This window comes from Nocardioides sp. P86 (genome assembly GCF_023712465.1).
Lineage (GTDB): Bacteria > Actinomycetota > Actinomycetes > Propionibacteriales > Nocardioidaceae > Nocardioides > Nocardioides kribbensis.
The window spans coordinates 569932-897798 of record NZ_JAMAYE010000003.1; the positions used below are offsets into that span (position 1 = coordinate 569932).

The window sequence follows — 327867 nt, forward strand, 5'->3', positions numbered from 1 at the left end:
TCCAACCGCCTGGGCTCCGACCCCAAGAACACCAACTACGCCGGCGGCAACACCTCCGCCAAGGGCACCGAGACCGACCCCGTCACCGGCCAGCCCGTCGAGCTGGTCTGGGTCAAGGGCTCCGGCGGCGACCTCGGCACCCTCACCGAGCAGGGCCTGGCCGTGCTCCGCCTCGACCGGATGCGCGCGCTGGTCGACGTCTACCCCGGCGTCGAGCGCGAGGACGAGATGGTCGCGGCCTTCGACTACTGCCTGCACGGCAAGGGCGGGGCCGCGCCGTCGATCGACACCGCCATGCACGGCCTCGTCGACGCCCCCCACGTCGACCACCTCCACCCCGACTCCGGCATCGCCGTCGCAACCGCCGCCGACGGGCAGGAGCTCACCTCGACGATCTTCGGCGACAAGGTGGTGTGGGTGCCGTGGCGCCGCCCCGGCTTCCAGCTCGGCCTCGACATCGCCGAGATCAAGGAGAAGAACCCCCAGGCCGTCGGCTGCATCCTCGGCGGCCACGGCATCACCGCGTGGGGCGAGACCAGCGACGAGGCCGAGCGGGCCTCGCTGTGGATCATCGACACGGCCGCGGCCTACATCGCCGAGCACAGCCGGCCCGAGCCCTTCGGCCCGCCGCTGGCCGGCTACGCCCCGCTGCCACAGGCCGAGCGCCGCGCCAAGGCCGCCGCCCTCGGCGCCACCATCCGCGGGATCGCCTCGCAGGACCGGCCCATGGTGGGCCACTTCACCGACACCGGCGAGGTCCTCGACTTCCTCGCCTCCTCCGAGCACCCCCGCCTCGGCGCGCTGGGCACCTCCTGCCCCGACCACTTCCTGCGCACCAAGGTCAAGCCCCTCGTGCTCGACCTGCCCTCCGACGCGCCCGTCGAGGACTGCGTGGCGCGGCTCAAGGAGCTCGCGGTGGCCTACCGCGAGGACTACCAGGCCTACTACGACCGTCACGCCACCCCGGAGTCGCCCGCCATCCGCGGCGCCGACCCGCTCATCGTGCTCGTGCCCGGCGTCGGCATGTTCAGCTTCGGCAAGGACAAGCAGACCGCCCGCGTGGCCGGGGAGTTCTACGTCAACGCCATCAACGTGATGCGCGGCGCCGAGGGCCTGTCGACCTACGCCCCGATCGACGAGGCGGAGAAGTTCCGCATCGAGTACTGGGCGCTGGAGGAGGCCAAGCTCCAGCGGATGCCGAAGCCCAAGCCGCTGGCCACCCGCGTCGCCCTGGTCACCGGCGCCGCCGGCGGCATCGGCAAGGCCACCGCGAAGAAGCTCGCCGCCGAGGGCGCCTGCGTCGTCATCGCCGACCTGAGCCTGGAGAAGGCACAGGCCGCCGCGGCCGAGATCGGCGGCTCCGACGTCGCCGTCGGTGTGGCCGCCGACGTCTCCGACGAGGACGCCGTGCAGGCCATGGTCGACGCTGCCGTGCTCGCCTTCGGCGGTGTCGACCTCGTCGTCAACAACGCCGGGCTCTCGCTGTCGAAGTCGCTCATGGACACCACCGCCGCCGACTGGGACCTCCAGCACAACGTGATGGCCAAGGGGTCCTTCCTGGTCTCGAAGGCGACCGCCAAGGTGATGGTCGAGCAGGAGATGGGCGGCGACATCGTCTACATCTCCTCCAAGAACTCCGTCTTCGCCGGCCCCAACAACATCGCCTACTCCGCGACCAAGGCCGACCAGGCCCACCAGGTGCGGCTGCTGGCCGCCGAGCTCGGCGCCCACGGCATCAAGGTCAACGGCGTCAACCCCGACGGCGTCGTGCAAGGCTCGGGCATCTTCGCCAGCGGCTGGGGCGCCAACCGCGCCGCGGTCTACGGCGTGGAGGAGAAGGACCTCGGCAAGTTCTACGCCCAGCGCACGATCCTCAAGCGCGAGGTGCTGCCGGAGAACATCGCCAACGCCGTCTTCGTGCTCTGCGGGCCCGACATGACCCACACGACCGGCCTGCACGTGCCGGTCGACGCGGGCGTGGCCGCGGCGTTCCTGCGGTGAGCCCGGGCACCCCGGCGACCCCGGTGGCCGCCCCCGGCGCGCCGCTGCGGGTCGCCGCCGTCGACCTCGGCGCCACCAGCGGCCGGGTCATGGCCGCCACCGTCGCGCCGGGCCACCTCGCGCTGACCGAGGTGCACCGCTTCGCCAACGGCGCGGTGCCCGTGCGCGGCTCGCTGTACTGGGACGTCGTGGGCCTCCACCGCGAGGTGCTCGCCGGGCTGCGCGCGGTGGCCCGCTCGGGCCCGCTGCACGGCATCGGGATCGACTCCTGGGCCGTCGACTACGGCCTGCTCGACCGCGACGGCGCGCTGCTGGGCAACGTGCACAGCCACCGCGACCGCCGCACCGACGGCGTGGCCGCCGAGGTGCTGCGCACCGTGCCCGCCGAGGAGCTCTACGCCGTCACCGGGCTCCAGCAGCTGCCCTTCAACACGATCTACCAGCTCGTCGCCGCCCGCGGCACCGCAGCGCTGGAGTCGGCCGAGACCCTGCTGCTGCTGCCCGACCTGCTGGCCTACTGGCTCACCGGGGAGGTCGGTGCCGAGCGCACCAACGCCTCCACCACCCAGCTCTACGACGTGAGCGCCCGCGAGTGGTCCACCGACCTGGCGCGCCGTGTCGGCGTGCCGTGGGCGATCCTGCCGCCGCTGCGCGACGCCGGCGACCGCATCGGCTGGGTCAGCCCCGACGTGGCCGCCGGGCTCGACCTCGCCCAGGACGTGCCGGTCATTGCCGTCGGCTCCCACGACACCGCCTCCGCGGTGGTCGGGGTGCCGGCCGGCGAGGAGGAGTTCGGCTACATCTCCTCGGGCACCTGGTCGCTGGTCGGGCTCGAGCTGGAGAAGCCCGTGCTGAGCGAGGCGGCGCGGGTCGCCGACTTCACCAACGAGGGCGGCGTCGACGGCACCGTGCGGTTCCTGAAGAACGTCATGGGCCTGTGGGTGCTCTCCGAGTGCGTGCGGTCCTGGACCGAGCAGGGCCTCGCCGGCACCGACCTGCCGACCCTGCTGGCCGGGGCGGGGGAGGCCCCCGCGCTGCGCACCGTGGTCGACATCAACGACCCCGCCCTGCTCGCGCCGAGCACCGCGCTCGACCCGATGCCCGACCGGGTCGTGGCGCTGGCCGCGCGGGCGGGGGAGCCGGTGCCCGAGCACCGGATGGCGCTCGTGCGCTGCGTGCTCGACTCGCTCGCCCTGGCCTACCGCCGCCACCTGCGCACCGCCGCCGACCTGGCCGGGCGCCGCCTCGAGGTCGTGCACGTCGTGGGCGGCGGGTCGCAGAACGCGCTGCTGTGCCAGCTCACCGCCGACGCCTGCGGGCTGCCCGTGCTCGCCGGGCCGGCCGAGGCGGCAGCCCTCGGCAACGTGCTGGTGCAGGCCCGCACCCTGGGCGCCGACCTGCCCGACCTGGCGGCGATGCGCGCGCTCGTGCGCGCCACCCACGGGCTGCGCCGCCACGAGCCCCGCGGGGGCCACGACTGGGACGCCGCCGAGGCGCGCCTCGACGCGGCCCGCTGAGCCGGTGGCCGGCACCGGCCCCGACGAGCTCGCCGTCCTCGCCCTCGTGGCGCGGGGGCTCACCGTGACCGCGGTCGCGCGGCGGCTCGAGATCTCGGAGCGGACGGTGCGTCGCCGGCTGCGCACCGCCGCCGACGACCTCGGCGTCGACTCCACGATCGAGGCGGTCGTCGCCGCAGTGCGCCGGCAGCTGATCTGAACGTGGCTCTCGGGCGCTGCGACCGCTGTCCCCTTCCGCTCCAGCGGTGGCCGCAACCGGCCACCTGCTGGTGGTCCGGTGTGACCGCGGTTACGTTCGGGGAGTCTTGAATCGATTCACTCGGAGGATCCCCCCATGTCGCACGACCCCTCGTCCCGCCCCTCATCAGCTCCCTCCCACCCGACCCGGCCCGCCGTCCCGGCGACGTCAGGTCTGCGGAGGCGCACGCTCTTCGGTGCCACCGCCGCCTCCGCCGGCCTCTCTCTGGCCGTGACCGGTGCGGGCGCACCCGCCGCGGTCGCGGCGCCTGCCGGGGGCTCGCCGGGCGCGGCCGTCAACGGGCTGCCCCGCGCCCTGGCCCGCCGCTTCGCCCGCCCCACCACCGCCACCGCCGCCGGCTTCCGGTGGTGGTGGCCCCACGGGGCGGTCAGCCCGGCCGAGGTCCGCCGCGAGGTCGACCAGGTCGCCGACGCCGGCTTCGGCGTGCTGGAGATCGCCGACGTCACCCACAGCCTGCGCGCCCGCGACATCGAGTTCGACCTCGAGCGCCAGGGGTGGGGCACCCCGGCCTGGATCGCCGGGGTCAAGGCGGCGCTGAGCCAGGGCGCACGACGCGGCGTGCGCATCGACCTGACCGTCGGCCCGTCGTGGCCGGCCGCGGTGTCCACGATCACTCCCGACGACGAGGCGGCCTGCGCGGAGCTCGCGCACGGCGCGGCGGTCGTCGCGGCCGGGGCGGCGTACGACGGGGTGGTGCCCCCGCCGGTGGTGGAGGCCGCCGAGGCGGCGACGCGCAGCGAGCTGGTGGCGGTGCAGGCCTACCGCGACCTGGGCACGGTCAAGGCCGTCACGACCCTCGACCCCGCCTCGCGGGTCGACCTCACCGACCGGGTGGCCGACGGGCGGCTGGCCTGGACGGCGCCCGACGACGGGCCCTGGGTCGTGCTGTCCTACTGGAGGCGAGGGTCGGCGCAGGAGCCGGAGGCGGGCCCGCACACCTCGCCGCGCTCCTACGTCGTCGACCACTTCTCCGCGCGCGGATCCGGCGCGCTGATCGACCTGTGGCAGGACCGCATCCTCGACCCGCAGCTGCGCCGCCTGCTCGGCGCTGCCGGCGGCTACCTCTTCGAGGACTCCCTCGAGATCGAGACCGACGCGACGATCTGGACCCCCCGCATGCTCGAGGAGTTCCAGAAGCGCGCGGGTTACGACCTGCTGCCCTACCTCCCGGTGGTGGTGGAGGCCCACGAGAAGTACCTCTACGCCTTCGACCCCGTGGTGACCACGCGGGTGCGCGACGACTTCAACCAGGTGCTCTCCGACCTCTACCGAGACCACCACCTGCTGCCGGTGCAGGCCTTCGCTCGCAGCCTGGGCATGGGCCTGCGGGTGCAGCCCTACGGTCTCGAGACCGACACCGTCGAGCACTCCTCCCTCCTCGACGTGCCCGAGACCGAGTCGCTCGGCTTCAAGAACCTCGACGACTACCGCGTCATGGCCGGCGGGCGCGACATGCGGGGCACGACGGTGCTCTCGTGCGAGGCGGCCTGCTACTTCGGCGCGGCCTACCAGACCACGTGGGACCGCGCGCTGCAGACGCTCAACAGCATCTACGCCGGCGGGGTCAACATGGCCGTCCTCCACGGCTTCGCCTACGCCGACGCCCCGGGCGTGACCTGGCCGGGCTTCGCGGCGTTCTCGCCGTACTACGACGGGGCCGTGGGCTACGGCGAGGCCTGGGGCCCGCGCACCCCCCAGTGGCGCCACGTCCGCGACGTCGCCGACTACCTGGCACGCACCCAGCTCGTGCTGCAGACTGGGCGCCCGGTCTATGACGTGGTCTTCCTGCGGCAGAAGGGGTGGACCTCGACGGGCATCGGGGCACCGTGGGCGACCAACGTCGGCATCCCCACCGGCTGGACCCACTCCTTCCTGACCCCCGCGCTGCTCGACCTGCCCCGGGCGAAGGTCTCCGGCGGGCGCCTGGGCCCGGGCGGGCCCTCCTACAAGGCCATGGTCATCGGGCCCGACCAGTTCCGCGGCGGGGAGCGGACGATGGCAGTGGCCACGGCGAGCAAGGTCCTCGCGCTGGCGCGCCAGGGGCTGCCGGTCGTGCTCCTCGGCGACTGGTCGACGGCCGAGCCGGTGGGACGCGCCGAGCCGGGGGAGACGGAGGAACTGCGTGGTCTGCTGGGTGAGCTCTCGGTGCTGTCGACGACGCGACAGGTGCTCGTGGACACCGAGATCCCGACCGCTCTCGCCGACCTGGGCGTGGAGCCCGACGTGCGGCACGAGGCCTCGACCGTCATGACCGTGCGCCGGCGGCTCGGGTTGACGGACCTCTACTACGTCGCCAACGCCAAGCACGCCGAGAACCGTCGTCTGGTGCGGGTCACCCAGGACCTGTGGCTGACCGCGAAGGACCGGTCCGCGGTGCCGGTGCGCCTCGACGCGTGGTCGGGCCGGGCCACCCCGGTCGCCGTGCACGAGCGTGACGGCGACCGGGTGCGCGTCGGTGTCGACCTGTTGCCGGGGCAGTCGACGATCATCGCCCTCGTCCCGCCTGCGCGCGGGCGGCGCTCGCCCTCGGTGCGCTCGACGAGCGCGGCCGCGGTGCTCAGTGACGGTCACCGCCTCACGGTGCGGGCCGCCAGCGCGGGCGACGTGGAGACCGTCCGGGCCGGCGGCGGGGTCGTGACGACCACGGTCGGCCGGGTCCGCGAGCCGCTGGCCCTGGAGGCGTGGGTCCTGGAGGCCGAGGACTGGCGCCCCGGGGCCGCCGCGACTCAGACGGTCAAGCCCGTCGTGCGGGTGCAGCTCGACGCCTTGGTGCCGTGGTCGGCCCTGCCGGGGCTGGAGGACGCCTCCGGCATCGGCCGCTACCGCACGCAGGTCGACCTGGGAGGCGACTGGAAGCGTCGCGCCGACGGCGCGTGGCTCGAGCTGGGAGAGGTCAACGACACCTTCCGCGTCACGGTCAACGGCACCCGGCTGGATCCCGCCGACCCGTTGGCCACGACCGTCGACCTCGGCCACCTGCTCACCTCGGGCGTCAACACCATCGAGGTGGAGGTCGCCACCACGCTCATCAACCGGCTGCGGACCGTGACGCCCGAGGTCTACGCCGTGGCGCCCCGCCAGGCCTACGGCCTGGTCGGCCCGGTGCGCCTGGTGCCCTACGTCGACACCCCGCTGGGCTGAGCCGACCGGCGACCGGCCTGCACGGGCCGGTCGCCGGCCTCGGACTGCCCCTGTGGGTGTCGATGTGGTATGAATCGTTTCAACACACGTGACGCCCGGCACAGTCGTCCCCCGGACGTCGTACGGTCGTGGCAGGCCGGGCCCTGCGCCTGCCCCCTCGCCCCCCGCAGCACCGACCCGAAGGAGACACCGTGCGCGTCGCGCTGATGGTGACCTGCGTCAACGACGCGATGTTCCCCGAGACGGGGCAGGCGGTGGTGCGGCTGCTGCGGCGCCTGGGGGTCGACGTCGACTTCCCGGCGGCGCAGACGTGCTGCGCGCAGCCGATGGTCAACACCGGGTACCTGGACGAGGCGGTGCCGGTGGTGCGGACGTTCGTGGAGGCCTTCGCGGGCTACGACGCGATCGTGACGCCGTCGGGCTCGTGCGCGGGCTCGGCGCGTCACCAGCACGGGATCGTGGCGCGGCGCAGCGGTGACCGGTCGTTGGAGCGGGCGGTGGAGGCGACCTCGCCGAAGGTCTACGAGCTCTCGGAGTTCCTGGTCGACGTGCTCGGGGTGACCGACGTGGGGGCCTACTTCCCGCACCGCGTGACCTACCACCCGACGTGTCACTCGCTGCGGATGCTGGGGGTGGGTGATCGCCCGCGCCGGCTGCTGGAGGCGGTGCGCGGGATCCGCCTGGTCGACCTGCCGGGCGCGGAGGAGTGCTGCGGCTTCGGGGGCACCTTCGCGGTCAAGAACGCCGACACCTCGGTGGCGATGGGCTCCGACAAGGCCCGCCACGTGCGCGAGACCGGCGCGGAGGTGATGGTGGCCGGTGACAACTCGTGCCTGATGCACGTCGGCGGCCTGCTCTCGCGGGAGCGCTCAGGGGTGCGGGTGATGCACCTGGCCGAGGTGCTGGCCTCCACCGAGGAGGGTGCCGTGCTGGCCGCTCCTGCCGAGGCCACCCCGGTCCAGGCACCGACCCCGAGTGGAGATGTCGCATGAGTCGCACGTTCGTGGGCATGCCGCCCTTCCCGAGTGCCGCGCGCGAGGCGCTCGGCGACACCCAGCTGCGCCACAACCTGGCCCACGCCACAGGCACGATCCGCGCCAAGCGGGCCAAGGTCGTCGCCGAGGTCGAGGACTGGGAGGAGCTGCGCCTGGCCGGTGCGGCGGTCAAGGAGCGCGCCCTGCGCTCCCTCGACACCCACCTGGTGCAGCTCGAGGCGTCCCTGACCGCGGCCGGTGCGAGGGTGCACTGGGCGCGCGACGCCGCCGAGGCCTGCGCGATCGTCGCGCAGGTCGCGAGGAGCCACGGGGTCGAGGAGGTCGTGAAGGTCAAGTCGATGGCGACCGCCGAGATCGACCTCAACACCGCCCTGGCCGCGGAGGGGATCGCGGCCTGGGAGACCGACCTGGCCGAGCTGATCGTGCAGCTGGGCGACGACCTGCCCAGCCACATCCTGGTGCCCGCGATCCACCGCAACCGTGCCGAGGTCCGTGAGATCTTCCGCGACCACATGGGCGAGGCCGGCCGCCCCGCGCCCGAGGGCCTCACCGACGTGCCGGCCGAGCTGGCCGGTGCGGCGCGGCTGCACCTGCGTGAGAAGTTCCTGCGGGCCAAGGTCGGGGTCTCGGGGGCGAACTTCGCCGTCGCCGAGACCGGGACCCTGGTCGTGGTGGAGTCCGAGGGCAACGGGCGGATGTGTCTGACCCTGCCCGAGGTGCTGGTCTCGGTGGTGGGCATCGAGAAGGTCGTGCCGACGTGGGCCGAGCTCGACCCTCTGTTGCGGTTGCTGCCGCGTTCCTCGACCGGGGAGCGGATGAACCCCTACACCTCCACCTGGAGCGGCGTCACCCCTGGCGACGGGCCCCAGGAGGTCCACGTCGTGCTGCTCGACAACGGGCGCACCAACGCCTTGGCCGACGAGGTCGGACGTCAGGCGCTGCGCTGCATCCGCTGCTCGGCCTGCCTCAACGTCTGCCCGGTCTACGAGCGCACCGGGGGTCACTCCTACGGCTCGGTCTACCCCGGCCCGATCGGGGCGATCCTCAACCCGCTGATGAAGGGCACCGGCCCCCAGGGCCCCGGCGGCGCCGCGGGCGCGCAGACCGACTCGCTGCCCTACGCCTCCTCGCTGTGCGGAGCCTGCTTCGAGGTCTGCCCGGTGCGCATCGACATCCCCGAGGTGCTGGTCCACCTGCGCTCCCAGGTCGTCGACGGCCACCGCGGCGACCGGGTGCCCAAGGCCGAGGCCGTGGCCATGAAGGCCGCCGCCTGGGCCTTCACCGACGCCCGCCGCCTCGGCCTGGTCGAGAAGGCCTCCGGCCTGTCGGGCAAGGCCCTGGCCCGCCTCTCACGCACCTCGCTGCCCGGCGGCCGTGCCACCGCCGGCCGCCTCCCCGGGCCCGGCGCCGCCTGGACCGGCGCCCGCGACCTACCCGCCCCACCCCCCGAGTCGTTCCGCGCCTGGTGGCAACGCACCAACGGCGGACGCACCCCCACAGGACCCGCCGAACAGCCCTCGCCCGGACAGGACCAGCCCGGTGCGACACAGGCAGGCCCAACGCAGACAGGACCGGCCGATGACTGATCCCGCCACCGCACCGACCCCGCAGCCGACCTCGACACCCACCTCGGCGCGCCAGGAGATCCTCGCCCGGGTGCGCGCCGCGCTGGGCGACGTCGTGCCCGAGGCCGCAGACGCCTCACCGGTGGTGGCACCGCGCGCGACCCCGGCCCACGAGGGAGCCCACGCCGCGCTGGTGGACCTCTTCGACGAGCGCGTCGCCGACTACCGCGCGGTGGTCGAGCGCTGCACCGCCGCCGAGCTGGAGGAGCGCATCGCCGCCGCCCTGCCGGCCCAGGGCCGGGTGGTCGTGCCCGCCGGGCTCGACGTACCCGTGCCGCGCGCCGTGGTCGACGACCCCTCGGACACCTCTGGGGAGGCCGGCGTGCTCAGCGCCGCCGAGCTCGACGCCTGCGTGGCCGTGGTCACCGCCGCCCGCGTCGGCATCGCCGAGACCGGCACCATCGTGCTCGACCACACCCCCGACCAAGGCCGCCGCGCGATCACCCTCGTGCCCGACCTCCACCTCTGCATCGTGCGCACCGACCAGGTCGTCGCCGACGTCCCCGACGCCACCGACCTCCTCGACCCCACCCGACCCCTCACCTGGATCAGCGGCCCCAGCGCCACCAGCGACATCGAGCTCGACCGCGTCGAAGGCGTCCACGGCCCCCGCACCCTCCACGTCCTGCTCGTCGACTGAACCCCCTGCCGGCCGCCGAGCGGCCCGCGCCACCGGCACCACCCGCCACACCTGTCGGCCCACACCCGCACCTGTCGGCCCACGCGTAGGCCGACCAGTGCGGGTTTCGCCAGCCGACCGGCGAAACCCGCGCCCGCCTCAGAGCAGCGCCAGCGACCCGAGCAGCGCGGTGACCGCGGTGGTGGCGAGGAAGCCGGCGACGAGCACGCCGGCGATGGCGGCGACGCCGAGGAGCCGCCGGGGGCCCGAGGCGCCGGTGGGCAGGGTGGCCTGCTTGGCCCGCGCGAGGGCGCGACCGAGCAGGGCGAGGGCGTGGCGCGCCCAGGGGTACTCCACCGCCAGCAGCGCCAGACCCAGCGCGATGACCACGAGACCGGGGCCGGGCAGCACCAGCATCGCGACCCCGGTGAGCACCACGAGCGGCCCGGCGACGGTCACCGCCGCCTTGACGGCCAGCGAGCGGGCCAGGCTGCGCGCCGACCACGCCTCCATGCGGGCGAGGAGGGCGTCGGCGCGCGGGGCGAGGGTCAGGTCGGTCACAGGTGGCTCCGGGGTGCTCCGGGGGTACGGCGGGCGACCAGTCTCGCCGGTCCGTCTGAGCGGCGTCTGAGGAACGCCGCGCCTCGCGCCCGAGCCCGACCCCGACCCGACCGGCCCGACCGGCCCGACCGGCCCGACCGGCCCGACCGGGTCAGCCCGACCAGCCCGACCCCGACCAGCCCCGCCCCGGGCAGGGTCAGCCCGTGACCGCGGCGGCCACCCGCCGCGCGGCGGCCGGGTCGAAGAGGATCGTGTAGTGGTTGGCCCCCGCGAGGGTCTCGACCCCCAGCGCCGGCACCTCGGCGTCGTAGGCCGCGACCGCCTCGGCCGGCAGCAGCCCGGGCGCCTCTCCGAACATCCCCAGCGGCGCGACGAGCAGCGTCGTCGGCGTGCGCAGGCCGCGCAGGGCGGCGTCGAGCCGCTCGCCCAGCACCAGCAGGTCGCGCCCGTCGGCGCGCACGGCGTCCTCGACCGCCCGCGAGCGCACGCCGGCGTCGGTGGTCAGCGCGTCGTAGCGGGCGTAGGTCTCGACGTCGTCGTTCCAGTGCGGGGCCAGCGCGGGGTGGGCGCGGAAGACGTCGACGTAGGCGTCGTCGTCGGGGAAGGTCTGGCTCAGCCGGGCCAGGGCGGGGCCGAGAGTGGCCTCGAGCACGGCGTCGGGGTCGGCGCCGGCCGGCACGGGCAGCGGCACGGCCCCGTCGACCAGCACCACGCGCGCGAAGGCGTCGGGGGAGTCGGCGGCCAGGAGCAGGCCGACGTAGGCGCCCATCGAGTGGCCCAGCAGCACCAGGTCGCCCGAGCCCTCCGGGTCCAGGCTCCGTACGACGGCCCGGAGGTCGGCGACGTGGCGGTCGAGGCCGGTCGGGCCGGGCAGGTCGCGGGAGGCGCCCCGCCCGCGCAGGTCGACGGCCACGAGGGCCCAGTCGTCGGGCAGCGACCGCGCGACCGCCGACCACGCCCGCGAACTGGCCGTGATGCCGTGCACGGCCAGCACCGTGCGTGCGGGGGGTGCGCCCGGGGCGCCGTACCGGAAGGTGGCGAGGGCGCCGTCCTCGACCGCGACGTCGTGGCGGTCGTCGGGCTCGTGGTCGGGCCCGTGGCCGAGGCCAGTGCTGGCGTCGTGGCGGGGGCCGGTCTCGCTGCTCGGGGTCATGTCTCCGATCATGCCGCGCGGACCCGCGACGGAGCCGTCCGACCGACTGCGCGGCGGGCCCCACGGCGCCCCCGTCGAGGCCCCCGTCGAGGCCCCCTGCCACCACCCCTGGCCGGATTCGCCCTGACCCACCCCCTCCGGTACATTCTCCCGCGGTGGCGTGTCCGAGCGGCCGAAGGTGCATCACTCGAAATGATGTGTGGGGTCAAACCCACCGTGGGTTCAAATCCCACCGCCACCGCCCTGAGAAGGCCCCCGTCGAGCTGTGCTCGCCGGGGGCCTTCGGCGTCTGCGGCTGGTCGCGGGCGGCAGGCCCGCCGGGCAGGGCGTCAGCAGCGTGCGGCGACGGCCCGGCGCGGCAGGCGGTCGCGGCTGAGGGTCTCCTCGCCGGTGGTGATGGGGAAGCCGCGCTGCCAGTCGGAGATCAGCCCGGTGTGGTCCATCTCCTGCGTGCCGTCGCCGACCAGCGAGAGACGCAGGGTGAGCGGCACGCCCGGCACGACCTCCTCACCGGTCACCGTGCCGACCGGGACACCGTTGACGAACCAGGTGACGTGGTCGCGGCCGACCTCGACCGCGACGGCGTAGGCGAAGCGCGTCGGGGTGTCGGGGCCCGTGACCCGGCCCGACCAGCGGTGCTGCGCCGACTGGGCGCCGAAGCGCACGACCCGGGAGAAGGGCGAGATCCGAGCCAGCCTGATCGTGCCCGCGCCACAGTCCTGGTCGCCCACAGCGGCGGGCACCAGCTCGGCGAGCACGTCGTAGGGGTGGCCGGTGCGCTCGGCGGCATCGCGCACGCGCATGCGCGCCTCCCAGCGGCCGTAGGTCATGGCGTTGCCGCGCAGGGTCGCGCGGGTGGTGCCGAAGTCGCCCGGGCCGGCCGTGGCGAGGCGCTTGCTGTCGATGGCCAGGCCACCGTTGACCTTGCTCACCCGACCCGCGCCCTCGGAGTGGTCGACCCACCCACCGGCCAGGCGGGTGCCGCGCGCCGGCAGGCTGGTCAGCGACTGGCCGAACTCCCAGGCGAAGTCGAAGAGCGCGGGGAACCACCGCAGGCGCTGGCCCGCCGTCGTCCCCGGCGCCGCCTGGAGGGCCCGGCCGGCGGTGGCGGCCCTGGTCGGCGCAGCCGCAGCGGCTCCGACGTACGACGGGCGGGGCGAGGTCGTCGTCGGGTGGTCGCGGTCCCAGGCATGCTGGGCCTGCTCGCCGACGAGCACGTAGAGGGGGAAGGACTGGGTCCAGCCGATCCGGTGGCCGCCGGTGCGGTGGTCCTCGGCGCGGACCCGGTAGACGACGACGCCGGCGTCGGCCTCCAGGTCGGTGAAGCGCGTGGCGCCGTCGGCGGGCACCGTCGTGGTGGCCAGGGTGTCCCAGGTGTCCGCGTCGACGCGGCGCTGGAGGGTGAGGGTGCGGCCCTCGAAGACCGGCAGGCCGCGGGAGGTCGGCCCGCGCAGCTCGTCGGGCGTGGTGTCGACGGCGATCGCGAAGGGGCGACCGGCCTCGACCCGGCCGGGCGGGTTGGCCGCGTCGGCGCGTGTGCCAGCGACGCGGATGGTGAGGTCCTGGGTCTTGGCGAGGAACGTCAGCGGGGCGGAGACCGCGGAGCCGCCCCTGACCCGGTAGTGGATGTTCATCATGCTCGGCGCCTCGTGCACGAAGGAGAAGCTCCCGTCGAGAGCGCTCGTGCCGACCACGCCGGGCTCGGTGACCCACGCATCGCCCGGTCGACCCATGTGGTGCTCCAGCACCAGCGCCCGCGGACCGGCGACCCCGAGGCTGCCGGTCCAGGTGACGGCCTGGCCACCGACGTAGCTGGTCGGTGACACCGCCAGCGCGGACGGCGCGGGAGGCAGCGACGCCGTCGCGGTGCCGGTGGCCGCGCTCAGGGCACCCGTCAGGAGGCTCAGCACGCCGAGGAGCACGGCGAGATGTGCGCGTCGGCTCGGACGGCGTGGGGCCGCGGGGGCCGCGCGGCGGGGCGCGGGGCGGGTCGGGGGGTGGGCGCGAGGGCCTCGGGGGGAGCCGGTCACGGTCTGGTCCATCGGCCCGTGGGGGCCCGACCTGACCCGACCGCGCCGGCTTTCCGCCGCGTCGCGTCAGAGCCCGGGGGTCGGGATCAGCCGTGTCGCGCGCTCGCAGGTGCGGTCCTCGGCCGGGCCGGCGACGGTGCACCGCACCACGGCCGTCCTGCGGACCCCGTAGACCGTGATCAACGCGGTGCGGTCGTCCTCCCACACGAGGGGGCCGAGCGTGCCCCGCGTGCCGTAGGTCGCGAGCAGCCGGCCGTCAGGACGCCGCGCGTCGACCTGGCCCAGCGGCCCGTCGAGCAGCAGCGGCACGGTCAGCAGCCGACCGGTGCCGGGGGAGGCGGCCACCTCGATGTCGTCGCAGGAGCGCCACAGGGTGCGGGCCGGGTCGCTGAGGGGGGTGATCCGGCTGCAGCCGCCGTCGTAGGGGTCGCCGGAGAAGGTCGAGAGCCGGTCGGCGGCCAGGTCGGCGCGGTAGCCCTGGCGGCTCACGATCCGGGTGGTCTCGTCGGTGGCGGTGTCCCAGGAGACGGTGCGGCGCGGCGCCGTGCCGCCGAGCACGGCCACGCCGTCGCCGGCGTCGAGCACGTCGACGAAGCCGGGGAAGCCGCGGCGGGCGGTGACCTCGCCGGTGGTGGTGTCGAGCACCCGCACCACGGTGCGGTCGCGCCCGCGGGTGACGACGTCGAAGAGCTGGCTGCCGTCGCTCGAGAGCTCGTAGAGGCCGATGCCGCTCTCGCGCAGCACCCGGGTGGACCCGTCGGGGGAGACCCGCTCGACCACCCCGCCGCTGGCGTCGTAGGCCACCACGACGTAGTCGTCGCCGGCGGGGCCGAGCAGGTCGATCTCGTCGGCGTCGACCGGCACCTCCAGGGAGCCGTCGACGATGGAGGTGCCGAGCACCCGGGGCACCCGGGGGCCCGCTCCGCGCTCGAGCTGACCGGGGTCGAGCACGGTCGTGGGCACGGCGCGGTCCGTCGCCGTCGACACCGTGGAGGTCGGCGCCCCGCCGCCGACCGGGGGCAGCGCCGTGGCCGTGACGGGCGCCAGCGCCGCCAGCACCGCCGCCGTCACCGCTGCCAGTGCCGTGAGCCCGGTGGCCCGCACGACGCCGGGCGCGCGCCGGGCAGGGACGGTCGCACGGACGCGGGCAGGAGCGCGTGCCGGGACAGGTGCGGGGTTGGGGGTGCGAGGCGTCGGGTGGAGGTGGGTGGTCATCGGGGGTCCTTCGCGGGAGGGTGGCGCGACGGGCCGGCGGTCGGCCGTCCCCTTGTCGACGCGCCCCGCGTCGGTTTCGTTGTGGGCTGCCGCCGGTCCCTCCCGACGACCCTCACGACGCCGGCGGCGGGCAGGGTGGTGGTCGGAGCACCCGCCCGCCCCGCAAACCCCACTCGATCACTAGACTTCCACGGGCCGTACGACCGCCCGCCCGCCCGCACCGACCCCGAGGACGCCGATGAGCCAGCGCGACGCACGCTCCGCCGACGTGGTGCCGCTGCGGGAGGCCACGCGCGCGTGGTTCCTCATCTCGCTGCAGACCTTCGGGGGGCCGGCCGGCCAGATCGCGGTCATGCAGCGCACGCTGGTGGAGGAGCGCCGCTGGATCGGCCAGCAGCGGTTCCTCTTCGCGCTGTCCTACTGCACCCTGCTGCCCGGCCCCGAGGCCCAGCAGCTCGCCACCTACGTCGGCTGGCTGCTCAACGGCGTGCGTGGGGCCCTGGTCGCCGGCATCCTCTTCGTGCTCCCCGGCGTGGTCACGCTGCTGGCCCTGTCGGCGCTCTACGTCGGCTACGGCGAGACCACCCTGCTCGAGGGCCTCTTCCTCGGCCTGGCCGGGGCGGTGGTCGCCATCGTCGTGCAGGCCGTCACCCGCCTCTCGCGCAAGGCGCTGCGCCACCCGGCCCTGGTGGGCCTGGCGCTGGCGTCGTTCGTGGCGCTGAGCGTCTTCGGGGTGCCCTTCCCCGTGGTCGTGCTCGCCGCCGGCGTCCTCGGCTGGGCCCTCGGCACCCGGCTGCCCGGGCTGGGCGCCGCCCCGCCGCCGCTCGCCGACGACGGCCCCGCCCCGCTGATCGGCGACGAGGCGCTCCACACCGAGCGCCCCTCGACCGCCCGCTCGCTGCGCGTGCTCGGCCTGGGCCTGCTGCTGTGGGCCGCCCCCGTCGCCGTGGCGGCGGCGCTGGCCGGACGCGACAGCGTCTTCGTCGACCAGGGGCTCTTCTTCGGCGGCACGGCCGTCGTCACCTTCGGCGGGGCCTACGCCGTGCTGGCCTTCGTGGCCCAGCAGGCGGTCAACGTCTACGGCTGGCTGGCCCCCGGCGAGATGGTGCGCGGGCTGGCGCTGGCCGAGACCACGCCGGGGCCGCTGGTGATGGTGGTGCAGTTCGTCGCGTTCGTCGGCGCCTACCGCGACCCCGGCGCGCTCGACCCGTGGCTCGCGGCGGTGCTGGCGGCGCTGCTGACCACGTGGGTGACCTTCGTGCCCTGCTTCGTCTTCATCCTGCTCGGCGCGCCGTACGTCGAGCGGCTGCGCGGCAACCGCGCCCTGCGCACCGCCCTCACCGGGATCACCGCCGCGGTGGTCGGGGTGATCGCGAGCCTGGCGGTCTACTTCGCGGTGCACACCCTCTTCACCGACACGGTGCGCGTGGACCGCGGGCCGCTCGCCCTCGAGCTGCCCGTGCCGGCCTCGCTCGACCCCGCCGCCCTCGCGGTCACCGCCCTCGGGCTGCTGCTGGTGCTCGGCCGGGGCTGGCCCGTGCTGCGGACCCTCGGGGTCTGCGCGGTCGCGGGCGTGGTCGTGCACCTGCTCGCCGGCTGAGCCCTGGGTCGCCCGCCGCGCCCGCCGCGCGCGGCGGGCCCGGGAGAGTGTGGAATGGCTCCATGCCGCTCTACGAGTTCGAGGGCAAGCGCCCCACCGTGCACCCCGACGCCTTCGTCGCCCCCACCGCCACCCTCATCGGCGACGTGACCGTGGAGGCCGGCGCGAGCATCTGGTACGGCGCGGTCCTGCGCGCCGACATCTGCACGATCGTCGTGCGCGAGGGCACCAACGTGCAGGACGGCTCGGTGCTCCACGCCGCGCCCGGCGAGACGCTCACGGTCGGCCCCAACGCCTCGATCGGCCACTCCTGCGTGGTCCACTGCACCGACGTGGGCGAGCAGGCGCTCATCGGCAACGGCAGCACCCTGCTCGACGGCGCCCGCGTCGGCGCCCGCACCCTGGTCGGCGCCGGCTCGGTGGTCACCCCCGGCGCGGTCATCGCGAGCGGCGTCGTCGCCACCGGCGTCCCCGCCCGCGCGGTCAAGCCCGTCGCCGGCAGCAGCTCCGAGCCGTGGATCGAGTCCAACGCGCGCTACTACCAGGACCTCGCCCGGCGCCACGCCGCTGGCGCCGGCCCGGTGGGCGAGGACTGAGCGGGCCGGTCCGTCGCGGGCGTCGTACGAGGGGTGGAGGCGCCTCCACGGTGCGCATGACGTCCGGTGGCGGGGGCGGGCGGTGCGGGGGTCCTACGCTGCCGGCATGAGCGCTCCCGCCGTACGCGTCGAGACCGAGGGGCCGGTCACCACCGTGGTGCTCCACCGCCCGCACGCCCGCAACGCCGTCGACGGTCCCACGGCCGCCGCGCTGGCCGCGGCCTTCCGGGCCTTCGACGCCGACGAGACCCAGTCGGTGGCGGTGCTGTGGGGCGAGGGAGGCACGTTCTGCGCCGGAGCCGACCTCAAGGCGGTCGGCGGCGAGCACGGCAACCGGGTCGACGACGTCGACCAGGACGCCCCGATGGGGCCCACCCGGATGCGGCTGGGCAAGCCGGTGGTCGCCGCGATCGAGGGGTACGCCGTCGCGGGCGGGCTCGAGCTGGCCGCGTGGTGCGACCTGAGGGTCGCTGCCGAGGACGCCCTGCTCGGCGTCTTCTGCCGGCGCTGGGGCGTGCCGCTGATCGACGGCGGCACCGTGCGGCTGCCCCGTCTGATCGGCGCCTCCCGGGCCCTCGACCTCGTGCTCACCGGCCGCCCGGTGGGCGCCGTCGAGGCCGAGCGCATCGGGCTGGTCAACCGCCTGGTCGCCCCGGGCGGGGCGCGCGCCGCGGCCGAGGACCTCGCCCGCGAGATCGCGGGCTTCCCCCAGGAGTGCCTGCGCCACGACCGGCTCTCGCTGCTGGAGCAGGACGGGCTGGCCGAGGCCGAGGCCCTGGCCGTCGAGCTCGACCACGGCCGCTCCGCGCTCGCGGCGGGCGCGCTGGAGGGCGCCGCCCGCTTCGCGGCGGGCGCCGGGCGCCACGGCGCCTTCTGACCCCTCGACGGTGGGTCCTGGCAGTGCGCCGGGGCGGCGGGTCCGGGCCGGCGTCCTGGCAGCGGATCCTGGCGGCGGGTCCCGGGGTCAGTCGCCGGGGCCGGGGACGGTGACGGCGGCCTGGCGCGGCCCGCCCGGACCGTCGCCGCCGGTGCCGGCCGACCCGACGCCCTGGCCGCTGCCGAGCGGCAGGCCGACCAGCAGGATCATCAGCAGCGTGAAGACCGTGGCCTTCACGGCTCGCACCGCGGTGACGGCGGCGGCGGGAGGACGGTGTCGCATGACGGTCCAACGAGCCTGGGGTCCGCGGGTGACGGCCCCGGCCGCGGATCTCCACGGCCTGCGCCGGGCGGCCGGTCCGGCACGACGAGCGGTCCCCGCGGGGCCCGGCGCGGGCTGGGCTCAGCGCGGAGCGGGTCCGAGGCACACGGCGACCAGCTCACCGGGGGCCTCACCCGTCCACGCGGCCCAGCCCCGGTCGAAGCCGGTCACCCGGACCACCCCGTCGCGCCCGCGCAGCAGCGCCTGCGCAGGGATGACGTCGGGCCCGAGACCCTGGGTGGAGCAGCGGTGGCGGGCCATCAGCGCGTCGACCCGGTCGGGCACGTCGGCGACGGGCTCGGCGCTCAGCCCCGGGGCCGACCCGGACGGCTCCGTCGTACGCGCGCCGAGCACGAGCGCCACCACGAGCGCGGCCAGGAGCACCACCACCGCGAGCCGGACCCCGACCAGCAGCCGGGCCACCAGCGGCGGCGGTGTCCGCGGCGCGACCGACGGCGCGATCGACGGCGGGGCGACGTCGGCGGAGGGGTGCATGGCGGGCTCCTGCTGGGGGGAGGACCACCGGCGGCGGGGACCGCGGAGGTGGGTGACGGGGGGAGGGGGCTGCGGGTCCCGGAACCACGCCCACGGACCCCGCTGGGGCTCGTGGTGCCCTCCTCAACGACCCGTGCGCGCCGAGGTGACCCTCCCGACCGGCGAGGCACCGGCCGGTCCAGACCGGTCCCGCCCCCGGCGGCACCGCCGGTGGGACAGGATGGGGCCATGACATCCTCCTGGTTCTCCTCCCCGGCGCAGGCCGTCGAGCGGCTCGCCGCGGCGGGCTACCTCGCCGACGCCCCCACTGCGACGACCTCCTACCTCGCAGGAGCGCTGGAGAAGCCGCTGCTCGTCGAGGGCCCGGCGGGGGTGGGCAAGACCGAGCTGGCCAAGGCCGTCGCGCGGGCCTGCGACGCCGAGCTGGTGCGGCTGCAGTGCTACGAGGGCCTCGACGAGGCCCGCGCGCTCTACGAGTGGAACTACAAGAAGCAGCTGCTGCGCATCCAGGCCTCGCAGGGGGCCCAGGAGGGTGCGCAGGAGTGGAGCGCCACCCACGACGACATCTTCACCGACGAGTTCCTGCTGACCCGCCCGCTGCTCACCGCCATCCGGCGCGAGGAGCCCACGGTGCTGCTCATCGACGAGGTCGACAAGACCGACGTGGAGGTCGAGGGGCTGCTGCTCGAGGTGCTCTCGGACTTCCAGGTCACGATCCCCGAGCTCGGCACGGTGACCGCGGTGCGCCGGCCCTTCGTCGTGCTCACCTCCAACGCCAGCCGCGAGCTCTCCGAGGCGGTCAAGCGCCGCTGCCTCTACCTCCACCTCGACTACCCCGACGCGGAGCGGGAGCGCGAGATCGTCTCCTCGCAGGTGCCGGGGCTCGACGACCGCGTCGCCGAGCAGCTGGTGGCCATGGTCGGCCGGATGCGCGAGCTGGAGCTGAAGAAGGCGCCGTCGATCGCGGAGTCGGTCGACTGGGCGCGCACCCTCATCGCCCTCGAGATCCGCGACCTCGACGACAAGGCCGTCACCGACACCCTCGGGGTCGTGCTCAAGCACGCCTCCGACCACGACCGCGCGGTGCGCGAGCTGCGGCTGCGGGCATGACCGCGGCCGGCACGAGCGGCCTCCTCGAGCGGCACATCGCCTTCCTCGAGGCGCTGCGCGCCGCCGGCCTCCCGGTCTCGCTCGCCGAGGACCTCGACGCCATCGCGGCGCTCACCGCGCTGAGCTGGGACGACCGCGCCCTCGTCCGTGAGGGGTACGCCGCGACGCTGGTCAAGCGTCGCGCCCAGCGACCCACCTTCGACGCCCTCTTCGACCTCTACTTCCCGCGCCTGGTCGGCGACGGCGGCCTCGGGCTCGACGGCACCCCCGGCGGCTCGACCGCCGAGACCTCGCCCGACGGCGACGCCGACGGGCCCGACGGCCCCGACGGCCCCGACGCCGCGGGGGAGGGCGTGCGCGACAACGCCGCGGCGCTCACCGACTTCCGCGAGCGCCTGTTCGACGCCCTGCTGGCCGGCGACGACGACGCCCTCGCGCGCATGGCCGCGGAGATGGTCGGCCGCTTCGGAGCGATGCCGGGCCGCGGCCCGGGACTGTCCTCGTGGTCGGCCTACACCGCGCTGCAGCGCGTGGCGCCCGGTGAGCTGGTCGACAAGATCGTGGCCGGGCTGGTCGCGGGCGGTCGCGGCGACGAGGAGGCCGACCGCGCCGCCGCCCAGCGCCTCGGCGCCTTCACCCGCACCGTCGAGGCCGACGCGCGTCGTCGCATCGGTGAGGAGAAGGGGCCCGACCACGTCGCCTCGGTGGCGATGCGGCCCACCATCGACCGGCTCGACTTCCTCTCCATGCGTCGCGCCGACCTGGAGGAGATGCGGCGCGAGATCCACCCGCTCGCCCGTCGCCTGGCCAGCCGGCTGACCCAGGAGCACCACGCGCGACGTCGCGGCCCACTGGACTTCCGGCGCACGGTGAGGGCGTCGATGTCGACCGGTGGCGTGCCCCTGACCACCCACCACAAGCCGCGCCGGCCCCACCGCACCGAGCTGGTGGTGCTGTGCGACGTGAGCGGGTCGGTGGCCCACTTCGCGCAGTTCACCCTGCTGCTGGTCTTCGCGCTGCGCGACCAGTTCCAGGCCGTGCGCGCCTTCACCTTCGTCGACGACGTGCACGAGGTGACGCCGTACTTCCGCCCCGGCGCCGACCTCGTCGACGTGATGGGCGACCTGGCGGCCAGCGCGGCCCACGCGGCCCGCTTCGGGCGCACCAACTACGGCCGTGCCCTCACCCGCTTCGCCGAGGAGCACCCCGACGCGCTGGGTCCGCGCTCGTCGCTGCTGGTGCTGGGCGACGCCCGCTCCAACTACGCCGACCTCCGCCTCGACGTGCTGCGCGAGCTGACCGCCGGCATCCGTCACTCCTGGTGGCTCAACCCCGAGCACCGGCGCCACTGGGACACCGGCGACTCCGCCGCGTCGCGCTACGGCGAGGTCGTGCCGATGGTGGAGTGCCGCAACCTGACCCAGCTCGGGGAGTTCGTCCACCAGGTGCTGTGAGGCGGCCCGGGTCAGCCGGCCAGGTAGCCCAGCCCCTGGAGACGCTGGATCTCCGCGCGCAGCTCGGGGTGGGTCGCGCTGTCGGCGGCCCGGGCACCGGCGAGGTAGACGCTGGTGCCGTCGGCGCGGGCCGAGGCCCCCTCGAAGACCACCGTGACGCGGTGCGGCAGGCCGGCGTTGACCAGCGACCCGAGCAGCGCGACCGGGTCGGAGCGGTCCTCCAGCGACAGCACCCGCGTGGTCTCCGGCACGCGCGTCACCTGCGCGCCCGGCGCGCCGGCGGTCACGACCTGGTCGACCACGAAGTGGGGCGAGGCCACGGTGGCGGCGATCTCGGCGGCGGTCACCCCGCCCTGCGCCGACCCGACGAGCATCACGCGCGCGCCCTCGTCGCCGGCCACGGCGCGTTCCACCGCGGCCACGACCTCGGCGTCGTAGGCGGTGTGGTCGCCCCCGACCAGCCGCAGCCGGCCCTCCCCGGCCTCGGGGCCGGGCAGGTAGGCGATGTAGCGCTGCGGGCCGACCCGCTGCACGGTGACGCTGCGCCGACTCGCGGCCAGCGCGGTCAGCAGCTCCTCGATGGTGCGGGGTGCGCGCTGCACCGGGTCGTCCGCGCCCGGCACGCCGGGCCCGCCCGCGCCGCCGGCCTCCGGCGCTTCCACGACAGGGGCCCCGTCGTGCACCAGGCCGCCGGCGACGTCGCGCAGGGCGGAGCCGAGGTCGGTGGGGAAGTCGGCGACCCCGGCGGCGCGCAGACCGCCGGCGGCCGCCACCCGCTGCGTGTCGCCCGCGAGCACGCCGACCGTGAGCATCGAGCGCATCTGCAGCCCGTCGAGCAGGCCGCCGCCGCCGCTGCTCACGTGGTCCATCAGCTCGGGGTTGTTCTCGGCCAGCTCGTTGAGGTAGGCCGCCACGCCGTCACGGTCGAGCGCGTCGGTCTCGATCAGTCCGGCCGACACGATCGCGCCGCCCAGGGCCACACCGGGGGCGAGGTAGCCGATGGCCCGACCGGCGATGGAGCCGAGGGTCTCGAAGGCCGCCGACTGCAGCTCGTCGATCCACCGGTAGGTCAGCACCGTCGCCCTGAGCACGAGCGCGTCGGCGTCGAGCTCGATGGAGCGGGTCAGCAGGCCGTGCTTGCCGGCGGTGGCGGCGCGGATGTCGTCCTCGGCCCGCGTCCAGGTCGACCGGGAGAGGTCGGCGGAGTCGGCGACGTCGGGGTCGCGCAGGATCTCCACGCCGAGGCGGGCCCGCTCGCGCACGTGCTGGCCGGCCGCGTCGAACTCGTCGGCGAGCCGCATCATCTGGTCGTACTTGTCGGCGAGGTCGGCGTCCTCCACCGCCGAGCGCGGGGCGGGTGCCGCCGCCGCTGCGTCTCCCGCGGCCCCGTCGGGCCGCCGGCCGAGGAGCTCCCCGAGGAGATCGCCGCCGGGTCCGCTGCCGGGTCCGCTGGCGGGTGTGCCCTGGTCGGGCAGGTCCCCGGTCACCGGGTGACCTCGGCGAGCACGGGCGCCAGCTCGGCGGCGAGGTCGGGAGGCTCGACGCGGTGCACGCCCACCCGGTGCTCGTCGTCGACGTGGCGCGGGCGCAGCGCGCGCCAGCCGTCGGCGAGCAGCACCCAGGAGACGACGCCGACGACGCTGGTGCTCGCGCCGGAGACGTCGGCGACCAAGGCCCGCAGGCGGCCCCGTGCCTCGGTGGTCAAGGCGCCGAGCGCGCCGACGGTGGCGGCGTCGTCGAGCGTCGTCTGCCGACCGGCCCACCGCTCGTCGGCGCCGGTCCTGCTCATCGAGCGGGTGCGGCCGGTGTGCTGCGCGACCAGCACCGGCAGCAGGTCGCTGCGCCCCGAGCGCACCGCCTCGCCCGCGGCGTCGACGAGCGCGAAGGGGGCGTCGAGCACCGCGGGCACCTGCGAGGTGCTCAGCGCGAGGTCCTCCGGCACCACGGCCACCCGGGCCAGCTCCATGGCCCACTGGGAGACCGGGAACCACGCCAGCTCGAAGACGATGCCGTCGGCCGTCGCCAGGGTGGCGACGGCGTCCCCGGCCTGGCGGTGCCAGGCCTTGCAGCGCAGCGGGCCGACCGCGAGGTCGACGTCGAGGGCGACGGCAGGCGTGGCGAGCAGGCCGACGGCTCCGAGAAGGCCGGAGTCGACCTCGCCGCCCGCCAGCAGGCCACGACGGCCCAACGAGGCCTCGGGGTCGTGCAGGGACGACAGCGCCGAGGCGTACGCCGCGTCCTCCGTCGTGCCGCGGCTCGAGCCGAGGCGACCGTCCAGCCCGCCCGGGCCCGCGGCGGGAGCGGGCGTCGGGGCGAACGGCAGCGGAGCGCCGCCGGCGGCCTCGGCCACGAGGTGCAGCTCGGCCAGGGTGAGGGCCACCCGTCGCGGCAGCGCGTCGAGCAGGTTGGCCGCCGGGGGCGGCGGGTTGCTCAGGTCGATGGTGGGCATCGGCGTCCTCTCGAGACGGTGTCGGGGGGTGGGCCGGACGGGGTCACGGGCTCACGCGGCCCGGGGGGCCCGGGTGGGGGGAGGGTCACAGGCCCGGGAGCTCGACGGTCAGCCAGTCGCGGTGCCCCGCGGGCGGCGCGTCGAAACCGGCGACCTGCTCGTCGGCCGGGTCGGCGAGACGTCGCACCCCGAGGGCGGCGTCGTCGTCGGCGTGGGCCTGCACCGCGGCGACGCGGGCGCGGGCGTCGGCGACCAGCGTCGCCGCGCGTCGCTCGCGCTCGCCGATGGTCTCCTGCAGGAGGCCGACCTCCTGGGCGTGCCGCTCCAGGGAGTCGGCGGCGGCGTCGTGGTCGGCGGCGGCGTCACGCAGGTGCCCGGCGCGCTCCCTGACCCGCTCGCGCATCGCCTCGGCGGCCCGTCCACTCCAGCCGACGGCCTCGGTGCGGGCGACCAGCCGGTCGGCCAGGGCGCGGATGTCGCCGCCCTGCTCGCGCAGCTGCAGCACCCGCCTGCGCATGACGTCGGTGTCGCCGTACATCGTGCCTCCCTCTCTCGTGCGCTCGCTTTCCCCGGGCCCGGGGCCGCGAAACCACGGCCCCGCGCCGTCGCGCGGGGCCGCGACTCAGCGCTCGGCGACCACCTGGAGCACCTGGCTGGAGGCGGTGGAGTGGCCGCCCGGGTCGAGGAAGCCGGCGGCGGTGAGGCTCTCGACCTGCTCCACGACGCCGGGGTGGGTCGAGGCGTCGAGCGCTGCGGCGCCCGCGACGTAGGCCGGAAGCCCGTGGTGGCCCACCACGCCAGCGCCGCCGGCGTCGAAGCCGACCGTGAGCTGTTCGGCGGTGTCGGGGTTGTCCTCGCCGTCGAGCAGGGGCACGACGTCACCGTGGTTCTCCAGCGACACCACGTGGGTGCCGGCCGGGAAGCCGTCGAGGTGGGCGGTGGGGGAGCCCGCGGTCACGACGTGGGTGACGGCGTAGGGGCTGCCCTGCGCGAGCAGCGCCGCGGCGGTCATGCCGCCCTGGGAGTGACCCACGAGCAGCACCGGCTCGTCGGGCTGCACCCCGGCCTGCTCGAGCGCGGCGACCACACCGTCCTGGTAGGCGTTGCTCTCCCCGGCGAGCAGGAGGTAGTTGGTCGCCATGTCGCGCACGTCGGAGTCCTGGGTCCACGGCAGCGTGCCGAGGTCGTCGGTGCCGGGCAGGTAGACGACGTGGCGCACCTGGCCGTCGGGCCCGCGGAGCGTCTGCACCTCCACGGCCCCCGGCGCCCCGCGCCCGTCGGGCCCCGACAGCGCGGCGACCTGCTGGAGGTGGGTCAGCAGCCCGGCGAGGGTGGCCGGGGCGACGGCGCCGAGGCCCACCGCGAGGTCGCCGCGCGGCACCGCGACACCGGTGCGGTCGTCGTAGAGCCCGGCGAGCAGGCCCGCGGCCGACTCGGTGTCGGGGGTCGACGACGGCAGGCCGAAGGGGCCGCCCGGTGTCACCGGCGTGAGCCCGTCCCAGAGACCGTCGAGCAGTCCGCCGCCGCCGTTGGCGAGGTGCTGCACCAGCCCGGGGTGCTCGAGCAGCCACTGCTCGGTGAGCCGGCCGACCCCCGTCAGGCCCCGGTCGAGGTCGCGCCGCACCGACGGCGGCAGCGCCGGGCGGAGCAGCGTCGGCCAGAGCAGGGCCGCCGCCCCGCCCACGACCACGGCGCCGGGCAGCCACAGCGGGGCCGAGGCGGTCAGCGTGAAACCGACGGCCCGACCGGCGAGCAGGTCCACGGCCTCGAAGGTCGCCCGCACCAGCTCGTCGCTCTCGCGCAGCCAGTGCAGCGTCACCCGCACCAGCACGGCGTCGGTCTCCCAGGCCGCGGAGGCGGCCAGCGCCCCCTCCGGACCGGCGCAGGCGGCCACCACGGCGGCCTCCGCCGCGGCGAACGTGCGCGGCGCCAGCGGCGCCGAGGCCAGCAGGTCGGCGTCGAGCAGCACCCGCGACCCCTCGCCCGCCCAGTCGCGCAGCCGGTCCCCGGAGGCGTCGTACGCCGAGGCCAGCTCGACCAGCTGCGGCCAGCTCGCCGCGAGGCCGGTCGCGCCGCCGGTGAGCGACGTCAGGGGCGGGAGGGCGCGGCCCGGTCCGGCGGGGTCGCCGGGGGTGCTCACGACGTGACCCCGGCGACGAGCCGGGCCACCTCGCGGCCCAGGGCGGAGGGCTCGACGTGGTGCACCCCGACCTGGGACACCCCCGAGTCGACGTGGGGGCGCAGGGTGCGCCAGCCGTCGCTGAAGAGCAGCCAGCTCACCCAGCCGACCTTGCGCCGGCCGTCGTCGCCCTGGCCGGAGACCACGGCGCGCAGGCGTCCGACCACGCCGGAGTGCAGCAGCTGCACCTGCTCGCGGGCGTCGGCGCCCTCCGGCACGCGCATGTGCGGCAGGTGACGGCGCAGCAGCTCCTCGGTGAGCCGGGGTGCGTCGGTGCGGCGCGCCACGCCCACGCCGAGCATGAGCTCGTGGGGCAGGGTGAGGTCGCGCGCCGGCGGGGTGGGCGCCAGGGCGCTGGTGACCGCGGCGACGCGGGCCAGCTCCGCGGCCCACGAGCGGTCGTCGAACCAGCCGATCTCCACCTGCGCGCCCGCGGTGGCGACGGCGGTGACCCGTCCCGCGCGCCGGCGGTGCCAGGCGCGCAGCCGGACGTCGGTCGACCCGCCCGGCCCGGCGCCGTCACCCGGGGCGGCGACCGGGGCGGCGCCCGTCGTCGGGCGTCGCACGACGAGGTCGAGGTCGACCGCGGTCTCGGGGCGGGCCAGCACGTCGAGGGCGCCGGGCAGCTCCGGGAAGAGCCGGCCCGAGGCGTCGACCAGGCCGAGCCCGCCGAGCTCCTCCCACGGGTCGGTCGTGTCGTCGGGGTCGTGGGGCGGCACGGGCGCCGGACGCATCGAGCCGTCGAGGGTCCGGTCGGGGCCGGTGCGGCGGGCGACCTGCCACGGCATCGGCGACTCCAGGCGGCGCCCCAGGGCCTCGGCCGCGCGCCGCGAGACCCGCACCCGGCGCGGATCCGCGCTCTCCCGGCCGGCCCCGGCCCCGGCCTCGGCTCCGGGTCCGGGTGCGGCCTCGTGCTCGGCCCCGGCGCCGTCGAGACGGCCGAGGTCGATCCGGGTCGTCATCAGGCCGCGCTCCCGAGGCCGGGCAGCTCCAGGTCGAGCCAGTCGCGGTGGCCCGGGGGCGGCGGGGTGATCCGCTCGAGCCGGTCGGCCAGTCCTCCGGTCCAGTCGTCGAGCCGCCCGCCGAGCGGGTCCAGCCAGTCGTCGGCGCGCTCGCGCACCGCGTCGAGGAGCCCGGCGAGGCGACGCTCGGCCGCGGCGATGAGCTCGCGCAGCCGGTCGACCTCGCGGGCGTGGCGCTCGAGGGCCTCGGCGGCGGCGTCGTGGAGGGCGGCCGTGCGCCGCAGGTCACCCGCCCGCTCCCGGGCCCGCCGGCGCACGGCGTCGGCGGCGACGCCGGTCCAGGTGGTGGCCTCCGCCCGGCCCACCAGCCGGTCGGCCTCGGCGCGGACGTCGCCCGCCACGTCACGCATGCGGCGGGCCAGACCGAGGAGGGCCGAGGGGTCGCCGTACATCGTGGACCTCCGAGGGGGGGGTGGGCGGTGGGCCGGGTGCCGTGGCAGGACCGTGCCCGACCTCGACGGCGCGGAAACGTCACGGACGCAGGGCTGTGGAGAGCCGGTCGAGGCCCTCCTCGACCACGGCGGTGGGTCCGGCGAAGCTCAGCCGCACCGAGCGGTGGCCCTCGACCACGTCGAAGTCGACGCCCGGGGCCACGCCGACGCCGGTGCGGGCGAGCAGGTCGCGGGCGAAGGACATGGAGTCGTCGGTGAGGTGGGAGACGTCGGCGTAGACGTAGAACGCCCCGTCGGCCGGCGCGAGACGGCTCAGTCCCAGCCGCGGCAGCCCGTCGAGCAGCAGCCGCCGGTTGTGGGCGTAGCGCTCCACGTGGGCGTCGAGCTCGGCGTAGGTCTCCTCGGTGAAGGCCGCGAGGCACGCACGCTGGGCGAGCACGGGCGGGCAGATCGTGAAGTTGCCGGTGAGCACGTCGACGGCGCGCCGCAGGTCGCGCGGCACGAGCATCCAGCCGATGCGCCACCCGGTCATCGAGAAGTACTTGCTGAAGCTGGAGAAGACCACGGCCTGGCGGCTGGTCTCCCACGCCGAGCGGGCCAGCCGGGCCTGCGGGCCCTGCTCGAGCGGGGCGTACTCGATGCCGTGGTAGATCTCGTCGGAGATCAGGCGCACCCCGTGCTCCTCGGCCCAGCGGGCCAGGGCGGCGAGCTCCTCGGGCAGCAGCATGGTGCCGGTGGGATTGGCGGGGCTGGCCACCACCAGGCCCGCGAGCCCCACCTCGGCGTGCAGCGCGTCGAGCTGCTCGACCGTGGGCTGGAAGCGGGTCTCCGGCCCGGTCGCCACCTCGACGACCTCGCAGCCGAGCGCGCTGAGCACGTTGCGGTAGCAGGGGTAGCCCGGGCGCGCGATCGCCACGCGGTCGCCGTGCTCGAAGGCGGCGAGGAAGGCGAGCAGGAAGCCGCCGCTGCTCCCGGTGGTGACGACGACGTCGTCGGCCTCGACGTCGATGCCGTGGGTGCGGCGGTGGTGGCCCGCGATGGCCTCGCGCAGCTCCAGCACCCCGGTGGCCGGGGTGTAGCCCAGCGGGTCGCCCGACCCGAGCAGCCGCACGGCCTCGGCGGCGACCGGGCCGGGGGCGCCGGTGCTGGGCTGGCCGGCGAGCAGGTCGACGAGGTCGCCGTGGGTGCGCCGGCGCTCCGCCGCCGCGGCCAGCATGTCCATCACGTGGAAGGGGGGTACGGCGGCGCGGCTGGCCACCTGCATCCGGTCGGTCACCCTTGCGACCCTAGAGGGGACCCCGGAGGGCGTCCGGGAGCGGTCGGGGCGCTCCGCGGCGGCCCCCCGCGCCGATAGACTGCGTGCCCGCCACCCCACGCGCAGAGGTGACATGACCTTCGACGTCCACCAGCTCGACCAGTTCGTGCTGGTCGGCTCGGCCGTCACGCTCCTGGCGATCCTGGCCGTGCGGATCTCCTCGCGCGCCGGGCTGCCCAGCCTGATGTTCTACCTGCTGATGGGCGTCGCGCTCGGCGAGGCCGGCCTCGGCATCGGCTTCGAGGACGCCGAGCTGGCCCACGCCCTCGGGTTCGCGGCCCTGGCCGTCATCCTGGCCGAGGGCGGGCTCACCACCAGCTGGCGCGAGGCGCGACCGGTGATGCGCCTGGGCCTGTCGCTGGCCACGGTCGGCGTCGCGGTCTCGGTCGCGGTGGTCGCCGTCGGGGCGCACTACGTGCTGGGCCTGCCGTGGGAGCTGGCCGTGCTGCTGGGCGCGGTGTGCTCGCCGACCGACGCCGCCGCGGTGTTCTCGGTGCTGCGGGTCGTGCCGTTGCCCCGCCGGCTCACCGGCACCCTGGAGGCCGAGTCGGGCCTCAACGACGCCCCCACGGTCGTGCTGGTCACCCTCATCTCCACCGGGGCGGTCGGCGAGCACCCGCCGCTGGTGGTGCTCGCGATCATCGTCTTCGAGCTCGCGGTCGGTGTGGCCCTGGGGCTCGCCGCGGGCTTCGGCGGTGCCTGGACGATGCGGCGCGCCGCCCTGCCCTCCTCCGGTCTCTACCCCCTGGCCGTGCTCTGCCTGACCTTCCTGGCCTACGGCGGCGCCACGGCGCTGCACGGCAGCGGCTTCGCGGCCGTCTACGTCGCCGCGCTTGTGCTCGGCAACTCCGAGCTGCCCCACCGCGCGGCCACCCGGTCCTTCGCCGAGGGCGTCGCCTGGCTGGCCCAGATCGGGCTCTTCGTCATGCTCGGTCTGCTGCTCTCACCGGGCCGCATCGACGCCGCGACCGTCGGTCTGGCGGTGGTGGCCGGGTTGCTGCTGACCTTCGTGGCCCGACCGCTGTCGGTGGCGGTGAGCGCCCTGGCCCAGCCGATGCCGCCACGGCAGCTGGCCTTCCTGTCCTGGGCCGGACTGCGCGGTGCCGTGCCGATCGTGCTGATGACCATCCCGCTGTCGGAGGGGGTCGAGGGGGCCGAGCGGCTCTTCGACATCGTGTTCGTGATGGTGGTGCTCTACACCCTCCTCACCGGGCCGACCCTGCCCTGGGTGGCGCGCGTGCTGCGGGTCGCCCGCCGCTCCGAGCCGCGCGACCTCGAGCTCGAGGCAGCGCCCCTCGAGCGGGTGGCCGCCGACCTGCTCCAGATCACGATCAGCCCGGTCTCGCGCCTGCACGGCGTGGAGGTGGGCGAGCTGCGGCTGCCCGTGGGGGTGTCGGTGTCGATGGTCATCCGCGACGGCCGCACGCTCGTGCCCGACCCGCGCACGGTGCTGCGCCGCGGCGACGACCTGCTCGTCGTGACCCCGCGCAAGCAGCGCGAGCTCACCGAGGAGCGGCTGCGCCTGGTCAGCGCCTCGGGCCGCCTGGCGCGGTGGAGCAGCCCGGAGCAGGGGCCGCGGGGCTGAGCCGCCGGTCAGGCGTCGGGCGGCACGCAGACGGTGGCGTCGCCGCGGACCTTGACCTGCTGCTTGCCCGGCAGGAGCTCGTCGAAGTCGTCGCCGACGACCACGACGACCCCGTCGACCGGGGCGTCGCGGCGCACGACCTCGGTGTCGGCGCCGAGGTGGGTCCGCACCAGCCGCACCGCGGGGTTGGTGGGGTCGTCGGTCCAGATCTGGGCGCGGGCCACGTCGGCGTCGCCCGGCGCGTCCTGACCGCTGCCCCGGGCGAAGCCGGCGTCGACCAGTCCCTGCAGCGTCCGCCCCGCGAGCCCCGAGCGGTCGCCGGCGTTGAGCACGCTGACGAGGACCTGCGCGCTGCTCAGTGTCGAGCCGCGGGCCACGTCGGTCTCGACGCAGGCGCTCGAGGAGGCTTCGTCGGAGTCGGAGAAGGGGGCGGTGACGGCCGAGAGGCCCCACGCTGCCCCGGCCACGAGCAGGACGGCGAGGACGGTCAACGTGATCGCCGAGCGGGCCTGGGCGCTGCTCACGACGCGGTCCCGGCCACGGCGTGCACGCGCGCGTGCAGCACGGTGCGCTGCTGGAGCGCCGCGCGCAGCGCGCGGTGCAGACCGTCCTCGAGGTAGTACTCCCCGCGCCACTCCACCACGTGGGCGAACAGGTCGCCGTAGAAGGTGGAGTCCTCGTCGAGGAGCGCGGCCAGCTGGAGGGTGTCCTTGGTGGTCACCAGCTGGTCGAGGCGCACCTGGCGCGGCGGCACGTCGGCCCAGCCGCGCGAGGACAGGCCGTGGGCGGGATAGGGACGGCCCTCGCCCACGCGCTTGAAGATCACGCCGCGACTATAACCAGCCCGACGTGCGCCGTGGCCGCGGCGAGGCGGCCCCGGCGCACCCCGGACGGGTCAGGCCGACCAGCGCAGCGAGTCGTCGACCAGGTCGGCGAGGGCGTTGACGCCCCGCAGGTCGGCGCGCTCGCCCATGAGGCGGGCGAGGGCCTGCGAGTGGCGGGTCTTGAGGTCGCGCTGCTGGCGCGCACGCTCGAGGTCCCGGTCGGACATGGTGGGGTTCTCCATCATCGGCCTCCCTGACTGGTGCCTGTCGGCGTGACCGGGACCCGTGTCCCGGTCGGAGGCTCCAGCGTGGGGTGCGTCGATGGCCGCACTGTTGAGCGCGGGTTACGAGCAGGTCTCACGTGCCGTGACGTACGACTCGCGGCCGACCGCGCCGTTCCGCCCCGCCCGCGGCCGTCGTGTGCTGCCGACGGGCGCGGGACGGGCGAGTGGCCTCACAGGGTGGGCTCGCTCCAGGCGTTCTGGATGACCTCGACGCCGCGGTCGCGGGTGACCAGGCGGGCCCGGCCGGCCGGGGCGGGCAGCGGCCGCAGGTTGCGGATGAGCGGCCCCTCGTCGGGGCTGCCCGAGAGCAGCATGCCCGGCATGGCCAGGTCGCGCAGCGACTGGATGACCGGCTCGTAGAGCGAGCGCGAGGCGCCACCGGAGCGGCGGGTCACCACGACGTGCAGACCCACGTCGCGGGCCTGGGCGAGCATCGGCTGCAGCGCCTGGAGCGGGGAGCTCTGCTGGGTGGCGACCAGGTCGTAGTCGTCGACGAGCAGGAACACCTCCGCGCCGGCCCACCAGCTGCGGTTGCGCAGCTGGTCGGGGGTGACGTCGGGCCCGGGGATGCGGTTCTCGAGATAGGTCGCGAGGTCCTTGAGCACCGGCGTGGCCTGGGTGGCCGAGGTCATGTAGTTGAGCAGGTAGTCCTCGGGCACCTCCCCGAGCAGCGAGCGGCGGTAGTCGACGAGGAAGATCTGGGCCTGCCGGGGCGTGCGGGTGCGCACGATCTCCTGGGCGTAGGTGCGCAGCAGGGCGCTCTTGCCCGACTGGCCGTCGCCGAAGACCAGCAGGTGCGGCTCGGCGTCGACGTCGAGCCCCACCGGGGCCAGCTCCTTCTCGTTGATGCCGAGCAGGATCGGCCCGCCGGGCTTCTCGGCCGCGGGGTCGACCTCGGCGAGACCGGCGAGGCGGCGCACCTGCTCGAGGTCGATCCGCTCCGGCAGCAGCCGCAGCTTGGGACCGGCAGGGCCGGTCCAGGCGTCGGCCACCCGGGTGATGAGGTCGTCGACCCCGTCGCCGAGGTTGTCGGCGGAGGCGTCGCCGTCGATGCGGGGCAGCGCGCCGAGGAAGTGCAGCTTGCTGCTGACCAGGCCACGGCCGGGCCGACCGGCCGGCACGAGGGCGGCCACCTTGCGGTCGATCTCGGAGTCGATGTGGTCACCCAGCTTGAGCTCCAGGCGCGTGCCGAGCACGTCGCGCATCGCGGCGCGCATGTCCGACCAGCGCGCGGCGCCCAGCAGCATGTGCAGACCGAAGGTCAGGCCGCGCCCGGCGAGCTGCTGGAGCTCGATCTCGATGTCGTCGAAGTCGGCGCGCAGCGTGCTCCAGCCGTCGACGACGAGGAACACGTCGCCGTAGCCGTCGTCGGCGCGGCCCTGGGCGCGCCGGCTGCGGTAGGTCTCGATGGAGTCGATGCCGTGCGCGCGGAAGTAGGCCTCGCGCCGGTCCACGATCCCGACGACCTCGGCGATGATGCGCCGGATCACGTCGGGCTCGGAGCGCGTCGCGACCCCCGAGACGTGGGGCAGGCGGGCCAGCGGGGTGAACGTGCCGCCACCGAAGTCGAGCACGAAGAACTGCGACTCGGTGGGCGTCGTGGTCAGCGCCATGCTGGTCACGACGCTGCGCAGCAGCGTGCTCTTGCCCGAGCGCGGCCCGCCGACGACCACGACGTGGCCGGCGGCGCCGGTGAGGTTGACGGTGAGCGTGTCGCGGCGCTGCTCGCGCGGGCGGTCGACGGTGCCGAGGGGGATCGTGAGGCCGGGCAGCTCGCGCCAGCGGCGCGAGACCAGGCCGAGCTCGGGATCGGCCTCCAGGTCGCCGAAGAGCTGGTCGAGGGTGTCGGGCACGTCGAGCGGCGGCAGCCAGACCTGGTGGGCCTCGGGGCCGTGCCCGACCATGCGGTCGACCGCGATGTCGAGCAGGGACTTCTGCTGGCCCTCCTGCTTGGCCGCGGGCCGCGGTGCCTCCTCCGGCTCGGGCGCGCTCGGCACCTCGAGCATCTGCACCTCGGAGACGGTGAAGGGCAGGATCCCCTGCACGTGGCCGCCCTCGTCGCGGATCACCCGGGTGCGACCCGACGGCGGGCCCGAGACGTAGGCGGCCTTGAAGCGCACCATGCTGGTCGGGTCGGGCTTGAGGTAGCCCAGGCCGGGCACGGCCGGCAGCTCGTAGGCGTCGGGCACGCCGAGCACCGCACGGGACTCCTGGGCGCTGAAGGTGCGCAGGCCCACGCGGTAGGACAGGTGCGACTCCAGGCCGCGCAGCCGGCCCTCCTCCAGGCGCTGGGAGGCCAGCAGCAGGTGCAGCCCCAGCGAGCGGCCGAGGCGGCCGATGGCCACGAAGAGGTCGATGAACTCCGGCTTGGCCGAGAGCATCTCGGAGAACTCGTCGACCACGATGAAGAGCGAGGGCATCGGCTCGAGGTCCTCGCCGGCGGCGCGGGCCTTCTCGTAGTCGCGGATCGAGGCGTAGTTGCCGGCGGCGCGCAGCAGCTCCTGGCGGCGCACCATCTCCCCCGACAGGGCGTCCTGCATGCGGTCGACGAGGGTGAGCTCCTCGGAGAGGTTGGTGATGACCGCGGAGACGTGCGGCATCTCCGACATGCCGGCGAAGGTCGCACCGCCCTTGAAGTCGACCAGCACGAGGTTGAGCTGCTCGGGGGAGTGGGTCATCACGAGGCCGAGCACCAGCGTGCGGAGGAACTCCGACTTGCCCGATCCCGTGGCCCCGATGCACAGGCCGTGGGGTCCCATGCCCTGCTGCGCCGACTCCTTGATGTCGAGGTGCACCAGCCCGCCGCCCTCGCCGTTGCCGATCGGCACCCGCAGCCGGTCGCGCGCGGGCCGGGCGCGCCAGGCCACCGCGGGGTCGAAGGTGTGCACGTCGCCGAGCGAGAGCAGCTCCATGAAGTCGGTCGGCCCGGTGATCTCGCCGCCGGCGGGCGCGGCGTCGCCGCCGGTCGCGGCCACCGTGTGCAGCGGGGTCAGGCGCCGCGCGAAGGCCTCCGCGGTGGCCAGGTCGCACTGGTCGGCCCGCGCGCGGATGGGCTCCTCGCGCAGGCGCAGCGCCTCCACCGGCACGCGGCCGTCGGCGCCGACCTCGCCGCCGAAGAGCAGCCGCAGGCTGCTGGCGTCGTCCATCTCGTCCCACCGCGAGGGCAGGTCGAGCACCGTCACGCCGTGCAGGCCGTCGGGCGGGATGACGTGGTTGCCCGGGGGCAGCGTGGCGCCGTCGAGCACCAGCAGCAGGTGGGGCGTGGCCGGTCGCTCGTCGGCCCCGAAGCGGGGCCGGTCGGAGAGGTCCTCGGGCAGCAGGGCCGCGAGGTCGTCGAGGGAGGTGCTGACCATGCGCATCGGCCCGACGGCGTCGGTGGCCCGCGGGCTCAGGCTGTGGGGCAGCCACTTGACCCAGTCCCAGTGGGCCAGGGTGCGCTCGGAGGCCAGGACCGCCACCACGAGGTGGTCCGGCGACTGGAACGCCGTGGCCGAGCAGATCAGCGCCCGGGCCAGCGCGCGGGTGGGGTCGTCGGGCCCGCACAGCTCGAGGCGGTCGAAGGCGCGCAGGTCGACCGACGCGGGGAGGTCGGGCTGCAGCCGGTGCACGACGAGCAGACGGTGCAGCGCCGAGGCGGCGGCCGGGTCGACCTGGTCGATCGGCGCCGACTCGGGCGGCACCAGCTCGAGCCCGAGCGGCTGGGCGCACACGCCGTACCGGACGTGGAGGAACTGGGGGTCGGCGGTGCCGTGCTCCCAGACCCGTGAGCGCTCCTCGGCGATCGCGGGCAGCGAGGAGGGCTCGGGGTGGTGCCAGGTCAGCGCGCGGCGCTGCTGGTCGGCGGCGTCGCGGGCGATCTTGCGCACGCCGGCGAGGTAGCGCAGGTACTCGGTGCGCGAGCCCGTCACGCTCTGGGCGCGCTGCTTCCGCTGCCGGTCGATCTGCACGACGATGAAGCCGAGGGTGGCGAAGAGGAACATGCCGGCCGCGATGTAGGAGCGCCCGCCGGTCTGCCCGCCCATGCTGGCCACCAGCACGATCGAGCCGAGGCTGCCGAGCATCGGGATCGCGTTCATCAGGACGCCGCCGGCGCCCTCGCTGTCCTCGATCTCGGGCGGGGCCTGCAGGACGATCTGACCGGAGGGCATCTCCGGCTCCTCGAGCCGGTGCCCGCGCAGCGTCGTGGTCAACGAGGTCCCCTCGGGGTCGGTCTGGCCGGGTGACGGGGCTCCGACCGGGGTCGCGCCGCGCGACCGGGTGGGGTGGTCGGGCTGAGGTCCAGCGATGATAGGCGCCGCACCGCCGACCGACTACCCTGCGTGCGACCGGGCCAAACCGCCCGGGCACGCCCCCTGGTCCGGCGCCGGCCGGGGGGCCCGGGCGCCAGGCGCGTGGAGCAGCCGTGGCCGGAGCGAGCAGCAACGTCGGTGACAGCGTCGCGCTGACCGTGCACGGGCCCCGCGGGTCCCTCGACCTGGTCGTGCCCACGGCGGTCACCGTGCTCGACGTCGCCCGGGAGTACGCCAGCCAGGCCGGTCTGGCCGACGTGCCGCCGCTGGGCACCCACCGCGGCGCCACCCTCGAGCCCGGCGCCTCCCTCGCCGGGTCGGGCGTGCGGGCCGGCGACGTGCTCGTCGCCCTCACCGCCCCCACCACGGCCCCCTCGCCCTCCCGGTCACGGCGCGGCTCCACCGGCCCCTCCGACGCGCCCGGCGCCCTGGCGGTGGTCTGGCTGGCGCTCGCCGCGGCCACCGCGGTGCTGGCGGGGCTGCTCGCCACCCGCGCCGACGGCACGACCCGCGACCTCACGGTGGGGCTGCTGGTCGCCGCCGCCGTGGTCGGCGTGATGCCCGTCGGCCGTCTCGCGGGCCACCGTGCCCTGGCCGCCCCGGTCTTCGCCGGCGCCGCCGCGCTCGCGGTCGTGTGGGACCCCGAGCCGGCCCGGCTGCCCACGGTCATCGGCCTCGCCGCCCTCGTCGCGGCCCTCACCGCGGCGGTGGGCCGCTCGCTCGACCAGCGCCAGGAGGAGGGGCTGCGCGTCTGGATCGTCGTAGGCTCCCTGGTCTTCGTGCTCCCCACCGGCTGCGCGCTGGTCGGCTTCGAGCCGCCGGTGGTCTGGTCGCTGCTGCTCGTCGTGGCCGTGCTGGCCCCCCGCTTCGTCCCCGCCTACGCCGTGGACGTGCCCGACCAGCTGCTCGTCGACCTGGAGCGCCTCGCCGTGAGCGCCTGGTCGGCGCGGGAGCGTCCCCGCGGGCGGCGCGGCCGCACCGTCGTACGCCCCTCCGCGGTCGAGACCGTGGCCGAGCAGGGCGCCCGCACGCTGACGGCCTGGTCGGCCGCGGTGCTGGTGCTGGTCGCGGTCGCGGCCCCCCTGCTGCTGGCCTCGGCCACCCTGCCGGTCGACCGGGTGGGTGCGCGCGTGCTCGTCGGTCTCAGCGGCGCCGCCCTGCTGCTGGCGGCCCGCAGCTACCGCCACGTCGCGGCGCGGGCCCTGCTGCGGTGCGCGGGCCTCGTGTGCTGGCTCGTGCTGCTCGTCGCGCTCGTCGGGGCGCTGCGCGAGGGCGCCGGCACCCTGCTCGCGGTCGGGTCCGTGCTGCTGGCCGCGCTCGTCGTGCTCGTCGCCGTCGCGACGGGTCGGGGGTGGCGCTCGGCCTGGTGGTCGCGGCGGGCCGAGGTGGCCGAGGGTCTCGTGGGGGCCGGGGCGCTGGCCAGCGTCGTGGTCGCGGTCGGGATCTTCCGCGTGCTCTGGGAGAGCATCAACCTGCCCGGCTGACCCGTCGTGGGGGCCTGGCGCGAGGGCCGCGCCGCCACGGCGAGCCGCGCCCGACACGCCGGTGGCGCCGGGGTCCTGCACAGGTCTGCGGCGGGCCAGGTTTAGCCCCAGGGGCCCCGGGTAGACCGATGCGTGTCCGCCACCGGCGCCGCGCAGGACGTCCCAGCGCTCGTCCCGCGTCGCTCCGGTCCCGGGCCCCGGACCACAGCACAGCGACACCCCCACCCCCGCGCGGCGAGACGGCCGCACCCCCGAAAGAAGGAGTTGGCATGTCCAACGAGTACGGCCAAGGCGAAAAGGTCCTCTCCCGCGCAGCCGGCATGGTTGCGGAGGCCAAGGGCGACTTCGACAACATCTCCAAGACCCTCATGGGCAACGTCGAGCAGCTCAAGTCCCAGTGGGGCGGCCAGGGCTTCCGCGCCTTCGACACGCTCTCGCAGGAGTGGCAGGCCAAGCAGAACAAGATCCTGAGCGCGCTCAACGTCTTCGAGTCCAACCTCCAGACCACGGAGAAGGACAACGTCGCCACCGACGAGTCGCAGTCCTCGACCATGGCGTCCATCAGCGCCGGCCTCGACGCCGCTCCCGGCGTCTGACCCCCACAGACCACAGCAAGGAGACACAGCCATGTCGCTCGACGGAATCAAGGTCAACCACGCCGGACTCGACACCGGTGCGCAGGACCTCGCCACCGGTGTGAAGAACATCGAGAACCGCCTGCAGCAGCTCGAGGACGAGCTCAGCGAGCTCAAGGGCGCCTGGGTCGGCAACGCCCGCCTCGCCTACGACGACGCCAAGCGCAAGTGGGACCAGGCCATCCTGGAGATGAAGGACCTGCTCGCCCGCACCAGCAACGCCGTCGCCACCGCCAACACCGAGTACCGCGAGGCCGACAAGCGCGGCGCCGGCCTCTTCGGCGGCTGAGCGCAGCACCCACCCCGAGGGGGTCGGCACCGTCCGGTGCCGGCCCCCTCGTCGTGCCGCCCGTCCCCGTCGCGCGGCACCGCTAGCATCACTGCCGGTCTGGACCGGGGAGTCCGCGGACCGCCACGGGGTAGACCGGTGGGCGATCGACCCAGCGCACAGCACCGGAGGGACCTCCGGTGAGGAGAAGGAGACGCCGATGAGCCAGGCGCCAGTGAGCGCGACCGGCCTGGTGCGCGTGACCGTCGCCTCCGGCACCCGCCGGGTCGACCTGGTCCTGCCCGGCTCGGTGCCCGTGGCCGAGCTCGTGCCCGAGCTGGCCCGCAGCGTCGGCCTGCTCGACGCCCTCACGGTCTACGGCGGCTACCGCGTCGTGACCGCCGAGGGTCGCGAGCTGGCCCCCGACTCGGGCCTGGTGATGCAGGGCGTCGAGGACGGCGGCCTGCTCACCGTCACCGCCGGCATCGACGCCCCCGCGCCCCGGGTCTACGACGACGTCGTCGAGGCGATGACCGACGTCGTCGAGCGCGACCTCAAGCCGTGGTCGCCCGCCTCGGGACGCCGCACGGCGCTGAGCGCCTCGGGGCTGCTGATGGCCCTCGGCGCCGTGGCCCTGCTCGTGCAGAGCGACGCCCGGCTGGCCGGCACCGCGGCCGCCGTGGTCGCCGCCGTGCTGGTGGCGGGCGCGGTGGTGCTCTCCCGCGCGCAGCGCGAGGCCGAGGCCGCCGTGGCCGTGGCGTGGATGGGCTGCCTCTACGCCGCCGTGGCCGGGCTGGTGCTCGCGGAGTCGGCGTACGACGGTCCCTCGGCCGTGGTCAGTGCCGGTGGCGCGGCCCTCGTGGCCGGGCTGGTCGCGCTGGTGGGGCTGGGTGAGGGGCGCACGCTGGTGCTGCCGCCGGTCGTGGTCGGGGCCGTCTTCGTGGCCACCGGCCTGCTGATCCGGGTCGCCGACCTCGACACGGCGGTGGTGCTGACCACCGCGATGGCCTTCGTCGTGCTGGCCGGCAGCGTCTTCCCGTGGCTGGCCCTCGGGCTGACCGGCACGACCGTCGAGCAGATCTACTCCGTCGCCGACATCACGACCGACCCCGACGAGATCGACCCCGTGCGCGTGAGCGCCGACGCCCGCGTGGCCCACGAGATCCTGGTGGCCATCTCGGCCACGGTGGGCCTGCTGCTGGTGCTGGTCGTGCCGCTCGCGGTCGGGCTCGGCCTGTCCGGCACCCTGCTGGCCGTGGTGGCCTGCCTCGTGGTCATGCTCCGCACCCGCCAGTACCGCACCGGCTCCGAGGTGCTGGTCGGCCTGGTCAGCGGCATCGTGGGGCTCGGCGCGGTCGCGCTCTCGCTGATGTACCTCCAGCCCGAGTGGCGGCCCACGACCGCGGTCGTCCTGGCCGCCGCGGGCGCCGTGCTGCTGGCGGTGACCCTCCTGCCCCGCACCCCGTCGGTGCGCGGCGGCCGTTTCGGCGACGTGGTCGAGACCGTGGCGCTGCTGGCGATGCTCCCGCTGCTGGTGCTGGCCAGCGGCCTGTTCTCCTCGATCACGGGCTGACCCGGTGGCGACCAAGAAGGACCTCGTCGAGGCCCACGCCTTCAGCCGGCGCCGGCTCGTCACCGCCTTCGTCTCGGGCGCCCCCGGCGGCCGTGAGGTCGAGCCGGCGCGCCCGGGCCGCACCCTCATCGGCGGGGCGGCGCTCGCCGTGCTCCTGGTGGCCGGTGCCGCCATCACGGGCATCTTCACCGACCGGACCCCCGAGGGCTGGGACGAGCCGGGGCTGCTCATCTCCGAGGACGAGGGAGCCTCCTACGTCGTGCTCCTCGACGGCGAGGGCAACCCCGAGGCGCGCCCGGTCGACAACGTGGTCTCCGCGCGCCTGGCGCTGCAGGGGCAGCTCGACGAGCCCACCACGATCGCCCAGGACACCATCGACACGCTGCCGCTCGGGCCGGAGATCGGCATCCTCCAGGGGCCCGAGACGCTGCCGGGCTCCGACGAGATGGTCGAGAGCGGGTGGACGGCCTGCACCGGCCCGGCCAAGGCGCTCCAGGTCGACGTCTCCGCGCGACCCGACGCCAACCCGATCGGCGACGGCCAGGCCTTCGTGGTCAAGAGCGAGGGCGAGGTCTGGGTGGTCGCCACCGCCCCCGCCACCGTGGACACCCCGGCCCAGGCCTACCGGTACCTGCTGTCGATGGACAACGGCCGCGACTTCTTCCTCAACGAGTTCGGGCTCTCCACCCAGGCCCAGGCCACCGCGGTCAGCGGCGACTGGCTGCAGCTCTTCCCCGAGGGCGCCCCTCTCGACCTCGACTCCTTCGACGTCGGCGAGGTCGGCGGCGAGGTGCCCGGGCTCTCCCGCGCCGAGGGCGTGGCGGGCGACTACGTCGCCACCGACGACGGTGGCGGCTACGTCCTCACCAGCGACGGTCCCGGCCTGCTCGACCCCTTCGCGCTCGCCGTCTACGCCAACGCCGCGCGCGGCACCGACCGCACGCCGCTCGACATCGCTCCGCCCGACGTGGACCAGAACCGCGACGTCTACGCCGGTGCCCGCTGGCCCACGGCGGCGCCGGAGCAGGCCGTGCCCAGCGGCCAGTGCGCCTTGCTGGAGACCGACCCCGAGGGCGCCCCCCGCGCCCAGGCCTACGCCGAGCCGGGCGAGGACGCCAGCGCGGCCGACCTGCCGCGGGCCGAGCGCGACGTCAGGGTCGAGCCCGGCGCGGGCGCCATCTTCGTGGTGGGCGACTGGTCGGGCGCGCCCGGCACCAGCACCTTCGTCGTCGACTCCACCGGCACGGCCTTCAACCTCGAGGGTCCCGACACCCTGACCTACCTCGGCTACGGCGACATGACCCTGCCGGTCGTGCCCGACGCGTGGCTCGACGTGTTCGACACCGGCGTCGTCCTCTCGCCCGAGCTGGCCCTGTGCCCGCCGCAGAGCGTCGAGGAGGCCACGGAGTGCGCGTGACCCGGGGGTCCGCCCGGGCCGGATCGGCGAGCAGGTCCGAGCGGCGGCACCGCTCGCGGGTCGTGGTCGGCGGGCTCGCCGTCACCGCGCTGCTGGGCACGCCGCTGCTGCCGACGCCGGCCGGGGCTGCCAGTCCCTTCGGGCAGGGCTGCGACCAGGCCTTCGAGGAGGGCACGGAGGTCAGCGAGCCCCTGACCGGCGACAGCCTGCCCCTCGAGGCGATGGGCGTGCCGGCGGCGCAGGAGGAGCTCGCAGCCCGGGGCGTCGAGCCCGGGGCCGGGGTCACCGTGGTGGTGCTGGACTCGGGCGCCGTCGGGGTCCCCGCGGTGTCGGCCGGCGCCGTGCTGCCGAGCCAGGCCGGCGGTGGACGCCCGCTCGACCACCGCGGCACGACCTTCGCCGGCATCGTGGCCGGGGCGTCGTTCACCGAGGAGGGCGCCGAGCGGCCGACCCCGGTCGGCATCGCCCCGGGGGCGCAGGTGGTCTCGGTGCGGGTGCTCGACGACATCGACCCCGACGCCGAGGGCGTCGGGGCGACGACCGAGGCCCTGACCGCCGGGCTGCGCTCGGTGCTGCCGCTCGTGCGCGCCGCCGACCGGACGGTGGTGGTCGCGGTGCCCGTGGCGGTGCCGCGGGGCCGCGCGCTCGAGGCTGCCGCCGAGGAGCTGTGGGACGCCGGGGCGATCGTGGTCGCCGGGGTCGGCGACCGCCCGGTCGTCGACGAGGCGCGCCCCGACAGCGCCGATGTGCCGCTGGCGCGGCCGTCGGCCACCGAGGACGCCGCCGACGTGCTGGGCCCGGCCGGCGCCGGGCACGTCGTGGGCGTCGCCGCCACCGACGTCGCCGACCCGCTGCGCTCCTCCGCCGTCGACGTCGCCGCCCCCAGCGTCGGCGCGCTGTCGTGGGCGGCCAACGGTGCCCCCTGCATCGCGCCGGGCCCCTCGACCACCATCGCGACCGCGGAGGTGGCGGGGGTGCTGGCACTGCTGCTCTCGCGCTTCCCCGACGACTCCCCGCAGCAGCTCGTCGACCGCCTGGTCGGCACCGCCGCGGGACGCGCCGACGTGGCGTCGCGGCTCACGGGGGCCGGGCTGGTGCAGGCCGCCGAGGCGGTCACCCGGCCGCTGCTGCCGCAGCGCTCGGGCACCTCGGGGGAGACCACCGTGGCCCGTGACACCGCCAGCGCGCTGGCCCCGCCGCCGGTGAGCGACCCGCTGGCCGGGGCGCGCGACGAGGCGCTGTGGTGGGGGTTGCTCGGTGGCGGGGCGCTCCTGCTCGCGCTGGTGCTGCGACCCGTGCTGGCCCGCCGCCGCTGACGGTCGGCCGGGTCAGGTGTCGCCGGGTCGGGTGCGGTCGGGCTCCTGGCCCCCGCCGGGCGGGCCCGGGTCTGCCGGCGTCGGTGGCGTGGTCGGGGGCGACGCGGGCAGCAGCACCGGCACCGCCGTGCGCAGGGCGGCGGGCAGCGCCGAGATCGTCACCAGCGCCACGAACCCGCTGATCATCTTGTCGCCCAGCGACACCAGCAGGTTGGCGACCGCGAGCGCGGCGAGCGGGGGCACCCCGAGGGCGAGCACCGAGTCGGTGACCATGTCGCCGCCGTTGCCGGTGCCGCCGTCGAAGCGCCAGACGAGGATGGGCACGGCCACGGCCGAGCAGACCAGGGCCACGAGCACGTTGAGCCCCAGGAACCGCGGCAGGCTGCGCCCCAGGCCCCACCGCCGCGCGCCGTAGCCCCAGACCAGCGCACCGGCCACGTTGACCAGCGCGAAGGGCACCGACACGGGGCCGCTCTCGGCCACGCCCAGCACGTTGGTGGCCAGGCCCACCGCCGCGCCGCGCCACGGCCCGAGCGCCAGGGCCGCGATCGCCGTGCCGACCATGTCCAGGTGCACCGGCAGCTGCAGGAGCTCGACCAGCGAGCGATCCAGCAGGTTGACGACGACGCACGCGACCAGGAGCAGCAGCGCACCACGCGGTGGCACCCCCGCGCCGGCCCCGGACGACGGGTCGGGTCCGGACGTCGCGGGCGGGGGGTCGACGGGGCGGGCCGTGCCGTCGCCGCCCTCCGCGCCGTCTGCCGCGTCCGCCCCGTCGGCGGCGGGGAGCGTCGGGGGTGCTGGGGGTGCTGGGGGTTCGGCCGCGGCGGTCGGACGCGGCCGCCGGCACTGCTCGACCCACGCGTCGACGCGCTCGTCCTCGGCGCCGAGCGCGTGGGCGATCTCGCGCACGAGCGGGAGGTTGACCCGGGTGCGACCGGTGCGGAAGGCGTCGTAGACGGTGGTGCGGGCGACCCGTGCGGCGTGCGCCGGGGTGCCCGCCGCCTCGCGGGCGCCGCTGACGCGGCGGGCGATCTCGGCGTACGACGGGTCGCCGACCCGGGCGCGCAGGGCCTGGAGCTCCAGGGCCAGACCGTCCCACCGCGACGCGTCGCCCGACCCGTTGGGCCCCCCGGCCGTGTCCTGCTCCACCGATGGCCCCCCGAGTGACCTGACGACGTGCGGGCGCGCTCCCCGTGGCCCGCCCGAGGCCGAAGCATACGGCGGCGACGGGAGTCCTCCGGCCCGCCGTCCCGGGCGCGGTCCGGCGTGCCGGAGGCCCTGCGGCGGAACCCGACGCTGTCCGGGATCGTCCGAGAAACCGCGTCCGGCCCCGCTGGGGCCCGACTCCGACGTAGAACTGCACCACCGACCCCTCTCCCTGCCCCTCGCCTCGACCAGACCCGCCCCGGCGACACCGCCGCCCCGTCCGCCGAAGGACCCCCCGTGCCGATCTACTCCGTGACCGACGACCGCGGCCGCACCCGCCTCGTCGCGTCGCTCGCCGACGCGCTGCGCCAGGCCGGTGGCAGCCGGCTGAGCGACGAGCAGCTGCAGCTGCTGCCGCCGGGTGTGCGCTCGCGGCTGGCCGAGGAGGCGGGGGTGCGCACGGCGATCGCCGAGGAGTTCGCCCCCTTCGCCTCCCAGGCCCGCGAGGTCTGGGACGCCGCGGCGCGCGCCCACCGGGGCCGCTTCGAGGTGCTGCGTGCCTCGCTGCGCCGGCTCGAGGCCGACGACGAGCATTACCGCACCGCCACCGAGGACGCCGCCCGGCTGGTGACGCACCCGGCAGTGGCGACGATGAGCGACGCCGACTTCCGCCGCGCCGCGCGGCTCTCGGCGAGCCGGCACGGCTTCGACTGGCAGGCCTACCGCGACCACTTCGAGTGGCACGTCGAGGCCACGGGCAGCCACCCGCGCTCGGCCGCTGCGGTGGTGGCCGAGATGGTGCGTGACACGGTCGCCTTCCACAACGAGGAGCAGATCGGACAGGTGCGTGACCGCGCCTCGCTCGAGCGGCTGCGCGACTGGGCCACGGTGCTGCTCGACACCGCCGAGGCCTTCGGGCTCGACGTCGACGACCTCATCCGCGAGAGCGCGGGCTGAGCGGGCCCCGGAGGCGGTGGCCGCGCGGGCGCGACGGGTGCCGACAGACAGCGACGGCGCCGCACGAGTGCGGCGCCGTCGAGTGGCGGAGGATAGGGGATTCGAACCCCTGAGGGCTGTTAACCCAACCCGCTTTCCAAGCGAGCGCCATAGGCCACTAGGCGAATCCTCCGCGCAGGAGCGTACCCGTGGCGGTCCTCGCGGTGAAATCGCACCCCCGCGAGCGGCTCCGGACGGGCCCCGGGCCGGGACGGCCGGCCGGTCGCGGGCTCGTGTTGGCGCTGCTGCGGGCCTCACCTACACTCGTGGCCAACCCCCCGTGTGGCGGCATCTCGCCGAACTCCCCCAGGGCCGGAAGGCAGCAAGGGTAAGTGAGCTCTGTCGGGTGCGCGGGGGGCCTTTTCATGCCCGCACGCGGAGGGCGCCCACCGCGTCCGCGCGGGTCGCTCCCGCGGTCGCGCCGCCGCCCGTGGTGGTTGTCGGAGCGGCCGTCTAGGGTCGGGGCGTGGACTCACCGCTCGCCCTCTACCGCCGCTACCGGCCGGAGTCCTTCGCCGAGGTCATCGGCCAGGACCACGTGACCGAGCCGCTGCGCGCGGCGCTGGCCAACAACCGGGTGAACCACGCCTACCTGTTCTCCGGGCCCCGCGGCTGCGGCAAGACCACCTCGGCGCGCATCCTGGCCCGGGCGCTCAACTGCGAGCAGGCGCCCGTCGCCGACCCGTGCGGGGAGTGCGACAGCTGCCGCGACCTGGCCCGCGGCGGCCCGGGGTCGATCGACGTGATCGAGATCGACGCGGCCTCCCACGGCGGCGTCGACGACGCCCGCGACCTAAGGGAGAAGGCCTTCTTCGCCCCCGTGCGCAGCCGCTACAAGGTCTACATCATCGACGAGGCCCACATGGTCACCACGCAGGGCTTCAACGCCCTGCTGAAGCTGGTCGAGGAGCCCCCGCCCCACCTGCGCTTCATCTTCGCGACCACCGAGCCCGACAAGGTGCTGCCGACCATCCGCTCGCGCACCCACCACTACCCCTTCCGGCTGATCCCGCCGCGGCTGCTGTCGTCCTACCTCTCCCAGCTGTGCGAGCAGGAGGGCGTGCCGATCGAGCCGGCGGCGCTGCCCCTGGTGGTCAGGGCGGGTGCGGGCTCGGCCCGCGACACGCTCTCCGTGCTCGACCAGCTCCTGGGCGGCTCGGGTCCCGCCGGCGTCACGCACCAGCTGGCGACCGCCCTGCTCGGCTACACCCCCGACGCGCTGCTCGACGAGGTCGTCGACGCCTTCGCCGCGGCCGACGGCAGCGCGGTCTTCGGGGTGGTGGACAAGGTCGTCGAGACCGGCCAGGACCCCCGCCGCTTCACCGAGGACCTGCTGCGCCGCCTGCGTGACCTCGTCATCGTGGCCGCGGTGCCCGACGCGCCGGCGACCGGGCTCATCGACGTCTCCGAGGACCAGGGCGAGCGACTGGTCGCGCAGGCCGCGCGGTTCGGCAGCGCCGAGCTGACCCGCGCCGCCGACCTCGTGGCCGCGGGACTCACCGAGATGCGCGGCGCCACCGCGCCGCGGCTGCTGCTCGAGCTCATCTGCGCCCGGGTGCTGCTGCCCGCGGCCGACCACTCCACCGAGGGCCTCATGGCGCGCCTCGACCGCCTCGAGCGCCGGGTGGCCATCAGCGGCACCCCCTCGGCAGCGGCCTCGCCGGTGCGCGCGGGCGCGCCCGTCCAGGACCGCCCGCACCGCGAGGCCTCCCGGGTCGAGCCGCCGCTGGAGCCGGAGCCGGTCGCCGCCCCCGACGCCGTCGTGCCCCGCATCAGCTCCGAGGTGGTCGTGCCCCCGGTGGAGGAGTCGGCCGTCCCCGGCACGGAGCGCGAGCGCGCGCCGGCGCCGCCGCACCGGCCCGAGCCGCCCGCCGAGTCGCAGCCCCCGTCCGGCGCCCCGGCCCCGGCCGCGGCCGCACCGCCCGCCCCGCCCGTCGAGGCGTCGCAGCCCGCTCCGCCGGCCCCGGCCACCCCACCGGCACCCGCGCCGGCACCCGCGCCGGCGCGGGAGCCCGCCCCCGCCGCTGCGGCGGGCCCGGCGGCCGGGCTGAGCCTCGTCGACGTACGCCGGCTCTGGCCGGACATCGTCGAGGCCACGAAGCTGCGCCGGCGGGTCACCTGGATCCATCTCACCCAGCACGCCCAGGTCGTCGGCGTCGACGCCAAGACCCTCACCCTCGGCTTCTCCAACTCCGGGGCCCGGGAGTCGTTCGAGAACGGCGGCAGCGGCGAGATCGTGCGCCAGGCCGCGATCGACGTCGTGGGCTCCGACTGGCGCATCGAGACCATCGTCGACCCCGGCGCGCAGGCCGAGGGCACGCCGCAGGTGACACGGCCGGCGAGCCCGGCGGAGCCGCAGCGCTCCGAGCCCCCCGAGCCGCCGACGCGCGAGGAGCCCGCGGGCCCGCCGTCGTGGGCCGACGAGCCCGGACCCGAGGGACAGGGCTCCGAGGCCGCGGGCGCTCCGGGCGCGCAGGGCTCGCCGGGTGTGCCCGACGACCACCACGACGAGGGGCGGACGCCCCGGGCCGACGACCACGGCGCGGTCGACGGCGCCCCGGCCCGGGGCGTCGCCCCCGAGGCGACGGTGGCGGTGGTGCCGGAGGTCCGCACCGCCGGCCCCGACTCGATCGCGGCGGCGCGCGGCGCCATCCAGCAGACCCGCACGGGCGGTGTGGACCGTCCGCGCAGCGACGACCTGGCCGAGCGCGACGCCGACGCCCACCCCGACGACCTCGACGCCGACAGCCACGAGCTGGGGGGCGCCGAGCTGCTGGAGCGCGAGCTGGGTGCCCGGATGATCGAGGAGATCCGGCACCAGTGACCGCCGTCCTGGCGCGACCCGTCATGCTGGGCCCGCACGCACGCACCCGACCGGACACAGAGGTGACCCCATGACGCAGAACCCCTTCGACGCGCTCGGCGGCGGCGGTGGCGGCTTCGACATGAACGCCCTGCTCCAGCAGGCCCAGCAGATGCAGGAGCAGCTGCAGGAGGCGCAGGAGCGGCTGGCCTCGACCACGGTCGAAGGCACCGCTGGCGGCGTGACCGCCACGGTGAGCGGTGTCGGCGAGCTCGTCGGCGTCCGGATCGCCCCCGGAGGCTTCGACGCGAGCGACCCCGAGAGCCTCGTCGACCTCGGCGACCTGGTCGTCGCGGCCTACCGCGACGCCAAGACCCAGGCCGACGCGATGGCCAGCGAGGCCCTGGGCCCCCTGGCCGGCGGCGGCGAGATCCCGGGCATGCCCGGCGGCTCGCTCGGCCTCTAGGTCCGAGCAGCAGGGGAGGGGAGCGCGGTGTACGAGGGTGTCGTCCAGGACCTCATCGACGAGCTCGGGCGCCTGCCCGGGGTCGGTCCGAAGAGCGCCCAGCGCATCGCCTTCCACCTCCTGCAGGCCGACCCGGTCGACGTCCGGCGCCTCGCCGACGTGCTGATCGAGGTCAAGGCCAAGGTGAAGTTCTGCTCGATCTGCTTCAACGTCTCCGAGGACGAGCAGTGCCGCATCTGCCGCGACCCCCGGCGCGACCCGACCGTGCTGTGCGTGGTCGAGGAGTACAAGGACGTCGTGGCCATCGAGCGCACCCGGGAGTACCGCGGGCGCTACCACGTGCTGGGCGGGGCGATCAGCCCCATCGACGGCATCGGGCCCGACCAGCTGCGCATCCGCGAGCTGATGATGCGGCTGGCCGACGGCACGGTCACGGAGACGATCCTGGCCACCGACCCCAACCTCGAGGGCGAGGCCACCGCGACCTATCTCACGCGGATGCTGCGCCCGATCGGGTTGCGCGTCACGCGTTTGGCGAGTGGACTGCCGGTGGGTGGTGACCTGGAGTACGCCGACGAGGTCACCCTCGGACGTGCTTTCGCAGGGAGGCGAGCAGCAGAATGACCCCGACCCAGACCTCGGACCCGGCCACGGGTCCCGCGGTGCGCGAGACCGGCGCGCCCCTGGCCGCCGGCGCCGAGCGCCCGGCCCTCGACGCCGAGACCGAGGAGTTCGCGCAGCAGATCGCCGACCAGGTGGCCAGCTTCCTGCTCGCGCTGCGCGCGGTCTCCCAGGAGCCCGACGCCGGCCGCACCATCTCGCTGCTGCTGCTCGAGATCAGCCAGGTGCTGCTCGCGGGCGCGCGCCTGGGCGCCCAGCGCGACTTCACCCCGATCGCGGAGTACCAGCCCGACGTGGGCCCCGAGGCCGACCTCGACGAGATGCGGCTGCGGCTGGCCGAGCTGCTGGGCGGCCTCGACACCTACGCCTTCGTCTTCGACCCCTACGTGCCCGAGGTCGTCGAGGGCCAGCTCTCCGACGACCTCACCAGCATCGCCAGCGACCTCGAGAACGGCCTGCGCCACTACCGCGCCGGCAACGTCGAGGAGGCGCTGTGGTGGTGGCAGTTCTCCTACGTCTCCTCGTGGGGCAACCTCGCCGGTGCCGCGCTGAACGCGCTGCTCTCGGTGGTCGCCCACGACCGTCTCGACGTCGACCTCGACCTCGACGCCGACCAGGTCGCCGCGGCCGACGAGATGCTGGCCGATGAGATGCGGGGCGGGCGGGCCACGACGCCCCGATAGACTCCGACACCGGTCAGGACGCGCTGCACAGGCCGCGTCTCACGCAACACCGGGACCTCGAGGGACATTCATCGTGGGCATTGTCGTCCAGAAGTACGGCGGGTCGTCGGTCGCCGACGCGACCGGCATCAAGCGGGTCGCCCAGCGGATCGTCAACACCCGCAAGCAGGGTCACGACGTCGTGGTGGTCGTCTCGGCCATGGGCGACACCACCGACGAGCTGCGCGACCTCGCCGAGCAGGTGACGCCGCTCCCGCCGCCGCGCGAGCTCGACATGCTGCTCACCGCGGGCGAGCGGATGTCGATGGCGCTGGTCGCGATGGCCATCGCGCAGCTGGGCCACAAGGCGCAGTCGTTCACGGGCTCCCAGGCCGGGGTGATCACCGACTCGGTGCACGGCAAGGCCAAGATCATCGACATCAGCCCCGGGCGCATCGAGCAGGCCATCGCCGACGGCGCGATCGCCATCGTCGCGGGCTTCCAGGGCGTCTCGCAGGACACCAAGGACGTCACCACGCTGGGTCGCGGCGCCTCCGACACCACCGCGGTGGCGCTGGCCGCGGCGCTCGGCGCCGACGTGTGCGAGATCTACACCGACGTGGCCGGCGTCTTCACCGCCGACCCGCGCATCGTCCCGGCGGCGCGCAAGCTCGACCGCGTCTCCACCGAGGAGATGCTCGAGATGGCGGCCTCCGGCGCCAAGATCCTCCACCTGCGGTGCGTCGAGTACGCCCGCCGCTACGACGTACCGATCCACGTCCGCACCTCGTTCGACACCGTCGAGGGCACGTGGATCCTTCCCGACCACCGTTCAGGAGAGAACCCCATGGAGCAGGCGATCATCGCGGGCGTCGCCCACGACCGGTCCGAGGCCAAGATCACCGTGGTCGGCGTGCCCGACAAGGTCGGCGAGGCCGCCCGCATCTTCGAGACGCTGGCCTCCAGCGAGGTCAACATCGACATGGTCGTGCAGAACGTCTCGGCCGCCGCGACGGGCCTCACCGACATCTCCTTCACGCTGCCCCGCGAGGACGGCCAGAGCGCGATGGGCGCGCTCGCGCGGATCCAGGACGAGGTCGGCTACGACAAGCTGCTCTACGACGACCAGATCGGCAAGGTCTCCCTCATCGGCGCCGGCATGCGCTCCCACCCGGGCATCACCGCGAAATTCTTCTCCGCGCTGGCCTCGGCGGGGGTCAACATCGGCATGATCTCCACCTCGGAGATCCGGATCTCGGTGATCGTCGACGAGGGCCAGATCGACACCGCCGTGCAGGCCACCCACACCGCCTTCGACCTCGACGCCACCGAGGTCGAGGCCGTCGTCTACGGCGGCACGGGTCGATGAGCGGGCTGCGCATCGGCGTCGTCGGCGCCACCGGCCAGGTCGGGGTGGCGATGCGCCAGATCCTGGCCGAGCGCAAGGTGCCGGTCGAGGAGATCCGCTTCTTCGCCTCCGCGCGCTCCGCGGGCCGCACGCTCGACTTCGAGGGCCGCGAGGTCGTGGTCGAGGACTCCGAGACCGCCGACCCGACGGGTCTCGACATCGCGCTCTTCTCCGCCGGCGCCACCGCGTCGCGGGCGCTCGTGCCGCGCTTCGTCGACGCCGGCGTGGTCGTGGTCGACAACTCCAGCGCCTTCCGCAAGGACCCCGCCATCCCGCTGGTCGTCTCGGAGGTCAACCCCGAGGCCGCCCGCGAGGTCATCGCCGCGCGGCGCGGGATCATCGCCAACCCCAACTGCACCACCATGGCCGCGATGCCGGTGCTCAAGCCGCTGCACGACGAGGCCGGTCTCGTGCGCCTGATCGCCTCGACCTACCAGGCCGTCTCCGGCTCCGGCATCGCCGGCGTCGACGAGCTGGCGGGCCAGGTCTCGGCGGCGGGGGAGGGGAGCCGCGAGCTGGCCTACGACGGCTCGGCCGTCGCCTTCCCCGACCCCCGGGTCTACGCCCGCACCATCGCCTACAACGTGCTCCCGCTGGCGGGCTCGATCGTCGACGACGGCCTGGGCGAGACCGACGAGGAGCAGAAGCTGCGCCACGAGTCGCGCAAGATCCTCGGCATCCCCGACCTGCGCGTCTCGGGCATCTGCGTGCGCGTGCCGGTCTTCACCGGCCACTCGCTGGCGATCAACGCCGAGTTCGCCGAGGCGATGACGCCGGCCCGTGCCGCCGAGCTGCTCCGCGACGCCCCGGGCGTCGAGCTGGTCGACGTCCCGAACCCGCTCGCGGCGGCTGGGCGCGACCCGTCGTACGTCGGGCGGCTGCGGCGGGACCCGGGCGTGGACGGTGACCGGGGCCTGGCCCTCTTCATCAGCAACGACAACCTGCGCAAGGGCGCGGCGCTCAACACGGTGCAGATCGCCGAGCTGGTCGCCGCCGGCCTCTGAGCGCAGCCCGCTCCCGCCCCTCGTGGCGTCTGCGACCAGCTCAGTCGTCGGGGTCGATCAGCGTGGTGACCCAGTGGGAGAACAGGTAGGTCACGCCGGTGACCAGCGGGATGACGAGCACCATCCACCACTCCAGCAGGCTGTCGACGAGGAAGAGCAGGCTCACCACGCCGAGCAGGCCGATGGCCAGGAAGCTCGTGCTCCCGGCGTCGCCGACGCGGAAGAGGCGCAGCAGGGCCGTGCCCAGCACCACCATCGCCGCCATGATGGCCAGCAGCGCCAGGAAGCCGGGTCGGCCGCAGGTCGAGGTGCCGCGCACGGCCTCGCAGCCGGCCAGGGCCAGGGTCGTCAGGGCCACGGTGACGATGCCGACGACCAGACCGGTGACCGCGGCCGCCACGGGCCCACTCACGGCCTCTAGGGCCGTGCCCAGACCCGGACGGGGCGCCGTGGGCCGGGGCTCGTCGGCGACGCCGACCGCGACCGCGCCCGCAGGAGCAGCGGCCGGGGTGGGAGCCGAGGGCGCCGCCTGAGCGGCGGCCGGCCTGGCGGCCGCGGAGGGAGTCGGAGCCGCAGCCGGGGCAGGAGCCGGAGGAGCGACGGCGGACGACGCGCTGCCCGGCGCCCGGCTCGGCGCCGCGGCGCCCGTGGACCGCTCGGACCTGCCAGCCCGGCCGAAGCGGCGGCCGCGGGGAGCCTCGTCCGCCCCGGGGGCCGACGGCGGGGCAGGGACCGTCGGGGCGGTGCCGCCCACGGGCGGCGGCTCCGGGGTCTCGACGACGGGCAGCGGGGCGGTGCTCCCGGCGTCGGAGGTGTCCGCGGGCGCCGCGGGGCCGGTGTCGACGGGACGCGAGGCGGGGGTCTCCTCCGGCGGGGTGGCGTCACGCTTGCGGCGACGCTTGAGCCCGAAGGACGGCACCTCCAGCGACGGCGCCTCGGGTCGCTGCTGCTCGTCTGGCATGCGGCCAGTCTGACACGCAGCGGCGGGTCGCGTCCGCGGGTCCGCGGGGCGCGCCAGCACTCCTCGCCCCGATCGTCGCCGTGCTCACCGGCACCCTCGGGTCCCGGGACCACGAAGGGCCCGGATCCTGGTGGATCCGGGCCCTGATGGTCGGGCTGACAGGATTTGAACCTGCGGCCTCCTCGTCCCGAACGAGGCGCGCTACCAAGCTGCGCCACAGCCCGATCGTGACCACCGGCGATGCCGGGCTCACAAGCACGGGAGCATACCCGAGCCGCTCCTGCGGCCCCCAATCGGCCGCGGGGTGGTCCGGACCCTGGTCACCGGCCCTGGTCACCGGCCCCTGGTCAGCGGCGCCGGTCAGCGGGGAGCGCGCGGCACCAGGGTGAGCAGCGTGGCCTCGGGGCGGCAGGCCAGGCGCAGCCGCACGTAGGGGTTGGTGCCGAGGCCGGCGCACACGTGCATCCACGCCGAGCCCGGGTCGCCGTCGCGGGAGTCGGCGGGGTGACGGTGCAGCCCGCGGGCCCGGGCCGGCTCGAGGTCGCAGTTGGTGGCCAGCGCCCGACCTCCGGGCAGGCACACCTGGCCGCCGTGGGTGTGACCGGCGAGGACCAGGTCGTGCCCCTGGGCGGAGAAGTGGTCGAGGACGCGCAGGTAGGGGGCGTGGGTGACACCGATGCGCACGTCGGCGCCGGGGTCGGCGGGGCCGGAGACCGCGTCGAGGCGGTCGTAGCCGAGGTGGGGGTCGTCGACCCCGGCGAAGGCGAGCCGGGTGCCGCGCACGGTGAGGGCGCCGCGGGTGTTGGTGAGGTCGAGCCAGCCCCGCCCGGTGAAGGTCGCCGACAGCTCGCGCCAGGGCAGCTGCGGGGTGTGGGTGGCGCGTCGGCCGTCGTCGGGCAGGAGGTAGCGCAGGGGGTTGCGCAGGCTCGGCTCGAAGTAGTCGTTGGAGCCGTGCACGAAGACGCCCGGCACGTCGAGCAGCGCTCCGAGGGCGTCGCGCACGACGGGCACCGCGTCGCGGTGGGAGAGGTTGTCACCGGTGTCCACCACGAGGTCGGGGCGCAGCTCGGCCAGGCCGGCCAGCCACTCCTGCTTGCGGCGCTGGCCCGGGGTCATGTGCAGGTCGGAGAGGTGGAGCACGCGCAGCGGCTCGTGGCCGGCCGGCAGCAGCGGGACCTCGACGCGGCGCAGGGTGTAGGCCCGCGCCTCCGAGGCGGCGTACGCCGTGAGGGCCGCGCCGGTCGCGGCGGCCGCGGCCGCCCCGGTGAGGAGGTGGGGCGCGATGCGGGTGAGGAGCACCGGCCCAGGCTGCCACAATGGGCCTCATGCCCGCCCTCAAGGACCGTCTCCGTGCCGACCTGACCACCGCCATCAAGGCCCGCGACGAGGTGCGCTCCTCCACCCTGCGCATGGTGCTGAGCGCCCTCACCAACGCCGAGGTCGCCGGCAAGCAGGCCCGCGAGCTCACCGACGACGACGTCGTGGGCGTGCTGACCAGCGAGGCCAAGAAGCGCCGCGAGGCGGCGACCGCCTTCGCCGACGGCGGTCGCGACGAGATGGCCGCCAAGGAGCGGGCCGAGGCCGAGGTCATCGCCGACTACCTGCCCGAGCAGCTCACCGACGCCGAGGTCGCCGAGATCGTCTCGGCCGCGGTCGCGCAGACCGGCGCGGCCGGTGAGGGCATGCGCGCCATGGGCAAGGTCATGGGCCTCGTGCAGCCGCAGGTCAAGGGCCGCGCCGACGGCGGCGCGGTCGCCGCGGAGGTGCGCCGCCAGCTCGGCGCCTGACCCCACGCACGACGAAGGCCCGCTCCCTCCAGGGAGCGGGCCTTCGTGCGTCAGGGGGTGGTGCGGTCAGTTGCCGCGACCGCCGCCGTTGCCGCCGCCCCGACCGTTGCCGTTGCCGCCCGCGTCACCGCCGCCGCCGTTGCCGCCGTTGCCGCCGTTGCCGCCGCCACCGCCGTTGCCACCGCCCTGGGGGGTCGAGGGGGCGACGGGCTGGGGCACGACCCCGGTGGACTGGTAGATGGTGATCGCGGTGCCGGAGGGAGCCGACTCCCCGCCGCTGGGGTAGGTGTAGGCGACCGAGTCGGCGGCGTAGCCGGTGTCGCGGTAGCCGCCGTAGGTGTAGCCGAACCCGGCCGAGGACAGCTGGCTCTGCGCCTCGGTCAGCGACAGGCCCGCGACGTCGGGGATGGTGGTGAGCACGCCCTCCACGTCGGTGCCGGAGGGAGCGACGAAGTCGTCGTCGTCGAGCTGGTCGTCGACGGCCTTCATGGCGTCACCCCACATCGGCCCGGCCACGCCGGAGCCGGAGGCCGCGGAGATGTAGGTGCCGCCGACGGTCTGGTAGCTGAGGCTGACCGGCGTGCCCACGTCGTTGGCACCGGCGATCATGGCGGCGGTCGCGAGCTTGGGGGTGTAGCCGACGAACCACACCGACTTGCCGTCCTGGGTGGTGCCGGTCTTGCCCGCCGCGGGCGAGTCGAGCGCCTCGGCGGAGGCGAAGCCGCCCTCGATGACGCCGCGCAGCACCGAGTTGACGGCGTCGGCCGTCGAGGCCTCCATCACCTGGTCGCACGAGGAGGGGTACTCCTTGAGCAGGTTGCCCCGCAGGTCCTCGATCGCGGTGACCGGGCGGGCGTCGCAGTGCAGGCCGCGGCCGGCGAAGGTGGCGTAGGCCTCGGCCATCTCCAGGGGGCTGACGTTGGGGCTGCCCAGGGTGAAGGAGGGCACGCGCTCGGCGCCGTTGCCGAACTCGTCGCCGGTGGGGTTGTCGAGGTCGAGGCCCATCGACTGGGCCAGCTCGAAGGGCTGGCAGATGCCGGTGCGGGCCTCGAGCTGGGCGTAGAAGGTGTTGACCGACAGCTGGGTGCCGGTGATGAGGTTCATGGTGCCCGAGTCGGTGGAGTTGCTCGGCGACCACGTGCCGTAGCCGTAGGGCTCGCCGTCGCAGTCCTCGAAGGCCGACTCGCTGATCGAGATGGTCGGCGGGGAGTAGATGGTCTCGGTGAGCGGGATGCCGTCCTCGACCGCCGCGGCCAGCACGAAGGCCTTGAAGGTGGAGCCGCCCTGGAAGCCGGCGGAGTCGCCGTACTTCTCGTTGACGGCGTAGTTGAGGTAGGTCTCGCCGGCGGCCATGTCGTCGCCCATGGGCCGCGACTGCGCGATGGCGCGGACGTTGCCGGTGCGCGGCTCGACCATGGCCAGGCCGCCGATGGCGGTGTCGGTCGGGTAGACGTGGCTGGCGACCGAGGCGTCGGCGGCCTCCTGGAAGCTCTGGTCGAGGGTGGTGCGGATCCGCAGGCCCCCCGAGAGCAGCATGTCCTTGCGCTCGCGACGGGTGTCGCCCAGCGCCGGGTCCTCCATGAGGTAGTTGACGACGTAGTCGCAGAAGAAGGGGGCGACGGTCGAGACGCAGCCGTTGGGCGTGTTGGTGACCTTGAGCCGCAGCGGGGTGTCCTTGAGCCGGTCGGCCTTGGTCCCGGGGATCACCGAGAGCTCCGCCATCCGGTCGAGCACGACGTTGCGGCGCTCGGTGGCGCGGTCGGGGGAGTTGGTGGGGTCGTAGCCGTCGGGGCTCTTGACCAGGCCGGCCAGCATCGCCGACTGGGGGTAGTTGAGCTGCTTGGCGTTGACGTCGAAGTAGTGCTTGGCCGCGGCCTGGATGCCGTAGGCGCCGTCGCCGAAGTAGGCGATGTTGAGGTAGCGCTCGAGGATCCAGTCCTTGCTGTGGCGCTGCTCCAGGGCGATGGCGTAGCGCAGCTCGCGGATCTTGCGGGCGTAGCTGTCGTCGATGGCCGCGGCACGCTGCTTCTTGGTCTTGGCCTGCGTCAGCAGGGTCTGCTTGACCAGCTGCTGGGTGATCGAGGACCCGCCCTGGACGTTGCCGTCGTTGGCCTGGTTGGTCACGAAGGCGCGCAGGGTGCCGCGCACGTCGAGGGCGCCGTGCTGGTAGAACCGCGAGTCCTCGATCGCGATGATCGACTTCACCATCTTGCGCGAGATCTGGCTCAGCGGGACCTCGACGCGGTTCTGGTCGTAGAGCGTCGCGATGACGTTGCCCTCGACGTCGGTGATCTCGGTCTTCTGGGCCAGCTGCTCGGTCTCGAGCTCGGCGGGCAGGCTGTCCATGGTCTCGGCGACGTTGCGGGCGCTGATGCCCAGGACGCCGGCGAACGGGATGGCGAGCCCGGCGACGACGACGCCGAGGACGGCCGACACGGCGACCATCACACCCAGGTGGGTGAGCACCCGGCCGCTGGAGAGACGGTCACTGCGCGGTTCAGACATGCCGCCAGGGTACGGGAGGCCTCCAGGCCCCAGCGAAACCCGGCTATGGGAGAGTAGTCATTTCGGACTATGCGGCTCGACCTCAACGAGTCTGTCCGCCGCCGGCCCCGGTTCCTTAACTTGTACCCAAGAGATCACAGGATCGTGCGTCATGGGGACGCCACACCTGCTCTCGGACGATGTGGGGACATCATCATGTGGGTTGAAGACTGGACGCCGCGCGCCGCCTGCCGGGCCGCGCAGCCGGATCAGCTGTTCGTCCGTGGGGCCGAGCAGAACAAGGCCAAGCAGCTGTGCGCCGGGTGCCCCGTGCGCACCGAGTGCCTCGCCGAGGCCCTGGACAACCAGATCGAGTGGGGAGTCTGGGGCGGCATGACCGAGCGTGAGCGCCGCGCCCTCCTGCGCCGTCGGCCGAACGCCTCGTGGCGCTCGGTCCTCGAGGCCGCCCGCACCCAGGCCGCACCGGCCCCCGTGGCCGCCCCCCGCACCGCCGACGTCACGGTCTGAGGCCCGACCCGGCGCCGACGTGACGGCGCCGGCGTCCGATCAGTGGACCTGGCCCTCGGCGAGCAGCTCGCCGACGCGGCGCAGACCGCCGAGGTCGTGCACGTCGCCCGCGAGGGCGGGCACGACGGCGGTGGCGACGCCGGGGTGGGCCGCGGCGAAGCGGGCACGCAGACCGGCCTCGCGCTCGACCAGGCGCACCTGGTCGGCGTGCAGCCGCAGCAGGCCCGCGGTGAGGTCGTCCTCGGTGCGGCCCGCGCGCAGGCGGGCCGCCGCGCTCATGGCCTCGTCGGCCGACAGGTCGCTGGCGGGGGCCGGGCTGGCGCGGTTGACGACCAGGCCCGCCAGCGGCATGCGGTCGCCGCTGAGCCGCTCGACGAAGTACGCCGCCTCACGCAGCGCGTCGGGCTCGGGCGCCGCCACGACCAGGAAGGCCGTGCCCTCGGCCTGCAGCAGGGCGTAGGTGCGCTGGGCCCGCTGGCGGAAGCCGCCGAAGACGGTGTCGATCGCCGACACGAAGGTCTGCAGGTCGCGCAGCACCTGAGCACCGAGGATCTTGGTGAGGGCGTTGGTGACGATCCCGAGCCCCGCGGTCATCAGCCGGGCCGGCCCCTTGGCCGGGGCCAGCATCAGCCGGATGAAGCGGCCGTCGAGGAAGCTGGAGAGGCGCTCGGGCGCGTCGAGGAAGTCGAGCGCCGAGCGCGAGGGCGGGGTGTCGACCACGATGAGGTCGTAGGTGCCGTCGCGCTGGGCGTCGGCGTGGATCTGGCCCAGCTTCTCCATCGCCATGTACTCCTGCGTGCCCGCGAACGAGCTGGAGAGGGCGACGTAGAAGGGGTTCTCCAGGATCTGGCGGGCCTTCTCCGGGCTGGCCTGGCTCTCGACCACCTCGTCGAAGGTGCGCTTCATGTCCAGCATCATCGCGTCGAGGGACCCGGTGGCGCCCTCCGCGAGGCCGGTGACCGGGCGCGGGGTGTTGTCGAGCTCCTCGATGCCCATCGACTGCGCCAGGCGCCGGGCGGGGTCGATGGTCAGCACGACCACCTTCCGGCCGCGTTCGGCCGCCCGCAGCGCGAGCGCGGCGGAGGTGGTCGTCTTGCCGACGCCGCCGGAGCCGCAGCACACGATGATGCCGGTGGTGGTGTCGTCGAGCAGCGCGTCGACGTCGAGGGGCGGGGCGGCGGAGGCGCGCCCGGCCAGCGGGCCGACGCGGGGTCCTGAGCGGGTCATGCGATCCCCTGTTCCTTCAGCGCTGCGGCCAGCTCGTAGAGCCCGCCGAGGTCGACGCCGCCCGGCAGGCGCGGCAGCTCGTACGACGGCACGCCGAAGTCGGCGACGAGGGCGCGCTGGGCGTCCTCGAGGGCGCGGCGCTCCGCGTGGTCGTGGGCGACGCGCAGCAGGCCGTCGAGCAGCGGGTCGCTGACCGGCAGGCCGGCCTCGGCCAGGTCGGTGGCCAGCGCGTCGCGGTCGAGGCCGTCGGTGCGGGCCAGCGCCAGGTCGTCGTCGCCGATGTCGCGGGGGCGCACCATGTTGACCACGACGCCGCCGACGGGGAGGCCGTCGCGACGCAGCTCCTCGATGCCGTCGTGGGTCTCCTGCACCGGCATCTCCTCGAGCACGGTGACCAGGTGGACCGCGGTGCGTGGGGAGCGGAAGAGGGTCATCATCGTGTCGGACTGGTTCTTGATCGGTCCGACCTTGGCCAGGCCGGCCAGCTCGTCGCTGACGTTGAGGAACTGCGAGATGCGTCCCGTCGGCGGGGCGTCGAGCACCACGGCGTCGTAGGTGATGGCGTTCCTGTTGCGGCTGTTGCGCTCGACGGCCTCGTAGACCTTGCCGGTGAGCAGCACGTCGCGCACGCCCGGGGCGATCGTGGTGGCGAACTCCACCACCCCGAAGCGGTCGAGGGCACGGCCGGCGCGGCCGAGCTTGTAGTACATCGCGAGGTACTCCAGCAGCGCCGACTCCGGGTCGATGTGCAGCGCGTGCACGGTGCCGGCGCCGCGGTCGGTGCTCAGCCCGGTCGCGACGCGGACCTCCTCGTAGGGCAGCGGGTCGACGTCGAACATCCGGGCGATGCCCTGGCGTCCCTCGACCTCGCAGACGAGGACGTTCTTGCCGTGGGAGGCCAGCGCGAGCGCGAGGGCCGCCGCCACGGTGGACTTGCCGGTGCCGCCCTTGCCGGTCACGACGTGCAGCCTGACCTTCGGCCAGTCCGGCCGCCTCTGCGCACTCACGGGGCAACCCTAGGTGTGACGCCCTAGGGGTGGGACATGATGGGGCGATGGCTCTTCTCGGGACCCGTCGATGACCGCCGCGGACCGCACCGGCTCCGCCCCGCCCGCCGCCGACCGGGCGCCACGCTGGAAGGTGGTCGGCCCGGGGCTGGTGGTGGCCGCCACCGGCGTCGGTGCCGCCGACCTGGTGGCGACCCTGGTGGCCGGCTCGAAGTTCGGCTACACGCTGCTGTGGGTGGCCGTGCTGGGGGCGGTGATCAAGGTGGTGCTCGTCGAGGGCGCCGGGCGCTACTCGCTGGCCACGGGGCGCACCATCTTCGAGGGCTGGCGCAGCCTCGGCCGGTGGACGACCTGGTACTTCGCGCCGTACATCGTGGTCTGGGGCCTGGTCTACGGCGCGACGGCGATGTCGTCGACGGCGCTGCCGCTGGTGGCACTCTTCCCCGACCTGTCGCTGCGCTGGACCGCGGTGGCCTCGGGGCTGGTGGGCCTGGCGCTGGTGTGGTTCGGCTCCTACCGCACCTTCGAGAAGGTGATCACGGTCTTCGTGGCGATGATGTTCGTCGCCGTGGTGGGCGCGGCGGCGCTGACGCTGCCCAACCTCGGCGAGGTCGTGCTCGGCCTGCGCCCGATCTTCCCCGACGACTCGGTCATCAACGTGCTGGGGATCGCGGGCGGCGTCGGCGGCACCATCACGCTGGCCGCCTACGGCTACTGGCTGCGCGAGAAGGGCTGGGACACCCCGCGCTTCATGAAGGTCATGCGCATCGACAACGGCGTGGCCTACGCCGTGACCGGGATCTTCGTGGTCTCGATGCTGATCGTCGGCGCGGAGCTGCTCTACTCCGCCGGCATCGCCATCGACTCCGGCGACCAGGGCCTCGTGCAGCTCGCCGACGTGCTGCAGGACCGCTACGGCGAGGTCTTCGGCGTGGTGTTCCTCGTCGGCTTCTGGGCCTCGTCGTTCTCCTCGCTCATCGGGGTCTGGAGCGGGGTGAGCCTGATGTTCGCCGACTTCTGGGGCAACCTGCGCGACCTGCCCTCGGGCCACCCGGCGACCCGCACCGGTGGCCGGTACTTCCGCGCCTACATGCTGTGGCTGACCTTCCCGCCGATGCTGCTGCTCCTGCTCGACCGGCCGGTGGGGCTGATCCTGGCCTACGGCGTGCTCGGTGCCTTCTTCATGCCGTTCCTCGCCGTGACCCTGCTGGTGCTGCTCAACCGGCGCCGCGACGGTGCGCTGGAGCACACCGAGGTGCCGCAGCAGTGGCGCAACGGCTGGCTCTCCAACTCGCTGCTGGTGCTGTGCGCGGTGCTCTTCGCCGCACTCGCGCTCAACGAGCTGCGCGGCGTGCTCGCGCCGTACCTGCCCTTCCTGTGAGCGCCGGGCCCGGACGTGCCACGGACCCCGGGAGGGCTGCTCCCGGGGCCCGCGGAGAGTGGGGCCGACCTGCGCCGACGGCGCGCGGTCAGGCGACCAGGGCGAGCTCCTCGTCGGCGGTGCGCACAGCCTGGCGGCCGCGGCCCAGCGACTTGGAGACGACCACCAGGGCGGCGGTCACGAGGGTGCCGACCACGACGGCCACGAGGTAGCCGGGGATGCCGCTGATGAGCGGGGTGACCCAGATGCCGCCGTGGGGCGCGGCGAGCTTGCTGCCGAAGGCGGCGACCAGGCCGCCGGTGACGCCCGAGCCGACCATGATCGAGGGGATCACCCGCAGCGGGTCGGCGGCGGCGAAGGGGATCGCGCCCTCGGTGATGAAGGAGGCGCCGAGCAGCCAGGCGGCCTTGCCGTTCTCCCGCTCGGCCTCGGTGAAGAGGTGCTTGCGCACGACGGTGGCCAGGGCGAGGCCCAGCGGCGGGGTCATGCCGGCGGCCATCACAACGGCCATGACGGTCAGGGCGGCGCTGGAGTCGGCGATGGCCGAGGCGGTGAGGCCGCCGGTGGCGAAGACGTAGGCGGTCTTGTTGACGGGGCCGCCCATGTCGAAGGCCATCATCAGGCCGAGCACGACGCCGAGCACGGCGATCGAGCCGCCGCTGAGGCTGTCGAGGCCGTCGGTGAGGCCGGTCTGCACGCTGGCCAGCGGGCGACCGATCACCAGCAGCATCACGACCGTGGTGGCGAAGGTGGCCAGCAGCGGGGTGACCACGACGGGCATGAGGCTGGCGACGGCCTTGGGCACGCGCAGACGGCTGATGCCCAGGGCGAGGAAGCCGGCCACGAAGCCGCCGACCAGGCCGCCGAGGAAGCCGGCGCCGACGACGCCGGAGAGGGCTCCGGCGACGAAGCCCGGCGCGAGCCCGGGTCGGTCGGCGATCGCGTAGGCGATGAACCCCGCCAGCACCGCGACCAGGAAGCCGAACGCCGCCACGCCGCCCTGGAAGAGCAGCGCGGCCCACTCCATGCCGGAGGTGGGGTCGAAGCCCGCGATGAGGTCGGTGACGGGGATCTGGGTGACCTCGACGGCGCCCTGGTCGCCTCCGGCGATCCGGGCGAGCATGAAGCCGAGCGCGATCATGATGCCGCCGGCGGCGACGAAGGGGATCATGTAGCTGACCCCCGTCATCAGCCACTGGCGCACCCGCGAGCCGACCGACCCGCCGGCCTCGACCTTCGTCGCGGGCGCCGCGGCGGCGCCCGGCACGGTGCTGGTGGCGGTGCTCGTGGCGGTGCTCGTGCGGACCCCGGCGCGGGCGGCGGCCTCGGCCTCGCGGATGAGCCCGGCGGGGTCGCTGATGCCGCGCTTGACGCCGGAGACGACCGTGGGCAGGCCGGTGAAGCGGTGCTTGTCGCGCACCTCGACGTCGGCGGCGAGGATGACGGCGTCGGCGCGGTCGAGGTCGGCCTGGCTGACGCGCACCGCGCCGCCGGCGCCCTGGGTCTCGACCACGATCTCGTGGCCGGCCTCGCGGGCGGCGGTCTCCAGGGCCTCGGCGGCCATGTAGGTGTGCGCGATGCCCGTGGGGCACGACGTCACGGCGATGAGGAACATGTGGACTTCCTTCGAGCAGTGGCCGGAGCGGCCGAGGGTGGGCCACCCCCCGTGGCCTCCGGACGAGAGTGAGGCAGGTCACGTCCGTCCGTCAAGACGTTCGCAGGTAAAACCACAGGCTCGGGTGTCGGAACGGGCGCGATCGGGCTCGGGCCCGTCGTGTGCTCCGTCCGGGCCCAGCGACGTGAGTAGGGTGCGGAGCATGACCAAGTGGGAGTACCAGGTGGCGCCGATTCCGCTCCACAACGAAGCGCTCATGCTCAACAACTTCGGCCAGGACGGCTGGGAGCTGGTGACCATCCAGACCAACGCCCAGGGCGGGCTGATCGCCTTCCTCAAGCGACCCGCCCAGTGACCTCCCAGGGGACCTCCCCCGAGGAGCGGCTGGCCGCGATGGGGCTGGCGGTGCCCGAGGTCGCCGCCCCCGTGGCCGTCTACGTGCCCGTCGTGCGCACCGGCGACCTGGTGCTGACCTCCGGGCAGCTGCCGATGCGCAGCGGCGAGCTCATGGCCACCGGCAAGGTCGGCGGCGAGGTCACCGTGGAGGAGGCCTACGCCTGCGCGCAGCAGTGCGCGCTCAACGCCATCGCCGCGGTGCGCTCCGAGGTCGGCGACCTCTCGCGCGTCGTGCGCGTCGTCAAGGTCGTCGCCTTCGTGGCCTCCACCCCCGACTTCACCGGCCAGCCCCAGGTCGCCAACGGTGCCTCGGAGCTGCTCGGCGAGGTGTTCGGCGACGCCGGCGTGCACGCCCGCTCCGCCGTGGGGGTGCCGGTGCTGCCGCTGGACGCCCCCGTCGAGGTCGAGATCATGGTGGAAGTGGCCCCCTGATGCGGATCCCGCTCCCGCCCGTGCCGCTGCCCGACGAGGTCGCGACCGTTGCGCTGGAGTACGCCGCGGGCCGCCGCGAGCCGGTCGAGCCGCGCGACGCGGCCACCGTCGTGCTGCTGCGGGGCGGGGAGCGGGGCCCGGAGGTCTACCTGCTGCGGCGCCAGGCCACGATGGCCTTCGCCAGCGGCATGGCCGTCTTCCCGGGCGGCGGGGTCGACCCCCGCGACTTCGACGCCGAGGTCGCCTGGGCCGGACCGACACCCACGCAGTGGGCCGAGCGGCTGGGCTGCGACGAGGACAAGGCGCGCGCCCTGGTCTGCGCTGCCGTGCGCGAGACCTTCGAGGAGTCGGGCGTGCTGCTCGCCGGGCCCTCCGTGGACGACGTCGTCGCCGACACCACCTCGGCGGACTGGGAGGCCGACCGCGTGGCCCTCGAGGCGCGCGAGCTCGCGCTCACCGACCTGCTGACGCGCCGCGGGCTCGTGCTGCGCACCGACCTGCTCGGCGTCTGGGACGCGTGGCTGACCCCGGTCTTCGAGCCGCGCCGCTACCGCACCTGGTTCTTCGTCGCGCTCCTGCCCGAGGGCCAGCGCACCCGCGACGTGTCGAGCGAGTCCTCGTCGGTGACCTGGCTGCCGGCCGGCGTCGCCGCCGACCGGGCCGACGCCGGCGAGCTGGCGATGATGCCGCCGACGTACCTCACCTGCCTCGAGGTCGGCGACCACGCCGACCCGCACGAGGTGCTCCACGTGGCCGGGTCGCGCTCGGTCGCGATGTTCACCCCCACCGTCGAGCCGCTGGGCGAGGGCTGGACGCTGTCGATGCCCGAGCGGATGCGGCCCCTGGTCGCCGCCCGACGGGCCCAGCGGGGGGACTGAGCGGTGGTAGTGCCGCTCGGTGAGTGGGCCGGGGGATCCTTCGGCGAGCGCGCCCGCTGCGTGCTCGCGCCCAACGCCGACCTGATGACCCTCGACGGCACCAACACCTGGGTGCTGCGCGAGCCGGGCGCCTCCCGCGCGGTCGTCGTCGACCCCGGCCCGTCGATCGCCTCCCACCTCGACGCCGTCGCCGAGGCGGCGGGGGAGGTCGGACTGGTGCTGCTGACCCACCACCACCACGACCACGCCGAGGCGGCCCGCGAGTTCGCCGAGCGGATGGGCTGCGGGGTCCGTGCCCTCGACCCCGCGCTCTGCCTGGGCGCCGAGGGCCTGGGCGACGGCGACGTCGTGGAGGTCGACGGCCTCGAGGTGCGGGTGGTGGCGACGCCCGGCCACACCGCCGACTCGCTGTCCTTCTGGCTGCCCGCCGAGGCCGCCGTGCTCACCGGCGACACCGTGCTGGGGCGCGGCACGACCGTGGTCGCCCACCCCGACGGCCGTCTGGGGGCCTACCTCGACTCCCTCGACCGGCTGCACGCCCTGGCCTCCGAGCGCGACCTCGCCGCGATCTGGCCCGGCCACGGCCCGGTCATCGAGCAGGCGCTGCCCGTGCTCGACCACTACCGCACCCACCGCCGCTCGCGCCTCGAGCAGGTCGAGGCAGCCCTGGCCACGCTCAGCCCCTCCGAGCGGGCCGCCGACGACCTCGCCCGCCGCGTCGTCGAGGTCGTCTACGCCGACGTCGACCCCGTGCTCTGGGGGGCCGCCGAGCTGTCCGTGCGCGCCCAGTTGGCCTACCTGGAGCACGGGCGCCCGGGGCGCTAGCGGCGTACGACGCCCCGGGTCCGCGCCGACCGCGCCGAGTGCGCCGAGTGCGCGAGCGAGGCAATTGCGCGATCGGGACGCGTGGACCGCGCAATTGCGTGATCGGGACGCACAGACCGCGCAATTGCGCCCGTGCGGGGTGGCCGCCCCTCCTGCTTTGCGTGGCTGGCGCAGTCCTGAGGCGGCCCGGACGTTCGAACCGGCGCAAAGCTCGGAAGACGTGCCGGGGCCGTCATCTGCGCGTGCGCGGTGGCGGCTGGCCCGCTGTCGGCTCCTGGTTCGGGCACCTCCGGCCGGCGGTGGCGGCCCGACCGGCCCCCGGGTGCCACCGGGCTGTGGAGGAGCTGGGAGCGGTCGCGGCGGAACGGGCAGGACGTGCGTATGGACCGATCGACCCCACCGGCTGTGCCCGCCCCCGACTCCGACCCCGACCCCCGCTCCGGACAGGGGGCCGGCGGCCCCGTCGGCCTGGACCTCGGGCGACCCTTCACGACGGCGGCGTTCCTGGCCGCGGGCCACTCGGTCGTCGAGCTGCGCCGGCGGTGCTACCGGCAGGTGCTGCGGTCGGTGTGGGTGCACACCGAGGCCGTGGACGACGACACCCCCATCCGGGCCGCGCTGGCGCTCCACCCGGCGTCGGCGTACGCCAGCCACTTCAGCGCCGCCAGGCTCTGGGGCCTGCCGGTGCCCGAGCACCCCTTCGAGCACGTCACGGTGGTCAAGGCCTGCCACCGACGGCCGCGCCCGGGCCTGAAGACCCACGTCACCGGTCGTGGTCGGGCGGTGATGACGGCGCGAGGCGTGCGCGCCACCCCGCCGGTGGTCACGTTCATCCAGCTCGCGGGGTCCTTGGCCCTGGTCGACCTCGTCGTGCTCGGTGACGCGTTGGTCGCGCGGCGCGGTGTCACGGCGGCCCAGCTCCGGGCGGCGTGCGACCGCAGCACGGAGTACTACGCCCCGGCGGCGCGCGAGGCGGCGGCGTACGTCCGCGACGGAGTCGACTCCCCGCAGGAGACACGGACCCGTCTGCTGATCGTGCTCGCGGGGCTTCCCGAGCCCTCGGTGAACGTCGTGCTCCGCCACGACGACGGCTCGTGGTGGCGGCGCTTCGACCTCTGCTACGAGCTGGTGCGGCTCGTCCTCGAGTACGACGGGCGACAGCACGCCGACGACGCTCGGCAGTGGCAGTCCGACCTGGTGCGCCGCGAGGAGCTCGACGATGCGGGGTACCGGATACTCGTCGTCACCGCGTCCGGACTCTTCGCCGAGCCGGGCCGCACGCTGGAGCGGATCCGTCGCCAGCTGGTCGAGCGCGGCTGGCCCGACGTGCCGCCTCTGGACGAGACCTGGAAGCGGTACTTCCCCACCTGAGGTGCGCAAACGGCGCAATGGCGCGCCTGACGCGGCCCACCGCTCGGAGCTTTGCGCGGTCCGCGCAGCCCGGGGCGCGCCCTGGTCGCGCAACTGGCGCACTTGCGATGGGCAGTGATGCGCACCGTCGCGCAATTGCGTGATCGGTGCAGCGGCGGGCGGGTCGAGCGAGGGTCCGCGCGGCGGCGAGGGGTGGGGCGGGGGTCAGCGGGCGCGGCGAGAGAGGCGCTCGACGTCCATGATGACGACGGAGCGGGGCTCCAGGCGCAGCCAGCCGCGGGAGGCGAAGTCGGCGAGCGCCTTGTTGACCGTCTCGCGGGAGGCACCGACCAGCTGGGCGAGCTCCTCCTGGGTGAGGTCGTGGTGCACGTGGACGCCGTCGTCGGCGGTGCGGCCGAAGCGGTCGGCGAGGTCGAGCAGCGCCTTGGCGACGCGGCCGGGCACGTCGGAGAAGACGAGGTCGGCGACGACGTCGTTGGCCTTGCGCAGCCGACCGGCCAGCTGGGTGAGCAGGCCGCGGGCGACGACGGGGCGGCCCTCGAGCCAGCGCAGCAGGTCCTCGTGGGAGAGCGAGGCGTAGGTGACGTCGGTGACGGCGGTGACGGTGGCCGAGCGCGGGCCGGGGTCGAAGAGCGACAGCTCGCCGAACATCTGGCCGGGGCCGAGCACGGCGAGGAGGTTCTCCCGGCCGTCGGAGGAGGTGCGGCCGAGCTTCACCTTGCCGTCGAGCACGATGTAGAGCTTGTCGCCGGAGTCGCCCTCGTGGAAGAGCACCTCGGAGCGCCGCATCCGGCCCTCGGTCATCGAGGCGCGCAGCGCGGAGGCCGCCTCGTCGTCGAGGGCGCTGAAGAGCGGGGCCTGACGAAGTACGTCGTTGTCCACGGAACCTCCAGAATCTGTGCCCGCCGTGCGCAGAGCCACCGCGACGATCCTATCCGTGTGGAACCTCACAGGGGCAATCCGGCCTCGGCGCGGCGAGCCCCCGGGACCGTTGCGGGGTGGGTCCGGGGTCGGTGCGGGGTCGGCCCGGTGTCGGCACGGTCTCGTACGCTGACCCGGTGCCCGCCGTCGAGACCCCCACCGGCCTGGTGCGTCGAGCCCGCAAGATCGACCGCACCCTGGCCGAGACCTATCCCGAGGCGGGCTGCGAGCTCGACTTCGACGACGCCTTCCAGCTGCTCGTGGTCACCGTGCTCTCGGCGCAGACCACCGACCGTCGGGTCAACGCCGTGCGCCCGACCCTCTTCGCGGCCTACCCCGACGCCCGCGCCATGGCCGCGGCCGACCGCTCGGCCCTCGAGGGCATCGTCGGGCCGCTGGGCTTCTTCCGGGCCAAGACCGAGTCGCTGCTCAAGCTCAGCGCGGCGCTGGTCGAGGACCACGGCGGCGAGGTGCCCGGCCGTCTCGACGACCTGGTGAAGCTGCCCGGCGTGGGTCGCAAGACCGCCAACGTCGTGCTCGGCAACGCCTTCGACGTGCCGGGCATCACCGTCGACACCCACTTCGGGCGCCTCGCCCGCCGCCTGGGCTGGACCAGCGAGACCGACCCGGTCAAGGTCGAGCACGCGATCGGCGCGCTCTTCCCGAAGCGCGACTGGACGATGCTCAGCCACCGGCTGATCTGGCACGGCCGGCGCTGCTGCCACGCCAAGAAGCCCGCCTGCGGTGCCTGCCCGGTCGCGCGCTGGTGCCCGGCCTTCGGGGAGGGGCCCACCGACCCCGAGGCGGCCCGCGCGCTGCTGAAGACCCAGGGACCCGCGTGATCCCCGACTGGCTCGAGCCGGTCAGGCGCGGCGCCTCGGAGATCACCGCCGAGCAGCTCACCCGCTTCACCCCGCCCGCCGACGGCAGCGCCCGGCAGGGCGCCGTGCTCATGCTCTTCGCCGAGGGCGAGCGCGGCGGCGAGCTGCTGCTGACCGAGCGTGCCCACGACATGCGCTCCCACCCCGGCCAGGTCTCCTTCCCCGGCGGCTCCGTCGACCCCGGCGAGAGCGTCGAGGAGGCCGCGCTGCGCGAGGCCGACGAGGAGGTCGGCCTCGACCCGGCCTCGGTCGAGCTCTTCGGGCGGCTGCCCGAGCTGTGGCTGCCGCCGAGCAACTTCGCGGTCACCCCGGTGCTCGGGTGGTGCGCCGACGTCGCCGTGCGCATCGCCAGCCGCGCCGAGGTCCACGCGATCCACCGCGTCGCCATCGAGGACCTGCTCGACCCCACCCAGCGCGTGCAGGTGCGTCACCCCGCGGGCTTCACCGGCCCCGGCTTCCTCATCGGCCCCGAGCACGACGTCGTGCTGTGGGGCTTCACGGGCGGTATCGTCTCGAGGCTCTTCGACCACCTGGGCTGGACCCGTCCGTGGGACACCTCGCGGATGCAGGACCTGCCCGAGCACATGGTGGCGGGCGCGCCGCGGCCCCGACAGGGGCGGATGCTGGACATCGAGGACCGCGCCGAGGCGCACGAGGACATCTAGGACCCCATGAACCTGCTCGACTGGCTGCTCGTGGTGCTGGTGCTCGCCTACGCCCTCTCCGGCTACTGGCAGGGCTTCATCACCGGCGCCTTCGCCACCGGCGGGCTGCTGCTCGGCGGCCTGCTCGGCGTGTGGCTGGCCCCGGTCGCCCTGGGCGACGCCGCCCCCTCGCTGCTGGTCTCCCTCGGCGCGCTCTTCATCGTGATCCTCGCGGCCTCGCTCGGCCAGGCCGCGCTGCAGTACGCCGGGGCCCGGCTGCGCTCGCGCATCACCTGGCAGCCGGCCCGCGCGGTCGACGCCGTGGGCGGCGCGGCCCTCAGCGGCGCCGCGGTGCTGCTGGTCGCCTGGGCGCTGGGCGTGGCCGTCTCGGGCTCGCGCATCGACGGCGTGACGCCGCTGGTGCGCAGCTCGGAGGTGCTCGCCAAGGTCGACGGCGTGCTGCCGCGTGCGGCCGGCGGCGTGCTCCAGGCCTTCAACGACGTGGTCGGCACGAGCTTCTTCCCGCGCTACCTCGAGCCCTTCGCACCCGAGCGGATCGTCGAGGTCGCCCCGGGCGACCAGCGGATGCTCTCGCGCCCCGGCGTCCAGGCCGCGGCCGCGAGCGTGCTCAAGGTGCGCGCCACCAACGCCTGCGGGCGAGGGGTGGAGGGCAGCGGCTTCGTCTACGCCACCGACCTCGGCGACGGCCGCGACCGGCTGCTCACCAACGCCCACGTCGTGGCCGGCGTCGACGAGCCCCAGGTGATGCTGGGCGACGTGTCGGTGCCGGGCGAGGTCGTGGTCTACAACCCCGACGTCGACGTCGCGGTCATCGCCTTCGACGGCGACCGCGCCGCGCTCGCGCTCGACGACTCCGCGGCCGAGGGCGACCCGGTGGCGATCCTGGGCTACCCCCAGGACGGCCCCTACGACCAGCAGGCCGGTCGGATCCGCTCCGAGCAGCGGCTGCGCTCACCCGACATCTACGGCGAGGGCACCGTCATCCGCGAGGTCTACTCGCTGCGCGGGCTGGTGCGCCCGGGCAACTCCGGCGGCCCGATCGTCGCCCGCGACGGCGACGTCGTGGGCCTCGTCTTCGCCGCCTCGGTGACCGACGACGACACCGGCTACGCGCTCACGGCGGGCCAGGTCGCCGACACCGCGGCGCGGGGCCGGGGCACGGCGTCGGCCGTCGACACCGGCGACTGCGCGGGCTGAGACCCGCGCCGGGGCCAGGACCCGGGACCGACCCGGGGCGCGCCCCAGGCCTGACCCGGGCCTGGCTAGGGCCTGGCTCAGGCCTGGCCCTTGAGGGCGCGGGGGATCTCCTTGCCCTGGGCGATGGCCTTCTCGGGGGCGCGCACCTGCTTGACCTTCTTCACTCCGACGAAGGCGAGGAGGCCGGCGAGGAGCAGGTAGGCGCCGAAGACGATGAGGAAGGCCCAGTGCAGGGCCAGGCCGTCGCCGTTCCAGTTGATGAGGTAGGCGAAGGCCACCGAGAGCATGATGACGGCCAGCACGGCGAGGCCGCCGGCGGCCACGAAGAGACCGATGCCGACACCGCCGGCCTTGACGCTGACCTTCAGCTCCGACTTCGCCAGCTCGATCTCCTTGGAGACCAGGGTGGAGATGTCGCGGCTGGCGTCGGCCACCAGCTTGCCGATGGTGGGGTCGGTGTCCTTGACCGGTTCGATGGCCATGTGTGGGTGCTCCCGCTGCTCCAGCGCCGTGCGTGCCGACGTCGACGTGTGTGACTGCTCCGCCCGACCCTACAGAACGCGGGCCCCCGGCCTCACCACCGTGGGGGTGAGGCCGGGGCCGGGGCTCAGCGCGTGCCGGGCTCGCCGCGCTGGAAGACGTCGGGGATGCCGTCGAGGTCGCGGTCCTCGGCCTCCTCCTCGCACAGGCGCCGGTAGACCCGGTTGCGCCCGCGCAGGACGACGGTGGCCAGCAGCGTGGCGATCACCGAGCCGACCAGCACACCGACCTTGACGTGGTCGTCGCGCTCGGAGCCCTGGCCGAAGGCGAGCTCGCCGATGAGCAGCGAGACCGTGAAGCCGATCCCTGCGAGCATCGACATGCCGAGCACGTCGACCCAGGTCAGGTCGTCGTCGAGGTCGGCGCGGGTGAAGGTCGACAGCAGCCAGGTCGAGCCGACGATGCCGACGGTCTTGCCCACCACCAGGCCGGTGACGATGCCGAGGGCGACCGGGTCGCCGAGGGAGTCGACCAGCCCGCTGAGCCCGCCGACGGTCACGCCCGCGGCGAAGAAGGCGAAGACGGGCACGGCGACACCGGCGCTGATGGGGCGCACGAGGTGCTCAAGGTGCTCGGCCAGGCCCGGGCCCTCCTGGCCGTCGCGGCGCAGGACCGGCACGGTGAAACCGAGCAGCACGCCCGCGACCGTGGCGTGCACGCCCGACTCGTGCACCAGGGCCCAGGCCACGACGGCGAGGGGGATGAGCAGCCAGCCCTTCCACACCCGCTTCTGCACCAGCAGGGCGAAGGCCGCGATCGGCACCAGGGCGAGCGCGAGGAAGGTCATGTCGAGCTCGCTGGTGTAGAAGATCGCGATGATGGTGATGGCCAGCAGGTCGTCGACGACCGCGAGGGTCAGCAGGAAGGTGCGCAGGCCCGAGGGCAGGTGGGTGCTGATGACGGCCAGGATCGCCACGGCGAAGGCGATGTCGGTGGCGGTGGGGATGGCCCAGCCGCGCAGGTCGCCGTCACCGCCGAGGTTCCACAGCACGAAGACCAGGGCCGGCACGGCCATGCCGCCGACGGCCGCCGCGACCGGGAGCGCCGCGCGGCGCGGGTCGCGGAGGTCTCCCGCGACGAACTCGCGCTTGAGCTCCAGGCCGGCCACGAAGAAGAAGATCGCCAGCAGCCCGTCGGCCGCCCAGGTGCCGAGGGAGAGGTCGAGGTGCAGCGCCGAGGGCCCGACGCTGTAGTCGCGGATCGACTCGTAGACCGAGGCCCAGGGGGTGTTGGCCCACACGATGGCGACCACGGCCCCCGCGATGAGCAGCATGCCGCCGGTGGTCTCGGCGCGGAGGATCTCCGCGACGCGGGAGTGCTCCAGGAAGGAGCCGCGGGCGAAGAGGCGCTGGCGACCCGGGGCCGGGTCGGGTGTCGGACCGGGCGGGGGAGTGGGCTGCTGGGCGTCGGGCACGGGGCTCCTCAGGGGTCGGCGGGGCGAGCGCCGACCAGACTTCCCGGCTCACCTGTTCAACAGGCTACCGGCGGCAGGGCCCCGCCCGGACCACCCGTCCGGGGCCGGACACGCACCGGCCGCCGTCGCCCGCGGGCGGCGGCGGCCGGTGCGTCGTACGACGGGGTCGCTCGGGTGGGGCCGTGTCGGGCCTGGTCGGGCGGGGTCAGTCGTCGGCCTTGCCCGACTGCAGGCCCGAGGAGATGAGGTCCATCACCGAGCTGTCGGCCAGCGTGGTGACGTCGCCGACCTGGCGGTTCTCGGCGACGTCCTTGAGCAGGCGCCGCATGATCTTGCCCGAGCGGGTCTTGGGCAGCTCGGGCACCACCATGATCTGGCGCGGCTTGGCGATCGCGCCGATCTCCTTGGCGACGTGCTTGCGCAGCTCCTCGACGATGTCCTCGCCGCCGTCGCCGGCGGAGTCGCGCAGGATGACGAAGGCGCACACCGCCTGCCCGGTGGTCTCGTCGGCGGCACCGACCACGGCGGCCTCGGCGACCTTGGGGTGCGAGACCAGCGCCGACTCGATCTCGGTGGTGGAGAGGCGGTGCCCGGAGACGTTCATGACGTCGTCGACGCGGCCCAGCAGCCAGATCGCGCCGTCCTCGTCCTTCTTGGCGCCGTCACCCGCGAAGTAGTAGCCCTGCTTGCGGAAGCGGCTCCAGTAGGTGTCGACGTAGCGGTCGTCGTCGCCCCACAGGGTGCGCAGCATCGAGGGCCAGGGGCCCTTGACCACGAGGTAGCCGCCGGAGCCGTTGGGCACCGACTCACCGGCCTCGTCGACGACGTCGGCCTCGATGCCGGGCAGCGGGGTCATCGCGGAGCCGGGCTTGCCGGCGGTGACGCCGGGCAGCGGCGAGATCATGATCGCGCCGGTCTCGGTCTGCCACCAGGTGTCGACGATGGGGCAGCGCTCGCCGCCGATGACCTCGCGGTACCACATGTAGGCCTCGGGGTTGATCGACTCACCGACCGAGCCGAGCAGGCGCAGCGAGGAGAGGTCGAAGCCGTCGGGGATCTCGCGGCCCTGCTTCATGAAGGTCCGGATCGCGGTGGGGGCGGTGTAGAAGATCGTCACCTTGTAGTCCTGCACGATCTGCCACCAGCGGCCCTTGAAGGGCGCGTCGGGGGTGCCCTCGTACATCACCTGGGTCGCGCCGTTGGCGAGCGGTCCGTAGACGATGTAGGAGTGCCCGGTGACCCAGCCGATGTCGGCGGTGCACCAGTAGACGTCGGTGTCGCGCTTGAGGTCGAAGACCGCGTCGTGGGTGAAGGAGGTGCCCACGAGGTAGCCGCCGGTGGTGTGCAGGATGCCCTTGGGCTTGCCGGTCGTGCCGGAGGTGTACATGACGTAGAGCGGGTGCTCGGCGTCGAAGAACTCGCAGGTGTGCTCGGTGGAGGCGCCGGCGACGGCGTCGTGCCACCACACGTCGACGGCGTCGTCCCACGCCACGTCCTGGCCGGTGCGGCGCACGACGAGCACGTGCTCGACCTCGAAGTCCTGCGCGGCGGCCTTGGCGCGGGCCTCGTCGACGGCCGGCTTGAGGGCCGAGGGCGCGCCGCGGCGGTAGCCGCCGTCGGAGGTGACGACGACCTTGGCGCCGCAGTCGACCAGGCGCGAGGCCAGGGCGTCGGAGGAGAAGCCGCCGAAGACCACCGTGTGGGGAGCGCCGAGGCGGGCGCAGGCCAGCATGGCCACGACGGCCTCGGGGATCATCGGCATGTAGATGGCGACGCGGTCGCCGCTGCCGACGCCGAGTGCGGTCAGGGCGTTGGCGGCCCGGTTGACCTCGTCCTGGAGCTGGGCGTAGGTGAGGTCACGGGTGTCGTCCTCGGGCTCGCCGACCCAGTGCAGGGCGACGGTGTCGCCGCGGCCGGCCTCGACGTGGCGGTCGACGCAGTTGTAGGCGGCGTTGAGGCGACCGCCGACGAACCACTTCGCGAAGGGCGGGTTGCTCCAGTCGAGCACCTGGTCCCACTCGCGCTCCCAGGAGAGGCGGCCGGCCTGCTCGGCCCAGAACGCCTCGGGGTCGGCCGCGGCGCGCTCGTAGGCCTCGGCCGTCACGTTGGCCGCGGCGGCCAGCTCGGCCGGGGGCTCGAAGGAGCGGTCCTCACGGGACAGGTTGGACAGGGTCTCTTCGCTCACGGTTTCCTCCGGGTCGACGGGGTGGCGCTGGCCACACTAGGACGCGGGTCCCAGGGTGGCGAGGGCCGGTTGCCCCGCGGTTGCCCGCGGGTCGTGCCACTCCGCCGGGCGCCTCGCGGCGCCCGGCGGAGCGGTCGTGCGGTCAGTGCGAGATCGCCTTCTCCGAGCCGGCGCCGGTGAGGGCGCGCACCTCGAGCTCGGTGTAGCGCTCCTCCGCGGTGGGCTCCTTGGAGGTGATGGTGCCGATGTAGCCGAGCAGGAAGCCGAGCGGGATGGAGACGATGCCCGGGTTCTCCAACGGGAACCACGAGATGTCGATGCTGGTGGGCAGCAGCGAGAGGTTCTTGCCCGTCGGGTCGAGTCCCTTGCCGGACACGACCGGGGAGAAGACCACCAGGCCGACGGCCGAGATGAGGCCGCCGTAGATGCTCCAGAGCGCGCCACGGGTGTTGAAGCGCTTCCAGAACATGTTGTAGATGATCGTCGGCAGGTTGGCCGACGCCGCGACGGCGAAGGCCAGGGCCACCAGGAACGCGATGTTGAGGCTCTGGGCAGGGATGGCCAGCAGGATCGACACCAGGCCGATGCCGGCGGCGGCCCAGCGGGTCACCTTGATCTCCTGGTCCTCGCTGGCGGTGCCCTTCTTGATCACGCTGTTGTAGATGTCGTGGGCCACCGACGCCGACGAGGTCAGCGTCAGGCCGGCCACGACGGCCAGGATGGTGGCGAAGGCGACGGCCGCGATGATGGCCAGCAGCACCGCACCGCCCGTGGAGCCGGCTCCACCGCCCACGGCCTCGGCCAGCAGCGGGGCGGCCAGGTTGCCCGAGGCGTCCAGCTCGCCGGACTCGCGCAGGCCGGGGATGTCGAGCAGGGCGGCGGCACCGAAGCCGAGCACGAGGGTGAAGAGGTAGAACACCCCGATGAGGCCGATGGCCCACAGCACCGACTTCCGCGCGTCGCGCGAGGTCGGCACGGTGTAGAAGCGGATGAGGATGTGGGGCAGGCCGGCCGTGCCGAGCACGAGCGCGATGCCGAGGCTGATGAAGTCGATCTTGCTGGTCGCGGTGGCGCCGTACTTCAGGCCGGGCTCGAGGAAGGCCGAGCCGGCACCGGAGTTGCTGGCGGCCGTGCCGAGCAGCTCGGAGAGGTTGAAGTCGAACTTCGCGAGCACGAGCACCACGATCAGGGCCGAGCCGGTCATGAGCAGCACGGCCTTGACGATCTGCACCCAGGTCGTGCCCTTCATGCCGCCGACGGTGACGTAGAAGATCATGAGCGCGCCGACGCCGAGGATGACGATGTTCTTGACCGCCTGGTCGTCGACGCCCAGCAGCAGCGCCACCAGGGCGCCCGCGCCGACCATCTGGGCCAGCAGGTAGAAGATCGACACGACCACGGTGGAGGTCGCCGCGGCCATGCGCACCGGGCGCTGGCGCATGCGGAAGGCCAGCTGGTCGGCCATCGTGTAGCGCCCCGAGTTGCGCAGCATCTCGGCCACGAGCAGCAGCGCGACCAGCCAGGCCACGAGGAAGCCGATGGAGTAGAGGAAGCCGTCGTAGCCCGAGAGCGCGATGGCCCCGGAGATGCCGAGGAACGACGCCGCCGACATGTAGTCGCCGCCGATGGCCAGGCCGTTCTGCACCGGCGAGAACGAGCGGCCGCCGGCGTAGAAGTCGGCCGTGCCGGAGGTCTGCCGGCTGGCCCAGAAGGTGATCCCGATCGTCAGCGCGACGACGCTGAGGAACAGGATCGTGGTGAGCACCTGGTGGTCCATGTCAGTGCCTCTTCCCGTCGGTGCCGGCCACGGTCGCGTCGTACTCGTCGTTGAGGGAGCGCGCCAGCGGGTCGAGGCGGCTCTCGGAGAAGCGGGCGTAGGCGAAGGCCAGCCCGAAGGTGGTGACGAACTGCAGCAGGCCGAAGACCAGCGCGACGTTGATGTTGCCGACCAGCTTGGTGTTCATGAAGCCGCCGGCGTAGTTCGACATCAGGATGTAGAGCAGGTACCACGCCAGGAAGGCCACCGTGGCGGGGATGACGAAGCCCCGGTAGGCCTTGCGCAGCGCGGCGAAGTCGGGTGAGTCGTGCAGCCGGTCGTAGACCGGGTCGTGCCGGGAGGCCTGGGTGGCGGCCTGCGGCTGCTCCCCGGCTCCGGGCTGGCTCTCGTGGGTGCCCACGGCGGTGTCCCCTCTCGTGCGGATGCGGCCGCGCCGGCCGCAGGTGTGATCGCGGTCACCGTAGGAGTGACGGCGCTCACCCCGGCAGGGCCGACGCCCCGGTCGTCGGCGAGCGGCGCCTCGGAGTCGGTGAGCGGTCGGTCGGGCGCGGTGAGCGGCCGGGTGGGGGGTGGTGGTGCGGCGTGGCGAGGACGGGCGGTGGGGCGGGCGGTGAGGTCGTGAGGGGTGTGAGGACGTGAGGAGAAGTTGACCTCGACGGTCACCCGGGGTCGACAGGGGCGAAATCTCGCGCGCCGAGGGTGGAGCCACCGACGAGCCCCTCAGGAGCAGCGCCATGACCATGACCAGCCACTCGCGCAGCAACCCGCGCAGCGACGCCGCCGCCGGGTCGGCGCCCGCGCGCCGCACCGGACGCTGGATCGAGGACTGGCGCCCCGAGGAGGAGGCGTTCTGGGAGGAGACCGGCCGCCCCGTGGCCCGGCGCAACCTGCTGTGGTCGATCTTCGCCGAGCACCTCGGTTTCTCGGTGTGGCTGATCTGGAGCGTCAGCTCGGCGTTCCTGGTCGCGCAGGGCTTCTCCTTCACCCCGCAGCAGCTCTTCGTGCTGGTGGCGCTGCCCAACCTCGTCGGCTCGCTGCTGCGACTGCCCTACACCTTCGCGGTGCCGAGGTTCGGCGGGCGCAACTGGACGATGGTGAGCGCGGCGCTGCTGCTGGTGCCGACGCTGCTCTTCGCCTGGGCGGTGCAGGACCCGGGCACGCCCTACTGGGCCTTCTGCCTCATCGCCGCGACCGCCGGCCTCGGGGGCGGCAACTTCGCCAGCTCGATGGCCAACATCAACTTCTTCTACCCCGCGGCCAAGAAGGGCGCGGCGCTCGGCCTCAACGCCGCCGGCGGCAACCTCGGCGTCTCGCTGATCCAGCTCTTCCTGCCCGTGATCGTCGGCGGCGCCGGCATCTTCGGCCTGGTCAAGGCCAGCGAGGGCGGCATCCACCTCGAGCGCGCCGCCTGGGTCTACGCCGGGCTCGCCGTGGTGGCGACGTTCGCGGCCTGGCGCTGGATGGACAACCTGGCCACCGCGACCTCCCGCCCGCGCGAGCAGATGCAGGTCGTGCGCAAGCCGCACACGTGGATCATGGCCTTCCTCTACATCGGCACCTTCGGCTCCTTCATCGGCTACTCCGCCGCCATGCCGCTGCTCATCAAGCTCACCTTCTGGGTGCCGGAGCCGACCCCCCTCGGCACGGGCATCTACTTCGCCTACTTCGCCTTCCTCGGCGCCCTGGTGGGCTCCGCGACCCGCCCGCTCGGCGGGTGGCTGGCCGACCGCTTCGGCGGCGCCCGGGTCACCCTGGCCGCCTTCGGCGCCATGATCGTCTCCACCCTGGCGGTGCTGTGGACCCTCACGCGGCTGACCCCGAACCCGACCGCCGACCCGGCGATCGCCACCGACAACCAGTCGTGGTTCCCCTTCTTCCTCGGCTTCTTCCTCTGCGTCTTCGCCGCCACCGGCATCGGCAACGGCTCGACCTACAAGATGATCCCCGCCATCTGGCGCACCGAGGCCGAGCGCACCAGCGAGGCCGGCACCCCCGCCCGCAGCGCCGCGCTGCTGCTGGCCACCAAGCAGGCCTCGGCCGCCATCGGCGTCATCGGAGCGGTGGGCGCGATCGGCGGCTTCCTCATCCCGATCGCCTTCAGCTCGCCGTGGGTCGAGGACCCGCTCTCGGCCACGAAGGGCGCCTTCGTCGTCTTCACCGCCTTCTACGCCGTGTGCGCCCTGGTCACCTGGGCGGTCTACCTGCGCCGGCCCTCCGCGGCCGCCGCCGCGAGGCCCGGCACCATGGCGGGCGCGGGCATCTGACGTGAGCACCCCTCCCGCCGGCCCGGCCACGGGCACCCGCACCCACTGCCCCTACTGCTCCCTGCAGTGCGGCATGACCCTGGAGCGCTCCGGTCGCACCCTGCAGGTGCAGCCGTGGGCCGACTTCCCGGTCAACGAGGGCGCGCTGTGCCGCAAGGGCTGGACCGCGACCGGGCTGCGCGGCCACCGCGAGCGGCTGACCAGCCCGCTCGTGCGCGACGGGGCCACCGGCGAGCTGCGCACCGCGTCGTGGGACGAGGCGCTCGACGTGGTCGCGACCCGGATGCGGGCGCTCCAGGCCGAGAGCGGGCCCGACGCGGTCGCGGTCTTCGGCGGCGGGGGGCTCACCAACGAGAAGGCCTACCAGCTGGGCAAGCTGGCCCGGGTGGCGCTCGGCACCAGCCAGATCGACTACAACGGCCGCTGGTGCATGAGCTCCGCGGCCTCCGCGGCCAACCAGGCCCTCGGCCTCGACCGCGGACTGCCCTTCCCGCTGGCCGACCTCGAGCGCACCGACCTGGTCGTGCTCGTGGGCTCCAACCTCGCCGAGACCATGCCGCCGGCCGCGCGCCACCTCGACCGGCTGCGCGAGCGCGGCGGCCGCGTCGTCGTGCTCGACCCGCGCCGCACCGCCACCGCGGAGCGCGCCGACCTCGTGCTCCAGCCGCTGCCGGGCACCGACCTGGCCGTCGCGCTGGGCCTGCTGCACCTGCTCGACGGCGCCGGCGCGGTCGACGAGGAGTACGTCGCGACCCGCACCACCGGCTTCGAGGACGTCCGCCGCTCGGTCGCCGGCTGGTGGCCCGAGCGCGTCGAGCGGGTCTCCGGCGTCGCCGCGGAGGACCTGCGCGAGCTGGCCGGGCTGCTCGCCGACGCCGAGCGGGCCGTCGTGCTCACCGCCCGGGGCGCCGAGCAGCACGCCCAGGGCACCGACACCGTGCTGGCCTGGATCAACGTCGCCCTCGCCCTCGGGCTGCCCGGGCGCGACGCCTCGGGCTGGGGCTGCCTCACCGGCCAGGGCAACGGCCAGGGCGGGCGCGAGCACGGCCAGAAGGCCGACCAGCTGCCCGGCTACCGGATGATCGACGACCCTGCGGCCCGCGCCCACGTCGCGGGCGTCTGGGGCGTGGCGCCCGAGACCCTGCCCGGGCCGGGGCGCTCGGCGTACGAGCTGCTGGAGGCGCTGGGCACCGAGGGCGGCCCGCGGGCGCTGCTGGTCACCGGCAGCAACCCGGTCGTCTCGGCGCCGAACGCCGACCACGTGACCGAGCGCCTCGACGCCCTCGACCTGCTGGTGGTGGTCGACCTCGTCCTGTCGGAGACCGCGGCCCGCGCCGACGTCGTGCTGCCCGTGGCCCAGTGGGCCGAGGAGACCGGCACGATGACCAACCTCGAGGGCCGGGTCGTGCTGCGGCAGCGCGCGGTGGCCCCGCCCGCCGGCGTGCGCGACGAGCTGGAGCTGCTGGCCGACCTCGCGGCCCGCCTGGGCTCCCCGGTGCCCTTCGGCACCGACGCCGCCGAGGTCTTCGCCGAGCTCGGCCGCGCCTCGGCCGGCGGTCGCGCCGACTACTCCGGGATCACCCACGAGCGGGTCCGCGCCGAGCAGGGCGTCTTCTGGCCCTGCCCCGCCGTGCCCGAGGGTCGTGCGCCCCACCCGGGCACGCCGCGCCTGTTCGCCGAGCGCTTCGCCACCCCCGACGGCCGCGCGCGCTGCCGCGTGGTGGAGCACCGCGGCCCCGTCGAGCAGCCCGACGCCGCCTTCCCGCTGCACCTGACGACCGGGCGGGTGCTCGCGCAGTACCAGTCCGGCGCCCAGACCCGCCGGATCCGCGACCTGCCCGACACCGGGCCCTTCGTCGAGCTGCACCCCATGCTGGCCGCCCGGATCGGCGCCGCCGACGGCGAGCCGGTCGTCGTCAGCACCCGCCGCGGGTCGCTGCGCGCGCCGGCGCGCGTGGTCGACTCCATCCGCCCCGACACCGTCTTCGTGCCCTTCCACTGGGTCGGCGCCAACCGGCTCACCCACGACGCCCTCGACCCCTCCAGCCGGATGCCGGAGTTCAAGGCGTGCGCCGCGGCGGTGGGGCTCGCCGCGTCACCGGACCCCACGCCGGACGTCTCGTCCGCGCAGGCGACCGTGCGGGAGCGGGCCGCCGCGGGGGTGCCCGCATGAGCGCACGCGTCGTGGTGGTCGGGTCGGGCATGGCCGCGACCCGGCTGGTCGAGGAGCTGCTCGCCCGCGACACCGGCGCGCGGATCACCGTGCTCGGCGACGAGCCCCACGCGCCCTACAACCGGATCCTGCTCTCCGCGCTGCTCGAGGGCACCCACCGCGCCGACGCGCTCACCCTGCGCGGCCTGGAGTGGTACGCCGACCGGGGCGTCGACCTCCGCACGGGCGCGCGGGTGCTCGAGGTCGACCGCGACGCCCGCGAGGTCGGCCTCGTCGACGGCACCCGCCTCGGCTACGACCGGCTGGTGCTGGCCACGGGCAGCATCCCCACGCTGCCGCCGGTGCGCGGGCTGGTCGGCATGGACGGACGTCTGGACGAGCGCGTGCACGCCTTCCGCAGCCTCGACGACGCCCTGCGGCTGAGCCGCGCCGCGGCGTCGGCGCGCCGCGCGGTCGTGGTCGGCGGCGGGCTGCTCGGCCTCCAGGTGGCCCGCGCCCTGGGCGTGCGCGGCCTCGACGTCGAGGTCGTCGAGGGCGGTGACCACCTGCTGCGCAGCCAGGTCGGCGCACCGGCGGGCGCGATCCTGGCCCGCGACCTGCGCCGCCTCGGCACGGCGGTCTACACCGGCACCCGCGCCGTGCGGCTGACCCCCGCGGGGCTCGTGCTCGACCACGGCTACACCCTCGGCACCGACCTCGTCGTGCTCACCGCCGGCGGCCGGCCCTCGGTCGCGCTGGCCCGGGCGGCCGGCCTCGCGGTGCGACGCGGAGTGGTGGTCGACGCCCGGCTGACCACCAGCGACCCCCGCGTGCACGCGATCGGCGACTGCGCCCAGCGCGGTGGGCGCACGACCGGCTTCGTCGCCCCCGCCTGGGAGCAGGCCGGCGTGCTGGCCGAGGTGCTGGCACACGAGCTGGCCGGTGACCTGGCCGGGGGAGCCGACCCCCGCCCGGGCCGCACGCTCCCGGCGTACGAGGGGTCGCGGACGGTGGCGCGGCTGCGCGCGACCGACCTCGACGTCGCGGTGCTCGGCGAGCCCGAGACCGCCGAGGGCGAGGTCGTGGAGCTGACCAACCCCGTGGCGGGCTCGCACCGCCGCCTCGTCGTGCGCGACGGCGTGCTCGTGGCCGCGACCCTCGTCGGCGACCTGAGCCGGATCGGCCTGCTCACGCAGTACTACGACCGCGGCACGGTGCTCTCGCCGGGCGAGCCCGGCGCGCTGCTGCGCGGCGAGCGACCCGGCGCGGGTGCGACCCCGAGCGCGGCCACCCTGCCCGACGACGCCGAGGTGTGCGCGTGCGCCGGCGTCAGCGCCGGGCGTGTGCGCGCCTGCGGCTCCCTCGAGCAGGTCCGCGACACCACCCGCGCCACCACCGGCTGCGGCGGCTGCGCGCCCGCCGTGCGACAGCTCCTCGCCACCCGACCCAGCACCACCCTGGAAGGAACCCGAGCATGATGGCTCACCACCGCAGGACCCTCGTGGTCGTCGGCCACGGCATGGTCGGCCACCGCTTCGTGCAGGCCGCCGTCGAGCGGGGCCTCACCGAGACCCACGACGTGGTCGTGGTCGGGGAAGAGCTGCGCGCTGCCTACGACCGCGTCGCGCTGACCTCCTTCTTCGAGCGCGGCGCCGAGGAGCTCTCGCTGCTCCCGACCGGGGAGTACGACGACCCCCGGGTGCGGCTGCTGCTCGGCACCACCGTCGAGTCGGTCGACACCGGTGCCCGCACGCTCGTGCTCGGCGGTGCCGCCGCGGGCGAGGAGCTGGCCTACGACGAGCTGGTGCTCGCCACCGGCGCCGCCCCCTTCGTGCCACCGATCCCCGGCACCGACCTCGACGGCGTCTTCGTCTACCGCACCATCGAGGACCTCGAGGCGATCCGTGACGCGGCCGCCACCGCCCGCGTGGGCGCGGTCGTCGGCGGCGGGCTGCTCGGGCTGGAGGCGGCCAACGCCCTGGCGCAGCTGGGCCTGGAGACCCACGTGGTGGAGATGGCGCCGCGGCTCATGGCCGTGCAGGTCGACGACGCCGGTGGCGCGGTGCTGACCCGCCACGTCGAGGGCCTGGGGCTGGGCGTGCACACCGGCGCGACGACCACCGAGGTGCTCGGCCAGGACGGCCGCGTGGTCGGCCTCGGGCTGCGCGACCGCGAGCCGCTGCCGGCCGAGGTCGTGGTCTTCTCGGCCGGGATCCGCCCGCGCGACGCCCTGGCCCGTGCGGCCGGTCTCGACGTCGCCGAGCGCGGCGGCGTGCTGGTCGACGAGCGGTGCCGCACCTCCGACCCCCACGTGTGGGCGGTGGGGGAGTGCGCGGCCCCGGCGGGACGGATGTACGGCCTGGTCGCGCCGGGCTACGCGATGGCCGAGGTCGTCGTCGACGCCCTGCTGGGCGGCCCGGGCGCCTTCACCGGCGCCGACATGTCGACCAAGCTCAAGCTGATGGGCGTCGACGTGGCCTCCTTCGGCGACGCCTTCGCGACCACCGAGGGCGCCCTCGAGCTGGTCTACGCCGACGCCGTGACGGGGGTCTACAAGAAGCTCGTCGTCTCCGAGGACGGCCGGCGCCTGCTCGGCGGCGTGCTCGTGGGCGACGCCAGCGCCTACGGCGTGCTGCGCCCGATGGTGGCCACCGCCACCAACCCGGGCATCGCGCTGCCCGACAACCCCGAGGACCTGATCCTGCCCAGCGGCCGCGGCGGCGCCGAGATCGGGCTGCCGCCCGAGGCGCAGGTCTGCTCCTGCAACGACGTCACCCGCGCGCAGATCGAGGAGGCGGTCGGCGAGGGCGGCTCGTGCGACAGCCCGTCGTGCGTCACCGCCTGCACCCGCGCCGGCGCCACCTGCGGGTCGTGCAAGCCGCTGGTCAAGAAGGTCGTGGAGGACTTCTTCGCAGCCCGGGGCCGCAGCGTCGACCGCAGCCTGTGCGAGCACTTCCCGCTCTCGCGCCAGGAGCTCTTCGAGGTGATCGCCGTGCACGGGCACACCCGCTTCGACGACGTCGTCGCCGCCCACGGCACGGGCCGCGGCTGCGACGTCTGCAAGCCCACGGTGGCCTCGATCCTGGCCAGCCTGCTCGGCGACCACGTGCTCGGCGCGGAGCGCCGCACGCTGCAGGACACCAACGACGCCTACCTCGCCAACATCCAGCGCAACGGCACCTACTCCGTCGTGCCCCGCATCCCCGGTGGCGAGATCACCCCGGAGAAGCTCATCGTGATCGGGGAGGTCGCCCGCGACTTCGGGCTCTACACCAAGATCACCGGGGGCCAGCGCATCGACCTCTTCGGCGCCCGCATGGAGCAGCTGCCGGCGATCTGGACCCGCCTGGTCGACGCCGGCTTCGAGTCCGGGCACGCCTACGGCAAGTCGCTGCGCACCGTGAAGTCCTGCGTGGGCTCGACCTGGTGCCGCTACGGCGTGCAGGACTCCACGACGCTGGCCATCATGCTCGAGGAGCGCTACCGGGGCCTGCGCTCCCCGCACAAGCTCAAGGGCGGGGTGAGCGGCTGCGCCCGCGAGTGCGCCGAGGCCCGGTCGAAGGACTTCGGCGTCATCGCCACCGAGAAGGGGTGGAACCTCTACGTCGCGGGCAACGGCGGCGCCACCCCCGTGCACGCCCGGCTGCTCGCGGGCGACCTCGACACCGAGACGCTGGTGCGCTACCTCGACCGCTTCCTCATGTACTACATCCGCACCGCCGACCGGCTCCAGCGCACCGCCCCCTGGGTCGACGCCCTCGACGGCGGCCTCGACCGGGTGCGCGAGGTCGTCGTCGACGACGTGCTCGGGCTCGGCAGCGAGCTCGAGGCGGCGATGGCCACCCACGTCGAGGGCTACTCCGACGAGTGGCGCGCCACCCTGGAGGACCCCGACAAGCTGGCCCGCTTCGTCTCCTTCGTCAACGCCCCCGACACCCCCGACCCCCACATCACCTTCCGCAGCGAGCGCGACCAGGTCGCCCCGGCCGACAGCGAGGGCCCGGTGCTGCTCGGCGCGAGCATCCCCGTGGGTCCTGGAGGCCCGGGCAGCCCCGAGACGGTCGGGGCCGGCCGGTGAGCGCGCCGGAGGCGACCTGGACGGCGGTCTGCCGCCTGGAGCAGATCGAGGTCGAGGGCGGCGTGGCGGCGCTGGTGGGGGGCGCGGCGGTCGCGGTCTTCCGCACCCACGACGACACGGTGCACGCGCTGGGCAACTACGATCCCCTCGGGCGGGCCTCCGTGCTCGCCCGCGGCATCGTCGGCACGCGGGGGGAGGTCCCGTGCGTCGCGTCGCCGCTGCACAAGCAGGCCTACGACCTGCGCACCGGGCAGTGCCTCGACGACGCGGCCGTCCGGGTCCCGACGTACGACGTCAGGGTCGACCGCGGCGTGGTGCTGGTCGGCCCGCAGAGGGAGGGTCCGTGACACCCGAGCTGCCCGAGCCGCCCGAGCCGCCCGAGCCGCCCGAGCCGCCCGAGCCGCCCGATGCGGCCGCGCCGCTGGCCGGCTACCGGATCGGCGTGACCGCCGCCCGCAAGGTCGACGAGCAGGTCGCGCTGCTGGAGCGTCGCGGCGCCCGCGTGGAGTGGGCCCCGGCGCTCTCGCTGGAGCCCAACCAGGTCGACGACGCCGAGCTGCGCGCCCAGACCGCCGAGGTGCTCTCCCGCCCCGTCGACGTCTTCCTGGCCACCACCGGCATCGGCATGAAGGCGTGGTTCGAGGCCGCGGAGGGCTGGGGCCTGCTCGACGAGCTGCTCGCCGCCCTGGGGTCATCCGAGATCCTCGCCCGCGGCCCCAAGAGCGTGGGCGCGCTGCGGCGCCGCGGGCTGCGCGAGCTGTGGGCCCCGGAGTCGGAGTGCTTCGAGGACGTGCTCGAGCACCTGCGCGGACGCGACCTCGCCGGGCGCCGCATCGTGGTGCAGGAGCACGGCCAGTCGCTGTCGATGGTCGCCCACGCGCTGCGTCGCCAGGGCGCCGACGTCACCACCGTGACCGTCTACCGCGTGCTGGCCGCCGACGACCCCGGCCCGATGTTCAAGATGGTCGACCTCATCGCCGACCGCGCCCTCGACGCCGTCACCTTCACCTCCGCGCCTGCCGTGGCCGCCCTGATGGAGGCCGCGGGCGTCGTGGGCCGGCGCGACGAGGTCGTCACCGCCTTCCAGGCCGACGTCGTGGCCTCCTGCGTCGGCCCGGTCACCTCGGCCGCCTTCGAGATGTGGGGCGTGCCGACGCTCTTCCCCGAGCGCTCGCGGCTGGTCGCGATGGTCAAGCAGCTCGAGACCGAGCTGCCCTCGCGCTCCTCGGGCCTGGCCGTCGACCTGGTGGGTGGGCGCCAGCTGCTGCTGCACGGCGACGGCGTGCTCCTCGACGGGGTCGAGGTCAGGCTCTCGCCGGCGCCGACCGCGGTGCTGCACGCCCTGGTCGCCAACCCCGGCAACGTCGTCTCGCGCCAGGCGCTGCTGGCCATGCTGCCCAGCGGCACCGCCGGCTCCGAGCACGCCGTGGAGATGGCCGTGGCCCGCCTGCGCGCCGGCATCGGCACCAAGGCCGTGCAGACCGTGGTCAAGCGCGGCTACCGGCTGGCCGTGGGCTGACTGCGGGGCCTCCCTTCGCAGCCTGGTCATGCTGGGCTGCGGCAGTCGTGGCGCCGGCCTCGCGCGACACGTCGAACGCCGCGACGAGGCCGTGAAGCAGCTCGACCGTCCCGGACGCGCCACGCGTCGTCGTCGCGCCGAGCCCGACCTGCTCGCGGCGGTCCGAGACGCGAGGGCGGCGCTGTCACGGGACGCCGGCGCCCCGGGGTCCCCGGCGCTGTGACCGGCGCTGTGCCCGGTGCGGTGCCTGGCGCGGTGACCGGCCCGGGGATCGGCCCGGGGATCGACCTGCTGACCCGCCCGCCGACCCGGCCGTGGGGCGGCCTTGTGGTCGGCACCAGGAAGTGGCGGGATACGACAGCTGCGGCGGTCCTCGACTGGTCGTACGCCGCCACTTCTCGGGCGGGCCGGCCGGGGACCTGAGACGGCCCCGCGGAGCGGGTCGGCAGCGCTCGCGGTGATCGATCGTGTGGGCACGCGCAGCAGGCGGTGGACCCGGGCGCGGCGGCAAGTGGCGGGAGACGACACCTGCGGCGGTCCTCGACCTGTCGTTCGCCGCCACTTCTCGGGCGGGCCGGCCGGGGACGTGACGCGACCCCCGCGTGGCGGGTCGGCAGCGCTCGCGGTGACTGATCGTGCGGAAGTGGCGGGAGACGACAGCTGCGGCAGTCCTCGACCGGTCGTTCACCGCCACTTCTCGGGCGGGCCGGCCGGGACGTGACGCGGCCCCGCGTGGCGGGTCGGCAGGGCTCGCGGTGATCGATCGTGTGGGCACGCGCAGCAGGTGGTGGACCCGGGCGCGGCAGGAAGTGGCGGGAGACGACAGCTGCGGCGGTCCTCGACCGGTCGTACGCCGCCACTTCTCGGGCGGGCCGGCCGGGGACGTGACGCATCCCCGCGGAGCGGGTCGGCAGCGCTCGCGGTGATCGATCGTGTGGGCACGCGCAGCAGGCGGTGGACCTGGGCGCGGCGGCAAGTGGCGGGAGACGACACCTGCGGCGGTCCTCGACCTGTCGTACGCCGACCCTTCGGGCGGGCCGGCCGGGGACGTGACGCGACCCCGCGTGGCGGGTCGGCAGGGCTCGCGCTGACCGATCGTGCGGGAGTGGCGGGAGACGACAGCTGCGGCAGTCCCCGACCGGTCGTGTGCCGCCACTTCTCGGGCGGGTCGGCCGGGGACGCGAGGTGGCCCCGCGTGGCGGGTCGGCAGGGCTCGTGGTGACCGACCGTCCGGAGCCGGGTGCGCCCGAGACCCCCACCGACCACTCGCACACCGACGGGTCACGACTCGACGAGCCACAGGAGCGTCCCGGCTGCGGGGTCGGGTGGCACCATGAGCGGCATGGACGCCCGCCTCGTGACCGTCGCCCACGGCACCCGCAAGGGCGGCGGCAACGAGATCGCCCGCCTGCTGACCGACGCCGCCGGCGAGGAGCTCGGCCTCGAGGCCGTCTGCTCCTACGTCGAGCTGTGCGAGCCGCTCTTCGAGGACGTCGTGGCGGCCTCGGCCGCCCCGACGCTGGTCGTGCCGCTGCTGCTGTCGACCGGCTTCCACCTGCGCCAGGACCTGCCCCGCATGGCCAGCGCCGCCGGCGGTCCGCTGGTGCTCGGCCGCCCCTTCGGCCCGCACCGGCTGGTCGCGGCCGCGCAGCTGGAGCGGCTGCGGGAGGCGGGCGCGCGGCCGGAGGACCGGCAGGTCGGGCGGCTCGTGCTCGTCGCCGCGGGCTCCTCGGACCCGCTGGCCACCCGCGACCTGACCCGGGCCGCCGAGCTGCTCGGCGAGGCCTGGGCCGAGGCGGCCGGCGCGGCCGGGGCGCCCTCGCCCGTGGCGGTCGAGGTGGCCACCCTCACCGCGCTGGGCCGTCGCCCGGCCGAGGTCGTGCGGCCCGGCGACGTGGTGTCGCCGTACCTGCTCTCACCGGGGTTCTTCGCCGACCGGGCCGCCCGGGAGTGCCGCGAGGCCGGAGCCGCGCTGGTCGCCGACGTCATCGGGCCCCACCCGCGGCTCGTCGAGCTGGTGGCCCGGCGCGCCCGTGCCCTGGCCCGCATCGAGCAGCCCGCCTAGCCCGACCCCCTCAGCCCCGGGGGTACGCCGACTCCTCGGGCGTGTGCAGCCGCACGAGGAAGGCGCCGGCGTGGGCGGGGCGCGAGGCTCGGGTGAGCAGGCTGGTGCCGACCATGACGCCCACCGCCAGCGGCACCGACCAGGCGGCCGGCTGCTCGAGCAGCACCGCCCGCCAGCCGGGGTCGACGTCGACGAGCAGCGTCACCAGCGCGGCGGTGCCGGAGCCGAGGCCGCCGACGACCAGGCCGGCGACGGCGCCCGCGGCGGTGAGGCCGGGCCACCAGATGCCGAGCACGAGCAGCGGGCAGAAGGTCGAGGCGGCCACCGCGAAGGCCAGGCCCACGGTGGAGGCGACGCCGACCTCGGGGCCGAGCAGGGCCACGGCGCACGGCACGGTGACGGCGACGACGGCCGCGACCCGGAAGGCGGTGACCCCGTCGAGGCGGCGCCCGCCCCAGGCCCGCCCGGTGACGTCCTGGCTGAGCACGCCGGCCACGGCGATCGAGAGCCCCGAGGAGGTCGACAGGAAGGCCGCGAACGCCCCCGCCACCACCAGGCTGGTCAGGACGTCGCCGCCGAGTCCCGGCAGCACGATCCGCGGCAGCTCGAGCACCAGCGCGTCGGAGCGGCCCGCGGCGGCCAGCGCCGGGGCGTAGGCCCGGCCCAGGGCGCCGTACACCGGCGGGACGAGGTAGAAGGCGCTGAGCAGCACGAGCACGACCAGCGTCGTGCGGCGCGCGGCGCGGCCGTCGGGGTTGGTGTAGAAGCGCACCACCACGTGGGGCAGGCCCATCGTGCCGAGGAAGGTCGCCACGATGAGGGAGTAGGTGACGTAGAGGCCCTGCCCGCCGCCCTCGGCCAGCGGCTGCGACCACGACACCAGGTCGGGGAAGGCCGGGCCCGCCCCGGCGTCCGCCCCGGCCGCACCGCCGGTGGAGCCGCCCGTGGGCCGGCCGTCGCCGAGCCACACCACGACGAGCACGGCCGCGGGCACGAGCAGGGCGGTGAGCTTGAGCCAGTACTGGAAGGCCTGCACGAAGGTGATCGAGCGCATGCCGCCCGAGGAGACGTTGACCAGCACGACCGCGCCGACGATGACCGGGCCCACCCAGCCCGGGGCGCCGACCGCGGAGGTCAGCGTGAGCCCGGCGCCCTGGAACTGCGGCAGCAGGTAGAGCCAGCCGATCACGACCACCAGCAGCGAGCAGGTCGAGCGCACCCGCCGCGAGCCCAGCCGGGCCTCGGCGAAGTCGGGCAGCGTGTAGGCCCCCGAGCGGCGCAGGGGGGCGGCGACGAGCACGAGCAGCACGAGGTAGCCCGCGGTCCAGCCGACGGGGTACCAGAGCATGTCGGCGCCGAAGGTCAGCAGCAGCCCGGCCACGCCGAGGAAGGAGGCGGCCGAGAGGTACTCCCCGCCGATGGCCGAGGCGTTGAGCCCCGGGCGCACCGTGCGCGAGGCCACGAAGAAGTCGCTGGTCGTGCGGGAGAAGCGCAGCCCCCAGGTGCCGATGGCCAGGGTCGCCACCGTCACCAGGACGATCGCGACGATGCCGGGTGCGGCGTTCACCGCGGGTCCCCCTCGGGCCCGTCGGGGGACGGGGCGGCGGGCGCGGTGCCGCGCACGAGGTCGCCGTAGGCCACCTCGTTGCGCTCGGCGCGGCGCACGTAGAGCCAGGCGAGCCCGACGAGGAACGGGTAGGCCGCCACGCCGAGCAGCAGCCACGGCAGGGGCACGCCCAGCCAGCTGCGGTGGCCCAGCGAGGGTGCCAGGTGGAAGAGCAGCGGCAGCGACCCGAGCACCCCGACGAGCACCAGCAGGGTGCGCGCGGCCAGCCACAGCTGCTCGCGCAGCAGCGAGCGGAGGTAGAGCCCGGCCAGCCGCTCGTCGGGCCCGGGGTCGCGGCGGGCGCGCTCCGCCCCGCCCGTCGTACGCCGCCGCGGCGGCCCGGTGACCCGCACCCGCGGCGGGCGGGCCTCGCTCACGAGCCGGCCCGCCGCAGCAGCAGGTCGCGCAGCTCGCGGGTGTGGCGTCGGCTGACCACCAGCTCGGGACCCGGCCCGGAGCCCTCGGCGCCGCCGCCGGCGGGGCCGACCCGCACGGTGCAGCGGCCGGCCTCGGTGCGGACCTCGGCCACGTGGGCCAGCGCCACCAGCAGCGAGCGGTGGATGCGCACGAAGCCGGCCTCGGCCCACTCCTCCTCCAGCGTCGACAGCGGGGTCCGCACGAGGTGGGAGCCGCCCGAGGTGGTGTGCAGGCGTGCGTAGTCGCCCTGGGCCTCGACGTGGGTGATCTCGGAGCGGGCCACGAAGCGGGTGACCCCGCCCAGCTCGACCGGCACCTGCAGGTCGGCGACGGCGCCGGTGCGGTCGGCGCCGTCCACGACGCGGCGCACGGCCTCGGCGAGTCGCTCGGCGCGCACGGGCTTGAGCACGTAGTCGACCGCGCGCAGGTCGAAGGCGTCGACGGCGTGGGCCTCGTGGGCGGTGACGAAGACGACCGGCGGCGGGGTGCGGAAGCGGCCGAGCACCTGCGCGAGCTCCAGGCCGGTGAGGCCGGGCATCTGGATGTCGAGGAAGACCGCGTCGACCTCGGTCTCCTGCAGCACCTTCAGCCCGGCGGTGGCGGAGTCGCGGGTCAGCACCTCCCCGACGCGGGGGTCGCGCTCGAGGAGGTAGCGCAGCTCGTCGAGCGCGGGCCGCTCGTCGTCGACCACCAGCACCCGCGCCAGCACCGGGGCGGTGCCCTGGCCCGTCCCCTGGCCCGTCCCCTGGCCGGTCACCGGACGTGCACCCCGGGGGCGAACTTCGGCACCCGCACGGTGACCTTGGTGCCGGCGCCGGCGGCGGTCTCGACGACCAGGCCGTGGTCGTCGCCGTAGACCGCGCGCAGCCGGCCGTCGACGTTGCCCAGGCCCACCGAGTCGAGGCTGCCGTCGCCGGCCAGCGCCCGTCGCACCCGGGCGGGGTCCTCGCCGACGCCGTCGTCCTCCACCTCGATGACGCACTCCTGGCCGCGGTCGAGGGCCACGATGCTGATGTGGCCGCCGCCCTCGCGGCCCTCGAGGCCGTGACGCACGGCGTTCTCGACCAGCGGCTGGATGCACAGGAACGGCACGGCCACCGGCAGCACCTCGGGCGCGATGCGCAGGGTCACCCGCAGCCGGTCGCCGAAGCGGGCCTGCTCGAGCAGCAGGTAGCGCTCGACCGAGCGCAGCTCCTCGGCCAGCGTCGTGAACTCGCCGTGGCGGCGGAAGGAATAGCGGGTGAAGTCGGCGAACTCCAGCAGCAGCTCGCGCGCCCGGTCGGGGTCGGTGCGCACGAAGCTGGCGATCGCGCCGAGGGAGTTGTAGATGAAGTGGGGGCTGATCTGGGCCCGCAGCGCGCGCACCTCGGCCTCCATCAGCCGGGTGCGCGAGGCGTCGAGCTCGGCCAGCTCCAGCTGCCCCGAGACCCAGCGGGCGACCTCGTCGGTGGCCCGGGCCAGCCCGGCGGTGGGGTACGCCGTGAACGTCGCCAGCGTGCCGACCACCCGCTCCTCGACCAGCAGCGGGCTGACCACCGCGTTGCGCACCGGGCAGCCGGGCTGGTCGCAGGGCAGGTCGGAGCGCTCGAAGACCCGGGTGGCGCCCCGCTCGACGGTCTCGGCGACCAGGGCCGGCAGCTGGCCCTGGTGGTGGGCGCCGCTGCCCTCCCAGGCCAGGACCTCGGCGGGCACGGCGGAGTCGGTGAGCGCGAGGGCGGGCGCGCCGAGCAGCGCGTGCAGGTGGCGGATGCTGCGCTCGGCGCTGGCGCGGTGCAGCCCCTCGCGCAGGGCGGGGCCGGCCAGCGACGCGGTGTGCAGGGTGCGGAAGGTCGTGCGGTCGGCGTCGGTGCCGAGGTGGCGCCGGCGTCGCAGCCTCACCGGAAGTCGAAGAGGAGCACGGTGTCCTCGTCGACCGTGACGGCCGAGTCGGGCGCCTTGGTCACGTCGGTCACGGCCGGGAAGCTCCCGGTGGTGACCACGAGGTGGCTCCCCGTGGCGTCGGGGGTGGCGTCGGGGGTGGCGTGGGCGGTGGCGTGGTGGGTGGCGTGGTGGGTGGCGTGGTGGGTGGCGTCGGGCTCGGTGGACCCATCGGCGGCGCCGTGGGGGCCGGCGGCGCCGTGGTCGCCGGTGGGGGGCGCGGCGTGCGCGGGCTCGTCGGCGACGACGACCCGGCGCTCGAGGACGCCGGCGCGGAAGCACTGCACGACGTAGGGCAGCTGCATGCCGTCCATGCCGCGGCCGTAGTCGTCGTAGAAGGCGAGCACCTGGGCGCGCAGCTCCTCGCGCCCGGTGTCGTCGCGGGTGGCGACGTGGGAGCGGGAGAGGGCGAGGTCCTGCACCGTGCTGCGGTTGAGGGTCTGCCAGGAGCGGAAGGCGCGGTCCTCGACGAAGCCGAAGAGCGGGGAGTGCACGAGCGCCCGGTGGGACTCCCCGCGCTGCCCGCCGCCGAGCAGGCGGCCCAGCCGGCGCACCCACGGGATGCGCTCGTCGCGCTCGTTCCACACCAGGGCCAGGTGACCGCCGGGGCGCAGCACCCGGGCGATCTCGGGCAGCGCGACCTCGGGGTCGAGCCAGTGGAAGGCCTGGGCGCACACCACGACGTCGACCGAGGCGTCGGGCAGGGGGAGGTCCTCGGCCGGGGCGACGGCGGTGCGCACGTCGGGCAGGCGCCGCCCCAGCACGGCGAGCATCTCCGGGTCGGGGTCGGTGGCCAGCACGTCGTGACCGAGCGCGACCAGCTGCTCGGTGAGCTTGCCGGTGCCGGCGCCGACCTCGAGCACGGTCACCGGGTCGCCGGCCCCCAGGTCGGTGAGCCACGCGGCGGCCTCGCGGGGGTAGCCGGGCCGGCCGCGGTCGTAGGCGTCGGCGACCGTGCCGAAGGCCCGGGCGGGCGTGCGGTCCGGGTGCGGGGCTGCGGGGTGGTCGGCCATCGCAGCGACGATATCCCCTGCCAGCCCTCCGTGGTCCCCGCCGGCGTCCCCTGCGACGCGGCCGGGCCCGCGCGGGCCGGTAGCCTCGCGCCCGTGACCGATGACCCGCTGGCCTGGCTGACCTCGCTCGAGGGCGTGCCCAGCGCCTACGTCGCCGCCCGCGACGGCATCGACGTGATGCTGCGCGACCGCGGGCTGCGGCGTACGTCCCCGGAGACGACGGCCGAGTCGCTGCTGCGCGGCGCCCACGCCAGCGCGGTGCTGGAGGGCTCGGGCTCCTCGCTCGCCGAGGTGCGCGCGGGGGAGGGCGACGCGGTGGCCGCCGACGCGGTGCGGGTCTCCTCCGAGCTGCTCGCGCTCGTGCCCGCGCTGGGCCGCACGCCGCTGCAGGCCCTGGCCCGGGTGCACGCCCTGGCCTCCGCCGGCTCGCTGCCCGAGGACGAGCGGGGCCGCCCGCGCGACGCCGCGGCCGCCGAGCGGCTGCGGGCGCTGGCGACGCTGCTCACCGCCGAGACCGCGGCCCCGGCGCTGGTCGTGGCCGCGGTGGTGCACGCCGACCTCGCGACCTCCGCGCCCTTCGCCTCCCACAACGGGGTCGTGGCCCGGGCGGCCGAGCGGCTGGTGCTGGTGGCGCGCGGGGTCGACGAGAAGTCGCTGGTCGTGCCCGAGGCCGGCCACCTCGCCCTGCGCGAGGCCTACGAGTCCAACCTGCGCGGCTACCGCGACGGCGGCGAGGCCGGCGTCCACTCCTGGCTGCTCTACGCCGCCGAGGCCTACGCCGCGGGCGCCGAGGCGAGCCCGCTGCGCCGTGAGGCGACCTGAGGCGACCTGAGGCGCAGCGTCGCGGGGCGCCCGGAGACGTGCCCGTCAGGGCCCGGACATGCAGGTGGCACCCGGGCCATCGATCGACCTGGGTGCCACCGCTGACACGCGAGCCGCCGGCTACCAGGCGTGCATCACTACTGCTGCTGCGGGAGTGTCCCGCTGGCATGCGCCCATAAGAAGGGTGGATCGCCGCGTGGGTACCCCGGACCGCGTGTACGTCTCTGTTGAGGTGTCCCGACCCCGTCCTGCCGGGCCGGTGAGGCCTTCCCGCTCCTGCTGGCCTCGTGACTCCATGTGTACGCCGGTGTGACCTGGAGCACAAGACCTACCCGGCGGTAGGTCGCCGGCGGCGTGTGCCTGCCCAGACCGCGCCGCCCACCGCGACGACCCCGGTGACGGCCAGCGCGGCGAGCGTCGAGCGACCGCCGGGCAGCCGCGAGCGCAGGGCCACGGGTCGGGTGAAGACGAGCACGGGCCAGTCGCGGGCGACCGCGATGCGGCGCAGGTCCTTGTCGGGGTTGACGGCGTGCGGGTGGCCCACGGCCTCGAGCATCGCGGTGTCGGTGATCGAGTCGCTGTAGGCGTAGCTGGCCGCGAGGTCGTAGCCGCGCTCCTCGGCCAGCGCGCGGATGGCGGCGGCCTTCTCCTCGGCGTAGGCGTAGTAGGCGATCTCGCCGGTGTAGCGGCCGTCGACCTCCTCCAGCCGGGTGGCCACCACGAGGTCGGCGCCGAGCATGGCCCCGATCGGCTCGACGACCTCGCTGCCGGAGGTGGAGACGATGACCACGTCGCGCCCGGCGGCGTGGTGCTCCTCGATGAGGCCGACCGCCTCCTCGTAGACCAACGGGTCGACGATGGTGTGGAGGGTCTCCGCGACGATCTCGCGCACCGTGGCGACGTCCCACCCCGCGACCAGCTGCGACATGAAGTGCCGCATCTTCTCCATCTGGTCGTGGTCGGCGCCGCCGGTCAGGTAGACGAACTGGCCGTAGGCCGAGCGCACGACGGCGCGCCGGGAGATCAGGCCCCCGGCCTGGAAGGGCTTGGTGAAGGCCATGGCGCTCGACTTGGCGATGATCGTCTTGTCGAGGTCGAAGAAGGCCGCTCCCGGCATGGCTCCAGCATAGGGACCCCGCGGGCGGCGCGCGGGCGAGTGCCACGGGTGACCACGAGTCGTCCCCAGGGCGGCCGGCGCGCGGCCCTGTCCACAGCGGTGGCCGCAGGCGCGGCGTACGGCGTGACGGCGGGTGAGGCTCACCGGCATGGACGCACCCCTGCTGCTCACCCGCGACCCGCTGCTGCTCGACGAGGTCGCCCGGCTCGCGGCCGCGGCGGGCGCGCGGCCCCACGCGACCGACGACGTGGCCGGCGCCCTGCGGGCCTGGTCGACCGCCCCGGTCGTGCTGGTGGGCGTCGACCTGGCTCCGCAACTGGCCCGGCTCGGGCCCGACCGGCGGGGGCAGGTGCACGTGCTCGCTCTCGACGACGTCGGACCTGCCGGTCTGCGCACCGCCCTCGAGCTGGGGGCGGAGTCGGTGCTCGCGGTCGGCGCCGCCCCGGGGCGGCTCACCGAGGTGCTGACCGACCTGGGGGAGGGGCGGGCCTCGCCGGGGCGCACGATCGCGGTGGTCGGCGGCTCGGGCGGGGCGGGGGCCACGACGGTGGCCTGCGCGCTGGGTCAGGTGGCGGCCGCGGCCGGCACGTCGCTCGTGGTCGACCTCGACCCGCTGGGTCCCGGCGCCGACCGGGTGCTGGGCCTCGAGCGGGCGGCCGGGGTCCGCTGGGGCTCCGTGGCCGAGACCACGGGCCGGCTGAGCTCGCGGGCGCTGCGCGAGGCGCTGCCGCGGCGCGAGGGCCTCGGGGTGCTCGGCTGGGCCGCCGGCCGGGCCGAGTCGCTCGATCCCGGCGCGGTGCGCGAGGTGGTCTCGGCGGCGCGTCGCGGGCACGACACCGTCGTCGTCGACCTGCCGCGCGTCCTCGACGCCACCACCGGCGAGGTCAGGGCCCGCAGCGACCTCGTCGTGGTGGTCGTGAGCGCCACCGTGCCCGGGGTCACCGCCGCGGCGCGGCTGTGCGACCGGTTGGCCGCGGAGGCCGGCGGTGGGGGTGTGACGGGCGAGGCCGGTGGGGTGGCCCTGGTCGTGCGGGGCCGGGCCCTGACGGCGTCGGAGGTGACCCGCGCGACCGGCCTGCCCGTGCTCGCCGTGGTGCCGGAGGTGCGCCGGCTGCGCGAGTGGTGCGACCTGGGCCTGGGGCCGGTCCACGGGCGGCGCAGCCCGCTGGCCCGGCCGATGGGGGAGGTCCTCGGCGCCGTGCCCGCCCCGCTGCGGACGAGGGCCACGCCATGACCGGCATGACCGGCACGACCGGAGTGACCGGGCTCCAGGCCCCGCAGGTGGGCGCGCCACCGGCCGAGACGGTGGAGGCGGTGCGCGAGCGGCTGGCCGCCGAGCCCGGCGAGCTGACCCCGCACCGCGTGGCCCAGGCGCTGCGGGCCACGGGGCGCCCGGTCGGCGACGCCACGGTCCTCGCCGTGCACGACGCGCTGCGCCGCGACGTCGTCGGTGCCGGGCCGCTCGAGCCCCTGCTGCGCGTCCCGGGCGTCACCGACGTGCTGGTCAACGGCCCCGACCAGGTGTTCCTCGACCGCGGGGCCGGTCTCGAGCCCGCCGGGGTGCGCTTCCCCGACGACCAGGCGGTGCGACGCCTCGCCCAGCGCCTGGCCGCGCTGGCCGGTCGCCGTCTCGACGACGCCAGCCCCTGCGCCGACCTGCGGCTGCTCGACGGCACCCGCTTCCACGCCGTGCTCTCCCCGGTGGCCCGCCCCGGCACCACCATCTCCCTGCGCGTGCCCTCCCGCCGGGCCCTCGACCTCGACGCCCTGCAGGCCGCCGGCGCGGTCGGTCCCGACGCCGCCCACCTGCTGCGGGCCGTGGTGGCCTCGCGTCGGGCGTTCCTGGTCACCGGCGGCACCGGCTCGGGCAAGACCACGCTGCTGGCCGCCCTGCTGGCCCTCGTCGACCCCGCCGAGCGGCTGCTCGTGGTCGAGGACTCCTCCGAGCTGCGTCCCGTCCATCCCCACGTCGTGGGGCTCGAGGCGCGCACTCCCAACATCGAGGGCGTCGGAGGCATCGAGGTGCGCGAGTTGGTCCGTCAGGCCCTGCGCATGCGGCCCGACCGGCTGGTGGTCGGCGAGGTCCGGGGCGCCGAGGTCGTCGACCTCCTGGCGGCCCTCAACACCGGCCACGAGGGCGGCTGCGGCACGCTGCACGCCAACTCCGCGACCGACGTGCCGGCGCGGGTCGAGGCGCTGGCCCTCGCGGCCGGGCTCGGCCGCGAGGCGGCCCACAGCCAGCTGGCCTCGGGCATCGACCTGGTCCTCCACCTGCGCCGCGGTGGCGACGGGGTGCGCCGGCTGGTCGAGGTGGCGGTGCCCGACCGCGGCGCCGACGGCATCGTGCGGATGCAGGTCGCGGCCCGGCTGGGGCCACCTGCGCCGCACGGCGACCGCGACCTGGTGGAGGGTCCTGCGGCCGACCGTCTCGCCGCCCTGCTCACCGACCCTGACGCCGACCCCGGCGCCGACCCCGGCGCCGACCCCGGCGCGGGGTCCGCGCCCGGGTCGCGGCCGTGACGAGCGCCGGCCCCGCCACCTGGGTGGCGCACGGTGCGCCGGCGGCCGCGGTGGCGTGCCTCGCCGCCGTGTCCGCCGCGCTCGCCGTCGCCCTCCTGCTGCCTCCGCGGCCCCGGGTCGCGACCGCGCGGGGCGGGGCGGGGCGGGCGACGCCCGGGCGGGTCGTGCCGGCCTGCGTCGGCGTCGTGGCGCTGCTCCTCCTCGCCGCCTCGCTGGGCCCCGCGGCCGTCGCGCTGGCCGTGGTGCTCGCCGGCGCCGCGGGCGCCACGGCCCGGCTCTGGGCCGCCCGCCGCGCCGCCCGCGAGGCGCACCGCACCTCCACCCGGGTCCTGGAGACCTGCGAGCGGCTCGCCGCCGAGCTCGCGGCCGGGCGGCCGCCGGTGCTGGCCCTCGGCCACGCCGCCCAGGAGTGGTCGGCCCTCTCCCCGGTCGCCGAGAGTCTGCGCCTGGGCACCGACGTCGCCGAGGCGTGGCGCACGGTCGCGCGGCAGCCGGGCGCCGGTGACCTGCGCCTGCTGGCCGCGGCGTGGCAGGTCGCCCACCGCACCGGCGTGGGTCTGGCCGCCGCGGTCGACCGGGTCGCGGTCGACCTGCGCGCCGTGCGCTCCACCGAGCGGGTGGTCCGCGGCGAGCTCGCCTCGGTGCGGGCCACCGTCAAGCTCGTCGCCGCACTGCCGCTCCTCGCGCTCGCCATGGGGTCGGGTGCCGGCGGCGACCCCTGGGGCTTCCTGCTCGGCGAGCCGGTCGGCCTGGCCTGCCTGGCCGCCGGTGTGACCTGCGCCCTGGCCGGTGTGGCCTGGGTCGAGGCCATCGCCCGGTCGGTGGAGCAGGGCCGGTGACGCCCGGGCTCCTCGCGGCCCTCGCCGCAGCGGCGGCGGTGGCGCTGCTGCTGCCGAGCCCGGCGCGGCCTCCCGACCCGCGCTCCGGAGACGCGTGGGGCGGCCCTGCCGGGTCCGCTGCGGCCGACGGCGGCGCGTCGGGCGTGGGCTGGCTGCACCGCCACCGTCTGCTGTGGTCGCTCCTCGGCGCGGTCGGGGCCTGGGCCTTCGTGTCCGGCACGGCCGGCGCGGTGCTGGCCCCGGCCGTGGGCGCGGCGGTGTGGGTCGGCGTCGGGCGCGCCGAGCCGGCGCCCGCCCGACGCGAGCGCGAGGCGGTGAGGCGCGAGCTGCCCCACCTCGTGGCGCTCGTGGGCTCCGCGCTGGGGGCCGGGGCCTCGCCGGGGGCCGCCGTGGAGCTCGCGACCGCTGCGCTCCCGGGGCCCGCCGCCCAGCGTCTGGAGCCGGCGGTCCACCGCCTGCGCCTGGGCCTCGACCCGGGCGAGGTCTGGCGCCTCGTCACCGCCGACGCCGACCTGGCCCCTCTGGGCAGGGCCCTGGGCCGGGCCCACGAGACGGGCGCCCCGGTGGTCGCCGCCGTCGAGCGGCTCGCGGAGGAGCTGGCGCGCTCCGCCCGGGCCGACGTGGAGGACCGCGCCCGGGCCGTCGGCGTCCGGGCGGCCGCCCCGCTGGGGCTGTGCCTGCTGCCGGCCTTCCTCCTCGTCGGGATCGTGCCGGTCGTCGCGGGCCTGCTCGAGAGCCTCGCGTGGTGAGCGACCTGACCACCAACCGTGCACACGACCACCCTGCGGCCGGGCCCTCCACAGCCTCGGCCGCGGGCCGCACCGCCAGGCGTCGGCGGCGGCAGGGTCGAGACACGGCGCCGCGCCCGCGGCGCCACGACGCGAGGAGAGAGATGACCACGACCGCCGAGCACCACACGGCCCCTGCCGGCCCCGTCCCCGGATCCAGCACCGCCGCCAGCCCCGCCGCCGGCACCGCAGCCAGCACCGCCGCCGGCACCGCCGTCGGCAACGCGGCCCCCGCCTCCGGCACCGCCGTCGGCGACGCGGCCCCCGTCTCCGGCACCGCCCCCGCGTCGGCGCCTCGCCCGCCCCGGGCCCTCCGCCTGGCGCGCCCGGGCGTCGACCGCCCCGGCCCGTGGCCGGTCTCGCGGACCGGCCGCCGTCGCCGGCCGGCGCTCTACGCCGTGCCCGGCACCCGTCCGGACGCCGCGTCCACGGAAGCGTCCGCGAAAGCGTCCCCGGCGGGGTCCCCGGCAGCGTCGCCGGCCGGCACCCGCGTTGCGGCCCCCGAGGCGGGCATCACCACCGCGGAGTACGCCGTCGGCACCGCTGCGGGCGCCGGCCTGGCCGGGCTGCTCTACAAGATGCTGACCGGTGGCTTCGGCGACCAGCTCCTCACCCGGCTCTTCGACCACGTGCTCGGGCTGCTGGGCATCGGATGAACCGGGAGCCGTCGCCCCGACGCGGCGAGCGCGGCGCCGTGACCGCCGAGGCCGCGATGGTCCTGCCGGCCATGGTGGCCGTGACCGCGGCCCTCGTGTGGGTGCTCTCGCTGGTGCTGGGCCAGGTCCGCGTGGTCGACGCGGCCCGGGAGGGAGCGCGGGTGGCGGCGCGGGGCGACGGCGAGGCGGCCGCGGTGGCAGCGGCGCGCCGGGTGGCTCCGAGCGGCGCCACCGTCTCGGTGGTCCGCTCGGGTGACACCGTCACCGTCACCGTCACCGCGCGACTCGACGGCCCGGGGGGAGTCGTCGGGTCGCTGCCGGGTGCGGAGGTGGCCGCCGATGCGGTCGCCGCGGTGGAGGTGGGCGTGTGACCGTCCCGGTCACGAGGCCCGCCGGCGGGCCGGTCGCGCCCGACCGGGGCGAGCGGGGGGAGCGGGGGCACCGCGGCCAGCGCGGCGCGGCCACGGTGCTCGGCGTCGCCCTGCTCGGGGTGCTGCTCCTGGTGGCGGCGGCGCTGGGCACGGTGGGGGCGGTCTTCGCCGCGCACCGCTCGGCCCAGGCCGCCGCCGACCTCGCTGCGCTCGCCGGGGCCGGCGCCCTGCAGCAGGGCGAGGACGCCTGCTCCGCGGCGGCCCGGGTGGCGGGCGACAACGGCGCCCAGGCCGTGCGGTGCACGGTCACCGGCGCCGAGGTGGAGGTCGAGGCGCTGGTGCGCGGGCCGCGGTGGCTGGGCCGGTCCGCCGATCCCGTGGGCGTCGCCCGCGCGGGCCCGGCCTGACGCGGGCGCGACGGTCGTGGCCGGTCTCAGGCCCCGGCGGCGGGCCCGTCGGGGTCGGCGCCGGTGAGCAGCAGGTCGAGCAGCCGGCCCGCGGCGGCCTTGTCGAGCGGGTTGTTCTGGTTGCCGCACTTGGGCGACTGCACGCAGGAGGGGCAGCCGTCGGCGCACTCGCAGGTCGCGATGGTCTCGCGGGTCGCGGTCAGCCACGCCCGGGCGGCGTGAAAGCCCCGCTCGGCGAAGCCGGCCCCGCCCGGGTGGCCGTCGTGCACGAAGACCGTCAGCTCGCCGGTGTCGGGGTGCATCGCGGTCGACACGCCGCCGATGTCCCAGCGGTCGCACGTCGCGAAGAGCGGCAGCAGGCCGATCGAGCAGTGCTCGGCGGCGTGGGCGGCCCCGGGCAGGTCGTCGGCGGCCAGGCCCGCCGCGGCCAGGGTGGTGGCGGGCACGGTCCACCAGACCGCGGTGGTGCGCAGCGCCCGCTCCGGCAGGTCGAGCAGCTCCTCCCCGACGACGTCGCCCCCGGGCTGGCGTCGCTTGAGGAAGGAGACCACCTGCTGCGACACGTCGACCTCGCCCACGCTGAGGCGGCACGGCCCCCAGGTGCGGTGCGCCCGCTCGGCGACGATCGAGATGTCGGTGACCTCACGCGCGGAGGTGGAGTAGTCGGGGTCGGCGCGGTGGATGACGGCGACGTGCTCCTCGAGGTCGAGGGAGTCGACCAGCCAGGTCTCGCCGCGGTGCACGTAGACCGCTCCGGGGTGGGCGGTGCCGTGGGCGCTGGAGCCGTCGACGGTGCCGATCACGCGACCGGTGCCGGCCTCGACGAGCGAGACCGGCGCGCCGCCGGTGGAGCGGATGTCGGCCAGGTCGGCCGCGCGGCGGGCGTCGGTCCAGTACCAGCCGCGGGGTCGGCGACGCAGCAGCCCGCCGGCGACCAGCTGCTCGAGCACGCCGCGCGTGGTGGGGCCGAAGAGGTCCAGCTCGTCGGCGGTGAGCGGGGCCTCCTGGGCGGCCGCGCACAGGTGGGGGGCCAGGACGTAGGGGTTGCCGGGGTCGAAGACGCTGGCCTCGACGGGAGGCCCGAAGAGGGCGTCGGGGTGGTGCACGAGGTAGGTGTCGAGCGGGTCGTCGCGGGCCACGAGCACCCCGACGGCGTCCTGGGCGCCGCGCCCGGCCCGGCCCACCTGCTGCCACAGGGCGGCGCGGGTGCCGGGGAACCCGGCCATCAGCACCGCGTCGAGGCCGCTGACGTCGATGCCGAGCTCGAGGGCGTTGGTGGCGGCCAGCCCGCACAGCGACCCGTCGCGCAGCGCGGTCTCGATCGCGCGGCGCTCCTCGGGAAGGTAGCCGCCGCGGTAGGCCGCGACCCGGCGGGCCAGGGACGGCTCGACCTCGCCGACCAGGGCGGCCGCGGTCATCGCCACCTGCTCCGACCCCCGTCGCGAGCGCACGAAGGCCAGCGTGCGCACGTCGTCGACCACCAGGTCGGCGAGCAGGTCGGCGACCTCCGAGGTGGCGGCGCGGCGCACCGGGGCGCCGTTCTCGCCGGTGTGGGAGGTCAGCGGCGGCTCCCACAGCGCCACCGACACCCGGCCCCGCGGCGACCCGTCGTCGGTGACCGGCTCCACGTCGAGCCCGGTGAGGCGGTGGGCGGCGGCCGCCGGGTCGGCCACCGTGGCCGAGGCCAGCACGAAGGTCGGGTCGGCGCCGTGCAGGGCGCACACGCGTCGCAGCCGGCGCAGCACGTGGGACACGTGGGCGCCGAAGACGCCGCGGTAGTGGTGGCACTCGTCGACCACGACGTAGCGCAGCGAGCCGAGGAATCCGGCCCAGCGGGCGTGGCCCGGGAGCATCGAGCGGTGCAGCATGTCGGGGTTGGTGAGGAGGTACTCCCCGTGCTCGCGGGCCCAGTCGCGCTGGTCGCGGCCGCTGTCGCCGTCGTGGGTCGTGGCGCGCACGTCGAGGCCCAGCGAGCGCAGCGAGGTCAGCTGGTCCTGGGCGAGCGCCTTGGTGGGGGCGACGTAGAGCACCCCCGCGCCGCGCTGTCCCCGGCTGCCCCGCGACTCGCGCACCGCGGTCAGCGCCGGCAGCTGGTAGGCCAACGACTTGCCCGACGCCGTGCCGGTGGCGACGACCACGTGCCGCCCGGCCCGCACGGCCTCGGCGGCCTCGACCTGGTGGCTCCACAGCCGCTCGACCCCGCGCGCCTCGAGCGCGGCCCGCACGTCGGACGCGACCCAGGTCGGCCACGGGGCGTGGCGCGGATCGCGCGCGGCGAGCTCCTCGACGTGGGTCAGGCGGTCCTCGCGGCCCGGCACCGCGGCGAGGCGGTCGACCAGACCGGCTCGGGGGCGCAGGGGGAGGGCGGCGGTCATGGATCCGAGTGTCCCAGGGTCCACCGACAGGCCCCGCAGGGCCGGGCGGCGCGGACCGGTGGCGGCCGTCGCGGGGGCCTTCGTGCCACTGTCCGGGAGCGGCCAGGGCGCTGCGTCGGGGCGCAGCGCGGCGCGGGCGTCCGACCTTTACCCTTTTTGTGCGCCGGGGCCGCGAGCGTGGTTTCATATGGCTGGCCGAGTGTCGTGGCGTCGCCCGCCCTCACGAGGTCCGCCAGCTCGACTGGCACGGATTCCGCAGGCCGACATGGGAGTAGACGTGGACCTCACTCTTGCGACGCGCGACGTCGATGGCAAGACCATCGTTGCCGTCGGTGGCGAGATCGACGTCTACACCGCCCCCAAGCTGCGCGACAAGATCACCGAGCTGGTCGCCGCCGGCACCTACGACCTCGTGGTCGACATGGAGGCCGTCGAGTTCCTCGACTCCACGGGCCTCGGCGTGCTCGTCGGCGGGCTGAAGAAGGTCCGGGCCCACGACGGCTCGCTGCACCTGGTCTGCACCCAGGACCGCCTGCTGAAGATCTTCCGGATCACCGGGCTGGCCAAGGTCTTCATGATCCACGACAGCGCCGACGCCGCGCTGGCCGCCAGCTGACCCGTCCTCAGGACCGCCCGCCTGCACCTCCCCCTCCTCGCTGGGAGCACCGGACCCGACCGCCGTCGGGGTCGGCCGCGACCCGTGCCCACGGCCGACACGTGTGACCCACGCCACATAGTCGTGCACTGGCGGGCATCGGCGTGCGTAGACTCCGGCTCGTCCGTGAGACGCAGATCACGTTCTTGCGCCTGATCGTTCACTCCACCGCTCGCTCACCCAGCACGTAGGAGGAATCAGATGACGGGGATCCGACCCTTGGTCGTGGAGCTCTCCGGCGGCAATCTCGTCCTGGTCGTCATCGTCGCCCTCGTCGCGCTCGGTGCGCTGGCGATGGCGGCGATGTTCCGCCGGGAGGTCCTCGCCGCCGGTGAGGGCACCGCCAGCATGCAGACCATCGCCCAGGCCGTGCAGGAGGGCGCCAACGCCTACCTCACCCGACAGTTCCGGACGTTGGCGATCTTCGCCGCCGTCGCCTTCTTCGCCCTGCTGCTGCTGCCCGCCGACGACACCGTCGTGCGGATCTTCCGCTCGGTCTTCTTCGTCGTGGGAGCCGGCTTCTCCGCCACCGTCGGCTACCTGGGCATGAACCTCGCGGTGCGGGCCAACCTGCGCGTCGCCGCCGCGGCCGAGACCTCGGGCCGCGAGCCGGCGATGACGATCGGCCTGCGCACCGGGGCCATGGTCGGCATGCTGACCGTCGGTCTGGGCCTGCTGGGCGCGAGCCTGGTGGTGCTCTTCTTCCAGGACGAGGCCCCCGACGTGTTGGAGGGCTTCGGCTTCGGCGCGGCCCTGCTCGCGATGTTCATGCGCGTGGGCGGCGGCATCTTCACCAAGGCCGCCGACGTCGGCGCCGACCTGGTGGGCAAGGTCGAGAACAACATCCCCGAGGACGACCCGCGCAACGCCGCCACCATCGCCGACAACGTCGGCGACAACGTGGGCGACTGCGCCGGCATGGCCGCCGACCTCTTCGAGTCCTACGCCGTGACGCTCGTGGCGGCCCTCATCCTGGGCTCGCAGGCCTTCGGCGACCAGGGGCTGGTCTACCCGCTGCTCATCCCGGCCATCGGGGCCCTCACCGCGGTGGCGGGGGTCTACCTCACCCGCCCGAAGGCCGGCGAGAACGGCCTCACCACCATCAACCGGTCCTTCTACCTCTCCTCGGGCATCGCCGCCGTGGCCAGCGTGCTGCTCTCCTACGTCTACCTCCCCGGCAGCTTCTCGGAGTTCGCCAACATCGCCCCCGACCTGGCCCAGGCCGACGGCGACCCCCGCTTCATCGCCTCGGCCGCCGTGGTCATCGGCATCGTGATGTCGGCCGGCATCCTGGCCCTCACCGGCTACTACACCGGCACCGAGTTCCGCCCGGTCAAGGACGTCGGCAAGACCTCGCTCACGGGCGCGGCCACCGTCATCCTCTCGGGCCTCTCGGTCGGCTTCGAGTCGGCGGTCTACACCACGCTGGTCATCGGGGCCGCGGTCTTCGGGGCCTACCTGCTCGGCGGCGCCGCGCTCACGGTGTCGCTCTTCGCGGTGGCGCTGGCCGGCACGGGTCTGCTGACCACGGTCGGCGTCATCGTCGCCATGGACACCTTCGGCCCGGTCTCCGACAACGCCCAGGGCATCGCGGAGATGTCCGGCGACGTCAGCGAGGAGGGGGCGCAGATCCTCACCGAGCTCGACGCGGTCGGCAACACCACGAAGGCCATCACCAAGGGCATCGCGATCGCCACGGCCGTGCTCGCCGCGACCGCGCTGTTCGGGTCCTACGCCACCTCGGTCTTCGAGTCCCTGGCCGACGCTGACCCGAGCCTGGAGGAGGCCAACCTCCTCGACTTCAGCGTCTTCAACCCCGCCGTCCTCGTCGGCGTGCTGCTCGGCGCCGCGGTGGTCTTCCTCTTCTCCGGCCTGGCCATCAACGCGGTCGCCCGTGCGGCCGGCGCGGTCGTCTACGAGGTGCGCCGCCAGTTCCGCGACATCCCCGGGATCATGGAGGGCACCGGCCGCCCGGAGTACGGCAAGGTCGTCGACATCGTCACCAAGGACTCCCTGCGCGAGCTCGTCACGCCGGGCATCCTCGCGGTGCTGGCCCCGATCGCCGTCGGCTTCGGGCTGGGCGCGACCGCCCTGGCCGGCTTCCTCGCGGGCGCCATCGGCACGGGCACGCTGATGGCGGTCTTCCTCGCCAACGCCGGTGGGGCCTGGGACAACGCCAAGAAGCTCGTCGAGGACGGCCACCACGGCGGCAAGGGCTCCGAGGCCCACGCCGCCACCGTCATCGGCGACACCGTCGGCGACCCCTTCAAGGACACCGCCGGCCCGGCGATCAACCCGCTGATCAAGGTGATGAACCTCGTCTCCCTGCTCATCGCCAGCGCGGTGGTCTCCCTCAGCGTGGGCAAGGACCAGAACGACGTCCTGCGCGTCGCGATCGCGCTCGCCGCCGTCGTCGTCATCGCGGTCGCGGTCTACATCTCCAAGCAGCGCGAGACCGCGATGGGCGACGAGCCGACGCCGCCGAGCGCGCCACCGCCGCCCCCGACCGACGGCTACGTCGACCCGACGCCCACCGTCCAGCGCGAGCTGTGAGCACCGACCCGCCCGGTCCCCGACCGGGCGGGTCGCTCTCGTCGGGGCCTACGCTCGCCTGCGTGAGCGACCTTCCCCACCTCCTGCGCGAGGCCCTCGTCAGGGCCGACTTCACCTACGACGCCGTGGCCGGCCTGCTGGGTCGCCAGGCCCACGACGCCCTGGCCCGCAACGAGACGACCCCGGGGCTGCTCGCGACGGGCGACGGCTCGCCGCTGGCGACCCTGGTGCGCCTCTTCCTGCTCCAGACCGCCGTCTCGCGCGACGCCGCGGAGCGCGCGCTGCCGGGGCTGCTCGACGCGATGGCCGCGCAGGGTCTGGTCGAGCAGTCGGTGGGCGAGGTCGCGGCGCGCCTCGACGTGCGCCCCTACGCCACCGACCACGCCGACGAGACCACCCACCTGTGGGTCGTCAGCGACCTCACCCCGGGCCTCGACGGCCTGCCGCAGCGCGTCGGCGGCGACCACGTGCTCGGGATCAGCCCCGCCTCGACCTCCCTGGCCCAGCTCACCCTGCGCGAGGAGGTCGACCGCAGCCTCGACCTCGGCACCGGGTGCGGCGTGCAGGCGCTGCACCTCGCGCGCCACAGCGGCCGCGTCGTCGCCACCGACGTCAACGCCAAGGCCCTGCGCCTGACCCGCTTCAACGCCGCGCTCAACGACGTCGCCGACCGCGTCGACGTGCGCGACGGGTCCTTCTTCGAGCCCGTCGCGGGGGAGCGCTTCGACCTGATCGCCACCAACCCGCCCTTCGTCATCAGCCCCGCCACCGGCGAGCGGCTGGTCTACCGCGACTCCGGTCTGCCCGGTGACCGGGTGGTCGAGGACATCGTGCGGGCCGCCCCCGACCACCTCACCGAGGGCGGCTGGTGCCAGGTGCTGGCCAACTGGGTCATCGCCCGCGACACGCCGTGGGACGAGCGCCTCGCCGGCTGGGTGGGCGACGACTGCGACGCGCTGGTGGTGCAGCGCGAGGTCCTCGACCCCGCGGCCTACGTCGAGCTGTGGCTCAAGGACGCCGGGCAGCACCCGAGCACCGGCGGCGCGAGCGCCGAGGACTACCGGCGTCGTTACGACACCTGGCTGTCGTGGTTCGACGAGCAGGGGGTCGAGGCCGTCGGCTTCGGCTGGATCAACCTGCGCCGCGGGGCGTCGGCCGCGCCGGACACCGCCGCGCGGACGCTGCTGGACTGGCCCTACGAGGTCGAGCAGCCGGTGGCCCCCGCCGTACGCGACTGGGGCCGGGCCGCCGACGTCGTCGTCGAGGCCGGCAGCCGACTCGTGCTGCGCGTCGACGTCCTCCAGGAGACCGTCGGCGCGCCGGGCGCGGAGGATCCCGAGACCATCGTGCTGCGCCAGCAGCGCGGGCTGCGTCGCGCGCGCAAGGTCGACACCGTCGAGGCCGCCCTGGCGGGAGCCTGCGACGGCGAGCTGAGCATCGGCCAGATCCTCGACGCGGTCGCCGACCTGCTCGACCGCGACGCCGCCGACCTGCGCGCGCAGTACCTCCCCGTCGTCGCCGAGCTCGTCCGCGAGGGGTTCCTGGTCGCCTGAGCGCCCGGTCAGGCGACCTCGCGCGCCTCCCGGGCCCGCTCGCGCAGCCGCGTCAGACGGACCCGGGTCGCGGCCGTGAGCAGGTCGGGCCTGCCCAGCGGCAGCAGGTCGGGCGCCTCCCGCGGTCGTTCGCGGCCCTCCAGGTCGCCCCACCGCAGACCGACGAGGGCCCGCCGGACCAGTCCGCCGACCGCGGCGGGCGAGCCGGGCAGGGCGAGGGCGTCCTGGACCATCGTCAGGCGCAGCGACCCGTGGGGGTGGAACCACCCGTTGGCCCGGCCCACGGCCCAGCACAGACCCCCGGCGAGGTGCGCGGCCGACCGCGCGCCCGTGACGACCTCCGGCTCCAGGATGCTCAGCGCCACCAGGGCCCGTCGCAGGGCGTAGGACGACTCGACGTCGAGGTGCGCGGCGGCCACGGCGTCGAGGAGCTCCCCGACTCCCTCGGCGCGGCGCCGCAGGGGCAGGTCCTCGAGGGTGTCGGGCAGGTCGGTGCCGTCGTCGTCCAGCGGGAGGTCGTCGAGGGTCTCCAGGGCCTCGCGCCCCCCCGCAGACCCGCTCCAACCAGGCCTGCACCTGCTCGTGCGCCGGCGGGGGTGGGGGAGGCGGTGGCGGCAGGGGCCGCCGCTCCTGGTCGTGCCGCCGCGCGACGTGCTCCCAGTCGGTGTGCTCCACCGGCTCGCTCCAGGCGTCGACCAGGCGGCCGTCGACGAGCACCAGGTGGGTCAGGCGGTGCTCACCGACCCCTCCGGGCCGCGGGTGGCGCGGCGCCGCGGACGGCTCGAACCAGCCCTGCCGTCGGTCGCTCTCCCAGATGTCGGGGTCCTGCACGGGGTCCTCCCAGGCTGTCGTCGGTGTCGGGGGGACCACGCTCGCACGCCGCGCCGACCCTCCGCGCCGCTCGTCCACAGGGCCCCGGCGTACGGGGTCGGGAGCTGTGGAGGAGGGCGGGGCGTGGCGGCGGGGCGGCGGGGGCTCGTGCGGACCGCGGCGGGGATCGTGGGGGTCACGCGCTACCGTGAGCCGCCGTGGGCCCCGTCTGGTGGCCCTCGTGCATCCCCCGAGCTCAGAACGGCTGGTCGCGTGGCACACAAGTTGGTGATCGTCGAGTCCCCGGCGAAGGCCCAGAAGATTGGTGGCTTCCTCGGCCGGGGCTACGTCGTGGAGTCCTCGGTCGGTCACATCCGCGACCTGCCCCAGAGCGCCGCCGACACCCCGGCGAAGATCAAGGACAAGCCCTGGGGCCGTCTCGCCGTCGACGTCGAGAACGGCTTCGAGCCGCACTACGTCGTGCCGCAGCGCCAGCGCGAGCAGGTGCGCAAGCTCAAGGGCCTGCTCAAGGAGGCCGACGAGCTCTACCTCGCCACCGATGAGGACCGCGAGGGCGAGGCCATCGCGTGGCACCTGCTCGACGAGCTGAAGCCGAAGAACATCCCCGTCAAGCGCATGGTCTTCCACGAGATCACCGAGCCGGCCATCCTGGCGGCCGCCGAGAACCCCCGCGACCTCGACATGGACCTCGTCGAGGCCCAGGAGGCCCGACGCATCCTCGACCGGCTCTACGGCTACGAGGTCTCGCCGGTGCTGTGGAAGAAGGTCATGTCGGGCCTGTCGGCCGGGCGGGTGCAGTCGGTGGCGACCCGGCTGGTCGTCGACAAGGAGCGCGAGCGGATGGCCTTCCGCGTCGCGTCGTACTGGGACCTCGAGGGCACCTTCGACGCCGGCAGCAAGCACGAGCAGCGGATGTTCCCGGCCAAGGTGCACTCCGTCGACGGCTCCCGGGTGGCCCGCGGCTCCGACTTCGGCCAGGACGGCGTGCTGAAGTCCAGCGCCCAGGGCAAGGTCGTCCACCTCGACCGCGCCGCCGCCGAGGCCCTGTCCTCGGCGCTGCAGGAGACCTCCTTCGAGGTCCGCTCGGTCGAGTCCAAGCCCTACCGCCGCTCTCCCTACGCGCCCTTCCGCACCACCACGCTGCAGCAGGAGGCCAGCCGCAAGCTGGGCTTCAGCGCCTCCTCGACGATGTCGGTGGCCCAGCGGCTCTACGAGAACGGCTTCATCACCTACATGCGCACCGACTCCTCGACCCTCTCGGGCGGGGCGATCGACGCGGCGCGGGCCCAGGTGCGCGAGCTCTACGGCACCGACTACCTCCCCGACGCCCCCCGGGTCTACGCCGGCAAGGTGAAGAACGCCCAGGAGGCGCACGAGGCGATCCGCCCGGCGGGCGACACCTTCCGCACCCCGGCGCAGACCGGTCTGACCGGCGACCAGTTCCGTCTCTACGAGCTGATCTGGATGCGCACCGTCGCCTCGCAGATGAAGGACGCCGTCGGCAACACCGTCACGGTGCGCCTGGGCGGCGCGGCCGACACCGGCCAGGACGTCGTCTTCTCCGCCTCCGGTCGCACCATCACCTTCCACGGCTTCCTCAAGGCCTACGTCGAGGGCACCGACGAGGGGGCGGCCAAGGACGACGCCGAGACCCGCCTGCCCAACCTCAGCGAGGGCGACGCGCTCAGCGCCGCCTCGCTCTCCGCCTCGGGCCACGAGACCAAGCCCCCGGCCCGCTACACCGAGGCCACGCTGGTCAAGGAGCTGGAGGAGCGCGAGATCGGGCGTCCCTCGACCTACGCCGCGATCATCAAGACCATCACCGACCGTGGCTACGTCTACAAGAAGGGCACCGCGCTGGTGCCGGCGTGGCTGGCCTTCTCGGTCGTGCGGCTGCTGGTGGAGCACTTCCCCCGCCAGATCTCCTACGAGTTCACCGCCGAGATGGAGGACGTGCTCGACGAGATCGCGGCGGGCCGCAAGGACCGCAAGAGCGAGCTCGGCGAGTTCTACTACGGCAGCGGCGACGTGGTCGGTCTCAAGCGGCTCGTCGACGAGCTCGGCGACATCGACGCCCGGGAGCTGGCGACCTTCCCCGTGGGCGGGCCCGACTCGGGCATCCACCTGCGCGTGGGCCGCTACGGGCCCTACCTCGAGGGCCCCGACGACGAGGGCAACCCGGTCGGCAAGCGCGCCAACGTGCCCGACGACCTCCCGCCCGACGAGCTGACGCTGGAGAAGGCCACCGAGCTCTTCGCCAACCCCGCGGGCGAGGAGATCCAGCTCGGCGTGCACCCCGAGACCGGTCTGCAGGTCGTGGCCAAGAACGGCCGCTTCGGTCCCTACGTCACCGAGGCGCTGCCCGAGGACGCCAAGAAGAGCGCCAAGCCCCGCACGGGCTCGCTGTTCAAGACCATGTCGCTCGACACGATCACCCTCGACGACGCCGTGCGCCTGCTCTCGCTGCCCCGCGTGGTGGGCGTGGGCGAGGACGGCGAGGAGATCACGGCGCAGAACGGCCGCTACGGGCCCTACCTGAAGAAGGGCAGCGACTCGCGCTCGCTGACGGCGGAGGAGCAGCTCTTCACCGTCACCCTCGACGAGGCGCTGAAGATCTACGCCCAGCCCAAGCAGCGCGGACGTGCTGCCGCGGCCCCGCCGCTGAAGGAGCTCGGCGACGATCCGGTCTCGGGCCAGCCGGTCGTGGTGAAGTCGGGCCGCTTCGGGGAGTACGTCACCGACGGGGAGTACAACGCCACCCTGCGCAAGGACGACTCGGTGGAGGCCATCACCCTCGAGCGCGCCGCCGAGCTGCTGGCCGAGCGCCGCGAGCGGGGTCCGGCGAAGAAGGCGGCCAAGAAGGGCGCGAAGAAGGCCCCGGCGAAGAAGACGGCGGCCAAGACCGCCGCCAAGAAGACGACCGCGAAGAAGACCGCGACCAAGACCGCCGCCAAGAAGACCGCGACCAAGACCGCCGCCAAGAAGACCACGAAGTCGACCGCGACGACCACCGCGAAGAAGGCGGCGACGAAGGCGACGGCCGAGAAGGCCTGATCGGCGTGGACCGGCGTCGGCGGCTGTCGGCCCGGCCACGTAGGTTCCTCGCGTGAGCTCTCCCGGCGTCTTCTCCCCGCGCGGCGTCTTCGTCTGCCTCGAGGGCGGCGAGGGGTCGGGCAAGTCGACCCAGTCGGCGCTCCTGCGGGCCTGGCTGGAGGAGGCCGGCCACACCGTGGTGTCGACGTTCGAGCCCGGTGACACCCCGGTCGGGCGCGAGCTGCGCCGCATCGTGCTCAGCCCCGAGACCGGTGCCATCTCCGACCGCACCGAGGCCCTGCTCTACGCCGCCGACAAGGCCGAGCACGTCGACACCGTGGTGCTGCCGGCCCTCGAGCGCGGCGAGGTCGTCGTCACCGACCGGTACGTCGACTCCACGCTGGCCTACCAGGGTGCGGGGCGCACCCTGCCGGTCGCGGAGGTGGAGCGGGTCGCGCGGTGGGCCACCGGCGACCTGCGGCCCCACCTGACCGTGGTGCTCGACCTCGAGCCGGCCGCGGGGCTGGGCCGCTTCGAGGGCCGCGACCGCATCGAGGGCGAGTCGCTGGACTTCCACGAGCGGGTGCGCGCGGCCTTCACGACGATGGCCGCGGCCGACCCCGAGCACTACCTCGTCCTCGACGCGCGCGCCGACCGCGACGAGATCGCCGCCGCGGTGCGCCGCCGCGTCGAGCCGCTGCTGGTGCAGGCGGTGCGGGCATGACCGTCTGGGAGCAGCTGGTCGGCCAGGCCCGTGCGGTCGAGGCCCTGCAGACCGCGGCCGCGGGTCACGGCATGAGCCACGCCTGGCTGTTCACCGGTCCGCCGGGGTCGGGTCGCTCCAACGCCGCCGTCGCCTTCGCCGCGGCTCTGCAGTGCGACCGCGCCCCGGAGCAGGCCGGCTGTGGGCAGTGCCACCAGTGCCACACGGTGCTGGCCGGGTCGCACGCCGACGTCGCGGTCATCCGCACCCAGAAGCTGTCGATCGGGGTCGACGAGGTCCGCGACCTGGTGCGCCGGGCCGCGCTGTCGCCGGTGGGCCGGCGCTGGCAGATCCTGGTGGTCGAGGACGCCGACCGCCTCACCGACCAGGCCTGCAACGCGCTGCTCAAGGCGATCGAGGAGCCCACCGACCGCACGGTGTGGATGCTGTGCGCCCCCACCGTCGACGACGTGCTGCCGACCATCCGCTCGCGCTGCCGGCTGCTGACCCTCACCACCCCGACGGCCCGCGACGTCGCGGCCTTCCTCGAGCGCACAGACGGCGTCGCCCCCGACCTCGCGGCCTACGCCGCCCGCGCCAGCCAGGGCCACATCGGCCGGGCCCGAGCGCTGGCGCGCGACGAGGGCACCCGCGCCCGCCGCCACGAGGTGGTCTCCCTGGCGCGCCGGGTCACGTCCCTGGGCGCGGCCATGCGGGCCGCCGGCGAGCTCGCCCAGGTCGCCAAGGACGAGGCGGAGGTGCAGACCGGCGACCTCGACGCCCGCGAGCGCAGCGACCTCGACGCCTCCTACGGCGTGGTCGAGCGCGGCCGCCGCCCGCGCGAGTACGGGCCCGCCCTCGCCGCCCTGGAGAAGGGGCAGAAGACCCGGGCCAAGCGGCGTCACCTCGACGTCGTCGACCGGGGCCTCATGGACCTCGTCTCGGTCTACCGCGACGCGATCGCGCTCGCCTCGGGCGCGCCCGGCGACCTGGTCAACGAGGACATCCGCGCCGACGTGGAGGAGATCGTGCGCACCTCCAGCCCCGAGCACAACCTGCGCCGGATCGCCGCGATCTTCGAGGCGCGCGAGCAGATGCTGGAGTTCAACGTGCCGCCGGCCTTGGCGCTGGAGGCCATGATGGTCGCCCTGCAGGCGCCCGAGGGGAGCAGTCGATGAGCCCGTCCACCACCCGCATCGTCGCGATCGTGCTGGCGGTGGTGCTCGTGCTGGGCGCGGCCGGCGTCGCGATCGGCTACGGCCTCTCGGCCCGCGACAGCGACGACTCCGCCGACGGGCCCGAGCGCGCGGGCCCCGCGCCCACGTCGACGCCGTCGGCCGACGCCACCGAGCCGCCCGACCCCGCGCTCGCGGCGTACTACGGGCAGAGCATCGACTGGGCGGCCTGCGAGGACGACGACGACATGGAGTGCGCCACGCTCACCGTACCCGTCGACTACGCCGAGCCCGACGGCGAGACCATCGACGTGCGGCTGCTGCGCGACCCCGCCGACGAGCCCGGCCAGCGGGTCGGCTCGCTCGTGGTCAACCCCGGCGGACCCGGCTCGCCCGGCACCTCCTACGCCGCGGCCGGCACCCAGGCCTTCCGTCAGCCGCTGCTCGACGCCTTCGACATCGTCGGCTTCGACCCGCGCGGCACCGGCGGCTCCGACCCGGTCGACTGCCTCTCCGACGACGAGCTCGACGCCTTCCTCGCCGCCGACCCCGACCCCGACGACGCGGCCGAGGAGCAGGCGCTGGTCGAGGACCTCGACGGCTTCTTCGCCGGCTGCGTCGAGCGCTCCGACGCCCTGGTGGGCCACGTGACGACCGTCGAGGCCGCCCGCGACATGGACGTGCTGCGCGCCGCGCTGGGCGAGACCACGCTGACCTACCTCGGCGCCTCCTACGGCACCAAGCTCGGCGCGACCTACGCCGAGCTCTTCCCCCAGCGGGTGGGCCGCCTGCTCCTCGACGGCGCCGTCGACGTCTCGCTGAGCACCCGCGAGTCCTCGCTGGGCCAGGCGCGCGGCTTCGAGACCGCCCTGCGCGCCTACGTCGAGGACTGCGTGTCCGGCGACGACTGCCCGCTCGGCGGCTCGGTCGAGGAGGGCCTCACCACGATCACCGACCTGCTCGACGACATCGACGCCCAGCCGCTGCCGACCTCCGACGACCGCGAGCTCACCGTCGGCAGCGCCTTCTACGGCGTCGTGACCCCCCTCTACGTCCGCGACTACTGGCCGCTGCTGACCCAGGGCCTCGAGCAGGCCCTCGACGGCGACGGCACGACCCTGATGCTGCTCGCCGACGCCTACGCCTCGCGCGACTCCTTCAGCGGCGACTACCTCAACAACTCCGCCGAGGCCATCTACGCCATCAACTGCCTCGACGACCCCACCGCCCTGGCCCCCGAGGACGTCCCGGCCCAGTACGCCGACTTCGAGGAGGCCTCGCCGACCTTCGGGCGGGTCTTCGCGTGGGGCCTGGTGGGCTGCGCGGGCATCGAGGTCGAGGCCTCCGAGCCCGCCCCGCAGATCGACGGGGCGGGCGCGGCGCCCATCGTGGTCGTCGGCACGACCCGCGACCCGGCCACGCCCTACGAGTGGGCGCAGGCGCTGGCCGAGCAGCTCGACTCGGGGGTGCTCGTCACCCGCGACGGCGACGGCCACACCGGCTACAACTCCGGCAACGAGTGCGTCGACACCGCGGTCGAGGACTACCTGGTCGAGGGGACCGTGCCCGACGACGGGCTCCAGTGCTGAGGGGGCCCTGCTGACCTCAGCGGCGGTGGAGGGGCTCGGCCACGGCGCGGATGCGCGCCGTCGCCAGCTCGATCATCAGTCGCGCGGCCGGTGACAGCACCGCGTCGGTGCGGTGCACCACCGCGAAGGTGTCGAACTGGCGCGGGCGCAGCGAGACCCACCCGGCGTCGGGCGCGAGGCGGGGGAGCAGCTGCTCGGCGGCACCGCGCGGGATGACGGTGTCGGCCAGGCCCATCCCGACCAGCTCGACGGCGGTCTCGATGTCCTCGACCTCGATGCGGGTCTGCGGGTTGCGGCCGGTCTCGTGCAGCATCTGGCGCAGGGTCTGACGGGTGGAGTCGACGGCGCGGTAGGTCGTCTCGGGCATCACCAGGGAGGCCTGCGACAGGCGGTGGGCCGTGACCGGGGTGGTGAGCCGCTCGGGGTCGGCGCTGACGTAGACCAGCTCCTCGCGCGCCACGGGCGTCACGCTCATGCCCTCGCTGGAGACGTTGTGCACCGCGAGCATCGCGGCCTCCAGCCGGCCGCGGCGCAGGTCCTCCTGCACCTCGGTGGAGTTCTGCCCGATGAGCTCGACGCGCACCCCGGGGTAGCGGGCCAGGACGTCGGCGACCAGGCCGGCCCCGGCGTAGAGGCGGGCGATGCCGAACATGCCGAAGCGGATGGTGCCGGTCTCGAAGGACTTCACCCCCTGCACGGCCTTCTGGGTCTCGTCGAGGGCCGCGAGCACGCGCTCGGCGTGGGGCCGCATCTCGTCGGCCACGGTCGTGGGCACGACGCCGCGCCCGACGCGCCGGAACAGCTGCACCCCCAGCGACCTCTCCAGGGTGCGGATCTGCTCGGAGACCGACGGCTGGGCGTAGCCGAGGCGCTCGGCGGCGCGGGTCAGCGAGCCCTCCTCGTAGGCGGCGAGGAAGCATGTGAGCTGGTGCACACTGAGCACAAGGTGGAGCCTATGGCATCTGACGGCAGGTGGTCCTAGCCCTATGGCCAGGTGGCCCCGAGAATGGAGTCACCACCTCACCCGATGCCTCAGGAAGGACCCGCCGTGCTCACCCACCTCTGCAGCGCCTGCGACAAGCGCCAGCTCATCTTCCCCTCCCAGATCACCGCGGTCGCCGACTCCGACCACGGCGTCCTGGCCACCTTCACCTGCTGGTGCGGCGCCGAGCAGACCGCCCCGCTCGACCTCGTGCCGAGCCGTGCGCGCGGCGAGAAGGTCCTCGCCGCCTGAGGCGATTTCGGCGCCTGCCGGGTCCGTCCGTATACTTCGGCGGGTTGTCCGGCCCCGGTCCTTGACCGATCCGGCAGCGCGCCGCCTTAGCTCAGTCGGTAGAGCGTCTCACTCGTAATGAGAAGGTCGTCGGTTCGATTCCGACAGGCGGCTCCACCACCAGCCCCTGACCTGCAGTGATGTGGTCGGGGGCTTCGTCGTTCCCGGCTCCGGCGGGAGCGGCCTCCCCGGCGGTTGTGGGTCCGCCGTCGGAGTCAGTCGTCGGCGGCGTCGTCGAAGCGGGTCCGCGCCTGGGCGATCGCCTCGCGGTGCTCGACCGTCCACCGCAGGAGGGCCTCGATCGGCTCGCGGAGGGTCTTGCCCAGGGGAGTGATGTGGTAGCGGACCGCGACGGGACGGCTGCGCATCACCTCCCGGTCGACGATGCCGTTGCGCTCCAGTCGACGCAGGGTCGCCGTGAGCGACTTCTGGGTGACGGGGATCAGGCGCCGCAGCTCGTTGAAGCGCCGGGGTGCCTCGCACAGCTCCTCGAGCACCAGCGCGGACCACGTGTCGAGCACCTGACCCAGCAGCTCGCGGTGCTCCGCGGTGACGACGAGCCGGTCGGAGGTATCACTCACGACACCTAGGCTAGTTGAAGTGCCCTTTCGCTACCAGGTATCACTGCGATACCTACTAGCCAGGAGCGCCACCATGACAGTCAGACTTCTCGACCCCCGCGGAATGATGGAGCAGGAGGCCTACCACCACGTGGCCGTCGCTCGCGGCACCACGTGGGTCACCGTGGCGGGCCAGGTGGGTCGGCGCGGCGGTGAGGGGTCGGCGGAGGTGGGGGACCTCGCGACCCAGGTCGGCCAGGCGCTGCGCAATGTCGGTGTCGGCCTCGCCGGTGCCGGCGCCGGCTTCTCGGACGTGGTCCGGCTGACGTTCTACGTCACCCGGTGGTCCCCCGAGGACCTCCCCGCCTTCATGGGCGGGGTGCAGTCGGTCGCCGAGGAGCTCGGGTTGCCGATGCCGATGCCGCCGGCCTCGCTCATCGGGGTCGAGACGCTCTACGAGCCCGACGTCAGGGTCGAGGTCGAGGCGACCGCGGTGCTCGACTGAGCGGTCTCGCCCAGGGCGGCGGGTGGGCCCCGGCATCGTCGATCTTGACGCCGTCAACATTCAGCGTCACGATAATGTTGCCACTGTCCACACGAGGAGCCGCCATGACCCGTCGACACCTGACGCTGCTGACCGTCTGCCTGGCCGCGCTGACGATCAACGCCAACACCACGGTGGTCAACATCGCGCTGCCGACGCTCGCCGAGGAGCTCGACGCCGGCACCCGGTCGCTGCTGTGGATCGTCGACGGCTACAATCTCTCCTTCGCCGCCCTGGTGCTCGCGATGGGCAGCCTGTCGGACCGCTTCGGGCGCCGGCCGGCGCTGGTGCTGGGGCTGCTCGGCTTCGCTGTCGCCAACGCGGCCGCGGCCATGGTCGACAGCAGCGAGACGCTCGTCGCGCTGCGCTTCGTCACGGGGGTCAGCGCCGCGGTGATCTTCCCGACGACCCTGTCGATCATCGCCAACGCCTTCACCGACCGGCGTGAGCGCGCGTCGGCCCTGGGAGCGTGGGGCGCCTCGGTCGGGGTCGGCGTGGCAGCGGGGCCGGTCATCGGCGGGGCGCTGCTGGAGCACTTCTCCTGGCACAGCGTCTTCTGGGCCCAGGTGCCGCTCGCCCTGGTGACCGCGGCGATGGCCCTCGTGCTCGTGCCCGAGTCGCGCGACACCGGCGTACCCCGCATCGACAAGCCGGGCCTCGTCGTCTCGGTGGCCGCGCTCGGCACCCTGACGTGGACGATCATCGAGGCCCCCGAGCACGGCTGGTCGAGCCTGGAGACGGTCCTCGGGCTGGCCCTCGCCGTGGTCCTCGTGCTCGCGTTCGTCCTGGTGGAGCGGCGCGTCGAGCACCCCATGATCGACGTGACGCTCTTCCTCGACCGCCGCTTCAGCGCCGCGTGCGGCGCGGTGACGATCGCCTTCTTCGCGATGTTCGGGTTCATCTTCCTCATCACCCAGTACTTCCAGTTCATCCAGGAGTACTCCCCGCTGCAGACGGGGGTGCGGTTCCTGCCCCTGGCGGTCTCGCTGGCCCTGGCCTCGGTCGCCGGGGGGCTGCTGGCGCCGCGCCTCGGCACCAGGCTCGTCGTCACCCCGGGCCTGGTGATGCTGGGCTCGGCGTTCCTGTGGATCTCGACCATCGGCGCCGACGCGCCCTACGCCAGCGTGGTCGTGCCGCAGATGCTGCTGCTCGGGTCGGGCATCGGGCTCATCAGCACCCCCGCCACGGAGTCGATCCTGCGCGTCCTGCCGCCCGCGCGCGCCGGGGTCGGCTCGGCGGTCAACGACGCGACCCGCGAGCTCGGCGGCACCCTCGGGGTCGCGGTCGTCGGGTCGCTCTTCGCCTCGCAGTACGGCGACCGCCTGGTCGCGCTGGCCCAGGGGCGGCTGCCCGACAGCGTCCTGGCCGAGGCCTCCGACTCGGTCGGCTTCGCCTACGGCGTCGCCCAGCAGGCGCCGCCGTTCCGAGCCGCCCTCGACGCCGCCTTCCTCGACGGGCTCGCCTTCGGCTGCGTGGTGGTCGGCGTGCTCTGCCTCCTCGGTGCGGTCGCCGCCCTGGTCGCGCTGCCCGGTGACCGCTACGACCCGAGCGTGGACCCGACGCTCGTCGAGGAGGAGCAGGGCGTGGCCACGTCGCTACGGTGAGCGGCATGTCGCGCACCGCCTACCACCACGGCAACCTGCGGGAGGCTCTCGTCGCCGAGGCCGTCAGCGCCGTCCGCGCCGACGGCGCGGAGGCCCTCTCGCTGCGCGAGCTCGCCCGGCGCGTCGGGGTCTCCCACAACGCGGCCTACCGCCACTTCGCCCACCGCGACGACCTCGTGGCCGTCGTGGCCGAGCGGACCATGACGGCCCTGGGCGAGGCCATGGAGCGTGAGCTGGGCGGGGTCGACGAGGCCGACCCGGTGCTGCGGGCCCGGCTCAGGCTGGCCGGCGTGGGGCGCGCCTACGTCGAGTACGCCCTGGCCGAGCGGGGGCTCTTCCAGGTCGCGTTCGGGTCACGGGCCGGCGAGAACGCCGACCAGGTGCTCAAGGAGACGCCGTACGTGCTGCTCGGCCAGGCGCTCGACGACCTGGTGGCGGTCGGCTTCCTCTCGACCGAGGCCCGCGTCGGGGCCGAGGAGCTGTGCTGGTCGACCGTGCACGGGTTCGCCTCGCTCGTGCTCGCCGGGCACGTCCAGGTGGCCGACCTCGCCGACCACCTCGACCGCCTGCTGGGAGCCGTCGACCGCTCGCTCGGCGCCAGCACCGACCGGGCCGACCGGGCCGCCACCTGAGCGACGCCCCGCCGCAGCGCCTGCGCCGCGTCGGGGACCGCGCCGCCGCCGGACCGTCTCACCCCGATCGGCCTGGTGCGCGTCAGGGTCGGGGTGGTTGTGTGGAGGGACGGCCGTGACGTGCGTTACAGGACGCGTCCGTGTGGGGCCGTGCCGTGCACCAAGTGAGGAGTGAAGATGTCCGGAAACAGGATCGTCGTCTACAAGGGTCCCGGAGAGGTCGCCGTCGAGTCGATCGACTACCCCAAGCTCGAGATTCCGGGAGAGGTCTCGAGGTCCATGGGGATCAAGCAGCAGGCACCGCACGCGGTGATCCTGAAGCTCGTGACCACCAACATCTGCGGCAGCGACCAGCACATGGTCCGCGGCCGCACCACGGCCCCCGTGGGTCAGACCCTCGGCCACGAGATCACCGGCGAGGTCGTCGAGGTCGGCGACGACGTCCTCTTCGTCAAGGAGGGCGACATCTGCTCGGTGCCCTTCAACATCGCCTGCGGTCGCTGCCGCATGTGCAACGAGGGCAAGACCGGCATCTGCCTCAACGTCAACCCGGCCCGCGCCGGGGCGGCGTACGGCTACGTCGACATGGGCGGGTGGCACGGCGGCCAGGCGGAGTACGTGATGATCCCCTTCGCCGACTTCAACCTGCTGAAGTTCCCCGACCGGGACGCCGCGCTGGAGAAGATCCTCGACCTGACGATGCTCTCCGACATCTTCCCCACCGGCTACCACGGCGCGTACACCGCCGGTGTCACCACCGGCTCCACCGTGTACGTCGCGGGCGCCGGACCCGTCGGGCTCGCGGCCGCCTTCTCCGCGCAGCTGCTCGGCGCCTCCGCGGTGATCGTCGGCGACATGAACGCCGACCGCCTCGCTCAGGCGGCGAGCTTCGGCTGCGAGACCGTCGACCTGAGCAAGGGCGACGACCTGGCCGACCTGATCGAGCAGGTGCTGGGCGAGCGCGAGGTCGACGCCGCCGTCGACGCCGTCGGCTTCGAGGCCCGCGGCCACGGCGAGGGAGCGGCCGAGGCGCCGGCCACGGTGCTCAACGACATCATGACCGTCTCGCGGGCGGGAGCCTCGCTGGGCATCCCGGGCCTCTACGTCACCGGCGACCCCGGCGCCGTCGACGACGCCGCCAAGGAGGGCCAGATCGGGGTGAAGCTCGGGCTGGGCTGGGCGAAGTCCCACGCCTTCGTCACCGGTCAGTGCCCGGTGAAGAAGTACAACCGCCAGCTGATGAACATGATCCTGGCCGACAAGGCCCACATCGCGAAGGCGGTCAACGCCACCACGATCAGCCTCGACGACGCCCCCCGGGGCTACCAGGAGTTCGACGCCGGGTCGGCCAAGAAGTACGTCATCGACCCGCACGGCATGGTCGCCTGACACGGCTCGGCAGCGGTGGTCGCCCCGCGCGGCGACCGCCGCTGCCGGCGCGCGGTGCTGCTCGCGAGTCGTCGAGACGGCACAGAGAGGACACAAGATCGCCACAGGCGGGGAGCCGAGACTCGCGTCATGACGATCTCGACCTCCACGTCCCCCCGCCGTCGCCGGCTCGCCGGCATCGCCTCGATGGCGCTGGTCAGCGTGTTGGCGCTCGGTGGGTGCGCGACCTCCACCGACTCCACAGCCGCCGACTCAGCCTCGTCCCCCTCGACGTCCGCCAGCGCCTCTTCGGGGTCGGTCGGCCCGGTCTCCACGGCGAGCACCACCCAGGACGCCACCACGACCGCCGACACGATCTCCGACACCGCGGCCGCCGCCCAGGCGTTCCTCGACACCCTGAGCGAGGAGCAGCAGGACGCGGTCCTGTACGCCTACGACGACGAGACCAAGACGACGTCGTGGTCGAACTTCCCGGTCACCTTCGTCCAGCGCGCCGGGCTCGACCTCGCCGACCTCACCGACGAGCAGCAGGCCGCCGCGCTGGAGGTGCTCGAGAGCCTGCTCAGCGACGAGGCCTACGAGACGGTCACCGGCATCATGAACGGTGACGTCTACCTCCACGAGAACAGCGCCTCGACCGAGGCGTCCTTGGGGCAGTACTACATCGCGTTCTTCGGCGACCCCTCCGACACCAGCGCCTTCGAGGTGCAGTTCGGTGGTCACCACCTCGGCATCAACGCGACCCTCGACGGGTCCGCCGACGACGGCACGGGCGCCATCACCTTCGCCCCCACCCACCTCGGCGTGCAGCCTGCGGTCTACACCGACGAGGACGGCGACGAGGTGCAGCCCTTCGACGGCATCTACACCGATGCCTTCGCGTTCTTCGACAGTCTCACCGACGAGCAGCAGGCCACCCTGACCTCCGGGGACGTCAGCATGTGCGCGCCCGGCGACACCTGCGACTTCGCCACGGGCGAGGGTCTCGCCGGCGCCGACCTGACCGACGAGCAGAAGGACCTGCTGCTCGACCTCATCGCCAACTGGGCCGGCATGGCCGACGAGCAGACCACCAGCACCGAGCTCGCCGAGATCGAGGCCACGCTCGACGACACCGTGATCGCCTGGTCCGGCGAGACCACCTACGACATGTCCACCGGTGACGGCATCGACTTCTCCATCTCCGGACCGGACGTCTACGTCGCCTTCCAGGCCCAGCAGGGCTCGGCCGGCGCCGACGTCGAGGGCGTCAGCACCTCCGGGTGGGGCCACGTGCACACCATCTACCGCGACCCCACCGACGACTACGCCGGCAGCGTCACCCAGCAGGCCGCGAGCGGCACGGGCGGCGGAGACATGGGAGGGACGCCCCCGAGCGACGGCGGTACGCCGCCCGCCGACGCCTCGTCGAGCGCAGGCTGAGATCGCAGCCGGCCCGGGCCGCCCCGCGGCCAGGCTCAGCAGTGCCGACACCCGTAGGACGTCGACGGCGAGGGTGCGACCGGGTGCCCCCGCCTCCAGGGTGCCCGGTCCCCGGCTCGTCCTGGTGCGGGGTCGGAGATGTCGGCGGGGCCGACCAGGTAGGTCTCGCGGACCGGGCCCGCGACCGTGAGGGCGTTGGCGACCAGCCAGGCGCCCACCTCGCCGTAGGTGACGTCGATGTCGTCGTGGGGGCCGACGTGGGTGGCGACGGCGAGCTCGACGGCCGGCAGCGTCGCCGGACGCACACGCCCGACCGTCGGGGGTCGCGCCGTCGGTCGGTGGACCAGGGCGCGCCCCCGGCCGGTCTCGAACAGCGCGTTGTCGTAGAGCCCGCCGGGCGGGCCGGTCGGCTCGCGCACCGCCGCGGCGAGCTCGGCCGCGGCGCCGGCGTACCACGACAGGACGTCGTCGAGGTCGACCTCGGCCTCGACGGCCGCGACGACGGCGGGGCCGACCGAGCGCAGCTCCACCGCCACCGGGGCGGGGTCGGGGCGCAGCAGCCGTCGCAGCGACACGACGGCGGCGCGCGTGCGGGCCAGCTCGGCCTCGAGGCGACGGAGGTGGTCGCCGACGAGGGCGGCGCGGTCGCCGGGGTCGGGGCAGGCCACGATGCGGTGGACGTCGGCGAGCGGCACGTCGAGCTCGCGCAGCCGGTGGATGACCTGCGCGGTCGGGATCTGCTCGGCGGTGTAACGGCGGTGACCGGTCGTCGTGTCGACCGAGTCGGGCAGCAGCAGCCCCGCCTCGTGGTAGCGACGCAGGGTGCGCACGCTCAGGTGCGTCAGGCGCGAGAACTCACCGATCGTCAGCACCCCGGCAGTGTGCCCCCTCCCCCTGGGGGAGGTGCCAGCCCTTGCCCCTCGCCCGGGCGGAGCGCTCAGGGTGGGCCCCATGACGACGACCCCGAGCGACCTGCCCGCCGTGATCCGGACCTACCTCGCCGCGCACACCTCCGGCGAGGTCGACGCCGCCGCCCGCACCTTCGCACCCGACGCCGAGGTGACCGACCAGGACGAGGTCTTCACCGGCGCCGGGCGCGTCCGCGACTTTCTGGAGGGGGCCGGCTCGGAGTTCACCTACACCACGCGGGTGCGCGGCGCGGAGCGCCACGACGCGGGACGCTGGGTGGTCCTGGTGCGGCTGGAGGGCGACTTCCCCGGCGGCGTCGCCGACCTGCGCTACCGCTTCCTGCTGTCGGGCGACCTCATCGCCCGGCTGGACATCGCTCCCTGACCCGCCCCGGCTTCGGGTCCCGGGGTGAGGCGGCGGGGTGGGTCCTGCGGTTGGCTGGAGCCATGAACCCCCACAGCGTCGGTCCCTGATGGCCCTGGTCGACCGCACGGCCGGGCTGCTCGTGACCGCCGCGCCCGGCACCGGGAGCACGGCCCTGCGCGCGGCCCTCCTCGCCCGGCCCGGGGTCGAGGAGGTGCCGGCGGCCGGGGAGGTGCGCCGGCACGGCGTCGACGTCAAGCACGGCACGGTCGGCGAGCTCGTCGCCGCCGGACTGCTGCCCGCCGACCACGGCCTGCGGGTGGTCACCACGACCCGCAACCCCTTCGACTTCTACGTCGCGGAGCACGAGCGCACCCGCACCCGCTGGGTCCACGAGCTCCGCGACCCCTCGTCATGGGTGCACCAGACCCCCGGCGCGGTGGACCGCATCGTCGACGCGGTCACCACGGACTTCGGCGCCTGGGTCACCGCGGCGATCGGGCGGGACGCGACGCCCCGTCGGATCAACGAGGGCCACGTGCGCGAGGCCGACGTCGTGCTGCGCATGGAGCACCTCGAGCGCGACCTGCGCGAGCTGGTGGGCCTCGAGCTGGCGGTGCCGCCCACCAACGTCACCGACCGCGGGCGCGCCTACTGGCGCTCCTACGACGTGACCACCCGCCGCCTGGTCGAGACGGCCCACGCCGCGGACCTCGAGCGCTTCGACTACCGGTTCTGAGACTCGCCCGGGGCGGGCACGACGTCGACCGACAGGAGCACCCAGCCGCTCGGCACCGCCGCCATGAGGTCGGTCAGCACCGACGCGTAGTCGTCGCCGACGAGGACGTAGCAGTCTGCGGGCCGGTCCGCTCCGAGCGGACCGGCGGTGGCGTGGATCTCGATGCGACGTCTCCTGGGCGGGTGGGGCCTGCCGCACGACCGGCGCTCCCGCGGCGCGTGCACCGCGGGAGCGCCTCCCGACCGGACGCCCAACGGGGGGACGTCGGCGCCGATCGGGGTCGTGCGCCGCGGGGGCGGCAGTCAAGGAAACGTGAAATATCCGTGATACGCACACCGTTCCCGTGGAGACCCGGACCAAACCTCGACCCCGTGACGGGTGGACCGGGCGGGTGCGGTCGACGCACCGTGGACCCGTGCCGGAGCCCATCGCCCGCTCTGACGACCTCGACCCGATCGAGACGGCCTCGCTCGACGAGCTGCGCGCCCTGCAGACCGAGCGGCTGCGCCGCAGCGTGCGCCACGCCTGGACCCACGTGCCGCACTCGACGGCGCCGGTCGAGGGCGACGTCGCTGACCCCGGCAGCGTGGAGCGCTCGGTGGGCAAGATGCGGCGCCTGGTCGACCGCCGCCCCGTCCGCTGAGCCCCGTCCGCTGAGGAGGGGCGGGTCAGCCGAGCTCGGGGACGACCTCGCCCGCGAACATCGTGCGCGGCACGCCGATCTCGTCGGCGTCGGCGCCCGCGGCGGCCATCTCGGGCGACGACAGCGCCGCCGTCATCGCCTCGCGGTCGTCGAAGTCGAGCTGGGCCACCATGTAGGGCCCGGCGGCCGGGTCGCCGCCCATCGGTCGGACCTTCGACCACGTGAACGAGCGCAGGCCCGGCACCGGCAGCACGAGCGGCACGTGGCCCTCGGCGTAGCGGCGGTCGAACGCCTCGGGGTCCTCGGGCACGGCGTACTGGATGGTCACGCGGTACATGCGCTCTCCTGCGGGTCGGGGTGCGGGTCTGGGGGGTGCGGTCGGGCCCGTTGCACGGCGTCGGGCCGCGTGCCAGACTATTCCTGACCGGTCGGTCTGTAAATCAGTCGGTCTGTGAACCAGGAGGTCCCATGACGACGGCACCCGCCCAGGCCGAGGAGGCCTCCTTCGAGGCGACCCTGGCCCGCCACGACCGCATCGAGCCGCGCGACTGGATGCCTGAGCGCTACCGCGCCACACTCGTGCGCCAGATCGCGCAGCACGCCCACTCCGAGATCATCGGCATGCAGCCCGAGGGCGCCTGGATCACCCGCGCCCCCTCGCTGCGGCGCAAGGCGATCCTGCTGGCCAAGGTGCAGGACGAGGCCGGCCACGGGCTCTACCTCTACTCCGCCTGCGAGACCCTCGGCGTCTCCCGTCAGGAGCTGACGGAGAAGCTGATCGAGGGCAAGCAGAAGTACTCCTCGATCTTCAACTACCCCACGCTGTCCTACGCCGACGTCGGCACCATCGGCTGGCTGGTCGACGGCGCGGCCATCTGCAACCAGGTGCCGCTGTGCCGCACCTCCTACGGCCCCTACGGCCGCGCGATGATCCGCGTGTGCAAGGAGGAGTCCTTCCACCAGCGCCAGGGCTTCGAGCTGCTGGCCACGATGATGCGCGGCACCGACGCGCAACGCGCGATGGTGCAGGAGTCGGTCGACCGCTTCTGGTGGCCGGCGCTCATGATGTTCGGCCCGCCCGACGCCGACTCCTCCCACACCGCGCAGTCGATGGCCTGGGGCATCAAGCGTGACACCAACGACGAGCTGCGCCAGAAGTTCGTCGACATGACCGTGCCGCAGGCGCGGGCCCTCGGCGTCACCCTGCCCGACCCCGACCTGGTGTGGAACGACGAGAAGGGCGGCCACGACTTCACCCAGCCCGACTGGGCGGAGTTCCGCGACGTCGTCAGCGGGTCGGGGCCGTGCAACGCCCAGCGGGTCGCGCACCGCCGCCGTGCCCACGAGGACGGCGCCTGGGTCCGCGAGGCCGCGAGCGCCTTCGCCCGGCGCCAGCAGCAGGAGCCGCAGCAGCAGGAGGCGGTCTCGTGAGCGGGGCGCCGCAGGGGGAGTGGCCGCTCTACGAGGTGTTCGTGCGCGGCAAGCGCGGCCTCAACCACGTGCACGTCGGCTCGCTGCACGCCGCCGACGACCGGATGGCCGTGCACAACGCCCGCGACGTCTACACCCGCCGCAACGAGGGCGTGAGCATCTGGGTCGTGCGCGCCGACGCGATCACCGCGTCGAGCCCCGACGAGAAGGACCCGCTCTTCGCCCCCGCCGGCGACAAGGTCTACCGCCACCCGACCTTCTACGACATCCCCGACGACGTCCCCCACATGTAGGAGGCGGCCCCCATGACCGACCACACCAGCGCCTACGACGGGCTGCTCGGCGACGACAGCGCGCAGTGGGCCTTCGGCCAGGACTTCGAGGACCCGCTCGCGGGCGTCGACACCACGCTGGCCGCCGGCGTCGACGGTGCAGCGCTCGCGGCCTACTGCCTCATGCTCGGCGACGACGCGCTCGTCCACTCCCACCGGCTCTCGCAGTGGGCCAGCAACGCCCCCGACCTGGAGGAGGACATCGCGCTGGCCAACATCGCCCTCGACCTCCTCGGCCAGGCGCGGCTGCTGCTGGCGCGTGCGGCGGCCGCCGACCCGTCGGTGGTGCCGGCGCTGCCCGCGGGGTCGCCGGTGCCGCCCGAGGACGCGCTCGCCTTCTTCCGCGACGACGCGGACTTCCGCAACGTGCGCCTGGTCGAGGGGGAGAACGGCGACTTCGCGGTCACCACCGCCCGCCTGCTGCTCTTCTCCACCCACCGCCTGGCGCTGCTCGAGCGGCTGCGCGACAGCGTCGACCCCGTGCTCGCCGCGATCGCCGCGAAGGGGGTCAAGGAGGTCGCCTACCACCGCGACCACGCGGCCCGCTGGTGCGTCACGCTGGCCCGCGGCACCGAGGAGTCGCGCCGACGTATGCGCGCCGGCCTCGACGTGGTCTGGCCGCTGCACCACGAGCTCTTCCGCACCCACCCGGTGGAGGCGACCGCGGCCGAGCAGGGCTTCGGGGTCGACCCCGCCGGGCTGGCCGCCGACGTCGACGTGCTGCTCGAGCAGGTGCTGTCGGTGGGCGGGCTCGACCGCCCCACCGTGCCCCCGACCGGGCCGCTGGGGCGCGGCGCCGGCCGCGACGGGCGCCACACCGAGGCCCTCGGCCGGATGCTCGCCGAGATGCAGGTCGTCGCCCGGGCCCACCCCACGGGGCGCTGGTGAGCGCCGTGGTCGACGCGGACGCCGTGACGCTCGCCCGCCGGGCCGCGGAGGAGGTCACCGACCCCGAGATGCCGATGCTCACCCTCGCCGACCTCGGAGTGCTGCGCGACGTCGCGCTCGAGGGCGCGACGGTGGTGCTCACCGTGACCCCGACCTACTCCGGCTGCCCGGCCCTGGCCACCATGCGCGACGACCTGGTGCACCGTCTGCGCGAGCGCGGCTTCGCCGACGTCGACGTGCGGGTGCGGCTCGCCCCGGCCTGGAGCAGCGACTGGATCACCGAGCGCGGCCGCGCCGCGCTGCGCGCGCACGGGATCTCCCCGCCCGGCGCGGCCCCGGCCACCGAGGGCCCCACCGTGCTGCGGCTGCTGCCGACGCGCCGGCAGGTCGCCTGCCCGCGCTGCGGGTCGGGGCGCACGGCGCTGACCTCGGAGTTCGGCGCGACGGCCTGCAAGGCGATGTACCGCTGCGAGGAGTGCCTCGAGCCCTTCGACCACGTGAAGGAGATCTGATGGCGCGCGCCCGCTTCCACGAGCTGAGGGTCGCCGCCGTCGACCCGCTGACCGACGACTCCGCGGCCATCACCTTCGCCGTGCCCGAGCCGCTGCGCGCGGCGTACGACTTCGCGGCGGGGCAGGCGCTCACGCTGCGCCGCACGATCGACGGCGAGGAGCACCGCCGCAGCTACTCGATCTGCGCGCCGGCGGGGGCGGCGCCGCGGGTGGGCGTGCGGGAGATCCCCGGGGGGCTGTTCTCCACCTGGCTGGTGCGCGAGGTCGCGGTCGGCGACGTCGTCGAGGTGCAGACCCCCACCGGCGCGCTGCGTGCCGACCCCGCCCGCCCGGCCCGGCACCTGTGCGTCGCGGCCGGCTCGGGCATCACCCCGATGCTCTCGATCGCCGCGACCGTGCTCGCCGACCCCGACGCGCGCGTCACCCTGGTCTACGCCAACCGCCGCGCGAGCACCGTGATGTTCGCCGAGGAGCTCGCCGACCTCAAGGACCGGTACGCCGCACGCCTCGACGTCGTCCACGTGCTCAGCCGCGAGCCTCGCGAGGTGGAGCTGCTCTCGGGGCGCCTCGACGCCGACCGGCTCCGGAGGCTGCTGCGGGCGCTCGTGCCGGTGGAGGCGCTCGACCACGTCTGGCTGTGCGGTTCCTTCGGGCTGGTCACCGACGCCCGCGCGGTGCTCGCCGAGCTCGGCGTCGGCGCCGACCGGGTGCACGTGGAGCTCTTCCACGTCGACGAGCCGCCGCCCGAGGTCGTGCGCGAGGAGGCCGGGCCGGCCGCCGACGGGGAGACCAGCGAGGTCACGATCGTGCTCGACGGGCGCACCACCACCGCGCCCCAGCGACGCGGCCAGAGCATCCTCGACGGCACTGCGGCCACCCGCAGCGACCTGCCCTTCGCCTGCAAGGGCGGGGTGTGCGGCACGTGCCGGGCCCACGTGGCCGCCGGTGAGGTGGACCTGCGCCGCAACTACGCCCTCGATGACGACGAGCTGGCCCGCGGCTACGTGCTCACCTGCCAGGGCTACCCGGTGGGCGACGCGGTGACGGTCGACTTCGACGCCTGACCCGCGGGGCCCTCCGGCAGGGGCGACGCGGGGCCGCGCAGCCCGTCGAAGGCGATGGCGCCGACGGCGCGGGCCAGGGCGTCGGTGTCGAGCGGACCACCGGGGCGATACCACTCCACCAGGGAGTTGACGAGACCGAAGAGCAGCCGGCTCAGCAGCTCGGGGGGGAGGTCGGCGCGCACCGAGCCCTCCTCGGCGGCTGCGGCCACGAGCCCGGCCAGCCGGTCGTCGAGCACGCGGCGGCGGGCGAGGGCGGCCTGCTCGATCTCGCTGTTGCCCCGCACCCGCAGCAGCAGGGTCACGGCGGGCAGGTGGTCGACGAGGATGCGCACCGAGCGGTGCACCACGTCGTGGAGGCGCTGGGTGGCCGTGGTGCCGGCGCTCGCGTCGGCGGCCTCCTCGATCGCCGCGGTGAGCTCGCCCAGCGCCTCGTCGAGCGCAGCGCTGAGCAGGTGCTCCTTGCTGGGCACGTGGTGGTAGATCGCCGACTTGGTCAGGCCGAGCTCCTGGGCGATGTCGCCCATCGAGGTGCCGTCGTAGCCCTGCCGGTTGAAGAGCTCGATCGCGCGCCGCAGCACGGTCGCCTGGTCGTACCCGGGACGACCCCGCCGCACGGGAGCGTCAGGTGGTGGGCCGGCCATGGCGCCAGCGTCTCACGCCGACCGCGGCCGTCGGTGGCGCCGACTACGGTCGAGCCATGGGACGAGCACCGGTGGACCGCCTGCTGTCGGTGCGCACGATCTACCACGAGCCCGGCATCGAGCAGTGGGCACGCGGGCGCCAGGTGCTGGCCCGCTTCCCCCGACGCGCAGCGGGTGGAGGTGGCCTCCCACCAGGCCGTTCCCGAGCTCTACGGCAACGCCGGCCAGGTGGGTGACTGGATGCGCAACAAGCGCGAGGTGCTCGTGCTGGGGGAGAAGAAGTCGCTCACGGCGCGACCCAACGGACGCTCGGCCGACTTCATCGCCCCCTCCACCTCCAACGGGTGCGCGCTGGCGTGCACCTACTGCTACGTCCCGCGACGCAAGGGCTACGCCAACCCCATCACCGTCTTCGTCAACATCGAGAAGGTGCTCGGCTACCTCGCCCGCCACGCCGCGCGCCAGGGCCCGAAGCCTGCCCCCAACCAGTGCGATCCCGTCGACTGGGTCTACGACCTCGGGGAGAACGGCGACTGCTCGGTCGACGCGCTCGTCTCCGACAACGTGCGCGACCTCGTCGACCTCTTCGCCGCCACCCCCGGGGCCAAGGGGAGCTTCGCCACCAAGTTCGTCAACCCCGCGATGCTCGACTGGGACCCTCGCGGTGCGACCCGGGTCCGGTTCTCGGTGATGCCGGAGGACCTGTCGCGGCGGCTCGACCTGCGCACCTCGCGCGTGGCCGACCGGCTGGCGGCGGCCAACGACTTCGTCGAGGCGGGCTACGAGGTGCACCTCAACTTCAGCCCCGTCGTGGTGCACGAGGGCTGGCTCGAGGAGTGGGCGGAGCTGTGCGACCTCATCGACGACACGCTCACCGAGCGCACCAAGGCCCAGCTGGCCTGCGAGATCATCTTCCTGACCCACAACGAGGGCCTCCACGAGGTCAACCTCGGGTGGCACCCCCAGGGTGAGGAGCTGTTGTGGCGACCCGACATCCAGGAGCAGAAGCGGAGCCACAGCGGGCAGACCAACGTGCGCTACCGCACCGGCTGGAAGGGCACCTGGGTGCGGCGCCTCACCGACCTGCTCGCCGAGCGGTTGCCCTACTGCCGCGTGCGCTACGCGTTCTGATCCGCCACGGGCGCTATCAGGCGGCCACGGCGTAGGCGGTCAGCGCGGCCGAGACGGCGTCCTCGACGACGGCCCCCGCGGCCTCCCAGGACCGGTCGGCGCACAGGTCGCGCCACACCGAGCCGAGGATCGTGCCGGCCACGGCGCCGACGGCGCCCGCGGCCACGGCCGGCCACACGCCGGCCGCGCCCTCGTGACGGGCCAGCACCCCCGCGCCGCCGGCCGCGCTCAGCACCCGCGCCACGGTCGGCCCGCCCACGCGCGACGGCGTGGAGGGCAGCTTGTCGAAGACCAGCTCGGTGCCCACCAGGCCACCCGCGAGCGCCAGCGGGGCCTTCCCGGCGACCAGGCCCGGCGGCACGAGACCCCAGGAGCTGCGGGCGCCGGTGGCCAGGCCGATGGCGAGGCTGCGCAGCAGCAGCCGTCCCGGGCGCGCCGGGCCCTCGTCGTCGCGCTCGTCGTCGGGCTCGGTGACCCGCAGGGCGCAGGCGACCGCGGCGCCGTAGACCAGGTGCGGCACGACGTCGCGACCCCAGTCGGTGGCCGACCACGTGGTGAGGTCGGTGACCTGGAGCACCGCCATCGGACCGTCGGTGGCGGCCATCGCGCCGAAGCCGATGACGGCCGACTCGGCCAGCCACGGCAGCCGCACCCCGGCCGAGCGGACGAGCGCGGCGACCGCACCCACGCCGACCCCGACGCCGAGCCCGGCCAGGGCGCCGTACGCCTCCTCGCGGCTGCCGGCGGTGGGTAGGTCGAGGTGCGCCAGGTCGGCGGCGGCGGTGACGGTGTCGGCGGGCGCGCTGCTCGCCGAGCGGCCGGTGAGGGCCATGTCGAGGTAGGTCGTGGCGTTGAGGACGGTGGTGCCGGCAGCGCCGGCGACGAGACCGCGGACGAGGGATCGCATGGTGCCCACCCTGCGCCCGTCACCGCCGCGAGCGGACCACCGGAGAGGGTGAGAGGGCCAGCCTCAGCGCGACGCGCGGCGCACGGCGAGGAGCGTGGCGCCGGCGAGGACGGCGAGGGCGACCAGGGCGGTGACGACGACGGCGGTGGTGCCGTCGGCGGAGCCGGTGACCGCGATGCCGACGAGGGCCCAGCCGCCGGCGACGGCGTAGGCGACCAGGCCGCGGGTGGCCAGGGTGACGACGACGAGGGTCGCCGCGGCGACGGCGAGGGCGCCGAGCTGCCAGCCGAGGTCCGCCACGTCGGCGAGGTCGAGGGCGACCGCGGCCGTCGAGAGGTTGAGGAAGAGGGCGGCGGTGACCCAGCCGCCGTAGAGCCCGGCGGCGGCGCGGGTCAGCGCGCCGAACCACCCCGCGGGCAGGGCGCCGCGCGCGGCCACGAGGGCGCCGGCGACCCCGGCGACGGCCATGACCAGCAGGGCCACGGCGGTGGCGACGCTGCTGTCGACCGCGGCGCAGACGATCCACACCGTGCCGCCGAGGTAGAGCACGACCTGCGCGACCTGGAGCGCGCGCGGCACGGAGTCGGCACCCCGCACGAGCACGGCGACGGCCTGGGCCAGGGCCAGGGTGTAGATGACCCCCCAGATCGAGAACGCCCAGCCGACGGGGGTGATGAGCAGGTCGGCCCCCGCGCCCTCGCCGGGGGAGGAGCCCAGGCCCAGCGACTGCACCACGGGCGCCACGACCTGCAGCACGGCGCCGGCCAGCACGGCCCAGGCCAGACCGCGCGAGCCGGCCGGGCCGCGGCGTGAGGGGCTCGGGGCGGCGGAGCCGCCGGAAGTGCGGGGGTGCGAGGTGGAGGTGGCCATGTGCCGAGGCTAGGCAGGCGTCTCACCGACCACCCCACCCCTCGGCACAGACCCTCGCCCCGGACCGTCACCCCCGCCCTGCCCGAAGGGGTGGGCGAGGCGGCAAGCGCGCCCGAAGGGGGGAGCCCGGGCCCCCCGGGGCCCGCCGACGATCGAGGGGATCCGCACCGCCCAGCAGACCCCGCCACAGATCGGACTCCCACGATGACCGCCATCCTCTTCGGCTCCATCAGCACCATCGCCGACACCTCCGAGCTGCAGCGCGAGGCCTTCAACCGGGCCTTCGCCTCCCACGGCCTCGACTGGCAGTGGGGCCAGGAGGAGTACGCCGAGATGCTGGCCACCAGCGGGGGCCGCGACCGGATCGCCGAGCACGCGCGCAGCACCGGCGCCGACGTCGACGCCGACGCGGTGCACCAGACGAAGTCGGAGATCTTCCAGCAGCTGCTGGGCGAGGCCGACCTCACCCCGCGCGACGGGGTGGTCGAGACCATCGCCGCGGCGCGCGAGGCCGGCCACAAGGTCGCCCTGGTGACCACGACGTCGCGCGAGAACGTCATGGCCCTGGGCCGCGCCGTGGCCGACCGGATCTCCTTCGACGACCTCGACCTCGTCGTCGACCGCACCCAGGTCGAGCAGCCCAAGCCCGACGGCGAGGCCTACACCTTCGCGCTGGCCGCCCTGGGCGAGCCGGCCGGCTCCTGCGTCGCGGTCGAGGACAACCTCGGCGGCGTCGAGGCGGCCGCCCGCGCCGGCCTCAGCGTCGTCGCCTTCCCCAACGCCAACACCGCCGGCCACGACTTCGAGCGCGCCACCGCCCGCCGCGACCGCCTCGAGCTGACCGACCTCCAGTCCTTCACCCAGACCGCCTGACCCCGGCGACCAGAGGAGCCGAGATGACCCAGACCACCGACGTGCCCACCCCCGTGCCGGCGCAGCAGCCCGGCGCCCCGCTGGCCCGGCTCGAGGCCACCAAGACCGCCTTCCACGTGGAGGCCTACGAGAAGATCGACTACTCCCTGGTGATCGTGCCGGGCGTCTTCGACCCGGCCAACACCGAGCTCGCCGACACCTTCCGCGACTTCGGCCGCTGCCTGGCCGTCGTCGACGAGGCCGTCGAGCGCCTGCACGGCGAGCGGATGGCGGCGTACTTCGCCCACCACGGCATCGCCCTCACCACGGTGCCGGTGCGGATCGCGGAGACCGCGAAGTCGCTGCGCACGCTGGAGCGCATCGTCGACGCCTTCGCCGACTTCGGGCTGATGCGCAAGGAGCAGGTACTGGTCGTCGGCGGCGGACTGACCACCGACGTGGCCGGCTTCGCGTGCGCCTCCTACAAGCGCTCCACCGACTACGTGCGCATCCCGACCACGCTGATCGGCCTCATCGACGCCAGCGTCTCGATCAAGGTCGGCGCCAACCACGGCAAGCACAAGAACCGCCTCGGCGCCTACCACGCCTCCAAGAAGGTGCTCCTCGACTTCTCGCTGCTGGAGACCCTGCCCGTCGACCAGGTGCGCAACGGCATCGCGGAGATCATCAAGATCGCCACCGTGGCCCACCTCGACACCTTCGAGGCTCTGGAGAAGTACGGCGAGGACCTGCTGCACACCGCCTTCGGCCACGCCGCCGACGGTGAGCACCTGCGCGAGGTCTCCGACCGGATCACCTACGACGCCATCCGCACCATGCTGGAGCTCGAGGTGCCCAACCTCCACGAGCTCGACCTCGACCGGGTCATCGCCTACGGCCACACCTGGAGCCCGACCCTCGAGCTGACCCCGTCGCCGCCGTTCTTCCACGGCCACGCGATCAGCATCGACATGGCCTTCTCCGCGACCATCGCCGAGCAGCGCGGCTACATCGGCGCCGACCAGCGCGACCGGGTGCTGGCCCTCTTCAGCGGCCTCGGCCTGGCCGTCGACAGCCCCCTCTTCACCCCCGAGGTGCTGGAGAAGGCGACGGCGTCGATCCTGCAGACCCGCGACGGGCTGCTGCGCGCGGCCGTGCCGCGCCCGATCGGCACCTGCTACTTCGTCAACGACCTCGACGTGCCCGAGCTCGTCGAGATCCTCGCCGAGCACAAGCGGGTCTGCGCGTCGTTGCCCCGCGGCGGCGAGGGCGTCGACCAGTACACCCGCGGCGAGACCCCGGCCGGTGCCTGAGCCGGTGCCGGGCCCGCGCCCGGTGACCCCGGTGGGGATCGCCGCCGCGCTGCTGGAGCGGGTCGAGGCCGGGCTGGCCGACGTCGCGGGCGTGCCCGACGACGTGCGGGCCGACCTGGCCCGGGCCCGGGCGATCGCCGGCGGCCTTGAGCCCTACCTCGAGGCCAGCACCTCCCCGGAGTCACCCGCCCTGGCGGCGCTCACCGAGCGGACCCGGGCCGAGGACTGGAGCGGGCGCAGCGGGGGCGTGCGCCTGGAGCAGGAGATGCTCTCCGGCCACGTCGAGGGCGCCCTGCTCCAGCTGCTCGTGCGCACCGGCCGCGCCCGCCGGGTGCTCGAGGTCGGCATGTTCACCGGCTACTCCGCGCTCGCCATGGCCGAGGCGCTGCCCGAGGGCGGCGAGGTCGTGGCGTGCGAGCTCGACGCCGCCGTCGCCGCCCTGGCCGCCGAGTGCTTCGCGGCCTCCCCGGCGGGCGGCCGCATCCGGGTCGAGGTGGGCCCGGCGCTCGACACGCTGCGCCGCCTTGCCGACGCGGGCGAGGTCTTCGACCTGGTCTTCGTCGACGCCGACAAGACCGGCTACGCCGCCTACGTCGACCTCCTCCTCGACACCGGCCTGCTCGCCGAGGACGGGCTGCTGGCCCTCGACAACACCCTGCTGCAGGGCGAGCCCTGGGCAGGCGGCTCCGACGGCGAGGAGCAGGCGAGCGCCAACGGCCGCGCCGTGGCCGACCTCAACGCCGCGCTCGCCGCCGACCCCCGGGTGCAGCAGGTGCTCGTGCCGCTGCGCGACGGCGTGACGCTGGCCCGGCGGGTCTGAGCCGTGGCCGCCCTCTCGAGCGCCGCGACCGGCGCGGTGACCCTCGCCAAGACCGTCGGCGCGCTGGCCCTGCTGCAGGCCACGCTGCCGGTCGACCTGGTCGTCACCGGCGTCGCCGCCGCGCGCGGGCGGGCCGTCCGCGGCACCCGACCCGACCCCGGCGTGACCGCGACGGAGCGACGTACGGTGCTGGTCAGCGGGGGGAAGATGACCAAGGCGCTGGAGATCGCGCGGCTGATGCACCTCGCGGGGCACCGGGTCGTCATGGTCGAGACCCGGCGCTACCGGCTCACCGGTCACCGCTTCTCGCGCGCCGTCGACGCCTTCCACGTCGTGCCCGACATCTCCTCGCCCGACTACGCCGAGGCCCTGTTGCGCGTGGTGCGGGAGGAGGGCGTGGACGTCTACGTGCCGGTCTGCTCGCCGGCCGCGAGCATCGCCGACGCCGAGGCCAAGCGGGTCCTGGAGCCGCACTGCGAGGTGGTCCACCTCGACCCCGACGACCTGCGCCGCGTCGACGACAAGCACCTCTTCGCCGAGTCGGCCGCCGCGCTCGGCCTCGCGGTGCCCGACACCCACCGGATCACCGACCCGCAGCAGGTGCTCGACTTCGACTTCTCGCGCTCCGCGCGGCCCTACATCCTCAAGTCGATCCCCTACGACCCCGTGCGCCGCCTCGACCTCACCCGCCTGCCGCTGGCGACCCGCGAGGAGACGGCGGCCCACCTGGCGCGGCTCCCGATCTCCCCGGAGCACCCCTTCATCCTCCAGGAGTTCGTGGAGGGCGAGGAGTACTGCACCCACGGCACCGTGCGCGACGGGCGGCTCCAGGTCTACATCTGCTGCCGCTCCTCGGCCTGGCAGCTGACCTACGAGATGGTCGACAAGCCCGCGATCCGGGAGTGGGTCGAGACCTACGTCGCGGCCCACGGCCTCACCGGGCAGCTGTCCTTCGACTTCATCGAGGACGCCGAGGGCGTCGTGCGGGCCATCGAGTGCAACCCGCGCACCCACTCCGCGATCACCCTGCTGCACGGCCATCCCGGCGTCGCGGCGGCCTACCTCGACGACGCCGCCCCCGCCGTCGAGCCGCCCCTGGGCGGTCGGCCCACCCACTGGACCTACCACGAGCTGTGGCAGGGGCTGCGCCACCCGCGCACCCTGCCGGGCCGGCTGCGCACCCTCGCGCGCGGCCGCGACGCCGTGCTCGACCCCGCCGACCCGCTGCCCTTCCTCATGCTCCACCACGTGCACGTGCCGTCGCTGCTGCTGCAGAACCTGCGCCGGCTGCGGCCGTGGACCAAGGTCGACCTCAACATCGGCAAGCTCGTCGAGCCGGGAGGCGACTGACATGGCAGAGCACAGCACCGACGCGCACAGCACCGGGCCGCACAGCACCGGACCCTTGCGGGTGCTCCACCTGGCCGGCTCCGCCGAGGACGACTTCCTCGCCGACGTCTCCCTGCTCTACGCCCGCGACTGCCTCACCGCCGTCGCCGACCCCGAGCGCTACGTCGCGCTCGTCGCCCACGTCAGCCCCGACGGGTCGTGGCGCTTCCCGGCCGACCTGTCGCCGGCCGCGCTGGCCGCCGCCGACCCGGTGCCCTTCGCCGAGGCCGTCGCCGTGGTCGCCGGGCTGGGCGTCGACCTGGTCGTGCCGCAGATGTTCTGCCTCTCGGGCATGACCCACCACCGCGCGCTGCTGGAGCTGCTCGGCCTGCCGTACGTCGGCAACCGGCCGGCCGTGATGGCGCTGGGCGCCGACAAGGCGCTGGCCCGCGCGGTGGTCGCCGCCGCCGGCGTGAGGGTGCCCGAGGCCTACGTCGTGCCCGGCGGCCCGGAGGCCGGGGGGGCGGACCTGGCCCTGCCGGTGGTGGTCAAGCCCGTCGCGGCCGACAACTCGGTCGGGGTGAGCCTGGTCCACGAGCAGGGCGACCTGGCCGCGGCGGTCGAGGCCGCCCGCGAGCACGGCGGGCGCGCGCTGGTCGAGACCTACGTGCCGCTGGGGCGCGAGGTGCGCTGCGGCGTGGTCGAGGTCGACGGCGAGCTGGTGTGCCTGCCGCTGGAGGAGTACGCCGTCGACACCGACACCAAGCCCGTGCGCGACCAGGCCGACAAGCTGCGCCGCGCCGACGACGGCGACCTCGCCCTCGTGGCCAAGGACGCCGAGCACGCGTGGATCGTCGACCCGGCGGACTCGGTCGGCGAGCGGGTCTGGACCGCCGCGCGGCTGGCCTACCGCGCGCTCGGCTGCCGCCACTACGGGCTCTTCGACTTCCGCATCGACCCCGACGGCGAGCCGTGGTTCCTGGAGGCCGGCCTCTACTGCTCCTACGCCCGCACCAGCGTGGTCGCGGTGATGGCGCGGGCGGCCGGCATCGACCTGCCGCAGCTCTTCCGACTCGCCGTCGACGACGCCCTCGCCCACCCCTGACCCGACCGCCCGACCCGACCGCCCGACCGCCCGACCGCCCGACCCCGAGGAGAACCCCGTGGAGACCCAGACCCTGCAGCCCGTCGGCGCCCGCGTCAGCGACGTCGCCCTCGACGACCCGGAGCTGCGCGCCGCGCTGCCGGGCCTGCTGGCCGAGCACGGGGTGGTGGTGCTGCCGGGCCAGCAGGTCGGCAACGAGGAGTTCCTCGCCTTCCTGCGCTCGCTCGGCGAGCTGACCTTCACCCAGGGCGAGACGCCCGTCGAGGGCCACCCCGACCTCAACCTGATCAGCAACGTCGGGCGCGAGACCCCGCCGCGCAGCACCTTCCACGTCGACACCAGCTACGTCGCGCGGCCCCCGGCGTACACCGCGCTGCGCGCGGTGAGCATCCCCGAGCGGGGCGGGGCCACGCAGTTCACCAACCAGTACCTCGCACTGGAGTCGCTCGACCCCGACCTGCGCGAGCGCGTCGAGGGCCGCACGATCACCCACGTCGTCACCGGTGTGGAGCTGGAGGAGGGCGACGAGTCCTCGGCCAAGCACCCCGTCGTGCGGCCGCACCCCGTCACGGGCCGGCCCTCGCTCTACCTCACGACGCTCTCGCGGTGCGCCGCGGTCAGCGGGCTCGACGCGGAGGAGGCGGCGTCGCTGGTGGCCCGGCTCTACGAGCACTCGACGCGCCCCGAGAACACCCTCGACCACACCTGGGCCCCCCACGACGTGGTCATCTGGGACAACGCCTGCGTGCTGCACCGCGCCGACCACTCCGGTGTCGTCGGCGACCGCGTCATGCACCGCGGCATGGTCGCCGACCACGCCGTGCCCGCCTGAGCCGTCCGGCTCAGCCCCGCGGCACCGCCAGGACCCCTCCCGGCATCCGCACCACGACCGTGACGCCCTCGCCCGGCCGGGCGTCGAGCTCGATCGAGCCGCCCCAGGCCTCGGCCATGCGCTGCGCCGCCGCGAGGCCCAGGCCCAGCCCCTGGTCCTCCCGGTGCAGCGAGAGCGACGACTTCGCGAAGGGCCGGCCGAGGGCGGCCACGTCCTCGGGCGGGATGCCCTGGCCACTGTCGGAGACGATGATCTCGACCGTGGCCTCGTCGACGAGCCACGAGGCCACGAAGACGTCGGTGCCCGCGGCGGAGAACTTCGCCGCGTTGTCGACCACCCGCTCGAGCACCTCGCGGACCTCCGCCGCCGGTGCGAGCACGACGAGCCCGGGCGGCGTGGGGGCGCGGCGCACGGCGATGCGGTGCCCGTGGCGGTAGGAGCGCCCCGAGGCGGTCTCCGCCACCAGGTCGAGGACGCGGTCGAGGTCGGTGGAGGGCCGGGCGCCGGGGCCGTCGGCAGCGCCGGCGTCACCGGCGTCGGTGCCGGCACTGACGAGGGCGACCGCGTCGGTGGCGACGCGCCCGAGACGCTCCGTGGCGGCCTGCATGCGCTCCAGCACGCGCTGCTGCTGCGGGGTCAGCGGCCCGGGCCGTCCGTCCAGGAGCATCTCGACGGCCACCATCAGCACGGTCAGGGGTGTGCGGAGCTCGTGGGACAGCAGGGTCACCGCTGCGGTCGTGCGGGCGTCGAGGTCCTCGGCCGCCCGCTCGCCCTCGGAGGGGGCGGTGACGCCGTCGAGCGCGAGGGCCAGGCCGTCGGCGGCCTGGCGCAGCAGTCGCCGGTCGGCCGCCGTCCAGGCCCGCGGTGCCCTCGACCAGGTCACCAGGTGGCCCAGGTCGGGTGCGCCGGCCTCCTGCACGGTCACGGCGCCGAGGGCGCCCATCGCGCGCGGCCGGCCGCGGTGGTCGTGGAGCGTGGGGTTGGCGGTGGTGGTGCGCCTGTCGTCGGCGGGCTCGGCGCCCAGCTCCGCCCAGGCCGCGACCGGGGCCGAGCCGCCGCCCGGCTGCTGGAACCACGCCGAGTCGGTGCCCAGGGCGCCTCGCAGCCACTCCGCGGCCACCGCACCGAGGCCCTCGCGGCTCACCGGACCGTCGGCGCGGGCCGCCTCCAGGCGGCGACCGAGTGCGTCCTGCCCGGGCGGCGCCGCGGCGTCAGCCACGGGTCGGTGCGTTGGAGGACGGCCGGGCCAGCCAGGAGCCGATCGCCCGCGCGGTCGAGTGCGCCACCTCGTCGAGGCGGTGGAGTCCGGTGCCGGCCGGCGACCGCTCCAGGGCGGTCGCCGTCGCGGCCAGGCGTCGGGCGCCGACCTGGGCAGCCGCCGAGCGCAGGGCGTGGCACGCCCTGCGCAGCTCCTCCTCGCCGCCCTCGGACGCGGCGTGGTGCACGGCCGCGACACGAGCACCGAGGCCGGCGACCAGGTCGCCCAGCACCTCCCGCGCGAGCGGTGCCCCCACGGCCTCGACGAGGTCGTCGGCGGCGAGCAGGGGCTCGGCGTCGGCGTCGCTCGACGGGGTCGCAGGGCACATGGGAGAAGGTCATCACGACGAGGGCGTCGTGGAGCGGAATTTGACGAATTCTTGAGCCCGCATGTCCTGCTGCGCGCGGGGGAGCCTGCCGATCATGGGTCCGTGGACGACCTCACGACCCGACTCTCCCGCCCCGCCCGCGCCACGGTCCGGGTGGCCGCTCCGCTGGTGCTGCTGCTCGCGCTCGGCTCGGCCTGCTCCCCGGGGCCCGACGCCTCGAGCTCCGCGGCCGGCGCCCCGCCCGTGGCCGAGGTGACGACGCTGACCCCGGCCACGCTGGAGCCGGGCGACGAGGTGCCCGCGCCCACCGGGCCCGTCGTGCTCACCATCAGGGGCGGCTCGGTGCACAACGTGGGCGACCGGCTCGAGCTCGACCGGGCGCTGCTCGACCGGCTGGGCTCGGTGTCCTACGAGGCCGACGACGACCAGGCCACCGGTGGCCGCCGCACCTTCTCCGGCCCGCTGGTGGCCACGCTGCTGGAGGTGGCCGGGGCCGGTGACGCGACGGTCATGGCGACCCACGCGATCAACGACTACACCGCCGACGTCCCGGTCTCCGACGCGTCGGCGTACCCGCTCATGCTGGCGACCCGCACCGACGGTGAGCCGATGGACGTGGCGGGCTACGGGCCGACGCGCTTCGTCTACCCGACCGAGGGCGCCCCCGAGCTCGACAGCCCCGAGTACGACGCCCGGTGGGTGTGGCAGCTCGATCGGATCACCCTGCGATGAACCCTCGGCCGCTCGCAGGTGGAGCGCCTGCACGCGGCCGCCGGAGCCGGTGGGTGCCGAGCGTGCCCGGCGCGGTGCTCCTCGCCCTGGCGCTGTCGATGCTCGTGGTGACCCTGGTGCTCTCCGTGGCGACGCTGCGCCAGGTCGGGCTGCTCTCGGGACGCGTCGGCGACACCCAGGCCATCGTCGACGCCAACGTCAGGACCCTCACCCAGGTGCAGCGCGAGCTGCTGCTGCTCGACACCATGCTCGCCGACGGTGCGACGGCCGACGAGCTCGACCTCCAGGGCCAGCTGGTGAGCCAGCGGGTGCAGGAGGGCTCGCTGTCCTACCAGGAGCAGACCCTGCGCGCCGAGGACCTGCTGGCCCTCGCCCGCGCCGACCAGCAGCGCTGGGACGACGACCTCCTCCCCAGGCTCGAGGCACTGGGCGACGTCGCCGACCGCCCCGGCGTCGAGGGACCGGCGGTGCGCGCGCTGCGGCGGGACGTGTCGGAGCTGGAGCGGTCCTACAACCAGCTCGTCTCCGACGGCGAGAACAACCGCAAGGCCCAGGCGGGGCTGGCCAACGACGACGCCGAGCGGCTGCTGTCGGGGGCGCGGCTCATGGTCGGCGGCCTCTTCGCGACCTTCGCCCTCGGCCTGCTCGCGCTGGTCCTCGGCCTGGTGGTGGCCCGGCGCGCCTCGCGGCAGCGGGAGGCCGACCGGGAGGCCCTGGTGACGCTGAACCAGGAGCTCGAGCGCTACGCCCTCATCGTGCACGCCACCTCGACCATGGTGGTCTGGACCGACGTGCGCGGGCGCATCATCTGGGTCAACCCCGCCTTCGAGGCCGAGACGGGCTGGGCGCTGGCCGAGGTGGTGGGACGCTCGCCGGGTGACTTCCTGCAGGGACCGGGCACGGACCCCGACACGGTGCGGGAGATGGGGGAGCGGCTGCGCCGTGGGGAGCGCTTCACCGCCGAGGTCCTCAACTACCACCGCGACGGCCACGAGATGTGGGTCGCGCTCGACGTGACCCCTCTGCGCGAGGAGTCCACGGAGGGCGAGGGGGCGCTCACCGGCTTCGTGGCCGTCGAGTCCGACGTCACGGAGCGCCGGGAGGCCGCAGCGCTGCTGGAGGTCGCCCGCCGCGAGGCCGAGGCGACAGCCGCCGACCGGGCCGCCTTCCTGGCCACGATGTCGCACGAGATCCGCACCCCGCTCAACGCGGTGCTGGGCCTGACCGAGCTCCTGGCCGCGGGCGAGCTCGACCCCGAGCAGCGCGACTTCGCCGTCACGGCCCAGCGCAGCGGGCGGCACCTGCTGAGCCTGGTCAACGACATCCTGGACTTCTCCGCGCTCGACGCCGGCGGGGTGACCTCCTCGGAGGCGGAGCTGTCGCTGGTCGAGACCGTGGACGACGTGGTGGCGATGTTCGCCAGCGAGGCGCAGGGCAAGGGACTCGGGCTGCGGGTGCGGCGTACCGCCTCGGCGCCCGACCGCGTGCGTGGTGACGTCGTGCACCTGCGCCAGGTGCTGGTCAACCTAGTGGGCAACGCGGTGAAGTTCACCGATGCCGGCAGCGTGGCCGTCGAGGTGTCGCGCGACAGCGAGGGCGACGTCGTCCTGGAGGTCCGTGACACCGGGATCGGCGTGCCGCAGTGGCGCATCCCCTCGCTCTTCCAGCCCTTCACCCGGGGCGACGTGTCCGCCACCCGGCGTCACGGCGGCACCGGGCTCGGGCTCGCCATCTCGCGCGGTCTCGCTCGGGCGATGGGCGGCGACATCTCACTGACGTCGGTGCTGGGGGAGGGCACCACCGTCACCGTGCGGCTCCCCCTGGCGCCGGTCGACGACGTCGAGACCCCGGCTCCGCCGGTCGGGGCCGCCCTGGCCGCCGACCTCGGGACCGCGCTGCGGGTGCTCGTCGCCGAGGACGACCCCATCAACCAGAAGGTGATCACGGCGATGCTGCGGCGCTGCGACCTCGACGCCGTCGTCGTGCCCGACGGTCTTGCCGCGGTGGAGGCGGTGCGGTCGGCCGCGGGCCGGGGCGAGCCCTTCGACATCGTCCTGATGGACGTGCAGATGCCCGTCATGGACGGGATGGAGGCGACCCAGGTCGTCGCCCTCGAGCACCCCGGCCTGCCCGTGGTCGCGCTCAGCGCCAACGTCCTCCCCGCCGACCGCGACCGCATGCTCGCAGCCGGCGCGGTCGGCTACCTGACCAAGCCGGTCAGCCTCGCCTCGCTGCTCGACGTCGTGCGGACCCACGCCGGGGTCGCGGCCCCCTAGCCCGTCGCGGTGGCGCGCTCGGCGAGCCGTACGGCGACGTGGCGCACCAGGTCGGTGGTCTCGGGGTCGGCGGCGGCCTGCTCGGGCACGAGGCCGCCGAGCAGGGCGGCGGGACGGGTCAGCCACGCCCACGCGCGCCACGGGTCGGTGCCGGCCTCGAGCAGCGTGGTCAGCACCGCGGCGAGCTCGTCGCGCACCCTCCCCGCCGCGTCGAGCTGGAAGGCCGGCACCATCGCCTGCTCCCGGCTGACGACGAGGAGACGGTGGTCGCCCGCCGCCTTGTGCACGTCGAAGCGGGTGGCCTCCAGCGTCGCCCCCCGCAGGGCCGCCAGCGACGCGTAGTCGTGCCACGGGCTCGCCACCAGCTCGGCCCGCACCCGCGCCTGCTGGGCCAGCTGCACCAGCGGCACCGGCACGGCGTGCTCGGGCTCGTCACCCTCGGCGTGCAGCAGCCTGTCGAGGTCGGCGAGCTGGTCGGCTCCCAGCGGCTCCCCGGTGCGCGGGTCGGTCCACCGCGCGTGGCCGGCGTCGTCGCGGTGGAGCGTCGGCAGTCCGGCCGCCCCCAGCTGGTCGGCCAGCCCCAGCCGCTCCAGCCACGCCGCGAGGCGCTCGCTGGTCTCCGCCGGGCTCTCGTCGCCCGTCATCGGGCCTCACCAGTCAGGGGGCACGTCATGGGGCAAGCCTGCCTCACCCTCCCTGGAGCGCTCGGCTCAGCCGGTGCGGACCGGCGTGGTCCAGCCGTGGGGGTCGGTCCAGGTGGGGCGGCCGACGGCTCCGGCGGTGGTGGGGTCGAGGTCGGTCACCGGTCCCACGTAGACCTCGACCGGTCGTACGCCGCCGGTTCTCGGGCGGGCCGGCGACGCGAGGCGACCCCGCGGGGCCGGCCGGTGCTGGCGGCGCTCGGGGTGACCGACTGCGGGGTAAGTGGCGGGAGACGGCACCTGCGGCGGGCGTCGACCGGTCGTATGCCGCCACTTCGCGGGCGGGCCGGCGACGGGAGGCGGTCCCGCGTGGCGGGGCCGGTGCTGGCGGCACTCGGGGTGGCCGATTGTGCGAAGTGGCGGGAGACGACACCTGCGGCGGTGGTCGACTGGTCGTATGCCGCCACTTCTCGGGCGGGCCGGTCGGCGACGGGAGGCAGCCCCGCGTGGCGGGTCGGCGGCGCTCGCGGCGACCGACCGTCCAGGTCCGGGTGCCAAGGACCTCCACCGACCACTCGGAGACCGACGGGTCACGACGCGACGCCCCAGTGCCCCGACGGTCGCCGGCGTGGCTCCTGAGGAGCGAGCGCAGCGGTCGTCTCGACGGGCTCCCTCCTCGACCACCGGGGTGCCGGGGCCGCCGAGGCCGCCGGGACGACCGTCGCGCGGCGAGGTGTGACGCTCGACGTCACAGTCGGATCCGGGGGAGCGACCTAGGTCACAGTCGTATCCTGTGACCTCACAGCGGATCGGTCCCTACTACGGCTTGGCGGGGCCCGCGATGCTGGTGCAGGGCGCAGGTGCGCCCGACCTCGGTGCGCGACCTGCGCGCCGTCCCTCTCGCATCAGGAGTGAGCAGTCATGAGGAAGTTCCGGGTCGCCGTGGTCGGTGCCGGTCCCGCGGGCATCTACGCGGCCGACATCCTGACCAAGGAGCACGAAGGCGCGAGCGTCGACGTGATCGAGCGGCTGCCCGCGCCGTACGGCCTGGTCCGCTACGGCGTGGCGCCGGACCACCCGCGGATCAAGGAGATCGTCAAGGCGCTGCGGCGCGTGCTCGACCGCGACTCCATTCGTTTCCTCGGCAACGTCGAGTACGGCCGCGACGTCACCCTCGACGAGCTCAAGCGCCACTACGACGCGGTGATCTTCTCCACCGGCGCCATGTCGGACCGCTCCCTCGACATCCCCGGTGTCGACCTCGAGGGCAGCCACGGCGCGGCCGACTTCGTCAGCTGGTACGCCGGACACCCCGACGTGCCCTCCGAGTGGCCGCTCGACGCTCGCTCGGTGGCCGTCATCGGCGCCGGCAACGTCGCGCTCGACGTCGCCCGCATGCTGGCCAAGCCCGCCGACGAGCAGCTGACCACCGAGATCGCCGACAACGTCTACCAGGGCCTCAAGGCCAACCAGGCCACCGACGTGCACGTCTTCGCGCGCCGCGGCCCCGCGGAGATCAAGTTCTCCCCCATGGAGCTGCGCGAGCTGTCCCACTCCCCGAGCATCGACGTGCTCGTGGAGGAGGAGGGCTTCCAGATCGACGACGACGGCCAGTCGCGCATCAGCAGCAACAAGGGCGTCCGCCTCGTGGTCGACACCCTGCTCAAGTACCTCGAGGCCGAGCCGACCGGCGCGCAGCACCGCATCCACATCCACATGTGCCACGCCCCGGTCGAGATCCTCGGCGAGGACGGCAAGGTCGTCGCGATCCGCACCGAGAAGACCGAGATGGACGGCACCGGCAACGCCCGCGGCACCGGCGAGTTCGTCGACACCCCGGTCCAGGCGGTCTACCGCGCGATCGGCTACCGCTCCTCCAGCCTGGCCGACGTGCCCTTCGACGACGTCCGTGGCGTGGTGCGCCACGACGGCGGTCGGGTCGTCGACGAGGACGGCATCCAGCTCACCGGGCTCTACGTCACCGGCTGGGTCAAGCGCGGGCCGGTCGGTCTCATCGGCCACACCAAGTCCGACGCCAGCGAGACCGTGCGCCACCTGCTCTCCGACCTTGAGAAGACCCCTGCCCCCGAGGTCGGTGACCCCGAGGGCATCGTCGAGCTCCTGCTCGCCCGCGGCGTCGGCGTCACCACCTGGGAGGGCTGGGAGCGTCTCGACGCCCACGAGGTGTCGCTGGGCGAGGCCTCGGGTCGCGAGCGGATCAAGGTCGTCCCGCGCGAGGAGATGCTGCGCATCTCCCAGGGCTCCGACGACCAGGGCTCCGACGACCAGGGCTCCGACTCCCGGGGCTGACCGCTACGGCACCAGGTCGAGGACCCGCATGGCCCGCGCGGCCATGCGGGCCTCGCCTAGCGCATTGGGGTGCACGATGACCGGGTTGGTGCCCTGGAGCACCGGCTCGATCCAGCGCACGCCGACCTCCTGGCAGGCGTCGTGGCCCTCGGAGACCCGGTTGAGGTTGACGTACGTCGAGCCCGTGGCCGCCGCCGCGCGGCGCACGGCGTCGTTGAGCGTGGCCTGGAGGCTGCGCAGGTAGGGCACGTCGCCCTCGGCGACCGGCATCTGGTCGAAGCACCCGCCGGTGCGCGGCAGGATCCACGGGTAGCCGAGGATCGCGACCTCGGCGCGGGGCGCGCGACGTGCGACCTGGCGCAGCACCTTCACGATCGCGGGGTAGGTGGTGTCGCGGATCGTGTCCTCGTAGCTCGAGCCGAACTGGTCCTTGCACGGGCTGCCCTGGCCCAGCGACAGCACCCCGAGCGCGCCGCAGGACAGGATCGAGCCGATGAAGACGCCGCTGTCGTTGCCGCCGATGGTCATCGTGACCAGGCGGGTGCGCCGGTTCAGCGCGTCGAGCTGCGGTGCGACACCGGGGTACTGGCCCTCGGCGTAGTCGCCGGTCTCGGCGCCGCCGCAGGTCACGTCGACCAGGCGCGCGCCGGTGCGCCCGGCGATGAGGTGGGGGTAGTTGAGCGTGGAGCGCAGGCACTGGGGCGGTGCCGTCGGGTCGGGCGGCAGGACGCCCGAGGCGGCGCTGTAGGAGTCGCCGAGCGCGACGTAGCGCGCCCCGTCGGCCAGCGCGCCGCGCAGGTCGCGCCGGGCGTCGCGGTCCGTGGCGGCGCCGCCGGACGAGCCGGTGGCGCCCGCAGGAGCCACGAGCAGGGTCGCGGCCAGCGCGAGGACCGCGACCAGGACGGACGCCAGGGCGGCGGGGCGGGCGGGCGTGCGTGGGCGCATCGGGTCTCCGTCGACGGGGGGACGGGCGAGGTGGCGCCCGTCACAGCGTTCTACGCGGCGCTCCCGCCCCCGTCAAGGGCGTCCGGGCGTCACGGTCCCGCCGAGCACCTCGGCCACGAGGTCGCGCTGGTAGCCGTCGTAGGCCGCTCGCGCCCGGGCCGCCGGCCAGCCGGGCGGCTCGAGCGGGGCGGGGAGCAGCGGGTCGGCGGCGAGGTGGCGCACCAGCCGCGCGGCGAGGGCGAGCCGGGTCGCCGGCGTGGCCGCCTCCGCGAGGGCGGCCGTGGTCCGCTGCGCCTCCTCGGCCCAGCCCCGGAGGTCCCACAGGCGGGCGGCGAGGCCCGCGGGGTCGTCGTCGGGGCGGGCGCGGAAGAGGGTGGTGGTCGGGTCGGCGGGGGTGGGGCGCTCGAGGTTGGCGGGCCGGGTCCAGACCCCCTCGCGGAGCTCGGCGAGTCGGGCGGCGGCCAGCCGGGAGCGCAGGGCGGAGCGCTCGGTGCCGGGGCGTCCGGCCACGGTGACCACGACCATCTCCCAGTCGCCGTCCCACGCGGCGGCGCGCGGGCGGTGCTCCTGACGCTCGCGGCGCTCGACCAGGCGCCGGCCGAGGCGGTGCTCGGCGCCCTCGCGGGTGACGTCGCCGGCGGCGACCGCGCGGCTCAGCGCGACGCGCACCGTGGCGGGTGCGACCCCCAGGTGCTCGCCGGCCCCGACGAGCTCGGCCCCGGTCATCGGTCGCGGGTGCGCCCCGAGCAGGAGGCTCAGCACCACCGAGCGGGCGGGGAGCGGCTTGACCTCGGGCACCGGCCGAGTCAACCACAGGGGCATTACGTCTCTGGACACGACTGTCACGTCAGACGTAATGTCGTCTCCCGACGCGTCGATCCCAGGAGGGCCCATGACCGCGACCCACGAGGTGCTCAACCAGGTGCCGCCGCTGGTCGGGCACGACACCAGCGACGACGCCGCCCTGCGCGAGGGCCTGGAGCGCGAGGGGGCCGGGTGGGCGCTCGGGGAGGTCTCCGACCTGGGCCGCCTGGCCGGCAGCGCCGAGGCGCAGGAGCTCGGGCGCCTCGCCGAGCGCCACCGCCCGGTGCTGCACACCCACGACCGCTACGGCCACCGCGTCGACGAGGTCGTCTACGACCCGGCCTACCACGAGCTGATGCGCACCGCCGTCGCCCACGGGCTGCACGGCGCCGCCTGGGCCGACGACCGGCCGGGCGCCCACGTCGCGCGCGCGGGCCGCTTCATGGTGTGGAACGTCGACGCCGGCCACACCTGCCCGATCTCGATGACCTACGCCGTCGTGCCCGCCCTGCGCGCGCACGCCGACCTCTCGGCGCGCCTCGAGCCGCTGCTCACCGGGCGCGACTACGACCCCGTCCTGCGTGACCCAGAGACGAAGCGCGGGCTCGTCGCGGGCATGTCGATGACCGAGAAGCAGGGCGGCTCCGACGTCCGCGCCAACACCACCACGGCCACGCCGCAGAGCGACGGCACCCACCTGCTGGTCGGCCACAAGTGGTTCACCAGCGCGCCGATGTCCGACGTGTTCCTCACCCTCGCCCAGGCGCCGGGCGGCCTGTCGTGCTTCCTCGTGCCGCGGGTCCTGCCCGGCGGCGCGCGCAACCCGCTGCGCCTCGTGCGGCTCAAGGACAAGCTCGGCAACCGCTCCAACGCCTCCAGCGAGATCGAGTACGACGGAGCCGTCGGCTGGCTCGTGGGCGAGGAGGGGCGCGGCGTGCGCACCATCGTGGAGATGGTCAACATGACCCGTCTCGACTGCGTCATCGGCTCCGCGGCCGGCATGCGCGCGGGCCTGGTGCAGGCCGCCCACCACGCCCGCCACCGCGCGGCCTTCGGTCGCCCGCTGCTGCAGCAGCCCCTGATGCGCAACGTGCTGGCCGACCTGGCGGTGGAGTCGGAGGCCGCGACGACGACGATGCTGCGCCTGGCCGGAGCCAACGACCGCGCCGTGCGCGGCGACGAGGGCGAGGCGGCGCTGCGCCGCATCGGCCTGGCCGTGACGAAGTACTACGTGTGCAAGCGCGCGCCCGTCGCGGTGGGGGAGGCGCTGGAGTGCCTCGGCGGCAACGGCTACATCGAGGACTCCGACCTCCCGCGGCTCTACCGCGAGATGCCGCTGCTCTCGATCTGGGAGGGCTCGGGCAACGTCGCCGCCCTCGACGCGCTGCGCGCCCTGGGGCGCGAGCCGCACACCCTCGACGCCTTCCTCGGCGAGGTGGAGCTGGCCGCGGGAGCCGACCGCCGCTTCGACGACGCCCTGGCCCGGCTGAAGAAGGAGCTGACCTCCTTCGACGACCTCGAGGTGCGCGCGCGGCGCGTGGTGGAGCAGCTGGCCCTGGTGCTCCAGGGCTCGCTGCTCGTGCGGCACGCCCCCGCGGCCGTCGCCGACGCCTTCTGCGCCTCGCGCCTGGGTCGCGACTGGGGCGGCGCGCTCGGCACGCTGCCGCCCGGCCTCGACCTCGACCCCGTCGTCGAGCGCGCACTCGTCGAGGTGCCCTGACCCGTCGAGCGCGGACCCGTCGTGCGCGGACCCGTCGTGCCCTGACCCGTCCGGACCCGGGTCAGCCCTCCAGGGAGCGACCGGCCGAGGCGGTGACGCCGCGCAGCAGGTCGCGCAGGGCGACGGCCTGCTCGGCGGTGACCCCCAGCGCCTCCGCGACCCGGCACTGCACCCGCTCGGCCTCCGGTCGCATCGCCTCGCCGGCGGCGGTGAGGGCGACCAGCACCACCCGCTCGTCGGCGGTGCTGCGGCGGCGGGTGACCAGGCCGGCCTGCTCCATGCGGCGCAGCAGGGGCGTCAGGGTGGCGTGGTCGAGGCGCAGGGTGGCGGCCAGGTCCTTGACCGCGCACTCGTCGCGGCCCCAGAGCACGACGAGCACGAGGTACTGCGGGTAGGTGACCCCGAGGTCCTCGAGGATCGGCCGGTAGGCGGCCGTCACCGCCCGCGAGGCGGCGTAGAGGTCGAAGCAGAGCAGGGCGTCGAGCTCGTGCCCGACCTCGGTGGTGGAGGACATGCTTGAATCTTACTCGTGGGCAGGTATCTTGTGTACAAGACATCTTCGTCGACCGAAAGGAACAGCACATGCCCACGCGCACCGCTCGCACCGCCTGGAACGGCACCCTCGAGGACGGCTCCGGCCAGGTCGAGCTCTCCAGCTCTAAGGTCGGCACCTACGAGGTCTCCTTCCCCAAGCGCGCCGCTGACGAGGCCGGGGGCACCACCAGCCCCGAGGAGCTGATCGCCGCCGCGCACTCCGCCTGCTACGCCATGCAGCTCTCGGCCTTCATCGCCGAGGCCGGCGGCACCCCGCAGGCCCTCGACGTCAAGGCCGACGTCTCGCTCGGCCCCGACTCCGCCAACGGCGGCTTCAAGCTCACCGGCATCACCCTGACCGTGCGCGGCGAGGTCGACGGCCTCGACGCCGCCGGCTTCGCGAAGGCCGCCGACGCGGCCAAGGCCGGCTGCCCGGTCAGCAAGGCCCTCACCGGCGTCGAGATCACCCTCGACGCCGCGCTCGAGGACTGAGCGCTCCACCAGCTCCACCAGCTCCACCGGCCCTGGTCCACCTGGTCCACCTGGTGCCCCGGTCGGCACGGCGGGTCCTCGACACGCGACGATGACCCCATGCGCCTCTCCTGGACCCTGCACCGCGACGGCCGCACCGTCGCCGACGACGAGATCGTGCGGCCCGAGGAGCGGCTGGCCTGGCCGCTCACGATCGGCCTGGGCGCCCAGCACGTCGTCGCGATGTTCGGGGCGACCTTCCTGGTGCCGCTGCTGACGGGCTTCCCGCCCACCACCACGCTGTTCTTCTCCGGCGTCGGCACGCTGCTCTTCCTCCTCGTCACGGCCAACCGGCTGCCGAGCTACCTCGGCTCGTCGTTCGCCTTCATCGCCCCGATCCAGGCCGCCACGGCCACCGGCACCCTGGGCAACGCCCTCTTCGGGGTGCTGGCGGTCGGGCTCACCCTGGCCCTGGTCGGTGTGGTCGTGCTCGTGACCGGCACCCGCTGGATCGAGGCGCTCATGCCGCCGGTGGTCACGGGCGCCATCGTGGCCCTCATCGGCCTCAACCTCTCCGGCGCCGCCACGGCGAACGTCCAGCTCGCGCCGTGGACGGCCACGATCACCCTGGCCACCGTCGTCGTCGTCGCGGTCGGCCTGCGCGGGCTCGCCGCGCGCCTCTCGGTGCTGCTCGGGGTGGCGGTCGGCTACGTCGTGGCCGCGCTGGCCGGCGCCGTCGACCTCGGCCCGGTGCGCGACGCGGCCTGGGTGGGCCTGCCCGACTTCTTCGCCCCCGAGCCGAGCTGGAGCGTGCTGCCGGCCTTCCTGCCCGTCGTGCTGGTGCTGGTGGCGGAGAACGTCGGCCACGTGCGCACCGTGGCCCACCTGACCGGCGACGAGTCGCTCAACCGGCTCACCGGGCGCGCCCTGCTCGCCGACGGGATCGCCACCACGCTGGCCGGCTCCGCGGGCGGCTCGGGCACCACGACCTACGGCGAGAACATCGGCGTCATGGCCGCCACCCGGGTCTACTCCACCGCGGCCTACTGGGTCGCCGGCGTGGTCGCGCTCGTGCTCAGCCTGTCGCCGAAGTTCGGCGCGCTGGTCAACACCATCCCCGCCGGCGTGCTCGGCGGCGTCACCGTGGCGCTCTACGGCCTCATCGGCGTCATCGGCGTGAAGATCTGGATCGACAACCGCGTCGACTTCTCCCGCCCGGTCAACCAGCTCACCGCGGCCGTCGCGCTGGTGATCGGCATCGGGAACCTCACCCTCGGCGGCGAGGACGTGCTCGTCACCGGCATCGCGCTCGGCACCGTCGCCGCCCTCGTCGTCTACCACGGCGCCACCGCGCTGGAGCGGCTGCGCGCGTGAGCGACGGGTTTGAGGTGCCCCCGCCGGTGGCAGGAGGTGGCCCATGACGTCCGTCACCGAGAACCCGCGCCGGGCCACCGCCCCGGTGCGCCGGCTGGTCAACGCCCCTCTCGCCCTCGTCGTCGCCATCGTCGTGGTCTGGGTCGGCTGCTCGATGGCCTACGCCGTGCTGGAGGACCGCGGCCCCGTCGAGTCGCTGTGGTGGGGCATCGTCACCGGGTCGACGGTCGGCTACGGCGACTCCTACCCCTCCTCCACGGCCGGGCGCGGCGTGGCCAGCGTCCTGATCGTCACCATGCTCCTGCTGGTGCCGATCGCGATCGGCCACGTCATCGCCGGCCTCGTCGTCGACCGCGACCAGTTCTCCCACGACGAGCAGGTCGCGCTGGCCGAGACCGTCGAGTCGCTCCACGACCGCGTCGAGACCCTCGAGCACCTGCTGCGCGCCAGCCTCACCGACGTCCACGGGAGCGCCTGGGTCGAGGAGCACCTGCGGGAGGCCGCCTCCCGCGAGCGCGCCCACCACGACGTCGACGACCGCATGCTCGCCACCTTCCACGGCACGCCCGCCACTCCTGCGGCCACCACCTCGACGCCCGCCACCTCTCGCACGAAGGACCGCCCATGACCTCCCGCCCCGGCACCACCACCCGCCGCATGCGCTCGGCCGGCGTCTCGATCGGCGTTACCGCGCTCATGGCCGCCGGACTCACCGGCTGCTCGACCTCCGCCGACTACGCCGCGGTGTGCGTCGACCCCGACACCCAGGAGCGCGTCGACGACGACGAGTGCGACGACGACTCCGACTACAACGGCACCGGGTCGGGCTTCTTCTGGTACTACCTCGGCGCCAGCTCCCGCGTGCCGGGCGTCGGCAGCCCCGTCTCCGGCGGCACCTTCAACGGCTCCTCGCTCAGCGGCAACGTCCAGCGCGGCGGGCTGCCCAGCAGCGGCGGCACGTCGGTCAAGAGCGTCACCAAGACCGGGGGCTTCGGCGGCGTCAGCCGCGGCATCTCCTCCTGACCCGCCCGGCCCGCCCGGCCCGACCCGCCCGGCCCCGCCGCGCACCCGCCCTGCTCGTCGTACCGAACCCCTAGGAAGAACTCATGCTGGAAGCCCTGCTCGTCGCCCTCGGGCACGCGATCGTCTACGCCCTGGCCGCGGGCGTGCTGCTCGTCGTCGCCTACTACGTGCTCGACCTCGTCACACCGGGCCACCTCGGCAGCCACCTGCGCGGCATCGACGAGACCGGCGCGGAGTCGGTGCACGCCGCCTCGCGCTCGGCCGGGCTGGTCACCGCCTCCTGGCTGGTCTCCAACGCCCTGGTGCTCTTCACCGCGATCTGGACCAACGGCGAGACGTCGCTGGGCTGGGCCCTGGTCTGGACGCTGTGCTTCGGCCTGCTCGGCGTGGCCCTCAACGCGGTGATGTTCTTCGTCGTCGAGGCGCTGACCCCCGGTGACCTGCGCACCATCGTGTGCGAGCCCGGCCCGGTGCGCCCGCTGGCCTACGTCGCGGCCGCGTCGGCGATCTCGGTGGCGCTCATCGTCTGCGCCAGCATCGCCTGATGTGGCGCCACGCGTCGCGCCCGCGCCCGGAGTGGGAGCGCATCGTCACCGAGCAGGGGCTGATCTTCCCCGTCACCCCGACGCCCGAGGGCCGCACGGTGCCCTACTGGAACGAGTCGGCGTGGTACGAGGTGACCCTCGACGAGGTCGAGCTGCTCGAGGCCGCCACCGAGGAGCTGTGGGCGATGTGCGTCGACGCGGCCGGCCACATGGCCGCGACGATGACCGACGAGCGCCTCGGCCTGCCGCCCGGCAGCCTCGCGCTCGTGCGCCGCTCCATCGAGCGGGGCGACCCCGCGGTCTACGCCCGCTTCGACCTCGCCTACGGCGCCGACGGGTCGGTGAAGATGCTCGAGATCAACGGCGACACCCCCACCGGACTGGTCGAGACCGGCGTCGTGCAGTGGCGCTGGATCGAGGACGTCATGACCGACATCGACCAGTGGAACTCCGTGCACGACCGTCTGGTGGCCCGCTGGCGCGACCTGCTCGTCTCCGGTGAGCTCGAGGGCGACCACCTGCACTTCCTCTACGACCTCGGCGGGGAGGGGGAGTACGACGGCGGCGAGATGGAGATGACCGTCCACTACCTCATGGACTGCGCCGTGCAGGCCGGCTGGACCGTGATGGCCCACCCCATCGGCGAGGTCGGCTGGAACCCCGACACCCGCGACTTCCGCGACGTGCACGACCGCCCGATCCGCAACGCCTTCAAGCTCTACCCGTGGGAGGACATGCTGGGCGAGGAGTTCGGGCGGCTGCTGCTCGACGAGGCCGAGACGACCCCGGTGCGCTGGTTCGAGCCGGCGTGGAAGGTGCTGCTGAGCACCAAGGCGATCCTGCCCGTGCTGTGGGAGCGCAACCCGGGCCACCGGCTGCTGCTCCCGGCCTACTTCGACGAGCCCCGCGACCTCGAGGAGTGGGTGGCCAAGCCGCTGCACGGGCGCGAGGGCGACAACGTCACCGTGCACCTGGCCGACGGCCACGAGCAGACCAAGCCCGGCCCCTACGGAGCCGAGGGCTTCGTCTACCAGCGCTACTACCCGCTGCCGGTCTACGGCGGCAACTACGTGGTGCTCGGCTCCTGGGTCGTCGACGGGCAGGCCGCCGGCATGATCGTGCGCGAGTCCGACGGCATGGTCACCGACTACTTCAGCCGGGTCGTGCCCCACGCCATCAGCGACGGGCTCAGCCCCGACGACGCCACCGTGCGCGGCTGGCTGGCCACGCGTACGCCGGTGACGCCCCCGTCGCTGCCGCCGGGCTGACCGGGGCTCAGTCGGCGCCGGCTCCCCGCAGCAGCCGCAGGTGCAGCTCGCGGGTCTGCGGGGAGGGGTCGGCCCCGAGCTCCTCGGCGAGCTGGCGACGGTAGCCCTCGAAGGTGCGCAGCGCCGCCGCGGTCTCGCCCAGCTCGGCGTAGGCCGTCATGAGGGTGCGGTGGACGGCCTCGGCGCCGGGGTCGACGGCGATGGCCCGCTGGGCCAGGTCGACGGCCTCGCGCAGGGCGCCGGTGCGCAGAGCGGCCTCCGCCGCGTCGGCCAGCATCACCGAGCGCAGGCCGCGCAGGGCCGAGCGCTCGGCCCGCGCCCAGGCCGCCGTCTCGTCGTGGGCGCTGAGGTCGCCGGCCCACAGCGTCTCGGCCCGCCGGGTGTGGTCGAGCACGTCGACCAGCCGGTCGTCGAGGAGGGCCAGCCGGGCGTGGCGGACGTGGTCGCGGTAGACGGCGACGTCGACCCACGTGCCCTCGAGCACCAGCCCCTCGGGGTGGCGCACGACGCAGTCGGCCTCGACGGCGCGCCGGATCTGGCTGGCCGCGGTGCGCAGGCTGCCACCGGCGTGCTCCGGCGACGCCGTGGACCACAGGGCGTCGGTGAGGGCCCGCGCCCGCACGGGCCGCCCGTCGGCCAGGGCGAGGATCCGGAAGAGGTCCATGGTCTTGCCGGTGCGCCACGCCGCGGGGGGCACGACGGTGCCGTCGCGCCGCACGACCTCGAGACCGCCGAGCAGGCGGACGAGGACGGGCGGGGTGGTGCGGGGACCGGGCATGGCGGGCGGTGCTCCGTGGGGGGAGGGGGGATCGCAGCACCGGTCTGACCGCGGAGCCAACCCTAACCCCATCGCGTCCCCGGGCGCCGGAGAAAGCGACCGTGCTCCGCTCCGCCTCAGGTCGTCGGTCGCTCGGGGGGGAGCAGGTCCCCGACCGCGAGCCGTCCCTCGATGACGTCGGTGGCGACCGCTCCCAGGGAGCGGGCGTGCTCGCGGGCGAAGGCGCGCATCAGGGCGAAGGCCTCCTCGATCTCGAGCTCGGCCCACTCCGCCACCACGCCCTTGGCCTGCTCCACCACGATCCGCAGGCTCAGCGCCGCCTGGAGCTGGTCGGCCAGCACCTCGCGCTGCCGCGGGGTGCGCTCCTGGAGCAGCCCCACGGTCGCCACCGCCGTGAGTGCCCTGGCGAGCGCCCGGTCGTCGTCGGTGAGCTCGGTGATGGCGGCGTAGAGCAGGGTGATCGCTCCGAGGCGCTCCGAGCGCAGACGCAGCGGCACGGCGTGCACCGACGGGTAGCCGAGGTCCTCGGCCGCGCTCAGGAAGCGCGGCCAGCGCCGCAGACCCTCGGTGCGGGGCACGTTGACGACGTCGTCGCCGGAGTGGAACGCGTCGAGGCACGGCCCCTCGGCCGTGGCCAGGGCCTGGAGCTCGAGGTCGCGCGCGGCGTGGCTGGTGGTGGCGATGACCCGGAGCGCGCCACGCTGGTCGGCCAGGATGATGGCGGCGGCGTCGGCGCCGAGGATCTCGGCGCTGCGCTCGGCGAGGTTCTGGAGGAAGTCGACCACGTCGAAGTCGTCGCCGAGGGTGTCGGCGAGCTCGACGAACGTGGTGGCCAGCAGTTGCTCACGAGACACGGGTGTCCCTCCTCGGTCGTCGGTGCGGAGGCCCGGCGGGCGGGTCACCGGAAGTCGATCCTGCGGGCCACGACGTCGCGTGCCACCTCGATGATGGACCTGTCGGCCACGTAGGCGTGCGCGCGCAGCAGCAGGAGCGCGTCGTGCAGGCTCACCACGGCCTGCACCGAGACCATGCCGGTGGCCTGGTGCACCTCCGGGTGGGTGGTGAACCCGTCGACGGCGTCGTCGAGCCGACGGTCACCGAGGGTGTCCCGCAGGGCGGGGTCCTGCAGGTGGAGCAGCACCACCACGGCGGCGTCGACGAAGTGCAGCGCCAGCGACAGGTCGTCGTCGTCGAGCGCCCCGGCGCGGGTGCGGTAGACGTCCAGGGCGCCGAGCCTGATGCCGCCGATGCGCAGAGGGAAGGCGAAGACCGCGCCGACCCCTCGCTCGAGCAGGTGGGCGGAGTAGGCCGGCCACCGCTGCTCGCCGGCGCCGAGCTCCGCGAGCTGCACCAGCCGACCGGTGCGGAAGGCCTCCACGCACGGACCCTCCCCGAGGGTCAGCTGGAGCACCTCGAGCTCGTGCGCCGACTGGTCCGAGGCGGCGACGAGCTCGCTCGTGGAGTCGGGCGCCATCACGGCGAGCCCGACCGCCACGGCGTCGAGCTCCCGCTTGGCGGAGCGGCACAGCAGCTCGGGCAGGGTGAGGTCGCTGCCCGCCTCGTCCATCAGCGACATCAGGATCCGTCCGACCGGCGTCACCGGGGCTCCGCCCCGGAGACGATCCGCTCGGCGAGGTCGCGCACCTTGACCTGCGACTGCTGCGACACCCGTCGCAGGTAGGCCATCGCCTGCTCCGAGGTGAGGGCGTGGCGCTCCATCACGATGCCCTGCGCCTGGCCGATGAGCGCGCGGGTGGTGAGCGCCTCGCGCAGGTTCTGCACCCGGTCGACCTGGCGCAGCAGCCGCCCGGCCTGCAGCGCGGTGCGACCGAGGTCGGTCCAGCCGTCGTGCTCGAAGGTCCGCGGCCGGTGGGAGTAGAGGTCGAGGGTGACGGCGTACCCCCGGATCGCGGGCAGGCCCAGGACGCGCACCGACAGCACGTCGAGCCCGGCGGCCGCGGTGCTCCACGCGGGCCACAGCGGGTCGTGACGGGTGTCGGCGACGCTGGCGGCGGAGCCCTCCGTCAGCGGACGGCTGCCGGGGCCGCCGTGCAGCAGCAGGCGGAGCTCGTCGAGCTCGGCCACCAGCGGGCCGGTGAGGGCCAGGCGGGTGGCGGCGCCCGGCTCGGCGTGCAGCGAGAGGCCGGCGTGGTCGGCGCCGAGGCGCTCCCGGGCGAAGCGGGCCACCGCGCCGGCGCCCTCGGCGAGGTCCTCGCAGCGCTCGAGGCGCCCGAAGAGGTCCTCGAGGTCGGGCCAGGGCGAGCTCACGGTACGCGCCCCCCCGGTCGACCATCGGTGCACCCGGAGTGGGCGCGGCCTTGTCCGCCACCCTCGCACACCCGGGCCGCGGAGGTAGCCTTCCCGCAGTGCCCGCGCCACCCAGGAGGCAGCCGTGACCGCTCGTCGGCCGCTCGTGGTCGCCGTCGTGGTCCTGCTGCTCCCGCTGGTCGGGTGCGACGGCGGCGGGGGTGGTGGAGGCGGCGGAGCGGACGCCGAGGGGCCGGCCACGGCCTACGACCCCGCGCGCGACACCTCGGTCTACGACGACGCGCCGTCCACCGAGACCTTCGACGACGCCTTCCGGGAGGACTACGAGGCCCAGGTCTCGCTACCCGACGGGCGCAAGGTCAGGCTGTGGTACTCCGCCTCGGGCGACCGGCTGCTGGAGCAGCACTACTCCCCGCGGGAGGGCGCGTGGACCACGCCGGTGGTGCTGCACCGCTCCGAGGAGCCCGACCCCTGCCAGGGCATCGAGGTCACCGAGGAGGACGGCGTGGTCGCCGTCATCGCCGACTTCGGGCTCTACTGCTACGACGGGGACCCGCCCAGCGACTCCCTGGCCCTGGCCGCCACCGGCGACCTGACGACGTGGGACGTCGACTCCACCCTCGGCTTCGACGGCTGGCAGGCCATGACCATCGAGCCCGCCGCCGACGGGCCGCTCGTGACGTGGGACGGCCCCGAGGGCACCTCGCTGACCTGGACGGCGGCCTCGGGGTTCGCCGGTGGGGCCTGACCGGGCGCTCACCACCGGACCGGCGCTCAGGCCGCGCCGAGGTCGTGGCGCAGCGTGCCGAGGATCCGGCTGAGCTGTCGCGACACCTGCACCTGGCTGACCCCGAGCTCCTCGCCGATCTCCCGCTGGCTGCGGCCCCACACGAAGCGCAGGGCCAGCACCCGGCGGTCCCGGGCGTCGAGGGTGCGCACGACGGGACCCAGGTCGGCCCGGGCCTCGGCCCCGGCCAGCCCGTCGTCGGAGTCGTCGGGCAGGAGCGAGCCCAGCGTGGCGCCCCCGTCGCCGCCGGCGCCCCCGTCGCCGACGGGCAGGTCGAGGGAGGTCGGCCGGAAGCAGCCGCGCGCCGCCCTGGCCTCGTCGACCTCCTGCTGCGTGGCCCCGCACGCCGCGGCCAGCTCCGCGGTGCTCGGCTCACGGCCCAGCCGCTGGGCCAGCGCGGTGCCCTGCTGCTCGAGGGCGCGCTGCAGGTCCTGGACCCGTCGCGGCGGCCGCACGGCCCAGCCCAGGTCGCGGAAGTGGCGCAGCACCTCGCCGCGGATCGTCGGCACCGCGAAGGTGAGCAGGTCCTCCGAGGCCGCTGGGTCGAAGCGGCGCACGGCCTTGACCAGGCCCTCGTAGGCGACCTGCACGAGGTCGTCGTCGGCCACCCCGCGCCCGCGGTAGCGCGCGGCGACGGCCTCGGCCACGCCGCGGTTGAGCACGACGACCTCGTCGAGCGCCTCGCGGCGGGTCTCGGCGGAGCCGGCCACGCTGCGCGCGACCAGCTCGGCCGTGCGGCGGGAGCGCTCGGCGCGGGTCACACGGGTGCTGTCGCAGGGGTCGGGAAGGCAGGTCGGGGGCATGACCGGGTCCTTCGGCGTGGGGGTGGATCGCCGGTGTTTCCAGCGGGGTCCGGTCACCGACGCTAGCCACGCGGCCGGGTGGTGACGCCACCCGCAGGGGTGCGGTGCATGACCGGGCCCGCGGGGGGAACCGGTGCCCATGCACCCCGCCCGGCACCTGACCCCGCACCCGCTCGTCCCCCCGGCGTCGGGTCCGCCCGCGGCGTCGCCCGCGCCGGAGCCGGTGCTGCTCAGCCGCGGGCACGCCGCCGGCACCCGCCCGCTGGTCGACCTGGCGCGCGCGGCGTACGACGTGGCCGACGCGGGGGTCGCGGCGATGGTGCGACTCGCGCTCGAGGTCGAGGACGACGTGCCGCTGCCGGGGTCGGGGGAGACGCTGCGGCGCTGGGAGGTGCTGGCCACGGTGGCCGCCCAGGACCTCACGGCCGCGCGGGCGCTGGAGCCGCACCTCGACGCGGTCGCGGTGCTGGCCGAGGCCGGCCCGGCCGCCGCGGGGGTCGACGACCTGCTGGAGGAGGACGAGGGACGACCCTCGTGGGGTGTCTGGGCCGCCGAGGGACCCGGAGCGCGGCTGCGGGCGGTGCCCGACCCGGCCACCGGCGGCGTCCGGCTCACGGGCCGCAAGCCCTGGTGCTCCCTGGCGCGCGAGGTGTCCCACGCCCTGGTGACCGCCTGGGTCGACGAGGAGCGCCGCGGGCTCTTCGCGGTGCGGCTGGCCGACCCCGGCGTGCTCGTGGAGGACGGCCCGTGGTCCTCGCTCGGGCTGGCCGAGGCCGTCACCTCGACCGTGGTGCTCGACGGTGTGCCGGCCCGTGAGGTCGGGGGGCCGGGCTGGTACCTCGAGCGGCCCGGCTTCGCCTGGGGCGGCATCGGCGTCGCCGCGGTCTGGTACGGCGGGGCCGTGGCGGTCGCGCGCCGGCTGCACGAGCAGTGCGGCCGCCGCGACCCCGACCAGGTGGCGCTGGTGCACCTCGGGGCGGTGGACGCGGCGCTGGCCGCCGCCCGCGCGGTGCTCGTCGAGGCCGCCACCGACGTCGACACCGGCTGCGCGGCGGGCGCGAGCGGTGCGCTGGCCGCGCTGCGGGCGCGCCAGGTCGTGGCCGACGCCGTGGAGGAGGTGACGGGGCGGGTCGCCCGAGCCCTGGGGCCCGGTCCGCTGGCCCACGAGCACCGCCACGCGCGGCGCGTCGCCGACCTGGGGCTCTACGTGCGCCAGCACCACGGCGAGCGCGACCAGGCCGCCCTGGGCCGGGAGCTGCTGGCCCGGGGCTCGAGCGTGCCCGGGGTGTCGGCGTGGTGACCTTCGCCCACGACGCACCCGGCACCGAGGCGACGGCGTGGCGACGGCACCCGCGGCGCCGCGAGGTGCGTGCGCTCGACCCGGCCCGCCTGCTGGCACCGGCACCGGCACCGGAACGGGGCTCGGTGCTGGTGGTCGTCGCCGCCCACCCCGACGACGAGACGCTGGGGGCGGGAGCGCTGGTGGCGGAGGCCCACGCCCGCGGGGTGGAGGTGCGGGTCGTCGTGCTCACCGACGGCGAGGCCAGCCACCCCGACTCGCCCACCCACACCCCCGCCGAGCTGGCGGGGCTGCGGCGCGAGGAGGTCCGCGCCGCGGTCGACGTCCTGGCACCGGGCTCGACCCCGTGGCTGCTGGGCCTGCCCGACGGCGCCGTGACCGCGCACGAGGACGAGGTGGTCGCCGCCCTCGTCGGGCTGGTCGGCGACGGCCGGGACACGGTGGTCGTCGCCCCGTGGCGCGGGGACCAGCACCCCGACCACGAGGCCGCCGGGCGGGCCGCCGCCGCGGCGGCGGTGCGCACCGGTGCCCGCCTGCTGGAGTACCCCGTGTGGTTCTGGCACTGGGGCCGGCCCGACCTGGCGCCCTGGTCCGACCTGCGGGCCGTGCGGCCCTCCCCGGTGGCCCGGGAGGCCAAGGCCCGGGCGATGGCCGCCCACCGCAGCCAGATCGCGCCGCTGTCCGCCGCGCCCGGCGACGAGGCGCTGCTGTCGCCCGGCTTCCTGGCCCACTTCACCGGCGCCGAGGAGCTCTTCGTGGAGGCCGGCGCCACCGACGAGGCGCTCGAGCAGGTGCACCGCCGCGACGCCGACCCGTGGGGCACCGACCGGCGGTGGTACGAGCAGCGCAAGCGGTCCCTGCTGCTGGCGGCGCTGCCACGCGCCTCCTTCCTGCGGGGGCTCGAGGTGGGCTGCTCGACCGGGGCGCTCACCGCCGAGCTGGTCCCGCGCTGCCGCGAGCTCGTCGCGCTCGACGCGAGCCCGGCCGCCCTGGGCCACGCGCGCGACCGCCTGGCGCTGCTGGACGGCGTACGGCTCGAGGCCGCGGTCGTGCCGGGCGAGTGGCCGGAGGGCGACTTCGACCTCGTCGTGCTCTCCGAGACCGGCTACTTCCTGAGCCCCCGCGACCTCGAGGGGCTGGTCGAGCGGGTGCGGGCCTGCCTCACCGACGACGGCGTCCTCGTGCTGTGCCACTGGCGCCACCGCGTCGAGGGGTGGGTGCTCGACGGCCCCGACGTGCACCGCGTCGTCGCCGCGGCGGGGCTGGGAGACGTGCTCGGCACCTGGGTCGACCGCGACGTCGAGATCCTGGTGATCGGCCCCACCGACCTGCTGCCCGACCCCCGTGCCTGAGGCGGTCGCGGGGCTCGACGCGCTCCTGGTCGTGGTGCCGGTGCACGACGAGGAGGAGCTGCTGCCCGGGTGCCTGGAGGCGCTCGCCGCGGCCTCGGACCTCCTGGCCGCGGACCGTCCGGCCCTGAGCCTGCTGACGCTGGTGGTGCTCGACCGCTGCACCGACGCCTCCGCCGAGGTGGCACGGTCCCACGGCGTGCGCACGGTCGCCCTCGACGCCGGCCGGGTGGGCGCGGCCCGGGCCGCCGGGGTGCGGCACGGCGCGTCCCTGCTGGGCGCCCCGCCGGCCGCCACCTGGGTCGCGACGACAGACGGCGACACGGTCGTGCCCGCCGACTGGCTCGTCGCCCAGGTGCGGCTGGCCGAGCACGGCGCCCGTCTCGTGCTGGGGCGGGTCGTGCCCGACCCCCGCGACGTCGAGGAGCACCTGGCCCGGGCCTGGCGCGCCCACCACACCTCGCCCGAGCCCGGCGACCACGTCCACGGCGCCAACCTCGGCGTGCGCCTCGACGCCTACCTCGCCGCCGGGGGCTTCCCCGACGTCGCCGAGCACGAGGACTCCGCGCTCGTCGACGCGCTGCGGGCGGGGGGCGTCGTGCCCGTCGGCGGGCCGCGGGTGACGACGTCGGGGCGCCGCCGGGGCCGCACGCCGGGCGGCTTCGCGGGCTTCCTGCGCGACCTCGAGTCGCGGCTGCACGGGTCGGCCCCGCATGCATCCGGCGCGACGGGGAACCGGGTCGTGACCGCTCCACCGGACGACCCAGGAGGCACCATGACGAGTCCCGTCCCCCGCACCCCCGCACCCGCCCGCACCGAGGGAGGCGTGCGATGAGGGCCGTGACCTGGCAGGGCGTGCGCGACATGCGCGTCGAGGACGTGCCCGACCCGACCATCGTCGACCCCACCGACGCGGTCATCCGGGTGACGAGCACCGGGCTGTGCGGCTCCGACCTGCACCTCTACGAGCCGCTCGCCCCCTTCATGACCCCCGGCGACGTCGTGGGCCACGAGCCGATGGGCGTCGTGGAGGAGGTCGGCCCCGAGGTCCGCGACCTGAAGGTCGGCGACCGTGTCGTCGTGCCCTTCAACATCTGCTGCGGCACCTGCTGGACGTGCACCCAGGGCCTGCACAGCCAGTGCGAGACCACCCAGAACCGCGACCAGGGCACCGGCGCGAGCTTCCTGGGCTACAGCAAGCTCTACGGGCAGGTGCCGGGCGGACAGGCGGAGTACCTGCGCGTGCAGTTCGCCGACTTCCTGCCCGTCAAGGTGCCCCAGGGCCCCGCCGACGACCGGTTCCTCTTCCTCTCCGACGTCCTGCCCACCGCCTACCAGGCCGTGCGGTACGCCGACCTCGCCCCCGACGGCGTGCTGCTCGTGGTCGGCGCCGGCCCCATCGGCGACATGGCCGCGCGGATCGCCCTGCACGAGGGCCACCGCGTGATCGTCGCCGACCGGGTGCCCGAGCGGCTGGCGCGCGTGCACGGCCGGGGCGCGGAGACCATCGACATCGACAGGGTCGACGACCTCGCCACCGAGGTGCGCGACCGCACCGCGGGCCGCGGCGCCGACGCCGTCATCGACGCGGTCGGCATGGAGGCCCACGGCAACCCCGTGGCCGAGAAGGTCGTCAAGGGCGTCGGGCTGCTCCCCGACACGCTCGCCAGGCCGCTGATGAAGCGGGTCGGCATCGACCGTCTCGCCGCGCTCACCAGCGCCATCGACGCGGTGCGCCGCGGCGGCACCGTCTCGATCTCGGGCGTCTACGGCGGCGCCGCCAGCCCGATGCCGCTGCTGACGCTCTTCGACAAGCAGATCCAGCTGCGCATGGGTCAGGCCAACGTCAGGCGCTGGACCGACGACCTGCTGCCGCTGCTCGTCGACGACGACCCGCTGGGCGTCGACACCTTCGCCACGCACCACCTGCCGCTGGAGGAGGCGCCGGCGGCGTACCGCTCGTTCCGCGACAAGGCCGACGGCATGGTCAAGGTGGTGTTCCACCCCTAGGGCGACCCGGTGGGCCCCGGTCGAGGTGGGTTGCTAGTGTTCGGCTCGCTCGATCGGGGCCCAACAGCGACCCCGTCCCCTGCGCCCCCACGCGGATCTCGACGTCCGGGGTGGCGCACGCCCGGACGGAACCGCATGCTGGCCCACATGGACATCGCCGCAGCCCTCGCCCAGGCCTCCGCCGATCTCAAGCAGCCCCAGGACCTCGACGCCGCCCTCGCGACGATCGCGAAGGTGGCCTGCGAGTCCACGCCGGGCATCGACCACGTGGGCATCAGCGTCGCGCACCGCGGCGGGCGCATCGAGACCCGCGCGTGGACCGACCAGGTCGTCGTGGAGCTCGACCAGCTCCAGTACGACACCGGTCAGGGCCCCTGCCTGCAGGCGCTGGAGACCGACGGCGTCGTGCGCGTCGAGCACGCCCGTCACGAGCAGCGCTGGCCGGCCTTCATCCCCGGCGCCGTGAGGCTCGGGCTGCGCTCGCAGCTCGGGGTGCGGCTCAACTCCGACGCCCGCACCTTCGGCGCGCTGAACCTCTACTCCTTCTCCTCCGACACCCTCTCCGACGAGACCGTGCAGATGAGCGAGCTCTTCGCCTCCCACGCGGCGCTGGCGATGGGCCACGCCGAGCGGATCGGCAACCTCAGCGCCGCGCTGACCAGCCGCAAGGTCATCGGGATCGCGCTGGGCCTGCTCATGCACCGTCTCGAGATAGACGAGCCGACGGCGTTCGCCTACCTGACGCGCATGTCGGCCAGCACGGAGACCAAGCTGCGCGACGTCGCCGCCTCGGTCGTGGCCGACCACGAGGCGCGCTTCGGTCGCGGTGCGACCGCGACCGGGGAGCCGGAGCCCGCGGGCGCCTAGGCGTCCGTGCCCGTGCCGCCCGCCGCGCCCGCCGCGGCCACCGCGTGCAGCTGCGTGCCGGGCAGGGAGGGGTCGATGAGGACCTTGGCGTGGCGCTCGGGGTCGCCCAGCGCCTCGAAGGCCCCGGCGACGCCGTCGAGGCCGACCCGACCGGTGAGCATCGGCGAGGGGTCGAGGTCGCCCTCGGCGAGCGCATGTAGGGTGTCGCGGAACTCCAGCGGCGTGTAGCCGACGACGAAGCGCAGGTCGAGCTCCTTGTTGACCGCCAGCGAGGGGCGCAGGGTGTCGGGCCCCATGCAGACCCCGACGACGACCACCCGGGAGAAGAGCGGCGCCCCGGCGAGCACGCCGTCGAGCATGCCGGGCACGCCCACGCACTCGAAGACCACCGGCGCCTTCGGCGTGGCGGCGCCGACCCGCTCGGCCGCGCGCCAGCCGTGCCACCAGCCGACCGGCAGCCGGCTCAGGCCCTCCACGGCGTCGATCGCGGCGTTGTAGGCCGCCGGCAGGGTCGCGAAGGCGCCGCGCTGCACCGCCGGGTCGTACGGCGACGCCACGGCCGGGTCGACCACGACGTCGGCGCCGCACGCGGTGGCGAGGGCGCGCCGCCCGGGGGAGGGGTCGCTGGCCACCACGTGGCGCACGCCGCGGGCCTTGAGCACGGTGACGACCGCGAGGCCGACCGGGCCGCAGCCCAGCACGACGGCGGTGTCGCGCCGGCGCACCTGCCCGCGGGCCACGGCGTGCCAGGCGACGGCCATCGGCTCGGTCAGCGCCGCGACGTCGAGGTCGAGCCCGTTGGGCACCGGCAGCGCCAGCGACTCCTGCACCACCACCTGCTCGGCGTAGGCGCCCGGAGCGGCGACCGACAGGCCGATCCCGTCGACCTCGCGGCCGCGCCGCAGCAGCGGCACGGCGACGACGGGCGTGCCGGGCCGCAGCCGTCCGCGGGTGCGCGGGCCGTGGTCGGCGACCTCGCCGAGCAGCTCGTGGCTGAAGACGCCGGCCTGGCCCGAGCGCATGAAGCGGGGGTAGCCGACGAGGTCGAGCACGTCGGCGAGGTCGTCGCCGTGGTGGCGCGCGTGCAGGTCGGAGCCGCAGATGCCGCAGCGCCGCACGTCGAGGAGCAGCTGGCCGGGGCCGGGCTCGGGGTCGGGCAGGTCGACGACGGCGAGCTCGCCGTCGGTGCAGGTCACGGCGCGCATCCGGGGAGACTAGCGGCGCGCCTTGCCGGTGGCGGTAAGAATGCAGCATGCGTCGGCCCGCTCGACCCCGCCGGGCCGTCCTCGCCGCGGCCCTCGTCACCGCGCTGGTCGTGGCCGGCGCGGGCGCGGCCGCGGTGACCGGGCTGGGCGGTGAGGACGCCGTCGCGGTCGACGAGCAGGAGCTCGAGGTGTCGGTGGGGCCGGAGCCCTCGGGGGAGCGGGTCTCCCTCGACGTGTCGGTCTTCGCGCCCGAGGAGGGCGCCCCGGGCGCCGACGACGAGGGCCGCCGCGCCGCGGTGCTGCTGGCCCACGGCTTCGGCGGGAGCAAGGACGACCTGGCCGCCCAGGCCCGCTCGGTGGCCGCCGAGGGCTACGTCGTGCTGACCTGGACCGCGCGCGGCTTCGGCGACTCCGGCGGCCTGATCCACCTCGACTCGCCGGACTACGAGGTCGCCGACGCCTCGCGGCTGCTCGACCTGCTCGCCGAGCGCGACGACGTGCTGCTCGACGCCCCCGGCGACCCCCGCGCCGGCATCGCCGGCGGCTCCTACGGCGGGGCGCTGGCCCTGATGGCCGCGGCCTTCGACGACCGCGTCGACGCGATCGTGCCCGCCATCACCTGGCACGACCTCTCGGAGGGGCTCTTCCCGCAGCGGGCGGTCTCCGGCAGCGCCGTGGGCGAGACGCCCGCGCCCGGCGTGCTCAAGCAGCGCTGGGCCTCGCTCTTCTTCGCCTCCGGGCTGGCCGCCGGCCTCGACCCCTCGGCGGCCTCCGCGGCTCCGGGCGTCGACCCGCAGTGCGGGCGCTTCGCCCCCCGGGTCTGCCGGCTCTACGACGAGGCCGCCACCACGGGCCGACCCGACGAGGCGGTCCTGCGGCTGCTGCGCCGCTCCTCCCCGGCGCCGGTGCTCGACCGGATCGCCGCGCCGACGCTGCTCGTGCAGGGCCTCCAGGACTCCCTCTTCGGCCTCGACCAGGCCGACGCCACCGCCCGCGGCCTCGCCGCCGAGGGCACGCCGGTCGCGGTGCGCTGGATCGACGGCGGCCACGACGCCTCGGGCACGGCGCTGTCGGCCGACGACCTGGTCGACCCCGCGCTGGCGTGGTTCGACCACCACCTGCGCGGCGGGCCCGACCCCGGCGAGGCCTTCGACCTGTCGCTGCCGGCCTCGCCCTTCGGCGAGGAGGAGGCCGAGCAGCTGACGGCCCCGGCGTACGGCGAGGAGACCACGACCACCCTCCCGCTGGCCGGCGCCCGCGGCGACGGCCCGCAGCCGCTGCTGTCGCCGCCCGGCGGGGAGCCCGCGGCGCTGACCTCGCTGCCCGGCACCGGGCCGCTGCTGGGCGCCGCCGGGTCGACCGGCGCCGGCTACGCGCTCGGGGCCCTGCCGGGGGAGTCGGCGGTCTTCGACACCCCCGCCCTCGACGAGCCGCTCACCGTGGTCGGCAGCCCGCGGGTGCGCCTCTCGGTGGTCTCCTCGACCACCGACGCCACCCTCTTCGCCTCGGCCTGGGTGGTCTCGGCCGACGGCGCCGCGACCCTGCCGCGCCAGCTGGTCTCGCCCGTGCGCCTCGAGGGCCTCACGCCGGGGCGCCCGCGCGAGGTCGAGGTGGCCCTGCCGACGTCGGCCTACCGCGTCGAGGCCGGCCAGTCGCTGCGCGTGGTGGTCTCCAGCACCGACGCGGCCTACGCCGTGCCCGAGGACCGCCGCACCTACGTCGTGTCGCTGGCCGGCGACGGGGTCGTCGTGCCGAGCGTCGAGGCGGAGCGCGCGGCCGGCACCGGCGGGCTGGCGCCCACGCCGCTCGTCGTGGCGGTCGGCCTGCTGCTGCTCGGCGCGGCCGCGCTGGCGCTGCTGGCCGGCCGGCGGCGCCGCGAGGCGCCCGTGGTCGCGGAGCTCGCCGACGTGCCGCTGGCCGTCGACGGGCTGGTGAAGCAGTACAGCAACGGCTTCCGCGCCGTCGACGGCACCTCCTGGCGCGCCGAGCGCGGCCAGGTCGTCGGCCTGCTGGGGCCCAACGGCGCCGGCAAGACCACCACCATGCGCATGCTCGTGGGCCTGATCCGCGCCGACGGCGGCACCGTGCACGTGCTCGGCCACCCCGTCACCGCGGGCGCCCCGGTGCTGGCGCGGGTGGGGGCCCTCATCGAGGGCCCCGGCTTCCTGCCGCACCTCTCGGGCCGCGACAACCTGCTGGCCTACTGGGCCGCCACCGGCAACGACCCCGCCACCGCGCACCTCGAGGAGGCGCTGGCCATCGCCGACCTCGGGGTCGCCGCCGAGCGGCCCGTGCGCTCCTACAGCCAGGGCATGCGCCAGCGGCTGGGCATCGCCCAGGCCATGCTCGGCCTGCCCGAGCTGCTGCTGCTCGACGAGCCCACCAACGGCCTCGACCCGCCGCAGATCCGCAACCTGCGCGGCGTGCTGGCCCGCTACGCCACCGGGGGTCGCACCGTCGTGGTCTCCAGCCACCTGCTCTCCGAGGTCGAGCAGACCTGCAGCCACGTCGTGGTCATGCACCGCGGGCGGGTCGTGCTCGAGGGCGCCGTCGCCGACCTCGTCGACCGCTCGGGCTCCACCCTCGTCACCGTCGAGGGCGACCCGGCCCGCGCCGTCGAGGCGCTCACGGGTCCCGGCGGCCTCGGTGGCCCCGGCGGTGTCGAGCAGGCCGTCGTCGAGCCCGACGGACGCGTGCGCGTCGCCGGCACGGCCCCGCGCCCCGCGCTCGTCGCCCGGCTGGTGGAGGCCGGGGTGCCCGTCGCCGCCGTCGACGGGCGCCGCCACCTCGAGGAGGTCTTCATGAGCCTGGTCGGCGAGGGCCAGCCCGCCCAGGTCGCCGACGCCGATGCCGCCAGGGAGGCACGCCGATGAGCCACCAGACCGCCCCGCGCCGTCCGCTGCCGCTGCGCGCGGAGGTCCGGCGGCAGCTGCGGCGGCGGCGTACGCGGCTGTCGTTCGGGTTCCTGGTCGTGCTGCCGCTGCTGCTGGTGGGCGCCTTCGCGCTGGGCTCCGACGACAGCGAGGGCGGCACGTCGTTCGTCGACCTGGCCCAGGTGGGGCCGGCCAACCTGGCGGTCTTCGCGATGTTCGCCTCGGCCGGCTTCCTGCTCGTCGTGCTGGTGGCGCTCTTCGCCGGCGACGCCGTGCCGTCGGAGGCGAGCTGGTCGACGCTGCGCTACCTGCTGGCCGCGCCGGTGCCGCGGGGGCGGCTGCTGCGGGTCAAGCTCACCGTCGCGCTGGCCACCACGCTGGCCGCGCTCGTGCTGCTGCCGGCCTGGTCGATGCTGGTGGGGCTGGTCGCCTACGGCACCGAGGCCTACCAGGGCCCCACCGGCGAGCAGCTGACCTGGGCCGAGACGGGGCTGCGCCTGGCCGTCGCGGTGGGCTACCTCTTCGTCAGCCTGCTTTTCGTCTCCTCGCTGGCCGTGCTCATCGGGGTGCTCACCGACGCCCCGCTCGGCGCCGTCGGCGGCGCCGTGCTGATCACCATCGTGTCCAACATCCTCGACACCATCAGCCCGCTCGGGCGGCTGCGCGAGGCGCTGCCGACCCACGAGCAGTTCGCGTGGGCCGAGGCGCTGCAGCGCGACGTCGAGTGGTCGGGCATGGCCAGCGGAGCGCTGTGGTCGGTCGGCTACTCGGCGGTGCTGCTCACCGCCGCCTTCGTGCTCTTCCAGCGCAAGGACGTGCTCAGCTAGGCGCTCCCGCCCGGCGGCAGCGCCGGCTCAGAGCCCGAGCAGGCGGCGCAGCGTGGTGATCACGCCGTGGTCGAGGTGGGAGGGGGCGCGGTAGCGCGCCCGGGCGAGCACCTCGGGGTGGGCGTTGTCCATGGCGAAGGACAGGCCCGCGGCGTCGAGCATCTCCAGGTCGTTGAGGTAGTCGCCGAAGGCGACCGTCTGCTCGGCGGAGACCCCGAGCTCCTCCTGGAGCCGGCGCACGGCCACGCCCTTGTCGACGTGGGGGTGCATGACGTCGACCCAGTGGGCGCCGGAGACGACCACCTGGTGGGTCTCGCCGAAGTCGGCCAGCGCGGGCGCCGTGCCCTCCTGGGGGTCGGCGAAGCTGAAGACGGCCACCTTCACCACGTCGTCGTCGACGGTGTCGAGGTCGTCGAGCTCGACCAGGGAGGCGTAGTAGGGGTCGACGTGGTCGAGGAAGGCCCGGTCGGTGCGCTCGACGTAGGCCGCGCGCTTGCCGCAGACCACCATGCCCAGGTCGTGGCCCTGCGCGGTGAGGTCGCGGCCCCGGCCCACGAGACGCGCGACGACGTCGGGCGCGAGGGTGGTGGAGCTGATCTCGGCCTCGTCGCGCACGACGTAGCTGCCGTTCTCGGCGATGAAGACCATGCCCTCGCGCGCCCGGTCGAACTGGCGCGCCAGCGTGGCGTACTGCCGCCCGCTGGCGGGGGAGAAGACGACGCCGCGCTCGCGCATCGCCTCCAGCAGCGGCCACAGGTCCTCGGGGATCCGGCCCTCGCCGTCGAGCAGGGTGCCGTCCATGTCGACGACGACGAGGCGCACGTCGGCGCCCTCGGGCAGCGGGGAGGTCGGGTCGGCGACAGCGGTGCTCACGCCACCAGGGTCCCAGCCGGGCCGGTCCGGCCGGCGGCCGGGGCCGTGCGACCCTGGGCCCCCGGCGTCGCCCTGGCTAGGGTGGGTCCGACCGCCCGGGGCCCAACCACGACCCCTCCCGGCGGTCGCTCTGGTCGGAGTCCCCATGCCCTCCCCGGCTTCCGGGCACCGTGTCGCGCCGGTGCTCCTCGCTCCCGTGGCGCTGCCCCCGCTGCTGCTCATCGGCCTCGACGGCGTCGTGCGCCGTCACGCCTGCCGCGTCGCGCTGGCCCCCGCGGTCTCGCCCCGCCCGCCCGACGTGGCCGTCTTCGAGCCGTCCTCGCTGGACGACCGCGCGGCCGACGCGGTGCTGAGCTGCCCGTCCCTCGCCCTGAGCTTCGACACCAGCCCCTGGGGCCTGCGGCGGGCGCGCTCGCTGGGGGCCGACGAGGTGCTGCCCGTCTCGGTCGACCCGGCCGAGCTGGTCGCCGCCGTCGAGCGGCTGGCCCGGCGGCGCGACGAGCCGGCGCCCGGTGGGTCCGACCCGGCCCCGCTCCCCGGCGCCCTGTCGGGGCGCGAGCACGAGATCGTCTGCCTCATCTGCGACGGCCTGTCCAACGCCGAGATCAGCCGGCGCCTCTACCTCAGCATCAACTCGGTGAAGACCTACATCCGCTCGGCCTACCTCAAGATGGGCGTGACCAGCCGCTCGCAGGCCGTGCTGTGGGGCGTGGAGCACGGCTGCTCCCGGCTCTCGGACTGAGCCGGCGCAGGGAGCCGGCTCGCGGCTCAGCGGGCGATCTCGGAGGGGTCGCCCGGGCGGCGTACGGCGCGCGTGGGGCCGGGCAGGCCCCAGTCGGGGCCGCCGAGGCGCGAGACCGGCTGCATCCGGTCGTAGGACGGCAGGCCGTCGACCACGACGTCGTCCTCGACGCTGATCCACACGACCTCGCCCAGCACGAGGGTCGAGGACCCGAGGTCGACGGTGGAGTGCAGGCGGCACTCGATCGCCGCCGGCGAGGCCGCGACCGCGGGCGGACCGACGACGGTGCTCGGGCGCATCTCGACGCCGAGCTCGGCGGCCTCGTCCTGGTCGGGGGCGAAGCGGGCGCTGCTGGCGTTGACCTGGTCCATCAGCGGCAGCGTGGCCACGCTGACGGTGAACTCGCCGGTCGCCACGACGTTGCGCAGGGTGTCCTTGTCCCCGATCGAGGCGAAGGCCACGACCGGCGGGTCGGCGCAGACGACGGTGAAGAAGGAGTGGGGCGCCAGGTTGCCGACGCCGTCGGCGGAGCGGGAGGCGACCCAGGCGATGGGCCGGGGCACGACCAGGGACGACAGCAGGGCGTAGGTGTTGGTGTCGTCGCTGCGGGGGTCGAAGTCGGTGCGCACGCGTCCAGCCTGCCAGGGGCGACCACGCCCGCCGGGGGCGGTGCGCCACCATGGGGCCATGCCTGCCTACTGGATCAGCACCTACCTCGAGATCACCGACCCCGAGAAACTCGCCGCCTACGCCGAGCTCGCCGGCCCCGCCATCGTCGGCGCCGGCGGCCGCTTCCTGGCCCGCGGCCTGCCCGCGAAGGTCTACGAGGCCGGGCGCGAGCAGCGCTCGGTGCTCGTGGAGTTCGAGTCGGTGGAGGCGGCCGTGGCCGCGCACGACACCCCGGCCTACCAGGAGGCCCTCGCCGCGCTCGGCGACGGCGCCGTGCGCGACCTGCGGATCGTGCCCGGGGCCTGACGGATCCCCGTCGACGTTGTTGCACATGATGCGCAACAACGCCTAGTCTGCGAGTGGTCGCTCGCGACCCCTCCATCGGCTCGGCGTCCCGTTCGGTCGCGCGACGGGACGCCGAGCCGCTCAGCCGCTCAGCCGCTCAGCCGGCCAGGAGCAGGTCGGCCAGCTCGGCGGCCTGCGAGCGGATCTCGGGCACCGCGGTGGTCTCCCACAGCGCACCCTTGCGCGGCGGGCCGACCACGTGCAGCCCCGGCACGAGGTCGCCGTCGGCGCGCAGCACCGCACCCTCGGGCGTGCAGCGCACCCCGAGCCCGAGCGGGTCGCCCACGACCAGGCCCCGCCGCCGCAGCGACGCCAGCAGAGGCGAGGTGGTGGCGTCGAGGTCGGTGGTGGGGCCGGTGCAGTTGACGACCGCGTCGGCGACCACGGCCTCGCCGCCACCCCCGGGCGTGACCCGGCACCGCGTGCCGAGGTCCTCGACGCCGGCGAGCCCGCCGCCGACGACCTGCAAGCGACCGGCGTCGACGTACGCCCTGATGCGCGCGGCCACGTCGGGCGCCATGCGGTGGCGCAGCACCTCCCAGTGCCGGGCGTGGCGGCTGAGGAAGCAGCGCCGCTCGGAGCCCTCGAGGCGGGTCCAGGTGCGCTGGGTCGCCCCGCGCAGCCCGTCGACGACCGAGCGCCAGCAGACGCCGTGGTGGCGGGCGCGCGCGATCTGGCCGACCACGTGGGCGGCCAGGCCGTCGGCGGTGAGCGGGCCGCTCGGCATCGGGGTGGCCCAGCTCGTCGAGCACGGCGACGGCAGGTGGGAGTGGGGCAGCAGGCCCGTGCGGCTCAGCATCACCACCCGGCGCGCCGGGTGGTCGCCGAGCAGGCTCAGGGCGGCGTCGACCGCGGTGAGCCCGCTGCCCACCAGCACGACGGTGGCGTCCTGGGGCAGTGCGGCGAGGGCGGCGGCGTCCCACGCCGAGCCGACGTGCCAGGGTGCGTCGGGCACGGCGCCCTGCTCGGTGCGCAACGGGCGCGGCTCGAGGTTGCCGTAGGCCAGCACCGCCCGGTCGGCCTCGGTGGTGGCGTCGCGGCCGCGCACGAGGAAGCGCCCGCCGCTGGCGGGGGCGACGTCGACGACGCTCTCGCGGCGCACCTCGAGGGTGGCCACCGAGGAGCGGCGGCTCTCCTCGAGCACGTCGGTGAGGTAGTGGGCCCAGGTCGCGCGCGGCAGGAAGCCCACGGGGTCGCTCGGCCGGCCGGTGCGCTCGGCCCAGGCCACGAGGTGGCCCGGCTCGTCGGGCAGCGCGCTCATGTCGCGGCTGCGCACGTTGAGGAGGTGGCGCCGGTCGGTGGTGCGGTAGGCCACGCCGCGCGCCGGCACGGGGGCGGGCTCGTGGAGCACGACCCGGAGGTCGGGGTCGGTGGCGCGGCGCAGCAGGTGGGCGGCGGTCAGGGCGCCGCTGGCGCCGCCGCCGACGACGGAGATCGTGGTGGGCATGGGGGGGCCTCCTCGTAGGTCGTTCACCCTCAACCCTACTCGATTACTTGACTTACAAGGGTTTTGGCGCGAGGAGGCCCGGCGCGGGTCAGCGGCGCATGCGGGGCAGCAGGTAGAGGGCGGCGAAGGCGATGGCAGCGATCACGACGAGGACGACGAGGATCTTCATGAGGACTCCTGGGGTCGGGCCGTGCGGCGGTGCACGACGGGGGCCCACCATGGCACGCCTGCCCTCCCGATCGGGTCCTCGCGGGTGAGGGGCGCGTCGAGGTGGCAGAGCAGGGTGGGGTGATGAGCACCGCTGCGACGCACCCGACCACCCCGTCGACCCCGGTCGCGGGCCCCGTCGTCGTGGTGGGGGGCGGGCTGTCCGGCATCGCCTGCGCCCGCGCACTCCACGACGCGGGGCGCGAGGTCGTGGTCGTCGACCGCGGTCACCGCATCGGCGGGCGCATGGCCAGCAAGCGCCTGGAGGGGCGGCCGGTCGACACCGGGGCGTCCTACCTCACCGTCTCCGACCGCCGCTTCGCCGAGGTCGTCGAGGCCTGGCGTGTGGCGGGCCTGGCCCACCGCTGGACCGACACCTTCTCGGTGCTCGAGCCCGGCGCCGACCCGAGCGCCAAGGAGGGTCCGGTGCGCTGGGGCACCCCCGGCGGCATGCGCAGCCTGGTCGAGGCCCTGGCCGAGGGTCTCGACGTACGCCGCGGCGCCGTGGAGCGCGTGGAGTCGGGCGACGACGGTCTGCGGGTGGTGGCCGACGGGGTCGACCTGCCGACCGCGGGCGCGGTCGTGCTGGCCATGCCCGACGAGCAGGCGGCCCGCCTGCTCGGGGGCGACCACGGCGCGGTGGCCGCGCGGCTGACCCGGCCCTCCGAGCCGGTGATCGCGCTGGTGGCCCGGTGGCCCGAGCGCGCCTGGGACTCCGCGGCCCCGGGTGGCGCCTTCCACGGCGCCTTCGTCAACGGCGACGACGACGTGGCCTGGATCGCCGACGACGGGCGCCGGCGCGGCGACGACGCCCCGGTGCTGGTCGCCCACTCGACGCCCGCGCTCGCCGCCCGGCACCTCGACGACCCGGCTGCCGCCGGGCCGGTGCTCGTCGCGGCGCTTCGCCGACTGCTCGACCTCCCGGAGCCGGCCTCGACGCTGGTGCACCGCTGGTCGCTGGCCAAGCCGACCGGGGAGCGGGCCGAGCCGTGCCTGCTCGCGGAGGTGCCGGGCGGTCTGGTCGGCGTCTGCGGCGACGGGTGGGGGCCGCAGTCGAAGGTGGAGGGCGCGTGGCTCTCCGGCACCGCCCTGGCCGAGGCGCTGCTGCGCCTGCCGGGTCAGTCCTCGCGCTGAACCCCGGCGGCGACGGCGAGGGCGTCGTCGAGGTCGAGGCCGACCGTCTGGAGCATCACGGCCACGTGCAGCGCCTCCGGGTCGAGCCCGGTGGCGGCGTCGACCTCGCCGCGCTCGCCCGCCAGGGTGCGTCGCATCATCGCGACCGCACCCCCCACGACGTGGGTGACGGTCGACTCGGGGTCGGGCGAGCGGAAGCGGCCGGCCGCGATGCCGTGGGCGAGCAGCCGTCGGGCGTAGGGCGCCATCGCGCCGTTGACGGGGGTGTCGGCGTGGTTGAGGTGGACCAGCAGGCGCGCGAACCCCGGGTCGGCCAGGGGCAGTCGCACCACCCGGCGCACGACCCGCGCGGCGGTGACCGCAGGGTCCTCGCCCGCGGTGCCGGGATCGGCGGTGTCGGGGTCGTCGGGCCCGTGCACGGCGGAGGCCACCAGCTCGGCCATCGTCTCGGCGGCGATGGTGGCGACGAGGTCGTCCTTGGAGCCGAAGTGGTTGTAGAAGGACCCCAAGGCCACGCCGGCGCGCTCGGTGATCTCCTGCACGCGCAGCCCGGAGACCCCTCGCTCGGCCACCAGCGAGCGCCCGGCCGCGACGAGCTGGCCCCGGGTGCGCGCCCGTCGGCGCGCCACCGCCTGCTCGTGCTCCGTCGCGTTCATCGGACCCAGTATGGACCGGCCCGACGGCCCGGCCGGCCCGCTCGGCGGGACGTGGTGGCGGGCTTACGGCGTACGCCGGGTGTTGGTGATGTGTCATGCATATGTCATGGTGGACCTCATTCAGATGGGTGAGGGCCGCGTGGGCGGTGCTGACCTGCGCAAACTCCAGGCAGTAGGTTCGAGCCCGTGATCGTCTCCACGCCCATCCGCGCCACCCTGGTCGACGACTACGCCGTCGTCGCCCCGGGTGTCCGACACCTGCTCCAGCCCTACTCCGACCGCATCGTGCTGGTCGACCTCGCCGACGCCCTCGCCGACCCGCGCTCGGTCGACGTCGTGCTCTACGAGCCCGTGGGGCTGCGCGAGAGCGACCACGAGAGCCTGCAGCGCCTCGTACACGTCGGCGGGGCCCGCGCCGTGGTCTTCACCTGGCGCGACCAGGCCCAGCACCTCGCCGGCGCCGCCTCGCCCGGCCGGCTCTCCAAGGCCCTCCCCGCGGCCGACCTGGTCACGGGTCTCGAGCGCATCCACCGCCAGCAGCCCGGGCGCCCCGGCCAGGCTGGCGCCGCCGGCCAGCACCGGCCGGTCGACCGCACCCCCCACGGCGCGCTCAGCGGCAACAGCGCCACCGCCGCGCTCTCGCTGACCCCGCGGGAGGCCGAGATCCTCGCCCTGATCGTGCAGGGCTACACCAACGTCGAGATCGGCAAGAAGCTCTACCTCTCGATCAACTCGGTGAAGACCTACGTGCGCGGCGCCTACCGCAAGATCGACGTCACCCGGCGGCCGCAGGCGGTGGCCTGGGGCATGCAGAACGGTCTGGGCGGGGTCTCGACCTCACCCGACCACGTGGCCTGACCGGCCTCCGCGGGGCGGACCAGACCACCGTGGGCCCCTCGTGGCCCGCGCCCCCAGGGGCCGCGCGCCTTCACTCTCACCCCCAGGGGTGAAAGTGCCGGGAGGGCTCGTGCGGAGGCCGATGTCGGGTTATATTTCTCTTGTCTTCATCTTCACCACCGCGGGTGACTTCTCACCAGCACCGGGTGACACGCAAGACGAGTAGCGCTCAGGGGGTGCCTACCCACAGACGCGCTTCGGGCGGCGGATCCATCGGATCCGCCGCCCGAAACCATTTCCGGGGCGTGTGTCAGGGTGTCCGGCGTGCCGACCACCTCCCGCTCGTCCTCCCGCCCGTCCTCCGCCCGCACCCGGCGTCCCGCCAAGCCCGCGATGGTCGCGCCGCCCGGCGCTCGCCAGGTGTTCACCGACGGGGCCTGCTCGGGCAACCCGGGCCCTGGCGGCTGGGCCTGGGCCCTCGACACCGCGGTGCACGCCTCGGGCGCCGAGCGGCCCAGCACCAACCAGCGCATGGAGATCCGCGCCGCCCTCGAGGCCGTCCTGGCCCTGGAGGGCCCGCTGGTCGTGGTCAGCGACTCGACCTACGTCGTCCACTGCTTCCGCGACGCCTGGTGGAAGGGGTGGCGCCAGCGCGGCTGGACCAACACCGCCCGCAAGCCCGTCGCCAACCGCGACCTGTGGGAGCCGCTGGTCGACGCGGTGGAGGCCCGCGGCGACGTCGTCTTCCACTGGGTCAAGGGCCACTCGGGCCACCCGATGAACGACTTCGTCGACCGGCTCGCGGTGGCGGCCAGCAAGGGCTGACGGCTGTGCGGGTTTCACCGGCTGGCTGGCGAAACCCGCACCTGTCGGCCCACGCGTCGGCCGACAGGTGCGGGTGTGGGCCGACAGGTGTGACGGGTGGTGCCGGCGGGGTGGGGGCCGGCGGACCGCGCGGCGGCGCTGCCGCGCGAGGGCCGGCCCGGCGGCGCTACTTGCTGGTCGACAGGCGGTACTGCCGCACCGAGAGCGGCACGAAGACGACCAGGATCAGCAGGACCCACAGCAGCGTGTAGAGCGCCGGGTGCTGCATCGACCACGCCTCCTGGGGCGGGGCGGTGGCCGGCACGTTGCCGAAGAGCTCGCGCACGGCCTGGGTCAGCGTCGATACGGGGTTCCACTCGACCACCGTGCGCAGCACCGAGCCGAAGCTCTCGGTGGGCACGAACGCGTTGGAGACGAAGGTCAGCGGCATGATGACGATGAACGAGGCGTTGTTGATGACCTCCACGCTCGGCACGAGCAGGCCGACCCAGGCCATCACCCAGCTGATCGCGTAGGCGAAGAGCAGCAGCAGGCCGAAGGCGAGCAGCGCGTCGACGACCCCGTCGCGGATGCGCCAGCCGACGAGCAGGCCGGTCAGCGACATGATGACCACCGACAGCACGTTGTAGACCACGTCGGAGGTCGTGCGGCCCACGAGCACCGCCGACGACGACATCGGCAGCGAGCGGAAGCGGTCGATGATGCCTTTCTGCATGTCCTCGGCCAGGCCGGCGCCGGTGAAGGTGGCGCCGAAGACCACCGTCTGGGCGAAGATGCCCGGCACCAGGAACTCCTTGTAGTCCACGCCCTCGGGGGAGATGGCGCCACCGAAGACGTAGGCGAAGAGCAGCACGAACATGATCGGCGAGATCAGCACGAAGACGAGCACCTCGGGCACCCGCTTGATCTTGATCAGGTTGCGCTTGGCGACCACCCAGCCGTCGGTGGCGGCGCGGGTCATGGTGCTCATCGGAGGGCCTCCGTCGGGGTCGGGGAGTCGTCGGTCGCGGCCGGCGAGCCGGGCGTGGCCGAGGTGGCGTGACCGGTGAGGGTCAGGAAGACGTCGTCGAGGGTGGGCCGGCGCAGGCCGACGTCGAGCACCTCCACGCGGTGCTCCTCGAAGTCGCGCAGCACCTCCAGCAGAGCAGACGCGCCGCGGTCGACGGCCGCGGTGAGGGCCCTGCCGTTGTCGCCGACCGAGACGCCGCCGACGGCGACCCGCTCGAGCACCCGCTGGGCCGTCTCGCGGTCGGCGGCGTCGCGCAGGACGATCTCGATCCGCTCCCCGCCGGTCTGGGCCTTGAGCTCGTCGGCCGTGCCGCGGGCGATGGCGTTGCCGTGGTCGATGACCACGATGTCGTCGGCGAGGCGGTCGGCCTCCTCGAGGTACTGCGTCGTCAGCAGCAGGGTGGCGCCGGAGGCGACCAGCTCGCGGATGACGTCCCACATCTGCTGCCGGCTGCGCGGGTCGAGCCCGGTGGTCGGCTCGTCGAGGATCAGCACGGGCGGCTCGGCCACGAGGGCGCCGGCCAGGTCGAGGCGCCGGCGCATCCCGCCGGAGTAGGTCTTCGAGGGCCGGTCGCCGGCGTCGGCGAGGTCGAAGCGCTCGAGCAGCTCGCGCGCACGGGTGCGGGCGCGGGCGCGACCCAGGCCGTAGAGCCGGCCGACCATCTCGAGGTTCTCGTAGCCCGTGAGGTGCTCGTCGACCGCGGCGTACTGCCCCGACAGGCCGATGCGCGAGCGCACGCCCTCGGGGTCGGCGAGCACGTCGACGCCCGCGATCTGCGCGCTGCCGCCGTCGGGCTTGAGCAAGGTGGCCAGGACGCGCACCGCGGTGGTCTTGCCGGCGCCGTTGGGCCCGAGCAGCGCCAGCACGGTGCCCTCCGGCACGGCGAGGTCGAGCCCGCGCAGGGCCTCGACCTCCTTGTAGCGCTTCACCAGGCCGGTGGCGCGGATCATCTCGTCCATGGGGTCCTCTCCTCGGGTGCCGACGCGAGGTGGACCCGGGTCGACGCCGAGAATCATCGCGCGCGGCACCGACAGTCGCCAGCGGATTGACGGCCCCGGCCGGCCCCGGTCGGCGACCGGTCGGCGACCGGTCGGCCCCGGTCGGCGTTGCGCCGAGCCGGACGGCGTGGCAGCGTCGTCGGCCGGCCGCCGTCCACCGACCGGACGGTCGGGGACCCACCACCGAGGAGCCCGCCATGCACCCCCTGCGCCTGGAGCGCGACGGCGCCGTCGCGACCGTCGTGCTCGACCGGCCCGCCCAGCGCAACGCCCTCGACCTCGCGCTCAAGGTCGCGCTGCGCGAGACGCTGGGCGAGGTCGCCGCCGACGAGGGGGTGAGGGCGGTGGTGCTCACCGGTGGCCCGGAGGCCTTCTGCGTCGGCCAGGACCTCGCCGAGCACGCCGCCGCGCTGGCCGAGGGTCCGGCCTTCGACACCGTCACCGAGCACTACAACCCGGTCGTGACCGCGCTGGCCATCATGCCCAAGCCGGTCGTGGCGGCCGTGGCCGGCCCCTGCGTCGGGGCGGGCCTGGGGCTGGCCCTGGCCTGCGACCTGCGGCTGTGGAGCACCACGGCCCTCCTCGGCACGGCCTTCTCCGGGATCGGCCTGACCTGCGACTCGGGCCTGTCGACCACGCTGGTGCGCGCGGTCGGCGAGCAGCGCGCCCGGGAGCTCGTGCTGCTGGCCCAGCCCTTCGGACCCGACGAGGCCGTGGCCTGGGGCCTGGGCGGCCGCGTCGTCGAGCCCGACGCGCTGCTCGAGGAGGCGACCGCCCTGGCGCGGCGGCTGGCGGCCGGGCCCACGGCGGCGTACGCCGAGTCCAAGCGGCTGCTCGCCGACGCCGCCGCGGGCCGCCCGCTGGCCGAGACCCTCGCGGCCGAGGCGGCCGCGCAGGTGCGCCTCGGCGCCACGACCGACCACGCCGGAGCGGTGGCGTCGTTCCTGGCCAAGCAGCGCCCGACCTTCGAGGGCCGCTAGCCGCCGCGCGGGCTCAGCCCTGACGGGCCTTGAGGCGGGGGTTCTGCTTGTTGATGACGTAGGTGCGGCCGCGGCGGCGGACGACCTGCGACCCGGGCTGCTGCTTCAGCGAGCGCAGCGAGTTGCGGACCTTCATCTCTCACCTCCCCCCGAGGTGCGGACGCGGGTGGGGGCGCCGGTGGCGGGGTCGACCAGGCCGCGCTCGACTGCACGGAGCAGGCGCCGGGGCACGAGGTGCTCCTCGCCGGCGACCGTGACCGGCACGAGGGCGGGAGGGTTCGCCTTCCACTGCGAGCGGCGGTGACGGGTGTTGCTGCGCGAGGTGCGGCGCTTCGGCACGGCCATCAGGCGATCTCCCTCACGGGGCCCAGCCACGGCTCGAAGCCGTCGACCGGACGCTGCCACGACTGCCCGGAGGCCTCCTCGGCGGTGGTCATCAGCAGGGCCTCGAAGGCCTCCTCGAGGTGGTCGGGCCGCGCGCCGACGCCGGTGAGCACCAGGCGGGTCTGCGCGGGGCGACGGCCCCACGACTCGCCGGCGCCGATGCTGAGCTGGCCGCCGGCGCCGTCCCACTCCAGCGCTCGCCCGGGGCGGGTGGGCAGCCAGAAGCAGCCGCGCGAGCGGTGGCGTCCGCTGCCGAGGTCCTCGAGGCCCTCCAGCAGCCGGTCGGGGTGGAAGGCACGGTCGGAGCGCAGGTCGACCTGCCACACGTCGGGGACGTCGGGGGAGGGCACGTCCTGGGTGCGGTAGGGCGAGGCCCAGGCGGTGGTCGCGGCGTGGTCGTGCAGCCCGCCCGCGACCAGCGCGCCGTCGAGCAGCTCGGGGCCTGCGACGACGCGGGCGCCCGGCCGCGCCAGCGTGCGCAGCAGGGCCAGGCCCGCGGGCTCGCGCTCGCCGGTGACCACGACGACGTCGGCGTGCTCGACCATGCCCGAGGCGACCTCGCCGACGCCGCGCTCGTCCTCGTGGGACGTCGCGACGCCGCGCTCGGCCATCAGTGCGTCGCCGAGCAGGTCGTCGACCACGGTGGGGCCGGCGACGGCGGTCACGACCCCGGCGACGCGCAGGTGGCGGGCCAGGCGCGCGTCCCAGGTCAGCACGTGGCACACCTGCGCGGCGTCGGCACCGACCGGCAGGTGCGCGACGACGGTGCCCCAGCGCCCATCGCGGGCCAGCCGCTCGATGGTCGGCACGACGTCCTCGCGCAGCGCGCAGCTCACGCAGGCGTGCTCGAGGTCGACCTCGGCGCGGTCGAGCACGCCGGTGACGTCGCTGACCACCCGGGTCAGCAGCTGCCGCTCGACGTCGATGTGGTGGCGCACGGCGACGGCCTGCGGCAGGTCCCACTGCAGGCTCACCAGGGTCGCGTCCATCGCGTCGGGGGAGACGCCCGTGACCAGGACGACGGGTGTCCTCACGACGACCGCCCCCCTCCGGCGCGGGCGCCGTAGCGGCGCTGGAAGGCCTCGACGCGGCCCTCGCTGTCGAGCACGCGCCCCTTGCCGGTCCAGAACGGGTGGCTGGCGCTGCTCACGTCGACGTCGACCACGGGGTAGGTCGCGCCGTCGACCTCGACGGTGCCGCCCTCGCCGGCCGCGCGCTCGGCCAGCGTCGAGCGCGTCAGCACGACGTCGCCGGTGGAGCGGTCACGGAAGGCGACCAGGTCGTAGGTCGGGTGGATGCCGGGTCTCAACAGGTCCTCCTGGAGTGCTTAGAATGAGAATCGTTATCACTCTAGCCCATCACCAGGAGGACCCGTGTCCCGCACCTGCCAGGTCACCGGGCGGCAGCCCGGCTTCGGCCACCACGTCTCGCACTCGCACCGGCGCACCAACCGGCGCTTCGACGTCAACGTCCAGAAGAAGCGCTACTGGGTGCCGAGCCTGGGCCGCACCGTGACACTGCGTCTCAGCGCGCGCGGCATCAAGGTCGTCGACGTCCGCGGCATCGAGTCGGTCGTCGCCGACATCCAGCGCCGGGGCGGGAGGCTCTGATGGCGCGCGGCAGCGACATCCGCCCGGTCGTGAAGCTCCGCTCCACCGCGGGCACCGGCTACACCTACGTCACCCGCAAGAACCGGCGCAACGACCCCGACCGGCTCGAGTTGAGCAAGTACGACCCCCGCGTGCGCCGCCACGTGGCCTTCCGCGAGGAGCGCTGAGGTGGCCACGACCGCGAAGATCGCCGCCGACGCCCGCCGTCGGCGCACCGTCGAGCGGTACGCCGAGAGGCGCGCCGCCCTCAAGGAGCGGGTGCGCCGGGCCGAGCCGGGCTCCGCGGAGCTGGCCGACGCCGTGCGTGCGCTCTCGCGCCTGCCGCGGGACTCCTCCCCGGTGCGCGTGCGCAACCGCGACCAGGTCGACGGCCGCCCGCGCGGCTACCTGCGCAAGGCGGGGGTCTCGCGGATCACCTTCCGGGCGATGGCCCACCGCGGCGAGCTGCCGGGGATCACCACGTCCAGCTGGTGACCCCCGGCGTCGCCCCGGGCGATCGGATCAGCGCACGAAGCGGTCGGCGGTGACCGGGAGGTCGCGCACGCGGATGCCGGTGGCGTGCCAGGCGGCGTTGGCGACGGCCGCCGCGGTGCCGACGATGCCGATCTCGCCGATGCCCCGCCCGCCGAAGGGCGTGGCGAGGGTGTCGGTGTCGTCGGCGAGCCACTCGACCTCGATGCCGTGCACGTCGGCGTGCGAGGCCACGTGGTAGGTCGCGAGGTCCTGGGTGACGACGTGGCCGAAGCGCGGGTCGCGCACCGACTCCTCGAAGAGCGCGCCCGAGAGGCCCATGACCAGGCCGCCGTAGAACTGCGAGCGGGCGGTCATCGGGTTGACCACCCGACCCGAGGAGTAGACCCCGAGCAGCCGCGGCGCGCGCAGCTCGCCGGTCCAGCGGTGGACGCGGACCTCCGCGAAGACCGCGCCGAAGGAGTGCAGCGCGTAGCGGTCCATGTCGGGGTAGGCCTCGGCCGTCGCGGTCGAGGCCACCCCGGCGTCGGGGTGCTCGCCGTGGTCGGCGCGCAGCTGCTGCACGGTCTGCACGATCGCGGTGCCCCACGACCCGGTGCCGGCCGACCCGCCGGCCACCGTGGCCGCGGGCTGGTCGGTGTCGCCGATGTGGAGGTCGACCGCGGCGGGGTCGACGCCCAGGGCGTCGGCGGCGATCTGCACCAGCACCGTGCGGGCGCCGGTGCCGATGTCGACGGCGCCGATCGACACGGCGTAGCGGCCGCCCCCGAGCGACTCCACGCGTGCGGTGTTGCCCGGCATCCACAGCGTCGGGTACGTCGCCGCGGCCACGCCGGTGCCGACCCACCAGTCGCCGTCCTGCACGGTGCCGGGAGCCGACGGGCGACCGTCCCAGCCGAAGCGCTCGGCGCCGCGCTCGAGGCACTCCACCAGGCGGCGGTTGTTCCACGGGTTGCCCGTCTCGGGGTCGACGTCGGGCTCGTTGCGCACGCGCAGCTCGATCGGGTCGACCTCGCAGGCGAAGGCCAGCTCGTCCATGGCGACCTCCTGGGCGAACATGCCGGGCATCTCGCCGGGCGCGCGCATCCAGGACGGCACCGCCACGTCGAGCGCGGCCACCCGATGGGTCGTCGCGCGCGCGGGCGCGGCGTACATCATGCGGGCCGCGGTGGCGGTCTGCTCGGTGAACTCCTTGATCGCCGAGGTCTGGCTCACCGCGTGCTGCTCGATGCCCAGCAGCCGCCCGTCGGGCTCGGCGGCCAGGCGCACGTGGGAGACCGTCTCGGTGCGGTAGCCGGTGAGCGCGAACATCTGCTGGCGGGTCACCGCCAGCTTGACCGGCCGGCCCGGCACCGACAGCGCGGCCAGGGCGGCCGCCATCTCGGGGGCGTGGGGCAGGCCCTTGCTCCCGAAGCCGCCGCCGACGTAGGGCGCCCGCACGGTGATCTGCGCGGCCTCGAGACCGAGCATCGGGGCGAAGGTCTTCGCGACCGCGTGGACGGCCTGGGTGGAGTCCCACAGCGTCAGCCGTTCGCCGTCCCACAGCGCCGTGGCGGCGTGGGGCTCCATCGGGCTGTTGTGCTCGTGGGGGGTGGAGTAGCGCTGGTCGACGACCACCGCGGCCCCGGCGAAGGCGGCCGCGACGTCGCCGTCGGCCCAGTCGGTCTCGTGGCCGGCGTTGACCGACTCCGGGGCGTAGGTCTCGGCGCCCTCGAGGGAGGCCCGGTGGGGCTCCTCGTCATAGGCGACGTGCACCAGGCGCGCGCCCTCGCGGGCGGCCTCGGGGGTCTCGGCGAGCACGACCGCGACGATCTGGCCTCGCAGCCCGACCCGGTCGTCCTGGAGGATCGCCAGCTCACGGTCCTCGGTGTCGGCCAGGCGCGGCGCCGTCTCGTGGTCGAGCACGCTCACGACACCGGGGTGGGCGAGCGCCGCGGCGGGGTCGACGCGCACGACGCGGCCGCGGGCGATCGTCGACTGCACGAGCCAGGCGGTGAGCGGGGCCTCGACGCCGTCGTCGGCGCCGTGCTCCATCGCGTAGCGGGCGTGGCCGGTGACCTTCTCCCGGCCGTCGGCGCGGTCGAGGTGGGTGCCCATCGAGCGTGCCTCGATGGGGGTGGCCTGCTGGGTCATCGGGTGCCTCCCTGCTGGGGGTGCTGCTGCTTCGACGCGAGCTGGTGCATCACCAGCGCGGTGGCGTTGCGGACCATGGCGACCTTGAACGCGTTGTCGTCGCCGGTCTCGGCCGCGCGCAGCTCCTCGGCCGCGGCGGCACGCACGGCGTCCTCGCTGTAGACCTCGCCGCGCAGGGCCTGCTCGGCCACCGTGGCTCGCCACGGCTTGTGGGCCACGCCGCCCCAGGCGATGCGCACGTCGCGCACGACGTCGCCGTCGAGCTCCAGCGCACCGGCCACCGAGACCAGGGCGAAGGCGTAGGACGCGCGGTCGCGCGCCTTGTAGTACGTCGAGTGCCGCGTCAGCTCGCTCCCGCGCAGCTCGACGGCCGTGATCAGCTCCCCGTGGGCCAGGGTGGTGTCGTCCTCGGGGTGGTGACCGGGCAGTCGGTGCAGGTCGGCGAGCGGCACGCGCCGCTCCCCGTCGGGGCCGAGCACGACGACGTCGGCGTCGAGGGCGGCCAGGCCCACGGCCATGTCGGAGGGGTGGGTGGCGACGCAGTCGGCGCTCGTGCCGAGGATGGCGTTGTAGCGCCCGTAGCCCTCCAGCGCCGAGCAGCCCGAGCCGGGCTCGCGCTTGTTGCACTGCGTGGTGACGTCCTGGAAGTAGACGCAGCGGGTGCGCTGCAGCAGGTTGCCGCCCGTGGTGGCCTGGTTGCGGATCTGTCCCGAGGCGCCCGCGAGCAGCGAGCGCGAGAGCGCCGGGAAGGTGCTGCGGACCACCGGGTGGGCGGCGAGGTCGCTGTTGCGCACGTTGGCGCCGATGCGCAGCCCGCCGCGGTCGCCCTCGAGGACCTCGACGGTGTCGAGCGGGAGCCGGCTGACGTCGACCAGGGTCGAGGGGGTCGCCACCCCCAGCTTGAGGTGGTCGACCAGGTTGGTGCCGCCGCCGAGGAAGCGGGCGTGGGGGTCGGCGCTGACGGTGGCGACCGCGGAGGCGGCGTCGTCGGCGCGGACGTAGGTGAGCTCCTTCACCGGGCGCCCTCCGTCTCGTGGTCGTGGGTGTGGCGGGCGGGATCGACGCCCCGGCCGGGGGTCTGGCCCGCGGCCTGGCGCACGGCGTCGAGGATGCCGACGTAGGCCCCGCAGCGGCACAGGTTGCCGCTCATGCGCTCGCGGATCTCCTCGTCGGTCAGCTCGACGTCACCGCCGACCTCGAGGTCGTCGGTCACATGGCTGGGGTGGCCCTGCTTCGCCTCGTCGAGCACGCCGACGGCCGAGCAGATCTGGCCGGGGGTGCAGTAGCCGCACTGGTAGCCGTCGTGGTCGAGGAAGGCCTGCTGCACGGGGTGCAGCGCGTCTTCCCCACGGGAGGCCGGGTCGGCCGCGGAGCCGGTGAGCCCGGCGGCGGTGACGATCTCGTCGCCGTCGTGGGCCACGGCGAGGGCCAGGCAGGTGAGGTGGCGGCGCCCTTCGAGGAGCACGGTGCACGAGCCGCACTGGCCGTGGTCGCAGCCCTTCTTGGGAGCGGTCGCGCCGATCCGCTCGCGCAGGGCGTCGAGCAGCGTCGTGCGGGTGTCGACGTCGAGCGTGTGCTCGCTGCCGTCGACGGTGAGCGTGATGGAGGTGTCCATGGGCCGCCTTCCGTGAGGTGCCAGGGTGGCCTCCTCGACTCTGCCTCCCGAACGCCCCGCAGCGTCCACCCGCGGGGGTGAACGGGCCCCGCGCTCCCATGGACACCGGTGCGGCGGCCGGGTCGGCTCCCACCCGCGCGGGTGGGACGGTGAGGGTGCGGCGCGAGGGATGCTCGGGGCAGCGGTCGCCGCGGCGGCCGAGTCGGTCAGGCGGGGCTCACGCAGCCCGCCGGGGGGCGCCGAACTCCCGACCAGGCTGGCCCGCGGCGACCGCTGACCGCGCCGCGGGGCGTCAGCCGACCGAGGCGGGGTCCACCGGGAGAGCGAGCGCCGAGCTGCTCTGCTCCTCGACGGGCGTGGGCGGGTCGAGGTCGGTGTCGTCGCCCTGCAGCAGCCCGATGAGCAGGATGACGCCGCCCACGACCACGAGCAGCACGAGCACGGCGGCGGGCACCAGCCACCGTGCCCGGTTGCCTGCGGGGGTCTTGGCCTGGTCGGTCATCGGTCCTCCGATCGTGAGGCGGAAGGTCCGGCCTCTCATCCACCGTGCCACGGGCCGCGGGCCGGTATCTCCCACAGAAGGGTGACTCCGACGTCGCCCGCGACACGTGCCGTGACCTTCGCCACAGGTGCCGCGGTGGCCGGGCGCGGTCTGCCATCGTGCGAGCGGGCCCGGTCGCCCCGACCGGCCGTCCCCCCACGACCCCGAGCCCGAGGTGCGCCCATGAAGATCACCGTCGACTACGACCGCTGCGAGGGCATCGGCATGTGCGAGTCGCTGGCCCCCCACCACTTCCAGCTCGAGGACAACGGCGACCTCACCGTGCTCCAGGCCGAGGTCGCGCCCGAGGACGTCTCCGACGTCGAGGAGGCCGTGGCCAGCTGCCCCACCGGGGCGCTGCGACTCCAGTGACCGCTCCGGGGTCGACGCCCGACCGCGGCGCGCCGCCCGACCCGGCCACGGGCCGACTGGTCGTGGTCGGCGCCTCGCTCGCCGGGCTGCGCGCGGTCGAGTCGGCCCGCAAGGCGGGGTTCGCCGGGTCGATCACGCTGGTCGGCGCCGAGGAGCACCTGCCCTACGACCGCCCGCCGCTGTCCAAGGCGCACCTCGGGGCCGGCTCCGGGTCGGAGCCCGCGGCGCCCTACCTGCGCGAGGAGGCCCACCTGCGCGAGGAGCTCGGGGTCGAGCTGCTGCTCGGCCGGCCGGCCACCGCGCTCGACACCGCCGCGCGCGTCGTCCACGTCGGCGGGCGCGAGGTGGCCTACGACGCCGTCGTGCTCGCCACCGGGTCGACGGCGCGGCGCCTGCCCGGCACCGACCACCTCGACCGCGTGCACCCGCTGCGCACCCTCGACGACGCGCGCGCGGTGCGGCGCGCCCTCGAGGCGCGGGCACGCACGGTCGTGGTGGGCGCGGGGTTCATCGGCTCCGAGGTCGCCTCGGCGGCCCGGGGCCGGGGCCTCGACGTCACCGTGGTGGAGGCCCAGCCCACGCCGCTGGCGCGGGCCGTGGGCGCGGAGCTGGGCGCCCACGTCGCCGCCATCCACGAGCGCCACGGCACCCGCCTGCTCACCGGCGTCGGCGTCGCCTCGGTCGAGGGCGACGGCTCGGGCCGGGTGGAGCGGGTCGTGCTCGACGACGGCACGGTGCTGCCGGCCGACCTGGTCGTCGTCGGCATCGGGGTCGTGCCCGCCACCGGCTGGCTGGAGGGCTCCGGGCTGCGCCTCGACGACGGTGTCGTCTGCGACGAGACGCTGTGGGCCGGCGCCCCGGGGGTCTGGGCCGCGGGCGACGTCGTGCGCTGGCCCAACGCCACGATGGGGGAGACCCAGCGGCTGGAGAACTGGACCGGGGCCGCCGACCAGGGAGCCGCGGCCGCGCGCAACGCGCTCGACCCGGCCGCCGCGGCGGCGTACGCGACGGTGCCCTTCTTCTGGTCCGACTGGTACGACGTGCGGATCCAGATGATCGGCTCGCCGGTGGCCGACGAGGTGCTCGTCGTCGACGGCGACCCGACCGCGGCCGGACGCTGGGTGGCGCTCTACCGCCGCGGCGACCGGCTGATCGGCGCGCTGGCGGTCGACGCCCCGGCGGAGATCATGAAGTACCGGGCCCAGGTGATGCGGGGCGGCTCGTGGGACGACGCGCTGGCCCACGCCGCGGCGCGGCGCGAGCGGGCCGCCGGGCGCGCCGCCGGGCCCGCTTCCTAGGCCGCTCCTGGGCCTGCTTCCTGGGCCCGCTTCCTAGGCTGGGACCCATGAGCGACTTCCTCGTGCCCGACCAGACCGACCGCACCTGGCTGGTGACCGGCGCCAACTCCGGGCTCGGCTTGGAGACCTCCCGGATGCTGGCGGCCGCCGGCGCCCACGTGGTCATGACCGCCCGCGACGCCGCCAAGGGGCGGGCCGCGGCCGAGGAGGTCCGCGGCGGCCTCGGCGGCCGGGGGTCGGTGGAGGTCGCCGCGCTCGACCTGGCCGACCTGGCCTCGGTGCGGGCCCTGGCCGAGGGCTGGGAGCGTCCGCTGCACGGCGTGGTCGCCAACGCCGGGATCATGATGGTGCCCCAGGGCCGCACGGTCGACGGGTTCGAGCTCCAGCTCGGCACCAACCACCTGGGCCACTTCGCGCTGGTCAACCTGCTGCTGCCCCACGTGGCCGACCGGGTGGTGTCGGTGTCCTCGGCGCTGCACAAGGGCCCGCCGCTGGACTTCGACGACCTCTTCCTGGAGCGCTCCTACTCGCCGGGGCGGGCCTACCAGCAGAGCAAGCTGGCCAACCTCCTCTTCACCGCCGAGCTCCAGCGACGCCTCGGTGCGTCCGGCTCCGCGGTGCGCGCGACCGCCGCGCACCCGGGCTACGCCGCGACCAACCTCCAGTCGCACCACGCCGTGCCGCTGATGAACACCCTGATGGCGGTGGGCAACCGCGTCGTCGCGACCAGCGCCGAGGAGGGGGCGCGCCCTTCGGTGATGGCGGCGACCTACGACCTCGTCGGCGGCACCTACGTCGGTCCGTCGCGGCTCGGCGGGCTCCGCGGCGCCCCCGCACCGGCCTCGCGCTCGCTGGAGGCGGCCGACGACGGCGCGGCTCGACGGCTGTGGGACGTCTCCGAGGAGCTGACGGGCGTGGGCTGGGCGCTGTGACCTGCGGGTTCGGCTGAGCCGCGCCCCGCGGGTGCGGCACACTGGGCCCGAGCACGGCCGTCGACGACGGCCCCCACGGAGGCCGGACGGAGGTGGCTGGAGTGAGCCCTGGGACCGCCGGCACCGTCCAGGCCGCCCGCAACCCGTTCGGGTCGTGGTTGCTGGGCCCGGCCGATCAGAGCCTGCGGGCGCTGCGGGTGCGGATGCAGCTGCTGCTCACCGTCATCCTGCTCACCACCCACAGCATCGGCGCGGGGGTGGTGGTCATCTTGTCGACCTTCGTCTTCGCCCAGGAGACGCCGGAGGCCGACATGGCCCTCGCGCTCTTCATCGCCATCCCGGTCTACGTCGGCCTCGCGCTCGTGCTCGGGGCGGTCCGTGGCACCCGCGGCACCCTCAAGGCCCTGCGCTGGGCCACCCGCGGCGAGGAGCCCACCCCGCGCGACCGGCTCCGCACGCTGCGGGTGCCGCTGCGCCTCACCCTGCTCCAGGCGGGGCTCTGGCTGGCCGCCGTCGTGCTCTTCACCCTCCTCTCGGCGCTGCTGCAGCCCTCGCGGGCGGTGAGCACGGGCCTGACCGTGGCCATCGCCGGGCTGGTGGTGTGCGCGGTGGCCTACCTGCTCACCGAGTTCACGCTGCGCCCGATCGCGGCGCGCGCCCTCACCGGCGACACCTCCGCGCGGCGCCCGCGGGGCCTCGGGGTCGGCGGCCGGCTGCTCACCTTCTGGCTGCTCGGCACCGGCGCCCCGGTGGTCGGCCTGATGGTGGCGGCCGTGCTGGCCCTCACCGACGGGGTCTCCACCACCCGGCTGGCCGTCGAGGTGCTGGTGCTGGGCGGGGTGGTCCTCGTCTTCGGCCTCCTGGTCACCGTGCTCAACGCCCGCTCGGTGGTGGCCCCCATCGAGTCGGTGCGCCGCGCCATCGCCCGGGTCCGCTCCGGCGACCTGTCGCAGCGGGTGCCGGTCTACGACGGCAGCGAGCTGGGCCTGCTCCAGGCCGGCTTCAACGAGATGGCCGACGGGCTGCGCGAGCGCGAGCACCTGCGCGACGTCTTCGGGCGCCACGTCGGGCGCGACGTCGCCGAGGCCGCGGCGGCGGGCGACCTCGAGCTGGGCGGGGCCTCGCGGGTGGTCACCGTGCTCTTCGTCGACCTCGTCGGCTCGACCTCCATGGCCGCCGACCGCGAGCCGGCCGAGGTGGTCGACGTACTCAACCGCTTCTTCTCCGTGGTCGTCGACGAGGTCGACGCCCACGGAGGCTTCGTCAACAAGTTCATGGGCGACGCGGTGCTGGCCGTCTTCGGCGCCCCGGTCGAGCTGCCCGACCACGCCGCGCGCGCCCTGGCGGCCGGGCGCGCGATGGCGCAGCGGCTGGCCGAGGAGCAGACCGACGTCGCGGCCGGCATCGGCGTCTACACCGGCGAGACGGTGGCCGGCAACGTCGGCACGACCGACCGGCTGGAGTACACGGTGATCGGTGACGCGGTCAACGCCGCCGCCCGCCTCACCGAGCTGGCCAAGGAGGTCGACGGCGGGCTGCTGACCTCGTGGGAGACCGTCGAGGCCGCGGGCGGCGAGGAGGGCGCGCGGTGGCGGCGCCACGGCCGGGCCGTCCTGCGGGGGCGGACCGTCGAGACCACGCTGGCCGTGCCGGCCGACCTCGCGTGACCACGGCGCCCCCGGCCCCCCGGCAGCCCGACCGGCAGCCCGACCGGCAGCCTGACCGGCAGCCCGACCGGCAGGTCTGGGCCGACGTCGCCAAGGGTGCGTGCATCCTGCTGGTCGTGCTCCACCACGCCGTCGGCAAGCTCTACGTGCCGGCGCTCATGGGCGAGCCCGGCCCGCCGCCGCTGCCGGGCACCGACCGCGCCGCCGGAGACGGCTGGCTGGACCCCTCCGGCCTGGCGCTGGTCTGGTACGAGCTGTCGGCGGCCCTCAAGCCGGTGCGGATGCCGCTGTTCTTCGTCGTGAGCGGCTTCTTCGCCGCCGGCGTCGTGCGCCGGCCGTGGCCGGCGCTGCGCCGTCGGGTGGGCACGACCGCGTGGGTCTACGCGGTGTGGCTGCTGCTGCTGGCGGCGTACTTCTCGGTGGAGCGGGCGATGCCGCTCAACCGCACCCAGGACGGCGCGGAGCTGCTGGCCGACCTGGTCTGGGCCTCGACGGGGCTGTGGTTCCTCTACGCGCTGGCGGTCTACGTCGTGCTGGCCCGGCTGCTGGTGCGCTGGCCGCGGGCGACCCTCGCGGGGGCGGCCCTGCTCACCGCGGCGACCTCGTGGCTGCCGGTCGACGACCTCAACCGCGCCGCGGTGCTGACCCACTTCGTGTTCTTCGCCTGGGCCGCCTACCGGCCCCAGGACGTACGCCGGCTCGCCGGTCCCGCCGCCGGCCGGCCGTGGCGCGTGCTGCTGCTCGTGGCCGGCTTCGTGGCGCTGCTCGCGGCGCAGCGGGCCGCCGGCCTGCCGGGCAGCGCCGACCTGCTGGTGCTGGCCCTGCTCGGGGTGCCGCTCGGGCTGGCCGTCGCGGTCGCGCTGGCCGAGCGGCCGCGGGTCGGGGCCGCACTGGCGCGCCTCGGGGCGCTGACGCTGCCGGTCTACGTCCTGCACTCGCCGCTGCTCGCGCTGCTCGCCCACGCGCCGGCGCTGCTGCCCCCGCCCGGGAGCCCGCTGCTCGCGCTGGCGTGGCCGGTGGTGGTGGCCGCCGCCGCCGTGGCGGTGTGCCTGGCCCTGCACCGGCTGCTGCTCGCGGTCGGCCTCGACTGGCTCTTCGCGCTGCCGCGCCCGGTGGCCGCGCGCGCCCCGGCGGGGCTCAGCGGGCCAGGGAGCGGTGGGCGTCGAGGAGCGAGGGTCCGTACCAGGTCAGCAGCCGACCGCTGACCAGCTCGGTCGCCACGCCGCCCGCGCCGCCCGGGCCGCCCGGGCCGCCCGGGCCGTCCGGGCCGTCCGGGCCGCCCGCGAACACCTCCGGGCCGTCGTCGGCGGTGAAGAGGTAGGGCTCGTCGGGGAGCAGCACGACGTCAGGGGCGGCCGCGACGACCTGCTCCGGGGAGGCGGCGGGATAGCGGTCGGGGTGGTCGGCGAAGACGTTGTCGAGACCGAGGCGACGGGCCAGGTCGCCGGTGAAGGTGCGCGCGCCGACGACCATCCACGGGTCGCGCCACACCGGGATGGCCACCCGTCGCGACACCGGTGGCACCGGGCCGCACCACAGCCTGCGGGCCTCGCCCAGCCAGGTCGGGCGCTCCCAGCCGAGACCGTCGAGCAGCCGCTCCATCGAGCCGACCGCCTCCGGCACGGTCTCGATGCGGGTCACCCAGACCCGCACGCCGCTCTCGCGCAGCCGCCTCACGTCGAGCTCGCGGTTCTCCTCCTGGTTGGCCACGACCACGTCGGGCTCCAGCGCGCGCACCGCGGCGAGGTCGGGGTTCTTGGTGCCGCGCACCCGGGCGGCGCCGAGGTCGGCGGGGTGGGTGCACCAGTCGGTCGCACCGACCACGGCGTCGCGGTCGACCGAGGCCAGCGCCTCGGTCAGCGACGGCACCAGCGAGACCACCCGGCGCGCCGGGCGCGGTCCGTCGTACGCCGTGCCGAGGTCGTCCACCCGCCCGACGCTACCCGCCCGCTGGTCTAGCCACCGGGCAGGGCCCGGGGCCAATCGGGCCCCGGCGCGGGCCGCCGCGTCCTAGCGTCGGGCCGTGCCCACGCCGAGCCGCCCCCGAGCCGCCCACCGCCGACCGGTCCGAGCCGCCGTGGCCGCAGCGCTGCTGGTGCTCGCCGCCGGCTGCGGGGGCGCGTCGTCGCCGGGGGAGGCGGACGCGGGTGGGTCGGTGCCGACCGCCCACACCGGGCGCGAGGGCGACGGCTGGACGGTGCTGCACTACTCGATGGCCGACACCGACCTCGAGCCCTTCATGGTCGGCGACCTCAACGAGCTCGGCGCCGTGGGCTCCAACGACAACCTCCAGGTGCGCGAGCTGATGGACCGCTCGCCCGACTACGGCGCCGACCCGGCGCTCGACCAGGGTGACTGGGTCGGCGCGCGCGTGCTCGACCTGGGCCCCGCGGGCACGAGCGAGCTGGTGGAGGACCTCGGCGACGTCGACTCCGCCGACCCCGCGACCCTCGCCGACTTCGTGGCCGAGGGCATCGAGGCCCACCGGGCCGGTCACTACGCGCTGGTCATCTCCGACCACGGCGCCTCGTGGCCCGGCGTCGGGCCCGACGACGGCACCGGCGAGGTGCTCGACCTGGCCGACCTGACGCGCGGCATCTCCGAGGGGCTGGAGCGCGCGGGCGTCGACAAGCTCGACCTGCTGGGCTTCGACGCCTGCCTGATGGCCAGCTACGAGGTGGCCAGCGCGGTCGCTCCGCTCGCCGACCGGCTGGTCGCCTCCCAGGAGCTCGAGCCCGGCCACGGCTGGGACTACGGCGCGCTCCGGCTGCTCGCCGAGGACCCCGACGCCACCGCCGACCAGCTCGGCGCGGCGCTGCTCGACGGCTTCGTCGCGCAGGCCGAGGCCGAGGGCACCGCCGACGGCATCACCCTCGGGCTGGTCGACCTGACGCGCATGGACGAGGTCGACGCCGCGATGGCCGCCTTCAGCGGTGCGCTCGCGGAGCGGGCGGTCGCGGTGGCACCCGTCGTGGGCCGCGCGGGGGCGGAGACGCTGGGCTTCGCCCGCAGCCCCGACGAGGCCGAGGACAGCCACATGAAGGACCTCGGGCTGCTCGCCACGACCATCGGCGTCGAGGCCCTCGACGTCTCCGACGAGGCCGACGCCCTGGTGCGCGCGATCGGCGACGCCGTCGTCTCCGAGGTCGACGGCGCCGCCACCCGGGGCGCCACCGGCCTGTCGATCTACTTCCCTCCCACCGCCGAGCTGGCCGACGGGGCCTACCTCGACGTCGCCTCCGCCGAGCCCTGGGCCGACTTCCTCACCGCCTACTACGACGCCGGCGCGCAGATCCCCGCCGAGGAGACCGCGCAGTTCACCGACCTGGCCGACGGCCCGCTGGTGGAGCTGGAGGACGGCGGCGTCTACGTCACCGCGGAGTACGACGAGCTGGGCCAGGCCAACCTCACCGACGCCACGATCTCCTACGCCGTCGTCGAGCCCGACGGCTCGCTGACCTACCTCGGCGAGGAGAGCGCCGCCATCGACCCCGACGGGGCGCCGGTGGCCAGCGGCTTCTACGACCTCACGACGCTGGAGATCAGCGACGGCATCGACACCGCCCGGGCCTACGTCTCGCTGCTGGTGGAGGAGGACGCCGACGTGGTCTCCCTCGACGTGCCGATGGCCTACTACGCCCCCGGCGACGTCGACGGCGAGACCTACCAGGACGTGCTGCTCTCGATCGAGATCGACGTCGACTCCGGCGACATCGTGGCCGAGACCTACTACGCCTACGACCCCGCGACCGAGGGCTACGGCGAGCTCAACGCCGAGCCCGACGGCCTCATCGTGCCGGAGGTCTACACCCTGCTCAACGACGGCTCGGAGCGCTGGACCCCCACCTCCGACGTCGGCCTCTACGCCGACCTCGAGGCCCTCACCTACGACCTCGTGCCCCTGGAGTCGGGCACCCGCCTCCAGCTCGACCTCACCGTCTACGACTACGGCGACAACGCCAGCACGATCAGCGGCTTCACCCAGGTGCCCTGAGGCGACGCCGGCCCGCCGCTAGGCTCGGGCGGGCCGGGCGCCGGCGCCACTTACTGACCGTTGGACCCACTTCGACACCGTTGTGACGGTCAGGTAGTGGGTCCAACGATCAGTAAGAGGGGGCCCCGCGATGGGTGCGCACCACCCGCGACACGCAGCACCGGGGACGGCTGAGGCCTCCTCGCCCCGCATGCGACGACTGGCCCTCGCGGTGGTCGTGCCGCTGGCGCTCGTGACGCTGGGCTGCCTGGTCTGGCTGTGGCCGGGCTCGCTGCCCGGGCCCGACACCCCCGGCTCGCTGGAGCAGGTCGAGGGCGTGGTCACCGCGGTCAGCGTGGAGCAGTGTCCCGAGAGCGCAGCGACGGGCGGCACCACGCCCGACCCCACCGCCGACCCGGCATCCGGCGCCGGCGGTGCCGCGGCGGCGAGCACCTGCGGCACCGCGACGGTGCGGCTGACCAGCGGCGCCGACGACGGGCTCGAGGTGGAGACGCCGCTGCCGACCGGCGCGGGCGCCGTCGAGGTCGGGGAGGGCGACGACGTGCTGCTGGTCGAGCTCGGGGCCGCGCGCGACCCGGACGGCTCCGTCGACGAGTCGGCGCCCCCGTCGTACTCGATCGTGGACCGGCAGCGCGGCACGGGGCTGGCGGTGCTGGTGGGGGCCTTCGCGCTGGCGGTCGTGGCCTTCGGGCGGCTGCGTGGGCTGACGGCGCTGCTGGGGCTCGGGGTGACCTTCGGGCTGCTGGTGTGGTTCGTGGTGCCGGCGATCCTGGCGGGGGAGTCGCCGCTGCTCGTGGCCATCGTGGGGTCGGCGGCGATCGTGCTGACAGTGCTCTACCTGACCCACGGGCCGAGCCTGTCGACCACCGTGGCGGTGGTCGGCACGATCGCGGCCCTGACCCTCACCGGGCTGCTTTCCGCGCTCTCGGTGGCGGTGCTGGGGCTGACCGGGGTCTCCGACGACCTGTCGTCCTCGCTCGGCACGACCTACGGCGTCAACGTGCAGGGCGTGCTGCTCGCGGGCATCGTCATCGGCTCGCTCGGCGTGCTCGACGACGTCACCGTCACCCAGGCCGCGACGGTGGAGGAGATCGCGCGGGCCAACCCGGGCTACGGCGCGCGCGAGCTCTACCGCGCCGCCACCCGCGTCGGGCGCTCCCACATCGCCTCGGTCATCAACACCATCGTGCTGGCCTACGCCGGCTCAGCGCTGCCGCTGCTCATCCTCGTCGTCGCCACCGACGACCCGCTGGGCGACGTCGTCACCGACCAGGTGATCGCCCAGGAGGTCGTGCGCAGCGTCGTGGCGACCTTCGGGCTGATGGCCGCGGTGCCGATCACCACGGCGCTGGCCGCCCTCGCGGTGCGCGAGGCCTGGTCGGGCAGTGGCCGCCTGGCCTGACCTATCGAATCGCGATAGATTGTGATCGTTGGTCGAGAGGAGCGATGAGATGGGTCGTGTGGTGACGCTCGCGCTGCGGGTGGTGCTGGCCGTGGGGATCGCCGGGTCGCTCGTCGTCCAGGTCCTGCTGGTGCCGCTGGCGGCGCGCGACCTGTCGGGGGCCGGCGCGGAGGTGCTGCGGCTGCGCCCGGCGCTGCTCGTGCTCGCCGTGCTGGGCGTGCTGACCGTGCAGGTCACGATGGTCTGCACCTGGCGCCTGGCGACGATGGCCCGCCGGGGCACGGTCTTCTCCCGGGCGGCCTTCCGCTGGATCGACGTCGTCGTGGGCGCGATCGCCACGGCCTCGCTGCTCTGCTTCGTGCTCGGGGCGCTGCTCGCCCCGGGGGAGGCGGTAGCTCCCGGGGTGGTGCTGCTCGTGGGCGGCCTCGGGGTCCTCGCGGCGGGGGTGGCGCTCGTCGTGCTCGTGATGCGCGCGCTGCTGGTCCGGGCGGTCGACCGCGACGCGGAGGCGACGGCCCTGCAGACCGAGCTCGACGCGGTCATCTGATGGTGCTCTGAGGTGGCCATCGTCGTGGACGTCGACGTCATGCTGGCGCGGCGCAAGATGGCGGTGGGCGTGCTGGCCGAGCGGGTCGGCATCACCCCCGCCAACCTGGCGGTGCTCAAGAACGGCCGCGCCAAGGCGGTGCGTTTCGCGACGCTGGAGGCCCTCTGCGAGGCGCTGGACTGTCAGCCGGGGGACCTGCTGCGGTGGGTGCCCGACGAGTGAGCAGGCCCGCGCCGGGTCAGGGGGCGCTCCAGTGCTGCCAGTCGGGCTCGGAGTAGTCGCCGCCCCACTCCCAGCCGCGGGAGGCGAAGGCGCGGAAGACGACGTCGCCGCGAGCGATGACGCCCGGCACGGCGCGGGCACCGGGGGAGCGGTCGACGTCGGCGAACGCGCGACCGGCCGGCGGCAGCACCTCGCCCCCCAGGACGTAGGGGTTCTGCACCGGGTTGATGTCGAGGGCGCGGCCGAAGGCGTGGTCGGAGAAGCGGTCGGTGCCGGCCACGGTGCGGCAGTTGTAGCCCGAGGTGTTGTTGGCCGCCATCGAGCGGTCGTCGTCGCCGCCGTAGGCGTCGACGAGCCGCATCCGGCGGATCGGGAAGCGCTCGCGGTAGAGGGTGCGGAAGATCTGCGTGACCTCCTCGGCGACGTCCTCGTGCACGACCATCGCCCCGGTGCGGGCCGCTCCGTCGAAGCCGACGTAGGACATCCGCAGCTGGCGCAGGTCGGTCAGCGGCACCGGACAGGTGGGGCGGTGGCTGGAGCCGAGCATGCTGCGGCGCACGGCCGGCCCGATCCGGCGCACCTCGGAGCGGTACGCCGGCAGCGCCTCGGTCGCCGGGGGGGCGGGCTGCTGGGTCGGGTCGGGCTGCCCGCCGGGCTCGGCGGCGGCGCCGGGGCCGGGCTCGAGGCCGGTGCAGCCGCGCAGGCGGCGCCAGTCGGCGACGGCCTCACCACGGGCCGCGCCGGTGACCGGCTGGGGCTGTCCGCCGGGCTCGGGGATGAGCGCCGGCCGCCAGGTGACGCCCTCGACGGCGTCGGCGGAGACCTCGACCTCGAGCACGCCGGTCTCGGCCTGCCGGCCGTGGTACCAGAGGAAGTTGCCCAGGCCGTAGCCCACGTAGGCGTCGTCGAGCAGCCCCCCGCCCTGGAGCTGGTGGGAGTGGGAGCCGACGACGACGTCGGCGCCGGCCTCGGCGAGCGAGGCGGCGAGGTCCTGCTGGAGCGGGGTGGGGCAGGCGGCGCCCTCCTCCCCCCAGTGCAGGTAGACGACCGTGACGTCGTCGGTGGCGGCGGAGTCGCGCACGGCCGCGAGCAGACGGGGGGCGTCGGGGGTGCGGGCCGCGGCGAGGCCGGGTCCGGCGCCCTCCCGCACGCTCCAGGTCGGGTCGGCGCTCTCGAGCGGTGAGGAGTCGGCGGCCAGCACGCCGACGCTGAGGCCCTCGACCTCGACGCGGTGGGGGGTGAAGGCCGCGGTGGGATCGGCGCCGACGCCGACCACGCCGACGGGGCTGTCGGCGGCGATCGCGAGGGTGTCGCGCAGGCCGGCCGCGCCGTAGTCGGCGCCGTGGTTGTTGGCGACCGAGACGACGTCGACACCGGAGCGGTCGAGCAGGTCGAGGGCGGAGGGCGGGCTGCGGAACCAGTAGCGCAGTGACGGGTCCTCCAGCTCCTTGGCGGCCGGGGCACCGGTGCCGGGGCGGGTCAGCGCGCTCTCGAGGTTGACCATCGCGAGGTCGGCGCCGCGCAGCACCCGCGACATCGGACCGAGGGTGGAGCGGGGGCGCTCCGAGAGCCCGCGCAGGGCGCCCTCGAGGTGGACGTCGCCGGCGAAGGCGAGGGTGGCGGTCGGGCCGGCGGGGGCGGCGGACGCCGCGCGACCGGCCTCGGAGGCGGGGGCCTCGGACGTGCGCGCCGACTCCGCCTCGGAGTCGGGGCTGCACCCCCCGAGCACGAGCGAGCCGACCAGGGCACCGACGAGCGCACCCGCGCCGCGTCGGCGCCCGCACCGCTCGCCACGCCGCCCGTGGTGTCGCATCTGGTCCCCGTCCGCCCGGCCTCGCCCGTGTGCGAGTGCCTCCACTGTGACGGGCGGCGCCAAGCAAAGGTCGTCCCGTGACGGGCCACGGGCCCCCCGGTGCTGTCTGCTCACCCCTCGATGGGGTACCAGTAAGGGTGACCACCTCCACCGTGACCAGCCCTTCCGCGACCGGCGCCGTCACGGCCGCGGCAGACCCGGCCGAGCGGCCCGTCTCCCCGGCGACGGCGCACCTGGACGCCGCCGACGTCGCGGCGCTCGCGGCCGAGCTCGACGCCCTGCGCGACGAGGTCCTGGCCGGTCGCGGGGCGCGCGACGCGGCGTACATCCGTCGGGTGATCGCGGTGCAGCGGGGCCTCGAGCTCGGCGGTCGCGCGCTGCTCGTCGTGGGCTCGCGCCGCCGGCCGGTGTGGGTGCTGGGCGCGGCCTGCCTGGCCACCGCCAAGGTGCTCGACAACATGGAGATCGGCCACAACGTGCTCCACGGGCAGTGGGACTGGATGCGCGACCCGAAGATCCACTCCGCGACCTGGGACTGGGACCACGTCACCCCGCCGGAGCAGTGGAAGCGCTCGCACAACGAGCTGCACCACGTGCACACCAACGTGCTCGGCCACGACAACGACCTCGGCTACGGCATCCTGCGCGTCGACGAGGCGCAGCCGTGGCGTCCCCGCCACGCGGTGCAGCCGCTGTGGAACCTCGTCAACGCCGTCTTCTTCGAGTACGGCATCGCGCTCTACGACCTCGAGGTCGGGGAGACGCTGCGCGCCGGGCGGCGCCCCGACGCGGAGATGCGGGGGCGCATCGGCGACGTGCTGCGCCGCGCCCGCCGCCAGCTGCTCAAGGACCTCGTCATCCACCCGGCGCTCTCGGGCCCGGGGTGGCGCTCGACGCTGAGCGCCACCCTCGCCGCCAACCTGGTCCGCAACCTGTGGAGCCACTCGGTGATCATGTGCGGCCACTTCCCCGAGGGCGTGGAGACCTTCGAGCTCGACGAGACGCCGACGCGCGAGACGCGGGGGGAGTGGTACCTGCGCCAGATGCTCGGCTCCGCCGACATCACCGGCCCGCCGCTGCTGCACGTGCTCGCGGGCAACCTGTCGCACCAGATCGAGCACCACGTCTTCCCCGACCTGCCCAGCAACCGCTACGCCGAGATCGCGCCCCGGCTGCGGGAGGTCATGGAGCGCCACGGCCTGACCTACCACGCCGCGCCGCTGCACCGTCAGGTCGCCAGCGCCTGGCACAAGGTGGTGCGGCTCTCGGTGCCGCCGAGGGTCAGCGGGTCCAGACGGGGTCGGTGAGGATCGCGCGGGCCTGCTCGACGCTGAGCGCGGGCACGTCGGTGGGGTCGGGCACGGTGTCGGGGCCCTCGTCGCGGGTGCCCTCGGCGACGTAGAGCTCGACGTGGCCGCCGGAGGGGTCGGCGAGGGTGGCCAGGACGTAGGCGCGGTCGGTGGGCCGCTCCCGGCCCTCGACGACGGTCCGCTCGACCTTCTCGGTGACCACGCCGACGAGCTCGCCGGCCTCGGTGCGGACCTCCTTGCAGGTCTCGTGGCCGGTGAGCTCAGCGCACGGCACCACGGCCTGCAGCGGCGCGTTGTCGCCCCCCGCGCACGGACCACCGGCACTCAGCTCGGCCAGGCTCGTGCGTCCGCCCGGCACCCCCGGCGGCGGCAGCAGGGTGACGCTGGCGAAGTCGGCGTCCTCGCCCGCCCCCTCGCCCGTGACCAGGTCACCGCCCCAGGCCCCGGGCGAGGCGTCGTCGGTGCCGCCGATCCGGGTGCCCGGCGGCAGGAGGGCCGCCAGGTCGTCGCGGACCTCCTCCGAGGGCCTGCTCCACCAGCCGGTGGCCGCTGCGTCGGGGTCGCACGCGGCGGGACCCGCTTCGTCGAGCCGGGTCCGGGGGTCGGAACCACGGCCCTCGCCCGCGCCGGCGCCCGGGCCGCTGGCGGGGTCGACGGCCACCGGGTGACCGGACGGGTCGGGCCCTCCCGGCCAGCCCTCGGCGAGGGCCGGGGCGGCGAGCGCGAGGGCGGCGGCGACGGCGAGGCCGCCGGTGCCCTGGACGAGACGACGGCGGGTGCGCTGGCGCCGGCCGCGGGCCAGGGCTGCGGGCAGGACGTCGGGGGCGCGCAGCCCGTCGACGGCGTGGGCCAGGCGCTCGCGCAGGCGGGCGTCGTGGTCGGGCTGGTGCGGGGTCTGGTGGCTGGGGTCGGTCACGGGGTGCTCCTGGGGAGGTCGTGGGTGAGGCCGGCGGGCTGGGCCGCTGGCGGTGCCGCGGAGGGGTCGGCGGGGTCGTCGGGGTCGTCGGCGAGCAGCTCGCGCAGGGCGCGCAGCGCGCGTGCGGTGCGGTTCTTGACCGCCGACTCGGTGAGGTGGAGATCGGCCGCGGTGGTGGCGACGCTGAGGTCGAGCCAGAAGCGCAGCACCACGACCGCGCGGTCGAGGGCGGGCAGCCGGGCCAGGGCCGCGGTCAGGGTGACCCGGTCGGCGACACCGGCCGGGCCGGAGGGGTCGGGCGACGCCAGGGCGTCGGCGGTGCCGGTGTCGGCGGCCCGGCCGGCCACGTCCTCCACCGGGAGCTCGCCGCTGCGGCGCAGCCGCCGCTCGGAGAGGAACGCGTTGAGCAGGATGCGGTGGGTGTAGGCCACCGGGTCGTCGGTCGTGCGCAGGCGGCGCCAGCCGGCGAAGGCCTTGGCCAGGGTGGTCTGCAGCAGGTCCTCGGCGGCGTGCGGGGAGGCGGTGAGCAGGTAGGCGGAGCGGTAGAGCCGGTCGGAGTGCAGCGTCACGAACTCCGTGAACTCCGCGTCGTCTCGTCGCGCACCGCGCACGGTGCCTCCTCTCGGGTGGTGGATCGGCCTACGTGAGAGGAGACGCCTCGGCACCCCCACCCGGTCTCACGACACCGTCGGCCGGTCCCACGACGACCGCGCCGCGCTCAGGAGGCGCCCGGGAAGCCGTGCTGGCGCCACGCCTCGTAGGCGACCACGGCGGCGGAGTTGGACAGGTTGAGCGAGCGGCGGCCGGGCACCATCGGGATCCGCAGCCGGTCGGTCGTGCGGGGGTGCGCCAGCACGTCGTCGGGCAGCCCGGTCGGCTCGGGGCCGAAGAGCAGCACGTCGCCGGGCTGGTAGGCGACGTCGGTGTGCCAGCGGGTCGCGTGGGCGGTGAGCGCGAAGACCCGCGAGGAGGCCAGGGCCTCGCTGCCCAGCGCGGTGTCGAGGTCGGGGTGGACCACCACGGAGGCGAGGTCGTGGTAGTCGAGACCGGCCCGCTTGAGCCTCGGCTCGTCGAGCTCGAAGCCCAGCGGCTCGACCAGGTGCAGCGTCGCCCCCGTGCCGGCGACCATCCGGATCGCGTTGCCCGTGTTGGGCGGGATCCGGGGCTCGAGGAACATCACGTGGAACATGGGCGGCAGTATCCCGCGCCCGGCTGCCGAGGGGCCGGGCGCTCGGGGGCGAGTGCCCGCGAGTGCCCGCGAGTGCCCGCGAGTGCCGAGCGCCCGCGTGCTCAGGGGAGGGACACGGTCGTGCCCCTCCCCCGAGCACGACGACACCGCTCCGTCGGGGCGGTCGCACCGCCGCGTGGGACAGTGGCCGCCAGGGACGGCGGAGCACGGAGGACCCGGGATGCGCGTGGACGACGTGGTGCGGCTCGACCTCGGCACGTTCGTGCGCCCGGCCGAGGAGACCGGCACGGGCGCCCCTCGCGTCGAGCACGTGCTCGGCTACGTCGCCCGGACCCCCGCCGGCGTGCTGCTGCTCGACACCGGCATCGGCGACGCCGGGGCCGAGGCCGAGGGGTGGTACCGCCCGCGGCGGGTGCCGGTCGAGGAGGCGCTGGCCCGCGTCGGGCTGGCGGTCGGCGAGATCGACCTGGTCGTCAACTGCCACCTGCACTTCGACCACATCGGGGCGAACCCGGCCTTCGCCGGCCGCCCGATCCACTGCCAGCGCGGAGAGCTCGACGCGGCCCGCGCGGTCGGCTACACCGCGGCCGACCTGGTCGACTTCGCCGGCGCCCGCTACGAGCTGCTCGACGGCGAGGCCGAGATCGCGCCCGGGGTGCACGTCGTGCCGACGCCCGGCCACGTCGCCGGCCACCAGTCGGTCGTGCTGGAGTGCGACGACGGCTCGGTCGTGCTCGCGGGGCAGGCCCACGACACCGCGTCGGCCTGGTCGGCCGACGTGCTCGCCGAGCGGGCCCGGTCGCGCGGGCACACCGATCCCCTGCCCGCCGCGAGCCCGTGGCTGGCGCGGCTGCTCGCCTTCGACCCCCGACGGGTGGTCTTCGCCCACGACGCGGCGGTGTGGGTGCCCTGACCCGCGGCCGCGCGGCCTCGGCCGGGCAGCCTCAGCCGCGTAGGCCGACCTCGATCTCGGCGAGGGCGGCGTGGAGGTCGACCTCGGGGGTCCAGCCCCAGGCGTGGGCGCGGTCGGCGAGGATCCGGCCGGTCCAGGCGGGCTCGTCGTCCCAGACCGGCTCCACGCCGAGGGCGCCGGTGACGGCCTGGTGGTAGTCACGCACCGTGGCCGGCCCGGCGGCGACGTTGACCGGGGTGCACCCGCCGGCCACCGGGCCGGTGGCGGCGTCGTCGGAGGCGGCGACCCGGCCGGTCGCGACGTCGGCGATGAACGCGGCGAGGTCGTCGACGTGCACCCACGCGAAGCTCTGGTCGGGCACGGCGTGGCGCGCCTGCTCGTCGTCGCGGACGGCGGCGGGGCGCAGGGTGTTCCACACCGAGGAGTCGCCCTCGCCGAGGATGGCCGGCGGGCGCACCAGCACGCGGGTCAGCCCGTCGGTGGCGGCCAGCGCGGCGTCGGTGTCGCGCTTGGTGACGGGGTAGTCGCCGGCGTCGTCGTCGACCAGGTCGGAGGACTCGTCGACGTCTCCGCGACCCGGCGAGCGGTCGTAGACGGCGGCGGTCGAGACGTGCACGAGACGGTCGACCCCGGCCGACGCGGCCGCGCGGGCCACCACGGGGGTGCCCTCGACGCCGATCTCGTGCTGGGTCGCGCGGTCGCTGCCCATCGGGTGCACGGTGGTCACCACGGCGAAGGCGCCCTCGACCGCCGACGCGGCGAAGGCGGGGTCGGGGAAGTCGCCGACCCGCTCCTCCACACCGGCCAGGTCGGGGGCCGTGCCCGCGCGGCGTACGACGGCACGCACCTGTGCGCCCCGCTCCACCAGCGCCTCGCACACGCGGGCGCCGACGAGGCCGTTGGCGCCGGTCACGACGACCACGGGGGAGTCGGGGGCCTGCGTCGAGCCGGAGGACTGCGGGGCATCAGGGGTCGGGGTCATGCCCTCCACCCTGGCACGCGGCCGCCGCCCGCCCCAGGCGCTGAGGGGTGAGGGCGGCCGGAGGTGGCGGGTCAGGACCGGCGGGCGAGGAACGCCGAGAGGGCCACGCAGACGACGAGGCCGACGGCGCCGACGTCGGCCAGCAGCGGCAGCACGAGCACGGCCGCCACGAGCAGCACCGGCACGGCGAGCGCGCCGGGCACGACGTAGCCGAGGGTGCGCGAGCCCTGGACGCCCGGGGCGGGGCGGGACGGCCCGTCGGGCCGGTCGGAGGGCATGCGACCGACCTTAAGCCCCGGGCGCGGGCCGCGACGGCGCGGCGCCCGGGGGAGGGGTGCGCTCAGCGCAGGGCGAGGGAGCCGGAGAGGCCCGGCTCGAAGTCGAGGGCCTGGTCCTCGGCGATGCGCTCGTCCATCGCCTGGGCGACGTCCTCGGGCCACGGGCTGGTCTTGCGGGTGCTCATGTCGATGTGGAGGAAGATCTCCTCCATCACGTAGCTGACGCGCTGCTCGGTGTCGTCGAGCAGGTAGACCACGACGTGGGCGGCGCGCTCGGAGCGCCCGACCAGCCGGACCCGCGCGGAGAGCCGGTCACCGGTGCGCAGCTCGGTGAGGTAGGTGAGGTGGTGCTCGGCGGAGAAGCAGGCGTGGCCGTGGGCCGGCCAGTTCTGCGGGATGCCGAGACTCACCAGGGACTCGTCGAGCCCCTCGCTGGCGATGCCGAGGTAGTGCCGCACGTTGAGGTGTCCGTTGACGTCCTCGAACGCGATCGGCACGGGCTGCTCGGTGTAGGCCGGGAGGGCGACGAGCTGGTCGTAGGTAGGCAGAGAGGTGCTCACACGTTGCGACGATACTGCCCGCCGACCTCGAAGAAGGCCTCCGTCACCTGTCCGAGCGTGCAGACCCGCGCGGCGTCCATCAGCACCGCGAAGACGTTGTCGTCGGTGACGGCCGCCGCCTTGAGGCGCGCGATGGCCTCCGCGGCCTCCTGGGAGTGCTCCTGGGAGAAGCGACGCACGCCGCTGAGCTGCGACTCCTTCTCGGCCTCGGTGGCGCGGGCGAGCTCCACGTGGACCGGCGTGCCGTCGGTGCCGTCGCCGCGCTCGGGCTTGCGGAAGGTGTTGACGCCGATGATCGGCAGCGAGCCGTCGTGCTTGCGGTGCTCGTAGAGCATCGACTCGTCCTGGATCCGGCCGCGCTGGTAGCCGGTCTCCATCGCGCCCAGCACGCCGCCGCGCTCGTTGATCCGGTCGAACTCCTCGAGCACCGCCGCCTCCACCAGGTCGGTCAGCTCGTCGACGACGAAGGCGCCCTGGAGGGGGTTCTCGTTCATCGCCAGGCCCCACTCGCGGTTGATGATCATCTGGATCGCCAGCGCCCGTCGCACCGACTCCTCGCCCGGGGTGGTGACGGCCTCGTCGTAGGCGTTGGTGTGGAGGCTGTTGGCGTTGTCGTAGATGGCGATCAGCGCCTGGAGCGTCGTGCGGATGTCGTTGAAGTCCATCTCCTGCGCGTGCAGGGAGCGACCCGAGGTCTGCACGTGGTACTTCAGCTTCTGCGAGCGCTCGCCCGCGCCGTACCTCTCCTTCATCGCCACCGCCCAGATCCGGCGCGCGACGCGGCCGATCACGGTGTACTCGGGGTCCATGCCGTTGGAGAAGAAGAACGACAGGTTGGGCGCGAAGTCGTCGATGTCCATGCCGCGCGCGAGGTAGGCCTCGACGTAGGTGAAGCCGTTGGCCAGGGTGAAGGCGAGCTGGCTGATGGGGTTGGCCCCGGCCTCGGCGATGTGGTAGCCCGAGATCGAGACCGAGTAGAAGTTGCGCACCTGGTGCTCGATGAACCACTCCTGGATGTCGGCCATCATCCGGAGGCTGAACTCGGTGGAGAACAGGCAGGTGTTCTGCCCCTGGTCCTCCTTGAGGATGTCGGCCTGCACGGTGCCGCGCACGCTGGCCACCGCGTGGGCGGCGAGCGCGGCCCGCTCCTCCTCGCCGGGCTCGCGGCCCTCGCGCTCGCGGAAGGCGTCGACCTGCTGGTCGATCACGGTGTTGAGGAAGAAGGCGAGCACGGTGGGCGCGGGGCCGTTGATCGTCATCGAGACGCTCGTTGTGGGCGAGACCAGGTCGAAGCCGTCGTAGAGCACCTTCATGTCGTCCAGCGTCGCCACGCTGACCCCCGACGTGCCGACCTTGCCGTAGATGTCGGGGCGCTCGTCGGGGTCGCGGCCGTAGAGGGTGACGGAGTCGAAGGCCGTCGACAGCCGCTTGGCCTCGCCCTCGGCCGAGAGGATCTTGAAGCGGCGGTTGGTGCGCGCGGGGTCGCCCTCGCCGGCGAACATCCGCGCCGGGTCCTCCCCGTCGCGCTTGAAGGGGAAGACGCCCGCGGTGAAGGGGAAGTGGCCCGGGAGGTTCTCGCGGCGCCAGAAGCGGACCAGCTCGCCGTGGTCCTCGAAGGTCGGCAGCGAGACCCGTCGCACCTTGGTGCCGCTCAGCGACTCGCGCGTGAGCCGGGTGGTGATCTCCTTGTCGCGCACGCGGGTGACCTGCTCGTCACCGGCGTACGCCGCGACCACACCGGGCCAGGCCTCCACCTGGTCGGCGACCTCGGCCGGCAGCGCCTTGCGGGCGCGCTCGAGCAGCCCGGGCACGTCACCGTGGTCGCCGCCGTCGAGGGAGTCGAGCTCGGCGGAGACCGCCTCGAGCCGCTGCACGCGGCGGGCCGCGGCCACCAGCTCCTCGGTGCGGGCGTGGTAGCCGCGCACGGTCTCGGTGATCTCGGCGAGGTAGCGCACCCGCTCGCCGGGCACGACCTGGCGGATGCCCGAGGAGTGGCGCACGTCGACGGCGGGCAGCACGCCCTCGCCGACGGGGAGCCCCGCCCCGCCGAGCAGGTCGCGCAGGTGCTGGTAGAGCGCGGTGACGCCGTCGTCGTTGAACGTGGCCGCCGAGGTGCCGAAGACCGGCATGTCGTCGGGCTGGGAGCCGAAGGCCTCGCGGTTGCGGACCAGCTGGCGGCCCACGTCGCGCAGCGCGTCCTTGGCGCCGCGTCGCTCGAACTTGTTGATCGCCACCACGTCGGCGAAGTCGAGCATGTCGATCTTCTCCAGCTGCGAGGCGGCGCCGAACTCCGGCGTCATCACGTAGAGCGAGGTGTCGACGTAGGGCACGATCGCGGCGTCGCCCTGGCCGATGCCCGGGGTCTCCACGATCACCAGGTCGAAGCCGGCGGCCTTGACCACGTCGATGACGTCGCCGAGGTGGTCGGGCAGCTCGTGGGCGCCGCGCGTCGCGACGGAGCGGAAGAAGACGCGGTCGCCGTCGAGGGAGTTCATCCGGATCCGGTCGCCCAGCAGGGCGCCGCCGCCCTTGCGGCGGGTCGGGTCGACGGCGATGACGGCCACGCGCAGCTTGTCCTGCTGGTCGACGCGGAAGCGGCGCACGAGCTCGTCGGTGAGCGAGGACTTGCCCGAGCCGCCGGTGCCGGTGATGCCGAGCACGGGGGAGCGGTGGGCGCTCGCGGCCTGCTGGAGCGCCGCCAGGGTCTCGGCGGGCAGCCGGCCGCTCTCGGCGGCGGTGATCGCGCGGGCGATCGCGGCGCGCTCGCCGCCGACGACCTGGTCGGCGGTGACCTGCCCTGCGGCCCACAGGTCGGTGTCGCAGTCGGCGACGACGGAGTTGATCATGCCGACCAGGCCCATGCGCTGGCCGTCCTCGGGGGAGAAGATCGTGACGCCGCTGTCGCGCAGGCGCTGGATCTCGTCGTGGACGATGACGCCCCCGCCGCCGCCCACGACCTTGACGTGGCCGGCGCCCTGGGCGCGCAGCGACTCCACGAGGTACTCGAAGTACTCCACGTGGCCGCCCTGGTAGGACGAGACCGCGACGCCCTGCACGTCCTCCTCGAGCGCGGCGTCGACCACCTCCTGCACCGAGCGGTTGTGGCCGAGGTGGATCACCTCGCAGCCCTGGCTCTGGAAGATGCGCCGCATGATGTTGATCGAGGCGTCGTGGCCGTCGAAGAGGCTGGAGGCCGTGACCAGCCGGACCGGGTGGGACGGGACGTGGAGCTCGGGCACGGAGGTCACCTCGGGGTGTCACGGGGCGACCGGGCGGCGTGGGCCGGGGCCGGCGCCCGAAGATAGTTGGACGTCCTACTAATTGCCCACGATAGCCGCCCGGACCCCGCCGGTCGAGGGTGCGTCGGCCCCGGTCGGCGCGCCGGGTCGTGCACCGGGTCGCGCCCCGGGTCGTGCGCTCAGTCGACGCGGTCGCCGCTGCGGGCGCGCAGGGCGGCCAGCAGGCGCGAGAGCGCACCGACCTGGGAGGGCGGCAGCCCGAGGGACTCGAAGACGTCGCGGTTGAGCCCCGCGGTGGCGGTGGCGGCGATCGCGCGGCCGGCGTCGGTGAGGGTGGCGAGCACGATGCGACGGTCGCCCTCGCCGCGCGAGCGCTCGACGTAGCCCTGCCGCTCGAGGCGGTCGACCGCGCTGGTGACCGACGTGGGGTGCACCTGGAGCAGCGAGCCCAGCTTGGTCATCGGCAGCCGTCCCGCGGAGGTGAACGACAGCAGCTGGAGCACCTCGTAGCGGGCGAAGGTGAGGTCGAGCGGACGCAGCACGGCGTCGATGCGCTCCATGAGCAGCTGCTGCACCCGCACCAGCGAGGTCACCAGGGCCATGCCGTCGGCGGCGTCGTCCCACCCGTGGGCGACCCACTGGCGGTGCGCCTCGCGGATCGGGTCGGTCGTCACGCGGCTCAGTCTCCCGCACGCGGCCGGCGCCGCCGTGCCGATCCCATCGCCGATCCCGGCGCCGATCCCGGCCCGGACCCCGGCGACGGCGCCCCGGACGATCCCAGCCGCCTCCTCAGCGCCGGGGCCAGCGACGAGCCGAGCGAGAGCAGCAGCGCGGCGAGCACGGCGACGACGACGGCCGTGGTGGTGTCGGCGAGCAGCGAGCCGCCGGCCAGCCCGATGGCGGCGTAGACGACCGCCCACAGGGTGGCCGCACCGACCGCGGCGCTGGCGAAGCGCCGCGCGGGGTAGCCGGTCAGCGAGGCCACCAGCAGCACGGGCACCCGCCCGCCGGGCACCAGCCGCGAGACCAGCAGCGTGCGCAGCTCGTGCTCCTCGATCGACTCGCGCAGCCGGTGGAGCCGGGTCTCGGGGTCGTCGGGGCGCAGCCACCCGACCCGCCGCGCGAGGGGCTCACCGGCGCGGCGCAGCACGGCGTAGGTCGTCACGTCGCCCACCCAGGCGGCCGCGCCGCCCACGGCGACGACCAGCGGCACCTCCCACAGGTGCGAGTCGGCCGCCAGCACGGCGGTGGCGCTGACGGCGGCCCCGGTGGGGAGCACGGGCACGATCGCGCCGACGGCGACCACGCCGAAGAGCACCAGCAGCGCCACCGGGCCGAAGTGGTCGGCGCTCACCGGACCGCCCTCACAGGACGATCCGCTCGGCGGGGGAGGCGAGGACGGGCCGGGCGCTGCCGGCGCGGGCCAGGGCGTCGGCGAAGCGCTGGCCCGGGGTGACGAAGAGGTGGTGGTGGGTGGCGCGGTCGACGCGCTCGAGCCCGACCGGCCAGAAGGTGCCCCAGTGCACCGGCACCGCCCAGCGGGCGCCGACGCGGCGCACGGCCTCGGCGGCCTCGTCGGGGTCCATGTGCTCCTCGCCGAGGCTCGGCCCCCACCCGCCGACCGGCGCCAGGGCCAGGTCGACCGGCGCCACCTCGCGCATGTCCTCGCGCAGCCCGGTGTCGCCGGGGAACCAGAACGACGCCGGTGCGGGGGCGGTTGCCCCGGAGGTGGCCCCGGTGGTGGCCCCGGTGGTGGCCCCGGTGGTGGCCCCGGTGGCGGGCCCGGTCACGCGGAAGCCCAGCGCCGGCGGCCGCTCCCGCGCCCACGGGTGGCGCCGGCCGTCGTGGGTGGCCGCCAGCACCTCGACGTCGACCCCGCCCACCCGGTGGGTCTCGCCGGGGGCGACGCCCAGCAGCCGGTCGCCGAGGTCGGCCAGCAGCCGCTCCCCGCCGCGCGGCACGACGACCGGCACGTCGGCGGCGAAGCGTCGCAGCGAGGGCAGGTGGCAGTGGTCGAGGTGCAGGTGGGAGACGAGCACGACGTCGGCGAGCGCGGCGTCGGCGGGCGGGAGCGGCGTACGACGGCGCAGGTGCACCAGCCGCCCGGCCAGCAGCGGGTCGATCGCCACGCGGACCCCGCCCAGCTCGACCGTGGTCGACGCGTGGCCCCACCAGGTGACGCCCAGGCGCACCGGACCCGGGGCGGGGGCGCTCATGCGGTCTCCCCGACGTGCCCGGCCGACCCCGCCGAGCGGGTGGGGGAGTCGGCGCGCAGCCCGAGCCGCTCGAGGCGCGCGACCAGCGTGCGGTGCACGTCGAGACCGGTGAGCGGGGTGGTGGGCACCTCCCAGTCGGCGGGGTGCAGCAGCAGCGCCTCGGTCTGCCAGCCGCCGAGCCCGCCGTGGGAGCCGACGAGCTCCTCGAAGGCGACGACCTCGCCGAGGGCGGGGTCGTGGGCGCCCAGCACGACGAGGTCGCCGACGTGGTCGCGGCGCTCGAGGTCGAGCAGGTCGGCCGCGGCCCGCGGCCCGTAGGTGGCGAGCGGGTCGGCGCCCTCGCCGTCGACCACCCCGTGGCCCGGCCGCAGGACGCACCAGCCGCCGGGCCCGTCGACACGCAGGTCGCCGTCGCGGCGCCCGGGGGCGGAGAGCCGGGTCACGACGCCGCCGACGCCCGGGTGGGCGGCCAGGCCCGCCACCAGGTGCGGGTGGAGGGCGGCGAGGTCGTCGTGGGTCAGGCGCCCGGGGCGGTCGGTGCGGTAGACGTGGGCGAGGCCACCGGAGACGGCGACCAGCAGGCGGGCGGCAGGTGCGCCACCGCCCGCGCCCCCGTCGGGGGTGCCGTCGGGGGTGCCGCCGGCGCGGCGTCGGGGTCGCTCGGCCACCGACCGGGTCGCCCGGGTCAGGGCGCGCCCGGAGCCCGTCGCCCCGGCCAGCAGCATGCTCGCCGGCACCCACGTCTCCTCCGACCACGTGGCCCGGTCGGCGGGGCTGCGGGGGTCGGGGGCGGCCGCGCCCTGTCCGGCGTGCGCGTCGGCGAGCTCGAGCACGACGTCCTCCAGGGTCCGGCCGGTGAGCTGGAGGAAGGTCGTGCCCTGGGCCTGCCCGTGGTCGGAGACGACGGCCAGCTCGTAGCGCCGGCCGACCTCGCCGCAGACCTGGTCGAGGAACTGCAGCACGCGGTCGAGGTTCTCCAGGGTGCGCATCGACTCCGGCCGGGTGGGCCCGGCGTGGTGGGCGACCTCGTCGTAGTCGACGAAGTCGACGAAGACCACCGGGGTCCCGCGGGTGAGCTGCTCGGTGACGACGGCGAGGTTGAGGTCGCGCAGCACCACGGTGGTCAGCCCGCGCAGCAGCAGGAAGGCGCCGCCGCGCCCGACCCGGGGCCGCACGTCGCGCGTGCGCTGGCGGCGGGCCTGGTGCCACTCGGTCACCACCTGCCCGCCGAGCAGGGTCAGCGAGCGCAGGAAGCCGCTGCGCAGCGCCATGTAGGAGGCGGCGCCGCGGTCGGAGCCGGGCAGGCGGCCGTCGCTGATGGTCAGCACCGAGGTGGGTGCGTCGCCGGAGAAGAGGTTGGACACGCTCGCGCCGTCGTCGGCGAGCAGGCCGCGGCCGTCGGACATCGCCGCCTCCACCTCGGCGGCGTCGACGGGGCGGCTGGCCGTGAGCAGCCGCCCGCGGCCCTTGTCCCACCAGCGGAAGCCCGGCACCGCGGTCACGTCGCCGTGCAGCAGCACGGCCTGGCCGGCGGGGGTGGTCGCCGGCACGCCGGTGTGCCAGCCGCGCATGCGGTGGCTGCCCGAGCGCAGCCAGCGCGACACCGTGGGCAGCGCCCCCGCGGTGATCGCCTGGCGCAGCAGCGGCTCGCTGACCCCGTCGAGCTGCACCACGAGCAGGCCCGGTCCCTCGCTCCCCGCGCGGCGCGTACGACGCACGGCGCGGCCCAGGAGCTGGCCCAGGAACGCCTCGTCGGAGCTGGCGTCGAAGAGCCAGTTGACCGCCGCGGCCGCGACCGCCGCCGCCCAGGCGGCGAGCACGACCTGGCCGGCGCTGAAGGGCTCCACGGTCGGCACCAGGGCCAGGGCGATGCCGAGCACCACGGCCTGGGCCAGGAAGCCGGCGAGCAGCAGGCCCACCACGCCGGTCAGCACGGTGAGGCGGGTGATCAGCGGACGCACGAGCGCCCCGACGGCGAGCACGCCGACGGCCAGCGCCGCCACCGACTCCGCGCCGCGGGTCACCTGGGTGCCGGGCAGCAGCCACAGGCTCGCGGTGAGGGCCAGGAAGGAGGTGGCGAAGGACCGCAGCGACCCGCGCAGCCAGCGCCACGAGGGGCGGAACGCCGCCAGCTGGCGTCGCACCAGCAGCCACTGGCGCGACCGGAGGGCCGGCGCCGGCGGGGAGGTCGTCACCGCGTCACCGTAGCCAGCCCCGGCGAGCGTGCGGTCACACGGCGCCCGACCCGGGGCCCGTCGGGCACCGGGCTCGTCCGGCACGGGGGTGCGACGGGGGCGGCATCGACGGCCCTCCGCTCGCAGGCGCCTCCCACCGGGCCTGCGCGCGCCCCCCGGATCGAGGGCCGCCGATGTCAGGGCCATGCCCGGTGACGCGTCACCTACACCTGCGGCCCGGACTGGTCCAGACCGGTGGCGGGGCGCGGGAGGGTCGCCACCACGGCGATCCCGTCGACGTCGTCGTCGCGCACCACAGTGGCCCGCAGCCCGGCCCCCCGTGCGAGGGCCAGCGCCGTCCCGACCTGGCCCGCGCCCACCTCGACCACGAGGGCGCCGCCCGGGCGCAGCCACCGGTGGGCCTCGGCGAGCAGGCGCCGGTGCAGCACCAGGCCGTCGTCGCCACCGTCGAGGGCGGCGCGCGGCTCGTGGAGCCGGGCCTCGGGCGGGAGGGTGGCCAGGGCGGCGGTCGGCACGTAGGGCGCGTTGGCGACCGCCACGTCCACCGCGCCGCGCAGCCGCTCGGGCACCGCGGCCCAGAGGTCGCCCTGGTGGACCCGCGGGCCCTCGGGGCCGTCGGGCAGGTTGAGCCGGGCGCAGGCGACGGCGACCGGGTCGAGGTCGGCGGCGTGCACCACCAGGTCGGGGCGGCGCGCGAGGAGCGCGGCGCCGACGGCGCCGGTGCCGCAGCACAGGTCGACCACCGTGGCCCCCGGTCGCAGGCGGGCCTCCGCGGCGCGCACCAGCGCGGCCGAGCGCCGCCGCGGCACGAAGACCCCGGGGGTCACCACCACACGGGTGCCGGCGAGCTCGGCCCAGCCGACCACGACCTCCAGCGGCCGGCCCGCCACCCGCTCGGCGACCATCCGCTCCAGCGCCCCCGGGTCGGGGGATCCCTCGGCCGCGGCGCGCAGGAGGCTCGCCTCCTCCTCGGCGTAGACGCAACCGGCGGCACGCAGCCGCGGCACCAGCGGGTCGTCCACACGCCCATCCTGCCCGAGCGGTCCCGGCGTAGGGTCCGCCTCGTGCCCCCCACACCCGCCCCGACCCCAGGTGAGACCCCAGGCCGGACCACAGGCCGGACCGCAGGACAGACCGCGGGCCGGACCGCGGGGCCGGGCACGTCGACGGCCCACGCGGTCTCACCCGACTCCGGCGAGCACTGGTCGGCCGAGGGCGCCTGGCCGGTGGCCGACGGGCTCCACCGGATCCCGCTCCCGCTGCCGAACGACGGGCTGCGGGCGGTCAACGTCTACGCCCTCGAGACCGACGACGGGTTGACCCTCGTCGACGGTGGCTGGGCCCTCCCGGCGGCCCGCGCGGTGCTCGAGCGCTCGCTGGCCCGCATCGGCGCGGGCGTCGGCGACGTGCGCCGCTTCCTGGTGACCCACGTGCACCGCGACCACTACACGCTCGCCTCGCAGCTGGCCGGCGAGACCGGCGCCCACGTGTCCCTCGGGATCGGCGACAAGCCGGCGCTCGACCTCTTCCACAGCGACGCCTGGCCCGGGCGCAGCCCGTTCCCCGACGTGCTGCGCACCGCCGGCGCCCACGGGGTCGCCGAGCGGTGGGAGGAGCACGCCCGCAGCCAGGAGGAGTTCGACCTGGGCCACTGGGCCTATCCCGACGCCTGGCTCGAGGGCGACCACCGTCTCGAGGTCGGCACCCGCACGCTCGAGGCCGTGCACACCCCCGGCCACACGCCGGGCCACTACGTCTTCGCCGACCGGGCCGCCGGCCTGCTGCTCTCGGGCGACCACGTGCTGCCCACGATCACCCCGTCGATCGGCTTCACCGTGCCGGTCGTGGCCTCGCCGCTGGGCGACTTCATGGCCTCCCTGGCACGGGTGCGCGAGCTGCCCGACCTGCGGGTCCTGCCCGCCCACGGCCCCGTCGCCCCCTCCTCCCACGCCCGGGTCGACGCCCTGCTGGCCCACCACGAGCACCGGCTCGCGAGGTGCCTCGAGGCGCTGCGCGGCGGGTCCGTCAGCGCCGCCGACGTCGCCGCCGTGCTGCCCTGGACCCGGCACGACCACGCCTGGGCGAGCCTCGACGTCTTCAACCAGGGCATGGCCGCGATGGAGACCAAGGCCCACCTCGACCTCCTCGTCGCGCGCGAGCAGGTCGACGCCACCCCCGACCCCGCCGGGGTGGTCTCCTACGCCGCCCGGCTTGGCTCGCCGACCGGCGGCGGCGAGAATGGCCCCGCGGGCGCCGGCACGGGCCCCGCCGACGACGGGGAGTGATTCGGTGGCCGAGCACGACGACCACGACGGCACCGACGGCAGCAGCGCCCGGACGCCGGCCCAGGAGGAGTCGCACGAGGTGCGTCGCGCGGTGGCCACCGGCCTGGCCGCGCTGCTGGGCGTCGGGCTGGCGGTCGGCCTCGTGCTGGGCGGCGTCGCGCTCGCCGTGACCCGCGTCGCCGGCGTCGGCGACTCCGGCGCCACCAGCAGCGCCAGCGACACCGGCTCCCTCTACATCCCGCGCTTCGAGGACACCGGCGCCCCCGGCGGCCCCGAGATCACCCTCGGCGGCTCGGCCACCGGGTCGGCCACCCCCTCGCAGAGCCCGTCGCCGACGAGGAGCGAGAAGCCCGACGGCGACCTCACCCTCAACGCCGGGCAGACCTCCGTCGCCCCGATGGGCCAGATCGACCTCACCGGCGTCTTCCCCACCGGTGAGGGGGCGGTGCTGCAGGTGCAGCGCTTCGCCGGCGGCGGGTGGGAGGACTTCCCCGTCACCGCGGTGGTCAGCAACCAGACCTTCGCCACCTACGTGCAGACGAGCACGCCCGGGGTCAACCGCTTCCGGGTGCTCGACCCCGACAGCGGCAAGGCCTCCAACGAGGTCCGCGTCACCGTCGGCTGACGCCTCCCCGACGCTTCCCGACGCGCAGCACCCCCGGACGCAGCAGCACCCCGGACGCTCGGCGTCCGGGGTGCTGGTGTGTGCGGGTGGTGCCTCAGGCGGGCACGTAGTCGAACGTGTCTGGGTTCGGGCCGGTGCGCCCGTCCTCGCCCTTGTCGAGCCCGGCGATGGTGCTGACCTCGTCGGGGGTGAGGGCGAAGTCGAAGATCGCGAAGTTCTCCTCCATGCGCTCGCGCTTCATCGACTTGGGGAAGACGATGTCGCCGCGCTCGACGTGCCAGCGCAGGGTGACCTGCGAGGCGGTCTTGCCGTACTTCGCCGCGATCTCGCCGATGGTCGGGTCGTCGAGCACCGCGCCCTGTGCGATCGGCGACCACGCCTCGACCTCGACGCCGTGGCGGATCGACGCGGCGCGGGCGTCCTCGTTGGTGAAGTAGGGGTGGACCTCGATCTGGTTCACCGCGGGCACCACGCCGGTCTCGGCCACGATGCGGTCGAGGTGGGCCGGCTGGAAGTTCGAGACGCCGACGGAGCGGGCCCGGCCGTCGGCCACGAAGGAGGCGAGGGTCTTCCAGGTCGAGACGTAGTCGCCGTCGTAGAGCGTCGGCAGCGGCCAGTGGATGAGGAAGAGGTCGATCTGCTCGAGGCCGAGCTTGTCGAGGGTCTCCTCGAAGGCGCGCTCGGCGTCGGCGGGCCGGTGGTAGCCGTTGTTGAGCTTGGAGGTGATGTAGAGCTCGCTGCGCGGGATGCTGGAGGCCTTGAGCGCCTCGCCGACCTCCTGCTCGTTCTGGTACATCTGCGCGGTGTCGATGTGGCGGTAGCCCACCTCGAGCGCGGTGGAGACGGTGTCGGCCGTCTGCTCCGGCGGCACCTGGTAGGTGCCGAAGCCGAGCTGCGGGATCGTCGTCTGGTTGTTCAGGGTGATCGTGGAAACGGTCATGGGGGTCCTAGCGAGCGAGCGCCGCGGATCATTCCTGGTCTCACCCGATCGGGCGTCCCGACCGTGCGCGGTTGACCCGGCCGGAAGGATGGGAGCCGTGCACTACACCGACTACGACACCCGTCTGGCCGCCTACGCCGTGATCACCGACGACGCCGGGCACGTGCTGCTCGCGCTCTGGAACGAGGGCAGCCGTCGCCAGTGGACGCTGCCCGGCGGCGGGGTCGAGCTGCACGAGAGCGTCGAGCAGGGCGTGGTGCGCGAGGTCAAGGAGGAGAGCGGCTACGACGTCGAGCTCGGCGACCTGCTGGGCGTCGACACCTACGTCATCGGCCCCGAGCGCCGCCTCAACGGCTCGGGACGCCCGATGAAGGCCGTGCGCGCTCTCTTCGCCGCCCGCGTCGTGGGCGGCGAGCTGACCCACGAGCGCGACGGCAGCACCGACGAGGCGCGCTGGATCTCGGTGCACGAGGTGGGCGGGCTCGACCGGGTCTCGGTCGTGGACATCGGGCTGCGGATGGCCGGTCTGCGCTGAGACGGCTGAGCCAAGTTGAGTCGATGAGACTCAACTAACTTGTCTGGGCGGCGCGGGCGACGCATCATGGAGCTATCGCCGGACGCAGCCCCTCGGGGCGCGCGGACGGCCCCACTCACCCGCAGCATCCCTAGATGGAGGTACCACCCATGGCACGAGCCGTTGGCATCGACCTCGGCACGACCAACAGCGTCGTGTCGGTCCTGGAGGGCGGCGAGCCCACCGTCATCGCGAACGCCGAGGGCGCCCGCACGACCCCGTCGGTCGTCGCGTTCGCCAAGAGCGGCGAGGTGCTCGTCGGCGAGGTCGCCAAGCGCCAGGCCGTCACGAACGTCGACCGCACCATCCGCTCGGTCAAGCGCCACATGGGCACCGACTGGAAGCAGAAGATCGACGACAAGGACTTCACGCCGCAGCAGATCAGCGCCTTCGTGCTGCAGAAGCTCAAGCGCGACGCCGAGGCTTACCTCGGTGAGACCGTCACCGACGCGGTGATCACGGTCCCGGCGTACTTCTCCGACGCCCAGCGCCAGGCCACCAAGGAGGCCGGCGAGATCGCGGGCCTCAACGTCAGCCGCATCGTCAACGAGCCCACCGCGGCCGCGCTGGCCTACGGCCTCGACAAGGGCGACGACCAGACGATCCTCGTCTTCGACCTCGGTGGCGGCACCTTCGACGTGTCGCTGCTCGAGATCGGCGAGGGCGTCGTCGAGGTCAAGGCGACCTCCGGTGACAACCACCTCGGTGGCGACGACTGGGACTCCCGCGTCGTCGACTGGATGGTCAAGAAGTTCAAGGACGGCAACGGCGTCGACCTGGCCGCCGACAAGATCGCCAAGCAGCGCCTGCAGGAGGCCGCGGAGAAGGCGAAGATCGAGCTCTCCTCCTCCAGCGAGACCACGATCCACCTGCCCTACATCACCCACGGCGAGTCGGGCCCGCTGCACTTCGAGGAGCGCCTGACGCGCTCGGAGTTCCAGAAGCTCACCGCCGACCTGCTCGAGCGCACCAAGACGCCGTTCCAGAACGTGCTCAAGGACGGTGGCGTCGCCGTCGACAAGATCGACCACGTGGTGCTCGTCGGCGGCTCGACCCGCATGCCGGCGGTCTCCGACGTCGTCAAGGAGCTGCTCGGCGGCAAGGAGCCCAACAAGGGCGTCAACCCCGACGAGGTCGTCGCCATCGGCGCCGCGCTCCAGGCCGGCGTGCTCAAGGGCGAGGTCAAGGACGTCCTGCTCCTCGACGTGACCCCGCTGTCGCTGGGCATCGAGACCAAGGGCGGCGTGATGACCAACCTCATCGAGCGCAACACCACCATCCCGACCAAGCGCTCGGAGATCTTCACCACCGCCGACGACAACCAGCCGTCGGTGGAGATCAAGGTCGCCCAGGGCGAGCGCCAGATGTGGGCGCAGAACCAGCCCCTCGGCAACTTCGAGCTGACCGGTCTCCCGCCGGCGCCGCGCGGCATCCCGAAGATCGAGGTCACCTTCGACATCGACGCCAACGGCATCGTGCACGTCTCGGCCAAGGACCAGGCCTCGGGCCGCGAGCAGTCGATGACGATCTCCGGCGGCTCCGCGCTCGGCAAGGACGACATCGACCGCATGGTCCGCGAGGCCGAGCAGTACGCCGAGGAGGACGCCAAGCGTCGCGAGGCCATCGAGGTCCGCAACCAGGCCGACCAGCTCGTCTACACCACCGAGAAGTTCCTCGGCGACAACGGCGACAAGATCCCCGACGACGTCAAGACCGAGGTGCAGGCCGACGTCGACGCGCTGAAGGCCACGCTGGAGAACTCCGAGGCCTCGGGCGAGGAGATCACCGCCGGCGTCACGAAGCTCAACGAGTCGAGCCAGAAGATGGGTGCGGCCATGTACGCCGCGGCCGAGGCCGACTCCGCCGCCGCCGGCGGGGCGACCGGCGCCACGGGCGAGGCCGACGACGACATCGTCGACGCCGAGGTCGTGGACGAGGACACCACCGGCTCCACCGAGGGTGAGTCCAAGTGACCTCAGCCCCCGGCGAGCAGCCGTCCGGCGAGCACCCCGAGGGCACCTCCGGGGCGGGGGAGCCGCAGCAGCCTGCGGCTCCCTCCCCCGAGGGGGCGTTCCCGGCGGAGGCGGCCGAGATGGCCAACGAGACCGAGGTCGAGGAGGAGCCCGTGAGCGGTGACAGCTCGCAGGACCCCACCGAGCCGACCGGCGCGGTGGGCGGTGACCCGGCCGACGACGAGCTGGCCCTGGCCCGCATGGAGTCGGCCGAGCGGCTCTCCGACCTGCAGCGGCTGCAGGCGGAGTTCCTCAACTACAAGCGCCGTGTCGAGCGCGACCGCGAGCTGATCAAGGAGAACGCGACCTACGCCGCGCTCGCCCCGATCACCGAGGTGCTCGACACCATCGACCGGGCCCGCGAGCACGAGCCGCTCGAGGGCGGCTTCAAGTCGGTGGCCGAGCAGCTCGAGCGGACCGTGGCCAACCTCGGCCTGATCCGCTTCGGCCAGCCCGGCGACGCCTTCGACCCGAGCCTGCACGAGGCCCTCTCCCACATCGGCGAGGACCCCGAGGTCGAGGTGACCACCTGCAAGGTGATCGCCAAGGCCGGCTACCGCATCGGCGACCGGGTCGTGCGCGCCGCCCAGGTGCTCGTGGCCGACCCGGCCGGCTGAGACCCGACCAGCACGACCAGCACCGGCACGACCAGCACCGGCACGACCAGCACCACCGAGACCAGAGAGGGGAGGTTCTCCCGTGAGTGACAACGGCTTCCGCGCCGACTGGGCGCAGAAGGACTTCTACGCCACGCTCGGCGTGACCAAGGACGCCGGGGCCGACCAGATCAAGAAGGCCTACCGGCGCCTGGCGCGGGAGAACCACCCCGACTCCAACCCCGGTGACACCGCCAAGCACGACCGCTTCAAGCAGGTGGCCGAGGCCTACGACGTCGTCGGCGACCCCGAGAAGCGGGCGACGTACGACGAGATGCGCTCCCTCTACGGCAGCGGCGGCTTCGGCGGCGGCTTCGGTGGGGGAGGTACCTCCGGCGGTGCCGGCGGCTTCAACCTCGACGACCTGCTGCGCGACCGCGCCGGCGCCCCGGGCCAGGGCGGGCTCGGCGACATGTTCGGCGACCTCTTCCGCGGCGGCGGCGCCGGTGGCGGCCGCACCCGGCAGCGGGTGCGCGCCACCAAGGGCGGCGACGTCGAGACCACCGCCACCATCAGCTTCACCGACGCCCTCGACGGCGTGACGATCTCGCTGCGGCTCAGCTCCGACGCGCCCTGCGCGACCTGCTCCGGCACGGGTGGCAAGCCCGGCACCAAGCCCCACGTGTGCCCCGAGTGCGAGGGCGCCGGCTTCGTGGTGGCCTCGGTGGGCGGGGCCTTCTCGATGAACGAGACCTGCCCGGCCTGCCACGGCCGCCAGCTGCTCTACGACGACCCGTGCCCGACCTGCCACGGCAGCGGTCGCGGCCAGTCCTCGCGCACCATCCAGGCCCGCATCCCCGCGGGGGTCAAGGACGGCCAGCGCATCCGGCTGCGCGGCAAGGGCGGCGCGGGTGAGCACGGCGGCCCGGCCGGCGACCTCTACGTCACCGTCAAGGTCTCCGGGCACCGCCTCTTCGGCCGCAAGGGCGACAACCTCACCCTCGACGTGCCGGTCTCCTTCGACGAGCTCGCCCTCGGCGCCGACGTGCGGATCCCGACGCTGGCGGGCACGCCGGTCACCCTCAAGGTGCCGGCCGGCACCCCCAACGGGCGCACCTTCCGCGTGCGCGGCAAGGGCGCGCGCAAGAGCGACGGCACGTCGGGCGACCTGCTGGCCACCGTCGAGGTGCAGGTGCCGGCCGTGCTCGACGCCACCGCCCGCGAGGCGGTGGAGGCCTACCGCGCCGCCACGGCCGGCAGGCCGCTGCGCGCCAACCTCTTCGAGCAGGCCGGGTGACCCCGTGGCCCAGCGCGACCCCTTCGAGCCGTCCTACGACGCGGCCGTCTACGTCATCTCCGTCGCCGCGGAGCTGACGGGCCTGCACCCGCAGACCCTGCGCACCTATGAGCGCCTGGGCCTGATCACGCCGGGGCGCACCGGCGGCGGGGGACGTCGTTACTCCCACCGCGACATCGAGCTGCTGCGGGTGATCTCCGAGCTCACCTCGGCCGGCATCGGGATCGAGGGCGTGCGCCGGATCCTCGACCTGGAGAACCACGTGGCCGCGCTGACCGCGCGCAACGCCGAGCTGGCCGATGAGCTCGACCGCACCCGGGCCGCGCTCCAGCAGGCGCTCACCGCGCGGCGGGCCGACGCCTCGGCCCCCGCGCTGCCCAACAAGCTGCCGGTGCTGCGGCGACCCGACCCGGGTCAGTCGCTCGTGGTGTGGCGCCGCGGTCGCGGCTGAGCCGCTCGCAGGCGGGAGCGTGACGCGGAACACCCGTCCACCGGCAGGAGCGGGGCGCTAGTCTTCGGCCACCACCCGGCCGGACGGCCGGGCACGAAGGGGTGCTCAGGGTGCAGTGGTTGCTCGACGTGCTGGCCGCGTGGGCCGACGACGTCAAGTGGGTCCACTTCCTCACGATCCCGGTCTTCACCGGCGTCATCGGCTGGCTCATCAACTGGTCGGGGCTGTGGATGCTCTTCAGCCCCGTGCGCTTCCACGGCGTGCGCGTGCCGGGCATGCGCGAGCTGGTCTCGGTGCTGCCGCGCAAGGTGCAGGAGGTGCCGGGGCTGCTCCAGGGCGGCCTGGGCTGGCAGGGGATCATCCCGGCGCGCGCGGCCAAGATGGGCAGCATCGCCGTCGACAAGGCCATCGCCAAGCTCGGCACCCCGGCGGAGTTCTACCAGCAGCTGGAGCCCGACCAGATCGCCGAGCACATCGTCACCGTCTTCCGCCCCGAGCTGCCCGAGCTCGTCGACGGGGTGATGCGCCGCGAGCACCCGCGCCTGTGGCGCGACCTGCCCGGGCCGGTGCGGCGTGCGGTGGTCGAGCGGGTCGACGCCCAGCTGCCGACCGTGGTGGGGCGGGTGACCACCGAGATCGGCACCCACATCGACCAGCTGCTCGACCCCAAGATCATGGTGATCGACCACTTCCGCGACAACCCCTCGCTGGTGGTGCGGATCTTCCGCGACTTCGGCCAGCGCGAGCTGAACCTGATGGTCACCTTCGGCTTCGTCTTCGGCTTCCTGCTCGGCATCCCCGTGGCGGTGGTCGACTCGATCTTCGGCCTGTGGTGGCTGCTGCCCGTGCTGGGCGTCGTGGTCGGCTGGATCACCAACGCGCTGGGCATGTGGCTGATCTTCGAGCCCCCGGAGCCGCGTCGCATCCTGGGCGTCAGGGTCCACGGGCTCTTCCCGCGCCGCCAGCCGGAGGCCGCGGAGGTCTACGCCCGCATCATCGCCGACGACGTCATCACCCTCGAGCGCATCGGCGACTTCCTGCTCGACGGCCCCCGCGGCGACCGTACGCGGGCGATGCTGGCCACCGCCCTGCGGCCGGCCATCGACCTCGCGGTCGGGCCGGCGCGCGGCGCGGTGCGGGTCGCGGTGGGCAGCGACCGCTTCGACACGATCCGCGACTCGGTGGCCCAGGACCTCGTGGGCCGCACGCTCACGCCCTTCCGTGACAAGGACTTCAGCGCACGCCAGGCCGAGAAGATCCGGGTGCTGGTCGCGCGCCGCACCAAGGAGCTGCCGCCGCGCGACTTCGTCGAGATGATGCGGGCGGCCATCAAGGAGGACGAGTGGATGCTCTACGCCCACGGCGCCATCATGGGACTGGCAGGCGGCTTCCTGCACCTGTGGATCTTCGGAGTGGGGTGAGGGCGTGAGCGACACCGCCGACAGGCGAGCGGGCGCAGCCGACAGGCGAGCAGGCGCCGCCGACGGGCGCGGGATGGCGGGCGAGCGGCGCGCGCGTGCGGGCGAGCCGCCCGCGCTGCCGCCGTACGTCGCCCAGGGCCCGGCCGCCCGCGACGGTCAGGGCCTCACCGGTCGCCTGGCGCCGGCCGTCGAGGCGCTGCCCGGGCTGGGCCGGGTGGCCGCCTCGGCCGCCTGGCACACGACCGGCTGGGGGGTGCGCACCTCGGCGCGCACGAGCCGACGCTTCCTGCGCGCGGTGCGCGACCCCGACGAGGCCGCGGCGCTGGCCAAGGACGCCACGCAGGCCGCCACCGTGGTCAGCGACCTGACCCGCTCGGTGTCGTCGGGCACCCCGATCGGCAAGGCGCTGGCGTACGCGGCCGAGGCCTTCGGCGAGATCGTTGAGAGCGAGCCGGTGGTCACCGGCCAGGTCGTCTCCTACGGCGGCCACGCCACGCGCCGCGACGAGGCGCCGCCGCCCCTGAGCCTGCGCGAGCAGGGCGCCCGGCTGCTCGAGCGCTCCCGCGACGTGTGGGAGACCGAGTCCTCGCACCCGGCCTACGGGCGGATCCTCGGCGAGGTGGCCCCCGACGAGGCGCGCATCCTGCTGCTGCTCCTGCGCGGCGGGCCGCAGCCCAGCGTCGACGTGCGCACCGGCGGGCCGATCGGCATGGTCAACAGCCAGCTCATCGCGCCGGGGCTGACCATGATCGGCGGGCGGGCGGGGTGCCGCTACCTCGACCAGGTGCCGGCCTACCTCAACAACCTCTTCCGCCTCGGGCTGGTGTGGTTCAGCCGGGAGGCCCTGCGCGACCCGATGGACTACCAGGTGCTGGAGGCCCAGCCCGACGTGCTCGCGGCGGTGCACTCGGTGCGCTTCGCCAAGGTCGTGCGGCGCAGCATCCACCTCACGCCCTTCGGCGAGGACTTCTGCCGCACCTGCCTGGTCGACGAGGAGTCGGCCGCGGTGGAGTTCCCCGCCCACGCCACGCCGCCGGAGTCGGAGGCCGGCGACACGCCCCGCGCAGTCACCCCGGAGGGCTGAGCAGGACGTCGATGCGCGCGAGCACCACGCGCAGCGACGTGCCCTTCTCGATGTAGCCGTCGGCGCCGAGGTCGAGCGCGCGCTGCGCCATCTGGTCGGCACCGTGGGCCGACAGCACCACGATGGTGCTGCCCGGGCTGGTGCGGCGCAGGTGGGGGAGGGCCTCGAGGCCGTCCATGACGGGCATGGACAGGTCGAGGACCACGAGGTCGGGCTGGTGCCGCCCGACGACCTCGATGCCGGCTCGGCCGTCGCCGGCCTCGCCCACCACATCGTGGCCGTGGCCGCTCAGGCACAGGTCCTACGGTCTGGGCCATGGTTCTTCACCTCGCCTCGCGTCCTGCCGGTGACACCGGAGCCGAGCCGCACCGGTGGGACCCTGGAGGGCGACGACTACGCCCAGCTGCTCGAGCAGGCCCAGGCCGGCGTGCCGGAGGGTCATGTGCTGCTGCACGTGCGCGTGGAGCGCTGAGGGTGGCCCGCGACCTGAGGCACCGCACCGAGCCGGACCTGGCTCGTCGACCACGCGGCGGGGACTTCCCCCAACCCAGCGACAACCCCTCCAAGCACGTCATGGTGATGAGCGATGGGGAGTGGATGCTCGGGCTGCTGGTGGAGTGGCGCAACCAACCCGGACGCGGCTGGGAGGGCTACGTGGCCTACGGCGCTCGTGGTGCCGGCCGCTGAACGAGGGTCCAGTGGTGGGCCTCGACGGTGTCGTCGTCGGCTGGTCGGTGGGCGGCGTGCAGCTGCATGGGCGGGACGGTACGCCCGGGCACCGACGCGCGGTCAGTCGTCGTCGCGGTCGGCCCGTACTCCCGGTCGCACTCCTCGAGAACCTGGCGCAGCAGTTCCAAACTGTCGACCGGCTCAGGCCAGGCGGCCCTCTTGATGTTCTGGTTGCTGCGGACTCGCGCCTGTCGGAACCCGTGCAACATCTCGGCGGCCGCGGTCCCGGTCCCAGGGTCACGACGCGACGCTCGGGCGGAAAGGCGCCGATCATGACGGGCGCTGCGTGCGGCTTCATCCGGGCAAAGTCGGCCCGACGATTGTCACCGCCTGTGGCACGCTGGAGCAATGGAGCAAAGGCCGAGATCAATAATCCCCGTGGACGAGCGGGATAGCGCTTGGGAGGACGACAGTCCACGCTTTCGCGTCTACGTCCAGACGGCTGTCGATGGACAGGAGTCAGCCAGCACAACAACCTACGATCTCACGGGGTATGACTTCGTGGAGGTGCTCGATTGGGCGCGCGGGCGCGCGGCTATCGATGAGGTGTTTGCAATCGCTCTAGTTGTGGATGATGACACGCTGGAAAGCGTCCAACCGAGAACGGGTCGCGGTCTCGTCTGGCTACAGGGCCACGATCGCAACTCTCGATAACAGAACCCCGGCCCGCGACGAGGCCGCGGGCCGAGGTTCAGGTTACTTGCAGCTCAACTGCATTTTTGGGGGGACACCGTGTTGGATCGAACGCTGCCTGTACTGCTCGAGGGCCCCGCATTGAGCGTGAGAAACGCCGCTGCGTAGTAGCGATCCGACAACTTGCATACGATGCCGGGCAGTGAATCGGCGGGAACATAAACAGTGCCAGCTGCGAGGGGGCCGACCGGTCGGCTCTGGTTATTGGAAGCTCGCGGCACGTAGGGCCTGTGGTGCCGGGCGCAAAGCGGTACAAGTTCGCGTTGACGCCGAGGGTTCCAGAGATGTTGCCGGTGCATGTGTAGCGGATCTTGGCGATGACCCCTGGGGCACCCGCCGAATAGTGCGGGTTGTTGGCCGTAACGTTGCACGCAAGAGACCCGGCGGCGGGGAGGGCCAGTCCATCGGTGGGCATCTCAACCGTCAGTGTCGCATCCGGCGCGATGCCGTCGGCTCCCGCCGCATCGGATTCGTTCACCGTCAGATTGAGAGCCGACCCGGAGGGTTCCGTATCCCCGTCGGCAACCGCCGGAGAAGCCGCGGCACATATTGCGCCTGCGGCCAATAGCGCGGTGAATCGTTGAATCTTCACTTGTTCTCCGAGAGGTTAAGGGACCACTGATTAGATCCGAGTCAGATCACGGTCCTCATCGGCGCCACGGTGTCCTCCTGGCCTGGGTCCTCCGGGCATCGGCCCCTCCCGGCGAGACTAGGAGCGGCGCCCCGACGCCGCGTAGGCCGTCCGGTCACCCCGCCCCGGCGGGCCGGGGCACGACGACTCCGAAGTTGAGTGGAACAGACTCAACTTCTTGTACGTTGAGCAGGTGACGTCCACCGGTGGTGGACACCGCACCTGGACACCGGGACCCGCAGGAGACAGACATGAGCCAGTTCGGCGCCGACAAGTTCACCACTCGCAGCCGCGAGGCCATCGAGGCCGCGCAGCTCTCCGCCACCACGGCCGGCAACAGCGTCACCGAGCCGGTCCACCTCCTCGTGGCGCTGCTGCGCCAGGGCGACGGCGTGACCCGCAGCCTGGTCACCAAGGCCGGGGTCGACGCCACGGCGCTGACCTCGACCGCCGAGGCCGTGATGGCCGCGCTGCCGAAGGCGAGCGGGGCCACGGTCCAGCAGCCGGCCGCCTCCGCCGCGCTGACCCGGGTGCTGGCCGGTGCGCTCGACCTGGCAGCGGGCATGAAGGACGACTACGTCGCCACCGAGCACCTGCTGGTGGCGCTGGCCGGCACCGAGAGCCCGGCGCAGAAGGTGCTCCTCGACGCCGGCCTCAGCGAGGCCGGGCTGCGCGAGGGCCTCGGCGCGGTGCGCGGCAGCCGCCGGGTCACCAGCCAGGACGCGGAGTCGACGTACGAGGCGCTGGAGAAGTACTCCGTCGACCTCACCGCGCTGGCCGAGGAGGGCGGGCTCGACCCCGTCATCGGGCGCGACGCGGAGATCCGCCGCGTCGTGCAGGTGCTGAGCCGGCGCACCAAGAACAACCCCGTGCTCATCGGCGAGCCCGGCGTGGGCAAGACCGCCGTGGTCGAGGGCCTGGCCCAGCGCGTGGTCGCGGGCGACGTGCCCGACTCGCTCAAGGGTCGCCGGGTGCTCAGCCTCGACCTGGCCGCGATGGTGGCCGGTGCGAAGTACCGCGGCGAGTTCGAGGAGCGGCTCAAGGCCGTGCTCGAGGAGATCAAGTTCGCCGGCGGGCAGGTCATCACCTTCATCGACGAGCTGCACACGGTGGTCGGCGCGGGCGCCGGCGGCGACTCGGCCATGGACGCCGGCAACATGCTCAAGCCGATGCTGGCGCGCGGCGAGCTGCACATGATCGGCGCCACCACCCTCGACGAGTACCGCGAGCGGATCGAGAAGGACCCCGCCCTCGAGCGCCGCTTCCAGCAGGTGCTGGTGGGCGAGCCCAGCGTCGAGGACACCATCCAGATCCTGCGCGGCATCCAGGAGAAGTACGAGGCCCACCACGGCGTGCGCATCACCGACGCCGCGCTGGTCGCCGCGGCCACCCTGTCCGACCGCTACATCACCGGGCGCCAGCTGCCCGACAAGGCCATCGACCTCATCGACGAGGCCGCCTCGCGGCTGCGCATGGAGATCGAGTCCAGCCCGGAGGAGATCGACCGGCTGCGCCGGCGCGTGGAGCGGCTCAAGATGGAGGAGTTCGCGCTGGCCAAGGAGAGCGACGAGGCCTCGGTCGAGCGGCTGGCCCGGCTGCGCGCCGACCTCGCCGACCACGAGGAGGAGCTGCGCGGCCTCGAGGCGCGCTGGGAGCAGGAGAAGGCGACGCTGGAGGACGAGGGCGAGCTGCGCCGGCGCCTCGACGCGGTGCGGGTGCACGCCGACAAGCTGATGCGCGAGGGCCGTCTCGACGAGGCCAGCGAGATCCTCTACGGCCAGATCCCCGCGCTGGAGAAGTCGCTGGCCCAGGCGGCCGCCACCGCCCAGCGCAGCGCCGACGGCAGCGAGGGCCCGCAGCTGGAGCCCCTGGTCGGCGAGGAGGTCGGCGCCGAGCAGATCGCCGACGTCGTGGAGGCCTGGACCGGCATCCCCACCGGCCGCATGCTCCAGGGCGAGACGGCCAAGCTGCTCGAGATGGAGGCGGTCATCGGCGAGCGCCTCATCGGCCAGCGCGAGGCGGTCGGCGCGGTCAGCGACGCCGTACGCCGCTCCCGCGCCGGCATCGCCGACCCCCACCGGCCCACCGGCAGCTTCCTCTTCCTGGGCCCCACCGGCACCGGCAAGACCGAGCTCGCCAAGGCGCTGGCCGACTTCCTCTTCGACGACGAGCGCGCGATCGTGCGCATCGACATGAGCGAGTACTCCGAGAAGCACGCGGTCTCGCGGCTGGTCGGTGCGCCTCCGGGCTACGTCGGCTACGACGAGGGCGGCCAGCTCACCGAGGCGGTGCGCCGCCGGCCCTACTCCGTCGTGCTGCTCGACGAGGTCGAGAAGGCCCACCCCGAGGTCTTCGACATCCTGCTCCAGGTGCTCGACGACGGCCGGCTCACCGACGGCCAGGGCCGCACCGTCGACTTCCGCAACACGCTGCTGATCCTCACCAGCAACCTGGGCTCGCAGCACCTGGTCGACCCGCTGCTCGACCCCGAGAAGCGACGCGAGTCGGTGCTCGCGGTGGTGCGGGCCTCCTTCAAGCCCGAGTTCCTCAACCGGCTCGACGAGATCGTGCTCTTCGACGCCCTCACCAAGGACGAGCTGACCCACATCGTCGACCTGCAGCTGGCGCTGCTGGGGAAGCGGCTGGCCGTGCGCAGGATCGCGATCGAGGTCAGCGACGAGGCCCGCACGTGGCTGGCCGAGACCGGTTACGACCCGGCCTACGGCGCCCGGCCGCTGCGGCGGCTGATCCAGACCGCGATCGGTGACCCGCTGGCCCGGCTGCTCATCGGCGGCGAGGTCTCCGACGGCGGACGGGTGCGGGTCGAGGTCGGCGACGACGGGCTGGCGCTGGTCACCGGCTGAGCCGGGCGGCCCGGGCGGCCCTGTCGGTTCACCCGGCCCCGGGCCCGTCCGGCCCGGGGCCGCTGGGCGCGGTCTGGGAGGATGACGCCATGAGCGAGGCCACCCCCACCCGCCCCCGGCAGGTGACGATCGCCGGCTGGCTCATCATCGTCGGCTCCGTCGTCGTCGTGCTGGCGGTCTACGACCAGATCACCCGGCTGACGTCGCTGGAGACCCGGGAGACGATCGAGACCTTCCTCGGCGAGCCTCCCGGCGACGGGCTGGGACTGGAGACCACCGACGTCGTCGCGCTGCTGCGCGTCACGGGCATGGTCACCGGAGCCTGCGCGGCGGCCGCGGCGGTGCTCGGCTGGTCGGTGCTCCAGCGCTCCAAGCCGGCGCGCCTCGCGCTGGCCGTGCTCGCGGTGCCGCTCTTCCTCGGCGGGCTGGTCAGCGGGGGCTTCACCTCCTCCCTGGTCGCGGTGGCCGCGCTGCTGCTGTGGCTCCAGCCGGCGCGCGACTGGTTCGACGGGGTCACCCCGCGCCAGCGCGACGACGAGCGCGCGGCGGCCGACCGGGCCGCCGACCGGGCCGCGGGTCGCACCACGCCGCCGGGTGGATCCGACGGGCCCGCGCCCGGTGGGTGGCCGCCGGCGTACCCGCCCGTCGGCTCACCGCAGGACCCGCAGGACCGGTCCGCGGGCCAGACGCCGGGTCCGGGGGCGGAGGCGCCCGCCCCCCGGAGCGGGCCGCAGGTCGACGGGGAGCAGGGCCAGCCGGCGCCGTGGACCGGCTTCGGGTCGGCGGCGGCCTCGCGCCCCGACCAGCAGGCCCGGCCCGACCAGCGGGTCACGCCCTACGTCGGCCACCCCGTGCCCGGGCGCCCGTCGCGACGGCCCTCGGCGGTGGTGTGGGCGTGCTCGCTGACCTGGGCCTTCAGCGGCCTGGTCGCGCTCGGCATGGTGCTGACCGCCGCGGTCATCGCGGCCGCGCCCGACATGCTCTTCGACGAGGTCTACCGTCAGAATCCCGCCCTCGCCGACGCCGACCTCAGCCGCTCCGACCTCACCACGGCGGTCTACGCCATGGCCGGGGTCGTCGTGGTGTGGGCGGTGGTCGCGAGCGTCGTGGCCGTGCTCGCCTTCCGCGGCAGCAACGGCGGACGCCTCGGGCTGGTCGTCTCCTCGGCCCTGGCCGCCGGCCTCTTCCTGGTCACCGCGGTCACCAGCCTGGTGATGGCGCTGCCGCTGGCGGCCTGCGTGGCCACCGTGGTGCTGCTGTCGCGGCCCGAGGTGCGCCGGTGGTACGCCGAGCGGCGCACGGCCGGCCGCGCCCGGCACTGAGACCGCGGGCGGGTCCGGCGGGGCGCGCTCGCGGGTGAGCCCGGCGGGGCGCGCGGCGTGGGAGCATGCCGCCATGAGCGACCAGTACCCGCCCTCCGGACCCACCCCCTCCGGTCAGGACCCCTACGGCCAGCAGCAGCCGAACCCCTACGGCCAGCCGCAGCAGGGTCAGAGCCCCTACGGCCAGCCCCAGCCGCCGGAGAACCCGTACGGGCAGCCGCAGCAGGGCCAGAACCCGTACGGGCAGCCGCAGCAGGGCCAGAACCCCTACGGCCAGCCCGGCTACGGCCAGCAGCCTGACGCCTACGGCAGCACGCCCTACGGCACCCAGCCCTACGGGGCCGGCCCCTACGGCTCGGCCACCGACCCCGACAAGCGGCCCGGCCGCGTCACCATCGCCGCGGTGATCGCCCTCGTGCTCTCGGCGCTCGTGGCGCTGGTCTTCGGCTTCGTGACCGTCGCCGTGGCCGCCGCCCGCGACCAGATCGTCGACGAGCTCGAGCGCGAGCTGCGCAACCAGCCCGGCGCGGCCGACCTCTCGCCCGACGCGCTGGCCACGGCGGTGCTCGTCGTGTCGCTGGTCGTGGCCGTGTGGGCGGTGCTCGGCATCGTGTTCGCGGTGATGACGCTGCGCCGCTCCAAGGCCGGCCGGATCCTGCTGGTGATCTCCTCGGTCCTCACCGCGGTCGTCAGCCTGCTCGCGATCGGCTCCCTGGTCTCGGTGGTGACGCTGGCGGCCTCGATCGCCGTCGTGGTCATGGTCTTCACCGGCGGCGCCAACGACTGGTTCGCCCGCCGCGGCGCCACTCCCGCGCAGTACTGAGTCCTGCGCCGGCGCCCGCGCCGGCGCCGGCGACGGCCCGGGTCAGCGGGTCAGGTCGGCGGCGCCGAGGCGGGCGAGGCCCTCGGTGACCACGTCGGTGGTCTTGCAGAAGGCCCACCGCACGAGGTGCCGCCCGGCCTCGGGGTCGTCGTAGAAGCCCTGGAGGGGCACCGCGACGACCCCGGCCCGCTCGGGCAGCGCCAGGCAGAGCTCGAGGCCGTCGCGCCAGCCGAGGTGGGCGGTGTCGGTGAGGGCGAAGTAGGTGCCCTCCGGCACCCGCGGGTCGAGCCCGAGCCCGCGCAGACCCGCGCACAGCAGGTCGCGGCGCTGCTGGAGATCGGCGGCCAGGCGACGCGGGAAATCGGGCTCGTGGTCGAGGGCGTGGGCCACGGCGGGCTGCAGCGGCGCTCCCGAGGTGAAGGTCAGCCACTGCTTGGCGGCCAGCACGGCGCCGACCAGGTCGGCCGGCCCGGTGGCCCAGCCGACCTTCCACCCGGTGAACGACCACGACTTGCCCGCGCTGGAGAGCGTGAGGGTCCGCTCGGCCATGCCGGGCAGCGTCGCGAGCGGCACGTGCTCGTGGTCGTCGAAGACGAGGTGCTCGTAGACCTCGTCGGTGACCACGACGAGGTCGTGCGCGAGCGCCACGTCGGCGACGACCTAGAGCTCGGCGCGGGTCAGCACGGTGCCGGTGGGGTTGTGCGGGGAGTTCAGCAGCAGCAGGCGCGTGCGCGGCGTGACCGCGGCCCGCAGCGCGTCGGCGTCGAGGCGGAAGTCGGGGGCGCGCAGGGTGACGCCCCGACGCACCCCGCCGGCCATCTGCACCATGGCGTCGTAGGAGTCGTAGGACGGCTCGAGGAGCACCACCTCGTCGCCCGGGTCGAGCAGACCCAGCAGCGCGGCCGCGACGCCCTCGGTGGCGCCCGTGGTGACGACGACCTCGGTGTCGGGGTCGAGCTCGATGCCGTAGTGGCGGGCCTGGTGGCGCGCCACCGCCTGCCGCAGCGCCGGCACGCCGGGGCCCGGGGCGTACTGGTTGGCGCCCGCGCCCAGCGCCTCCACCGCCCGCGCGATCACCTCGGGCGGGCCGTCGACGTCGGGGAAGCCCTGGCCGAGGTTGACCGATCCCGTGCGTGCGGCGAGGGCCGACATCTCGGAGAAGATCGTCGGGGCGATCCCGTGGAGGCGGCGGGCGAGACGGGTGCGGGCCATGGCCGCCACGCTAGCCGCGGCCCCGGCACGGTTGAATGGGCCCGTGAGCCAGACCCCGCACGAGACCGACGCGACCCTCGCCGCCGACATCGACGCCTGCTGCCGCCTCAGCGGCACCTTCACGCTGCGCTCGGGCCAGACGGCCTCGGAGTACTTCGACAAGTACCTCTTCGAGTCCGACCCCGCGCTGCTGGCCCGCGTGGCCCGGCAGATGGTCGGCCTGCTGCCCGACGACACCGAGCTGCTCGGCGGCCTCGAGCTCGGCGGCGTGCCGATCGCGACGACCGTCTCGGGCCTCACCGGCCACCGCGCGCTCTTCGTGCGCAAGCAGGCCAAGGAGTACGGCACCTGCAAGCTCGCCGAGGGCCCCGACGTCGCCGGGCGCCGGGTGACGCTCATCGAGGACGTCATCACCACCGGGGGCGCGGTGCGCGACGCCACGCGGGCGCTGCGCGAGGCCGGCGCGGTCGTCGAGGTCGTCGTGTGCGCCATCGACCGCAGCCCGGCGGGCGAGAACCCGCTCGCCGACGTCGGCCTCGAGGTGCGCCCCGTGCTCACCAAGGCCCAGCTCGACGCCGCCCGGGGCTGACCCGGGGCCGACCCGGCCCTCGCACAGGCGCCGCTCAGGGGCGCCCTCTACCCTGCGAGCATGCCGCTCACCCCGCTGACCGCCGTGCTCTCGGCCTCCGACGCCACCGGCGCCGACCTGACCGGGTTCGCCGGCTGGGCCGTCGACGTGATGGAGAGGCTGGGGGTGGTCGGCGCCGGCGCGCTGATCGCGCTGGAGAACCTCTTCCCGCCGCTGCCGAGCGAGATCGTGCTGCCGCTGGCCGGCTTCACCGCCAGCCGGGGCGACTTCGGCCTGGTCGAGGCGATCGTGTGGACCACCGTCGGCTCGGTGCTCGGGGCGCTGGTGCTCTACGGCCTGGGCGCCGTCTTCGGCCGCGACCGCGTCTTCCGGCTGTGGAAGATGCTGCCGCTGGTCGACGAGAACGACTTCCTGCGCACCGAGGCGTGGTTCGGCCGCCACGGCCGCAAGGCGGTCTTCTTCGGCCGCATGGTGCCGATCTTCCGCAGCCTCATCTCCATCCCCGCCGGCGTCGAGCGGATGCCGCTGTGGCAGTTCCTGGCGCTGACCACGCTCGGGTCGCTGATCTGGAACTCCGTCTTCGTGGTCGCCGGCTTCCAGCTCGGCGAGCAGTGGCAGGAGGTCGAGCCGGTCGTGGCCTACCTGCAGTACGCCGTGATCGCGGCGGTCGCGCTCTTCGTGGCGTGGTTCGTCATCCGCAAGGTGCGCGGGCGCCGGGTCAGCGCGGGCTGAGCCCGCGCCCGGCGCCCGCCCCGGCGTCGTGGGCGGCCTCGGCGCGCGAGTGGCGGCGCGAGCGCCACCACTCCAGGGCGATCGGCACGGCGGTGAAGAGCAGGATGGCGAAGATGGCCAGGTCGATGTTGTCCTCCAGCCACGGCACCCGCTCGCCGAGGACGTAGCCGAGCACGGTGATCGAGAGCACCCACGCGACGCCGCCGACGAGGCTCCACAGGTAGAACGTCGCCCGCGACATCAGCGTGATGCCGGCGACGACCGTGACGTAGGTGCGCACGAAGGCGACGAAGCGCCCCGCGACCAGCGCCTTCTTGCCGTGGCGGTGGAAGAACATCTCGGTGTGGTCGAGGTGCTTCTTCTTGAGGATCCGTCCGTCGTGCTCGCGCAGGGGCGGCCCGAGACGGCGCCCGATCTCGTAGCCCACGACGTTGCCCAGCCAGGCCGCCGCGGTGAGCAGGGCCAGCGCGATCGCCAGCTCCACGGGCGGGGAGAAGGGGAAGAGGTCGAGCTGCCCGGTGGCGATGAAGATGCCGGTGGCGAAGAGCAGGCTGTCGCCGGGCAGGAACGGGAAGAACAGCCCGCACTCGACGAAGACGATCAGCAGGCTCAGCCAGAACAGCGCGCTCCCGAACTCCGCGAGCAGCCACTGGGGGTCCATGAGGTCGATGCCCAGGAACTGCGCCGACAGCAGCGGCGACGGCGCCGAGGAGAGCATCGACGAGAGCAGCGGCGACACGGCGGTGGTCACCCGACGAGCGTACTCGCCGGACTGCCGCTGGGACCGGCGGGTGAGGAGGGCTCTCAGGCGCGGCGTCGGGGTCGGTGGCTGCGGGGCCTAGGCTGCGCCGCGTGGAGCAGCAGCCGGGGGAGCGGGCCGACCGGGCCGACGAGGCCGACCGGCGGGCGCCGTACGACCCGATGCCCCACGGACCGGCCGAGGTCGGGGTCGGCCCCTGGGAGGGGCCCTGGCCCGAGGGGCCGGGGTCGGAGGTCTACGACGCCGAGCTGCTGGCCGCCGGCGACCGGCGCAACGTCGTCGACCGCTACCGGTACTGGTCGGTGGCCGCGATCGTCGCCGACCTCGACACCCGCCGCCACGACTTCCACGTCGCCATCGAGAACTGGCAGCACGACGTCAACATCGGCGCGGTCGTGCGCACCGCCAACGCGTTCCTGGCCGCCGAGGTGCACATCGTGGGCCAGCGGCGGTGGAACCGCCGCGGCGCGATGGTGACCGACCGCTACCAGCACCTGCGCCACCACCCGACCGCGGAGGACCTCGCGGCCCACCTGGCCGGGCTGCCCGGCGGTCCGGTGCCACTGCTGGGCATCGACAACCTGCCCGGCTCGCAGCACCTCGAGACGATGACCGTGCCGCGTCGGGTCTGCTTCCTCTTCGGCCAGGAGGGTCCGGGCCTCTCCGAGGGTGCGCGGGCGGCCTGCGACGGCACGTTCTCGATCGCGCAGTTCGGCTCCACCCGCTCCATCAACGCCTCGGCCGCCGCCGCGATCGCCATGCACGCGTGGGTGCGCACCCACGCCGACCTCGCCGGCGACGACGCCTGGCGCGGCTAGGGCGTCGAGGACCGCACGGGCCGGCAGCCCGCGTCGTCGCACACGCGCTCGGCGCGTCCGCGCGACAGCGTCTGGGCCAGGCCCAGCGTCCAGCAGGTCGGGCACCCGCGCCACGACACCACGGCCAGCGGCAAGAGCAGCAGCCACCACGCGCTCTGGCCCGCGAGGCCCAGCCCGGCGACGGCGAGCACCAGCCCCACCACGCCGCGCACGAGGTGCTCGGCCACCGAGCCGCTGGCGAAGAGCTCGCGCACCGGGTCGTCCTCGGGCGCGCGGGTGTCCTCGGGCGCGCGGGTGGTGGTGGTCACCGCCTCAGCCTAGGCGGCCCGTGGTCGAGGGAGCGCTCAGGCGGTGACGTCGCGGACCACGCGGTGGTGCACCAGCTCGGTGAGCAGCTCGCGGGCCGGGAGGTCGGTCAGCAGGTAGGCCCGGCCGGGGAGCCCGCCGAGGAACGAGCCGGGGGTGAAGGTCACGGAGTTCTCCACCCGGCACACCGACCCGTCGGGGCCCGTCAGCGGGGTGACGGTGGTGCGCCAGGTGACCAGGCCCGGCGCGCGCACCGCGGCGTCGAGCACCAGCCGGTGGCCGGTGGTCCCGCCCGAGCCGTGCGGGCCGGCGGCGACCACGCGCCAGAAGCCGGCCGTGTCGCCCGCGCGCAGCTGCGGGTGCTCCGGCACCGGCCAGCGGCGGCCCCGGCCCAGGGTGAGCCGGTCGATCGCCCCGCGGACGGCGAAGGGGGCGGCGTCGACGTACCACCGCTCGGCGGCGCCGGCCGCGGTGACCGCGCGCCAGGCGTGCTCGGCGCTGACCGGCAGGTCGCTGGCCCGGGTGGTGGTGCGCAGGGTGCTCCGTCGGTGCATGGGACCGAGGCTACGGGTGACCCGCACGGTCTAGGGTGGGCGGCGTCGCAGCCAGACCCCGCCCGAGGAGACCCGCCGTGCCCATCGCCACCCCCGAGATCTACGCCCAGATGCTCGACACCGCCAAGGAGCGGGGCTTCGCCTTCCCGGCGATCAACGTGTCGTCGTCGCAGACGCTCAACGCCGCGCTCAAGGGCTTCGCCGACGCCGGGTCCGACGGCATCATCCAGGTCTCGACCGGCGGTGCGGAGTACCTCTCGGGCCCCTCGGTGAAGAACATGGTGACCGGCTCGGTCGCCTTCGCGGCCTACGCCGCCGAGGTCGCCAAGGCCTACCCCGTCAACATCGCGCTGCACACCGACCACTGCCCGAAGGACAAGCTCGACGGCTTCGTGCGCCCGCTGCTCGACCTCTCCGCCGAGCGCGTCAAGGGCGGCCAGCTGCCGCTGTTCCAGTCGCACATGTGGGACGGCAGCGCCGTGCCGCTGGAGGAGAACCTCGTCATCGCCGAGGAGCTGCTCGCCAAGGCCGCCGCGGCCCACATCATCCTCGAGGTCGAGATCGGTGTCGTCGGCGGCGAGGAGGACGGCGTCGCCAACGAGATCAACGAGCAGCTCTACACCACCCCCGAGGACGCCCTCGCCACGATCGAGGCCCTCGGCGCCGGCGAGAAGGGCCGCTACATGACCGCCCTGACCTTCGGCAACGTCCACGGCGTCTACAAGCCGGGCAACGTCAAGCTGCGCCCCGAGATCCTCAAGGCCGCGCAGGAGGCCGTCGCGCAGAAGCTCGGCCTCGCCGCCGACGCCAAGCCCTTCGACCTGGTCTTCCACGGCGGCTCTGGCTCCTCGGCCGAGGAGATCGGCGCGGCCGTCGACTACGGCGTGGTGAAGATGAACGTCGACACCGACACCCAGTACGCCTTCACCCGCCCCGTCGCCGCCCACATGTTCAGCAACTACGACGGCGTGCTCAAGGTCGACGGCGAGGTCGGCAACAAGAAGGCCTACGACCCCCGTGCCTGGGGCAAGGCCGCCGAGGCCGGCATGGCCGCCCGCATCGTCGAGGCCTGCGAGCACCTGCGCTCCTCCGGCAAGGCCGTCTCCTGACCGCGCGCTGACCCGCGCTCGGCGCACTCAGCGCCCGACGACGCCCCGGCCGACCGGCCGGGGCGTCGTCGCGTCGGGACCCCCGCCGGGGACGCACGTCGCGCCCGGGGGACACAATGCAGCCATGAGCCCCGTGACCCCCGGCATGGACCTGATGGCCGGTCCGCCGCCCACCCACCTGCCCGCCGACCCCGCCACGACCGCGCTCGCCGCGGGCGAGTCGCCGACCGACGTCGTACGCCACCACCCGGCGTCCCCGTCGGCCTGGGCGGCGCTCGCCACCGAGGCCGCCGCGGCCGACGCCGACGCCGTGGTCGTCTACGCCTACTCCCGGGTCGGCTACCACCGCAGCCTCGACCTGCTGCGTCGCAACGGCTGGAAGGGCCACGGGCCCGTGCCGTGGGAGCACGAGCCCAACCGCGGCTTCCTGGTCTGCCTGTCGCTGCTGGCCAAGTCGGCCCGCGCCATCGGCGAGACCGACGAGTGGGAGCGCTGCCGCGACTTCCTGCGCGACTCCAGTCCCACCGGCTACGCCGCGCTCCTCGGCGACTGACGCGGCGGGCGCCACTTACTGACCGTTGAGATCACTGCCTGACTGTTGTGACAGTCAGGTGGTGCGAGCAACGGTCAGTAAGTGCCGGCCGTCGGCGGTCGCTGTGGAGAGCGACCGCTGCGCAGCGGCAGGCTCGGCCATGCTGGTCGCATGACTCCCGAGCTGCGAGCACTCCTCAGTGCCGAGGGCGGTCTCGTGACGCGTCAGGACGCGCTCGACGGCGGCCTGACCCCCTCCGCGATCACAGGTCTCCTGCGCTCCGGGGTCTGGCTGCCCGTGCGTCGCGGGGTGTACGTCGACGCCACGGTGTGGGAGGCCGCCGACGAGGACCGTGGCCGACCGCGTCTGCGCACCCGCGCGGCCGTCAGCACCATGCGCCGTGGGTGGGTGCTCAGCCACGACTCCGCGGCTCACGAGTGGGGCATGGCCCTCCTCCGGTGCGACGAGCCGCTCGTGCACGTCACCCGACCGGGCTACTCGAGCGCGTGGACGCGGTACGGCGTCAAGCACCACTACGCGCGCTTCGCCCCGCGGCAGGTCTGCCAGGTGGAGGACGTGCGGGTGCTCGACCGGGCTCGGGTGGCGGTCGACATCGGCAGGGAGCACGGCTTCCGGCACGGGCTCGTCGCCTGCGACTCCGCACGCCGCCTCGGCACATCGCTCGACGAGCTGTACTCGGCACTGTCGCCGATGGACCACTGGCCCGGGGTGCGTGCCGCTCGGGAGGCGGTGGACCGCAGCGACGCCGGCGCGCAGAGCCCCGCCGAGACGCTGGCACGGGAGCTCCTCGTCGAGCTCGGCCTGGGGACGGTGGAGACGCAGTTCCCCGTCCGTACGCCGCGGACGACCTTCTGGTGCGACCTGAGGATCGGCAACCACGTGTTCGAGGTCGACGGACGGGTCAAGTACGTGCCCACCGACCTCGGCGGCCTCGCCGACCGGAGTGCCCATGACGTCGTCTGGGAGGAGAAGCAGCGTGAGCGGCTGATCGCCGCCGAGGGCCTGGGCGTCTCCCGCATCTTCTGGTCCGACCTCTGGGGCTCGGCGCGGGCCGAGGCGCACGCCCGTCTGCGTCAGGAGTTCGCGGTCACCTGCGAGCGGTTCGGCCGCACCCTGTCGCCGCGTCTCGCAGCAAGCGCGGCCGCCCTGCGTCAGACGCGTTCCGCCTGACACGCCGCCTCGACGGCTCACCGTGCCGTGTGACATCCGCGTCTTACTGACCATTGGGACCACTGGCTGACCGTCATGACTGTCAGCCAGTAGTAGCAACGGTCAGTAAGACGCAGCGGCGGCCGCCTACGTCGGCGGGGTGAGCAGCCGCCGGACGGTGTCGGAGCCCAGGGCCAGGAAGAGCGTGGGCAGGCGCGGGCCGCGGTCGGCGTCGACGAGCAGGTTGTAGAGCAGCTTGAAGAACGCCTTCTGGTCGGCCTTGACCTGGTCGGTCGGGGCGTCGTCGAGACCCAGGCCCCGGCCCAGCTTCGGCACGCCGTAGACCAGCGTGGTGGTCTCGTCGAGGTCGAGACGGTCGGGAAGCCGGTCGAGGAGGTGGCGCAGCCACAGCTCCTCGTCGTCGCCGAGGCGGGCCAGCCGGGCGGCGTCGGGCTCGGTGCGCACGGTGGTGCGCTCCGACTCGGGGACGTACTCGCCGGTCCAGGTCATCGCGCGGCCCAGCCGCGGCTCGAGGTCCTCGACGGAGTCGTGGTCGTGGCCGACCTCGCGCACGATGCGGCTGATGAGGTCGGCGCTGCCCGCGGTCACGTCGGCCACCGACGAGAGCAGGCGGAAGGGCACCACGACCGCGGGCACCGGCAGGCGACCGGCCGTCGCGGTCGCGCTGGCGCGCTCGAAGGCCAGCACCTGCGCGTCGCGCTTGGCGGGGTCGGCGGCCTTGCGGCCCAGTGCGTCCCACTCGTCGTAGAGGCGCACGACCTCCGGGCCGAAGTCGACGTTGAAGGCCTGCTTGGGCTGGCGGCGCACGTAGAGCCAGCGCAGCACGGGTGCCTCGAGGATCTGCAGGGCGTCGGCCGCGGTCGGCACGCCACCGCGCGAGGAGGACATCTTGACCTGCCCGCCGGCGCCGACGAAGGAGTAGCCGACGAACGACGGGGCACGGCCGTCGTAGAGCTTCACCAGCTCCTTGCCCACGGTGTAGGACGACCCCGGGCTGGCGTGGTCGACGCCGCCGGGCTCGAAGTCGACGCCCTCGACGGCCCAGCGCATCGGCCAGTCGACCTTCCAGACCAGCTTGCCCTCGTCCTGGGTGCGCAGGTTGGTGACGCCCTCGTAGGGGCACGAGGTGCAGGTGTAGGCCAGGTCGGCGGAGTCGTCGTCGTAGGACGTGATGATCGTGGTGTCGCGCCCGCAGTCGCGGCAGTAGGGCTTGTAGGGGAAGCGCGCGAGGTCGTTGGTGGCGCCGAGGCCCGAGGGGTTGCCGTCGTCGCCGTCGTTGGCGACCGAGTCGGCGAGCGCCGCGGCCTCCTCGGCCGACTCGGCGGCCTCGCTGAGCGGGGCGGCCTTGGTGCGGTAGCGCGCCATCAAGGTCTCGATGCGGTCGCGCTGGGCCACGGCGTGCAGGATCTGCTCGCGGTAGGCCCCCGCGCGGTAGCGCTCGGTCTGGGAGACCTCGTCCATCTCCACGCCGAGGGCGCGCAGCGAGGCCACGAGCGGCTCCTTGAAGTGATCGGCCCACGAGTCGTGGCACTCCCACGGGTCGGGCACGCCCGAGAGCGGGCGCCCGATGTGGTCGGCCCACGACGGGTCCACCCCGGCGGGGACCTTGCGGAAGCGGTCGTAGTCGTCCCAGCTGTGCAGGTGGCGCACGGGCAGCCCGCGGCGTGCGAGCTCGTCGGCGACGAAGTGCACGGTGAGGAACTCGCGCAGGTTGCCCAGGTGCACCGGCCCCGACGGGCTCGCCCCCGAGGCGCAGGTGATCGGCCGCCCCGACTCCGGGGTCCAGCCGCCCTGCTCGGCGTGGCGCACGGCGTCGTCGGCCGCGCGGGTGACCCAGTCGACAGGAGCCTGAGGGGCCCCGTCTCGTGCTGTGCCTCGTGCCATCGGGGTGCTGCTCCTGCTCTCGTCCGTGACGCCCGCAGGGGCGCGTCGGACGGCGTGGTGGGACCGGTCGGGACGTCTCGCGGGCCCGCGGTGGGACGCCCCAACGCTACCGGAGCCGCGCTACTGGCCCGCCCCGGCCACGAGGAACCATGGCGGTGGGGGACGAGCGGCACTAACATGCCACGGATGCCCACCCGGACCCCCGCCACGCTGATGGCCGCCCTCGGCTTCCCCAAGCACGTGGACCGCCTCCACCAGCAGCTGCTGGGCCACTCCGGGCGCGAGCTCGTCTCGGTCGCGGCCGCGCTGCTCCAGACGCCCGAGGAGCTGATGAGCGCCCTCGAGCCGCTGTGCGACGCCGGCGTGGTGCGGGTGGAGGAGTCGCGGGTCTTCGTGGCCAGCGCCCCCGAGGTGGTCGCCCGCATCCTCGCCGCGCAGGCGGCGAGCGCGGCGATCGTGCAGGCCGAGCTGGAGAGCGTCGCGGCGGCCCTGCCGTTCCTCACCGGCAGCGGGGCCCGGCCCGCCGAGGGCGAGGTGCACGACGTGCAGCCGCTCGACGGCGAGATCAGCAGCGGCGGCAACCCGGTCCCGCTGCTCACCGCGCTGATGGTGCAGAGCCGCGGCGACCTGCTCTGGCTGCGCCCCGACCAGTGGCGCCACCCCTCGGAGGACGCGATGGGCGACTTCATCGGCGGCCTGGTGAGCGGGGGTCGCAGCTCGCGGGCGATCTATCCCGTGCGCGCGCTGACCGAGGCCCGCGCGACGCTCAACCACCGCGTCGAGAAGGGCGAGGTGATCCGGGTGCTGCCGACGGTCCCGACCCGCATGTTCATCATCGGCACGACCCACGCCGTGCTCCCCGAGCCGCTGGGCCAGGTCGACGAGCCGCGCTCCCTGATCCGCCAGCCGGGCCTGGTGAAGGCGCTGACCTACTGGTTCGAGGCGCTGTGGGACCGCGCGGCGCCGGTGAGCGCGCTGACCGGGGAGGCCGAGCCGCGCAGCGACATGCAGCGCTTCCTGGTGCAGCAGCTGGCCAGCGGCTCCCAGGACGAGCAGATCGCCCGCCGGCTCGGGGTCAGCCTGCGCACCGTGCGTCGCCGGGTCGCCGACCTCATGATCGAGCTGGGCGCCGAGTCGCGCTTCCAGGCCGGGGTCGAGGCGGCCCGGCGCGGCTGGCTCTGACGGTGCGTCAGCGGTGCGGCAGCACCATCGAGTAGGCGCCGGGCTCGAGGTGCCAGGTGCGCTGGCGCTCGGGGCCGTAGATCTCGCCGTCGGCGGAGCAGTAGAAGGGCTCCCCGGCGATGGAGACGGTGCGCCCGGTCAGGGAGATCACGTCGTCGCGCTCCTCGTGACGCCCGAGCAGCAGGCCCGCGGCGTACCCGAAGCGCGCCAGGGGGCCGATCGAGCGCGAGACCATCACGTCGAGGCACCCGTCGGTGGTCTCGGCCTCGGGGTTGAGCGAGGTGCCGCCGCCGACGTCGGAGCCGTTGCCGACGGCCACCATGAGCACGGGCTGGTCGAGGTCGACCACGCACTCGCCGTCGACCTCGACGCGCAGCCGCACGAAGGGCGGCTTGTACGCCGCGAGCGCCGCACCGATCGGGTAGCCGAGCTTGCCCAGGTTGACCTTGCCGACGCCGATCGAGCCGAGCCGGTCCTTCCACCGCGTGGCGCGGCGGCTGGCCTGCGCGCCGGCGCCGGCGTGGACGTTGTTGACGACGACCTCGCCGACCTCGTCGACGATGAGGTCCACGCGGCGCACCTCGCCGGTGAGCAGGACGCGGGCGGCCTCCTCGATGTCGAGGGGGATGTCGTTGCCGCGGGCGAAGTCGTTGCCGGTGCCCAGCGGCAGCAGGCCGAGCACGGCGTCGGCCAGCTCGTGACGGCGGTGGAGCGCGGCCACGACGGCGTGCATGCTGCCGTCGCCGCCGGCCACGACGATGCGACGCGACCCGGCGCGGTGCAGGACGCCGTTGAGCTCACCGGGGTCGGCGGTGGCGGCCACCTCGACGGAGGTCTCGGCGCGCAGGATGTCGAGGGCCCGCTCCAGGGTCTCCTCGTCCGACGTGCCGGCGCCGCTGTTGGTGATGACGAGAAGGGGCTCCACACGTCGACAGTAGTGGAGCGGGCGGTCGGGCGCCGACCTGCGGTAGCGTGTGGCCGCAAGAGCTCCGGTGCACTTGTGCCCGGGGCTCTCGCGTTTCCGCTCCGAGCGCGTCAGGTGCGCCGGGTCGGAGGAGTCCAGCACGCCTAGAAGCGGAAGTGAGCGAGCAGATGCCCGCGATCGCCATCATCGGTGCCCAGTGGGGTGACGAGGGGAAGGGCAAGGCCACCGACCTGCTCGGCTCCAGCGTCGACTACGTCGTGAAGTTCAACGGCGGCAACAACGCCGGCCACACCGTCGTCATCGGCCAGCCCGACGGCAGCGAGGAGAAGTACGCCCTCCACCTGCTGCCCAGCGGCATCCTGACCCCCGGCTGCACGCCGGTCATCGGCAACGGCGTCGTCGTCGACCTCAAGGTGCTCTTCGAGGAGATCGAGGGCCTCGAGGCCCGCGGCGTCGACACCAGCGGCCTGGTGGTCAGCGCCAGCGCGCACGTCATCGCCGACTACAACCGCACCGTCGACAAGGTCACCGAGCGCTTCCTCGGCTCGCGTCGCCTCGGCACGACCGGGCGCGGCATCGGCCCGACCTACGCCGACAAGATGAACCGCATCGGCATCCGGGTGCAGGACATCTTCGACGAGAAGATCCTGCGCCAGAAGATCGAGGGCGCCCTGGAGCTCAAGGGCCAGGTGCTGACGAAGATCTACAACCGTCGCGCCCCCTCGGTCGACGAGACCCTCGAGGAGCTGCTGCAGTACGCCGACCGGCTGCGCCCGATGGTCCGCGACACCGGCCTGCTGCTCAACCAGGCCCTCGACCGCGGCGAGACCGTGCTGCTCGAGGCCGGCCAGGCCACCCTGCTCGACGTCGACCACGGCACCTACCCCTTCGTCACGTCGTCGTCGGCGACCGCCGGCGGCGCCTGCACCGGCTCGGGCATCCCGCCGATGCGGATGGACCAGGTGATCGGCATCGTGAAGGCCTACACCACGCGCGTCGGCGAGGGCCCCTTCCCGACCGAGCTCTTCGACGACGCCGGCGAGCACCTGCGCAAGGTCGGCGCCGAGTACGGCACCACGACCGGTCGCCCGCGGCGCTGCGGCTGGTACGACGCCGTCATCGCCCGCTACGCCGCCCGCGTCAACGGCGTCACCGACTTCGTGCTCACCAAGCTCGACGTGCTGACCGGTCTGGAGCAGGTGCCGGTCTGCGTGGCCTACGACGTCGGCGGGGTCCGCCACGACGAGATGCCGGTCAACCAGACCGACTTCCACCACGCCGTGCCCATCTACGAGTACCTCCCCGGCTGGTGGGAGGACCTCAGCGCCTGCCGCACCTTCGAGGACCTGCCCGCCAACGCCCAGGCCTACGTGCGCGCGGTGGAGAAGATGTCGGGCGCGCGCATCTCGGTCGTCGGCGTCGGTCCCTCGCGCGAGGCGACCGTCGTGGTGCACCCGCTGGTCTGACCGGTCCGGGCGGGCCCGGCGCCGTCGCCGGGCGCCGTCGCCCGGGTGCGGCTCAGTACTGCCGCTCGGTCTCGGTGACGCGGTCGGCCACGGCCAGGACGACGTCGGGGTCGACCAGGGGCCACCGCGTGGCGGTGAGCAGCGACTCCTCCGAGGACCCGCTCGAGGACCCGTCGGCGGACCCGTCGAGCACGACGGCGCGCGGGCGCTCGACGCCGACGAGGGCCACCAGCTCGTCGGCGCCGTCGCCGTCGACGTCGGAGACCACGGCGTGCGGGGAGTAGTCGGCGTCGTCGTCGGCCGGTGCGAGCGCGCTCGCCCCGCCGAACCCGTCCTCCCACGACCACGCGCTCACCGCGAGGTCGGTGCCGACGTGCACGAGGGTGTCGGTGCCGTCACCGTCGAGGTCGGCCTGCCGGAAGACGCCGGTGCCGTAGCCGGGCTCGTCGAGCACCAGCGTCTCGCCGACCTGCTCGAAGGAGTCGCCGCGCGACACCAGGCCGCGCAGCACGGTGGTGCGGCCGAGGGTGTCGACCTCCACGAGGTCGTCGCGACCGTCACCGTCGAGGTCGCCGACGGTCCAGGTCGTCCTGGCACCCGGTGACCGCTCGACCTCGGCCCAGGTCGCCTCGCGCTGCCAGTCCTCGTCGGCGGTGCTGAGCATCACCGTGACGGTGGCGGTGTCGTCGAGGGCGGTGCCGACGGCGAGGTCGTCGCGCCCGTCGCCGTCGAAGTCCCCGAGCGCGGCGGTGCCGGTGCCGTAGTCGAACGTGCCGACCTCCTCGGCGGGCGGCACGACCATCAGCGAGCTGCGGCGCGGCGCGGGGTCACCCGCGTCGAGCGGGCCGGGCGCCACCGCCACGCGCAGGCTCGAGCCGTCGCCGTCGACGGTGACCCGGTCGAGGACGCCGTCGCCGTCGACGTCGCCCAGCACCGTGCGGGGGTTGACCTCCGCGACCCGCTCCGCGTCGCCGACGGCCGCGCCGTCGGAGCGCTGCAGCTGCCCGCCGTCGAGGTCGAGCAGCAGCAGGTCGCCGAGGCCGTCGCCGTCGAGGTCACCGCGCACGGCGGGGTCCTCGCGGGCCGGGGCGGGGTCCGCGGGCAGCGGCAGGCCCGCGGCGGCGGGGTCGGTCGCCGGGTCGGACGCGGTGTCGCGCGGCGCGTCGTCGGGCCACAGCAGCACGCCGGCGGCGACCGCACCCGCCGCGAGGGCGAGGCCGAGCCCGGCGGCCAGGCGACCCCGCCGCGGCCGTCCCGCGGGCGGTGGGGGCCGCAGGGCGGCGCCCGACCCGGTCGAGCGCTCGTGCCCGCCGAGGCGCCGCAGCTCCTCGCGCAGCGCGGCGGCCCCCGGGTGGCGGTCGGCGGGGTCCTTGGCCAGGGCCCGGGCGAGCACGGGGTCGAAGGCGGCCTTGGCCGGGTGTCCCTCCGGCAGCTGCGGCACGGGGGCAGAGACGTGCGCCATCGCGACCTGCACGTCGCTGCCGGCATAGGGCGGGCGTCCGGTCAGCGCCTCCACGAGCAGGCAGCCGACGGCGTAGACGTCGCTGGCGGGGGTGGCGGGGGCGCCCCGGGTCAGCTCGGGGGCGAGGTAGCTCCAGGTGCCGGCGACCGCGCCGGGGGAGGTGAGGCCGCTCGACTCGGTGAGCGCGACACCGAAGTCGCACAGGTAGACGTGGGGCCGGTCGAGCCGGTCGTCGCGCAGCAGCACGTTGGCGGGTTTCACATCGCGGTGCACCACGCCCACGGCGTGGGCCGCGACGAGGGCGTCGCAGACCTGCGCGACGACGGTGGCGGCCAGCTCGGGGCGCAGCGGGCCGTGCACGGCCAGGAGCCGGCCCAGGTCGCCGCCGGTGGCCAGCCGCGTCACGAGGTACGGCGACCCGGCGTGCTCGCCGTGCTCGTAGATGGCGATGACGTGCGGGGAGTCGAGCCGCGCCAGCACCGCCGCCTCGCGCTGGAAGCGGGCGGCGAAGGCGGGGGAGTCGGCGAGGGCGCCGCGCACGACCTTGATCGCGACGCGTCGCCCCAGGGAGGTGTCGGTGGCGGCGAAGACCTGGCCCATGCCGCCCACGCCGACGACGGCGTCGATGCGGTAGCCGCCCAGGGTGCTGCCGACGCGCAGGGGGCCGGCGGCGCCGGCGGGCCCGGTCACGGGACGGTCTGTCCCATCACGCTCTGCTCGAGGCGGTAGGTGAGGTCGGCGCTCCAGCTGGCCCACTCCTCGGTGTCGCCGAAGCGCTCGCCGTCGGAGCGCACGACGAGCACCTTCGCGGTGCGGTCGTCCTGCGGGCCCACGGCGAGCAGGTCGACGCGACCGTCGCCGTCGACGTCGCTGAGGGTGAAGCGGGCCTGGAGATCGCCGCCGTCGCCGGTGATGGAGTCGATGACGCCGGCGCCGACCGGGTCGCCGAGACCCTCCTCGCCGAGACCCCGCACGGAGACCTCGAAGTAGTCCTCGCCGGTGCCGGACACGCTCACCAGCTCGTCGTCGCCGTCGGCGTCGACGTCCCCCGCGAGCGCGGCGATGTCGAAGCCCTCCTCGCCGGTGCTGCTCGTGCCCTCGTCGAAGCCGTCGCCGGTGCCGAGGTAGAGGGTGGTGACCTGCTCGGGGTCGTCGGCCAGCGGGTCGGGGCTGGTCGAGACCACCACGTCGAGCAGGCCGTCGCCGTCGTAGTCGCCGGCCTCCACGGTGGGGGTCAGGTCCTCGCCGGGTCCGTCGATCTCCAGGAGCGGCTCGGCCTCGCCGAAGCCGTCCTCGCCCTGACCGTGGGCCACGAAGAACTCGTAGGGCCGGTCGGGCTCCCAGGCCAGCAGGAGCAGGTCGTCGAGGCCGTCGCCGTCCACGTCGCCGGCCCAGGGGGTGACGTTGCGGGCATCGCTGGGGCGGTCGATGTTGAAGCCGAACTCGCCGCCGTCGGTGAGCCCGGCGGCGACGTAGATGCGCCGCTCGCGCCCGGCCGGCACGTAGACCGAGACCACCTCGCTGAGACCGTTGCCGTCGACGTCGGCCAGCGTGATGGTGCGCAGGGTGCGGGCGCCCACGGCGTAGTCGCGCTCCGGCTGGGCCTCGAGCTGCTCGCCGTCGGAGAGCAGGCTGGTGGAGAAGAAGCTGTAGACGTCGCCCTGCTGGACGGGGTAGATCGACACGGCGTCGCCGAGGCCGTCGGCGTCGATGTCGCCGGCGATCGGGCCCTCCGGGGGCTCCGGGGCGGCGCTGGCCTGCTCGGTCGCCTCGGCCCCGCCGGCGCTGTCGCCGCCGTCGCCGTCGGTGCCGTCCTCGCCGGTGGCGGAGGAGGTCGACCCGTCGTCGGACCACGGCGTGGTGACCGCGAGCGCGGTGCCGCCGGCGACGAGCACGGCGAGGGCGGCGACGCCGGCCAGCACGACCGGACGCCGGCCCCGGCCGGCCCCGCCCGACGAGGCGCCCCGCCCCGTCGCGCGGCGCCGGCCCGGGGTGGCGGCGGCAGCGGCCGCGGCGGCCGCGGCTGCGCTGGAGCCCGAGCCGGCGGATCCGGAGGGGCCCGACGCCCCCGTGGGCGTGGCGGGAGCGGGCACGGGCACCGGGGTGATGCCGCTGCCGGGAGCGAGCGGGGTCGCCGCGGCGGCCAGGAGGTCCTGGCGCATGGCCTCGGCGTCGGGGTAGCGGTCGGCGGGGTCCTTGGCCATGCTGCGCGCCAGGATGGCGTTGGCCCACCGGGTGAAGTCGTCGCTGCCGGTGAGCTGGCGCACCGGGGAGGTCTGGTGGGCGATGGCGATCTCGACGTCGGAGCCGACGTAGGGGGCGGTGCCGGTGAGGGCCGCCCAGAAGAGGCAGCCCAGCGAGTAGAGGTCGGAGGCCGGGGTGGCCTCGCGGCCCTCGCCGCACTCGGGCGAGAGGTAGCTCCAGGTGCCGGCCACCGCGCCGGGGGCCGTCAGGTGGTCGGCCTCGTCGCCGGCGCGGGCGATGCCGAAGTCGCACAGGTAGACGTGGAGGTCGGCGGCGGTGGCGTCGCGCAGCAGCACGTTGCTGGGCTTGATGTCGCGGTGGACCACGCCGGCCCGGTGGGCGTCGGCGAGGGCGTCGGCGACCTGGGCGCACAGGGTCGCGGCCAGCCGCGGGGGCATGGGGCCGCGGGCGCGCAGCTGGCCGCCGAGGTCGCCGCCGGCGACGTACTGCGTCGCGATGTAGGGGCAGCCCTCGTGCTCGCCGTGGTCGTAGATCTCGATGACGTGGGGGGAGTCGAGCCGGGCCAGGAGGGTGGCCTCGCGGTCGAAGCGGCGCAGGAACTCCTCGGAGTCGCCCAGCTCGGCCGAGACGACCTTGAGGGCCACCTGGCGGTGCAGCGACAGGTCGGTGGCGCCGAGGACGACGCCCATGCCGCCCCGGCCGATCTCGTGGTCGATGCGGTAGCGGTCGAACTGGTCACCGGCGCGGGGGAGTGAGGCCATGGTGGGCGTCCTTCCCCCTCGCAGGCGACCTGAACCCCGCCGGGAGCACCCGGCTCACCGGGGTCGCTGCGGCGCGGGGCGCCGGCGGCGGCCACTACCCTGGTGCACCGTGACCGACCCCTCGCCCCAGGACCCGACCCACGCTCCGCCCCAGGCCGCGTCTCGCGACGGCGCCGACGGCGGGACCGGTCCCGCACCCCACGTGACCGGCACCGTGCCGACCGGTCCGCTGACCTGCCTGGTCGTGGGCCCCGGTGGTCGCGAGCACGCGCTGGCCCGGGCCCTGGCCCACGACGCGGGCGTCGCCGCGGTGCACGCCGCCCCGGGCAACCCCGGCATCGCCGCCGTCGCCACGCTGCACGACGTGGACGCGCTCGACGGCGAGGCCGTCGCCGACCTCGCGGTGTCGCTGGGCGCCGACCTGGTCGTCGTCGGGCCCGAGGCGCCGCTGGTGGCCGGGGTCGCCGACGCCGTCCGCGCCCGTGGCATCGCTGTCTTCGGCCCGACCCGGGCCGCCGCCGAGCTCGAGGGCTCGAAGGCCTTCGCCAAGGACGTCATGGCCGCGGCCGGGGTGCCCACCGCGGCCGCCCGGGTGTGCACCTCCGCGGTCGAGGTGCAGGCCGCCCTCGACGCCTACGGCCCGCCCTACGTCGTCAAGGACGACGGCCTGGCCGCCGGCAAGGGGGTCGTGGTCACCCTCGACCGTGACGAGGCCGTCGAGCACGCCGCACGCTGCGGACGCGTGGTGATCGAGGAGTTCCTCGACGGCCCGGAGGTCTCGCTCTTCGCGATCACCGACGGCACGACGGTCTACCCGCTCCAGCCGGCCCAGGACTTCAAGCGCATCGGTGACGGCGACGTCGGGCCCAACACCGGCGGCATGGGGGCCTACACCCCGCTGCCGTGGGCCCCCGACGACCTCGTCGAGGAGGTGCTGGCCACGGTGCTCCAGCCCACCGTCGACGAGATGGCCCGCCGCGGCACCCCCTTCGCCGGGCTGCTCTACGCCGGGCTCGCCCTCACCTCGCGCGGCACCCGCGTGGTCGAGTTCAACGCCCGCTTCGGCGACCCCGAGACCCAGCCGCTGATGGCGCTGCTCGACTCGCCGCTCTCGCCGCTGCTGGTCGGCGCGGCCACCGGCACGCTGTCCGACGTCGCCCCGCCGGCGTGGCGCCCGGGCGCGGCCGTCGGGGTCGTGATGGCCAGTCGCGGCTACCCGGAGACCTCGTCGTCGGGCGACGTGATCGTCGGGACCGACGCGGCCGAGGCCCTGCCCGACGTGCACGTCGTCCAGGCCGGCACGGCCCTGCGCGACGGCGACCTGGTGACCGCCGGCGGTCGGGTGCTCGCGGTCGTGGCCACCGGCGCCGACCTGGCCGCCGCCCGTCGGGCGGCCTACGACGGGGTCGCCTCCGTCGACTTCCCCGGCGCCCAGCACCGCACCGACATCGCTGCCGGTGCCGCCGCGGGAGGCGGCGGCGCCTGAGGCAGCGCCCGGCTCGAGCCGCCCGGGCGGTGGGCGAGCGACCTGCTCGAGACCCGCCTCCCCGCGGGCCCCGGCCCCTCCTGGGTCCTCCTCGGCACCGGGTGGTCGGCCAACCGGCTGGTCCGGCCGCCCCGCGCCGGGTGAGGGGCGAGGAGGTCCGGCCCCGCCGTCGGGGATCTGACGGGCGGCGCGACCGTGGGAGGATGAGGTACGTGACCGTGCCCAACGTCCTCGCCACCCGCTACGCCGCCGCCGACCTCGCCGAGATCTGGTCGCCCGAGCACAAGATCGTCCTCGAGCGGCGGCTGTGGATCGCTGTCCTCCGCGCTCAGCGCGACCTCGGGATCGCGGTGCCAGACGGCGTGGTCGAGGACTACGAGGCGGTCGTGGAGCAGGTCGACCTGGCCTCGATCGCCGCCCGCGAGCGGGTCACCCGCCACGACGTGAAGGCGCGCATCGAGGAGTTCTGCGCGCTGGCCGGCCACGAGCAGGTGCACAAGGGCATGACCTCGCGCGACCTGACCGAGAACGTCGAGCAGCTGCAGCTCAAGCAGTCGCTGGAGCTGCTGCGCGACCGGGCCGTGGCCACCGTCGCCCGGCTGGCCCGCCTGGCCGCCGAGCACCAGAGCACCGTGATGGCCGGCCGCTCGCACAACGTCGCCGCCCAGGCCACCACGCTGGGCAAGCGCTTCGCGACCGTCGCCGACGAGATGCTCATCGGCGTCGAGCGCGTCGAGGAGCTGCTCGCGCGCTACCCCCTGCGCGGCATCAAGGGCCCGATGGGCACCGCGCAGGACATGCTCGACCTGCTCGACGGCGACGCCACCAAGCTGGCCGCCCTGGAGCAGCGCGTGGCCGCCCACCTCGGCTTCGACCGGGTGCTGACCAGCGTCGGCCAGGTCTACCCCCGCTCGCTCGACTTCGACGTGCTCTCCGCCGTGGTGCAGCTGGTCGCCGGGCCGTCCAACCTCGCCACGACGATCCGGCTGATGGCCGGCAACGAGATCGTCACCGAGGGCTTCAAGGAGGGCCAGGTCGGCTCCTCGGCGATGCCCCACAAGATGAACACCCGCTCCTGCGAGCGGGTCAACGGCCTCGCGGTGGTCACCCGCGGCTACCTCTCGATGGTCGGCGAGCTCGCCGGCGACCAGTGGAACGAGGGCGACGTCTCCTGCTCGGTGGTGCGCCGGGTGGCCCTGCCCGACGCCTTCTTCGCCGCCGACGGTCTCTTCCAGACCTTCCTCACCGTGCTCGACGAGTTCGGCGCGTTCCCCGCGGTGATCCAGCGCGAGCTCGACCGCTACCTGCCCTTCCTGGCCACCACGAAGGTCCTGATGAGCGCCGTGCGCAACGGCGTCGGCCGCGAGAGCGCCCACGAGGCGATCAAGGAGGCCGCGGTCGGGGTGGCCCTCGACATGCGCCGCGGCCAGGCCGACAACGACGTCTTCGCCCGCCTCGCCGCCGACGAGCGGCTCGGCCTCACCACCGAGCAGCTCGACGCGCTCGTGGCCGACCCGATCACCTTCACCGGCGCCGCGGTCGAGCAGGTCGAGCAGGTCTGCCGGCAGGTGGCCGCGCTGGTCGAGCGGCACCCGGCGGCGGCGGCGTACGCGCCCGGCGCCATCCTCTGACCGACCCCACCACGGCGAGCCGCTGGCGCCGGCGTCGGCGACCGGTCACGATCGGGGGCGTGCCGGACACGGATGGGTCATGACCCCCGAGGAGAGGTTCCGCCGGCTCTACGCCGACCACTTCGACGCGCTGCTCGGGTACGCCCTGCGCCGCACCGACACGTCCGACGACGCCGCCGACGTCGTCGCCGACACCTTCCTGGTGGCCTGGCGGAGGCCGGGCGAGGTGCCCGAGGGCGAGCGGGCGCGGATGTGGCTCTACGGCGTGGCCCGCCGCACGCTGGCCAACCAGCGGCGCGGCCGCGGTCGCCGCGACCGGCTCGGTGAACGGCTGCGAGACGAGCTGGCCCTGGTCGCACCCGACCCCGCCGACGCCGCGGTCGAGCGGCAGCGCGTGGCGACGGCCCTCGCGCGGGTCTCTCCGGCCGACCGGGAGGTGCTCGAGCTGTCGGCCTGGGAGGCCCTGGAGCCCCGGGAGATCGCCGAGGTGCTCGGGGTCAGCGCCGTCGTGGTGCGGGCCCGTCTCTCCCGCGCCCGGGGCCGGCTGCGCCTGCACCTGCTCGAGGCGCCCGAGTCCCCGCCGCCCCCGCCGCCCCCGCCGCCGGGGTCCCGCGCCACCCCCGGTGCGCGAGCGCGAGCAGGCTCGGCAGCGCGGTCCGGTCACGTCCACGACCTGGCCGGACACCTCTCCAGCAGACACCCGATGACCGTCCCGGAGGAGGCACCGTGACCGACGCACCCCGACCCGTGATCAGCGACGACGAGGTGGCCCGGCTGCCCCTCAGCGCGGGGCGGGCCGACCTGTTGGAGCAGATCATGAGCACTCCCGTCCTCGACCACCCCGCCACGACGTCGACCGACCGTCCGCGCCGCCGCTGGCCCGCCGTGGCCGCCTCGGCGGCGGCCGTCGCCCTCGTGGCCGCCGCGCCGCTGCTGCTGCGCGACGGCACGCCCGCTCCGGCGGGTCCGGCCGGGTCCACCGGGCAGCCGGCCCCTGCCGGCGCCGACGTCCCGGGCACCCCGGGCGCCACGGGTGCAGCCGTCACGGGCCCGTTCGGCTGGCTCGCGGTCGACGGCTGGCGGGCGACCTACGTCGCCGAGCGCAACGTGTCCTACACCGGCCCCGCGGGTGACCTCGAGATCACCCGCTACGACGCCGACGCCTACCCCGGCTACGTCGCCGACCGTGCGGAGGTGCCCCTGGTGGGCGAGGTCGACCTGCTCGGCCGCACCTCCGACCTGCGCGCCTACGGCCCCACCGACCACGCCGTGATGCGGTCACCCCAGGACGGCAGCTTCATCGAGGTGCGCGGCAGCGGCATGGACGAGGCGGCCTTCCGCGACCTGCTGGCCGGGGTGCGGCTGACCGACGAGGCCACCTTCGCCGAGGCGCTGCCCGAGTCCGTGGTCACGCCGGCGGAGGTCAGGTCGACGATGGAGGGCATGCTCGAGGGCGTCGAGACCCCGCCGGGCTTCGACCTCGACGACGTGGAGGTGACGGGCTACAACACCCGCTACCACGTCGGCGCCCCCCTGACCGCGGCCGTGACCTGCGGCTGGGTCGCGGTCTACGCCGAGGCGGCGGCGAGCGACGACGACGCCGCGGTGTCGGCCATGCGGGCCAGCCGCGACTGGCCGGTGCTGCGCGAGATGGCTCCGCAGGGCGACTGGAGCCCCTGGATCTGGCAGGTCGGCGACGACATGGCGGCCGGACGGGACCCGCAGCGGATCGCGGAGTCCAGCGGCTGCTGACCGTGACGGCTGGAGCGGGCCGCCTCAGGCGCGGGCCCGCTCCAGCCGCAGCGCGCGTACGGCGAGCAGCAGCGCGACGCCCAGCAGCAGCACGCCGGTGAGCAGCGCCGCGCGCAGGCCCGCGCCGGGGGAGACGGACCCCGCGACCACCTGGTAGACCGTCATCAGCAGGGCCGCGCCGATCGAGGCGCCGATGCGCTGCCCGGTCTGCAGCGCCCCGCCGGCCGCGCCACCCATGCGGGGCGGCACGTCGGCGAGGGTGAGGGTGATGTTGGGGGAGACGACCGCGCCGCCGCCGAGTCCGGCCAGCAGCAGGGCCGGAGCCGCGAGCAGCACCAGCGTCGTGCCCTCCCGCCCCGGCGCCACGAGGGCCACGGCGACGACGCCGACCATCGTGGTGACGAGAGCGGCCACGGTGATCCGCCGGCCGACCGTCGAGATCCAGCGGCCCACCAGCGGGGCGCTGGTGGCCGAGCCGAGCGCGAAGGGCACCAGCAGCAGACCGGCCATCAGCGGGGTCCAGCCCAGGCCCTCCTGGAGGTAGACCGAGAGCACGAGCAGGAGCCCGGTGAAGCCGGTGAAGTACAGCGTGCCGACGCTGAGGCCGCTGGCGTAGCCCGGCAGCCGGCGCAGCAGCGCGACGTCGAGCAGCGGCGGGTGCCCGCGGCCCACGGTGTGGTGCTCCCAGCGCACGAAGCCCCAGGCGAAGAGGGGCACGCCGAGCAGGAGCAGCAGCGGCAGGCGCGCGCCGCTCTCGACGCTCACGACGGGGTAGAGCAGGCACAGCACCGTGGCGCCGAGCAGCAGGGCTCCGGGCACGTCGATGCGGGGGTCGTCGTCGTCCTCGCGGCGGACCCGCTTGGGCACCATCCGCACCACCGCGATCGCCGCGACGACGCCGATCGGCACGTTGATGAGGAAGAGCCAGCGCCAGCCGTCCTCCTCGCCGGCCAGCGCGATGATCGCGCCGCCGATGACCGGCCCGGCCGCGGAGGCCGAGGAGACGGTGAAGCCGAAGAGCCCGAAGGCACGGCCGCGCTCGGGGCCGCGGAAGAGCTGCTGGATCAGCCCGGAGTTCTGCGGGGTGAGCAGGCCGGCGGTGGCGCCCTGGAGGAGCCGGGCCGCCACCACCGTCTCCGCCGTCGGCGCGAGCCCCACCGCGGCGCTGGAGAGCACGAAGCCGGTGAGGCCGATCAGCATCAGCCGGCGACGGCCGTAGGCGTCGCCGAGGCGGCCGCCGGCCACGAGCACGAGGCCGAAGGTGAGCGCGTAGCCGGACACGACCCACTGGATGGTGCCGGCCGAGGTGTCGAGGCCGGCCTGCATCGAGGGCACCGCGACGTTGACGATCGAGACGTCGAGCAGCGACATGAAGCCGACCACCAGTGACACCCCGAGGATGCGCCAGCGGCGCGGGTCGGGCTCCCACTGCTCCTCGTCGTCGTGGTGGGAGGGGTGGTCCTCGCCGGTCGACGACCTCGGGACCACGCGCTCGCTCACACCCGCCAGCCTCCCCGACCGCCCAAGACCCGGAGGGGTGGGCCGCCGCTGCCGCCGGAGTCGCCAGCAGATTTGCGGTGGGGCCCGGGCGGCTCGACGCTTGTCGCATGGGCTCACCGGTGACCGTCTCCATCACCCGTCACGTCGACCCCGGGCGCGAGGCCGAGATGGCCAGCTGGCTCCAGGCCGGCACGGCGCTGGCCCAGCGCTTCCCGGGCTTCCTGGGCGCCGGGTGGGTGCGCCCCGAGCGCGACTCGGAGACCTGGCACATGCTCTACCGCTTCGCCGACGCCGAGGCGCTGTCGCGCTGGGAGACCTCCCACGAGCGGCAGTGGTGGCGCGACTCCTCGGCCGGACTGGGGGTGACCGAGTCGCGCGTCGAGCGGCGTACGGGCATCGAGGGGTGGTTCGACGACCCCACCAGCCGCGACGTGCGCGACCTGCGGGTGACCCCGCCGGCGCCGCCGCGGTGGAAGCAGGCCTCGGTGATCTTCATGGTGTTCTACCCGCTCAGCGTGCTGGCCAACTGGGTCGCGGGCCACGTCGTGGCCGACCTCGTGCTCCCGCTGCGCGTGCTGGCCACCGTGCTGGTGATGACGCCGATCATGACCTACCTCGCCCTGCCCTGGATGACCCGGCGGATGGAGTGGTGGCTGCACGGCCGCCCCGCGCCCTGGCGCAGCACGACGCTCCACCGCCGGTGAGCGGCCCCGGGCTCGCCGTCACGTCCGGCAGGTGCTGACCGCCTGCCCGGGACGGCACCCCGTGAGGGGTGGTCCGCGGCGCCCGCGCGGCTCCTAGGGTCGGGGGCGTGCCCGACGCGACCCCCTTCGAGCCGCGCGTCGACGACCGCGGCCTCCAGCTGACCTGGCTCGACGCCGACGACGAGCCCCGGGAGGCACCGGAGGCCACGGTCGCCGCGCTGCGCGAGGTCATCGGCACCCCGCCCGACGACCTGGCCGCCCGCGGGCCGCTGGTCTCCCGGCCCGGGCGCGACCTCGGCCTGGGGGCCGTGCGGGTCGTCTGCGAGGACGGGAGCCGGCACGACGTCGACGGCCCGCTGCCCGCCGACTTCCCGCTCGGCTACCACCGCCTCACCACCGCCGAGGGCGTCGAGCGCCGGCTGGTGGTCTCGCCCGGTCGCTGCTGGACCCCCGAGCAGCCCACCTGGGGCTGGGCGGTGCAGCTCTACGCCGCGCGCTCGCGCGCCGGCTGGGGCATCGGCGACCTGGGCGACCTCGCCGCGCTGCGCCGCTGGACCGAGCGCCTGGGCGGCGGGCTGCTCGTGGTCAACCCGCTGCACGCCGTGGGCCCGTCGCTGCCGCAGGAGGCCAGCCCCTACCTGCCGGCCACCCGCCGCTTCCGCAACCCGCTCTACCTGCGCGTCGAGGACGTGCCGGGCTGGGACGACGCGCTGCTGGCCGAGCTCGACCTGGCCGAGGACCTCGCCGCGGCCCGCGCCACCGACCTGGTCGACCGGGACCGCGTGTGGCCGCTCAAGGCCCGCGCCCTGCGCGCCGTGCTCGACCGCAGCGGTCCGGGCGAGCGACCCGAGGGGGCCGGGGACGACTTCGCCGCGTGGCGCCGGGCGGAGGGCGAGGGGCTCGAGCGCTTCGCGCTGTGGAGCGTGGTCGCCGGTGACCACGGCGCCGACTGGCACGCCTGGCCCGAGGCCCTGCGCGACCCCGACGGCCCGGCCGTCGCCGACCTGGCCCGCGAGCGCGCCGACGACGTCACCTTCCACGCCTGGCTGCAGTGGCTGCTCGACGCCCAGCTGCGCGCCGCCTCCGGCGACCTCACCGTGGTGCAGGACCTGCCGATCGGCGTCTCCGGCGGCGGCTCCGACGCCTGGTCGTGGCAGGGCGTGCTCGCCGGCGGCGTCACCGTCGGCGCCCCGCCCGACGCGCTCAACTCCAGCGGCCAGGACTGGGGCTCCCCGCCGCTGGTGCCCTGGCGCCTGCAGGAGGCCGACTACGAGCCCTTCGTCGAGGCCGTGCGCGCCACCCTCGCCGGCGCCGGCGGGCTGCGCGTCGACCACGTGATGGGTCTCTTCCGGCTGTGGTGGATCCCCGAGGGCGCCGAGCCCACGCAGGGCGCCTACGTGCGCTACCCCAGCGACGACCTCCTCGACATCGTGGCGCTGGAGTCCCACCGCGCCCGCGCCGTCGTCGTCGGCGAGGACCTCGGCACGGTCGAGCCGGGGGTCCGCGAGGCGCTGGCCGAGCGCGACGTGCTCACCTACCGCGTGCTGTGGTTCGAGGACGAGGAGCCGGCGACCTGGCCCACCGGCGCCCTCGCCACCGTCACCACCCACGACCTGCCCACCGTGGCCGGGCTGTGGACCGGCAGCGACGTCGAGGACCAGCTGGCCAGCAGCGACATGGACCCCGCCGCCGTGCGCGCGGGTCGCGAGGAGCTGCGCGAGCGGCTGCTGCGCCACGACGCGCTCGCGCCCGACGACGGGCCCGACCGGGCCGTCGCCGCGGCGTACGAGCGGCTCGCCCAGGCGCCCTGCCTGATGCTGTCGCTCTCGCTGGAGGACGCCCTGGGCGAGGAGCGCCGGCCCAACGTGCCGGGCACCACCGAGCGGCCCAACTGGTGCCTCCCGCTGCCCCTGGCCGTCGAGGACCTCGTGGCCGGCCCCGCCGACCACCTCGCCCACCGAGTGGCCGGCCGGGTGGCCGAGCGTGCGGCCGACGGGGGAACCGGTCGGGGATAACCCTTGACCTGCGCCGGGGGCGTTGTCCCCGCGGCACGACCTCGCGCAGGCTCGGGGCATGACCTCCTCGACCACCGCCCTCCCCGCACGCCCCCGTCGTACGCCGCGCCGCGCCGCGACCGCCGCGGCGGCCGCGCTGGCCGGCCTCGTCGGGTCGCTCGCCCTGGCTGCGCCCGCCTCGGCGGTGACCCAGGCGAGCGCGGAGACGCAGCTCCGCGCCGCCGGCATCACGTGGACCTCCTCGGGCGGCTGCACCGACCGCACCGTGTCGACCTGCACCTCCTTCGACGGCCTACGTCAGACCAGCGTCGACGGTGCGATCACCCTGAAGCGAGCCAGCGGCTGCGCGCTGACCATCACCGGTGGCACCGAGACCGGGCACGCCGGCGGCACCTACAGCCACAGCGCGGGCTACAAGCTCGACTTCTCCCGCACCTCCTGCCTCACCTCGTGGGTGCAGCGCACCTACACCTACGTCGGCCAGCGCAGCGACGGCGCCGCGCTCTACCGCGCCGCCTCGGGCAACGAGTACGCCGACGAGGGCAACCACTGGGACGTCACCTACTACACCTGCGGCTGCTGAGCGCCCACCGCCGGGCGGGGCGCCGCCCTCTAGGCTGAGCCCGTGAGCGCCGCCGACCTCAACATCCCCACCGCACCCCCGATCGCGGGTGCGCGCCCGCTGCACTCGGGCAAGGTGCGCGACCTCTACGAGATCGAGGAGGGCGAGCACGCCGGGCAGCTGCTCATGGTGGCCAGCGACCGGATCTCGATCTTCGACTTCGTGCTCGACTCGACCATCCCCGACAAGGGCGAGATCCTCACCCGGATGTCGCTGTGGTGGTTCGACCAGCTCGCCGACCTCGTGCCCCACCACGTGCTGTCCACCGACGTGCCGGCCGCCGTCGCGGGGCGCGCGGTGGTCTGCGAGCGGCTGGCGATGTGGCCGGTCGAGTGCGTCGCGCGGGGCTACCTCACCGGCTCCGGCCTGGTCGACTACACCGCCACCGGCGAGGTCTGCGGGGTCGCGCTCCCGGCCGGCCTGGTCGACGGCAGCCGGCTCCCGGAGCCGGTCTTCACCCCGGCCACCAAGGCCGAGCTGGGCGAGCACGACGAGAACGTCTCCTACGCCGCCGTCGCGGCCACCATCGGCGACACGGCCGCCGAGGAGCTGCGCGACCTCACCCTGGCCGTCTACTCCCGCGCCGAGGCGCTGGCCCGTGAGCGGGGCATCGTGCTGGCCGACACCAAGCTGGAGTTCGGCGCCCGCGCCGACGGCACGACCGTGCTGGGCGACGAGGTGCTCACCCCCGACTCCTCCCGCTTCTGGCCCGCCGACGCCTGGCGGCCCGGCCGCACCCAGCCGTCGTACGACAAGCAGATCGTGCGCAACTGGGCCCTCTCGCCGGAGTCGGGCTGGGACCGCGCCTCCGGCGAGGCGCCGCCCCCGCTGCCCGCCGAGGTCGTCGAGCGCACGCGGGCGCGCTACGTCGAGGCCTACGAGCTGCTCACGGGCGGGAGGTTCTGAGATGACCGCGAGGACCTTCGGCGGCACCGTCGACGTCGCCGCCCCCCGCGAGGTCGTCTTCGACTACCTCGTCGACCCCCACCACCGCGCGGAGTGGCAGTCGAGCCTGCGCCGCGTCGACGACGTCGACGGCGAGCCCCGCGTGGGCCAGACCTGGACCGACGTCACGGTGCCGGGCCTGCGGCCCGCGATGCGCACCACCGAGCTGGTGCGCCCCAAGCGGTGGAGCGAGTCGGGCACGTGGCGCTTCGTGCGCGCCGACCTCACCCTCGAGCTCACCGCCCCCACGCCGCAGACCTGCGTGGTGGCGTACCGCTTCCGCATCCACGCCCTCGGCCCCCTCGGGCTGGCCGCCACGCTGGCCTCCGTGCCCGCCGTCGGGGCCGACCTGCGCCGAGCCGCGGACATCCTGTCGCGGCGTTCGTGACCCACCAGTAGGTTGGCCCCCACCACACGACGTGACGGAGGCCATACGTGTTCAACCTGTCCAGCCTGCTCGAGACCAGCGCCGAGAAGTACGGCGATCGCGACGCGATCATCTTCGGCGACACCCGGCTCACCTACGCCCAGGTCGATGGCGCGGCCAACCAGGTCGCGAACCTGCTGGTCTCCCGCGGCATCCAGCCCGGCGACAAGGTCGCCCTGAGCTGCCCGAACCTGCCCTACTTCACGATCGTCTACTACGGCATCCTCAAGGCCGGCGGCACCGTCGTGCCGCTCAACGTGCTGCTCAAGGCGCGCGAGGTGGCCTACCACCTCGGCGACTCCGAGGCCAAGGCCTACTTCTGCTTCCAGGGCACCCCCGAGCTGGCCATCGGCAAGGAGGGCCACGCGGGCTTCGAGCAGGCCGAGAGCTGTGAGCAGTTCTTCATGATCACCGCCGACCCGGCGGCGGAGTCGCCGATCGAGGGCACCGAGACCATGGGCCGCGCGATGTCGCAGCAGCCGCCGACCTTCGAGTCGGTGGCCACCGACGAGGACGACACCGCGGTCATCCTCTACACCTCGGGCACCACCGGTCAGCCCAAGGGCGCGGAGCTGCGCCACCGCAACATGCGCGACAACGCCCTCGCCGGCGTCGACCTCTTCGGCGCCGACGCCGAGAAGCCCGACACCTACCTGTGCGTGCTGCCGCTCTTCCACTCCTTCGGCCAGACCGTGATCCAGAACGGCGCCTTCGCCTTCGGCGGCACGGTCGTGATGCTCCCGCGCTTCGAGGCCAAGGCCGCGCTCGACCTGATGCTCAAGGAGGAGGTCACCTTCTTCGCCGGCGTGCCGACGATGTACTGGGGCCTGCTCGGGGCCGTCGAGGAGGGCGTCGACATCTCCTCGATCGCCCGGAACCTCCGCGTCGCCGCGGCCGGCGGCTCCGCGCTGCCGGTGGAGGTGCACAAGAAGTTCGAGAAGAAGTTCGGCGTCACGATCCTCGAGGGCTACGGCCTCTCCGAGACCTCGCCGGTCGCGTCCTTCAGCAAGTACGGCGAGCCGGTGCGCGTCGGCTCCATCGGCCTGCCCATCCCCGGTGTGGAGATGAAGCTGCTCAAGCCCGAGAGCTGGGAGGAGATCGACGACGACCCCGAGGCCGTCGGCGAGATCGCCATCAAGGGCCACAACATCATGAAGGGCTACTACAACCGCCCCGACGCCACCGACGAGGTGCTCCAGGACGACTGGTTCCGCTCCGGCGACCTGGGCCGGCGCGACGAGGACGGCTGGTACTACATCGTCGACCGCTCCAAGGACATGATCATCCGCGGTGGCTTCAACGTGTACCCCCGCGAGATCGAGGAGGTGCTGATGACCCACGAGGACGTCTCGCTGGCCGCGGTCATCGGCGTGCCCCACGAGAGCCACGGCGAGGAGATCAAGGCCTACGTCATCCTCAACGACGGCGCCACCACCACCTCCGAGGAGCTGGTGGCCTGGGGCAAGGAGCAGATGGCGGGCTACAAGTACCCCCGCCAGGTCGAGATCGTCGGCGACCTGCCGATGACCGCGACCGGCAAGATCCTCAAGCGGGAGCTGTCCTGACCGCTCGCCAGGCCCTCGGGCTCGCGCTCGCGGTGCTCATGGTCGCCGCCGGGGCGGTCTGGACCCTCCAGGGTCTGGGCCACCTCGGCGGCAGCGCCATGTCGGGGGAGGACACGTGGGCGATCGTGGGCCCGATCCTCGCCGGCTTCGGGGTCGCCCTGGCCATCGTGGTGCTCCAGAAGCGCCACTGACCCCGGGCGAGCGACCCCGGGAGGGTCGGGCCTCAGGCGAACGGGTCGGGCAGGCTCCCGGGCAGCCCGGCCAGCAGCTCGCGGGCCTGGGCGGCCACCCGGTGCTCCACCAGCACCTCGTAGCGGGTGGCGACCACCTGGGTGACGGAGGAGAAGTCGCGGCGACCCCGGGTGGCGGCGTAGCCGACCAGGGCCCAGATCACGCCGAAGAGCGCCCCCACCAGCGCGGTGGAGAGCAGGGTGGTCAGCAGCGGCTCCTCGGAGAAGATGCTGAAGAGCAGCCCGACGAAGACGCCGAGCCACAGCCCCGACAGCACGCCGCCCGCCGCGACCCGGCCGGTGGTGAGACGCCCGGTGACCCGCTCGATGCGCTTGAGGTCGGTGCCGACGATGAGCACCTGCTCGACCGGGAACTTCTGGTCCGACAGGTAGTCGACGGTGCGCTGCGCGGCGGCGTAGTCGTCGTAGACGGCCAGCGACTGCGGGAACTCCAGGCGGAGCGGGGACGTGGGGTCGACGCGGCGGCCGGCGGGGGAGTTCATGCTCATGGGTCGATCATGTGCCCCCGGGGCCGCCGAGCACAGGGCCGGAGGGGTGAGAGTCGCCTCCTGGGGCCAGTTCTCAGCCGATCCACAGCCCGGTGTCAGGCCCCGGCCGGGAGCGGCCGGGATCCTCGGAGGACATGGAGCCACCTCACCCCGCCGACGACCCGCCCGACGACCCGCCCGACGACCGGCCCCACGACCGGCCCCGGCGCCCACCCCACGACCCCGGGGCCGTCGAGCCGCGGCCCCCGGTGCGGCCGCGGCGGCGGCGTACGGTGCTCGCGACGGCGTCGCTGACCGCCTCGGCCACCGTCATCGCGGTCAACCTGGCGCTCTCCGCCCCCGCCTCCGCCGACGGGACACAGGTGGTCGGCAGCCCCTGGGGCGATGCCCGGGTCGTGGACGTCACGCCCACCGACGAGCCGGACGCCGACCCACGCCCGTAGGATCGACCCATGCCTCGAGTCGTCGTCGACGTCATGCCCAAGCCCGAGATCCTCGACCCGCAGGGCAAGGCCGTCCAGGGCGCGCTGCCCCGGCTCGGCTTCAGCGGCGTCCTCGACGTCCGCCAGGGCAAGCGCTTCGAGCTGGAGGTGGCCGAGGTGAGCGACGCCGTGCTCGCCGACGTGCACCGCATGGCCGAGACGCTGCTGTCCAACCCGGTGATCGAGAGCTTCACCGTGCGCGTCGAGGACGGCCAGCCCGCATGAGGGTCGGCGTCGTCACCTTCCCGGGCTCCCTCGACGACGTCGACGCGCAGCGCGCGGTGCGCATCGGCGGCCACGAGGCCGTCGCGCTGTGGCACGGCGACCACGACCTGCGCGGCGTGGACGCCGTCGTGCTCCCCGGCGGCTTCTCCTACGGCGACTACCTGCGCTGCGGTGCGATCTCGCGCTTCTCGCCGGTGATGACCGAGGTGATCGCGGCCGCCGAGCGCGGCATGCCGGTGCTCGGCATCTGCAACGGCTTCCAGATCCTCTGCGAGTCGCACCTGCTGCCCGGCGCGCTCATCCGCAACGACCACCGCACGTTCGTGTGCCGCGACCAGCGGCTGCGCGTCGAGAACGCCTCCACCGCCTGGACGTCGGCCTACGACGAGGGCGCCGAGATCACCATCGCGCTGAAGAACGGCGAGGGCGGCTACGTCGCCGACGCCGCCACGCTCGACCGCCTCGAGGGCGAGGGCCTCGTGGTCGCGCGCTACCTCGAGCACAACCCCAACGGCTCGATGCGCGACATCGCCGGGGTCACCAACGAGCGCGGCAACGTCGTCGGCCTCATGCCCCACCCCGAGCACTCGGTGGAGGCCCTCACCGGCACCGGCACCGACGGCCTGGGCTTCTTCACCTCGCTGGCCGCGCTCGCGGGGGCGACCTTCGCGTGAGCCCGCTGCGCCTCTTCCGCACCGTCGCCGTCGCCGAGGCGATCACCTGGGCGCTGCTGCTCAGCGGCATGTTCCTCAAGTACGTCACCGAGACCACCGAGCTCGGCGTGCGCATCGGCGGCATGCTCCACGGCGTCGTGTTCATCGCCTACTGCCTGACCGCGGTGGTCGTCGGCGTCGACCAGCGCTGGACGACCAAGCGACTGCTGCTGGGCCTGCTGGCCTCGATCCCGCCGTTCTTCACTGTGTGGTTCGACCGCTCCGCCGAGCGCCGCGGCGAGCTCGGCGCCTCCTGGCGCCTGGTCTCCGCGACCCCGGCCGGCCACGAGCGTCCCGTCGCGTGGCTGCTGCGCAACCCGCTGCGCGGGCTCGTCGCCGGTCTCGCGGCCGTCGTCGTGCTGACCGGCGTCGCCCTCGTCGCCGGCCCCCCGGTCGGCTGACCGCGGGTTTCGCCGGTCGGCTGGCGAAACCCGCCCTCGGCGTACCCCGCCCGGAGCTCGGGACCTGTCGGCCCCACCTGCCCCAGCCGTCACACCTGTCGGCCCGGACCCGCACCTGTCGGCCGACGCGTGGGCCGACAGGTGCGGGTGTCGCCAGCCAGCCGGTGAAACCCGCAGCCTCAGCCGCGCGCCCCCGCAGCCAGCTTGCGCCAGGTGGCGACGTTGACGACGCCGGAGGCCTGCTGGCCGGTGCGTTGCTGCCAGGCCTTGACGGCCCGCTCGGTGGGGGCGGCGAAGACGCCGGTGACGACGACGCGGGTGTCGGGGCTGGCGGCGTTGAGGGCGCGCTGCACCCGGCGTACGGCGGGGCCGGCGGAGCCTGTCTTGAGCACCGGGCGCGAGCCGGCGGCGTGGAGCGTCATCCAGCTGTCGCGGTACCAGCGGCCGGTGACCTTGGCGCCGGTGCGGCCCTGCCAGGTGCGCACCGCGGCGGTGAGCTTGTCGTTGTAGACGCCGTTGAGCCTGCCGGAGTAGACGCCGGCCTCCTTGAGCAGGCACTGCAGGGCGGTGACCTGGGTGGCGGGGGAGGTGGTGGTCCTGCCGTTCTTGGTGACCGGGGCCTGGAGCGGCACGTAGTCGGGCCAGTTCACCCGCACGCCGCCGCAGTGCTCCTCGGGCGCGGCGGTCGAGCCCTCGCCGAGGTCGAGCCAGTTGCTGTCGATGTTGATCCGGGCACCGCCCCAGACCTCGTCGTGACCGCCGCGGTACTGCTTGACCCGCCCGCCGGGGCGCCAGCCGTCCTCGCGGATGTAGCTGGTGGAGGTGTCGGCCACCCCGTCCCAGCGGGCGATCCAGATCCGGTCGGGCAGCGTGAAGCGGTCGGGGCGGTTGATCCGGGCCTTGTCGAGGTCGGCGATGCCGGAGCCGGCCGAGGAGTAGACGCCCGAGACGTAGCCCAGGGCGTGCAGGCGCTGGGTCCACCCCGAGAGGAAGGACAGCGCCGACTCGCGGCAGTGGGTGTCGGCGGAGTTGTAGCCCTCGAGGTCGTACCAGAGCGTGGAGCCGGCGCCGATGCCGAGCGCGGCGGCGTCGGCGACGCTGGAGGTGGCCTCCTGCCGGCCCATCTTCAGCGCGGGCACGTAGGTGCCCTGGGTGCCGGGGGAGGGGTTGATCGTCCGGTCGTCGGAGTAGCGCGGGAAGCGCGGCTGGCACGAGGCCTGCGGCCCGAGCGTGATCGGCAGCAGTCGCCAGCCCTTGCGCACCTGGGTGGAGATCCAGGCCGGGGTCAGGTTCGGCTGGCTGCGACAGGCGCGGGAGTCGCCGGAGATGTAGATGCCGACCGCCGAGAACGGCGAGGTGCGCCACCAGGTGTTCATGGTCTCCTGCGTCGGCGCCAGGCACTGGTCGAAGCCGTAGCCGGTGAAGTCGCCGGGCACGACGACCTCGCCCTCGCGACGGGCCGCGGCGGCCGTCGTCGAGGAGGCGAGGCTGGCGGCGTCGGCGCGCTCGGCGCCCTGGCCGGGGCCGCCGGCGACCCCCGTGACGGCGGCCAGGGCACCCAGGGCGAGCACGCCGGTGAGGGCGCTTGAGACCAGGGTGCGGCGGCGTCGCGAGGGTCGACCGTGGGGGGTGGTCGAGGCGGGTGACAGCGGGGCGGGGCGGGTCATGGCGGTGCTCCAGGGCTGGGGGAAGGACAGCTCGTCGGACGACCCAGCGGGCTGGATCCGGGTCACCTTAACCACACGAGTCACACCCGTAACAGCAGTTCGCGTGAACTACAGCGCTGTAGTTCGCAGCGGCGTTTTCGCAGGTCACAGCCCTGTACGCCGCCCCGCGCGCACCACCCGCGGGGTGAGACCCGGCCCCCGGTCCCGGCCCCGCCGCGGCCCCGCGCGGGACTCCGGGTCTCGGCCCCGCCCTCGGCGACCCGGGCCCGTCCGGGCGCCGGTAGATTGACGCCCGTGCCAGAGACCCACAGCAGCCTCGACACCGTCGCCGTCGCCAGCGGGGACCCCTCCCGCGAGCAACCGTGGTCCGACCTCGGCCTCAAGGCCGACGAGTACGCCCGGATCCGCGAGATCCTCGGGCGCCGGCCCACCTCCAGCGAGCTGGCGATGTACAGCGTGATGTGGAGCGAGCACTGCTCCTACAAGTCCTCCAAGGTGCATCTCAAGCAGTTCTCCGAGATCCCGCAGGAGACCCCGGTCGGCGCGATGCTCGCCGGGATCGGCGAGAACGCCGGCGTCATCGACATCGGCCAGGGCTACGCCGTGACCTTCAAGGTCGAGTCGCACAACCACCCGTCCTACGTCGAGCCCTACCAGGGCGCGGCCACCGGCGTCGGCGGCATCGTGCGCGACATCCTCGCCATGGGCGCCCGCCCGGTCGCGGTGATGGACCCGCTGCGCTTCGGCCCCCTCGACGCCCCCGACACCCAGCGCGTGCTGCCGGGGATCGTGGCCGGCGTCGGCGGCTACGGCAACTGCCTGGGGCTGCCCAACATCGGCGGCGAGGTGGTCTTCGACGAGAGCTACCTCGGCAACCCGCTCGTCAACGCCCTCTCCGTCGGCGTGCTGCGCCACGAGGACCTCCACCTGGCCAAGGCCAGCGGCGTCGGCAACCAGGTGATCCTCTACGGCGCGCGCACCGGCGGCGACGGCATCGGCGGCGTCTCGGTGCTCGCCAGCGAGACCTTCGACGCCGACGGGCCCGCCAAGCGGCCCAGCGTGCAGGTCGGCGACCCCTTCATGGAGAAGCTGCTCATCGAGTGCACCCTGGAGATCTTCGCCGCCGGCCTGGTCGCCGGCATCCAGGACCTCGGCGGCGCCGGGCTCTCCTGCGCGACCTCCGAGCTGGCCTCGGCCGGTGACGGCGGCATGCACGTCGAGCTCGACCGGGTGCCGCTGCGCGACTCGACCCTGGCTCCCGAGGAGATCCTCATGAGCGAGAGCCAGGAGCGGATGATGGCCGTCGTCGAGCCCGACGACGTCGCCGCCTTCCTGGCCGTGTGCGCCAAGTGGGACGTCGAGGCCGTCGTGGTCGGCGAGGTCACCGACACCGGCCGGCTCCAGATCGACTGGCACGGCCAGCGCGTCGTCGACGTGCCGCCGCGCTCGGTGGCCCACGACGGTCCGACGTACCAGCGCCCCTACGCCCGCCCGGCGTGGCAGGACGCCCTCCAGGCCGACGGCGCCGAGTCCCTCCCGCGCCCCTCGGGCGGTGCGGAGCTGCACGACACGCTGCTGCGGCTCGTGGCCAGCCCCAACCTCTGCGACAAGTCCTGGGTCACCGACCAGTACGACCGCTACGTGCGCGGCAACACCGTGCTCGCCCAGCCGTCGGACTCCGGGATGATCCGCGTCGACGAGTCGACCAACCTCGGTGTCGCGGTCTCCACCGACTGCAACGGCCGCTTCGCCAAGCTCGACCCCTACACCGGCGCCCGCCTCGCGCTGGCGGAGTCCTACCGCAACGTCGCCACGGGTGGCGCCGTGCCGCTGGCAATCTCCGACTGCCTCAACTTCGGCTCGCCGGAGGACCCCGACGTGATGTGGCAGTTCGCGGAGGCCTGTCGCGGGCTCAAGGACGGCTGCCTCGAGCTGGGCATCCCCGTCACCGGCGGCAACGTCAGCCTCTACAACCAGACCGGCGAGACCGCGATCCTCCCCACGCCCGTCGTCGCCGTGCTCGGCGTGGTCGAGGACGTCACCGCCCGCACCCCCAGCGGCTTCGCCGGCGCGGGTGAGCGGATCGTGCTCCTCGGCGAGACCCGCGAGGAGCTCTCGGGCTCGGAGTGGGCCCACGTCGTGCACGGACACCTCGGCGGGCTGCCGCCGCGGGTCGACCTCGCCGCGGAGAAGGCGCTGGCCGAGCTGCTCCACGAGGCCTCCGGCCAGCGCGCCGGGCTGCTCACCTCCGCCCACGACCTCTCCGACGGCGGTCTCGCCCAGGCCCTCGTCGAGGCCGGGCTGCGCCACATGGTCGGCGCCCGCGTCGACCTCGCCGGCGTGGCGGGCGGCGACGCCTTCGTCGCCCTCTTCGCCGAGTCCGCCGGCCGCGCGCTGGTCACGGTCGCCGAGGGCGACCTCGAGCGGCTGGGCGCCCTGGCCGAGCGCCACGGCGTGCCGCTGACCGACCTCGGCACGACCGGCGGCGACACCCTCGTCGTCGAGGGCCACCTCGAGGCGCCGCTGCTCGAGCTGCGCAGCGCCTGGATGGCCACCCTGCCCGCCGCCATGGCCGGCCCGGTCACCGAGGCCTCGCTCGCCTAGGCGCCAGCGCCCCTGCACGTCAGCCCGTCCAGCAACGACGTCCAGCGGACCAGCCCGCGGCCGATGAGTCCGGGCCGCCGGGCGGGTCTGCCCGTCCGTCCGCACCCCCCAGCCAGTCCCAGGAGGCCCCCGTGGCCCGCATCGTCGCCACCTTCTTCATCTCCCTCGACGGCGTCGTCGAGCGCCCCGACCAGTGGCACTTCCCCTACTTCACCGAGCAGATGGGCGCGGTGATCGGCGCCGGGATGCAGACCCGCGGGGCCTACCTCATGGGCCGGCGGCTCTACGACGAGTGGGCGGCGCACTGGACCGCCCACCCCGACGACGACGAGTTCGGGCCCTTCATCACCCCCCTCCGCAAGTACGTCCTCTCCTCCCACCCGCTCGACACCGACTGGGAGAACAGCCACCTCGTCACCGGCGACGACGCCGAGGTCGCGGCCCAGGTCGCCCGGATCAAGGAGGAGACCGAGGGCGACATCGGCATGTCGGGCTGCGCCACCACCGTGCGCTGGCTGCTGGCCCACGACCTGCTCGACGAGCTCGAGCTCCTCGTGCACCCCCTCGCCGTCGGCGCCGGTCAGCGGCTCTTCGAGGACACCGGCCAGGTGCCGCTGGAGCTGCTCGGCTCCACCGTGCTCGACTCCGGCGTGCTGCACCTGCGCTACGCCCCCGCCCCTGCCGGGAGCTGAGCCCGCGCCCGGGTCGGCGATGATGGGGTCGTGCCCGACGACCTGCCGCTGACGAGGACCCTGGTGATCCCGGGCTCCGAGCTGGCCGAGCGGTTCTCGCGCTCCTCGGGGCCCGGCGGCCAGGGTGTCAACACCGCCGACAGCCGCGTCGAGCTCAGCTACGACGTCGCCGCCTCCTCGCTGCCCGCCGCCACCCGGGCCCGCGTGCTGGAGGCGCTGGCCGGCCGGCTGGTCGACGGCGTGCTCACCGTGGCCGCCAGCGAGCACCGCACCCAGCTGGCCAACCGGCGCGCGGCGCGCGAGCGGCTCGCCGACCTGGTGCGGCGGGCCGCCGCGCCACCCCCGCCGCCGCGCCGTGCCACCCGTCCCACCCGCGGGTCGAAGGAGCGCCGGCTCTCGGCCAAGAAGCGCCGCGGCGACGTCAAGCGGGGGCGCGGCGGCGGCTGGGACTGACCAGCCCTCCGCCCGAGCCGCCCGCGGCGCGGCTCCGAACACCCCCCGTGCCCTCCCGCTCCCCGCGCCATCCCTCCGCACCCACCCCGGCCGGCCGGGGCGGCCCGCTGCGGCGGCGTACGCTCCTGTCGCTGCCCGCGCTCGGCGCGCTCGGGCTGGCCGCGACCGCGTGCGCCGACCAGGAGGAGGGCTTGGACCCCGTGGACCCGCAGGCGAGCAGGCCGGCCCAGGGCCGGACGGCGTACGGCGAGGGGCCGAGCCAGTTCGGCGACCTCTACCTGCCCGAGGGCGAGCCCCGCGGGGTCGTCGTGGTGCTCCACGGCGGCTTCTGGCGCGCGGAGTACGGCCTCGACCTCGGCCAGCCGCTCGCGGAGAGCCTGGCCGAGCAGGGCTGGGCGGCCTGGAACCTGGAATACCGCCGGGTCGGCACCGGGGCGGCCGGGGGCGGGGGCGTGCCGGAGACCCTCGACGACGTCGCCGCCGGCATCGACGCGCTGCGCGACCTGGGCCTCGACCTCACCACGGTGGTCACGCTGGGCCACTCCGCCGGCGGCCACCTCGCGACCTGGGCGGCCTCCCGCGGCCGCTTCGAGCCGTGGGCCGGCGGCGTCGAGGTCACCCACGTCGTCTCGCAGGCCGGCGTCGTCGACCTCGGCGGCGCTGCACGGCAGGACCTCGGCGGGGGTGCGGTGCAGGCCTTCCTCGGTCACGACTACGGTCCCGACGACGCCCCCGTCGACCCGCTCGCGCAGGTGCCGCTCGACGTGCCGGTGTGGTGCGTGCACGGCTCCGAGGACACCATCGTGCCGGTCAGCCAGTCCGAGACCTACGTCGACGCCGCCGTCGCGGCCGGGGCCCGCGCCGAGCTGGTGCGCGTCGAGGGCGACCACTTCGTCGTCATCGACCCCGACTCCGAGGCCTGGACCGCCACCCTCGCCGTGCTCGACTCGATCGCCTGACCCGCCCGGCCGCCTGACCCGCCCGGCCGCCGTCCGGCCGTGCCCCGGGAACGCCCCGGGAACGCCCCGGGAGGGTCGTCGCCCCTCAGTCGTCGATCATCCGCAGCAGGGCGCGGACGAGGTCCTCCTGCTCGGCGGGCGAGGGCAGGGCGGGGTGCGCCTCGGGCTCCCCGGGATCCCCGGTCTCGTCGGGGTCGACCGCGGCGGGCTCGGTGACGGCGAGGGCGGCGTTGTAGTAGATGCCGTCGCCCACGAGCTGGGCCATGCGGGCCACGACCCGGTCGCCGGTGGCGCGCAGGAGCACGTCGTACCACTCCTGCTCGAGGGCGTGCATCGTGCGCACGGCGCCGACGTGGCCGCTGCGGGCCAGCGTCTGCACGGCCTGGGCGGTCAGGCCGAAGGGCGACTGGGCGTGGGCGGCGCTGCGGATGAAGTGGCCCACGGCGCTCTCGGCGGTGGAGCCCATGGCCTCGACGTCGTCGCGGCCCAGCCGCTCGAGGCGCTCGACCAGCCCGGCGGCCAGGGCCTCCTTGGAGGCGAAGTGGTAGATCAGCCCGCCCTTGGAGACCCCGGCGGCGGCGGCGACGGCGTCGAGGGTGGCCGCGCGCTCGCCCAGGTCGTTGAGGCAGGCCTGGTAGGCGTCGAGGATCCGCTCGCGGGCGGAGGACCGGGGAGAGGTCATGGGGAGGAGCCTACGACTGGCCACTGTACCGACCAGTCGGTACAGTAGGCGTTATGACGACCCTCCACCCCGTGACCGCGGCGCCCCGGCGGGCCGGGCGCCGGGAGTGGGCCGGCCTGGCCGTGCTGATGCTCCCCGTGCTGCTGGTCTCCATCGACAACACCGTGCTGAGCTTCGCCCTGCCCGCGATCGCGCTCGACCTGCGCCCCAGCGCCGCCGTGCAGCTGTGGATCGTCGACGTCTACCCCCTCGTCCTGGCCGGGCTGCTGGTCACCATGGGCAGCCTCGGCGACCGGGTGGGCCGCCGGCGGCTGCTGCTCGTCGGTGCCACCGGCTTCGCGGCCACCTCGGTGCTCGCGGCCTTCGCGACCTCGGCCGAGGCCCTGCTGCTGGCCCGGCTCCTGCTCGGCGTCTTCGGCGCGGCGCTCATGCCGTGCACGCTCTCGCTGCTGCGCGGCATGTTCGAGGACCGCGCCCAGCGCCGCCTGGCCATCGCGGTCTGGGCCACCGGCTTCGCGGCCGGGGCGGCGATCGGGCCGATCGTCGGCGGAGTCCTGCTCGAGGTGGCCGACTGGGGTGCGGTGTTCCTGATCGCGGTGCCGATGCTGCTGCCGCTGCTCGTGCTGGCGCCCGTGCTGGTCACCGAGTCGCGCGACCCCGCGCCCGGGCCGCTCGACCCCGTCGGCATGGTGCTCTCGATGGCCACGCTCGCGCCCGTCGTCTTCGCGATCAAGCACGTCGCCGTCGCCGGGCCCGACCTGCTCGCCCTGGGCTGCGTGGCGCTCGGCGTCGCCGCCGGGGTCGCCCTGGTGCGACGGATGCTGGCGCGGCCCCGGCCGATGCTCGACGTGCGGCTCTTCACTGTGCCGGCCTTCGCCGGGTCGGTGCTGGTCAACCTGCTCAGCGTGATGGCGCTGGTCGGGCTGCTCTACTTCCTCTCCCAGCACCTCCAGCTCGTCGTGGGTCTCAGCCCGCTCGACGCCGCCCTCGTGCTCGTGCCCGGCACCGTGGCGATGGTGCTGGCCAGCCTCCTCGTCGTGCGCCTCGTACGCCGCTGGCGCCCCGCCACCCTCATGACGGCGGGGCTGGGCCTGGCCGCCGCGGCCTACGCGGGCGTCGCGGTGGCCGGCGGCTCCGGCGGGGTCGCCCTGCTCGTCGTGGCCTTCGCCGCCCTGGCCGCCGGCGTGGGCATCGCGGAGACGCTGTCCAACGACCTCATCATCGCCGCGGTGCCGCCCGCCGAGGCCGGCGCGGCCTCGGCGGTCTCCGAGACCGCCTACGAGGTCGGTGCCGTGCTCGGCACGAGCGTGCTCGGGGGGCTGCTCGCCGCGACCTACCGCTCCCACCTCGAGGTGCCGGCCGGCCTCGACGGGGCCCAGGCCGACGCCGCCCGCGAGACCCTCGCCGGCGCGCTCGCCCTCGCCCCCACCCTGCCGGCCGACACCGGTGCCGCGCTGACGGCCTCGGCCCAGGCCGCCTTCGTCGACGGCAGCAGCCTCACCGCCGCCGGCGGCGTCGTGCTGATGGCGCTGGCCATCGTGGTGACCCGCTGCGCCCTGCGCGACGCCAGCGCCTGACGCCGGCCCGGTCGGGGCACGCGCCGCGTCAGGCGCTGGCGCCCCCGCCGTACCGGACCGAGCGCGGGGTCGGCACCCGCGCCTCGGGTCCGGGGCCGGGCTGGCAGTGGGGGCACCACCAGGTGCGGCGGTTGGCCGGGTCGTCGGGCAGGTCGGCGACCACGAGGACGGTCGTGCCGCAGCGCAGGCAGGGCTTGCGGGCGCGGCCCGAGACCCAGTGGTCCTCGCCGCGGCGGCTGCTGCCGGTGGTGACCTGGTAGGCCCCGGGCACGAGGGCGGAGTGGCGCAGCGCGCGACGCGCGTTGGTGACCAGCCGGTCGACGTCGAGGTCGCCCACCGGCGTCCAGGGACTGGTGCCGGTGATGAAGGCCAGTTCGTTGGCCCACAGGTTGCCCAGGCCCGCGACCTTGGTCTGGTCGAGCAGTGCGCTCACCAGCGGCACCGCCGGCTCCGCGCGCAGCCGGCGCACGGCCTCGTCGTGGTCGAAGTCGGCGCGCAGCGGGTCGGGGCCGAGGTGGCCGATGAGGCGGTGCTCGTCGCGGGTGGCGACGAGGTCGAGCTGGTGCAGGCGCAGGCCCCAGGCCGTGGTGCCGCGGTCGGTCTCGAGCACCACCCTGACCTCGGGCATCATCCGCCGCGGCAGCTGCTTGCCGGGCCCGGTGGTGGCCCACTCGCCGTCCATCAGCAGGTGGGAGTGGAGCGTGACGCCGTCGTCGGAGCCGTCACGGCCCGGCCCCAGCCGGGTCAGCAGGTGCTTGCCGTGGGTGGCCAGCTCCCGCACCTCGCGCCCGGCGAGGTCGCGGGTCGCCAGCCGCGGCACCCGCAGGTCGCTGCGCGCGATCGTGCGGCCCAGCAGCGTCGGCTCCAGCCGACGTGCGAGCTTGTGGACGCTGTCACCCTCCGGCACAGGTCAGAGTCAACGCGCTGCGCGCGCGTGCGACCACACCCGTCCGGCGGGGACCCGCGACGCCGGGCCCCGGGCCGCTCAGGCGAAGACCCCGTCGGGGAAGGCGCCGTGGTCGAGGGCGCGGCGCACCAGCGGCTGGCCCAGCTCGGCCAGGCGGAGGGCGCCGGTCTCGCCGAGGTGGTCCCAGGGCGCGGCGGCCATCTCGGCGGTGGCGGCCTCGACGCGCGAGCGCAGCGCCGCGCCCTCCTCGGTGAGACCGCCATCGGGGCCCGTCAGCCCGCGGGCCGCCAGCGCCTCGACGGTCTCCTGCCACTGCTCCGGGGTCCAGCCGCGGGTGGCCTGGGCGGCCGGCACGGTGAAGCCGCGGCCGGTCGCGGTGTGGCTGACCAGCGCCTCGACACCGGTCAGGCCCGCGGCGAGCAGAGCGGCCACGTGGCCGTCGCCGCGGTGCTCGCGCAGCAGCGTGAGGGCGTGGAAGAGCACGAGGTGGGGCTCGGAGGGCCAGGCCAGGTCGGCGTGGGCGGCGTGCAGGGGGCGCCCGGCCACCGAGCAGCCGGCGGCCGCGGTGCGGGCCAGCTCGGCGGCCTCGGCCACCTCGGCGGAGGCCAGGACCTCCTCGCCCAGCAGGCGACGGTAGGCCGCGTCGACACCGCGGTAGCGCGCAGCGGTGACGTCCTCGGGGGCGGCCGCCTCCCAGCAGGCCGGCACGAAGTGGGCCACGAGGTCGGGGTTGAAGACGTAGAACGTCGCCGCCACCGGCCCCGCTCCCACACGCCCCATCGGCGCCGAGCGCCCGGCGAAGTAGGCGGCGCGGCCCGGGCGCACGCCGAGCGCGGTGATCTCGTCGGACACCTCCGGGGCGAAGTAGCAGAGGGCGTGCAGGGTCTCGAGGGAGCGGGCGACGCGCCCGGAGGTCTTCGGGTCCATGGGGTCTGTCTACACGGCGGAGGGGCGAGCCGCGGGGCTCCCCGGGGTCCCTGGTGCTCCCCGGGGCTCGCATGGGCTCCCTGGGACTCCCCGGTGGTGCTCGCCGGTGGTCAGCGCCCGGACCGCGCCGGTCCCGGGGCCGCCTAGGCTGACCCGGTGATCCACCGACCGTGCCCCGGCCGTCCCCGCGAGCGCCGCTGATGCCCGCCCGGCTCCGGGTCGCCCCCGCCGCCGACGTGGCCGCCGCCCTCGCCCGGGTCGAGGCCGCGGGGGCCGTCGGGTCGGCGCCCGACCGCGCCGACCTCCGGCTGCTGGTCAAGCACTTCCTCGCCGTGCTCGAGCAGCGCGCGCCGGGCCACTCGGTCGAGGTGCGGGTCCCGCCCTACGCCGCCGTGCAGGTCATCCCGGGGGTGCGCCACACCCGCGGCACCCCGCCCGCCGTCGTGGAGACCGACGCCCTGACGTGGATCGCGCTGGCCTCCGGCTCGCTCACCTGGGGCGAGGCCGACGCCGCGGGCCGGGTGAGCGCCAGCGGGCAGCGCGCCGACCTCGCCCCCCACCTGCCCCTGACCTGATCCTGACCTGCCTGCCGCGCGACCGCAGCCACCCGCGCGCGACCCGGCGCCGGGCGACGGCGATAGGTTGGCCGGCATGAGCCAGCCCGACCTCCTGACCGACTCCGCCGCCATCCGTGCCCGCGTCGACGAGCTCCTGCCGGGCATCCGTCGCGACCTCGAGGACCTCGTGCGCATCGAGTCGGTCAGCGCCGACCCGGCGCGCGCCGGCGAGGTGCGCCGCAGCGCCGAGGCCGTCGCGGAGCTCTTCCGCGCCGAGCGCTTCGACTCCGTCGACGTGGTGAGCGCCGAGGGCGGGGCGCCCGCGGTGATCGCCCACAAGGCGGGCCCCGAGGGTGCGCCCACGGTGCTGCTCTACGCCCACCACGACGTCCAGCCGGAGAACGACCACGCCGACTGGGACTCCCCGCCCTTCGAGCCCACCGAGCGCGACGGCCGGCTCTACGCCCGCGGCGCGGCCGACGACAAGGCCGGCATCGCCGCCCACCTCGGCGCGCTGCGCGTCTTCGGCGACGACCTCCCGGTGAGCGTCACGATGTTCATCGAGGGCGAGGAGGAGGTCGGCTCCGACACCCTCCCCGCACTGCTGGCCGAGCACGCCGAGGCGCTGCGCGCCGACGTCATCGTCATCGCCGACTCCGGCAACTGGGACATCGGCGAGCCCGCGCTCACCACCAGCCTGCGCGGCCTCGTGCGCGCCGACGTGGAGGTGCGCACCCTGACCCACGCCGTGCACTCGGGCATGTGGGGCGGGCTCGTGCCCGACGCGCTCATCGCCCTGAGCCGCGTCATCGCCAGCCTCCACGACGACGCCGGCGACGTCGCGATCGCCGGGCTGGTGTCGTCGCCCGCCGCCGACGTCACCTACCCCGAGGAGCGCCTGCGCGCGGAGTCCGGCGCCGTGCCCGGCATCACCTGGATGGGCACCGGCTCCGCCGTCGAGCGGCTGTGGACCAAGCCGTCGCTGAGCATCACCGGCCTCGACGCGCCCAAGGTCGACGGCGCGAGCAACACCCTGGTGCCCGCGGCCCGCGCCAAGATCAGCCTGCGGGTGGCCCCCGGCGACACCGCCGACAACGCCCTGGCCTGCCTGCGCGCCCACCTCGAGGCCCACACCCCGTGGGGCGCCGAGCTGACCCTCACCGTCGTCGACACCGGCGAGCCCACCCGCATCGACGCGACGGGCCCGGCCTACGACGCCGCCCGCGCAGCCTTCGCCGAGGCCTGGGACGGCACCGAGCCGATCGACATGGGCGTGGGCGGGTCGATCCCCTTCATCGCCGAGTTCCTGGAGGCCTTCCCCGAGGCCAGCGTGCTGGTGACCGGCGTGGAGGACCCCGACACCCGCGCCCACGGCGCCAACGAGGGCCTCCACCTCGCGGAGTTCGAGCGCGTCGTGCTGGCCGAGGCGCTGCTGCTGGCGCGTCTCGCCCGGCGGTGACCCAGCGATGAGCCGGGCCTGACGCAGGGCCCGGCGCAGGGTCCGGCGCAGGGCCGGGACGGGGCCGCCCTGGCCTGACGCGGGGGCACGTGCCGACGGCCCGCCCCCTGGGGAGGGCCGGGCTACGGTGGGCGGATGGACGCGGAGACCCTCGCCTTCCTCGGCGACCACCGCGCGCAGCGACTGGCCCCCCTGACCGACCGGCTCGTCGCGACGATCGAGGCCAGCAACCCGGGCTACCAGCTGCGGCGGGTCGTGCCGAGCGAGGACCTGCGCCGCTCCTGCCACGACAACATCGACCGCGTGCTCGAGCTGCTCGGCCAGGAGCCGACCGGCAGCCCCGCCCACGACCCGGCGTACGACGCGGCGCGTGAGACCGGCCGCCGACGCGCCGAGCAGGGGCTGCCCCTCGACGACGTGCTGCGCTCCTTCCGCATGGGGGGTCGGCTGATCTGGGACGACCTGGTCGACCACGCCGAGTCGGCGCTCACCTCGGTGGAGCTGCGCGAGGTCGGCGGCCGGCTGTGGGAGGTCGTCGACGAGACCTCCGCCCAGGTCGCGGCGGCCTACCACGCCCACGAGCGCGCGGTCGTGCGCGCCGACGAGCAGCAGCGCGCGGAGCTGTGGGAGGGCCTGCTGAGCGGGCGGGCCCAGGAGGCGTCCTTCGCCTTCGAGGCGGCGCGCATCCTCGACCTGCCGGTCTCCGGCGACGTGCTGGTCGTGATCGGCGGCCGCGTCGACCCGCTCCAGGCCGGGTCGGTCGTGGCGCCCCACGCCTCGGCCTGGGTGCGCCGCACGGGCGGCGTCGTCGGGCTGGTCGCGCTGCGTGAGGACTCGCCGCGCGAGGCCCTGGAGCGCCTCGCCCGGGTCGCGGCCGCGGCGGGCGGGCTCGGCGTCTCCGCCGTGGTCCACGGCCTCGCCGGGGTCGACGCCGGCTTCCGGCAGGCCTCGCTGGCGCTGCGCACCCTGGGCCGCGACGGCGGGCTCGCCACCTTCGACAGCCGGCTGCCCGAGGCGCTGCTGATGAGCGCCCCCGACGTCGCGGCCCGTCTGGTGTCGGTGTGGCTGGGCCCGCTCCTCGCGCTGCCCCGGGCCGAGCTCGTGCCGCTGGTGGACACCCTCGAGGCCTGGGTGGCGACCGGCGGCTCGGCCACCTCCACCGCGGAGCGCGTGCACTGCCACCGCAACACCGTGCTCAACCGGCTGCGCCGCGTCGCCGAGCTCACCGGGCGCGACGTGCTCGCCGGCGCACCCCCGGTCGAGCTGGACCTCGCGCTACGCGCGCTGCGCACGGGCGGCTGACCCGGCGCGGTCCCCGTCCGCCGCGCGGTGTGCAGGGTGCACAGTGGCAGTGGTCACATCGTGGGCGCCGTGGGCATGGTGACTGACAGCACTCCCTGTCAGTCTTGTCACCCTCGGGACGCTTCATGGGGGAGCGCCCGGCACCCACCTGGAGGCCACGCATGACCGAGCTCCACGACCACCAGTCGGCCGCTCCGCCGGCTGCCCTGGGCCGCCGCAGCTTCATCGGCTACGTCCTCGCCGGCACGACCCTCGTCGTCGGCGCCGACCTCGCCACGGGCAGCAACCGCGCCTCGGCCGCGATCCCGTCGGGCCCGCAGCTGCCCGAGCTCTACGACCTCGAGGACCTGCAGACCGACTCGGCGCTGCCGACCTCGCAGCTGATCACCGTCACCATCAACGAGGACGGCACCGCGTCGTTCGAGCTGCCCCGCACCGAGGTCGGTCAGGGCATCCTCACCTCGACCACGATGATCCTCGCCGAGGAGCTCGACCTGCCGATGAGCAAGGTCAAGGTGACGCTGGCGAAGGCCCGGCCCGAGCTGGTGTTCAACCAGTTCACCGGTGGCTCCAACACCACCTTCTCGACCTACACGCCCGTGCGCGTCGCCGGCGCGCTGGCCCGGCAGAAGCTGCTCGAGGCCGCGGCCATCCTGTTCGGCACCACCGCCGACCGCCTCACGACCACCGGCGGGGTGATCAGCGACCTGGCCGGCAACAACGTCACCTACGGCGACATCGCCGGCGACGCCGCGAGCCAGGTCGTGGAGGCCGTCGAGGTCGTGCTGCGGCCCCCGTCCGACTTCCGGGTCATCGGCACCCCGAAGAACCGCCTGGACGCCCGCGCCGCGGTGACGGGCAAGAAGGACTTCACCACCGACCTCGACGTGCCCGGCGCGCTGCCGACCATGGTGTGCCGCGCCCCGGAGCACCAGGGCACCCCCAAGGAGAACGGCCTCAAGAACCTCGCCGCGATCAAGAAGATGCCCGGGGTGACCCACGTCGCGCAGATCAGCAGCGGCATCGCCGTGCGGGCCAAGACCTTCGGTCAGTGCATCGACGCCATCCGAGAGATGCAGGTCGACTGGAACCCCGGCACCGCGAGCGGGGAGTCCGACGAGACCGTGCTGGCCGGCATCAAGCGCGCCGAGCTGCCCCTCGTGGTGCCCGACGTGCCGGTGCTGGCGGAGTCGGTCGAGACCGAGTTCGAGTTCATGTTCCGCAGCAGCGCGGCCCTCGAGCCCTACGCCGCCATCGCCGACGTGCGCGAGGACGGCGCCGAGATCTGGGCCGGTCTCAAGGTCCCGATCCTGGCCCAGGAGAACATCGCGATCATGCTCGGCCTGCCGGTCGACGCGGTCAAGGTCAACGTCATCACCGGCGGCGGCTCCTTCGGCCACAAGCTCTTCGGCGACCACTCCCTCGAGGCGGCCGAGATCAGCAAGGCCATGGGCGTGCCCGTCAAGCTGATGTGGCACCGCGCCGACGAGCCGCGCCAGGGTCGCCTGCACCCGATGGCCACCTCGCGGGTGCGCGCCACGGTGCTCAAGGGTGGACTGACCGGTGAGGACCAGGTGCTGAGCTTCGAGCAGCGCCACACCAGCGTCGTGACCGACTTCAGCCACGGGCTCGGCGAGATCCTGACCGCCACCGCCGACGAGCTGCCCACCGAGGTCGGGCGCTACCTCGGCGGCCTGACCTTCTCGCAGTCGATCTTCACCCTGACCCAGGAGCTGCCCTACGACTTCGGGGTCGTGACGCAGCTGCTCAACGAGACCGACCAGCGCTTCCGGACCGGCTCCATGCGCAACATCTACTCTCCCGACGTCGCCGTGGCCGCCGAGCTGACCATCGACCAGCTGGCGAAGAAGCTGGGGATGGACCCGCTGGCCTTCCGCATGAAGTTCCTCAAGAACGACCGGGTCAAGGCCGTGCTCGAGAAGGTGAGGAAGGAAGGCAACTGGGGTCGCTCGCTGCCCGCCGGCGTGGCCCAGGGCGTGGCCATCCACAAGGAGTACAAGGGCGCCACGGCCATCCTGGTCGAGATCGACACCCGCCCCTCCACGGTCAACCGCGACCTCGGCCCCGAGACCGTGACCGGCCCGCGCGTGACCAAGGTCGTCGTGGCCGTCGACTGCGGTCTGGTGATCAACCCCCGCGGCGTCGAGGCCCAGATGCAGGGCGGGGTGATGGACGGCATCGCGCTGACCCTCACCAGCTCCTGCCACCTCAAGAACGGGCGCTTCCTGGAGGCCAGCTGGGACAACTACTTCTACACGCGCCAGTGGAACGTGCCGCCCGAGGTCGAGGTGCACATCGTCGAGACCGACTCCGACACCCCGGGAGGGGTCGGTGAGGCCGCGGTGGGCTCGACGGCGGCCGCGGTGGCCTGCGCCTACGCGCGCGCCACCGGCACGCTGCCCAAGCGGTTCCCGATCAACCACGACGACCCGATCGCCTTCAAGCCGAAGTCGTTCGTGCCGCCCGTGCCCCCCTCGCCCACCAACGGGCTCAAGCTCACCTACTGACCAGGAGCCCGACATGGCGAAGCAGACCTTCATCCTCAACGGCAAGCCGGTCACGGTGAACGTGAACGACGACGTGCGCGTGCTCTGGGTGCTGCGCGACCTGCTCGGGGTCACCGGCCCCAAGTACGGCTGCGGCATCAACGTGTGCAAGGCGTGCACGTCGCACATCAACGGGCGGGCCTTCAACCCCTGCTCGGTGCGGGTGGGCGACCTCAAGCCCAAGGACCGCGTCACGACGATCGAGGGGCTGGCCGACGGCCGCAAGCTCCACCCGATGCAGCAGGCCTGGATCGACCGCGACGTCGCGCAGTGCGGCTACTGCCAGCCCGGCCAGATCATGGCCGCGGTGGCACTGGTGCGCAAGGTGCGCCGCGAGGGTCGCAGCATCACCGAGCGCGACCTCGACACGATCCGCAACATCTGCCGGTGCGGCACCTACACCCGCATCCGCGAGGCGATCCTGCAGGGCGCCCGCGACATGTGAGCAGCAGTCGGGGCCGCCTCAGGGCGTGGCCGCGGGCAGGCACAGCGAGAACGTGCTCCCGCGGCCCAGCTCGGAGGCGACCTCGACGTGGCCGCCGTGCCCGGCGGCGATGCGGGCCACGATGGCCAGCCCCAGCCCCGTGCCCGGGCGGCTGAGCGCCTCGGGGTTGGTGGAGCGGAAGAACTCCTCGAAGAGCCGGCCGCGGTCCTCGGCCGAGATGCCGATGCCCTGGTCGACGACGTCGACCACGACCTCCGCCGCCCCCGCCGTACGCCGCGAGCGCACGACCACCTGCACCTCGCTGCCCGGGGGGCTGTACTTGACCGCGTTGCCCAGCAGGTTGGTGACCGCCCGCTCGAGCTCGTCGGCGTCGCCCTCGACCACCAACCGCGCGGGTGCGCCGTCGGCCAGGGGCGGGGCGAGGGCGACCTCGCGGCGCTGGGCCTCCACCCGCACCAGGTCGTGGGCCTCGGCGACCACGCCGAGCAGGTCCACGCGCTCGGCCTCGACGAGGCGCTCGGGGTCGCCGACGCGCGAGAGCAGCAAGAGGTCGTCGACCACGCGGGCCAGCTTGGTCGTGCCGCGACCGATCGCGGCGAGCGAGGCGGTGGCCCGGGCAGGCAGCTCGTCGAGCACCGTGAGCAGCTCGAGGTGGCCGACCACGGAGGTGAGGGGGTTCTTCAGCTCGTGGGAGACGGTGGCGATGAGGCGGGTCTTGTAGACGTCGAGGGCCTGGAGCTCCTTGACCAGCCGGTGCTCGCGCTCGAAGCCGCGGGCGTTGAGCACGACCCGGCCCAGGTCGTGACCGATGTCGAGCACGGCCTCGACCTGCACGTCGGTCCACTCCGGGCAGGTGGCGGCGCGGGTGAGCACGAGGTTGCCCAGGCACTCCGGGCCGGCGCCGATGGGCACGAACATGATGGAGCCGACCCCGATCGAGTCGAGGAAGGCCACGACGGCGGCGTGGTCGCCGGCCGGCAGCTCGGCATGACGCTCCCGGCCTGTGTCGATGACCTCGACCCGCTGGCGCGACCAGCACTCGCGGGCGGCGGCCTCGGCGACGCGCACCAGGCGCGCGGGCAGCACCACCTCGCTGCCGTCGACGGCGAGCAGCACGCTGGCACCGCGGTCGTCGGCGTCGAAGACCTGGATCCACATGCCGGCGGCGCCGAAGCCCTCCACCAGCGCCGAGCCGGTCTCCTCGAGGATCTGGGCGAGCCCGTGGTGGCTGCTGGCGTTGCGGACGATCTCGCGAGCGGTGCCGGCGAGGCGCACCTGCTCGGCCAGCTCCTCGCGCTGGAGCGTGAGCAGCGCCGCGTGGGCGGCCTGACGGGCGTACTCCTCCAGCACCCGGCGCGCCGCGGGCCCGGGGCGGCGGCCGTCGCGGGGGAGGTCCATCGAGAGCAGCCCGATGAGCCGGCCGTCGGGGGCGAGCAGCGGCGCGCACAGCAGGTCGAGGGGGTGCCAGGCGTCGGGGCCCTCGAGCGGCACGAGCTCGGGCACCCAGCCGTCGACGGTCAGGTCGGGGTCGAGGTGGTCGAGGCGCTCCTGGGGCACGAAGCGCAGCGCCCCCCACGCGTCGGCGATCTCCATCTCCGCCTCGAGGGAGGCGACCGTGGTGCGGGTGCCGAGGAGGGCGCCGGCGGCGTCCTCGTCGCCGGCCACCGCGACCACCTCGAGCTGGTCGACGTCACGCACCAGCGACAGGGCGGCCACGCCGAAGCCGGCGATGCGGGTGACGCCCTCGGCGACGACCTGGAGACCGTCGCCGGCCGGGCTGGGCGTGGGGCGGGGTGCGTCGGCGGGGCGGGTCGCGAGCGTGCGGGCAGCGTGCGTCGGCTCGTCGAGCGCTGCGCGCCACGTCGTCACCCTGCACCCCTTCCGAGCGCCCGCCGGCGGTGGGGCGCTCCTCCCGAGAGTAGGGGTGAGGGGGCTGCGCTGACCCGGGATCGGCCCAGGCCAGGCCCGGTTCCTGTCCGTTCGGTCCGGGGCCGGGTGGGCCGATCGGCCTAGTCCGGGCGGCACTCGACCCGGGGAGGGGGCACGGCGAGAGCCGCGGCGGGTGTCGTGCGCCGCCGGCCGCCGCGGGCTGGGCGATGGTCGGCGGCCGCGCCGGGAGGGCCCTAGACTGGGGGCCGTGCCCTTCATCAGCAGCGCGCGCAGGGGTGGGGACGGCCGGCTCACGACGGCCCTCGACCCGCAGGACCAAGGACCGCAGGACGCGTGTGGCGTCTTCGGCGTCTGGGCCCCGGGGGAGGACGTGGCCAAGCTGACCTACTTCGGTCTCTACGCCCTCCAGCACCGCGGGCAGGAGTCGGCCGGCATCGCGGTCTCCAACGGGCGTCAGATCCTGGTCTACAAGGACATGGGCCTGGTCTCCCAGGTCTTCGACGAGACCACCCTCGACTCGCTCAAGGGCCACCTCGCGATCGGCCACTCCCGCTACTCCACCACCGGGGCCAGCACGTGGCAGAACGCGCAGCCCACCTTCCGGCCCACCGTCGACGGGTCCATCGCCCTGGGCCACAACGGCAACCTCATCAACTCCCACGAGCTGCGCGAGATGGTCGAGGCGCTGCCCGGCCCCGACGACGAGCTCGACCTGCACCAGCGCCCGGTGGAGCACTCCACCAACGACACCGGCCTGGTGACGGCGCTGCTGGCCCACCACCCCGACTCCACCCTGGAGCAGCGCGCCCTCGAGGTGCTCCCGCTGCTGCGCGGCGCCTTCTGCTTCGTGTGGATGAACGAGAACACCCTCTACGCCGCCCGTGACCCCCAGGGCATCCGCCCGCTGGTGCTGGGCCGCCTCGACCGCGGCTGGGTCGTGGCCTCCGAGGACGCCGCGCTGGCCACGATCGGCGCCTCCGTCGTGCGCGAGGTCGAGCCGGGCGAGATGATCGTCATCGACGAGAACGGCCTGCGCTCGCACCGCTTCGCCGAGCCCGACCGCAAGGGCTGCGTCTTCGAGTACGTCTACCTCGCCCGCCCCGACGCCACCATCTCCGGGCGCAGCGTGCACGAGTCGCGCGTGGAGATGGGCCGCCAGCTGGCGCGCGAGTACCCCGTCGAGGCCGACCTGGTCATCCCGGTGCCCGAGTCGGGCACCCCGGCCGCTGCCGGCTACGCCGAGGAGAGCGGCATCCCCTTCGGTCAGGGCTTCGTCAAGAACGCCTACGTCGGGCGCACCTTCATCCAGCCCAGCCAGACGCTGCGCCAGCTCGGCATCCGGCTCAAGCTCAACGCGCTGGAGCACATGATCCGCGGCAAGCGGATCGTCGTGGTCGACGACTCGATCGTGCGCGGCAACACCCAGCGCGCCCAGGTCAGGATGCTGCGCGAGGCCGGCGCCCGCGAGGTGCACGTGCGGATCTCCTCACCGCCGGTGAAGTGGCCCTGCTTCTACGGCATCGACTTCGCCACCCGCGCCGAGCTGATCGCCAACGGCCTCAGCCCCGAGGAGATCGCCGCCAGCGTCGGCGCCGACACCCTGGGCTACATCTCCCTCGACGGGATGATCCAGTCCACCAAGCAGCCCGCCGAGCGGCTCTGCCAGGCCTGCTTCACCGGGGAGTACCCCGTGCCGCTGCCCGACGAGAACCTGCTGGGCAAGCACCTGCTGGAGACCACCCTCTCCTCGCCGACCCTGGGCAAGGCGCTGCCCGTGCTCAACAACCCCTGACACCACCCCGGAAGGTCACCCGTGAGCGAGTCCAACGCGTACGCCGAGGCGGGCGTCAACATCGAGGCGGCCGACAAGGCCATCGAGCTGATGAAGGTGTGGGTCGACAAGGCCCGGCGCCCGGAGATGATCGGCGGGCTGGGCGGCTTCGCCGGCCTCTTCGACGCCTCCGCCCTCACCCGCTACGAGCGGCCCCTGCTGGCCACCTCCACCGACGGTGTCGGCACCAAGGTGGCGATCGCCCAGGCGATGGACGTCCACGACACCATCGGCTTCGACCTGGTCGGCATGGTCGTCGACGACCTCGTGGTCTGCGGCGCTGAGCCGCTCTTCATGACCGACTACATCGCCACCGGCCGGGTCGTGCCCGAGCGCATCGCCGCGATCGTCAAGGGCATCGCCGAGGCCTGCCTGGAGGCCGGCTGCGCCCTCATCGGCGGCGAGACCGCGGAGCACCCCGGCCTGCTGGCCCCCGACGAGTACGACGTGGCCGGTGCGACCACCGGCGTGGTCGAGGCCGACCGCCTCCTCGGCCCGGGCCGCGTGCGCCCCGGCGACGTGGTGCTGGCCATGGAGGCCAGCGGCCTGCACTCCAACGGCTACTCCCTGGTGCGCCACGTGCTCCTCGGCGCCCCCGCCGACGGCGGCGCCGGCTGGGCGCTGGACCGCGACGTGCCCGAGCTCGGCCGCACCCTGGGCGAGGAGCTGCTCACCCCCACCCGGATCTACGCCAAGGCCTGCCTCGACCTCGCCGACAGCGTCGAGGTGCACGCGATGTCGCACGTCACCGGCGGTGGCCTGGCGGCCAACCTCGAGCGGGTCATGCCCGAGGAGCTCGTGGCCGTGCTCGACCGTGCGACCTGGACCCCGCAGCCGATCTTCGACCTCGTGCGGCGCGTCGGCGACGTCTCGCAGCCCGACCTCGAGGCCACCCTCAACTGCGGCGTCGGCATGGTGGCGATGCTGCCGGCCGCCGAGGTCGACCGGGCCGTGGGCGTGCTCGCCGGCCATGGCGTGCGGGCCTGGGTCGCGGGCCACGTGAGCAGCAGCGACACCGACGGCGGACGCGTCCTGCTGACGGGCCAGCACCCGGGCTGGTGAGGCCTCCGGGCGGGGTCGGACCGGCCCGGACCGGCACGGTCCGGCTCGCCCGGGCACGGTGATTTCGACGACACGATCCACCGTCGGCGGCCCGGCGGCGGGGCGGACCGACGAGATCGGTGGTCCGAAACACCGGACTGGTGTGCGGGAACGACCGGGCAGCAGGTAGCGTTGGCGCCACGAGTATTCGAGAGACAGCCCGGGAGCCATGGGCCCCGGCCGAGCGTGCGAGGGGGCTGACCCTATGGGGCGCGGCCGAGCTAAGGCCAAGCAGACGAAGGTCGCCCGCGACCTGAAGTACCGCACTCACGAGACGGACTTCGGGGCGCTGGCCAACGAGCTGCATGGCGAGAACCACCAGGACAGCACCGACGAGCTCGAGCCCGAAGAGCTCGAGAAGTGGTCGGACTACGCCGACCCGCGTCGTGACTGACTCCGTCTGACGCACGCACCAGACGACCGCCGGGCCCTGCCCGGCGGCCGTCTGCGTGTGCCCGGTGTCGCTCTCGGCCTCAGCCGACCCAGATGCCACGCAGGCGACCCACGTCGCGCATGCGGGCCTCGGCGAGCCGGTCGGCGGCGACGGCGGGGGAGACCCCGTCGGTGTCGGCGAGGCTGAGCACCCGGCGGGTGGTGTCGCCGATCAGGTGGGCCCGCGCGCGGGCCCGCTCGAAGGAGAAGCCACGCGGGTCGAGCTCGTCGGCGACCTGCACGAGGCCGCCGGCGTTGACGCAGTAGTCGGGCGCGTAGACGATCCCTCGGTCGAGCATCGCCTTGTCGACCCCGGGGTGCGCGAGCTGGTTGTTGGCGGCGCCGCACACCACGCTCGCGCGCAGCACGGCGAGCACGTCGTCGTCGATCGCGCCACCGAGCGCGCAGGGTGCGTAGACGTCGAGCGGCAGCGCGACGAGCTCGGCGGTCGAGGCGGCGGCGCGGACCCCGGGGTGCGCGGCTCGCACCGCGTCGACGGCCGGGCCGTGCACGTCGGTGACCACCACGTCGGCGCCGTCCGCCACGAGCAGCTCGACGAGGTGGCGTCCGACCTTGCCGACGCCGGCGACGCCGACGGTGCGTCCGGCCAGGGTGGCCGACCCCCACACGTGCTCGGCACAGGCGAGCATGCCCCGGAAGACGCCGTAGGCGGTCAGGACCGAGCTGTCGCCGGCCCCGCCGTGGGCCTGGGTGCGGCCGGTGACGAAGTCGCACTCGCGGGCCACGTGGTCCATGTCCTCGGAGAAGGTGCCGACGTCGCAGGCGGTGTTGTAGCGACCGCCGAGGGTCTGCACGAAGCGGCCGTAGGCCCGCAGCAGGGCCTCGGACTTCAGGGTGGCGGGGTCGCCGATGATGACGGCCTTGCCGCCGCCCAGGTCGAGCCCGGCCAGCGCCGCCTTGTAGGACATCCCGCGGGAGAGGGCGAGCACGTCGCGGACGGCGTCGGCGGTCGAGGCGTAGGGGTAGAACCGGGTGCCGCCGAGGGCGGGGCCCAGGGCGGTGGAGTGGATCGCGACGACGGCGCGCAGGCCGGTGGCGGGGTCGGAGGCGAAGACGACCTGCTCGTGCTCGGCGCCGGCCTCGAAGACGTCGAGGGGCACCGACGCCGGCTGCGCCGGGCCGGGCTGCGCCGTCGCGGTGGGACTGCCGGTCGTGGTGGGGCTGGTCGCCGTGGTGGGACTGCTCGTCATGGTGGGACTGGTCGGCATGGTGGGGCCGCTCTCTGCTCGGGCCACGAGGTGGTGTGGCGCTGACGGACGACCCGCAGGGGTGGCGCGGGTCACGTCCCAGGCTAGCGGCCCCCGCGGCTCAGGTCCCGGCGACCGACCGGGCCACCACGACCCGCCCGTGGGTGCCGTAGCCCGGCAGCGGCCCGGCGTACGGCGTGCCGTCGAAGGCGACCATCAGCCAGCCCTCCTCACCGAGGTCGACGAGCGTGGGCCAGGGGATGTTGGTGGGGTAGGGCGCGTCGAGCACGCCGACCTCGGCGAGGTCGAGGTCGAGCACGGCGTGCTGCTGGCGCTGGCCCCGGCGCCCGTCGCGCCCGTCGCTGACCAGCACCCGCCACGCGCCGTCGACGCGCAGCAGCGTGGTGCCCTCGGTGGCCCGGCGCCGCGCGGAGACCGCGCGCAGGGTGAGGGCGTCGAGGGCGGGCCCGGTGGCGAGGGCGGGGTGGAAGTCGAAGAAGCGCCGGGCCGAGACGAAGCCGACCAGCCAGTCGTCGCCGTCGCGCACGAGGTGGGGGTCCCACACCCCGACCGAGCGGACCCCGGCCGCGCGCAGGCCGTCGACCGGGAGGGGCAGCGGCTCGGTGTCGAGCAGGTGGCGGCCCGCGAGCAGGTCGACGTCGCCGCCCGGGCGGGCCAGGGTGACGGCGACGCTCGCGTCGTCGCGGCGCCGGTCGAAGTCGCCCCACGTGCTCGTCGCGACCAGCCAGTGCTCGCCGTCGCGCACGAGGTGGGTGGCGTGGTCGCCGAAGGCCCCGGGCCGGTCGGGGCGTCGGAAGAACAGGTCGGAGCGGTGGGTGAGCGACAGGGTGACGGGGTCGAGGGACCACACCGAGGTGTGGGCGGTGTCGAAGAAGCCGGGCCCGGCGCTGGTGGCGGTGAGCAGCAGGTCGCCCCCGGGCCGGTACGCCGAGCCGTCGGCGCGCGTGACCAGCCGCAGGTCGCGCAGGCCGAGCTGGCCGAAGCCGCCGGCGCGCACCCGCGCGACGGGGCCGGAGCGGGTGGTGACGAGAGCCGCGAGCCACCGCTCGTCGCGGGTGTCGACCCGGCCCGCCCCGCCGCGGTCGGCGGCGCGCTCGGCGCCGAGGTCGACGCGGGCGCGGGTGGTCCAGGCCCGCCCGTCGTGGGTGTGGACGGCGAGGTGGACCCCGGTGAGGGTCAGGCCGAGCCGCACGGGGCGCTGCTCGGGCCGGCCGTGCCGCCGGCTGAGGTGACGTGACGTGGTGGAGCCGACGCGCAGCTCGAGGGAGACCTCCCCGGTCGCGGGGTCCCACAGCGCTCCCAGCTCGTCGTCGCCGGAGGCGAGGGCGAGGCGCACCGGGGCGTCCCGGCCGGGCGCCGTCCCCGACGCGAGCAGCTCGACCTCCGCGGCGGCGTAGGGCCCCGGGTGGGGGGTGGGGTGGGCCGAGGCGGGGCCCGGTGCGGCGTCGTCGACCAGCACCGACCCGGGGCAGACGAGGTCGACCGGTCGCAGCCGGGCCGCCACCTCGAAGCGGGGCAGGCCCGTCGCGCCACCCACGGGGTCAGGCGAGCACGAGCACGAGCCCGACGACGCCGGGCAGGGTGCCGAGCAGCAGCCACGGGCTGAGCGGGGAGCGACGGTGGATGGCCAGCCCGGCGGCCACCGCGACCACGCCGAACGCGGCGCCGATGACGTTGAGGCCGACCCGGGCGGAGACCTCGGAGTCGTCGAGGAAGAAGGCCGAGATCACCAGCCCCACCGACAGGTGCATGATCGTGGTGACGGCCAGCACCGACATGACCCACTGCTGCACGTTGGTCAGCGACCGGCTCGACGGCGGTGCCGGCGGGTTGGCCGGGTCGATGAGGTGGCGGGCGCGGCGCGGGGCCGGCGGGGTCGGTGTGCTCATGGCTCCTCCAGCCTACGGGCCCCGCTCCCGGCCCGGGTCGCAGCCCTCAGCCCTGGTCGGCGGCAGCGGCGCGGGGCCCGTCGAGCTCGGCGGCGCGGCTGGTCTGCGGCACGACGACGTGCAGGGCGTTGCGCTGGACCTCGAAGGTCGCGGGCGTGGTCGCGGCGATCTCGCCGTCGAGGTTGACCGGGAGCGGCTCGTCGGTGACCACGCGGACCCGACGGGTGGTGAGGTGGTGGACCTTCTCGTGCTCCACGAACGACCCGTCCTTGAGGAAGCGGGCGATCGAGACGTGGTCGCGCAGCCGGCCGCGCTCGATGGCGTAGACGTCGAGCAGGTGGTCGTCGACCGAGGCGTTGGGCGCCACGGCGTTGCCGCCGCCGTAGTGGCGGCCGTTGCCGACCGCGACCTGCATGAGGTCGTGCAGCGCGAGGGTGTCGTGGTCGCCGTCGGGGAACTCCAGCCGGGCGGTGAAGGGCTCGTGGCCGCGGTAGGCCCCGAGCGTCGCCACGGGGTAGGCCAGCGGGCCGAGGCGCTTCTTCAGGCCGGGGCGCAGGCGCTGGGTGACCCCGACCGAGAGCCCGAGGGAGGCGACGTTGAGGAAGCCGCGCCCGTCGCAGCGGCCGAGGTCGACGTCGACGACCTTGCCCGTCGCGAGGTGCTCCACGGCCTGCTCCAGCGCCGACGGGATCTCGAGCGTGCGGGCGAAGTCGTTGGCTGTGCCGAGCGGCAGCACGCCGAGCACGACGTCGGACCCGGCCACGCGGTCCGCGGCGCACGAGACGCTGCCGTCGCCGCCGCCCACCACGATCAGGTCGGGACCCTCGGCGAGGGCCCGCTCGAGGGTGGCGGCGAGCTCGGCGCCGGAGGTGACGCTCAGCACCCGCGCGTCGGCGAGGTCGTGGCGCGCCAGCAGGGCGGGCAGCCGGTCGCGCGCCGCGGCGCCGCTGCGGGAGCCGGCGTTGAGCACGACCGTCGTACGGCGACGCGGGGCCGGGGGACCGGGGGTGGGCTCGGGTGCCATGGCACGAGAGTAGGTCGCCTCGATGAGGACCCGATGAGACGCCGCTGTGCCCGCGCTGTGCCGCCCCTCCGCGCCGCCCGCCGGTCCGCTCCGGGCCGGCGGGCCGAGCTCAGACCTCGGTGAGGGGGTTGCGCTGGCGACCGTCGGTGACGGTCTCCTCGTGCTGCTGGCGGGCCTTCTCGATCTTGGCCATGAGACCGGGCTCGTCGCGCACCATGCGGCGGTACTTCGGGCCGAGGGCCTTGATCTGCTCGCCCTCCTGGATCAGCTTGCCGAAGATGCGCTCGCGCTCGGAGGTGTCGGCGGTGTAGTCGAGGTCGAGGTAGGCGTCGACGTGGCGCTGGGCGTTGCCGATCGCGGTCTTGGCCCGGCCCTTCTTGCTGACCAGGGAGGCGACCACGGTGACGACGAGGATGCCGAGGATCACGCTGAGGGAGACCCCGGTGCTGATCTCGGTGACGTCGACGTGCTCGCCGCCGTTGATGAAGCCGAGGTTGTTCTCGTGCAGCGCGTGGAGGATGAGCTTGACGCCGATGAAGGCCAGGATCGCCGCGAGGCCGTAGGACAGGTAGATCAGGCGCTCGAGCAGGCCCTCGATGAGGAAGAACAGCTGGCGCAGCCCCAGCAGGGAGAACGCCGTGGCGGTGAAGACGATGAAGGTGTTCTGGGTGAGGCCGAAGATCGCCGGGATGGAGTCGAGGGCGAAGAGGATGTCGGTGCCGCCGATGGCCACCATGACCAGCAGCATCGGGGTGAGCATCTTCTTGCCGTCGACGACGGTGGTCAGCTTGTCACCGTCGAACTCCTCGGAGGTCCGGATGAAGCGGCGCGCCAGCTTCACCACGAAGTTCTGCTCGTCCTCGTCGTGGCCGCCCTGGGCCTCGCCCTTGAGCATGTTGCCGGCGGTGAGGATGAGGATGAGGCCGAAGAAGTAGAAGACCCAGGCGAACTGGTTGATCAGGGCCGCGCCCAGGAAGATGAAGCCGGTGCGGGCGATCAGGGCGAAGACGATGCCGAAGAGCAGCACCTTCTGCTGGTCCTCGCGCGGCACCCGGAAGCTGGTCATGATGATGAGGAAGACGAACAGGTTGTCGACGCTGAGCGCCTTCTCGGTGATGTAGCCCGCGAAGTACTCCCCGCCCATCGTCCCGCCGCCGAACCACAGCACCCCGAAGCCGAACAGCACGGCGATGCCGACGTAGAGCGCCGACCAGACCGAGGCCTCCTTGAGCGTCGGCACGTGGGCCTTGCGCACGTGGAACACGAAGTCGAAGAGCAGCATGCCGACGATGCCGACCACGGTGAGGGTCCAGACCCAGGTGGGGACTTCCATCGTCAACGCTCCATCTGCTCGGTGGGTCGGCGGTGTGCCGGCGCGGTCAGCCTAGGGTCGGCGGGCGCGGCTGCGCTCCCCCGGTTGGGCGTGTGGAGAGGGCCGAAGAGACCCGCCGGGCCCGGCGGGGCACTAGCCTGGCTCGATGCCCCACATCCTCGTCGTCGCCGGTGGCCAGGACCGCGCCGACGCCGTGGCGGCCCGCCTCGAGTCCGCCGACCGGCGGACCGCGACGGCGGACCGCGGCTCGGCGCTGGAGGCGGTGGCCACGACGGGTCCGCGGTGCGTGGTGGTGGTCGCCGACGGCACCGACGGCGCGTGGGTCACACCCCTGCTCGCCGAGCTGCGGGCGTGGTCCTCGCTGCCCGTGCTGGTGCTGGCCGACCTCGACCGCGACTCCGACCTCGACCGTGGTCTCGACGGTGACCCCGACGGTGACCCCGACGGTGAGGACGACGGCGCGGCGCCCGGCGAGCTCCTCGCGGCGCGGCTGCTCGACGCGGGCGCCGACGACGTCCGCGACCTCGGGTGCGGCGACGCGCTGCTCGCGGCGGCGCTGCGGGCCCTGGAGCGGCGGTGCGGGGGCGAGCCCGACCCCGACGCGGCACTGACCGGACCGCTGCTGCGCTTCGGTCCGCTGGTCGTGGACCTGCACGAGCGCAGCGTGCGCCGCGACGGTCGCGAGGTGCGGCTGACCCCGACCGAGTGGCGGCTGCTCGAGCCGCTGGCCACCCGCCCGGGGGTCCTGCTCACCCATCGCGGGCTGCTGCGCTCGGCCTGGGACGAGAGCCACGGCGACGAGACGCGCGACGCCCTGCGCGCCCACATCCGGTCGCTGCGGGCCAAGCTCGGCGACGACGCGACCGCGCCGACCTTCATCCGCACCGAGAGCGGCACGGGCTACCGCTGGATCGCCGTGCCGAGCGCCACCGCCGACACCCGGGCCTTCGAGCAGGCCGGGCCCGGTCGGCTGGGGGCACGCGAGCTCGTCCACGAGCTCAGCACGCTGCTGAGCTCGGTGCGGGTGACGGTCTACCTGCTGCGCGGCGCGGTGGTCGCCCCGGCCGGCGCCGCCCAGGCGCCCGGTGACCTGCTCGACCGTCTCGAGCAGCTGCTGGCCCGTGTCGCGACCCATGCGGTGGAGCTGGAGGGGCGCTGCGTCCGCGACCCCGGGGTGCTCGCGCCCGCCGTGCCGGTCGGGGAGGCAGGGGGGTCGTCGTGGCGGTGATCGTGGTGGCCGAGGACGACCCCGACCTCAGGGAGCTGGTCACGCTCATCCTCGGCCAGGCCGGGCACGAGGTGGTCGGCGTCGGCCAGGGCGACGCCGCCCTCGCGGCCTGCCGCGAGCGGCGCCCTGCGGTCGCCGTGCTCGACATCGCGATGCCCGGCGACCTCGACGGCCTGGCCGTGACCCGGGCGCTGCGCGCCGACCCGGCCACCGCCGACCTGCCGGTGCTGCTGCTGACGGCCCGGGCGCGCGCCGACGACGTCAGGGCCGGCATCGACAGCGGCGCCGACGACTACATCGCCAAGCCCTTCGACGTGGGCTACTTCGTGGAGAGGGTCGGCCGGCTCGTCGCCGACGGTCGACCGGTCTGAGGCGTCGCACCGTGCTCGCTCGGCGAGCAGGCGAGCGGCAGGACGAGGCGCACGGTCGTGCCCGCGCGCGGCGCGGAGTCGAGGTCGACGCGTCCGCCGTGGGCCTCCACGATGGAGCGGACGATGCTCAGGCCCAGCCCGGTGCCCTCGATGGCGGCGTCGGAGGCGCTGGCCGAGCGGTAGAACCGGTCCCACACCCGAGGCAGGTCGGCCTGGTCGATCCCGATGCCATTGTCGCTGACCTCGATGACGGCCTCTGACCCGACGGTGGTCACGGTGAGCGTGACGTGACCGCCGTCGGGGGTGAACTTCACGGCGTTGCCGACGAGGTTCATCACGGCGCGCTCCAGCTGGTCGAAGTCGCCGACGACCTCGGCGGGCGGGGTGTCCAGGTCGTGCACCAGCTCGATCGACCGGGCCCGGACGAGCTCGGAGCAGGCCTCCATCGCCGAGAGCACGACGCGGTGCACGTCGAGGCGCTCGCGGGCCATGGAGATGGCGCCCGACTCGATGCGGGAGAGGTCGAGGAGGTTCTCGATCAGGCGCAGCAGGCGGCGACCGTTGCGGTCGACGCGCCCCAGCAGGGCGTGCTGCTCCTCGGAGAGGGGCCCGGCCGCCTCGGAGTCGAGGACCTGGGTGAATCCGAGCACGCTGGTCATCGGCGTGCGCAGCTCGTGGCTGATAGAGGCCACGAAGTCGGTCTTGATGCGGTCGAGCTCCGAGAGCCGGCTCACCGCCTGCCGCTCGTGCTCGAGGGCGATCTCGAGCGCCTGCTCGCTGCGACGGCGCTCGGTGACGTCCTGGGCCACGCCGACCAGGCCGGTCACCGCGCCGCAGGCGTCGCGCAGGAGGTTGACGGTGAGGCTGACGGTGAGGCGACCGCCGTCCTTGCGGATGAGCGTCCAGTCCAGCTCGGGCGGGTCGGGCTGCTGGGCGAGCGCGGTGAAGACCTCGAACCTGGGAGCGACGCCGAGGCGACGGGCGTGACCGGCCACCTCCTCGGGGTCGTGGAGCGCCAGCTTGGTCATGCGCCCGACGACCTCCTCCGCGCTCCACCCCAGGCTCTCCTGGGCGCCCCGGTTGAAGAAGGTGATGAGCCCGGCGGCGTCGGTGCCGACGATGATCGCGCCCGAGGTGGCGTCGAGCACGGTCTGCAGCTGGTGGGCGGTGTGGCGCTGGTCGGTCACGTCGAGCCCGGTCATCACCACGAGCGGGGCGCCGGTGTCGTGCCGGAGAAGCGCCAGCGTGGTCAGCACCTCGCGTCGGGCCGACCGCCCGCGCCACAGCAGCTCGTGCACCGCGCCGGTCTCCCCGGCCAGGCACGCCGCGAGCGCGGCCTCGAAGGCGGCCGCGCTGTCGGGGCACACCAGCGACGCGGTCGCCGGCGCCCCGACGAGGCTCGTCGCGCGCGCCCCCGTGCTGGACTCGGTGGCGGCGTTGACCTGGAGCACACCTCCGCCGGCGTCGAGCACGACGACGAGGGAGCCGACGCTGTCGAGCACGGCGCGGCTGAAGTCGCGCTCGTGGGTGAGCTCGGCCTGGGAGCTGCGGGCCGCGGTGAGGTCGACCAGCTGAGCGACCACGAGCCGGCCCTCGGCGGCGTCGGGCACCACCGAGAGCCCGACTCGCACGCACCGCGGCGGAGAGGTCTCCAGCCACAGCTCGCTCTCCCACGTCGGGGAGCGACCGGCCTCCAGCGACCCCACCGCCGAGCGCAGGAGTGTGCGGTGGGAGGCGGCCAGGCCCCGGGTCCAGGGCCGCTCCACCAGCTCGGCCTCGGGGGCGCCGAGGAGGTCGGCGGCCGCGCCGTTGAGCTCGACGACCACGAGCTCCCCGCCGGTGTGGCGCAGCAGCACCATGCCGATGAGCGACTCCCGGATCCCGCGGCGGTAGCGCTCGCGCTCGCCCACGACGACCCGGAGCGCGGCGGCGCGCTGGCTGGAGGCGATGGCGAGCGGGAGGGTGACCAGGACGAGGATGACCAGGTAGCTCTGCTGGAGCGCCGCGAGCGACGTGGCCGGGCCGTCGAGGTCTCCGAAGGGGCCGCGGCCCAGGTCGCTCAGCACGGTCACCGCCACGCCGGCCGCGAGCATCTGACCGCAGGCGATGTGCCCGGGGAACCGTGCTGCCGCCCAGGCGAGCAGGGGCAACGGCAGGTAGGCGAGGGGATAGGGGTGGGCCGGGGCGAACACCGCAACGAAGACCACGGCGGCGGCCGAGCCCTGGACCACTCTCTCCACCGTCCGGGCCAGCCCGGCCCCACGCTCGGCCGGGCGGGTGGCGAGGAGCAGCCCGAGAGGGACGACGATGAGGACGGAGGCCCCGTGGGTGGCCATCACGGCCCGGGCGACCACCAGGAACGAGCCGGTGTCGAAGAGCTCCACCGCGAGTCCGGCCAGCGCGCCCGCCACGGCCGCGCCCCCGGCCGCGGCGAGGAAGAGACGCCCGAGGTCCTCGAAGCCCGCCAGGACGGGTCGACGGCGGTGGGCCCCGAGCAGGATCGCGACGGCCAGGGACTCGGCGGTGTTGGTGACGCCGAACATCAACGCCAGCCCCGGTGGCCGGTCGCCGACCAGGTTGGCGGCGAAGGCGAGGGCCACGAGGGCCGCGGCCAGCAGCGGCCACCGGCGCACCGGGGAGAGGGCCACCACGAGGGCCGAGACCCCGGCGGCGGGCCACCACGCCGCCACCGGCGCGCCCTCGGGGCGCAGGGTCACCGAGGCGACGCTGAGGGCGAAGGTCGCGGCCAGGGCCAGCAGGGTCAGCAGGGTGCCCGGGCTGCCGCCGCGCGCCGACGGCCCGCGGCGTCCGAGAGCAGCGGACGCGGTCACCCGACCATCGTCGGCCCCGCCGACTTCGACGTGAGGCTCCTACACAGAACCTTCACGTCGAGACGCCTGCGGCGTCGCTCACCCGGGGCCGGCGAGCGCCGTCCGGTTTCGGGCGCCCGCCATGATCGAGCGGTGGACAACACGACGCCGCCCCCGGCCCCGACCTCGACCGGGGCGCTCCCGGCGTACGACGACCTGGGCGGGGGCGAGCGCACCTGGCTGCTGCTGCACGCCTTCCCGCTGTCGGGCCGGATCTTCGAGCGACTGGCGCCCCTGCTGGCGCAGGGCGCGCGGGTGCTGGTGGTCGACCTGCCGGGGCTGGGACGCAGCGCCGTGCCGACGGCCGAGGCGTCGATGGACCACGCCGCCGCCGCCCTGCTGGCCGTGCTCGACGCCGCCGGGGTCGAGCGGGCCGACGTGCTGGGCATCTCGACCGGGGGCTACGCCGCGCTGCGCCTGGCCGGCCTCGCGCCCCAAAGGGTCGGTCGCCTCGTGCTCGCCAGCACGACCCCGTGGCCCATCGAGCCCGACGTGCCCGCCGAGCGCCGCGCGACGGCCGAGGAGGTCGAGACCAGCCGGTCGACCACCTCGCTGCTCGACTCGGTCGAGGGAGGGCTCGGCCCGACCGCCCGCCGTGAGCAGCCCGGGCTCGCCGACCTGGTGCGGGGGCTGATCCTGGGCGCCGACCCCGACGGCGTCGCCTGGGTCGCGCGGGCGGTCGCCGGGCGGCCCGACACGTCCGCGGTGGTGGCCGGCCACCCCCGCGAGGTCGTGCTGCTCTTCGGCGAGGAGGACGAGGAGACCCCGCCCGAGCGCGCGACGCAGATGGCGCGGCTGCGGCCCGACCACCTGCCGACGTCGCTCCACGTGCTGCCCGCGACCGGCCACCTCACCGTGCTGGAGCGGCCCGCCGAGGTGGCCGCGCTCCTCGGGGGCTGAGAGGGGACGCTGGGAGGGCCGGCCCACCGGCGGGCGGGTCAGCGCAGCCGGGCCAGGTAGGCCGACCCGGCGCGCACCTGGGCGAGCCGGCGCTCCCAGGTCACGCCGACCACGGTCAGCAGCGTCCCGATGAGGCCGAGCAGCACCCACTGCGGGGTCTGCGCCGCCCACGGCGCCGCCTCGGCCAGCACGAGCACGCCGCCGACGACGGCACCGACCACCAGGGGGGCGGCGAGGCGCAGCCGGGCCCCGAGCAGCACGAGGCCCAGGCAGGCGAGCCCGAGCACCAGGGCGCGGGGGCTGACCGGGTCGTCGACCAGCACCCGCAGCAGGCTGGGCACGGTGGCGAGCAGCAGGCCGCTGCCGAGCGCCGACCGGGTCGAGGCGGCGGGGTCGCGCCGCAGCCGGAGCGCACCCAGCACGAGGAGGGCCAGCGCGGCCGGCAGCGCGTAGGCCTCGGGCTGGGTCACCCCGGTGTCGGCCAGCCGCACCCAACTGGCGGCCGTGAGCAGCGCGCCGCCGAGCCACCCGGCTGGCCGTCGCTCCACCCGCAGCAGCGCCGCGGCCACGACGAGGGCGCCGACCAGCGTGAGGTGGAGGGCCAGCGCCGCCGCCGCGTCGTACGTCGACCCCGCGCCGTCGCGACCGGCCGCGGCGGCCGCGGCGGCCGCCGCGTCGACGGCCGCGGCGGAGGCGAGGACGGCGGTCGCCAGCGCGGTCAGCTCGACCACGGGCCGGGCCCGCCACAGGGCGAGCGCCCCGACGACCACCACGACGGCGGGGCCCAGCGTGGTGGCGCCCAGCCCGGCGGCGTCACCACCCGACCACGCCGCCCACCCGGCGGCGGCGGTGAGCACCACGAGCGACGGCGCGGCGGGTCGTCGGTGGGCCGCGACCAGGGAGACCCCGAGCGCCGCGAGGGCGGCCACGGCGCCGAGCGCGGCACTCGGGAGGGCCGCCAGGACGGCCAGGACGAGCAGCCCCAGGCCCACGTCGGTATCGCGGAGGTCACGGGTCTCGTGGGTGCCGGCTCCGGTGCCTGCGCCGGCTCCGGGGGCGGGGAGGGTGAGCAGGCCACCGGCGACGCAGAGGAGGAGCACCACGGCCGCCAGCGGGGCGCTCGTGAGCGCGACCAGCACCGCGGCGAGCAGCGCCACCGCGGCCGCCGCGCGCCGGAGGGCCGGGGCACGGAGGGTGCGGGTCAGGTCGCGGGCGCCGTCGAGCCGGGGGCCCGGGCGCGTCAGCGTCGCGGCGAGCACACCGAGGGCGAGCGCGGAGGGCAGCACCAGCCACGCCGGGACGGGCAGCTCGCCCGAGAGGCGCACGCCCACCGACCGGCTCAGCGGCTCGCCGACCGCCAGCAGCCTGACCACGGCGGCCGCGGCCAGGACGGCGGCGGTGACGGCGACCGGCGCGGCCGCGACGACGGCGGGCAGGGTGACCGCGACCCGCCACGGGGCCGGCACGCCCCGCGCCGCGAGGGCCCACGCGACGCAGACCGCGCCCGCGCCCAGGGTGACTCCGGTGGGCCCCTCGTCGAGGGCCGGAAGGACGAGGGCCAGGGAGGCCAGGGCGCCCGCCAGCACGACGCAGGTGTGCAACCGCGTCGGCCGGTGGCCCGGATGGCCCGGGTGGTCCGCGTGGTCCGGGTGGTCCGGGTGGCCACGACGGGACGTGCCGCCCACGTCAGGGGCGACGCCGCCGGCTGCGGTGTCAGCTGCGGTGTCAGCGGTGGCGACGGATCCGAGAGGCGCCCCGCCGGGGGCCCCGGTGGAGGCCCCCGTGGTGCGGGCCGGGGACCAGACGACGGGGAGCAGTGCGAGCGCGGCGGTGACCAGCAGCGCCGGGCCGTGGGTCGTGGTCCACAGCCCGGTGAGGGAGGCGTGGTCGGCGGCCTCGCCGAGCGAGGCGAGCAGGAGCAGGCCCCACCACGCGGTGGCGCCGACCAGCGCCGCGCCCGGCAGCGCCCGGGCGGGCACGGGCTCGCCCGGGAGCAGCCGGAGGGCGGTGCGGACGGCGGCGTGGGCGAGCACGAGAAGCGCCCCGACGAGCCGCGGGTCGCCACCGTCGGCCAGCAGGGCGCCCCCGACCAGGCCGAGGCCGACCGGCACGGCGAGCTGGGCCGCGACCAGGTCGGTGCGGGCGAGCACCACGACGACGCCCCCGGCGAGCAGGGCGGCCCCGCAGGCGAGCAGGGCGCCGGCGAGGCCCACGGTGCCGAGCCAGCCGGCCGAGAGCGCGCCGACGGCGTCGAGCACCACGAGCCCCAGGGCCACGACCGTCAGCGACTCCGCGCCCACGCGCAGGCCGCGTCGCGCCAGCCGGTCGGCGGTGACGCCCGCGGCGACGGTGAGGCCGAGCAGGGTGAGCGTGCGGCCACCGACCTCCAGGGCCGACCAGGTCACGGCGAGGAACACCACGGCCGCCACCAGCAGGCACAGCGCGCCGAGGCCGAGCAGCAGCCGCGGCACCGACCACGCGGGCAGCCCCCGCCCGGTGGCCCGCCCGGTGGCCCGCTCGTCGGTTCCGCCGGGGACCGTGTCGGCCCGGTCGGCCCGCGGGAGCGGTCCGACGCCGTCGAGCAGACCCGCACGACCGGCTGCACCGGCCTCACGACCGGCCGGGCTGCCGGCGCGGCCCCCGTCGACGGCGCCCCCCGCGGCGCTGGCTCCCGTGGCGCCGACGAGCACGGGCGCCTCGGCGCGCAGGCGCTCGAGCAGCAGGTCGGCGCGGGTCAGCGTGCTCAGCAGGTCGGCGGCGACGGGGCCGCGCAGCGGGAGGTCGCAGCGGGGGCAGACGGCCGGCGCGGGAGGCAGCGGGGCACGGCAGTCGGGGCACACGGTGGGGTCGGCGTAGCGCAGCATGCGGGCAGCCTCGCGCGCCCGCGGGGCGCGCGGCAGGGCCGACGTACTCCCGCCTCTGGGTAGGAGGGCCTAGGCCGGTGCGGCGGCCTCGTCGCGCTGGCGCAGCGCCAGCACCGGTCGCCAGGCGTCGTGGAGGGTGGTGACCAGGCTGATGAGGGCGAGGTAGAAGAGCGTGGCGCTGATGTCGAGGTCGCCGCCGGTCACGCCGAGCAGCAGCTCGGCGGCGAGCACGAGCACCACGTTGACGAGCATGCGGGCCAGGAAGGCCATGAGCGAGGACTCGATGCTGCGGCGCCGGCTGGCGGCGGCGAGGGTCAGCAGGGCGTTGACCACCACGACGACGCCGACGCCGAGGAAGAGCTGGAGCGGGGTGGACCGCACCCCGGGGAGGGTCTGGGCGTAGACGACGGCCAGCAGACCCACGAGCACGACCTTCTCCACCGTCGTCCACGACAGCAGGGCGCCGTGCACCCAGTGCCACTGCAGCCGCTCCTCGGCGGTGTCGACCTCGGCGGGCAGCGGGTCGGCCGCGAAGCGCGTCGGGTGGTCGGGCGGGCGCAGCCGCGCGTGGTAGCGGCGCCACCCGACCGAGGCGGCCCTGACGGCGCCCGCGGCGACCACCAGACCGCCGACGGGGTGGTCGCCGACCATGTCGGTCACATCGAGCCGGGCGACGTGGATCCACCACTCCTGGGGCAGCTTGACCAGCACCCAGATCAGCGCCGCAGCCGTGATCCACCAGCGCAGGCCGAAGCGGGTGGGGCGCCAGCGCGCGCGGACCGCCTCGTAGGCGATGAAGAAGTACTCGAAGGTGTTCGGGAAGACCAGCAGCAGCGCGCGGGCGTGGCTGAGCTCGAAGGCCACCACGCCGACGAGGCGGTAGAAGTAGAGGAAGCGCGCGACCCGGAAGGCCGGCAGGCTGGTCCAGTTGCGCAGGGTCGCGAGGTAGGCGATGGCGAGGTAGTAGACGTCCATCGCCTTGTCGTAGGACTGGTAGCCCGGCGGGTCGTGGCCGAAGAGCTGGAAGATGGTCTGGTCGACGCCGTCGAGCACGAGGCAGGCCACGATGGCGGGCAGCGGCCAGCGCGGGATCGCCAGCGGCAGCAGGAACCGTCCGCCGATCACGGCGAGGAACACCAGCGTCGTGCCCATGGTCCCCCCAGGTCGTGGCCGACGTGCGCGGCGGGGAGATCGTCCCACCGCCCGGTGGCCGCGGCCATCACCCACCTGGACCACCGGGACCGACCCGGCCTCCTCGCGTGCCGTGTGACGAGATCGCCCCTCGCGCTGGCGTGTTACCGGCTGGTAGGCATGGGTCATGACCTCACCGACCGTCCTCGTCACCGGCGCCGCTGCGGGCATCGGCCGCGCCACCGCCCTCCGCTTCGCACGGGAGGGATGGACCGTCGGTGCCTACGACATCGACGAGGCCGGGCTGGCCACCCTGGCCACCGAGGTCGAGGCCCTGCGCACCGGCGCCCGTGTCGTCAGCGGCACCCTCGACGTCCGCGACGCCGAGGCCTACGCCGCGCGCGCGGCCGAGCTCGTGGACGAGACCGGCCGCCTCGACGTGCTCGTCAACAACGCCGGCATCCTGCTGGCCGGGCAGTTCGCCGAGATCGACGTCGCCGCGCACCACCGCGAGATCGACGTCAACGTCAAGGGCGTCGTCAACGGCCTGCACGCCGGCTTCGAGCCGCTGCGCGCGACGGCCGCGGCCCACGGCTCGGCCCACGTGGTCAACCTCGCCTCGGCCTCGGCCATCTACGGCCAGGCCGAGCTGGCCAACTACAGCGCCACGAAGTTCTTCCTGCGCGGCATCACCGAGGCCCTCGACCTGGAGTGGGGCCGCCACGGGGTGCGGGTGGTCGCGATGTGGCCGCTCTTCGTGCAGACCGCCATGACCCAGGGCGTGCACACCGGCACCACCGACTCCCTGGGCGTCAACCTGGGCGCCGACGACGTCGCCACCGCCATCTGGGACGCCGTGCACCCCACGCGGGCGCGACGCCTCGTGCACCAGGTGCACTTCCCGGTCGGCACCCAGACCAAGGCCATGGCCCTCGGCGCGCGCTTCTCCCCGGCCTGGCTGACCCGCCGGGTCAACAAGCGCTTCGCCGGCGTCTGAGCCACCCCGCGACGCCGGACCCGGCCCCGGAGCCGGCGCCGCCACCGGCCCCGGCCCGCCCGCGGGCCCTCCCCGCGCCGCCGCCCCCGTGCGCCGGTTACGGTCGGGACGTCACGACGGGCACCCGGCCCGCCGCGACCACCGACCCCCGGGAGGGCCCGTGCCGGATCGTCGTAAGCGTGAGGTGCGCGGGGGAGTGCGCGGCCTGGGCGGCGCGCTGGGCCGTGGGCGCGAGCGCGTCACCGGCGTGCTGGGCCACCGCTTCCCCTCGGTCGCGGTCACCGGCATGACCGGCGTCGGCAAGACCGAGCTGGTCGACCACCTCTGCGGCCGCCCCTCCGCCGACGGCACCCCGGAGGCCGGCTCCGCGGTGCTCGAGCGCCGGGTGCGCCGCGGGCGACGCCTCACCGGCTTCCGGTTCCGCGTCGTGCCCGGCGACAACGCCGCCACCCGGCTCGGGGCCCTCGACGAGGTCTTCCACGACGACCCCGTCGACGGGGTCCTGCACGTGGTGGCCCACGGCCACGCCACGGGTCGCCGCCCGGCCGGCACCAGCGGCGCCGCGCAGGTGACGCGCGAGCAGCAGCTCGCGGCGGAGCTGGAGGACTGGACGGTCACCGCCCACCGCATCGCCGCCATGGCCGTGCGGCGCTCGCGACCCACCTGGCTCGTGGTCGTGGTGACCAAGGTCGACCTCTTCGCCGACGACGTCGAGGAGGTCGTGCGCTCCTACTCCCCGGGCAGCGGCACCCCCTTCGGCGACCGGCTCGACGACCTGCGCTCCCTGGCCGGCGCGGCCAACCTGTCGGTCGACGTGCTGCCCGCCTGCAGCCACCTCGAGGACCTCGACGGCGCGGTCTCCACCGAGCAGCGCGACCGCTACCTCCAGGCCCTCGAGGCACGCATGGCCCAGCTCTCGGGTCACGTCTAGGGGAGCCGTCGTGCTGCGCGAGCCCCACGAGAACGTCGCTACGGTGCTGGTCGACCCGGCCGTGCTGCGCGAGCTCGAGCTCGACCTCGTCGCGCTCGACCTGTGGGTCTGGCCGGTGGCCACGGCCCCGGTCTACGTCGACGGCCCCCGCGCGGCCTTCCAGCTGCGGCGCCGCATGCTCGAAGCGCGCCGCGGGGCCTGGGACCTCGCGGCCGACTGGGTGCCGGTGCTGGTGTCCTTCGGCGACACCTGGCGCACCGGCGACGAGCCCCTGCCCTGGGCGGCCCACGCCGCGCTGTGGGACGCCCTGGCCCGCCACGCCGCCCACGTGCGGCACCGTCGGGCTCTTGGCGGCGTGCCCCGGCTCTCGGTGCTGCGGGAGCGCGAGGCCCGCTAGCCGCCGGTGCCGCGGACCCGGCCCTCAGCCGGCGTCGAGGTCCCAGACCCGGTGCCGCGGCACCAGCGTCCAGGCCGCCTCGCTGGCCAGCACGACCACGCCGGGCTGCTCGCGCACGCATCCGGCCAGTGAGGCGCGGCCCGCGCCGTCGAGCTCGTCGTCGAGGTGGTCGAGCACGACGAGCGCCGGCCGACCGTGCACGGCGCGGGCGAGCAGCACCCGCGCGCGGTCGGCCCGGTCGAGCGGTGCGCCGCCCCGCCGCAGCCGGGTGCGGTCGCCGTCGGGCAGCGTCGCCAGGGTGCGGTCGAGACCCGTCGCGGCGAGGGCGTCGGCGACGGGCACCCCGGAGTCCGGCAGCCGGTAGCCCACCGCACGGGCCACCGTGCCCCGCTCGAGGGACCACCCGGCCAGCGCGGCGCCGACGCGCTCACGGCGTCGGCGGGCGTCGAGGCCGGCGAGGTCCTCACCGCCCACCACGACCGTGCCCTGCTCGGGCGCCCGCACCCCGGCGAGCACCTCGAGCACGGCGCGTCGCAGCGCGGGGTCCGACCCGCTCAGCACCACCCGCTCCCCGGGCGTGGCCACGAGGTCGGGCACCGCCCGGCCGTCGAGGACCAGTCCCCGCACGGCCAGCCCGGCCGGCGCCTGCGGCGGCTCCGCCGCAGTCGGCCCGTCGGCGCGGCCCGTCGTACGCCGTGCGAGCTCGGCCGCCCGCGCGGCGCGACCGGGGGCCAGGGCCGGACCGAGGATGCGGCGGGCGGCCAGGAAGGACTGGCGGTACTCCACCACGCGGCCGAGGTCGGCGACCGGCGCGACGAGGATGCCGACCACCGTCAGCGCGGTGGCCACCCCGCTGGCGCCGAGACCGGCGGGTCCGGCGACGGCCAGCACCGCCACGGTGGCCAGGGCCCCGGTGGCGGCGGCGCTGCCGCGCAGGACGCCGCTGGCCTCGGCGCGCGCGATCGCGGCGTCGCGCACCCGCGCTCCGCGGCGCTCGACGTGGCGCAGCTCGCGGGTGGTGCCGCCGGCGGCGACGATGCCGGGCGCCGCGGCGACGGTGTCGGCGACGTGCGCGGCCAGCACCCCGCGGTGGCGGCGCAGCTCGGAGGCGCGCGCCAGCACCCGCGGAGCGACCACCACGACGCTGAGCGCGAAGCCGACCAGGGGCACGGCCACGGCCAGACCGAGGAGCGGGTGCACCACGACCAGGGCGGTCAGCACACCGAGCACGACCGGACCGGCGACCGCGAGCGGCGCGACGCCGAGGGCGACCCAGGTGCGCACCGAGGTGAGGTCGTTGGTGGTGCGGGCGACGGTGACGCCCAGGCTCGGCCCCGACCCGGTCAGCGCCGAGGCCACCAGGCCGGTGCGGATCTCCTGCACGTAGTCCTGGCCGAGCCGCTCGGCCAGCACCCGCTCGCGGGCCCGCACGAGGCCGAGCACCGCCGCGCCGGCGACCAGCGCCAGCACCCCGAGCACCCGCACCAGCGTGGTGGGGGCGTCGAGCACCATCGGCACGACCAGCACCGTCTGGACCGCGAGCGCCGCCTGGGCCGCCCCGGTGCCGAGCAGGCGCAGCAGCGTGGTGCGGCGGGAGCCGGTGAGCAGCGGGGGGAGCCGGTCGTCGGCGGGTGGTCCCGAGACGCTCGCCGGCGCTCGCTCCTCGACCACCGGGGCCTCGCGGGATGCGTGGGGGGCGGGCGTCACGCGAGCAGCTCCCGGGCGACGGCGGGGTCGCAGAGGTCGTAGGTCGCGACGACGGGCAGGTCGAGGGCGCGGGCGGCCTCGCGGTGCGCCAGCGGCGAGGCGGTCAGCACGCCGCTGACCGCGCGCACCCGGGCGCTGGTCGCGGCGAGGGCCTGGCGCCCGGCCACCGCTCCGAGCGCGTCGCCCGCGGCGAAGACGACCTCGTCGACCAGCGTCGCGAAGAGCGGGTCGGCGAGCAGGCGGGCGGTCTCCTCCTGGTAGACGCCGTCGGCGATCTCGACCACCACGACGTCGGGGGAGTCGGCGGCGAGCTCCTCGACCAGGGTGGAGAGCAGGGTGCGCACGCGGGCGTGGGAGAGCAGGTACGTCGACGGGTGGCCCACGTCGGTGAAGTCCAGGACCCGTCGGGCGCCCGCGTCGGCGAAGAGCCGCGGGTCGCCGCCGGCCCCGGTGCCGGTGACCTTGCCCGCGTTGACGTGCAGGCCGTCGGCGCTGAGCCCGCGCACGAGGCAGGCCAGGGCGGTGGACTTGCCGGAGTTCATCGACGTGCCCAGCACGGCCACGACCCGCGGTCCCACGCCGCGCTCGCGCACGGGGCGGGCGGCGACCGGCGCGTGGTCGGCCAGGGTCACCCGCTCGCCGTCGCGGGCGAGCAGGCCGAGGGGGCGCAGTCGCGTGGCGTCGTCGAGCGCGGCGTGCTGGGCCACGACCCGGCCGGCGACGCCGCCGGCCGCGACGAGGTCGGTGGGGCCCAGGTCGTCGGGCACGACGGCCTCGAACTGGTCGGGGGCGTAGCGGTTGCCGTAGGCCACCAGCACCTCGTCGCCGACGAAGAGGGTCTGGCGCCGGCTGCCCGGGCCCTCGAGCCTGGTGTGCTTGCCGATCTCCTCGACCCGGGCGAGCACGACGTCGCCGCTGCGCGGGGCGACCTCGGGGCCGTGGAGCAGCTGGTGACCGGAGCCGTCGGCCTCCAGGGCGGCCGCGAGGAAGCGGGTCGTGTAGGCCTTCTTGGCCCGGGCCAGGCGCCCGGCCGGCAGCGGCTCGAGGGTGGTGGTCGTCGCGGCGGTGCCGGCGGCGGTGCCGGCGGGGGTGAGGTCGGCGGGGGCGGGGAGGACGGGGTTCGTGGTCATGACGAGGACGCTAGGAACGCCGGATGAGGCTTTCTTGTGACGCCGATGAGCGTCCTCTCACGGAGGTCGCGCGGGGTCCCGCGCCGGACGCGGCGAGGGGGCCCGACGCGGCGCGTCGGGCCCCCTCGGGAGGTGTCACGGGCGGCTCAGCAGCAGCGGCCCTGGGTGGAGCTCTCGCGGTGGTCGTCGCGGTGACGCTCGAAGGCACGGCGGCTCATCGGCTCGGTGCCCTCGCGCTCGCAGCGGGCGAGGTAGGCGTCCCACCGGCCCTCGCCGCTGAGCTCGCGGGCGTACCACCGCACCCCCGCCAGCGCCCGACGTACGGCGCCGGGGCGCTGGTCGGCGGCGGGCCGGCCGGTCGCGCTCACCGCCCGCTCCCGACCGTCTCCGCGCGCTGGGCCTCCCACTCCGCGACGGCCCGCTTCTCCTCGGCGGTGGCGACGAAGTCGGCGGGGGCGACCAGCTGCGAGGGCACGGCCGGCACCTCGGTGGTCGGCAGCGAGCCGGCCCGCAGCGCCCGCACCCAGATCAGGGCGGCGTTGGCGACGATGACGATGACGAGCAGCGCGAAGCTGGCCTGCAGCACGCCGTTGACGGTGGAGTTGAAGACCACGGTGTCCATCTGCGAGGGATCGGCCGCCGGGGCCAGGACCTCGCCGGCGTCGCGCGCGGTGCGGTAGCGGTCGGCCTGGGCGAAGTAGCCGATGGCGGGGTTGTCGGAGAACACCTTCTGGTAGCTCGCCGTCATCGTGGTGACCAGGTCCCAGGCCAGCGGCACGGCCGGCACCCACACCCACCTGGTCCAGCCGTGCTTGAGGAAGAGCGTCACGCACAGCGTGAGCGCGATCGCGGCCAGCAGCTGGTTGGCGATGCCGAAGAGCGGGAAGAGCTGGTTGATGCCGCCCAGGGGGTCGGTCACGCCGACGTAGAGCATGTAGCCCCAGCAGGCGACGACCGCGGCCGAGGAGAGCCAGGCCGCGGGCTTCCACGAGGTGTCGCCGAAGCGCGGCCACACGTTGCCCACCGTGTCCTGGAGCATGAAGCGGCCCACCCGGGTGCCGGCGTCGACGGCGGTGAGGATGAAGAGCGCCTCGAACATGATCGCGAAGTGGTACCAGAAGGCCGCCAGCCCGCCGCCGAAGGCGTCGCTGAAGATCGTCGAGATGCCGAAGGCCAGGGTCGGCGCACCGCCGGTGCGCGAGACCAGCTCCTCCTCGACCGAGTCGGTCGCGGCCTGGAGCTGGTCGGGGGTGAGGGTCATGCCCAGCCCGTTGACGAACTGCACGGCGCCGTCGATCGTGCCGCCGGTGACGCCCGCGGGGGCGTTGATGGCGAAGTAGAGGCCCTGGTCGATGACTGAGGCGGCGATGAGGGCGGAGATGGCGACGAAGGACTCCATCAGCATGCCGCCGTAGCCGATCATCCTGACCTGGCTCTCCTTGGCGACCATCTTCGGCGTCGTGCCCGAGGCGATGAGCGCGTGGAAGCCCGAGAGGGCGCCGCAGGCGATGGTGATGAAGAGGAACGGGAAGAGCTGGCCCGCGAAGACCGGCCCGTCGCCCTCGGTGGCGAAGGAGGTGACGGCGTCGTTCTGCAGCACCGGGCGGGCCAGCACGAGACCGACCGCCAGCAGCAGGATGACGCCGATCTTCATGAAGGTCGACAGGTAGTCGCGCGGGGTGAGCAGCATCCATACCGGCAGGATCGAGGCGACGAAGCCGTAGCCGACCAGCGCGACGGTCAGCGTCTCCTTCGACAGCGTCAGCGACTCGCCCAGGCCCCAGGTCTCGACGTAGCCGCCGCCCACGATGGCCAGCAGCAGGAGCACGACGCCGATGGCTGTGGTCTCGAGCACGCGTCCCGGGCGCAGGAAGCGCAGGTAGACACCCATGAAGAGGGCGATCGGGATGGTCAGCCCGATCGAGAACACGCCCCACGGCGACTCGGCCAGCGCGTTGACCACGACCAGCGCGAGCACGGCCAGGATGATGATCATGATCGCGAAGACCGCGATCAGCGCGGCGGTGCCCCCGACGACGCCGATCTCCTCGCGCACCATCTGGCCCAGGCTCTTGCCGTCGCGGCGCATGGACAGGAAGAGCACCACCATGTCCTGCACGGCGCCGGCGAAGATGACGCCGACGATGATCCAGACCGTGCCGGGCAGGTAGCCCATCTGCGCGGCGAGCACCGGGCCGACCAGCGGCCCGGCGCCGGCGATGGCCGCGAAGTGGTGCCCGAAGAGCACCCGGCGGTCGGTGACCTCGAAGTCGCTGCCGTTCTCCAGCCGCTCGGCGGGCGTGGCCCTCGTGTCGTCGAGGCGGAGCACGCGGCGGGCGATGAAGCGGGAGTAGAAGCGGTAGGCGATGAGGTAGGACGACAGCGCCGCGAAGAGGATCCACAGGGCCGAGACCGACTCGCCGCGGCTGAGGGCGAGCACGGTCCAGCAGACGGCGCCGACGAGGGCGACCGCCACCCAGACGGCGATCGAGCGTGGCGTCATCCGGCCCGTGTCGCGGCTCGGCTGGGGGGCCGGGCCCGACGGGCGGGACGTGGTGGACGTGGACATGGGGGACCTCCGAGACCGAGGGGGGTGAGCGCCGTCACCGTACTGCGTCCCGGCCCCCTCAGCGTGCGGCGATGCGTGCGGCGGTACGCCACGCGCGGGTCGTGCCCGCCGAGGAGGTCAGCCGCCAGTCGCGCTCCTTGCGCTCGTCGAACCACACCACGGTGGTCAGCGCCGGCATCCCGCGGTGCGCCAGCATGCTGCGCACCCAGGCGGCCTTGCTGTGCTCGCGGTCGACGGGCGCCCCGTCGTCGACACGCGGCTCCTTGGAGGCCACCTCGCAGATCCACACCGGCAGGCGCGGGGCGAGGGCCACGAGGTGGTCGTACTGCGCGCGGAAGATCCGCCCGAAGGAGCGCCACCGGCCCCAGCCGGCGTCGCGGCCCCAGTTGAAGCCGTCGAGCCCCAGCACGTCGACGTACGCCGCCCCGGGCCAGATCCGCCGCACGGGCGTGGTCTCGGCGTAGGTGTCGGCGGTCGGGTTGAAGACCCAGCGCAGGTTGTCGGCCCCGGCCTCGCGCAGGTGGGTGACGACGTGGCGCCAGGCGAGCCGGAACTCGCGGAAGGTGCCGCCGAAGCGGCGCTCGCCGGCCGCGGTGGGCTGGAAGTCCTGCCAGTCGCCGTTCATCTCCGGCCAGGGCCGGACGTAGACGTCGTGGGGGTAGGCGCGGGCGGCCGCGGCGATCTGGTCGAGGTAGGCGTCGTGCTCGCCGGCGGTCCACTCCGCGAAGCGGGTCGGCCCCATGTCCCACGACAGCAGCAGGTCGCGGGCGCCGTCGTCGGCGAGCCGCTCCTCGGTGGCCGCGGGGAAGACGTCGCCGTAGCCGTAGTAGTAGGAGGCGACCGCGGCGTCGGTGCCGGCGCTGCGCTCCCAGTCGGCGAGCCGCTCGGGGTCGGTGGTCATGCCGGGCACGAAGGCGCCGAAGTCGACCCGCTCGACGAGCGGCGCGGTCCGGGCCGCGCGCACGGTGCCGGGGGCAGGGCTCGCTGCTGTGCTCGCTGCCGGGCCTGCTGCGGGGCCTGCTGCGGGGTCTGCTGCGGGGGCGGTGGCGCGGGTCGGGGGGAGGGCGGTCGTCCCGGCGGGGTGCTCGACACCCGATGCGACCGCCGGGGTCAGCGCCAGGGGGAGCGCCAGCGACACCAGGGCCAGACCGAGTGAGCGCGACAGCCGGGGGGACCTGTCACGGTCGCTCACACCGCGACCATCGGCCGGGCCGCGCCCACCCACACCCCTCGCGGGCCACTTCCACCCCGGTGGGGGCCGGAAATGCCCGACCGGCCGCCGCCGGGGGCCGGGGGTGACCACAGCCGGTCTAGTCACTTCGGGCCATCGTCTGGGGTCGATCGTCGAGCTCGGCTACTTTGGGGAGCGCACGGGGCTCGGGCCCGCGCGTGCCGGTCGTCGGGGGGACGGCCGGATGTTCTGGGGGGAACACACGTGACGACCACTGTCGTGGCGCGGCCTGACGCCGCGCCCGCACCACAGGCTCCACCGCGGCACCAGCAGCCCGACCGGCAGCCCGACCAGCAGCCCGAGCGATCCGAGCAGCGGCCCGACCAGCAGGCGGAGCGTCGCCGGCGGGGCCGGCACCGTCGCCGCCGCGTCGAGATCCAGCCGCCGCGCCCGCTGCGCCCGCACGCGACCGGGCGGCTCGTGGCGCTGCTGCCGGCCCACGACGAGGAGGTCGGCCTGCCGCCGGCGCTGCGCTCGCTGGCCGCGCAGACCCGCCCGCCGGACCGGGTCGTGGTGATCGCCGACAACTGCACCGACCGCACCGAGGAGGTCGCCCGCGAGCTGGGCGCCGAGGTGCTCACCACGGTCGGCAACCGCCACAAGAAGGCCGGCGGGCTCAACCAGGCCCTCGACCTGCTCCTGCCGACCCTCGACGACACCGACCTGGTGCTGGTCATGGACGCCGACTCGCTGCTGGAGAGCCGCTTCCTCGAGGTGGCGCGCGCCACCCTCGACGGCTCGCGCCAGCTCTCGCGCCGGCACCGCAAGGAGCTCGGCGGCGTCGGCGGCACCTTCCAGGGCGGGCCGGGCGGCGGGCTCGTCGGCCTCTTCCAGCGCAACGAGTACGCCCGCTACGCCCGCGACGTGCGCCGGCTGCAGGGCAAGGCGCTCGTGCTCACCGGCACGGCCTCGGTCTTCCCGGTGCGGGTGCTGCGCGAGGTCCGCGCGGCCCGGCTCGCCGGCGTCCTGCCCGACCGCTCGGGGGCGGGCGGCGTCTACGACACCCACGTGCTCACCGAGGACAACGAGCTGTCGCTGGCCCTGATGCACCTGGGCTACGGCATCGCCGCGCCGGCCGGCTGCACGCTGGAGACCGAGGTGATGACGACCTGGCGCGCCCTGGCCCAGCAGCGGGCCCGCTGGAAGCGCGGCGCGCTGGAGAACATCGTCGACTACGGCCTGACCCGCATCACCGCGCCCTACTGGGGACGGCAGGCGATGAGCGCCCTCGGCGTCCTGGCCACGGTGCTCTACCTCGCCACCCTGGTGTGGGGCGTGGTCGCCGGCATCACGCTCCACCCGTTCTGGCTGGCCGCCTCGCTGGTCTTCGCCCTCGAGCGCGTGGTCACCGTGCGCTCCCGCGGCTGGCGCCAGCAGCTGCTCGCCGCGCCGCTGGTGGTCGAGATGGTCTACGACGTCTTCCTGCAGCTCGTGCAGGCCCAGGCGATGGCCCAGTCGGCCCTGCGTCGCGAGAGGAGGTGGTGAAGGAGATGTACAACAACCCTGCCGTCGTCAGCGGCGGCGGCGTGCTGGCCGCGACCGGCCTCGGCGCCGGCATGCTGTGGATGTTCCTCGCGGCGTTCGCGCTGCTCGCGCTCGGCCTGGCCGTGCTGCGCACCGTCCCGCGGGCCGAGCGGTGACCCCGCGACGGCCCCGCCGCCCCCACCCCCGGCGTCTGCTGGCGTGGCTGCTGCTGGTCGCGGGCTGTGCCGTGCTGGTGGCCGCGGGCACGACGTACGTCGGGGCGGGGCGGGAGACGGCCGCGGCCCAGCAGCGGCTCGCGGGCCAGCTGCCCGCGGGGCCGCGGGTGGTCTCCGACGACGACCACGGCCCGGTGCCGGTGGCCCGCCCGGTCGCCACCGGTCGGGCGCTGGCCGAGATCCGCGTGCCCCGGCTCGGGGCCGACTGGTCCTGGGTCGCGGTGGAGGGCACCGACGACGCGCAGCTGGCCACCGGGCCGGGCCACTACACCGGCACCCCGCTGCCCGGTGCGCGCGGCAACAGCGCCTTCGCGGGCCACCGCGCTGGGCACGGCGACCCGTTCCTGGACTTCGACACCCTGCGGAGGGGTGACGAGGTCGTGATCACCCAGGGGAGCGTGCGGTGGACCTACCGGCTCACCCGCGACCCCGAGGTCGTGCCCGTCGACGCCACCTGGGTGCTCGACCCCACCCCCGGGCGGCAGCTGACGCTGACCACCTGCTGGCCCCGCTACGGGTCCAGCAAGCGGATGTGGGTGCGCGGCACGCTCGAGCGCGTCGAGCGGAGCGCCCCCGGTGCGACCCCGGCCGCGGGAGCCTGGCGAGAGGTGGCGGTGGGCTGAGCGCCACCGAGCGCCGCCGCGCGCCACCGAGCGCCACCGAGCGCCACCGGACTGTCGCCTTGGCGGTGGACCGGGTGGTTTGCGTGGTTCGTGCGGGTCCTGGGGTGGCCGGTTTGCGGAAGCGGCGCAATTGCGCTGGCTGGGGTGGGGCGCTCGGGCGGTTTGCGTGGTCCGTGCGGGTCCTGGGGTGGCCGGTGTGCGCAAGCGGCGCAATTGCGTGGGCTCGGGTGGCGCGCTCGGACGGATTGCGTGGTCCGTGCGGCTCCTGAGGTGGCCCGTCTGCGCAAGCGGCGCAATTGCGTGGGCTCGGGTGGCGCGCTCGGACGGATTGCGTGGTCCGTGCGGCTCCTGAGGTGGCCCGTCTGCGCAAGCGGCGCAATTGCGTGGGCGCGCGTGGCGCGCTCGGACGGATTGCGTGGTCGGCGCGGCCCGTGTGGTGGCTCAGCGGCGCGCGGTGGCCAGCAGGTCCTCGAGGGTGGCCAGCTTGACCCGCGGCCGCCCCTGGGCCTCGCCGCGCTCGCGCTCGCCGCGGTCGATGGCCAGGTGCTCCCGGCGTCCGATCGCCTCCGGTCGCCGGGCGCGCACCAGGCGGCGGAAGGAGCGCCGCGAGCCGCGTCCGACCCGGCCCCCGGCGGGGCCGCGGTGGTCGAGCCGCCCTGCGTTGGCGTCCTCGACCAGCGCGGCGACCGTCTCGGCGGCGTCGGCGCGGTTGGTGCCGATGCCGCCACGCGGGCCGCGCTTGATCCATCCGACGACGTAGGTCGCGGGCACCACGGCGCCGGTCACCGGGTCGACGACCCGGCCCCGGTCGTGGGGCACCGTGTGGGCCACCTCGTCGAAGGGCAGGCCCGCGACGGGCTCGCTGCGGTAGCCCACCGAGCGCAGCAGCAGCCCGGTGGGCACCGTGCTCGCGGCCACGCCCGGCTCCTTCGCGTCGGCCGCGGAGCCCGGGTCGGTGCCGGGGAGCGGGGTCGGCACGAGGCGCACCTGCTCCACGCGGTCGGCGCCCTCGGCGCGCTCGACGACGCTGCCGAAGCGCAGCACGAGCCGGCGGCGGGCGCCGGGGCCGGACGCAGGAGCCACGGAGTAGTCGACCGGGCCGACCGGCACGCCCTGGAGGGCGGCGGCGTGGCTGCCGGGGGCGGCCTCGGCGATGGCGGTGGCGATCTCGGGTCCGGCGTCGACGACCACGTCGAGGTCCTCGCGCAGCAGCAGGGGCCGCAGCTCCGAGAGGGAGTACGCCGCCTCCGCGGGACCGCGACGGGCCACCAGCACGACCTCGGTGACCTGGCTCCCGCGCAGGGCGGCCAGCGCGTGGTCGGCGATGTCGGTGCGGGCGAGGTCGCCGCCGCGGCGGGCGTCGCCGAGCAGCACGCGGGCCATGTCGAGGGCGACGTTGCCGTTGCCGACCACCACGGCCCGGCCGCGGCTGGCGGGGCCGAGGTCGACGACGTCGGCGGGCACCTCGGGCTGGGCGTTGTACCAGCCGACGAAGGTGCGGGCGGCGAGGCTGCCGGGCAGGTCCTCGCCCGGTACGCCGAGGGTGCGGTCGGAGGTCGCGCCGACGGCGTAGACGACCGCGTCGTGGTGGGCCATCAGGTCCGCGTGGGAGAGGTGGGTGCCGACCTCCACGTTGAGCACGAGGTCGAGGCGGGGGTTGCGCAGCACGGTCGCGAACCGGTCGGCGATGGCCTTGGTGCTCTGGTGGTCGGGCGCCACGCCGTAGCGGATCAGGCCGCCGGGCGTCGGGAGCCGGTCGAGCATGGTGACCTCGGCGCTGGTGGTCAGCAGCGCCATGGCGGTGTAGCTGGCGGCCGGCCCGGTGCCGACCACGGCCACCCGCAGCCCGGCGGCGCGGGCGGTCAGGCTCGCCGGGAAGTGGGGCTCGGACCAGCCCGGGTCGGGCCGCTCCGCGGCCGAGGCGACCCGCGCCGCGGCCGGCTCCTCGCCCCGCTCCTCGTCGGGCTCCGCCCCGGGCCCGGCCGGAGCGGTGCCCGGGCCGGTGAAGTGGGCCCGGTTGATCTCGGCGTACGCCGCGAGCGGCCCGGTGAGCGACTCGACCGGGAAGATCGCGTCGACGGGGCAGGCGTCGGCGCACGCCCCGCAGTCGATGCAGCTGCGCGGGTCGACGTAGAGCATCTCGGTGGTGCCGAAGTCGGGCTCGTCCGGCGTCGGGTGGATGCAGTTGACCGGGCAGACCGAGACGCACGAGGCGTCGCTGCAGCACGACTGCGTGATCGCGAAGGCCATGGGTCAGACCATGCTCACGCGCTTGTAGAAGGCCAGCGCCGGGCGGGTCAGCAGACCGAGCTCGTCGAGGAACTCCATGAGGTGGGCGCAGCTGGAGCGCATCAGGGTCTTGTGGTGCTCGTTGGCCCCCGCCTCGGCCAGGGCGCGCACGGGGTCGAGCCCGGCGGCGGCGTAGACCTTCTCGTTGACCATGTTGGAGACGATCACGTGGGCGGCCACCGCGATGACCAGCGCGGAGGTCTGGCGGCGGCGGGGGCCGGCGCCCTCGATGCGCTCGCGCATCTCCTGGCGGGCGAACTTCATGTGGCGCGACTCCTCGACCACGTGGATCTTGCTGGTGGTGCGCACGATCGGGAGCACCTGCTCGCCGCGCATCCAGTCGCGCTGCATCACGTCGAGCACCTCCTCGGCGACGAGGATCCCGCCGTAGGCGACCTCGGCGGTGGCCAGCGACTTGAAGCCGCGGCCGAGCTGGATGCTGCTCCGGGTGGGGAAGTAGGCCGAGATGCCCATCTTCTGGCAGGCCCGGGCGAACATGATCGAGTGCCGGCACTCGTCGGCGATCTCGGTCAGCGCGAACTGGAAGTCGGGCCGGGAGTAGTCGGCGCAGTACTGGTCGCGCAGCACCATCTGCTGGAGGATCATCTCGAACCAGATGCCGGTGCTCATGATCGACGCGACCTCGTGGCGGGTCAGCGTGACGCGCTGCTGCTCGGTCATCTCCGACCACAGCCGCGTGCCGTAGAGGGTGCTCCACTCGGGGTTGAGCCCGTAGTGCGACGGGTCGAGGGGGGCGTCCCAGTCGACCTCGGTCATCGGGTCGTAGGACAGCGCCGCCGAGGAGTCGAGCAGACGCTGCGAGGCGTCGTGGGTGGTGCGCCGAGCCGGGTCCAGGGTCGCGCCGAGGGTCGTGTCCATGCCGGGCCTCCGTAGAAGGGGTGGGGTGACGCCGCAGCGGGAGGGTTAAGTGATACGCGGTGTCACGGTTAGATAGAAGGTACAGCGTGTACCCCCACGTGCCCAGCCCCCGTCGGGTGTGAGCCCGGTAACCTCGGGACGGTGTCCGACCCCGCCGACGAGCCCGCCGACCCGGGAGGGCGGGCGGAGCAGGTCGACGGTCGCGCGACCCGGTGGACCGGCCAGCAGGAGCGACGCCGCGAGGAGTTCGTGGAGGCCGCGCTGGCCGCCATCGAGGAGCACGGCGCCGACGTGTCCACCGAGCAGATCGCCGCGCGGGCGGGAGTCGCGCGCACGCGTCTCTACCGCCACTTCGCCGGCGCCCAGGACCTCAACCGCTCGATCGCGGCCCGCGCCGAGCAGATGATCCTCGAGGGCCTCGCCCCGGCCTGGGACGCCTCGCACAGCCCCGACCGCATCATCCGCACCGCCGTGACCACGCACCTGCGGTGGCTGACCGACCACCACGAGCTCTACCGCTACCTCGTGCGCCACTCCGTGACGACCGCCGACGGCGAGAACGTCGTCAACGACGTCAAGCGCCTCATCTCCGACCTGCTGATCCGCCTGCTCGACGAGTACGTCGAGCTGCTCGGCCTCGACCCCGGCCTCACCCAGCCGCTCTCCTTCGGCCTGGTCGGCTTCGTCGACGCCGCCGCCGGTCGCTGGGTCGACGACCCCCTCGGGGTGTCGCTCGAGGACATGGTCGACCTGCTGGCCCGGTGGATCTGGGCGGTGCTCGACGGTGTCCTGCGCGACATGGGACTCGAGGTCGACCCCACCGAGCCGCTCGTCTCGCTCTCGGTGGGGCCTGAGCGGTCGCGCCGGGCATCGCGTGCGCCGTGTCCACCACCGTGAGCGACGGCTCGCATCCCGCCCGCATCGACCACCTGCGCAGGCTGGAGGGCGCCCCGGACCCGGCGATGGCGGAGACGAAGGGCGCAGGCCGACGAGCCTCGACCTCGGGTGCTTGCTCTTGTCACGGCCTTGTCCGCACCCCCGAGACCCGTCGCGTGGAGGTCGAGGTCGAGGTCGAGGTGACCACGGTGATCGTCCGGGCCGCAGCGGCTCTCGACCGCGGCCAGGACCAGGGCGCCCCGCGGCGGCGCCCCTAGAGCTCGATGCCGCCCACCCAGCGCTCGCCCTCGTCGCCGCCCCAGGCGTCCCAGGCCACGCGACCGGGGGAGGGGAAGCCGTCGGTGCCGTGCTTGAAGCCGTCGGCGTCCTTGTCGACGCTGTGGCGCTTGAAGTAGGCCTGCATCTTCTTGACCTGCTCGTCGGTGAGCTTCTCGCCGGCGGCCAGCTGGTGGGCGCGGTGGTCTCCCACGTCGGTGAAGTTGCGCCCGGCCTTGCCCTCCTCGATCCAGCGCACCGCGCGCTCGCCGTTCTCCTGCACACCCTTCGGTGGCTGGTGCCTGCCCTCTGCCATGGTCTGCTCCTCCTGTGCGTGGGGGACCGCGACGACGCGGTCGAGGCCTGCCCTCAGGCCTTCGACAGCGACGACTCCTTGTGGGCCGCCGTGGAGCCCGACTTCTCCGACTCCACGATCCAGTAGGGCTCGTCGTCGCTGGCGTCGAACTTCTGCTTGTCGTGCTGGAAGGGCGAGGTCTTCTTCTCCTTCGCCGTGCCCTTCGTCTTTCCCTGCGGGGTGTTCCAGGTGACCTCGTCACCCTTGCTGATGGCCATGGGTCGACGATAGGAAGACGCTCGGGCGGCCACCGCACCCGCCGGGGTGGGCTTGCGTCACGGTCTGCCCGGGGGCTCCTGGCCCCGGCGGCCTAGGCGTCCTCGGGTCGCGGCGGCGCGATCTCGCCGCGGGCGACTCGACGGTCGTAGCGCCGCTGCATCCGAGCCGTACGACGACGGGCGCGGGCCTGGCCGCGGCGCCCGGCGCGGGTCTCGGAGAAGCGACGCCGCCGGTCGGGCCACCACGACTCCTGGGCGCGGATCACCCACCGCATGGTCAGCCGCACCACCGCGCCCGCGACCCGACCGGGCTCACCGGTGCGGTGCACCTCGCGCACGCGCGGCGGCATCAGCAGCAGCGCCTGGGTGCGGGCGAACCACCGCATCGGCGGCGGGAAGAAGCGCTCGGCGTACTGACGCACCATGCCCTCGGCCAGCTCGTGGCCCTCGGGGGTCGAGGGCCAGTCGCGCGCCTCGAAGCGTGCCGCGAAGGCCCGCACCCCGGCCATGTCGTCGGGGAAGCCGGTCACGTCACCGTGCTCGCCGCGGAAGAGCCCGGCCAGGTCGCGCAGGAAGTGGTGCCAGGCGACGTCGAGCGTCGGGCTCTGCGGCGGCAGGCCGAGGGTCTCGCGCATGCGCGGCAGGAAGTCACCGACGGCGCAGAGGGTGTAGACGTACTCGTCGTTGTCGCCGAAGGCGCCGGGGAAGCGCCGGGCCAGCCCGAGGTGGTAGCGGTTGAGCCGCTCCACCGAGGCCCGGGTGGCCTCGCTGCGGGCGCCCTGGGTGAACCACGTCATCAGGTAGCCGCTGCCGTCGTGGAAGCGCTCCTCCCCGCGGTGCAGCATCTTGCCCGTGCCCACCAGCGTGGCCGACGCCGTCGGGGGCAGGGCGGTCTGCGCGGTGGTGACGAGCAGCGTCAGGTTGACGATCGGGTCGTTGAGCTGGTGCTCGGCGACCAGGCGCATGATCTCGTCGCTGTCGGTCTCCGGGTCGAGGGACTCGATCCGGTCGGCCAGCCACTTCCACGGGGCGCGGGTCACGCCTGCGAGTCTGCCCGGTGCCCGGAGGGCCCGACCCGCACCGAGTGCCGGCGGGCGCTCGTCACCTCGCGCGGACGACCCGGGTGGAGGCGGCCATGTCGCCGAGGCGCTGGTTCCTCGGGCTGGCCAGGACGGCCACGAAGGCGACGAGGTAGAAGGCGAAGCCGTCGACGACGCGGAGCGCGGTGCGCACGAGCGCCTGCACGGCCGTCACGTCGCCGCCCTTGTCGGAGACGACGCGGATGCCTACGATCTTCTTGCCGAGGGTCTGTCCCGTCGTCAGCTCGAGGACGAGGAAGTAGCCGGCCGCCACGAGCAGCGTGAGCAGGAACGGCACCCCGGTCAGCGAGACACTCGCGCCGCCGTCCCCTGCCTGGCTGTCGCCGAAGAGGATCCCCGCGACCACGAAGAGCGGCACCATGACGAGCAGGGTGTCGAGCAGGAGGGCGCCGACGCGCTGGCCCGCGCTCGCGTCGGTGCGGGCCGTCGGGGGCGGGGACGTCTGGGCGTGGGGGAGGCTCATGGGGTGGTTCTACCGCGAGCGGCGCCACGGCCGCAGGAGTTCCGGGAGGACATCGACCCCTGAGAGGGGCCGGCGACGGCGAAGGCCCCCGCCGGATCCCGACGGGGGCCTTCTCGCAGGTCTGAGCCCTGCGGTGCTCGTGGGCAGGGGCGGGGTCGAACCGCCGACCTTCCACTTTTCAGGCGGACGCTCGTACCAACTGAGCTACCTGCCCGAGCGACACGAAGGTTACACGGGAGGGGGCGGCCCCACGAATCGACCCTGCTCGACACCGGACGGGCGCCGGACGCCGATGGGCCGGGCGGGTGCGGGTTCCCCTAGACTGCTGCGCGCCTGGCCCCCATCGTCTAGCGGCCTAGGACGTCGCCCTTTCACGGCGGTAGCACGGGTTCGAATCCCGTTGGGGGTGCTGCGGTCCCGCTCCGGCGGGGCCCGATCCACTCCGATTCGGTGCTCCCGCGAGGAGTGGGTTATGGTTCCATCGCTCCGGTGACGGAGCACCTGGCCCCGTAGCGCAGTTGGTTAGCGCGCCGCCCTGTCACGGCGGAGGCCGCGGGTTCGAGTCCCGTCGGGGTCGCCATCGCGAACAGCCCCGGACCACCACGGTCCGGGGCTGTCGTCGTTCTCGGCCGGCGCCGCCGTCGCGGCCGTGCGCGGGTCAGCCCGCGAGCTCCCCGGCGAGCGCGAGGAGCGCGTTCTCGACGACCTCGGTCAGCGCGGGGTGGATCCAGTACTGGCCCCGGGCGAGGTCGGCCACGGGCTGGTCGAAGCTCATGGCCTGGATGAGCGGCTGCACCAGCAACGAGGCCTGCGGACCCAGCAGGTGGGCACCCACGAGACGACCGGTCGCGCGGTCGGCGAGCAGCTTGACGAGGTAGCCGGCCGCCTCGCCGTGGCGGTCGTCGGCCTCCAGGGCCCAGCCGAACGCCGTGTCGCCGTACTCGTGGCGGGCGACGGCGAGGTCGAGACCCTGCTCGCGGGCCTCGGCCTCGGTGAGCCCGACCGCGGCGACCTGGGGGGAGGCGAAGACGGCGTTGGGCACGAAGCGGTGGTCGGAGACGCGCAGGTCGTCGGGGTGCAGCAGGTTGTGCTTCACCACCCGGGCGTCCTGGTTGGCGACGTGCTTGAGCGGCTCGGGGCTGGAGGCGTCGCCGAGCGCCCACACGCCCTCCGCGCTGGTGCGCTGGTGCTCGTCGACCAGGATCCGGCCCGTGTCGTCGGTCTCGACGCCGGCGCGGTCGAGGTCGAGCAGGTCGCCGTTGGGGCGGCGGCCGATGGCCAGCAGGAGGGCGTCGACCTCCACCTCGCTGCCGTCGTCGAGGTGCATCACCGTGCCCCCGGCGGCGCGCGAGACCCGCTCCAGCGACGTGCCGAGCCGCACGTCCCAGCGCTGCGACACGATCCGGGTGAAGGTCCGGGAGATGTCGTGGTCCTGGTTGGAGATCAGGGCCTCGCCCGACTCGACCTGGGTCACGGTGGCGCCGTAGGCCGCGAAGACGTGGGCCAGCTCGGCGCCGATGTAGCCGCCGCCGACCACGCCGATGCGCCGCGGGAAGGTCTCCAGGCGCATGACGTCGTCGCTGGTGTGGTGCTCGACCTGGTCGAGGCCGTCGATGTCGGGCACCACCGGCCGGCTGCCGGTGGCGAGCACCACCTGGTCGGCGGTGAGCTCGACGGTGGCGCCGTCGTGGAGCTCGACGCTGAGGGCGCGCGGGCCGGTGAACCGGGCGGTGCCGGAGAGGAGGTCGACGCCCGGCAGGCTCTCGCGGCAGGCCCGGCCGTCGGCGGAGACCTCGTCGAGGCGCCCGAAGACCCGGTCGCGGACCGCGTCCCAGTCGGCGCCGTCGGCGCTGGTGCGCGCGCCCAGGCGGGGGCCGTCGGCGGCGGCGTCGACGACGTCGGCGGGGCGGATGAGCATCTTGGAGGGGATGCAGCCGCGGTTGAGGCAGGTGCCGCCGAAGGGGCCCCGCTCGACGATGGCCACCGAGAGCCCCGCGAAGGACTTGTCGATGACGGTGTTGCCGGAGCCTGCTCCGAGGACGACGACGTCGTAGTGGGTCACACCGGCGAACCTAGGCGCCGCACCCTGGGGCGCGGTCCACCCGCGTGGGTCGGTTGTCGTGCGGTGGCACGATGCGGGTGTGCCCGTCGCGATGGATCCCGACCGCTTCGACGCCCTCGTCGACGCCGCGCTCGACGAGATCCCCGACGAGCTGGCGCAGCTGGTGACCAACGTGGTCGTGCTGGTCGAGGAGGAGCCGCCGGAGGGCGAGCCGCGCGACCTGCTCGGCCTCTACGACGGCGTCGCGCTGACCGAGCGGGACTTCTCCACGATCCTCGACCTGCCCGACCGGATCTTCGTCTTCCGCGGCCCGCTGCTGCGGATGTGCGCGAGCGAGGAGGAGCTGGTCGAGGAGGTCCGGATCACCGTGGTGCACGAGGTGGCCCACCACTTCGGCATCGACGACGACCGCCTCCACGAGCTGGGCTACGCCTGAGGCCCTCAGGCGGCCAGCAGGAAGCCCAGGGCGCACAGGCCGAGGCCGCCGAGCAGCGACACGGCGGCGTAGAGGGCCCCGGTGCGCGGGCCCAGGCCCCGGGTCTGCACGACGAAGGAGGAGTACGTCGTGAAGCCGCCGCAGAAGCCCGTGCCGAGGAGCGCGACCCACTCCTGCGAGAGGCGGCCCGAGAGCGCCAGCGCGCTGACCACGCCGAGCACGAGGGAGCCCAGCAGGTTGACCGCGAGCGTCCCGGTCGGCCAGCGGGCGTCCAGCCGCTGGGCGACGGCGTAGCGCAGCGGCGCGCCGACCCCGGCCCCGAGCGCCACCAGCAGGCCGCTGACCACGGTGTCGACGGTGTCGGTCGTCGTCACGGGCCCTCCCCGCGAGCCGTGCGGTCGTCCTCGCGTTGCGCCGCCCGGGCGTGCACCGCGGTGACGGCGAGCAGCGCGGCGGCCAGGCTGCCCACGACGTAGGCGGCCGCCGGCCCGGGGCGGCCGGCGTCGAGCAGGGCCCGGGTCTGCTCGGAGGCCGCCGACAGCGTCGTGAAGCCGCCCATGACCCCCGGCCCGAGGAAGGCCGCCAGGCCGCGGCTGCGGCGTACGACGGCGAGCAGGCCCGCGGCGGCGAGCAGCGCCGAGCCGACCACGTTGACGGCCAGGGTGGTCCAGGGGAAGGTGCCGGCCGGGTCGGGGGAGACCTCCAGCAGGGCCCAGCGCACGACGGCGCCGAGGGCTCCGCCGAGCGCCACCAGCGCGAGCAGCCGGGGAGCGGGGCTCACCGCGGCGTGGGGGCGTCGGTCACGAGACGACGGTACGCCGCACCTCGGGCGCCTGCTCGCCGTCGTCGGGCCCGGGGGCCGGGTCGCGCCACGGGAGCGGCTCCTCGCCGGCGACCTGGCGCACGAACTCGCCGAGGTACCACTGCTGGAAGCGGCGCTGCTCCGGGGTGCGGGCCAGCGACAGCAGTCGCTGCTCGCGGCAGAAGACGTCGGCCATGTCGAGCAGGTCGATGAACTGCTGCATGCTGCCCGAGGCCGCGCGGGAGACGAGCAGGTCGAGGTCGAGGTGGGTGCGACCCTCCGCGACCGCGCGGTCGACGTCGGGGCCGACCGAGCCGCCGCGCAGCTGGCGCTCGAGGTCGCCGAAGAGGTCGGAGAGGTCCTTGGCCAGGGGGTACTCCGACTCGTGGGCCAGCGCGAGCAGCCGCACCTCGCGGCGCAGCTCGCGGAAGTGGCGCTGGAAGGCGACGTAGCGGTCCAGCGGCACACCGTGCACCGACACCGCGACCGGGTCGGACGGCACCGCGGGTGGCTGCTCGAGCCCGGTGACGACGCCCTCGGCGCCGTTGTCCTCGGCGAACTCCGCGGCCGGCTCGAACCACACCGTCTTGCCGTCGGCCTCGATCTCCGCGCCCCACGCCCGCGAGCACCGCGCCACGATGCTCAGCCCCCGGCCGAAGGTGAGCAGCAGCGACTCGACGTCGTCGTCGTCGGTCTCACCGGTCTCGGTGGGGAGCACGGGGCGCTCGGGGGAGCCGTCGCGGACCTCGACGCGGGGGTGCTCCACGGTGCCGCGCACCCGCACCTCGATGGGGGGCGAGCCGTGCAGCAGGGCGTTGGTGACCAGCTCGGAGACCGCAAGCTCGGTGCACTCGACGAGCTCGTCGCGACCGATGTCGCGGCACGTCTCGACCACCCAGCGGCGTGCATCCTGCACGCCCCGGGGACCGGAGCCCAGGGAGAGGGCGGGCCGGTTCAGCGGCACGGACGGCTCCAACGGTGCGAAGAGATCGGGACGAGATCGGGTGGCGGGCCCGGACCGCGAGGTCCGGCGGACGACCGGCGGCCGGGGCCCTGCGGCGGCGGGTGCCGGACGAGGACAGCGGCAGGTGGGTGCCAGTCCCGTGCCGACTACCCGCGGGCCTGCGCGGGCAAACCTGCGTCGTTGAAAGTTTTCCCACCCGCACGGCGCGTCGGCCGGGGGCCTGTGGCGAGGGCCACGAGGGAGGCCGCGACGACCACCCGGGAGGGTGCTGTGAGCGACCAGACGGTGGCCCAGATTAGAGAAGCGACGCCCTGCGCGGGAGAATGGGGCAGACGCCCCGACCGAGAGACGTCGCCTCCGTCCCGGCAGCCACCAGAGAGGTCCCGACATGGCAGCCAGCCCAGTCCCCGCACCGACCAACCCGTCGACGGGCAAGCACCGCGTGGTCGTGATCGGCTCCGGCTTCGGCGGTCTCTTCGGCACCAAGGCGCTCCGTCGCTCGGACGTCGAGGTGACCATGATCGCCAAGACGACCCACCACCTCTTCCAGCCGCTGCTCTACCAGGTGGCGACCGGCATCCTCTCCGAGGGCGAGATCGCCCCGCCGACCCGCGAGATCCTGCGCAGCCAGTCCAACGCGCAGGTGCTCCTGGGAGAGGTCACCGACATCGACCTCGAGGCCCGCACGGTCACCTCCCACGTCCTGGGCCGCCCGACGGTGACCGCCTACGACTCGCTGCTGGTCGCGGCGGGCGCGGGGCAGTCGTACTTCGGCAACGACCACTTCAGCGAGTTCGCCCCCGGCATGAAGAGCATCGACGACGCCCTCGAGCTGCGCGGTCGCATCTTCGGCGCCTTCGAGATGGCCGAGCTCGGCGCGCAGCGCGGCGAGAACGTCGACCACCTCCTCACCTTCGTGGTCGTCGGCGCCGGCCCCACCGGCGTCGAGATGGCCGGCCAGATCGCCGAGCTGGCCCACCGCACCCTGCGCCGCGACTTCCGCGCCATCGAGACCCGCTCGGCCCGCGTGATCCTCGCCGACGCCGCCCCGCAGGTGCTCCCGCCCTTCGGCGCCAAGCTGGGCGAGAAGACCAAGACCGAGCTGGAGAAGCTCGGCGTCGAGGTCATGCTCGGCGCGATGGTCACCGACGTCGACGAGCGCGGCCTCGAGGTGAAGTACAAGGACGGCCGCACCGAGCGGATCCAGTCGGTCACCAAGATCTGGGCCGCCGGCGTGCAGGCCAGCCCGATCGGCAAGACGCTCTCGGAGCAGACCGGCGCCCCGCTCGACCGCGCGGGCCGGATCGGCGTCAACCCCGACCTCACCCTGCCCGGGCACCCCGAGGTCTTCGTGGTCGGCGACATGATCGCCCTCGACAACCTCCCCGGTGTCGCCCAGGTCGCGATCCAGGGCGCCAAGTACGCCGCCAAGGAGATCGACGGCCGGGTCAAGGGCAAGCCGGCCCAGGAGCCGTTCAAGTACTTCGACAAGGGCTCGATGGCCACCATCAGCCGCTTCCGGGCCGTCGCGATGATCGGCAAGATCCGCCTCACCGGCTTCATCGCCTGGCTGATGTGGCTGGCGGTCCACCTCGTCTACATCACCGGCTTCAAGAACCGCGTCACCGCGGTGCTGCACTGGTTCGTGTCGTTCCTCGGCCGCGGTCGCTCCGAGCGCACCTCCACCGAGCAGCAGATCTTCGGGCGCAACGCGCTCTCGCGACTGCGAGGGGGCGCGACCGACCTGGTGTCCGCGCCGGGCTCCTACGAGGCCTCGCGCGAGCTGCTCGAGACCACGCGGCGCGCCGAGCTCGAGGCCCAGGCCGTCGAGGAGGCCCGCCTCACCGACGCCGGTCAGCGCGGCGTCAAGACCGGCGAGCGGGTCTGAGACAGACCGCCACCGCGGGGGCGCCACCGGAGCAATCCGGTGGCGCCCCCGTCGGCGTCTGCGGTCCACTGGCCCCGTGACCGAGCTGCGCCGCCCCGACGCCCGCCTCGCGACGAGCTGGGCGCGGACCCTCGCCGACTTCGGCGACGAGCACCCCGCCGGCAGCGGTGCCTGGCTCCTGCCGCCGGCCCTGCGGCGCGACCTGACCCCGGCCGGCTGCCACGCGTGGGTCGAGGCGCTCACGCCGTACGCCGACCGGTCGGTGGCGCTGGGCGAGGGCCCCTACGGGCCGCTGGTGCACTCCACCTTCTGGTGGATCGTCGACACGGCGGACGGGGTCGAGGAGGTCGTGGGCTTCCTCGACCTGCGCCACGAGCTGACGCCGTACCTGCTCGAGACCGGGGGGCACGTCGGCTACTCGGTGCGGCCGGCCCGGCGTCGTGAGGGCCATGCCTCGCGTGCGCTCGCGCTCGCCGTCGGTGAGGCGGGGGAGCTGGGGCTCGACCGCGTGCTGGTGACCTGCGACGCCGGCAACGTGGCCTCCGCGCGCACCGTCGAGCGCTGCGGCGGGGTGTGCGAGGACGTGCGGGGCGACAAGCGCCGCTACTGGGTCGCCGTGCCCTGAGCGCCCGGCGGGCGAGCGCCCGACGGTCGGGTCGGGGGTCGGGGGTCGGGTCAGAGGTGGGGGCCGGGTCAGAGGTCGGGTCGGTAGTAGCGCAGCACCTCGGTGAAGCCACGGGGGTCGACCATCGAGGAGTCGATCTCCACGGGGGACATCCCGCGGCGGTGGATCAGCACCCGCCAGCCGCGGCGTCCGGGGGTGCCGAGCAGCTCGATGTCGGTGTAGCGGTTGGCCAGGTCGAAGACCTGACGACCGCCGCTGCGCCGGATCTCGAGCTGGCCGCCGCGCACCGAGAGCCGGGGCGGGCTGGAGCCGGCCCACACCGCCCACACCACCGCGGTGGACAGCAGGGCGATGCCGGCGAGGCCCAGGCGCTCCTCGGTGCGGACCTGCCAGGCCTGCCAGGCGAGGTACCCGCTCGCCGCCACCCCGGCCAGCACCAGCAGGCCCACCAGTCGCCGCAGCGCTGCGCGCGGCGCGAAGTCGACCTGGGGCGGCGGGCCGCTCGGCGCCGGCCGCGGCGGTGTCTCGCCGCGGGTCTGGTGGGCGAAGTCGCTGAACACCGACCGGGCCGCCGCAGGCGTACGCCGGGGGGCCGCGCCTGCCTCCGGGGCGGAGGCGGGGGCGTGCGTGGGGGCAGCACCGGAGGGGACGGGTGCGGACGAGGTCTGCGTCGCCGCCTGGGCCCGCGCGGCCGTCTCCCGGAGCCGGGCGACCTGCGGAGGCTTCTCCTGCTTGTCCTGCTTGTCCTGCTTGTCGGGCTTGGCGGGTGTGGCCGGCTGCGCCGGGCGGGGGGCTGCCGGGGCACGGGTGGTGGGCGCCGCCCGACGCCGGTCGGAGGCCGGGTCGGTCTTCCGCTCGGTCGGCGAGGTCGGTGCGGTCGGTGCGGTCGGCGAGATCGGCGTGTCGGCGCGTGGCGGGGTGGTGGGCGGAGCGGCTGTCGCGGCGAGGAGGTCGAAGACGGCGCGGCCGGCGCTCACCGCGTCGGCGCGCGTGGTCGTGGGCGGGGGCGGGGGGACGGTGGGGACGGCGGTGGGGGCGGCGGTGCGGGTGGGGAGGTTTCGAGACGCTCGCAGCCCTCGCTCCTCAACCACCGG

General features: G+C 74.9%; 305 protein-coding genes, 7 tRNA genes, 1 other RNA gene and 2 pseudogenes (1 of these 315 only partly in view). 185 read left to right on the top strand and 130 right to left on the bottom strand.

What is annotated here, in order from left to right:
• The 7 genes from M3673_RS16060 to M3673_RS16090 form a co-directional block, all read left to right on the top strand.
• Positions 1 to 2001: the 3' portion of a bifunctional aldolase/short-chain dehydrogenase gene (locus M3673_RS16060; RefSeq protein WP_251534879.1), read on the top strand. It extends 36 nt beyond the left edge of the window; only the last 2001 of its 2037 coding nucleotides appear in the window; the start codon falls outside the window, past its left edge; it ends in the stop codon at positions 1999 to 2001.
• Complete coding sequence (locus M3673_RS16065) at positions 1998 to 3518, top strand: rhamnulokinase family protein (protein ID WP_251534881.1); 1521 nt, start codon at positions 1998 to 2000, stop codon at positions 3516 to 3518. Before M3673_RS16060 ends, M3673_RS16065 begins: the two co-directional genes overlap by 4 nt.
• A 4-nt stretch (positions 3519 to 3522) precedes the next feature.
• Positions 3523 to 3717 (top strand): LuxR C-terminal-related transcriptional regulator, encoded by a 195-nt coding sequence (locus M3673_RS16070; protein WP_251534882.1) that lies wholly within the window; start codon positions 3523 to 3525, stop codon positions 3715 to 3717.
• 135 nt (positions 3718 to 3852) lie between these two features.
• The gene (locus M3673_RS16075; protein ID WP_251534884.1) at positions 3853 to 6918 is read left to right on the top strand and encodes a glycosyl hydrolase; all 3066 of its coding nucleotides are present in this window, start codon (positions 3853 to 3855) and stop codon (positions 6916 to 6918) included.
• Positions 6919 to 7109: 191 nt separating this feature from the next.
• On the top strand, positions 7110 to 7910 hold the full coding sequence (locus M3673_RS16080) for a (Fe-S)-binding protein (RefSeq protein ID WP_374108212.1): 801 nt from the start codon (positions 7110 to 7112) through the stop codon (positions 7908 to 7910).
• Complete coding sequence (locus M3673_RS16085) at positions 7907 to 9499, top strand: lactate utilization protein B (protein ID WP_251534886.1); 1593 nt, start codon at positions 7907 to 7909, stop codon at positions 9497 to 9499. Before M3673_RS16080 ends, M3673_RS16085 begins: the two co-directional genes overlap by 4 nt.
• On the top strand, positions 9492 to 10178 hold the full coding sequence (locus tag M3673_RS16090; protein ID WP_251534889.1) for a lactate utilization protein C: 687 nt from the start codon (positions 9492 to 9494) through the stop codon (positions 10176 to 10178). The genes M3673_RS16085 and M3673_RS16090 overlap by 8 nt, the downstream gene beginning before the upstream one ends.
• Before the next feature lie 138 nt (positions 10179 to 10316).
• Here the strand turns inward: M3673_RS16090 and M3673_RS16095 are convergent, their stop codons facing one another.
• Together M3673_RS16095 and M3673_RS16100 are read right to left on the bottom strand one after the other, a co-directional pair.
• The gene (locus M3673_RS16095; RefSeq protein WP_251534890.1) at positions 10317 to 10718 is read right to left on the bottom strand and encodes a PGPGW domain-containing protein; all 402 of its coding nucleotides are present in this window, start codon (positions 10716 to 10718) and stop codon (positions 10317 to 10319) included.
• Positions 10719 to 10914: 196 nt separating this feature from the next.
• Positions 10915 to 11871: an alpha/beta hydrolase gene (locus M3673_RS16100; protein WP_251534892.1), complete on the bottom strand. Its 957-nt coding sequence runs from the start codon at positions 11869 to 11871 to the stop codon at positions 10915 to 10917.
• 154 nt (positions 11872 to 12025) lie between these two features.
• Here M3673_RS16100 and M3673_RS16105 point away from each other — a divergent pair.
• Positions 12026 to 12112: transfer RNA gene (locus M3673_RS16105), tRNA-Ser, on the top strand.
• An 88-nt stretch (positions 12113 to 12200) separates the two neighbouring features.
• On the opposite strand, the gene M3673_RS16110 is transcribed toward M3673_RS16105, so the two are convergent.
• Both M3673_RS16110 and M3673_RS16115 read right to left on the bottom strand, forming a co-directional pair.
• Complete coding sequence (locus M3673_RS16110) at positions 12201 to 13781, bottom strand: hypothetical protein (protein WP_251534894.1); 1581 nt, start codon at positions 13779 to 13781, stop codon at positions 12201 to 12203.
• A 186-nt stretch (positions 13782 to 13967) separates the two neighbouring features.
• On the bottom strand, positions 13968 to 15116 hold the full coding sequence (locus M3673_RS16115) for a hypothetical protein (RefSeq protein ID WP_251534896.1): 1149 nt from the start codon (positions 15114 to 15116) through the stop codon (positions 13968 to 13970).
• Between the two features lie 238 nt (positions 15117 to 15354).
• Between M3673_RS16115 and chrA the strand changes: the two genes are divergently transcribed.
• The 3 genes from chrA (at position 15355) to M3673_RS16130 (ending at position 18189) form a co-directional block, all read left to right on the top strand.
• The gene (gene chrA / locus M3673_RS16120) at positions 15355 to 16716 is read left to right on the top strand and encodes a chromate efflux transporter (RefSeq protein WP_193665788.1); all 1362 of its coding nucleotides are present in this window, start codon (positions 15355 to 15357) and stop codon (positions 16714 to 16716) included.
• Positions 16717 to 16778: 62 nt separating this feature from the next.
• Positions 16779 to 17312: a gamma carbonic anhydrase family protein gene (locus tag M3673_RS16125; protein ID WP_251534898.1), complete on the top strand. Its 534-nt coding sequence runs from the start codon at positions 16779 to 16781 to the stop codon at positions 17310 to 17312.
• A 106-nt stretch (positions 17313 to 17418) separates the two neighbouring features.
• Positions 17419 to 18189 carry a crotonase/enoyl-CoA hydratase family protein gene (locus M3673_RS16130; RefSeq protein ID WP_251534900.1) on the top strand — a complete coding sequence of 257 codons (771 nt, stop codon included), beginning with the start codon at positions 17419 to 17421 and terminating at the stop codon, positions 18187 to 18189.
• An 87-nt stretch (positions 18190 to 18276) separates the two neighbouring features.
• On the opposite strand, the gene M3673_RS16135 is transcribed toward M3673_RS16130, so the two are convergent.
• Positions 18277 to 18471 (bottom strand): hypothetical protein, encoded by a 195-nt coding sequence (locus tag M3673_RS16135; RefSeq protein WP_193665794.1) that lies wholly within the window; start codon positions 18469 to 18471, stop codon positions 18277 to 18279.
• A 120-nt stretch (positions 18472 to 18591) separates the two neighbouring features.
• On the bottom strand, positions 18592 to 19005 hold the full coding sequence (locus M3673_RS16140; RefSeq protein WP_251534902.1) for a hypothetical protein: 414 nt from the start codon (positions 19003 to 19005) through the stop codon (positions 18592 to 18594).
• A gap of 228 nt (positions 19006 to 19233) precedes the next feature.
• Between M3673_RS16140 and M3673_RS16145 the strand changes: the two genes are divergently transcribed.
• Together M3673_RS16145 and M3673_RS16150 are read left to right on the top strand one after the other, a co-directional pair.
• On the top strand, positions 19234 to 20115 hold the full coding sequence (locus M3673_RS16145) for a MoxR family ATPase (protein ID WP_251534904.1): 882 nt from the start codon (positions 19234 to 19236) through the stop codon (positions 20113 to 20115).
• Positions 20112 to 21569 carry a VWA domain-containing protein gene (locus tag M3673_RS16150; protein ID WP_251534906.1) on the top strand — a complete coding sequence of 486 codons (1458 nt, stop codon included), beginning with the start codon at positions 20112 to 20114 and terminating at the stop codon, positions 21567 to 21569. The genes M3673_RS16145 and M3673_RS16150 overlap by 4 nt, the downstream gene beginning before the upstream one ends.
• Positions 21570 to 21580: 11 nt before the next feature.
• On the opposite strand, the gene M3673_RS16155 is transcribed toward M3673_RS16150, so the two are convergent.
• The 7 genes from M3673_RS16155 to M3673_RS16185 form a co-directional block, all read right to left on the bottom strand.
• Positions 21581 to 23056, bottom strand: coding sequence for a hypothetical protein (locus M3673_RS16155; protein WP_251534908.1), 1476 nt, complete (start codon positions 23054 to 23056; stop codon positions 21581 to 21583).
• Positions 23053 to 24018 carry a hypothetical protein gene (locus M3673_RS16160; protein ID WP_193665805.1) on the bottom strand — a complete coding sequence of 322 codons (966 nt, stop codon included), beginning with the start codon at positions 24016 to 24018 and terminating at the stop codon, positions 23053 to 23055. Before M3673_RS16160 ends, M3673_RS16155 begins: the two co-directional genes overlap by 4 nt.
• A gap of 85 nt (positions 24019 to 24103) precedes the next feature.
• On the bottom strand, positions 24104 to 24556 hold the full coding sequence (locus tag M3673_RS16165; protein WP_251534909.1) for a hypothetical protein: 453 nt from the start codon (positions 24554 to 24556) through the stop codon (positions 24104 to 24106).
• A gap of 84 nt (positions 24557 to 24640) precedes the next feature.
• Positions 24641 to 26158 (bottom strand): hypothetical protein, encoded by a 1518-nt coding sequence (locus tag M3673_RS16170; protein ID WP_251534911.1) that lies wholly within the window; start codon positions 26156 to 26158, stop codon positions 24641 to 24643.
• Positions 26155 to 27159 (bottom strand): hypothetical protein, encoded by a 1005-nt coding sequence (locus M3673_RS16175; RefSeq protein ID WP_251534913.1) that lies wholly within the window; start codon positions 27157 to 27159, stop codon positions 26155 to 26157. Before M3673_RS16175 ends, M3673_RS16170 begins: the two co-directional genes overlap by 4 nt.
• Positions 27159 to 27611: a hypothetical protein gene (locus M3673_RS16180; protein WP_251534915.1), complete on the bottom strand. Its 453-nt coding sequence runs from the start codon at positions 27609 to 27611 to the stop codon at positions 27159 to 27161. Before M3673_RS16180 ends, M3673_RS16175 begins: the two co-directional genes overlap by 1 nt.
• 79 nt (positions 27612 to 27690) lie before the next feature.
• A complete protein-coding gene (locus M3673_RS16185; protein WP_251534917.1) occupies positions 27691 to 28887 on the bottom strand; it encodes a pyridoxal phosphate-dependent aminotransferase in 1197 nt (398 codons plus the stop codon).
• Positions 28888 to 28999: 112 nt separating this feature from the next.
• On the opposite strand from M3673_RS16185, the gene M3673_RS16190 reads away from it, so the two are divergent.
• Positions 29000 to 30511: a potassium/proton antiporter gene (locus M3673_RS16190; RefSeq protein ID WP_251534919.1), complete on the top strand. Its 1512-nt coding sequence runs from the start codon at positions 29000 to 29002 to the stop codon at positions 30509 to 30511.
• An 8-nt stretch (positions 30512 to 30519) separates the two neighbouring features.
• Here the strand turns inward: M3673_RS16190 and M3673_RS16195 are convergent, their stop codons facing one another.
• From M3673_RS16195 to eccCa, 4 genes are all read right to left on the bottom strand, one after another.
• Positions 30520 to 31035, bottom strand: coding sequence for a LytR C-terminal domain-containing protein (locus M3673_RS16195; protein ID WP_193665818.1), 516 nt, complete (start codon positions 31033 to 31035; stop codon positions 30520 to 30522).
• Positions 31032 to 31337, bottom strand: coding sequence for a type II toxin-antitoxin system VapB family antitoxin (locus M3673_RS16200; RefSeq protein ID WP_193665820.1), 306 nt, complete (start codon positions 31335 to 31337; stop codon positions 31032 to 31034). The genes M3673_RS16195 and M3673_RS16200 overlap by 4 nt, the downstream gene beginning before the upstream one ends.
• 69 nt (positions 31338 to 31406) lie before the next feature.
• Complete coding sequence (locus M3673_RS16205) at positions 31407 to 31562, bottom strand: hypothetical protein (RefSeq protein ID WP_162242262.1); 156 nt, start codon at positions 31560 to 31562, stop codon at positions 31407 to 31409.
• Positions 31563 to 31789: 227 nt separating this feature from the next.
• Positions 31790 to 35767 (bottom strand): type VII secretion protein EccCa, encoded by a 3978-nt coding sequence (gene eccCa / locus M3673_RS16210; protein ID WP_374108213.1) that lies wholly within the window; start codon positions 35765 to 35767, stop codon positions 31790 to 31792.
• A 254-nt stretch (positions 35768 to 36021) separates the two neighbouring features.
• Here eccCa and M3673_RS16215 point away from each other — a divergent pair, with 254 nt between their 5' ends.
• From M3673_RS16215 to M3673_RS16240, 6 genes are all read left to right on the top strand, one after another.
• Positions 36022 to 37392, top strand: coding sequence for an EsaB/YukD family protein (locus tag M3673_RS16215; RefSeq protein WP_251534923.1), 1371 nt, complete (start codon positions 36022 to 36024; stop codon positions 37390 to 37392).
• Positions 37393 to 37661: 269 nt separating this feature from the next.
• The gene (locus tag M3673_RS16220; RefSeq protein ID WP_056863150.1) at positions 37662 to 37988 is read left to right on the top strand and encodes a WXG100 family type VII secretion target; all 327 of its coding nucleotides are present in this window, start codon (positions 37662 to 37664) and stop codon (positions 37986 to 37988) included.
• Positions 37989 to 38019: 31 nt separating this feature from the next.
• Positions 38020 to 38316 carry a WXG100 family type VII secretion target gene (locus tag M3673_RS16225; RefSeq protein WP_056863151.1) on the top strand — a complete coding sequence of 99 codons (297 nt, stop codon included), beginning with the start codon at positions 38020 to 38022 and terminating at the stop codon, positions 38314 to 38316.
• A 199-nt stretch (positions 38317 to 38515) separates the two neighbouring features.
• Positions 38516 to 39868, top strand: a complete 1353-nt coding sequence (eccD, locus tag M3673_RS16230; protein ID WP_193665825.1) for a type VII secretion integral membrane protein EccD — start codon at positions 38516 to 38518, stop codon at positions 39866 to 39868.
• Positions 39869 to 39872: 4 nt separating this feature from the next.
• A complete protein-coding gene (locus tag M3673_RS16235; protein ID WP_251534925.1) occupies positions 39873 to 41285 on the top strand; it encodes a type VII secretion protein EccB in 1413 nt (470 codons plus the stop codon).
• Positions 41282 to 42601 carry a S8 family serine peptidase gene (locus M3673_RS16240; protein WP_251534926.1) on the top strand — a complete coding sequence of 440 codons (1320 nt, stop codon included), beginning with the start codon at positions 41282 to 41284 and terminating at the stop codon, positions 42599 to 42601. The genes M3673_RS16235 and M3673_RS16240 overlap by 4 nt, the downstream gene beginning before the upstream one ends.
• Before the next feature lie 12 nt (positions 42602 to 42613).
• Here M3673_RS16240 and M3673_RS16245 read toward each other — a convergent pair whose 3' ends face one another.
• Entirely contained in the window at positions 42614 to 43753 is a 1140-nt protein-coding gene (locus tag M3673_RS16245; RefSeq protein WP_251534928.1) for an ECF transporter S component, read from the bottom strand.
• A gap of 294 nt (positions 43754 to 44047) precedes the next feature.
• Between M3673_RS16245 and M3673_RS16250 the strand changes: the two genes are divergently transcribed.
• Complete coding sequence (locus M3673_RS16250) at positions 44048 to 44707, top strand: hypothetical protein (RefSeq protein WP_251534930.1); 660 nt, start codon at positions 44048 to 44050, stop codon at positions 44705 to 44707.
• A gap of 83 nt (positions 44708 to 44790) precedes the next feature.
• Here M3673_RS16250 and M3673_RS16255 read toward each other — a convergent pair.
• Positions 44791 to 44879, bottom strand: a tRNA-Ser gene (locus tag M3673_RS16255).
• A gap of 139 nt (positions 44880 to 45018) precedes the next feature.
• On the opposite strand from M3673_RS16255, the gene ffs reads away from it, so the two are divergent.
• The 7 genes from ffs to M3673_RS16290 all read left to right on the top strand — a co-directional run bounded on the left by ffs (position 45019) and on the right by M3673_RS16290 (position 51710).
• An RNA gene (gene ffs, locus M3673_RS16260) (signal recognition particle sRNA small type) lies at positions 45019 to 45109 on the top strand.
• A gap of 103 nt (positions 45110 to 45212) precedes the next feature.
• Entirely contained in the window at positions 45213 to 47570 is a 2358-nt protein-coding gene (locus tag M3673_RS16265) for a DNA polymerase III subunit gamma and tau (protein WP_251534932.1), read from the top strand.
• A 70-nt stretch (positions 47571 to 47640) separates the two neighbouring features.
• Complete coding sequence (locus M3673_RS16270; protein ID WP_251534934.1) at positions 47641 to 48015, top strand: YbaB/EbfC family nucleoid-associated protein; 375 nt, start codon at positions 47641 to 47643, stop codon at positions 48013 to 48015.
• Between the two features lie 27 nt (positions 48016 to 48042).
• Positions 48043 to 48639 carry a recombination mediator RecR gene (recR, locus tag M3673_RS16275; protein WP_056863159.1) on the top strand — a complete coding sequence of 199 codons (597 nt, stop codon included), beginning with the start codon at positions 48043 to 48045 and terminating at the stop codon, positions 48637 to 48639.
• Positions 48636 to 49319 (top strand): DUF5063 domain-containing protein, encoded by a 684-nt coding sequence (locus M3673_RS16280; RefSeq protein WP_251534936.1) that lies wholly within the window; start codon positions 48636 to 48638, stop codon positions 49317 to 49319. The genes recR and M3673_RS16280 overlap by 4 nt, the downstream gene beginning before the upstream one ends.
• Positions 49320 to 49392: 73 nt before the next feature.
• Positions 49393 to 50667 carry an aspartate kinase gene (locus M3673_RS16285; protein WP_056863160.1) on the top strand — a complete coding sequence of 425 codons (1275 nt, stop codon included), beginning with the start codon at positions 49393 to 49395 and terminating at the stop codon, positions 50665 to 50667.
• Positions 50664 to 51710, top strand: a complete 1047-nt coding sequence (locus M3673_RS16290; protein ID WP_251534938.1) for an aspartate-semialdehyde dehydrogenase — start codon at positions 50664 to 50666, stop codon at positions 51708 to 51710. Before M3673_RS16285 ends, M3673_RS16290 begins: the two co-directional genes overlap by 4 nt.
• Positions 51711 to 51750: 40 nt before the next feature.
• On the opposite strand, the gene M3673_RS16295 is transcribed toward M3673_RS16290, so the two are convergent.
• From M3673_RS16295 to M3673_RS16305, 3 genes are all read right to left on the bottom strand, one after another.
• A complete protein-coding gene (locus tag M3673_RS16295) occupies positions 51751 to 52122 on the bottom strand; it encodes a hypothetical protein (protein WP_228943533.1) in 372 nt (123 codons plus the stop codon).
• Between the two features lie 696 nt (positions 52123 to 52818).
• Positions 52819 to 52895: transfer RNA gene (locus M3673_RS16300), tRNA-Pro, on the bottom strand.
• 136 nt (positions 52896 to 53031) lie between these two features.
• The gene (locus M3673_RS16305) at positions 53032 to 53970 is read right to left on the bottom strand and encodes a metallophosphoesterase (RefSeq protein WP_228942949.1); all 939 of its coding nucleotides are present in this window, start codon (positions 53968 to 53970) and stop codon (positions 53032 to 53034) included.
• 26 nt (positions 53971 to 53996) lie between these two features.
• On the opposite strand from M3673_RS16305, the gene M3673_RS16310 reads away from it, so the two are divergent.
• A complete protein-coding gene (locus M3673_RS16310; RefSeq protein WP_056904165.1) occupies positions 53997 to 54458 on the top strand; it encodes a GatB/YqeY domain-containing protein in 462 nt (153 codons plus the stop codon).
• A 66-nt stretch (positions 54459 to 54524) separates the two neighbouring features.
• Here the strand turns inward: M3673_RS16310 and M3673_RS16315 are convergent, their stop codons facing one another.
• A complete protein-coding gene (locus M3673_RS16315) occupies positions 54525 to 56963 on the bottom strand; it encodes a penicillin-binding protein (protein ID WP_251534940.1) in 2439 nt (812 codons plus the stop codon).
• Between the two features lie 195 nt (positions 56964 to 57158).
• Here M3673_RS16315 and M3673_RS16320 point away from each other — a divergent pair, with 195 nt between their 5' ends.
• The gene (locus M3673_RS16320; protein WP_082500081.1) at positions 57159 to 57470 is read left to right on the top strand and encodes a WhiB family transcriptional regulator; all 312 of its coding nucleotides are present in this window, start codon (positions 57159 to 57161) and stop codon (positions 57468 to 57470) included.
• 39 nt (positions 57471 to 57509) lie between these two features.
• On the opposite strand, the gene M3673_RS16325 is transcribed toward M3673_RS16320, so the two are convergent.
• Together M3673_RS16325 and M3673_RS16330 are read right to left on the bottom strand one after the other, a co-directional pair.
• A complete protein-coding gene (locus M3673_RS16325; protein WP_251534942.1) occupies positions 57510 to 58697 on the bottom strand; it encodes an ArsA-related P-loop ATPase in 1188 nt (395 codons plus the stop codon).
• Entirely contained in the window at positions 58694 to 59704 is a 1011-nt protein-coding gene (locus tag M3673_RS16330; RefSeq protein ID WP_251534944.1) for an ArsA-related P-loop ATPase, read from the bottom strand. Before M3673_RS16330 ends, M3673_RS16325 begins: the two co-directional genes overlap by 4 nt.
• Positions 59705 to 59774: 70 nt before the next feature.
• Here M3673_RS16330 and M3673_RS16335 point away from each other — a divergent pair, with 70 nt between their 5' ends.
• Complete coding sequence (locus M3673_RS16335) at positions 59775 to 61085, top strand: Nramp family divalent metal transporter (RefSeq protein WP_251534945.1); 1311 nt, start codon at positions 59775 to 59777, stop codon at positions 61083 to 61085.
• Between the two features lie 88 nt (positions 61086 to 61173).
• Here M3673_RS16335 and M3673_RS16340 read toward each other — a convergent pair whose 3' ends face one another.
• Positions 61174 to 62700 (bottom strand): PTS fructose transporter subunit IIC, encoded by a 1527-nt coding sequence (locus tag M3673_RS16340; protein ID WP_056863168.1) that lies wholly within the window; start codon positions 62698 to 62700, stop codon positions 61174 to 61176.
• A 202-nt stretch (positions 62701 to 62902) separates the two neighbouring features.
• Between M3673_RS16340 and M3673_RS16345 the strand changes: the two genes are divergently transcribed.
• The 5 genes from M3673_RS16345 to M3673_RS16365 all read left to right on the top strand — a co-directional run bounded on the left by M3673_RS16345 (position 62903) and on the right by M3673_RS16365 (position 66602).
• Entirely contained in the window at positions 62903 to 63055 is a 153-nt protein-coding gene (locus tag M3673_RS16345) for a hypothetical protein (RefSeq protein ID WP_165699027.1), read from the top strand.
• Entirely contained in the window at positions 63052 to 63528 is a 477-nt protein-coding gene (locus tag M3673_RS16350; RefSeq protein WP_200918976.1) for a RidA family protein, read from the top strand. The genes M3673_RS16345 and M3673_RS16350 overlap by 4 nt, the downstream gene beginning before the upstream one ends.
• On the top strand, positions 63528 to 64406 hold the full coding sequence (locus M3673_RS16355; protein WP_251534946.1) for an NUDIX hydrolase: 879 nt from the start codon (positions 63528 to 63530) through the stop codon (positions 64404 to 64406). The genes M3673_RS16350 and M3673_RS16355 overlap by 1 nt, the downstream gene beginning before the upstream one ends.
• Before the next feature lie 3 nt (positions 64407 to 64409).
• Positions 64410 to 65231: an MBL fold metallo-hydrolase gene (locus M3673_RS16360; RefSeq protein ID WP_308196167.1), complete on the top strand. Its 822-nt coding sequence runs from the start codon at positions 64410 to 64412 to the stop codon at positions 65229 to 65231.
• Positions 65232 to 65612: 381 nt separating this feature from the next.
• Positions 65613 to 66602 carry a DUF559 domain-containing protein gene (locus M3673_RS16365; RefSeq protein WP_251534947.1) on the top strand — a complete coding sequence of 330 codons (990 nt, stop codon included), beginning with the start codon at positions 65613 to 65615 and terminating at the stop codon, positions 66600 to 66602.
• Positions 66603 to 66806: 204 nt separating this feature from the next.
• On the opposite strand, the gene M3673_RS16370 is transcribed toward M3673_RS16365, so the two are convergent.
• The gene (locus M3673_RS16370) at positions 66807 to 67484 is read right to left on the bottom strand and encodes a Crp/Fnr family transcriptional regulator (RefSeq protein ID WP_056863171.1); all 678 of its coding nucleotides are present in this window, start codon (positions 67482 to 67484) and stop codon (positions 66807 to 66809) included.
• Between the two features lie 176 nt (positions 67485 to 67660).
• Between M3673_RS16370 and nth the strand changes: the two genes are divergently transcribed.
• The 3 genes from nth to M3673_RS16385 are packed head-to-tail and all read left to right on the top strand — an operon-like array spanning position 67661 to position 70266.
• Entirely contained in the window at positions 67661 to 68365 is a 705-nt protein-coding gene (gene nth / locus M3673_RS16375; RefSeq protein ID WP_251534948.1) for an endonuclease III, read from the top strand.
• Positions 68362 to 69069 (top strand): CoA pyrophosphatase, encoded by a 708-nt coding sequence (locus M3673_RS16380; RefSeq protein WP_251534949.1) that lies wholly within the window; start codon positions 68362 to 68364, stop codon positions 69067 to 69069. The genes nth and M3673_RS16380 overlap by 4 nt, the downstream gene beginning before the upstream one ends.
• Before the next feature lie 6 nt (positions 69070 to 69075).
• On the top strand, positions 69076 to 70266 hold the full coding sequence (locus M3673_RS16385; RefSeq protein WP_056863174.1) for a MarP family serine protease: 1191 nt from the start codon (positions 69076 to 69078) through the stop codon (positions 70264 to 70266).
• Positions 70267 to 70343: 77 nt separating this feature from the next.
• Here the strand turns inward: M3673_RS16385 and M3673_RS16390 are convergent, their stop codons facing one another.
• The 5 genes from M3673_RS16390 to M3673_RS16410 form a co-directional block, all read right to left on the bottom strand.
• Positions 70344 to 70748: a phage holin family protein gene (locus M3673_RS16390; protein WP_056863175.1), complete on the bottom strand. Its 405-nt coding sequence runs from the start codon at positions 70746 to 70748 to the stop codon at positions 70344 to 70346.
• 125 nt (positions 70749 to 70873) lie between these two features.
• The gene (gene nhaA, locus M3673_RS16395; RefSeq protein WP_251534950.1) at positions 70874 to 72220 is read right to left on the bottom strand and encodes a Na+/H+ antiporter NhaA; all 1347 of its coding nucleotides are present in this window, start codon (positions 72218 to 72220) and stop codon (positions 70874 to 70876) included.
• A gap of 205 nt (positions 72221 to 72425) precedes the next feature.
• Positions 72426 to 74405: an acetate--CoA ligase gene (gene acs / locus M3673_RS16400; RefSeq protein ID WP_251534952.1), complete on the bottom strand. Its 1980-nt coding sequence runs from the start codon at positions 74403 to 74405 to the stop codon at positions 72426 to 72428.
• A gap of 142 nt (positions 74406 to 74547) precedes the next feature.
• Complete coding sequence (locus M3673_RS16405) at positions 74548 to 76182, bottom strand: cation acetate symporter (RefSeq protein WP_056863178.1); 1635 nt, start codon at positions 76180 to 76182, stop codon at positions 74548 to 74550.
• A gap of 1 nt (position 76183) precedes the next feature.
• Positions 76184 to 76582: a DUF485 domain-containing protein gene (locus M3673_RS16410; protein WP_251534953.1), complete on the bottom strand. Its 399-nt coding sequence runs from the start codon at positions 76580 to 76582 to the stop codon at positions 76184 to 76186.
• Positions 76583 to 76916: 334 nt separating this feature from the next.
• Here M3673_RS16410 and M3673_RS16415 point away from each other — a divergent pair, with 334 nt between their 5' ends.
• From M3673_RS16415 to M3673_RS16445, 7 genes are all read left to right on the top strand, one after another.
• Positions 76917 to 78446, top strand: a complete 1530-nt coding sequence (locus M3673_RS16415) for an MFS transporter (protein ID WP_308196168.1) — start codon at positions 76917 to 76919, stop codon at positions 78444 to 78446.
• 1 nt (position 78447) lies between these two features.
• Positions 78448 to 80619, top strand: a complete 2172-nt coding sequence (locus tag M3673_RS16420; RefSeq protein ID WP_308196169.1) for a molybdopterin oxidoreductase family protein — start codon at positions 78448 to 78450, stop codon at positions 80617 to 80619.
• Positions 80616 to 82076, top strand: coding sequence for an FAD-dependent oxidoreductase (locus tag M3673_RS16425; protein ID WP_251534955.1), 1461 nt, complete (start codon positions 80616 to 80618; stop codon positions 82074 to 82076). The genes M3673_RS16420 and M3673_RS16425 overlap by 4 nt, the downstream gene beginning before the upstream one ends.
• The gene (nirB, locus tag M3673_RS16430) at positions 82073 to 84676 is read left to right on the top strand and encodes a nitrite reductase large subunit NirB (protein WP_251534957.1); all 2604 of its coding nucleotides are present in this window, start codon (positions 82073 to 82075) and stop codon (positions 84674 to 84676) included. Before M3673_RS16425 ends, nirB begins: the two co-directional genes overlap by 4 nt.
• The gene (gene nirD, locus M3673_RS16435; RefSeq protein WP_193665874.1) at positions 84673 to 85023 is read left to right on the top strand and encodes a nitrite reductase small subunit NirD; all 351 of its coding nucleotides are present in this window, start codon (positions 84673 to 84675) and stop codon (positions 85021 to 85023) included. Before nirB ends, nirD begins: the two co-directional genes overlap by 4 nt.
• A complete protein-coding gene (locus M3673_RS16440) occupies positions 85020 to 86195 on the top strand; it encodes a uroporphyrinogen-III synthase (protein ID WP_251534958.1) in 1176 nt (391 codons plus the stop codon). The genes nirD and M3673_RS16440 overlap by 4 nt, the downstream gene beginning before the upstream one ends.
• 1333 nt (positions 86196 to 87528) lie before the next feature.
• Positions 87529 to 88260, top strand: coding sequence for a sirohydrochlorin chelatase (locus tag M3673_RS16445; protein ID WP_251534960.1), 732 nt, complete (start codon positions 87529 to 87531; stop codon positions 88258 to 88260).
• A gap of 10 nt (positions 88261 to 88270) precedes the next feature.
• Here the strand turns inward: M3673_RS16445 and M3673_RS16450 are convergent, their stop codons facing one another.
• From M3673_RS16450 to M3673_RS16470, 5 genes are read right to left on the bottom strand one after another with little or no spacing between them, the layout of a single operon-like run.
• Complete coding sequence (locus M3673_RS16450) at positions 88271 to 89827, bottom strand: cation acetate symporter (RefSeq protein WP_251534962.1); 1557 nt, start codon at positions 89825 to 89827, stop codon at positions 88271 to 88273.
• On the bottom strand, positions 89824 to 90243 hold the full coding sequence (locus M3673_RS16455) for a hypothetical protein (RefSeq protein WP_193665880.1): 420 nt from the start codon (positions 90241 to 90243) through the stop codon (positions 89824 to 89826). The genes M3673_RS16450 and M3673_RS16455 overlap by 4 nt, the downstream gene beginning before the upstream one ends.
• Positions 90240 to 91040: a LytTR family DNA-binding domain-containing protein gene (locus M3673_RS16460; protein ID WP_251534964.1), complete on the bottom strand. Its 801-nt coding sequence runs from the start codon at positions 91038 to 91040 to the stop codon at positions 90240 to 90242. The genes M3673_RS16455 and M3673_RS16460 overlap by 4 nt, the downstream gene beginning before the upstream one ends.
• Complete coding sequence (locus tag M3673_RS16465) at positions 91037 to 92161, bottom strand: sensor histidine kinase (RefSeq protein WP_056903223.1); 1125 nt, start codon at positions 92159 to 92161, stop codon at positions 91037 to 91039. The genes M3673_RS16460 and M3673_RS16465 overlap by 4 nt, the downstream gene beginning before the upstream one ends.
• Positions 92158 to 93213, bottom strand: a complete 1056-nt coding sequence (locus tag M3673_RS16470; protein ID WP_251534966.1) for a class I SAM-dependent methyltransferase — start codon at positions 93211 to 93213, stop codon at positions 92158 to 92160. Before M3673_RS16470 ends, M3673_RS16465 begins: the two co-directional genes overlap by 4 nt.
• Positions 93214 to 93306: 93 nt before the next feature.
• Here M3673_RS16470 and M3673_RS16475 point away from each other — a divergent pair, with 93 nt between their 5' ends.
• On the top strand, positions 93307 to 94035 hold the full coding sequence (locus tag M3673_RS16475; RefSeq protein ID WP_251534968.1) for an oxidoreductase: 729 nt from the start codon (positions 93307 to 93309) through the stop codon (positions 94033 to 94035).
• A 328-nt stretch (positions 94036 to 94363) separates the two neighbouring features.
• Here the strand turns inward: M3673_RS16475 and M3673_RS16480 are convergent, their stop codons facing one another.
• A complete protein-coding gene (locus tag M3673_RS16480; RefSeq protein ID WP_193665888.1) occupies positions 94364 to 95152 on the bottom strand; it encodes an HAD family phosphatase in 789 nt (262 codons plus the stop codon).
• Positions 95153 to 95300: 148 nt separating this feature from the next.
• Between M3673_RS16480 and ssd the strand changes: the two genes are divergently transcribed.
• From ssd to M3673_RS16515, 7 genes are all read left to right on the top strand, one after another.
• Positions 95301 to 96386, top strand: a complete 1086-nt coding sequence (gene ssd / locus M3673_RS16485; RefSeq protein ID WP_251534970.1) for a septum site-determining protein Ssd — start codon at positions 95301 to 95303, stop codon at positions 96384 to 96386.
• Positions 96387 to 96391: 5 nt separating this feature from the next.
• Complete coding sequence (locus M3673_RS16490) at positions 96392 to 97672, top strand: TadA family conjugal transfer-associated ATPase (RefSeq protein WP_251535288.1); 1281 nt, start codon at positions 96392 to 96394, stop codon at positions 97670 to 97672.
• A complete protein-coding gene (locus M3673_RS19735; protein WP_308196170.1) occupies positions 97669 to 98511 on the top strand; it encodes a type II secretion system F family protein in 843 nt (280 codons plus the stop codon). The genes M3673_RS16490 and M3673_RS19735 overlap by 4 nt, the downstream gene beginning before the upstream one ends.
• Positions 98508 to 99260 (top strand): type II secretion system F family protein, encoded by a 753-nt coding sequence (locus tag M3673_RS16500; protein ID WP_251534971.1) that lies wholly within the window; start codon positions 98508 to 98510, stop codon positions 99258 to 99260. Before M3673_RS19735 ends, M3673_RS16500 begins: the two co-directional genes overlap by 4 nt.
• Before the next feature lie 143 nt (positions 99261 to 99403).
• Positions 99404 to 99955 carry a DUF4244 domain-containing protein gene (locus M3673_RS16505; protein ID WP_251534973.1) on the top strand — a complete coding sequence of 184 codons (552 nt, stop codon included), beginning with the start codon at positions 99404 to 99406 and terminating at the stop codon, positions 99953 to 99955.
• Positions 99956 to 99993: 38 nt separating this feature from the next.
• Complete coding sequence (locus M3673_RS16510) at positions 99994 to 100326, top strand: TadE family type IV pilus minor pilin (protein ID WP_251534975.1); 333 nt, start codon at positions 99994 to 99996, stop codon at positions 100324 to 100326.
• Positions 100323 to 100733 carry an Rv3654c family TadE-like protein gene (locus M3673_RS16515; protein ID WP_251534977.1) on the top strand — a complete coding sequence of 137 codons (411 nt, stop codon included), beginning with the start codon at positions 100323 to 100325 and terminating at the stop codon, positions 100731 to 100733. Before M3673_RS16510 ends, M3673_RS16515 begins: the two co-directional genes overlap by 4 nt.
• Before the next feature lie 26 nt (positions 100734 to 100759).
• Here the strand turns inward: M3673_RS16515 and M3673_RS16520 are convergent, their stop codons facing one another.
• A complete protein-coding gene (locus M3673_RS16520) occupies positions 100760 to 103108 on the bottom strand; it encodes a DEAD/DEAH box helicase (RefSeq protein ID WP_251534979.1) in 2349 nt (782 codons plus the stop codon).
• 277 nt (positions 103109 to 103385) lie between these two features.
• On the opposite strand from M3673_RS16520, the gene M3673_RS16525 reads away from it, so the two are divergent.
• From M3673_RS16525 to M3673_RS16535, 3 genes are all read left to right on the top strand, one after another.
• Entirely contained in the window at positions 103386 to 103724 is a 339-nt protein-coding gene (locus tag M3673_RS16525; RefSeq protein ID WP_193665901.1) for an anti-sigma factor antagonist, read from the top strand.
• 240 nt (positions 103725 to 103964) lie between these two features.
• Positions 103965 to 106316: a sodium-translocating pyrophosphatase gene (locus tag M3673_RS16530; RefSeq protein WP_251534981.1), complete on the top strand. Its 2352-nt coding sequence runs from the start codon at positions 103965 to 103967 to the stop codon at positions 106314 to 106316.
• 62 nt (positions 106317 to 106378) lie between these two features.
• Positions 106379 to 107869 carry a methyltransferase gene (locus M3673_RS16535; RefSeq protein WP_251534983.1) on the top strand — a complete coding sequence of 497 codons (1491 nt, stop codon included), beginning with the start codon at positions 106379 to 106381 and terminating at the stop codon, positions 107867 to 107869.
• 8 nt (positions 107870 to 107877) lie between these two features.
• Here M3673_RS16535 and M3673_RS16540 read toward each other — a convergent pair whose 3' ends face one another.
• Positions 107878 to 108288: a hypothetical protein gene (locus M3673_RS16540; RefSeq protein WP_251534985.1), complete on the bottom strand. Its 411-nt coding sequence runs from the start codon at positions 108286 to 108288 to the stop codon at positions 107878 to 107880.
• A 664-nt stretch (positions 108289 to 108952) separates the two neighbouring features.
• Here M3673_RS16540 and topA point away from each other — a divergent pair.
• From topA to M3673_RS16560, 4 genes are read left to right on the top strand one after another with little or no spacing between them, the layout of a single operon-like run.
• Positions 108953 to 111754 (top strand): type I DNA topoisomerase, encoded by a 2802-nt coding sequence (topA, locus tag M3673_RS16545; RefSeq protein ID WP_193665910.1) that lies wholly within the window; start codon positions 108953 to 108955, stop codon positions 111752 to 111754.
• A gap of 52 nt (positions 111755 to 111806) precedes the next feature.
• A complete protein-coding gene (tmk, locus tag M3673_RS16550; RefSeq protein ID WP_251534987.1) occupies positions 111807 to 112457 on the top strand; it encodes a dTMP kinase in 651 nt (216 codons plus the stop codon).
• On the top strand, positions 112454 to 113614 hold the full coding sequence (locus M3673_RS16555; RefSeq protein ID WP_193665915.1) for a DNA polymerase III subunit delta': 1161 nt from the start codon (positions 112454 to 112456) through the stop codon (positions 113612 to 113614). Before tmk ends, M3673_RS16555 begins: the two co-directional genes overlap by 4 nt.
• Entirely contained in the window at positions 113611 to 115200 is a 1590-nt protein-coding gene (locus tag M3673_RS16560; RefSeq protein ID WP_251534989.1) for an alpha/beta hydrolase, read from the top strand. The genes M3673_RS16555 and M3673_RS16560 overlap by 4 nt, the downstream gene beginning before the upstream one ends.
• A 16-nt stretch (positions 115201 to 115216) precedes the next feature.
• Here M3673_RS16560 and M3673_RS16565 read toward each other — a convergent pair whose 3' ends face one another.
• A complete protein-coding gene (locus M3673_RS16565) occupies positions 115217 to 116143 on the bottom strand; it encodes a LysR family transcriptional regulator (RefSeq protein ID WP_251534991.1) in 927 nt (308 codons plus the stop codon).
• A 105-nt stretch (positions 116144 to 116248) separates the two neighbouring features.
• Here M3673_RS16565 and M3673_RS16570 point away from each other — a divergent pair, with 105 nt between their 5' ends.
• Positions 116249 to 116434: a hypothetical protein gene (locus tag M3673_RS16570; RefSeq protein ID WP_056863207.1), complete on the top strand. Its 186-nt coding sequence runs from the start codon at positions 116249 to 116251 to the stop codon at positions 116432 to 116434.
• Positions 116435 to 116514: 80 nt separating this feature from the next.
• Positions 116515 to 116590 (top strand) — tRNA-Thr (locus tag M3673_RS16575).
• A 98-nt stretch (positions 116591 to 116688) separates the two neighbouring features.
• On the opposite strand, the gene M3673_RS16580 is transcribed toward M3673_RS16575, so the two are convergent.
• The gene (locus M3673_RS16580; protein WP_251534994.1) at positions 116689 to 117054 is read right to left on the bottom strand and encodes a helix-turn-helix domain-containing protein; all 366 of its coding nucleotides are present in this window, start codon (positions 117052 to 117054) and stop codon (positions 116689 to 116691) included.
• 73 nt (positions 117055 to 117127) lie between these two features.
• Between M3673_RS16580 and M3673_RS16585 the strand changes: the two genes are divergently transcribed.
• From M3673_RS16585 to M3673_RS16605, 5 genes are all read left to right on the top strand, one after another.
• The gene (locus M3673_RS16585; protein WP_251534996.1) at positions 117128 to 117538 is read left to right on the top strand and encodes a RidA family protein; all 411 of its coding nucleotides are present in this window, start codon (positions 117128 to 117130) and stop codon (positions 117536 to 117538) included.
• A gap of 104 nt (positions 117539 to 117642) precedes the next feature.
• Positions 117643 to 119181 (top strand): MFS transporter, encoded by a 1539-nt coding sequence (locus M3673_RS16590; protein WP_251534998.1) that lies wholly within the window; start codon positions 117643 to 117645, stop codon positions 119179 to 119181.
• Positions 119182 to 119186: 5 nt separating this feature from the next.
• Entirely contained in the window at positions 119187 to 119813 is a 627-nt protein-coding gene (locus M3673_RS16595) for a TetR/AcrR family transcriptional regulator (RefSeq protein WP_251535000.1), read from the top strand.
• 177 nt (positions 119814 to 119990) lie between these two features.
• A complete protein-coding gene (fdhA, locus tag M3673_RS16600; protein ID WP_193665992.1) occupies positions 119991 to 121202 on the top strand; it encodes a formaldehyde dehydrogenase, glutathione-independent in 1212 nt (403 codons plus the stop codon).
• Between the two features lie 129 nt (positions 121203 to 121331).
• A complete protein-coding gene (locus tag M3673_RS16605) occupies positions 121332 to 122624 on the top strand; it encodes a DUF3500 domain-containing protein (RefSeq protein WP_251535002.1) in 1293 nt (430 codons plus the stop codon).
• Positions 122625 to 122659: 35 nt separating this feature from the next.
• Here M3673_RS16605 and M3673_RS16610 read toward each other — a convergent pair whose 3' ends face one another.
• Positions 122660 to 123496 (bottom strand): MerR family transcriptional regulator, encoded by an 837-nt coding sequence (locus M3673_RS16610; protein WP_251535004.1) that lies wholly within the window; start codon positions 123494 to 123496, stop codon positions 122660 to 122662.
• A gap of 79 nt (positions 123497 to 123575) precedes the next feature.
• On the opposite strand from M3673_RS16610, the gene M3673_RS16615 reads away from it, so the two are divergent.
• From M3673_RS16615 to M3673_RS16625, 3 genes are all read left to right on the top strand, one after another.
• A complete protein-coding gene (locus M3673_RS16615) occupies positions 123576 to 123917 on the top strand; it encodes a nuclear transport factor 2 family protein (protein WP_251535005.1) in 342 nt (113 codons plus the stop codon).
• Positions 123918 to 124005: 88 nt separating this feature from the next.
• Positions 124006 to 124635 carry a hypothetical protein gene (locus M3673_RS16620; protein ID WP_251535007.1) on the top strand — a complete coding sequence of 210 codons (630 nt, stop codon included), beginning with the start codon at positions 124006 to 124008 and terminating at the stop codon, positions 124633 to 124635.
• A 415-nt stretch (positions 124636 to 125050) separates the two neighbouring features.
• Positions 125051 to 125278, top strand: coding sequence for a hypothetical protein (locus tag M3673_RS16625; RefSeq protein ID WP_251535009.1), 228 nt, complete (start codon positions 125051 to 125053; stop codon positions 125276 to 125278).
• Positions 125279 to 125303: 25 nt separating this feature from the next.
• Here M3673_RS16625 and M3673_RS16630 read toward each other — a convergent pair whose 3' ends face one another.
• Entirely contained in the window at positions 125304 to 125615 is a 312-nt protein-coding gene (locus M3673_RS16630; RefSeq protein WP_193666002.1) for an EthD family reductase, read from the bottom strand.
• Positions 125616 to 125746: 131 nt separating this feature from the next.
• On the opposite strand from M3673_RS16630, the gene paaA reads away from it, so the two are divergent.
• Genes paaA through paaE form a run of 5 tightly spaced genes read left to right on the top strand, consistent with a single transcriptional unit; the run spans position 125747 to position 129505 of the window.
• Positions 125747 to 126709, top strand: a complete 963-nt coding sequence (gene paaA / locus M3673_RS16635; protein WP_193666004.1) for a 1,2-phenylacetyl-CoA epoxidase subunit PaaA — start codon at positions 125747 to 125749, stop codon at positions 126707 to 126709.
• Positions 126706 to 127002, top strand: a complete 297-nt coding sequence (gene paaB, locus M3673_RS16640; RefSeq protein ID WP_193666006.1) for a 1,2-phenylacetyl-CoA epoxidase subunit PaaB — start codon at positions 126706 to 126708, stop codon at positions 127000 to 127002. The genes paaA and paaB overlap by 4 nt, the downstream gene beginning before the upstream one ends.
• A gap of 12 nt (positions 127003 to 127014) precedes the next feature.
• The gene (paaC, locus tag M3673_RS16645; RefSeq protein ID WP_193666008.1) at positions 127015 to 127929 is read left to right on the top strand and encodes a 1,2-phenylacetyl-CoA epoxidase subunit PaaC; all 915 of its coding nucleotides are present in this window, start codon (positions 127015 to 127017) and stop codon (positions 127927 to 127929) included.
• The gene (gene paaD, locus M3673_RS16650; protein WP_082502637.1) at positions 127926 to 128441 is read left to right on the top strand and encodes a 1,2-phenylacetyl-CoA epoxidase subunit PaaD; all 516 of its coding nucleotides are present in this window, start codon (positions 127926 to 127928) and stop codon (positions 128439 to 128441) included. Before paaC ends, paaD begins: the two co-directional genes overlap by 4 nt.
• Positions 128441 to 129505: a 1,2-phenylacetyl-CoA epoxidase subunit PaaE gene (gene paaE / locus M3673_RS16655; RefSeq protein WP_251535011.1), complete on the top strand. Its 1065-nt coding sequence runs from the start codon at positions 128441 to 128443 to the stop codon at positions 129503 to 129505. Before paaD ends, paaE begins: the two co-directional genes overlap by 1 nt.
• Here paaE and M3673_RS16660 read toward each other — a convergent pair.
• A complete protein-coding gene (locus M3673_RS16660; RefSeq protein ID WP_251535014.1) occupies positions 129463 to 130083 on the bottom strand; it encodes a TetR/AcrR family transcriptional regulator in 621 nt (206 codons plus the stop codon). The genes paaE and M3673_RS16660 overlap by 43 nt on opposite strands.
• A 243-nt stretch (positions 130084 to 130326) precedes the next feature.
• Between M3673_RS16660 and M3673_RS16665 the strand changes: the two genes are divergently transcribed.
• The gene (locus M3673_RS16665) at positions 130327 to 131277 is read left to right on the top strand and encodes a spore photoproduct lyase family protein (RefSeq protein WP_251535016.1); all 951 of its coding nucleotides are present in this window, start codon (positions 130327 to 130329) and stop codon (positions 131275 to 131277) included.
• 16 nt (positions 131278 to 131293) lie between these two features.
• Here the strand turns inward: M3673_RS16665 and M3673_RS16670 are convergent, their stop codons facing one another.
• Together M3673_RS16670 and M3673_RS16675 are read right to left on the bottom strand one after the other, a co-directional pair.
• Positions 131294 to 132184: a hypothetical protein gene (locus M3673_RS16670; protein WP_251535017.1), complete on the bottom strand. Its 891-nt coding sequence runs from the start codon at positions 132182 to 132184 to the stop codon at positions 131294 to 131296.
• Between the two features lie 63 nt (positions 132185 to 132247).
• Entirely contained in the window at positions 132248 to 133054 is an 807-nt protein-coding gene (locus M3673_RS16675; protein WP_251535019.1) for a hypothetical protein, read from the bottom strand.
• A 204-nt stretch (positions 133055 to 133258) separates the two neighbouring features.
• Here M3673_RS16675 and M3673_RS16680 point away from each other — a divergent pair, with 204 nt between their 5' ends.
• From M3673_RS16680 to M3673_RS16705, 6 genes are read left to right on the top strand one after another with little or no spacing between them, the layout of a single operon-like run.
• Positions 133259 to 133927, top strand: coding sequence for an HAD family phosphatase (locus M3673_RS16680; RefSeq protein WP_193666018.1), 669 nt, complete (start codon positions 133259 to 133261; stop codon positions 133925 to 133927).
• 23 nt (positions 133928 to 133950) lie between these two features.
• Positions 133951 to 135219 carry a sedoheptulose 7-phosphate cyclase gene (locus tag M3673_RS16685; RefSeq protein ID WP_251535021.1) on the top strand — a complete coding sequence of 423 codons (1269 nt, stop codon included), beginning with the start codon at positions 133951 to 133953 and terminating at the stop codon, positions 135217 to 135219.
• Positions 135212 to 136039, top strand: a complete 828-nt coding sequence (locus M3673_RS16690; protein WP_251535024.1) for a class I SAM-dependent methyltransferase — start codon at positions 135212 to 135214, stop codon at positions 136037 to 136039. Before M3673_RS16685 ends, M3673_RS16690 begins: the two co-directional genes overlap by 8 nt.
• A 3-nt stretch (positions 136040 to 136042) precedes the next feature.
• On the top strand, positions 136043 to 137389 hold the full coding sequence (locus tag M3673_RS16695; RefSeq protein ID WP_251535026.1) for a hypothetical protein: 1347 nt from the start codon (positions 136043 to 136045) through the stop codon (positions 137387 to 137389).
• A 1-nt stretch (position 137390) separates the two neighbouring features.
• Entirely contained in the window at positions 137391 to 138473 is a 1083-nt protein-coding gene (locus M3673_RS16700) for a hypothetical protein (protein ID WP_251535028.1), read from the top strand.
• A 58-nt stretch (positions 138474 to 138531) separates the two neighbouring features.
• Positions 138532 to 139305, top strand: a complete 774-nt coding sequence (locus M3673_RS16705) for a TauD/TfdA family dioxygenase (protein WP_251535029.1) — start codon at positions 138532 to 138534, stop codon at positions 139303 to 139305.
• 10 nt (positions 139306 to 139315) lie between these two features.
• On the opposite strand, the gene M3673_RS16710 is transcribed toward M3673_RS16705, so the two are convergent.
• Positions 139316 to 140524, bottom strand: coding sequence for a HAMP domain-containing sensor histidine kinase (locus tag M3673_RS16710; RefSeq protein ID WP_251535031.1), 1209 nt, complete (start codon positions 140522 to 140524; stop codon positions 139316 to 139318).
• Positions 140517 to 140891: a hypothetical protein gene (locus tag M3673_RS16715; protein WP_251535034.1), complete on the bottom strand. Its 375-nt coding sequence runs from the start codon at positions 140889 to 140891 to the stop codon at positions 140517 to 140519. The genes M3673_RS16710 and M3673_RS16715 overlap by 8 nt, the downstream gene beginning before the upstream one ends.
• 102 nt (positions 140892 to 140993) lie before the next feature.
• Here M3673_RS16715 and M3673_RS16720 point away from each other — a divergent pair, with 102 nt between their 5' ends.
• Both M3673_RS16720 and M3673_RS16725 read left to right on the top strand, forming a co-directional pair.
• A complete protein-coding gene (locus M3673_RS16720; RefSeq protein ID WP_251535036.1) occupies positions 140994 to 141623 on the top strand; it encodes a molybdopterin-dependent oxidoreductase in 630 nt (209 codons plus the stop codon).
• A gap of 53 nt (positions 141624 to 141676) precedes the next feature.
• Positions 141677 to 143899: an ATP-binding protein gene (locus tag M3673_RS16725; RefSeq protein ID WP_251535039.1), complete on the top strand. Its 2223-nt coding sequence runs from the start codon at positions 141677 to 141679 to the stop codon at positions 143897 to 143899.
• Here M3673_RS16725 and M3673_RS16730 read toward each other — a convergent pair.
• On the bottom strand, positions 143896 to 144543 hold the full coding sequence (locus M3673_RS16730) for a hypothetical protein (RefSeq protein WP_251535041.1): 648 nt from the start codon (positions 144541 to 144543) through the stop codon (positions 143896 to 143898). The two genes, M3673_RS16725 and M3673_RS16730, sit on opposite strands and share 4 nt — an antisense overlap.
• A gap of 918 nt (positions 144544 to 145461) precedes the next feature.
• On the opposite strand from M3673_RS16730, the gene M3673_RS16735 reads away from it, so the two are divergent.
• Positions 145462 to 146850, top strand: a complete 1389-nt coding sequence (locus M3673_RS16735) for an FAD-dependent oxidoreductase (protein WP_251535044.1) — start codon at positions 145462 to 145464, stop codon at positions 146848 to 146850.
• A 3-nt stretch (positions 146851 to 146853) separates the two neighbouring features.
• Here the strand turns inward: M3673_RS16735 and M3673_RS16740 are convergent, their stop codons facing one another.
• Both M3673_RS16740 and M3673_RS16745 read right to left on the bottom strand, forming a co-directional pair.
• Positions 146854 to 147795 carry an SGNH/GDSL hydrolase family protein gene (locus M3673_RS16740; protein ID WP_251535045.1) on the bottom strand — a complete coding sequence of 314 codons (942 nt, stop codon included), beginning with the start codon at positions 147793 to 147795 and terminating at the stop codon, positions 146854 to 146856.
• 72 nt (positions 147796 to 147867) lie between these two features.
• Positions 147868 to 148593, bottom strand: a complete 726-nt coding sequence (locus tag M3673_RS16745) for a PaaX family transcriptional regulator C-terminal domain-containing protein (protein ID WP_251535047.1) — start codon at positions 148591 to 148593, stop codon at positions 147868 to 147870.
• A 94-nt stretch (positions 148594 to 148687) separates the two neighbouring features.
• On the opposite strand from M3673_RS16745, the gene M3673_RS16750 reads away from it, so the two are divergent.
• A complete protein-coding gene (locus tag M3673_RS16750) occupies positions 148688 to 150319 on the top strand; it encodes an acyl-CoA dehydrogenase family protein (protein ID WP_251535049.1) in 1632 nt (543 codons plus the stop codon).
• A gap of 61 nt (positions 150320 to 150380) precedes the next feature.
• Here the strand turns inward: M3673_RS16750 and M3673_RS16755 are convergent, their stop codons facing one another.
• Complete coding sequence (locus M3673_RS16755) at positions 150381 to 150833, bottom strand: MarR family winged helix-turn-helix transcriptional regulator (protein WP_285839571.1); 453 nt, start codon at positions 150831 to 150833, stop codon at positions 150381 to 150383.
• Positions 150834 to 150901: 68 nt separating this feature from the next.
• Here M3673_RS16755 and M3673_RS16760 point away from each other — a divergent pair, with 68 nt between their 5' ends.
• The 6 genes from M3673_RS16760 (at position 150902) to M3673_RS16785 (ending at position 155534) form a co-directional block, all read left to right on the top strand.
• Positions 150902 to 151345: an OsmC family peroxiredoxin gene (locus tag M3673_RS16760; RefSeq protein ID WP_056863233.1), complete on the top strand. Its 444-nt coding sequence runs from the start codon at positions 150902 to 150904 to the stop codon at positions 151343 to 151345.
• A 99-nt stretch (positions 151346 to 151444) separates the two neighbouring features.
• Positions 151445 to 152698, top strand: coding sequence for a uracil-xanthine permease family protein (locus tag M3673_RS16765; RefSeq protein ID WP_251535051.1), 1254 nt, complete (start codon positions 151445 to 151447; stop codon positions 152696 to 152698).
• A gap of 43 nt (positions 152699 to 152741) precedes the next feature.
• On the top strand, positions 152742 to 153326 hold the full coding sequence (locus M3673_RS16770; RefSeq protein ID WP_251535053.1) for a potassium channel family protein: 585 nt from the start codon (positions 152742 to 152744) through the stop codon (positions 153324 to 153326).
• On the top strand, positions 153323 to 153721 hold the full coding sequence (locus M3673_RS16775; RefSeq protein ID WP_056863236.1) for a hypothetical protein: 399 nt from the start codon (positions 153323 to 153325) through the stop codon (positions 153719 to 153721). Before M3673_RS16770 ends, M3673_RS16775 begins: the two co-directional genes overlap by 4 nt.
• Positions 153722 to 153804: 83 nt before the next feature.
• Positions 153805 to 154266, top strand: a complete 462-nt coding sequence (locus M3673_RS16780; protein WP_056863237.1) for a DUF350 domain-containing protein — start codon at positions 153805 to 153807, stop codon at positions 154264 to 154266.
• On the top strand, positions 154266 to 155534 hold the full coding sequence (locus M3673_RS16785; protein ID WP_056903261.1) for a glutathionylspermidine synthase family protein: 1269 nt from the start codon (positions 154266 to 154268) through the stop codon (positions 155532 to 155534). Before M3673_RS16780 ends, M3673_RS16785 begins: the two co-directional genes overlap by 1 nt.
• Before the next feature lie 7 nt (positions 155535 to 155541).
• Here M3673_RS16785 and M3673_RS16790 read toward each other — a convergent pair whose 3' ends face one another.
• From M3673_RS16790 to M3673_RS19740, 4 genes are all read right to left on the bottom strand, one after another.
• Positions 155542 to 156312 (bottom strand): bacterial transcriptional activator domain-containing protein, encoded by a 771-nt coding sequence (locus M3673_RS16790; protein WP_251535055.1) that lies wholly within the window; start codon positions 156310 to 156312, stop codon positions 155542 to 155544.
• A gap of 116 nt (positions 156313 to 156428) precedes the next feature.
• A complete protein-coding gene (locus tag M3673_RS16795) occupies positions 156429 to 157166 on the bottom strand; it encodes a GAF and ANTAR domain-containing protein (protein WP_251535057.1) in 738 nt (245 codons plus the stop codon).
• 44 nt (positions 157167 to 157210) lie between these two features.
• Complete coding sequence (locus tag M3673_RS16800) at positions 157211 to 157888, bottom strand: GAF domain-containing protein (RefSeq protein ID WP_193666055.1); 678 nt, start codon at positions 157886 to 157888, stop codon at positions 157211 to 157213.
• Positions 157889 to 157908: 20 nt separating this feature from the next.
• On the bottom strand, positions 157909 to 158580 hold the full coding sequence (locus M3673_RS19740) for an ANTAR domain-containing protein (protein WP_251535059.1): 672 nt from the start codon (positions 158578 to 158580) through the stop codon (positions 157909 to 157911).
• A gap of 124 nt (positions 158581 to 158704) precedes the next feature.
• Between M3673_RS19740 and M3673_RS16810 the strand changes: the two genes are divergently transcribed.
• Positions 158705 to 159328, top strand: coding sequence for a hypothetical protein (locus tag M3673_RS16810; RefSeq protein ID WP_251535061.1), 624 nt, complete (start codon positions 158705 to 158707; stop codon positions 159326 to 159328).
• Positions 159329 to 159354: 26 nt separating this feature from the next.
• On the opposite strand, the gene M3673_RS16815 is transcribed toward M3673_RS16810, so the two are convergent.
• Complete coding sequence (locus tag M3673_RS16815) at positions 159355 to 160170, bottom strand: sigma-70 family RNA polymerase sigma factor (protein WP_251535062.1); 816 nt, start codon at positions 160168 to 160170, stop codon at positions 159355 to 159357.
• A 139-nt stretch (positions 160171 to 160309) separates the two neighbouring features.
• Here M3673_RS16815 and M3673_RS16820 point away from each other — a divergent pair, with 139 nt between their 5' ends.
• From M3673_RS16820 to M3673_RS16840, 5 genes are all read left to right on the top strand, one after another.
• Positions 160310 to 161470, top strand: a complete 1161-nt coding sequence (locus tag M3673_RS16820; RefSeq protein WP_374108214.1) for an acyl-CoA dehydrogenase — start codon at positions 160310 to 160312, stop codon at positions 161468 to 161470.
• Complete coding sequence (locus M3673_RS16825) at positions 161464 to 162822, top strand: PIG-L family deacetylase (protein WP_251535292.1); 1359 nt, start codon at positions 161464 to 161466, stop codon at positions 162820 to 162822. Before M3673_RS16820 ends, M3673_RS16825 begins: the two co-directional genes overlap by 7 nt.
• The gene (locus tag M3673_RS16830) at positions 162815 to 163654 is read left to right on the top strand and encodes a glycosyltransferase family A protein (protein WP_251535066.1); all 840 of its coding nucleotides are present in this window, start codon (positions 162815 to 162817) and stop codon (positions 163652 to 163654) included. Before M3673_RS16825 ends, M3673_RS16830 begins: the two co-directional genes overlap by 8 nt.
• Positions 163651 to 164829, top strand: coding sequence for an alcohol dehydrogenase catalytic domain-containing protein (locus tag M3673_RS16835; RefSeq protein ID WP_251535068.1), 1179 nt, complete (start codon positions 163651 to 163653; stop codon positions 164827 to 164829). The genes M3673_RS16830 and M3673_RS16835 overlap by 4 nt, the downstream gene beginning before the upstream one ends.
• A 147-nt stretch (positions 164830 to 164976) precedes the next feature.
• A complete protein-coding gene (locus M3673_RS16840; RefSeq protein ID WP_193666071.1) occupies positions 164977 to 165696 on the top strand; it encodes a GAF and ANTAR domain-containing protein in 720 nt (239 codons plus the stop codon).
• Here M3673_RS16840 and M3673_RS16845 read toward each other — a convergent pair.
• Complete coding sequence (locus M3673_RS16845) at positions 165693 to 166901, bottom strand: zinc-binding dehydrogenase (protein WP_251535070.1); 1209 nt, start codon at positions 166899 to 166901, stop codon at positions 165693 to 165695. The two genes, M3673_RS16840 and M3673_RS16845, sit on opposite strands and share 4 nt — an antisense overlap.
• 47 nt (positions 166902 to 166948) lie before the next feature.
• Here M3673_RS16845 and M3673_RS16850 point away from each other — a divergent pair, with 47 nt between their 5' ends.
• Both M3673_RS16850 and M3673_RS16855 read left to right on the top strand, forming a co-directional pair.
• Entirely contained in the window at positions 166949 to 169774 is a 2826-nt protein-coding gene (locus M3673_RS16850) for an alpha/beta fold hydrolase (protein ID WP_251535072.1), read from the top strand.
• Entirely contained in the window at positions 169771 to 170601 is an 831-nt protein-coding gene (locus tag M3673_RS16855) for an ABC transporter permease (protein WP_251535074.1), read from the top strand. The genes M3673_RS16850 and M3673_RS16855 overlap by 4 nt, the downstream gene beginning before the upstream one ends.
• A 27-nt stretch (positions 170602 to 170628) precedes the next feature.
• Here M3673_RS16855 and M3673_RS16860 read toward each other — a convergent pair whose 3' ends face one another.
• Entirely contained in the window at positions 170629 to 171474 is an 846-nt protein-coding gene (locus tag M3673_RS16860) for a Cof-type HAD-IIB family hydrolase (protein WP_251535076.1), read from the bottom strand.
• Between the two features lie 145 nt (positions 171475 to 171619).
• On the opposite strand from M3673_RS16860, the gene M3673_RS16865 reads away from it, so the two are divergent.
• On the top strand, positions 171620 to 172216 hold the full coding sequence (locus M3673_RS16865) for a response regulator transcription factor (RefSeq protein WP_193666081.1): 597 nt from the start codon (positions 171620 to 171622) through the stop codon (positions 172214 to 172216).
• Positions 172217 to 172242: 26 nt separating this feature from the next.
• On the opposite strand, the gene M3673_RS16870 is transcribed toward M3673_RS16865, so the two are convergent.
• Positions 172243 to 172845 carry a flavin reductase family protein gene (locus tag M3673_RS16870; protein WP_251535078.1) on the bottom strand — a complete coding sequence of 201 codons (603 nt, stop codon included), beginning with the start codon at positions 172843 to 172845 and terminating at the stop codon, positions 172243 to 172245.
• A 58-nt stretch (positions 172846 to 172903) separates the two neighbouring features.
• Between M3673_RS16870 and M3673_RS16875 the strand changes: the two genes are divergently transcribed.
• The gene (locus tag M3673_RS16875) at positions 172904 to 173191 is read left to right on the top strand and encodes a DUF1330 domain-containing protein (protein WP_056863260.1); all 288 of its coding nucleotides are present in this window, start codon (positions 172904 to 172906) and stop codon (positions 173189 to 173191) included.
• A gap of 136 nt (positions 173192 to 173327) precedes the next feature.
• Here M3673_RS16875 and M3673_RS16880 read toward each other — a convergent pair whose 3' ends face one another.
• Both M3673_RS16880 and M3673_RS19365 read right to left on the bottom strand, forming a co-directional pair.
• Complete coding sequence (locus M3673_RS16880; RefSeq protein ID WP_227489469.1) at positions 173328 to 174677, bottom strand: FAD/NAD(P)-binding protein; 1350 nt, start codon at positions 174675 to 174677, stop codon at positions 173328 to 173330.
• Between the two features lie 88 nt (positions 174678 to 174765).
• Positions 174766 to 174897 (bottom strand): hypothetical protein, encoded by a 132-nt coding sequence (locus tag M3673_RS19365; protein WP_285839573.1) that lies wholly within the window; start codon positions 174895 to 174897, stop codon positions 174766 to 174768.
• Positions 174898 to 174968: 71 nt separating this feature from the next.
• Here M3673_RS19365 and M3673_RS16885 point away from each other — a divergent pair, with 71 nt between their 5' ends.
• Complete coding sequence (locus M3673_RS16885; protein WP_251535080.1) at positions 174969 to 176018, top strand: NAD(P)/FAD-dependent oxidoreductase; 1050 nt, start codon at positions 174969 to 174971, stop codon at positions 176016 to 176018.
• Here M3673_RS16885 and M3673_RS16890 read toward each other — a convergent pair.
• The gene (locus M3673_RS16890) at positions 176003 to 176674 is read right to left on the bottom strand and encodes a TetR/AcrR family transcriptional regulator (protein ID WP_251535082.1); all 672 of its coding nucleotides are present in this window, start codon (positions 176672 to 176674) and stop codon (positions 176003 to 176005) included. The two genes, M3673_RS16885 and M3673_RS16890, sit on opposite strands and share 16 nt — an antisense overlap.
• Before the next feature lie 186 nt (positions 176675 to 176860).
• Here M3673_RS16890 and M3673_RS19745 point away from each other — a divergent pair, with 186 nt between their 5' ends.
• Together M3673_RS19745 and M3673_RS16900 are read left to right on the top strand one after the other, a co-directional pair.
• Positions 176861 to 177532: a response regulator transcription factor gene (locus M3673_RS19745; protein ID WP_251535084.1), complete on the top strand. Its 672-nt coding sequence runs from the start codon at positions 176861 to 176863 to the stop codon at positions 177530 to 177532.
• Positions 177533 to 177835: 303 nt separating this feature from the next.
• Positions 177836 to 178336, top strand: a complete 501-nt coding sequence (locus M3673_RS16900; protein ID WP_235557518.1) for a ribonuclease H — start codon at positions 177836 to 177838, stop codon at positions 178334 to 178336.
• Positions 178337 to 178502: 166 nt separating this feature from the next.
• Here the strand turns inward: M3673_RS16900 and M3673_RS16905 are convergent, their stop codons facing one another.
• Entirely contained in the window at positions 178503 to 179306 is an 804-nt protein-coding gene (locus tag M3673_RS16905) for an ABC transporter permease (protein ID WP_056863265.1), read from the bottom strand.
• Positions 179303 to 180304 carry an ATP-binding cassette domain-containing protein gene (locus M3673_RS16910; protein WP_251535086.1) on the bottom strand — a complete coding sequence of 334 codons (1002 nt, stop codon included), beginning with the start codon at positions 180302 to 180304 and terminating at the stop codon, positions 179303 to 179305. Before M3673_RS16910 ends, M3673_RS16905 begins: the two co-directional genes overlap by 4 nt.
• Positions 180305 to 180540: 236 nt before the next feature.
• Between M3673_RS16910 and M3673_RS16915 the strand changes: the two genes are divergently transcribed.
• Entirely contained in the window at positions 180541 to 181323 is a 783-nt protein-coding gene (locus M3673_RS16915) for an enoyl-CoA hydratase/isomerase family protein (RefSeq protein ID WP_251535088.1), read from the top strand.
• Between the two features lie 13 nt (positions 181324 to 181336).
• Here the strand turns inward: M3673_RS16915 and ykgO are convergent, their stop codons facing one another.
• Genes ykgO through M3673_RS16935 form a run of 4 tightly spaced genes read right to left on the bottom strand, consistent with a single transcriptional unit; the run spans position 181337 to position 183016 of the window.
• Positions 181337 to 181459: a type B 50S ribosomal protein L36 gene (gene ykgO, locus M3673_RS16920; protein ID WP_056863268.1), complete on the bottom strand. Its 123-nt coding sequence runs from the start codon at positions 181457 to 181459 to the stop codon at positions 181337 to 181339.
• Positions 181456 to 181668 carry a 50S ribosomal protein L32 gene (gene rpmF, locus M3673_RS16925; RefSeq protein ID WP_193665685.1) on the bottom strand — a complete coding sequence of 71 codons (213 nt, stop codon included), beginning with the start codon at positions 181666 to 181668 and terminating at the stop codon, positions 181456 to 181458. Before rpmF ends, ykgO begins: the two co-directional genes overlap by 4 nt.
• Complete coding sequence (locus tag M3673_RS16930; RefSeq protein ID WP_251535090.1) at positions 181668 to 182741, bottom strand: GTP-binding protein; 1074 nt, start codon at positions 182739 to 182741, stop codon at positions 181668 to 181670. The genes rpmF and M3673_RS16930 overlap by 1 nt, the downstream gene beginning before the upstream one ends.
• The gene (locus M3673_RS16935; protein ID WP_056863271.1) at positions 182738 to 183016 is read right to left on the bottom strand and encodes a type B 50S ribosomal protein L31; all 279 of its coding nucleotides are present in this window, start codon (positions 183014 to 183016) and stop codon (positions 182738 to 182740) included. The genes M3673_RS16930 and M3673_RS16935 overlap by 4 nt, the downstream gene beginning before the upstream one ends.
• Before the next feature lie 64 nt (positions 183017 to 183080).
• On the opposite strand from M3673_RS16935, the gene rpmB reads away from it, so the two are divergent.
• The 3 genes from rpmB to rpsN are packed head-to-tail and all read left to right on the top strand — an operon-like array spanning position 183081 to position 183791.
• A complete protein-coding gene (rpmB, locus tag M3673_RS16940) occupies positions 183081 to 183317 on the top strand; it encodes a 50S ribosomal protein L28 (protein WP_193665683.1) in 237 nt (78 codons plus the stop codon).
• Positions 183317 to 183484 carry a 50S ribosomal protein L33 gene (rpmG, locus tag M3673_RS16945; RefSeq protein ID WP_056863273.1) on the top strand — a complete coding sequence of 56 codons (168 nt, stop codon included), beginning with the start codon at positions 183317 to 183319 and terminating at the stop codon, positions 183482 to 183484. The genes rpmB and rpmG overlap by 1 nt, the downstream gene beginning before the upstream one ends.
• A 1-nt stretch (position 183485) precedes the next feature.
• A complete protein-coding gene (rpsN, locus tag M3673_RS16950) occupies positions 183486 to 183791 on the top strand; it encodes a 30S ribosomal protein S14 (RefSeq protein WP_251535092.1) in 306 nt (101 codons plus the stop codon).
• Between the two features lie 27 nt (positions 183792 to 183818).
• Here rpsN and M3673_RS16955 read toward each other — a convergent pair whose 3' ends face one another.
• The 4 genes from M3673_RS16955 to M3673_RS16970 all read right to left on the bottom strand — a co-directional run bounded on the left by M3673_RS16955 (position 183819) and on the right by M3673_RS16970 (position 188038).
• Positions 183819 to 185921, bottom strand: a complete 2103-nt coding sequence (locus M3673_RS16955; RefSeq protein WP_251535094.1) for a xanthine dehydrogenase family protein molybdopterin-binding subunit — start codon at positions 185919 to 185921, stop codon at positions 183819 to 183821.
• Positions 185918 to 186937, bottom strand: a complete 1020-nt coding sequence (locus tag M3673_RS16960; RefSeq protein WP_251535096.1) for a xanthine dehydrogenase family protein subunit M — start codon at positions 186935 to 186937, stop codon at positions 185918 to 185920. The genes M3673_RS16955 and M3673_RS16960 overlap by 4 nt, the downstream gene beginning before the upstream one ends.
• Complete coding sequence (locus tag M3673_RS16965; protein ID WP_193665674.1) at positions 186934 to 187536, bottom strand: 2Fe-2S iron-sulfur cluster-binding protein; 603 nt, start codon at positions 187534 to 187536, stop codon at positions 186934 to 186936. Before M3673_RS16965 ends, M3673_RS16960 begins: the two co-directional genes overlap by 4 nt.
• A gap of 292 nt (positions 187537 to 187828) precedes the next feature.
• Complete coding sequence (locus M3673_RS16970; RefSeq protein ID WP_251535098.1) at positions 187829 to 188038, bottom strand: hypothetical protein; 210 nt, start codon at positions 188036 to 188038, stop codon at positions 187829 to 187831.
• A gap of 222 nt (positions 188039 to 188260) precedes the next feature.
• On the opposite strand from M3673_RS16970, the gene M3673_RS16975 reads away from it, so the two are divergent.
• The 5 genes from M3673_RS16975 to M3673_RS16995 all read left to right on the top strand — a co-directional run bounded on the left by M3673_RS16975 (position 188261) and on the right by M3673_RS16995 (position 193551).
• Positions 188261 to 188449, top strand: a complete 189-nt coding sequence (locus M3673_RS16975) for a ferredoxin (RefSeq protein WP_056863279.1) — start codon at positions 188261 to 188263, stop codon at positions 188447 to 188449.
• Positions 188446 to 189747: an FAD-dependent oxidoreductase gene (locus M3673_RS16980; RefSeq protein ID WP_251535100.1), complete on the top strand. Its 1302-nt coding sequence runs from the start codon at positions 188446 to 188448 to the stop codon at positions 189745 to 189747. The genes M3673_RS16975 and M3673_RS16980 overlap by 4 nt, the downstream gene beginning before the upstream one ends.
• A 47-nt stretch (positions 189748 to 189794) precedes the next feature.
• Positions 189795 to 190679 carry an oxidoreductase gene (locus M3673_RS16985; protein ID WP_251535102.1) on the top strand — a complete coding sequence of 295 codons (885 nt, stop codon included), beginning with the start codon at positions 189795 to 189797 and terminating at the stop codon, positions 190677 to 190679.
• A 101-nt stretch (positions 190680 to 190780) separates the two neighbouring features.
• On the top strand, positions 190781 to 192346 hold the full coding sequence (locus M3673_RS16990; protein WP_251535103.1) for an adenylate/guanylate cyclase domain-containing protein: 1566 nt from the start codon (positions 190781 to 190783) through the stop codon (positions 192344 to 192346).
• Entirely contained in the window at positions 192343 to 193551 is a 1209-nt protein-coding gene (locus M3673_RS16995) for an acyltransferase (protein WP_251535105.1), read from the top strand. The genes M3673_RS16990 and M3673_RS16995 overlap by 4 nt, the downstream gene beginning before the upstream one ends.
• Here M3673_RS16995 and M3673_RS17000 read toward each other — a convergent pair.
• On the bottom strand, positions 193484 to 194275 hold the full coding sequence (locus M3673_RS17000) for a helical backbone metal receptor (protein ID WP_251535107.1): 792 nt from the start codon (positions 194273 to 194275) through the stop codon (positions 193484 to 193486). The two genes, M3673_RS16995 and M3673_RS17000, sit on opposite strands and share 68 nt — an antisense overlap.
• Before the next feature lie 94 nt (positions 194276 to 194369).
• Between M3673_RS17000 and M3673_RS17005 the strand changes: the two genes are divergently transcribed.
• From M3673_RS17005 to M3673_RS17020, 4 genes are all read left to right on the top strand, one after another.
• Positions 194370 to 196340: a clostripain-related cysteine peptidase gene (locus M3673_RS17005; RefSeq protein WP_251535108.1), complete on the top strand. Its 1971-nt coding sequence runs from the start codon at positions 194370 to 194372 to the stop codon at positions 196338 to 196340.
• A 190-nt stretch (positions 196341 to 196530) separates the two neighbouring features.
• Entirely contained in the window at positions 196531 to 197742 is a 1212-nt protein-coding gene (locus M3673_RS17010) for a YibE/F family protein (RefSeq protein WP_251535110.1), read from the top strand.
• Between the two features lie 49 nt (positions 197743 to 197791).
• Positions 197792 to 198289, top strand: coding sequence for a DUF2975 domain-containing protein (locus M3673_RS17015; RefSeq protein WP_251535112.1), 498 nt, complete (start codon positions 197792 to 197794; stop codon positions 198287 to 198289).
• Positions 198290 to 198301: 12 nt separating this feature from the next.
• Positions 198302 to 198511 (top strand): helix-turn-helix transcriptional regulator, encoded by a 210-nt coding sequence (locus tag M3673_RS17020; RefSeq protein WP_056863287.1) that lies wholly within the window; start codon positions 198302 to 198304, stop codon positions 198509 to 198511.
• A gap of 16 nt (positions 198512 to 198527) precedes the next feature.
• Here the strand turns inward: M3673_RS17020 and M3673_RS17025 are convergent, their stop codons facing one another.
• A complete protein-coding gene (locus M3673_RS17025) occupies positions 198528 to 200324 on the bottom strand; it encodes a CapA family protein (protein WP_251535114.1) in 1797 nt (598 codons plus the stop codon).
• 137 nt (positions 200325 to 200461) lie between these two features.
• Here M3673_RS17025 and M3673_RS17030 point away from each other — a divergent pair, with 137 nt between their 5' ends.
• Positions 200462 to 201631, top strand: coding sequence for an acyl-CoA desaturase (locus M3673_RS17030; protein WP_308196173.1), 1170 nt, complete (start codon positions 200462 to 200464; stop codon positions 201629 to 201631).
• Here the strand turns inward: M3673_RS17030 and M3673_RS17035 are convergent.
• The 3 genes from M3673_RS17035 to M3673_RS17045 all read right to left on the bottom strand — a co-directional run bounded on the left by M3673_RS17035 (position 201606) and on the right by M3673_RS17045 (position 203739).
• Positions 201606 to 202550: a hypothetical protein gene (locus tag M3673_RS17035; protein WP_251535116.1), complete on the bottom strand. Its 945-nt coding sequence runs from the start codon at positions 202548 to 202550 to the stop codon at positions 201606 to 201608. The two genes, M3673_RS17030 and M3673_RS17035, sit on opposite strands and share 26 nt — an antisense overlap.
• Positions 202547 to 203161, bottom strand: coding sequence for a SigE family RNA polymerase sigma factor (locus M3673_RS17040; protein WP_251535118.1), 615 nt, complete (start codon positions 203159 to 203161; stop codon positions 202547 to 202549). Before M3673_RS17040 ends, M3673_RS17035 begins: the two co-directional genes overlap by 4 nt.
• Positions 203162 to 203268: 107 nt before the next feature.
• On the bottom strand, positions 203269 to 203739 hold the full coding sequence (locus M3673_RS17045; protein ID WP_251535120.1) for a tRNA (cytidine(34)-2'-O)-methyltransferase: 471 nt from the start codon (positions 203737 to 203739) through the stop codon (positions 203269 to 203271).
• A gap of 220 nt (positions 203740 to 203959) precedes the next feature.
• Here M3673_RS17045 and M3673_RS17050 point away from each other — a divergent pair, with 220 nt between their 5' ends.
• Positions 203960 to 204652 carry an N-acyl homoserine lactonase family protein gene (locus M3673_RS17050; RefSeq protein ID WP_193665647.1) on the top strand — a complete coding sequence of 231 codons (693 nt, stop codon included), beginning with the start codon at positions 203960 to 203962 and terminating at the stop codon, positions 204650 to 204652.
• 31 nt (positions 204653 to 204683) lie between these two features.
• Here M3673_RS17050 and M3673_RS17055 read toward each other — a convergent pair whose 3' ends face one another.
• The 9 genes from M3673_RS17055 to M3673_RS17095 form a co-directional block, all read right to left on the bottom strand.
• A complete protein-coding gene (locus M3673_RS17055; RefSeq protein WP_285839574.1) occupies positions 204684 to 205634 on the bottom strand; it encodes an NAD(P)-dependent oxidoreductase in 951 nt (316 codons plus the stop codon).
• 71 nt (positions 205635 to 205705) lie between these two features.
• Positions 205706 to 205912: a hypothetical protein gene (locus tag M3673_RS17060; protein ID WP_251535122.1), complete on the bottom strand. Its 207-nt coding sequence runs from the start codon at positions 205910 to 205912 to the stop codon at positions 205706 to 205708.
• A gap of 62 nt (positions 205913 to 205974) precedes the next feature.
• Positions 205975 to 206472: a thioesterase family protein gene (locus M3673_RS17065; protein WP_251535125.1), complete on the bottom strand. Its 498-nt coding sequence runs from the start codon at positions 206470 to 206472 to the stop codon at positions 205975 to 205977.
• Positions 206469 to 209711, bottom strand: coding sequence for a fused isobutyryl-CoA mutase/GTPase IcmF (gene icmF / locus M3673_RS17070; RefSeq protein WP_251535126.1), 3243 nt, complete (start codon positions 209709 to 209711; stop codon positions 206469 to 206471). Before icmF ends, M3673_RS17065 begins: the two co-directional genes overlap by 4 nt.
• 179 nt (positions 209712 to 209890) lie before the next feature.
• On the bottom strand, positions 209891 to 210385 hold the full coding sequence (locus tag M3673_RS17075; RefSeq protein ID WP_228941707.1) for a MarR family winged helix-turn-helix transcriptional regulator: 495 nt from the start codon (positions 210383 to 210385) through the stop codon (positions 209891 to 209893).
• 5 nt (positions 210386 to 210390) lie between these two features.
• Positions 210391 to 211065, bottom strand: a complete 675-nt coding sequence (locus M3673_RS17080) for a VTT domain-containing protein (RefSeq protein ID WP_251535128.1) — start codon at positions 211063 to 211065, stop codon at positions 210391 to 210393.
• 10 nt (positions 211066 to 211075) lie between these two features.
• The gene (locus tag M3673_RS17085) at positions 211076 to 211927 is read right to left on the bottom strand and encodes an MBL fold metallo-hydrolase (protein ID WP_251535130.1); all 852 of its coding nucleotides are present in this window, start codon (positions 211925 to 211927) and stop codon (positions 211076 to 211078) included.
• Positions 211924 to 214122 carry a phage holin family protein gene (locus M3673_RS17090; RefSeq protein WP_251535132.1) on the bottom strand — a complete coding sequence of 733 codons (2199 nt, stop codon included), beginning with the start codon at positions 214120 to 214122 and terminating at the stop codon, positions 211924 to 211926. Before M3673_RS17090 ends, M3673_RS17085 begins: the two co-directional genes overlap by 4 nt.
• A 203-nt stretch (positions 214123 to 214325) precedes the next feature.
• Positions 214326 to 215144 (bottom strand): putative protein N(5)-glutamine methyltransferase, encoded by an 819-nt coding sequence (locus M3673_RS17095; protein WP_251535134.1) that lies wholly within the window; start codon positions 215142 to 215144, stop codon positions 214326 to 214328.
• A 204-nt stretch (positions 215145 to 215348) separates the two neighbouring features.
• Here M3673_RS17095 and M3673_RS17100 point away from each other — a divergent pair, with 204 nt between their 5' ends.
• Together M3673_RS17100 and M3673_RS17105 are read left to right on the top strand one after the other, a co-directional pair.
• Positions 215349 to 216407, top strand: a complete 1059-nt coding sequence (locus tag M3673_RS17100; protein ID WP_251535136.1) for an MBL fold metallo-hydrolase — start codon at positions 215349 to 215351, stop codon at positions 216405 to 216407.
• A 4-nt stretch (positions 216408 to 216411) separates the two neighbouring features.
• Positions 216412 to 217032: a hypothetical protein gene (locus tag M3673_RS17105; protein WP_251535138.1), complete on the top strand. Its 621-nt coding sequence runs from the start codon at positions 216412 to 216414 to the stop codon at positions 217030 to 217032.
• 94 nt (positions 217033 to 217126) lie between these two features.
• Here the strand turns inward: M3673_RS17105 and M3673_RS17110 are convergent, their stop codons facing one another.
• Positions 217127 to 217972, bottom strand: a complete 846-nt coding sequence (locus M3673_RS17110; protein WP_251535140.1) for an aldo/keto reductase — start codon at positions 217970 to 217972, stop codon at positions 217127 to 217129.
• A 97-nt stretch (positions 217973 to 218069) separates the two neighbouring features.
• Between M3673_RS17110 and M3673_RS17115 the strand changes: the two genes are divergently transcribed.
• The 7 genes from M3673_RS17115 to M3673_RS17145 all read left to right on the top strand — a co-directional run bounded on the left by M3673_RS17115 (position 218070) and on the right by M3673_RS17145 (position 225407).
• Entirely contained in the window at positions 218070 to 218507 is a 438-nt protein-coding gene (locus M3673_RS17115; RefSeq protein ID WP_200918980.1) for an NUDIX hydrolase, read from the top strand.
• A gap of 149 nt (positions 218508 to 218656) precedes the next feature.
• Positions 218657 to 220519, top strand: a complete 1863-nt coding sequence (gene dnaK / locus M3673_RS17120; RefSeq protein WP_251535143.1) for a molecular chaperone DnaK — start codon at positions 218657 to 218659, stop codon at positions 220517 to 220519.
• Positions 220516 to 221175, top strand: a complete 660-nt coding sequence (gene grpE / locus M3673_RS17125) for a nucleotide exchange factor GrpE (protein WP_056863303.1) — start codon at positions 220516 to 220518, stop codon at positions 221173 to 221175. The genes dnaK and grpE overlap by 4 nt, the downstream gene beginning before the upstream one ends.
• 82 nt (positions 221176 to 221257) lie before the next feature.
• Positions 221258 to 222451, top strand: coding sequence for a molecular chaperone DnaJ (dnaJ, locus tag M3673_RS17130; RefSeq protein ID WP_251535144.1), 1194 nt, complete (start codon positions 221258 to 221260; stop codon positions 222449 to 222451).
• Positions 222452 to 222455: 4 nt separating this feature from the next.
• Positions 222456 to 222902 carry a heat shock protein transcriptional repressor HspR gene (locus M3673_RS17135; RefSeq protein ID WP_056903309.1) on the top strand — a complete coding sequence of 149 codons (447 nt, stop codon included), beginning with the start codon at positions 222456 to 222458 and terminating at the stop codon, positions 222900 to 222902.
• Between the two features lie 110 nt (positions 222903 to 223012).
• Positions 223013 to 224323 carry a hypothetical protein gene (locus tag M3673_RS17140; RefSeq protein ID WP_056863306.1) on the top strand — a complete coding sequence of 437 codons (1311 nt, stop codon included), beginning with the start codon at positions 223013 to 223015 and terminating at the stop codon, positions 224321 to 224323.
• Positions 224324 to 224327: 4 nt separating this feature from the next.
• Entirely contained in the window at positions 224328 to 225407 is a 1080-nt protein-coding gene (locus M3673_RS17145) for an Abi-alpha family protein (RefSeq protein ID WP_251535146.1), read from the top strand.
• Here the strand turns inward: M3673_RS17145 and M3673_RS17150 are convergent.
• Positions 225391 to 225705, bottom strand: a complete 315-nt coding sequence (locus tag M3673_RS17150) for a response regulator transcription factor (RefSeq protein ID WP_308196177.1) — start codon at positions 225703 to 225705, stop codon at positions 225391 to 225393. The genes M3673_RS17145 and M3673_RS17150 overlap by 17 nt on opposite strands.
• Positions 225706 to 225753: 48 nt before the next feature.
• Here M3673_RS17150 and M3673_RS19375 point away from each other — a divergent pair, with 48 nt between their 5' ends.
• The 4 genes from M3673_RS19375 to M3673_RS17165 all read left to right on the top strand — a co-directional run bounded on the left by M3673_RS19375 (position 225754) and on the right by M3673_RS17165 (position 232469).
• Positions 225754 to 225879: a hypothetical protein gene (locus M3673_RS19375; RefSeq protein ID WP_267477225.1), complete on the top strand. Its 126-nt coding sequence runs from the start codon at positions 225754 to 225756 to the stop codon at positions 225877 to 225879.
• A 1832-nt stretch (positions 225880 to 227711) separates the two neighbouring features.
• A complete protein-coding gene (gene clpB / locus M3673_RS17155; protein ID WP_251535150.1) occupies positions 227712 to 230324 on the top strand; it encodes an ATP-dependent chaperone ClpB in 2613 nt (870 codons plus the stop codon).
• An 89-nt stretch (positions 230325 to 230413) separates the two neighbouring features.
• Positions 230414 to 231646, top strand: coding sequence for a hypothetical protein (locus tag M3673_RS17160; protein ID WP_251535152.1), 1233 nt, complete (start codon positions 230414 to 230416; stop codon positions 231644 to 231646).
• A gap of 73 nt (positions 231647 to 231719) precedes the next feature.
• Entirely contained in the window at positions 231720 to 232469 is a 750-nt protein-coding gene (locus M3673_RS17165; RefSeq protein ID WP_251535154.1) for a hypothetical protein, read from the top strand.
• A gap of 42 nt (positions 232470 to 232511) precedes the next feature.
• Here the strand turns inward: M3673_RS17165 and M3673_RS17170 are convergent.
• Positions 232512 to 233681, bottom strand: a pseudogene (locus M3673_RS17170) (pyridoxal phosphate-dependent aminotransferase).
• Positions 233682 to 233724: 43 nt separating this feature from the next.
• On the opposite strand from M3673_RS17170, the gene pyrE reads away from it, so the two are divergent.
• Together pyrE and M3673_RS17180 are read left to right on the top strand one after the other, a co-directional pair.
• The gene (gene pyrE / locus M3673_RS17175; protein WP_228943131.1) at positions 233725 to 234270 is read left to right on the top strand and encodes an orotate phosphoribosyltransferase; all 546 of its coding nucleotides are present in this window, start codon (positions 233725 to 233727) and stop codon (positions 234268 to 234270) included.
• Positions 234271 to 234330: 60 nt separating this feature from the next.
• Positions 234331 to 235002: a DedA family protein gene (locus tag M3673_RS17180; protein WP_193665602.1), complete on the top strand. Its 672-nt coding sequence runs from the start codon at positions 234331 to 234333 to the stop codon at positions 235000 to 235002.
• On the opposite strand, the gene M3673_RS17185 is transcribed toward M3673_RS17180, so the two are convergent.
• A complete protein-coding gene (locus M3673_RS17185) occupies positions 234989 to 235753 on the bottom strand; it encodes a DedA family protein (RefSeq protein ID WP_251535156.1) in 765 nt (254 codons plus the stop codon). The two genes, M3673_RS17180 and M3673_RS17185, sit on opposite strands and share 14 nt — an antisense overlap.
• A 170-nt stretch (positions 235754 to 235923) precedes the next feature.
• On the opposite strand from M3673_RS17185, the gene M3673_RS17190 reads away from it, so the two are divergent.
• Positions 235924 to 236580, top strand: coding sequence for a TrmH family RNA methyltransferase (locus M3673_RS17190; protein ID WP_251535296.1), 657 nt, complete (start codon positions 235924 to 235926; stop codon positions 236578 to 236580).
• Here M3673_RS17190 and M3673_RS17195 read toward each other — a convergent pair.
• Positions 236577 to 236888, bottom strand: coding sequence for a hypothetical protein (locus M3673_RS17195; protein ID WP_251535158.1), 312 nt, complete (start codon positions 236886 to 236888; stop codon positions 236577 to 236579). The two genes, M3673_RS17190 and M3673_RS17195, sit on opposite strands and share 4 nt — an antisense overlap.
• A gap of 36 nt (positions 236889 to 236924) precedes the next feature.
• On the bottom strand, positions 236925 to 237440 hold the full coding sequence (locus M3673_RS17200; RefSeq protein WP_193665600.1) for a DUF2867 domain-containing protein: 516 nt from the start codon (positions 237438 to 237440) through the stop codon (positions 236925 to 236927).
• Between the two features lie 77 nt (positions 237441 to 237517).
• Here M3673_RS17200 and fbaA point away from each other — a divergent pair, with 77 nt between their 5' ends.
• From fbaA to M3673_RS17215, 3 genes are all read left to right on the top strand, one after another.
• Positions 237518 to 238549 (top strand): class II fructose-bisphosphate aldolase, encoded by a 1032-nt coding sequence (gene fbaA, locus M3673_RS17205; RefSeq protein WP_056863316.1) that lies wholly within the window; start codon positions 237518 to 237520, stop codon positions 238547 to 238549.
• A gap of 124 nt (positions 238550 to 238673) precedes the next feature.
• Entirely contained in the window at positions 238674 to 239102 is a 429-nt protein-coding gene (locus M3673_RS17210; RefSeq protein WP_082500095.1) for a DUF3151 domain-containing protein, read from the top strand.
• A gap of 150 nt (positions 239103 to 239252) precedes the next feature.
• Positions 239253 to 240272: a type IV toxin-antitoxin system AbiEi family antitoxin domain-containing protein gene (locus tag M3673_RS17215; RefSeq protein WP_251535160.1), complete on the top strand. Its 1020-nt coding sequence runs from the start codon at positions 239253 to 239255 to the stop codon at positions 240270 to 240272.
• 126 nt (positions 240273 to 240398) lie between these two features.
• On the opposite strand, the gene lysS is transcribed toward M3673_RS17215, so the two are convergent.
• Positions 240399 to 242156 carry a lysine--tRNA ligase gene (gene lysS, locus M3673_RS17220; RefSeq protein ID WP_251535162.1) on the bottom strand — a complete coding sequence of 586 codons (1758 nt, stop codon included), beginning with the start codon at positions 242154 to 242156 and terminating at the stop codon, positions 240399 to 240401.
• Positions 242157 to 242342: 186 nt separating this feature from the next.
• On the opposite strand from lysS, the gene M3673_RS17225 reads away from it, so the two are divergent.
• Positions 242343 to 243338: a helix-turn-helix domain-containing protein gene (locus M3673_RS17225; protein ID WP_251535164.1), complete on the top strand. Its 996-nt coding sequence runs from the start codon at positions 242343 to 242345 to the stop codon at positions 243336 to 243338.
• 7 nt (positions 243339 to 243345) lie between these two features.
• Here the strand turns inward: M3673_RS17225 and M3673_RS17230 are convergent, their stop codons facing one another.
• Positions 243346 to 244263 carry a diacylglycerol kinase family protein gene (locus M3673_RS17230; protein WP_251535166.1) on the bottom strand — a complete coding sequence of 306 codons (918 nt, stop codon included), beginning with the start codon at positions 244261 to 244263 and terminating at the stop codon, positions 243346 to 243348.
• A gap of 167 nt (positions 244264 to 244430) precedes the next feature.
• Between M3673_RS17230 and M3673_RS17235 the strand changes: the two genes are divergently transcribed.
• Positions 244431 to 245729 carry an adenylosuccinate synthase gene (locus M3673_RS17235; RefSeq protein WP_056863570.1) on the top strand — a complete coding sequence of 433 codons (1299 nt, stop codon included), beginning with the start codon at positions 244431 to 244433 and terminating at the stop codon, positions 245727 to 245729.
• Between the two features lie 52 nt (positions 245730 to 245781).
• On the opposite strand, the gene M3673_RS17240 is transcribed toward M3673_RS17235, so the two are convergent.
• Both M3673_RS17240 and M3673_RS17245 read right to left on the bottom strand, forming a co-directional pair.
• Positions 245782 to 247881: a serine/threonine-protein kinase gene (locus M3673_RS17240; protein WP_251535170.1), complete on the bottom strand. Its 2100-nt coding sequence runs from the start codon at positions 247879 to 247881 to the stop codon at positions 245782 to 245784.
• Positions 247878 to 250157, bottom strand: a complete 2280-nt coding sequence (locus M3673_RS17245) for a serine/threonine-protein kinase (protein ID WP_251535172.1) — start codon at positions 250155 to 250157, stop codon at positions 247878 to 247880. The genes M3673_RS17240 and M3673_RS17245 overlap by 4 nt, the downstream gene beginning before the upstream one ends.
• A 229-nt stretch (positions 250158 to 250386) precedes the next feature.
• Between M3673_RS17245 and purD the strand changes: the two genes are divergently transcribed.
• From purD to M3673_RS17265, 4 genes are all read left to right on the top strand, one after another.
• Positions 250387 to 251643 (top strand): phosphoribosylamine--glycine ligase, encoded by a 1257-nt coding sequence (purD, locus tag M3673_RS17250; RefSeq protein WP_251535298.1) that lies wholly within the window; start codon positions 250387 to 250389, stop codon positions 251641 to 251643.
• Positions 251644 to 251846: 203 nt separating this feature from the next.
• On the top strand, positions 251847 to 253274 hold the full coding sequence (gene purB / locus M3673_RS17255) for an adenylosuccinate lyase (protein WP_156718034.1): 1428 nt from the start codon (positions 251847 to 251849) through the stop codon (positions 253272 to 253274).
• Between the two features lie 79 nt (positions 253275 to 253353).
• Entirely contained in the window at positions 253354 to 254004 is a 651-nt protein-coding gene (locus tag M3673_RS17260; RefSeq protein ID WP_251535173.1) for an RNA polymerase sigma factor, read from the top strand.
• A complete protein-coding gene (locus M3673_RS17265; RefSeq protein ID WP_251535175.1) occupies positions 254001 to 255026 on the top strand; it encodes a hypothetical protein in 1026 nt (341 codons plus the stop codon). The genes M3673_RS17260 and M3673_RS17265 overlap by 4 nt, the downstream gene beginning before the upstream one ends.
• Before the next feature lie 24 nt (positions 255027 to 255050).
• Here the strand turns inward: M3673_RS17265 and M3673_RS17270 are convergent, their stop codons facing one another.
• The gene (locus M3673_RS17270; RefSeq protein ID WP_251535177.1) at positions 255051 to 256526 is read right to left on the bottom strand and encodes an MFS transporter; all 1476 of its coding nucleotides are present in this window, start codon (positions 256524 to 256526) and stop codon (positions 255051 to 255053) included.
• Positions 256527 to 256633: 107 nt separating this feature from the next.
• Between M3673_RS17270 and M3673_RS17275 the strand changes: the two genes are divergently transcribed.
• The 7 genes from M3673_RS17275 to M3673_RS17305 all read left to right on the top strand — a co-directional run bounded on the left by M3673_RS17275 (position 256634) and on the right by M3673_RS17305 (position 262995).
• Positions 256634 to 257230: an antibiotic biosynthesis monooxygenase gene (locus M3673_RS17275; protein WP_251535179.1), complete on the top strand. Its 597-nt coding sequence runs from the start codon at positions 256634 to 256636 to the stop codon at positions 257228 to 257230.
• A 107-nt stretch (positions 257231 to 257337) separates the two neighbouring features.
• Positions 257338 to 259245, top strand: coding sequence for a 4-alpha-glucanotransferase (gene malQ / locus M3673_RS17280; protein ID WP_251535181.1), 1908 nt, complete (start codon positions 257338 to 257340; stop codon positions 259243 to 259245).
• Between the two features lie 58 nt (positions 259246 to 259303).
• The gene (locus M3673_RS17285; protein ID WP_193665576.1) at positions 259304 to 259828 is read left to right on the top strand and encodes a hypothetical protein; all 525 of its coding nucleotides are present in this window, start codon (positions 259304 to 259306) and stop codon (positions 259826 to 259828) included.
• A 42-nt stretch (positions 259829 to 259870) separates the two neighbouring features.
• A complete protein-coding gene (locus M3673_RS17290) occupies positions 259871 to 260773 on the top strand; it encodes a phosphoribosylaminoimidazolesuccinocarboxamide synthase (protein WP_251535183.1) in 903 nt (300 codons plus the stop codon).
• A 1-nt stretch (position 260774) separates the two neighbouring features.
• Complete coding sequence (locus tag M3673_RS17295; protein ID WP_251535185.1) at positions 260775 to 261200, top strand: SRPBCC family protein; 426 nt, start codon at positions 260775 to 260777, stop codon at positions 261198 to 261200.
• A gap of 47 nt (positions 261201 to 261247) precedes the next feature.
• Positions 261248 to 262804, top strand: a complete 1557-nt coding sequence (locus M3673_RS17300; protein WP_251535186.1) for a long-chain fatty acid--CoA ligase — start codon at positions 261248 to 261250, stop codon at positions 262802 to 262804.
• A gap of 32 nt (positions 262805 to 262836) precedes the next feature.
• Positions 262837 to 262995 carry a hypothetical protein gene (locus tag M3673_RS17305; protein ID WP_228942828.1) on the top strand — a complete coding sequence of 53 codons (159 nt, stop codon included), beginning with the start codon at positions 262837 to 262839 and terminating at the stop codon, positions 262993 to 262995.
• A gap of 32 nt (positions 262996 to 263027) precedes the next feature.
• Here the strand turns inward: M3673_RS17305 and M3673_RS17310 are convergent, their stop codons facing one another.
• Positions 263028 to 263543 (bottom strand): general stress protein, encoded by a 516-nt coding sequence (locus M3673_RS17310; protein WP_200918983.1) that lies wholly within the window; start codon positions 263541 to 263543, stop codon positions 263028 to 263030.
• 134 nt (positions 263544 to 263677) lie between these two features.
• On the opposite strand from M3673_RS17310, the gene M3673_RS17315 reads away from it, so the two are divergent.
• From M3673_RS17315 to M3673_RS17330, 4 genes are read left to right on the top strand one after another with little or no spacing between them, the layout of a single operon-like run.
• On the top strand, positions 263678 to 263986 hold the full coding sequence (locus M3673_RS17315) for a hypothetical protein (RefSeq protein WP_251535188.1): 309 nt from the start codon (positions 263678 to 263680) through the stop codon (positions 263984 to 263986).
• Positions 263987 to 263995: 9 nt separating this feature from the next.
• On the top strand, positions 263996 to 264250 hold the full coding sequence (gene purS / locus M3673_RS17320) for a phosphoribosylformylglycinamidine synthase subunit PurS (protein WP_056863336.1): 255 nt from the start codon (positions 263996 to 263998) through the stop codon (positions 264248 to 264250).
• Positions 264247 to 264924 (top strand): phosphoribosylformylglycinamidine synthase subunit PurQ, encoded by a 678-nt coding sequence (gene purQ, locus M3673_RS17325; protein ID WP_056903333.1) that lies wholly within the window; start codon positions 264247 to 264249, stop codon positions 264922 to 264924. The genes purS and purQ overlap by 4 nt, the downstream gene beginning before the upstream one ends.
• Positions 264921 to 265364 carry a DUF3817 domain-containing protein gene (locus tag M3673_RS17330; protein WP_193665567.1) on the top strand — a complete coding sequence of 148 codons (444 nt, stop codon included), beginning with the start codon at positions 264921 to 264923 and terminating at the stop codon, positions 265362 to 265364. Before purQ ends, M3673_RS17330 begins: the two co-directional genes overlap by 4 nt.
• A 179-nt stretch (positions 265365 to 265543) precedes the next feature.
• Here M3673_RS17330 and M3673_RS17335 read toward each other — a convergent pair whose 3' ends face one another.
• The gene (locus tag M3673_RS17335) at positions 265544 to 267097 is read right to left on the bottom strand and encodes a glycoside hydrolase domain-containing protein (protein ID WP_251535190.1); all 1554 of its coding nucleotides are present in this window, start codon (positions 267095 to 267097) and stop codon (positions 265544 to 265546) included.
• Positions 267098 to 267325: 228 nt separating this feature from the next.
• Here M3673_RS17335 and purL point away from each other — a divergent pair, with 228 nt between their 5' ends.
• The 4 genes from purL (at position 267326) to M3673_RS17355 (ending at position 271739) form a co-directional block, all read left to right on the top strand.
• Positions 267326 to 269635, top strand: coding sequence for a phosphoribosylformylglycinamidine synthase subunit PurL (purL, locus tag M3673_RS17340; RefSeq protein WP_251535192.1), 2310 nt, complete (start codon positions 267326 to 267328; stop codon positions 269633 to 269635).
• Positions 269636 to 269766: 131 nt separating this feature from the next.
• Positions 269767 to 270327 carry a dihydrofolate reductase family protein gene (locus M3673_RS17345; RefSeq protein WP_251535194.1) on the top strand — a complete coding sequence of 187 codons (561 nt, stop codon included), beginning with the start codon at positions 269767 to 269769 and terminating at the stop codon, positions 270325 to 270327.
• Positions 270328 to 270357: 30 nt separating this feature from the next.
• Entirely contained in the window at positions 270358 to 270780 is a 423-nt protein-coding gene (gene arfB / locus M3673_RS17350; RefSeq protein WP_193665558.1) for an alternative ribosome rescue aminoacyl-tRNA hydrolase ArfB, read from the top strand.
• Between the two features lie 47 nt (positions 270781 to 270827).
• Positions 270828 to 271739, top strand: a complete 912-nt coding sequence (locus M3673_RS17355; RefSeq protein WP_251535196.1) for an alpha/beta hydrolase — start codon at positions 270828 to 270830, stop codon at positions 271737 to 271739.
• Between the two features lie 85 nt (positions 271740 to 271824).
• Here the strand turns inward: M3673_RS17355 and M3673_RS17360 are convergent, their stop codons facing one another.
• The gene (locus M3673_RS17360; protein WP_251535198.1) at positions 271825 to 272421 is read right to left on the bottom strand and encodes a TetR/AcrR family transcriptional regulator; all 597 of its coding nucleotides are present in this window, start codon (positions 272419 to 272421) and stop codon (positions 271825 to 271827) included.
• A gap of 53 nt (positions 272422 to 272474) precedes the next feature.
• Here M3673_RS17360 and M3673_RS17365 point away from each other — a divergent pair, with 53 nt between their 5' ends.
• On the top strand, positions 272475 to 273998 hold the full coding sequence (locus tag M3673_RS17365) for an MFS transporter (RefSeq protein ID WP_251535200.1): 1524 nt from the start codon (positions 272475 to 272477) through the stop codon (positions 273996 to 273998).
• Between the two features lie 28 nt (positions 273999 to 274026).
• Here the strand turns inward: M3673_RS17365 and M3673_RS19750 are convergent, their stop codons facing one another.
• Entirely contained in the window at positions 274027 to 274905 is an 879-nt protein-coding gene (locus M3673_RS19750) for a DNA-formamidopyrimidine glycosylase family protein (protein WP_193665554.1), read from the bottom strand.
• A gap of 78 nt (positions 274906 to 274983) precedes the next feature.
• Positions 274984 to 275832 (bottom strand): hypothetical protein, encoded by an 849-nt coding sequence (locus M3673_RS17375; protein WP_056903340.1) that lies wholly within the window; start codon positions 275830 to 275832, stop codon positions 274984 to 274986.
• 200 nt (positions 275833 to 276032) lie between these two features.
• On the opposite strand from M3673_RS17375, the gene M3673_RS17380 reads away from it, so the two are divergent.
• The 5 genes from M3673_RS17380 to M3673_RS17400 all read left to right on the top strand — a co-directional run bounded on the left by M3673_RS17380 (position 276033) and on the right by M3673_RS17400 (position 282162).
• Entirely contained in the window at positions 276033 to 276407 is a 375-nt protein-coding gene (locus tag M3673_RS17380) for a sterol carrier family protein (protein WP_251535202.1), read from the top strand.
• 76 nt (positions 276408 to 276483) lie between these two features.
• Entirely contained in the window at positions 276484 to 277848 is a 1365-nt protein-coding gene (locus M3673_RS17385; RefSeq protein WP_193665548.1) for a dipeptidase, read from the top strand.
• Between the two features lie 135 nt (positions 277849 to 277983).
• Positions 277984 to 279150 (top strand): CdaR family transcriptional regulator, encoded by a 1167-nt coding sequence (locus M3673_RS17390; RefSeq protein ID WP_193665536.1) that lies wholly within the window; start codon positions 277984 to 277986, stop codon positions 279148 to 279150.
• Between the two features lie 161 nt (positions 279151 to 279311).
• Positions 279312 to 281678 (top strand): molybdopterin cofactor-binding domain-containing protein, encoded by a 2367-nt coding sequence (locus M3673_RS17395; RefSeq protein WP_251535205.1) that lies wholly within the window; start codon positions 279312 to 279314, stop codon positions 281676 to 281678.
• A 13-nt stretch (positions 281679 to 281691) separates the two neighbouring features.
• Positions 281692 to 282162: a (2Fe-2S)-binding protein gene (locus tag M3673_RS17400; RefSeq protein ID WP_193665532.1), complete on the top strand. Its 471-nt coding sequence runs from the start codon at positions 281692 to 281694 to the stop codon at positions 282160 to 282162.
• 18 nt (positions 282163 to 282180) lie between these two features.
• Here M3673_RS17400 and M3673_RS19755 read toward each other — a convergent pair whose 3' ends face one another.
• Complete coding sequence (locus tag M3673_RS19755) at positions 282181 to 284031, bottom strand: ATP-binding protein (protein WP_251535206.1); 1851 nt, start codon at positions 284029 to 284031, stop codon at positions 282181 to 282183.
• 268 nt (positions 284032 to 284299) lie between these two features.
• Between M3673_RS19755 and purF the strand changes: the two genes are divergently transcribed.
• The 3 genes from purF to M3673_RS17420 all read left to right on the top strand — a co-directional run bounded on the left by purF (position 284300) and on the right by M3673_RS17420 (position 287378).
• Positions 284300 to 285844, top strand: a complete 1545-nt coding sequence (purF, locus tag M3673_RS17410; RefSeq protein ID WP_056863352.1) for an amidophosphoribosyltransferase — start codon at positions 284300 to 284302, stop codon at positions 285842 to 285844.
• A 21-nt stretch (positions 285845 to 285865) separates the two neighbouring features.
• Positions 285866 to 286945 (top strand): phosphoribosylformylglycinamidine cyclo-ligase, encoded by a 1080-nt coding sequence (gene purM, locus M3673_RS17415; RefSeq protein ID WP_056863353.1) that lies wholly within the window; start codon positions 285866 to 285868, stop codon positions 286943 to 286945.
• Between the two features lie 244 nt (positions 286946 to 287189).
• Positions 287190 to 287378 (top strand): DUF3073 domain-containing protein, encoded by a 189-nt coding sequence (locus tag M3673_RS17420; RefSeq protein ID WP_056863354.1) that lies wholly within the window; start codon positions 287190 to 287192, stop codon positions 287376 to 287378.
• A gap of 79 nt (positions 287379 to 287457) precedes the next feature.
• Here M3673_RS17420 and M3673_RS17425 read toward each other — a convergent pair whose 3' ends face one another.
• From M3673_RS17425 to M3673_RS17445, 5 genes are all read right to left on the bottom strand, one after another.
• Positions 287458 to 288627, bottom strand: coding sequence for a Glu/Leu/Phe/Val dehydrogenase (locus tag M3673_RS17425; protein WP_251535208.1), 1170 nt, complete (start codon positions 288625 to 288627; stop codon positions 287458 to 287460).
• Between the two features lie 118 nt (positions 288628 to 288745).
• Positions 288746 to 290182, bottom strand: coding sequence for a hypothetical protein (locus M3673_RS17430; protein ID WP_251535209.1), 1437 nt, complete (start codon positions 290180 to 290182; stop codon positions 288746 to 288748).
• A gap of 4 nt (positions 290183 to 290186) precedes the next feature.
• A complete protein-coding gene (locus M3673_RS17435) occupies positions 290187 to 290534 on the bottom strand; it encodes a hypothetical protein (RefSeq protein WP_056863355.1) in 348 nt (115 codons plus the stop codon).
• Positions 290535 to 290580: 46 nt separating this feature from the next.
• On the bottom strand, positions 290581 to 291558 hold the full coding sequence (locus tag M3673_RS17440; RefSeq protein ID WP_251535211.1) for a lipid kinase: 978 nt from the start codon (positions 291556 to 291558) through the stop codon (positions 290581 to 290583).
• Between the two features lie 109 nt (positions 291559 to 291667).
• Positions 291668 to 292891, bottom strand: a complete 1224-nt coding sequence (locus tag M3673_RS17445; protein WP_193665522.1) for a TerC family protein — start codon at positions 292889 to 292891, stop codon at positions 291668 to 291670.
• 145 nt (positions 292892 to 293036) lie between these two features.
• Between M3673_RS17445 and M3673_RS17450 the strand changes: the two genes are divergently transcribed.
• A complete protein-coding gene (locus M3673_RS17450) occupies positions 293037 to 294119 on the top strand; it encodes a winged helix family transcriptional regulator (RefSeq protein ID WP_251535214.1) in 1083 nt (360 codons plus the stop codon).
• On the top strand, positions 294110 to 294490 hold the full coding sequence (locus tag M3673_RS17455) for a response regulator transcription factor (RefSeq protein WP_251535216.1): 381 nt from the start codon (positions 294110 to 294112) through the stop codon (positions 294488 to 294490). The genes M3673_RS17450 and M3673_RS17455 overlap by 10 nt, the downstream gene beginning before the upstream one ends.
• Here the strand turns inward: M3673_RS17455 and M3673_RS17460 are convergent.
• Positions 294439 to 297321 (bottom strand): ATP-binding protein, encoded by a 2883-nt coding sequence (locus tag M3673_RS17460; protein WP_251535217.1) that lies wholly within the window; start codon positions 297319 to 297321, stop codon positions 294439 to 294441. The two genes, M3673_RS17455 and M3673_RS17460, sit on opposite strands and share 52 nt — an antisense overlap.
• Positions 297322 to 297453: 132 nt before the next feature.
• Between M3673_RS17460 and M3673_RS17465 the strand changes: the two genes are divergently transcribed.
• Positions 297454 to 298260, top strand: a complete 807-nt coding sequence (locus M3673_RS17465; RefSeq protein WP_251535219.1) for an alpha/beta fold hydrolase — start codon at positions 297454 to 297456, stop codon at positions 298258 to 298260.
• A gap of 38 nt (positions 298261 to 298298) precedes the next feature.
• Here M3673_RS17465 and M3673_RS17470 read toward each other — a convergent pair whose 3' ends face one another.
• Together M3673_RS17470 and M3673_RS17475 are read right to left on the bottom strand one after the other, a co-directional pair.
• Positions 298299 to 301124: an SCO7613 C-terminal domain-containing membrane protein gene (locus M3673_RS17470; protein WP_251535221.1), complete on the bottom strand. Its 2826-nt coding sequence runs from the start codon at positions 301122 to 301124 to the stop codon at positions 298299 to 298301.
• 69 nt (positions 301125 to 301193) lie between these two features.
• Entirely contained in the window at positions 301194 to 302276 is a 1083-nt protein-coding gene (locus tag M3673_RS17475) for a hypothetical protein (RefSeq protein WP_251535223.1), read from the bottom strand.
• 166 nt (positions 302277 to 302442) lie between these two features.
• On the opposite strand from M3673_RS17475, the gene M3673_RS17480 reads away from it, so the two are divergent.
• The 3 genes from M3673_RS17480 to M3673_RS17490 all read left to right on the top strand — a co-directional run bounded on the left by M3673_RS17480 (position 302443) and on the right by M3673_RS17490 (position 304580).
• Positions 302443 to 303252 (top strand): SDR family oxidoreductase, encoded by an 810-nt coding sequence (locus M3673_RS17480; protein WP_193665510.1) that lies wholly within the window; start codon positions 302443 to 302445, stop codon positions 303250 to 303252.
• A 160-nt stretch (positions 303253 to 303412) separates the two neighbouring features.
• Positions 303413 to 304183 carry a hypothetical protein gene (locus tag M3673_RS17485; protein WP_251535225.1) on the top strand — a complete coding sequence of 257 codons (771 nt, stop codon included), beginning with the start codon at positions 303413 to 303415 and terminating at the stop codon, positions 304181 to 304183.
• Positions 304184 to 304193: 10 nt separating this feature from the next.
• Positions 304194 to 304580: a hypothetical protein gene (locus M3673_RS17490; protein ID WP_251535227.1), complete on the top strand. Its 387-nt coding sequence runs from the start codon at positions 304194 to 304196 to the stop codon at positions 304578 to 304580.
• Between the two features lie 24 nt (positions 304581 to 304604).
• Here the strand turns inward: M3673_RS17490 and M3673_RS17495 are convergent, their stop codons facing one another.
• From M3673_RS17495 to M3673_RS19760, 5 genes are all read right to left on the bottom strand, one after another.
• Positions 304605 to 306287, bottom strand: a complete 1683-nt coding sequence (locus M3673_RS17495) for an ABC transporter ATP-binding protein (protein ID WP_251535229.1) — start codon at positions 306285 to 306287, stop codon at positions 304605 to 304607.
• Positions 306284 to 307417, bottom strand: coding sequence for a hypothetical protein (locus M3673_RS17500; RefSeq protein ID WP_251535231.1), 1134 nt, complete (start codon positions 307415 to 307417; stop codon positions 306284 to 306286). The genes M3673_RS17495 and M3673_RS17500 overlap by 4 nt, the downstream gene beginning before the upstream one ends.
• 146 nt (positions 307418 to 307563) lie before the next feature.
• Positions 307564 to 307785, bottom strand: coding sequence for a YbdD/YjiX family protein (locus M3673_RS17505; RefSeq protein ID WP_056863369.1), 222 nt, complete (start codon positions 307783 to 307785; stop codon positions 307564 to 307566).
• Complete coding sequence (locus M3673_RS17510) at positions 307782 to 309920, bottom strand: carbon starvation CstA family protein (RefSeq protein WP_251535233.1); 2139 nt, start codon at positions 309918 to 309920, stop codon at positions 307782 to 307784. Before M3673_RS17510 ends, M3673_RS17505 begins: the two co-directional genes overlap by 4 nt.
• Positions 309921 to 310044: 124 nt before the next feature.
• Positions 310045 to 311178, bottom strand: coding sequence for a glycosyl hydrolase (locus tag M3673_RS19760; RefSeq protein ID WP_251535235.1), 1134 nt, complete (start codon positions 311176 to 311178; stop codon positions 310045 to 310047).
• Positions 311179 to 311421: 243 nt separating this feature from the next.
• Here M3673_RS19760 and M3673_RS17520 point away from each other — a divergent pair, with 243 nt between their 5' ends.
• Genes M3673_RS17520 through M3673_RS17530 form a run of 3 tightly spaced genes read left to right on the top strand, consistent with a single transcriptional unit; the run spans position 311422 to position 313540 of the window.
• Complete coding sequence (locus tag M3673_RS17520) at positions 311422 to 312702, top strand: glycosyltransferase family 2 protein (RefSeq protein ID WP_251535237.1); 1281 nt, start codon at positions 311422 to 311424, stop codon at positions 312700 to 312702.
• A 5-nt stretch (positions 312703 to 312707) separates the two neighbouring features.
• Positions 312708 to 312857: a hypothetical protein gene (locus M3673_RS17525; protein ID WP_251535240.1), complete on the top strand. Its 150-nt coding sequence runs from the start codon at positions 312708 to 312710 to the stop codon at positions 312855 to 312857.
• Complete coding sequence (locus M3673_RS17530) at positions 312854 to 313540, top strand: sortase (protein WP_251535242.1); 687 nt, start codon at positions 312854 to 312856, stop codon at positions 313538 to 313540. The genes M3673_RS17525 and M3673_RS17530 overlap by 4 nt, the downstream gene beginning before the upstream one ends.
• 441 nt (positions 313541 to 313981) lie before the next feature.
• Here the strand turns inward: M3673_RS17530 and M3673_RS17535 are convergent, their stop codons facing one another.
• Both M3673_RS17535 and M3673_RS17540 read right to left on the bottom strand, forming a co-directional pair.
• A complete protein-coding gene (locus tag M3673_RS17535) occupies positions 313982 to 315790 on the bottom strand; it encodes a 4Fe-4S binding protein (protein ID WP_251535244.1) in 1809 nt (602 codons plus the stop codon).
• Between the two features lie 3 nt (positions 315791 to 315793).
• On the bottom strand, positions 315794 to 316708 hold the full coding sequence (locus tag M3673_RS17540; protein ID WP_193665491.1) for a diiron oxygenase: 915 nt from the start codon (positions 316706 to 316708) through the stop codon (positions 315794 to 315796).
• A gap of 141 nt (positions 316709 to 316849) precedes the next feature.
• On the opposite strand from M3673_RS17540, the gene M3673_RS17545 reads away from it, so the two are divergent.
• Positions 316850 to 317605, top strand: coding sequence for a TetR/AcrR family transcriptional regulator (locus tag M3673_RS17545; protein WP_251535246.1), 756 nt, complete (start codon positions 316850 to 316852; stop codon positions 317603 to 317605).
• Positions 317606 to 317858: 253 nt separating this feature from the next.
• Here M3673_RS17545 and M3673_RS17550 read toward each other — a convergent pair whose 3' ends face one another.
• The 5 genes from M3673_RS17550 to M3673_RS17570 form a co-directional block, all read right to left on the bottom strand.
• Complete coding sequence (locus tag M3673_RS17550) at positions 317859 to 318176, bottom strand: hypothetical protein (RefSeq protein WP_193665483.1); 318 nt, start codon at positions 318174 to 318176, stop codon at positions 317859 to 317861.
• Between the two features lie 53 nt (positions 318177 to 318229).
• A complete protein-coding gene (locus M3673_RS17555) occupies positions 318230 to 318433 on the bottom strand; it encodes a DUF2945 domain-containing protein (protein WP_193665480.1) in 204 nt (67 codons plus the stop codon).
• A 92-nt stretch (positions 318434 to 318525) separates the two neighbouring features.
• Complete coding sequence (locus M3673_RS17560; protein ID WP_251535248.1) at positions 318526 to 319473, bottom strand: hypothetical protein; 948 nt, start codon at positions 319471 to 319473, stop codon at positions 318526 to 318528.
• 61 nt (positions 319474 to 319534) lie between these two features.
• On the bottom strand, positions 319535 to 319996 hold the full coding sequence (locus M3673_RS17565; RefSeq protein WP_193665477.1) for an RDD family protein: 462 nt from the start codon (positions 319994 to 319996) through the stop codon (positions 319535 to 319537).
• A gap of 140 nt (positions 319997 to 320136) precedes the next feature.
• Positions 320137 to 320210: transfer RNA gene (locus M3673_RS17570), tRNA-Phe, on the bottom strand.
• A 122-nt stretch (positions 320211 to 320332) separates the two neighbouring features.
• Here M3673_RS17570 and M3673_RS17575 point away from each other — a divergent pair.
• A tRNA-Glu gene (locus tag M3673_RS17575) sits at positions 320333 to 320405 on the top strand.
• A 94-nt stretch (positions 320406 to 320499) separates the two neighbouring features.
• Positions 320500 to 320576 (top strand) — tRNA-Asp (locus M3673_RS17580).
• Positions 320577 to 320654: 78 nt separating this feature from the next.
• On the opposite strand, the gene M3673_RS17585 is transcribed toward M3673_RS17580, so the two are convergent.
• Positions 320655 to 322058, bottom strand: coding sequence for a mycothione reductase (locus tag M3673_RS17585; protein WP_251535250.1), 1404 nt, complete (start codon positions 322056 to 322058; stop codon positions 320655 to 320657).
• Positions 322059 to 322137: 79 nt separating this feature from the next.
• Here M3673_RS17585 and M3673_RS17590 point away from each other — a divergent pair, with 79 nt between their 5' ends.
• On the top strand, positions 322138 to 322494 hold the full coding sequence (locus M3673_RS17590; RefSeq protein ID WP_193665473.1) for a metallopeptidase family protein: 357 nt from the start codon (positions 322138 to 322140) through the stop codon (positions 322492 to 322494).
• A gap of 5 nt (positions 322495 to 322499) precedes the next feature.
• Here the strand turns inward: M3673_RS17590 and M3673_RS17595 are convergent, their stop codons facing one another.
• From M3673_RS17595 to M3673_RS17605, 3 genes are read right to left on the bottom strand one after another with little or no spacing between them, the layout of a single operon-like run.
• Complete coding sequence (locus tag M3673_RS17595; protein WP_251535252.1) at positions 322500 to 322868, bottom strand: CrcB family protein; 369 nt, start codon at positions 322866 to 322868, stop codon at positions 322500 to 322502.
• Positions 322865 to 323275 carry a CrcB family protein gene (locus M3673_RS17600; RefSeq protein ID WP_251535254.1) on the bottom strand — a complete coding sequence of 137 codons (411 nt, stop codon included), beginning with the start codon at positions 323273 to 323275 and terminating at the stop codon, positions 322865 to 322867. The genes M3673_RS17595 and M3673_RS17600 overlap by 4 nt, the downstream gene beginning before the upstream one ends.
• 19 nt (positions 323276 to 323294) lie before the next feature.
• A complete protein-coding gene (locus tag M3673_RS17605) occupies positions 323295 to 324260 on the bottom strand; it encodes an ATP-binding protein (protein WP_193665470.1) in 966 nt (321 codons plus the stop codon).
• Positions 324261 to 324648: 388 nt separating this feature from the next.
• Between M3673_RS17605 and M3673_RS17610 the strand changes: the two genes are divergently transcribed.
• Positions 324649 to 326148 (top strand): NAD(P)/FAD-dependent oxidoreductase, encoded by a 1500-nt coding sequence (locus tag M3673_RS17610; protein ID WP_193665468.1) that lies wholly within the window; start codon positions 324649 to 324651, stop codon positions 326146 to 326148.
• Between the two features lie 76 nt (positions 326149 to 326224).
• A complete protein-coding gene (locus M3673_RS17615; RefSeq protein ID WP_251535257.1) occupies positions 326225 to 326773 on the top strand; it encodes a GNAT family N-acetyltransferase in 549 nt (182 codons plus the stop codon).
• Positions 326774 to 326841: 68 nt separating this feature from the next.
• Here M3673_RS17615 and M3673_RS17620 read toward each other — a convergent pair.
• A pseudogene (locus M3673_RS17620) lies at positions 326842 to 327867 on the bottom strand (hypothetical protein); the annotation flags it as partial.

Excerpts from the sequence above, each read along its gene's own strand:
- M3673_RS16140 (WP_251534902.1), bottom strand. The coding sequence starts at position 19,005 with ATGCACCCCTCCGCCGACGTCGCCCCGCCGTCGATCGCGCCGTCGGTC.
- M3673_RS17015 (WP_251535112.1), top strand. The coding sequence starts at position 197,792 with ATGGGTCGTGTGGTGACGCTCGCGCTGCGGGTGGTGCTGGCCGTGGGG.
- M3673_RS17365 (WP_251535200.1), top strand. The coding sequence starts at position 272,475 with ATGACGACCCTCCACCCCGTGACCGCGGCGCCCCGGCGGGCCGGGCGC.
- M3673_RS16755 (WP_285839571.1), bottom strand. The coding sequence starts at position 150,833 with ATGTCCTCCACCACCGAGGTCGGGCACGAGCTCGACGCCCTGCTCTGC.
- M3673_RS16205 (WP_162242262.1), bottom strand. The coding sequence starts at position 31,562 with ATGTCCGACCGGGACCTCGAGCGTGCGCGCCAGCAGCGCGACCTCAAG.
- M3673_RS17435 (WP_056863355.1), bottom strand. The coding sequence starts at position 290,534 with ATGAGCACACCGACCCCGCCGGCCCCGCGCCGCGCCCGCCACCTCATC.
- M3673_RS17215 (WP_251535160.1), top strand. The coding sequence starts at position 239,253 with ATGACTCCCGAGCTGCGAGCACTCCTCAGTGCCGAGGGCGGTCTCGTG.
- M3673_RS16445 (WP_251534960.1), top strand. The coding sequence starts at position 87,529 with ATGAGCGGCATGGACGCCCGCCTCGTGACCGTCGCCCACGGCACCCGC.
- M3673_RS16115 (WP_251534896.1), bottom strand. The coding sequence starts at position 15,116 with ATGACCACCCACCTCCACCCGACGCCTCGCACCCCCAACCCCGCACCT.
- M3673_RS17510 (WP_251535233.1), bottom strand. The coding sequence starts at position 309,920 with ATGACGCCACGCTCGATCGCCGTCTGGGTGGCGGTCGCCCTCGTCGGC.
- M3673_RS17315 (WP_251535188.1), top strand. The coding sequence starts at position 263,678 with ATGGAGCCACCTCACCCCGCCGACGACCCGCCCGACGACCCGCCCGAC.
- M3673_RS17445 (WP_193665522.1), bottom strand. The coding sequence starts at position 292,891 with ATGGAAGTCCCCACCTGGGTCTGGACCCTCACCGTGGTCGGCATCGTC.
- clpB (WP_251535150.1), top strand. The coding sequence starts at position 227,712 with ATGAGCCAGTTCGGCGCCGACAAGTTCACCACTCGCAGCCGCGAGGCC.
- M3673_RS16790 (WP_251535055.1), bottom strand. The coding sequence starts at position 156,312 with ATGCCCGGTCCCCGCACCACCCCGCCCGTCCTCGTCCGCCTGCTCGGC.
- M3673_RS16315 (WP_251534940.1), bottom strand. The coding sequence starts at position 56,963 with ATGTCTGAACCGCGCAGTGACCGTCTCTCCAGCGGCCGGGTGCTCACC.
- M3673_RS16555 (WP_193665915.1), top strand. The coding sequence starts at position 112,454 with ATGACCGTCTGGGAGCAGCTGGTCGGCCAGGCCCGTGCGGTCGAGGCC.
- M3673_RS17475 (WP_251535223.1), bottom strand. The coding sequence starts at position 302,276 with ATGGGCACGACGCTGGTGTTCCTCGCCGTGATCGGCGGACGGTTCCTG.
- M3673_RS16075 (WP_251534884.1), top strand. The coding sequence starts at position 3,853 with ATGTCGCACGACCCCTCGTCCCGCCCCTCATCAGCTCCCTCCCACCCG.
- M3673_RS17160 (WP_251535152.1), top strand. The coding sequence starts at position 230,414 with ATGAGCGAGGCCACCCCCACCCGCCCCCGGCAGGTGACGATCGCCGGC.
- M3673_RS17420 (WP_056863354.1), top strand. The coding sequence starts at position 287,190 with ATGGGGCGCGGCCGAGCTAAGGCCAAGCAGACGAAGGTCGCCCGCGAC.
- M3673_RS16890 (WP_251535082.1), bottom strand. The coding sequence starts at position 176,674 with ATGAACGCGACGGAGCACGAGCAGGCGGTGGCGCGCCGACGGGCGCGC.
- M3673_RS17375 (WP_056903340.1), bottom strand. The coding sequence starts at position 275,832 with ATGGACCCGAAGACCTCCGGGCGCGTCGCCCGCTCCCTCGAGACCCTG.
- M3673_RS16820 (WP_374108214.1), top strand. The coding sequence starts at position 160,310 with ATGCACCCCGCCCGGCACCTGACCCCGCACCCGCTCGTCCCCCCGGCG.
- M3673_RS16355 (WP_251534946.1), top strand. The coding sequence starts at position 63,528 with ATGCGGATCCCGCTCCCGCCCGTGCCGCTGCCCGACGAGGTCGCGACC.
- M3673_RS17440 (WP_251535211.1), bottom strand. The coding sequence starts at position 291,558 with ATGGCACCCGAGCCCACCCCCGGTCCCCCGGCCCCGCGTCGCCGTACG.
- M3673_RS16750 (WP_251535049.1), top strand. The coding sequence starts at position 148,688 with ATGACCGCGACCCACGAGGTGCTCAACCAGGTGCCGCCGCTGGTCGGG.
- paaA (WP_193666004.1), top strand. The coding sequence starts at position 125,747 with ATGACGACGGCACCCGCCCAGGCCGAGGAGGCCTCCTTCGAGGCGACC.
- M3673_RS17010 (WP_251535110.1), top strand. The coding sequence starts at position 196,531 with ATGCGACGACTGGCCCTCGCGGTGGTCGTGCCGCTGGCGCTCGTGACG.
- M3673_RS16390 (WP_056863175.1), bottom strand. The coding sequence starts at position 70,748 with ATGGCCATCGAACCGGTCAAGGACACCGACCCCACCATCGGCAAGCTG.
- M3673_RS17275 (WP_251535179.1), top strand. The coding sequence starts at position 256,634 with ATGGGCTCACCGGTGACCGTCTCCATCACCCGTCACGTCGACCCCGGG.
- M3673_RS16490 (WP_251535288.1), top strand. The coding sequence starts at position 96,392 with ATGACCGGCACGACCGGAGTGACCGGGCTCCAGGCCCCGCAGGTGGGC.
- M3673_RS16505 (WP_251534973.1), top strand. The coding sequence starts at position 99,404 with ATGACCACGACCGCCGAGCACCACACGGCCCCTGCCGGCCCCGTCCCC.
- chrA (WP_193665788.1), top strand. The coding sequence starts at position 15,355 with ATGAGCCAGCGCGACGCACGCTCCGCCGACGTGGTGCCGCTGCGGGAG.
- rpmG (WP_056863273.1), top strand. The coding sequence starts at position 183,317 with ATGGCGCGCGGCAGCGACATCCGCCCGGTCGTGAAGCTCCGCTCCACC.
- M3673_RS16560 (WP_251534989.1), top strand. The coding sequence starts at position 113,611 with ATGAGCCCGTCCACCACCCGCATCGTCGCGATCGTGCTGGCGGTGGTG.
- M3673_RS16680 (WP_193666018.1), top strand. The coding sequence starts at position 133,259 with ATGACCGCCATCCTCTTCGGCTCCATCAGCACCATCGCCGACACCTCC.
- M3673_RS16845 (WP_251535070.1), bottom strand. The coding sequence starts at position 166,901 with ATGCGCGCCGTGACCTGCACCGACGGCGAGCTCGCCGTCGTCGACCTG.
- M3673_RS17245 (WP_251535172.1), bottom strand. The coding sequence starts at position 250,157 with ATGGCCTCACTCCCCCGCGCCGGTGACCAGTTCGACCGCTACCGCATC.
- M3673_RS17085 (WP_251535130.1), bottom strand. The coding sequence starts at position 211,927 with ATGAGCGCCCCCGCCCCGGGTCCGGTGCGCCTGGGCGTCACCTGGTGG.
- M3673_RS16740 (WP_251535045.1), bottom strand. The coding sequence starts at position 147,795 with ATGCGCCCACGCACGCCCGCCCGCCCCGCCGCCCTGGCGTCCGTCCTG.
- M3673_RS16165 (WP_251534909.1), bottom strand. The coding sequence starts at position 24,556 with ATGTACGGCGACACCGACGTCATGCGCAGGCGGGTGCTGCAGCTGCGC.
- M3673_RS17050 (WP_193665647.1), top strand. The coding sequence starts at position 203,960 with ATGCGCGTGGACGACGTGGTGCGGCTCGACCTCGGCACGTTCGTGCGC.
- M3673_RS17295 (WP_251535185.1), top strand. The coding sequence starts at position 260,775 with ATGACCGCGAGGACCTTCGGCGGCACCGTCGACGTCGCCGCCCCCCGC.
- M3673_RS16480 (WP_193665888.1), bottom strand. The coding sequence starts at position 95,152 with ATGCCGGGAGCGGCCTTCTTCGACCTCGACAAGACGATCATCGCCAAG.
- M3673_RS16220 (WP_056863150.1), top strand. The coding sequence starts at position 37,662 with ATGTCCAACGAGTACGGCCAAGGCGAAAAGGTCCTCTCCCGCGCAGCC.
- M3673_RS16365 (WP_251534947.1), top strand. The coding sequence starts at position 65,613 with ATGGACCGATCGACCCCACCGGCTGTGCCCGCCCCCGACTCCGACCCC.
- M3673_RS16775 (WP_056863236.1), top strand. The coding sequence starts at position 153,323 with ATGACCTCCCGCCCCGGCACCACCACCCGCCGCATGCGCTCGGCCGGC.
- M3673_RS16875 (WP_056863260.1), top strand. The coding sequence starts at position 172,904 with ATGCCTGCCTACTGGATCAGCACCTACCTCGAGATCACCGACCCCGAG.
- purB (WP_156718034.1), top strand. The coding sequence starts at position 251,847 with ATGAGGTACGTGACCGTGCCCAACGTCCTCGCCACCCGCTACGCCGCC.
- M3673_RS16910 (WP_251535086.1), bottom strand. The coding sequence starts at position 180,304 with ATGGACGAGATGATCCGCGCCACCGGCCTGGTGAAGCGCTACAAGGAG.
- M3673_RS16865 (WP_193666081.1), top strand. The coding sequence starts at position 171,620 with ATGCCCTCCCCGGCTTCCGGGCACCGTGTCGCGCCGGTGCTCCTCGCT.
- M3673_RS16835 (WP_251535068.1), top strand. The coding sequence starts at position 163,651 with ATGAGGGCCGTGACCTGGCAGGGCGTGCGCGACATGCGCGTCGAGGAC.
- M3673_RS17200 (WP_193665600.1), bottom strand. The coding sequence starts at position 237,440 with ATGCACCGACGGAGCACCCTGCGCACCACCACCCGGGCCAGCGACCTG.
- ykgO (WP_056863268.1), bottom strand. The coding sequence starts at position 181,459 with ATGAAGGTCCGCAACTCGCTGCGCTCGCTGAAGCAGCAGCCCGGGTCG.
- M3673_RS16470 (WP_251534966.1), bottom strand. The coding sequence starts at position 93,213 with ATGGCCGACCACCCCGCAGCCCCGCACCCGGACCGCACGCCCGCCCGG.
- M3673_RS16595 (WP_251535000.1), top strand. The coding sequence starts at position 119,187 with ATGTCGCGCACCGCCTACCACCACGGCAACCTGCGGGAGGCTCTCGTC.
- M3673_RS17525 (WP_251535240.1), top strand. The coding sequence starts at position 312,708 with ATGTACAACAACCCTGCCGTCGTCAGCGGCGGCGGCGTGCTGGCCGCG.
- paaE (WP_251535011.1), top strand. The coding sequence starts at position 128,441 with ATGGCGCGCGCCCGCTTCCACGAGCTGAGGGTCGCCGCCGTCGACCCG.
- M3673_RS16125 (WP_251534898.1), top strand. The coding sequence starts at position 16,779 with ATGCCGCTCTACGAGTTCGAGGGCAAGCGCCCCACCGTGCACCCCGAC.
- M3673_RS17110 (WP_251535140.1), bottom strand. The coding sequence starts at position 217,972 with ATGACCGTTTCCACGATCACCCTGAACAACCAGACGACGATCCCGCAG.
- M3673_RS17210 (WP_082500095.1), top strand. The coding sequence starts at position 238,674 with ATGAGCCCCGTGACCCCCGGCATGGACCTGATGGCCGGTCCGCCGCCC.
- M3673_RS16850 (WP_251535072.1), top strand. The coding sequence starts at position 166,949 with ATGCGTCGGCCCGCTCGACCCCGCCGGGCCGTCCTCGCCGCGGCCCTC.
- dnaK (WP_251535143.1), top strand. The coding sequence starts at position 218,657 with ATGGCACGAGCCGTTGGCATCGACCTCGGCACGACCAACAGCGTCGTG.
- M3673_RS16280 (WP_251534936.1), top strand. The coding sequence starts at position 48,636 with ATGACCCCGACCCAGACCTCGGACCCGGCCACGGGTCCCGCGGTGCGC.
- fdhA (WP_193665992.1), top strand. The coding sequence starts at position 119,991 with ATGTCCGGAAACAGGATCGTCGTCTACAAGGGTCCCGGAGAGGTCGCC.
- M3673_RS16815 (WP_251535062.1), bottom strand. The coding sequence starts at position 160,170 with ATGCCCCCGACCTGCCTTCCCGACCCCTGCGACAGCACCCGTGTGACC.
- M3673_RS16975 (WP_056863279.1), top strand. The coding sequence starts at position 188,261 with ATGAAGATCACCGTCGACTACGACCGCTGCGAGGGCATCGGCATGTGC.
- M3673_RS16765 (WP_251535051.1), top strand. The coding sequence starts at position 151,445 with ATGCGCCTCTCCTGGACCCTGCACCGCGACGGCCGCACCGTCGCCGAC.
- M3673_RS17045 (WP_251535120.1), bottom strand. The coding sequence starts at position 203,739 with ATGTTCCACGTGATGTTCCTCGAGCCCCGGATCCCGCCCAACACGGGC.
- M3673_RS16175 (WP_251534913.1), bottom strand. The coding sequence starts at position 27,159 with ATGACGACCCGGATCGACCTCGGCCGTCTCGACGGCGCCGGGGCCGAG.
- purQ (WP_056903333.1), top strand. The coding sequence starts at position 264,247 with ATGAGGGTCGGCGTCGTCACCTTCCCGGGCTCCCTCGACGACGTCGAC.
- M3673_RS16905 (WP_056863265.1), bottom strand. The coding sequence starts at position 179,306 with ATGAGCACCATGACCCGCGCCGCCACCGACGGCTGGGTGGTCGCCAAG.
- M3673_RS16605 (WP_251535002.1), top strand. The coding sequence starts at position 121,332 with ATGACGATCTCGACCTCCACGTCCCCCCGCCGTCGCCGGCTCGCCGGC.
- M3673_RS17385 (WP_193665548.1), top strand. The coding sequence starts at position 276,484 with ATGAGCCAGCCCGACCTCCTGACCGACTCCGCCGCCATCCGTGCCCGC.
- M3673_RS16735 (WP_251535044.1), top strand. The coding sequence starts at position 145,462 with ATGAGGAAGTTCCGGGTCGCCGTGGTCGGTGCCGGTCCCGCGGGCATC.
- nirB (WP_251534957.1), top strand. The coding sequence starts at position 82,073 with ATGATGGCTCACCACCGCAGGACCCTCGTGGTCGTCGGCCACGGCATG.
- M3673_RS16885 (WP_251535080.1), top strand. The coding sequence starts at position 174,969 with ATGAGCACCGCTGCGACGCACCCGACCACCCCGTCGACCCCGGTCGCG.
- purS (WP_056863336.1), top strand. The coding sequence starts at position 263,996 with ATGCCTCGAGTCGTCGTCGACGTCATGCCCAAGCCCGAGATCCTCGAC.
- M3673_RS16855 (WP_251535074.1), top strand. The coding sequence starts at position 169,771 with ATGAGCCACCAGACCGCCCCGCGCCGTCCGCTGCCGCTGCGCGCGGAG.
- M3673_RS17540 (WP_193665491.1), bottom strand. The coding sequence starts at position 316,708 with ATGGACACGACCCTCGGCGCGACCCTGGACCCGGCTCGGCGCACCACC.
- M3673_RS16090 (WP_251534889.1), top strand. The coding sequence starts at position 9,492 with ATGACTGATCCCGCCACCGCACCGACCCCGCAGCCGACCTCGACACCC.
- M3673_RS16405 (WP_056863178.1), bottom strand. The coding sequence starts at position 76,182 with ATGGACCACCAGGTGCTCACCACGATCCTGTTCCTCAGCGTCGTCGCG.
- M3673_RS16335 (WP_251534945.1), top strand. The coding sequence starts at position 59,775 with ATGACCGCCGCGGACCGCACCGGCTCCGCCCCGCCCGCCGCCGACCGG.
- M3673_RS17235 (WP_056863570.1), top strand. The coding sequence starts at position 244,431 with ATGCCCGCGATCGCCATCATCGGTGCCCAGTGGGGTGACGAGGGGAAG.
- M3673_RS16670 (WP_251535017.1), bottom strand. The coding sequence starts at position 132,184 with ATGCGATCCCTCGTCCGCGGTCTCGTCGCCGGCGCTGCCGGCACCACC.
- M3673_RS17225 (WP_251535164.1), top strand. The coding sequence starts at position 242,343 with ATGCCCACCCGGACCCCCGCCACGCTGATGGCCGCCCTCGGCTTCCCC.
- M3673_RS16190 (WP_251534919.1), top strand. The coding sequence starts at position 29,000 with ATGACCTTCGACGTCCACCAGCTCGACCAGTTCGTGCTGGTCGGCTCG.
- M3673_RS16425 (WP_251534955.1), top strand. The coding sequence starts at position 80,616 with ATGAGCGCACGCGTCGTGGTGGTCGGGTCGGGCATGGCCGCGACCCGG.
- M3673_RS17360 (WP_251535198.1), bottom strand. The coding sequence starts at position 272,421 with ATGACCTCTCCCCGGTCCTCCGCCCGCGAGCGGATCCTCGACGCCTAC.
- M3673_RS16520 (WP_251534979.1), bottom strand. The coding sequence starts at position 103,108 with ATGACCGCCGCCCTCCCCCTGCGCCCCCGAGCCGGTCTGGTCGACCGC.
- M3673_RS16880 (WP_227489469.1), bottom strand. The coding sequence starts at position 174,677 with ATGCCCACCACGATCTCCGTCGTCGGCGGCGGCGCCAGCGGCGCCCTG.
- M3673_RS16915 (WP_251535088.1), top strand. The coding sequence starts at position 180,541 with ATGCACCCCCTGCGCCTGGAGCGCGACGGCGCCGTCGCGACCGTCGTG.
- M3673_RS16585 (WP_251534996.1), top strand. The coding sequence starts at position 117,128 with ATGACAGTCAGACTTCTCGACCCCCGCGGAATGATGGAGCAGGAGGCC.
- M3673_RS17450 (WP_251535214.1), top strand. The coding sequence starts at position 293,037 with ATGCCCCACATCCTCGTCGTCGCCGGTGGCCAGGACCGCGCCGACGCC.
- M3673_RS17180 (WP_193665602.1), top strand. The coding sequence starts at position 234,331 with ATGCCGCTCACCCCGCTGACCGCCGTGCTCTCGGCCTCCGACGCCACC.
- M3673_RS17390 (WP_193665536.1), top strand. The coding sequence starts at position 277,984 with ATGGACGCGGAGACCCTCGCCTTCCTCGGCGACCACCGCGCGCAGCGA.
- M3673_RS17500 (WP_251535231.1), bottom strand. The coding sequence starts at position 307,417 with ATGACCACGAACCCCGTCCTCCCCGCCCCCGCCGACCTCACCCCCGCC.
- M3673_RS16160 (WP_193665805.1), bottom strand. The coding sequence starts at position 24,018 with ATGCCCACCATCGACCTGAGCAACCCGCCGCCCCCGGCGGCCAACCTG.
- ssd (WP_251534970.1), top strand. The coding sequence starts at position 95,301 with ATGGACGCACCCCTGCTGCTCACCCGCGACCCGCTGCTGCTCGACGAG.
- eccCa (WP_374108213.1), bottom strand. The coding sequence starts at position 35,767 with ATGCCCTCCGGTCAGATCGTCCTGCAGGCCCCGCCCGAGATCGAGGAC.
- M3673_RS16130 (WP_251534900.1), top strand. The coding sequence starts at position 17,419 with ATGAGCGCTCCCGCCGTACGCGTCGAGACCGAGGGGCCGGTCACCACC.
- M3673_RS17025 (WP_251535114.1), bottom strand. The coding sequence starts at position 200,324 with ATGCGACACCACGGGCGGCGTGGCGAGCGGTGCGGGCGCCGACGCGGC.
- M3673_RS16985 (WP_251535102.1), top strand. The coding sequence starts at position 189,795 with ATGAGCGACTTCCTCGTGCCCGACCAGACCGACCGCACCTGGCTGGTG.
- lysS (WP_251535162.1), bottom strand. The coding sequence starts at position 242,156 with ATGGCACGAGGCACAGCACGAGACGGGGCCCCTCAGGCTCCTGTCGAC.
- M3673_RS16100 (WP_251534892.1), bottom strand. The coding sequence starts at position 11,871 with ATGACCCCGAGCAGCGAGACCGGCCCCCGCCACGACGCCAGCACTGGC.
- M3673_RS16700 (WP_251535028.1), top strand. The coding sequence starts at position 137,391 with ATGGCAGAGCACAGCACCGACGCGCACAGCACCGGGCCGCACAGCACC.
- M3673_RS16800 (WP_193666055.1), bottom strand. The coding sequence starts at position 157,888 with ATGTCGCTGATGGACGAGGCGGGCAGCGACCTCACCCTGCCCGAGCTG.
- M3673_RS17060 (WP_251535122.1), bottom strand. The coding sequence starts at position 205,912 with ATGCCCTCCGACCGGCCCGACGGGCCGTCCCGCCCCGCCCCGGGCGTC.
- M3673_RS16180 (WP_251534915.1), bottom strand. The coding sequence starts at position 27,611 with ATGTACGGCGACCCCTCGGCCCTCCTCGGTCTGGCCCGCCGCATGCGT.
- M3673_RS17470 (WP_251535221.1), bottom strand. The coding sequence starts at position 301,124 with ATGCTGCGCTACGCCGACCCCACCGTGTGCCCCGACTGCCGTGCCCCG.
- M3673_RS17610 (WP_193665468.1), top strand. The coding sequence starts at position 324,649 with ATGGCAGCCAGCCCAGTCCCCGCACCGACCAACCCGTCGACGGGCAAG.
- rpmF (WP_193665685.1), bottom strand. The coding sequence starts at position 181,668 with ATGGCCGTGCCGAAGCGCCGCACCTCGCGCAGCAACACCCGTCACCGC.
- M3673_RS17535 (WP_251535244.1), bottom strand. The coding sequence starts at position 315,790 with ATGGCCTTCGCGATCACGCAGTCGTGCTGCAGCGACGCCTCGTGCGTC.
- M3673_RS16320 (WP_082500081.1), top strand. The coding sequence starts at position 57,159 with ATGTGGGTTGAAGACTGGACGCCGCGCGCCGCCTGCCGGGCCGCGCAG.
- M3673_RS16760 (WP_056863233.1), top strand. The coding sequence starts at position 150,902 with ATGCCCACGCGCACCGCTCGCACCGCCTGGAACGGCACCCTCGAGGAC.
- M3673_RS17165 (WP_251535154.1), top strand. The coding sequence starts at position 231,720 with ATGAGCGACCAGTACCCGCCCTCCGGACCCACCCCCTCCGGTCAGGAC.
- M3673_RS16780 (WP_056863237.1), top strand. The coding sequence starts at position 153,805 with ATGCTGGAAGCCCTGCTCGTCGCCCTCGGGCACGCGATCGTCTACGCC.
- M3673_RS17260 (WP_251535173.1), top strand. The coding sequence starts at position 253,354 with ATGACCCCCGAGGAGAGGTTCCGCCGGCTCTACGCCGACCACTTCGAC.
- M3673_RS17565 (WP_193665477.1), bottom strand. The coding sequence starts at position 319,996 with ATGAGCCTCCCCCACGCCCAGACGTCCCCGCCCCCGACGGCCCGCACC.
- paaC (WP_193666008.1), top strand. The coding sequence starts at position 127,015 with ATGACCGACCACACCAGCGCCTACGACGGGCTGCTCGGCGACGACAGC.
- M3673_RS16325 (WP_251534942.1), bottom strand. The coding sequence starts at position 58,697 with ATGACCCGCTCAGGACCCCGCGTCGGCCCGCTGGCCGGGCGCGCCTCC.
- M3673_RS17285 (WP_193665576.1), top strand. The coding sequence starts at position 259,304 with ATGACCTCCTCGACCACCGCCCTCCCCGCACGCCCCCGTCGTACGCCG.
- M3673_RS17480 (WP_193665510.1), top strand. The coding sequence starts at position 302,443 with ATGACCTCACCGACCGTCCTCGTCACCGGCGCCGCTGCGGGCATCGGC.
- M3673_RS17395 (WP_251535205.1), top strand. The coding sequence starts at position 279,312 with ATGACCGAGCTCCACGACCACCAGTCGGCCGCTCCGCCGGCTGCCCTG.
- M3673_RS16785 (WP_056903261.1), top strand. The coding sequence starts at position 154,266 with ATGTGGCGCCACGCGTCGCGCCCGCGCCCGGAGTGGGAGCGCATCGTC.
- M3673_RS17555 (WP_193665480.1), bottom strand. The coding sequence starts at position 318,433 with ATGGCCATCAGCAAGGGTGACGAGGTCACCTGGAACACCCCGCAGGGA.
- M3673_RS16415 (WP_308196168.1), top strand. The coding sequence starts at position 76,917 with ATGACCATGACCAGCCACTCGCGCAGCAACCCGCGCAGCGACGCCGCC.
- M3673_RS16135 (WP_193665794.1), bottom strand. The coding sequence starts at position 18,471 with ATGCGACACCGTCCTCCCGCCGCCGCCGTCACCGCGGTGCGAGCCGTG.
- M3673_RS16225 (WP_056863151.1), top strand. The coding sequence starts at position 38,020 with ATGTCGCTCGACGGAATCAAGGTCAACCACGCCGGACTCGACACCGGT.
- M3673_RS17425 (WP_251535208.1), bottom strand. The coding sequence starts at position 288,627 with ATGACGAGCAGTCCCACCACGGCGACCAGCCCCACCACGACCGGCAGT.
- M3673_RS16385 (WP_056863174.1), top strand. The coding sequence starts at position 69,076 with ATGAACCTGCTCGACTGGCTGCTCGTGGTGCTGGTGCTCGCCTACGCC.
- M3673_RS17190 (WP_251535296.1), top strand. The coding sequence starts at position 235,924 with ATGCCCCACGGACCGGCCGAGGTCGGGGTCGGCCCCTGGGAGGGGCCC.
- M3673_RS17380 (WP_251535202.1), top strand. The coding sequence starts at position 276,033 with ATGCCCGCCCGGCTCCGGGTCGCCCCCGCCGCCGACGTGGCCGCCGCC.
- M3673_RS16270 (WP_251534934.1), top strand. The coding sequence starts at position 47,641 with ATGACGCAGAACCCCTTCGACGCGCTCGGCGGCGGCGGTGGCGGCTTC.
- M3673_RS16590 (WP_251534998.1), top strand. The coding sequence starts at position 117,643 with ATGACCCGTCGACACCTGACGCTGCTGACCGTCTGCCTGGCCGCGCTG.
- M3673_RS16340 (WP_056863168.1), bottom strand. The coding sequence starts at position 62,700 with ATGTTCCTCATCGCCGTGACGTCGTGCCCCACGGGCATCGCGCACACC.
- M3673_RS16955 (WP_251535094.1), bottom strand. The coding sequence starts at position 185,921 with ATGACCCAGCAGGCCACCCCCATCGAGGCACGCTCGATGGGCACCCAC.
- M3673_RS17310 (WP_200918983.1), bottom strand. The coding sequence starts at position 263,543 with ATGAGCATGAACTCCCCCGCCGGCCGCCGCGTCGACCCCACGTCCCCG.
- M3673_RS17055 (WP_285839574.1), bottom strand. The coding sequence starts at position 205,634 with ATGACCCCGACCCCTGATGCCCCGCAGTCCTCCGGCTCGACGCAGGCC.
- M3673_RS19365 (WP_285839573.1), bottom strand. The coding sequence starts at position 174,897 with ATGGTGGGCCCCCGTCGTGCACCGCCGCACGGCCCGACCCCAGGAGTC.
- M3673_RS16715 (WP_251535034.1), bottom strand. The coding sequence starts at position 140,891 with ATGTGCCCTGCGACCCCGTCGAGCGACGCCGACGCCGAGCCCCTGCTC.
- M3673_RS16770 (WP_251535053.1), top strand. The coding sequence starts at position 152,742 with ATGACGTCCGTCACCGAGAACCCGCGCCGGGCCACCGCCCCGGTGCGC.
- M3673_RS16970 (WP_251535098.1), bottom strand. The coding sequence starts at position 188,038 with ATGACCGACCAGGCCAAGACCCCCGCAGGCAACCGGGCACGGTGGCTG.
- M3673_RS16290 (WP_251534938.1), top strand. The coding sequence starts at position 50,664 with ATGAGCGGGCTGCGCATCGGCGTCGTCGGCGCCACCGGCCAGGTCGGG.
- M3673_RS16675 (WP_251535019.1), bottom strand. The coding sequence starts at position 133,054 with ATGGCCACCTCCACCTCGCACCCCCGCACTTCCGGCGGCTCCGCCGCC.
- M3673_RS16145 (WP_251534904.1), top strand. The coding sequence starts at position 19,234 with ATGACATCCTCCTGGTTCTCCTCCCCGGCGCAGGCCGTCGAGCGGCTC.
- M3673_RS16530 (WP_251534981.1), top strand. The coding sequence starts at position 103,965 with ATGACGGGGATCCGACCCTTGGTCGTGGAGCTCTCCGGCGGCAATCTC.
- M3673_RS16085 (WP_251534886.1), top strand. The coding sequence starts at position 7,907 with ATGAGTCGCACGTTCGTGGGCATGCCGCCCTTCCCGAGTGCCGCGCGC.
- M3673_RS16840 (WP_193666071.1), top strand. The coding sequence starts at position 164,977 with ATGGACATCGCCGCAGCCCTCGCCCAGGCCTCCGCCGATCTCAAGCAG.
- M3673_RS16730 (WP_251535041.1), bottom strand. The coding sequence starts at position 144,543 with ATGACGGGCGACGAGAGCCCGGCGGAGACCAGCGAGCGCCTCGCGGCG.
- M3673_RS16965 (WP_193665674.1), bottom strand. The coding sequence starts at position 187,536 with ATGGACACCTCCATCACGCTCACCGTCGACGGCAGCGAGCACACGCTC.
- M3673_RS17550 (WP_193665483.1), bottom strand. The coding sequence starts at position 318,176 with ATGGCAGAGGGCAGGCACCAGCCACCGAAGGGTGTGCAGGAGAACGGC.
- M3673_RS16615 (WP_251535005.1), top strand. The coding sequence starts at position 123,576 with ATGACGACGACCCCGAGCGACCTGCCCGCCGTGATCCGGACCTACCTC.
- M3673_RS17400 (WP_193665532.1), top strand. The coding sequence starts at position 281,692 with ATGGCGAAGCAGACCTTCATCCTCAACGGCAAGCCGGTCACGGTGAAC.
- eccD (WP_193665825.1), top strand. The coding sequence starts at position 38,516 with ATGAGCCAGGCGCCAGTGAGCGCGACCGGCCTGGTGCGCGTGACCGTC.
- M3673_RS16620 (WP_251535007.1), top strand. The coding sequence starts at position 124,006 with ATGGCCCTGGTCGACCGCACGGCCGGGCTGCTCGTGACCGCCGCGCCC.
- M3673_RS16310 (WP_056904165.1), top strand. The coding sequence starts at position 53,997 with ATGCCCGCCCTCAAGGACCGTCTCCGTGCCGACCTGACCACCGCCATC.
- M3673_RS16345 (WP_165699027.1), top strand. The coding sequence starts at position 62,903 with ATGACCAAGTGGGAGTACCAGGTGGCGCCGATTCCGCTCCACAACGAA.
- M3673_RS16150 (WP_251534906.1), top strand. The coding sequence starts at position 20,112 with ATGACCGCGGCCGGCACGAGCGGCCTCCTCGAGCGGCACATCGCCTTC.
- M3673_RS16630 (WP_193666002.1), bottom strand. The coding sequence starts at position 125,615 with ATGTACCGCGTGACCATCCAGTACGCCGTGCCCGAGGACCCCGAGGCG.
- M3673_RS16685 (WP_251535021.1), top strand. The coding sequence starts at position 133,951 with ATGACCCAGACCACCGACGTGCCCACCCCCGTGCCGGCGCAGCAGCCC.